We start from the raw sequence: 461,373 nt of genomic DNA, 5'->3' as shown, positions 1-461,373 counted from the left end.
ACGTTGAGTCGAACGCGACATCGACGAAACTGAGCCCTTCTCCAGACAGCTCCCAATAATCGGTGGTCGAGTGCCAGTAGTTGAAACGATCGCCTTCGTAATCCTCACCTCCCTGACTCGCGACGCGCTTACCCATCGCTGGCCAGTTGAAATACTTCAAACTTTTCTCTGGCAGCGGCATACCTTCCAGCTGAATTTCGCCTTTGATATCGTCGATATCCATCGATTTCTGCCAGCCACGGTTATGATCCTGGAACGTTGCCCTAAAATTGGCCGTTTCCGCTTCGCGTGAGTGCACGTAGACGGTGACCGTGCGCCTGCCTTCATGCTCCGCAAACACACGCTGCGTTTCTGCGGGTCCCGTGGTGGGGTAATAGTCGATAGTCTTGTTACGCCGTTTGTTGGCCATCCAGGTCTGATTGCTATCCTCTGGAATCCCTGTCTCGTCCCCTGTCAAATAGGGGATGACATTGTTATTTCCGTCCGTGAGAACCAGCGTTCTCAGTTCCAGTTCATCGACCGGGTCCCATACTTCCTCACCCACCGAATTTGTGAAACTATGGGTAGCAATCACGATGTCTATGCCAACCTGCTGCAAACCATTGGCAAACACCTGATTTCGAGCCAGGTTGTTACGCTTCAAACTGAACTCTTTCAGTGTTTTCCACCGCTCCTCCAACGCCAGGGCCTCGGCAGGTGCCGGTGCCGGCGTCCGGTGCTCGACGACAGCCGCTCCGGCAAATGGCCCCGCAAATCCCACGACCACGCTTACTTCTTCGTTGGTTTGCGCGGGCGCCGTGTAGACCCCCGTCTCAGCGTCGATCTGCCCAGGGCCAAACAGCTGCCACTTGTCCGCTTCCTCACCCACCAGGCTGAACGGCTGGGCGCCATCTGGCAACAGGCGTGGTACAGGCAACGGCTCGATATCCAATTTGTGGCCAACGCCTAACAACACAATCGTGGCATGGCCCGTATTCTCGCCATCGCTGACTTCAATGCGCTGCAAACGTACGAAGGGAGTATTCTGGCGCGTGGGCTTGAACGTGGCTTGGCGAGCATCTTCAGGGTCGGGTATGAGCTCACCCATTTCTTCACCAAGTGCTTTCCATGTGACGCCGCTACCTCCAGATACGCGCAAGACAACGTCCTCATAGTCTGGGTACCAGGTAACCACGCGCGGCGATATTGTCAGCGGCTCCGCAGCTTCGATCACCAATACCGCCCGAGTTGCACTATCCGCCTCCTCTGAAACCTTCGCTGTCACCACAGTCAAACGTTGAGTGCTTCCAAACTCTCCGATCGGCCTTGCGCGGTACACACCTTGCTCGGAAATCGTGCCTGCAGTCCTGGGGCTGTTGAAGCCATTCGCCTGCCAGCCAAACAGCGGACCGCCATTGGACTTAAATTCAACACCTTCCCCTGCGGCGATGCTGCTGAGTGCGGGGGAAAGCCAGGCCCCACGGGAATTGGGTTTAAGTTCCCCAAAACAGATCATGTCGTGAGGGAGTGGGCGCTCATCGTCAACAGCAAAGGTCGACCCACCCGGTAAAACCATTTGCGACAAAAATTGCTCAGCTTGCCCTGTCCCAATCAGTGCCCTCAGCCTGCCTATCAGCAGAGCGGTACCCATATTTTCAGCGATATCGTCAACCTTGCGGGGCAATAGATAGGGCATTGATCCCGGAATATAACCGCCTTGCGCAGAACCGTGTAGTTGCATAAGCAGGAGTATGGCACCATCGGTTTCAGGCATACCGCCAGTACCGGCGCCATCCGGGGCCTTTTGAGTTATAGGCGTAACCTCGACAACCGTAAAGACGTCTTGGGCAGTTGGAGCCATGGTGTAGAACGTATAAGGCTGCGCAAATATCGGCTGTTGTCGCAACTGCTCCAGCATGAACCGCCCCATGCGATCAGTCGCTCCCCGGCCAAGGCTGCAATTGGGATCTGTTGCATTGATCATATCCAGCCCCAACTGCAATTGCCTGCCACCCGAGCCCTCGACGGGTATCACCACAAGTTCGGCTGTAAACGCTAGCCAGTAGCCAAGGCCCTGTGATAACTGATGACTGTCACGTAAGTACTTCGCCTCCCCGGGAAACATCGACCAGCGCGCGCAGCGTCCGGCAATCAACTCCATGCGCACACGTACCCTGTTGCTCTTACCCGAAGCGTGTTCGAATGACAGGGTTGGCGGGCCGAACATCAGCGCCTCGAAAGCCACCCGCTCGGTTCTGTCTTCATTCGCATAGTAGGTTTCAGTAATAGGCTGGATATAATCCATCTCGCTCAACCGCTCGACGAATTTAGCCTCAAGCAGCGTATTGACCGTATCACGCCCAAGTGCCAAGATCGCCCCCCACTCATGAACAGCGGAACCCTCACCAAGTTTTTTAAGTAACGCCTCTTTTGAGTTGATGCTCATGGTTAAGCTTCCTTCTTAAACGCTGTGTCAATGGCAGCAGCGTGCTTCGCAGTGGGGGATAACACCACCACGCTGTAACTCCAGAGCGCGAGACGTTCTGCAGGCGTCTCGCGACCGGCCACAATGATATAAGGCCCCTCAGATGGACCCGGTTGATAAACACCGGTAGCAGGGTTAATCTGGCCTTTGCCTAAAAGTACGGCCCATTTGGTCTGTGCAGGCGTGAGCTCCACTTCTTCACCGGTTTCCGCACTGTCATACGCAACCGCAAGCTGCCACGCCCCTTCAGATAACTGTGTGGCCTTGATTTTTGCGGTGGCAGTCGTCCAGGGTACAATGACATCAATCCACTGTGCCAACCCGCCAGCTGAAACTTGCACCCGGTCCAGATGCACAAGCGCCTCCAACTCTCCGGGCGTCCCCGGCGTCCTTTTCGGGGAAACATAGATTCGAACATTCTTGCCCTCTGGAATGTCCAGATCACTGTCACTGTCTTCTGGCAAGCGTTGAATGCCCTTGCTGCCGTTGACCATGCTCCAGGTCAGTTCGTTTTTGCTATCGCCGCCAACCAACACATAGCGTGGAGGGCCGCTAGTGGGTTCGCTGGAGTCGAACTGCGCGACCAAGAAGTAGGGATAGACGGCGACACTGTTCGACACAACGGTAATCAGTGCACTGCTGGTGTTGCCGGAGGCCGTAGCCGTCACGATCACACGTTTGTGGGTACCGCTAATCGATGCAGCAGGAGGGGGGGTATAAACACCATCGACTATTGTGCCTGCGTCTGCTGATTCGTCTTTCAGTGGTTTGACTTGCCAATCCACGGGGCCATCCGGCTTTGGGTCGAGGCTTAATGTCACCGTCTCACCGCCGCCGGCACTGATAACAGTCTCTAGCGGTTCGATGGCAAACGTTGTCAATTTCGGCGCAAGATCCCCCAGAAGCGAGAGGTCGCCAGGAAATTGCAGGCTTCGCGGGGTGGCGACGTCCGCGCCACGGAACAGCAGGCCATTGAGACGCAACAAGTTAAATGGAACGCCAACATCGGCAAGCGACTTGAATTGACTGACGAATGTGTCTAATAGTGCTCGAACGGGCACCATGACGTAGTCTTCGGCCGCAATCTTTGCATAGCCATCATAGAAGCTCCATTCGGAGCCCCAACATTCAATGCTATACTCCACATTTGGCCCGCTAACAACAACATCAATGTCTCCCTCTCTGGAGCTATCCTTAGTCAGACCTAATTCCAAGCTGCCGTCTATTTTTATCGTGATTCTCCCGCTTGGGCGCATGACCTTGACACCATCCGGCTGTACAAATTCCACAACAAAGGACCCTTCAGCAAAAGCCGAAGTGTTATAAGTCAGCACACCAGCATCATGCTTAATTTCAAAAATCGGCATTAAATTCATATCAGGCCATTTGAAGCGCTGCACCGTGAATTTGTCATAATGCTCCGTCCTTCTGACATCTTCCGCAGGAACAGAAAAATTTAAGTCTGCAGTAACATTAGTATAAAATCCGTACCGATCAGGATCCACCTTCACATTCTGCAGTCTTTCGAACTTCCCAATCACATCAAGCAACAATTGTTTCAGCCAAATTTTATTACTGTAAATCAAGTTCATTGTATACGGGAGTTCGGCGTCATCAATGGGACTTGGTAACAGGTACGGCATGGCATCGTCCTGGCCTGGGAAATTCCCACCTGTCTGGCCTTCGAACGCAACCCCTACGATAACAGCGCCTTCTTTTTTTTCTTCCTCACTCGCATTGAAAATCTCTTGCGCCTTGGCATATGAATGTGTACGCACCTCGAAAGCGCTTGGACTTAACTCTCCTTCTACTGGCTTGAGAACATTGAGCTCCCATACCCTTTCTTTTTCATCCAGTTCCTGGAACTTTTCCGAGATTACCTCACCCAGTCTGTCATTCAACTCTCCCCACGATGCGACCTCAAATTTGTAGCTTCCGCCTTTGGAAAGGTCTAGCGTCACCCGCCCCTGATCGTTGACCTTACCGTCATTGGATTCATTCAGAAAAATGTCCATGCGCACCGTGGGTGCTGTGAGCGGGTCCAGATTCGAATAGCCCACGAGTTCATCCTGACTGCTCCCCGGGGGGCGCCGGTACTGAACAATAAGACCACTCACTACATTCATGCTCAATCGGGCCCGGGAGCCACCCAAGCTGGAGTTCACGAAAGACAGTACCGGCCTGTCAAATTTCAGGTCGCTCACAGTCGTCGTCAACCCGTCGAGCGTGCGGCTAAAATCGATCGGGCGCATAAAATGTCCGAGTTCCAAATTCTCAATATGCTCTTGAGCCAGTAGCCTATTGGTTTTGAAACGGTCATAAACCAACAGCGCGCCCCAGTCATACGTACGCGGCTGCACCTTCATCCAGGCTATATACTTTTCCATGGTTGGCCTAGGCATATCAAGCTCCTCGATATATTCAGAAAATATAGACACATGTTCAGTACTTTTTTACTGCTTCGTTCATCGCCATCGACCGGCTTATTCCACAAGTGTTACGGGCTGGCTGGGAAAGGCATAATAATGCGCCCCTCCATCAAAGCTCATCCGTACATGCAGCGTGAAATCTAAACCCTCTTCAAGCTGTTCCAGTGTCGCCCTCGCCAGTGTCGCCTTGATGCCACTTTCCGCCTCACTTTTGGTCACAGGTTTCGACGCATCGCGAATGGTTCCATTAAAACCGCCACTTGAGGTGACGCCAGTAATTGACAGTTCAATAAGATTCCCTTCGACACCGTAATACCAAGTACCCAACGTTAGTTCGACACCCGTAGCGGGAACCTCCTTCAACGACAATTTGCCCGACACCACCCTATCGCAAACAATTCTTGGATACGGGTTTCCGGGGAAAGGCTGGATACGCAGGTGGTACGGGTCCGATTCAATCGGGTCACCTTCACCGATTACCCAATACACCACGTTGAATCGGCGGCTCTCATCCACCGCGCTTCTGCCCATGTTCGCTGGCACATATTGGGCCGGGATGTGGAAGAGAAGCGGGTTGTCGTCTTCTGGATCGGCTATGTACGCGCCGTAGCCAGGCCAGCCGCGCCATTCGACCTGAGCCGTTTCGCCCGGCATGAGAACATTGGGAACCTCTACCCAAACCCCACCCAACCCATCTATGGCCGCCATAGTCCCTCGGTCTTTTGGGCCGTCGTCCGGTTTTGCCGGACAGATCAACGGTGCGGACAGTTCACGCTTGTTCTCTATGCTTACGGGCAACACCTGCGATTTTTGCCCGGCACCCTCACGACCAAAAAGGTAATGGAGACTGACGCTACGCCCCTGGTTTTCGAGCAGGTAATCGACCGGAATATGAAAGGCAACCCCTTTCACAGTCTGAGTACTGGCATCCACGCGAATGGTCCGCAAAAAATCTCGAACAGGACTACGCCAGCACAAAGTAACACGGTCTGAAACCGCCATCCCTGGGTATGCGTCGACCCAGATCGCCACGCCCTTTGTAAAGTTATCCGGGTTTAATGGGTCTCCCGGCGCATGATCGACGATAACAGGCTTAGGCAAAAAATCGGGCAAGCTTTGCTTAGAGTCGATAATAAATTCCTGCTGGGGCGACTTGGCTGTTTTTCCATCACCGAAATCAATTTGATAAAAAACCTCAGCACGGCCACCCTCAATCAACAGAAGTTCATTTTTACCAACTTTGAATGTCAGCGCCTCGTTAGCCAGGTGCTCGGCGGACACCTTCAGCTTCTTGACAACAGGATCTTCCGGCTGTCCAGCCGCATCAAAGCCCTTGAGAGTAAATGTGATCTCGTCATCTTCTTGCAGCGCCTGATAGGGTGCGACAACGAAGGTCACACCTGCGGTTTCCAGTTCCTTGGGTTTTATCACCAGGTGGTGTGACTCAAGCGCAAGGGCGACAGGCAACACGTCCGAAGGCTCCACAGCCCTCACCCCAACGAATGAAAAAAGGCGAAGTGACTTCTGGGTATTTTCCACGGTATAAGAACAGAACGCTTCGCCGCCTTCGACTGCTTTAATCCTACTATTGTCGATGAATATCCTCTTCCCTGTTATTTCCTCTCCAGGGTTAACATTATAACCCGCAGTATGATCAAAAGATTTTCCCTGAGCGTCGGCCCCAAACCATTGGAAGTCCAGGGCTTGATTTTCCGCCATGCCTGTGTATTTGATTAAGACCTCGAGGTTTTTGTCCCCCAGTTCAGCGAGATCGATTTCTTTTTTTTCATTCCGCAGCCCGATAATGGGCGCCTCTAGGCTATCATCTTGATTCATAACTAATTCCTCGCCATACCCGCCTCTGGCGGCGCTCAACTGGACTGATTGCGGATTAGTTATAAATTCGACAGCCCTGCCTGACAACTAGCAAAAATAACAGGTTCGCGTGGCCACTGGTGGCGTTTACGCACTGTCGGCACCTATCAATTCTGCCAGGTGCCAGCTTCAGCAAAGTGCCCTAACCTGCCCCTGTTGCAGGTGCGACACTGCTGCCTGCAGACCCTCTGGAAGGAGCCCTCATGAAAGCGACACAGTCAAATAGAGCCGCAGGTATTATCACGATCTACGACAAAGATGAAGTTCACCGAGTATTGAACGTACCTGACGCAGGCAGTGGCCAAACTGTCCATCTTGATTTACCTGATTTTGCAGCACGCGAGATACATATGATCGGTATTCCATCTGCGGCCACCATTACTCTAAATTCTAAAGACGTTGTGAACGGCGAACCGAAATGGTGGTTGAAGTTGAAGACTACCCATCAACCCGCTGAACTGGCCAAAGCCGACATTGATCAATATGTCAATCGCAATGAGAAGGACACCTTCATACGCGCCGGGCTTGGCATTCTGGTTATTGACAAGTCTGAAGAACCCGCGGAGATAGATACGCTCGGGAAAATCACCGTCAAAGTCTCCGCCGCTTCTCATGTGCCATCTGCGGATGCTCTAGCCGCGGCACTCGCCCAAGGAGAACAACCATGACCCTGCAATCCAATGCCTTGAACTTTGCCAGTTACACACGCGGCAGCGTCGACGTACGCACCGGGCTCTACAGCTTCGCCCTCGAAGTCCCACCACTCAATGCCAACTTCGCTCAAGGCCCCCACTTGCCCCTGCAGTTGAGCTTCAGCCCACTGAACACCGCCAACAGCGGCTTCGGTATCGGCTGGGCATTCAAACTGAGCCGGTATGACCTGAGCAACCACGTACTGAGCGTACACACCGGCGACACTTTCGAAGTCGCCGACCAGGGCCCCGGGGAACTGGCCCTGGTGTATGAACAAAAGTTCAAAGCCTTCACCTTCAAGCACATCGGCGAAGCAAACAAGCCGCGTTTTCGCATCACCCATACCAACGGAATGATCGAAATTCTCGAACCGCTCAGGGCCGATGACCGCACCTTCCTGCCGACCCGGGTCGAGACCCGCTCAGGCCTTGGCATCACCTTGGCCTACGACGACGAGAAAGGCCGGCTGGTGTCCATCCAGGATGACTTCAAGCAACCGCTGCTCACCCTGGTTTACCAGGGCGACAGCCAGGTGCTGATGCACGTTCATCCGGGCTCTGAAGCCGAACAGCTGTTCACCCTGAAACTCCAGGGCGAAGAGTTGCGCACCCTGGTGATGCCCGCCAGCGACCTGGCCGACTGGACATTCCACTACGACACGTTTGACGGCATGCGCTTTCTGCGACGGCTCATCCAGCCGTACGGTGGCGAAGAACGCATCTTCTACAAGGAATCCGGGCATCAGTACCCGGGCCTGAACCACTACCTGCCGTATGTCACCGAGCACCAGGCAATCCCCGATCCGCAGGATGATACCGCCGCCACGATCAAGACCACCTACACCTACAGCGACAAGAACTTCCTCGGTTACGGCGCAACCGACGTGGTCTGGGACGAACACTACAACCAGGACCAGCTCTACAAGGCCACCGACAACACCTACAACTACCATACCGAGGTCAGCCACTACCTAGATGACAAGGTGCTGCGCACCGTCAAGCACACCTTCAACCGTTTCCACCTGATGACCGAACAGGTCACTGACGAAGCGGGTTGCATCCAGACCCTCACCACCCAGTATCACGACGCACCGGGCAATTTCGCCTCCCAGGACGTACGGGTGCAGCTGCCCAGTAAAATGACCAAGACCTGGACGCAGACGGGCACCCAGCTTCGCCGCGATGAGCCTGTTTTCACCGAATACGACACCCACGGCAACCTGGTGCGCGAACAGTTCGCCAATGGCATGGTCATGGTCCGCGAGTTCTACCTCCCCGAAGGCGAGGAAGGCTGCCCGCGCGACCCGGATGGCTTCACGCGCAACCTCAAGAGCCTCACGGTCTACCCAGCCGAGGGGGCGGCCCCCGCCAAGATCCTGCGCTCACGCTGCACCTACCGCGAACTGCCCGTGCTGAGCACTTCGCTGGCGCTGCAGCAGACCGAGAAATGGCTGGTGGCCAACAGCGTACAGGAGTTCGAAGTCCTCAATAACGTCGAAACACCGCTGCGCCGCGAGGATATTACCCACCTGGACATGCCCGATAACCCGTTCCTGCATGGGCGCGTTGACTACACGACGACCCAACTGGGCAAGACCCAGTCGCGAACAGAATGGCGCTATGAGAAAAGCAAGGATGACAACGAAAAGCTGACCTACCTGCTCACCACCACCACCTTAAAGCCCCATGGTGGCACGCTCGAAAGAACCACCTACAGCCTGCACAGCACCTTGCGTGACCAGCTGATCGAAACGCAAGACACCAATGGCGTGAAAACCCGTTATAGCTATGATGCCGTCAACCGGCCGAGCGCCGAGACCGTGGCGCCGGATAAGCCCCCCTACGACGCCACGCGCACCTATTGCTATGGCAAGGAGACCAAAGACCAGCGCACGCTGTGGTACGCCCAGGTAACCGACGTCAACGGTGTCATCACCCGCACCTACCATGACGGGCTCAATCGGCCGATACGTGAAGAGCGCACCCTGCGCGCACTGGACGACCCGGAGTCCGAAACCACGATCACCCGCACGGTGTCGGAAACCACCTACGACACCCTCGGCCGTGTCGCCAGCGAGACCCTGTTCGACTACCTGCCCGCCCCGCCCGACAGCGACAACGCCGAAGAACAGGTCATCGAGCTGACCTCGCGCTTCAGCTACGATGCCTGGGGGCAGCGCTGCCAGGTGGAGCAACCCGATCGGGTCAAACGGATCACCCTGTTCTCGCCCTTCGGTGACGACGGCAACCGCGTCGAGCAGTGGCAGGAGAGCCCTGACAAGCCAGGCGTCAAGCAACAGCACAGCGTGGTGGAATACAACCGCTTCAACAAACCGGTCTACGAATACCAGTTGCACCTGCCCGTCGATGCCGCATCAGGGGCCGAGCCGGTTGAAGTCGACCGCACCACTTACCTCTACGACGGCCTGGGCCAGGCCGTGCAGGAAACACTCAGCTTCGCGGCCGACCACGAGCCGCTCATCACCACGTACCAGTATGACCACTGGGGCCGCCTGTTCGAAACCGTGCGCGCCAATGAAAGCGTGCTGACGCGCCACTTTGATGAACGCAGCACGGCTGAACTGACCACCCTGCTGGAAGTGCGCGATAGCAGCAGCGCAGCGCCAAGCCCCGTGTGCAAGCGCACGTTCGACGGCCTCGAACGCCTGACCAGCCTGGCCGTAGGCCCGCGCCTGGAGACATACCAGTACCAGGGCCAGCTCGACCTGATGGAGTCGCGCACCCTCTGCAACACCGACCCGGCGGGCCACGACAAGCGCAAGCACGTCGAACGCTACGACTACACGCCGGAGCTGACGCGCCAGCCCACCAAAATCACCGCCACGCTCGAAGATACGCCAGAGCCTCAGGCCGCCAACGAAGCCGCGTTCGACTACCACCTCAAAAGTGCTGAAGTGCGCAGCGCCAACAACGACAACGGTGGCCGCGCCTACACTTACACCGACCAGGGTTACCTGGCCTTGGAACACTGGAACGGAGCCGGTGAGCAGCAGTACAACATTCGCAACCAGCACTCCTTGCAAGGGCGCCTGCGCTACCGCAAGCACAGTGACGGTGTCGCCTGCCTGTACGCGCATGACCCGCTGGGCCGGGTAACCACCATTACCCAGGGCCACCTGCAGGCCACGCTCACCTACAACAGCGAAGGCCGGCTGGAAACCACCACCACCTGCGACACCCGCGAGCCAACGCGCTATGTGCGCAGCACCCAGACCTACGACGACCTGGGCCGTGAACATCGACGCACGCTCGAGGCCGATGGCCAGCAGCAGGTGCTGGTACTGAAATGGCTGGACGGCAACAGACTGGCATCACGCACCCTCTACAACGGCAGCGATAAGGATGAAGACGCCTTCCTGCGCAAGGAAGTGTTCGAATATGACGCGCTCATGCGCCTGGTGATTCACAACTACGACGGTAAATGGGAAGAAGAAGAAGAAACGGGCGAACGCTGGCAAGCCTTGCCACGCAATGCCAAGGGCCGCTCATTCCATTCGCAGGTCTTCACGTTCAACAACCTGGACAAGCTCACGCGCTGCCTGACGGAGTTTGCCGATACCGAGACGGACATCGCACACTTCACCTACGCAACCGACGACAGCTTCCAGCTGACCGAGGTGACCCACACCCTGCTCGAGGACTACCGGGAGACGCAAGGTTTCACCTACGACGCGCGCGGCAACATGCTCAACGACGAGCAGGGGCGCACGCTGGAATACGACGTACGGGGCCGCCTGGAACGCGTACGCGAGACCGACGGCAGCGAGCGCGCCCGGTACCTCTACGATGGCCATGACCAGTTGCTGGCCAGCGTGCTCGGCAGCCGCCAGGTGCATCGCCGCTACCAGGACCATCGCCTGGACACCACGCAGGAAGGCAACCTGTTGACCCAGTATCTGCTGGGTGAAACCCATGCCCTGGCGGTGCAACACTCGGATGCGCCCACCGATCCCCTGTTGCTGCTGACCGACAACGCCGGCAGCATCGTCACCGAAACCGACCGCCAGGGCACCCGCCATGCCAACTACAGCGCCTATGGCGAACGCCCCGAAGACAATGGCATGCGCTGCCTGCTGGCGTTCAACGGCGAGGCCCGCGAGGAGGCGCTTGGCTGGTACCTGCTCGGCAGCGGCTACCGCGCCTACAACCCGCAACTGATGCGGTTCCACAGCCCCGACTCGCTGGCACCGGAGGAAGCCGGGCTCAACCCTTACCTGTATGCCTTGGGCAACCCGGTCAGGTGGCGTGATCCTACCGGACATAAAGTCAGCCCGCTCAACGGCGACCAGACGCCTGACAAAAAAGAGGAGCAAAACGATGTCACTGGAAATTTAATGGGAATACTGGTTTTTGGCTTAGTATTCATCGCATCAGTAGCGATAACGCCATGGGCCGGCCCTGTGACGTTTAGCTTTGCCCTAACCTGGGGCGGTATCGCTGCCCAGGGTATAGGCTTAGGATTGCAAATCGCGGGTTTTGCTACTAAAAATGATAATCCTGAACTCTCCAAAAAATTAGCCATAGCAGGTTTGGCGATTAGCGCAATTGGCGTAACCATGTCTATGGTTGGGCGTTCCATGACACCCCGGCGTTCAGGGCCAAACTCAAGTTCACGTTCACCTTCACGTTCAACTCCAGGTTCACGTCCAACTCCAGGTTCACCGGGTCGAGATCTCAGGGAGCAAATGGAACTGACACGAATGCGAATACAAGAACGACTACAACAGATACAACAACGACGCATGCCCCCACCTACCTATGGAAGCGTGATGAATGGTAGTGCCGGGGCACGCCCCGTCCCTAGCCCCCCACCTAGCTCCCCACCTAGCTCCCCACCTAGCTATGGACACGCGACAGGTAATAGTGTCGCCTCGCAACTTAGCGGCAACCGTTCGATAAGTGGTAATTCCACCCCGCAATCTATCCATGACAATCCAGTCATTAATACTGCGAACACACAAGCGCCCTATTCGAGAGTGTCCTCCCCAACCGTGACGCCCCCTCCTAATAGACGCTAAAGCGCTCCCCTGTAAGCTTCATTAACCATTCGGGGCTCCCGGCAGCGACATACGCCCGGGAGCTACCGTCTACTCTGGCCCCGTCTAGATTTCTCCCAAACCCGAAAGACTCTTCTTACATCCCTCACACCCCCCCTCCCTATCCTACCCGTCCCAAACCGGCTCCGTCAGTCACCCGCTCCTGACGCACGCCGCCTCATGCATATAGATCAGCCCCTAGCTCCCGCCTCAGGCCTGGAGCCGTGGTGCCTCAGGACCTTCCATGCCCAAGCTTCACCGCCCCAGGCCTGCCTTACTACGCCCCGCCCGATCAGCGTGGCTAGGCAGCCCGCTCATTCTACTTCTGGTCACCCCGACATTCGCCGCCACGCCCCGCTTTCAGGCCGAGTTCATGCACCAGGCCCCAGGCCAGGCCAGCGAGGCCGGCGCCCTGGCCCTGCAAGCGCTGGCTGAGCATGCCCCCCTGGCAGCCGGACGCTATCGCGTGCAAATCGTGGTCAACAAAACCACGCCCTACACGCGCGAAATCAACATCCATAACGACAGCGGGCAAAGCCTGCAAGCCTGCCTGACGGGCGCGCTGCTGCGTGACTTAGACCTGCGCGAAGAAGCCCTCGAAGTGCCATTGCCCAGCGACGACCGCTGCCTGGACCTGGCCACCCTGGTACCCCAGGCCCACGCCGAATTCGACCCGCAACGCCTGCACCTGGCCTTGTCCATCCCACAGATTGCCCTGCGCCGGCAGGCCGCAGGCTCGGTGCCCGAAGCACGCTGGGATGACGGTATCAATGCCGCTTTCGTCAACTACCAGGTGTCCGCACAGCATTACAGCCGCGACAGCGGCCGCAGCAGCAGCAACCAAGACCTGTACCTGAAGAGCGGTATCAATATCGCCGGCTGGCGCTTGCGCAGCACACAGGCGCTGCGCGACAACGCCGACGGCCAGTTCGACTGGCACCGCAGCGAAACCTACGCGCAACGCGACGTTCCGGGGCTGCGGGCCAATATCACGCTGGGCGAAACCTTTACCGGTGGCGATGTGTTCCGCAACACGCCCTTCGTCGGTGCGAAGCTGGCTTCAGACCTGGACATGCACTCCGACAACGAGCAGCAATACGCCCCGGTGATCCGTGGCGTAGCCCAGACCCGCGCCAAGCTGGAGGTACTGCACAACGGTTACCCGATCTACGCCACCTACGTGGCACCCGGGCCATACGCCATCGATGACCTCAGTGTCGGTAGCAGCCACGGCGAGCTGGAGGTCATTCTCACTGAAGCCGATGGCCAGGTGCGCCGCTTCACCCAACCCTATTCGTCACTCGGCAATCTGCTGCGTGAAGGCGTATGGCGCTACAGCTTGACGGCGGGCCGCTACAACGGCGCCGAAAGCCTGGAACGGCCAATGTTCTGGGAGGGCACGATAGCCCGCGGCGGGATCTGGGACAGTACGCTGTACGGTGGGGTTCTCGCCAGCGAGTACTATCGTGCTGGCGCATTAGGTGTTGCACGCGACTTCGCCGGGTTGGGCGCTCTGTCGTTCGATGTCACCCAGGCACGTACCGACCTCGGCAGCCCGGCCGGCCAGGTGCAAGGGCACAGCTTCGCAGCACGCTACGGTAAGAGCTTCAACACCGGTACCAACCTGCGCTTTGCCGGCTACCGCTATTCGACCGAAGGCTACCGGGACTTTGATGAAGCCATCAGGGAGCGCAACCAGTCCAAGCATTACCTGGGCAACCGCCGCAGCCGTGTGGAAGCTTCGGTCTACCAGAATTTCGGCATGCATTCGCTCAGCCTGACGCTTTCGCAGGATGACTACTGGAACAGCACCGCCCAGCGCCGCCAGTATCAAGTGCAGTACAACACACGCTGGGGCGACCTTGGCATCAACCTGTTTGCATCCCAGGCCTTGACCGACAACACGGGCGAAAACCGCCTGTTCGGCCTGAGCCTGTCACTGCCACTGGAGTTCGGCCACCGCCACAATACCCGTTTCGATCTGCAACGCTATGACGGCCGCTACAGTCAACGCGCCAGCCTCAATGGTGGGCTGATGAACAACCAAGTCGGCTACCAGGTATCGCTGAGCAACGACCAGCAAAACAACACCAGCGGCGCGCTGTCGCTGGGCTATCAGGGCTCCAACGCCAGCTACGGGGCCGGTTACACCCAGGGCGCCGACTACCGCAGCGTTTCGCTGAATGCCAGCGGCGCCCTGCTAGCCCATGGCTCAGGCATTGTACTGGGCCCTTATATGAGCGAGACAAGCGCCTTGGTGCACGTGCCTGACGTTGCCGGTATCACGCTGGAACATACGCCATCGAGCCAGGCCAACGCACAGGGCTACCTGCTGGCACCGAACCTGCGCCCTTACCGGCTGAATTCGCTGGTGCTGCACACCGACGATCTCTCGCCGGAAATCATCATCGACAATGCCACTCAACAGGTTGTGCCGCGCCGGGGTGCGATCGTCAAAGCCAGCTTCCCCACCCGGCACGTCATGCGCATGGTCCTGACCCTGCACCAGCCCGATGGGCGCCCCCTGCCATTCGGCACACAGATAACCGACGCCCAGGGCCAAGCCCTGGCAGTGGTCGGCCAAGCCGGCCAGGCGTTGGTAGCCAGCGATGTAGCGGGGCCGCAGCAGCTGCGCGCGCAATGGGTAGACCAAACCACCCGCGAATGCCAGATCACACTCACCCCCGGCGAGATACCCAACGTCAACGGCTATCGCATGCAAACCCTGGTGTGCCAACCCCAGCATGAACCCTCATCACCCGCAACGAACATGAACCACCAGGAACACACCTCATGAGCACATTCGGATGCACAGCCCCTCGCCCCATCGCCTTTGTTGCCTGCGCGCTGGCATTAGGGCTGCTTGCCAGCGAGGCAGAGGCCAAATGCGAGTGGGCCGCAGGCAGCACTCCCTACATGCCATTCGAATTTGACACAACAAGCACCCCGATGTGGGTACCTCTTGATGCAGAGATAGGGCGCGTGATAGCCGACCTCGACTTTAACATCGGCAACCGCAACGCGGCCGAGCTGCGGTGTTTCTACGAGGATTCGCCCCTCACCACGATAAGCATGCCCACCTCAACGGCCATTACCCCGGGTGTGCCTGTGCGCGGCCACCGTTTCGCCGACAACGTACTGCGCACCAACATCGACGGTATCGGTGCCATTATCACCATGGGTCGTCCCTACGATGGCACCGCCGATAACTTCTTCACCTCCGACGACGGCAGCCAGACCATCCCCTACAAGGGCACCATGCGAACGAATACCCCCCTCAATAACTCGCTGAACAGAATGCGCGGCAATGTGAAACTGATCAAGACCGGCCCGATTGCCCCTGGCGAACATGTGATCGATAAAGAAATGTTCCACGGCATTACCAACGACAAGGGCAGGGTCATGGACTTCACACTGAAGGGCCGGGTCCACACAGCGTATTGCACTGCGTTGGGCAAGCCAATCAGCACCGCCCCAGTAAAGTTCTCTGATCACACGCTGGCCGACTTTACCGGCCCAGGACCAGTGGGCAGGGAAGTCGATTTCAACATTAAGCTCAATGGCTGCATGGATCACGATACTGCGCCCACGGCATTCGCCTATATCGAACTGGACGGCACTAACGGCTCATCGGTGGTGGACGCCACGCGAGGCATCTTTAGCCTGGGTACGGGCTCTACAGCGGAAGGCTTCGGCATTCAGATTCGGCACGGGGACGGCCGGGAACTGCCGCTGCAGCAGGCCGTGCCAGTCAAGCGCCTGAACGCTCCCGAGGTCCAACTGGACTTCAAGGCACGCTACTGGCAACTCGACAACACGGTAAAGGATGGCCAGGTCAACGCCGCATTGAACTTCACCATCACCTACCGTTGAACACGCCATGGCGCCCCGCAACAGGGCGCCTTAGAGGCAGTTGATCGACCACATCACCTCGAGGTTGCACTGGCATTCAGTAAGCAGGATGCCCACTGGCCTTGGGCTGGGCTGGGCTCTATCGAAACCTAGCTGCCCCAGGTCCAGCCTGGCGGCATATAGGTCGATGACACGAACGAGATGATCCTCGGGAGTCAGCTCTTCCAGCGAGACCGGGAACAGACTGGTCTGGCTGCGAGACTTTCCCTGGATTTAGGCCATAACGAAAAAAGCTCCGTATCTTCCGATACGGAGCTTTTTCTGAAAGGGCCTCGTAGGGGCTAGTTTCACACAGCCTGCGAAGGTCCCTTTTGCGTTACATGTTTGGAGCGGGAAACGAGACTCGAACTCGCGACCCCGACCTTGGCAAGGTCGTGCTCTACCAACTGAGCTATTCCCGCAATTTGAAGCTTTACCACGTTCGGCGTGAAGCGCCTTTACAGCCTTCACCACCACTGCACCGCATAGACGCCACAGTATTTAAACTGGAGCGGGAAACGAGACTCGAACTCGCGACCCCGACCTTGGCAAGGTCGTGCTCTACCAACTGAGCTATTCCCGCATTTGGCGTCCCCTAGGGGACTCGAACCCCTGTTACCGCCGTGAAAGGGCGGTGTCCTAGGCCACTAGACGAAGGGGACACACAACACTTTTCAGTGCACCAGAACATGAACCTCACGATTCAGCCTGGATTTTCTTTTCCTGCCCCGCCGCTAAGCAGTGCCGGAGAAACTGGAGCGGGAAACGAGACTCGAACTCGCGACCCCGACCTTGGCAAGGTCGTGCTCTACCAACTGAGCTATTCCCGCATTGGCGTCCCCTAGGGGACTCGAACCCCTGTTACCGCCGTGAAAGGGCGGTGTCCTAGGCCACTAGACGAAGGGGACACGCTACAAGCATTACTGCTTGCTTTCACTCCCTGCTGCGTTTCGCTGTGTGCTTTACGCTGCAAGTGGCGCGCATTCTATGGATGGTTCGGGGAGGCGTCAACCCCTTTGTAGAAATTTATTTAAATCAATGACTTCCGGGCACACCCAGCGCTGTTTTGGTACGCCTGCTGGGGTTTGGCGTTGATTTTCTGGCGTCAAGTCAGCATTAATGTGCCAGCATCCAGGCATGGCACAGTTTGCCGATAGAAAAAGAGAATGGCTGTCAGGGCCTCTCGCGAGCAATCTCGCTCCTACACTCAATCATGCAAACCTATTCATGAGGCTTTAACGGTGACACCACTTCTGATCACCCTGCTCATCGTGGCGGGCATCGCGTTGCTGATCGTGATCGGCTACCTCAACAACGTGGTCGAGAATGGCAAGCTAGAACGCGCCCGGACGAAGATCGAGCTGGCCGACCGCCTGCGCCGCTGTGGCGAAATCACCGAGACGTTCCCCGGCCAGTTCATGACCCCGGCCCTCAAATTGCTGCTGACCCGCCTGGAGCTGAACCTAAACCAGCGCCTGCTGGCGGTGGACAAGCACAATGCCGAATTCAAGGCGCGCATCGCCGAACTGGAAGGGCTGATTGCCCTGGGCGACAAGATCCCGGTCAACAACCCACCTAACCCGATCCACACCGAGATCAAGGCCAAGGACGTACGTTTCTTGCTGGAGGCGCTGCACAATCAGGTGACCCGCGCTGCCCATGAGGGCTTCTTGCCCGCCGTCGAGGCCAAGCATTGGGTCAAGGAAATCCGCCATATCCTGGTGCTGCTGCATATAGAGTTCTTCAACAACCTCGGCCAACAGGCCCTGCAAAAAGGCCAGCCCGGCCAGGCGCGCCTGGCCTTCGAGCGCGGCGTGCAGTATTTGCGCAAGCAGCCCGAGCCGAAGGTGTATGAAGAGCAGCTGACGTATCTTGAGAAACTGTTGGCCCGGGCCAATGCCCAGGTACTGGACCGCATGGCGCCGGCAGAAGACGAGCACAACGAATTGACCGATGGGCTCAAGACCGATGAGGAAGAAACCTGGAAGAAGAAGGTGATCTACGACTGATTGGTTAACCTGTACCGGCCTCTTCGCGGGTAAACCCGCTGCTACAGGTGTATCAATGCCTTTGTAGGAGCGGGTTCACCCACGAAAGGGCCGGGCCTGCTGGCCAATATTCCTGGCCATTCATCGTTGCCGCCGCCACCGTATTCGCGGGTAAACCCGCTCCTACACGGCCGGTGTACCCACATCGGGTGTTGGGCGCAGGCCGTTGTAGGAGCGGGTTTACCCGCGAAAGGGCCGGGGCTGCTGGCCAATACCCCTGGTCATTCATCGTTGCCGCCGCCACCGTATTCGCGGGTAAACCCGCTCCTACACGGCCGGTGTACCCACATCGGGTGTTGGGCGCAGGCCGTTGTAGGAGCGGGTTCACCCGCGAAAGGGCCGAGGCTGCTGGCCAATATTCCTGGCCATTCATCGTTGCCGCCGCCACCGTATTCGCGGGTAAACCCGCTCCTACACGGCCGGTGTACCCACATCGGGTGTTGGGCGCAGGCCGTTGTAGGAGCGGGTTTACCCGCGAAAGGGCCGGGCCTGCTGACAAATATCCCTGGTCATTCACCGTTGCCGCCGCCACCGTATTCGCGGGTAAACCCGCTCCTACACGGCGGTTTACCCACATCGGGTGTTGGGCGCAGGCCGTTGTAGGAGCGGGTTCACCCGCGAAAGGGCCGGGCCTGCTGACAAATATCCCTGGTCATTCACCGTTGCCGCCGCCACCGTATTCGCGGGTAAACCCGCTCCTACAAGCGAAGAGGCCGGCACAGGCAACATCGATCAGCAGTCAGTCAACGCCAGAAAGATCCCCGCCAACCGCTCCAGCCCCACCTGGTCCGCCTCGCTGAACCGCCCGACCGTCGGGCTGTCCAGGTCCAGCACGCCAATCAACCTGCCGTCCTTCACCAACGGGATCACCAGCTCGCTGTTGGAGGCACTGTCACAGGCAATGTGGCCAGGGAATGCATGTACATCCTCGACCCGCTGGGTCTGCCGCGTTGCCGCCGCAGCCCCGCACACACCTTTACTGAACGGAATGCGCACGCACGCCACCTGGCCCTGGAACGGGCCCAGCACCAGCTCTTCGTTGCGGTTGAGGTAGAACCCCGCCCAGTTCAGGTCGTCCACCTGGTTATACAGAAACGCGGAAAACTGCGCGGCGTTGGCAATGAAGTCACGCTCGTCGGCGAACAGCGCCTGCACTTGCGCCGCCAGCAGGTTATAGCCGTCGAGGCCGGCGCCACTGGCATTGAGGTCGATCATTTACTTTTGCTCCAGCAATTGCAGCCCGACCCAGTAGCGGGCGAACTGATAGGCACAACGGCCATTACGGTTACCGCGGCCGGTGGCCCAGCGCACGGCGAGGATGTCGAGTGCTTCGGTGCGCTGCCACACAAGGCCCGCAGGTTGTGCCAACTGGCCAATCCAGTGCTCGACAACATTCAGGAAGTGGTCCTGGGTAAACGGGTAGAACGACAGCCACAGGCCAAAACGGTCAGACAGGGCAATCTTGTCCTCCACCGCTTCGCTGGGGTGCAGTTCGCCGTCCACACGCTTCCAGTTCTCGTTGTCGCTCTCCTTCTCGGGCACCAGGTGGCGGCGGTTGGAGGTGGCGTACAGCAGCACGTTGTCCGGGGCCTGCTCCAGCGAGCCGTCGAGCACACTCTTGAGCACCCGGTAGTCGCCCTCCCCGGCTTCGAACGACAGGTCGTCGCAGAACAGGATGAAGCGTTGCGGCAGCTTCTGCAGTTGCTCGACCACCCGTGGCAGGTCGGCCAGGTGGTCACGTTCGATTTCAATCAGGCGCAGGCCGGCGCTGGCGTGCTCGGCCAGCAAGGCACGGACCAGCGACGACTTGCCAGTACCGCGCGAGCCCCACAGCAGCGCGTGGTTGGCCGGCAGGCCGTTGATGAACTGGTGGGTGTTGCGGCCCAGCTGGTCGCGCTGTTTGTCGACGCCGATCAGGTCGGTCAGGCGGATGTCCAGGCTGACGTCCAGCGGCAGCAGGTAGCCGCTGCGGCCATCACGCTGCCAGCGCGCGGCCAGTGTGGTGCCCCAGTCGATGTGCGGGCGTTGTGCCGGCAACAGGGGTTCAAGGCGCGCCAGTACCGATTCGGCGCGGTCCAGAAAAGCGATCAAGCGAGCGTCCATGACGACTCCTAACAATCTCAGTTTTTTGGGGGCCGCTGCGCGCCCCTTCGCCGGCTTGCCCGCTCCCACAGGGCTTGCCTTCAGCCTGGGGCTAAGCTGTACCTGTGGGAGCGGACAAGCCCGCGAAGGGACGCCAAGCGGCCCCGCTTGGCGATCAACTGAAATGAACAGACAGACCCACCAGCAGCCGGGGCTATTCGGCTATGCTTGCGCAGCGCAAGGAACGGGAAACCGGCTCGGGACTCATGGATATCAAGTTCACCAATCGCCTGTCATACAAGCAAGCCCGGTTGACAGTCCTGGTCGGCTTCATCCTGGGAACATTGCTCAGTCTCATCCAGATCGGCATCGATTATGCCAGCGAAGACGCGTCCATCAACCGTGAAGTGAACGCGTTGCTGCAAATCAGCCACAACCCGGCCTCGCGCATCGCCTACAACATCGACTCGGAACTGGCGCTGGAGCTGACCCGCGGCCTGCTGCAGTCGCCGGCCGTCATCCGCGCACGGCTGATCGACAACAACGAAACGGTGCTGGCCGATGTCGAGCGGCCAAAACTGCAGGACCGCTCCCGGCCACTCAGCGACTTCCTGTTCGGCGAGCAACGCCAGTTCAAGGAGCGCCTGTACCTGACCCACATGCCGGAGCAATACCTGGGCACCCTGTACCTGGACATCGACACCTTCGCCTTCGGCAGCCGCTTTCTCGACCGTGCCGGCATCACCCTGCTCAATGGGTTCGCCCGCAGCCTGGTGCTCACCGGCCTCCTGTTGGCGCTGTTCTACATGATGCTGACCAAGCCGCTGGTGACGGTGATTGGCGCACTCAGCGGCAGCGACCCGCGCAAACCCCGGCAAACGCGCCTGGAATGCCCACACGGACACGAGCATGACGAAATCGGCGTGCTGGTGAAGGTCGCCAACCAGCAGTTCATCAGCATGGCCACCGAGATCGAACAGCGGCGCACTGCGGAAAACCGTCTGACCCAGTACCTGAACGAGCTGGAAGACATCGTGTCGGCGCGCACCAACGAGCTCAAGGCCAGCAACAGCAGCCTGAGCCTGTCCAACCAGGAGCTGGAACAAGCCCGCAGCCGAGCGCTTGACATGGCCCAGGCTCGCGCCGCCTTCCTGGCCAACATGAGCCATGAAATCCGCACCCCGCTCAACGGCATGCTGGGCATGATCGCCCTGGCGCTGGACAACCCGCTGCCCAGCGAGCAACGCCAGCAACTGGCTATCGCCCACGACTCGGGCAAGGTGCTGGTAGAGCTGCTGAACGATATTCTCGACTTGTCCAAGTTCGATGCCGGCCAGCTGGAACTGGAACGCATTGCGTTCGACATGGGCTCGATGGTGGAAGACACCGCCAACCTGCTGTCGCAGAACACCGCGCAAAGCGTGGAGCTGACCTGCCTGATCGCCAGCGACTTCCCCAGCAGCGTGCTCGGCGACCCCACGCGTGTGCGGCAGATCGTCAGCAACCTGCTGTCCAACGCGCTGAAGTTCACCCGCTTCGGCCGTGTCGATGTGCGCTTGATGGCCATTGTCGGTGGTGTACGCCTTGAGGTACGGGATACCGGCATCGGCATCCCCGAAGACGCCCAGGCGCGCATCTTCCAGCCTTTCACCCAGGCCGGTGCCGGCATCACCCGCCAGTACGGTGGCACCGGCCTGGGCCTGGCGTTGACGCGCAACCTGTGCAAGGCCATGCAGGGCCACCTGCACATTCGCTCCGAGCCGGGCTTTGGCAGCTGTTTTACCGCCGAATTGCCGCTGACCGTGCACACCGAAGCCATCCCGCCAGCACCCTTGCATGGCCGCGTGGCCGCACTGAGCACAGCCGGCAGCGGGCTCAATGAACTGTTGCAGCACTTGCTGCCTGCCTGGGGCCTGACCTACCAGCGCCATGACAGTTGCGCCACGCTGGATGCCGCAGTGATCGACCTGTTGATCACTGACGACGTCGAGCACCTGTTCGAACTGCGCCCGGCATTGAAAACCCCAATCCTGCTGGTGACTGCCTACGGCAATTTCCTGCCCAACGAGCAGTCCTTGGCCCTGGCCCCGCTGCACCAGCTGGCCCGACCATTGGCACGCAACGCCCTGTACCAGACCCTGCGCCGCACCTTGCAAGGCCATGAACCCGAACACCCGCTGGCCATCCCGGCCATTACCCAGGAGCAAGGCCGTGCGAGGATACTGCTGGTAGAGGACAACCCGGTGAACCAGCTGGTGGCCAAGGGCATGCTGGCCAAGCTCGGCTGCCAGGTGCAACTGGCCACCCAGGGCGCGGAGGCCCTTGAGCTGCTGGCGCGTGAGGAATTCGACCTGGTGCTGATGGACTGCAACATGCCGGTGATGGACGGCTACGAGGCCAGCCGGCGTATCCGCCAAAGCGGCCGCTGGCCCGAGTTGCCGATCGTCGCCCTCACCGCCAACGCCATGCCCGAAGAGCGCGAACGCTGCCGGGCGGCGGGCATGAACGACTACCTGGCCAAGCCATTCCGCCGCGAAGAGCTACTGGCCCTGGTTGACCATTGGGTGCCCTTCAGCGGCTGAGCAAACGCTCGATGTCCGCCTGCAGGGCCTGTGGCTTGGTGGAGGGGGCATAGCGCTTGACCTGGCCACTGGCCGGGTCGACCAGAAACTTGGTGAAGTTCCACTTGATCTTCTGGCTACCCAAAATACCCGGGGCGCGTTGCTTGAGTTCGACGAACAGAGGGTGAGCGCCCGGGCCGTTGACCTCGACCTTGCGAAACAGCGGAAAACTCACGCCGAAATTACGCTCGCAGAACTGCGCAATGTCCCGCGCATCGCCAGGTTCCTGCTTGCCGAACTGGTTGCACGGAAAGCCCAGTACCACCAGGCCACGGTCGCGGTAGGCCTGCCACAGTTGCTCCAGGCCCTTGTACTGCGGGGTAAAACCGCACTGGCTGGCGGTATTGACCACCAACAGCACCTTGCCCGGGAAGTCGCCCAGCGTCTTGTGCTCGCCGCTCAGGGTCACGCAGGGGATGTTCAGCATCGTTGCAGCCATGATCGGGCTCCGGTCAGTCGCGCGGACGAAGGTCGATGCACACCGAGTTGATGCAGTAGCGCAGGCCGGTCGGTGGCGGGCCGTCAGGGAACACATGCCCCAGGTGCGCATCGCAACGGGCGCAGGTGACCTCGGTGCGGATCATGCCGTGGGAGGTGTCGCGAATCTCGATCATCGCGCTGTCCTCGATCGGGGCGTAGAAACTTGGCCAACCACAGCCAGCGTCGAACTTGGTCTGCGCATCGAACAGCGCCAGGCCGCAGCAAATGCAATGGTAGATGCCATCGCGGCGCTCGCTGTTGTACTTGCCGCTGAATGGCCGTTCGGTGCCCTTGAGGCGGCAGACCTGGTACTGCTCGGGGTCGAGCATCGACCGCCATTCGTCCAGGGTTTTTTCGATCTTTTTCATGTAGAAACCTCGGCAGGCTGAATTTCACCCCACACCGTCTTTTCCGGGGCGCGGGTGGCACGTATATTAGTTGGCTTCGTGTGCCAGGCGTTCAGTCTGGCACCCGCTTCCTGCCCTTTCAAACCTTTCGGCGGGGCGTAGCGCGTTTTCTCAATCGGGATCCCATCATGCAGTTCAGCAAATCGAACAAGCTCGCCAATGTCTGCTACGACATTCGCGGCCCAGTGCTCAAGCACGCCAAACGCCTGGAGGAGGAAGGCCACCGCATCCTCAAGCTGAACATCGGCAACCCGGCGCCGTTTGGCTTCGAGGCGCCTGATGAAATCCTTCAGGATGTGATCCGCAACCTGCCCACCGCACAGGGCTACAGCGACTCCAAAGGCCTGTTCAGTGCCCGCAAGGCGGTGATGCAGTACTGCCAGCAGAAAGAAATCGAAGGCGTCACCATCGAGGACATCTACCTGGGTAATGGTGTGTCCGAGCTGATCGTCATGTCGATGCAGGCGCTGCTCAACAACGGCGACGAAGTGCTGATCCCGGCCCCCGACTACCCGCTGTGGACTGCCGCCGTGAGCCTGGCCGGCGGCAAGCCGGTGCACTACCTGTGCGACGAGCAGGCCGACTGGTTCCCTGACCTTGAGGACATCAAGGCCAAGATCACCCCGAACACCAAGGCGCTGGTGATCATCAACCCGAACAACCCGACCGGCGCCGTCTACTCCAAAGAGCTGCTGCTGGGCATGCTGGAGCTGGCCCGCCAGCACAACCTGGTGGTGTTCTCCGACGAGATCTACGACAAGATCCTGTACGACGAAGCCGTGCACATCAGCACCGCCTCGCTGGCCCCGGACCTGCTGTGCCTGACCTTCAACGGCTTGTCCAAGTCGTACCGAGTGGCGGGCTTCCGCTCTGGCTGGCTGATCATTTCCGGGCCCAAGCACCACGCACTCAGCTACATCGAAGGCATCGACATGCTGGCCAACATGCGCCTGTGCGCCAACGTGCCGGCCCAGCATGCCATCCAGACCGCGCTGGGCGGCTACCAGAGCATCAACGACCTGGTGCTGCCACCGGGGCGCCTGCTGGAGCAGCGCAACCGCACCTACGAACTGCTCAACGACATCCCCGGCGTCAGCTGCGTGAAGCCGATGGGCGCGCTGTATGCGTTCCCGCGGATCGACCCGAAGGTTTGCCCGATCCTCAACGACGAGAAGTTCGCCCTTGACCTGTTGCTGTCGGAGAAGCTGCTGATCGTACAAGGAACGGCGTTCAACTGGCCGTGGCCGGACCACTTCCGCGTGGTGACCTTGCCGCGGGTGGATGACCTGGAAGCAGCCATTGGCCGGATCGGCAATTTCCTGAAGGGTTATTCGCAGTAGGGTTCGACGGGGGGGCGCCGGGGGCCACGAGAGGTTCGACGCGGGGTTGGTGGTGGGGCGCAGATCGAGCGCCGCCCGCGCGGCGCTTCGCGGGTAAACCCGCTCCTACGTTTGTTTCGGGCCAGTCCATCCTGTGCCAGGCGCGCGCGATCGCCTTGTTTGTACGACGCGATATCGCGCCATGCGCCAGGGCGTTCGCGCGCAAATCCCACAGGCATAATTGGCCCGAAACAAACGTAGGAGCGGGTTTACCCGCGAAGCGCCGCGCGGGCGGCGCTCGATCTCACAGGCGCCACACCCCTTGCGGCAAACACCCAGCGGCCTTGACGCAGCCCCCAAGCCGAATGTTTCTTACATCCTGCAACGCTCTATCCCACAGCCCCCACGCCATCCTCTGCCATACTCCGCCGTACACAGTTTGAAATAGTCCCCCGATTGAATCGGCGCGGCAGGCCCCTTATATACCCCGCAGTAAGCGACAACTCATCCGTCAGGAGAACGTAACAACCATGATGCGCATTCTGTTGTTTGTAGCCACCAACCTCGCGGTGGTGCTGGTTGCAAGCATTACCCTGAGCCTGTTCGGTTTCAACGGGTTCATGGCCGCCAACGGGGTCGACCTGAACCTCAGCAGCCTGCTGGTGTTCTGCGCCGTGTTCGGCTTTGCCGGCTCCCTCGTCTCGCTGTTCATCTCCAAGTGGATGGCGAAGATGACCACCGGCACCCAGATCATCAGCCAGCCGCGCACCCGCCACGAGCAGTGGCTGCTGCAAACGGTCGAAGAGCTGTCCCGCGAAGCGGGCATCAAAATGCCTGAAGTGGGTATCTTCCCGGCTTACGAGGCCAACGCCTTCGCCACCGGCTGGAACCGCAACGACGCGCTGGTCGCAGTGTCCCAGGGCCTGCTGGAGCGCTTCTCGCCCGATGAAGTGCGTGCGGTACTGGCCCACGAAATTGGCCACGTTGCCAACGGCGACATGGTCACCCTGGCGCTGGTGCAGGGCGTGGTGAACACCTTCGTGATGTTCTTTGCCCGCATCATCGGCAACTTTGTCGACAAGGTAATCTTCAAGAACGAAGAGGGCCAAGGCATTGCCTACTATGTAGCAACCATCGTTGCCGAGCTGATCCTTGGCATCCTGGCCAGCATGATCGTGATGTGGTTCTCGCGCCGCCGCGAATTCCGCGCAGACGAAGCCGGTGCGCAACTGGCCGGTACTGCGGCAATGATCGGCGCCCTGCAGCGCCTGCGCGTGGAACAAGGCCTGCCAGTGCACATGCCTGACACCATGAAGGCTTTCGGCATCAATGGCGGCCTCAAGCACGGCCTGGCAGGGTTGCTGATGAGCCACCCGCCGCTGGAAGAACGCATTGAGGCCCTGCGCCGCCGCGGCTGATCCACCTGAGAAAACAAAGGGCGACTTCGGTCGCCCTTTTTTATTCCCGGCCTTACGCAGCTTCTGTGGGAGCGGGCGCGCCCGCGAACACCGGCAAAGCCGGTGCCATCTAACGCGCCGCCTGGTTCGCGGGCACGCCCGCTCCCACATTGGCCGGGTCAGCCTGCCCTACCTGCTTACCGGCTGAGCCGGTACACCCGCTCCAACAAACTCGAGGCCCCGGCCTGCACAAACTTCGGGCTCTCCTCAATCACCTCCACAGCCTCCAACTGCTCCACCTGCCACCCCGCAAACCCCTGCCTCAGCTCTTCATCCCTGACCGAAAACGGCGGCCCGGCCAACAATGACTGGTCATAGTCCAGCGTCACCACCAACCCCCGGCAGCTTGTCGGCAGCAACCCCGACAACAGCTGCATATACCGCGCACGCATCTGCACCGGCAGCGCAATCACCGCCGCCCGGTCATACAGCCCCACGCAGTCAGCCACATCCTCTGCCCGCAAGGCAAAGAAGTCGCCACACCACAGCTGTACATCTCCACTGCGCCAAACCTCGAATGCGCCCTGCTGCCGCACCTCGGCCTCAAGCCCGTGCTCACGGAAAAAATCCTCCACCGCCCGCCGCGACAGCTCCACACCCAATACGCGATGGCCCTGCCCTGCCAGCCAGGCAAGGTCCAGGCTCTTGCCGCACAACGGCACCAGCACGCGGCTGCCGGGCGCCAACTGCAACTGTGGCCAATACGTCTGCAGATAGGGGTTCACCTGTGCCTGGTGAAAGCCGATCTGGTTGTCGGCCCACCGCTGCTGCCAGAACGCTGGTTCCATGATTACTCCCGATTTTTAGATGATTTGTCGGTAAAACTTGGTTTGGATTTCGATCTGTAGTTAATCGATGATGGTTGCATCTTAACCTTCAGGACCCCGCCATGCTGCCCAGCCTGTTCATTTCCCATGGTTCCCCCATGCTTGCCCTGCAACCCGGCGCCAGCGGGCCGGCACTGTCCGGGTTGGCCAACGCGCTGCCTCGGCCGAAAGCGATCGTGGTGGTGTCAGCACACTGGGAAAGCCGCGAGCTGCTGGTCACCGGCAGCGCACAGCCCGAAACCTGGCATGACTTCTACGGCTTCCCACCGGCCCTGTATGCGGTGCAGTACCCGGCGTCGGGCGAGCCCGGGCTTGCTGGCCAGGTCAGTGAGCGGTTGAAGGCTGCGGGGTTACCCGCGCGGCTGGACATGCAACGCCCATTCGACCATGGCGCCTGGGTGCCGCTGTCGCTGATGTACCCGGATGCCAGCATTCCCGTGGTGCAGGTTTCCCTGCCCAGCCACATGGGGCCGGCGCTGCAGCTGAAGGTGGGCCAGGCACTGGCGGGGTTGCGTGCCGAGGATGTACTGCTGATAGGTTCGGGCAGCATTACCCACAACCTGGGTGAGCTGGACTGGCATGCAGGGCCGGATGTGATCGAGCCGTGGGCGCTGGCGTTCAGGGATTGGGTGGTAGACCGGCTGCAGGAGGATGACCAGGCGGCGCTGCTGGATTACCGGCAGCAGGCGCCGTTTGCGGTGCGCAACCATCCCAGTGATGAGCATTTGCTGCCGCTGTTCTTTGCCCTCGGGGCCGGGAGCAAGTTCGGCGTGGTGCATCAGGGGTTTACCCTGGGCGCGCTGGGGATGGACATCTATCGGTTCGACTGAAGGGCCTCTTCGCGGGCAAGCCCGCTCCTACAGGTACTGAAATCTGTGGGGTACCTGTAGGAGCGGGCTTGCCCACGAAAGGGCCGGTACTGGCAAAAAAAATCCCCGACCTAAGCCGGGGATTTTTTCGTTACGCCAGGATCAATCCTCGCGGTAGCGACGCAGCTTCAGCTGCTTGCCAGCCACGCGGGTGTCCTTGAGCTTGGACAGCAGCTTCTCGAGGCCGTCTTCCGGCAGCTCGACCAGGCTGAAGCTGTCGCGCACCTGGATGCGGCCGATAGCGTCACGCGCCAGGCCACCTTCGTTGAGGATCGCCCCCAGCAGGTTCTTGGCAGCGATGCCATCACGGGCACCCAGGGCGGTACGGCAACGCACGCGGCCTTCGGCCAACGGCAGCGGTGCACGGCGCTCACGATCACCACGGTCAGGACGCTCGCCACGCTCACCGCGCTCGGTACGCTCACCACGCGGGGCGAAGCTCGGCACCAGTGGCTGCTCGCGCTCTACCGCCGCCAGGTCCAGCGCCTGGCCATTGGTGGCCTTGCGCAGCAGGGCCGAAGCCAGGGCACGCGCGCTGCAACCCAGGTCGGTGGTCAGGCGGTCGAACAGCTCGCCGTGGGTGGCTTCTGCTTCGGCTACCAGCGGCGCCAGGCTCGAGGTCAGCTTCTTGATGCGGGCATCCAGCACGGCCTGGGCATTCGGCAGGCGCGCTTCGGCAACCTTCTGCCCGGTAACACGCTCGATCACCTGCAGCATGCGGCGCTCACGCGGGGTAACCAGCAACAGTGCACGGCCATCGCGACCGGCACGGCCAGTACGGCCGATACGGTGTACGTAGGATTCCGGGTCGTACGGCATGTCAACGTTGAACACGTGAGTGATGCGCGGTACGTCCAGGCCACGGGCAGCGACGTCGGTGGCGACGACGATGTCCAGGCGGCCATCCTTGAGCGAGTCGATCACGCGCTCACGCTGGTTCTGGGCGATATCGCCGTTCAGTGCAGCAGCCTTGTAGCCTTTGGCTTCCAGCGCGGCGGCCAGGTCCAGGGTGGCTTGCTTGGTACGCACGAAGGCGATCAGCGCGTCGAACTCTTCCACTTCCAGCAGACGCAGCACAGCCGGGATCTTCTGGTCCGCGTGGACCATCAGGTGGGCCTGCTCGATCGCGGTAACGGTCTGGGTCTTGGTCTGGATCTTGACGTGCTTGGGTTCACGCAGGTGACGCTCGGCGATCGAACGGATCGACGACGGCAGGGTAGCGGAGAACAGTACGGTCTGACGGGTAGCCGGGATTGCGTCGAAGATCACTTCGAGGTCGTCCATGAAGCCCAGCTTCAGCATCTCGTCGGCTTCGTCCAGTACCAGGTACTGTACGGTCGACAAGACTTTTTCGTCACGACGCAGGTGGTCGCACAGACGGCCCGGGGTGGCCACGACGATTTGCGCGCCGTTGCGGATCGCACGCAGCTGTGGGCCCATCGGGGCACCACCGTAGACGGCGACAACGTTCACGCCCGGCATCTGCTTGGCGTAGGTTTCGAAAGCGGTAGCAACTTGCAGCGCCAACTCACGGGTTGGCGCCAGGATCAGGGCTTGCGGTTCGCGCTTGCTCACATCGATCTTGTTCAGGATCGGCAGGGCGAAGGCAGCGGTTTTGCCGGTGCCAGTCTGCGCCTGGCCGATCATGTCGTGACCGGCGAGGATGATCGGGATCGATTGTTGCTGAATGGCGGACGGCTCTTCGTAGCCGGTAGCCACAACGGCAGCAACAATGTTCGGGTTAAGATCGAGAGCGGCGAAGCCGCCGGTTTCCTGGGTCATGGGTCTGCCTCTAGGTGCATCCGCAAAGACCCATGCTCCAAAGCTGCACATGCCTTGAAAGACCGTCAGGTCACCCAGGCAGCTTTGGCGGCGGGGATTTGCGAAAACGATTGAAAAAGAAAACTTGGGAAGGTCCGCCTAGCGGACGCGCAGCCGAAGCTGGACTCGGAGGATTTGCACCACCTGATTTTGAGGTCCGCTAAAAGACCGGCGCGTACTATACCTGAAATAGTCGCGTACGTGAGGAATATTTTCATGGAGGCAGGGCCAGTATCGGGCCATCAAGCACGACAGGCTGAATCGATAATCCCCTGAAGCCTGGCGCGCTCGGTGTCGGCGCGCGTCCGCCATTCAGGTAGCCGGCCGAATCTCGCGGATCAGCCCCTCGAGGCTGTACCCCAAACGCGGCGCCAGCGCCTCGGCCCGGGCCCTCAAACCGTCCAGGTCCAGCGACTGCTCCAGGTCTGCCGGCACCAGCAAAATCACATTGCCCTCCTTCACAGGCAGTTCCCAGTAATGCCGGTGGTACAACCCGCGCAACAACGCCGCGCCCAGCGGCCTGCCATCATCGGTGGCCCACTGGTTGATCACCAGCCAGCCGCCCGGGTTCAGGTGCTGCTGGCAGTTCTCCAGAAAGTTCCACGCCAGGTGCCCGACCCCAGGACCATGGTCGGTGTACAAGTCAACGAACAGCAGGTCGGCCTTCTCTGCCGTGGGCAGCAGCTCCAGGGCATCGCCGATACGCACATACAGCCGCGGGTCGTCGTCCAGGCCCAGGTAATCCATGGCCAGGCGCGGCACATCCGGGCGCAGCTCGATGGCCTCGATGTCTTCCAGCGGCAGGAACTTCATGCAGGCCTGGGTCAGCGTGCCGGCGCCCAGGCCCAGAAACAGTGCACTCTCAGGCAGTTCGTGGCACAGCGCCCCCACCAGCATGGCGCGGGTATAGTCGTACTCCAGCCAGCTGGGGTCGGCGGTGAACACGCAGCTTTGCTCGATCGCATCGCCGAATTCCAGAAAGCGGTAGTCGTCTACTTCGTACACGCTGATGACGCCAAACGCATCTTCCACCCGTGCCAGCAGCCGCTCTTGCCGTTCCGCCGTCATGTCCACCACCCACCTGCGCAAAAACGCGCATTGTCCGCCAACACCCTTGATGCAACAAGCGCAGCGCCAACTGTTACCATGGCCCATAGCCTACAACCGACAAGACCGAGCCCAAGATGAACCAACCGTGGAGCCCCGACAGCTGGCGTGCCCTGCCGATCCAGCAGCAACCGACCTACCCCGATGCCGCGCACCTGCTGAAGGTTGAACAGACCCTGGCCAGCTACCCGCCGCTGGTGTTCGCGGGTGAGGCGCGCGAGCTGCGCCGGCAGTTCGCCGAGGTCACCGAAGGCCGTGCCTTCCTGCTTCAGGGCGGCGACTGCGCCGAGAGCTTCGCCGAGTTCTCGGCTGCAAAAATCCGCGACACCTTCAAGGTGTTGCTGCAAATGGCCATTGTCATGACCTTTGCCGCCGGCTGCCCGGTGGTGAAAGTGGGGCGTATGGCCGGGCAGTTCGCCAAACCGCGCTCATCTGGCGATGAAACCATCGGCGACGTCACCCTCCCCGCCTACCGTGGCGACATCGTCAACGGCATCGGTTTCGACGCCAAAAGCCGCATTCCGGACCCGGAGCGGCTGCTGCAGGCCTACCACCAGGCCACCGCCAGCCTCAACCTGCTGCGCGCGTTCGCCCAGGGCGGGTTTGCCGACCTGCACCAGGTGCACAAGTGGAACCTGGACTTCATCGCCAACTCGGCGCTGGCCGACAAGTACCACCAGTTGGCCAATCGCATCGATGAAACCCTGGCGTTCATGCGTGCCTGTGGCCTGGACAGTGCGCCGCAACTGCGCGAAACCAGCTTCTTCACGGCCCACGAAGCGCTGCTGCTGAATTATGAAGAAGCCTTCGTGCGCCAGGACAGCCTGACCGGCGACTACTACGACTGCTCGGCGCACATGCTGTGGATCGGCGACCGCACCCGCCAGCTCGATGGGGCCCATGTGGAGTTCCTGCGTGGCGTGCACAACCCGATTGGGGTCAAGGTTGGCCCGAGCATGAACCCCGAAGAGCTGATCCGCCTGATCGACACGCTCAACCCGGCGAACGACCCGGGGCGTTTGAACCTGATCGTGCGCATGGGCGCGGGCAAGGTTGGCGACCACTTGCCGGGGCTGATCCGCACTGTCGAGCGCGAGGGTCGCAAGGTGCTGTGGAGTTCCGATCCGATGCACGGCAACACCATCAAGGCCAGCAGCGGTTACAAGACCCGCGATTTTGCGCAGATTCTGGATGAGGTGAAGCAGTTCTTCCAGGTGCACCAGGCCGAGGGCAGCCATGCCGGCGGTATCCATATCGAGATGACTGGGCAGAACGTCACCGAATGCATCGGCGGTGCGCGGCCGATCACCGAGGATGCGTTGTCTGACCGGTATCACACCCATTGTGATCCGCGGATGAATGCCGATCAGTCGCTGGAGTTGGCGTTCCTGATTGCCGAAACCCTCAAGCAAGTGCGGCGCTGAGCGCTTTTCGCTTTTCGCTTTTCGCTTTTCGCTTTTCGCTTTTGCTCTTGCTTCTAAGCGCACGGTAGTTCAGGCGACGCAGATTGCGACTTCAGGAGGCCGAGCGCAGGCCTTGCGGAGGGAGATGACGGGCATGGATGCCCGTCAAGCGCTGAGGCCCCATGGATGGGGCCTGCAGCGCGTGCTCCCGGGAGCAAGGCCGGAGCGAGGGGACTCCGGAGCGCAGCGTAGGGGCCGGATGATGGGAGCCGACGGTTTTTGGTCCCTTTTTGCCACGACAAAAAGGGACCCGCCGTAAGGGCGGAAAGGTGAGTTGGCGTCGCCATCGCAAACGGACTGTACGCCCGATCAGAACCAGCGCTTAAGCTTTGAGCTTTTGAGCTTTTGAGCTTTTGAGCTTTTGAGCTTTTGGGCCTTTGGGTTGTGCGCTTTCACATCAAGTAGACATTCATTCACGATGTAGGCGCCTATTCACCTTTCCGCCCTTACGGCGGGTTACTTTGGTCGTGGCCAAAGTAACCAAAACCGTCGGCTCCCATCATCCGGCCCCTACGCTACGCTCCGGGGTCCCCTCGCTCCGGGCTTGCTCCCGGGAGGACCGCGCTGCAGGCCCCATCCTGGGGCCCAGCGCTTGACGGGCATCCATGCCCGTCACCTCCCTCCGCAAGCCCTGCGCTCGGCCTCCTGAAGTCGCAATCTGCGTCGCCTGAACTACCGCGCGCTTAGAAGCAAAAGCAAAAGCTGGAGCTGGAGCTGGAGCAGAAGCGACTGCCACGCATGGCATCACTTCCTCAATGGATCATCCCAGAAATGCCGCTCGGCCTCTTGCTGGATATCCGCCCGACTCAACCCCAGGTCGCGCAAGGTTGCATCACTGAGGCTGGCCAGCTCCTGACGCTGACGGTACAACTGCAGCCAGCGCGCCGGACGCTGCAAGGCCGCATGCCACAGGTAGCTCAGGGAAAAGGCAGGTTGCTGGATGCTGCTGACATGACCTTTCATCGTGAAGCCCTCCGTGTTGATGGCCTCAGTCTCACGCCAGGCATAAGATCAATCCAACGAATGTTTCTGATGCAATGCATCTCGGAGATTGATGCAATGTCCCAGTACCAGAGCCTCGACGCGGATGTCCTGCGCACCTTCGTCGCCATTGCCGAGCAAGGCGGCTTTACCCGCGCAGGCGAAGTGGTCAACCGCACCCAGTCAGCGGTCAGCATGCAGATGAAACGCCTGGAAGAAGACATTCTGCAGCGCCAGCTATTCGAACGTGATGGCCGTCAGGTGCGGCTGACCGCCGAAGGCCAGGTACTGCTGGGGTATGCCCGACGCATTCTCAAGTTGCATGGCGAGGTGTTCAACACCCTGCGCATGCCACACATGGTTGGGCTGGTGCGCATCGGCACACCAGACGACTACGCCATGCGCTTCCTGCCGACCATCTTGTCGAGCTTTGCCCAAGCCTACCCGCTGGTGCAGGTGGAAGTGCATTGCGATTCGTCCAAGCAGTTGATGCTGCGCCAGGACCTGGACCTGACCATCGTAACCCGCGAGCCCGGCAACGAGATTGGCCAGTTGCTACGCCAGGAACGCCTGGTCTGGGCCGCGGCAGAAGGCTTTTGCCCGCACGAACAGCGGCCGATGCCGGTGGCGCTGTTCAACACCGACTGCTTCTGTCGCGCCTGGACCTGCAATGCGCTGGAGGCACAGGGCATCGATTACCGTATTGCCTACACCAGCCCAAGCCTGGCGGCAATCTTTGCCATCGTCACCGCCGGGCTGGCAGTGACCGCGCAGCTGCAGAGCCTGATCGGGGGCAACATCCGCATTCTGGGTGAGAGCGAAGGGCTGCCACAGTTGCCCATGGCCAATGTAATGCTGGTGCGCAGTACGCAGACCCCCTCGCCAATCACCGACTGCATGGCCGACTACATCGTTGAGGGTTTCAAGTGATCGGGGCCGAAAAACGGCCCCAACCTCTCAAAGCTCGAACCCCAGCATCACCGCACAGACCACCAGGAACACACAGAACATCGCCCGCAATACCTTCTCCGGCAACGCGTGGGCCAGCTTCACGCCCCAGCTGATGCTGAGCAAGCCCCCCACCGCCAAGGGAATCCCCACCCCCCAGTCAACACTATGGTGCACGCCATAGGTCACCAGCGTGACCAAGGTACTCGGCGCCGCCAGCGCCAGTGACAGCCCCTGCGCCACCACCTGAGTAGCGCCGAACACACTGGTCAGGATCGGCGTGGCCACCACGGCCCCACCCACCCCGAACAAGCCGCCCATGGTGCCGGCAAAGCTGCCCAGCACACCCAGCCACGGCCAGGCATGACGCAGCTCGGCACTCGGCGGCGACACCTTCATGAACATCCGCACCACGTTCCACACCGCCAACGCTACCAGGAAGCCGACAAAACCCAGGCGCATGGAATGCGCATCAAGCCCCACCGCCCAGATCGACCCCAGCCAGGCAAACAAGAAGCTGCACGCCGACAGCGGCAACGCATGGCGCAACGCGATGCGGTTGCGCTGGTGATACCGCCACAGCGCCAGCAGCACATTGGGCACCACCATCACCAACGCGGTCCCCTGCGCCAACTGCTGGTCCAGGCCAAACAGCACGCCCAATGCCGGAATCGCAATCAGCCCGCCACCAATGCCGAACAAGCCCCCCATGGTGCCCAGGGCAGCGCCCAGCACGATATACAACAACCACTCGATCATCAGGGCCTCGTCCGCCTGTACCAATAATGCGAGCATGCTAACGAGTGTGCGCTGGCGGGGAAACGCACAGCAGCGCACAATGGCTGTGCGTTTTTCGCAAAAGCAAGGCAGCCATGAACCCCGATACCCTGACCGACCAATTGAGCCTGTTCCTCGATGTGCTAGAAACCGGCAGCTTTTCTGCCGCCGCCCGTCGCCACCCGCTGACCCCGTCTGCGGTAGCACGGCGCATCGACAACCTGGAAAGCGCCGTCGGCAGCCGCCTGTTCACCCGCAGCACCCACGCGGTGCGGGCCACGCCTGCAGGCAACGCCTTTGCCGAGCGGGCCAGGCGCATCATCGAGGAGTTGCGCCTGGCCCGGGCTGAAGCGGTGTCACTGAGCAATGCCCCGGAAGGCCTGATCCGCATCGACGCCCCTGCCGCGTTTGGCCGCCGCCACCTGGCCCCGGCCATTGCCGACTTCCTGGTGGCCTACCCGGGCCTGGACGTGCAACTGCGGTTGATCGACAGCTTCGTCGACCTGCAGGGCAGCCACTTGGGCGAGGTCGACCTGGTGCTGCGCGCCGGCCCTTTGGCCGACACCCGTCTGGTCGCCACGCCGCTCGCCTACATGGTGCGCATTGCCTGCGCCAGCCCCGCCTACCTGGCCAGCCGCGGCATCCCCACCTGCCCCAGCGAACTGCCCGGGCATGACGGGCTGGACTGGGATGGCCTGGCGCCGCCGTTCGCCTGGCGCTTCAGTGTGGCCGGGCAAACCCGCCTGTACCGCCCCGCGCGCATGCGCATGGCGGCCAACAATGCGGAAACCCTGCTGTTCGGCGCCCTCGCCGGCCTGGGGATAGCCCACCTGCCCACCTGGCTGATCAGTGAATACCTGCTGCGCGGCGAGCTGATCCCGTTGTTTTGCGACGGCGGCATGCCTGAAGCCGAGACCAGCGGCATTTACGCGCTACGCCTGGCACATGAAACGAACTCTCGCAGCCGTTTGCTGCTCGAATTCCTCAAGAGCCGCTTCAGCCCGATTCCACCCTGGGACCTGGCCTTGCGCAGTGAACTGCGCGATTAATTCGCGCACTGATGATCAGCGTGCCAGAATTTTCCATTGATGACTTTCAAGGACCTGCATGAACGCCGACACCCAAGCCTCCTGTGACGAGCTGCTGCTGGACAACCAGGTCTGTTTCGCCCTGCACTCCACCTCGTTGCTGATGACCAAGGTCTACAAGCCGCTGCTGCAGGCGCTGGGCCTGACCTACCCGCAATACCTTGCCATGCTCGTGCTCTGGGAGCGTGACGGCCTGACCGTGGGCGAAATCAGCCAGCACCTGCTGACCGACCCGGGCTCGCTGACCCCGCTGCTCAAGCGCCTGGAAAGCGAAGGCCTGTTGCAGCGCAACCGCAGCCGCGAAGATGAACGGGTAGTGATGGTACAGCTGACCGACAAAGGCCGCGCCCTGCAACAGCAGGCCAAACAGGTGCCGCAATGCATTCTCAAGGCCAGCGGGCGGAGCCTTGAGCAGTTGCAGCAACTGCAAGCCGACCTGCTGAACTTGCGCGAAAACCTGCAGAAAAACCTCTGAGCGCTATGCTGTGGAATGGCCGTTCCGATGAACGGCGATGATTTATCTTGCGCACTAACTAATTGCGCGCTAATTTAAATCCCACACCAACCCCCGCCCTCCTGCAAACGGGAGCGCACAGCACATTAGCGAGGCTCAAGATGCAAAAGGTCACTCCGCTGTACATCGCAGAAGCAACCTCCACCGGTGGGCGCGACGGCAAATCCCGCTCCAGCGACGGCAAGCTGGAAGTCAAGCTCAGCACCCCCAAAGAGCTGGGCGGCGCGGGCGGTGACGGCACCAACCCCGAGCAGATGTTCGCCGCCGGTTACTCGGCCTGCTTCATCGGCGCCTTGAAGTTCGTGGCCGGGCAAGAGAAGAAAGCCCTGCCGGCAGATGCCTCGATCACCGCCAAGGTGGGCATCGGCCAGATCCCGGGCGGTTTCGGCCTGGACATCGACCTGCTCATCAACCTGCCGGGCCTGGCCCAGGCCGATGCCGAAGGGCTGGTGGAAAAGGCGCATCAGGTGTGCCCGTACTCCAATGCCACCCGCGGTAATGTGGATGTGCGCCTGCACGTAACCGTCTAAGGCGCAAAGACTGGCGCGGTCCCCTGTGGGAGCGGCCTTGCGTCGCGAACGGGGCGCGAAGCGGCCCCAGGCGTTCGGCATGTAGGCAGAAATTGCCGGGGCCGCCTTGCGGCCCTATCGCGACGCAAGGCCGCCCCCACAAAAGCGCGAGCACAAGCACGCGCTGAGGATTGGGAAAACACAGGCATAAAAAAACCCGGCTTGCGCCGGGTTTTTTGCGTCTCGCAAGAAGCATTACTTCTTGGAACGGCCTTTGAAGCTGTTGTCGCGAGTGTCGATGTCGATCCACTCGTCGATCTGGATGAAGTCGGCCACCGAGATCTCGGTACCGTTCGCCAGCTTGGCAGGCTTCATGACTTTGCCGGAGGTGTCACCGCGAGCAGCGTTCTCGGTGTAGACAACTTTACGGCTGATGGTGGTCGGCAGCTCAACCGACACCAGACGGCCTTCGAAGAACACGGCTTCGCAGACGTCTTCCATGCCTTCTTCGATGTACGGCAGAACGGCTTCGATGTCCTCGGCGTTCAGCTCGTACATGGTGTAGTCGGTGGTGTCCATGAAGGTGTACTCGTCACCATTGATGAACGACAGGGTCGCTTCTTTGCGATCCAGGATCACGTCGTCCAGCTTGTCGTCCGCACCGTATACGGTTTCGGTCTTGTAGCCGGTCAGCAGGTTCTTCAGCTTGGTCTTCATGATCGCGCTGTTACGGCCCGACTTGGTGAACTCAGCTTTTTGAACCAGCCACGGGTCGTTGTCGATCCGCAGTACGGTACCGGGTTTCAGTTCTTTACCAGTTTTCATTACGAAGTATCCGAATCTGGATGGATTTATAAAAATCGAGGCCGCGTATCATAGCGAATTTCGGTAAAAGTGTACTAGCGCTTCGGCAAGGTCCGGCTGAGCGGCCTGTCGCGCCCCCCAAAGGCGGGCATGCTGCTGCAGTTCCGGCCAATGCTGGCGGGCCGCCCGCCAGGCCTGGCCCATGTCGATATTCATGTTCCAGGCACGCCAAAGGCCCAGTAGGGCTGCATCGGCATCGTCTGACAGGCCGCAGCGATAATGCGCGAGGAACGCTTCGAGTTTTTCCCAATGGGCATTCTCGTCCTGCACATAGATGTGCCACAGCATCGGCTGCCCCGCCCACTGCGCACGCACGAACGAGTCTTCGCCACGCACGGCATTGAAATCGCAGCTCCATAACAGCCGGTCGAAGTCGTCCTGGCTGACGAAAGGCAGCACCTGAACGGTCAGCGCCCCACGGGTGCGCACATCACCCACGTGCAGCGGCCCCTCGCCCAACCACTGGCTGAGCCCCGCGACGATGCGCCCTTGCGGGACCAACAGGTGGCAGGACTGGTCAGCTGTAGCCAGGGCATCAAGCCAGTTGCCCAGCTGCGGGTTTTCATAGGCAAACAGCGAGATCAGCAGCGCATCCGGCACAAGGTCTACACCAAGCCCCTGCAAAAAGGCACGGCGCGCCTCCGCCGACTGCTGGAACGCGTCACGCCGGGCCAGCAGCGAACCCTCGCGCAGCAAACCACCCGTTTTGTCGGTAAAGCCCGGGAAGAAAAATACCTTGCGCAAACCGTTGGGCTGCGGCGAAGGCAAACCATGGCAACCCTCCACCCAGTCCTCGGCACTCAGGTACTCGAGGTTGAGCCAGAGCGGCGGCTGCGGAAGGGCGCGCATGGCCTCGACATACGCCGCAGGCAACTGGCAGGCGAACGCCCCGATCACCACATCGGCCGGCGCCACCGGCAACCACGCTGCCGGCCAGTGGCGCACATCCACGCCGTGTTGCCACTGTTGCGCCGCCGTGGCATCGGCGCCAGGGCACATGGGCGTGAAAGCGTTGAGGTCATCCACCCACAGGCGCACCGCCAGGCCGTGCTCGGCCACCAACTGCCGGGCCAGGCGCCAGGTCACGCCAATATCGCCGTAGTTGTCGACGACGCTGCAGAAGATGTCCCAGGTGGCTTTCATGCGCCCCTCCCGTGCGGGTGCAAAAACAGCGAATTCTGCGCATAAATTGGCGCAGACAAAAGCACCTGCGCAGAAAAATGCCCAAGCGCATGCGACAATGCCCCCCTACCACGCTGCCAGGAGGCTGCCATGCCGCGCCACCGTGAATTGAAGATCACCCTCAAGCCGTTGCCGTTGATCATGTGCGTTGCCTTGGGCCTGTGGCTGGGCGCCATGGCCATTGCCGCGAGCCTGTGGCTGGCCCAGCAGTTGTGGCCACAGCAGGTGCAACCTCTGGCCCAGGTGGTAGCCCCGCATGCAGACCGCCCCGTTGCAACGCCTGCACCGGCCACTGCCCAGGATGCCCAGGCCGAGATGTTCGAACGCTACAAGGACATCCTGCACAAACAGGCGCTGCAACAGGCCGCCGATGCCGCCCAAGGCAACCCGCGCAACCTCAACAGCCCCAAGTGCCAGTTCTGGCTGCAGCAAAACCGTACCGCGCCCACCGAAAAAAGCCAGGCCAACGTGCTGGAGTTCTGTTACTGACCATGGACAAGCCCCACCTGCTGGCGCTGATTGTCGCCACCCTCGCGCATGACCTGGACGTGCTGACCCGCGCGGCGCAAACCGCCTACGAGGCCGCCACCGCCGAAGAGAACATTGCCGAGAACAAGTATGACACGCTGGGCCTGGAGGCCTCGTACCTCGCCACCGGCCAGGCCCGCCGCAGTGCCGAGATCCGCCAGGCGCTGGTGATCTACCAGCAGTTGCTGCTGCGTGATTACGACCCAGCGCGCGGTGTGCAGGTAAGCAACCTGGTGACCCTGGAAAATGAAGATGGCGCGCAACGCCGGCTGTTTCTCGGGCCTGAGGCAGCGGGGTTGAAGATTGGCGAGGGTGACGGACTGGTGACGGTGATTACCCCACGATCGCCGCTGGGGCAGCAACTGCTGGGCAAGCGCGTGGATGACGAGGTGAACCTGGGCGCACAGGTATCGTTCATTGTCGATGTTGTCTGAACCGGCCTCTTCGCGGGCCCGCCCGCTCCCACAAGGATCCCACTGCCTTCAGGGCTGTGATATCCCTGTGGGCGCGGGCGGGCCCGCGAAAGGGCCGGCACAGGCAATAATTCTCTAAAGGGCCTGCAAGGCATCGAACCGCCCCGCCAGCCCCTGTTCGGCAAACTGCTGCACCACAAAATCGATGAACGCCCGGGTCTTGCCCGGCAACAGCTTGTGCTCGGCGAAATACAGGCTGATATGCCCATCGTCCACATACCAGTCCGGCAACACCCGCAGCAGGCGCCCGGCCAGCAAATAGGGCACGGCAAACGGCAGGCTCACCAGGGCAATGCCCAGCGCCTGCTCGGCCACCGCGCACGCCGCGTCCGAATCGCTCATGGTCATCGCCTGACGCAATTGCAGCGGCTGCTGCGCCTGCCAACGGCTGGTCAACGGCCACGAGCGCACCCGCCCGGTCTGCGGTGACCGCACCAGGATGCCGTCATGGCGTTGCAGCGCCTGCGGGTCTTCTATCGGCGCGTGCCGCTGCAGATAAGCCGGCGCCGCCACCAACACCCGGTGCGCGGGGGTCAGCTTGCGCGCCACCACCCCCGGCGGCAGTTCGAAACCACCACCAATCGCTGCATCGAAACCCTGGCCGATCAGGTCGACCTGGCGGTTGTCGAAATGCCAATCCGGGGTAATCGCCGGGTAACGGCGCAAGAATTCCCCCAGCAACGGCAGCACGTACAAACGCCCGAACACGGTGCCCATGCTCACCCGTAACGACCCGGCCGGCTGGCCTTCTGCACTGGCCAGGTTGGCCACGGCGTACTGAATGGTGCGAAAGCTGTCACTGACCTCGCCAAGAAAACGCTGCCCCGCTTCGGTCAAGGTCAGCTTGCGGGTACTACGCTGGAACAACCGCACACCCAGGCGCGCTTCCAGCTGCGCAACGTGCTTGCCCACGGCAGCCGGGGTTAGGCTCAGGCGCCTAGCGGCTTCGGCAAAACTGCCGACCTCGGCACTGCGGATGAAGCATTCCAACGCGCTGAATGATTCCATGGCCATGATTAGCAACCAAAGGTTTACTCTGCTGATAGTGATTACCATCTTATCAGTAGGCAATCGAGCGCCGATACTGTGCCCATCCAAGGCATTTCGGCCTGGCTTCCAGCAGGAGAACAGCATGTCCAAGCAACTTACACTCGAAGGCAAAGTGGCCCTGGTTCAGGGCGGTTCCCGAGGCATTGGTGCAGCCATCGTGCGGCGCCTGGCCCGCGAAGGCGCGCAAGTGGCCTTCACCTATGTCAGCTCTGCCGGCCCGGCTGAAGAACTGGCTCGAGAAATTACCGAAAACGGTGGCAAAGCCTTGGCCCTGCGGGCTGACAGCGCTGATGCCGCGGCCGTGCAACTGGCGGTGGATGACACCGTAAAAGCCTTGGGCCGGCTGGATATCCTGGTCAACAACGCCGGTGTGCTGGCAGTGGCCCCGGTGACAGAGTTCGACCTGGCCGACTTCGATCGCATGCTGGCCGTGAACGTACGCAGCGTGTTCGTCGCCAGCCAGGCCGCCGCACGCTATATGGGCCAGGGGGGTCGTATCATCAACATTGGCAGCACCAACGCTGAACGCATGCCGTTTGCCGGTGGCGCACCGTATGCCATGAGCAAGTCGGCACTGGTTGGCCTGACCCGCGGCATGGCACGCGACCTCGGGCCGCAGGGCATTACCGTGAACAATGTGCAGCCGGGCCCAGTGGACACCGACATGAACCCGGCCAGTGGCGAGTTTGCCGAGAGCCTGATTCCGCTGATGGCCATTGGGCGGTATGGCGAGCCGGAGGAGATTGCCAGCTTTGTGGCATACCTGGCCGGCCCTGAAGCCGGGTATATCACCGGGGCCAGCCTGACTGTAGATGGTGGGTTTGCAGCCTGATTGAACGGTTGCCTGTGCCGCGACAACGCCGGCACAGGCTAGCCTTTCTGTGCCCCCAGGCACTGTCCCATCACGTCCAGAAAAGCCCGGGCAGCCGGTGTGGGGCTGGACGACCACACCGCATACAAGTGCCGCACCGGGGCATCCACCAACCGCGCCACTGCCACCCCTTCGATGCCTTGAGCCACCCGCTCGGGCACCAGGCCGACGGCCATGCCCCGCTGCACGAATTTCTCCACCAGACGAACATGCCCGATCTCGAACTGCACCCGACGCTGCAACCCCAATGCTTCAAACGCCTCGTCGGTCTGGCGTCGCGCCCCGGTGCCTTCGGGGAAATCCACCAACACCTCACCTGCCAAGTCAGCCAGCGCCAGTTGTGCCCTGCCCGCCAGGCGATGCCCCAACGGCAACACCGCCACCAGTTCTTCCCGGGCCAGCAACCGATGCTGCACGCCCTGCACCACCTCGCCCTGCCACAGCCCGATAAAACCCACGTCCAGGCGCCGCTCGAGCACATCAGCAATCAGCAATTCGCTCTTGGCCGTGAGCCAGCGTACATCCACATCCGGGAAACGACCGTGAAACACCGCCAACAGATCGACCAGGTCCAGCGCGGTGAGCGAGCTGATTTCACCAATCGCCAGCCGCCCGCGCACCTGGCCGCAGGCCGCCGCCACGTCATCGGCAATGCGCCGGGCCGCCTCCACCGCGGGCCGTGCACTGAGCACAAAGGCCTCCCCCGCAGGTGTCAGGCGCACCCGTCGCGAACTACGCTCGAACAGGCTCACCCCCAGCTGCGCCTCCAGCCGCGCCACCTGATGGCTAAGGGCCGACTGCACCACATGGCAGCGCTCCGCCGCGCGGGTAAAACTGCCGGTGTCGGCCACGGCAAGGGCATATTCGAGCTGCTTGAGGTTCATCGATTTATCTGCTTTCAAGATGAATAGGTTGAAAACTATACATTGGTGTCATGCCTGACACTTCCTGATAATCATCACCACACACCACTGCCCCCACGAGAATTGCATGCACACCCCCACTCTCAGCCGCGCCTTGATCCTGCTGATGGCCACCGCCACAGGCCTGGCCGTGGCCAGCAACTACTACGCCCAACCGCTGCTGCACAGCATCGCCCAGCAGTTTGGCTTGAGCACCGCCAGCGCCGGCAGCATCGTGATTGCCGCGCAGCTCAGCTATGGCGCCGGCCTGTTACTGCTGGCACCGTTGGGCGACCTGTTCGAGCAGCGCCGGCTGATTACCGTGATGACCGTTGTCTCCACCCTGGGCCTGGTCATCAGCGCCTGTGCACCCAGCCTGCCCTGGCTGCTGCTCGGCACGGCGCTGACCGGGCTGTTCTCGGTGGTGGCACAGATCCTCGTGCCGATGGCAGCGACCCTGAGCGAGCCGCATCAGCGTGGGCGCGCGGTCGGCACGCTGATGAGCGGCCTGCTGCTGGGCATCCTGCTGGCGCGTACTGCTGCCGGCTTCATGGCCGAGCTGGGTGGCTGGCGCAGTATCTACGTGCTGGCCGCCGTGCTGATGGCAGTTACCGCCGTGGCGCTGTACCGCAGCCTGCCACAGCACCACAGCCACGCCGGGCTGAAATACCCGGCACTGATCGGCTCCGTGTTCCGTCTGTTCATCGAAGAGCCTGTGCTGCGCCTGCGCTCGCTGCTCGGTCTGTTGGCATTCAGCCTGTTCGCCCTGTTCTGGACACCCCTGGCGTTTCTGCTGGCGAAAGGCCCCTACCACTATTCGGATGCAGTGATCGGCCTGTTCGGCCTGGCCGGTGCGGCGGGTGCGTTGTCGGCTAACTGGGCCGGGCGCCTGGCAGACCGCGGCAAGGGCGCGCTGGGTACCACCGTGGGCCTGGTGGTGTTGCTGCTGTCGTGGGTGCCGCTGGGGTTTGCCGAACAGTCGCTGCTCGCCTTGCTGCTGGGCGTGCTGATGCTCGACCTGGCGGTACAGCTGGTGCATGTGAGCAACCAGAACGCAGTGATCGCCCTGCGGCCGGAGGCACGTACGCGGCTGAATGCCGGTTATATCACCTGCTACTTCATCGGCGGGGCGCTTGGGTCGTTACTGGGCACGCAGCTGTTCCAGCGCCAGGGCTGGATGGGGATCGTGGTGGCCGGGCTGGTGATTGGCGGGCTGGCGTTGCTGGCCTGGGGATGGGCCGAACGCAAGCGCAAGAATGCCTTGCAGGTGGCCTGAAAAACGCTCGCTGGATTCTTCGCGGGCACGCCCGCTCCCACAGGTGCTTCACAAACCTCAGGGCAGTGATACGCCTGTGGGTACGGGCGTGCCCGCCAAGAGGCCAGCCACGGCGACAAAGTACCGCACTACCCTCCGTCGCAATGCCGTTGACTTGCCTGCCGGGGCAGCGCTCATTAAGCGCTGGAATGCCCTTTCCCTGACAGGATGAATTTATGACAAGACTCACGGTACAGTCCGGCGATTTCTTGCAAGGTGAAGGCGAGTATCGCAATGGATCGCTCACACTCAAGACCGCGCGCAGCCCCTCACCCGGTGAGCGGATTTCCCTGGCACGCATCAGCGACTTGCGGCTGGCCAGCCTGGAAACCAACCGCAGCCTTGGTAGCGCCTTGGGCTGGGGCGTGGCCGGCGCCCTGGTGGCAGGGCCAGTAGGGCTGCTGGCCGGGCTGTGGTTGGGTGGCAAGGAAGAAGAAGCGACCTTCCTGGCCACCTTCAAGGATGGACGCAAGCTGATGGCCATTACCGATGGCAAGACCTGGTCGAAGATCGATGACAACTGGCGGCAGCACAAGCGGCCGATCAAGACAGGCTGACTGAATACGCCGGGCCTGGATCGTTTTATGTAGAGGGCGGCTGGTAAGATGCCGCCTTTTTCATGGCCTGTACCGGCCTCTTCGCGGGTAAACCCGCTCCTACAGGGGTATCACCAACTGGTGTATCGCCACCCGGTGTATCGCCACCCGGTGCATCACCCACGGGTGTATCGCCGCCCGGTGCATCACCAACGGGTGTATCCCAACCGGTGTACCACCAACCAGTGTAGGAGCGGGTTTACCCGCGAAAGGGCCAGTACAGGTATCGCGCATCCAGGAGCCCCACCGCATGCCCCCGCATCACCCCCCGCCTGCCCCTGAGCCTGCTCAGCCTGGGCCTGGCCCTGCAGAGCCCCTCTGTGCTTGCCGAAGACAGCGTGGTGCTGGCCCCGCTGCAGGTCTCCGACACCTACGCCAATGATGGCTACCAGGCACGCCAGGCCGCGGTGGCCGGCTTCCAGCCCGCGCCACTGCTCGACACCCCCGCCTCTGTCAGCGTGTTCAGCCAGCAGTTGCTGGAAGACCGCCAGGTACGCAAGCTTAGCGAAGTGTTGCAAAGCGATGCCTCGGTCGGCGAAAGCTATGCCCCCATCGGCTACTACGAAAACTTCAATGTGCGCGGCTTCGAGCTGAACGCCGCCAGTAGCTATCGCATCAATGGCCAGACCATTGCCGGCGAACAGAACGTAGCCCTGGAAAACAAGCAGCAGGTGGAATTGCTCAAGGGCCTGTCCGGGCTGCAGACCGGCGTGTCGGAGCCGGGCGGCTTGATCAACTATGTGACCAAGCGCGCCGAAGACATACGTAGCGTCACGGTATCGACCAACGAACAGGGCGAACGCTATCTGGCCACCGACCTTGGCGGCTGGTTCGGCAGCGAAAAGCAGTTCGGCCTGCGCGCCAACCTGGCCCATGAAGACATCCGCACCTACGTCGACCACGCTGACGGCAAGCGCGACTTCGCCTCGCTGGCATTCGACTGGCAGATCAACCCGGATGCCACCCTGCAGCTGGATGCCGAGTATCAACACCGCGAACAGTCGTCGGTGCCGGGTTACCAGCTGCTCGGAGGCACTGAAGTGCCACACGGCGTCGACCCGGAAGACCGCCTGGCCTACCAGCATTGGGCAAAGCCCGTGCAGAACGACTCGCTGAACCTGGGCGGGCGCTTCGAATACCGCCTCAACGATACCTGGACCGGCACCGTGAGCGCCTCCCGCAGCAAAGTGGTGATCGACGACTACAGCGCGTTTGCCTGGGGTTCGAGCGAGGGGGCGTTTTTCGGCAGCAATGGTGACTACGACATCTATGACTTCCGCAGCCCCGACGATACCCGCCGAACCGACGAGGCGCAGGCCATGCTCAACGGGCACTTCGATGCGCTGGGGGTGGGGCACGAGCTGACCGTGGGTACCAGTGCGCAGCGACGCACACTGGATCAGCGCCCGTACTACAACGAGTGGCTTGGTACTGGCAACATCCATACCAGCGCCCCGGACCTCGATCCGTCCGACAAACCCGTCGGCGCCAGCGAACGCCGGCTGGACAGCCGCCAGTACGGCTTGTTCGTCAGCGACCGCATCAGCTTCAACGAACAATGGCAGACCGTGCTGGGCGCCCGTGAAGTGCGCCTGGATGAAAAGACTTGGGACGAGAACGGCGTAGCCGGGCGCCATACCCGCCAATACGAGCTGCTGCCCAACGCTGCGCTTATCTACAAACCGCAGCCGAACACCACTGTATACGCCAGCTACGCCAAGGGCCTGTCTGCCGGAGGCACGGCCCCCTGGTTCGCCAGCAATGCAGCTGAAATCCTTGCACCCACCACCTCCCGCCAACTGGAACTTGGCCTCAAGCACGACTGGCAAGGCCTGAGCCTGAGTGCCGCCCTGTTCCAGATCCGCCAGGCGTACCAGTACGCGCGCCCAGACGGCACCGGCAACTTCACCTACGTGCAGCAAGGCCAGCAGAAAAATACCGGCCTGGAACTGGGCGCCAGCGGTCGGGTGACCCCGAACCTGCAGGTACAGGCCAGTGCGGCAGCCATTCGGGCGCGGGTGCAGAACAGCGGCACCGAAGCCTATGAAGGCCACCAGGCGATCAACGTGCCTAAATTCCGGGCGGCGCTGCATGCGGAATATGCCCTGCCGGTTCCGGGGCTGGCGCTGCTGGGCGGGGCGCGGTATAGCGCCAGCAAGTATGCGAGCCAGGCGGGCAATGTGGAGGTTGGCGGGTATACCGTGTTCGACCTTGGCAGCCGCTACAGTACCCGTGTTGGCGGGTATGACACGGTGCTGCGGCTGACGGTGGATAACGTGCTGGACAAGCGATACTGGCGCGATGTGGGCGATTACCTGGGGGATAACTACCTGTTCCAGGGGGCACCGCGTACCGCTCGGCTTTCGGCTTCGATCACCTTCTAGATTGCCGGGGCCGCTCTGCGGCCCTTTCGCGACACAAGGCCGCTCCCACAGGTGTGGACTGCTCCCAAGGGGTTGGATTGGTGTCCAACTTCTTGGGGGCACTCCAATTGCCTGTGGGAGCAACTGTCTTGCTCAATTTCTAAAAGCTGGCGCGATCCGTGTGGGAGCAACTGTCTTGCTCAATTTCTAAAAGCTGGCGCCTTCCCTGTGGGAGCGGGCTTGCCCGCGAACACGGGCGAAGCCCGTGCCATCCACCACGGTGTTGGCTTCGCGGGCAAGCCCGCTTCCACGCGGCTCACGCTGCGTTCTGGATTTACGTTGTACTTTCAGGCTGCGGTAGCACTAGATCGAGCCATGATGTACCCGTTCTGAGCATGGCATTTAACCGCACGATGAACGTTCTCATGCAGGCCACGATAGCGACTTTGGGAAGTTTTCCGCGCTCCCGCAGTGACTGATAACGAGCCTTGAGTGCTGGGTTGTATCTCATCGCCACAAGGCATGCCATGTACAGCGATCGCCTGACCGCAAATCGTCCGCCAGAGATAGAGCGCTTGCCCATGAATTTCCCGCTGTCGTGGTTGAAGGGCGCCACTCCGACCAGGGAGGCAATTTCTCTGGATTCAACCCGACCCAGCTCCGGCAGCAGCGCTACTAGCTTGCCCGCTGTCACCATCCCAATGCCTTTCACTTTAATCAGTTGGGTAACCCGTTCGTCGTTCAGCATCGCGGTTTGCTGTTCGATCTCACGCTCAACCAGTTTGATCTGCGCTTTGAAGTGTTTCAGGTTGGCATTCAGGTAGTTAGCAACTGCAGTCGATTGCACCTGCTTCAGGCGCCGCAGGTCGTCATCTCGCTGTTGAACCAACCGATCACGTTGCTGAAGCAACTCTCGCAGAAGCGCTCGTTCGGGGCTGATTCGCAGGGAGGGTTGATCTGGAATGACTTCGGCATAGTGCGCCAGAACCTCGGCGTCGATGGCGTCAGTCTTGGCCTTGATGCCTAGAGAGTCAGCGAATGACCTGGCTCGCCTGGGATTAACGCGTATGACCTTGTAGCCAGCGTCCTGTAGAAAACGCATGACATCTCGCTCGTAGCCACCCGTCGCCTCTAACAGGACGCGCTTGATACTGAGCTTGCGAAGGCTCTCCAGTAGCGCCTCAAAGCCTGTGGGATCATTGCTTAAATGCATTTTGATGCCCTGTGGCCGCACCGCAGCATCAAGGGAGAGACTGGAAACATCGATACCCAAGAAGGAAGCCATCACCAAAACCTCCTAAACTCAACACAGTGAGAGGACTTTGGCTTGGCCCACGCTTGTGATTCGAGATCAGAGCCGCATCCAACTGTTCGGGCTCTCGCCAAAGTGGAACGGTGAATGGCAGCTTGTGCTCCCACACGTGCTCAAGGCACCTACGGCATTCAGCTTGCCATTCACCGCTCTCACTCCAGATTCTAATCCCCCATCAAGACACAAGCGGCCTTGTGTCGCGATGGGCTGCGCAGCAGCCCCAATGGCCTTGAAAACAAAAAGCCCCCGTGCTTTTCAGCGCGGGGGCTTTTCGTAGAATGTGGCGGTGAAGAAGGGATTTGAACCCTTGATACGATTTCTCGTATACACACTTTCCAGGCGTGCTCCTTCGACCACTCGGACACTTCACCGTTTCTCTTCAAGCCTTGCGGCCTGTCGAGGTGCGCTAATTTAGTGAAAGACTTTCCCTTTGGCAAGCATTTTTTTCAATTTTTTCATGTATTTGCACTTGGGCTGCCATGAGCACTGACCGACCAGTCAGCCTTGCTGCTTTACCTCGCCCCTGGCGCTGGGTAACGTCGTCGCCACGCCAACAAAAGGACTCTGCCATGAGCGAGCTGATTACCTACCACGCCGAAGACGGCATCGCCACCCTTACCCTGAACAACGGCAAGGTCAATGCCATCTCGCCGGACGTCATCACTGCCTTCAATGCAGCGCTGGACCGCGCTACCGAGGAGCGTGCAGTAGTGATCATCACCGGGCAGCCGGGCATTCTGTCAGGCGGTTACGACCTCAAGGTGATGACCCGCGGCCCCAAGGACGCCATCAGCCTGGTCACCGCCGGTTCCACCCTCGCCCGCCGGCTGCTGTCGCACCCGTTCCCGGTGGTGGTCGCCTGCCCCGGCAATGCGGTGGCCAAGGGCGCCTTCCTGCTGCTGTCGGCCGACTACCGCATTGGCGTCGATGGGCCATACAAGGTATGCCTGAACGAAGTGCAAATCGGCATGACCATGCACCACGCCGGCATTGAACTGGCCCGCGACCGCCTGCGCCGCTCGGCCTTCCACCGCTCGGTGATCAATGCCGAAGTATTTGACCCGCAGGGTGCCGTGGATGCCGGCTTCCTCGACAAGGTGGTACCGGCCGAGCAGTTGCAGGAAGCGGCAATGACTGCAGCACGAGAGCTGAAGAAGCTGAACATGCTGGCGCACAAGAACACCAAGCTGAAAGTGCGCAAAGGGCTGCTGGAGGCGCTGGACAAGGCGATCAAGCTGGATCAGCAGCATATGGGCTAGACGCACGGGCCCTTTTCGCGGGCTTGCCCGCGAAAAGGCCGGAACAGGCCTGCACCAAGGTTTGCCCCAACCAGTGCACACCCGTACACTGCCCCGCGACCGTCTGGTGTGAGCCGTACCATGCTTTATTCATTGCGTATGTTCCTGCTGGGGCTGCATTTTCTTGCCGTTGGCGCCGTGGGCCTGATCATTGGTCTGTGCCGCCCCTTCAACCCTGACAACAGCCGCGTTTTCGCCCGGCTCTACAGCTTGCCGGCCACCTGGCTGATGCGCATCAAGGTCAAGGCCGAAGTCGGCCCATTGTGGGACCATCCACCCGGGTGTGTGATCGTGGCCAACCACCAGTCCAACTTCGACCTGTTCGTGCTGGGCCAAGTGGTGCCGCAACGCACCGTCGCCATCGGCAAGAAGAGCCTGGGCTGGATCCCGCTGTTCGGCCAATTGTTCTGGCTGGGCGGCAACGTGCTGGTCGACCGCAAGAATGCCTATCAGGCACGCAGGGCCATACAGAAGACCACCCGGGTTCTGCAGGACGACACCTCGATCTGGATTTTCCCCGAAGGCACCCGCAATCCCGGCGAGCATTTGCTGGCGTTCAAGAAAGGCGCGTTTCACATGGCCATCGAGGCCGGTGTGCCGATCGTGCCGGTCTGCGTCAGCCGCTATGCCAGGCGCCTGAGTCTGAACAGCTGGCGCCAGCGCACGGTGATTGTGCGCTCGCTGCCGCCCATTGCCACGACGGGCATGACGCTGCAGGACCTGCCCGCGCTGATCGAGCAATGCCGGGTGCAAATGCAGCAGTGCATTGACCGCATGGAAAAAGAACTGGCCTGATCCGGGGTTGCTCTGGAGCCGGGTACAGCCCAAGCTGTATCCGTGTTCAATCGAATAAGCGGACAACCATGGGTCGAGTCGTGGCATCGGCGGTGTACAGCGCCGGCAGAAAGGTCACCAACATCAGCATCGACGAAGGCAGCGAGTGGGCGCGCAAGCCGGGGCATTTTGTGTGGATCGGCCTGGAAGAGCCCAATGCCGAAGAGCTGGCCAACCTGCAGTCGCAGTTCAACCTGCACGAACTGGCCATCGAAGATGCCCTGGAAAAACACAGCCGGCCCAAGCTGGAAACCTTCGGTGACGCGTTGTTCATCGTCACTTATTCGCCAGTGCGCCACGAAGGCAAACTGGAATTCATCGAGACCCATATCTTCGCGGGCAACGGCTACATCATCACCTGCCGCAACGGCCACTCCAAATCCTACGCCATGGTCCGCCAGCGCTGCGAGGCTCGGCCCCTGCTGCTGGAACATGGCGAAGACTTCGTGCTGTACGCCCTGCTCGACTTCGTCACCGAGAACTACCAACCGGTCAGCGAGGCCATTCATGGCGAGATCGAAGCGCTGGAGGAAAGCGTACTGGGCGGCTCGCTGCGGGAAGACGACATCCGCCGCCTGCACAGCCTGCGCCGTGACATCCTGCGCCTGCGCCGCTACGTGGCACCCCTGGTTGAAGTGAGCGAAGAACTGCAGCGCCTGAGCTTCCCGTTCATCGACAAGAACATGCGCCCGTACTTTCGTGATGTGCAAATTCACGTGACACGGCAGATGGAAGACTTGGCCGGCATACGCGACATTGCCAGCCAGACGATCGAGATCGGCATGCTGCTGGAATCGTCACGGCAAAGCATCGTGCAGCGCAAATTCGCGGCCTGGGCGGCGATTCTGGCATTCCCTACGGCCATTGCCGGGGTTTACGGGATGAACTTCCAGAACATGCCGGAGCTGAGCTGGCACTACGGTTACTTCGCGGTACTGGGGGTGATTGCGACGGGGTGTGCCGGGTTGTATGCCAGCTTCAAGAAATCGGGTTGGCTTTGATGGCCTCTTCGCGGGCGTGCCCGCGAAGGGTTGCCACCGCTTAAGCGGCGCTGTCGCTGGCCTTTGATGGCTGCTGGATGAACCGCAACATCCACTCCCCTACCAAATCACCCTGGTGCTCGGTGGCCAGGCTGGCAACGGCCTTGTGGTACACCTCGTCACCCAGGTATTCCTGGCGCGCATCGAGCAGTGCTCGGGAGTAGTCATGCACGAATTCCGGGTGGCCCTGGAAGCACAGCACCTGGTCGCGAATGTGGTACGCCGCATTCGGGCAGAAATCGCTGGAGGCAATCACCGTAGCGCCTTCCGGCAGTTCGGTCACCTGGTCCTGGTGACTGATCAGCAAGGTCAGCTCCGACACCTCCGGGTCCATCCAGGGCGCATGCGCCGCCAACGAGTAGCGATGAATACCCACGCCCCAGCCTTGCTCAGCCCGCTCGGCCTTGCCACCCAGGGTCAAGGCCAGCAACTGGTGGCCAAAACACACGCCCAGCAGCTTTTCACCGCGCTCGTACAACTTGAGCAGGTAGGCCTTTAGCGTCTGGATCCACGGGTCGGTACCGAACGAATCGGCCTTGCTGCCCGTCACAAGGTAGGCATCAAACTTTTCACTGTCGGCGGGATAGTCGCCGTGCATCACGTTGTACACACAAAATTCGGCGGCAATCGGCTGACGCGAGAAGAGCTGCTCGAACATCCTGCCGTAGCCCTGATATTGCGCCGTCAACTCCGGTCGCAGGACATCGGTTTCAAGGATGCAGATGCGTAACGACATAGGGGTAGTCCTGAACGACATGGGTGGGAATCTGCTGTAGAGACTGCCGCGAAAGGCACGTACAAGCAAGTAGGCTGCACTGACGAACGGTCACATTTCGTCGGCGCCTGCCGGGTACTTGCGCCACTGTCTAGATAGAGCGTGTCAGCTAGATAGCACTTAGCCTCATAGCCAGAGGAATGGTTTTAGTGCACGGTTAGAACAAAGGGTTCTCAAATATGGATAACGCACACCCTACTGTTGAAGGTATATCCACTTTCAAGCGGCAAGCAGTCCGGCGCCATTCAACGCCGCTGCGATCGACCCGAAGCGCGACAAGGAAGCCAACGGGTATTCAGGAATAACAACAAGAAGGCGGTCCGCCATGTTCAGACAATCGAAAATTCGCCAAGCTGGGCTCATTTTATTTGCCACCACGTTGCTGTTGATCTTGCCGAACCTGACACGTTTGTTTGGCTGACTGCGGCAGTGGCGCCAACGGGCAACGCACAGGTAACCTGCTGGCCTTGATGGTCGGAGATCGCCTATGCGCCACTGCCTTGCCCTGCTAGCGTTGCTCCTGAGCCTGCCATTGTCGGCGGCGCAACTGCACCTTGAACTGGGCGCGACACCGCGCCAGTGGAGCAGCGCCGAACTGCTTGGCCACCCTGAGGCCCAGGACATCAGCATCGAACAGGACGTATCCTACAAACGCCCCATGCACTATCGGGCGGTGCCACTGGTCACGCTGCTGAAAGGCGTGACTGCCAGCGATCACCTTCAGGCCGTGGCGCTGGATGGCTTTGCCGCCGAAATGCCCGCTGCGCCCTTGCTGCAGCAAGGGCCGGCACGGGCATGGCTGGCCGTGGAAGACCCCGACACGCCGTGGCCGTCACTGGGTCCAGGCAAGCCAGGTGCCGGGCCGTTCTACCTGGTGTGGACTGCGCCGCAGGCCAGCGGCATCCGCCCTGAACAGTGGCCATTCCAGATCGCCACCCTTCGCAAGCTGGCCCCGGTGGACCAGCGGTTTCCTGCGCTGCTACCCGACCCGAAGCTGCCGGCCGACAGCCCGGTGCGCCAGGGCTTTGCCCTGTTCCAGCAGAATTGCCTGGTGTGCCACCGGTTGAACGGTGCGGGGGATGGGCAGGTGGGGCCGGACTTGAATGTGCCGTATAACCCGACCGAGTATTTTCAGCCGGTTTATTTACGCAAGTTGATACGCGACCCGCAAAGCCTGCGGCGGTGGCCGCAGGCGAAGATGCCGGGGTTTGCCGAAAGTGTGTTGAGTGAACAGGAACTGGATGCGCTGCTGGCCTATTTGGGGCACATGGCAGCGCGTAAGCCTTGAGGGCCTCTTCGCGGGTAAACCCGCGCCTACACGGTGGTGGAGGGTGGACACAGGTCGTCGTAGGCGCGGGTTCACCCGCGAAAGGGCCGGTCCTGCTGGCCAATATCCCCGGCCGTTCATCGTTGCCGCCGCCACCGTATTCGCGGGTGAACCCGCTCCTACAACGGCAGGGGGTGTCCACCCTCCATCAATGTGTAGGCGCGGGTTAACCCGCGAACGGGCCAACACAAAACTGTCAGGCCGTGAGCCGTTCGTGCTTGACGCCCCACCCTTCCACCTCACCCCCATACGGTGTCACCAACTGCTCGAAGGCCTCTTCAAAGTCGCCAATCCCGCCATGGGTGGCGTACATGACCTTGCTCAGTTCCAGGTGCCAGGCACCGTCGCCCAGCTCCTTCACCTGGGCATTGAGCGATTCCCCGCGAAACTGCCCGGCTGCACGACGGGCCCCTGCTTCGTCCGGGAATACGGCATAGAACTCGATGGGGTGGATCTGGGTGAAGTCGAAACCGCCTGCTTTCATCTGGCGCAGGACGTTGCTGCTGATATCGTCGTTCTGGCTGCTCATGAATCGTCCTCCTGAATAAAGCAATGGATAGACTTTCCGTGCACTACGCACCTGCCGGCAAAGGCCGTGCAGTTCGAGCTGATGCAAGACGCGAATTGTAGCGGCGCCAACCCGCAGAACAGGCAGGCCCTTCTCCAGCGTAGTGCCTGCCAAGGCACCACGCAAACGTGTGGTTCAGGGGACTTCGTGAATGCTGGTGATGGTCACACCACTATGCTCTTTGAGCCAGCGTGCGGTTGGGGAGATGATACGGTCCTGGAAGTCGTTGAGGTCCAGCTCGTCCATCACCGGAAACAGGTGTGAGCGGATGGCCCGCGCAACGTCTTCCTCGCTGGGGCAATGCTCGGCATGCAACAGCAATGTGGACGGTTCGCCCTTCTGGTCGGCAAAAATGACTTCCCACTCTTTCATTGAACGGACCCTCTCAGTCAACGAACACCAGGTGTGTGATGCCTGAATAACTGACCTTGGGGCGGGGATAATGTTCAGTCTGGGAAAATTGTGCGGGGCCCATTCGCGGGCTTGCCCGCTCGCACAGGGCCAGCACAAGGTTCGAACCCTGTGCAATGCCTGTGGGAGCGGGCAAGCCCGCGAATGGGCCGCAACGCGGCCCCGGTTTACTTCGGTGTGCCGTGCACCACGCCAGCGGTGTTATCCAGCAGGCTCTTGGTCGCCGTCTGGATATACGCTTCCAGCTTCTTGAGCATTTCCGGCTGGTCCGGGCTTTCGATCAGTTCGGCCTTGAACTCGCTGCCCAACTGGTAGCGGTACATCCGCGGGCTCATGTCCTTGGACTCGATCAGGATACGGTCACCCTGCACCAGCCCGACAATCTGCTCGCTGCCCGACGGCTTGATCATGCCCACGCCCTGGTCACCCTCGGGCAGGTTGAGCAGGTCACGCCCCCAGCACTGGTGGCGAGCCTTGCCACCCAGGCGGCCCATGATGGTCGGCACGATGTCGACCTGGGTACCCACAGTGTGGTTCACCGCACCGAACTTCTCCTGAATGCCCGGGGCAATCAGCAGCAGCGGCACGTTGAAGCGGCCCAGGTCCAGCTCGGTAACCTGCTGGTGGTTGCCAAAGCCATGGTCACCGACGATGACGAACAGGGTGTCCTTGAAGTAAGGCTCTTTACGCGCCTTCTCGAAGAACTGGCCCAGCGCCCAGTCCGAATAACGCATGGCGGTCAGGTGCTCGTCCAGACGGCCCTGGCCGGTCACTTTCTCTACCGGCAAATCCTTCGGCAGGGCATACGGCGTGTGGTTGGACAGCGTCTGCAGCAGCGCGTAGATCGGCTTCTTGCCATCGTGCTTGGCCAGCTCTTCGTTGCCGCGGTCGAACATGTCCTGGTCGGACACACCCCAGGTCGGGTCGGAGAACACCGGGTTGACGAAGTCATTACGGCCGATGAAGGTGGTCATCCCCTGGTTGCCGAAGAACCCGGACTGGTTGTCCCAGGCAAAGTCGCCGTTGTAGACGTACACGTCGTCGTAGTCACGGGCGCTGAGCAGCGCCGGCAGGCCCGACAGCTTATGGCCGCCTTCCGGGGTCTGCATCAGGTATTCGAAACCTGGCAGGTTGGGGAAGCAGGCCATGGTGGCGAACATGCCCTGGTGGGTATGGGTGCCGTTGGAGAAGAAGCGGTCGAACAGCAGGCCTTCTTTGGCCAGCTTGTCGAAGTACGGGGTGATGTTGTTGGGGCTGCCAAGCGCGCCTACCGAGTGGCCGGCGAAGCTTTCCATCAGGATCACCACCACGTTCTTGATCGGCAGGGTACGGTCAGCCGGCGGCACAAAGTCGCGGCGGATAGCGGCTTCGTCGGCGTCGACCAGCGTGTCGTGGGCGGTCAGCAGTTGCTCACGCACACTTTGCGTGGCCACGTCCTGCTCCAGGACTGGCTTCCAGATGTTGGCACGGTCCTCGCCAAAACGGCTCTTGGCAGCGTCGATCAGGGTCAGGGTGCCGTTCAGGCCCAGCTGGTTGACGAAGTTGGAGTCCGTGGTGAAGGCATCACCCCAGCGCATCGGCGGGCCCTGGCGCAGGGTGCCACGGGCAGCGACCACGGCCACCAGCAAGATCACCATGAATACCGCCAGGCGCTTGTACCACGGGGCAACGCGGTACAGGCCTTCGGCACGGGTGGCGCGATCGATACCTTTGAACAGCAGGCTCAGCAGCCAGGTCCCGAAGGCCCAGGCCAGCAGGTAGCGGACCACCGGGAAACCGTACCAGAGCATGCTCATGACGGTTTTCGGGTCTTCCTTGATGTATTGGAAAACCAAGCCGTTGAGGCGCTGGTGGAACTCGCGGTAGAAGTCCATTTCCATCAGGCCGAGGAACATCACCACGCTCGAAGCGAGGGTCAGCCAGAAACGGAACACGCCACGCCGGGCCATGGCCCAGGGGCTGAGGATGGCCAGCAGCAGCGGAATACTGATGTAAACCACCACCCGCAGGTCGAAGCGCAAGCCGTTGAGGAAGCCTTCGGCGACCGTCGAATAAGGGGTATCGCCGACCATGTCGTTGTTGTAGGCCAGCAGCGCCAGGCGCACGAGGCTGAGCATCAGCATGATCACCAGGCCGCTGAGCAGCGTATAGGCCAGGTGGGATTTCAAGGTCGGCGAAAATGACGTTCGCGCGCCCTGTTGCTTCAAGGCGTCCGTGTTAGCCATGAATGGGAAGGTCCTAGGATTGCGGTTTGCGAAGAGGCGATGGCGCTAGGCCAACGCAGCATTATGCGGGTGCGGATTCTGTTTAAACCAATGTGAAAATTTTGTCACGGCCCTATTACTGGCTATGTCAGTAACGCGCCTAGAGCCGCACATTTCCCCGCGGCCCGGCAATCGCCCAGATCACCAGCCCCACCACCGGCAGCAAGGCGATCAACAAGATCCACAACACCTTGATGCCCACCTCGCTGCCACTCTTGATCACGTTGAGAATGGCCCAGATATCCAGCGCCAGAATGATCAGCCCGACCAGGCTGTTGAAGGTAGATCCCATGTCTGAATTCCTGTCCAGAGGCTTTGCTGCACAGCATAGTCAGCTATCGCACCAATAGAAGGGAATCCTTGGCGGATGTCGCAGGTCCCTCGGTAGACTGACTGCATTCACTGATTCGAGGTTCGCATGCCGCCCACTCACAGCCAAAGCGCCGCCCCCTCTTCACTGCTGCAGGCCTGGCGCCAGCAGGTTTCCGATACCCCCTGGCTCAGCGCCGGCCTGGGGCTGAGCCTGCTGGCGGTGTGCGTGCTGCTGGCCGCCAGCCTCTGGAACGCGGTGAACGGCGACCATGCCGACAACCTGCACCTGGCCATGCTGGGCGGGTTGTCCGGCTTTGGGGCCACCGCACTGGGCGCCGTGCTGGCAGTGGTGCTGCGCGATGTCAACGCGCGCACCCAGGACGTGATGCTGGGCTTTGCTGCCGGCATGATGCTGGCCGCCAGCTCGTTTTCGCTGATTTTGCCGGGCCTGGAGGCTGCCCGAGAGATCACGGGCAACGGCCCGGCCGCTGCGTTTACCGTGGTGCTGGGCATGGGCCTGGGTGTGCTGCTGATGCTGGGCCTGGACCGCTTCACCCCGCATGAACACGAAAGCACCGGCCCGTGCGGCCCCGAAGCCGAGCGCATCAGCCGGGTGTGGCTGTTTGTGCTGGCGATTACCCTGCACAACCTGCCTGAAGGCATGGCGATTGGCGTGAGCTTTGCCAATGGCGACATGAACATCGGCCTGCCACTGACCAGTGCCATCGCCATTCAGGACATCCCCGAGGGGCTGGCCGTGGCGCTGGCCTTGCGCGCCACGGGGCTTTCCAACCTGAAGGCCGCGTTGGTGGCGATAGGGTCGGGCCTGATGGAGCCGCTAGGGGCGGTGATCGGGCTGGGGATTTCTACCGGCTTTGCCCTCGCCTACCCGATCAGCATGGGGCTGGCGGCGGGGGCGATGATCTTTGTGGTCAGCCACGAGGTGATCCCCGAAACCCACCGCAACGGGCACCAGACAGCGGCGACCCTGGGGTTGATGGGTGGGTTTGCGGTGATGATGTTTCTCGACACTGCGCTGGGCTGAAGCTGAACACCGGCCTGTGGGAGGGGCCTTGTGTCGCGAAAGGGCCGCGAAGCGGCCCCGGCATTATTTGCACCGACGCTGAAATCCCGGGGCTGCTGTGCAGCCCTTTCGCGACACAAGGCCGCTCCCACAAAGCCTATGCCAGGCTTCAGATGTGTACGGCGACCTTCAGGGCTTCCAGCGCCGGCTCGACCTAGCTGCCCAGCGATGCTCCCAGCTCCATTACCCGGGGTTGATGGGTGGGTTTGCGGTGATGATGTCTCTCGACACTGCGCTGGGCTGAAGCTGAACACCGGCCTGTGGGAGCGGCCTTGTGTCGCGAAAGGGCCGCGAAGCGGCCCCGGCATTATTTGCATCGACGCTGAAACCCCGGGGCTGCTGTGCAGCCCTTTCGCGACACAAGGCCGCTCCCACAAAGCCTATGCCAGGCTTCAGATGTGTACGGCGACCTTCAGGGCTTCCAGCGCCGGCTCGACCTAGCTGCCCAGCGATGCTCCCAGCTCCATTACCCGGGGTTGATGGGTGGGTTTGCGGTGATGATGTCTCTCGACACTGCGCTGGGCTGAAGCTGAACACCGGCCTGTGGGAGCGGCCTTGTGTCGCGAAAGGGCCGCGAAGCGGCCCCGGCATTATTTGCACCGACGCTGAAATCCCGGGGCTGCCGTGCAGCCCTTTCGCGACACAAGGCCGCTCCCACAAAGCCTATGCCAGGCTTCAGATGTGTACGGCGACCTTCAGGGCTTCCAGCGCCGGCTCGACCTAGCTGCCCAGCGATGCTCCCAGCTCCATTACCCGGGGTTGATGGATGGGTTTGCGGTGATGATGTTTCTCGATACTGCGCTGGGCTGAGGCTGAACACCGGCCTGTGGGAGCGGCCTTGTGTCGCGAAAGGGCCGCGAAGCGGCCCCGGCATTATTTGCATCGACGCTGAAACCCCGGGGCTGCTGTGCAGCCCTTTCGCGACACAAGGCCACACACACGGCTCGCGCCAGCTTTCAGAAATTGAGCAAGACAGTTGCACCCACAAGGCCTGTGCCAGGCTTTAGATGTGTACGGCGACCTTCAGTGCTTCCAGCGCCGGCTCGACCTTGATGCCCAGCGCTGCCCCCAGCTCCATTACCCGCGCCAGGTCCTGCTGCCCCACCATGACCATCTGCAGTTCATCATCGAGCAACTGGCTGAAGTTGAGCAGCACATAACCCCCGGCCTCCTTGTTCAGCGCGCCCATCTGCACCTGGATACGGTTGAGCGCGGTCAGTGGCTCGGTACGGGCCAGTTGCTTGGGCTTGAGGGTAAACGGCACGCTGTTGTCGAACGAGTCGCTGATCTGCTGGAACAGCGCCTGGTAGCTGTCGGCCTGGAACACCACGGTATCCGGCAGGCTGCCCAGCACCACCCATTCGCCCAAAGGCATCGGGAAAGTGTCGTCGTAGTTGATGTCGGGGTTGGCGGCCAGGAAGGCGACAGGGTCGGCGTAGGCCTGGGCGGCCTCGTCGGCGATACGCTCGATATCTGCCTCACGCATGCAGCCGGCGCCAATGAGGCTGATGAATTCGAGCAACTGAGTTTTCATGAAAGGGGGCCTGCGACGGGTGAAAAGTCGCCAAGGATAGCCGCAAATGCCCCCAGGCGGTTAGCCGGCCAGCACTTGCAGGCGCGCGGCGGTGTCTGCTGCGCCCATGGTTTGCGCCGCCATCAGGGCGGTGATGCCGCGGGCGTCCTGGTGCGCCGGGTCGGCCCCCTGGGCCAGCAGATAGTCGAGGATTTCGCTGCGGTTGAACATCGCCGCCAACATCAGCGCGGTGCGACCGTCCTGCGCGGCGGCATCCACCGGCACGCCATGCTCCACCAGCAGGCGAATCATCGCCAGGTCCCCTTTGAATGCGGCACCGGCAATCGGCAGTTGGCCATTGTCGTTGGCAATCAGCGGATCGGCACCTTGCGCCAGCAGCACGCGCACCGCCTCGTGGTGGCCGTGGTAGCTGGCCAGCATCAGCAAGGTATCGCCCTTGTGATTACGCAGGTTGGCCGGCAGGCCGCTGGCAAGCAGGCGCCCGAGCATGTCGGCGTCGCCCTGGCGGGCACGTTCGAACACCTGCTCGGCGAACGCAGCGGTTTCGTCATCGGTCATGGTGGCGGGTGCGGCTTGGCTGGACATAGGGAACCTCCTGGCATAATTGATGGCCCAAGTGTTCGTCAGGCATGCCATTGCGGTCAAAGGTTCAGATTCTATGAGGCCGATAGGCAAACCCTGACCCGTGCAAAATGCACTGTGCAAAATGCACGACCGTGCAGCCTGCACGATGCCGCTTCTGCAAATTCCCCGTAACCGCCTGTATTTACTGGGTTTTTCGCCAAACAGGATTCTGGCACGGTCACTGCAACCATCAACTCATGTCTGCCACACAACAGCCAGGAGTTGATATGGACCTCATCCAGCAAAAGTTCGCCTCGGTATTTTCGGCCTATCAGGTAAATACCAAAGCCCGGCCCGATGGCGGTGTACTGCTTACCCTGCGCGCAGCGGATGGCAAGGTTACCCGCCGGGTGCTGACCTACGGGCAATTGCACAGTGCCGAACAGCTGTCCTGGGCGATCAGTGCCATCCGTCGTGACCTGGCTGAAGAGGCCAGTGAATTGCCGGTCATTTCGATGCTGCAGAGCCAGCAGCGGTTTGCCCTGCCGACTTACCGCTGAGGGGCGTATTGCCTGAACTGGCCTCTTCGCGGGTGAACCCGCTCCTACGACCGACGGTTGCGCCGCCCTTGGCATCGCGCAGTCAATGTAGGAGCGGGTTCACCCGCGAAGAGGCCGGCAATGCCATTACAACTCGTCGACCCCCAGAAACGCCCGCGCCGTTACATCCCCGGTAAACCGCGCCTCCACACCCTGCTCGCTGCCATACAAGCGCAATGCCAGGCAAAACGGTGTATCACCCAGCTCAACCCAGCGCCGCGTCCCGGCCGGCACCAGCAGCTGGTCACCCTTCTCGCACAGCACCGAATACACCCAGTCCCCCAGCCGCAGACCAACCTGCGCCCGCCCGCTGATCACGGCGAACAGCTCGTCGGCATCATGCACATGCTCATCCCGCACATCGACCTGTGCCGGGTCTTCACCGTCGCGGTTGAGCAGCGCGAAGGCCTTGCTGCCATGCGCCGTCATCAACTCATCCAGATACACGCGGCAAACCTCCAGCACCTCGTCCTGGGCCGTGCCCGGGCGCACCCGCAGGCCAGGTTCGGCATGCACAAAGCGCACGCCCTGCTCGGCCAACGTAGCGGCGATGTCGTCGTGGTGAGTCAGCACCTTGTTCGGCAGTGCCGGGCTGGCGGGGTGGAAAACGCTGAGAATGCTCATCAGGGGCGGGTCCTGGTCGGTTGCGAACAAAGGGCAATGATAACGGCTGCGGCCAAGGCTGCGGCACTGGCCATACCAAAGGTGAAGGTGGGGCCCAGCAGCTTCCAGCTGTAGCCTGAGTACAGCGCCCCCAGCGCACCGCCGGTACCCGATAGCGCTGCGTAAAGCGCCTGGCCCTGGCCCTGCTGGCGGGCACCGAAGCTGGCCTGGACGAACGCGATGCAGGCGGCATGGAAGCAGCCAAAGGTGGCCGCGTGCAGCAGCTGGGCGAAGATCAGTACTGCCGGCTCCTGGGCCAGGTTGCCCAGCAGCAGCCAGCGCAATGCCGCCAGCAGGAAGCTGACCAACAGCACGCGCTGCACGCTGAAACGGGCGAACAGGCGGCTCATGACCATGAACATCAGCACCTCGGCCACCACCCCAAGCGCCCATAACAGGCCGATGGCACCGCGCGTGTAGCCCAAGTGCTCCAGGTGCAGGGTAAGGAAGGTGTAGTACGGTCCGTGGCTGAGCTGCATCAGGGCCACGCACGCGTAGAACGCGATCACCCCCGGGGCACGCAACTGCTGCAGGAAGCCCCCCGTGCCGCTGCGCCCGCCCTGTTCCACCGGCTGGGCATTGGGCACCCACAGGCTGGCGGCAACGATGCCGGCCATGATCGTGACCAGCGCCACCGGGTAGATGTCCAGGCTCAACCACTCGAACAAGCGGCCCAGGCCAACCACGGTGAGGATGAAACCGATCGAACCCCACAGACGTACCTGGCTGTAGCGCGACGTTTGCCCGTGCAGGTGGGCCAAGGTGATGACCTCGAACTGCGGCAGCACCGCATGCCAGAAGAACGCGTGCAGGGCCATCACCAGCGCCAGCCAGGCGTAGCTTTTGCCGAAGAAGATCAGGGCGAAGGTGGCCAGGGTGCACAGCGCGCCAAGGCGGACGATCAACAGGCGCTGGCCCGTGCGATCGCCCAGCCAGCCCCACAGGTTGGGGGCCACGCAGCGCATCAGCATGGGGATGGCCACCAGCTCGCCGATGCGCGCCGGGGAGAAGCCCAGGTGGTCGAAGTACAGCGCCAGGAACGGTGCGGTGGAGCCCAGCAGGGCGAAATAGAACAGGTAGAAGCTGGACAGGCGCCAGTAGGGGATGGGTTGCATGGGGTGGCCTTGTGGGGACCTGGGCCGGCCTCTTCGCGGGTGAACCCGCGCCTACGCGGATTTCACCCTGTCACTGCACCTGAGGGCAGTGATATCCCAATTTAGGCGCGGGTTTACCCGCGAAGAGGCCGGTGCAGGTGGATCAGCGCTGGCCCAGCACCGGGGTATTCACTTGCACATCGGCATTCTGCGCACGGTGGCGCAGCAGGTGGTCCATCAGCGCAATGGCCATCATCGCCTCGGCAATCGGCGTGGCACGGATGCCCACGCACGGGTCATGGCGGCCCTTGGTGATGACGTCCACCGGGTTGCCATCGACATCGATCGAGCGGCCCGGGGTGGTGATGCTGGAAGTGGGCTTCAGCGCCAGGTGCGCAATGATCGGCTGACCGGAGGAAATACCGCCCAGAATGCCGCCCGCGTTGTTGCTGAGGAAGCCTTCCGGGGTCAGCTCGTCCCGGTGCTCGGTGCCGCGCTGGGCCACACTGGCGAAGCCGGCGCCGATTTCCACGCCCTTGACCGCGTTGATGCTCATCAGCGCATGGGCCAGCTCTGCATCCAGGCGGTCGAAGATCGGCTCGCCCAGCCCGGGCATCACGCCTTCTGCGACCACGGTGATCTTGGCGCCCACCGAATCCTGGTCTCGGCGCAGCTGGTCCATGTAGGCCTCCAGCTCAGGTACTTTGTCCGGATCAGGGCTGAAGAAGGCGTTCTGCTCCACCGACTCCCAGGTCTTGAACGGGATTTCGATCGGGCCCAGCTGGCTCATGTAGCCACGCACGGTGATGCCCTGGGTGGCCAGGAACTTCTTGGCGATAGCGCCGGCGGCCACGCGCATGGCGGTTTCGCGGGCCGAGCTGCGGCCGCCGCCGCGGTAGTCGCGGATACCGTACTTGTGGTGGTAGGTGTAGTCGGCGTGGGCCGGGCGGAACAGGTCCTTGATGGCCGAGTAGTCCTTGGACTTCTGGTCGGTGTTGCGGATCAGCAGGCCGATCGAGCAGCCGGTGGTGCGGCCTTCGAACACGCCGGAAAGGATTTCTACCTCGTCGGCTTCCTGGCGCTGGGTGGTGTGCCGGCTGGTGCCGGGCTTGCGCCGGTCAAGGTCGTGCTGCAGGTCGGCGAGGGAAATTTCCAGGCCCGGAGGGCATCCATCGACAATGGCGACCAACGCCGGGCCATGGCTCTCGCCAGCGGTGGTGACAGTGAACAGCTTGCCGTAGGTATTGCCGGACATGGACGCTCCGCGAGTTCTGCCTGAAATGGACGAAGCCAGCAGTATACAGATGCTTTGATCGCCTGTGCGGGCCTCTTCGCGGGCATGCCCGCTCCCACAGGATCACCACAGATCCGAATGCTGTGAAATACCTGTGGGAGCGGGCGTGCCCGCGAAAGGGCCGAACCTGCCATTCGCTTCCCAGAACCTTCCTGCAAACATTGGGTCAAACCCACATCTCCCCATGTAGTACCGCATGATGTCGCGCCTCGTCGCCTTGCTCTTCCTGCTGTGCACCGGCCTGGCCCAGGCCGCCGCCCCCACTGTACTGCAACGCCCGATCGACCTGGACACCGGCCAGGGCGTGCTGCACGGCAGCCTGCTGCTGCCACAACAAGCCACCCCGCCGCCAGTGGTGCTGATCATCGCCGGCTCCGGCCCCACCGACCGCGACGGCAACAACCCGGCGTCGGGCCGGGTCGACAACCTGAAGCGCCTGGCCCTGCTGCTGGCCAACGAACACATTGCCAGCGTGCGTTACGACAAACGCGGGGTGGCCGCCAGCCAGCCGGCCACGCCTGACGAGCGTGACCTCAGCGTGGAGCGCTACGTGGCCGATGTGGTCGCCTGGAGCCGCAAGCTCAAAGCCGACCCGCGCTTCGGCCCGCTGATCCTGATTGGCCACAGCGAAGGCGCACTGATTGCCAGCCTGGCCGCCGAGCAGGCTGGCGCCAGCGCAGTCATCACCCTGGCCGGCAGCGGCCGGCCGCTGGCCGAGGTGCTGCACGAACAACTGGCCCAGCGCCTGCCGCCCGCGCAACTGGCCGGTGGCAGTGCCCTGCTCGACCGCCTGCAGGCCGGGCAGACCAGCCTGGATGTGCCAGCGCCGTTGCGCCAGGTGTTTCGCCCCAGCGTGCAGCCGTACCTGATTTCGCTGTTCCAGCAAAACCCGGCAGCCGCCTTTGCCCGCCTGCCGATGCCCGCGCTGATCGTGCAGGGGCGCAACGACGTGCAGGTGGACGTGGCCGACGCCCAACGGCTGAAAGCGGCCAAGCCAGATGCACAACTGGTCCTGATTGATGGCATGAACCACATGCTGCGCATCAGCCCCAAGGGCATGAGCCAGCAGCGCGACAGCTACCTCAACCCCGAGCTGCCGCTGGCGCGTGAGCTGGGCGAGCGAATTGTGACGTTCATCCAGCATTTGCCTTCGGCGTAAGTCAAACAGGCTCAGGTCTCAGCCATGCCTGCCGATACAGCAGGCATAGCTGAGGACAAGCCCTGATGACCACCTCCCCCACCGCCGTCGAGCCGGCCGAAGAACCCCAGGAAATCCCCGCCCTGCCCTGGGCCGAGCTGACCGCCGAACATTTCCAGCTGCTACGCCTGGCAGCACTGCCTACCGACCGCAGCACCGGCGCGCGGCCGCTGCGTTTTGTGCAGTTCGGCTATGCCGAGCGCCATGACAAGGCACACAGCCTGCTGCGCATGGAAATCCAGCTGCCTGGGCAAAAAGTGCACAAAGAGCAGAACCGCCTGGACATCCGCGTCGACCATGCCGAGCGCCTGGTGCGTATTGGCAATGAACATGGCCTGCAACTGGAACCGGTGAACCGTGGCATCGGCCGTTTCATGCTGGCCCAGGCCGCGCAGTGGTTGCAGCGCAGGTGGTCGCACTACCGGGTTGAAGGCATGGCGCTGCCGAGCAAGGATGCCCTGAACGAGGACTCACGCCTGCGCCGTGACCACTGCTTGCGCGGGGTGGGTATCGAGGTGCAGTACGAGGACAGCCAGCACCTGAAGGGCCGCACCGCGGATATGACCGTGGGCCAGCTCAAGGCCGCCTGGAGCAACGAGCGCCTGCAGCGGGTGGAGATTCTGGATGCCGCCAACCTGCTGCAGCAGGCGGACCAGCAACTGCAGGAAAAGGAAGGGCAACTGCGCGAGCGGGATGAGCGCGTGGCCAAATACCAGCGCGAAGACGGCGGATTGCGTTTCACCATTACCTGCCTGGTGGCGTTTGCCGTGTTCCAGGCAGGGCTGTTGATCTGGATTGCAACCCGCTAAGACCGCATCAGCCGGTGGAGATTGGGGCCGCTTCGCGGCCCATCGCGACACAAGGCCGCTCCCATAGATTGATCGCGCACCTTGTGGAGCCTTGTGTCGCGATGGGCTGCAAAGCAGCCCCAAATAGCCTAAACGCGGGCCTTGAACAATTCCTGATGCTGGCGGCACTGCTCGGCGGTGAGCATGAACACCCCGTGCCCGCCACGCTCGAATTCCAGCCAGGCAAAGTCCACCTCTGGGTACAACGCCTCGACATGCACCTGGCTGTTGCCCACTTCGACAATCAGCAAACCCTTCTCGGTCAGGTGGTCAGCCGCTTCGGCCAGCATCCGCCGTACCAGGTCCAGGCCGTCGCTGCCGCAGGCCAGGCCCAGCTCGGGCTCATGGTGGTACTCGGCCGGCATGTCGTCGAAGTCTTCGGCATCGACATACGGCGGGTTGGACAGGATCAGGTCGAAACGCTGCCCCGGCAAACCACCAAAGCCATCGCCCTGCACGGTGTACACGCGCCCGTCCAGGCCATGGCGCTCGATGTTCTGGTTGGCCACTTCAAGGGCCTGGAACGACAGGTCGGCCAACACCACCTCGGCCTCGGGGAACACGTCAGCGGCGACGATGCCGATGCAACCCGACCCCGTGCACAGGTCCAGAATGCGCGCCGGCTCGCTGGCCAGCCACGGCTCAAAACGTTTTTCGATCAGCTGGCCAATGGGCGAACGCGGCACCAGCACCCGTTCGTCGACAATGAACGACATGCCGCAGAACCAGGCCTCGCCCAGCAGGTAGGCGGCCGGTACACGCTCTTCGATACGGCGCTTGAGCAGGTGCTGAAGGCGTACTCGCTCGTCGTCCTCGAGCATGCAGTCCAGGTAGCTGTCGGCCACCTCCCATGGCAGGTGCACCGCACCCAGCACCAGCAGGCGGGCTTCGTCCCAGGCGTTGTCGGCACCGTGACCGAAGAACAGGTCATGCTCGTGGAAGCGGCTGACCGCCCAGCGGATGTAGTCGCGCAGCGTGCGCAGACGGGATGTGATCACGGGGTACTCCTATTTTCAGACCGGACAAAAGTCTAACAGCCCCACCCGCACATTTGTTCCTTTGCCTTGCCCAAAGGCTAGCCACAGGCCAGTAACCATGCCGCTTGCGTTGTCAACCATTCCCATTGGCGCCAAGGCAGGGGAGAATAGGTATACAAAAGCCCTATCCAAGGAGCCCTTGATGTCCGTTCCAACCACGATGTTTCGCCTCACTGGCCGCGACTATCCGCCGGCCAAGCTGAGCCACGCCAGCCTGATCATCATCGATGCACAAAAGGAGTACCTCAGTGGTCCCCTGAAGCTGTCAGGCATGGACGAGGCCGTGGCCAACATCGCCAGGTTGCTCGACGCCGCCCGTAAAAGCGGCCGTCCGATCATCCATGTTCGCCACCTGGGCACTGTTGGTGGCCGTTTCGACCCCCAGGGGCCGGCTGGCCAGTTCATTCCGGGGCTGGAGCCGCTGGAAGGTGAAATCGTCATCGAAAAACGCATGCCCAACGCGTTCAAGAACACCAAGCTGCACGAAACTTTGCAGGAGCTGGGCCACCTGGACCTGATCGTCTGTGGTTTCATGAGCCATTCCAGCGTCAGCACCACCGTTCGCCGCGCCAAGGACTATGGTTATCGGTGCACCCTGGTAGAAGACGCGTCGGCCACCCGCGACCTGGCATTCAAGGACGGCGTCATTCCGGCCGCGCAGATTCACCAGTGCGAAATGGCCGTGATGGCTGACAACTTCGCTTGCGTCGCACCCACCGCGAGCCTGATCTGAGCGGCTTGCAGGACCGCCCGGCAGCCGGGCGGAACCCGATGGGCAGCAGCAGGTCGAATTCCGGATATCCACCGAGGAGAGCGGAATGAAGCTTAAAGGCAGTTTCGACGCCAAGCGCCTGCGCCCGCGCGAGCCGCGTAACTGGGGCGCCCGCCTGGCGGCCGGCCTGTCGGCCCTGCTGGCGACGCTGGGCGTATTGCTGGCCATGGCCGGCGTCGCCGGCCTGCTGGGCAACTACCCTGCCCTGCAGGAACTCAACGCCAACAAACCGTTGTCCAGCATCCTCTCCGTGGCTGGCTTGTTGCTGCTGTGGCTGGGTGTGCGCTTCTGGCGGCGCAGCCGTATCCGCTTGCGCCGCGGGCGGGAGCTTAACCTGTCGCCGCACCTGATGAAGAAGCACGATTGAGACGCTGCTAACGCGGTCCTTGTGGGAGCAACTGTCTTGCTCAATTTCTAAAAGCTGGCGCCTTCCCTGTGGGAGCGGGCTTGCCCGCGAACACGGGCGAAGCCCGTGCCATCCACCACGGTGTTGGCTTCGCGGGCAAGCCCGCTTCCACGCGGCTCACGCTGCGTTCTGGATTTACGTTGTACTTTCAGGCTGCGGTAGCACTAGATCGAGCCATGATGTACCCGTTCTGAGCATGGCATTTAACCGCACGATGAACGTTCTCATGCAGGCCACGATAGCGACTTTGGGAAGTTTTCCGCGCTCCCGCAGTGACTGATAACGAGCCTTGAGTGCTGGGTTGTATCTCATCGCCACAAGGCATGCCATGTACAGCGATCGCCTGACCGCAAATCGTCCGCCAGAGATAGAGCGCTTGCCCATGAATTTCCCGCTGTCGTGGTTGAAGGGCGCCACTCCGACCAGGGAGGCAATTTCTCTGGATTCAACCCGACCCAGCTCCGGCAGCAGCGCTACTAGCTTGCCCGCTGTCACCATCCCAATGCCTTTCACTTTAATCAGTTGGGTAACCCGTTCGTCGTTCAGCATCGCGGTTTGCTGTTCGATCTCACGCTCAACCAGTTTGATCTGCGCTTTGAAGTGTTTCAGGTTGGCATTCAGGTAGTTAGCAACTGCAGTCGATTGCACCTGCTTCAGGCGCCGCAGGTCGTCATCTCGCTGTTGAACCAACCGATCACGTTGCTGAAGCAACTCTCGCAGAAGCGCTCGTTCGGGGCTGATTCGCAGGGAGGGTTGATCTGGAATGACTTCGGCATAGTGCGCCAGAACCTCGGCGTCGATGGCGTCAGTCTTGGCCTTGATGCCTAGAGAGTCAGCGAATGACCTGGCTCGCCTGGGATTAACGCGTATGACCTTGTAGCCAGCGTCCTGTAGAAAACGCATGACATCTCGCTCGTAGCCACCCGTCGCCTCTAACAGGACGCGCTTGATACTGAGCTTGCGAAGGCTCTCCAGTAGCGCCTCAAAGCCTGTGGGATCATTGCTTAAATGCATTTTGATGCCCTGTGGCCGCACCGCAGCATCAAGGGAGAGACTGGAAACATCGATACCCAAGAAGGAAGCCATCACCAAAACCTCCTAAACTCAACACAGTGAGAGGACTTTGGCTTGGCCCACGCTTGTGATTCGAGATCAGAGCCGCATCCAACTGTTCGGGCTCTCGCCAAAGTGGAACGGTGAATGGCAGCTTGTGCTCCCACACGTGCTCAAGGCACCTACGGCATTCAGCTTGCCATTCACCGCTCTCACTCCAGATTCTAATCCCCCATCAAGACACAAGCGGCCTTGTGTCGCGAAAGGGCCGCAAAGCGGCCCCGGCAATTCATGCAGTGAACTGAAACCCTCGGGGGCGCTGCGCACCCCTTTCGCGACGCAAGGCCGCTCCCACCCCGATCGCACCGGCCTCAAGCCATGCGCAATCCCTGCAGGAGCGGGTTTACCCGCGAAGAGGCCCGCACAGGCTGCCCCGGCAATTCATGCAGTGAACTGAAACCCTCGGGGGCGCTGCGCACCCCTTTCGCGACGCAAGGCAGTTGCCCCCCGATCGCACCGGCCACAAGCCATGTGCAATCCCTGTAGGAGCGGGTTTACCCGCGAAGAGGCCCGCACAGGCTGCACACGGCCCCACAGTCGCGTAAACTACGTCGCCTACGTGGAGGCATCATGCAAGACGACGATTTTTCCCTGTTCAAGGCCGAAGTGCGCGGCGTAAAGCCGATCAGCCACGACCGTGCCGACGTCGGCAAGCCCAAGGCCGACCGCCAGAAGCTGGCCGGCCTGCGCCAGGCGGCGACCGTGCGCAGTGACAAGGCTTTGGTCATCGATGGCATGTCCGACCAGTTCGTCATCGACGTAGGCGCCGAAGACGAGCTGATGTGGCGCCGCGATGGCGTGCAGGAAGGCCAGCTGCGCAAGCTGAAGCTGGGGCAGATTCCATTCGAGGGCAGCCTCGACCTGCACGGCATGACGGTGGAAAAGGCCCGCGAAACCTTGTGGGACTTCATCGCCGAAGCCACCAAACTGGAGGTGCGCTGCGTGCGAGTGACCCACGGCAAGGCCGCGCGCCTGGACGGCAAGCGCCCGATGATCAAGAGCCACGTCAACACCTGGCTGCGCCAGCACCCGCAAGTGCTCGGTTTTGCCTCGTGCAGTGCCCGCCACGGCGGCACCGGCGCGGTGTATGTGATGCTGAAGCGAACCATGCTCGAAGGCCGCGACGAGTAACGCCGCGCTTGCAGCGCCGCCCTCACCGCCGTACCCTTCGTTTTTGCGATTTTTTCCCACAGGTAGATCCATGTCCCTGGAACAGAACTACACCGAGATCCTCAGCCAGATTGGCGAGGACGTCTCCCGTGAGGGCCTGCTCGACACGCCCAAGCGGGCTGCAAAGGCGATGAAGTACCTTTGCCGCGGTTATGAGCAAACACTGGAAGAAGTCACCAACAACGCTTTGTTCAGCTCTGACAACAGCGAAATGGTGCTGGTCCGGGACATCGAGCTGTATTCGATGTGCGAACACCACATGCTGCCGTTCATTGGCAAGGCACACGTTGCCTACCTGCCGAAGGGCAAGGTACTGGGCCTGTCCAAGGTGGCACGTATCGTCGACATGTACGCCCGCCGCCTGCAGATCCAGGAAAACCTCAGCCGCCAGATCGCCGAAGCCGTGCAGCAGGTAACCGGTGCCGCGGGCGTGGCCGTGGTGGTCGAAGCCAAGCACATGTGCATGATGATGCGCGGTGTCGAAAAGCAGAATTCGACCATGATCACCTCGGTGATGCTGGGTGAGTTCCGCGATAACGCCGCCACCCGTAGCGAGTTCCTCAGCCTGATCAAGTGATTGGTTGCTGACCCCAAGCCGACCCTTCAGGGTCGGCTTTTGCATTTCAGGAGTTGTCCATGATCGTCAAAGCCCTGCGGGTTGGCCTCGGCCAGCTCATTGTGTTCGGTGACTGGATCAGCCGCCCGGCCAAGCGCAAGCGCGACGCGGCCGCCCAGGCCCGCATCGAGCAAGCGGCCAAGGGGCTGGCGCTGTACCAGTTCCACGCCTGCCCGTTCTGCGTCAAAACCCGCCGCACCCTGCACCGTTTGAACGTGCCGGTGGCGCTGCGCGACGCCAAGAACGACCCGGTGCACCGCCAGGCCCTGCAAGAAGGTGGCGGCCGGGTGAAAGTGCCATGCCTGCGCATTGAAGAAGCCGGCAAGGTGACCTGGATGTATGAGTCCAAGGCGATCATCGCTTACCTGGATGAGCGGTTTGCCGCCATCTGACTGACGCTGCAGATCCCTTGTGGGAGCGGGCGAGCCCGCGAAGCAGGCATCGCGGTGGTTGGCACGGGCTGCGCCCGTGTTCGCGGGCACGCCCGCTCCCACAAGGGTTGCGCAAGCGCCTGGAAAACAGGTCGGCTTTCAACCCACCATCGGCACATGCCGCGGGTGGCTGCTGACCCGCTCCAGCCAGGCCCTTACCGCCGGGTACTCCGCCAGGTCGAAGCCGCCCTGCTGCGCCACATGGGTGTAGGCATACAACGCCACATCGGCAATCGAGTAGTGCTCACCCACCAGGTAAGGCGTCATCTGCAACTGTCGCTCCATCACCTTCAGCGCCTTGTAGCCGCCCTTGTGCAATTTGCGGTACTCGTCCAGGCGCTCGTCCGGTAACCCCAGGTAGAACTGGATGAACCGCGCCACGGCAATGTACGGCTCATGGCTGTACTGCTCGAAAAACTGCCACTGCAGCACCTGGGTACGCAGGCGCGGCTCGCTGGGCAGGAACTCGCTGCCATCGGCCAGGAAGTTGAGAATGGCGTTGGACTCCCACAGGTAGCTACCGTCTTCCAGTTCCAGCACCGGTACCTTGCCGTTAGGGTTCATCGCCAGAAACTCGGGCGTTTCGGTCTCGCCCTTGAGGATGTCCACCGGGTGCCATTCATAGGGCCGGCCCAGCAGGCTCAACATGAGCTTGACCTTGTAACAGTTACCCGACTGGTAGTCGCCATAGACCTTGTACATCGACCCTCCCTGCAAAGCAGTTTCGCAATTGCGCCCAATATTTGGCGACTGTACGGCTAAAAGCAATGGCCGCTGTATGGCAAGGATCAACCTTGCTCGCTGTAGTCTGAAAAAACTGCTTACACCTTTACAAGGATTTTATTCATGACCGATGCCACTTCCGCACGCCTGCGGCCCCTGGCAGACTCCTCCCCCTCGGCGGTGGTCGCCGGCTTCATTGCCATGCTCACCGGCTATACCAGTTCGCTGGTGTTGATGTTCCAGGCCGGCCAGGCGGCCGGGCTGACCACCGCGCAGATCTCGTCATGGATCTGGGCGCTGTCGATCGGCATGGCGGTATGCAGCATCGGCCTGTCGCTACGCTACCGCACACCGGTCACCGTCGCCTGGTCCACCCCCGGCGCGGCGCTGCTGATCACCAGCCTGGGTGGGGTCAGCTATGGCGAAGCCATTGGCGCCTACATTACCTGCGCCTTGCTGGTGCTGGTGTGCGGCCTGACCGGCAGCTTCGAGCGCCTGGTCAAACGCATCCCGGCCTCGCTGGCCTCGGCGCTGCTGGCGGGCATCCTGTTCAAGATCGGCAGCGAAATCTTCGTGGCCGCCCAGCACCGCACGCTGCTGGTGCTGGGCATGTTCTTCAGCTATCTGCTGGTCAAGCGCCTGTCGCCGCGTTATTGCGTGCTGGCCGCGCTGCTGGTGGGCACGGCATTGTCCGGCGCGTTGGGCCTGCTGGACTTCAGCGGCTTCCACCTGGAAGTGGCCAAGCCGGTGTGGACCACCCCAAGCTTCTCACTGGCGGCAACCATCAGCATCGGCATTCCGCTGTTCGTGGTGGCCATGACCTCACAGAACATGCCAGGCGTGGCCGTCCTGCGTGCCGACGGCTACCAGGTACCGGCCTCGCCGCTGATTTCGGCCACCGGCTTTGCCTCGCTGCTGCTGGCGCCGTTTGGCTCGCATGGGGTCAACCTGGCGGCGATCAGCGCGGCGATCTGCACCGGGCCGCATGCCCATGAAGACCCGGCCAAACGCTACACCGCGGCGGTGTGGTGCGGGATTTTCTACGGCATTGCCGGGGTGTTCGGCGCCACCTTGGCGGCACTGTTCGCGGCATTGCCGAAAGAACTGGTGCTGTCGATTGCGGCACTGGCCCTGTTTGGTTCGATCATGAACGGTTTGACCGTGGCCATGAGCGAGGCGCGTGAGCGGGAGGCCGCGGTGATCACCTTTATGGTGACCGCTTCGGGGCTGACCTTGTTCTCGATTGGTTCGGCGTTCTGGGGGATTGTGGCGGGGGTGTTGGCTTTGGTGATTCTTAACCCGCGTAGGGGGTGAGGGTTGTTGTTGCCTGGGGTGGCCTCTTCGCGGGTAAACCCGCTCCTACGACGGGAAATCACACAACCCGCGAATGGGCCGGCACAGGCAACGAGATTACAACCTGAAATGCCCCACCATGCCCTTCAAATCGGTGCCCAGCTGCGCCAGCTCGACACTGGACCGGGCATTGTCCTGCATCGCCAACGCCGCCTGGTCCGCACTGCCACGAATCTGCGTGACACTGCGGCTGATCTCTTCCGCCACCGAACTCTGCTGCTCGGCGGCTGCGGCAATTTGCTGGTTCATCTGCTGAATCAATGACACCGCTGCGGCAATGCTGCCCAGTGCACTTTCGGTTTGCAGTGCATCGGCCACGGCCAGCCGCACCAGCTCGGTACTGCCGCGGATTTGCGTCACTGACTGTTGGGCATTGCCGCGCAGGCTGGCCACCAAGGTCTCGATCTGCTCGGTGGATTGCCGGGTACGCCGCGCCAGGGCGCGCACTTCATCGGCCACCACGGCAAAGCCGCGCCCCTGCTCGCCGGCGCGGGCAGCCTCGATGGCGGCATTCAACGCCAGCAGGTTGGTTTGCTCGGCCACGCTCTTGATCACTTCCAGCACGTCACCAATGGTGTGGATTTCGGCACTGAGGCTGTCGATGCCGGCACTGGCAGCTTCTGCCGCCGACGCCAGCTGCTCGATGCGCTGCATGCTCTGGCGCACCACCTGCTGGCCAGTGTCGACCTTCTCGTCCGCCGCCTGGGCCGCCTGCGCCGCCTCCTCGGCATTGCGCGCCACATCGTGCACGGTGGCAGTCATCTGCTGCATGGCGGTCGCCACCTGTTCGGTTTCTTCCTTCTGGCTGCCCACCTCGCGGTTGGTCTGCTCAGTCACCGTCGACAACGCCTGGGCACTGCCGGCCAATTGTTCGATGCCCTGCTGCAAGCCGCTGACAATGCCCGAGAGCCCCGCCGCCATCTGCTGCATGGCCTGCATCAGTTGCCCCACCTCATCCCGGCGCGGCGCCTGGGCGTCGAAGCCCAGCTCACCCGCCGCAATGCGCTGGGCACGGGAAATCACATGCTTCAACGGGCCGACCACAGCCCGGGTAATCAGCCAGGCCGCCAACACGCCTACAAGCAGCGCCAGCGCCGTGGCCAGGCCGATGGCCAAGGCATTACGCTGCAGCTCGCCTTGCAGGGCCTGCTCCTGCCCAAGATAGGCCTGGTCGACACGCCCGGTAACCCGCTCGGCGCTGGCTTGCAACTGCGCCTTTAGCTCCTGCTCGCGGGCCAGCTGGTCGGTGTATTCGTTGAGTTTTTCCGAGAAACTGCCAATGTGCCCCGCCACTTCGCCCAACACACTCTGGTAACCGGCATCGCCAACCGCGCCTTGCAACTGGCTGACCAGGCCAGCGGCCTCCACCGTCTGGGCAATACGCTCCTGGCTCACACCCTCCTCGCCCTTGCGGCTTTTTTCCAGGCGTACCCGTGCTTCGTCCATGGCCTGCAGCATCAGCCGCGACACCTGGGCCACCTGCGCGGCTTGCTCAAGAAACTCGCCACCCTGCTGGCCCTGGGACTGCTTGAGGGTGTACACGCCGTCATCGGCCAGGCCGGCCTGCAGCACATCAAGGTTGTTGGACACGTTGGACACCGACCAGCTGGCCATGTCCAGCGCCAGCTCCTTGGCTTGCACGGCCTCGACAAAGGCTTCGAAGGCCTGGCCATAGGCCGCAAGATCGGTTTGCGCCGCCGCCAGCGCCGGCAGGCCGCGGGCGCGCTCCACCAAGCCCTGCAGGCCGCCACGCAAGGCGTCGGCCTGCTGCATGTCGGAGCGCAGGGCAAACGCCTGCTCATGCTCGCGCAAACGCAGCAAGTCGGTATTGAACTGGGCCAGCTGACGCAAGCTGTCGAAGCGCTGGCCAACGCTGTGCAACGCCACGACGCCGATAGCCGCCACCGCCAGCGTCAGCAGCAGCACCAAGGCAAAGCCAAGGCCAAGTTTGCGGGCCATGCCCAGGTTGGCCAGCACACCGTGCTTGCTCGTGCCCATCGCCGATCCCCTTTCAGCCAGTGAGGTTATCCCGAAGGCTAAGGGTGGCAACGTTATCTGCCAATGAACAAGGGGCTGGCGTCAGAATAGTGTCAAATAGCTATGTCTTGTCGTTTTTGGCTGCAAAAGGGTCGCTTTCAGTGCCAGCTGTAAAAGATATCACTAGGCCATCAATGATAGCCCGTCCCTCAACCTGCGACGGCACCTGCCCATATTAAATCGACGCAAGTAAAACATTCATTTATTCCAATCCACACTTTATCGAACACTATTGACGCCATTAAATTTGCGCCAAAAGTGGGGTATTGAAATTTTTTTAAACACCCCTGCACACAATAAAAACGTCGCTATCGTGATCGGTAACTGGCCCGTTCTCCGGACCTGCAGTGCACCCTGGAGTTTGCAATGAAAACAGCCATGTTTACTGCTGTGGTCACCCCGTTGCTGCTGTTTACTGTGCCAACCGTTGGCTATGCCGAAACTTCCACCGCCCCGTTGTTCACCCTTGGCTTACAAGGGAGCTACACCCAACTGGAACTCAACGGCCGTAATAATGAAACCGAAGATATGCCCGAAGGTGGCTTATTCATCAACTTCGGCAACAAGATGACGGCCACGCAAGGCCTTGTCTACCAGGCCGAGGCCAGTGGCATGTACTCGAAACAGCATGACCAGAAGCTCAAGGACGGCCAGGCCGACCTGGACCTGGGCTGGCGCTTGGCACTGGCCGAACGGCATTCAGTCGACCTGCTGCTGGGCGCCGGCTACAAGTGGAACCGGTTGGAACCCAATACCAGTCGCCATGATGTCGACCTTACCAACCGCACGCCGTTCGCCAAACTGGCGGCGGGGTACAATTACCGCTTCAATAATGCCACCTTGCGTTTCGAAGCGGGCATACGCCAGGTTATCAATGGCGATTCGCAATTGAAAATACATGGCATCAGCAACGAAGAGCTTGATTTGAAAGATACCACCAACCCCTTTGCCGAACTTAGTGTGCTGTTCAACCAACACGGTACTGTGCCGGTATATGCTTCGCTTTACTTCAGCCGCTACAACTATGAACTGGATGGGCAGTTCCGGATGACTGACTCGGACGAACAAACCCGTGACGAGTACGGCCTGAAAATAGGCGTCAGCTTTTAGCCGGGTGGCCGGCTGGCTGCCCGGCTTGCTCAGAACGGTCTGGGCACGCCCATCCTGTCCATGCGCGACATAGTAGGCTTGGGCCTGGTGATCGCATTTGCCAGGGGCGGGCTTGCCCACGCAGCAGCCCGCACGGTATCCACTCAGATCGCCGTAGCCCCACCATCCACCGTCAGGCAATGCCCGGTGGTAAACGCCGCGCCGTCACTGCACAGATACAGCACAGCGCTGGCGATTTCCTCGACCTTGCCAATGCGCCCTACCGGGTGCATGGCTGCGGCGAACTCGGCCTTGCGCGGGTCGGCCTGGTAGGCGCGGCGGAACATGTCGGTGTCGATCACAGCCGGGCACACGGCGTTCACGCGGATGCCCTTCTTGGCGTACTCGATGGCCGCCGACTTGGTCAGGCCGATGACCGCATGCTTGCTGGCACTGTAGATGCTCATCTTTGGCGCCGCCCCAAGCCCCGCCACCGACGCGGTATTGACGATGGCCCCACCGCCTTGGGCCAGCAACAAGGGCAACTGATACTTCATGCACAACCACACGCCCTTCACGTTCACGCCCATGATGGCATCGAACTCCGCTTCGCTGCCTTCGGCCAGGCGGTGTTGCTCGATCTCGATCCCGGCGTTGTTGAAGGCGTAGTCCAGCCGGCCGTAGGCGGCCATCAGGCGCTCATGCAACTGGCGCACCTCGGTGTCGCGGGTTACGTCGCAGGCAATGAACAGCGCTTCGCCGCCTGCCGCGTGGATCTGCGCCACGGTGGCCTCGCCGCCGACCGGGTCGAGGTCGGCCACCACCACTTTCATGCCCTCGTGGGCGAACGCCAGGGCGGTTGCCCGGCCGATGCCGGCACCCGCGCCGGTCACCAGGGCTACCTGGCCAGAAAAGGTCATGCTCATCGCGTGCTCCTGTGAGGGGTTGGGTGGGGTTCAGAGCATAGTCAGCCACCGCTCGGCCGGGCAGCATCATCACAGCAACGGTTGGGCTACCATGCTTGTCAGTGATTTTAAGGAACCGCCTTCATCAACAAGGTAGATTGAACGCCTTACGCCCTCCACTGCCCACAAGGACCCGCCATGACCCAGACCAACCGCCGCTTCCTGCTTGCCAAACGCCCGGTCGGCGCCGTGCGCCGTGACGACTTCAGCTTCGAGACCGTACCCGCCGAGCAACCCGGCGAAGGCCAGGTACTGGTGCGTAACCTGTACCTGTCGCTGGACCCGGCCATGCGCGGCTGGATGAACGAAGGCAAGTCCTACATCCCGCCCGTGGCCCTGGGCCAGGTAATGCGTGCGCTGGGCGTCGGTGAAGTGGTTGCCTCCAATCACCCCGGCTACCAGCCCGGCGACCACGTGAGCGGCGCCCTCGGCGTGCAGGACTACTTCACCGGCGAGCCCCAGGGCCTGCACAAGATCGACCCCAAACTGGCCCCCCTGCCCCGTTACCTGTCAGCCTTGGGCATGACCGGCATGACCGCCTACTTTGCCCTGCTGGAGGTTGGCCAACCCAAAGCTGGCGACACCGTGGTCATTTCCGGCGCGGCCGGTGCGGTGGGCAGCATTGTCGGGCAGATTGCCAAGATCAAAGGCTGCCGCGTGGTCGGCATTGCCGGCGGTGCCGAGAAGTGCCAGTACTTGAAGGACGAACTGGGCTTTGACGGCGTGATCGACTACAAGGCCGAAGACGTGCTGGCCGGCCTGAAGCGCGAATGCCCCAAAGGCGTGGACGTGTACTTCGACAACGTGGGCGGCGACATCCTCGATGCCGTGCTGACGCGCATCAACTTCAAGGCACGCATCGTGATTTGCGGCGCGATCAGCCAGTACAACAACAAAGAAGCGGTAAAAGGCCCGGCCAACTACCTGTCGCTGCTGGTGAACCGCGCGCGCATGGAAGGTTTTGTGGTGATGGATTACAGCAAAGACTACGGCAAAGCCGCGCTGGAGATTGCCGGCTGGCTGGCCAGCGGGCAGGTGAAGAGCAAAGAGGACGTGGTGGAAGGGCTGGAAACCTTCCCGGAGACCTTGTTGAAGCTGTTCAGCGGGGAGAATTTTGGCAAGTTGGTGTTGAAGGTTTAAACGCCACCGATGGCCCGACATAGCCCGCCGTAGGAGCGGGTTCACCCGCGAAAGGGCCGGGCCTGCGGGCCAATTTCCACCGGCCGTTCACCGTTGCCGCCGCCACCGTATTCGCGGGTAAACCCGCTCCTACACAGATCGGGGGTGCAGCCACATAATGGTTCGACAAAGGCATCGGTGGCCCGAAAGGGCCAGGCCTGCCGGCCAATTTCCACCCGCCGTCCACCGTTGCCGCCGCCAACGTATTCGCGGGTAAACCCGCTCCTACACGGATCGGGGGCGCAGCCACATCAATGGTTCGACACAGGCATCGGTGGCCCGAAAGGGCCAGGCCTGCCGGCCAATTTCCACCCGCCGTCCACCGTTGCCGCCACCCCCGTATTCGCGGGGGACACACATCGGTGGCTCGGCACAGGCCCTTGTCGGACAGCCGCAGGTTAATTACCCACGAATCTCCGCCACCACCGCTGCCAACGCTTGCGCAGGGTCTGCAGCCTGGCTGATCGGCCGGCCAATCACCAGGTAGTCCGAACCGGCATCCAGTGCCTGACGCGGGGTGAGGATGCGGCGCTGGTCATCCTGCGCGCTGCCCGCCGGGCGAATGCCCGGGGTCACCAATTGCAACGATGGGTGCGCCGCCTTCAGTGCCGGGGCCTCAAGGGCCGAGCACACCAAACCGTCCATACCCGCTTTTTCCGCCAGCGCCGCCAAACGCAGCACTTGCTCTTGGGGGGCGATATCCAGGCCAATGCCGGCCAGGTCTTCACGCTCCATGCTGGTCAGCACGGTCACGCCAATCAGCAACGGCTGCGGGCCGCTGCGCTTGGCCAGCTCTTCACGGCAGGCCACCATCATGCGCAGGCCACCGGAGCAATGCACGTTGACCATCCACACGCCCATCTCGGCGGCGGCCTTTACCGCCATGGCGGTGGTGTTGGGAATGTCGTGGAACTTGAGGTCCAGGAACACTTCGAAGCCCTTGTCACACAGGGTTTCGACAATGCCCGAAGCGCTGCTGGTGAACAGCTCCTTGCCAACCTTCACCCGGCACAGCGCAGGGTCAAGCTGGTCAGCCAGCTTCAGGGCGGCCTCACGGGTAGGGAAATCCAGGGCGACGATCAGGGGCGTCTGGCAGGCGGACATGGGCAGGGTCTCTTGGCAAGTCGAAAACGGCGCGCATTGTAAACGAAGTGACGCAGGCTTTGGGGCCCGCAGGTCACGGAATTGGCCCTGCACGGCCTGGCACCTATAATTGAACCAACGGAACGGGCAATTGCTCAAAACTTATGTAACCGTTGCCCATGGCCCGATCTAAGGAGAACGACAATGCCCTGGTATGCCTGGCTGATACTCATCATAGCCCTCGGCTCGATTGTCGGCGGGTTGATGATGCTACGCGACACGGCCAAAAAACTGCCGCTGACCGAAGAGCAATTGCGCAAGGTACATGAGCGCAATGCCGAGGCGGATGCCAAGGACGCACAAGACCGCTAAAACGCCCAGCCCTTCAGTCGCTGCGCCTGCGGGAGCGCGCCATCCCCGGCACGTAAAGGCCGGGCCAGGGCATCACCCCGGCCCCTGCCCGCTTACTCCACCATCACCTTGTCCCGGTTGCGCTCCAGCAACGCATTGCCTATGCCCTTTATTTCCAGCAACTCATCCACTGAAGCAAACGGCCCATTGGCCTCGCGGTAGGCCACGATAGCCTCCGCCTTGGCCTTGCCAATGCCGTTCAGCTCCTTTTGCAGGGTGAGTGCATCTGCCGTGTTCAAGTCCAGCCTCGGCGCCTGCTGTGCCTGGGCCTGGGCTACCACCGGCACCGGTTCGGCCACTGCCATGGTGCTGGCCGGGGCGGCGCTAAGGGAGAACGACAAACTGGCGAACAGCGGCAGCAGCAGGTACGACAGAACGTTATTGCGCATGGTCAACACTCCTTGGGTTGGTCATTTTCCAGCAACCGTTTTCCTTCGGCTGCGCAACCAACCCTAGCGGGTAACCCAGCCGCAAAATACCCAACCACCCCGGCGAATGGTTACCGAATCGGTCAGCAAAACGCTCAACTTCGCCCACCCACCAACAGTGGCCGTTTCCTCCTCGCTCGGCCCCGGCCCTTGATGCACAAGACTCCGGCCCTGTGCCTGTAGCCAAATCCCGGTTGGTTCGACACCCACTGCCCACCAATGCCCGGCCATTCTCCTACAATGCCCGCCGAACAAGGCTCACCCCGTAAAGCAGCCGGCCGTGGCGGCTTCAAGCGCATCTGGAACATGGCGATACCAACGCCCCGCTCAACACCCCCGATCGATGTACAGGGCTTCCCCCGCGAATGCGGTGGCGGTTCGCGGGTAAACCCCCGCCGACAACGGTCGGCAATAACGGCGAAGCTACTTGCCTTGGGGTGCACACCCAGCACATCAGACTTTCCTGAAACCCTGCCCCACCTCTTCAGCTCGACAACCAAGCGAACTATCCTACGCGCCAGTCAGAAGCAGCTGAATTGTCGGGGAAATGCCCCAGGGATAACTTCACCGGGTCGCCCTGTTGGTGACCGGGTGTGAGAACTCGTTGTGCACTGCTGCTCTACTGTTCAATGGCAGCCATTCGCGGGCAGGCTTCGGCTTGGCCGGTTTCAGTGCATCGGTTTCTCACCCCGCGCAATGGCTGCCACCTTTGTCCGTGAGAAAGATCGAGGTGGTGAGTTCTAACAACGCACTGGAATCTCACCATGAAAAACAACAACCCATCCCCCCTCCTCACCGCAGGCATCGAAACCTTCCTCGAAGCCGGCAACCCCACCCTGGACCTGCTCCGCGTCCAACCCGGCATCCCCGTCGATGACGCCTATGAACACGTCTCCGTCTTGCTGGGCTACTGCAAGCACCTGGTACGCGAAGGTGACATGGAAGACGACCACAAGATGCTGGGCGCAGCGGACTACCTGCTGGCCACCGCAAAAGCCCTGATGAACGACATCGAGATTGCGAAAAACAGGCAGCACTGAAGGGAATGACGCGAGACCAGGCGAGGTTATGCCTCGCTTGCAGTCAGAAGAAATGGGCTTCATCAGCCCAGACATGGCGAGGGCAAACCACTGCAGTGGCCAAGCCCCCGCCCTGTGGGAGCGGGCGCGCCCGCGAACACCGGCACCGCCGGTGCCATCCCCCCCAATGCCTACAAGATCACAGCCCCCACCCGCCGCTCAAATCTCACTGCGCGGATAAACACTGATAAACGCCGAAATGGCAATCGCGTCCCCATCATCCACCTTCACCCGCGGGCTCTGCCCCGAGCGCTTGATGTCAGACGCAAACTCAGCGGTCTTGAATGCCTGCTCAAGCTCGTCACCGCCCACCCCGGCATAAACGACCACCTGGGTACCGGTATTGTGCTTCTGCAGGGGCAACTGCTTGATCTGAACCTGCACACCCGCCTTGGTCAGCGCAACGGCAATTTCCTTGGCAAAGCGCACAGCTTCCTTGTCATCTTTGTGGATATTCAGCAACACCACCGGCGCCAGCGTCTTAGCCTTCAGCTCGCCCGCCAATGCCTTGAACGCATCATGCGCCTGCGGCGTCAACGCTCGGGGCTTCAGGCTGGCTTCCAGCTTCAACCGCTCGGCCCTCTCGCGCTCAAGTTCGGCCCTGAGCGCATCGTTCTGCTCCATGAGCTGCTCGATCTCCAGCCTGGCCTGCACGTCCGACTCCTGGACCACAGTAACCACCTGCGCCCCCCGGGAAACGGGCACTTCGGCTTGCTGGTTTTTTACATCCGAGGTCATATGGGCAATGATCATCGCACTGGCGGCGATCAGCGCAGCGATTACCGCAGTGGCAGAGGCTATGGCATGGATAAGGCTGGCTGCGTCTGCTGAAATATCAGGCATAAACAACTTCTTGAAGTTAGGGATGTTCATCGTTTCACGGTCAGGCAGGCGTGCCGGGCAGATGCCACGGTACGGGTACAAGTCGAGCCAGAAGGCTAGCGAGGTCTGGCAGATTGCCATAATTTTGCGGATTTTGCTGGAAAACACATAGGTTTCGCGGCCAATGTCGCAGGTCTGTTTGCGGTTGGCATTACGCTTCCTGAAGCTACCTCCGACTCCCGAAGGCGCCGCTCCCCCTCAAGCATTGCTGCAAAAATCTGCGGGTCTGATGCCCTTTTTGGTCGCAAACCTTGCAGTCAGCGGCTGACCATCGAAACCGCATGCCTTGACTGCATAGTGTGAACCCATTCACTTCCAAAAAAATCCGTCCAGCGTAGGCTGTGAAGCAACATCAGTAACAAAAATCTGTCGGCACAAGTCTTCACAAAAAAATAGCAATGTGCCACTATCGCTCTACTGCCATTCGTCTCGAATGTGGCTTAAGGATTAGAACTTTCGGTAGCATTTGCGGCGCCTCGCTTGACGCTTACGCCCTCCCGCGCTTACCCTTCCGCCCCTTAGAACAGGGAAGTGTCCGGAAGATCCGTCTGAAATCGCCTCAGGGCGAGCCTTTCCTGAAGATGAATTCCGGCGTGCCTAGGCGCGCTGCATTGCTTTGCGGTCGCCATCTTGAAAGCTCGTTCCTCTCTCCAGATCCAAAAATCTGTCATCTTCGCGCTGGTTTTGCGCGAAGCCAGAGCGCGCGTCGGCGCTAGCCGCTTTGGAGCTGTTTGGGTGCTACTCGAGCCTATCGCTCACTTGCTAGTGTTCTCATTGCTCTTCGCGATGTTACGTGGCCGCACTCTCTCCGGCGTTGAGTATCCGGTTTTCGTGCTTGTCGGTATGGCGCCATTTTTGCTCTATCGCAACACAGCACTGCGCCTCATGGACAGTCTCCGGGAAAACCGCTCACTGTTCGGCTACAAGCAAATCAAGCCTCTAGACACCTACGTGGCCCGCGTCATCGTTGAAACCTGCATAGCAGCCACGGTCTACGCCATTTTGGTATTCGGTTTCGCATGGTTCGGCTTTGATATGTCAATCCACAGTCCGCTGCAGTGGGTTACCACCCTCTTCTTGGGTCTGCTGTTCGCCTTTGGCTTGGGAATGCTCCTAGCTCTGATCACACACGCACTACCCAGCCTTAAGATTGTCGTGCGAATGGCATTCTTCCCGCTCTACTTCATCTCTGGTGTGCTGATACCTGCCTACTACTTGCCGCAAGCCATGATGCCGGTTCTATTGTTGAACCCATTCCTGCACATTCTTGAGCTGATTCGCGCTGAGGTACTGCCTCATTACGTACCAGTAGATGGTGTATCAGAGACGTATGTCATCACTTTCACCGTGGTATTGCTCTTCCTATCCTTGGGCACCTATCGCGCTCGCAGGATGCACCTGATTTCCACCAAGAACGGTTAAGTACAGGCCAAACGTGTTCGAGCTCAGAAACGTAACCAAGTCTTACCTTACGCCCAATGGTCGACGGTATGTATTCCGCAACCTCTCATTAGCCATCCCACCAGGTAAAAACATAGGGCTAATTGGCCGGAACGGCGCGGGCAAGTCCACTCTGATGCGCCTGCTCGGAGGAGCGGATGTACCCGACTCTGGAACCATCGCTACCGACCGAAGTATCTCTTGGCCAGTGGGCTTGACCGGAGGCTTCCAAGGAAGCATGACCGGCCGCGACAACATCAAATTTGTCTGCCGCGTCTATGGCGCTACTGGGGACTCCATGCGCCAGAAGATACGCTACGTCCAAGAGTTCGCCGAAATCGGGGATTGGATTGACGAGCCAATCAAAACTTACTCCTCTGGCATGCGCTCGCGCGTAGCTTTCGGATTGAGCATGGCTTTTGATTTCGATTACTACCTGATTGACGAAGTCATGTCGGTGGGTGACGCCCAGTTCAAACGAAAATGCGCCGACGTTTTCCAAGAAAAGCTGAAAACATCCAACATCGTACTGGTTTCACATTCCATGCCCGAAATCGAAAAGCTGTGCGATGTGGTCCTTTTGGTGAGGAATGGCGGTATTCAGGTTTTTGACGACGTATCTGAAGGCATCAAGGCCTACAACAGCTGAACAACCACATCCCACATTAGGCAACACCGTTCGACTTCAAGGATGCATCCAACTATGAGCAGTACGGGTAATAAAAAGGGCTGGCGCCTGGCGATCGCCATGGTGGTTTTACCAATGATCTTGGCAGGGGTTTACTACGGCTTTTTTGCCGTTGATCGTTTTGTCAGTTCCGCCCAAGTCGTCGTCCGCCAAGACGGTGGCAACCAAGGTGCCCAGATGCCGGGCCTTGCCACGTTGCTAACCGGTACCAACCCGGCTTCTCGGGAAGAAACCCTTTACTTGCGCGAATACATCACATCGATGGACATGATGCTGCTGCTTGAAGACAAGGTGCAGTGGATTGAACAATTCGCAGCCCAGCGGAGCGACGCGTTCTTCTGGTTGAACAAGGACGCACCGCGCGAAGACCTGTTGAAGTACTACCAGCGCATGGTTTCGGCCCACTACGACGAAACCACCGGTTTGCTGCGTGTTGAGGTTCAGGCATTCACCCCTGAACTGTCCGAGAAAATGCTGCGTGTCATCCTTCAGGCCAGCGAACACTTCGTCAACGAGGTCAGCCACAACATTGCCCGCGAGCAGATGAAATTTGCTCAAGGCGAGCTGGAGAACGCGCGCGTTAACTACGCCAAGCGCAAGACACAGCTGCTGAACTTCCAGAATGAGAACAAGGTACTGGACGGCGGCAACTCTGCACAAAGCCGCGCCACCATCATTGCCGACCTGGAAGGCCAGTACACCAAGGAACAGGCCGTTCTAACCGAGATGTCGTTCAAGCTGCGCGCTGACGCTCCGCAAGTCCGCCAGCAGAAGCAGAAGGTTGAAGCCATTGTACGTCAATTGGCCAAAGAGAAGCGCTTGCTGGTTTCGTCCCCTCAAGGCTCGCAGCTTAACGTGGTTGCTTCACGCTTCCAGCAACTGACCCTGGACGCCGGCATCGCCGAGGAAACCTACAAGACCGCTGTTGCCGCGCTCGATAATGCCCGCGTGGAAGCAAGCAAGAAGATTCGCACCTTGGTAACCGTAGTCAGCCCTAACACCCCACAGCTCGCACTTTACCCAGAGCGCTGGTACAACTTGGCAACCATTTTGCTTGGCCTACTGATGCTGTACGGCATCACCCGCTTCATTCTGGCTTCGATCGAGGATCATCGTGATTAAATCCCTGGCTGTCACCAAGACATTCAATTTGAAACTGGCAGCTTTGGCGCTGGCTACGTTGGGGCTGGCTGGCTGCGGTGGCACCATGTCTGGTGCCGGGCCATACAAGGGCACGATTGAGAGCAAGAACGAGACTTACAACCTCGTGGATATTAATGCCAGTACGATCGGTCCTTATCTGGCGGATGCACCGCGCGCCTCCCTCGCGACTGTGACAAAGCCACAGTCACCAGAGGTACGCCTCGCGCCTGGCGATACCTTGAATGTGCTGATTGCAGATACCGCTCCAGCAGAGTCTGCACTGTTTGCTCCCTTGGCAAGCGGCGGCACCCAACTGAAATCGCGTATTGACGCCCAAGGCATGCTGTCCTTGCCATATGTAGGTCGCCAATTTGTGGCAGGCATGACCCTTAACCAGGTCGAAACAATGATTCGCCGTCAATTGAAAGGCATTACAACTGACGTTCAAACCCATGTTGAACTGGTTGGCGACTTGTCGGGCTCGGTTTTGGTTGCAGGCGCAGTGAAAACTCCAGGACGCTTCAGCACCCTGCAAGGTCCCCTGACACTACTGGATGCGGTTAACCAGGCCGGCGGCCCAGTGCTCGAGCCACACTTAGTTAATGTGACCGTACGCACTGGCACGCAGGTGCAGCAGTTCAACTATGAAGATGTCCTTGCCGGCAACAATATGGTGCTGAGACCTAACTCGGAAGTAGTACTAGATCGTGCACGTCAGCGTTTTGTAGCAATGGGAGCCGTAGGCGAACCCGGCTTGAAGGATCTGCCTAGTCAGAATACAAGTTTGCTTGATGCGCTTGGTAGTGTAGGCGGCTTGCGTGAGTCAAACGCAAACCCAGAGGGTGTTTTCGTTTTCCGCATGGGTGCTGGTAACAGTAAGCCGACCGTGCTTCGTCTGAACATGCGCGATCCTGCAGCCCTTTTCTATGCGCGACAGATCGCGGTAAAACCTGATGATACAATCTATGTAACAAACGCTGCAGTCTATGAATGGCAAAAGGTCATCAGCCCTATTGTCCAAACAATGCTGCTCGGCCGTGCAGTTGGCGCAGCCAATTAACTCCATAACTCAAAATATTTGGGAGCCATTATGCGCATTGCATTCTCAAGAATTTCTGGCACTAGCACGCCGCCCAAGCAGGCGCTGCCATTCCAGACAGGTGTCCCGCTGTCTGCTGGCAACACACTTAGAGAACACTTGAAGTTCTCAGAATTAGTTGGAAACAACGGAAATATGATTCATCGTTCCGCGATGATTCAAATGCTGGACTTTAACCGAAATGAATCGAGCCAAATTGATCTTTTCCGATTCATTAAAGCATACGGCTCTCCAGAACAAGCCGCCAAAGCGTTGAATGAAAGCTTCGACGGCTTGATGTTGACAATGTCCAACATCTTAAGGGATGACGCTACTGAGCCTGGTATCGCACAGCTTATCGACAACTTGACCATCAAGGTATGGTGCGTCGGGATTGGCCTTCAAGATACCCTCCCACTCGGCGATGAATCGTCAGTTGATAGCAGTATCCTAAATCTTCTGAAATCGCTGGACAAGAAAGCAGAGTTGTTTGGCGTGCGCGGCGAGAACAGTCTCGAATGGGTACGTAGTGTTGGCATCAAAAATGCTGCAGCTATCGGCTGCCCAAGCATGTTCGCCTATCCCAAGAATGTGCTCTCGATTAAGCCGCCAAAGGATCTCAAAAAGATTCTTACAGCTGGCCATCTCGCACTCAGCAACTACAAAAAGAGCCGCGGCCATAAGCTTATGCAAGCCTTCGACAAGCATAGCGCTGACTATGTATTCCAAGGCGAGCTAAAGCAATTTGCTGATATCCTTGATACCCCAGATTCATTCAACGAAGCGCTTCAGCAGCCTAACGCTCAAATGTTGAATGATTTAATTGAGCAAAAAACCGGTCGTAAATCTCCATTTGAGAAGTTTTTCTCCTTTGTTGATTGCGGTTCATGGCGCCAAGCTTGCAGCCAATATGACGTGTATGTTGGCGAGCGCATCCACGGCGGTGTTGCAGCAATCCAAGCAGGTGTTCCAGCTTTGATTTGCTTCGCCGACGCACGAATTGAAGAGCTTACAGGGTTCCACGGCATTACCTCCTGCTCTTTGGACTATCTGGCAAGTGTAGGTGTTGAAGCCGCCGTTGAAGAAAAGCTGACGGAGCATTCCATCAGCGTCTTCCACGAAATCTACCAGCACCGCCTTAAGAACTTTGAGAAAGCCATCAAAGATAGCGATCTCAAACTCACTAATCGAATCTCCCAAAGCGTATAAACTGTCTAAATGAATATCGCAGCTGAGCAAAACAGTCCAACTCTGACAGTGATAATCCCGCTACGTCTGACTGAACAGCGCATGGATTTGCTGGACCGGATCAACTACTACAAACTCGACACCGAGCTACCTGCTGGCGTTGACTTTATAGTCATCGACGACGGATCTCCTGACAAGCTCTACCAGGAGATAGAAAAGCGGGCGAGTGAAATCACTACTGTCTACCGGACTGGTGCGAAGCCTTTCCAAGACTTTAGCCTAGCTAGAGCTCGGAACTACGCAGCTCAGCGAGCGAAAGGACAGTTCCTGATGTTCTTGGATGCCGACCTGATTCCGTATCCAGGCTTCTTTAAGGACATCCTGCGCGAGATTCAAGTTACTGACCTTCAAAGCCAAGTTGATCAATTCCTCATGCTCCCAGTCATTTACTTGACGGAGCTTGGATTTGACAAAATGCAAAATATGCATCCTGAACTTTGGCGTCCATATTTCATCAACTCTATGCTGAAAGACAACAGCAGCGAGATAGAGAAGTTCTCTTCAGGCACATCTGTAGTTGTACTCGACAGACACTACTATCTGTCGCGCGGCGGCCAAGATGAGCAATTCGAAGGCTGGGGCTTTGAAGACTACGAATTTGCAACACGACTAATCCGAAAAGTTCGTAAATTCCCACTTCCAAGTAACTGGCTTTCGATGGCCGGTAACTTCATGAAGATCTGTAAGTACGACGGATGGAAAGCCACCTATCGTCTTTACGGGGACTGGATGGCCTCCAAAGGCATCTATATGTTCCATTCGCCCCATCCGATTGAGGCGAAATACCATCGCCGCAAAGATATCAATCTGCGCTACCTGCAGCACCGCATGGCAGAATTCGTTAAAACCGGATTGGAGCATGATCCGCTGCCTGGTTTCGAACACGGGAAAACTCTGTTACTGCAAAAAAACCCCTTCACTTGCCAACGTGAGTTTGCACCCTACCTAGGCAAAATCGTCCAAGTTTCGAAAGACGACTTCGAAACTGCCGACGACTTTGGCGACTACGTTCTAGAAAACGATATTGACCGTATTGTATTCGGTAATCCTTATGGTCATGAGAAACTCACCTCATTCTACAACTGGTGCCGAGAAAACGATTTCCCGATCATTGTTGCTGAGCGTGGCGCTTTGCCAGGAGCCGTATACCATGACCGCAATGGCTTCCTTAATGACAGTTGCAGCTATGACGAGGTGCTCTGGAACGTACCTCTGAGCCAAGCTGACCACGAAAAGACTATCGCGTATATCGAAGAAGTCAAAGAAGGCAAAGACAATCTCGAGAAACAGTCTGACCGGATTGATACATTCGTTCTACGCCAGAAACTTGGCATCACCGCAAAAACCAAAGTTCTTTTCGTACCGTTCCAGCAACCCAACGACACGGTAATACGTAACTTCTCGGGCCCAATCGAAAGTTATGAAAACTTCCATGCGAAAATCTGCTCGCTTGTTGAAGAACTTGGGCCAGAGTGGAAAATCCTTTACAAGAAACACCCTGTAGAAGATGCCCTACCTGAGATCCCTGGCGCAATTGCCGTGCATGACATAAACATGCATGACCTTATGGATATTTGCCACGCAGTCGCGCTAATCAACTCGGGCACCGGCATATATGCCATGATGTATGGTAAGCCACTGTATGTATTCGGGGACTCTTGGTATGCTAACGAAGGTCTTTGCGTAGCCGTTAAAGATCCTGAGCAAGCGGCAACACTGATAAAAAGCGGCTTTGAGATTGATTACGAAAAGGTATTGCGTTTCATCAAGTACCTACGCTTCGACTTCTACTCATTTGGCCAAATGGTAACGCGTCGCGTGCGCTACGAGGACGGAACTCCAATCACCGCGACAACCGAGATCAATTACTATGAACTCCGCGGCTTCGGTGATAATACCCGCAAGCTGCAGAAAACTTTCTCGGTTATACCTACCACCAGCCCAATATTTGATAGATATAAGGGCGGATCAGGACAAGTTATTCACGGAACTGCAGCGCCGGCAGCGATTAAGTCAACACCAGCGGCCATCAGCAAACCTGAACAACCTAAACCTGCTGTGGCGGCGGTGCAGGCTTCGGGAGCTAAACCAGCTCCAGCTCCAGTGGCAGCTCCAGTGGCAGCTCCAGTGGCAGCGCCTGTTAATATGCCAGCCGCTGCAAATGGAGATAACGGCCTGGACAATGACAGTGACTCACTTGGCTACAACGATCACGTTCGACTTGGTGTAGAGCATTATCTACGTGGCGATTTTGTTGAAGCAGCAGTGCAGTTCGATAGAGCAGTTGAACTAAACCCTGCTCATATCAAAACGCTGCGGACTGCGGCTGAAGCTCACATCTCTGCTGGCTCGAAAGACTCTGCGATAATTTACCTGACTGCTGCATGTAAATTAGCACCGGACAACAAAAATCTGGCTAAACGCCTTCGCTCGCTGACCGCTCCGGCTTGGCGGAGAGCGCTGACCTCCAGTGCACCATTCCCTGTAACCATGTAAGTCCTACCAGGCCCCCTCTGATAAAGAGGGGGCCTGGTGTCACATCACGCTCTTTAAAATTTCAGCCCAGATGTTCCCTATCCCAGGTCACACCTGAACGAACAATTCTGGCTGGATTTCCAGCAACTTCCTCATTGCCCTGCTGGAAGTTACTCGAAACTACTGATCGCGCCCCTACGATTGAGTTGGGCCCTATTCAAGCACCTTTCAATATCGAAACATGCGCCGCGAACCAGATATTATCACCAATCACCACATTGGCAGGTGGGTTAATCCCCTCCCTTTAAGTCAAATATAGAGTGACTAACGACACTTCTAATTTTAATACCATATCCACCCCGCAAGTTTGCCCCCCCCCTTAGCACACTCAATCAGATATAACCATATCGAGCAAGCCACTCTAAGGCCACTCCAAAGCACGAAAAACCATATTAAAGGTGTTTAAATGAGAAAAATCTTAGTCACCGGCGGCGCTGGCTACATTGGCTCCCACACGTGTGTAGAACTCTTGAACTCCGGCCATGAAGTCGTAATTTTTGACAACTTCTGCAACAGCTCCCCCGTCGCAATTGAACGAATCACTGAAATAACGAAAAAACCAGTGACACATGTATATGGCAATATCCTTGACCAACAAGCAATCGAGGAGACCTTAACTAAATATCAGTGCGATACTGTCATACATTTTGCTGGTTTGAAGTCTGTTGGTGAATCGACTCAAAACCCACTCTCCTACTACGAGAACAACGTCGCCGGCACTGTAAAACTACTTCAAGCAATGGCCAAATGCAATGTAAAAAATCTTGTATTTAGCTCTTCAGCCACCGTATACGGGGAACCTCAATTCCTACCACTCACAGAGGACCACCCTCTTTCTACTACAAACCCGTATGGCAGCTCCAAGCTCATTATTGAAAACATCTTAAGAGATTTGTATGCTTCCGATGAAAGCTGGAGCATAACGATACTTCGATACTTCAATCCGGTTGGCGCACATTCTAGCGGCCGTATTGGTGAAGACCCAAGGGGCACGCCGAACAACCTGATGCCTTATGTCGCTCAAGTTGCCGTAGGAAAACTTGAAAAGCTTACGGTTTTCGGCAACGACTATGAAACCAAAGACGGCACAGGCGTAAGGGATTACATTCATGTAACCGATCTGGCGCTTGGACACCTGAAGTCCATAGAACAAATTGGTGCCTCCCAGTGCCTGGAAATTAATCTCGGAACGGGCGTGGGCTATAGCGTTCTAGAAATTGTGGAGGCCTTCAAAACTGCGTCTAACAAAGACATTCCTTATCAGTTTGCCTCTCGGCGAGCAGGCGATGTAGCAAGCTGCTTTGCGGACCCTAAGCTAGCGAAAGATATCCTCGGCTGGGAAGCCAAATTAGGAATAGAGCAGATGTGTCAAGACCACTGGAATTGGCAGTATAGCAATCCGAAGGGCTACAGCTTAAACTAGCGGTACAGCACACGTTCTACTCTCACACTATTAGGGAAGGAAATTTTAAATGATCAAAATCAGCGATAAAATCAGCTGCTCTAACGATGCACCTTTTGTATTGTTTGGAGGCATAAACGTTCTCGAGTCCGAGGACTTGGCCTTGACCGCTTGCGCGGAGTACGTAAGAGTCACTGAAAAACTTGGCATTCCATATGTTTTCAAGGCCAGCTTTGATAAAGCAAATCGCTCGTCTATCCACTCTTATCGCGGTCCAGGCATGGATGAAGGTCTCCGAATTTTTGAGAAAGTGAAGGCTGAGTTCGGTGTACCGATCATTACCGACATTCATGAGATCTACCAAGCGGATCCCGTAGCTGAAGTTGTGGATGTACTTCAGCTGCCTGCTTTCCTTGCCCGCCAAACAGACCTTGTGGTTGCACTGGCAAAAACTGGGAAACCAGTGAATATCAAAAAACCTCAGTTCTTGAGCCCCTCGCAGATGCGCAACATTGTCGAGAAGTTCCAGGAGGCAGGTAACGACCAACTAATCCTGTGTGATCGTGGGAGCTGCATGGGCTATGACAACTTGGTAGTAGATATGCTCGGCTTCGGAGTAATGAAGCGTAGCTGCAACAATCTTCCGATTATTTTTGACGTCACTCACGCTCTGCAAAATCGTGATCCATCCGGTGCCGCCTCCGGCGGTAGACGTGAGCAAGTAGTGGATTTGGCACGCGCAGGGATGGGCGTAGGCTTGGCAGGCCTTTTCCTTGAGGCGCATCCAAATCCTGCCGTAGCTAAATGCGACGGCCCGAGCGCGCTGCCTCTTGATAAATTGGAGCCTTTCTTGGCGCAGATAAAAGCTCTGGATGATTTGGTTAAATCTTTTGAGCCATTGACGATTTCGTAACCAAGCTTTTCGCAACAAGGACGGTAATGATGGCAACTACTGAGCAGCGTGTTGCAATTGTAATTCCAGCTCGCTATGGTTCCACCCGACTGCCAGGTAAACCATTGGCTGATATAGCTGGTAAACCGATGGTGCAACACGTCTACGAGCGTGCCCTGCAGGTTAGAAATGCCCACATTGTTGTCATTGCAACTGACGACGAGCGGGTGGCCAATACCGTTCGGGGTTTTGGCGGAGAGTGCGTGATGACCTCGCAAGATCACCCTTCCGGCACTGACCGCCTAGCAGAAGTAATGTCAAAAATCGATGCCAATATCTATATAAATCTGCAGGGTGATGAACCATTAGTTCGACCAACCGATATTGAACTATTAGTACGCGGAATGCTTGACGATGCCAATGTTAACATTGGCACTCTCTGCCACACCATTGATGCACAAGAAGCAGACAAGCCGAACACAGTCAAAGTCGTGCTGGCCAATAATGGCAACGCACTTTATTTCAGCCGTTCACCTATCCCATACCCTCGCGATAATGTGGCAACGAGCTATCTGAAGCATGTAGGCGTTTATGGGTATCGTCGACAAGTATTAATCGACTACTCTAAACTCCCAACGCCAATGATTGAGGATGCGGAAAAGTTAGAGCAACTTCGCTTACTGGCGGCTGGATACTGTATTCGCGCTTATCTCGTTGAACCCACGGGCCCAGGGGTAGATACACCTGAATGTTTAGAACGGGTACGCGCCCTAATGACCGGCCAATCATTCACGCCGCAGCCAACTCTAGAGCATATTAAGTTAGTAATAACTGATGTTGACGGTGTCCTAACAGATGGTGGAATTTACTACGATTCCACCGGCGAGTGCCTTAAGCGCTTTCATGTACGCGATGGCATGGGCATGCGCTTACTGGAAGAAAATGGTGTTCGTGTCGCCGTATTGTCAGGGCGGGACTCTGCGACATTACGCAAGCGCGTAACTGATTTAGGTATTACTCTTTGTCAGTTTGGTGTTAAGGACAAAGCATCTGCTTGCCTTGAATTGATGAATGAAGCCGGTGCAACAGTCGAGCAGACGGCTTGTATTGGCGATGACTGTATTGATCTACCTGCCTTTTCCGCTTGCGGAATGTCTTTTGCGGTAGCTGACGCCCCTGAGTACGTGAAGGCTTCTGCAACCCGGATACTTTCAGCAACCGGTGGCACTGGTGCTTTCCGCGAGGTCGCGGACGCTATTCTTATGGCACAGGGTAAAGGTGCAGTTCTTGGCAGCGCTGCAGAGTACGCCAAGGTCATGGCAAGAATGGCTCAGTAAAAACTCAAGGGCAATAAGAGTCATCTTATTGCCCTTATGAGTATATAAGCACCCAGTTAACACCACTGGAGCATATGCAGACTTATTCGCCACCACACGCTTCAAAATTGTTATTTGCAATTATGTTCCCTGAAGTTTGAACACCAGTAAGACGCGCCTTCATCGTTTCTGGCTGGGAAACCCACTTTTGCGTTTTAATATCCGAATAATTTCCAGTGACAATATTATTATCCCCCTCTACCTTTATCGGAAGCTTATTGCGACAAAATTCATTACCTTGAATCGTATTATGATTAGCATAATCTGCAAAATATTTACCCTCAGAATCTAGAGGCCTGTCGCCACAATCACTTTTCTTCTGATTTCTACTTTGCCTAGATGCAACCCAGATACCAACCTTCTCATCATAAAACTTATTGTTTTTAATGATATTATCATTGCTAGACTGCCAACGAATAACAGAGCGCCCCTGACTAAACCTTTCACCACAGTTCTTATACAAGAATACTCCACCCGCCGAATTACCAATAAATTTATTTCCCTGAATCAGATTTCGCGCAGAAGAATCTATTGCTAAACCCTCTCTTTGGCCGGTCTTCGGCCCATTCCACGCCCCGTTATTCTTGATAATATTCCCTATTAATTTATTATCCCTTGAACTATGCTCAAGATAAATCCCTACACCTTTCGTGTCTAATATTTTCGAACCCGACAAAGTCACATCCGTTACATAGCTGTGCAGAAAAACGCCGACCCCACCTGATCGCTCAACCACTAGATTTTTCAGTGTTATCCTTGTTGGACTTACCGAGTAATTCAGATCTCTATCACTCGATCTTCTCGCATCTGGCACTCCCGACGTGACCAATACGCCTTGAGCCAAAAAATTCCTGACATTACAATTAGACACAGACACATCACTTAGCGGACGCCCTTTACTATTAATAAGAACGCCATACTTTTGCTTTCCTTGTCCATCTAGGGTAGCCCCATTACAATCAACCTCAACATTTGACTTATTAATAGTGATAGTTTGATTGTAAATACAACTACCGTCTAACCTGACATTTCCGGAAAGCACTCCATTATTGGGTAGCTCGCAAAACTTACTCGGCTCTTCAGCCCAGACAGATTGACATCCTTGTGATAAAGCGGTCACCACCCCCACAAGGAGAAACTTACTTACAATCTTACAACTATTCATTCCAACTCCCTCTCCAATTGCAGTCTAGGCACTTTATTCCAGCGACATGAGTGTAGACCGTAAACCACGCCAAATATTCAGATGAATATCTTTTCAGCTAGCCGCTCCGTCAGCACGCGCTGCAGCTCCACGCTCAACCAGATCACACCGCCAGGAGTGGGTTGATCATGAATCAAGCGCCAGCGGTTCGGGGACGGTGGTACAGGACTGACGACAGCCGCTAAAGTTAGAAATAGGATGATCAGATCGATCAGAAGGTCGTCGCCATCAGGACTGATCGCTATGACAGAAAAACCCTCCAAAGGGGTTGAAATCTATTAATGTCGTGCACCAACATGCCGGTTTGTAGATGTGTTCAATCGCACGAAATTTAACTATCAAACTGACGTTATTGTTTCTGTCTATCCCGTAACTTCCTGAATAACAAAAAAGCCGGTATGCGCTGCATACCGGCTTTTCTAAAAGGAACGAGGGAAACCTTAGTCAAAAATCTCCACAACACCCACAACAGCGCCTTCAGCGTCAGTTACAGCCAACGCCCGAATCTTATTGTCCAGCATGTAGGCCTCAGCCTCGGAAAGCTGAGAATCCTCGCGAATAGTATGTGGGCTGGCGGTCATGAACTGCTCAACCGAGGCTTGAGTAACGCTCTCGTCTTCCAACAGCGCCCGACGCAGGTCGCCGTCCGTAACGATACCGACCAGCTTGTCGTTATCCATCACCACCGTCATGCCCAAGCGGCTACGAGTCATGACCAGCAAGCAATCATGGAAGCTGGTAGATGGAGCAACAACAGGTGCCGGCGAGTGCATGACGTCACAAACACGGGTCAGCAGCTTGCGACCCAGGCTGCCACCGGGGTGGTAGCGAGCGAAGTCCATTGGCTTGAACTGGATAGCCTCAATCAGCGCCACTGCCAAGGCATCACCCATGGCCATAGTCGCCAGCGTCGAAGTGGTAGGAGCCAGATTGTTTGGGCAGACTTCACGCTCGACCGAAATGTCGAGCCAGATGTCTGCATGCTTGGCCAGCGTAGATTTGCCGTTCCCAGTCATGGCGATGATCTTGTTACCGAAAGACTTCAGGCTAGGAATCAGCTTGATCAGCTCTTCGGTTTCGCCGCTATAGCTGATCAGGATCAGCACATCGATCGGCTTGAGCATGCCCAGGTCGCCGTGGAAGGCTTCGGCCGGGTGCAGGAAAAAGCTGGGGGTGCCAGTGGATGCGAAGGTGGCGACCATCTTCTGGCCGATCAGGCCAGATTTACCCATGCCGCACACCACGGTACGCCCCTGGCAACCAAGGATCAGTTCAACGGCGCTCTGGAACTCGCCATCCAGGCGGTCGGCCAACTGAGTCACGGCTTGAGCTTGAGCGATAAGGGCTTCTTTGGCGATGCTGAGGTGATTCATTTTCGTCCCTGACGACAGCTGAATGTATACGAAGGCGCGAATGTTAAGGTTTTTACAGCTGGAAGCATAGTGCGGAAGCCCCAGTCTCAGAGCAATCTGACTGGCGGCGACGCTAGCAGAACAGAGAACTAAGCGCCGACTTTGCGCCAATGATGGCATTGAGATATCAAATTTAATCTATTTCTTCACACCCCAGCCTCTGCAGGCTTTTACACCCGGCAACCAGTTAACTAACTTCGCAAGAGTGCCTTATACAAGGTGCCAACTCGGCCTGATTGCGCGTGAACGCCCTAGCCATTGGACTCGTTCCGACGCAAATCATTAAGTGATTAGACGTGGAAACCGCAGCTCTCGGACCATCAGTGAAGGCTTGTTGTCTATGCAGCCACTTGGCCTGTTCGGCGCGCCACCAGATAAATACTGGTGTCGCTCCTCGTGCGTAACGACACCAAAAAAGCGGGAGGCATCGCTTGGCCTGCACAAAGCCCTGATGCCAGCGGCACCCCTTGAACCATAAGGCGTTCAGCCCTCTCTTCCCTTCCAAATCAATATCTTGTTGTAACTTTTCGTTGTACACAGGCCGCTCATACAGCAGCATACCCCCCTTTCTCAGCTTCAAATTGGACGTATGGCAGTGGCAACATGGATGTTATGAATCCCTCTACACGACGGCACCCAGCAGGCAAGAACCTCTATCGCTGGCACGCCGCCTCACTCGAGAGCCATCTCCAAGCCCTTGCCCCCCACTGGGGCCAGAAAACGCTGGAGATCACTACCGAAGTCCTGGGTGCAAATGCATCCTTCGTTAACTATGTGCACCACCATCGGCTGAAGGATCCGTGCACCGGGCAACCCGTCGAAATAGTGGAAAAATCGATCCGCAAAATGGCGTTTATCAGCAGCCAGGAGGCGCGCTTCCACCGCGCCGAAGGGATGTTGGCGGGAAGTACGCACTTTCACTACCCCGCCTGCATAGGCGTGATCGATACGCCTTGGGAAAGCTTGATATTTACCGAATTCGTCCGGGGTGTTCCCCCACGTATGCATGCGATCGCCAAACAGTTGGCGCTTGGCATTGCCGAGCTTGAAAGGCTGAGCCACGACTACCTCGAGTCCCAACCCTTCGCCAAAGCGCCCTTGTACTGGAGCATGGACTTCTTCAGGCCTTGGTTCCTGCTGCGCCCGCGATTCAATTTTGCCCGCTGCCTTCCTGCGCTGGCGCAACTCGGTCTTGAAGACGAACGCTTTGCCGGGCTGGCTGAGCGCTTCAAGGCCTTTTTACCCGTAACTCGCGACATGGCAGCCAAGGCCCGACGCAGCCCACGCTGCATCAGCCATATGGATTACCTGCGCAAAAACCTGTTCGTCGACAATGGCCAACTGCACCTGATCGACTGGAGCGAGGTAAAGGTTGGGCGCATAGGCTTTGACGGCGGGGCCTACCTGGGCAGCCTGTTCCGGCGCAAGGACATGAAGGTATTCCTGGCAGCACAGGCCGAGTTCATCGAAACGTATCGGGCAGCCCTGCCGGAGCGCTTCGATGTGGAACAGGCGCTAGGGAACTTGCGCTACGTGTTCCTCCTCACAGCGCTGTTCCATTGCTTGCGCCCAGAAACGGTCGCTGAGTACAAGGAGCGCGACCGGATGGGGTTATTGCTGGAGAAATACCACTATTTGCTGGGGATGCTGGAGCAGGAGTAGATGAGCTTTTGTACCCATGGGGAAAAAGCTTCGCGGGTAAACCCGCTCCTACAGGCGTGCGTTACGCTCCCAAGCGGCGTGGTACGCCGCGGTTTCGGGGAGTTTGTCGGGATCAGATGTCATTTTGATGCCATAGGTCATCATCTGCACATATCGTCTAATTTCTTTTCGCGATTTTTGCCCAGCGGCACGCCTACAAATGTGAATTTGTATTAAGATTCGCCATCCTTTGTTTCCACCGGACCCGCAGGGCTATAAGCCCATGCCGCCCCTTTGCTGAATGGATGCCGCTCCACGTATATGGACGACGCTTCGCCCCGCCCTCGCCTGCTGATCCTGTCAAAAGGAGCCCAGCGCATCAGTACGTTGCCTGCCTTGCTGCCCGAATTCGCGCTGCAAAGCGGTGCTGTGCGCGATGTCGAGCTCGCTGATTGGGTAATGGCCTGGGGCCGCAAGCCAAGCGCCATCAAGGCAATGGCCGAGGCGCACAAGGCTGGCAAGCCCGTTCTCACGCTGGAAGACGGCTTCATCCGTTCCGTGGGCCTGGGCGCCGACGAGCCGCCCCTGTCGCTGATCGTCGATGACGTGGGCGTCTACTACGACGCTTCCCAGCCGTCCCGCCTCGAACAGTTGATCGCCACGCCCCTCGACGCCGAGCAAACCCAACGCGCCCTGGCACTACGTAGCCTGTGGCAGCAGCAACGGGTGTCGAAGTACAACGACGCACGCATCGAACTGCCAGCGCTGCCGGCCGACTGCGTGCTGGTGGCCGACCAGACCTGTGGCGATGCCTCGTTGCAAGGTGCAGGGGCCAGCGACTTCCGGGCCATGCTGGAGGCGGCATTGGCCCGCTATCCGCATAGCACCATCGTGCTCAAGGTGCACCCCGACGTGGTGGCCGGGCGCAAGGCCGGGCACTTCGACCTGGCAGCGCTGGCCGGCAACCCGCGGGTGCAGGTACTGGCCCACAATGTTCACCCGGCCGATTTGCTGCCACGCATGCGTGCAGTGTTCGTGATGACGTCGCAACTGGGCTTCGATGCCTTGCTTTGGGACGTACCGGTGCACACCTGGGGCATGCCGTTCTATGCCGGCTGGGGGCTGACCGACGACCGCGTGCCGGCACCTTCACGCCGCAAGCCTGTGCCGTTGGCGCAACTGATTCATGCCAGCCTGGTGGCCTACCCACGCTATGTCTGCCCAGAACGTGGTCAGCCGTGTACGCCAGAGGTGCTGATCAACTGGCTGGGCCTGCAACGGCGGCACCGCAGCGTGTTGCCAAACACCGTACAGATGCTGGGTTTCAGCCGCTGGAAAGAACCGCTGGCAAACCTGTTTTTCAATGGCGCGGCCATTCGCTTCGTCAAGCCCGAGCAACCGCTGGCGCAAGACTTGCCCGTGGTGTCCTGGGGCTGCAAGCACGACACCCACCTTAGCGCCCACCCACTGCCCGTCAACCGGGTGGAAGACGGCTTTCTGCGCTCGGTCGGCCTGGGCGCCGGCAAGGCGCGACCGTTGTCGTGGGTGGTCGATGACCTGGGTATTTACTACGACGCCACCCGGCCTTCGCGCCTGGAGCGCATCCTGGCTGAAGAGCCCTTCGACCCGCAGTTGTTGGCCCGCGCGCATGCTTTGCGCCTGGCCATCTGCGCGGCGGGGCTGACCAAGTACAACTTGCCCGGCGCCAGCTGGCAGCGCCCCTCGCATGCGCAACGGGTGATCCTGGTGCCTGGCCAGGTGGAGGGCGATGCGTCCATCCGCTTTGGCGGCAACCGTATCCGCAGCAACCTGCAACTGCTGCGCGCCGTGCGTGAGCAAAACCCTGATGCGTGGGTGTTGTACAAACCCCACCCAGAGGTATTGGCCGGCACGCGCGCCCGCGGTGACGACGAAGCGCAAACCGTGCACTGGTGCGATGAAGTGATCGGCGATACGCCACTGCAGCAATTGCTGGAAGTGGTCGACGAATTGCATGTGCTGACCTCGCAGTCGGGCTTCGAGGCCCTGCTGCGCGGTGTGCCGGTGACGACCTATGGCCAGCCGTTCTACGCCGGCTGGGGGCTGACCCGCGACATGGACCTTCAAGCACCGGTGCAGGCACGGCGCAGCCGACAACTGACGCTGGACCAGTTGGTAGCGGGCACGCTGCTGCTCTACCCCACTTACGTAAGCCTGGTGACCAACCGCTTCACCACCGCCGAACGAACCTTATACGAACTACAAAATTGGCACGCCTTACCGCAGCCTGGAGCTCCCTCCCGATGGCAGGACTTGAAACGACGCTTGAGCAGTTTGTTGGGCATGAAGCGCCCGACCAACTGAATGCAAGGGCGACGCGTGGTCCGCTGCTGCGTATCCCGTCACACAATTTTCTGCTGCTTCAGGGTGTCAGTTCGCCCTTCTTCAGCCGCCTTGCCAAGGGGCTGCGGGATATCGGCCAGCGAGTGCACAGTGTGCGCTTCAACGTCGGTGACGCCCTGTACGGCCCCGGCGGCGCGCAGCTGACCTGCCCGCACGCCCCGGAAGACATGGAGGCCTGGTATTCACGGGTGTTCCGCCAACTGGATATCACCGACCTGGTGCTGTTCGGCGACTGCCGCCCGGTACACCGCCCGGCCGTGACCCTGGCGCGGCTGTCGGGTATTCGCGTGCACGTGTTCGAGGAAGGCTATTTTCGGCCCTATTGGGTGACGCTGGAGCGCGACGGGGTCAACAACAACTCGCGTTTGCCACGTGACCCGCAGTGGTACCGCGATGTGGGCAAGTACATTCCGCGCTATCAGAATGGCAACCCGTTCAAGCTGTCGTTCGCCGCACGTGCCACGCACGATGTGCTGTACCATGCCGGCGGCGCGCTGAACCGGCTGTGCTTCCCGCGCTACCGCACCCATGCCCCGTTCAACGCCGCCATGGAGTACGCCGGGTTTATCCGCCAGGGCATGCGCCTGCTGCGCGCCCGTGTGCATGACGACGCGCTGGTGGCCGAAGTGGCCCGCGAGCGGCACCCCACGTTTTTGCTGCCCTTGCAGCTGGACAGCGATGCGCAAATCCGCGACCACTCGCCGTTCCAGAACATGACCCAAGTGATCGAGCATGTGATCGACTCGTTCTCGCTCAACGCGCCCTTCGATGCGCGCCTGCTGGTGAAAAACCACCCGTTGACGCCTGGGCTGGTCAACTACCGCAAGGTCACCGAGCAGTTGGCGCGCAAGTACGACGTGGCCGAGCGTGTCGACTTCATGGAAAGCGGGCACATGCCTACGCTGCTCTCCCACATCACCGGCATGATCACCGTCAACAGTACCGCAGGGGCTTCTGCATTGCTGCACCACCGCCCTACCTGCACGCTGGCCGAGCCGATCTACGCGATGCCGGGGCTAACCCATCAGGGCGGCCTGGATGATTTCTGGCAGCAGCCCGAAGCGCCCGACAACACGCTGTTTCAACGCTTCCGCAACACGGTCATCCACACCACCCAGGTCAACGGCGGCTTCTACACCGCCTGCGGCATGGACATGGCCGTGGCCAACTGCCTGGAAGTGCTGATGGCGAAAACCTCAAGAATCGAAAAATACCTATGAGTTCGCATGCCTCACCCCGCTGCATCCTCATCACCGGCGCCACAGGCGGTATCGGTGGCGCGCTGGCGCCTGCCTACGCCGCCCCGGGGGTGACGCTGATCCTGCAAGGCCGGCGCCAGGACCGCCTGGCCGAAATGGCCGAACAATGCCGCGCCCTGGGTGCCCAGGTGCTGCTGGAAGCCCTCGACGTGCGCGACCTGGACGCCCTGCGGGCCATGGTGCGCCGGGTAAGCGAGCAGCATCAGCCCGACCTGGTGCTGGTGGGCGCAGGGCTTAACACCGCCGTGGGCACCAATGGCGAAGCGGAAGACTGGGACGACAGCCGCGCCCTGATGGAAGTGAACGTGATGGCCGCCCTGGCCACCGTCGAGGCCGCCCTGCCCGCCATGCGCAGCCGTGGCGACGGGCAGATCGCCCTGTTCAGCTCGCTGGCGGGCTGGCGTGGCTTGCCGGTCACACCGACCTACAGCGCCAGCAAGGCCGCCATCCGGGTGTACGGCGAGGCCATCCGCGACTGGCTGGCGCCCGAAGGGGTGAAAGTGAATGTGATTGTGCCGGGGTATGTGGAGTCGAAGATGTGCTTCGAAATGCCCGGGCCTAAACCTTTTCTGTGGACCGCCGACAAAGCGGCCAGGCGTATCAAGCGCGGGCTGGCGGCGAACCAGGCGCGTATCAGCTTTCCGTTCCCGCTCAACCTGGGCACCTGGCTGCTGGGGCTTATCCCGCAGTGGCTTTCTTCGATGATCCTGCGTGGGTTGAAGTACAGTGATTGATGTTTCCATGTTGCCGGTCGCTTTGATCGGCCTGGGCTTGACCGTCGCGGTCGAGCGCCTGCTGGTTCCCCGCCCTGCCCTGCGTCGCCCGGCCGATTGCTGGCTGCTGCACGCGGGGCTGTGGTGTGTGGCCTTCGGGCTATTGTATGCACTGACGGCGCGGCCGTTGTTCAGTGGCGTGAATGTGTTGCTGCTGTGGCTGCTGATCGTGCTGGTCAGCAACGCCAAGTATCACTCGCTGCGCGAGCCGTTTGTGTGTGCAGATTTCGAGTATTTCAGCGATGCAGTGAAGTTCCCGCGGTTGTACTTGCCGTTCTTTGGCTTTGGCAAGGCCGCGCTGCTGGCGGTGGGCTTTCTGGTTTACCTGTGGGCGGGGTTGAACTTCGAGGTGGCGGGCGCGCGGCTTGAGGCGTTGCTGCCGTTGGCGCTGGGCCTGGGCTTGCTGCGCCTGGGGCATCGGCCTGTGAAGCCGAGCTTTGATGCCGAGCAGGATGTGCGTGGCTGGGGCTTGGCGGCCAGCTTGTGGCGGTACTTCTGGGCGGCGCGGGCGCCGGTGGACCGGGACGGGCTGGGCTCGCCGTTTGCTGGTGGGGCTGTGCCGGCCTCTTCGCAGCCGACAGTGGCCCAGGCCGGGGCGCTGCCGGACTTGGTCTCGGTGCAGAGCGAGTCGTTCTTCGATGTGCGTGGGCTGTGGCCTGGCGTGCGCTCGCAAGTGCTCGACCAGTACGACCTGTTGGCCAGCCAGGCGCTGGCCCGGGGCAAACTGCAGGTGGCAGCCTGGGGCGCCAATACGGTGCGGACCGAGTTCGCCTACCTGACCGGCATCCCTGCCGACCGGTTGGGCGTGCACCGCTTCAACCCGTACCGGGTGCTGGCCCGCCAAGGCCTGCCCAGTATCGCCTCCAGGCTCAAGGCGCAGGGGTACCGGACCATTTGCATCCACCCGTACGATGGTGGTTTCTATGGCCGCAACAAGGTGTTGCCGGCATTGGGCTTTGATGAATTCATCGATGTGAAGGCGTTCAACGCTTCGCAAAAGGCCGGGCCGTTCATTGGTGATTGCGCCGTGGCAGACAAAATCCGCGCGCTGCTGCAGGCGCCAGGCCGCACCCAGCCGCTGTTCATCCATGCGGTCACCATGGAAAACCATGGCCCGTTGCACCTGGAAAGCGTAGCCGCGCACGAGCTGCCCGCCTGGTTCGACCGCCCGCTGCAACCGGGCATGAAAGACCTGGCGCCCTACCTGCGGCACATCGGCAATGCCGACCGCATGCTGGGCATGCTGCGCGAAACCTTGCTGGCCCAGCCGAACGAGGCGCTGCTGTGCTTCTTCGGTGACCATGTGCCGATCTTGCCCGAGGTGTACCAGGCTGTTGGCGCGCCCGCGGGTGATACCGACTACCTGGTGTGGTCCAACCGCCGCCAGCCTGGCTGCGGGGCCAGGCCAATGCCAGTGCAGCAGCTTTCCAGCACATTGCTGGGCCATGCCTTGGCGCCGGCAACCCGCCAGGACACGCCCATGGCCAGTGCCGGGGTAGCCTGACAACGTGGTGCGTATCGTTTTGGGATCGGACCTGTCGCCGGAGCGTGCCGCAGACCCTGCCTTGGCCCGCTTGCTGACCGAGGGGCGGGGGTCGCTGGCGTTCCTGATTGGCAATACGGCCTGCCGCTATCGCTTGCTGGGGTCGGCTATCCACTGGGACCGAGTGCTGCTGGCCTTCGACGGCGAGCAGGCACTGGGCTTTGCCGCATTCAAGCATGGCCGGCGCGGGCCGTTTGCCTGGCACTGGCGGCCGTTCGTGCGTGAGTTTGGCCTGTTGAGCGGCTGGGTGCGGTTTATTGGGTTCTGCCTGAGCGAACTGCGCGAATGGCGCTACCCGTTCTTGCTGTACGGGCTGCGGGTCAGCAAGGCCGCACGCCAGCACGGCGTAGGCTCGGCGCTGGTGCAGGCGTGCTGCGCGCACGCCGCCGGCCAGGGCTTTACCCAGGTAGAGCTGGAGGTGCCGCTGAGCAATCATCGGGCGCAGCACCTGTACCTGCATAATGGCTTTGCCCTGCGCCGCAAGCGCTGGGTGCCGTTCCCGCCGGTGCGCAACATGTGGCGGGCCGTGTAATGCACAACACACCGCCCTTTGCACCCCACTCGCCCGAAGGTTACTCGCCACCCGATGCCCTGGTAGACGGCACCGGCTGGGTCGGCATCATGTCGCAATGGGTGGCCTGGAAGGTCCTGCACCTGCCGCAGTTCCTCGGCCCGGAAGGCCCGCCCTTCTGGCTGTGGCGCCGCGGCCGCAAGGCGCCCAAGGGGCTCAAGGCCATTGCCGGTATCGGCTACAAGCAGTCGTCGGCCCATGCCCGGGTGCTGTGCCAGCGCTGGGGGCTGCCCTACATTGCGCTGGAAGACGGCTTTTTGCGGTCTTCTTCGCTGGGCATCGAGGGCGATACGCCAATGTCCATGGTGGTCGACCCGGTGGGCATCCACTACCTGGCCGACCGCCCTTCGCTGCTGGAAAACATCCTGCAGCAGCCCGAGGCGCTCAGCGCATACGAACTCAATTGCGCCCGCGAACTGATTGCCTTGATGCGCAGCAGCGGCATCGGCAAGTACAACAACGCCCAGGACCTGCCCGACGACGACCCGCTGGGCCGCGAGCGGCCGCTGGTGCTGGTGGTGGACCAGACTGCCGGGGATTATTCGATCCCGGGCGGCGGGCTATGCGAAGCCGACTATGTGCGAATGCTGGATGAGGCCCTGGCAGAAAACCCGGATGCCGACGTGCGCGTGCGCATTCACCCGGACTGCCTGGGCGGGCAAAAGCCCAGTTGCCTGCTGGATGCCGCGCGGGCCCGCGGGGTAACGCTGGAGGCGCGGCCGGTAGCCTGGGCGTCACTGGCCCGGCGTGCCCGGCGCGTGTACGTGGGCACCAGCCAGGCCGGGCTGGAGGCGTTGATCCAGGGCGTGCCGGTCACCTGCTTCGGGCTGCCGTTCTATGCGGGCTGGGGGCTGACCGATGACCGCATGGCCATTGCTCGCCGGCAGGCACGACCAGACCTTGTGCAACTGGTGGCGGCGGCCTATGTGCGTTACTGCCGTTATGTCGACCCATTGAGCGGCCAGTTGACCGATGCCTTGACCGTTGCCCGCCAATTGGCCAGCAAGAAAGCCCGCGATGCTGCGTTTGCCGGCCCTACCACGGTGCTGGGCGTGAAGCGGCACAAGCAGCACAACATCCGGCGTTTTTTCGCAAGCCGTTGGGGGCAGCTGCGCTTCAGCGTGGACAGCCCGCACCTGATAAGCCAGGTAGCGGCCGAACAGGGTCGGCTGCTGGTATGGGCTGCGCGCGAGCCGGCCGGCCTGGCCGAACGTGCGCGCCAGGCGGGGGTGCCAGTGTGGCGGGTCGAGGATGGTTTCTTGCGCTCCACGGGGTTGGGGGCGACCAACAGCCCGGCGCTGTCACTGGTGCTGGACCGGGGTGGCATTCATTACGATGCGCAGTCTGCCAGCGACCTGGAGCAGCTGTTGCAGCATGGCGAATTCGACGCCCCATGCCTGGCCGAAGCGGCGCGCTTGCGGGCGCAGATCGTTGCCAGCGGCACCAGCAAGTTCAACCTGCGCAGCAATGTGCGCCCGGCGCTGTTAGGGCAGCCGGGGCAACTGCGGGTACTGGTGGTGGGCCAGGTCGAGGATGATGCCTCGGCGCTATGCAGCGGTGGTGGTGCCGGGTGCAACCTGCGGCTGCTGCAACAGGTGCGCGCGCGGTTGCCGGATGCCTGGATTCTGTACAAGCCACACCCCGACGTGGAAGCCGGCAAGCGCCGCGGGCACATCGCCCCGGCACAGCTGGTGGGGCTGGCCGATCAGGTACTGGCGGGTGTGGACATCGCCAGCCTGTATGGCCAGGTCGATGCACTGCATACGCTCAGTTCCACCGCTGGTTTCGAGGCCTTGCTGCGCGGGCTGCCGGTGGTCACCTATGGCACGCCGTTCTATGCCGGCTGGGGCCTGACCGAGGACCATCAGCCCTTGCCCCGCCGCACCCGGCGTTTAACCCTGGACCAGTTGGTAGCCGGCGCCTTGTTGCGCTATGCGCGCTATGCCGACGTCCAGCAAGACCTGCCCTGCGATGCCTGGCACGCCCTCGCCTGCCTCAGCGCGCCCCAGCCGGCGCCGGTGGCCTATCGGCGAGTGGCGCCGTTGCTCAACTATACCCGGACCATGCTCGGCTGTGGCCGGCCATTGGCCCCATCAAAGGACTAGATCATGCCTGTTTCGATCAAGGACATCGGCCGTTACGCGGCACTCCCCTGGCATTGCCTGCAGTTGGCTACCCATGCCAAGTCGTTCGAGAACAACCCGGTGCTGGGCAGTGCCCGGCTCAATGCCTTGGGCCTGCATGTGCAGCGTCGTCAGCTGGCGATGGCCATGGCAGGTTACCGTCGCAATGCGCTGGCCTCGCGGCTGGATGCCGGTGAGCGCGCGCATTTTGAGCAGAACGGTTTTTTCATTCGTGAAAACGCCCTGCCTGCCGAGCAGTTTGCGGCCTTGCGCGCCGAGCTGGGTGCATTGCGCAGCACCGGCTGGGAAATGCGCCAGGGCCGCGCGGTTACCCGCCGGGTCAGCCTTGACCAGGACGTGCTGGCGCAAAACCCGGCCAGTGCGGCGTTTGTGGCGGACCGTGGGGTGCGCGACCTGATTGCCTATGCGTCGTCCAATACCGGTGGCATTACCTACCAGTTGCAGTCGATCGTGATCGACGCCGCCAATGCCGACCAGGACCCGCAGACCCGCCTGCATGCCGACACCTTTCACCCCACGGCGAAGGCGTGGTTGTTTCTGGACGACGTGGCGGATGACCAAGGGCCGTTCAGTTATGTGCCGGGGTCGCACCGCCTGACGCCGGAGCGTTTGGCCTGGGAGTACCGTCAAAGCCTGGGGGCGGCGCGCTCCGGCGAGCAGATGCACCGTGAGGGTTCATTCCGCATCGACGAGCCCGAGCTGGCGGCCCTCGGCTTGCCGCCGCCCCGTCGCTTTGCGGTGCCAGCCAACACCCTGGTGGTGGCGGACACGTCTGGTTTCCATGCCCGTTGTGCAAGCCATCAGGCCAGCCACCGCGTCGAGATCTATGCCAGCCTGCGGCGAAACCCGTTCATCCCCTGGCGCGGGGCGCACCTGTTTGCATTGCCATGGATTGCCAACCACCACATGCGTTGGGATATCCGGTTGAAGCGGTTGATGGGGTTTGGCAAGAAGAGCCATTGGCGGTTTGTGGAACAGTTGAATGCGTACGAGGCACCGCATATCTGACCCACGCCCAGCCCCCGGCCCGGTGGCTGGACGCAGGCCGTCGTGTAGGAGCGGGTTTACCCGCGAAAGGGCCGGGCCTGCTGGCCAATATCCCTGGCCGGTCACCGTTGCTGCCGCCACCGTATTCGCGGGTAAACCCGCTCCTACGCCGATCGGGGGGTGGGCACAGATCGGGGGTTGGACACAGACCGTCGTGTAGGAGCGGGTTCACCCGCGAAAGGGCCGGGCCTGCTGGCCAATATCCCTGGCCGGTCACCGTTGCTGCCGCCACCGTATTCGCGGGTAAACCCGCTCCTACGCCGATCGGGGGTTGGGCGCAGACCGTCGTGTAGGAGCGGGTTCACCCGCGAAAGGGCCGGGCCTGCTGGCCAATATCCCTGGCCAATCACCGCCCCCCCCTGGTCGGTGGGCACATTCTGCAATGGTTGAATCGCTGCTGGCGTCATGTGGGCGTCTACGCTGGCTCGAACTATCGAAGCCTTCAAGGATGACCCCATGCACTACGCCCACCATCTGCGCCGCCACCGGGTTTCACACCCCGGCAGGCTATACATGCTGACAACCGTCACCCACCAGCGCCGCCCCCTGTTTCACAACTTCAACCTGGCCAGGCTGGTGGTCAATCACCTACGCCAGGCAGACCGGGAAAACAGCTGCGTCACGCTGGCCTGGGTCGTCATGCCCGACCATGTGCACTGGCTGATAGAACTGAAACAGGTGACGCTGGCCACGTTGATGCGCCGCTTCAAATCAAGGTCCAGCCATGCCTTGCACAAGGCTGGTGTAACAGCCCCCCCCATCTGGCAGGCGGGCTACTGCGATCGCGCCATGCGCAAGGATGATGATCTGCTCAATACCGCTCGGTACATCATTGCCAACCCGGTCAGGGCCGGCCTGGCACCCAATGTCGGCGAATACCCACACTGGGATGCCATTTGGCTGTAAGCGTGGCCCTCACCCCAGCCGCGCCATCTCCTGCGCCACCACCGCCACGGTATGCCTGATCTGCTCTTCCGTATGCTCGCAAGACACAAAAAACCGCACCCGCGCCGAATGCTCCGGCACCGCGGGGTACAGGATCGGCTGGGCATTGATGCCACGCTCGAACAGGGCGCTGGACAAGCGGCCGGCCTTGAACGAACTGCCGGTAATCACCGGGATCACCGCCAACCCGGTACTGGTCGCCGTGTCCAGCCCAGCTTCACGCGCCAGGCGCAGGAACAGCTCCCCCCGCGCCTGCACTTGCGCTACCCGCTCGCTGTCTTCAGCCAGCAGCTTCAACGCTGCCAACGCAGAGGCCGTGACCGCCGGCGGCATGCCAACACTGTACAAGAAGCCCGGCGCCAGAAACTTCAGGTGCTCGATCAGTGCCGTGCGGCCCGCAATGTACCCGCCGCAACTGGCCAGTGTCTTGCTCAAGGTCCCCATCCAGATGTCGACGTCTTCGCCAGCCAACCCAAAATGCTCACGAATACCTTTGCCCGTCGCCCCCATCACCCCCAGCGAATGGGCTTCATCCACCATCAGGAAAACCTTGTGCTTATGCTTGAGCTCGACGAACCGGGGTAGCTCGGGGTAGTCGCCGTCCATGCTGTAGATGCCTTCCACCACCACCAGCACCCGCTCGAAGTGCTGGCGTTGCTCGCCCAGCAGGCGGTCCAGCGCCTGCCAGTCGTTGTGGGCAAAACTCAGACGGCGGGCACCCGACAGCTGGATACCCTGCAACACGCTGTTGTGAATCAGCTCGTCATGCACCACCAGGTCGCGTGGCCCGAACAGGTAGCCGATGGTGGTGACGTTGGTGGCATGGCCGCTGACCATCACCACCGCATCGTCCACCTCGTACAGGCGCGCCAGTTCGCGCTCCAGCTCACGGTGCAGCGGGCGGTCGCCAGAAACCGGGCGGCTGGCCGACACCGAGGTGCCGTAGCGGTCGATCGCCGCCTTGGCCGCTTCGGCCACGGTCGGGTGGCCGGAGTAACCCAGGTAGTTGTAACTGGCAAAGTTGAGAAACTCGCGCTCGCCAATCTGCGTCTGGGCGCCGGCGGTGCCCTGGTGCATACGGAAGAACGGGTTGCTCACGCCCAGCTGCATGGCACTCTGCTGGATTACCCGCAGTTGCTGGTACCCCGGGTGCTGATCAAAGCGATAGTGCGCTTCGGGCACCTTCAGGGCAGCCTGCTGTACCTGCTCCAGGGTGGCGCCCTGCTCGCCCTCGGCAGCCACATGGCGGCGCCGGGCGAGGGCTTGCTGGATCAGGCGTTGCTTGGCATCACCACCAAGGCCGGTCGGGGTTCTGGCTGTCATCTGGCACTCTTAATCAATCAGTCGGTTGGGTGCCGCGTTGCTGTCGGCCAAGGCTGCGTTCAACTGCGCCAACTCTTCGGCACTGTGTTCGCTGCCATGGCGGGCAAGCACATTCTGCGCCAGTTGCTCTTCGCCGCTGCTCGCTTCACCGCGCAGCAGCTCCAGCAAGCGTGCGGCAAGCTTGTCGATGCTGGAGCTGTCGCTCAGTTCCATCACCGGCAGGCGAATACCGAAACGCTCTTCCAGCGCCACCACCAACTCAACGCTCATCAACGAATCGAGCCCCATTTCCTGCAGCGGGCGCTGGGCATCCAGGCGTGCTGGCGGCAGGCGCAAAATCTCGCACACCTCGTGCTTGAGCATGTCTACGAAGCGTTCGAGCAGTTCGCCATCGTCAAGCTCCTCCAGCATGCGCTGGATGTCTTCACCGCCCCCTTCATCCTCATGGTCGCCGCCATAGGCACGGGCCAGTTCGCTGAAGCGCGGTGTAGTGGCGCTCGGCAGGAAGCGCGCCAGGGCCTTGAAGTCCAGCTCCAGCACGCCATGGCCGTTATCACCCTGCAACAGCATGGCCTCGAGCTGTGCCAAGGCTGCCTCAGCCCGCAGCGCCGAGCCCCCCATGCGGCTCTGCAGGGCGTCCTTGATCTGGCTGTTGCGCGCCAGGAAACCGACATCGTCGATGGCGCCCCACAGCACGGCGGTGGCTGCCTGGCCCTGAGCACGACGGTGCCGCGCAAGGGCTTCGAGCCAGTGGTTGGCCGCCACGTAGTTGGCCTGGCCGGGGTTGCCGAACAAGGTGGTGGCCGAGGAGAACATCACGAAGAAGTCCAGCGCCAGGCCCTGGGTCAGCTCGTGCAGGTACTGCGCGCCCTTGGCCTTGGGCTCCAGCACGCGACGCAACTGGTCACCGTCAAGGTTGCGGATCAGGCTGTCGTCAATCACCGTCGCGGCGTGCACCAGGCCACGCAGTGGCCATGGGCTGGCGGCAATGCGATCAAACACCCCGCGCAGTTGCTCACGGTCGGTGATGTCGCACGCCACGGCCTGCACATCGATACCTTGGGCGTGCCACAACGCCAGCTGCGGTTGGGCCTCTTCACTGGCCGGGCCACGACGGCCCAGCAACACCAGGTGACGGGCACCTTTGTCGATCAGCCACTGCGCAGTACGCAAGCCAAAGCCACCCAGGCCGCCGGTGACCAGGTAGCTGGCATCGGCGGCAAGCTGCAGTGCCCGCACCGGCTGCACGCGGGTGTCGACGGTTTGCTGGATCGGGTTGGCGTACGTCACCACGACCTTGCCAATCTGCCGCGCCTGCTGCATGTAACGGTAGGCTTCGACCACCTGGTTGGCGTCGAACTCGCGGAACGGCAACGGGTGCAGGATGCCCTGCTCGAACAGTTCCATCATCTCGGCGAACAGGCGGCGGGTGAGCGCGGGGCGCTCGCTCATCAGTTGGTCAGCGTCGATACCGAAATAGCTGATGTTGTTGCGGAACGGGCGCAAGCCAATACGGGTGTTCTGGTAGAAGTCGCGCTTGCCCAACTCCAGGAAGCGACCAAACGGCTTCAGCACCTGCAGGTTGCGGTTGATGGCCTCACCGGCCAGCGAATTGAGCACCACGTCCACGCCACGCCCACCGGTGGCTGCCAGCACCTGGTCGGCATACGCCAGCGAACGGGAGTCGTAGATGTGGCTGACGCCCAGCAGGCGCAGGAAGTCGCGCTTCTCGTCGCTGCCTGCGGTGGCGTGAATTTCTGCGCCCAGCCATTTGGCGATCTGGATGGCCGCGATGCCCACGCCACCGGCAGCGCCGTGGATCAGCACCTTCTCGCCCGGCTCCAGGCGCGCCAGGTGATGCAGCGCGTAGTACACGGTGAAGAAGGTACTCGGAATGGTCGCCGCCGCTTCGAACGACATCCCTTCGGGGATGCGTGCAACGGCGTTGGCGTTGGTGACCAGGCGGTTGGCGAAGCTGCAGGGGCCAAAGCCCACCACACGGTCACCCGGGGCGAAGTCGCCCACTGCCTCGGCGCCTTTGCCTTGCACCACACCGGCAAATTCGAAGCCCAAGGTAGGGCCGGAGAAGCCGTTTTCGATGGCTTCATCCGACAGCAGGCCGAGGGCGAACATCACGTCACGGAAGTTAAGGCCCGTCGCACGCACCTGAATGTCCAGCTCATCCGCCGCCGGTTGACGCGGCTCACGCACTTCCCAGCGCAGGTTGCGCAGCTGGCCCGGCAGGTCGAAGCCCAGGCACACCCACTGCGCATCGCCCACTGCGCGGCGCGGCTGGTCGGCCAGCACGCGCAGGCGCGGCACGTAGCGACGGCCTTCGGCGTCCAGGGCCAGCTCGGTTTCGCTGTCGGCGTGCAGCAACGCAGGTACCGCCAGCTCGACCGCTGCCGCGTGGGCCAGATCGAGCAGGCGAATACGACAGTGCGGGGATTCGTTGGCCAAGGTACGGCCAAAGCCCCACAAGGCGGCGTCGCCGATGGCCGCAACCTCAGCGGCGGTGTCGACGCTGTACAGGTGCTCGGCAGCGCCACGGCTGAACAGCCAGCACTGCGGGGCGATCGTCAGCGACTCACAGGCCTGCACCAGCGCGGCCGCTTGCATGCAGCGCTCGGCCTGGCCATCGAGGCCTGTGCCGCTGTCGAAACCAGCCAGGTGCAGCACATGCTCAGGGGGCTGGGCAAAGGCGCCAAGCTGGGCCGCCAGCGCCTGGGCGTCACCCGGCTGCAACAGGTCAACCTGCTGGCCTTGGGCGCGCAGTTGCTCTGCCAGGCGCAGGGCAGCGCCCTGCCCGGCTTCGGCGAGTACGGCCCAGCGCTGCACGGCCACGGGTGCAGCAGTGTCAGCACCGGCGGGCTTGTCCGCCAGCAACAGGTAGCTACCACAGGCGTTACCCGGCAACGCCTCCAGCGTGCGCAGCGCGGTCAGGCCATGTCGCTGCAGCTCATGGCTCCAGAACGCCGGGCCTTGCTGGCGCGACAACGCCTGCTGCGGGCCGGCCAGCCACCAATCTGGCTGGGCACCGAAGACGAAATCGGCCCAGCGCGCCGGGTACTGCCCAAGCAGCGCCAACTGGCCGTGCGGGTTGAGCCGGCCACTGGCCAGGCGCAGGGCGTCACCCACGGTACCAAGGGGGCCGAAGTCGGTAGGCACCAGGACCCAGTCGAACGTACCGGCTTCGGCCAGTTGCTCCAGGCCAAGTACCTCCAACGCCGGGCAATCGTCACGCAGACGCTGCTCAAGCTCGGGCTCGGCGACGCAGTAGGCATAATCGAGGCGATCGAAATCCAGACCGGCGTACAACAGCTCGGCAAACGAAGCGCCACCAAAGCCGAATTCCAGCACCCGCAGGCGCTGGCCGGGCGGCAGCTGCGCCAGGCGCGCGGCCAGGGTTTGGCCAATACCGCTGAGCAGGTGCTGCTGCCCTGCCGCACCCAGCACCAGGCGCGCCAGGCTGGCGCCGCTGGTTTCGCGCGGCTGCAGGGTGTCGAAGGCCTGGCTGCCATCCAGCAACGCCGACAGATGACGGCCGATACGGCCCACGGAATGGATAATCTGGAAGTACTCGGGGTAACTTCTGAACAGCTCTTGCCAGATAGCCTGCGAGGTCGGGCGCTCGCCCTGGTCGACCAATTGCCAGCCACCGTCAGCGCTACGCTGCAGGCTGCCGTCGTGCTCGGCATGGCGCAACAGCATCGCCAGGAAGTCGCCCTGGCCCTGCGACCACTGCGCGACCTGCTCGGCACTGATGCGGCCGCCGGCCTGTTCCACCGCATCGAGGACAAAGCTGCTGCACAGCACATCCAGCAGTGGCTCCACTTCATTCAGGTAACGCACCTGTGCCGGCTCGTCGGCCAGGCACTGCAAGGCCTCGGCCAGCGGCGAGCAGGCCACGGCGTTACGCTGCACAGGCACAACTGCGCCTGGCGCGGCCTGCCCCACATGGACCATACGCTTGATATCGCCACTGCGGTCGTACTGCAGGCGCACGGCACGCATGCGCGCATCCTTGATTGCCAGCACGGCAGCGCCGCTGGCATCGAACAGGGTGAAGTCGACCAGCAGCGAATGCGCGGTGCGCTTGCGCTGGCGCACCTCGGCCAGCACCGGCACACCACCAGCATTGGTAAAGGCAATGCGCCCAAGCTTGACGGGGATGAACGCCAGGCCATCGTCATGCCCCTGGCGGCTGGCCAGCAGCTCGGTAATCAGCTGGAAGGCACCATCCAGCAGCGCCGGGTGCAGGTGCAGGCTTGCCAGTTCGTGTTCGATGGCAGCAGGCACGACCAACTGAGCCAACACGCGCTCCCCTTCCACCCAGGCTGCGGCCACGGTCTGGTAAGCGGGGCCGTAGTTCAGGCCAACCGCGCAGGTCATTGCCAGGTGCTGCTCGCCGGTGAAGTCTGCCGGGCGGGCTGGCAACGCCGGTGCCCGGGTGTCCAGCAGCACACCGCGCGCTTCGCCCGGCAAGCGTGCGACCACGTGCTGTACCCAGTCTTCGCGTTGCATCAACGTGCGCGAGCTGATGCGCAATGTGCCATCGGCCTCTTCCACCTGCACGCGCACTTTCTTGCTGACCTCGCTGCTCAGCAGCAGAGGGTTGTGAATTTCCAGCTCTTCGATATCGACGAACTCGCCCGGCTGGTGCAGTTGCGCCACCGCCAGGGCCAGCTCGGTAAAGCCTGCACCCGGGAACAGTACCGACTCACCCACCTTGTGGTCGGCCAGGGTCGGGTACTGCTGGGTATCCAGGCGGTTTTCCCAGGTCAGCGCCTGGTCCGTTACCGGGTAACCCAGCAACGGGTGCACGCGCTCGTGGCTCAGCGGGCCATAGGCCTCGGCAGTGACCGGCAAGCTGAAGTGATCGCGCTGCCAGGCGTAGTTAGGCAGGCGCAGCGGGCGCCCCGCCACCGGGAAGCGTGCCTGCCACTGTGGCTCCACGGCGGCAAGCTGCAGGCGGGCTACGGTACGTTCCAGCAGCAGTGGACTGTGGTCGTTGCGCTTGAGGGTGCCAATCACCTGCCCCGGTTGTTTGCACTCGACCAGCACATCGCTGACGTAGCTGCGCAGAATCGCATGCGGGCCCACTTCGACGAACAGGTTCAGGCCATTGCGCACCAAGGCAGCCAGCGCGCCCTGGAACAGCACCGGGAAGCGAATGTTCTGCCACCAGTACTGGCTGTCCAGGCGTTCGCCGTTCAACTGGCCACCGACGACAGTGGAGTAGAACGGGACCTTCGTAGCCTGCGGGCGGATATGCGCGAGGTCGTCGATAACCGCTTGCTTGATCGGGTCCATGGCCGGCGAGTGGAAGGCGTAGTCCAAGTCCAGGCGACGGGCGAATACCTGGCGCTCTTCCAGGGCCGCTTCCAACAGTGCCAGGGCGTCGACCTCACCGGCCACAGTGGCGCCGCGGGCGCTGTTCTCGCCCGCCACCACCAGGCGGCCGTCCAGTTTCAGTTCGGCAATCAGTTGCGCCGTGGCCTCACCCGAGAGGCCGACCGCCGTCATCTTCCCGGTACCACGGGTCAGGCCCTGCAGGCGGCTGCGGTGGTAGATGACCTGGGTGGCGTCCTCCAGGCTCAACGCGCCGCTGGCCCAGGCCGCGGCCACTTCACCCACACTGTGGCCAATCACCGCCACCGGGTGGATGCCTTCGGCAGCCAGCACTTTGGTAACCGCCACTTGCAGGGCAAACAGCGCAGGCTGGGCAATTTCGGTACGTGCATAACGGCCTTCGCCATTCTCACCCAGCAGCTCGGCGCGCAGCGAGTAGCCCGCCAAGGGCTGGAACAACGCGTCAACTTCATCCACGGCGGCGGCGAACAGCGGCTGGTCGAGCATCGCCCGGCCCATGCCCTGCCATTGCGAGCCGTTGCCGGAATAGACAAATACCGGTGCCGAGGCGCCGTCCAGGGCCTGGCCGGCCTCCAGCACTGCGCTCAGTTCGCTGAGGGTCGGGTCCTGGGCATAGTCGTCCAGCGCCTGGGCAGCTTCGGCTGCAGTGTCGCAAACCAGCAGCAGGCGATGGCTGTGCGCATCGCGACGGAACATCGCCTGGTAGGCCACATCGTAATAGTCGGCCTGCGGCTGCCCGGCCAGGTAGGCGGCAAAGCGCTCTGCGGTTGCGCGCAGGCCTTCTTCGCTCTTGGCACTGAGCAGTAACGGCACGCGCCGGGCGCTGGCCGCTTGCGCTACCGGCGCCTGTGGCTCGGGGCTTTGCAGGATGACATGGGCGTTGGCGCCGCCAAAGCCGAACGAGTTCACCCCCACGGTCAACTGGCCATCGGCTTTCAGCGGCAGGGGCTCGGTGACCACCTGCAGGTTAAGGTCGGCGAATGCGATGTTCGGGTTGAGCGCCTGCACGCCAATGGTAGCGGGCACGGTACGCTCGGCCAGGCAGTTCAGTGCCTTCATCAGGCCAGCCACGCCAGAGGCGGCTTCAAGGTGCCCGAGGTTGCTTTTCACCGAGCCGATTGGCAGCGGGTTGCCGGCGCCGCGCGCCTGGCCCAGCGCCTCGCCGATGGCGCGGGTTTCGATCGGGTCTCCCACAGCGGTACCGGTGCCGTGGGCCTCCAGGTAGTCCAACTGCTCGGGTGCGATGCCGGCCTGGGTGTAGGCGCGCTTGAGCAACGCCGCCTGGGCCTCGGCATTGGGCAGGGTCAGGCTGGACTTGCGCCCGTCGGTGTTCACCGCACTGGCCGCCACCACCGCCAAAATGGTATTTCCGTCGGCCACTGCCTGGTCGTAGTCCTTGAGCAGGAACAACCCGCCGCCTTCGGAGCGGGCGTAACCGTCGCCGTTTTCGTCGAACGACTGGCAGCGCCCGGTGCGCGACAGCATGGTCGCCTTGGCGAAGATCATGAACCCGAACGGGTGCATGTGCAGGCTGATACCGCCCGTCACGGCTTGGTCGACATCACCGCTGAGGATGGCCTGGCACGCCTGGTGGAAGGCCACCAGCGACGACGAGCAGGCGGTGTCGATGGCCATGCTTGGGCCACGCAGGTCGTAGAAAAACGACAGGCGGTTGGCCGCGATACTCATGGTGTTGCCGGTCGCCGTGGCGCCATCGATGGCCGACAGGTCCTCGAGCAGGCGGTAGGACTGCTCGACACCGGCGATGCCCAGGTACACGCCACAGTTGCTGCCACGCAGGCTGGACGGCTTGACCCCGGCGTTTTCGAAGGTTTCCCAGCACATTTCCAGCAGCATGCGCTGCTGCGGGTCCATCATCGCGGCTTCACGCGGCGAGATGCTGAAGAAGCCAGCGTCGAAAGCGCTGATATCACCCAGGGTGCCTGAGGCGAAGGTGTAGCTGGTTGCAGGGCTGGCCTTGTCCGGGTGCAGGAACTCGCGTTTGTTCCAACGCGACGGGTCAACCTGGGTCACCAGGTCGCGGCCCTCCATCAGGTTTTGCCAGAAGCCCGCATTGGAAGAGCCAGGAAAACGGTACGCACAACCAACGATTGCAACCTTTCTACGCTTGATCAAAACCTATTCCTTCAAATCTCATCGGGCACCGTCCCATCCGTCGGACAGCCGGCATGCCTGGCCCGGCCACGAAACTGGCCAGTCGTTATATGTCACTGATGATTGTCTGGGTACCTGAAACTGCCATGCACGCACGGGGCGCAAGACTCATGGTCTGGGACTCGCGTGGGAATGTTCAGATTTGTGTATGCGGATGATACGCGGGTTGCCGGGGTGGGAAAACCCTGGGGTGAGGGATGGTTCACGGCGTGGGAACGGGTTTACCCGCGAATACGGTGGCGGCTGCGACGGTGAACGGCTGATGGGAATTGGCCAGCAGGGGCGGCCCTTTCGCGGGTAAACCCGCTCCTACACGACGGCCTGCGCCCAATCATCAATGTGTGTTCACCCCCAATCTGTGTAGGAGCGGGTTTACCCGCGAATACGATGGCGGCGGCGACGGTGAATGGCGGGTGGAGATTGGCCAGCAGGCCCGGCCCTTTCGCGGGTGAACCCGCTCCTACACGACGGCCTGCGCCCAATCATCAATGTGTGTCCACCCCCAATCTGTGTAGGAGCGGGTTTACCCGCGAATACGGTAGCGGCGGCGACGGTGAACGACGGGGGGGAATTGGCTAGCAGGCCCGGCCCTTTCGCGGGTGAACCCGCTCCTACACGACGGCCTGCGCCCAATCACCAATGTGTGCCCACCACCAATCTGTGTAGGAGCGGGTTTACCCGCGAATACGGTAGCGGCGGCGACGGTGAACGACGGGGGGAATTGGCCAGCAGGCCCGGCCCTTTCGCGGGTGAACCCGCTCCTACACGACGGCCTGCGCCCAATCACCAATGTGTGCCCACCACCAATCTGTGTAGGAGCGGGTTTACCCGCGAATACGGTGGTGGCCGCGACCGCGAATGACCAGGGAGATTGGCCAACAGGCCCGCCCCTTTCGCGAGTTGAACCGCCCGAGCAGGGCGGTTCCGCCCCCGAGGTCGCTCCCTCAATAAACCTTGTCTTGAATCAAGCGCAGCAAATACTGGCCATAACCATTCTTGGCCAACGGTGCAGCCAGCTTTTCCAATTGCTGGGCGTCAACCCAGCCCTGGCGGTACGCCACTTCCTCAGGGCACGCTACTTTCAAACCCTGACGGCGTTCAATGGTCGCGATATAGCCACTGGCCTCCAGCAGCGAATCATGGGTGCCGGTGTCCAGCCAGGCGTAACCACGCCCCATGATCTCCACCGACAAACGCCCCTGCTCCAGATAGAAGCGGTTCAGGTCGGTAATTTCCAGTTCACCACGTGGCGACGGCTTGATGCCCTTGGCAATCTCAACCACGTCCTTGTCGTAGAAATACAACCCGGTGACCGCGTAATTGGACTTGGGCTTGGCCGGTTTCTCTTCCAGGCTAATCGCTTTGCCCTGTACATCGAACTCCACAACGCCATAACGCTCGGGGTCTTGAACATGATAGGCGAATACACTCGCCCCTTCGCTACGCTCCATGGCATTGCCCAGCAGCGCCTGGAAATCATGGCCGTAATAGATGTTGTCGCCCAGCACCAATGCGGACAAATCATTGCCGATGAAGCTTTCACCGATCAGAAACGCCTGCGCCAGGCCGTCTGGCGAGGCTTGCACGGCGTAGGTGAGGTTGATGCCCCACTGATGACCATCACCCAGCAGTTGCTCGAAGCGCGGGGTGTCTTGCGGTGTGGAAATGATCAGGATGTCCTGGATGCCCGCCAGCATCAGCGTGGTCAGCGGGTAGTAGATCATCGGTTTGTCGTACACCGGCAATAGCTGCTTGGAGATTGCCAGTGTCGCGGGGTGCAGTCGGGTACCCGACCCGCCTGCCAGGATGATGCCTTTACGCTTCATGATGGTCATTTCTCGTGTATTTCCGTGAGCATGCGAGCCACCCCTACACGCCAGTCTGGCAAGTTAAGGGAAAAGGCTTCCTGCAGTTTATGGGTATCCAGACGCGAGTTGGCCGGCCGCTTGGCCGGGGTCGGATAGGCATCGGTGGTCAACGGCTTGACCTGCTCGGCATGGGCTTTCAACTGCACACCTTGGGCGGCGGCCTGCTCGAGTACATAACGTGCATAGCCGCACCAAGTGGTTTCGCCGCCTGCCGCCAGGTGGTACAAGCCAACCAGGGCCGGGTTGGCGCGGGTGGCGGCAATAGCATGCGCGGTGATGTCGGCGATCAGCTCAGCACCGGTAGGCGCACCGTACTGATCGTCGATCACCCCCAGGCTGTCACGCTCCGCAGCCAGCCGCAGCATGGTCTTGGCGAAATTATTTCCACGTGCCGCATAGACCCAGCAGGTACGGAAGACCAGGTACTGGCAGCCGGCTGCCTGGATGGCTTGCTCACCGGCCAGCTTGCTTTCGCCATAGGTGTTCAGCGGGCCGGTCTCATCGTCTTCCCGCCACGGACGGTTACCCCCACCAGGGAACACGTAGTCGGTGGAGTAATGCACCAGCAACGCGCCGCACTCGGCAGCAGCGCGAGCCAGCACACCAACGGCTTCGGCGTTCACCTTGAACGCTTGTTCGCGTTCGCTTTCAGCCTTGTCCACGGCGGTGTAGGCGGCAGCATTGACGATTACATCAGGGGCGAAGCTGCGCACGGTTTCGGCCAGACCAGAAAGGTTCGTCAGGTCACCACAATGGGCCTGGCTGCGCGAGCTCAGCGCCAGCACCTGACCAAGCGGCGCCAGGCTACGCTGCAGCTCCCAGCCTACCTGACCATCTTTGCCCAGTAGCAGAACCCTCATGCCGAGCGCCCTGCGTAGTTCTTCTCTACCCAATCGCGGTAGCTGCCAGATTGTACGTTCTGCACCCATTCCTGGTTGTCGAGATACCAGGCCACGGTCTTGCGAATGCCGGTTTCAAAGGTTTCGGCTGGCTTCCAGCCCAACTCGCGCTCCAGTTTACGCGCGTCAATCGCGTAGCGGCGATCGTGGCCGGGGCGGTCAGTGACGTAGGTGATCTGCTCGGCGTAGGGTTTGCCATCGTCACGCGGACGCAATTCGTCCAGCAACGCGCACACGCGGTTGACGATTTCCAGGTTGGGCTTCTCGTTCCAGCCGCCCACGTTGTAAACCTCACCGGTTTTGCCGGCTTCCAGCACCCGCCGGATGGCGCTGCAGTGATCTTTCACATACAGCCAGTCGCGGATCTGCTGGCCATCGCCGTACACCGGCAGCGGCTTGCCGGCCAGAGCGTTGACGATCATCAGCGGGATGAGCTTTTCCGGGAAGTGGTAAGGGCCGTAGTTGTTCGAGCAGTTGGTGGTCAGCACCGGCAGCCCGTAGGTGTGGTGGTAGGAGCGCACCAGGTGGTCGCTGGCAGCCTTGCTGGCCGAGTATGGGCTGTTGGGCTGGTACTGGTGGGTTTCGGTGAACGCAGGCTCGTCGGCGGCCAGCGAACCGTACACTTCGTCGGTGGATACGTGCAGGAAACGGAACGCCTGGCGTGCCGGCTCAGCCAGGCCACCCCAGTAGGCGCGTACGGCTTCCAGCAGGCGGAAGGTGCCGACGATGTTGGTTTCGATGAAGTCTTCCGGGCCGTGGATCGAGCGATCGACGTGGGACTCGGCGGCGAAGTTGACGATGGCGCGTGGTTGGTGCTCCTTGAGCAGACGTGCGACCAGCTCAGCGTCGCCGATGTCGCCGTGCACGAAGATGTGGCGCTGGTCGCCTTGCAGGCTGCTCAGGGTTTGCAGGTTGCCTGCGTAGGTGAGTTTGTCGAGGTTGACCACGGGCTCGTCAGAGCCGGCCAGCCAGTCCAGGACGAAGTTGGCGCCGATGAAACCTGCGCCGCCTGTTACCAAAATAGTCATAAGCTTGCTTCCGCTTTCATGGACTTCTTGTCCGGCCTCTGGATTTCAGCCGCGTGCCAGGTCGACCAAGCGGCGAAAAATTTGTCATCGTGAAAAACAATCAGGATGGCAAGCGCCTATCCCGCTCAGTCAAAACATTCCAAGTCTTCCAGCGCTTTACCGAGGCGGTCTTTATCTGACAACTGTGGCTGTTCGATGGGCCATTGAATGCCGACTGTCGGGTCATCCCAAGCCAGGCAACGTTCAAACTGAGGAGCGTAGTAGGCAGTTGTCTTGTACAAGAATTCCGCCTGTTCGGACAATACGAAGAACCCGTGGGCGAAGCCTTCGGGCACCCAGAGCTGGTGTTTGTTTTGCGCCGAGAGCCGGGCGCCGACCCAGTGGCCGAAGGTGCGGGATGAACGGCGCATATCTACTGCGACATCGAACACTTCGCCTGCCACCACCCTGACCAGTTTTCCTTGAGGCTGGTGGAGCTGGTAGTGCATGCCGCGAAGGACGTTCTGACGCGAGCTGGAGTGGTTGTCCTGTACGAAATTTACGGAGCGCCCAATGGCGGCCTCGAAAGCGGCGTGGTTGAAGCTTTCGAAGAAGAATCCGCGGTCATCACCAAAGACCTTTGGTTCGAGCAACATGACTTCGGGTATTGCAAGGGGTGTTACTTTCATTGGATTGCCTTGAAAGGTAAAGCACGCGGGCTGGAATTCATGATGCGCCGCGCGATGTTGGGAACGGACGTAAGTGATACACCAGGGAGCCCTATCCCGGCGGATGCAGGCTTGCCCTCATGCTGCAGCTAGAGCTCAGGCATCCATCCACGCGCGGGAGCGCAGCATAGAGGCCTGAATGATTGCCCACGGATCTCTGCCCCTTGAGACCAAGCCTTACACCTCATTAGAATCAGGGCTCCAGTCGTCGCTGCTGGTAAATCCAGTCGACAATCTCACCTTCCGGCGTATAGCCGCTCACAGTTTCGCGCAGTAGCTGCCGCACCCGGTTGAAATCATCCACCTCCACTGCTGCCAATAGCTGACGCAAGGTGTCCTTCAGGGTATCCCACGCGAGGAAGTCTTCACTGGCACTCATGATCATCGGGTGGCGGGTGGCAATGACGTTATCGCCAATCAGCAATTCCTCATACAGCTTTTCCCCTGGCCGAAGCCCGGTGAACTGGATGGCAATATCCCCCATCGGATTACGCTCGGAACGTACACTGAAGCCTGATAAGTGAATCATCTTCTCGGCCAGCTCCACAATTTTGACTGGCTCACCCATGTCGAGCACGAACACGTCGCCGCCCTTGCCCATGGAGCCGGCCTGAATCACCAACTGGGCTGCTTCCGGAATGGTCATGAAATAGCGGGTGATCTTCGGGTGGGTAACTGTCAGCGGGCCACCGGCCTTAATCTGTTTGTGGAACAGAGGAATCACCGATCCCGAGGAGCCCAGCACGTTACCAAAGCGGACCATGGTGAAGCGGGTTTTATTCACCTGCGAAACCTTGCCGCTGTCGCCAAACAATACAGGCGCCACTTCGCGACTCAAGGCCTGCAGGGTCATTTCGGCGAGGCGCTTGGTACTGCCCATGACGTTGGTGGGGCGCACGGCCTTGTCAGTAGAAATAAGCACGAAGTTTGCAACGCCAGCCTGCAGCGCAGCCTGGGCGGTGTGCAGGGTGCCAATAACATTGTTCAACAAGCCTTCTGCGATATTGTGCTCAACCATCGGAACGTGCTTATAGGCCGCAGCGTGATACACAGTGTCGACTCGCCAGGCTTTCATGATATCAAGCAACTGCGATTGGTTGCGTACTGACCCCAGCATAGGTACCAGCCGTACCGACAACGACTCGCGTGAAATGCGTTGCTCCAGCTCGGAGAGAATGCTGTATAGATTGAATTCGCTGTGATCGAACAGCAGCAGGGTTTTTGGCGCCTGGCCTAGTATTTGCCGACACAATTCCGAACCAATCGAACCGCCGGCGCCAGTTACCAACACGGTCTGCGCGACGATGCAGCGCTCCAGCAGATCGGCCTGGGCTGGCACCGCATCGCGGCCCAAGAGATCGGCGATGTCAACCTCCTGAATATCGTCCACCCTGACCTTACCGCTAGCCAAGTCCATGAAGCTGGGGATACTGCGCACATGCAGTGGATAGCCTTCAAGGAAATTGAGAATTTCACGGCGACGGGTGCGAGTACAAGACGGTATGGCAAGCAGGATTTCCTGGGCGCCAGTTACGTTGATCATGTCTTGCAGCTGCTCGGGACGATAAACCTGCAGGCCGGCAATCACCCGGTCGGTAATGCTGGGGTCATCATCAATGAACGCTACGGGGCGTAGTGCCTTATCGGCGCGCAAGGCGGCAACCAATTGGTTACCAGCCCCTCCAGCGCCATAGATGGCCACGCGGGGCAAGCCGTCGCTACGGTTGGTACTGGTAAACGGTACGTGCTGCACGGCAGCGGCAAGCCAGTCTCCCAGGAAGTACTGACGCATGGCCAGGCGCAGGCCACCAATCATGATTAGGCTCAACCACCAGTAGTTGAAGGTGATTGAGCGTGGCACCACATGCTGATGGTCACCGGCCCAGTAGATGATAAACCCAAGAATAAGCGCCGAGAGGGTGACAGCCTTGGTAATGGCAATGAGCGCATCGGTGCCGAAATAGCGCATGACCGCACGGTAGAGGCCGAAACGGATGAATAGCGGAATGCCTACCATCGGCGCAGTGAGGAACAGCCAGCCATGGTCGAGGAAAGGGTTGACTAAATCATCGATCCCCAGACGCACGACAAACGCCATCCAGAGCGCTGCCCAGATCAGGACGATATCGGTCAATACCTGCAGCAACCGTTTATGCCTACGAGGTAGAGCAAGCAGTTTAGCGCGCACCTTTTCCATTGCTCCTCTTAAACGATTTCCAGAAATGCCCTGACATCGAGTGGCTCCCGTGCCCTTCGTTTCACTCTTCAATTTCGCCCGCACGAAAATGCACAGCCAACAAAACCAGCGGGGAATAGGCCAGAACCACGCCCAAGAAGCCATCCAGGCCCAGTCGGTTAACGCAGAAAGCGATCGGCAACAACCAGCACAGGTTCAGTACGGCAACTGCCAAAGTCACCGGCAAGTGCATGCCGAACTTCCTCGAGGCGAACTGGTAAGCATGGCTGCGGTGCGCCTCGTAAACCCTGTCACCACGCAGCAGGCGGCGCACCAACGTGTAAGTCGCATCGACGATGAACACGCCGAGCAGGATCAGCCAGCACCAGAACATGTCGGGCGATATCCAGGCCGCCTGCAACGACATCCCGCCAAGCACAATGCCGAGGAAGCCGCTGCCCGCATCACCCATGAAAATCTTGGCAGGGGGAAAGTTCCAGAACAGAAACCCTGCCACTGCTGCGGCCAACAGCAGGGGTAACACGGCATGGCTGAGCATGCCTGACAATGAGTATAGCGACGCAGCCCCCAGGCACACAGTGATGGCTTCGACACTGGCAATGCCATCGATACCGTCCATGAAGTTGTACAGGTTCAACAACCACACCAAGTACACCGCAGCGAGCACGCCACCCAGCCAACCCAGGTCGACTTGCCAACCAAGCAACGTCAGTGGTGGCATCCCCCCCATCCAGATCAGCATCCAGGCGGCAGCGATGAAGTGCCCCAGCAGGCGCCAACGAGCCGGAATATGGCCGTGATCATCCATAAAACCGATGATGGCAATCAGCGCCCCACCACCACCCAGGCCTACCAGTGAGTGGTTGTCTATTGTCCCGGCCAGCATCGTGCCAACGATGGCCAACAGGAACGTCACCACAATGGCAACGCCGCCTCCACGCGGCGTGGGCACAGTGTGCGAACTGCGGGCGTTAGGCACGTCGATGACACTGCGCGCCAGCGCATAGCGGCGCAAGCCGGCGGTCATCAGCAAGGACAGCAGCAATACAGCAGGTAAAGCCCACAAAAGCATCATCGGTTGTTAATTTCCTTTCTAGTGCCTGGCCGCAGCCAGTGAAGCCGCATTCACTTGTGCCAGAGTTGCTTGACGAGCAATACCCTGCTTTTGTCCGATTACATCCGCAACCCGCCGTGCGGTCACCCCTGACCATACACTGTACATGCAGACCAGCAGTCTGGCGGTGGAACGGCACTCGCCATGTCGATTATTACTACCGAACAGATTGCATGACAACAGAAGGTACGCACGCAACTTATGGATATTTCTGACAAAATGGTCTGGCCCATCCAGCCAATAAGTTAGAGCAGGCCGATTCCACCGTGACTGTAATACGTTAGGCATCATGCTTCTGCGACCGGCTGAAACTGGCTCCCGCTTGGAGCAGGGCTATTTCCGCGCTGATCGGGGGCTGCCACCCCAATAACGATCGAGATTTCGTCGAATCAACCTGAAGAGAACCGCACAGTTGGGTATAGAGATTTTTCTTTCCCAGCAACTGGGCGCCCAATGCCATCAAACCAGTTGGGACGGGAAGTAAAAGCACATTTCGCCCCATCCCTCGACCCAGTAGTTTGAGCATCTGTGGTAACGAGACATCTTCATCATCGCTAACATGAAACGTTTCACCTGCAGCCGCAGGATGGCGAACGCATAAGGTTATAAAATCGACCAAATTTTCCAGGGCGACCATACTACGCTGATTCATCACACTGCCAAATGGCAGCGGCACACCAAGTGCTACCAACTTTAACAGCCGGGCAAAGTTACCTGGAGCGTGCGCGGCGTAAACCAGCGGAGGACGAACAATCACCAACTCGACGCCACTTGATTTCGACAAGGCTTTCAATGCCTCCTCGGCTTCGTATTTCGAATGGGCATAGTCGGCGTGGGGCGCAGGCGGCATGGTTTCCGTAAACGGCTTACCCTCCGTGCTGCCGCCCACCACGCCAATCGAGCTGATGAACACGAAGCGTTTCAAGCCACAATCGATAGCTTGCTGGAACAAGGCCAGCGCGCCTTCCACGTTAACCCGGCGAAACTCTTCGCGTGGATCTCTCGACTGTTCATTCAGCACATGAGCGCGAGCAGCCAGATGAACGACCACGCTCACGCCTGCGAGTGCTTGAGACCAGTCGGTATGCCCGTCAATATCACCTACCGCGACCAGCGAACAAGCGCCATAGGGTTGTGAAGGCAGCGTACGAACCGCACCAATGACTTCAATGTGGTCCGCAGTCTCAAGACGCTTGCAAAGTGCCTTACCTACAAAGCCCCCGGCACCGGTAACTAACACCTTCATATCACTGCCCCACGAATTGATGAAATTGAATAGCGAAACCAGTAACCTTTCGCTGGCGTGAAAGTTTCCGCTACCTGGCAATCACTGATGGCCATCAACGCCCCATGAATCTAATGCTGACGGGGTCGTCCGGCATGAATTCCATGGGGCGTTAAAGGCGCTTTCAAAGACGAGGGTTGCAGGGGCGGTCAACATTTGCCCCTTTATCGAACATAGGCAAGTGCGTATGGCCGCCAACTCAGCCGACCCTGCCCTGGGGGGCAATTCCCATTTCAGCGAGCATGACCGCGTTCACTGAGTGAACATCATAACGCTGCTCTGCAATTTCCCTGGACCGCCGCCCCATACGCATAGCCAGATCGGGCTCTACCACGAACCGCTCCATCGCCTCGACCAATTGCTCCACGTTCTTCACCGCGACCAACATACCATTGTCCTCCGGCACCACCGTTTCACGGCAACCCGGTGCATCGGTGGTTATGATCGGTCGCCCCATCGCCATGGCTTCGAGCACCGTCCGCGGGGTGCCTTCCCGATAAGAAGGCAGAACGTAGACACTGCAGGTCTCGATCGCCGGACGAACATCGCTCATGCGCCCCAAATACTGCAAGGTACCCTCAGCAATCCAGCGGTCCAGTTCACGCTGAGTAATGGCATCAGGGTTATCATCAATCCAACCGACCAGAGCAAAACTGGCCTGTGGATGGAGCTGGCGCATACACTGCGCGGCAGCGGCGTATTCACGCACGCCCTTGTCACCCAACAGCCGAGCGATCAACAGAAAGCGTGGCAACTCTGGCAGGGGCACCACAGCAAACGAAGACACGTCTACGCCAGAGCCATTGACCACGCAAGATGGCACACGTTCCGGGAGAAGATTCAACGAGCGAAACAACGCTTCATCGTCCGGGTTCTGAAAAAACACTTTATGCGTACAACGCAAGGCTGCGCTGTAAAGACGTTGCACTACCCTGCGTACGAAACCTCGCTTGCCCTCCTGCTCCGGCTGCTGGAAGGCGTAGCCCAACCCGGGGATCAACGCAAAGCGCCGAGGTACCCTTGCGAGCCAACCCGCTATCGAGCCATACACGACGGGTTTAACTGTATACGCCATCAGATAGGTCGGCCGAATTTGGCGCATGAGGCGCCAGAGCTGCAAAAGCGAGCGAACATCCGCCACAGGGTTCAAGCCCACACGTTGCAGATCGATGTCGTGCACAATGATGCCCTTGGCCTCGAACGCTGCCCGCACCTGGCTGTCGGCATCCAAGTCGGGTGAAGCCACATGCACCTGTATCCCTCTGGCAAGCACCGCTTCGAGCAGTGCGCCACGCAAGTTCAGCAGCGAGTCTGGATGACTCGAGATCATAAGAAATTTTTGCATTCTATTGCTCTGAATACCACGCCTGGAACATGAGGACGTTCCACAGATGATGCTGCCAGTTACGTCGACCACTTAAATGATCGTTCCACATCCGAGTAATCGGTTCAGGATGGAAAATACCTTCTTGCCGCAATCGAGAGGGATCGAGCTGCGCCTGCGCCCACTCGCGCAGAGGGCCTCTCAGCCAGCTGTCGAGAGGCAGTGAAAACCCCTGTTTGGGACGCTCAATCAGCTCCCGAGGCACATGCCGGTAGAGCACCTCGCGCAACACGCGCTTACCCTGTCCCTCATGGATCTTGTGGTCAAGCGGCAGGGTCCAAGCTAGCTCAACCACCCGTGGATCAAGCATCGGCACCCGGCTTTCCAGGCTCACGGCCATAGCAGCACGATCAACTTTGACCAGAATGTCATCGGTCATGTATGTCTGGGCATCCATCGCCATCATCGTATGCGCAAAATGGTCGGAGTTAGGCCAATGCGCGCTGGCACTAAGCAACGTCTCAGGCTCCACGGCATTGATAATCACGCTGGAGGGGTCCTGCCAATGACTCGTCAAGGTGCGGAAGAACTCGCGCTGATCTGCCAAACCAAGCAGACCTGCCAGCTTATGGGCCTTGTCGCCCGGCGTAGAAATCTGCAAGCTCGATGGAATAACCGGCTTGAGAGCCCCGTAAACTTGGTCCCACTGTGCAGACGATAACGAACGCAAGGCCATTGAAGCACCTTTGCGGGCGAATGCCGGCAGCCGCGACAGCCTGCTCCAGACCTTGTTACCCATCAGGTAACGGTTGTAACCACCGAACAGTTCGTCACCGCCATCACCGCTCAAAACAACCTTGACATGCGCACTTGCCAACTGGCTGACCAAAAAAGTCGGAATTTGTGAGCTGTCGCTGAACGGTTCGCAGTAGATAGAGGCCAGTCGCGGAATAACCGCCTGAGCATCATTGGGCGTCACATACAGTTCGGTGTGATCAGTACCCAAATGATGCGCAACCTCCTTAGCGAATGCAGCCTCGTTGTAGGCAGACTCACCAAATCCAATCGTGAAGGTACGCACCGGCTGGCGACTCTGCGCCTGCATCAGGGCGACAATGGTACTGCTGTCTACCCCGCCGCTAAGAAACGCCCCCAAAGGAACGTCAGACAGCATTTGCTCCCCTACCGTGGCCGACAATTGATGCTCAAGCAGGTCGGCGGCTTCTGTAAATGAACCTTGGAACGGGCTGCGCAGCCCCTTCTCAACCACCTCGTTGAGCGACCAGTATGCAGCGGACTGGGCATGGCGAGCGGCGTCGGGTTGAGCAAGTGGAAACTTGATCCAGTGACCAGCGCGCAGTTTATGGATGCCCTTATAGATACTGTACGGTGCTGGAATGCAGTTGTGCCGCAGCAGCAACGCCAGTGCATCCCGATCGATCTCCTTCGTCGCAGCTGGGTGGCATTTCAGGGCTTTCAGTTCGGAACCAAACAGCAGGCTGTTTCCCTGCCATCCGTAATACAAAGGCTTTTCGCCAAACCTGTCACGCGCAAGGCTAAGCGTCTGCTCCAGTCGGTCCCAAAGCGCAATCGCGAACATGCCAACTGCTAGCTGCAGCGTCTTTTCAAGCCCCCACGCAGCGATACCTGCAAGGAGCGTCTCTGTGTCAGAGTGCCCCCGCCATGTAGGAGCCGCCCCTTGCGCCTCAAGCTTGGTACGTAACTCAAGATGGTTATAGACTTCGCCGTTATAGACCATGATGAACCGGTTACAAGCCGATGCCATGGGCTGATGGCCGGCTGGCGACAAGTCGAGAATCGCCAGCCGTCGATGACCTAAAACAAGGCCTATCGATTCGTCCATCCAGTGACCGCTATCATCAGGTCCCCGGTGGATAATTTCAGTTGTCATTCGCCCGATACACGCCGATGCATTCGGCATGCCCGGGCTAAAAAATCCAGCAATTCCACACATTGGGGCGCACCTTGTGAGTTCGACTTTGCAATCTGATCAACCTGTCAGTCTTTTCAAGAGCTTTTCGAGCACAGGCGCCTGCGCCTGTATCGAGTACCGTGACTCGACCGCATGCCTGCCAGCTAAACCCAGGCGCGTACGTTCTTCACGAGAAGCCAGCAAATGTGACAGTGCAGCCAGCCACTCTGCCTGATCATGGGCGAGCAAACCGCATCGGTTGTCGCCAACGATCTCGACATTAACCCCAACAGGCGAAGCGACTACGGGTATACCACAGGCCATGTACTGGATCAGTTTGTACCCACATTTGCCCTTCTCCCATGGGCCATCAATCAGCGGCATGATACCGATATCCATGCGCTCGATCAGTTCAGCCTCGCTATCTTCACTCCAAGGAAGGGTTTCAACTTCGATCCCCGGTAATAGAGTAGCGATATCCGGATTGGCGCCAACCAGGACGAGCTTGGCACCGTAACGAGTACAGACCTCCCGCAGCGCTGCATGAATGCTGACGACATACTTCTGGGTTGAGGGCGAGCCTATCCAGCCAATTGCCAGTTGTTGGTCTGTGCTGCGGCTGCTTACCCGATAACGGCGATGGTCGACTACAGTAGGAATAACCTCAACACGCCCGGCACCTGCTTGCCTTGCCCGTTCCGCTAAATACTCATTGCCAGCAACAACGACATCCGAGGCACGCATCACTTGGTCAATCTTGTTGCCTAGCAATCTGCGTACCCACGCCCGCGGAGAGAGGTCATAGTTGTGGAACACTGCATCATCGTAATCGACGAGATATCGAGCCCCCGTAGCTCGCAGCCAACGCTCGAATATTGCAGGCAAGAAGGGAAAGAGCTCCTTTTCAATCCATACTGCGTCGTAACGGCCAACACGCATCAAAACGGCCACGCGCTTCACGTAGTAGCGCAGCAGTTTTAATGGCGAACGCCTGGCAGAGGCATAAAGGTCGTTCAGGTAGTCCTCGCCAAAGAAAGCACTGACTTCAAACACTAGCTCGCTGCCCTGCAGTGCAGGGATATACTGCAACATCCTCAAGCGGCTACTCGCGCCCATGCGCGTGTAGCGGCTGAGAATAAGAATTTTCTTCGTGGCGTTGCCGGAATCAGTATTCAAGCTGCTCATCGCGTCTTGCCCGTAGTCAACCATTCACCCAGCCAGACGAACAACATACGGTAGGCCTGTAACGTCTCCATCCCCCCCTTGCGCTTTAGCAGCGCCAGGCCGACACGCAGAAAGGGTTCTGGCAATGTTGTCGCAAGCAGAACTGCAATGCCGGATGCCCGTCCGAAATGCTTGAAGGCATACAGTATACGGCTCCTCAATGAGTAGAAGAGCCTCCGGGCCTTGACTTGGTCCGACGTCCCCCCGCCTTTGTGAAACGCCTTCACCTCGGTCAAGTACTTGATGCTGTATCCCTCGTCTTTGACCCGTTTCGACAAATCCAAGTCTTCGAGATAGACAAAAAATCGCTCATCGAACCCGCCTAGCTGATCAAAAAGCTCGCGGCGAATCAGGTAGAAAGCACCGATCACGTGATCGACTGAGCGATCAGTGTCATGAGCCCAGTCGGTCATGAAAAAGCCCAAACGCGGAACGAAACGGTCCAGTCCAAGTGCATGGGTTACGAAACTGGCCGTAGTCGGCAGGCGCGTACAACTGCGGGCGATGTGGCCATTTTCTTCTTCCAACTGCACGCCACACACGCCAACTTTGGTATTACAAGGGCTACGCATGAACGACAAGACATAATCGAGGGTACCCGGGTACACAGCTGCATCAGGGTTAAGGAACAATACGAAAGGCGAATCCCCTTCAGCAGCACCCAAGTTGCAGGCTCGTGCGAAACCAAGATTGGCGCCCGTGCGCAAAACGCTGACCCCATCCTGCTCCAAACCTAGATCAGAACCATCAGTGGAGCCGTTGTCAACCACAATGACCCGTACCTGGCCCATGGCGATACTCGCCTGCAGCGAGCTGATGCAGTCGCGAATCTGCGAGCCCGAATTCCAGTTAACGATAACTACATCAATGTCCATGAACCCAGCTCCTGTCAACGCTCTCTATCAGCCGGTGATTCAACAAGGCCACAGGCACGAACAAAACCCACATGTAATCGAATTTTGCCAAATACGGATTGGTCGCTGTAGCCAACAAAAACGAAATAAGTCCACAGAGATAATAAAATTCAAAACAATCGCGCCCTTTCCGCCGCACTTCACGAGCCAGGAACACCATGAGGAAAAACACGCCCACTGCGTAAACTGCGAAACCCAAAAGACCATACTGAAAAACGAGCGCAATATAAAACAACTCGTAGGCCCAAGGCATTTCTTCTGAGCGAATGTAGTCAGCTACTGCGCCTGCCCCCGCGCCCCATAACGGATGATCATAAATCCCATCCATCAACGCTATAAACTGATACGTCCGCTCCAGGTTGCTAGCACCCTCACCAAACTCGAAAATCGATGACACTCGCTCGTAAATATAATCAGGCCACAGTGAATACATGAACACTGCAAGCAAAATGGCACCACCGACGGAAATACCTACTTTAAATACTGCCCACCCTCGCCCCCCAGGGGCTCCCCAACTCATACAGTAGGCAATAACCGGTCCAAAAAATGCCGTTACCAATATGACTCGCCGCCCGGAAAGCACTACGACCAGTACCAAACCAAGGAACGTCACCAGCCCAGTCAGAGTAATGCGCTCGCAGATGATCCGACATAACATGAAAGATAACAAGAAGATAACCGTGGAGACGTTAGGCAAGGTAAACTTCAAGTAGCCGGCGCCATAATCGACGACCGCCTCATCACCATACAGGGCTCGTAAAGTCGCGCCTAGCAGGTTGCCAGGCAGCACGATTTCGCCTAATACGAAGCCCAGGTCAATCAGCACAATCATCAGCCCTGCGAATACCAACAAGCGCTCCAGGCCTTGACTGTCCCCACGATAGAGCATCGCGAGTATTGTGAACAAAATCGGGTACACCACCATCACAGTGAGCACGCGCAGTGCGCCAAGGTTACCCACCAAAGCGCCATACAAGGACCAGCCGAGTCCTATACAGGAAAATAGAATCGCAGCAATAATCAAACGTGTATCAACCCTACCTACAATCCCACCACCTAGTATCAGGGAACCTAGAGGCAGCAGAAGTGCTACGGTTTTGAAGGCAGTGAAGCTCGTGGGGAATACCAGGGACAGCAGCAGTATCAAGCCTGCCACCTGTCGGGCGAAGTTATTTAATGGCATCGACCACGCCCCTATGGCCTTTTGCACGCGACACAGCCCAACCCAACAATAGTGTGTCTAGCAATGTTCGCAGCATCCAGGCAATTGCCGCACCGATGACTCCAAAATCTTGAATCAGCCAGTACAGCGCGCCGACAAATAGCGGCAACTCTATCAGGTGGAAAATGGCAGTGATTCTGGTCCGCCCCTGAGCATGCAGAAAGGCATAGAGCATGGCGCCAACGCCATTCAAGAATACGCCTACGCACAAAATCCGCCCCACCGTGACGGATTCAGAATTTACGTATTCACCTACCCATAGATTGAGCACGACCGGCATCAACAGCGCCATCGCGCTCATGATGACCAGCATCATCGCAGCAACCCGAAGTGTCCAAGTACGGAACAATGCCCACGCCTTATCCGCGCCTTGCTGCATCAACGCAGCAATGGCGGGAAACGCGACGGTGCTAACCGCGCCAACCAAAATCATCGACTGCACGGTAATTTCGTAGGGAATCACATAGGCAGTCACCGCTGCAGCTGATAACAGGAAGCCTACAAAGAAACGGTCCGCTTGCACCAGAAAAGGGCTAACGATGCTGCTGACCGTTACCCACCCTCCGAATTGCAGCAGCTTGATAGCTTCCTCTTTTGCATAACGACCAGACTGCTGCTCAAGCAAACAACCCTTTGCGCTGTACCGATAAATAACCAGCGCAACCGCACGCGAAACCACCAAGGTGGACACCAACCATGGTAGTTCATGCGTGAATTGAGCAACCAAGTACGGCCCTCCAAAGTTGGCTACACCCAAACCAATTCTCAACAGGCTGATGCCTCTGAAATTCAGGTAAGCCTCATTCACCCCCCGGTACGTTGCGCTCACCGCTTGCATTGGCAGCGCAAGAGCCAGGAGCAGCAGGGAAAACGTAATCTCTGCAGCAGGAATACTCTGGCGTGGAATAAACTGCTGCACACCCGCAAACGAGCCCAGTGCAATTGCCACCAATCCTACGACACCGACCACCGAGGTCAACGTAACTGCAGTTGCAACGGCATCGCTGATGACCGCAGCTTGCGGGTCGCCTCGCAGGGAGGCAATACGCTGGGTCAGCGCACGACCAATTCCGAGGTCGAGCGCACCGGCATATCCGATTAACCCCCAGGCGAGTGCAAGAAGACCAAAACGCTCAGTACCTACTATTGAAATCAAGCCCGGAACTGTCAGCGCAGCGATGATAAGCGGCAAGCCTAGACCGAGCAGATTCCAAATGATATTTCTGTAATGCACCCAATCCCCTCACACTGATGTCAGCCAAGCTTGACCTGGTTTACGGCACCAGCCGGCTCGAGCCATTGTAATTTTAAAGCAGCTACAAAGGCGCTCTTTCAGGCAAGGAATTTAATGTACCAAGGCATCGCTTTGGAAATTCCCCGGCTGACATCATAGGCCGGCACATAACCCAATAGCTTCTGCGCCTTGGATATATCCGCCTGCGAATGCCTCACATCGCCGGCACGAAAATCACGGTACACCGGCGCTTTTGAATAGACTATACCGTTCTCTTCCAAGCCTCTACGCAACGCCTCGAATAATTGATTGAGGGAAGTACGGCCACTAACTGCCACGTTGTAAATCTGGTTAACTGCCGCAGGATCGGAGCTGGTGGCGGCCAGAAGATTCATCTGTATCACGTTCTCAATGAAGCAGAAATCGCGACTGGTCTCGCCGTCGCCATTGATAAACAGGTCGTCCGCACTGATCATCGAAGCAAGCCATTTCGGGATTACCGCCGCATACGCACCTTGCGGGTCTTGCCGACGGCCGAATACGTTGAAATAGCGCAAGCCAACACTGTTGAAACCATAAGACCTGAAGAAGACCTCGGCATACAGTTCATTCACATACTTTGTCACCGCATACGGCGATAAAGGTTTACCGATCACATCCTCTACTTTTGGCAACCCTGGATGATCACCATACGTCGAACTGCTTGCCGCATAAGTAAAGCTTTTGACTGCCGCATCACGTGCAGCAACCAACATATTCAAGAAACCGTCGATATTGGTTGCATTAGTAGCAATTGGGTCATTCAGCGAACGCGGCACTGACCCCAGAGCCGCCTGATGCAATACATAGTCCACACCGCGACAGGCAGCCTGGCAATCATTCAGATCGCGAATATCACCCTTAATAAAGGTGAAACGGCTCCATTGCAGGGCGCTCACGTTGGATCTGACCTCATCCAGGTTACGCTGATGGCCCGTGGCAAAGTTATCCAAACCTACCACTGTCTGGTCGAGCAAAAGCAGATGCTCAAGCAGGTTGGAACCGATAAACCCTGCCACCCCAGTGATAAGCCACCTTTTGGGGGCTTGGGGAAGCAGTTTCTGAAGCGACTCATATGCGGTCATTTTCAACGCCACCTACAATAATTGACAAAGCTGACATCGCTACCAACTAAAGGCGAATATCGGAACCTGCAGCATCCAGCAGATACTTCAAGTCGTAGAGCACATGATTAGTTTTGCCATAAGCACGAATGGCAGCCTCACCGAGCGCTTTAAACTCCTGATGCGCAACGGCCACAACGATGCCGTCATAGGCGCCCGCCGGCGGTGTGGCCACCGGTGTGATGCCATATTCATGTTGCGACTCAGCGACATCAACCCAAGGGTCAAATACATCGACCGCAATGCCGTATTCACTCAACTCGGTAATAATATCAACGATGCGCGTATTGCGCAGATCCGGGCAGTTTTCCTTGAACGTCAAGCCCATAACCAGCACGCGAGCACCTTCAACCTGAAGGCGGCGCTTGAGCATCGCCTTGACCAACTGCGAGGCAACGTAGCGCCCCATCGAGTCATTCAAGCGCCGACCAGCAAGGATAATCTCCGGGTGATAACCAATTGCCTGGGCCTTGTGAGTGAGGTAATAAGGGTCGACACCGATGCAGTGCCCCCCCACAAGACCGGGGCGAAACGGCAAGAAGTTCCACTTTGTACCCGCCGCTTCAAGAACCGCTTGAGTATCGATACCCAGTCGATTGAAAATTATCGCCAGTTCGTTGATCAGTGCGATATTCAAGTCACGCTGAGTATTTTCAATAACCTTGGCCGCCTCAGCGATCTTGATACTTGCCGCCTTGTGCGTGCCAGCAGTGATAATTTCCCTATACAGCGAGTCGACTACTTCAGCAATGGCTTCGGTCGAGCCCGAGGTAACCTTTTTGATCGTCGTTACGCGATGCTCTTTGTCACCTGGATTTATGCGTTCAGGGCTGTAGCCTGCGAAAAAATCCTGATTAAACACTAACCCGGACATACGCTCAAGGACTGGGACACAGACCTCTTCGGTTGCACCAGGGTAGACCGTAGACTCATAAATCACAATATCACCGGCTTTCAAGATTCGGCCGATGGTTTCCGAAGCCTTCACCAAAGGCGTCAGATCCGGTTGCTTGTATTCGTCAATAGGTGTAGGAACGGTAACGATAAATACATTACAAAGGCGCAAATCCTCAGCTTGCGCACTGTAACTCAGCAAGCGAGCGCTCGCCAACTCATCAGCGCTAACCTCTTGAGTCGCATCGTGACCTGCCTTCAATGCCTCAATTCGTGATGCGTTGATATCGAACCCAACGACCTCACGATGTTTACCGAACTCGACTGCCAAGGGCAGACCAACATAGCCTAAACCAATAACCGCCAGCTTAATATTCATAAGAACGTTCATCTATAAAGTTAAACTTGGTTATCGCCAGCGGGAATACCGGCTTCGCGACGCCGCAGCATACTGACAATCGAAACCAGGGATTCGCCCTTGGCCAAGCAACAACGCAATGACTACTTGGCACTGTGCGCATACCGACGAGTGAAGAAAAATGCTCGATAAAGAGCAATCAGCACGCCGAGCAACGCCCCCAAGAACGCACTCAGCACTACAATAATTGCCTTCTGCGGCTGGACCGGCTTATCGGGGACATACAAGCCTCCATCCTGACGATAAACATCAAAGACTGACGGGTCTACTTCAAGCCCTTCGTAAAAAGCGAGCGTTTCTTGATCTCGTCGCAAATGTTCCACAAACGGATCATCGGAAGTACGAGCGCGCAGATTTTTAAGCTCTGCCTCGATCGCACGACTGCCCCTCATGTACACCAGGGAGCCCTCCATGTCCGCCGATAGCTCCGAACTACCATTCCCCGAAATAATGGGCGGTTTTTCCAAGCCGATTGACTGCGCAACAACCAGCGCCTCAGAGAGACGAGCAATACGGTCTTCGCGAGCTTTCCGCGCTTCCTCTCTGGCGGAGCGAACACGCTCTTTTAGGTTACGTGCTTTAACCAAAGCATCGGCACGCACATCAGCCGCTATTTCTTTTTTGGCCTGTTCCCCAGCGAGTTGCGCATACTGGACTATCCAATCAGCCGCTTGCTGCGGGTCACGGGAAGTCGCGACAATCTCGAAACGACCAGGAGAGTTCTTGACCGCAGCCGGTACTGACACAGCTTTATTGAACTTCGCATATAGGTCATCTTGAGCGCCAGGCCGATCCGCCTCAGGTAGCGTTTTCAAATAGACCTCACGGTAGAACTGCCGCCGCACCGCTTCTGACTGAAGATGGCGCACATAGCTTTGATAGATGGTCTTGACCGTCAAAACGGGCAACCCACTGTCACCGCCGCGTCCATAATTGAGTTGCGCAATGTCCTTTTGAGAGGGCGCTTGGACGAAAATCTTCGCCTCGTATATCGGAGTAGCCAGCAACGCATAGGCCGCACCTATTAACGTAACGACTGTTGCGGTTAACACCACAATCCATTTTTGCTTCCACAGCCCTTCGATCAACTCTATCAGGTCGACTACTGACTTGCCGTTTAAACGCTCACGGTCATTGCGCATTTATTCTATTTTTTCCTTAGCCCATACTGCTTAACGACATCATCGATACATCAACCAGCTAGGCGTATACCAACATACCTAAAGGTAGTCACGCCAGGCAGGGGCGACCTCACGTGGCATGAGGGTAAGGTGAATCAGCACCCCACTCAACGTTTTTTTAGCGTAACGCATCGACGACAGCTGAAAAGGAATAGAGTTGGAAAAAACTGAAATGTTCCAGCAAGCAACGACAGCTGATCAGGTTCCGGCCTGCGCCATCACAACCTCGACCCGCCGCCCCAGCAGGCCCGATGCATTGCCCAACGCGACCGCAAGAGCATGCTTTGCCTTGGCCTCACCATGGACCAGTACTATTCGACGAGCAGGTGTCTGGCCCTGAAGAGAAAAGCTCACGAGCCCCCTTTGATCTGCGTGCCCTGAGAAACCACCTAAGGTAATTACCTTGAGACGTACCTCATACATCCGCCCATCCAGATCAACCTGCACAAAGCCTTGCGCTCCTTCGCTAGCCTGTATCACCGCCCCCGGCGTCCCCTTAGCCTGGTACCCCACAAACATCACCTCATGCCGCGAATCCCCCAGCATGGCCTTGAGGTAATTGACGATACGCCCACCCGAACACATGCCATTGCCGGCAATCACGATCGCCGGTCGCCCGGTGCTCTTGAGGTAATTGACCACCTGCTGGTGGCGGGTATGGGTGTCCACACTGATCAGTTGGCTGAAGCCAAGTGGATCGCGCCCTGCTGCAACACGCGCCCTGGCTTCTGCATTCCAGTATTCGTGCAGCTCCCGGTACACGCTGGTGATGCGCTGAGCCAAGGGCGAATCGAGGATGATGGGCAACTGTGACCAGTCGATTGGCTCACCGTCCGGAGCCGGACCGGTAGTGTTCAGCAGGGCTTTGCGGTGCAGAATGTCTTCCAGCTCGCACAGCAGCTCCTGGGTACGACCAAGACTGAATGCAGGAATCAGGAGAGTGCCCTTGTCGGCGAGGGCTCGGTCGATGGCGTCTTCCAGCCGCTGACGGCGGTCGCCTGCCCGTGGGTGCAGGCGGTCGCCGTAGGTGCTTTCCAGCACCAGTACATCGGCACGCTCCGGAGGTTGCACCGGGCGCAGCAGCGGGTTGCCACAAGCGCCCAGGTCACCAGAAAACACATACCGGGCGTTGGTGTGCTCATGCTGCATATCACACTCGACATAAGCGGAACCCAGCAAATGCCCTGCACGCTGGAGGCGAATACGGCAGGCAAGACCAGGGTACTCAACCACCGTGTGCCACTGCTCAAAGGGCAGCGGCACGATCAGGTCACGGATGAAGTCGAGATAGCGCGCCACCTGCGCAGGCTCGCTGCTGATGCTCAGCTTGTAGGCGTCTTCCAGTACCAGCGGCAGCAGCCGGGCCGAGGGCTCGCTGCACAGGATAGGGCCACGGTAACCCGCTGCCAGCAGCGCAGGGATGCGCCCAACATGGTCGAGATGGACATGGGTGATGACCAGGGCCTGAATACCCTGGATATCAAAAGCGAGGGGGGCGGATTCTGCACCGGGCGGCGCATCACTTCCTTGTTCCAGCCCGCAGTCGACCAGCAAACTGGTGGATGGGCCGAGGTGCAGCTGGTGACAGGACCCGGTGACACCCCGGGTACCACCGTGATGGGAAAGGCTGGGATATTCCATGCTGCGCACACTCGCCTGGACCGAAAATGAAGTGGGCTATTACTCCATGACAGCCGACGCATGCATAGGTGAACCTTTCTTTAATAGGTGTAGGAAATTTCCTTAGTTGCCGTTCAGTGCCGCCTGACGGGCAGAAGCCCTGATCTTGCGCTTGCTGCGCTGCACGCCGTAAGCCCCCAGCAATGGCCCGACCGCCAGGCCAATGACCAAGGCAGCCAATACCAGAACAGCAACCGGCATGGCTGGCGTAGCCCAACCGAACAGGACCAATGACACGGCTTGCTGGTTCTCCAGCACGAAGAACAGCACCACAGCCGCCAACAGCAGCACGAACACTGCCGCCAGGGCGCGCTTGAGGTTACGCATCAGAATTCTCTCCTTGGTAGATCAGGCTTCAGCCTCGTCTTCTTCATTGACCCGATCACGCAGCTCTTTGCCGGGTTTGAAGTGCGGCACGAACTTGCCTTCGAGGCTGACCGACTGGCCGGTCTTCGGGTTACGGCCCACGCGGGGGGCGCGATAGTGCAGCGAGAAGCTGCCAAAACCGCGGATCTCGATGCGATCGCCGGTAGCCAGGCATTGCGACATCTGCTCAAGCATGGTCTTGATGGCCAGCTCCACATCCTTGGACGAGAGCAGCCCCTGATGGGTGACAATACGTTCGATCAGCTCCGACTTCGTCATATTTTTCCCTTCGTTATCAAGCAGCTAGATCATTGCTTAACCAGTTTGTAGCACGCTGGGAAGGATTTGAACAGGGTGGATCTTGACTTAATAAAAAAATTCAAGATTGAAGTAATTCAAGAATGGTCTACCACTCAGGCAGGCCAGCGCTGCCTGATTCGCGGGCAAGCCCGCTCCTACAACGGGGCGTGTCAGCCTGAGGCGAGTGTGATCCAGCGCCATCGATGTAGGAGCGGGTTTACCCGCGAACACCGGCGAAGCCGGTGCCATCCACCGCGCCGCCTGATTCGCGGGCAAGCCCGCTCCTACAACGGGGGGCGTCGGCCTGAGGCGAGCGTGATCCAGCGCCATCGGTGTAGGAGCGGGTTTACCCGCGAACACCGGCGAAGCCGGTGCCATCCACCGCGCCGCCTGGTTGCGGAGCATAAAAAAGGGCGACCCGAGGGTCGCCCTTTTTACCGATCAAACAGAACTCAGTTCTGCTTGGCCATTGCTTCGCGCAGCAGCGCAGCCATGGTGGTGTCGGCAGCAGCTTCCGGAGCGTTTTTCAGGCTCTGGATAGCTTCGCGCTCTTCAGCGTCGTCTTTCGATTTGATCGACAGGCTGATAACGCGGGACTTGCGGTCAACGCTGATGATCTTGGCTTCGATCTCTTCGCCTTCCTTCAGAACGTTACGCGCGTCTTCAACGCGGTCACGGCTGATTTCGGAAGCTTTCAGAGTGGCTTCGATGTCGTCGGCCAGGGTGACGATGGCGCCTTTGGCGTCAACTTCTTTCACGATGCCCTTGACGATAGCGCCCTTGTCATTGACAGCAACGAAGTTGGAGAACGGATCGTCTTCCAGCTGCTTGATGCCCAGGGAGATGCGCTCGCGCTCTGGGTCAACCGACAGGATGACAGTTTCCAGCTCGTCGCCCTTCTTGAAACGACGCACGGCTTCTTCGCCGGTTTCGTTCCAGGAGATGTCGGACAGGTGAACCAGGCCGTCGATGCCGCCGTCCAGACCAATGAAGATACCGAAGTCGGTGATCGACTTGATGGTACCGGTGATCTTGTCACCCTTGTTGAACTGGCCAGAGAAGTCTTCCCATGGGTTGGACTTGCACTGCTTGATGCCCAGGGAGATACGACGACGCTCTTCGTCGATGTCCAGAACCATGACTTCCACTTCGTCGCCAACCTGAACGACTTTCGACGGGTGGATGTTCTTGTTGGTCCAGTCCATTTCGGAAACGTGTACCAGACCTTCAACGCCTTCTTCCAGCTCAGCGAAGCAGCCGTAGTCGGTCAGGTTGGTAACGCGAGCCTGTACGCGAGTACCTTCTGGGTAACGGGCAGTGATAGCTACCCACGGATCTTCGCCCATCTGCTTCAGACCCAGCGAAACGCGGTTGCGCTCACGGTCGAACTTCAGAACGCGTACGTCGACTTCGTCGCCAACGTTAACGATTTCCGATGGGTGCTTGATGCGCTTCCAAGCCATGTCGGTGATGTGCAGCAGGCCGTCGATACCGCCCAGGTCCACGAATGCGCCGTAGTCGGTGAGGTTCTTGACGATACCTTTGACTTGCTGGCCTTCCTGCAGGGTTTCCAGCAGGGCTTCGCGCTCGGCGCTGTTCTCGGCTTCCAGCACGCTGCGACGGGAAACGACAACGTTGTTGCGCTTCTGGTCCAGCTTGATGACCTTGAATTCCAGCTCTTTGCCTTCCAGGTGGGTGGTGTCGCGCACTGGGCGGACATCAACCAGGGAGCCCGGCAGGAACGCACGGATGCCGTTAACGTCGACAGTGAAGCCGCCCTTAACCTTACCGTTGATAACGCCCTTGACCACTTCTTCGGCGGCGAAAGCTGCTTCCAGAACAATCCAGCACTCGGCGCGCTTGGCTTTTTCACGGGACAGCTTGGTTTCGCCAAAGCCGTCTTCGACCGCGTCCAGCGCAACGTGAACTTCGTCACCGACCTTGATGGTCAGCTCGCCAGCTTCGTTGTAGAACTGCTCGAGCGGGATGACGCCCTCGGACTTCAGGCCAGCGTGTACGGTAACCCAGTCGCCGTCGATGTCGACAACGATACCGGTGATGATCGCACCCGGCTGAAGATTGAGGGTTTTCAGGCTTTCTTCAAAGAGTTCTGCAAAGCTTTCGCTCATTTTAATTCCTGTAGATTCGGGCGAAACAGACGCCCATAACCACATTCCAGACAATGTGGGTTCGTTTTAAGTAAAGGAAAGCCGGCAGGACGTTGACTGGTGCCCCTGCCTGCTTTCCTGGCTATCAGATAAGGTCGCGCTGGGCGATCTCGCTTCTGATACGTTGCAACACCTGCTCGATGGACAACTCGGTAGAGTCCAACTGAATGGCATCGGCCGCTGGCTTCAGCGGGGCCACTGCACGTTGGGTGTCACGTTCATCACGCGCACGAATCTCATCCAGCAGACTCGACAGACTAACATCTTCACCCTTGCCCTTCAACTGCAGGTAGCGGCGACGTGCGCGCTCCTCCGCGCTGGCGGTGAGGAAGACCTTCAATGGCGCATCCGGGAACACCACGGTACCCATGTCGCGACCGTCAGCAATCAGCCCCGGCACTTCGCGGAACTCACGCTGACGCACCAGCAGCGCATCACGCACTGCCGGCAACGAGGCCACCATCGATGCACCAGCACCGACGGTCTCGGTACGGATGACGTTGCTGACGTCCTCACCCTCAAGGATGATCTGTTGCAGCTTACCGGGCTCGGCAGCAATGAACTGCACATCCAGATGGGCGGCAAGTTTGGTCAGCAGCTCTTCGTTGGTCAGGTCGACGCCATGGTTGCTGGCATTGAATGCCAGCAAGCGATACAGCGCGCCGGAGTCCAGCAGCTTCCAGCCCAGCTCGCGGGCAATCAGCCCAGCGACCGTGCCCTTGCCCGAGCCGCTTGGCCCGTCGATGGTGATAACCGGTGCCATTGAATTCACGACTTGCCCTCTTCTGCCACGCGAATCCCCACTTCGGCGCACAGCGCCAGGAAGTTGGGGAACGAGGTGGCGACGTTGGCGCAGTCGTGAATGCGAATTGGCGCACTGGCGCGCAGCGAAGCCACGCTGAAGGCCATGGCGATGCGGTGGTCACCATGCCCATGCACTTCGCCGCCGCCCAACTGGCCGCCGTCGATGATGATGCCGTCCGGGGTCGGCTCGCATTTGATGCCCAAGGTGGTGAGGCCATCGGCCATCACCTGGATGCGATCGGACTCCTTCACCCGTAGCTCTTCGGCGCCACGCAGCACGGTACGCCCTTCAGCGCAGGCTGCGGCCACGAACAATACCGGGAATTCGTCGATGGCCAGCGGCACCAATGCCTCAGGAATGTCGATACCCTTCAACTTGGCACCGCGCACACGCAGGTCGGCCACGGGTTCGCCGCCCACTTCACGCTGGTTTTCCAGGGTGATGTCGCCGCCCATCAGGCGCAGGATGTCGATCACGCCGGTACGGGTCGGGTTGATGCCGACATGCTCCAGCACCAGCTCGGAGCCTTCAGCGATAGAGGCTGCGACCAGGAAGAACGCTGCCGAGGAAATGTCAGCCGGCACTTCGATCCGGGTAGCGGTCAGCTTGCCACCGGACTGCAGCGAGGCCACCGGGCCATTGCTGTCGACCGAATAGCCAAAACCGCGCAGCATGCGCTCGGTGTGGTCACGGGTAGGCGCAGGCTCCGTGACAGTGGTCTTGCCTTCGGCGTACAGGCCGGCCAGCAGCAGGCAGGATTTGACCTGGGCGCTAGCCATCGGCAGCGTGTAGGTCAACCCTTTGAGCTTGTGGCCACCGCGGATGGTCAGCGGCGGGCGGCCGTCCGGGCCGGTCTCGACCACAGCACCCATTTCGCGCAGCGGGTTGGCCACACGGTTCATCGGGCGCTTGGACAGCGAGGCGTCGCCGGTCATGGTGACATCGAACGACTGACCGGCCAACAGGCCCGACAGCAGGCGCATCGAAGTACCGGAGTTACCTACGTACAGCGGCCCAGGTGGCGGCTTGAGGCCATGCAGGCCCACGCCGTGAATGGTCACACGACCGTGGTTGGGGCCTTCGATGACCACACCCATGTCACGGAATGCCTGCAGGGTTGCCAGCGCATCTTCGCCTTCGAGGAAGCCTTCGACCTCGGTAGTACCTTCGGCCAGCGAGCCGAGCATGATCGAGCGATGGGAAATCGACTTGTCGCCCGGTACACGGATCCGCCCGTTCAGGCGGCCACCCGGTTGGGCCTGGAAAATCAGATCGTTGGCGTTCATAGCGTCCACATAGGCCCGGCGGGCCAGGATTTTACTGAAATGCTCGCGGGCAACCCGTGCGCGGGTGAATACACCCAGCAGTTGGTGCCCATCCCCTTCAGCGATCGCGTCGCGCAGGGCGTCGAGATCGCTGCGATATGTATCAAGCGTGCGCAGGACAGCGTCGCGGTTGGCGAGGAAGATGTCATGCCACATGGTCGGATCGCTGCCGGCGATTCTTGTGAAATCGCGGAATCCACCCGCAGCGTACCGGAAGATCTCGAGGTTTTCATTGCGTTTGGCCAGTGAGTCGACCAGGCCAAAGGCCAGCAGATGTGGCAGATGGCTGGTGGCGGCCAGTACTTCGTCATGGCGCTCGACCGACATGTGCTCCACATCGGCATCCAGCGCACGCCACAGGCGGTCAACCAGGGCCAGCGCGGCGGGGTCGGTTTCGGCCAGCGGCGTGAGGATGACCTTGTGCCGGCGGAACAAGGTGGCATTGGAGGCTTCTACCCCGCTCTGCTCGGAACCGGCAATGGGGTGGCCCGGGACGAAGCGCGGCAGGCGATCACCGAAGACGGCACGCGCTTCCCGCACAACGTTGCCCTTGGCGCTGCCGACGTCGGTGATGATTGCATCACCCAGGTCGAGCTGGGCCAGGCGGGCCAGGACTTTCTCCATGGCCAGGATCGGTACGGCCAGCTGAATGACATCGGCGCCCACGCAAGCGGCGGCGAGGTCTTCTTCGCAGCGGTCGACCACGCCCAGGGCCACGGCCTGCTTGCGCGAGGGGGCATCCAGGTCGACACCGACCACTTCGCGGCACAGGCCGCTTTCACGCAGGCCCTTGGCGAACGAACCACCGATCAGGCCCAGGCCGACCACGACCAGGCGGTCGATGATAGGTGCGGGTTTGGTTTTTGCTGCATTTACCACTGGTGCGAACCCTGTTCTGAAATCTGGACAGCCGGTAAGAGCCATTGGGGCTGCTTTGCAGCCCATCGCGACACAAGGCCGCTCCCACAATGCGCTACACCTGTGTGGGAGCGGCCTTGTGTCGCGATGGGGTGCGAAGCGGCCCCAACAACCTCAGATCAAAGCACCGCCTTCGGATAAGAGCCCAGCACCTTCAGCGCCACAGCCTCCTGGCTGATCTGCTCGAGCACCGCCTTGATCAGCGGGTCGCGGTGGTGACCGACGAAGTCGATGAAGAACACGTAGGTCCACTTGCCGCTGCGCGACGGGCGGGTCTCGATGCGGGTCAGGTCGATGCCGTTCTGATAGAACGGCACCAGCAACTCATGCAACGCACCTGGCTTGTTGCTCATCGAAACGATGATCGAGGTCTTGTCGTCGCCGGTCGGCGGTACTTCCTGGTTACCGATCATCAGGAAGCGCGTGGAGTTGTCCGGGCGGTCTTCGATCTTCTCGGCCAGACGGGTCAGGCCGTACAGGTTGGCCGCCATATCGCCGGCGATCGCCGCCGAATTCCACTCACCCTTGACCCGCTTGGCCGCTTCGGCATTGCTCGATACGGCCACGCGCTCCACGTTCGGGTAGTGCGCGTCCAGCCACTTTCGGCACTGGGCCAGCGACTGGGCGTGGGAGTAGATGCGGGTGATGCTGTCGGTCTTGGTGTTCTCGCCCACCAGCAGGTGGTGGTGGATACGCAGCTCGACTTCACCGCAAATCACCATGTCATGCTCGAGGAAGCTGTCCAGGGTGTGGCTGACCGCACCTTCAGTGGAGTTTTCCACCGGCACCACACCGAAGTTGACGGCACCGGCCGCCACTTCACGGAACACTTCGTCGATGGCCGCCATCGGCCGACTGATCACCGCGTGGCCGAAGTGCTTCATGGCCGCCGCCTGGGTGAAGGTGCCTTCAGGGCCGAGGTAGGCGATTTTCAGCGGCTCTTCCAGGGCCAGGCACGACGACATGATTTCGCGGAACAGCCGCGCCATCTCTTCGTTGCCCAGCGGGCCCTTGTTGCGCTCCATCACGCGCTTGAGCACCGCAGCTTCACGCTCGGGACGGTAGAACACCGGCTTCTCGCCTTCCTTCAGCGAGGCCGTCTTGACCCGGGCTACTTCTTCGGCGCAGCGGGCGCGGTCGCTGATCAGCTCGAGGATTTTCTCGTCGAGGCTGTCGATGCGCACGCGCAGCGCCTTGAGCTCCTGTTCGGACATGTCAGCCATGCTCCTTCTCGAATTCAGCCATGTAGCCTACCAGCGCTTCTACCGCTTCCAGGCCCAGGGCGTTGTAGATGGAGGCGCGCATGCCGCCCACCGAACGGTGGCCCTTGAGGTTGAGCAGGCCACGCGCATCGGCGCCAGCGAGGAAGGCCTTGTCCAGGCGCTCGTCAGCCAGGCGGAACGGCACGTTCATCCACGAACGGGCGTTGACGCTGATTGGGTTGGTGTAGAACTCGCTGCGATCGATGAACCCGTAAAGGCGGTCTTTCTTGGCACGGTTGCGCTGCTCCATGGCTTCGACACCGCCCTGCTCTTTCAGCCACTCGAAGACCAGGCCAGAGAGGTACCAGGAGTAGGTGGCCGGGGTGTTGTACATCGACCCGTTGTCAGCCGAAACCTTGTAGTCGAGCATGGTCGGGCAGCTGCTGCGGGCATGACCCAACAGGTCTTCGCGCACGATCACGACCACCAGGCCGCTTGGGCCGATATTCTTCTGCGCGCCGGCGTAGATCAGGCCGAACTGCGACACATCGATCGGGCGCGAGAGGATGTCGGACGACATATCGACCACCAACGGCACGTCACCGGTTTGGGGCACCCAGTCAAACTGCAGGCCACCGATGGTCTCGTTGGACGCATAGTGCACGTAGGCAGCGTTTTTGGTCAGGTTCCACTCGTTCTGGCCGGGGATGGCCAGGTAGTCGTAAGGCTTGGCAGTGGCGGCGACGTTGACGTTGCCGAAACGGCGCGCTTCCTCGATGGCCTTTTTCGACCAGATACCGGTTTCGACGTAGTCGGCCGTGCCGTTTTCCGGCAGCAGGTTCAGCGGGATTTCAGCGAACTGCTGGCTGGCGCCCCCTTGCAGGAACAGCACCTTGTAGTTGGAGGGGACGGACAGCAGGTCACGCAGGTCCTGCTCGGCCTTTTCGGCGATGGCCACGTAATCGTCGCTGCGATGGCTCATTTCCATCACCGACAACCCCTTGCCACGCCAGTCCAGCATCTCGGCCTGTGCGCGCTGCAGGACAGCGTCAGGAAGCGCGGCAGGGCCTGCGCAGAAGTTAAAGGCTCGTTTGCTCACATCCACTCTCGCTCTGCCAAATAGAACAAAAACTATCACATGGGTTAGCAGCGACCCTGTGGGAGCGGGCGAGCCCGCGAACACCGGCAAAGCCGGTGCCATCTACCGCAGTGTCTGCTTCGCGGGCATGCCCGCTCCCACAAGGCCGGGCTTTGCCAGCTGTTATCAGTCAAACGGGGCGACCTTGGTCGCCCCGCTCGGGTTTCACGCTTGATTACTCTTGCGGGGCCTCTTCGGCGCCTGCAGCTTCGTCTGGCGCTTCGGCTTCGACACCCTCCTCGTCCGTCTCGATCACTTCATCGAGCTCGTCCTCGGATGGCTCCTGGATACGCTCCAGGCCCACCAGTGTCTCATCGGCCGCCAGCTTGATCAGCGTAACACCCTGGGTGTTGCGGCTCAGGCTGGACACCTCGCCAACCCGGGTGCGAACCAGCGTGCCCTGGTCGGAAATCAGCATGATCTCCTCGCCTTCCTGCACCTGGATAGCCCCAATCAGCAGGCCGTTGCGCCCTTTGGTACCCATGGCGATCACACCCTGGCCACCACGGCCGCGACGCGGGAACTTGGACAGCGGGGTGCGCTTGCCAAAGCCACGCTCGGAGGCGGTGAGGATCTGCGAGCCGGACTCCGGGATCAGCATCGAGATGATCCGCTGGCCTTTGCCCAGTTTCATGCCGCGTACACCACGGGCGTTGCGACCCATTTCACGCACGACGCTCTCGGCAAAGCGAATGACCTTGCCAGCGTCGGAGAACATCATGACTTCCTTGGCGCCATCGGTGATGGCCGCGGCAATCAGAGTGTCGCCTTCCTTCAGCTTCAGGGCGATCAGGCCGTTGGAGCGCGGACGGGCGAACTGCACCAGCGGGGTCTTCTTGACGGTACCGGAAGCGGTCGCCATGAAGATGTACGCGCCGGTCGGCTCTGCAACCCACTCCGGGGTGTCGCCGTCTTCTTCGTCGACTTCCTCGGCCTCCACCAGCTCACCCTCGAGCACGGTGTCATCAGCCTCGTCCAGTTCTTCGTCGAGGTCGGCGTTCTGCTGCAGCGCTTCGAGGTCGATCTGCAGCATGGCGGTGATGCGCTCACCCTCCTCCAGCGGCAGCAGGTTGACCAGCGGACGACCGCGGGCAGCGCGGGACGCTTCGGGGATTTCGTAGGTCTTCTTCCAGTACACCTTGCCCTTGCTGGAGAACAGCAACAGGGTGGCATGGCTGTTGGCGACCAGCAGGTGCTCGATGTAGTCCTCGTCCTTCACGCCGGTCGCCGACTTGCCTTTGCCGCCGCGGCGCTGGGCCTGGTAGGCGGACAATGGCTGGGTCTTGGCATAACCACCATGGGAGATGGTGACCACGCGCTCTTCTTCCGGGATCATGTCGCCGTAGTTGAGGTCGTGGCTGGCATTGAGGATTTCGGTGCGGCGCACATCGCCGTACTCGGCACGGATGGCCTCCAGCTCCTCGCGAATCACTTCCATCAGGCGCTCGGCGCTGCTGAGGATGCGGATCAACTCGCCGATCTGCTCGAGGATTTCCTGGTACTCGGCCAGCAGTTTCTCGTGCTCCAGGCCGGTCAGACGGTGCAGGCGCAGGTCGAGAATGGCCTGGGCCTGTTCCGGCGACAGGAAGTACTTGCCGTCATGCAGGCCGTACTGCTCCGGCAGGTCCTCAGGGCGGCAGGCGTCGGCGCCGGCGCGCTCGACCATGACCTGCACGGCACTGGATTCCCACGGCGTGGAAACCAGGGCTTCCTTGGCTTCGGACGGCGTCGGCGAGGCCTTGATCAGGGCAATGACCGGGTCGATGTTGGACAGCGCGACCGCCTGGCCTTCCAGGATATGGCCACGTTCACGGGCCTTGCGCAGCTCGAATACGGTACGGCGGGTCACCACTTCACGGCGGTGGCGGACGAACGCTTCGAGCAGGTCCTTGAGGTTGAGCAGGCGCGGACGGCCGTCGACCAGGGCCACCACGTTGATGCCGAATACGCTCTGCAGCTGGGTTTGCTGGTAGAGGTTGTTGAGCACTACCTCCGGCACCTCGCCGCGACGCAGCTCGATGACGATGCGCATGCCGTCCTTGTCGGACTCGTCGCGCAGCTCGGTGATGCCTTCGATCTTCTTCTCTTTGACCAGCTCGGCGATCTTTTCGATCAGGCGCGCCTTGTTCAGCTGGTACGGCAGCTCGGTGATCACGATCTGCTGGCGGCCGCCAACCTTGTCGATGTCTTCGATCTCGGAGCGGGCGCGCATGTAGATGCGGCCACGGCCGGTGCGATAGGCCTCGATGATGCCCTGGCGACCGTTGATGATGCCGGCAGTCGGGAAGTCCGGGCCAGGGATGAACTGCATCAGTTCATCGATGGTGACTTCCGGGTTGTCGATGAGCGCCAGGCAGCCATCGATGACCTCACCGAGGTTGTGCGGCGGAATATTGGTCGCCATGCCCACGGCAATACCGCTGGAGCCGTTGACCAGCAGGTTGGGAATACGCGTCGGCATGACCGCCGGGATCTGCTCGGTGCCGTCGTAGTTGGGCACCCAGTCGACGGTTTCCTTGTGCAGGTCGGCCAGCAGCTCGTGGGCCAGCTTGGTCATGCGCACTTCGGTGTATCGCATGGCGGCAGCGTTGTCGCCGTCCACCGAACCGAAGTTGCCCTGGCCGTCGACCAGCAGGTAGCGCAACGAGAACGGCTGGGCCATACGCACGATGGTGTCGTAGACCGCAGTGTCGCCGTGCGGGTGGTACTTACCGATCACGTCACCGACCACACGGGCGGATTTCTTGTACGGCTTGTTCCAGTCGTTGCCCAGTTCGCTCATCGCATAGAGAACGCGGCGATGCACGGGCTTCAAGCCGTCACGCGCATCGGGCAGCGCTCGCCCGACAATCACGCTCATCGCGTAGTCGAGGTAAGACTGTCTCAGTTCGTCTTCGATATTGACCGGGAGGATTTCTTTGGCCAGTTCGCCCATGAGAAGCCTGATTCCTTTTTCTGGTGAAACTTCGCAGCTCCATCAAGGGCCGAACGAAGCTCGCCGCCGCAGCGCATAAGGGTGCGACGACTTACGACAAATCAATGAGTTGTGCCATGGATCTGCGCAATGAAGGCCGCCACTTTGGGCGGTCTTGGAAACTGCCGGATATTATCACAAAGGCGGGGGCGGTGGGGAGATCTGTACGGCAGTGCACGGTCATTGTGGGAGCGGCCTTGTGTCGCGATAGGGCTGCACAGCAGCCCCGGCAATTTTTGCTTCTTCGCCGACATCCCGGGGCCGCTTTGCGGCCCTATCGCGACGCAAGGCCGCTCCCACAAAGCACGCGTTCTACCGGGGTATCAGTGCAGGCGCTTGCGGCAAATCAACTGGGCCAGTTTGGCGGTATCCGGGCGCTCGACAACACCCCGTTCGGTCACGATAACGTCAATCAGGTCGGCCGGGGTCACGTCGAACACCGGGTTGAATACCTGCACATCCCGTACCGCCGGGGCACCGCCAAAGTCCAGCCACTCGTCGGCGTCACGCTCTTCCAGGGGAATATCCTCGCCGGTTGCCAGGTTCAGGTCGATGCTGGTGCTCGGCGCCACCACCATGAAGCGCACACCATGGTGCATGGCGCTGACCGCCAACTGGTAGGTGCCGATCTTGCTGGCCACGTCGCCATTGGCAGCGATGCAGTCCGCGCCCACCACCACCCAGGTGATGCCCTTGGTCTTCATCAGATGCGCCAGCGCCGAGTCGGCGCACAGGGTCACCGGAATTCCCTCGTTGGCCAGCTCCCAGGCCGTCAGGCGCGAGCCCTGCAGCCAAGGGCGAGTCTCACCGGCATAAACCCGCTCGACCATGCCTTCCAGGTAGCCGGCACGGATCACCCCCAGTGCGGTGCCAAAGCCGCCACTGGCAAGGGCGCCGGCGTTGCCGAAGGTGAGCAGGGCCTGGGCATTGCCCTGATGACGACGGATCAGCTCGATACCCTGCTGGGCCATGGTCAGGTTGGCCTCACGGTCGCTTTCGTGAATGGCCACCGCTTCGGCCTCCAGCGCCGCCAGAACGTCTTCTTCCGGACGCAGGCGCAGCAGACGCTCGCGCATGCGGTTCAGCGCCCAGAACAAGTTGGCGGCGGTAGGACGCGCTTCGGCGAGGGTGAGAAAGTCGTCTTCCAGTTCCATTTCCCAATCGCCGCCTTCGGCCAGCCGCTCTTCAAGGGCCAGTACCAGGCCGTAAGCTGCGGCAATACCGATCGCCGAGGCGCCGCGCACTGCCATGTCACGGATGGCTGCGGCCACCTGCGCAACATTGTCGCAGGCCAGCCAACGCTCTTCCGACGGCAGCAGGCGCTGGTCGAGCAGGTGCAAGGCGCCGCCCTGCCAGCGGATCGCGGTCACCTTCTCCGCCGCCAAAAGTCGCTCGCGCATCGCCTCTCCCCGTCATTCGGATATCAAAAACCGGCGATTATAGCGACCCTCGCGGCCAAGCGCTCGGGTATACTCCGGCGCAATTTTGCGAAGTTTCAGAGGACTGTTCAATGAGCAACGTCGACCGCGCCGAAATCGCCAAGTTCGAAGCGCTGGCCCACCGCTGGTGGGACCGCGAAAGCGAGTTCAAGCCGCTGCACGAAATCAACCCGCTGCGCGTCAACTGGATCGACGAGCGCGTCAGCCTGGCCGGCAAGAAAGTGCTGGACGTGGGTTGCGGTGGCGGCATCCTCAGCGAAGCCATGGCCCTGCGCGGCGCCACGGTCACCGGTATCGACATGGGCGAGGCGCCACTGGCGGTGGCTCAGCTGCACCAGCTGGAGTCCGGCGTGCAGGTGGAATACCGGCAGATCACCGCCGAAGCCCTGGCCGAGGAAATGCCCGAACAGTTCGACGTGGTCACCTGCCTGGAAATGCTCGAGCACGTGCCCGACCCGTCTTCGGTGATCCGCGCCTGCTACCGCATGGTCAAGCCGGGCGGCCAGGTGTTCTTCTCCACCATCAACCGCAACCCCAAGGCCTACCTGCTGGCCATCGTCGGCGCCGAGTACATCCTGAAGATGCTGCCGCGCGGCACCCATGACTTCAAGAAATTCATCCGCCCGTCCGAGCTGGGCGCCTGGAGCCGCGATGCAGGCCTGCAGGTGAAGGACATCATCGGCCTCACCTACAACCCGCTGACCAAGCACTACAAGCTCAACAGCGACGTCGACGTCAACTACATGATCCAGACCCTGCGCGAGGAATAAGCATGCGTTTGCGAGCAGTACTCTTCGACATGGACGGCACCTTGCTGGACACGGCGCCGGACTTCATCGCCATTTGCCAGGCCATGCTCGCCGACCGCGGGCTGCCGGCCGTTGACGACAACCTGATCCGTGGCGTGATCTCGGGTGGCGCCCGCGCCATGGTCGCCACTGCGTTCGCCATGGACCCGGAGGCTGACGGCTTCGAGGCCCTGCGCCTGGAATTCCTCGAGCGTTACCAGCGCGACTGCGCGGTGCACAGCAAGCTGTTCGAGGGCATGGCCGAGCTGCTGGCCGACATCGAGAAAGGCAACCTGCTGTGGGGCGTCGTCACCAACAAGCCGGTGCGCTTCGCCGAGCCGATCATGCAGCAGCTGGGCCTGGCCGAGCGTTCGGCGTTGCTGATCTGCCCGGACCACGTGAAAAACAGCAAACCCGACCCCGAGCCGCTGATCCTGGCCTGCAAGACGCTGAACCTGGACCCGGCGAGTGTGCTGTTCGTCGGCGACGACCTGCGCGACATCGAGTCTGGCCGCGACGCAGGTACCCGCACGGCGGCGGTGCGCTACGGCTATATTCATCCAGAGGACAACCCCAACAACTGGGGTGCCGACGTGGTGGTGGACCACCCGCTGGAACTGCGCAAAGTGATCGACAGCGCGCTGTGCGGCTGCTGAACCCAGACCGATGACCGGGCACCGTCTCTTTGTAGGAGCGGGTTCACCCGCGAATGCGCCAGCCCAGACAACACTGGCGCCTGATCGGACGCATTCGCGGGTAAACCCGCTCCTACAATAGGCCCGGCCGCCCACACGAACTCGAAGGACAGAACCATGTTCGACTACACCGCCCGCCCCGACCTGCTGCAAGGCCGGGTCATCCTGGTTACCGGTGCCGGCCGTGGCATTGGTGCCGCGGCTGCCAAGGCTTATGCCGCACTGGGTGCCACCGTGCTGCTACTGGGCAAGACCGAGGCCAACCTGAACGAAGTCTACGACCAGATCGAAGCCGCCGGCCATCCGCAGCCGGTGGTCATCCCGTTCAACCTGGAAACCGCCCTGCCACACCAGTACGACGAGCTGGCGGCCATGATCGAAGGCCAGTTCGGCCGCCTCGATGGCCTGCTCAACAATGCGTCGATCATCGGCCCGCGCACGCCGCTGGAGCAGCTGTCGGGCGACAACTTCATGCGCGTGATGCACATCAACGTCAATGCCACCTTCATGCTCACCAGCACCCTGCTGCCGCTGCTGAAGCTGTCGGAGGACGCTTCGGTGGTGTTCACCAGCAGCAGCGTCGGGCGCAAGGGCCGGGCTTACTGGGGCGCCTATGGCGTGTCGAAGTTCGCCACCGAAGGCCTGATGCAGACCTTGGCCGATGAACTGGAAGGCGTGGCGCCGGTGCGCGCCAACAGCATCAACCCAGGCGCCACGCGCACGGCAATGCGGGCCCAGGCCTACCCCGGCGAGAACCCGCAGAACAACCCGCTGCCCGAAGAGATCATGCCGGTGTACCTGTACCTGATGGGGCCGGACAGCACAGGGGTGAACGGGCAGGCGTTCAACGCCCAATAAACCTGCATCGGCCTCTTCGCGGGCTTGCCCGCTCCCACAGAATCACCGCAACCCTCAAGGACTGCGCCATACCTGTGGGAGCGGGCAAGCCCGCGAAGAGGCCGATACAGGAAAGCGATCAACCCGCAGCCAACGCCGGTCGCATACGGCCTTGCTGGCGCCCTTCCAGCTGCATGCAGCGTTCCAGGAACAGGAACATGCAGTCGTAGCTCTTGCAAATGGCCCTGCGCAGTTCGTTGCGCAACCCCAGGGTGGGGTTCTCACCGGCCAGGGTACAGATGATTTCCAGCGCCTCCCACGGGTGCGCATCGTCATACTGGGCATGCATCTTCAGCCACTTCATCGCCCGCTTGCGCCCTTCTTCAGGGAACCCCTGCGCATAGGTATCAGTCGAGCACACCACCGCCGACCATTCACCGGTCGCGCCTTCGATGGCGTAGTTGGTCGCCGCCATGGAAATGGCCAGGTTCTCGGTGGCGCACACCCGCCAGCACCAGTCGCTCAGGCCGTTCAGCTCGGGCGGCACCTCTTGCGCCTGCAACTCGTGCAGGTGCACACCGTGCGCCTGGCACCAGTTCACCCAGTAGTCGGCATGGTTGAGCTCGACGCGGATGTTGCGCATCAGCCAGCGCCGCGCCATGTCCTCGCCCTGATGCCGGCCATAGCGGGTCTTGGTCAGGTTATGCGCCATGTACAACGAAAACTGCTCCACCACCGGCCAGCCACCGATCAAGTACTGACGGATGGTCGATTGCTTCAGCTGGCCATCGCGCAGACGTGCATAAAACTCATGCTCAACCACCCGGCGCTTGCTCTCGCGGCAGTCTTCAATCAGTTGCTGGGCCCATTGGGGGTAACTGGCGGGGTCCATCAAAGGCCCGATACGAACGAATGCGTCAATCACTTTCAGCTCCTTGATCCTTGTGATTTCCAACTAGCGAAACGTGCCAGGTGCTCGCTGCAACAGAGGCCGGGCGGCGATCCGTTGGCGCTGCAGACTGTCACAGGTGAACACCTGGGGGCGTTCGATCAGGTAGCCCTGGGCGTAATCCACGCCTATTTCCTGCAAGGCCTGCTCGATCAAGGGTGTTTCGACGAACTCGGCGATCGTGCGCTTACCCATCACATGGCCGATATGGTTGATGACCTCGACCATGGCCCGGTTGACCGGGTCGTCGAGCATGTCCTTGACGAAACTCCCGTCAATCTTCAGGTAGTCCACGGGCAAATGCTTGAGATAGGCGAACGAGGACATGCCGGCGCAAAAATCATCCAGTGAGAAACGGCAACCCAGCCCTTTCAACTCATTGATGAAGCGAATGGCGCTGCCCAGGTTGGCAATGGCGCTGGTTTCGGTAATTTCGAAACAGATCATTCGCGGCGGAATGGCGTATTCGACGAACAACCGCTGGAGGTATTCAAGGAACTTATCGTCGCCAATGCTGGACCCTGACAGGTTGATGGCACAAGTCGACAACGGCCCTTCACGCCCTTCTTCCAGGCACTGGCGTATGACCATGAACACATTGCGTACCACCCAGCGGTCCAGCGCGGTCATCAGGCCGTAGCGCTCGGCCGCCGGGATAAAGCTGCTGGGCAGGATGGTGCGGCCGCTTTCGTCGTGCAGGCGCAACAGAATTTCGATATGGCCCGGACCCTCGAAGGTTTTGAGCGGGGCGATTTCCTGGGCATAGAGGCAAAAGCGGTTTTCTTCCAGGGCCACATGCAGGCGCTGGATCCAGGCCATTTCGCCAAAACGCATGGACAGTTCGCTGTCGTCGGCGTGGTACACCTGCACACGGTTTCGGCCCTTTTCCTTGGCCATGTAGCAGGCCATGTCGGCGGCGCGCAGCGAAGCCTCCAGGGTACCGGGGGCCTGGGCCATGTGCACCAGGCCAATACTGACCGTGGTCACGAACGGCCGCCCTTTCCATACGAAGTGCAGGCTCTGCACCATCTGGCGCAATTGTTCGCCAATGCGCTCGGCCTGGTCGGGCGGGCAGTTTTCCAGCAGCACGCCAAACTCATCGCCGCCCAGCCGCGCCAGCGTATCGCCCTCACGCAGGCCGGACTGCAGCACCGCGCAGATATGCCGCAGCAACTCATCGCCGGCAGCGTGGCCACAGGTGTCGTTGACCAGCTTGAACTGGTCGAGGTCGAGGAACATCAGCGAATGCCGCCCGGCCTGGCGCGCCAGGTCGTTGAGCGCCTGCTCCAGGCGGTATTCGAACTCGCGGCGGTTGGCCAGCCCGGTCAGGGCATCGTGGGTTGCCTGCCAGGACAGGTTGGCGATGTACTGGCGTTCCTGGGTCATGTCGTGCAGCACCAGCACGATGCCACTGACCTGGCCATCATTGACGATCGGCGAGCCTACCAGGTTGATCGACACCGTACTGCCGTCCAGGCGCTGGATCAGCCGGGCATGCTCGGAGCCGCCCTTGAGGCTGCCGCTGAGCACCTGCTCGACCAAGCTGCGACCGTCCTCCTCGGCGTGCTCATCCACCAGGCTGAACAGTGCCGACAGCGGCAGGCCCTGGGCCTGGCCGGATTGCCAGTGGGTCAATTGCTCGGCGGCCGGGTTCATGTAGCCGATACTGCCCTCGACATCGGTGGTGATCACCGCATCACCGATGGCCTGCAGGGTAATCTGGGCACGCTCTTTTTCTTCCTGCAGGGCGCTGGCAAAGGCCTGGCGCTGGGCCAACAGCTTGCTGGAGCGGCGCCAGGCAATGGCGATCAGGAACATCGCGGTCAGCAGGTTGGTGATCAGCAGTACCCGCAGCAACATGCGCGAGCCTTCGCCCAAGGCATCACTGAACGCCTTGGCCGCCGGGGTCACGCCTTCGTTGATGGCGACAATGCGGGCCTTCCAGTCGCTGACGGTGTCGGCATCCACCGGGCCATCGGCAAAACGCTGGCGCATTTCACCGGCCAGTACATCCAGCTTGGCCAGATAGTCGTCACCGATGTCCCAGTAATCGATGGCTGTCTGCATATAGCTGACATGGCGAAAGTTGCGGTAGAACCAGATGATCCGCTCGACATCGTCAGGGTGGTTGCCACCTTGCAGAACCGCCTGTCGCGCGGCGTCCAGATCAGGGCTGGGGTGGTCGAGCACTTCGCGCAGACGATGGTCACCCTGCGGTACGGTAATGGCCTGGCGATAGCGTTGGTAGGTGCTGTCGTCCTGCGTCTCGCCGTACAGACTGAGGTAATAGATGGCATCTTTCTGCGCCTTGGACCACAGGCTTTCGCCCGCGACATAGGCGCGCACGGCCGAGAGCGTATAAAGGCTAAGGCTGCCCAACGCCACCTGAAGGACCACGACGGCGATGAAAGGCCATGTGATGCCGAGCAACTTTGGCGCTTCGAGTGTGCGATTTCCCTTCATGGAGTCCCTGTCACAGAGCAGATAAGGCGTAAATCGACCCAGACAAGCACAGCGTAGGCCATTTGCCATCGCTGTGAAGGGGATTTTTATGACAAGGAATCGGGGGGGGGTTACAGCGTACGCGCTGGCCATTGTGGGAGCGGCCTTGCGTCGCGAAAGGGCTGCAGAGCAGCCCCCGGGGATTTATGCGTGAACGCAGGGACCGTGGGGCCGCTTCGCGCCCCGTTCGCGACGCAAGGCCGCTCCCACAAGTACGGTGAATAGTCAGCTCTGCTGCAGGTGCCCATAAAGCTTGGCGTATAACCCACCCTCGGCAATCAGCTGCTGATGGTCGCCGTCTTCGGCCACGTGCCCGCCATCGAACACCAGTACCCGGTCGGCCTGTTTCACCGCCGACAAGCGATGGGCGATGATCAGCGTGGTGCGGCCGCTGAGGAAGCACGCCAAGGCCTGATGCAGGTTGTACTCGGTGGCGGCATCCAGGGCTGAGGTGGCCTCGTCGAGGATCACTACCTTGGGCTCAGCCAGTACCATGCGGGCAATGGCCAGGCGCTGGCGCTGGCCACCGGACAAGCGCACGCCTGAACGCCCCACCACACTGTCCAGGCCTTGCGGCAAGGCGGCGATGGTGGCATCCAGCTGAGCGATGCGCAGCGCCTGCCAGCACGCATCATCGCTGCAGTCGCGGCCCATGGTCAGGTTGGCACGCACGCTGTCGTTGAACAGCGACGGGTGCTGCAACACCACCGCGACATTCTCGCGCAGGGTTTCCAGGCCGATTTCCTGCAGGCTGGCCCCGCCAAAGCGGATGGTCCCGGCCTGGGCGCTGTATAGGCCCAGCAGTAGCTGCACCAGCGTGCTCTTGCCGCCGCCGCTGGCACCGACAATCGCCACCTTCTCACCCGCGGCGATAGACAGGTCGAGGTGGTCGAGCACCGGCTCGTCGGCATAGGCAAAGCGCAGGTCGCGCACGTCAATGCCCACCGTTTCGCGGCCGGCGAACGGGTCGCTGGCGGCCGGGTATTGCGGCTCGTCGGCACGCGCCAGCAGCTCGTTGAGGCGACTCAGCGCACCGCCGGCGGCGTAGTAGGCATATTGCAGATTAAGCAGTTGCTCCACCGGACCGATCATGAACCACAGGTAGCTGAACACCGCCAGCATCTGGCCGATCGACAGGTCGGAAAACAGCACGGTCAGCATGGCCGCCGCGCGGAAGATGTCGATGCCGAACTGGAACAGCAGGCCACTGGCACGGCCACTGGCATCGCTTTTCCATTGCGAGTCCACGGCGTAATCGCGCACTTCGCGGGCACGCAGGCCCAGGCGGCCAAGGAAGTAGCCCTGGCGGTTGCCAGCGCGGATTTCCTGAATGGCATCGAGGGTTTCCGCCAGCGCCTGGGTAAAGCGCGCGGTGCTGTCGTTTTCAAGCTTTTTCAGGTGTTTGACGCGCTTGCCCAACTGCACGGTGAAGTAGATCACCAGCGGGTTGAACAGCAAGATCAGCAAGGCCAGCTGCCAGTGCATCCAGATCAGGATCGCCGCCGTGCCGGTCAGTGTCAGCATGGCCACCAGGAAGCGGCTGAGGGTTTCGCCAACGAACTTGTCGAGGGTGTCCAGGTCGGTGACCAGGTGGGTGGTCACCGTGCCGCTGCCCAGGCTTTCGTACTCTTTCAGCGAAATACGCTTGAGGCGCTCGATCAGGCGGATGCGCAGGCGGTAGACGATGTCCTTGGCCAGCCCGGCGAACAGCTTGGACTGGATCACGTTGAAGGCCAGCGCAGCCAGGCGCAGGCACAGGGTGAGCGCCAGCATCAGGCCGATGTAGCCGGCTGCTACCTGCCAGTTGGACGGCAGCAGGTGGTTCATCCACTTCAGCGCGGCATCGCCATGGCCGAGCAGTACTTCGTCCACCAACAGCGGCAGCAGCAGCGGAATGGGCACACTGCAACACGCCGCCAGTAACGCAATGAGGTTGGCGGACCAGAGGTTTTTCTTGTGATGCAGGGCCAGGCGGCGGATTTCCGCCCAGCTCAGTCGATCGCCCGCAGTGTATGGCTTGCCCGGTACCGGGTCGGGTGACCCTGGTACATCAAGCACAGGCGGCCTGCTGCAGCCAGCGGCCGAGCAAGGGTTGCAGGCGCTCCAGCGGCTGGTAGCCGTTGGTCAGCAAGGCCAGTTGGCCATTGCGCTCGGCCAGCAAGGTCGGGAAACCGGCAATACCCAGGTCCTGGGCCCAGGCGAAGTCGGCCGCGGTGGCGGCGCGGGTATCGGCACGGGCGAAGGTTTCGGCGAACGCGGCACGGTCGAAGCCACTCTGGGAGGCCAGCTCGACCAGCTGCGGCGCGGTGGTCACATCGGTACCCTGCTCGTAGAACGAACGCTGGATCAACGCCAGCAGCGGCCAGACGCGCTCGGCATCCAGCTCGCGGGCCGCGACCAGGGCGCGACAGGCCGGCTCGGTGTCGTAGACGAAGCCGTCAGGCATGGCCCCCTCGAAGCGGAACGGCTGGCCGGTAGCATCAGCCACCGCCTGCCAGTGTTCCAGGATGTACTTGCGAGTGGAGCTGTCCAGGGCGCTGCCGCCCGTACGCAGCCCGCCCGTTACCAAGCGGGCAGGCACGCCTGCCTCACGCGCCTGGGCGATCAGGGCCGCGGCCACTGGCGCAAACCCCCAGCACCAGGAGCACATCGGGTCCATCACATAGATCAGGCGTGCAGACATGCTTCAAGCCTCGGCTTTGTAGTTGTAACCGATCGGGTGCGGCAGGTTGCGGGCCTTGGCCAGCTCGATCTGCTTCTGCCGGTCGATGGCACTGCGCCGGGTCTTCTCGCTCAGGCTGTCCCAGCAATGCGGGCAGCTGACACCTGGCGAATAGTGCTCGGACGCGCGCTCCTCTGCATTGATCGGATGGCGGCAGGCGTGGCACTGGTCGTACTCGCCTTCGCTCAGGTCATGGCGCACCGTAACCCGGTTGTCGAAGACGAAGCAGTCGCCGTCCCACAGGCTTTCTTCCTGAGGCACTTCCTCGAAGTATTTCAGGATGCCGCCCTTAAGATGATAGACCGACTCGAAGCCTTCACCGAGCATGTAGCTGGAGGCCTTTTCGCAACGGATGCCGCCGGTGCAGAACATGGCGACCTTCTTGTGCTTGCTCGGGTCGAAATTGGCCTTGATGTACTCCGGGAACTCACGGAAGGTTTCGGTCTTCGGGTCGATGGCGCCCTTGAACGTACCGATGGCCACTTCGTAGTCGTTGCGGGTGTCGATCAACAGCACTTCCGGGTCGCTGATCAGGGCGTTCCAGTCCTTGGGCTCGACATAGGTACCAACGGCCTGGTTGGGGTCTACGCCCGGCACGCCGAGGGTGACGATCTCTTTCTTGAGCTTGACCTTGGTGCGGTAGAACGGCTGTTCGTCGCAGTACGACTCTTTATGGTCGACATCGACCAGGCGCGGGTCGCTGCGCAGCCAGGCCAGCAGGCCATCAATGCCTTCGCGGGTGCCCGACACGGTGCCGTTGATGCCCTCCTGGGCCAGCAGCAGGGTGCCTTTGACGTTGTTGTCGAGCATGGTCTTGAGCAGCGGCTCGCGCAGCTCGACGTAGTCTTCCAGGGTGACGAACTTGTACAGCGCCGCGACGACGATGGCTTGAGACATGTAACGGAATCTCCAGGTGGCTGCCCTCGTAAGGGGCGGACCGGGTTTGACGGTATAGAAAAGCATGGGGGCGCTTTGCGCCCCTTTCGCGACACAAGGCCGCTCCCACAGGGGACCGCGTAGCCTGATGGCTAGTGCGGTTTTTGTGGGAGCGGCCTTGTGTCGCGAAAGGGCCGCAAAGCGGCCCCCGGATTTTGCAGGATTCTACCAGAACAACAGAAAGGTTTCAGTGCCCGCCGCCGGCGCACACCGGCGAGGCCGGTGCAACGCCGACCTTGGCCCACTCTTCGGCGGTGTAGGTGTGGATGGCCAGGGCGTGAATCTCGCCCATCAGCTCACCCATGGTGGCGTACACCTTCTGGTGGCGCTTGACGCTGTTCAACCCGGCGAACTGCTCGCTGACGATCACGGCCTTGTAGTGGGTCTCCTGACCACGACTGTGCATGTGACTTTCGTTGAGCACTTGCAGGTGTTGCGGCGCCAGCGCGGCCAGTTGCTGTTCGATACGTTGTTGCATGGTCATTGCGGCGTACTCACTTCTTCGCTGGTGCGGCGGCCTTGCCTGCGTTCGGGTCCAGCTCTTTGGTCATGTCTTCCAGCAGCTTGTTCACCACCGGTACTGCGGGCTCCAGGCTCTGCTGGGTCAGCTGTGCCGACTGCTGAGTGACCTTGGGCATTTCACGCAGCACTTTCTTGCCCAGCGGCGATTCGTAGAACTTGACCAGGTCTTTCAGCTCCTGCTCGGTGAAGGTCTGGGTGTACAGGTCGACCATCTTCGGCTTCAGCTTGTTCCAGCCGATGGCGTTGTCCAGGGCGGCATTGGCCTTGGCCTGGTAGCTTTCCAGCACCGGTTGCTTGGCGGCCGGGGCCTTGGTCTGGGCGAAACGCTGGGCGAACATCTGCTGCACTTGCATGTACACCGGGGTGCCCAGCTTGTCGGCGTTGGCCAGGGTCAGGAATTTCTCGGCAGCAGCGTTGTGGCTGGCGGTGGCAGCGAGTACCTGGCCACTGGCGCAAACCAGGGCAACGGCGGCACAAAGGACACGGAGACGGGTCATTGCATTTCCTTCAAAGAGAGGGAGGCGGGCACCTCAGAGTAGAGCATTCTGCGCCGTGGTGGCGATGTGCTCAAGTGGCACGACGAGCGACGGAACCGCTCGGTCGAATCAGGGCCTAAACTGCGATTTCGAACTACACAGGAGTGAGTACAGAATGAGCCGTATCGAGACAGACAGCCTGGGCCCGGTCGAAGTTCCGGAGAACGCCTACTGGGGTGCGCAAACCCAGCGTTCGCTGATCAACTTCGCCATCGGCAAGGAACGCATGCCCCTCGCGGTGTTGCACGCCCTGGCACTGATCAAGAAGGCCGCCGCACGCGTCAACGACCGCAATGGCGACCTGCCGGCCGACATCGCCCGGCTGATCGAACAGGCCGCCGATGAAGTGCTGGCTGGCCAGCACGACGATCAGTTCCCGCTCGTCGTCTGGCAGACGGGCAGTGGCACCCAGAGCAACATGAACGTCAACGAGGTAATCGCCGGACGCGCCAACGAACTGGCCGGCAAAGGCCGTGGCGGCAAGGCGCCGGTGCACCCCAATGACCACGTCAACCGCTCGCAGAGCTCCAACGACTGCTTCCCCACCGCCATGCACATTGCGGCAGCCCAGGCGGTGCAGGAAAAGCTGCTGCCGGCCGTCACCGAACTGTCTTCAGGGCTGGCCGAGCTGTCGATGCGTCACCACCAGCTGGTAAAAACCGGTCGCACACACATGATGGACGCCACGCCGATCACCTTCGGCCAGGAAGTGTCGGCCTTCGTCGCCCAGCTCGATTACGCCCAGCGCGCCATCCGCGCCACCCTGCCGGCGGTGTGCGAACTGGCCCAGGGCGGCACTGCCGTGGGTACCGGGCTGAACGCCCCGCAGGGGTTTGCCGAGGCCATCGCTGCCGAGCTGGCGGCACTGTCCGGCCTGCCGTTCATCACCGCGCCGAACAAGTTCGCCGCCCTCGCCGGCCACGAGCCGCTGACCAGCCTGGCGGGCGCCCTGAAAACCCTGGCCGTGGCCTTGATGAAAATTGCCAACGACCTGCGCCTGCTGGGTTCCGGCCCGCGCGCCGGCCTGGCCGAGGTGCGCCTGCCGGCCAACGAGCCCGGCAGCTCGATCATGCCGGGCAAGGTCAACCCCACCCAGTGCGAGGCGCTGTCGATGCTGGCCTGCCAGGTGCTGGGCAACGACGCGGCCATTGGCTTTGCCGCCAGCCAGGGGCATTTGCAGCTGAACGTGTTCAAGCCGGTGATCATTCATAACCTGCTGCAATCCATCGAGTTGCTGGCCGATGGTTGCCGCAACTTCCAGCAGCATTGCGTGGCGGGTATCGAGCCGGATGCCGAGCAGATGGCCGCGCACCTGGAGCGCGGGTTGATGCTGGTGACGGCGCTGAACCCGCATATTGGCTATGACAAGGCGGCGGAAATTGCCAAAAAGGCTTACAGCGAGGGCAAGACCCTGCGCGAGGCGGCCTTGGCATTGAAGTACCTGACCAATGAGCAGTTCGACCAGTGGGTGCGGCCGGAGAACATGCTGGCGCCGGGCGGCAAGGGCTGACTGCTCTGTAGCCTGTACCGGCCCTTTCGCGGGTGAACCCGCTCCTACGACGAGCGGCGATCCGTGGTAGGAGCGGGTTCACCCGCAAAAGGGCCGGTACAGGCAATCGACAGACCTAGTGTGGTGTTTTGCAAATACGGCCAATAACTCGCGAGCGATTTTTGCGCTCAAGCAAGGCGTCGCGACGAGTCGTAGCCCAGCTACGGCGAGGAGCGACAACGCCGCATGAGCGCAAAAAGCGCCGCGCGTTATGGTCGTTATTTGTGAAACACCACACTAGGCCAAACGCGCCCGGCGGGCCCGCCAACCCGCCACCAGCGACGGCCCCAGCGCCACCAGCGCCGAACCGAACACCACCGTGACCGCCCCCACATAGCCCAGGGCATTGATGTCCTCGGCATGCACATACTCAGGCCAAACCAACGCCGCCAGCGCCACCGCAACGAAGGTCACCAGCGGGGTCAGCGCCAGCGTGGCACTTACCCGTGAGGCCTCCCAGTGCGCCAGTGCTTCGGCAAACGCGCCGTATGCCACCAGGGTATTCAGGCAACAGGCCAGCAGCAGCCAGCCTTGCACCGGGGTCAGTTGCAAGGCCTCCAGCGGGTGCACCCAAGGTGTCAGCAGCGCAGCGCAGCTTAGGTAGATCACCATCATCACCTGCTGCGAGTGCCACACGGTCAGCAACTGCTTCTGGCTCAGGGCGTAGAACACCCAGATGCTGGTCGCCAGCAAAATGGTCAACACGCCGGTGGTGTAGGTACCCAGCGAAGTCAGCAGCTCTTCCAGGCGCTGGTTGAAGAACAGGCCAAACCCTGCCAGCAGCACCAACAGGCCCACGCCCTGCCCCACACTGAAGCGCTCGCGGAACACGAACACGCTGGCCACCAGCAACAGCACCGGGCCGATCTGTACCACCAGTTGTGCGGTGCCTGGGCTAAGCAGTTTGAGACCGATCAGGTAGAGCACGTAGTTGCCCATCAGGCCGAGCACGGCCACCAGCACCAGGCCCTTGCCCTTGGGCGCCAGTTTACGCATGGACGGCAAACGCCGCTGAGCCGCCAGCCAGGCGAACAGCAGGCTGCCGGAGACCAGCAGGCGGTACCAGGTGACAGTGATCGGGTCGACCACTTGCAATACCTGCTTGAGCTTGATCGGCAAGATGCCCCAGAGCAGCGCCGTCAGAAGTGCCAGGAACAGCCCATAGCCCCAGCGGCCAGAAGTGGTGTGCATAAAATCCTCGATCAAGCCCGTGGTGGGGGTTGTTGAATTCTACGGGGTTGGAGGACGGGGACGGTGGAGAGTGCCGAGAAAAGAATTCATCAGGTCATTCTTTTGGGGCATGGCTGGGGGGAGGTGTTGCCTGTTCTGGCCCTCTCGCGGGTAAACCCGCTCCTACAAGGGATCGCGTCCCCCTGTAGGAGCGGGTTCACCCGCGAAAGGGCCAGAACAGGCAACATCACCGTCGGCTATTTTTTGTGCTTGGCAAACGCCGCTTCCAGCGCCTGGTTGATGGTGCGCACCACCTTCACCCGCGCCCAGCGCTTGTCATTGGCCTCTACCAGCGTCCAAGGGGCAATCTCGCTGCTGGTGCGGTCGACCATGTCGCCCACCGCCTGGGAGTATTCGTCCCACTTGTCGCGGTTGCGCCAGTCATCCTCGGTGATCTTGTAGCGTTTGAACGGAATTTGCTCACGCTCTTCGAAGCGCTCCAGTTGGGTCTGCTGGTCGATCGCCAGCCAGAACTTGACCACCACCACGCCGGCATCCACCAACTGCTCTTCAAAGTCGTTGATCTCGCTGTAGGCACGCATCCAGTCAGCGGGGCTGCAGAAGCCTTCCACCCGCTCCACCAGCACCCGGCCATACCAGGAACGGTCGAAGATGGTGAACTTGCCCCGTGCCGGGATGTGCCGCCAGAACCGCCACAGGTACGGCTGGGCGCGCTCTTCTTCGGTAGGCGCGGCAATCGGCACTATACGGTACTGCCGCGGGTCCAGCGCTGCCGCCACGCGGCGGATGGCGCCCCCCTTGCCGGCGGCGTCATTACCTTCGAACACCGCCACCAGGGCGTGCCGGCGCATGCGCTTGTCACGCAGCAGGCCGGCCAGACGGGCCTGTTCGGTGATCAACTGTTCCTGATAGTCGGCCTTGTCCAGGCGCAAGGTCATGTCCAGGGCGCCAAGCAGGCTGCGGTCGTCGATGCTGTGGCCCAGCGGGGCCACGTTGCCCTGGTGCTTGCCCTTGGGATTATTGGCCAGCGCGGCTTGCAGGCTTTCCAGCAGAATGCGCCCCACCGCCAGGCTGCGGTAATTCGGGTCTACCCCTTCGATGATGTGCCATGGCGCATAGTCGCGGCTGGTGCGGCGCAGCACGCGCTCACCAAAGCGCACGAAGCGGTCGTAGGTTTGCGACTGCTGCCAATCCAGCGGGCTGATCTTCCAGCTGTGCAGCGGGTCGTCCTTGAGCGATTTCAGCCGTGCCTTCATCTGCTTCTTGGACAGGTGGAACCAGAACTTGATGATCAGCGCACCTTCATCGCACAGCATCTGCTCCAGGCGCTCGGCACCGGTAATGGCCTGATCGAGCACGGCATCCTTGAACACCCCGTGCACCCGCCCCTGCAGCATCTGGCTGTACCAGTTGCCAAAGAACACACCCATCCGCCCCTTGGGTGGCAAGGCCCGCCAATAGCGCCAGGCGGGTGGGCGGGCCAGCTCTTCGTCGGTCTGCTGGTCGAAGGTGAGCACATCGATCATGCGCGGGTCCATCCACTCGTTGAGCAGTTTTACCGTCTCACCCTTGCCGGCGCCTTCAATGCCGTTGATCAGCACGATCACCGGAAACCGCGCCTGCTGCTTGAGTTCGTACTGGGCTTCGAGCAGGGCCTCGCGTAAAGCGGGTACCTCGGCGTCGTAAGCCTCCTTGTCGATGCTGTGGCCGATTTCGGCAGATTCGAACATGCACTGGCTCCTTCAATGGATAAGCAAGACTAGCGGATTTCATTTCGGCCTGTATTGACCTCTTCACCAATGAACGCGCTCCCACAGCTCAGCCGGATGGCATAAAATCCCGCCATCCGCTGCAACCGAGCCCACCATGCCCACCCTCCTCCAGCACGCCCAGATCGACTGGGACGACCAGGGCCGCCCCCATTCGCGGCACTATGACGACGTCTATTTCGCAGTCAACGAAGGCATCGAAGAAACCAAGCACGTGTTCCTCGGCCAGACCCGCCTGGCCGAACGTTTTGCCAACCTGGCGCCGCACGCCTGCACGGTGATCGGCGAAACCGGTTTTGGCACCGGCATGAATTTTTTCTGCGCCTGGCAGCTGTTCGACCAGCACGCACACAGCGACGCGCGCCTGCACTTCGTCAGCGTCGAAAAGTACCCCCTCGACCACGCCGACATGGCCCGCGCAGTGCGCCTGTGGCCTGAACTGGCCGCCTATACCGAGCCACTGCTGGAGCAATACGTGGCGGTGCACCCGGGCTTTCAGCAGTTCACCTTCGCCGGTGGCAGGGTCACCCTGACCCTGTTGATAGGCGATGTGCTGGAACAGCTGCCGCAACTCGATGCGCAGATCGATGTGTGGTTCCTCGACGGCTTCGCCCCCGCCAAGAACCCCGACATGTGGACCCCGGAGCTGTTTGCGCAACTGGCGCGGCTATCGCATCCGGGCACGGTGCTGGGCACCTTCACCACCACCGGCTGGGTACGCCGCAGCCTGGTGGAAGCCGGCTTCGCCATGAAGAAGGTGCCTGGCATCGGCAAGAAGTGGGAGGTGATGAGCGGCGCCTACGTCGGCCCCCTGCCCGGCCCATGCGCGCCTTGGTACGCGCGCCCCGCGGTGACACAGGGGGCGCGCGAGGCGCTGGTGATCGGTGCCGGACTTGCCGGCAGCAGCAGCGCCGCCAGCCTGGCCCGGCGCGGCTGGCAGGTAACCGTGCTGGAGCGCCACGAAGCCCCGGCCCAGGAAGCTTCAGGCAACCCGCAAGGGGTGCTGTACCTCAAGCTGTCTGCCCATGGCACCGCGCTCTCGCAGATGATCCTGTCCGGGTTCGGCTACACCCGGCGTCAGCTGCAGCGCTTGCAGCGTGGCCGTGACTGGGATGCCTGCGGGGTGCTGCAACTGGCCTTCGACAGCAAGGAGGCCGAACGCCAGGGCAAGCTGGCTGCCGCCTTCGACCATGGCTTGCTGCACTGCCTGGCGCGCGCGGAGGCCGAAGCCATCGCTGGCGTGGCGTTGCCTGGCGGCGGGTTGTTCTACCCCGAAGGTGGCTGGGTGCACCCGCCAGCGCTGTGCCAACAGCAGTTGCAGCACCCTGGTATTCGCGTGGTGACCCACCAGGACGTGCTCGAACTGCGCAAAGTGGATGAGCATTGGCAAGCCTGGGCTGGCGACCAGCTGTTAGCCCGCGCTCCAGTGGTGGTCCTGGCCGGTGCGGCGGATGTGCTGCGCTTCGAACCTTGCGCGCAGTTACCACTCAAGCGCATCCGTGGGCAGATCACCCGCTTGCCGGCCACCGCCAGCAGCCAGGCACTGCGCACCGTGGTGTGCGCGGAAGGCTATGTGGCACCGCCGCGCGAGGGTGAACATACACTGGGCGCCAGTTTTGACTTCCACAGCGAAGACCTTGCACCGACGGTGGCCGAGCACCAGGGCAACCTGGCGCTGCTGGACGAAATTTCCGTCGATCTGGCGCAACGGCTGGCTGTGGCTGAACTGGACCCCGAGCAATTGCAGGGACGTGCTGCGTTCCGTTGCACCAGCCCGGATTACCTGCCGATCGTCGGCCCCATCGCCGACGGGCAGGCGTTTGCCGAAGCCTATGCAGTACTGGGCCGGGATGCGCGGCAAGTACCGGATGTGCCCTGCCCTTGGCTGGGCGGGTTGTATGTGAACAGCGGGCATGGCTCACGCGGGTTGATCACGGCACCGTTGAGTGGCGAGCTGGTGGCGGCCTGGGTATGTGGGGAACCGCTGCCATTGCCACGGGCGGTGGCGGAGGCTTGCCATCCGAACCGGTTTGGATTGCGCCGGTTGATCCGGGGGAAATGATTGCAGCGGGTTGCCTGCCCGGCCACATATAACCAAACATTCTAAAACTCTCGAAAAGCACATAGGTCAGTTCCTTAAGGTGCCCTAATCCGGGGCATCACCTCCCCAACGGAAAAACCGGTAAGGACTTATGTGCGGATTAGCAGGAGAGTTACGTTTCACCCCCATCGACCAAGCCCCTCGCCCAGCCGACCTGGCTGCGGTAGAGCGCATTACCCATCACCTGGCCCCGCGAGGCCCGGATGCCTGGGGCTTCCATAGCCAGGGCCCGATCGCCCTGGGCCATCGGCGCCTGAAGATCATGGACCTGTCGGACGGCTCGGCGCAGCCGATGGTCGACAACACCCTGGGCCTGTCGCTGGCCTTCAACGGCGCCATCTACAACTTCCCCGAACTGCGCGAGGAACTGCAGGCGCTGGGCTACAGCTTCTGGTCCGATGGCGACACCGAGGTGCTGCTCAAGGGCTACCACGCCTGGGGCGCGGCGCTGCTGCCCAAGCTCAACGGCATGTTTGCCCTGGCCATCTGGGAGCGCGACAACCAGCGCCTGTTCCTGGCCCGCGACCGCCTGGGCGTCAAACCCCTGTACCTGTCGCGCAACGGCGAGCGCCTGCGCTTTGCCTCGACCCTGCCGGCACTGCTCAAGGGCGGCGACATCGACCCGATGCTCGACCCCGTGGCCCTCAACCACTACCTGAACTTCCACGCCGTGGTACCGGCACCACGCACCCTGCTGGCCAATGTGCAGAAGCTGGAGCCCGGCACCTGGATGCGCATCGACCGCCATGGCGAAGTGGAACGCCAGACCTGGTGGCAGCTGAAGTACGGCCCCAACCCGGACGAGCGTGAACTTGATCTGGAAGGCTGGACCACCCGCGTACTCGACGCCACCCGCGACGCCGTGGCAATCCGCCAACGGGCAGCCGTCGATGTGGGTGTGTTGCTGTCCGGCGGCGTCGACTCCAGCCTGCTGGTCGGCTTGCTGCGCGAAGTGGGCGTTGACGACCTGTCGACCTTCTCCATCGGCTTTGAAGATGCCGGCGGCGAGCGCGGCGACGAGTTCCAGTATTCGGACCTGATCGCCAAACACTACGGCACCCGTCACCACCAGTTGCGCATTGCCGAACACGAAATCATCGACCAGTTGCCGGCCGCCTTCCGCGCCATGAGCGAACCGATGGTCAGCCACGACTGCATCGCCTTCTACCTGCTGTCGCGGGAAGTGGCCAAGCACTGCAAGGGCGTACAGAGCGGCCAGGGTGCCGATGAGCTGTTCGCCGGTTACCACTGGTACCCGCAGGTGGACGGCGCCGACGATGCCTATGCGGCCTACCGTGACGCCTTCTTCGACCGCAGCCACGGCGAATACCGCGACACCGTGCAGGCCCCCTGGCTGCTGGAAACCGACGCTGCCGGCGACTTCGTGCGCGAACACTTCGCGCGCCCCGGCGCACCGGCTGCCGTGGACAAGGCCCTGCGCCTGGACAGCACCGTGATGCTGGTCGACGACCCGGTCAAGCGGGTGGACAACATGACCATGGCCTGGGGCCTGGAGGCGCGGACGCCGTTCCTCGATTACCGCCTGGTGGAACTGTCGGCACGCATTCCCGCACGCTTCAAGCTGCCCGACGGCGGCAAGCAGGTGCTCAAGCAGGCAGCGCGACGGGTGATCCCGCATGAGGTGATCGACCGCAAGAAGGGTTACTTCCCGGTACCGGGCCTGAAGCATCTGGAAGGTGCCACCTTGGGCTGGGTACGCGAACTGTTGACCGACCCCAGCCAGGACCGAGGGTTGTTCAACCCGGCCATGCTCGACCGCCTGCTGAGCAACCCACACGGCCAGCTGACGCCATTGCGCGGCTCCAAGCTGTGGCAACTGGCGGCGCTGAACCTGTGGCTGAGCGAACAAGGAATCTGACCGATGAAAGCCCATGAAATCGCTTATGGTCAGCGCCTGCTGCGCGGCCAGGCGCCGTCCTACGAGCGCCTGCAGGCGCGCCTGGCCGGCGACGGCAGCCAGCCCCACGACCAACCGCGTGCCGTGCACTGCGGCTGGGGCCGGCTGTTGATAGGCCACACCTACCCCGACCCGGCTTCCCTGGCCGAGGATCTGCTCGACGAGCACCCGGGCGAACGCGACATCGCCCTGTACGTGGCCGCACCGCAGCAGGTGCTGGCCCAGGCCCCCCAGCAGCTGTTCCTCGACCCGTCCGACACCCTGCGCCTGTGGTTCACCGACTACCGCCCGGCGCAGCGTGTATTTCGCGGTTTCCGCGTGCGCCGGGCACAGAACCCCGCCGACTGGCAGGCGATCAACACGCTGTACCAGGCGCGCGGGATGCTCCCCGTCGACGCCGAGCTGCTTACCCCCCGGCACTTGGGTGGCCCGGTGTATTGGCTGGCAGAGGACGAAGACAGCGGCGCGATTATCGGCAGCGTCATGGGCCTGAACCACACCAAGGCGTTCGATGACCCCGAGCATGGCAGCAGCCTGTGGTGCCTGGCGGTGGACCCACACTGCACCCGCCCCGGCGTGGGTGAAGTGCTGGTGCGCCACCTGATCGAACACTTCATGAGCCGTGGCCTGGCTTACCTGGACCTGTCAGTGCTGCACGACAACCGCCAGGCCAAGCGCCTTTACCAGAAACTGGGTTTTCGCAACCTGCCCACCTTCGCAGTCAAGCGCAAGAACGGTATCAACGAGCAACTGTTCCTCGGGCCTGGCCCGCAAGCCGACCTCAACCCCTACGCTCGCATCATCGTCGACGAGGCGCTACGCCGGGGCATCGAAGTACAGGTCGATGACGCCGCTGGCGGCCTGTTCACCCTGAGCCTGGGCGGGCGGCGCATTCGCTGCCGGGAATCGCTCAGCGACCTGACCAGTGCCGTGACCATGACCCTGTGCCAGGACAAACGCCTGACCCAGTACGCCCTGCACAACGCTGGGCTGCAGGTGCCCGCGCAACAGCTGGCGGGCAATGCCGATGACAACCTGGCGTTTCTCGAAGAGCATGGCGCGGTGGTGGTCAAGCCGGTCGATGGCGAGCAAGGCCAAGGCGTGGCGGTAAACCTGACCTGCATCGACGACATCACCCGCGCCGTGGCACACGCCCGCCAGTTCGACAGCCGCGTGCTGCTGGAAAGCTTCCATGCCGGGTTCGACCTGCGCATCGTGGTGATCGGCTACGAGGTGGTGGCCGCCGCCATCCGCCACCCAGCGCAGGTGCTGGGCGACGGTAAGCACAGTGTGCGCCAGTTGATCGAAGCCCAGAGCCGTCGCCGCCAGGCCGCCACCGGTGGCGAAAGCCGCATTCCGCTGGACGACGAAACCGAGCGCACCTTGCGCGCAGCGGGCGTTGGCTATGACGACGTGTTGCCCGCCGGCCAGCGCCTGGCCGTGCGGCGCACGGCCAACCTGCACACCGGCGGCACCCTGGAAGACGTCACCGAACGCCTGCACCCGGTGCTGGCCGATGCTGCCGTGCGGGCGGCACGGGCACTGGAAATTCCGGTGGTTGGGCTGGACTTCATGGTGCGCGATGCCGGGCAGCCGGAGTACGTGATCATCGAGGCCAACGAACGTGCTGGCCTGGCCAACCATGAACCGCAGCCCACGGCCGAGCGTTTTATCGACCTGCTGTTTCCCCATAGCCGGCCTTTGGCCTGACAACTGCTCGGCTTTTTGTGGGAGCGGCCTTGTGTCGCGAATGGGGTGCGAAGCGCCCCTAGGATCTCAGCTTCGCTGCCGATATTGCCGGGGCCGCTTTGCGGCCCTTTCGCGACACAAGGCCGCTCCCACAAGGACTGCGAAATTTTAACCCGACCGGAGGCCTGGACATGTCCGAACGACTCCCCGAACCCGATCTCGACTACCTCAAACGCGTGCTGCTGGAAATGCTCGCCATCCCCAGCCCCACCGGCTTCACCGACACCATCGTGCGCTACGTGGCCGAACGCCTGGATGAGTTGGGCATCCCCTTCGAGCTGACCCGCCGCGGCACCATCCGCGCCACGCTGAAGGGCCGGCAGACCTCGCCCGACCGCGCTGTCTCTGCCCACCTGGATACCATCGGCGCCAGCGTGCGCCAATTGCAGGACAATGGCCGCCTGGCCTTGGCGCCCGTCGGCTGCTGGTCCAGCCGCTTTGCCGAAGGTAGCCGGGTCAGCGTATTCACCGACACCGGCGTATTCCGTGGCAGCGTGCTGCCGCTGATGGCCAGCGGGCATGCCTTCAATACCGCCATCGATCAGATGCCGGTGAGCTGGGAGCATGTGGAAGTGCGTCTGGATGCCTACTGCGCCACCCGCGCCGACTGTGAGGCACTGGGTATCAGCATTGGTGACTTCGTAGCCTTCGACCCATTGCCCGAGTTCACCGAAAGCGGCCACATCAGCGCCCGTCACCTGGACGACAAGGCTGGCGTAGCCGCATTGCTGGCGGCATTGAAGGCCGTGGTGGAAAGCGGTCGCCAGCCACTGATCGACTGCCACCCGCTGTTCACCATCACCGAGGAAACCGGCTCGGGCGCAGCTGGCGCCCTGCCCTGGGACGTCAGCGAGTTCGTCGGCATCGACATCGCCCCGGTGGCGCCTGGGCAAGCTTCCAGCGAGCATGCGGTCAGTGTGGCGATGCAGGACTCGTCGGGGCCTTACGACTACCACCTGTCCCGGCACCTGCTGAAACTGGCCGGCGACCATGACTTGCCGGTGCGGCGCGACCTGTTCCGCTACTACTTCAGCGATGCCCATTCGGCGGTGACTGCCGGGCACGATATTCGTACCGCGCTGGTGGCGTTCGGTTGCGATGCCACCCACGGTTACGAACGCACGCATATCGACAGCCTGGCGGCGCTGAGCCGGTTGTTGTCGGCGTACCTGCTGAGCCCGCCTGTGTTTGCCAGTGATTCGCAGCCGGCCAATGCATCGTTGGAACGCTTCAGCCACCAGCTGGAGCACGATGCGCAGATGGAGAGCGACACGCGGGTGCCAGCAGTGGACAGCCTGGTGGGTAACAAGGGCTGAGGGCTTCGGGGCCGCCATGCGGCCCCAAATTCCCCAAGGTTTCGCGTAGCATGCCTGCACCAATACCAAGACGCCGCCCACCATGCTGATCCCCTACGACCAACTGCAAGCTGAAACCCTGACCCGCCTGATCGAGGACTTCGTTACCCGCGACGGCACCGACAATGGCGACGACACCCCGCTGGAAACCCGTGTGCTGCGGGTACGCCAGGCATTGGCCAAGGGGCAGGCGTTCATATTGTTCGACCTGGAGAGCCAGCAGTGCCAGTTGCTGGCCAAGCACGATGTGCCCCGCGAATTGCTCGACTAGCAGACTCGGCCCCCTTCGCGGGCAAGACTGCGTAGGGATGCTGATGGCAACATCAGGCCTCGCCTTGCTTGGCCTCCTTTATGCGCTTGTACACCTCGGCCCGGTGCACCGGCACCGAGCGCGGGGCGTCCACGCCAAAACGCACCACGCCCTCCCGGACATCCGCCACCATGATGCGGATGTTATCGCCAATCACGATGATTTCCCCCACTTCACGCCCGATTACCAACATGTGCCGATCCTCCTGCCAAATGGAAAACCGGAGACTGCCTGCCAGGCATTCGGCTACTCAATAGTTCCCCTGCAATTCAGAAGAGCCCTACATTTCAGAGTAACTTCTCCTACAGACCATTCCTCTTGAATGGGGCTGAGCGCGCATTTTCACGAGCATATCGGCCTTGTGCTGCGAAGAGGCCGGTACACGCGATACACCAATGGAATCTTTCGCAAGCGGCGCCGGTCCGATTTATCAAGAGGCCTGCAATTCGAGGCCCTTGCCCCTCAACCACGCAAGGACTCCACCATGACCACGATCCTTATCATCATCCTGATTCTGCTGCTGATCGGTGGCTTACCGGTCTTCCCCCACTCGCGTAGTTGGGGCTATGGCCCATCCGGCATTATTGGCGTGGTATTGGTGATTCTGCTGGTCTTGCTGTTGCTCGGGATGATATGACCCGATGCGGACAGCCACTTCAGGCAACTGCTGACGGCGCATGGCAGGCGGGTAGCAACACCCGCTTGTCATCCTAAAGGTCCGCATCGAACACGATCGTCACCACGGCCTGATACTCGGTACCAGGCAACATATCCTGATCCGGGGCGTGGCCGCGAGGGTACACATGAAAATGCAACTGCCCTTGGCTACCGGTCACACCTTCAGGCGGGACTTCCAGGCTGATTGCGTTCCCAGCTCCGCCAAAGGCCATTGCCTGCCGGTAGAGCGAGCGACCGTTGTAGGTAACACCCGGCAAGGTCATTGCCATCGACAGCGGTATGCCATGGCCTTTGGCCGACCGTAGATTGCACGTGCTTCCCAACCCGGTGCTGCACAGGGCCCAAACTTTGAATGGCCCGCTGGCAGTCAGGCTGAACGCCACGTCCTTTTCCAGTCTGTCTGCATTGCCCTGCCCTCGGCGGCCTTGTCCACGGGCCTGAGGCGGTTCCAGCGCCACCTGCTCGGAACCCGGCTCGAAACGCACCTCAAGGTCATGCACCACCTCAAGTGTAACGTTGATCGCGACTGAATCTGCGCTGAGCCCGGAGACCGTTCGGCTCGAGCCAAGGCCTATATCCCTGTCAGGGCCTACCGAATAGACCACCCGCCCGCGGTATACGCCCGACTTCAAGCTCGCCGGCAAAGGCGTCTTCAGCCGATAACCCAGCGTAAGGTGGCTGACATGGTACGTGCCTGCATTCGCTGCGTTGAGGTCGGCCCAACACCCACTGCTGGCCACCGACCACAGAAACAATCGATGCGCCGCGCTCGCCAACGCAACCTGGCAACCACTCGAGTCCAGGCCCGAGCGCGTCGCAAGCGTGGGCGCCCCATCGTCCGAACTCACTGTGCCGCCCAGGTGGGTAATGGCAAAGTCCATGCTGACCTGCTCACCGGTCTGATCACGGACCATCAGCAGCGGCGTCGGCTGAACAGGTGCCGAGAGGTAGAAACCGTCGGCGCCTTCGCCATCGACTGTTTTGGAATATTCAACATTCACATCCAGCAAGCTCTGCAGTGGATCAGCACAAAGCTGCGGCAGCTGGGTGCAAACAGGGGACGACCGCGGTGCCAGGTTTTCGAACTGCCTGGTGTCGCCGCGATAACGCAGGTCAAGCGTGATCTCGGCAGCCTGCGCCCACGATGCGCCAAAGCCGCCGACCAGCAGCGCCAGCATTGCACATTTACCAGCCATGCCTGGACCTCTCACCCTGCTTTCAAATCGATGGCTTTGCGCGCATCGCCTTCCACCAGCTCGAAGCGGTATTCGACACCGGTTTTTTCGATGAACTCGCGCGTGCGCCCAGGGCGAATATGGTGCTTGGCCGGGTGATCACAGTCGTCGTCGCCCCGCACACAGGTCTGGACATTGTCGAGCAGCACCGTGGCATTGCCCTCGTTGCGCACGGTCCACTTTCCGCCCGCTCGCTCGATCGAGGTCTGATACTGCGTGGCAGTAGGCTTGGCGATCAGGATGGTGCCGTAGCCGGCCAGAAACTGCACACCGGCATTGAGTTCATTGCGGTAAGCCTCAAGCTCCGCATCGTCCAGTGCAAAGCTGTCATCCTGTTCCGGTAGTACTGGCACGAAACGCAGCCGGTAGTAACGCTCTTGAGCCCGCTCACCGCGATACAGCAACCGGACTGCCTGCATGCCACGAGCCGGGATGATCATCCGCGCAGGGCTGGCAACAACGCTGCGCTGGTCGAAGGGCAACTCATCGACGTCTACTTCACGCGGCTCGCCTTCGCCGTCGTACACCAGCTCCAGCACGCTGACCTTGACGAACGCGGTACTGTCCCCACGGTTGTAGATGCGTTTGGCATAGGTGCCCTTGCCCGGCTCGAGGTAGTCATACAAGGCCCCGACATCCAGCTGTGGCCCGGCCTTGGCAAACCCTGGCAGCAGCAGCACGGCGAACAACAAGCGTGATAAGTAAAATGTGAACCTTTGCATCTTCAACCTCTGTTTGCACAACATCCAATCCTGGCCCGGGATCAGGCCCTCTAAAGCGAAAGGCTGAAAGCCGGTTCAGCCCATACGCGGTACACAGCGCTGATCACCGACGATCAGCAAGTCATCGTCGCGGTCAAAGTTGTCCGGCGGTAATGTCAGAAGGCAGCTGCCTGCCGTGCCATGGCGAATTTCCAGGGTGGGCCGTGCCTCACTCATTTCGACGCTGAAATAGCCATCCACCTCGACCACCGTGCGGCCGGCGTCATTGATCACATGTGCGCCTTGCAGCGGCTGGCCATGGCCGTCCAGCAGCCGGCCAAACACAGTGACCGTTCGCATGACTTTCACCGCGTGATAGCCCACCCCACCGCGGTTGAGGTGATAGTCGACAGCAAGGGGCTGGATCTGCGCTGGCGGCATGTCCTTCGCGTCGAAGTCGAAGCGCACATGACCAGACTTGAACGCCGTCACCGGCACGATATTGCGCCCGGGGTGGAGCATTGCACTCATGCCCTGGCCATCGTTGGCACGTAGCTTCACACCTTGCAGGTCGCTTTCGACATCGATGATCAGGCCGGCATCGAGCGGTAGGTTTTGGCCCCCCATGGCCAGCTTCCCGGCGCCCAGCGCCAAGGTGCTTTCCAGGTTGAGGCCACCGCTGAGGTTATCGTTGAACGATGAAGTCTGGGCATAGGCATCGCCCTGCAATGCCTGGCTGTGAAAGCGCCCATTGGCGGCAAGGCTGGTGCCATAGCCGTCGAGCGTTGCGCTGCCCCCCAGGCTATGCACTGGGCCCAGGTCGACGTCCTGCCTGTACCACAGCGAAGCGTACGGGTCGTTCCCCCCCTCACGCGAGGCGCGGCTACCGACATCGACCCCAAGCTGCTTGCCGTCGCGCTCAAGCTTCATGCTGACAGCGACGTTAACGCCGCGGCTGCGGACACCGGCGCTGCTGCGCGTGCCGGGCCTGTCGAACAGTGACAGGCGAACACTGCTCTGATGCCCCCGCAGTTTTCCGTAGAACGCCCAGCTGAGGTCGGCTCCCAGCCCGCTGGCCGAACCCGCACTGTGTTCCAGGCGCAGTGTCGCTGAACTGCGCGAGGTTACCCGCTGGTTGATCGAAAAGGCGGTGCGGCTGCGCACCTGCCGCTGTGAACGATCGTCGCGCTCCTGACCGCTGGGCTCGAGCCAGGTCTGGTTGTGGCTTAGCAACAACGAGCCCGAGGGATGGGTATAGGTCAACTGCAGATCACCCCCATTGCCCAGACCTTGGGTTTGATTAAGGCTGGCGTACAGCTTGAAGCGCTCATGGACATCCCAGTCCAGCGACGTGCCCAATTGCAGGTCAGCGCCGACCTGTTGCATCGACAACCCCAGGACCGCAGCCGGGTGCAGCAGATAATTGGTAAGCGCCCCAAGCGCCAGGCCCTGTTCACGATGGCTATCCCAGTTACTCAGCAACTCGAGCTGCTGGCCCAGGTACAGGTTGTAGCGCCAGCGGCTATCGAGGTTCTGCCAGCGGCTGGGCTTGTAGATGGACACTTCGCTACGCGAGGTCTCCAGGCCGTCTTCGAGCAAGCGCAGCTCCACATCGTAGATGCCGCCGGGCAACACCCGCGTGTCGAGTGCCTGTAAACCGGGCTGTACCGGCTGACTGTTGATCAGCGAGCCATTGCGATAGATTTCGACGATACCCGGGCGGTTCGGCGTGACGTAGACAGGGATGGCGCTGGCTTGGCCATTGTCGACCAGCAGGCTGTCACTGCTGCCCAGCATCAAGCCAAGCGTGCTGTCAGGGCGACGCCCCAGGAGCGTTGGCTGGCGCACCAGGCCTTCTGCGCCAGTAGAGAAGTAGCCCAGCCGAAAGAAGTGCTCTTCGTGCATGCGCTCTGCGTAAAGCTGGTTCATGCGGTAACGCACATCGCCTTGCTCAGCTGGACTGCGATCAACGCGTGCCTCGGCCAGCGTGGTCCAGTCATGCAGATTGCCCTGGCCGAGCAGGCCGATTCTGCCCGAGGTCTGTTCACCATCATTCACCAGATTCAGTTGATTACGCAGCAGCAACCCGGTGCTGCCCTGCTCTGGGAGACGGTGATAGCGCGCGTCCTGCTCCAGTTTCTCGGCATTGGAGGTGAGCAGCGACAGCTGCGAATTGGCCAGGCTGTAATGGATAGCCTGCAACCCGTCCGGGCAGTTTTGCAGGCAGTCGCCCAGCATGCGCCCGCCCTCCAGCCGTTGAAGCCATAACTGGCGCACTGTGGCGGGCTCTGTGCTCTGCTCGGTGTCGGTAAATGCCAGTAATTGCACACGGTTATCACGGCTCAGCACGACCATGGCATCACCCAGGTAGCGCTGATCCAGCTCGACTCGCACTGCAAGTGGCACCTCGAAAAAGTGCGCCTCGAAGTCGTCGGGCAAACGCCCGAACGTGTTCAGGCCGTTAGCATCGGGCTCGCGTTCAGCGAACACTTCGAAAGGGAAGAGGCAAGCAGCACCCAGCAACCAAGCAGCGAGTGCACGGCCGGGTGCAGCAAACTGGAACATGATTCAATCCACATCAACACCTGCCCCACCGCGGGACAACATCCGACGGGGTGGAGGCAGGCGGCACTGCATCGATCAAAGGCTGGTGGAGGACGTCTCAAACAACACTTTCACGACCCCGTTATAATCACCCTTCACAAAACCGCCCTCAGGCTTTACAGCTTCAAAGGCAATAGGCAGTTCTTTACCGCCTTTGGCATCTTCGGCGTCCATGACCTCCTGAGGCGCGAGCGACAACGGCTTATCCCCTACCGTGATGACCAGCGCAATCTTCTGGTCAACGTTACTCTGCTCTTGCAACTCTGCGGTTTGCAGCAACTTCGCCTGAATGGCGCCGACATCACTCTGGGCCATGAAATTTTCAGTCACTTTCGTGAATTGCTCGGCCTGCGGCTGATACTGAAGCGTCACGCCGTCTCGAACCCAATCACCGACAGGTTCCACGGAAAAGTCATTGCCGGGAATAACTGCCGTTACAGAAATGTCATGGCTGATCGGATCAGGGACGGAGGCGACAGCGACACCGGCAAACATCGCAAAGAATGGAATAGCCAATACAGAGGATTTCATATCAAATTTCCTTCAACGGTTGCACATTATCAATAACAGGGACGCGGGAGCGCCCGCCTGAAACGGGGATCAGGGCGCACCCGTTTCAAACATCAAAGTGGCGTGGGTGATGTAGGTGCCGGGCATGCGAACCGTGGATGCCTCTGGCATGGGATAAAACCTGAATTCAATGGTTTTTCCTTCAGCGGCTTCAGCAGCACTGACGATTTCAACCGGCGTGGTACCCATGACAAGGCGATTCAGCGAGATATAGTAACGGCGCTGAAATTCAGCACCGCCTACCCGTTTGAACCGGTAGAAGGGACTGTCCGTTTTCGCGTAAATAGGCCCGTAGGTACTTTTTACAAATACATCTTTCTTGATTTGTTTGAAGACGAGCCGGCTCGGGTCATATTCCGCCCGAAGTTCGTCGTCCCACCAATTATCCACCGAGGTCACTTGAAATTCAGGTGTCGAAACGACAGCCTGAACACTGACGTCCTGAGGTATTTCCTTCGCCCCTGCGGCCCCCACCGTCAGCAGCAGGGCGCAGGCGGTAAAACAACGTAACTTCATTGAGCAGTCCCCAAATGTGCCGGCATTTATCGATGCCCGTATGACAGGCGGGAACTTTACGAGTGGGGCATCAATGCGTATGTAGGTGTTTTCTGAGTGACTGCGAAAAATGAAAACGCCCCGACGGTCGGGGCGTTCTTGGATGCTGCGGCTTGACGCATCAGCTGGTTTGGTCTTGTCGGTAGCAGGCCTGTACGCCCCTGCCCCCGGTCAGTGCGTCTACAGAACATTCATCGCGAAGGAGCCTTTGCGCGCATTTTTACCGCCATATCGGCCATCTCGTCGTACAGCCGCTCAGGCGCCTGACGTTTCAGCTGCCACGCCTGGCGCCCGGCCTCATGGGGCAGAATCAGGAACTCGCCCGCGGCAACCTGCTGGTGGATGTATCCGGCAATCTCGGCGGCGCTGATCGGCGAACCCTCCAGCAGCTTGCCCACCTGCGCCTTCATCGCCGGGTTCGGCCCACGGAACGAGTCCAGCAGGTTGGTCTGGAAGAACGACGGGCAAACCACGTGCACCGAAACTTCCAACTGACGTAACTCCACCAGCAGGCTTTCCGAAAGCGCCAGCACGCCAGCCTTGGCGACGTTGTAGTTGCTCATGCCAGGGCCCTGCATCAGTGCGGCCATCGATGCCACGTTGATGATCCGGCCCTTGCTGCGCTCCAGCAGCGGCAAAAAGGCCTTGCAGCCCTTGACCACGCCCATCAGGTTGACCGCGATCTGCCAGTCCCAGTCTTCCAGGGACAGTTCGGCGAAAAAACCGCCAGACGCGACGCCGGCGTTGTTGACGATCACGTCGATGCCGCCGAACTGCTCGGTGCATGCCTGGGCCAGGGCGGTGAGCTGGCTGTAATCGCGCACATCGCAGCGCTGGATGAAGCCATCGCCGCCGGCGGCACGGGCCAGTTCCAGGGTTTCGCGCAGGCCGTTTTCGTTGACATCGGCCAGCGCCAGGCGCCAGCCTTCGCGCGCCCAGCGCAGGGCGATCTCGCGACCGAGGCCTGACCCGGCGCCGGTGATCATGATGCGGTTATGCATGGTGGCTGGCCTTGTTCTGGCAGGTAGTACAGCGAGTCTAATCAAGGGCAAGGGGGCTGGGAGGATTCATCAGGGTAGTGAATGGGCAGACATGACTGTGTGGTCAGTACCGCCCTGGCGGCGGGGAGCATGCTCCCCGAGGTAGCTGGCAAGCCAGCGGTCCAGGCGCAGCATGGTCTCCTCCAGCGCTCTGGCTGCCTGGCGCACCTGTGACGTATCCGCCGGCCGTTGCGTACACTGCGCTTCAAGCCGTTCACATGACGCCACCAACGCTTGTGCCCGCACAATGCGTGCGCCGCCTTTCACCCTGTGCGCCACTTCAACGAGCGCCGAGGGGTTGTCGCTCGAGTATCTGAGCTGTGCCAGATCCGCCAGGTTACTGCTGGCCAGATCGGCCAGCAGGGCCACCAACACAGCCTGGTCATCGCAAACCAGCTTACGCAAATGGGCCAGATCAACGGCAGGCAGTTGCTCGCCTGGCTCACGGCTGACGTACTGGAAAGCTTGCAACGTTTGCATGAGGGTATCCAGGTTCAGCGGCTTGAACAGGCAGTGGTCCATACCCGCAAGCCTCGCGCGACGGCGCTCCTCTTGCAGGGCACTGGCGGTCAGCCCCACCACCCGACAGCGAGGCCTGGCCCGGCGCCGTTCGTGTTCGCGGATTGCCCGGGCCAAGGCAAAACCGCCAAGCCTGGGCATGTTGCAATCGCTGATGACGACGTCGAACGTTTGCTGCAACCAGAGGCGCAAGGCCTGATCGCCATCTTCGGCAACTTGCACCTGGTGACCGAGAAACGCCAACTGGTGCGCGAGCAGCAAGCGGTTGGCCGGGTAGTCATCGACCACCAGCACGCGCAGGGCGGCCAGCCTGGGAGGGTCGCCCTGCGGCGTTGCCGGCTTGGCCAGCACTGGCCGGGCTGCCAGCGCCAGGTCCAGGCGGATTTCAATCCGCGTACCTTGGCCCAGCACGCTGTGCAAGCGTAATTGCCCGCCAAGCATTTCACACAAGCTGCGGCTGATCCCCAGCCCCAGCCCGGCACTGCTGCGTGGCGACTGGCGCTGATTGCTGGCCTGGCGAAAAGGTTGCCCGAGGCTTTCCAGCTCGGCCTGGGCAATGCCTATGCCGGTGTCTGCGACTTCGAGCAATACACTTGCCCGCCCGGCTGCAGCCTGCATATTCAGGCTGACCAGGACCTTGCCCTGCGCGGTGAACTTGATTGCATTGCTGACCAGGTTGGCCAGGACCTGCTTGAAACGCACCGGGTCAAGCATCACCCAGTTTTCCACCGCCCCCTTGCACACCATGTCCAGGGCCAGCCCCTTGCCGCGTGCCTGTTGCTCGAACAGCTGAACCACCCGGGCGACTTGATCGCGCAAGCTCACCGGCACCAGTGCCAGCTGCAACTGGCCGGTTTCGATGCGTGTGATGTCGAGTACATCGCCGATCAACTCCTGCAGCCCGATAGCGGCATCCGCCGCCACTTCGATGGCCAGATGGTCCAGTTCGCCCTGCCCTGCCTTGCGTCGGGCAAGCTCCAACATGCCCAGCACGGCATGCAGCGGCGTGCGGATTTCATGGCTCATGGCCGCGAGAAACTGCGTCTTGGCCTGGTTGGCCGCCTCGGCCTCGCGCTTTGCACGATGCAGTTGCACCTGCATCCGCCGCAGGTAACGAACCCACAGCAGGGCCAGCAACAGCAGGCTGCATGCCAAGGCGATGCCCGCCAGCATGCGCCCGCCATAACGGCGCCATAACCCGTCGCCAACGATCATCGGGTTACGCCAGCGTCGCAGCATGGTCTCCATTTCTGCCGGGGGCAGCGCGAGCAAGGCTTTGTCGAGAATACCCAGCAGCTCTTCGTCGGCATGGCTACTGGCAAAGGCGAAGTGCATCGGTGGCAGCGCCAGGCTGGCAGCGATCCGCAGCCTGCCGGGAAAGTGACGTGCAACCAGCGAGCACGCCTGGTCCAGTGGCAGCACGGCGGCGCCTGCCTTGCCTTGCTCCAGCGCCTGCAGAGCAGCCAATGGATGAGGCACGAGCCGCTGACGGATCCCCGGGTAAGACTTGGCCAGCGTCTGCGCCTGGGCGCTGCCACGCACCAGCGCCAGCGGCCGCCTGCCGAGCTGCGCCAGGCTGCTGAGGGCCACGGTCTCGTTGCGCGTTACCAGGACCAGCGGCAAGCTCAGAAACTGCGGCTGAAACGCAGTTGCCTGGCGTGTGCAGGGCTGTACACCAGCCCGGCAATCAGATCGGCCTGGCCCTGGCGCACTTGCTCGATCATGTGTTGTATGTCTGTGCCCCCCTGCACCTCGAAGTGCAAGCCGGTGAGGCGGCTGATGCGTTGCAGCACGTCCATGCTCAAGCCGCGCACCTGGCCATGCTCATCGCGGTAGCTCAACGGTAGCTGGTGCTCACCGAGCAACACCTTGACCACGGGGTTTTCCGCAATCCAGCGCTGCTGGGCTTCGCTGAGTTCAACCAGGCCGGGTTTGACGGGGCTGGCAGGCTGTGGGCTCCAGTGCCCGCGAAGGCGGGCATGTTGCTGTTCGGTCAGGCTTTGCAGCACGGCATCGACCAACCTGGGTAATGGGCCGTGGTCCCCGAGCATGGCAAAGCCCAGGGGCTGGGCTGCAAAATCGGGCTGGTCGACCCATTCAAGGCCTGGCAGTTGCCCTCGGGCCAACAGATAGCGGCTGCTCAGGGCATTGCCTAGAAACAACTCAGCTTCACCGAGCTGCAACGCCGCCAAGGCGCTGTAGGGGGTGGGGTGCAGCTGGATCCGTGCGTTGGGATAGTTGTGCTGAAGCAGGGCCAACGGTCGATACCCCTCGACCGCCAGCAGCCGAGGGCTTGCGCTGTTGCCACTGACGAACCGCTCACTGGCAAGCAGCAATGGCTGGTCAACGATGTAGGGGCTGGACAGGCGCAGCTTGGCGTCCTGCGCCTGCTGTGCTGTTACCGAGCTGACCAGGTCGACAGTACCCTTGCGCAAGGACGCGAAAGCCGCGTCGTAGGTCTCGAACAGGCTCAGGCGTACTTCCAGGCCCAGCTTCTCGGCCAGCACACTGGCGTACTCGGCGCTGATGCCTTCGTAGGCCTGGCCGGTGCCGAGCATGTCAAAGGGTGGGTTGTCGCGGCCGATTACCCCCAGGTTCAAATGGCGCTTCTCCCACAGCCAGCGCAGGTCGGCGGGGCCCAGCGCCAGCGCAGGCCCCGTTTCCACGCCCCGGGTGTAGAGCTGCGGTGCGGCCAAAACGGGTAGCGGATTCAGGCAATACAGCAGCCACAGCAGCAGGACGCGGATTGGCACGGGTAGCGACTAGATAAGCGCATTGCGACGGGCGAAGTCCGCCAGGTCGATCAACGAGTTGACCCGCAGTTTTTCCATGAGCCGGGTTTTGTAGGTGCTGATGGTCTTGTTGCTCAGCAGCATGGCTTCGCCGATCGCCTTGTTGCTCAGCCCGCGGGCGAGCTGCTGCAGGATCATCAGCTCACGGTCGGTCAGTGAGGCGATGCATTGCGCGTCTGTGAACTTCAGGTCCTGCTTGTGCACCGAACTCAGCGCCACTTCAGGGAAGTACGTATAACCCGACAATGTTGCGCGCACCGCCTTGCCAAGCTCGTCCAGCTCATCGGTCTTGGCCACGAAGCCCATTGCACCGGCCTGCATGCAGCGTAGCGAATAGGCCTCGGGCAATTGCGACGTCAGCACCAGAACCTTGGGCGGCTGCGTCATGGCCTTGATGCGGGCGATTACCTCAAGGCCATCGAGCCCGGGCATGGCGATATCGAGGATGACCAGGTCCGGGCCCAACTCACGCGCCAGCCGCACCGCGTCAATACCATTGTCTGCCTGGCCGACGACATCGAGCCGTTCCTTGCGCAGCAGCATGCACACGGTGGCTCGGATGAACGGATGGTCGTCAACCACCACGACTTTGTACATAGGTTAACCTCGCGCATCATGGCGGTGGGCTAAAGCTCAGCGTCGAAAACGACGGTGACCTGGCCGGCATAGGTGGCGCCAGGGTGTCGAAGCATGGCCTGCACGTCGTTGCGCTCCACCTGGAAACGCAACTGGCCAGGGCGATTGAGCGTGGGCATCGCCGATTCGAACGCCAACGCAGCCGCCTGCCCGCTAGGCAACGCCAGTTGCTGAACCGGCCGGCCCTGGTGCTCGATACCTCCGGGCAAGGTAATGGCCACGGTCACAGGCACCTCGTGGCTGGCGTCGTTACGGATACCGCACGTACCTGCGGTGTAGTGCTGGCACAACTTGTAGGCTTTGAACGGGCCGGTGGACCATAGCCGGAACGGCAGGTCTCGGTAGATGAGCCCAGGGGCCTGGCCGCCGCCCAGCCAGGCCTGCCAACCATCCTTGGGCTCAAGCACGGCGCGCTCCGAGCCAGGCGGGAACTCAAAGATGAAAGCATGCTGCACATCCAGTTCAAAGTTGATCACCAACGTATCGCCGCTCAGGCCGGTGACATTGTTGCCGAAATCAAAGTCGCCCCCAGGGCCTATGGTGTAAGTGAGGCTGCCACGGTACATACCGGCGCGCAGGCGATACGGCGGGGGGATGTCCAGCTCGAAGGAAATACCCGTGTCCAATACCGTCGTGGTATCTACATGATCATCCGGCGCCCATGAGTAGCTGATCACGCAAGGGGTCGGACTCTGCGGGTTGACCAACGAGGTGTAGTACCTGAAGCGGCTTTGGTTGCCGACGGAGTTAATGCCGCGACAACCCTCTGAGAAGCTGCCGTTAAGCGGGTTGTAAGGGCTACCCAACACAGCTTCCTGGCTGATGGAGCGCACCTCGAAGGTCATCTGCCTGGGCTCACCCGTCTGTTGGTGGCGTACCTCCACTTCACGACGCCCCGGCAGTTTGGCGAAATATCGATCACGCAGGTCGGGGGCACGGTTGATGCTTGTCTTCTGGTAGGTAATTGGCAGGCCTACGGTGCCGGTGCTGGCGCACAGGCCAGACCAAACCCTGCAAAATTCAGCAGGCGGCGTGGTGTTTTCGAAACGCCCCGATCCACCGCCACGGTATTGTGCCGAAAGCGTCACCTCCAGTGCGCTGGCCAAGGGGGCGAATGCCAGCAAACCTGCGACCAGCCCGACGCGTAAGTGACGGATGCGGGCCAAGCGCCCTGTGCTACGACTCATCCTTCCACCACCATGCGCTTGCGCGCTTCGCCTTCATGCAACTCAAACTGATGAACCTTTGCCGCCTGCCCTTCGAATTGCCGTGTCCGCCCCGGCAACACATGATGTTTGGTGGCAGTCTCGCAGGCTACGCCAGCCGCCTGGCACTGCCGGAACTGATCCAGCACGACAGTGGCATTGCCCTGGTTGCTGACTGTAAGGCCACCGCCCTTGCGCTGCACAGACGTCTGAAACCGGGTTTCGCCAGGCCGAACGAACAGCAACGTGCCGTAGCCGGCCAGCAAGTTGACCCCAACCTTCAGGCTATTGCGGTACCGCTCAGCCTCGCCCTCATCCACGGCAAACCCATCACCCAGCTCGGGCAGGACCGGGACGAAGCGCAAGCGGAAATAGCGTTCTGTATCGCGCTGCCCGCGGTACACCAGGCGCACCGCCTGCATCCCCTGCGCCGGCACGATCAGCCGCGCCGGGCTGGCCACCAGGCCGCGCTGCTCCAACGGCATGCCCTCGGTGTCGACCTCGCGGGCATTGCCATCGGTGTCGTACACCAGCTCAGCGACACTGACCTTGACGAACGCCGTGGTATCACCGCCGTTGCGCACCCGCTTGAGCAAGGTGCTTTTGCCGGAATCCAGGTAATCGTACAACGCGCCGACATTAAGCTCGGGCGCCCCAATGGCTGCCAGCGGGGTAACCAGACAGGCCAGGGCAAGCAGACGATGGATATTCACGTTTGAAGGTTCCTTGGATAAGTACAGCGATTGGCATACCGTAAAGCGGGAACAATCGCAGGATGTGTAGGAGCCGTCTGAAACGACGGTAGGGCCGCTCTGTTACCGACCCTGAGCTAGCTCTCAACACGCTCCCCCCCCGCTATCAGCGGCCTTGGCCAGGCTTGCGGGCGTGCAACGCTGGTCGCCGGCCAACAGCACATCGTCTTCACGTACCAGCTGCGTAAGATTCAGCGTCAACAGGCATACGACCTGCCCTTGCTGACGCACCTCCAGGCTGGGTGTGGACTCGCTCATTTCCACGGCGAAGAACCCATCAGCCTCACTGACACTGCGACTGGCGTGGTTGATCACCTGCGCGCCCCGCAGCGGGCGACCCTGGCTGTCGAGCAGGCGGCCGATGACGGTCAGCGTGCGCAATACCCGAAGCTGGCGGTAGCCAATGCCGCCACGGTTCAGGTGGTAGTCCACACTGGAAGGCTGAATCACCGCTGCGGTGGCTTGCGCGCCTTCAAGGTCGAATTGCACATGGCCGGCCTTGTAGGCGGCCACCGGGACCAGGTTGCGCCCAGGCCGCAGATTGGCAGTACCGCCATGGCGGTCGTCAGCGCGTAGTTTCAAGCCTTGGATATCGGTTTCGACATCGACGATCAGCCCAGCCTGGTGCGGCAGGTACTGGCCGCTCACGGCCGCCTTGCCAGCCCCGACAGCCAGCATGCTTTCCAGGTTGAGGCCGCCGCTGAACTCACCGTTGTAGGAAGACCGCTGGAAATACGCATCACCGTGCAGCTGCTGGCTCTCGAACTGCGTGTCGCCACCCAGGCCGGCGCCATAGCGGTCGGCGCTGGCGGTCAGGCCAACGCTGCGCAGCGGGCCCAGGTCGACGTCCTGCTGATAGGCCACTGCGGCATTGAGGTCGCGCCCGCCATCGCGCGCTGTGCGGCTGCCGACGCTGGCCGACAGGCGCCGGCCACTCGTGCCGCCCAAGCTCATGCTCAGGCTCAAGTTGACGCCGCGGCTGCGGGCCTCACCAGTACCCGCGTTGCCCGGTCGGTCGAACAGCGACAGGCGCCAGTTGGCCTGCGACCCCAGTAGCTGGCCAAAGTACGACCAGCCCAAATCCACCCCCGTACCGGCGCTGGCCCCACTGCTGTGCGACACACGCACGCTGGCGGTATTGCGCGGGTCGAGGCGATGGTTGTAAGACACCGACGTCTGGGTTTGCCGCGCCTGCCAGTGGCTCGGCTGACGGTCATCACGCAGTGATTCGGGGCGGGTCAGCCAGGTGCTGCTCTGGCTGGCCACCAATGAGCTGTTTTCACCGGCGTGGATCAATTGCAGGTCGTAGCCGTTGCCGTAGCCCTGGGCCCGGAACAGGTTGCCGTACAGTTTGAAGCGGTCGAGCACATCCCAGTCCAGCGACGTGCCGTATTGCAGGGTTTGGTCGATGCGCTGTGCCGAAACGCCGACGATAGCCCGCGGGTGCACCAGGTAATTGGCCAGCACGCCTGCCGCCAGGCTGTCATCTGCGTCGCGCTGCCAGTTGCTCAACAGGCTGCTCTGCCGCCCCAGGTACAGGTTGTAGCGCCAGGGGGCATCGGTGCTGCGCCAGTTGCTGGGTTTGTAAATGAATGCCTGGCTGCGCGAGGTCACCTGGCCGTCCTCGACCAGGCGGATTTCCACTTCATAGATGCCCCCGGGTAACACTTTGCTGTCCAGCGTCTGTAGGCCGGGCTGCACCGGTTGGCTATTGATCAGTACGCCGTTGCGGTAGATTTCCGCCACGGCGGGGCGGTTGGGCGTGACATAGATGGGCGTCGCGCTGGGCGCACCATTGTCGATGGCCAGGCTGTCGCTGCTGCCGAACATCAGGCCCAGGGTGGTATCGGGGCTGGCCCCCATCAGCCGTGGCTGGCGGGTCAGGCCTTGGGCACTGGGGGTGAAATAGCCCAGGCGATAAAAGTGGTCCTGCGCCAGTCGCTCACCGTACAACTGGTCAACCCGGTAGCGCGTGCCCTGTTGACTGTCGCTGCCACGGTCGAGCTGGCCATCGGCCAGGGTCGTCCAGTTACCCAGGCTGCCCTGCCCTTGCAATGCATAGCGGCCGCTGGTGACTCGGCCATCATTGACCAGGTTGAGTTGGTTACGCACCAGCAGGCCGTAGCTGCCCTGTTCGGGAAGCCGGTGATAACGCTCGCCGGCCGTTGACGCTTCGGCCTGGTCGGTAAGCAGTGACAACTGCGAATTGGCCAAGCTGTAGTGCACTGCGCGCAGGCCATCTGGGCAGTTTGCCTGGCAGTCACCCAGCGGGCGCCCCTCGACCAGGCGTTCGCGCCAGCGCCGCCTCAGGCTTTCTGGTTCACGGCTGTCGACGGTTTCGGTGAATTCCAGCAGTTGCACGCGCTGATCCCGGCTGAGCACGACCATGGCATCACCCAGATAGCGGCCATCCAAGTCTACCCTCACGGCCAACGGCACTTCATAAAAGTGCGCTTCAAACTCACTGGGCAGACCTTCGATGCCACCCAGCGCTGCGGTCGCAGCGTGGCCCGTCACTGGCACTGCGGCCAGGCAGGCTGCCAACGGCAAGCTCAGGTACAGCGCGGAAAGGGGAAATTGTAGGGTCATGGGCGTCGCTTGCGGGCAATACCTGCCCGCCCCGCGGCAAGCGCCGAGGGCAGGAACAGGCAACAACGAATGAACGATGGGGGGGTGAATCAAGGCGTGCCAGTTTCGAAGATCATGCTCACCAGGCCTTGGTAGTTGCCTGGCTCATAACCCGCGGCTGGGGCAGGCTGGGCTGCAATTTCGAAGCCGACGATCGCCCCCGGTGCGGCTTGGGTGGCGCTGACCACTTCGACTGGGGTGGTCTGCAACACGGTGTCGCCAACCTTCACATCCAGGCCAATGTTGTGGGAACCGCTGGCAATGACGGCGGGCGAGACCAGGTAGGCGTTGATAGCGCCAACGGTGCTCTTGACCTGCAGCTCCTTGCGGACAGGGTCGAGCTTGGCCTGATTGGGGTTCCAACCCAGCTCTTGCGGGTCGTTCATCCAGTTGCCGCCCACCGGCTCGACGAAGAACGCATCGGTCGGCACCTGGGCAGTGACCTGCACTTGCTTTTCGATCGGGTCCAAGGCGTGGGCGGCACCGGCAAACAGCATGGCCAGAGGGAGGGCGAGCAGCATACGTTTCACGATCAAATCTCCTTGAGGGAATCACTGGCTGAGGGGCGACTGCCCGATCAGTAGTGGCGATTATTCGTGAACGCTGGCGATTGGAAGTTAGGACCGTTCCGAGCGGATTTAGGAAATTTCCCAAGGGATGCAGTTTGCCAGTATTGCCTGGAGCAACCCCTGAATGCACAACGCCCCGGCTAGCGGGGCGTTGTGCATTTCAGCGCGTTATGGCTACAGCTTCAGTGGGAAACCGCCCCGCTGGCACCCAGGCCAGTCTGCGAACGCACGAACTGCGGGAAGAACAGCGCGCGCTCATCCTCAGCCGCCTTGGACTTGTCGGTGACCGAGAAGAACCAGATGCTGACGAAGGCAATGGCCATCGAGAACAGCGCCGGGTACTCGTACGGGTAGATTGCCTTCTCGTGGCCGAGAATCTGTACCCAGATGGTCGGGCCAAGGATCATCAGCGTCACCGCACTCACCAGGCCCAGCCAGCCGCCGATCATGGCGCCGCGGGTGGTCAGCTTCTTCCAGTACATCGAAAGCAGCAGTACCGGGAAGTTGCAGCTGGCTGCAATGGAGAACGCCAGGCCGACCATGAAGGCGATGTTCTGCTTCTCGAACAGAATCCCCAGGCCGATCGCCAGCACACCCAAGGCGACAGTGGTGATCTTCGATACGCGGATCTCGTCCTTGTCGTTGGCTTTGCCCTTGCGCCAGACGCTGGCGTACAGGTCGTGGGACACCGCCGAGGCACCGGCCAGGGTCAGGCCAGCCACCACCGCCAGGATGGTGGCAAAGGCCACCGCCGAGATGAAGCCGAGGAACACACTGCCACCCACCGCATTGGCCAGGTGCACCGCAGCCATGTTGTTGCCACCCAGCAGAGCGCCTGCGGCGTCCTTGAATTCCGGGTTGGTGCTGACCAGCAGGATTGCGCCAAAGCCAATGATGAAGGTGAGGATGTAGAAGTAGCCGATGAAGCCGGTGGCATACAGCACGCTCTTGCGCGCTTCCTTGGCGTCACTGACGGTGAAGAAGCGCATCAGGATGTGCGGCAGGCCGGCAGTACCGAACATCAGTGCCAGGCCCAGGGAGAATGCCGAGATCGGGTCCTTGACCAGGCCGCCGGGGCTCATGATCGCCTCGCCCTTGGCGTGTACCTTGATGGCTTCGGAGAACAGCGTGTTGAAGTCAAAGCCCACGTGCTTCATGACCATCAGCGCCATGAAACTGGCACCGGACAGCAGCAGCACAGCCTTGATGATCTGTACCCAGGTGGTGGCCAGCATGCCGCCGAACAGCACGTACAGGCACATCAGGATACCCACCAGGATCACCGCCACATGGTAGTCCAGGCCGAACAGCAGCTCGATCAGCTTGCCGGCGCCGACCATTTGCGCGATCAGGTAGAACGCCACCACCACCAGCGAACCGGAGGCCGACAGGGTGCGGATTTCCTTTTGCCCGAGGCGGTACGAGGCCACGTCGGCGAAGGTGTACTTGCCCAGGTTGCGCAGGCGTTCGGCAATCAGGAAAAGAATGATCGGCCAGCCAACCAAAAAGCCGATCGAGTAGATCAGGCCGTCATAACCCGAAGTGAACACCAGCGCGGAAATACCCAGGAACGAGGCGGCCGACATGTAGTCGCCAGCAATCGCCAGGCCGTTCTGGAAGCCGGTGATCTTGCCACCGGCAGCGTAGTAGTCCGATGCCGACTTGTTGCGTTTGGAGGCCCAGTAGGTGATGCCGAGGGTGAAGGCGACGAAGGCCACGAACATGGCGATGGCGGAAACGTTCAGCGGTTGTTTCTGCACCTCGCCGGTCAGGGCATCGGCGGCCCACACGGCGGGTGCGAAGGCTCCGCAGGCCAATACGGCCAGGGCTTTGACTTGGCGAATCATTGTTGCGCCTCCTTCAGGATTTCCTTGTTCAGCTCATCGAATTCGCCGTTGGCGCGGCGCACGTAGATGGCGGTCAGGACGAATGCCGAAACGATCAGACCGACGCCCAGGGGAATGCCCCAGGTAATCGATGACTCAGGGCTGAGCTTGGCGCCCAGCAAATGAGGACCGTAGGCGATCAGGAGGATGAAGGCGCAGTACAGGCCGAGCATGATCGCCGAGAGAATCCAGGCGAACCGTTCGCGTTTGGTGACCAGCTCCTTGAAACGGGGGCTGTTTTGTATCGAGAGGTAAATGCTGTCGTTCATTGTTTTTGTCCTAGCAGCACAGATACGGGATGGAACCCACACCCTTACTTTATGCTGCCGATGGACGCCAACCAGACGACCTTAGTCTTAGATGCAACGGTGTTTTACCGATTGCGTAACAAAGTGATGAGCCGTTCGCGGGTGTACCCGCTCCTGTAGGAGCGGGTACACCCGCGAAGAAACCCTATTGGCCCTGGAAGGTGATTACTTGCCAGTCCACTCCTTCACACGATCAGGGTGCTTGGCAACCCAGTCCTTGGCGGCCGCTTCAGGCTTGGCCCCTTCCTGAATCGCCAGCATCACCTCACCAATCTCGTCCTTGGACTGCCAGTTGAACTTCTTCAGGAACTCCGCCACTTCCGGTGCCTTGGTGGCCAGTTCCTTGCTGCCGATGCTGTTCACGGTTTCTGCCGCGCCATATACGCCTTTCGGGTCTTCGAGGAACTTCAGCTTCCACTTGGCGAACATCCAGTGCGGAACCCAACCGGTCACCGCAATCGATTGCTGCTTGGCATAGGCACGGCCCAGTTCCGCCGTCATCGCCGCACCCGAGCTGGCCTGCAACTTGTAACTGGTCAGGCCATAGTCCTCGATCGCCTGGTCGGTCTTGAGCATCACACCGGAGCCTGCGTCAATGCCGACAATCCTGTCCTTGAAGCTGTTATCGGTCTTGAGGTCGGCGATGCTCACTGCCTTGACGTACTCGGGGACGATCAGGCCGATCTTGGCGTCCTTGAAGTTCGGGCCGTAGTCGACCACGTTGTCCTTGTTCTTGGCCCAGTACTCACCATGGGTCACCGGCAACCAGGCCGACAACATGGCATCGAGCTTGCCAGTTGCCACACCCTGCCACATGATCCCCGTGGCCACGGCCTGCAACTTCACGTCATAGCCGAGTTTTTGCTTGATTACTTCGGCGGCCACGTTGGTGGTCGCCACGCTGTCGGCCCAACCATCCACGTAACCAATGCTTACTTCTTTGGCCATAGCCTGTGCAGCGCTCATGGCCATTACCAGGGCGGTGCCCACGCCCAGGAAACGTCGCATTTTCTTCAAAGTTGCCATCAAAGCATCCCCTCGTCAGGTCTTGGAGATTGCATCATCTTCCTGCAACACAAGTCGACCTGATCCACCTGCGACCTGCACCCGCCCCATATGCGACAGCACTGTGCCATTAGCGCCATCGGCCTACCTCGGCCTGCGCGATCCTTGCATGCCAAAGGTTTGGCGCCGGGCTACTATCTAACCTTTTGTGCCAGACGATGGACCGCCACATGCCCAGTTGTAGCCGCTTGTCATTGCCGTTGTACCTGCTTGCCTGCCTGCTGGCCCTGCTCGGGCTGGGGGGGCTCTGGTACGGGCTGGGCAAGCCTGTGCACCTGCCCGATGCGGCCAGCCCTGCGCACAAGCTGCAATGCGCTTCGTACACGCCGTTCGACAAAGACCAATCGCCTTACGACCAGCCGTTTCGCCTGCGCCCAGCGCGGATGGACGCCGACCTGGCGTTACTGGCCGAGCGGTTCCAGTGCATCCGTACCTATTCCATGAGCGGTCTTGAGGCAATCCCCGCGCTGGCACGCAAGCATGGGCTGAAGGTAATGCTGGGCGCCTGGGTGAACGCCCACCCGGCCGACACCGAGAGGGAAATCAACCTGCTGATCGCTGCTGCCAACGCCAACCCTGACGTGGTCAGCGCGGTGATCGTCGGCAATGAGACACTGTTGCGCAAGGAGGTGACCGGTGCCCACCTGGCCAAATTGATCGCGCGGGTGAAGCGCGAGGTCAAGGTGCCAGTGACCTACGCCGATGTGTGGGAATTCTGGCTGCAGCACCCGCAGGTGGCCCCGGCAGTGGACTTCCTGACCATCCATCTGCTGCCCTACTGGGAGGACGACCCGCGTGGCATCGACGATGCCTTGGCCCACGTTGCCGATGTGCGCCGGGTGTTCGGCACACGCTTCGCGCCCAAGGACATACTGATTGGCGAAACCGGCTGGCCCAGCGAAGGCCGCCAACGCGAAACGGCGGAGCCCAGCCGGGTCAATGAGGCGCGCTTCATCCGTGGCTTCGTGGCCATGGCCGAGCGCAATGGCTGGCACTACAACCTGATCGAAGCCTTCGATCAGCCCTGGAAACGCGCCAATGAGGGCGCAGTGGGTGGCTACTGGGGGCTGTACGACGCGGACCGGCAGGACAAGGGTGTGCTCGAAGGGCCCGTGAGCAACCTGCATGACTGGCCGCAGTGGTTGCTGGCCAGCACCGTGCTGATGGTGATCATGCTGGTGCTGGCCGGGCGCCCCGCTACACCGTTGGCCGCTTTCCTGCTGCCACTGCTGGCAGCGTTTGGCGCCGCTTGCCTGGGCCTGTGGGGTGAGTTGATGCGTACCCATGCGCGCTTTGCCGGGGAATGGTTGTGGGCACTGATGCTGGCCGGGCTGAACCTGCTGGTACTGGCCCATGCGTTGTTGGCGCTGGCGCGGCGGGCGGGCTGGCGTGAACGCTTGTTCGCCTGGCTGCAGGAGCGAGCCGGCTGGTTGCTGCTGGCGGCGGGCTTTGCTGCGGCGGTGAGCATGCTGGCAATGGTGTTCGACCCGCGCTACCGCAGCTTCCCCAGCGCGGCGCTGGCGTTGCCGGCGCTGGTGTATGTGCTGTGGCCGGTGCGGGCGCGACGGGCGGAGGTCGCGTTGCTGGCGTTCATCGTCGGCGCCGGGGTGGCGCCGCAGTTGTTCGTCGAAGGGCTGGAGAACCAGCAGGCCTGGGGCTGGGCGGTGGTGAGTGTGCTGATGACAGCGGCGTTGTGGCGAAGCTTGCGGATGCGACAGGCTTGATACTGCATAGTCCTCGAGCCCGGCGCGTACCTTGTGTGAGTAAACTGTCTTGCTCAATTTCCAAAAGCTGGCGCGATCCCTGTGGGAGCGGCCTTGTGTCGCGATAGGGCCGCGCAGCGGCCCCAGGATCTCGGCATCATGTATAGATTGCTGGGGCCGCTTTGCGGCCCTATCGCGACACAAGCCGCTCCCACAGGCTGGTGCTCAGCCTCAGCCCAGCGCGGTATCGAGAAACATCATCACCGCAAAACCACCCATCAACCCCAGGGTCGCCGTTGTTGCCCACAGGTATGAACTGCAGATGATCATGGTGGGGCAGCCGGACTTGGCACGGGTAATGGAACTGGGGGCAGTGCTGGGCATCAAGGTCGAACCGGCGCTGGAAGCCCTGAAAGTCGCCTTCCACATCTAAAGCCTGGCGCAGTCCCTGTGGGAGCGCCAGCTTTTGGAAATTGAGCAGGACAGTTGCTCCCACAAGGTACGCGCAGCTGCTTACAATGGGGGTTGCCTGACCAGGCGCAACCCCGCCAGTACCAGCGCAAACACCGCAATGCTGGCGGTGTACAGCACCAGCGCCGGCACCGCGAACACCAGTGCCAACACTGCCAGCCACCAGCCGGCACGCGCGGAAACGAACTGGGCCAGTAGCGCAAGGCTCAATCCGCCCCAGGCCATGATTTGATGGTGAATGCCCAACCCCAGCAGCGAACGCACCTCGCACTGCCAGTACGCCGTCGGCACTGCGCACAGCCCTACCCACTGGCCATCCTCCATCAGGCCGTAACGCACACCATAGCTGGCCGCGAGCCAAAGCCCCAGAAACAGCACCAGCAGCACCGTCGGCAGCGAACGAGACATCCTGTTCTCCAATAGCGGTAATCGAAAGCATCCATGATCGCTTATGCCCGTTTCTAAGGCAAAATCACACCCCGGCGGCTATGTTGCAGATAGCAAGTACGCCAAAGGCCACCGCAGCGGGCAACTTTGCCCGCCTGGCTGTGGTCCTAGCCTGCACACTGCTCGACCTTGCGTTCTTTTGGGGGATTACATGCTTCGATCTTTGCGCCTCGCTGCCCTGCTCGGCAGCTTGCTCATGGCTGTGGCCGCTTCAGCGCGGGATATCGACGCTGCCAGCTATGGCTACCCTCTTACCAACCCGTTCGAGGCCACCATCGCCACCACGCCGCCGGACAAGCGCCCTGAGCTGCCCAGCGACGATGAAATCACTCAGTCCGACTACAGCCTGAACTTGCGCCCGGAGCGCGAGTTCACGTTGCCCGACAACTTCTGGGCAGTGAAGAAGCTCAAGTACCGCCTAGCCCGCCAGGATCGCGAAGCGCCGCTGATCTTCATCATCGCCGGCACCGGCGCGCCCTACAGCAGCAGCATCAATGAATACCTGAAAAAGCTGTTCTACCAGGCCGGCTTCCACGTGGTGCAACTGTCATCGCCCACCAGCTATGACTTCATGAGTGCAGCCTCGCGCTTTGCTACCCCCGGCATCAGCCAGGAAGACGCCGAAGACATGTACCGGGTGATGCAGGCCGTGCGCGCCCAGCATCCACGCCTGCCGGTCAGTGATTTCTACCTCACCGGTTACAGCCTGGGTGCGCTCGACGCCGCCTTCGTCAGCCACCTGGACGAAACCCGCCGCAGCTTCAACTTCAAACGTGTGCTGCTGCTCAACCCACCGGTCAACCTCTACACCTCGATCAACAACCTCGACAAGCTGGTGCAGACCCAGGTCAAGGGCATCGACCGCAGCACCACGTTCTACGAGCTGATGCTGGAAAAACTCACCCGTTACTTCCAGGACAAGGGCTACATCGACCTGAACGACGCCCTGCTGTACGACTTCCAGCAGTCGCGCCAGCACCTGTCCAACGAACAGATGGCCATGCTGATCGGCACTTCGTTCCGTTTCTCGGCAGCCGACATCGCCTTCACTTCCGACCTGATCAACCGCCGTGGCCTGATCATTCCGCCGAAGTTCCCGATCACCGAAGGCAGCAGCCTCACGCCGTTCTTCAAGCGCGCCCTGCAGTGCGACTTCGACTGCTACATGACCGAGCAGGTGATTCCGATGTGGCGCGCCCGCACCGACGGCAACAGCATCCTGCAGTTGGTCAACCAGGTCAGCCTGTATGCCCTGGAAGACTACCTGCGCAACAGTGACAAGATCGCTGTGATGCACAACGCCGACGACGTCATTCTCGGCCCGGGCGACATTGGCTTCCTGCGCAAGGTGTTCGGTGAACGGCTGACCCTCTACCCCCATGGCGGCCATTGCGGCAACCTCAACTACCGCGTCAACAGTGACGCCATGCTGGAGTTCTTCCGTGGTTAACAAACTCCTCTTCGCCACTGCCCTGCTTGCCGCTGGCCACACCCTGGCCGCCGAAACCGCACCCAGAGCCAGCGTGGTCGAGGCCGACCCGCAGGTGATCGGCACCGCGCCACTGGCGCCCGAAGCCGATGGCTTCCTCGACCCGCTGCGTGAGCTGAAATTCAACCCGGGGCTGGACCAGCGCGAATTCGAGCGCTCAACCCTGCAGGCGCTCAACGTGTACGACCCGCTGGAGTCGATCAACCGGCGCATCTACCACTTCAACTACCGATTGGACCAATGGGTGCTGCTGCCGCTGGTGAATGGCTATCAGTATGTAACCCCAAAGTTCGTGCGCACGGGGGTGAGCAACTTCTTCAACAACCTTGGCGATGTGCCGAACCTGTTCAACAGCGTGTTGCAGCTCAAAGCCAAGCGCTCGGCAGAAATCACTGCGCGACTGATGTTCAACACGATTATCGGCGTGGGTGGGCTGTGGGACCCGGCGACCAGCATGGGCCTGCCGCGCCAGAGCGAGGACTTTGGCCAGACCCTGGGCTTCTATGGCGTGCCGGATGGGCCGTACCTGATGCTGCCGGTGCTAGGGCCATCGAACCTGCGCGATACCACCGGGCTGGTGGTGGACTATGCGGGAGAGCAGGCGGTCAACTACCTGAACGTGGCCGAAGCCAGCACCGATCACCCGGAAATCTTCGCCCTGCGTGTGGTGGACAAGCGCTACACCACCAATTTCCGTTATGGCCAGCTCAACTCGCCGTTCGAGTATGAAAAGGTGCGGTATGTGTATACCCAGGCGCGCAAGTTGCAGATAGCCGAGTAAGCCTGCTGCGGCCCTTTCGCGGGTGAACCCGCTCCTACACAGGTATTGGCGCAACCCCTCGTCGCGAAAGGGCCCGCACAGGCAACATCAAATCCCCAGGAATTCGCAAAGCTCGCGCTTCTTGGCGAGGGCATCGCGCCGCCCCAGCTCGATCAGTTCACTGCAATAGCTGGCCTCGAACAGCAAATAGCTCAACACCCCCGCCCCGCTGGTGCGCGTCGCCCCCGGCCCCCGTAAGAACAGGCGTAACGCCGCCGGCAACTCGCGGCGGTGCCGAGCGGCAATCTCATCCAGCGGCTGGCTGGGCGCCACCACCAGCACGTCGATCGGTGCCAGCCCCAGGCGCCGGGCATCCAGGTGCGCCGGCAACAGCCCGCTCAAGTGGTTGAGGCGCTGCAGCAGTTCGATATCGCCTTCCAGGCTGTCAATGAACGTACTGTTGAGCAGGTGCCCGCCGATCTGCGCCAGGCTCGGCTGCTGCCCGCTGAACACGCGCTGGGGCGGCACCGGTGGCGCTGGCCGCTGCGGGTTTCCGCTGACCCCGACCACCAGCACCCGGCTGGCGCCCAGGTGCAAGGCCGGGCTGATCGGTGCCGACTGGCGCACTGCACCGTCGCCGTAATACTCGCCGCCCAGTTGCACCGGGGCGAACAGCAGCGGGATCGCCGCACTGGCCAGTAGGTGGTCGATGGTCAACGGTGCGGGTACGCCGATACGCCGGTGGCGCAGCCAGGCCTCGATGGTGCCACGGCCCTGGTAGAAGGTCACCGCCTGGCCAGACTCGTAGCCAAAGGCGGTCACCGCCACGGCGCGCAGTTGCTCGGCGGCCAAGGCGTGGCCGATGCCATCCAGGTTCAGGTGCGTTTGCAGCAGGCTGCGCAATGGGCTGCTGTCGAGCAACGCCACGGGGGCCTGGCCGCCCAGCCCCAGCAGGCTGTGGCCGACGAAGCGGCTGGCCTGGCGCACGACCCCGGGCCAGTCGCTGCGGATAACCAGATGGCTGCGGAAGTTCTGCCAGAAGGCAGTGAGCCGTTGCACGGCCTCGTTGAAGTGCACCGCACCACTGGCCAGGGTGACGGCGTTGATGGCCCCGGCGGAGGTGCCGACAATGACCGGGAACGGGTTGTGCGCGCCGGCGGGCAGCAACTCGGCGATGCCCGCCAGCACGCCGACCTGGTAGGCAGCGCGGGCGCCGCCGCCAGAAAGGATGAGACCGGTTACCGGGGGTGGAGCCATGGAGTCCTTCCTGGGGTCAAGGTGCTTTCATGCCCGGCCTCTTCGCGGGTGAACCCGCTCCCACAGGGCCCCGCAATATGCAGAACCCGTGGTAATCCTGCAGGAGCGGGTTTACCCGCGAAGAGGCCAGGCCTGCTTACAAGGTTCAGCGCTTTTTCTTGTCATACAGCCGCGGCGCCCCTTCGGGCCGCGACTTGAACCGCCGGTGCGCCCACAGGTATTGCTCGGGGCACTCGCGCAACACACGTTCAACCCATTGGTTGATGCGCAGGCAGTCGGCTTCCTCGCTCTCGCCGGGGAAGTCCGTCAGCGGCGGGTGGATGACCAGACGATAGCCGCTGCCATCCTCCAGGCGCTTCTGGGTGAACGGAATCACCTGCGCCTTGCCCAGCCGGGCAAACTTGGTGGTAGCGGTGACCGTCGCTGCGGGGATGCCAAACAACGGTACGAAGATGCTCTGTTTGGCGCCGTAGTCCTGGTCCGGTGCGTACCAGATCGCCCGGCCCGAACGCAGCAGTTTGAGCATGCCACGCACGTCCTCGCGCTCCACCGCCAGCGAATCAAGGTTGTGACGCTCGCGGCCGCTGCGCTGGATGAAGTCGAACAGTGCATTGCCGTGTTCGCGGTACATGCCGTCGATCGTGTGCTGCTGGCCGAGCAGCGCGGCGCCGATTTCCAGGGTAGTGAAGTGCACCGCCATGAGGATCGCGCCCTGCCCCGCCTGCTGGGCGGCCTGCAGGTGCTCAAGGCCCTCGATATGAGCCAGGCGCGCCAGCCTGGCCTTGGGCCACCACCAGCTCATGGCCATTTCGAAGAAGGCGATGCCGGTAGAGGCGAAGTTGGCCTTGAGCAAACGCTGCCGTTCGTCGATCGACAGCTCCGGGAAGCACAGCTCCAGGTTGCGCGCGGCGATGCGCCGACGTTCACCGGCAAAGCAATACATGACGGCGCCCAGCGCGGCACCGATCTTCAGCAGCACCCGGTACGGCAACTGAACCACCAGCCACAGCAGGCCCAGGCCCAGCCAAAGGCCCCAGAACTTGGGGTGAAGGTAATAGGGACGAAAACGCGGGCGTTCCATTGAAGCATCCGGAAAGACAAAGGCCGCGCATTCTACAACGGATCAGCGCATGTTGCGGGCAACCGGTGTTCTCGTTATAAGTCAGGGCACTTTTTTCGCAACAAGCCGTCTATGCAGACCATGAGCCCAAACCACACACCCGACACCGCCTCCGTGTTCCAGCTCAAGGGCAGCATGCTCGCCATTACGGTACTGGAACTGGCGCGCAATGACCTTGAAGCCCTCGACCGCCAATTGGCGGCCAAAGTCGCCCAGGCCCCGAACTTCTTCAGCAATACACCGCTGGTGCTGGCGCTGGACAAGCTGCCGGCCAACGAAGGGGCAATCGACCTGCCCGGCTTGATGCGGATCTGCCGACACCACGGCCTGCGTACCCTGGCCATCCGCGCCAACCGCATCGAGGACATCGCCGCCGCGATCGCCATCGACCTGCCGGTGCTGCCGCCCTCGGGGGCCCGCGAACGGCCGTTGGAGCCCGAGCCCGAGGTAGTCAAAAAGCCCGAACCGGCCCCTGCCCCGGCGCCAGCGCCTGCCCCTGAACCCGAGGTGCGCCCGACCCGCATCATTACTTCGCCAGTACGCGGCGGCCAACAGATCTATGCTCAGGGCGGTGATCTGGTGGTGACGGGTTCGGTCAGCCCAGGTGCGGAACTTCTGGCCGATGGCAACATCCATGTGTACGGCGCCATGCGCGGCCGCGCCCTGGCCGGCATCAAAGGCAACACCAAGGCGCGTATCTTCTGCCAGCAGATGACCGCCGAAATGGTCTCGATCGCCGGCCAGTACAAAGTCTGCGAGGACCTGCGCCGGGATCCGCTGTGGGGGACCAGCGTGCAAGTCAGCCTGTCTGGTGACGTGTTGAACATCACCCGTCTTTAACGGATACTTGCCAGCATTTTTAGAGCAACTTTTTTACCGTTGCCTTTATTTAGCTATTTCAGTTTTTTGCAGGGACAAGTGTCCCGACTATTTTTAGGGGTGAAACACCTTGGCCAAGATTCTCGTGGTTACTTCCGGCAAGGGGGGTGTGGGCAAGACCACTACCAGCGCCGCCATTGGTACCGGCCTCGCACTGCGCGGCCACAAGACCGTCATTGTCGACTTCGACGTGGGCCTGCGTAACCTCGACCTGATCATGGGCTGCGAACGCCGCGTGGTGTACGACTTCGTCAACGTGGTCAACGGCGAAGCCAACCTGCAACAGGCCCTGATCAAGGACAAGCGCCTCGAGAACCTGTACGTGCTGGCCGCCAGCCAGACCCGTGACAAGGACGCGCTGACCCAGGAAGGCGTGGAAAAGGTACTGATGGACCTGAAGAAGGACTTCGAGTACGTCATCTGCGACTCGCCGGCCGGTATCGAAAAAGGTGCTCACCTGGCCATGTACTTCGCTGACGAAGCCATCGTGGTGACCAACCCGGAAGTTTCGTCGGTACGTGACTCCGACCGCATGCTGGGTATTCTGTCGAGCAAGTCGCGCCGCTCCGAAAACGGTGAAGAGCCGATCAAGGAGCATTTGCTGATCACCCGCTACCACCCGGAGCGCGTCGTCAAAGGCGAAATGCTGAGCGTGGCCGACGTGGAAGAAATCCTGTCGATCAAACTCAAGGGTGTGATCCCGGAATCGCAGGCCGTCCTCAAGGCGTCCAACCAAGGTATCCCGGTCATTCTCGATGACCAGAGCGATGCCGGCCAGGCCTACAGTGATGCGGTCGACCGCCTGCTGGGCAAAGAGAAGCCGATGCGCTTCATCGATGTACAGAAGAAGGGATTCTTCGAGCGCATTTTCGGGAGCAAATAAACCATGAACCTTTTTGACTTCTTTCGTGGCAGACAGAAACAGACCAGCGCGTCGGTAGCGAAAGAGCGTCTACAGATCATCGTGGCGCACGAGCGCGGCCAACGCAGCGAACCGGACTACCTGCCCGCGCTGCAGAAAGAACTGCTGGAAGTGATCCGCAAATATGTGAACATCGGCAACGATGATGTGCATATCGAGCTGGAAAACCAGGGCAGCTGCTCGATTCTGGAGCTGAACATCACCCTGCCGGATCGCTGATCCGCGTAGTCGACAATTTGGGGCTGCCTTGCAGCCCTTCGCGGGCAAGCCCGCTCCTACAGGGGAATGCATAGCCTTTGTAGGAGCGGGCTTGCCCGCGAAGGGCCGCAAAGCGGCCCCAGCGTTTACTGCTATTTTCGTGAGACCTGTAATGCCGCTGTCGAATGTCCAGATCCTCTTCGAAGACGCCGCCATCCTGGTGATCAACAAACCGACCCTGCTGCTGTCGGTACCTGGCCGTGCCGAGGACAACAAGGACTGCCTGATCACCCGCCTGCAGGAAAACGGCTACCCCGATGCGCTGATCGTGCACCGTCTGGACTGGGAAACCTCCGGCATCATCCTGCTGGCCCGCGATGCCGACAGCCACCGCGAGCTGTCGCGCCAGTTTCACGACCGTGAAACCGAAAAAGCCTACACCGCACTGTGCTGGGGCCAGCCGGCGCTGGACAGCGGCAGCATCGACCTGCCACTGCGCTACGACCCACCGACCAAACCACGGCATGTGGTGGACCACGAGCAGGGCAAACACGCCCTGACCTTCTGGCGTATCGTCGAACGCTGCGGCGATTACTGTCGGGTGGAGCTGACGCCGATTACCGGGCGTTCGCACCAGCTGCGCGTGCACATGCTGTCGATCGGGCACCCGCTGCTGGGTGATCGGCTGTACGCCAACCCGCAAGCCCTGGCGGCCCATGAGCGGCTGTGCCTGCATGCCTCGATGCTGAGCTTTACCCACCCGGTGTCCGGGCAGCGGTTGAAGTTCGAGTGCCCGGCACCGTTCTGATTTCGCAGGGCCTGTACCGGCCTCTTCGCGGCTGAAGCCGCCCCCACAGGGACCGCGCTGCGCTCAGGGGCTGTGTAATACCTGTGGTAGCAGCGTTAGCCGCGAAGATGCAGACACAAATTGTCGACATTCTGCGTTAAACTCGCGCCACTGCTGTCTGGAGTGAGCTATGCGCGACGCACTGAATACCGGCCTCATCGAATTTCTCAAGGCCTCCCCCACGCCCTTCCATGCCACCGCCAGCCTGGTCCAGCGCCTTGAGGCGGCCGGCTACAAGCGCCTGGACGAGCGCGACAGTTGGGACCCCGAGACTGGCGGCCGCTACTACGTCACCCGCAACGATTCTTCAATCATCGCCATCAAACTGGGCAAGCAGTCGCCGCTGCTCAATGGCATCCGTATGGTCGGCGCCCACACTGACAGCCCGTGCTTGCGGGTCAAGCCTCAGCCCGAGCTGCAGCGCCAGGGTTTCCTGCAACTGGGCGTGGAAGTGTATGGCGGCGCGTTGCTGGCACCCTGGTTCGACCGCGACCTGTCGCTGGCCGGCCGCGTCACCTACCGCCGTGACGGCAAGGTCGAAAGCCAGCTGATCGACTTCAAGCTGCCAATCGCGATCATCCCCAACCTGGCGATCCACCTGAACCGTACCGCCAACGAAGGCTGGGCGATCAACCCGCAGAACGAACTGCCCCCTATCCTCGCCCAAGTGGCCGGTGACGAACGCATCGACTTCCGCGCCCTGCTCACCGAGCAACTGGCCCGCGAGCACGAGCTGATCGCCGACGTGGTGCTGGACTACGAGCTGAGCTTCTATGACACGCAAGACGCCGCGCTGATCGGTCTGAATGGCGACTTCATCGCCGGCGCCCGCCTGGACAACCTGCTGTCGTGCTACGCCGGTTTGCAGGCCCTGCTGGCCGCCGACAGCGACGAGACCTGTGTGCTGGTGTGCAACGACCACGAAGAAGTCGGCAGTTGCTCGGCCTGTGGTGCCGATGGCCCGATGCTGGAGCAGACCCTGCAGCGCCTGCTACCCGATGGCGACACCTATGTGCGCACCCTCCAGCGCTCGCTGATGGTATCGGCCGACAACGCCCACGGCGTGCACCCCAACTATGCCGACAAGCATGACGGCAACCACGGGCCGAAGCTCAACGCCGGGCCCGTGATCAAAGTGAACAACAACCAGCGTTACGCCACCAACAGCGAGACTGCCGGGTTCTTCCGCCACTTGTGCATGGCCGAGGAAGTACCGGTGCAGAGCTTTGTGGTGCGCAGCGACATGGGCTGTGGCTCGACCATCGGGCCGATCACCGCCAGCCACCTGGGTGTGCGCACGGTAGACATCGGTTTGCCGACCTTTGCCATGCACTCCATTCGCGAGCTGTGCGGCAGCCATGACCTGGCGCACCTGGTGAAGGTACTGACCGCGTTCTACCGTAGCCGCGAACTGCCTTGATGTAAGCAGGCCCGGCCTATTCGCGGCGGTTCGACGCGAATAGGCCGAGCCTGCTTACACATGCTCAAGGTCAATCACGCCTCGCTTGCCAAGCGCTATGCTTGTTACATGGCCCCACTGCAAAAGGATTGCTGTCCATGTCCCCGTTCCTGTCACTGTTCGTCCCGGTGTTCCTGTTCCTGATGCTGCTGACCATCGGCTTCAGCATGCGCGAACGCAACATCGGTGTACTGATGATGTGGGTCGGCACCTTGGGTATTTTCGGCCTCACCTGTTGGAAGATCCTTGAGAAACTGCCGACATAAACCTCTACACTCGGTCAATCGTTTGACCTGAGGTAGATTTGCCAGTGCCTGCCCTCCTGCGTTACCTGTTCCTGTTGCTTTTGCTGTTCATCGCCCCGGTACAAGCGGCGGGCTTGCCTGGCCTGCTGGGCGGCAGCGCGCCCGCGCAGCCAGAAGCCACCGAGCCGCTGGGCAAGTCGCTGGACGAGGTGATCAAGAACCTCGAAAACGACCAGCAACGGGCCAAGCTGCTGGCCGACCTGAAAAAACTGCGCGACGCCACCCGGCAATCGCAACCCAGCGTTGAACAGGGCGTGCTCGGCCTGATCGGCGGTGCCCTGCATGACTTTGAAAAACAGTTCAGCGGCGATGCCAGTCCATTCCACCGCTGGGCCGCGGAAATCGAACAAGCCCAGGCCGAACTGACCGAGCTGGTGGTGCCCGTGCACCAGTGGCCGCCAATCCTGTTCGGTTTTGCTGCAGTGATTGTCGTGTGGAGTGTGCTGGCCTACGCCTTCAACTGGGTCGGCCATCGGGTACGCCTGCGCTTTGGCCTGAGCGAAGAACTGCCACAGCACCCGCGTACCTGGGACCTGGTGCGCTTTGCCTTGCGCAAGCTCGGCCCCTGGCTGGTAGCGCTGGTGTTCACGGTGTACCTGAGTTTCGTGCTGCCGCCATCGCTGGGCAAATCCCTGGCCATGGTGCTGGCCTACGCACTGGTGGTCGGCACCTGCTTTTCGGCCATTTGCGTCATCGCCTTTTCCTTGCTGGACGGCCCACACCGCCACCGCGCCCTGCACATCCTGCGGCGCCAGGCGTTTCGCCCGTTGTGGCTGATCGGCAGCTTCGCCGCGTTTGGCGAGGCGATGAGCGATCCACGCATGCTGGTTGCCCTCGGTACCCACCTGGCCCACGCCCTGGCTACCCTGGCCAATGTGATTGCGGCACTGTGCACCGGGCTGTTCATCCTGCGCTTTCGCAGGCCGATCGCCCACCTGATCCGCAACCAGCCACTGTCGCGGCGCCTGACCCGACGCACCCTCAGCGATACCATCGAGATCCTCGGCAGCTTCTGGTTCATTCCGGCGCTGATCCTGGTGGCCATTTCGCTGTTCGCCACCTTCGTCTCCGCTGGCGACACCAGCACCGCACTGCGGCAGTCGCTGATGTGCACGGTGCTGGTGGTGGTGTGCATGGTGCTTAACGGCCTGGTGCGCCGCCATGCCGCCAACCCCAAGCGGGCCAGCAAGCGCCAGGCGGTGTACACCGAGCGCCTGCGCAACTTCGGCTACCTGCTGGTGCACCTGTTCATCTGGCTGGTGTTCATCGAGTTGGGCCTGCGTGTGTGGGGCGTGTCGATGATCAGCTTCGCCGAGGGCGACGGCCATGACATCAGCCTGCGCCTGCTGGGCCTGGCCGGCACACTGATCGTGGCCTGGCTGGTGTGGATCCTTGCCGACACCGCCGTACACCATGCCCTGGTGCGCTCGCGCCGGGGGCTGGCCAACGCCCGTGCGCAAACCATGATGCCGTTGATCCGCAACGTGATGTTCGTGGTTATCTTCATCATTGCGGTCATCGTCGCCCTGGCCAACATGGGCATGAACGTCACCCCGCTGCTGGCCGGTGCCGGTGTGATCGGCCTGGCCATCGGTTTTGGCGCCCAGTCGCTGGTGGCCGACCTGATCACCGGCCTGTTCATCATCATCGAAGATTCGCTGGCCATCGACGACTACGTGGATGTCGGCGGCCACCTGGGCACGGTGGAAGGGTTGACCATTCGTACCGTGCGCCTGCGCGACATCGACGGCATTGTGCATACCATCCCGTTCAGCGAAATCAAGAGCATCAAGAACTACTCGCGGGAGTTCGGCTACGCGATCTTCCGCGTGGCAATCCCGCACAGCATGAACATCGACCAGGCGATCACGCTGGTTCGCGAAGTGGGGCAGAAGCTGCGCAATGACCCACTGATGCGCCGCAATATCTGGTCGCCGCTGGAGCTACAGGGGGTGGAGAGCTTCGAGTCAGGGTCGGCGATCTTGCGGGCGCGGTTCAAGACCGCACCGATCAAGCAGTGGGAGGTGTCGCGGGCGTTCAACCTGGCCTTGAAGCGGCAGCTGGATGAAGCCGGGCTGGACCTGGCGACGCCGCGGTTGTCGGTGCAGGTGGTGACAGCCGGTGGGGGTGGGATGACAGAGGCCCGCTCGTAGGAGCGGGTTTACCCGCGAAGAAGGCAACACCTCATCCAGCCTGGGCCCGAATGCGGATCGCATCATGCCGCCAATACTCGAGGTCACAGTCGATCAAGTGCCCATGCTGGTCGCTGTTGACCCGGGTAATGTGCAACCCCGGGCTGCCCGCCGACACTTTCAAAGCGCTTGCCGCCTCCACCGGCAACGCTGTCGGCAGGATCTCGAAGCACACCTGCCCGTACTCGATGCCATACACCCGCCCATAAATCTCGGTCAGTGACTGCGCCAGGTCGTGTTCGAGAATGCCTGGAAAGTACCGGGGGTTCAGGTAATGCTCGGCATACAGCACCGCCCGCCCGTCAATCCGCCGTAACCGGCAGACGCGCACCACGCTGGACAACGCCGGCAGCTGCAAGCGTGCACAGATGGCCGCCGAAGCCGGCTGCAGCCTCGCCGACAGCAGTTCGGTACTGGCCACCCGCCCCTGATCGCGCACCATGGCATGGAAATGGCTGCGCTCGATGAGGTCGTAGGTCAAGCGCTGCGGCGCAACGAACCAGCCTCGGCGCTCTTCGCGGTAAATCAAGCCTTGGGCCTCCAGCTGCACCAACGCCTCACGCAGGGTAATGCGCGTGGTGTCGAACACCTCGCTGAGCCGCCGCTCGGCCGGCAGCTTGCCGCCCGGCGCCAGCAGGCCATGCTCGATCTGCTCCTGCAGGGCATGGCAGATGGCTGTTACCGCACGCGGGGGCGTCGACTGCATCGAAAGGTTACCTATCTGGACTAGTCCAGCCCCATCACAGGGCAGGTTGAGAATAGTGCAAGCCTATGCAGGGCTGATGAACATCCTGTGACAAAGCTTGGGCCAGGCACTGCCAGAAACGCGCCAAGCCAGCAGAACCGGGGCGATTACCTGGTCTACGCTGTAGCTTCAGGGCCCTTGCCGGCCCCCTCCCTACATCAAACTGTCACGCAAGCGGCCTACCTTGGCTCAAGGTTTGCTGACCTAGACCAAAGGTGCCAGTCAAAGGCTTGCAACGGCTTTACCCAGAACAACGATCGCAAAGGCACCCACCCAAAGGAGCTTCGGATGAAAAAGTTCTTCATGGCGTCACTGCTTGGTTCGGCCATCGCGTTGTGCACCACGGCCATGGCCGCCGGCACTGACCTCAAGGCCCTGGAAGACGCCGCCCGCAAGGAAGGCACTGTCAACAGCGTGGGCATGCCCGACGCCTGGGCCAACTGGAAAGGCACCTGGGAAGACCTGGCCAGCAAGTACGGCCTCAAGCACAGCGACACCGACATGAGCTCGGCCCAGGAACTGGCCAAGTTCGAAGCCGAGAAGGACAACGCCAGCGCCGACATCGGTGACGTGGGTGCGGCCTTCGGCCCGATCGCGGTGACCAAGGGCGTCAGCCAGCCTTACAAGCCAAGCACCTGGGACCAGGTGCCGGAATGGGCCAAGGACAAGGACGGCCACTGGGCGCTGGCCTATACCGGCACCATCGCTTTCATCATCAACAAGGACCTGGTCAAGGAAGAGGAACGGCCGAAAACCTGGCATGACCTGGAAAAAGGCAAGTACAAGGTCGCTATTGGCGACGTCGGCACAGCAGCCCAGGCCGCCAACGGTGTGCTGGCTGCGGCCATCGCCTACAAAGGTGACGAGACCAACGTGGCGCCAGGCCTGCAACTGTTTACCAAGCTGGCGCAGCAGAAGCGCCTGTCGCTGGCCAACCCGACCATCCAGACACTGGAGAAGGGCGAGGTGGAAGTTGGCGTGGTGTGGGATTTCAACGGCCTGAGCTACCGTGAACAGATAGACCCAAAACGTTTTGAAGTGCTGATCCCCTCGGACGGCTCGGTGATTTCCGGCTATACCACGGTCATCAACAAGTACGCCAAGCACCCCAACGCGGCCAAGCTGACCCGTGAATACATCTTCAGCGACGCCGGGCAGATCAACCTGGCCAAGGGCCATGCGCGGCCGATCCGGGCCGAGCACCTGAAGCTGCCGGCAGATGTGCAGGCCAAGCTGCTGCCTAACGAGCAGTACGGTGCCGCCCAGCCGATCAAGAATGCCGAAGCCTGGGAAGCCACCTCGAAGAAACTGCCGCAGATGTGGCAGGAGCAGGTGATCATCGAGATGGAGTAAGGGGCTGGGCTTTGTAGCGCCTGATCCGGCCCTTTCGCGGGTAAACCCGCTCCTACACAGGGATACGCGATACATGTAGGAGCGGGTTTACCCGCGAAGGTGCCAACGCGGTTCATGACTGGAGAAAACATGCAACACAACGTCATCCTGGTCCTGCTTGACGGCCTCAACTACCAGGTCGCCCACCATGCGATGGGCCACCTGCACGCCTACGTCGAAGCAGATCGCGCCGCGCTGTACCGCGTGGAATGCGAGCTGCCATCGCTGTCGCGGCCGCTGTACGAATGCATCCTCACCGGCGTGCCGCCGATCGACAGCGGCATCGTGCACAACAACATCAACCGCCTGTCCAACCAACGCAGCGTGTTTCACTACGCACGCGAGGCCAACCTGGGCACCGCAGCGGCCGCCTACCACTGGATGAGCGAGCTGTACAACCGCTCGCCCTTCGACCCGCAGCGTGACCGCCACACCCACGCGCCGAAGCTGCCGATCCAGCACGGGCTGTTCTACTGGGACGACCGCTACCCCGATTCGCACCTTCTGGCCGATGGCGAGTACCTGCGCCGCCGTCACGCCCCCAACTTCCTGCTGGTGCACCCGATGAGCGTTGACGACGTGGGTCACCGCCACGGCCTGGACAGCAGCCAGTATCGCAACGCTGCGCGCAGCGTTGACATTCTGCTGGCCGACTACCTGCCTGGCTGGCTCGAAGAGGGCTATCAGGTATTGGTCACCGCCGACCACGGCATGAACAACGACCGCTCGCACAACGGCCTGCTGGCTGAAGAACGTGAGGTGCCGCTGTTCGTCTTCGGCGACGCCTTCAGCCTGGACCCGGCCGCCAAGCCGCTGCAAACCGAGCTGTGCGGCACCATCTGCGAGCTGCTGGGCGCCGCGCACGACAAGACGGTTTGCCGGGAGTTGCTGAAGTGAATGGCGGCATACGTGGCCGCTACCTGGCCCTGCTCTGCCTGCTGCCGTTCGCCGTGTTCTTCGTCATTTTCCAGGTCGCCCCGCTGGCCTGGGTGGCGATCAACAGCCTGCAATCGGAGGCCGGCTGGGGCATCGATAACTTCAGCAAGGTGTTCGCCTCCAAGTTCTACCTGCAGGCGTTGCAACGCAGCCTTGAAATCAGCTTCTGGTCGAGCGTGTTCGGCATCGTCATCGCTACCCTCGGCGCCTACTCGCTGCGCCAGGTGGACTCGAAGCTGCGCGATTTCGTCAGCGCCTTCGCCAACATGACCAGCAACTTTGCCGGCGTACCGCTGGCCTTTGCCTTCATCATCCTGCTTGGCTTCAACGGCGCGCTGACGCTGCTGCTGAAGCAGGTCGGCCTGCTGGAAGACTTCAGTATCTATTCCAAAAGCGGGTTGATCCTGGTGTACACCTACTTCCAGATCCCGCTGGGCGTATTGCTGCTGTACCCCGCCTTCGACGCCCTGCGCGAAGACTGGCGCGAGTCAGCCGCGCTGCTGGGCGCCAACCACTGGCAGTACTGGCGACACATCGGCCTGCCGGTGCTGGCCCCGGCACTGCTGGGCACCTTCGTCATCCTGCTGGCCAACGCCCTGGGCGCCTACGCCACCGTGTACGCACTGACCACCGGCAACTTCAACGTACTGCCGATCCGCATCGCCGGCCTGGTGGCGGGCGACATCAGCCTTGATCCGAACCTGGCCAGCGCCCTGGCGATGGTGCTGGTGGGGCTGATGACGCTGGTCACGGTGGTGCATCAATGGCTGCTGAAAAGGAGCTACCATGCGCGCTGACATCCGTTCCGGCGGCTGGTACCACCGCCTCGTGGTCTACCTGCTGTTCCTGATCCTGCTGCTGCCCCTGGCCGGCACCCTCCTCTACTCGCTGGCCACCAGCTGGTCGGCGAGCCTGCTGCCCAGTGGCCTGACCCTGAAGTGGTATGCGGCGCTGTGGAGCGAGCCGCGCTTCCTCGCGGCCTTCGGCCAGTCGCTGCTGGTGTGCGTAGGCGCGCTGCTGCTGTCGGTGGTGCTGATCTTGCCACTGCTGTTCGTGGTGCATTACCACTTCCCGCGGCTCGACGCGCTGATGAACATCCTCATTCTGCTGCCTTTCGCGGTCCCGCCGGTGGTGTCGTCGGTGGGGCTGCTGCAGCTGTATGGCAGCGGGCCGATGGCCATGGTCGGCACACCGTGGATCCTGATCGGCTGCTACTTCACCATCGCCCTGCCGTTCATGTACCGGGCCATCACCAACAACCTGCAGGCCATCAACCTGCGCGACCTGATGGACGCTGCGCAGTTGCTCGGCGCCAGCACCTGGCAGGCCGCACTGCTGGTGGTGCTGCCGAACCTGCGCCAGGGCCTGATGGTGGCAGTGCTGCTGTCGTTCTCGTTCCTGTTCGGCGAATTCGTGTTTGCCAATCTGCTGGTCGGCACCCGCTACGAGACCCTGCAGGTGTACCTGAACAACATGCGCAACAGCAGCGGCCACTTCAACAGCGCGCTGGTCATCTCCTACTTCGCCTTCGTGCTGGTACTGACCTGGGTCGCCAACCGCCTGAACAAGGACAAGACCTGACATGAGCTTCGTCAGCGTACAGAAACTGCAGAAAAGCTACGCCGGCAGCCCGGTGTTCGAGCGCATCGACTGCCACATCGAACGCGGCGAATTCGTCACCCTGCTCGGCCCGTCCGGCTGCGGCAAGTCCACCCTGCTGCGCTGCATTGCCGGGCTGACCTCGGTGGACAGCGGGCAGATACTGCTCGACGGCCACGACATCGTGCCGCTAAGCCCGCAAAAGCGTGGCATCGGCATGGTGTTCCAGAGCTACGCGCTGTTCCCTAACATGACCGTGGAGCAGAATGTCGCCTTCGGCCTGCGCATGCAGAAGGTCAAGGCCGATGAAAGCCAGCTGCGGGTACGCGAGGTGCTGGAGTTGGTGGAGCTGGGCAAGTTCGCCGGGCGCTACCCGCACCAGCTTTCCGGTGGCCAGTGCCAGCGCGTGGCCCTGGCACGCTCACTGGTCACCCGCCCGCGCCTGCTGCTGCTCGACGAACCGTTGTCGGCGCTGGATGCGCGTATCCGCAAGCACCTGCGCGAGCAGATTCGCGCCATCCAGCGCGAACTGGGGCTGACCACCATATTCGTCACTCACGATCAGGAGGAAGCGCTGACCATGTCCGACCGCATCTTCCTGATGAACCAGGGGCGCATCGTCCAGAGCGGCGATGCCGAAACCCTCTACACCGCCCCCGTGGACCTGTTTGCCGCCGGCTTCATCGGCAACTACAACCTGCTCGACGCCGACAGCGCCAGCCGCCTGCTGCAGCGCCCGGTGGCCAGCCGCCTGGCGATCCGCCCAGAGTCGATCACCCTAGGCGTGCACGGCGAGCTGGACGCCGAGGTGCGCAGCCACAGCCTGCTGGGCAACGTGATCCGCTACCGGGTGCGGGTGCGCGACGTGGAGCTGGTGGTCGATGTGCTCAACCGCTCGCCGGCCGACTTGCATGCGGACGGAAAACGGGTAAGCGTGTCGATCGACCCCACTGCGCTGCGGGAAGTGGCTTAAGGAGACTCAACACAATGGCACTGGCAATTTTCGATCTGGATGAAACCCTGATCCACGGCGACTGCGCATCACTGTGGAGCGAGCAGATGGCCCGGCTGGGCTGGGTCGACGGCAAGGATTTCCTGCGCCGCGACCATGAACTGATGGAAGCCTATGGCAGGGGCCACCTGCAGATGGAGGACTACATGGCCTTCAGCCTGGAGCCGATTGCCGGGCGTACCCTGGAAGAAGTCGAGCACCTGGTGGCACCGTGGGTCGAAGAAGTGATCGAGCCGATCATCTACGGTGACGCCTGCCGCTGCATTGCCAAGCACCGCAAGCGTGGGGATCGCATCCTGATCATTTCCGCTTCGGGGACGCACCTGGTCGGGCCGATTGCCGCGAGACTGGGCGTGGATGAATACCTGGCTATCGAGCTGGAGGCAGTGAACGGGGTGTACACCGGCAAGACCCACGGGGTGCTGACCTATCGTGAGGGCAAGATCACGCGGTTGCTGGAATGGCTGGATCAGGAGCAGGAGAACCTGGAGGGCGCGAGTTTCTATTCCGATTCGAGGAATGACTTGCCGTTGTTGTTGAGAGTGGATCACCCGCATGTGGTGAACCCGGACGCGGTGTTGCGCGAGCATGCCGAGATCAATGGGTGGCCGATTCTGAGCTGGAGCTGAAGGTATTTATGGGCTGTGCCGGCCCCTTCGCGGGTAAACCCGCTCCTACATCGCACAGTGTTCAAATTGTGGCGATCCCGATGTAGGAGCGGGTTTACCCGCGAAGGGGCCAGGCCTGCTTACACCAGGCTAGGGTCGATCACCATCACCAGCTTGCCCGACACCTGGTTGGTCTCCAGCTCGGCATACGCCGCCTGGGCAAACTCCACCGGGTAGGTATCGACCAGCTGCGGCGACAACCGCCCCTCGGCGAACAGCGGCCATACTTGCTGCTGCAGTTCGCGCAGCAACTCGGCCTTGAAGCCGTCATCACGGTTGCGCAGGGTGGAACCGGTAATTTCCAGACGCTTGCCCAGCACCTGGGCCAGGTCCAGTTCAAACTTGCGTCCGCCCATCAGGCCGATGATTACCCAGCGCCCGTCACGGGCCAGCAGCTTGAGGTTCAGCTCACCGTAGCCAGCGCCTACCGGGTCGAGAATCACATCGAACGGGCCGAAACCTTCCAGCGCGTCCAGGTTCTCGTTACGTACCACACCCCCCGCAGCGCCCAGCGCCTGGCAGTAGGCCAGGCGGTCCTGCGAACCGACGCTGACCCATACCGGGCTGCCGAACGCCTTGCACAGCTGGATGGCGGCCGAGCCAACGCCACTGGCGCCGGCGTGCACCAGCACCTTCTCGCCAGCCTTCACTGCACCGAGCTGGAAGATGTTCAGCCAGGCGGTGGCATACACCTCCGGCAACGCTGCCGCCTCATGCAGGCCAAGGCCTTCGGGTACCGGCAATACGTGACGGGCATCGACCACCACTTCCTCGGCCATGGCGCCGCTGGCCAGCAGGGCGCAAACGCGGTCACCCACGCGCCAGGCGGCACCAGCCCCCACCTCTTCAACCACCCCGGAACACTCCAGCCCCATGTATGGGCTGGCACCTGGTGGTGGCGGGTACAACCCTTTCATCTGCAGCAGGTCGGCGCGGTTCAGCCCCGCAGCGGCCACGCGAATGCGCACTTGGCCCGCGTCACAGGTCGGGCGTTCGGCCTCGACCCACTCCACATGTCCGTCAACGCCTTGCAATGCCTTCACAGTGCCTCCATAGTTGAATCATGACTGGGCCTGAGGTCGCTTACCTCAGGCCTTTTGCAGTATTTGCCCGGCTCCATGGAACCGGCAACGGAAAAGACGGCCTACTATGCGTGATCAATTGCCTCCACGTCGAATCAGCATGAAGCATTTCCTTCCAAGCACCGCACTGGCTGTGATGATCGGCCTGGGCAGCCTCACGCTCGGCGGCAATGCGGCGGCCGCCAACAAGTGGGACAGCCTGCAGCCAGACCGCGACGAGATCGTCGCCAGCCTCAACGTGGTGGAATTGCTCAAGCGCCACCACTACAGCAAGCCACCCCTGGACGATGCCCGTTCGGCCATTATCTACGACAGCTACATCAAGCTGCTGGACCCGGCGCGCAGCTACTTCACCGCTGCCGACATTGCCGAATTCGATAAATGGAAAACGCAATTCGACGATTTCCTCAAGAGCGGCAACCTGGACCCGGGCTTCACCATCTACAAGCGCTACCTCGACCGCGTCAAGCAACGCCTGGACTTCGCCCTGGCCGAGCTGAACAAGGGCGTGGACAAGATTGACTTCACCACCAAGGAAACCTTGCTGATCGACCGCAAGGACGCGCCGTGGATGAAGAACCAGGCCGAGCTCGACGACTTGTGGCGCAAACGCGTGAAAGACGAAGTGCTGCGCCAGAAGATCGCCGGCAAGGAACCCAAGCAGATCCAGGAAACCCTGATCAAGCGCTACAAGAACCAGCTCGCGCGCCTGGACCAGACCCGTGCCGAGGACATCTTCCAGGCCTACATCAACACCTTCGCCCAGTCCTACGACCCACACACCAACTACCTGTCGCCGGACAACGCCGAAAACTTCGACATCAACATGAGCCTGTCGCTCGAAGGCATTGGTGCAGTGCTGCAAAGCGACAACGACCAGGTCAAGATCGTGCGCCTGGTGCCAGCAGGCCCGGCAGCCAAGACCAAGCAGGTGGCCCCGGCCGACAAGATCATCGGCGTGGCCCAGGGCAACAAGGAAATGGTCGACGTGGTGGGCTGGCGCCTGGACGAAGTGGTCAAGCTGATCCGCGGCCCGAAAGGTTCGGTGGTGCGCCTGGAAATCATCCCGGCCAGCAATGCGCCTAGCGACCAGACCAGCAAAATTGTGTCGATCACCCGTGAAGCGGTGAAGCTTGAAGAACAGGCGGCGAAGAAGTCGGTGCTCAAGCTCAAGCAGGACGGGCGTGACTACAAGCTGGGCATCATCGAGATCCCGGCCTTCTACCTGGACTTCAAGGCCTACCGCGCTGGCGACCCGGAGTACAAGAGCACCACGCGTGACGTGAAGAAGCTGCTCACCGAACTGCAGAAAGAGAAAGTCGACGGCGTGGTCATCGACCTGCGCAACAACGGCGGCGGCTCGCTGCAGGAAGCCACCGAGCTGACCAGCCTGTTCATCGAGAAAGGCCCGACCGTGCTGGTACGCAACAGCGACGGCCGCGTCGACGTGCTGGAAGACGAAAACCCGGGGGCCTTCTACAAGGGCCCGCTGGCACTGCTGGTCAACCGCCTGTCGGCCTCGGCATCGGAGATCTTCGCCGGTGCCATGCAGGACTACCACCGCGCGCTGATCATCGGTGGCCAGACCTTCGGCAAAGGCACCGTGCAGACCATCCAGCCGCTCAACCATGGCGAGCTGAAGCTGACCCTGGCCAAGTTCTACCGGGTTTCCGGGCAGAGTACCCAGCATCAGGGGGTGCTGCCGGACATCGACTACCCCTCGATCATCGACACCAAGGAAATCGGCGAGAGCGCCCTGCCAGAGGCCATGCCGTGGGACACCATCCGCCCGGTGGTCAAGCCTGCGGCCGATCCGTTCAGGCCGTTCCTGGCCCAGCTCAAGGCGCAACATGAGGCGCGCAGCGACAAGGATGCCGAGTTCACCTACATCCGCGACCGCCTGGCCCTCACCCAGAAGCTGATGAACGAAAAAACCGTCAGCCTCAACGAGCAGGAACGCCGTGCACGCCACGACAGCATCGAGGCCAAGCAACTGGCGCTGGAAAACACCCGCCGCAAGGCCAAGGGTGAAGAACCGCTGAAAGAGCTGAAGAAAGAGGACGAAGACGCTCTGCCGGTCGAGGATGAAAACACCAAGCCGGAAGACGACGCTTACCTCGCGGAAACCGGTCGCATCCTGATCGACTACCTCAGTGCCAGCACCAAGGTGGCCAAGAAGTAAGGCACCTCAGCAATGATGGCAGAACAATGCGACCTGTCATCAAACAGTCATCGCGCTGTCGTGAAATATGAGGGCCGGGCATGCAGATGCCCGGCCCTCATTTTTCAGGAATCCATCATGACCGTTGCCGAACAGCTCAGTGCCTTGAGTGCCATCCTGGCTCAACGCCGTATTCACAGTCTGTTCCAGCCAATCATGTGCCTGAGTGAACATAGGGTGTTTGGCCATGAGGCGCTGAGCCGTGGCCCATCCAATAGCCCGCTGCATGCGCCGCTCAACCTGTTCACCATCGCCCGCCAGGCCGGCCGCCTGACCGAGTTGGAAGCCGCTTGCCGAGAAAGCGCCTGCCGACGCTTCAGCGAGCAGCAACTGCAGGGCAAACTGTTTCTCAACATCTCACCCGAATCGCTGCTGGAGCCGCACTACCCCTCTGGCCAGACCCTGAAACTGCTCGAACAGGTTGGCCTGCCGCCCAACCGGGTGGTGATCGAGTTGACCGAGCACACGCCCACCGACGACTTCCAGCTGCTGTCCAATGCCCTGCACCACTATCGCGACATGGGCTTCTCGATTGCCATCGACGATCTGGGCGCGGGCTATTCCAGCCTGCGCCTGTGGTCGGAGCTGCGCCCCGAGTACGTGAAGATCGACCGGCACTTCATTGACGGCATCCACCGTGACCCGCTCAAACGCGAGTTTGTTGGCTCTATCTTGCAGATCGCCCGGGCATCGAAGGCACAGGTGATTGCCGAGGGCATCGAGCTGGCGGAAGAGCTGGCGGTGCTGGTGGAGATGGGCGTGGACCTGGTGCAGGGTTATTTGCTAGGGCGGCCACAGGAGATGGGGGTACGCGACAGCGGGCTTTTACCAGCACTGACGCAGGTGCCACTCGCTGAACAACCGACAGTGCACTTGAATGCCACGATCGGGCAGCTGCTGGAGCTGTTTGGCCGATACCAGCACCTGGAGGCATTGGAAGTGGTGGATGCCCATGGCAGGGGGTGCGGGTTGATTCACAGGGATGCGCTGCCTGTGCCGGCCTCTTCGCGGGTGAACCCGCTCCTACAACAGCCTGATTCCAACCCCCGACGTGTGGCCACCACCGTGGTAGGAGCGGGTTTACCCGCGAATACGGTAGCGGCAGCAACGGTGAACGGCGGGTGGAGATTGGCCAGCAGGCCCGGCCCTTTCGCGGGTGAACCCGCTCCTACAACAGCCTGATTCCAACCCCCGATGTGTGGCCACCACCGTGGTAGGAGCGGGTTTACCCGCGAATATGGTAGCGGCGGCAACGGTGAACGGCGGGTGGAAATTGGCCAGCAGGCCCGGCCCTTTCGCGGGTGAACCCGCTCCTACAACAGCCTGATTCCAACCCCCGATGTTTGGCCACCACCGTGGTAGGAGCGGGTTTACCCGCGAATACGGTAGCGGCGGCAACGGTGAACGGCGGGTGGAAATTGGCCAGCAGGCCCGGCCCTTTCGCGGGTGAACCCGCTCCTACAACAGCCTGATTCCAACCCCCGATGTGTGGCCACCACCGTGGTAGGAGCGGGTTTACCCGCGAATACGGTAGCGGCGGCAACGGTGAACGGCGGGTGGAGATTGGCCAGCAGGCCCGGCCCTTTCGCGGGTGAACCCGCTCCTACAACAGCCTGATTCCAACCCCCGATGTGTGGCCACCACCGTGGTAGGAGCGGGTTTACCCGCGAATACGGTAGCGGCGGCAACGGTGAACGGCGGGTGGAGATTGGCCAGCAGGCCCGGCCCTTTCGCGGGTGAACCCGCTCCTACAACAGCCTGATTCCAACCCCCGATGTGTGGCCACCACCGATCTGCGTAGGAGCGGGTTTACCCGCGAATACGGTAGCGGCGGCAACGGTGAACGGCGGTTGGAAATTGGCCAGCAGGCCCTGCCCTTTCGCTCAGGGTCACCACCTGTAGCGATAGGCTGGAAGGGGTAACGCTTCAGGCCGTTTCGGGATAGCTGTACTCGAACACCCGAACCACCTCAGAAGCATGCCACGAGGCAGCCTCCATGCCATCGACCGGCCCGGTAAACCGCCCCAGGCGCTCGACACACTCAAAGAAGCCAGTACGCGGCAAACGGCTGGCGCCTTGGCTGATCACCAGCGAACTGCGCAATGGCTGCTCGGCACGGGCATCCAGTACCGCCAGGTATTCCAGCGCGGCAGTCAGCGTCTGCATGGCCGGGCTGGGTAGCTGCAAGCGCTCGATCAGCGCTCGGTATGTCAGCAAGTGACGTTGACGACGGGCCAGGTCAAGCTCGCCCAGCAGGTTATCCCAGTGCTGACGGCTGATCCTGACCTGGCTCATGATGGCTCGCTCCAGCCAGCCACCCCCAGATGCCAGGCCAGGGCGCGGCGGATGGCAGCATCTGGCTGGCGTTCCCCCGATTCGATCATGGCCAGATACGCCGGGCTCACCCCGACATTGCGCGCCAGTTGCTCCGGGGCAATGCCCTTGGCCTGGCGAATCTGGGCGACTTCGCTGAAGGCTGGCAGGGGCGCACTGGCAGCAACGCCCTGCGCCTCACTGGAAACCGCCTCGGCAGGTGCCTGCCCTGCCGCGCGGAGCAACGCCTGGTATTGCTCCCAGGGAACGACGGCGTACTCGGGCTGACCGTCCCGGCTGATGACCTGAATACCCATTACAAACCCCTTTAAAAAGGATTACAGCATGTAATCCGTAGGCATAACCCTTATGCCAATTATATTACCAACTCCGAGGTCTGTGCAGTTGAGGTGAGATTCAGGCCGGTTTCATTACTTGTTGCGCTCCAGCCGCAGCGCTTCCGGGGTAGCCGGCAGGCGCTCGACCACGCGCAGCCGTTCGGGTGCCTGGCTATCGCGCCAGGCCTTGAAGCGCGCCAACTCGTCGGCCACGGTTTTCAGCACCCAGCCCAGCACCGCGATGTCATCGAGGAAACCCACCCCCAGCAACCAGTCCGGGATGGCATCGATGGGGCTGACGAAATACAGCAGGCCAGCCACGACAGTGACCAGTGCCTTGGGGCTGATGGCACGGTACTCCCCCCTCCACCATGCCAGGCACAGCGACTGCAGCAGCTTCACATCTTCACGCAGTTGGCCGAGGCGCGGGCCTTTGCGCGCCACCGCAAACAACAAGGCCGGCAAACGACCGCGGCTGAGCAGGCGCTCAGCCAATGGCAGGAAACGGGCAAAATTCCAGGGTGCGCTCATGGAGCCTCCGAGAGGAAAAGGTTATCCACATTTATTGTGGATAACCTTGTGAACAGGGCGACGTTTCCGACCCCAGGTGCCTGCCAGGCAAGGGGCCCGGTCAGATCGGGCGTTTTTTACACAGTCGTTTCACGCCATGACTACCTGCGCCGCAAACGATTTGCGTCAGAAACATCCTACTTCTTCACGCTGCATTTCCTCGGACAGTATCAGCTGTTGCAGGTTCGTCCAATCGGCACAAACGAAAACGCCCCATCAATGTGGGGCGTTTTCAACAACCAGCCAATGTTACTGGGCAGGTGCTTCTTCAGGGGCTTCGGCCTGCGGCTCGGCGCCTTGCAACTGGGCCGGGTCCTTGATGGCGATCAGTTCCAGGTCGAACACCAGTACCGAGTTGGCCGGGATCAGCGGGCTTGGGCTTTGTGCGCCATAGGCCAGTTCAGCCGGGATGAACAACTTGTACTTCTCGCCGACGTGCATCAGCTGCAAACCTTCGACCCAACCTGGGATCACACCGCTGACAGGCAGGTCGATCGGGCTGCCACGCTCGACGGAGCTGTCGAATACCTTGCCATCAATCAGCTTGCCTTCGTAGTGGACAGTGACCACGTCAGTCGGTTTGGGCTGCGGGCCGTCGGCCTTCTTGACCACTTCGTACTGCAGGCCCGAGGCCGTGGTGACCACGCCTGGCTTCTTGGCGTTTTCTTCCAGGAATTTCTTGCCGGCGGAGGCGGCTTCTTCGCTGGCCTTGGCCAGGCGCTCCTCGGCGCGTTTCTGCAATGCGGTGAAGGCCTCTACCAGCTCTTCGTCCTTGATGCGTTGTTCTTTCTTGCTAACGGCGTCTTCGATGCCGAGGGCGACTGCTTTCGAATCAAGGTCTTCCATGCCTTCCTGAGCCAGGCTCTTGCCCATGTTCAGGCCGATACCGTAGGAGGCTTTCTGCGCCGGAGTCTTCAGCTCGGGGCTGCTGGCTTGTTGATCGCAGCCAGCCAGTACCAGGCCTACCAGGGCAACCGCAGCCGCCAAACGATGCTGTTTCATGCTATTTCCTTGTTCATGCGCCATGAGGGCAATCAGGGTAAAGCCGCGAGCTTATCAGGCGGCCATGACCAATGGCTACCGGCATAGGAGCGGGTTTTCGTAAGGAAGTTCAGTCATTAAAAGCTTCTTCATCGAAGCTTTACAGCCATTGGCCAGTATTGACCCTTTGTGCCGGGTTTGCCGGGCTTTTGTGGCTTTTTATTTCTGCAGGTTCTGAAGTCGGAAACATCGGGGTGATCGGCGCTTTTCACAGGGGCTAAAACAGGTCAGGGAGCCCCCGAAAACCTCAAGGATACCGACCCTCTCGATATTCCCCCGCCACCTCCCGCAGCACCTCTCCCACCCACTGGCCCGGCAAACTCAACGGCAAGGCGGCATTGCGGCAAATCCCCACCGACCCTCCCGGCTCGCGCACACCCAGGTCAAGCTCGACCAGTTCGCCACGGCGCAGGTCGAGCAGCACGGCATCACGCGGCGCCACCCACAGGCCATCGCTGCCCAGCAGGTAGCGCCGGCTCAGGGCCAGCGACAGGGTTTCCAGGCGCTGCGCCGGCATCTGGATGCCGCATTGCACGAACAGGCTGTCGGCGTGCTGGCGGATGGTGGTGCCAGCGGGTGGCAGCACCAGCGGGTAACGCCCCACCTGCCCCCGCTCCACGGGCGTGCTGGCCAGCAGCGGGTGACCCGGGCGCACCACCAGGCTCATCGACTCGCTGTACAGGTGCTCGAACGACAACCCCTGGATTTGCGGACTGTCGGTCATGCGCCCCACCACCAGTTCCAGCTCCCCCAGGTGAAGCTGGCCAAGCAACTGCGCGCTGACCCCGGTGACCACGCTGATCACCAGCGCTTCATGGCGCTGATGCAGGCGGCACAGCACCTCAGGCATGAGCAGGCCTTCGACCGTGGACAGCACGCCGATGCGCACCTGCGACGGCGCCCGCGCTTCACCGCGCAGGCTGCTGACGCCATCGCGCAGCGCCTGCACGCTGGGCCCGGCGTAACGCATGAAGCGGGTGCCGGCCGGGGTCAGCTCGACACCCTGGCGGCTGCGCTCGAACAGGCGCGCCTCGAGCAGGTCCTCAAGCTCCTTGAGGGTCTTGGAAATCGCCGGCTGGCTGATCGACAGGCTATCGGCCGCCCTGGCCAGGCTGCCCTGCCGGGCAATCTCCAGGAAGCACAGCAGGTGGCGGTATTTGATGCGGGTGTCGAGGTTCATGGCAGCAAGCTTACCGCATCGCTACCTGCGGCGTATCCAGGTCTGCCGCCTCGTACTCCCCGTTGCAGCCCAAACTCCAGGACCGGATCGTTATCCATCGACCACCAACGCCTATCATTTTTGCCAGTACCCACAACCATCCGGATCGCATTAAATGAGATCGCAAAAACCACTTCCCCAAGTGACAGGTCATATCATGCATCCAAATATGGTTTTTTTTGCCCAGACTCAACACACCCCCCGTGATTACCAAGGCGAGCGTCAGGAACTCAAGGCGCCCATTGACGTAACCTATGCCGACAAAGGGCACCTTCACATCGGCGAGCCTATCGCGGATCCTAGAAACGCGGTTTCGCAAATCCTGGCAAGCAACTACTATCCCGAGCGATTTTACTTGAGAGGCGTCCACAACGGCACGAAACCTTTCATTGCGCGCACCTTGAAAGATGGCGAGCTGGATACGTCTTTCAACAAAACAGGTCTTGTCTATCTGACTGACCTGAGCACAGTTTTTGATTATCATAGTTACCTGCACATGGCCGAGGATGCGGAGGGTCACATCCTGCTCACTATGAATGATCTCACCCAAGGCTTCACCCACCTGTGGAAGCTTAAGCCAAACGGAAAGCCAGATACTGATTTCGGCAGCAACAACGGCTACATCATCCTAAATAATTTTTTCAATTTTAAAGATATCACGCTCTACCAATTCACCACTTACAAGAACGACTATATCTTCTCAGGTTCCCTTGAAAACGCTCCCATCCTTTTCGTGCTCACCCATGAAGGTGTCCCACGCCAGAGCTTTGGTAAGCTAGGCATCCTCAAGATGCAAGATCTTATTCCGGACCTCCGTTATGTCATTGGGGCGCCTAAGATGCTGGAGGTTGGTGAGAAGGTGCGCATCATCATCTACACGCGCTATTTCAACGATTCGTCGAGCATAAACGGAATCGCAGCACTGACATTGTCCGGAGCGCTCGACCAGCGCTTCGCTGACAACGGGGTCTATTGGTCAAAGCCTGGCATTATCATTTATGATTTCACGCTAAATAACGCCAGTCAGCGCATCACCGTCCACGGCCAGGTGTGGTCCGAAGGGACCAGTACTCCCATGATCTATCGGCTAGACTACACAGGAAAACCTGCTAAAGAATTCAACGAGGGTCGTGTCGTATTATTCCCCATTGAGGGTGCCTGGGACTATATGACAGAGGCCGATGGAAAACTGGTAGGTTATGGTTCATTTTTCGATCGCGGCATGGCGGTGCGTTACCGTCTGGACGGCCAACTTGATACTACATTCGTGCCGCCGAATGGTTACGGTGTTTTTACGGCAATCGGGTCGCAACCAGGATTCTATGGTAACAGCCATTCCGCGACGGTAATGCCAGAAAGCCAACGCCTACTCGTAGCGGGGCGGGAAATACAGACGGGTTCCACCCCTTGTGTCATTGCCGTCTCATTGAAGCAATAAAAATGAGACTAACTGGCACTTCACCAGAGACTGCATAAACGTCTTGAGGCGAAGGTCAGGCAAGGCGAAAACAGCCGAGAAAGCGGAGTTTACGGGCTGTAAACCAACACTCCGAGGCTGTTTTCAACGCAGCATCAACGAGTATCAAGACTTAAATGCTCGAATGACAACCCCTCAATCCGCAGGCTGTCGGTCATGCGCCCCGCCGTCCCAACTCACCCAAGTGCAACTGGCCTAGCAACTGCGCGCTGACGTCGGTCACCACAGCCACGCCTCGAGCAGGTCTTCGAACGCCTTGGGGTCGATGGAAATCGCCGGCTGGCTGATCGACAGGATATCGGCCGCCCTGGCCAGGCTGCTCTGCCGGGCAATCTCCAGGAAGCACAGCAGGTGGCAGTATTTGATGCGGGTGTCGAGGTTCATGGCAGCAAGCTTACCGCATCGCTACCTGCGGCGTATCCGGGTCATGCCGCAACGAATCCTGATTTGGCAATACATGACTAACGACGCAGCTGCACCTCTCATTTCTGCCAGTTGTAGGCGCTCCCAGGACAACATTAAATGGCCCTTCAGCAGCTTCCCTGCATGGAGTTAGAAGAGATGAACCGACCAGTCAAGAGAGCGCCCTTTACCCGACCACAGCGCCCTTTGAGCAAAGCCCCCCAACAACTCCACATAGCCCCCATCGACCTCGCCTATGGCCAAGATGGCCATGCCCACTTCAGCGCTGGGGAAGCAACCAGCGTACTCAAAAGCAAATTTCAGCCAAGCCGTTTTTACGTAACGGGTTTCTACAGCGGTCGCAATCCCTACCATCCCTACCTTGCCTGTCTGGATGCGAGCGGCAAGCTGGATAACACGTTCAATAGCAGCGGCATTGTCGATTTCTCCGAACTGTCCGGGGAAGAATACGGGGCTGCCGAAGCGGTAGCAGAGGACATGACGGGGAACTTGCTGGTTGCCGTGCAGGCATATGCGCTACCCACCACCTATCTGTGGAAGCTGACTCCAAACGGAGAACCCGACACGAGTTTTGGTTATGGGAAGGGTTATGTCGACACGCGTGCCTTGTTCGGCGAACAGCTTATGCTGGAAGATCTGGTCTGCTTCGCAGACATGGTGCTGGCCACCGGCTGGCGTTCCGAAGGCGGGCAGATAAAATCTGCAATCGTCGCCTTGACCCGTGAAGGTGGAAAGTTCGGGCCTTTCGGCAAAGATGGAATGCTGAGTTTGAGTACTCTGATTCCCGATAACTCGGCGTATATCCTTGATGGCATTGCCATTATCTCGCCCGCCGCCAAGCAACCGCGGATCATAATCTCCACCTATGTAAAACGCGACTCGATTGCGTATTCGGTAACCAGTGCCCTGACCCTGGAGGGGCGTCTAGACGAAGCATTTGGCACAGGGGGCTTCCACTGGTCAGACGCATCGGTAATCAATAATGGCTTTACAGTAGAGGACCGAAGCGAACGTATCACGCTATATGGCATGCATACGCTCGACGAATGGGACGGCCAACCGACGCTCTACCGGCTGGACTATGCTGGTAAACCTGCCCTCGAATTCAACCAGGGCCAAGTGGTGCACTTCCACACTGATGGCAAATGGCACCATATTGTAGAAGTCAATGGCCACCTGGTCGGATACGGTACGCACCCCACTTCCTATATGGCGGTGCGCTACGACTTGAACGGCCAGCTCGATCAAACCTTCTTACCACCCCATGGCTATGGCCATTTTGGTGGGGCTTTGCCGCCGGAGCATTTCGAAAGCTTTACCCAATCGATGGCGATCGATGCCGGCAACCAGCGCATGCTGGTGAGCGGGTACGACATTACACCGGAACGCCTCTGGTACTCTTGCCTGGTCGCCATTCCCCTGAAACCGATGTAGCGCGTCATCGAGCGGGCCCTGGGGCACCTGATCGGCTTTGCCACCTGCCTCCCGCAGCCACCCAGCGGCGCCTTCCCCGCGCAGGGAAGGCGCGCCGCTTCGGCGAAAGGCTACTGTACATCGGCCCCGCCCAGCGCAGGATGATCAGGCCACCGCCAGTTCCACTGCCTCTCCATTCATCCGCACCGGCCATACCTGAAGCCGCTGTTCGGTATCCTCCAGGCACTCACCGTTCTGCAGGTTGAAATGCTGCTTGTATAGCGGTGCGGCCACCACCAGCTCACCTTGCAAGCTTCCGACAATGCCACGGCCAATGATGTTGGCCCCGGAGCGCGGATCACGGTTGTCCACCGCATACAGGCTCTGCTCCAGCCCCGGCAGGTAGAACAACGCCACCTGGGCACCGTCGAGCCACACCACGACACCAGAATCGGCCACCAGGTCTGCGGCGTGACACACCGCTTGCCAGTTCACCTCAGTCTTCACAACAGCATTGGACAGGTTCATCAGACAGCCTCCTCGACAGTGGGTATCAGGTGCAATGGCGCAGCAGGCCGGCGTTGCTCGCGTTCGCGCACGAAGTGCACGTCCGGGTCGGCGCGTCGGTCGTTGACGAAGGTGCGGAAGCGCTTGAGCTTCTCCGGGTCGTTGAGGGCATTGGCCCACTCGCATTCATACTGGTCGACCACCTGCTGCATCTGCGCTTCCAGCTCATTGGCCAGGCCCAGGCTGTCGTCGATGATCACCTGCTTCAGGTAGTCCAGCCCGCCTTCCAGGTTTTCACGCCACACCGAGGTGCGCTGCAGCTTGTCGGCCGTGCGGATGTAGAACATCAGCACGCGGTCGATCAGGCGTACCAGGGTTTCGTCGTCCAGGTCGGTGGCGAACAGCTCGGCATGCCGCGGGCGCATGCCGCCGTTGCCGCACACGTACAGGTTCCAGCCCTTGTCGGTGGCGATAACGCCGATGTCCTTGCTCTGCGCCTCGGCGCATTCACGGGTGCAACCCGATACCGCGAACTTGAGCTTGTGGGGGCTGCGCAGGCCCTTGTAGCGGTCTTCCAGGCGCAGGGCCATGGCGACACTGTCCTGCACGCCGTAGCGGCACCAGGTACTGCCCACGCACGACTTCACCGTGCGGGTCGACTTGCCGTAGGCGTGCCCGGTTTCGAAACCGGCCTCGATCAGTTCGCCCCAGATCAGCGGCAGCTCGTGCAACTGGGCGCCGAACAGGTCGATGCGCTGGCCACCGGTGATCTTGGTGTACAGGTCGTATTTCTTGGCCACCTGGCCGATGACGATGAGCTTGTCGGGGGTTATTTCACCACCGGGAATGCGCGGCACCACCGAATAGGTGCCGTTTTTCTGCATGTTGGCCATGAAGGTGTCGTTGGTGTCCTGCAGCGGCACCAGCGCCGGGTCCATGATCGGCTGGTTCCAGCACGAAGCGAGGATATTGCCCACCGCCGGCTTGCAGATGTCACAACCCAGATGGCCCTTGCCATGGCGCTCGAGCAGTTCGCTGAAGGTGCGGATACCCTCCACCCGCACCAACCCGTACAGCTCCTGCCGGGTGTAGGCAAAGTGCTCGCACAGGCTCTTGTCCACCGCCACACCGCGGGCCGTCAGCTCATGCTCGAAGACTTGCTTGAGCAGGGCCGCGCAACCACCGCAGCCGGTCGCGGCCTTGGTGCAGCCCTTGACCGCAGCGAGGTCACTGCAGCCACTGTCGATCGCGGCGCACACCGCCCCCTTGCTGACGTTGTGGCAGGAGCAGATGGTCGCGCTGTCGGGCAGCGCATCGGCGCCCAAGGCCGGCGCACCACCGCCTTGTGGCAAGATCAGCGCTGCCGGGTCGGCCGGCAGGGCGATGCCGTTCTGGGCGTACTGCAACAGGGTGTCGTAATAGCTGTTGTCACCGACCAGCACCGCGCCGAGCACGTGCTTGCCGCTGGCATCCACCACCAAACGGCGGTAAGCGCTGTTGGCTTCATCGATGAAGCGATAGCTGCGCGCGCCCGGCGTGGCACCGTGGGCATCGCCGATCGAACCGACATCCACACCCAGCAGCTTGAGCTTGGTCGACATGTCGGCGCCGGTGAACGCCACCGCCGCCTCGCCCATCAGCAGCCCAGCCAGGTTGCGCGCCATGCTGTAGCCCGGGGCGACCAGGCCGAACACGCTGCCGTTCCACGAGGCGCACTCGCCGATGGCGAAGATGCGTGGGTCGCTGCTGCGGCAGTGGTTATCGATGACCACGCCACCGCGTGCGGCGATGTCCAGGCCGCAGCCCCGGCCCAGTGCATCCTGTGGGCGGATACCGGCGGAGAACACGATCAGGTCGGTTTCCAGGTGCTCACCGCCGTCGAAGTTCATGCGGTAGCGGTAGGTTTCACCGGCACTGACCGACTGGGTGGCGCGCGCCAGGTGCACCCCCACACCCAGCGCTTCGATCTGCGCCTTCAACGCGGCACCGCCCTCGCCGTCCAGCTGTACCGGCATCAGCCGTGGGGCGAATTCCACCACGTGGGCTTCCAGCCCCAGCGACTTGAGGGCGTTGGCCGCTTCCAGGCCAAGCAGGCCACCGCCGACCACCACCCCTCGGCGGGCACCGCCTGCGGCAGCACGAATGCCATCGAGGTCGTCCAGGGTGCGGTAGACCAGGCGGGCATTGCCGCTGGAGCCTTCGATCGGCGGCACGAAGGGATAGGAGCCGGTGGCCAGCACCAGTTGGTCGTAGCCATAGCGACCTTCGGCAGTGACGACTTCGCAGCGCTCGCGGTCGATCTCCAGCACGGCCTCACCCAGGTGCAGGTGCACGCCATTGGCGTCGTAGAAATCGTGCTCACACAGGGCCAGGGTTTCGGCACAGCTGCCGCCGAAGTATTCGGACAGGTGCACGCGGTCATACGCGCGTTGGCGCTCTTCGCCGAATACCCGCACCTCGAAGCGCTGCAGGGCGCCGCGACTGACCAGTTGTTCGACGCAATGGTGGCCGACCATGCCGTTGCCGACGATGACCAGTCGCTCTCGTTGCCCGCTGCTCGCTGTTGCCTTCATAAGCCGATCCTCGATCAAAAAAAAAGCGCCTGGAGCCGAAGCTCCAGGCGCCTTTGCCTGTATTCATCACGGTAGGGGGCCCGGTTGATCGCCGTTGATCAGTGGGCTTTGTTGTATCCAAGGTTAAGCAGGGAGCGTGCCAATTGGGTTGCCTGGGTTGCGTGGGTTGCGTGGGTTGCCTGTGTCGGCCTCTTCGCGGGTAAACCCGCTCCTACACTTGCGCTGGGCGCGCCCAGCCAATGCACATTCAAGGTGCACAACACCCCATCTTGGAGCACTTCAGTAAACATCGCGCCGATAACGCCTGGCCTTGCTCAAGCCTTCGACATAAGCCGCCGCCGCCGCCGCATCCATCCGGCCATGCTCGGCGACGATTACCCGCAACGCCGCATCCACATCCCTGGCCATACGCTGCGCATCGCCACACACATAGAAATACGCCCCCGCCTCCAGCCACTGCCACAACAGCGCACCCTGCTCAAGCATGCGCTGCTGCACATAGATCTTCTCGGCCTGGTCCCGCGAGAACGCCGTGTTCAGCCGCAGGTGCCCCGCCGCCTCCCAGGCCTGCAACTGCTCCTGGTAATAGAAATCGGTCGCTGCGTACTGCTCACCGAAGAACAGCCAATTGTCGCCTTTTGCCCCCCGTGCCTCTCGCTCCTCGAGGAACGCACGGAACGGTGCAATGCCAGTACCAGGGCCCACCATGATCACCGGCACGCTGTCGTCCTCGGGCAAGCGGAAGTGCTTCGACACCTGCGGGAAGATCGCCACTTTCTGCACCTGCGCACGGTCGGCAAGGAAGCTTGAGCACACGCCTTTACGTTCGCCATAACGCACCGTCGATACCGTCAGATGCACCTGGCCTGGGTGCGCCAGCGGGCTGGAACTGATCGAATAGAGCCGCGGCTGCAATGGCTTGAGCAGTTCCAGCCAGCTGGCCAGCGGCAACTGCTGGGGGAAAGCGCGCAGCACATCGACCAGCTGCCGGCCCCACAGCCAATCTTGCAGCTCGGCCTTGCATTCAGGCTGCAGCAACCGCTGCAGGTCAGGCGCATTGCTGGCAAATGCCTGCAGTTGTTGCGCAGTGACCTTGGCAATTTCCAGATGTGCTTGCAGGGCTTCGGCCAATGGCATGGCGCAATGACCTTTAAGCTCGACCATCGCCTGGCCATCGAGCTGCATCAGTGTCAGCAGCTCTTCTACCAGGGCCGGGCAGTTGCGCGGCCATACGCCCAAGGCATCGCCGGCAGCATAACTGAAGCCGCTGCCGCTCAGGTCGAAGACCAGCTGGCGGGTTTCCTTGCTGGCGCCGGGGCCATTGAGCAGGCGGTTTTCCAGCACGGTGGCCATCCAGGGTTGCTGCTTGCTGAAGGCCGATACGGGTGCAGCTTCACTCGCCGGAGGTGGCGCCGCGGCAGTGCCCAGTGCAGGTAATAACGCTTCGAGCCAACTGGCAAAGGCTTCGTCGAAGTCTGGCTCGCAGTCCACCCGTTGCAGCAGGCGCTGCCCTCCCAGCTCGGCCAGGCGCTGGTCGAGCTTGCGGCCAAAACCGCAGAACTGGTCGTAACTGGAGTCGCCCAAGGCCAGTACGGCATAGGGCAGCCCGGCGCAGTGGGCGCCCTCCTCGCCCTGCAAGGCCTGCCAGAATGCCGCGCCGCTGTCGGGCGCGTCGCCATCGCCAAAGGTGCTGGCGATCAACACCACACTGGCAACACCCTGCAGCTGGCTTGGGCTGACCGCCTCCAGACAGCTGAGTTGCACGCTCAGACCAGCATCGCGCAGGCGCGCGGCGCAGCGTTCGGCCAGTTGCTCACCATTGCCGGTCTGCGAGGCCCACAGCACCTGATGCCATGGCGCGGCCTGTGCCGCGATGGGCGCAGTTGCAGGCTGGGCGAACAGCCCGGCCAGCAAACCGTCGACAAACAAACGACGGCTGGCAGCCAGCGGCGCACTGGCCGGCAGGCGGGGTACGCCCTCGGCGCGGGCCTGGTCCAGGCCCAGCAGGAAACCTTGCAGGTAATGACGCTCTTCTTCGGCCAGCACCGGAACCGGCTGGGTGTGCAGGCCAAGCAGACGGGACAGGGTGGCGGTCGGCATGCGGACAGGCTCTACAGTGGCAGTGTTCAGATCAAGGGCGTCGATGCGCTCGCCTGCGACCCGCTCCAGGGCTACGGCGCAGTGTTTGAAGGCAGGCTGCAGCGACAGCGGGTCGACCGCATCGCAGGTCGCGGCATTGATCGCCAATTGCTCGCCGATCAGGTCATTCCAGTGAAACGGCGCAAAGCAGTTGCCCGGCATGACCCGGTCACTGATGCGCGCCGGCAACACGGCGTGCCCCCGGCGTGAGCGAACGGCCACCTGGTCCTTTTCAGCGACACCCAGCCGGGCGGCATCCTCGGGGTGAATCTCAAGGTAGGGGCCGGGCTCCAGCTTGTTCAGTGCCGGCACCTTGCCGGTCTTGGTCAACGTGTGCCATTGGTGCTGCACACGGCCAGTGTTAAGCACCATGGGGTAGTCATCGTCCGGCACTTCCGCTGCCGGCAACCAGGGCCGCGCAAAGAAGCGCGCCTTGCCGCTGGCGGTGGGAAAGGCCAGTGCCGGCCGCCTACCCCAGGCATCGAGCAGGAGCGCCTGGCTGCTGCCGTCGTTGAGGTAGCGCAGCGGGCTACGATGCTGCTCGCTGCCCGGTGCACAAGGCCACTGGCGCGGCTGTGTCCGCAATTCGGCATAGCCGATACCGCGCAGGTCATAACCGGTTGAGGGGTTGTGGAAGCGGCGTATTTCCTCATACACCGCTTCGGCATTGGGGTAGTCGAAGGCGTCGGCATAGCCCATGGCACACGCCACGCGGGCAATGATCTGCCAGTCCGGCAAGCTTTGCCCGGGGGGCTCGACAGCGCGTGGCATCAGGGTCAGGTTGCGCTCGCTGTTGATCATCACACCCTCACCTTCGGCCCACAGCGCGGCCGGCAGGAGGATGTCGGCGTAGCGGTTGGTTTCGGTGTCGAGGAAGGCGTCCTGGGTAATGACCAGTTCGGCCTTGCGCAGGCCGTCGATCACTTGCTGGCGGTTGGCGACACTGGCTACCGGGTTGCTGCAGATGACCCAGCAGGCTTTCACTTCACCGGTTTTCATCTGCCCGAACAGCGCCACCGTACCCTCGCCACCCTCGCTGCGCAGGCTGCCGGGTGGCAGTTGCCACTGTCGCTCGACGAACGCGCGGTCGTCGTCCACCAACGCTGAGCGCTGGCCTGGCAAGCCGGGGCCCATGTAGCCCATGTCGCGGCCGCCCATGGCATTGGGCTGGCCGGTCAGCGAGAACGGGCCGCTACCGGGGCGGCAGATGGCACCCGTGGCCAAATGCAGGTTACAGATGGCGTTGCTGTGCCAGGTACCGTGAATGCTCTGGTTCAAGCCCATGGTCCAGCAGCTCATCCAGTTGTTGGCGCTGCCGATCCATTCGGCGGCCTTGATGATATCGGCCTCGGCCAGCCCGGTGATGGCGGCGACGCGCTCGGGGGGGTAGTCGTCGAGGAAGGCCGGCAGTTCGTCCCAGCCTTCGGTGTGGCGGGCGATGAAGTCGGGGTTGGTGCGGCCATTGCGATGCAGCAGGTGCAAAAGGCCGTTGAGCAAGGCCATGTCGCTGCCGGGGCGCACCTGCAGAAACAGGTCGGCCTTGTCGGCGGTGGCGCTGCGACGTGGGTCGACGACGATCAGCTTCGCACCGGCCTTGACCCGATCAAGCAGGCGCAGGAACAGGATCGGGTGGCAGTCGGCCATGTTGGCGCCGATCACCAAAAATACGTCGGCGTGCTCGAAGTCCTGGTAACTGCCAGGTGGGCCATCGGCGCCAAGCGACAGCTTGTAGCCACTGCTGGCGCTGGCCATGCACAGGCGCGAGTTGGACTCGATGTGGCGCGTACGGATAAAGCCCTTGGCCAACTTGTTGGCCAGGTACTGGGCCTCCAGCGACATTTGCCCGGACACGTAAAGCGCCACGGCATCCGGGCCGTGCTGGTCGATGATGCTGCGCAGACGCTCGGCGGTGGCAGCGATGGCCTGGTCCATGCTGGTGCGCACTGGCGGCTGGCTGCGTTGCTGGCGCACATAGGCGTCGGCCATGCGCCCGCTGGCACTCAGTGGCAGGTGTGCGGTGAGGCCTTTGGTGCATAGGCGGCCAAAGTTGCTCGGGTGCAGCTTGTCGCCGCTGATCTTGCCGACCTTGCCATCGGCAACGCTCATGACGATGCCGCAGCCCACGCCGCAGTAGGGGCAGACGCTGCGTACTTCGCTGTTGGCCATGGGCGGGCTCCTGAGGAAAACGCAAAAAGGCGCCGGCTGCCCCGGCATGCTGATGCAAGCGGGGCAACACGGCGCCTTTGTCGTGAGGTTTTGCGGGCTATCGACGTTGATAGCCCTGATGAGGAGGCTTCAGCAAATAGTGGGCCAGGTGCACTGAACGGCTTTTGTGGGAGCGGCCTTGTGTCGCGAAAGGGCCGCAAGGCGGCCCCCGAATTTCAGCTTTTATCCCTGTATTGCCGGGGCTGCTTTGCAGCCCTCTCGCGACACAAGGCCGCTCCCACGAAGACAGTGCTGCGGCGCGGCTTGCGCACCATGCGGTGGCAACCTCACGCTCCCAGGCGCTATGCTGGGGCAATTTCCAGCATGAGCAACTACCCTCCCCCCATGTCCCAGGTGATCCTCAAGACCCCCGCCCAACTCGACCTGATGCGCCGCGCCGGCCAGCTACTGGCCCAGGTGTTCACCGAACTAGACAGCTTCATCCGCCCCGGCGTGACCACGATGCAGATCAACGACCGCGCCGAGGCGTTCATCGTCGATACGCTCAAGGCACGGCCAGCAAGCAAAGGCCAGTACGGTTTCCCTTACTCGCTCAATACGTCGGTGGACCACGTGGTATGCCACGGCATACCCAAGGCCGATGAGGTGCTCAAGGAAGGCTCGATCATCAACGTCGACATCACGCTGGAACAGGGCGGCTACATTGCCGATTCGTCGAAGATGTATTGCATCGGCAAGATCAGCGAAGAAGCCCGGCACCTGGTCGACACCACCTATGACGCGTTGTGGAAAGGCATCGAGCAGGTGCGCCCTGGGGCAACGCTGGGTGATATCGGCCATGCCGTGCAGGCCCATGCCGAGGCGGCGGGTTACAGCGTGGTGCGCGAGTATTGCGGCCACGGTATTGGCCAGCAGATGCATGAAGCGCCAGAGGTGCTGCACATTGGCCAGCGCGGCATGGGCATGAAGCTGAAACCGGGGATGGTGTTTACCATCGAGCCGATGATCAACCAGGGTGGCCGCGGCACGCGCGAGTTGAAGGATGGCTGGACGGTGATCACCCGGGATCACAGCTTGTCGGCGCAGTGGGAGCATACCGTGGCGGTGACTGAGGGTGGGTATGAGGTGCTGACATTGCGGGAGGAGGAACGGCGTGGCTGAAGCTGCGGCAAACGCGTGCAGGTAGGGGGACAAAATTCAGGCACAAAAAAAGCGACCCTAGGGTCGCTTTCTTTGTTACTTCCGGGTGTTCAGTGGGCCCTGGAAGTGGAATATGGCGCAGCGGACGGGACTCGAACCCGCGACCCCCGGCGTGACAGGCCGGTATTCTAACCGACTGAACTACCGCTGCGCTATACATCGAGTGGTGGGTGATGACGGGATCGAACCGCCGACCCTCTGCTTGTAAGGCAGATGCTCTCCCGGCTGAGCTAATCACCCATGTCTCTCGGTGTGGCGCGCATTCTACGGGCGACTTGGCGCTCTGGCAAGCACTTATCGAAGTTTTTTCACACTTCGGTCAAACACCAAAAATCAGGCACAAAAAAAGCGACCCTAAGGTCGCTTTCTTTGTTACTTCCGGGTGTTCAGTGGGCCCTGGAAGTGGAATATGGCGCAGCGGACGGGACTCGAACCCGCGACCCCCGGCGTGACAGGCCGGTATTCTAACCGACTGAACTACCGCTGCGCTATACATCGAGTGGTGGGTGATGACGGGATCGAACCGCCGACCCTCTGCTTGTAAGGCAGATGCTCTCCCGGCTGAGCTAATCACCCTTCGTCTCGGTGTGGCGCGCATTCTACGGAGCGCCCCGCACCCTGGCAAGCACTTTTTAAACTTTTTTCAAAAAAAACCTCAGGCCTTTCAAAGACCTAGCGTTGTCGGGCGATTCTTTCGTGCATAAGCCACTGCTGGCCCTCTGACAGGGCTGGCCTCAATTCACCGCTCGGAGAATAATGCCCGCCTTATGCATTAAGGAGAGATTGCCCCTCATGTGGTTCAAGAACCTGCTGACCTACCGCCTGACCCAGGAAGTTCCGTTCGAGCCTGAAGCGCTGGAAGCCGCCCTGGCCAGCAAGCCGGCCCGCCCCTGCGCCAGCCAGGAGCTGACCACTTATGGTTTCGTCGCGCCGTTCGGCAAAGGCGAAGACGCTCCCCTGGTGCATGTCAGCGGCGAGTACCTGCTGATTGCCGCGCGCAAAGAAGAACGCATCCTGCCGAGCAGCGTGGTCAACGACGCGGTCAAGGAAAAGGTCGAAGAGATCGAGACCGAGCAAATGCGCAAGGTCTATAAAAAGGAACGCGACCAGATCAAGGACGAAATCATCCAGGCGTTCCTGCCGCGTGCGTTCATCCGCCGCTCGATGATCTTCGCTGCCATTGCCCCGCGCCTGGGCGTGATCCTGGTCAACTCGGCCAGCGCCAAGCGCGCCGAAGACCTGCTGTCGACCCTGCGTGAAGTGATGGGTTCGCTGCCCGTGCGCCCGGCCACGGTGAAGATTGCGCCGGTGGCCACCATGACCGACTGGGTCAAATCGCAGCAAGCCGCCGAAGGCTTCTATGTGCTGGACGAGTGCGAACTGCGCGACACCGCCGAAGATGGCGGTATCGTGCGCTGCAAGCGCCAGGACCTGACTGGCGAAGAGATCCAGCTGCACCTGAGCACTGGCAAAGTGGTGACCCAGCTGGCCCTGGCCTGGCAAGACAAGCTGTCGTTCATTCTCGACGACAAGATGGTCATCAAGCGCCTGAAGTTCGAAGAGCTGCTGCAGGAGCAGGCCGAGCAGGACGGTGGCGATGAGGCTGCGCAACAGTTCGACGCCAGCTTCCAGCTGATGATGATGACCTTTGCCGAATTCCTGCCGGTGCTGTTCGAGGCGCTGGGTGGTGAAGAGATTCCGCAAGGGGTCTGACGGGTATGAGATGCGGTGCTGGCCTGTTTTCTGCCAGCACCGGCCTCTTCGCGGGTAAACCCGCGCCTACGACGGCCTGCGCCCAATCACCAATGTGTGCCCACCACCAATTGTGTAGGAGCGGGTTTACCCGCGAATACGGTAGCGGCCGCAACGGTGAACGACGGGTGGAAATTGGCCAGCAGGCCCGGCCTTGCCCGGAAGGCCGCAGACAGGCACCATGATGCCCACTGTGAGGACGACCTCACGACGCACCGCGTGACCATTCCGGGGACGGCCCCATCATTCAAACGATGGAGACACACTCATGTCCTGGATCATCCTGTTTTTCGCCGGCCTGTTCGAGGTTGGCTGGGCCGTCGGCCTCAAATACACCGACGGTTTCACTCGACCACTACCCACTGTCCTTACCGTCGGCGCCATGGTCATCAGCCTGGGCCTGCTGGGCCTGGCCATGAAGGAGTTGCCGCTGGGCACCGCCTATGCCATCTGGACCGGCGTAGGCGCAGTCGGTACGGTCATCGCCGGGATCATGCTGTTCGGCGAGTCCATGGCCCTGGTGCGGCTGGTCAGTGTGGCGCTGATCGTCTGCGGCCTCGTCGGCCTGAAAGTCAGCGCCAGCTAACCCCCTATCGCAGATGGCCGCGCAGGCGGCTGACCTGTTCGCGCAACACTTCAGGCTGCGCCGCCTCCACCGGGACGGCGGCGCCTGCCACGATGGTCACCCGCGACCACAGGCGCTTGAAGAAGCCCTTGGCCGGGTCGCGGCTGAAGAAGCTACCCCACAACCCCTGCAAGGCCAGCGGAATCACCGGTACCGGCGTTTCTTCGAGGATGCGGCTGACCCCACCCTTGAAAACATCGATTTCGCCATCGCCCGTCAGCTTGCCTTCCGGGAAGATGCACACCAGCTCGCCATCAGCCAGGTACTCGGCAATCCGCGCGAAGGCCCGCTCGTACGTCGCCTGGTCTTCGTTACGCCCGGCAATCGGGATGGCACCGGCAGTGCGAAACACGAAGTTGAGCACCGGCAGGTTGTAGATCTTGTAGTACATGACAAAGCGGATCGGCCGGCGTATGGCCCCGCCCAGCAGCAACGCATCGACGAACGACACGTGGTTGCACACCAGCAACGCTGCACCTTCGTCGGGGATGCGCTCGAGGTCTCGGTGCTGCACGCGGTACATCGAATGGCTGAGCAGCCAGATCAGGAAGCGCATGGTGAACTCGGGCACGATCCTGAAGATATAGGTGTTGACTGCGATATTGAGCAGCGACACCACCAGGAAAAGCTGCGGGATGCTCAGCTTGGCCACGCCTAGCAGGATGATGGTGAGCACCGCCGACACCACCATGAACAAGGCATTGAGGATGTTGTTGGCCGCGATCACCCTGGCGCGCTCGTCCTCGGCCGTGCGGGCCTGGATCAACGCATATAACGGCACGATGTAGAAGCCGCCGAAGACACCCAGGCCGACGATCGACAGCAAGATCCACAACGCCTGGCTCATGCCCAGCAGTGCCAGCCAGTCGTGCGGCGCTGCTGCAGCCGGTACATCACCGGAGTGCCACCACCACAGCAGGCCGAACAGGGTCAGGCCGAACGAGCCGAACGGCACCAGGCCGATTTCCACCTTGCGTCCACTGAGCCGCTCACACAGCAGCGAGCCCAGGGCAATGCCCACCGAGAACAGGGTCAGCACCAGGGTCACCACGGTGCCGTCACCGTGCAGCCAATCCTTGGCATAGGCCGGGATCTGCGTGAGGTAGATAGCGCCGACAAACCAGAACCACGAGTTGCCGACGATCGAGCGCGACACCGCCGGCGGCTGGCCCAGGCCCATGCGCAAGATCACCCACGACTGCTTGAAGATGTTCCAGTCCAGCGGCATTTGCGGCGAGGCGGCAGCCGCCCGCGGGATCCAGCGGCTGGCGAGGTAGCCGAGTACCGCCGTGCCGACCACGCCACCGGCCACCACTGTTGCGTAGCTGTCGGCAGACATCATCACCCCCGCGCCGATGGTGCCGGCGAGGATGGCGAGGAAGGTGCCGGTTTCCACCAGCCCGTTACCGCCCACCAACTCTTCCTCGCGCAGGGCCTGCGGCAGGATCGAATACTTCACCGGGCCGAACAGCGCCGAGTGGGTCCCCATACCGAACAGCGCCACCAGCATCAGCCACAGATGGTTGGTGACAAAGCCCAGCGCACCAATCGCCATGATCACGATTTCGGCCAGTTTGATTGCACGGATCAGCGCATCCTTGGCGAACTTCTCGCCAAACTGCCCGCCCAGCGCCGAAAACAGGAAAAACGGCAGGATGAACAGCAAGGCACACAAGTTGACCCAGATCGATCGGTCACCATCGCCCAGGCTGAGCTTGAACAAAATCGCCAGGATCAGCGACTGCTTGAACAGGTTGTCGTTGAAGGCACCCAGCGACTGAGTGATGAAAAACGGCAGGAAACGCCGCTTGCCGAGCAAGGTGAATTGCGAAGAGTGACTCATCGTCCTTGGTCCTGAGGGCTTTTCAATTGGAGGCTCGCCAAGCGCGCCGGGCCACAAATCTGCATGGGAAATGCGCTGACTGGCAAGCACCGGCTCAGGCATGACCAAGCGAGATTGCGTTCAAGGACCTGCCAGCAGTTGCAGCACTGGCGCTACGTCACTCGAAGCCAAACAACGCCCGCGCGGTATCCACCATCAGTGCCTGGCGCAGCTGCGCTGAACACCCTAAGGCCTCGAACTGTTCGACAGCGGTACCGAAACTGACCTCCGACTCATGCTGGGTATGCGGCCAGTCACTGCCCCACATCAACCGCTCTGCGCCGTAATGGGCTTCCAGTGCGCACAGCGCCTGACGGGCGAATGCCAGGTTCTCTTCCGGCGAGCCCTGCAGCCTGTAGATGCCGGACACCTTCACCCACACCTTGCCCCGACCGCTCAGGGTCAGCAGTTCGGCAAACCCCGGCTGGCCCAGGCCAAGGCGGGCATCCGGGCGGCCGAAATGGTCAATCACGATGTCCAGCCCATAGGGCTGCAATGCCCGCACCAGCACTGGGATGTCCACCACCTGACGGTGCAGTTCCACGTGCCAACCCTGCTCGCCGATGCGCTCCAGCAGGGGCCGCCACTGCGCGCCGGTCAGGTCAGGCATGTCTTGCCCCATGAGGTTGAGGCGTACTCCCCTGACTCCCAACCGGGCCATTTCCGCCAAGGTCGCCCGCTCGACCTCCCGCTCCAGCATCACCACCCCGCGCAGTTGCCCTGGCGCGGTCTGCAAGGCGCTGAGCAGGTAGCGGTTGTCAGTACCCAGGAAGCTGGGCTGGACCAGTACGCCATGGCTGCAACCATGGGCCCGCAGTTGGCCCAGGTAGTCGCCCAGCGGCGCATCGTAACTGGGCGCATAACGCCGCTGGCGGGCCAGGTTCAGCCCACGGCTGAACACGTGGGCGTGGCTGTCGATGGCAGTCAGGTGCAAAGCGGGTGCGTCGGGCATGGTTCTCATACAAACACGTTCAAGTTACTTGGCGACGGCACCGGCCGTTTCCGGCACAGGTGCAGATTCAAGGTTACGGCCACGGGTTTCGGGCAGGCACAGGGCTGCGATCACCGCAACGCCATACGCGATGCCGGCATCGATGCCGATAGCACTGCCCAGCGACATCGACTCGCTCATGTGCCCGACCAGGAACGGGAACACGGCCGACAGCACGCGACCGAAGTTGTAGCAAAAGCCCACCCCGGCGCCGCGCACGTCAGCCGGGTACAGCTCATTGAAGAACGCACCCAGGCTGGCCGGGATGCCGGCGGCGAAAAAGCCCAGCGGGAAGCCGAGGAACAGCATCTGGGTATTGGTCAGCGGGAAAAACACGTAGGCCTGCACGGTCAGTACACAGCACAGGGCGAACAGCAGGATGTTCTTGCGCCTGCCAATACGGTCGATCAGCAGGCCGCTGACCACGCAGCCGCACCAGAAGGCCAGGATGATCACCGCCAGGTAACCGCCCGAGTTCAGCACCGAAAGGTTGCGCTCTGTCTTGAGGAAGGTCGGCAACCAGGTCATCACCGCGTGGTAGCCACCGTGGGCACCCAGGCCGAGCAAGCCGCCCAGCAGGGTCACACGCAGCAGTTCCGGGCGGAAGATGCCAGCCATCGACTGCAAGAAGCTGGAAGGGATGGCCTTTTCCTTTTGCAGGCGCTGGAAGCTGTCCGGCTCAGGCACGTTGCGGCGTACCCAAATGATCAGCAGCGATGGCAGCAGACCGACGAAGAACATCACCCGCCAGGCAAACTCCTGCGGCACCAGTGAGTAAATCAGCGTAAACAGTGCCACCGCCAGCCCCCACCCCACAGCCCAGGCACTCTGCACCGTGCCCATGACCTTGCCGCGATACTTGGGGTTGATGGTTTCGGCCATCAGCACAGCGCCGGCTGCCCATTCGCCACCGATGCCAAAGCCTTGCATGGCCTTGACGAACAGCAACGGGTAGAAGCCGGTGACGAACGCCGAAAGGAAGGTGAAGAACGAGAACCAGAGAATCATCCATTGCAGGGTACGCACGCGACCATAGCGGTCGGACAGTGTGCCACCCAGCCAGCCGCCGATTGCCGAGGTCACCAGGGTCAGGCCACTGATCAGGCCGGCATCGCCCTTGGTCAGGGAGAACGCGGCGATCAGCGCGGGGATGGCCAGGCCGAACATCTGCACTTCCAGCGCATCGAGCGACCAGCCGCCGAAACAGGCCCAGAATGTCTTGCGTTCCCGTGAGGTGATCTCGCGATACCAGCTGAACATGATTGTTATCCTTCTATTCGTGGTGTGACGGGCAGGCGAAGCCACTGCGCCATGGCAGCACGGCGCAGACAGGTAAAAGGGTGAAGCGACTGGTTTAGCGAATGTCGATGCGGTAGCGGAAGTGCTGCGCATGGCCGCGCGAGCGGCGCCATTCCAGAGGTTTGCCGGCATAGTCGCGGGCCAGGCGCTCGATCACGACCACCGGGCTGTCGGCCGGCAGTTGCAGCAAGCGGCCATGCACCGCGTCGACCGCTTCGGCGGTCAGGGTTTCTTCGGCGTAGGCGACCACCTGACCGCACAGCGCTTCGTAGATCGGGTACAGCAGTGGGCCCTTGCTGTTTAAATCCACGTCCAGCAGCGGCTGGAAGGTTTGGCGCGGCAGCCAGATTTCTTCGGCCAGCACCGGCTGGGCGCCAAGCAGACGTGTGCGAACGATGCGGATCACTTCTGCCTCCCCTGCCAGGCCCAATGCCTCGGCCACTGCCGAAGGCGCCGGCAGCGACTCGATGGAAAGAATGCGGCTTTCCGGCACTATGCGCTCGCCATTGGCGGCCTCGAAACGGAAGAAGCGGAACAGCGACGACTGGAACTGTGGGCGGCGAATGAAGGTGCCGCGGCCCTGCTGGCGCTCCAGCACGCCTTCGGCCACCAGGACATCGACGGCCTTGCGCACGGTACCAATCGACATGTCGAACTCGGTGGCCAAGGCTGCTTCGGTCGGGATCGCTTCCCCCGGGCGCCAGCGGTTGTTGGCAATTTGCGCGACCATGTGGTCGCGCAGTTGTTGGTAGCGGGGCAGTCGAGCATCACCGGTCAATGGGTGCATGGGTCTCGCTCTCGTCTTGTTATATAAACATATATATGAATTTTGCGAGAGTATTCCCCGAGCCTGACAGACTGTCAATCCTCCGCCTGTCGCCCTTTGTCCGTGAAGCGGCCTTGTGTCGCGAAGGGCTGTGAGCCAGCCGGAGCATTGCCATCTTCTCTTGAACGTTGCCGGTGCTGCTGCAAGGACCGCATGTGGCTTATGCTTGTGCTCGGCAAACCCGCACAACAAGGACGTGGCAATGCTCGCCGCCATTAAACGCTACCCGCACACCGTTCGCCTGTTGCTCACCACCACCTTCGCGCTTACCGTCGCCCGCGCCCTCACCCTGCCCTACCTGGTGGTTTACCTGGCCGACAATTTCCAGCTGCCGATCAGCCAGATCGGCCTGCTGATCGGTGGCGCGCTGATCGTCGCCTCGCTATTGAGTCTGTACGGTGGCCATCTGGTCGACACCTTGAGCAACCACACGCTGGTCAGCGCCAGTACCCTGCTGTTCGCCCTGGCCTTCGTCGGCGCGGTCGCCAGCCGTTCGGCACTGCCGTTCTTCTTTTGTCTGGTGTTGATCAACCTGGCCCTGGCAGTGGTCGACATTGCTGCCAAGGCGGGCTTCTGCGCGTTACTGCCGGTGGATGAGCGGGCCGAGGTATTCGCCATCAAGTACACCCTCAGCAACGTCGGCTACGCCACCGGCCCGTTGCTGGGCGTGGCCATGCTTGAACTGAACGACCATGTGCCGTTCCTCGCCTCTGCCCTGCTTGGCCTGGCCATGTGCCTGGCTTACTGGCGCCTGGGTGATCGCAGCCTGCAGGCCAGCGCGCCGGACAAACCTGCGGCCGGCTTCGGCCAGGTGGCACTGGGGCTGGCGCGGGATCGTCGGCTGGTGTGCTTTACCGTGGGTGGGGTGCTGAGCGCGGTAGTGTTCGGCCAGTTCACCGCCTACCTGTCCCAGTACCTGGTGGTCACCAGCAACCCGGCCGAAGCGGCACGGCTGATCGGCTATCTGGTCACCACCAACGCCGTGACGGTCATTGCCTTGCAGTACCTGATTGGCCGGCGCATCAGCCGCCAGCGCCTGATGCCGTGGCTGTTGGCCGGCATGGGCCTGTTCATCGCCGGCTTGCTGGGTTTTGCGCTGGCGGACTCGGTACTGGCCTGGTGCCTGGCGATGCTGGTGTTCACGCTGGGCGAAATCATCGTGATCCCGGCCGAGTACATGTTTATCGACCTGATCGCACCGGAGCACTTGCGCGGGGTGTATTACGGCGCGCAGAACCTGTCCAACCTGGGGGCGGCGCTGGGGCCGGTGATGGTGGGGTTTGCACTGGTACACCTGTGGCCAGGGGCAGTCTTCTACCTGCTGGTGTTGTCGGTGATACTGGCAGGGGTGTTCTATGGGTTGGGTACCCGCAGGGGTTGATGTTGCCTGTTCCGGCCTCTTCGCGGGTGAACCCGCTCCTACAACCATCGTCTGCGCTGACGAAGCGGCACTTGCGTGCCAGACTGATTGATCGGGACCGCGTTACCTTTTTGCTTCGGAGTCTTCATGTCGTTGTCCAGCGGGCTGATCGCCGTGGTCGCCCTGGCCTATATGGCCATCATGTTCGCCATCGCCTTCTATGGCGACCGCCGCAGCACGCCATTGCCGCCAAAGCTGCGTGCCTGGGTGTACAGCCTGTCGCTGGCCGTGTACTGCACCAGCTGGACCTTTTTCGGCGCGGTCGGCCAGGCCGCCGAACAGCTTTGGGCATTCCTGCCAATCTACCTGGGCCCGGTACTGCTGCTGATCTTCGCGCCGTGGGTGCTGCAGAAGATGGTGTTGATCAGCAAGCAGCAGAACATCACCTCGATCGCCGACTTCATTGCCGCACGCTACGGCAAGTCGCAGACCCTGGCAGTGGTGGTGGCGCTGATCTGCCTGGTCGGCGTGCTGCCGTATATCGCCCTGCAGCTCAAGGGCATCGTACTGGGCGTGAACCTGTTGATCGGGGCCAACGCCGACGCCACCGGCACCCGCGTGCAGGACACCGCGCTGGTGATATCGCTGGTACTGGCGCTGTTCGCGATCGTCTTCGGTACCCGCAGCCTGGATGTGACCGAGCACCACCGCGGCATGGTCCTGGCGATCGCCTTCGAATCGCTGATCAAGCTGCTGGCGTTCCTTGCAGTGGGCATCTTCATCGTTTTCAACCTGTATGACGGCTTCGACGACCTGTTCAGCCAGGCCCGCCAGTCGATCCACTTGCAGGACTATTGGAAAGAAACCATCAATTGGCCGTCCATGGTGGTGCAAACCGCCGTGGCGATGATGGCAATCATCTGCCTGCCCCGGCAGTTCCACGTTACCGTGGTCGAGAACATCGAACCGCAGGACTTGCGCCTGGCGCGCTGGGTATTCCCCATGTACCTGGCACTGGCCGCGCTGTTCGTGGTGCCGATTGCCCTGGCCGGGCAGATGATGCTGCCCGGCACGGTGATCTCCGACTCGTTTGTCATCAGCCTGCCGCTGGCCGAGGCGCACCCGAGCCTTGCCCTGCTGGCGTTCATCGGCGGCGCCTCGGCGGCTACCGGCATGGTGATCGTCGAGGCCGTGGCGCTGTCGACCATGGTGTCCAACGACATGCTGCTGCCCTGGCTACTGCGCCGCAACAACGCCGAGCGGCCTTTCGAAGCATTTCGCCACTGGATGCTTTCGGTTCGCCGGGTAACCATCGTGGTGATCCTGCTGCTGGCCTATGTCAGCTACCGCCTGCTGGGTTCCACCGCCAGCCTGGCGACCATCGGCCAGATCGCCTTTGCCGCTGTGACCCAGCTCACCCCGGCCATGCTTGGCGCGCTGTACTGGAAGCAGGCCAACCGTCGCGGCGTGTTCGCCGGCCTGGCCGCTGGCATTTTCCTGTGGTTCTACACCTTGGTGCTGCCGATTGCCGCGCACAGCCTGGGCTGGTCGTTGCAGTTGTTCCCTGGCCTGGCGTGGCTGCACGGCAACCCGCTGAACCTGCCGATCAGTCCACTGACCCAAGGTGTGGTGCTGTCACTGGCGGGCAACTTCACCCTGTTCGCCTGGGTTTCGGTGCTGTCGCGCACACGGGTTTCCGAGCACTGGCAGGCCGGCCGGTTCATTGGCCAGCAGACCAGCGCGCGGCCCAGCAGCAAGCCGCTGCTGGCGGTGCAGATCGACGACCTATTGACCCTGGCCTCGCGCTTTGTCGGGGAAGAGCGCGCACGGCAGAGCTTCATCCGTTTTGCCTACCGCCAGGGCAAGGGCTTCAACCCGAACCAGAACGCCGATGGCGACTGGATCGAGCACACCGAACGCCTGCTGGCCGGGGTACTCGGTACCTCCTCGACCCGCGCCGTGGTCAAAGCGGCCATCGAAGGCCGCGACATGCAGCTGGAAGACGTGGTGCGCATCGCTGACGAAGCCAGTGAGGTGCTGCAGTTCAACCGCGCCCTGCTGCAAGGCGCCATCGAGAACATCAACCAGGGCATCAGCGTGGTCGACCAGAACTTGCACCTGGTGGCCTGGAACCGCCGCTACCTGGAGCTGTTCAACTACCCGGACGGGCTGATCAGCGTAGGGCGACCGATTGCCGACATCATCCGCTACAACGCCGAGCGCGGCCTGTGCGGCCCCGGCGAGGCGCAAGTGCATGTGGCGCGGCGGCTGCACTGGATGCGTCAGGGCCGCGCGCACTCCTCCGAGCGGCTGTTCCCCAATGGCCGGGTGATCGAGCTGATCGGCAACCCGATGCCGGGCGGCGGCTTTGTCATGAGCTTCACCGACATCACCCCGTTCCGCGAGGCCGAGCAGGCCCTGCGCGATGCCAACGAACGCCTTGAACAACGCGTGGCGGAGCGCACCCACGAACTGTCGCAGTTGAACCAGGCGCTGTCCGAAGCCAAGAGCCAGGCCGAAGCGGTGAGCAAGTCCAAGACCCGCTTCCTGGCCGCCGTCAGCCATGACCTGATGCAACCGTTGAACGCCGCACGGCTTTTCTCTGCCGCCTTGTCGCAACAGGCCGAGGGCATGAACGAAGAGGCCCAGCAGTTGGTACAGCACATGGACAGCTCGCTGCGCTCGGCTGAAGAGCTGATCAGCGACCTGCTGGACATCTCGCGCCTGGAAAACGGCAAGATCACCCCGGATGCCAAACCCTTCGCCCTCAACGAGCTGTTCGACACCCTGGGCGCCGAGTTCAAGCTGCTGGCGGCCGAGAAAGGCCTGGAGTTCCGCCTGCGCGGCAGCCGCCTGCGGGTGGACAGCGACATGAAACTGCTACGCCGGGTGCTGCAGAACTTCCTCACCAATGCCCTGCGCTACGGCAAGAGCCCGATCCTGCTAGGCGCGCGCCGACAGGGCGAGCGCCTGTGGCTGGAGGTCTGGGACCGTGGCCCGGGCATTGCTGACGACAAGCTGCAAGTGATCTTTCAGGAGTTCAAGCGCCTGGACAGCCACCAGACCCGTGCCGAGAAGGGGCTAGGCTTGGGCCTGGCCATCGCAGACGGCCTGTGTCGGGTGCTGGGGCATCCGCTGGAAGTGCGCTCATGGCCAGGCAAGGGCACGGTGTTCCGCGTCAGCGTACCGATTGCACGCCAGGCCGCCGCGGCGCCAAGCGCGCCCGTGGAACAACAGGGCGGCCAGCCACTGGCCGGGTTGCACGTGCTATGCGTGGACAACGAAGACAGCATCCTGATCGGCATGAACAGCCTGCTGAGCCGCTGGGGTTGCCAGGTATGGACCGCGCGCAACCAGGCCGAATGCGAAGCCCTGCTGGCCAAAGGCATGCGCCCGCACCTGGCATTGGTGGACTACCACCTGGACGACGGCGAGACCGGCACCGGACTGATGGGCTGGCTTCGAGCACGGCTGGGTGAGCCGGTACCCGGTGTAGTGATCAGCGCCGACGGCAGCAAGGAAACCATCGCCCTGGTACATGCATCAGGGCTGGACTACCTGGCCAAACCGGTCAAGCCCGCGGCCTTGCGCGCCCTGCTCAATCGCCATCTGAGCCTGGCTCAGTAACCGCTACGTCGGGCAGCGCCTCGTCGGACAGCGCCCGCTCCAGCAGGTCTGCCGGCAAGCTCTTGCTGGCACGGGCGCCCAGTAGCTTAAGCTGCTCGCTGCGGCTGACCAGGTTGCCACGCCCTTCGCACAGCTTGTTGCGCGCGGCAGCATAAGCCTTGTCTACCTGCTGCAAGCGGCTGCCCAGCTCGTCCAGGTCCTGGATGAACAGCACGAACTTGTCGTAGAGCCAGCCGGCACGCTCGGCAATTTCGCGGGCGTTCTGCCCTTGACGCTCCTGCTTCCACAGGCTGTCGATCACCCGCAAGGTCGCCAGCAACGTGGTAGGGCTGACAATCACGATCTGCCGGTCGAAGGCCTCCTGGAACAGGTTCGGCTCGGCCTGCAGGGCCGCCGAAAAGGCCGCCTCGATGGGCACGAACAACAACACGAAATCCAGGCTGTGCAGGCCTTCAAGGCGGCTGTAGTCCTTGCTCGACAGGCCTTTGACGTGGCTGCGCAGCGACTGCACATGCTGCTTGAGCGCAGCTTCGTCGTTGCCGGCAACGAACTGCTGGTACGCAGTGAGGCTGACCTTGGCGTCCACCACCACCTGCTTGTCGCCGGGCAGCATGATCAGCACATCCGGCTGGAAACGCTCGCCATCGGCGCTTTTCAGGCTGACCTGGGTCTGGTATTCGCGGCCCTTTTCCAGGCCGGCATGCTCCAGCACGCGTTCGAGGATAAGCTCACCCCAGTTACCCTGGGTTTTCTGGCCCTTCAAGGCCTGGGTAAGGTTGGTGGCTTCGTCGGACAGGCGCAGGTTCAGCTGTTGCAGGCGCTCCAGCTCCTTGCCCAGCGAGAAGCGCTCGCGGGCCTCTTGTTGATAGCTTTCCTCCACGCGTTTTTCGAAGGCCTGGATGCGCTCCTTGAGCGGGTCGAGCAACTGGCCAAGGTGCTGCTGGCTGGTCTGGGCGAAGCGCTGCTCGCGCTCGTCGAAGATCTTGGTGGCCATGTCGGCGAACTGGGCGCGCAAGGTGTCACGGGCCTCCTGCAGGTCTTCCAGGCGTTGCTGGTGGCTTTCCTGCTGTTCACGCAGTTCTGCGTCCAGGCGCGCGGTTTGCGCTTCCAGGCGGCGCAGTTCGGCTTCGCGGTTGGCGCGCTCAAGGCTCCAGGCGTGGGCCGCATCACGGGCATTGTCGCGGTCGATCTGCAGCAGCTCCAGCTCACGGCCTTGGGCGGCCAGCTGGGCCTGTTTGACGGCGTTGGCCTCACTGAGGTCGCTGACCTCGTCGCGACTGGCGTCCAGTTGCGCCTGCAGGCCAGCCTGGGCAAGTTGGGCAGCGTTGAGGCGCTCTTCGAGCAAGGCCTGCTCACCTTGCCGTGCGCCCTGGCGGCGCTGCACCTGCATGACCCACACCAGGCAGGGTATTACGCCTGCCACCAAGCCCAGCAGAATGCTGGCCAGATCCACTGTCATGCTTACCCCGAACGCTCTGATGCAAATAGAGTGCAGCTTATCAGCCTGACTGGCGTGTTGCCTGCATCGGCCTCATCGCGGGCCTGCCCGCTGCGCAAGCCTGAAGGCAAAGGTAATGCCTGCACGGTCGCCCGTAGGAGCGGGTTCACCCGCGAAAGGGCCGGCCCTGCTGGCCAACCTCCACCCGCCGTTCACCGTTGCTGCCGCCACCGTATTCGCGGGTAAACCCGCTCCTACCACGGCGGTGGACACACATCGGTGATTGCTCGCGAAAGGGCCCGCGCAGGCAAAAAAGCTCAGACAGAAAACCACTGTCGCAACAAGCGCCGCGCTTCCTGCGACCCCTGCCCTGCCGCAAGCTCAAGCCAATAGCGCGCCTGCTCCGGCTCGTTGTGCTGACACAGCCGAGCGTACTCCAGCTGCGCCCGCCGATCCCCTGCGCGGGCAGCCTGACGCAGCAGCTCATGGCCTATACGCCGGTCACGGGCGTTGCCACAATCGCGGCACAGCATCTGCCCCAGGCGGCTCTGCGCCACAACCACACCTTGGCGCGCAGGCTGCTTCAGCAAGCGCCCGGCCAGGTGCTTGACCTGAGGGTTGTCGCCCAGGCGCGGGCTGTCGAGCAACCACAAGGCCACTTTCAGGGAAAAGCGTTTGGCAGGAGGTGCAGGTGTCGATGCAGCGGGGCTGGAAAGGTGTTTACCGCGAAACTTCATGAGCAACAGGTTTGGTAACTCGAAAGGCGCGCCACTCTACTCTTTTTTTCTCGCCCTGGCCTGTCGATTTCTGGAGGATTGAAAAAAATTTCAATGATCTTTTCTTGACGTTTCCAGGTGGATGACCAACCGGTCTGTTGGAGCATGGCGATTGTCGGACAGTTCATCCCATTGCTGGCACGCCCGTGCTAGAGCAAGCGCTCGGGACAATCCACAGTTCCTGTGGATAACTCGGTGGACAACCCCCTCTCACACCCCTCAAACCCCCGTGAATTGGGGGCTTTGGTCAAACTGACGATTTTTTCACCAGCTAAAAATAGTGTTTTTTTTCATTGACTTAACCACGCAGTCAAGGCATTGGCGAGGCTGCTGGGTGGTGTTGCCAAGCCGTTACAAGCGCTGCCCCGAATGTGAACAAGTGCACCATAAACCTCCATTTGGGTGCACGAAAAGGGCACATCGGACGGCATTCGGGCCATTTACCCCCTCTTCCCAGCAGCGAAAATTCGCGCCATACTGCGCGGCTCACCTGAACAAACGTAGTGCTTGCCAAACATCTTCGCTTCCGGTAAGGTGCCCCTCGTTAGTACCAAGCTGAAAGTCAATTCTGGCCGCAAGCGTCCTTGCAGACTCGCTCCCCCCAAGAGCGTCCCTGCTGAAACAAGGACCGGCCCATTCAATGATTCCCTCGCCAGCCTTACGCTGCGCAAGCACGAATCACATGACAGATTGATCAGGATCCCACCTCGACGGCCTAGAACCTTGGCCCCGGCGTGCTGCCTGCCTTCCGAAGTACCTACCAGTCAGCCCAAGCGCCCACATTTGATTGCGCCCCCTCTGGCTGCCCTGTTCCAGTCAGGTTCGTTCGTCCCTTAATAAAGGCGTCACTGGAACGTTTCTATCATGCACGGATCATATCCCCCGTGTTTAAAGCAGGAACCTCCAACAATATGCAAACTCATCATCAGATTCAGGCTGCCATTGGCACCCTCTCCCAGGCCTTCTCGCCGTTGAAGTGCCTTATCGTTGCCCCACGCAAGGGCAGCTTCAGCTTTACCTTGGTAGACGAACACGGCGTTGCCTGCCACACCGAACGCCTGTACCACGAGCAGTACAGCCGCCATGAACCGCTGCAGGCGGTGATCGCCCGGACGCGTCAGTCGCTCACCGCGTGACCGGCGAATACCGGGGTATTCAAGCGCTGAATCATCCAATCGCAAGACTGCCTGAACGCTTTTGGCGTAATTGCCTTAGGGCATATAGCCCGGAGCATCAGGCAGTAATCGATTTAAAAACAGCTCTTTACACCACGATTATCACACTACACTTCAACTCGAGCGGTGCTTTCCGCTCCCGGCGGGCCTGATCATTCACCAGCTGCCAAGCTCCAGCGCCCGTCCGGCCCTTACCTGCTCGAGGGCATCATGGGTATTGCGGCGAATGAATTGTGTCAGTATGTGATCCGACCCACCCTGGTCTACCTGAACCGTCACTGCGCCAGCGCCGAAGCCTTGCTACTGGGGATCGCCGCCAGCCAGTCAGCACTCGGCTCAGCCCTGCACGACCGACGCGGGCACGGCCTTTACCGCATCGGCGAACATCGTCACCAGGCGCTCTGGGACGAATACCTGGCCCGTGACCCCGACCTGGCCAGCCTGGTCCGCGGCCTGGCCAGCCAGCACGCCTTCCTGGGTGGCCCGCACCTGGAGCTCACCGTCAACCTGCGCTATTCCACTGCCATTGCCTGGATGCTCATCGAAGAGCAGGCCACCCCATTGCCTGCGGCGGACGATCTACTGGCACTGGCGCGAATCTGGCGGCAGATTTTCAACCCCCAGGGTCGTCTGCGCGACTTCACCCACGCCTGGCATGCCTGCATAGATCAGAAATTGCCACAGGCATCTTGAGACGCGTCCTACAAGTAAACCGGAAAAAAGGGAATTTTGGTCGGATTGTCCTACAAAACCGCACTAACTCCTGCGATTGAGCCTATAGCGCGGCGCGTGATTTGTTGGTAGCTTTTCGCCCCGGAGACCCAAGGAGTTTTCTAATAATGAAAAAAGTAATGCTCAAAACCTCCCTCGGCGTAGCTGTTGCGCTTGCTTCCAGCCAACTGCTCGCCGCCGGGTTCGCGCTGAACGAACAAAGTATCAGCGGCATGGGAACCGGTTTTGCGGGGCGCTCGTCCTCTGCCGAAGATGCCAGCACTGTGTATGGCAACCCGGCCGGCATGTCCCGCCTCAAGCGCGAACAATTCACCGTGGGCGGCGCTGCCGTCATCGCCAAGACCGACATATCGGGCCCAGGCAGCAACTTCGGGGGGGAAACCGATGGTGACATGGTGCCTCTCGTTGGCGTACCCATGGGCTATTACGTCAAGCCGATTGATGATCACTGGAGCGTTGGCTTCGGCGTTTACGTGCCATATGGCCTGATCACCGACTACGGCAGCGATGACGCTGCACGCTACTGGGGCAAGAAGAGCAAGGTCGAGGTTGTCACCTTCCAGCCAACCGTCAGCTACGCCTTCAACGACAAAGTGTCGATCGGTTTTGGCCCGACTATCAACCGTATCAAGGGTGAACTGGGTTCGAACCTGAGCAGCAAGGCCCTCCTGGGGCCCAATGGCCCTGACGGCGAGACCAAGATCAAGGGCGACGACACTGCGATCGGTTACAACATCGGCGTTATGGTACAAGCTACGGACCGTACCCGTCTGGGCCTGACCTATCACTCGATGGTCGACTACAAGCTTGAAGGCAATACCCGCGTTTCCTACCCGATTCCACAGCTTGGCCTGAACGGCAAGTTCGACGCCAGCCTGAAAATCAAGACACCAGAGTCAGTGGACTTCTCGGTCACTCATGAACTGGATGACCATTGGACACTGTATGCGGGTAGCACCTGGACGCGCTGGAGCCGCCTGGAAAGCATCGTCGTCGAGAACGAAGCGCCGGCAGGCTACCCGTTGAAGACCATCACCGAAGAGCAGAACTGGCACGACACCTGGGCCCACGCCATTGGTGCGTCCTACAAGGTGAACAAGGAGTGGACCCTGCGCGCAGGCTTCTCCGTCGACCAGTCGCCCACCAACAACCATGATCGCTCGCCACGCATTCCGACTGGCGATCGTAAAGCGGTCAGCTTTGGTGCCGGCTGGAGCCCGAACGATGACATGACCATCGACGTTGCCTATTCGTATCTGTGGGAAGAGGATACCAAGGTCAACAACCTGCCAAGCTCGCAGCAACAAGGGCTGTTGAAAGGCAGCTACCAGGCCAAGTACGAGAACAGCGCTCACGGTATCGGTGCATCCCTCACCTACCGCTTCTGATTCCTGTGCGTGACATGAAAACCGCCCTCGTGGCGGTTTTTTTCATGCCTGCACTTGCCAGCTGTCGCCCAGGCATTCGCGCAGATAGTCCATGAATGCGCGCACCTTGGTGGTCATGGCAAAGCGATCGGCCAGGCACAGGTAGATGTCCATGGGCTCGGTCTGGGCGTAAGCCTGGCTGCTGTCGCAGTATTCGAACAGCGGCACCAAGGCCCCCGAGGCCAGGTGCGGCCGCACGATGAACTCGGCCAGACGGGTGATGCCACCATCGTGCAAGGCCATCTGGGTCAGGGCATCGATATCGTCGCTGATCAATACAGTGCCGAATTCCGCTTCGAAGCGCAGGCCGTCCCGCATGAAGCCCCAGCGCAAGAAGCGGCCATCCACCGGATAGCGAAACACCAGGCAACGGTGCCCGCGCAAGGCCTCGGGCGTGGCAGGTACGCCAGCACTTTGCAGGTATCCGGGTGAGGCACAACAAATGAACGGGATGCGGGCGATGCGCCGGGCCAACAGCTGGTCTTCGAGCTGCGGGGCAATGCGCAGGCTCACGTCAACGTCTTCACGGGCATGGTTGACCCGACGATCAGTCGTTACCAACTCTATCGAAAGTAAAGGGTAGCGGGCACTGAAAGCAGGAATCAATGGCGCCAGCACATGGCGGCCGAAGGCAGAGGTCGAGGCAATGCACAGCCGCCCCTGAGGCTCGCTGTCGGGTGTTGTCACTGCCTGTTCGGCCAGGGCCAGATCACGCTCGATATGCTTTACACGCTCGTAATACTGGGCGCCAGAGGGCGTCAGGGCCATGCTGCGTGTGGTTCGGCTGAGCAGGCGTACTTGCAGGTGACCTTCCAGCCGCGCCAGGTTCTGGCTGACGGCTGCCGGACTGAGGCCGAGAATACGGGCACCAGCAGCGATGCTACCGGCCTCGACCACCTTGATGAAGCAGCGAATGGCGTTGAGCAGGTCCATGGTGAGCGCTTGGATTCGTAAGAGTTTCTTTATAAAGAACTCAATGCTGCCGGTCTACAGCTGCAGGGGGCAGGTTGCTAATCTGCGCTTCCACTCAGCTTTCAGGAGTTCGCATGAGCAACCTGTCCCGGTCGCGCAGTCGACGTAAATTGCACCCCGTCGCTACTCCCTACGTTTTCGCGTTCTACATGTCGTCGATCATGGCGCTGTTGATGTGCTTCGTGATCACGGCGGCCAATGCCGGGTTTACCCCGGAGTATCTGGGCAATGTGCTCAAGGCCTATCAGCTGGCGATGCCGGTGGCATTTGTGTGTGTGCTGGTGGTCCGGCCGGTGGTGGTGCGGTTGGTGGCGATTACCGTGCATGCACGGTGAAGTCACCCGCAGCCAGCCACTTCCTGTTTTTGATCTTGATCCCGCGACTTCAGGAGGACGGCGTAAGGCCTACTGAAGTCGCAATCTGCGTCGCCTGAACTGCCTCGCGCTTAGACGCAAAAGCCGCAGCAAGCACAGCCTGGTTACTGCTGTGAGGCGATGGCCTTTTCGATAGCGGCGCGGAACGCAGGATCATCCGGTTTGGTCAGGCTGGAGAAGTTACCGATCACCTTGCCCTTGCGATCGACAACATACTTGTAGAAATTCCACTTCGGCGCACTGCTCTGGCTGGCCAGCTCCGCAAACAGCGGTATCGCATCCTTGCCCCGCACCGCCTGCGTCTTGGTCATGGTGAAGGTGACACCGTAGTTGGCATAGCAAACCTTGGCAGTCTTCTCACTGTCGGCGTCTTCCTGCTTGAAGTCATTGGACGGCACGCCGAGCATTTCCAGGCCTTGCTCGTGATATTCCTTGTACGTCGCCTCAAGCCCCTCGAACTGCGGGGCAAAACCGCAATAACTGGCAGTATTCACCACCACGAGCGGCTTGCCGGCAAAGCGCTCGCAGAGGTCGACCTGCCCCTTACCGCGCAATTCCGGCAGGCTGCCCTGCAACAACGCCGGGCAATCTGCAGCCCAGCTTGATGTACTGGCAAGCAGGGCCAGCACCGGCACCGTCAACCAATGTGCACGCATGACTCGTCTCTCCTGCATCGCTACCTTTGAACTTGCAGGGTAGCGCCTAACAAACACCCATGCCCAGTTGCATCAACGCCATCCCTCCCTGATGCCAGCCCCACCACACCAGTGCCAGCACCAGCAGCACGGCAATAGCCAACAGCCCGCGGACCAGGTAACGGTTCATGCAGCCTGTGCCTGCAGGCGTGAAACCGGGCGTTCGCGCACCGGCCAGTTAAGGGCAGCGGCCAACAAGCTGAGCAGGATGGAAATCTGCCAGACCAGGTCGTAGCTACCGGTGCGGTCATACACCACCCCACCCAGCCAGCCCCCCAGGAACGCACCCAACTGATGGAACAGGAACACGATACCGCCCAGCATGGACAGGTTGCGCACCCCGAACACCGTGGCCACGGTGCCATTGGTCAACGGAACCGTGGACAACCACAGCAGCCCCATGGCAATGCCGAACAGGTAAGCACTGAACTCGCTCACCGGCGCCCACAGGAACAGCACGATCACCACCGCACGCAGCAGGTACAACCCGGTCAGCAGGCGCGGCTTGGACATGCGCCCGCCCAACCAGCCAGCAGTGAAGGTACCGACGATGTTGAACAGGCCGACCAGCGCCAGCACTGTCGTACCGGTGGCCGCAGCCAGGTGCTGGTCAACCAGGTAGGCCGGCAGGTGAACGCCAATGAATACGACCTGGAAGCCACAGACAAAAAAGCCCAGCGCCAGCAACCAGAAGCCAGAGTGCGTGCACGCCTCGCGCAGCGCCTGGCCCAGGGTCTGCTCGGCACCGTGACTGGGTAACGGGCGATCGCGCAGCAGGCCGACGAAAGGCACGATGAACGCCACCAAAAGGCCCAGGACCAGCAACGCTGCCGACCAGCCCAGCCACTGAATCAGGCCTTGGGTGCCCGGCAACATGGCGAACTGACCGAATGACCCGGCGGCGCTGGCGATCCCCATGGCCATGCTGCGCTTTTCGGCCGGCACGGCACGCCCGACCACACCGAGAATGACCGAGAACGACGTGCCAGACAGGCCGATGCCGATCAGCAAGCCCGCACTCAGCGACAACGACCAAGGCGAATCAGCCAAGCCCATCAAGATCAAACCGACGGCATAGAGAATACCGCCGATGATGACCACCCGCGCCGCGCCAAGCCGGTCGGCCAAGGCGCCGGCGAACGGCTGCGCCAGGCCCCAGATCAGGTTCTGCAGGGCAATGGCGAAGGCAAACACCCCACGCCCCCAGCCGAAATCAGCACTCATCGGCCCCAGAAACAGGCCAAAGCCGTGCCGTACGCCCAGAGACAGCGCCAGTATCAAGGCCGCCCCCACCAACACCCATCCGCTGGTTCGCCACACCGAAGTCATTGTCGTTATCTCCAGCACATCGCAAGGTTTTGCGGGTATATACCCGCTTATAGTCGTTTCACTTCAGGCCAGTTGTTCCAGCAGTCGCACCAGTTCATCCCGCTGCCCCACCCCAAGCCGTTCAACCAGTTCTTTCTGGGCCTGCTCCCAGGCTGGGTGGGCAACGTGCAGCAGTTGCTTACCCGCCTCGGTCAACAGCACCACGCGGTTACGCTGGTCGTCGCCATCGCCCAGTGCTACCAGCCCATCCGCCTCCAGCACACGCAGGTTGCGGCCCAGGGTACTGCGCTCGAGCCCCATGGCTTCGGCCAGGGCTGTGATGCTGGGTCGGTCGAGCCGCTGCAGGTGCCGCAGCAGGGAAAACTGGGCGACATTGACCCCGAAGCCGGCAAGGGCTTCGTCGTAATGCCGGCTCACCCCGCGGGCGGCGCGACGTAGGTGGGTACAGATGCATTCACTGGTCAGCATGGATACGTGTATATACCCGCGTACTGAGTGTTGCAAGAAGTTTCACGAAAGAGTGAGAAGCGTCAGTCCGGGTTCAAGCGCCTGCGGATCGGTTCGAACTCAACCGTGGCCTTGCGCGCCAAGGGGTCTGGCGCGCCCTGCTCGACCGCCTGCCAGTAGCGCCACGGCACCTTCGCCGTGCCCAGCTCGTAGTCCATGCCATCCCAGTTGTCTTCACGAAAGCTATAGAACGCCCAGTGCAACCGGTTACGATCCAGCACGACGAGTACATCTTCAAGGTACTGCCGGCAACCCGGCAGCCTGCGCATGCAGCCAAACTCACCCACCACCAGGCGAGACAGCGGCAGCCCCATGGCCTCGGCCCATGCCAGCGGCTGGCGCAGGTAACGCTCAACTCGCCGCCCATCCCACAGCTGTGTCTGCCCGGCAAAAGGTACGAGGCCTGGATAGGCGATGGGCTGTTTGCGCGCCATATTCGGCGCACTGGTTGCGGCATAGGGCTCGTACATGTGCACGCTGTACAGCACTCGCGGGTCTTCCAGCGGCGCCGACCAGTAGCCGAACGCGTCTGCGCCTGCATACCAGCCGGCATCGACCATGATCGGCGTGTCAGTGTCTTCTTCGCGTATGGCTGCTATCAGTTGCCGGTACAGCAAGGGCAGATCGCGCGCACCGCCCTGCGCTTGCGCATACCACTGCTGCATCTGCCCGAGTTCGGCATGTTCAGCCAGGCCGCCCTGTTTCTCCGGTGCTGGCTCATTGATCAAGTTGTAGGCCGCGATGGCCGGATGACTTTTCAGTTCGCGCGCCATATCTCGCCAGAACGCCGCAGCCTGGGACCAGTAGCGTTTGTCTTGCCACAGGCGATCATCGAACTGGCCCTGGTTGTTTTGCGACCAGCGCATACCCGGTAGCGAGAGTGGCGCGATGACCACCTTGAGCCCCGCCTGGTGCGCCCGGTCGAGGGTGGCACGCAGCACAGCCAGGTCGGCGCCGGGCAGGCCTTCATAGGTATCGGCGCTGCCGAGGAGGAAATCACGTTTCACGGGTTGCCATTTGTCGTACGACAGCCGCACCCATGTGGCGCCGTACCCCCTCAGGGCATCGAAGTAGGCTTGATCGGGTGGCAGCCGGTTGAAGCTGTTGCCGCCGTGGCGTGGGGTGTCCCAGAACGCCATGAGGTCTGCAGCAGTGGCTGGGAGGGTGGACAGGACCAATAGACTGGCAAAGATCCAGTGACGCACGGGAAGCCTACCTGGTTGCTGGGGGGAGGCTGAGGATACGCCGGCAAGGAAGAGGCAGGCGCTTCCGGACCGTTTCTGGAAGTTACTGCCCCTCCACACCTATGGCGTGCTGCGAAAGCACCGCAAAGCAGCCGCTAAAGGGCCGTCCAGATCAAGCGCTCAAAGCCCCAGCGCCAACCCGAGCACGACGGCCAGCTCCAGCAGCTCCAGCAACGCACCGGCGGTATCACCGGTGGTCCCGCCCAGGCGCCGGCACATCAGATGCCGCAACCAGGCAAACACCGCCAGCGCCAGCAGCACGCTCCATCCGCCCAAGAAGAGGCAGAACAGCACACAAACCAGCAACACCCACCCCGCCGCGCGCCGGGGCAAATGTTCGGCCAACGCCTGGCCCAACCCGCCAGGTCGCACATAAGGTGTGCCAAGGAACAGGCCCAACATCGCCGCCCGCCCGATCAACGGCGCCAGCAGTAATTGCGCGCCGATGCCCTGCCCGACCAGCACCCACAATGCGCAAAACTTCAGCAACAACACCAAGACCAGGGTGACCACGGCAATCGGCCCACTGCGCGGGTCTTTCATGATCCGCAAGGTGCGCTCACGGTCGCCGAAACCACCTAGCCAGGCGTCGGCACTGTCCGCCAGGCCATCCAGGTGCAAGGCACCACTGAGCAGTACCCACAGTGTCAGCAGCAAAGCCGCGTGCAGCGGCGACGGCGTGCCCTGAAGCAGATGACTGGCCAACCACAGCAGCAAGCCGAACAGCAACCCGACCAGCGGGTAGTACAGCAGCGAATGCCCTACCTCACGCGGTGCCGGCATGCCCGCCAGGCTCACCGGCAGGCTGCTGAGAAATTGCAGGGCTATCCAGAACGGCAACATCTCAGGGCGCCTCGACCAGTTGCCCATCGCCACCTGGCAACAGCCGCATCAACGCGCCATGGCCCACCTCGACCTGCAGCAACTGCTCCCTGGGCAAGCCACGGGCACGGGCCAGTAACAGCCGCATGACGCCGCCATGGGTGACCAGCAGCACGCGCTTGCCGGCATGCTGAAGGCGCAAACGCTCGACAGCCGCCAGCACCCGTTCGGCAAACGCCTCGACCGGCTCGCCATTGGGCGGTGTGAAGGCGTAAGGGTCGGCCCAGAAACGGCCCAGTGCATCAGCCTGGTGCTCCATGATCTGCGCGGCACTTTGGCCCTCCCAATCACCGAAGTGCAGTTCCTGCAGGGCGGGCTCACGCTGCACAGGCAGGTTCAACTGCGCACCCAGCTCATCGGCAAAACGCCCACAACGTTGCAGCGGCGAGCTGACCAGCACCTGCCATGGGCCGCCGTCGGCCACCGCGCGGCGCATCTGTGCCCAGCCCTTGTCGGTCAAGGCATCATCAAGGCTGCCACGCAGGCCGCCTTGTTCCGTTTCACCATGGCGCAGCAAGTCGAGGATCATGCCGGGCGGTCCGCCACCGCGGCCTCGGCAAAGGTCGCCATCTGCCCATGCAGCGCACAGGCCAGGCGCAACAGCGGCACCGCCAAGGCAGCGCCACTGCCCTCACCCAGGCGCAAGCCCAAGGCCAGCAGGGGCTCGGCCTGCAGTGCAGCAAGCAAGGCCTTGTGCCCGGGCTCAGCGCCCTGATGAGCGAACAACAGCCAGGCCCGACACTGCGGGTTGAGGCGCACTGCCACGAGCGCAGCGACACTGCAGATAAAGCCATCCACCAGCACCGCGACACCCGCCTGCGCACAACCTATGTAGGCACCGACCAACGCCGCGATCTCGAAACCGCCAACACAGCCCAGTACCTGCAACGGGTCTTCAGCACGCAGGCCATGCAGGCGCAGCGCCCTCTCGATGACTTCAGCCTTGTGCTGTACCCCGGCGTTGTCCAGGCCAGTGCCAGGGCCACTCAGCTCCGACGCCGGACACCCCAGCAGAACACTGGCCAAGGCTGCGGCGGCTGTGGTGTTACCAATGCCCATCTCGCCACCGATGAACAGCTGTGCGCCCTGTTCGGCGGCGCGCTGGGCACTGTCGCGACCAGCCTGCAAGGCCGCTTGCAGCTGGTTTTCGGTCATCGCGGGTTGACGGGCAAAGTTGGCAGTACCGGTGCCCAGGCGCAGATGACGCACGCCGGGCAGCTCCAACTGCGCGTCAATGGTGCCCAGGTCGACTACGTCCAGGCTGGCCTGCAGTTGCCGCGCCAGCACACTGATCGCCGCGCCCCCGCCGACGAAGTTACATAGCATCTGCCCGGTTACCGCCTGCGGATAGGCCGAGATGCCCTCTTCGACCACGCCGTGGTCGCCGGCAAAAATGGTGATGGCAACCTGATCCAGCGTGGGTCGTTCAAGCCCCTGAAGGCCAGCCAGCTGAATCGCCAGCGCTTCAAGTTGGCCGAGCGAGCCTGCAGGTTTGGTCAGTTGCTGCTGACGGGCGCGGGCCTGGTCCATGGCGGCGTTGTCGAGGGGTTGGCAGGCGTCACGCCACCAGGCTTGGGTCATAGTGCAGGTCCTTTGAGGATTAAGGGCAGGCCGGCCACGGTCAGCACGACACGCTGACAGCGTTCGGCCACTGCCTGGTGCAGCCAGCCGGCCAGGTCGACATAGCGCCGGGTCAGCTCGCCCATGGGCACGACGCCCAGGCCGGTTTCGTTACTGACCAGGATAAGGGTGCCAGGTAACTGTTCCAGGCACGCCAGCAGGGCATCACGCTCCTCGGCCAGGCGCTGGTCATCTTCCAGCATCAACAAATTGGTCAGCCACAGGGTCAGGCAATCCACCAGCAGGCAGCGCCCTTCGGCCGCTTCGGCGCGCAGTACCGCGGCCAGGGCCAAGGGCTCTTCGATCAACCCCCAGTCATCCGGCCGGCGCTGACGATGCAGCAACACGCGTTCGTTCATTTCGCCATCCAGCGGCTGGCTGGTGGCGATGTAGGTCACCGGCAAGCCGCTGGCACTGGCCAACTGTTCGGCCAGGCGGCTTTTGCCAGACCGGGCGCCACCGAGAATCAGGTTACGCATGTCAGGCTACCCCACACAGTTGGCGCAACTGCGCGGTGTCCAGGTGCTTCTCCACCAGATCGGCCAGGCGCTCGATGTCGTGTTCGCGCAACGCTTCGTAGTCGATAGCCTGCACATCCTCCAGCCCGGCCCAGCGCAATAGCGCGGCACACGACTGGCTGCCTTCGAACAGGCCATGCAGGTAGGTGGCGAGGATCTGGCCATCGACACTGACAGCGCCATCATGGCGGCCATCAGCCAGTTGGACCGCGGGTTGCGCCAGCGCAGGCCCCGTCGTAACGCCAGCATGAATTTCATAACCGGTTACCGTTGCCGCTTCAAGGCTCAGCGTGCCGGCCACATTGCGCAGTTGCTTCTCGGCTTCGAGCACCGTGGCATAGTCGAGCAGGCCGAGCCCCTGGCTAGAGCCTGCGGCCCCCTCCAGCCCCAGCGGGTCATGCACTTCCCGCCCCAGCATCTGCAGGCCACCGCAGATACCGATCAGCTTGCCGCCATAGCGCAGGTGCCGCTCGATGGCCTTGTCCCAACCGCGCTCGCGCAGTTGTGCCAAGTCGCCCCGCACGCTCTTGGAGCCCGGCAAGATGATGAGGTCGGCAGCCGGAATCGGCTGGCCAGGGCCGATGAACTGCAAGTCCACCTGCGGGTGCAGGCGCAGCGGGTCGAAATCGGTGTGGTTACTGATACGCGGCAGCACTGGCACGATCACCTTGAGCACGCGCGCGTGCTTGACGCCTTGACGCACATCGATACCGTCTTCGGCTTCCAGGTGCAGGTCGGTAACGTAAGGCAGTACGCCCAGTACCGGTTTGCCGGTGCGTTGTTCCAGCCAGTCCAGCCCTGGCTGCAGCAGGGCGATATCGCCACGGAAGCGGTTGATGACAAAACCTTTGACTCGCGCCTGTTCAGTGGTCGACAGCAATTCCAGCGTGCCCACCAGATGGGCGAACACACCACCGCGGTTGATGTCGGCCACCAGGATCACCGGGCAGTCCACCGCTTCGGCAAAGCCCATGTTGGCGATATCGCCGGCACGCAGGTTGATCTCTGCCGGCGACCCCGCACCCTCGACCATGACCACCGGGTACGCGGCACTCAGGCGTTGGTGAGACGCCAGCACCGCTTGCATGGCCGTGGTTTTATAGTCGTGGTAGGCCACTGCATTCATGCTGGTGACCGCCCGACCGTGGATGATGACCTGGGCGCCGGTATCGCTGTTGGGCTTGAGCAGCACCGGGTTCATGTCGGTGTGCGGTTGTAGCCGGCAGGCCTGGGCCTGCACCGCCTGGGCACGGCCGATTTCCCCGCCATCAGCCGTCACCGCGCTGTTCAGCGCCATGTTCTGTGGCTTGAAGGGCACCACAGCGACGCCCTGGCGCAACAGCCAGCGGCACAACGCGGTCACCAGTGTGCTCTTGCCTGCGTCGGAGGTGGTGCCTTGCACCATGAGGGTCGTCATGCCGTTTCCTTCTGATAAGCCGCCAGGGCCTGGGCCAGGCGCTGTTCGTCCGCCGCGCAAGCAGGCAACCCCAGGCGCACGGCTGCTGGCTGTTCGAACAGCCGTACCAGGATGCCGCGCCGGGCGAGAAATTCATGCAGGCGTGCAGCGTGCTCGCTACGCACGTACTGGAACAGGTCGCAGCCACCACTAGGCGCCAGGCCGGCAATGCGCAACACGTGCGCAAGCCGCTGGCCGGCAGCAGCACAGCGTTCGGCCTGCGCGCGCTGGGCAGTTTGATCGGTCAGGCTGGCCTGGGCCAGCACCCGGGTCGGGCCGTTGACGGTCCAGGGGCCGAGCAGCTCGGCCAGGCGCAGCAGCAAGCTGTGTTCGGCGGCAACGAAGCCCAGGCGCACGCCGGCCAAGCCGAAGAACTTGCCAAACGAGCGCAGCACGATCAGCCCCGGGCGTTCGGCGCAGTCCACCACGCTGTCCGCCGGGGTGTTGTCCATGAATGCTTCGTCGACCAGCAGCCAACCACCGCGGGCAGCCAGGCGAGCATGCCAAGCCAGCAGACGTTCACGCGACACCCGTTGGCCGGTCGGGTTGTTGGGGTTCACCAGCACCAGCACATCGAGGCCGTCGAGCGCAGCCTCAACTTGCGCCTCATCCAGCGCCAGCAGTTGGTGCCCCGCCCGTTGCCAGGCATAGGGGTGTTCGGCATAGCACGGCGTCAGCACGCCAACCCGGGCCGTTGTACGCAGCAGCGGCAAGGCCTGGATAGCGGCCTGGGAGCCGGCTACCGGCAGCAACTGGCGGGCGCCGTAATACGCGCGCGCGGCGTCCTCCAGGCCGTCCTCGGTTTCTGGCAGGCGGGCCCAGGCGTCGACGGGAATCGGCGGGACAGGAAATGGCCAGGGCGCAATGCCGCTGGACAGGTCGAGCCACTGCTCACGGGCAATACCGTATTGCTGCACCGCGCGTAACAGGCGGCCACCATGTTCAAGCATTGATATAGGCCCCCAGGCAAATCATCAGCAGCCACAGCCACACGCCGCGCTGCACCAGCTGCCAGCCGCGCTCGATGGCATCGGCATCGGCCACTGGCCCCTCGCCCAGACGCGGCCGCTCATGCAGTTCGCCGTGGTACACCGCCGGGCCACCAAGCTCGACGCCCAGCGCGCCGGCGCCGGCAGCCATCACCGGCCCGGCGTTGGGGCTGTCCCACAGCGGGCCCTGTTTGCGCCAGCAGGCCAGGGCCAGACGGGTCTTGCCCAACAGGGCATAAGTCAGGGCCACCAGCCTTGCAGGTATGTAGTTGAGCACATCGTCGATGCGCGCCGCGCACCAGCCAAAGCGCTCGAAACGTTCGTTACGGTAGCCCCACATGGCATCCAGCGTGTTGCTCAGGCGGTACAGCACCACGCCTGGCGCACCGGCCACCACAAACCAGAACAACGCGGCGAACACTGCATCGCTGCCGTTCTCCAGCACCGACTCGGTCGCCGCTCGGGCCACTGCTGGCTCGTCCAGTTCGCGCGTTTCGCGGCTGACCAGGTAGCCAACGCGGTGCCGCGCCTCCGCCAGGTCGCCCTGGCGCAAGGCGTTGGCCACCGGCAGCACATGCTCGCCCAGGCTGCGCAGCCCCACGGCGCAGTAAAGCGCCAGCACGTCAACCAGCCAGCCAATATACGGCAGCCACGAAAGGACCAGCGCCACCAGGGTCAGCGGCACCACCGCCAGAAACCACGCGCTCACGCCGTGGCTGCGCCAGCCGCGCCCGCCCGCATTCAGGCGGCGCTCCAGGGTGCCGGCCATGTTGCCGAACGCCACCAAGGGGTGGCGCCGCTGTGGTTCGCCCAGCAAAGCGTCCAGGGCCACCCCGGCCACGGTCAGCAAGGCCACGCTCATTGACGCTCTCCCCATTGGTTTTCGTAAAGCATTTCACTCAGGGGCCGCTCTTCGGCCCAGCTTTCCTGCACCAACATCGGCACCGGATAGAACGCGGCGACCGGCCCAAGGCACAGTACCGCCACCGGCTTGGCCCCGGCGGGCATGCCCAGCAGCGCGGCCAACGCCTGCGGGTCGAACAGCGACACCCAGCCCATGCCCAGCCCTTCGCCACGCGCGGCCAGCCACAGGTTCTGGATGGCACAGGCCAGCGAGGCCAGGTCCATCTCCGGCAGGGTGCGGCGGCCGAAGATGTGAGGCTCGCGGTTGTCCATCAAGGCCGCCACCAGCAGCTCGGCACAATCGTTTATGCCCTCCACCTTCAATTTCATGAAGGCATCGGATCGCTCGCCCAACGCCTCGGCCGTGCGTACCCGCTCCGCCTCCACCAAGGCCTGGATGCGCCCGCGCAGGTCACGCTGGGTGATGCGGATAAAGCGCCACGGCTGCATAAGCCCGACACTGGGCGCCTGATGCGCGGCCGCCAGCAAGCGGCCAAGCAGCTCGGGCGCCACCTGGCCACCCGCAAAATGGCGCATGTCGCGGCGCTCGCCGATGGCCCGGTAAATGGCGGCGCGCTCGGCGTCGCTATAGGCGTGATCATTCATGGTCGCAACAGTGCCGCCGCCGCATCCGGGCAGGAAGGGAAATAGAAGTGCACGTAAGAGGCCGTGAGCCGGCCCAGACGATAAACCGCCTCGTTGCCACGCCCGCCGTTGGGGCTCAGACCTCGGGCAATCGGTTCCAGCGCAGTGCTGGTCAGCGAATGGTGATAGGTGTGACCGCGCAAGGTCCCCTCCGGCAGCTCCACCGCCTGCAGCGCCAGGGCGGCCAGGCGCTTCTGCATGGTCGCCTCACCCGGCAGCAGGCCGAGCAGTTCGGCACGTTCACCGGCCACGTCAGTCAGGGCATCGAGCAGGTAAAGCATGCCGCCGCACTCGGCCAGCAATGGCTTGCCCTGCGCGTGGTGGGCGCGGATCGCCTCGCACATCGGTGCGTTGGCGGCCAGCGCATGGTGATGCAGCTCAGGATAACCACCCGGCAGATACAGGCTGTCGACCGCCGGCAGTTCGTGGTCGTGCAGCGGCGAGAAGAACACCAGCTGGGCACCCTGGTTGCGCAACAGGTCGAGGTTAGCGCCATACGTGAAGGCGAACGCCTCGTCCCGCGCCACGCCAATGCGCACACCGGCCAGCGTAGCAACACAGGCTTGCGGTTCAGGCTCGGCAAAGCTGACTGGCGGCGGCAACGCCGCATCGCAACTGGCGCCCAACGCTTCGGCGGCAGCGTCCAGGCGGGTGTCCAGGTCATTCAGCTCGCTGGCCTGCACCAGGCCCAGGTGGCGGCTGGGCAGTTCGATGCCGCGTTCGCGGGACAAGCCGCCATACCAGCGCAAGCCCTCGGTCAGGCTGCCTTCGAGCAGTTGCGCATGACGCAGGCTGCCTACCCGATTGGCCAGCACGCCGGCGAACGGCAGATCGGCCTGGTACCGCGCCAGGCCCAGGGCCAGGGCACCGAAGGTCTGGGCCATGGCTGTGCCGTCGATCACCGCCAGCACCGGCACGCCAAAGTGGCGCGCCAGGTCAGCGCTTGACGGGGTGCCGTCGAACAGCCCCATCACCCCTTCGATGAGGATCAGGTCAGCCTCGCCAGCAGCTTCCCACAGCAGCCGACGGCTTTCCTCGGCACCGATCATCCACAGGTCCAGCTGATACACCGGCGCGCCACTGGCCCGTTCGAGAATCATCGGGTCAAGAAAGTCGGGCCCGCATTTGAACACCCGCACCTTGCGCCCGAGGTTGTGGTGCAGGCGGGCCAACGCAGCAGTGACGGTAGTCTTGCCCTGGCCTGAGGCGGGTGCCGCGATCAACACGGCGGGGCAGTGGCGCGATCGACTCACAGTTCGACGCCCTTCTGTGCGCGGATACCGGCCTGGAAGGCGTGCTTGAGCATGCCCATTTCGGTCACGGTGTCGGCCAGTTCGATCATCTCAGGCTTCGCAGCGCGGCCAGTGACAATCACATGCTGCATGGGCGGGCGGGCCTGAATGTCGGACAGTACCTGGTCCAGGTCGAGGTAGCCATGTTTGAGGGCGATGTTGAGCTCGTCCAGCACCACGAACTGTACACCTGGGTCCTGCAGCAACTGGCGCGACACCGCCCAGGCGGCTTGCGCAGCGGCGATGTCACGCTGGCGGTCCTGGGTTTCCCAGGTAAAGCCCTCGCCCATCACGTGGTAGCGCACCTGTTCGGGGAAGCGGCGGAAGAACAGCTCCTCGCCGGTGCTGTTGCGGCCCTTGATGAACTGCACCACACCGCATTGCATGCCGTGGCCCAAGGCGCGCGCGAGCATGCCGAAGGCCGAACTGCTCTTGCCCTTGCCATTGCCGGTCAGCACCAGCAGCAGGCCGCATTCGTTAGGGGAATTGGCGATGCGTTCGTCGATGACCGCCTTCTTGCGCTGCATGCGCGCCAGGTGGCGTTCGTCGCGTTCGGTGGAATCGCTCATCAGGGTTCTCCGCTGGCTGGCACCACGGCAATGCGCGGCGACAGGTAATAGGCAGGCAAACGGAGAACGCGCAGAGGCCATGGCTGGGCGCCACGGTGCACCGCGCATCACCCTCCGTGATGCCGTTGGCAGTATCAGGCCGGTCTCCGGGCTTGTGAGTGGGCCTTGGCCCTGGCCTGCGCGCCTTCCCGGATGCTGGCATCCAGTGGCCCTGCGCGGCCTTTTACTCATCCACCGTTGCGGGGGCAGCGCCGGAATCGCGCCATGCTGGCGCCCACCGGCTTCCCAGTTTCACCCTGCCCAGTCGGGGCTGGCAGGGCACCTGAAACACGCCGCGAAGGTTAGAGGGTTGCACCGGGAGCGTCAATCGAAGCGGGTGATGCCGCCAAAGTATGCGCGACTTCAATGAGGCCGGCGCGAGGCCAACTGAAGCCGGCCAAGGCGGGATACCGGTGGCCGACGATGGCGGCAATGTGATTTTGGCGGGTGGGCGTAGCCCCCTGAATCTCGGCAGCCTGTAGCGGCCCCAAGCTCAACGGGACCGCTTACAGGCATGGATATCAAGGATTCTGTGCCAGATGCCCTTGCGGAATCACCCGCTTGGCCTGCAGGTAGGCCTTGGCCCAGTAGCTGTTCGACAGGTAGTCCAGGCGCACGGTACCACCGGTGGAAGGTGCATGCACGAAGCGCCCGTCCCCGACATAGATGCCGGCATGGCTGACCTGCGAGCCGCCACTGGTGGCGAAGAACACCAGGTCACCAGACTGCAGCGAACTGACATCCACCGTCGGTGCGCGCATGACAATCATCTCTCGCGTCGAGCGCGGCAGGCTGATGCCAGCAGCATCACGGTACACATACTTGATCAGGCCGCTGCAGTCGAAGCCGGAGTCCGGCGTATTGCCCCCCCAACGATAGGGCGTGCCAACCAGACCAATGGCGCGGATCAGTACGTCATCGGCAATCGGTGAAGGACTGGGCTGGCTATAGGTCACCTGCGGCTGTACCACAGGGGCCGGCGCAGGCGCACGGCTGGAGCATGCAGCCAGCAAGGCTGCCAAGGAGAAAAATGCGAAGCGCGCCATCTTTACCATGGCCAGAACATCCTGTCTGAGACCGCTGCGCTGCAGCCGAAAAGAGTTGAGAATTTAGATTAGACGCTTTCTGTAAATGCGCACGGCGGCGAGCTTTTTTTAAAGCATCACCGCCGCGGCAGGGTACATCATTTTGATATCAGTTGCGCGCGATGTTGGTCGGCGCCATGGCCAAGGCTCGCTTGGCTTCAATGAAGGTCTTGCTCCAGTAACGATCACCGAGGCTGTCGATGCGCACACCACCACTGCGGCGGCTGCTGGAGTGGATGAACTGGTTGTCACCCAGGTAGATCCCGGCATGGCTTACCCGGCCACGGCCATTGGTGCTGAAGAACAGCAGGTCACCTGGCTTGAGCTTGTTGCGGGCCACTTTCGGGGCATCGACGTTGATCATTTCACGCGTGGAGCGCGGCAGCGTCATGCCCGCCTCTTCGCGGAACAGGTAACCGATGAAGCCACTGCAGTCGAAGCCGGACTTTTCCGAGGTACCACCGAAGCGGTAGCGGGTGCCGATCAACGACATGCCGCGCTCGAGAATGCTGTCAGCCAGAACCGGCAATTGGTAAGGCTTGCTGCCGGAGAAAGACGCCAGGTCATCTTCGGTGGCCAGCTCTTCCGGCTCGCCGAACACCGACGAAGAAGAGGCTTTGGCGTTGATTGCCGATTGTGCAGTGATCGGCGTGTGATCCTGGGGCTGGGATACCGGGCCTTGGGCCGCGCAGCCAAAAAGCAGGGTCACGAGTGCGAGTGGCACGAGGGGTGCGAAGCGCTTCAGCATGGGCACGACCGTGTCTGTAATCCTTTAGAAGGGTGAAACTATGCCCTCTATCATGGCCATTTGCAAATTTTATCGAAAAAGATGTGACTTTTTTGTTTTACCGCTCTGGCCCAAGGTTTTCAGGGGGTTACCAGCCGAGGGTTTCCTTGAGAAACGGAATGGTGAGCTTGCGTTGTGCCTGCAGCGACGCCTGATCGAGGCGCTCGAGCAAGTCGAACAACGCGCTCATGCTCCGCGCGCCGCGGGTGAGGATGAAATGGCCGACTTCGTCGGTCAGGTGCAGGCCACGGCGCGAAGCTCGCAGCTGCAAGGCGCGCAGCTTGTCTTCGTCGGACAGGCCGCGCATCTGGAACACCAGGGCCAGGGTCAACCGCGACTTCAGGTCCGGCAGCTTGATCGGCAGCTCACGCGGTGATGCCGAGGCAGCCAGCAGCAAGCGTCGGCCGCTATCGCGCAGGCGGTTGAACAGGTGGAACATGGCCTCTTCCCAATCAGCCTTGCCGGCGATCACGTGCAGATCGTCGATGCACACCAGTTCGTACTGGGCCAGGTAGTCGAGCAGTTCGACGCCACGATCGAGCAATTGCGCCAGCGGCAGGTAGACAGCAGGCTCGCCACGTTGCTGGAAGCGATGGGTGGCGGCCTGCAGCAGGTGGGAACGGCCAACACCCTGCTTGCCCCACAGGTAGATAAGGCTCTCGGTCCAGCCGGCGTCGGCTTCGCATAGCCGCTCGACGTAACCCAATGCCGCAGCATTGGCGCCCGGATAGTAGTTGATGAAGGTGGCGTCATCGCGCAGGCGCACACCCAGGGGCAACTGGATCGGTGGTTTCATGCTCGCGGGCGGTCGACGGGACCGCTGGGGGCCTTTGGTGAACAATCTGCAAAGTCTATACCCGCAACGCGGGGCGCACAATCTCGACTGCAGATAGGGCAAGCAAAATCAACAAGTTGCGCTGCACAAGCGAACGACGGATGCAGGACAAACCGTGCTCAGCGCCCGCGAGATCGGGCGCCGCGAGGCGACGCTCAATTTCGCGGGCGCGAAACAGCTCAAGACGAAACACAGGGTGTTCAAAGCTCCGGGTCGATGTTCCCAGCGTACATATCCGATTCCTTGTACAGGGCATGCACATGCCGCAGCAGCACCATGATCACCGCCGCCACCGGCAGCGCCAGCAGCACACCGGTGAAGCCGAACAGTTCACCCCCGGCGAGGATGGCAAAGATCACCGCAACCGGGTGCAGGCCGATGCGATCGCCCACCAGCAGAGGGGTCAGCACCATACCCTCCAGCGCCTGCCCGACCATGAACACCGCAACGATGCCCAGCATCGGATACAGGTCGCCACCGAACTGGAACAGGCCGGCCACCAGCGCGGCACCAATGCCAATGATGAAGCCCATGTAAGGCACGATGGCCGCAAGGCCTGCAAGCATGCCGATCAGCAGACCGAGTTCGAGCCCCACCAGCATCAGGCCGGCTGAATAGATGACGCCCAGGGCCAGCATCACCATCAGTTGCCCGCGCACGAATGCCCCCAGCACTTCATGGCATTCACCTGCCAGGCCCATCACTTGTGGCTCGCGCTGGCGCGGCAGCAGGCCGCGCAGCTTGCCCATCATCAAGTCCCAATCGCGCAGCAGATAGAAGCCCACTACCGGAATCAGCACCATGTTGGCCAACCAGCCCACCAACGCCAGGCTTGAGGCGGTGGCCTGGGACAGCAGCATGCCGACGATATCGGTGGTCTGCCCCATGTGCGCGCCGATGGCGGCCTTGATCTTGTCGAACTTCCAGAAACCATCGGCCAGGCCAAGGCGGCCCTGTACCCACGGCAGCGCGACATGCTCAAGCCAGTCGAGCATCTGCGGCGCCAACTCGTACAGGCGCACCAACTGCTTGGCCAGCATCGGCACAAGCACCAGCAACAACGCCAACAGCAACAGGGTGAACAGGCCGAACACCACCACCACACCCCAGGTACGCGAAAGCCCCAGGCGCTCGAGACGATCGACCAGCGGGTCGGCCAGGTAGGCCAGCATGATGCCGACCAGGAACGGCGTAAGAATATTGTGCAGGCTATAAAGCAGCACAGCGATCAGCAGTGCAGCGCCCAGCCAGATCCAGCGACGCATGTCAGTCACGGTAAGCGCCCCTTACCAGCGAAAACGCAAGCCGTCGAACGGCTTGGGTGCTGGCTGCGCAGGCGCGGGCTGCCCGGCTGCGGCGTCCACTGCCGGTGCTGGCATGGCCGGCACCGCCGGTGCCTGCTCGACCGGCACTTCCTGCAGCTTGGCCAGGCCAAGCTGGGCACGCAGCTGTTCACGATTGCCCGTAACCCCGTAGGTCAGGGTAGTACCTTCAGCCGCCTGCAAGCGTGGGCCATAGGGCTCCAGCACGCGAGCCAGTTCGGCATAGCGCTGCAGGTTCATGCCCTGCACTTGCACCTGCAACTGGCTGCTGGCACCCGGCCGGGTAACGTAGCGCGGCGCCAGGCGGCTGCTTACCGCCATCATCACCGCGTCAGCCAAGGCGGCCTGGTCGGCGCCCTCGGCAGTGCCCTGCTCACGCTGGTCGCCCAGCCACAGCTGCCACTTGCCCTGCCACTTGCCGTCGGCTTCCTGGGCATGTACCGCCAGCAAAGCATCGGCGCCGTAGCGCTCGGAAGCTTCGCGCAGCGGTGCCGGATCGTTGCCTTCGACCTGCTTGGCATTGGCGACCAGCTGCTCCTGCAAGTCGGCCAGCGGCAAGCGCAACGGCAGACCACGGTGCTGGGCGGCGCGGCGCAGGGGTTGGGCACTGGCCTGGCCATCACCGACCAGGTTGCTGCCCTCAACGGTGTCGTTCAGCCACCACCCCAGTATCGAGGGCCGGTTACTGCCCCACAAAGCCAGGCCAGCCTTGCGCAAAGCCCGCTCGGTGCTACCGGGGTCGAACTCGACCACGACCGACTCAGGCGGGCCGGCTTCGCTGCCCACCTGGTTGATGATCTGCTGTGGGTCCTTGCGCAGCTCGGCCAATGCAGGGCTCTGCACGGCCTTTGGGTCACCGGTCAGACGCTGCACCAACGTGTCCAGGGCTTTGACTGTGGCTGCGGTACGGGCTTCGGCGCCCGGCCCGGTGACCGGCTCGCGCACCTGATAAAGGCCGGAGACATTTTCAGCCAGGGCCGTGGCCGAGATCAGGGCCAGGCAACCGGCTGCCAGAATATTGAACAAACGCATGGAGGATTCCTGTCCAGTCGAGCTTCAAGCCGTAAGCTTCAAGCTGCAAGAAAAAGCAGGCCGAGCGCCAGGCTGCATTGTCGTGCAGCCGCAAGCTCGTTGCTTGCAGCTTATACACATGCAACCGCATCAACCACCCTCCCGCTTTTTTCAACAATTACCGCCCTGCCCGTCGGCCTGAGGATGGCCGCTGCCCGGCAACCCTGATAAAATCGCGCGCCTTCACAGACCACTGACGTTTCAGACCGCCGCCGCTTATCAGCCGGCTTTGGCCGTCATGGTCGTTTTTAAGAATCCCTCCCTCCTAAAGGCCTGGATCAATGAGCAAGCAACCCTCCCTGAGCTACAAGGACGCCGGTGTAGACATCGACGCCGGCGAAGCACTGGTCGAACGCATCAAGGGCGTGGCAAAACGCACCGCACGCCCTGAAGTCATGGGTGGCCTGGGCGGCTTCGGCGCCCTCTGCGAGATCCCGGCCGGCTACAAACAGCCGGTGCTGGTCTCCGGCACCGACGGCGTCGGCACCAAGCTGCGCCTGGCGCTGAACCTGAACAAGCACGACAGCATCGGCCAGGACCTGGTCGCCATGTGCGTCAACGACCTGGTCGTCTGCGGCGCCGAGCCGCTGTTCTTCCTCGACTACTACGCCACTGGCAAGCTGAACGTTGACGTGGCCGCCACCGTGGTCACCGGCATCGGCGCCGGTTGCGAACTGGCCGGCTGCTCGCTGGTCGGTGGTGAAACCGCCGAAATGCCTGGCATGTACGAAGGCGAAGACTACGACCTGGCCGGTTTCTGCGTAGGCGTGGTGGAAAAGGCCGAAATCATCGACGGCTCCAAGGTTGCCACCGGTGACGCGCTGATCGCCCTGCCATCCTCGGGCCCGCACTCCAACGGCTACTCGCTGATCCGCAAGATCCTCGAAGTGTCGGCTACCGACATCGAGAACACCCAGCTGGACGGCAAGCCGCTGACCGACCTGCTGATGGCGCCGACCCGCATCTACGTCAAACCGCTGCTGCAGCTGATCAAAAACACCGGCGCCGTCAAGGCCATGGCCCACATCACCGGCGGCGGCCTGCTGGACAACATCCCGCGCGTACTGCCGAAAAACGCCCAGGCCGTGGTTGACGTGGCCAGCTGGCAGCGCCCGGCGGTGTTCGACTTCCTACAGGAAAAGGGCAACGTCGACGAGCACGAAATGCACCGCGTACTGAACTGCGGCGTGGGCATGGTCATCTGCGTGGCCCAGGACCAGGTCGAAGCCGCTCTGAACGAACTGCGCGCCGCCGGTGAGCAACCGTGGGTAATCGGCCACATCGCCGAAGCCGCCGAAGGCGCTGCCCAGGTCGAGCTGCAGAACCTCAAGGCACACTGATGCCGAGCAAGACCTGCAATGTAGTGGTACTGCTGTCGGGCTCCGGCAGCAACCTGCAAGCCCTGATCGACAGCTGCCAAGGGCAGGACAGCCCGGTGCGTATCCGCGCGGTGGTTTCCAACCGCGCCGATGCCTACGGCCTGCAACGCGCCGCAGCGGCCGGTATCGACAGCGTCGTGCTCGACCACACCCAGTTCGACGGCCGTGAAGCCTTCGATGCCGCGCTGATGGCGCGCATCGACGGCTTTGCCCCGGACCTGGTGGTGCTGGCCGGTTTCATGCGCATCCTCAGTGGCGACTTCGTGCGCCACTATCAGGGCCGCCTGCTCAACATCCACCCGTCGCTGCTGCCCAAGTACAAGGGCCTGCATACGCATCGCCGGGCATTGGAAGCTGGCGACGCCGAGCATGGCTGCAGCGTACACTTCGTGACTGAGGAACTCGATGGCGGCCCACTGGTCGTACAGGCTGTGGTACCGGTGGCGTCTGATGACACCGTCGAAAGCCTGGCACAGCGGGTACACCATCAGGAACACCTGATCTACCCACTGGCGGTGCGCTGGTTCGCTGAAGGGCGCTTGCGTCTCGGCGAACACGGTGCATTACTGGACGGCCAGCCACTGGCGGCCAGCGGTCACTTGATTCGATCCTAGGAGAATTTATGCGTCGCGCCCTGCTCTTGGCTCTCGCCGTGCTCGCCCTGCCCCTCCAGGCAGCTGAACTGAAGCCCTTCTCGGCCAGCTACACCGCCGACTGGAAGCAGCTGCCCATGAGCGGCACCGCCGAGCGCAGCCTGGTCAAAAATGCCGATGGTACCTGGGACCTTAACTTCAAGGCTTCCATGATGATCGCCAGCCTGACCGAGCAAAGCACCCTGCGCCTGGACAACGACACCCTGCTGCCGCAGAAGTATCACTTCGAGCGCGGCGGCCTGGGCAAGGCCAAAAAGGTCGACCTGGACTTCAACTGGAGCACCAAGAAAATCACCGGCAACGACCGTGGCGATGCCGTCAACCTGACACTGAACCGCGGCGTACTGGACAAGTCCTCCTACCAGTTGGCCCTGCAGCACGACGTGGCCGCAGGCAAGAAGAGCATGACCTACCAGGTGGTCGACGGCGACGAGATCGACACCTACGACTTCCGCGTGCTGGGCACCGAAAAGGTCACCACCAAGACCGGCCAGGTCGATGCCGTGAAGGTCGAGCGCGTGCGCGATCCCAGCCAGAGCAAGCGCATCACCGAGCTGTGGTTCGCCAAGAACTGGGACTACCTGCTGGTGCAACTGCGCCAGGTGGAGACCGATGGCAAGGAGTACGTGATCGTGCTGCAGGATGGCACGGTCGATGGCAAGCCGGTGAAGGGCAACTGATCGCGCACTGCCTGCAACACCTGAAGCCCCGCCCTGTGCGGGGCTTTTCTTTGCTGCGAAGAAGCCCCCCCAGGCAGCATCCCTTCGAGCTTCATGAAACTTGTTTCATGCCTGTTTTACTTACTTAGTCTGCTAACAAACTCTATAAAGAAGACGTGCGACACACTGTCGCAGCCATCTTGAAGAAGTGGAGTTTACCGATGACTGTCCAAGTAACCGAACGCGACGAATCGAGAATGTCCCACGAAGGCCTGGCCGCTGGCGTGCGGATCTGGGATGTGTACCAGCAAGGCCAACTGGTGGGCATGTTCCATAACGAACACGAAGCACACCAATACCGCGTTGAGCTTGAAGACCTGGAAAACCAGCGCGCCACACAATGACCCTGCGCACTGCGACACCCCCCTGACTCACCTGGGCTCAGAGAGCAACCCCACAATACTGCGACATCGCCGGCGTATTGTGGGGTTGCCATGACAGGGCCTACACCGCCCCGAAACGCACCTCCACCGACAGGCTGCCCAGGTTATCGCTCAGGCCAGCCCCGTAACGCCCGTCCAGGTCGTCATTGATGCACAGCTGCAACTCACCTTGCTGGCCACGCGGCAATTGCACCTGGTTGCCGACCAGGAACGGCGCACCGCCGTTGCCGATACGCCCGATCAACGCCCCTTCCGGTTGACCAGGCAAGGCATAGCCGGGCTTGGCGATCAACCTTGGGTTGCCCGCCGCGCCAACCATGCCGGTGGCCGGGTTCGCCGTCCACTGCCCGCCCGTGCATACCGCCAACTGCCAGCTCTGCCCATTGACCTGCATGCCCGTGCCCTGCCATGCCTGGTTGGCCTGCACCTGCACGGTGCGCTTGAGCAGGTCGCTGGCCACCACGTCGGCGGCCTGGAACGTCAACGCGGTGATGGTCAAGGTCGGGTTGGCGGTGCCGGTAGTGGGGAACACGCCGTCGCCGACCAGGAACAGGTTGGGGTGGTCCCAGCTGCGCTGGTCCTTGTCCACCACCGACGTGGTGCGGTCCGAGCCCATGCGGTAGGTGCCCATCAGGTGGCCAGCGCCGTAGAACGGGTAGTTCTGGCCGTCGTACTCAAACACCGTTTGCGAGCCGGGCTCAAGCTTAGGGTTCAGGTCGGTCAGCTCGGTAGCGCCCATCAGTTCGGTGATGATGTGCGTGGCGGCCAGGCGCGCCTGCTTGAAACCCTCCTTGGTGTAGTCGGACAGTTCGTAGGTGATCTGCGGCCGAGGCAGGCCCAAGCCGTCGGCGAACTCCGTACTCCTCTCCACCCGGCACAGCGCATTATCGGGGTCTTTCTCCACCTGCTCGACCAAGAAGCCCAGACGGAACTGGCGGGTCAGCACGCTGTTGAGCTGCTGCACCAGCGCCTGGCCGGACAACGCCAGCTTGCTGGGGTTAGCGCCGCCGTGGTTGGTCCCGTCGATAAAATCGCAGACCGAGGTGTAGGGGTCGTTCACCGACCAGTTCCAGCCCTCGTTGCCGATTTCGATACGCCAGGCGGCACGCTGGCTGCGGAACGGGCCATCGCGCATGTCCTCAATCCCCGAGGTGGACAACGGCCCCCGGAACGGGAACAGCGGCTTGCCTTCAGGCATCAGGCCCCAGGCCAGGTACACCGGGTGGTCAGCCAATGCCTGGCCGACCTGGCCGCTGCTGTTGGCGACCCCTTTAGGGCTGTTCGGGCCGATGGAGTTGAGCAGCAATTTCGGCGTTTCGATCGCGTGGGCGGCGATTACGTAGCGTTTGCCCTGGGCCGTGCCGTTCTGGCGCGTACCGTTGTTCTGGTACTGGATGAAATCGATGCCCGTGACCCCATTGGCATCGACCTGCACCTGGCTCGCCACGGTCTGGTAAAGGATGCGCACGTTGCCGGTATCCAGTGCCTTGGCCATGGTCACGGTGGCGTCGTACTTGGCCTGGATCGGGCAGATCGGCGTGCAGCTGGTATTGCCAGCGCACACCCGACGGCCGTTATCATTCTGCGAGTTGCGCCCGGCCGGCGTCTGCCGGACGTTGAGGGTGACACCTGGGTACGGCTTGCCGTCAGGCCCCTTCTCCGGGCTTTGGTACACGGTGCCCGTGACGTGCTTGCCCAGGCCCTGGTCAACCAGCGACGGCGGGATGCCATGCATGCTGTATTTGTAGCCCTGCGGGAAGGTCACGCCCAGGTAAGTCTGCGAGGCGACATCCGCGGACACGCCCATCTCTTCCTCGGCGCGGCAGTAGGCAGTCTGCAGGTCGTCGTAACTGAGCGGCCAGTCGACCCCGACGTTGTACGCAGTGCGCATGCGAAAGTCGTTGGGCAACAGGCGCAGGGCCGTGCCCATCCAGTGCCACATGGTACCGCCGCCTACCCGCTCGTAGGTGCTGGCGAACAGGTGCGGTCCCTTCTGCACCAGGTAGCTTTTCTGCGCCTTGTTCGGGTCTTGGCTACCCGCGGTGATCAAGTCCTGGATGGTCGCCCGTGGCGCGAACTGCGTGGCCGGGGTCTGCTCGCTCTGCTCAGGTGGGTACGGCGACTCGGGCGCTTTGAGCACCGCGGTATAGAAGCGCTCCAGGTACTCGCTGCGATTGGGCGGAATGGCCGGGCCCGATTCGAGCACCAGCACTTTCAACCCGGCCAGGCCCAACTGGTAGGCCATGACACTGCCGGCCATGCCGGCGCCCACCACGATCACATCGGCAGTTTCAATGTTCTGGGTTTGTACATTGCTCATGGCTGCTGCCCTTCCTTGGCGTCGACACCGGTGAATTGCTTGAGGGTCGGTGGCTGCTCACCCCAGTACCCGAAGTGGAACTGGCTGTAGCCCATAGGGTGAGATTGGGCGATCTTCCACGCCCAGCTCTCCTTGTAGGCCTGGTCGGAGACCACACGCGTGTCACCCGTGCGGGCGTTGCCCAGGTCGTAGGGTTGGTACCAACTGCCGAGCAGCCACAGCTTCATGATCGAGCGGGCGCCCTGGGCGATTTGCGGGTTCGCGTTAGCGAGCACGGCACTGGCGATTTGCGCGGGCGGCTGGCTCTGAATGCTGGCGTACAGCTCCAGCAGGCTGCTGAACGCCTCAAGGCCCATGCCTTGCTGGGCGGTGGCGAAGAACACCGGCGGCAGGTTGATCGGGTCGACGGAAGGCGCCAGCAGCTTGGCCGACAGGCCAGTGAGTACGGCGGACAAGCCGATGAAGTTTTGCAGGTTCTGGTCGCTCATGGCATCACTCCTTGGCGCCGGTGGATTGGGCACGTTCAAGCAGGAAAGTGAAATCGGCGAAGCTGGTGCGTGGCGACTGGGTCACGCGGGTGGTCGCGTTGTTGTGGCACTCCATGCAGCTGGACGAGGCCTGCGGGGTGGTGCCCTGGTTGTAGGTCTCCAGGGTGGCGTTGGCCAGGAAGTTCGGCGCAGGCGTACCTAACGGGTTGGTCGGCGACGGCACCTGGCAGTCATCGGCCGGGTCGGTGGGCCACTGGGTGCTGATCAGGTGGTAGTTGGCCCACACCGTGCCCTTGAGCGCGCCTTGCCACTGCGCGTTGAGCTGTTGGGTGGCGGCGGTGATGGGAATGTCACGCACGATCTGCGAGGGGATGGCCTTCTTCGACGGATCCCACGGTTGCGCGGGCGGCTCGTTCACCGGGCGGTTGCTGGCCTGGGCGTCGTAGAACAGGTAGGGCCCCTTGCGCTCGTTCATTGGCGTGGTCTTTTCCGGCACGTTGCGCACGTGCTCGAACGTCGACCATACCCACTGCGGAGCGCCCTCGGTCTTGTGCACGATGTGCAGGCCTACCAGCCCGACCTTCTGCGCATTGCACGATTCGGGGATCACCGCCCCCTTGTTCGGGTCGGCGTTGCCGGGGGTGTAGACCAGCGCGTCGACGGCGTGGAACTCCTGCGGGTTGTCGCTGCCATCGAGCACTTTCCAGGCCGACTTGACCATGATCGCGCCGACCTGCTGGGCCTTTTGCGAACCGCAGGCGAAAGCGATGCGGTTGTCGGCCTTGCTCAGGAACGCTTGCTGGCCTTCCTTGCTGTACAGGCCATTGTTGACGATGTCATCGAACATTGGCTGGTTGACCATGATCGCGTTGCGCGTGTAGGTGCCGCTTTGGTCGACCAGCGGGCCGGTCTTGAACGGCTGGATGAACTCATCGAGCACCCCGGCGACCTTGCCCATCTGTTGCAGCACCGGCAAGTCACCCTTGCCTTGGCAGGCCGCGGGCACGGGCGCCTGCTGGTCCCAGGCGACGGGTTTCTGACCCTTGGGCAGAAAAATCTCGTAGCTTTCTTTCCACGACTCCCACACGGTCTTGCCGGGCGCGCCGATCTTCGCCGAGGTGTTGGCACTGCCGTCGGCGTTGGCGGGCCAGTTCAGGGCGACGAAGGTTTGCCACGACAGCACGTCGAAATCGTGTTGCAGGTTGTCCAGGGTGAAGGGGGGATTGGCGGTGACATCGAAGGGAATCGCAGGTGACAGCACCGGCGGGCTGGCCGCATCGGCCATGGCGAACGCACTGGTGAAGCTCGCACCCAGGCACGCCAACCGTTTCAGGGTTATTTTCATTGTCGTCTCCTCAGCAGATAAAGCGTCGGGACGACGAGGCGTACTGGCCCTTCCTGGACCGAATGTTCAGCGCTATCCCTGACGCTAAGCTGGAGGCTAGCCGTTGTGCCGGAACCCTAAGAAATGTCCGACGAACGGAGGGAACCAAGACGATAGTACAAGTGACTAACCGCGCCGGTTCGGTGAGCGGCGAACCCTTTCGCGACGCAAGGCCAGCGTCTTCTTGAGAACGCGCGTGTCGCGAAAGGGCCGCAGAGCGGCCCTGCGATCTTGAATGAACCGCATTAACGCCAAGGCGGGGTTTTCGTGTTTACCACATCAGATCATCAGGGATCTTGTAAGCCGCGTACGGGTCGTCTTCGTCCGTTTCCTCGACATGGCTGTTGAGCAGCAGAATACGGCCAGGGTCGCGCTCCTGGATCTTCAAGGCAGCCTCACGGGGGATAACCTCGTAACCACCGGCATGGGCTACCACGGCCAGCGCGCCGTTGCTCAGCTTGGTACGCATCAGGGCGTTGACGGCAATGCGCTTGACCTTCTTGTCGTCGACGAAGTTGTAGTAATCCTCGGTGCTCAGTTTGGGCAGGCGAGTGGCCTCGATCAGTTGCTTGACCTGCGCGGCACGGGCCTTCTGCTCGGCCTTTTCCTGCTGCTGGCGGTTCAGTTCCTGGTCACGCCGGGCTTTTTCAGCCATGGCTTCCTTGGCCATGCGCTGCTGGCTGTCGTCGACTTCGACCTGGCCTTTGTGCTCCATGCGCTTCTGTTTCTTTTCAGCTTTGTTGGTCTGCGAGACCTGTTTCTGGTTGACCAGACCGGCTTTGAGCAATTGGTCGCGAAGGGAAAGGCTCATGAATATTCACTCACTTATGCAACAGCTCAGCCGCAGCTGGGCAGGTTCTTTTCCTGACGTTTGGCTTCCCCCCAAAGGGCATCCAGCTCGTCAAGGTCACAATCTTCAATGGGGCGGCCACTGTCGCGCAATGCCTGTTCGATAAAACGGAAACGTCGTTCGAACTTGCGATTGGCGCGGCGTAGCGCATGCTCTGGGTCTTGCTTGAGGTGGCGGGCCAGGTTGACCGCAGCAAACAGCAAGTCGCCGACTTCATCTTCCAGCGCATCGGCGTCGCCGTCGGCCATGGCCTGCAGCACTTCATCCAGCTCTTCGCGGACCTTGTCCAGCACCGGCAACGCCGCCGGCCAGTCGAAACCGACCGTGGCCGCACGTTTTTGCAGTTTGGCTGCCCGCGACAGCGCCGGCAAGGTTGCCGGCACGTCATCAAGCAGCGACAGCTGTTCGGGCTGGCTCTTCTCCGCGCGCTCTTCGGCCTTGATTTCTTCCCAGCGCGACTTGACCTGGGCTTCGCTCAGGCTGGGCGTGTCCACCGGCGCGTACAGCTCGCCAGTCGGAAAAACGTGCGGGTGGCGGCGGATGAGCTTGCGGGTGATGCTGTCGACCACACCATCGAACTCGAAACGCCCTTCTTCGCGGGCCAGCTGGCTGTAGTAGACCACCTGGAACAGCAAATCGCCCAGCTCGCCTTGCAAGTGCTCGAAATCGCCGCGCTCAATGGTGTCAGCGACCTCGTAGGCCTCTTCGATAGTGTGTGGGACGATGCTGGCGTAGTTCTGCTTCAGGTCCCACGGGCAGCCGTACTGCGGGTCGCGCAGGCGGGCCATGAGATGCAGCAGGTCGTCAAGGGTGTAGGTCATTCAATCAGGTCCTTTCAGTGGCGCCTTCTTCGCGGGTAAACCCGCTCCCACAGGATGGGTGCAGCTTTCGAAATCTGCACCTTACCTGTAGGGAGCGGGTTTACCCGCGAAGCAGACGCCCCGGTCTCAAGGGGTACGATTACGCCGCGTCTCGATGATGTTCGGCAACTGCGAGATCCGCCCCAGCAGGCGCCCCAGCGCGTCCAGGCCGGGGATCTCGATGGTCAGCGACATCAGCGCGGTGTTGTCTTCCTTGTTCGAACGGGTATTCACCGCCAGCACGTTGATCTTCTCGTTCAGCAGCACCTGCGACACATCGCGCAGCAGGCCCGGGCGATCGTAGGCACGGATGACGATGTCGACCGGGTAGGTCTGCACCGGGATCGGCCCCCAGCTCACCTGGATCATGCGCTCTGGCTCCTTGCCCGCCAGCTGCAGTACCGAGGCGCAGTCCTGGCGATGAATGCTCACGCCACGGCCCTGGGTGATGTAACCGACAATGGCATCGCCCGGTAGCGGCTGGCAGCAGCCGGCCATCTGTGTCAGCAGGTTGCCGACACCCTGGATCTGAATGTCGCCACGCTTGCCGGTACGCGGCCCGGTAGGCTTGCGCGGCACCAGCTCGATCTGCTCGATACGCTCAGGCTCCAGCAACTGCTGGGCAGCGTTGACCAGATGAGCCAGGCGCAGGTCGCCAGCACCGAGCGAGGCAAACATGTCCTCGGCGGTCTTGACGTTGGTCTTCTCGGCCAGGCGCTCGAAATCAACCTGCGGCAGGCCCAGACGACTGAGCTCGCGCTCAAGCAAGGTCTTGCCGGCAGCAACGTTCTGGTCGCGGGCCTGCAATTTGAACCAGTGGACGATCTTGGCCCGCGCCCGTGAGGTGGTCACGTAGCCCAGGTTGGAGTTCAACCAGTCACGGCTAGGGTTGCCGTGCTTGCTGGTGATGATCTCCACCTGTTCGCCAGTCTGCAGGCTGTAGTTCAGCGGCACGATACGGCCGTTGATCTTCGCGCCGCGGCAGTTGTGGCCGATCTCGGTGTGCACGCGGTAGGCAAAGTCCAATGGCGTGGCGCCTTTGGGCAGGTCGATGGCGTGGCCGTCGGGGGTGAACACATAAACCCGGTCAGGCTCGATGTCGACCCGCAACTGCTCGGCCAGGCCACCGATGTCGCCCAGCTCTTCGTGCCATTCCAGCACCTGGCGCAACCAGGAAATCTTTTCTTCGTAGTGGTTGGAGCTGGGCTTGACGTCGGTGCCCTTGTAGCGCCAGTGGGCGCATACCCCAAGTTCGGCCTCTTCGTGCATGCCGTGGGTGCGGATCTGCACCTCCAGCACCTTGCCCTCGGGGCCGATTACCGCAGTGTGCAACGAGCGGTAGCCGTTCTCCTTGGGGTTGGCGATGTAGTCGTCGAACTCCTTGGGAATATGCCGCCACAAGGTGTGCACGATGCCCAGCGCGGTGTAGCAGTCGCGGATTTCCGGCACCAGCACGCGCACCGCACGTACGTCGTAGATCTGGCTGAACTCCAGGCCTTTGCGCTGCATCTTGCGCCAGATCGAATAGATATGTTTCGCCCGACCGCTGATGTCGGCATTTACGCCAGTGGCGAGCAACTCGTTCTGCAACTGGTTCATCACGTCGCTGATGAAGCGCTCGCGGTCCAGTCGCCGCTCATGCAACAGCTTGGCGATCTGCTTGTACTGGTCGGGCTCCAGGTAGCGGAAGGACAGGTCTTCCAGCTCCCACTTGATGTGACCGATACCCAGGCGGTGCGCGAGCGGCGCATAGATGTCGAACACTTCACGCGCGACACGCAGGCGTTTCTCGTCATCGGCGGACTTGACCGCCCGGATTGCGCACGTGCGTTCGGCCAGCTTGATCAGCGCCACGCGCACGTCGTCAACCATGGCCACCAGCATCTTGCGCAGGTTCTCGACCTGCGCCTGCGAGCCCAGCACCAGCGACTGTCGTGGGCTGAGGCTGGCACTGATGGCGGCCATGCGCAGCACGCCGTCGATCAGCTTGGACACCACCGGGCCAAAACGCTGGCTGACCTCGGCGAGGGTGACCTTGCCCTCGCGCACCGAGCGGTAGATGACCGCAGCCACCAGAGAGTCCTGGTCGAGCTTGAGGTCAGCAAGAATTTCGGCGATTTCCAGGCCTGCCTGGAAGCTGGACGTACCATCCGCCCAGGAATGCTTGGCCGGGTTGCCCTTTTTCTCTACCTCAAGAGCAAACTCGCAGGCTTCTTTCAGCGCTGCGCGATCCAGTGCCGAATCGACGCTTACCACATGGTCCAACCATGCTTCGAGATTGATACTGCCGTCGGTGTTGACCGGCTGGTGCACTCTCACCTGTACCATCTTTGTTTTACCTTTCCATGCAGCACACCATACGGGTGTGCTGGCGATCACCGTGCGGCCGCCATTCCGTGGCAACCGCACCAAGGGGCCAGTCAGCTAGCCCGCTTCGAATAACGCCATGGCCTCGACATGCGCCGTCTGAGGAAACATGTCGAGAATCCCGGCCCTTTTTAACCGGTACCCCTGGCCGACCAGCACTTGGGCGTCTCTCGCCAGCGTGGCCGGGTTGCACGATACGTAGACCAGCCTTCTGGCCTTGAGGCGGGCGATGCCTTGCACCACCTCGAAAGCACCGTCGCGCGGTGGATCCAAGAGTACCGCAGAAAAGCCCTCGGCGGCCCATCCGGTGCCTGCCAAAGGCTGCGATAAATCGGCCTGAAAAAACCGTGCGTTATGCACATTGTTGTTCCGGGCATTGGCCGCGGCCCGATCGACCATGGCCTGTACACCTTCCACTGCCACCACCTCACGCGCCTGGCGGGCCAGCGGCAGGGCAAAGTTGCCCAGACCGCAGAACAAGTCCAGCACACGCTCGTCGGCTTGTGGCGCGAGCCAGGCCAAAGCCTGCTCGATCATCGCCGTATTGACCTGGGCATTCACCTGCACAAAATCGCCCGGGCGCCAGGCCAGCTCCAGCTGCCAAGGTGCCAGGGCAAAGCCCAACCGTGCCGCTGGGTCCACGGGCGCCGGCTCACCTTCGCCTTGCAGCCACAGCTGGGCGTTGGCCTGCTCGCAGAACGCTTGCAGCCTGGCCTGGTCCTCGGCCGGCAACGGCGCGACGTCGCGCACCAGAACCGCCTCGGCGGTGCCACTGAACAGCTCTACATGGCCCAGCGCCTGCGGCTTGCTCAACGAACGCAGCACCGTCGGCAAGTGGCGCAAAATGGACTGCAAGGGTTGTACCAGCACTGCACAATCGTCGATGGCAATGATGTCCTGGCTGGCTTCGGCGCGGAAACCCACCTCCAGCTGACGCGCCTTGACGTCCCAACGCACGGCCACACGGGCGCGGCGCCGGTAGCCGAATTCCGGCCCGCTCAGGGGGGCAGCCCACGCCTCGGGTTGCACGCCGGCCACCCGCTGCAACTGCTCGGCGAGGGTGCGCTGCTTCAGCGCCAGTTGCGCGTCGTGCGGCAGGTGCTGCAGGTTGCAGCCACCGCAGCGGTCGTAGTAGCGACATGGCGCCTCACGGCGCTCGGGCGCGGCCTGCAGCAACCGCTCCAGGCGTGCCTCGACCACTTTGCCACGGGCGTTGAGCACCCGCGCCTCCACGGCCTCACCGGCCAAGGCGCCGCTGACGAACCAGGTACGCCCGTCGAGGAAGGCAATGCCACGGCCGTCACCGGCCAGGCGCTCGATGTCCAGGCGCTGCTTCTTGCCCACTGGGACCTGGGGGGTGCGATTGCCGCCGGCCGGCTGGAAGCGCAAGCCGCTGTTGCTTTTTTTCTTGGACATTTAGCGTGGATCAAACAGGCCGGTGGACAGATAACGGTCGCCGCGGTCGCAAATGATCGCAACCATGACCGCATTTTCCACTTCGCGGGACAGGCGCAACATGGCCGCGACCGCACCACCAGAAGACACGCCGCAGAAAATGCCCTCTTCACGCGCAAGGCGACGGGTGGTGTCTTCGGCTTCCTGCTGCGACATGTCGACCACGCGGTCGACGCGGGTGGCATCGAAGATTTTCGGCAAATATTCCTCGGGCCAGCGGCGAATGCCCGGAATAGCCGAGCCCTCCATCGGTTGCAGGCCGATGATCTGCACCGCGGGGTTCTGTTCCTTGAGGTACTGCGAGCAGCCCATGATGGTACCGGTGGTCCCCATGGAGCTGACGAAATGGGTAATGGTGCCCTGGGTCTGCTGCCAGATCTCCGGGCCGGTGCTGTTGTAGTGGGCGATCGGGTTGTCGCCGTTGGCGAACTGGTCGAGCACCAGGCCACGGCCTTCGGCCTGCAGCTTCTCGGCCAGGTCACGGGCGCCTTCCATCCCCTCCTCCTTGGTCACCAGGATCAGCTCGGCGCCATAGGCCGTCATGGCGGCCTTGCGCTCGGCGGTGGAGTTGTCGGGCATGATCAGGATCATCCTGTAGCCCTTGATCGCCGCCGCCATCGCCAGGGCGATGCCGGTGTTGCCGGAGGTGGCTTCGATCAGGGTATCGCCTGGCTTGATCTGGCCGCGCAGTTCGGCGCGAGCGATCATCGACAGTGCCGGGCGGTCTTTCACCGAGCCGGCAGGATTGTTACCTTCGAGCTTGAGCAGGAGGGTATTGCTGGTTTCGCCAGCGATGCGCTGCAGGCGAACCAGTGGCGTATTGCCGACGCAATCGGCGATGGTTGGGTACTGCACGGTCATGGCGTATTTCGCAATCCGGACGGCGGGGGTGCCTATCATACCGGCAAACCCTTCGCGGCCATATCACGCAATCTGTAGTGCATATAGCTACAAGCTATAACGGTGTGACATGTGCTGGCCTCTTCGCGGGTAAACCCGCTCCTACGAGGATTCGCTAGCCTGCAGGAGCGGGTTTACCCGCGAAGCGGCCGGCACATGCAACGGCAACCTCATCCACAAGCGCAACCCGCGTTTGCCATTCTGCGCCCACAAGGTGCCGCCCTGGCGCTGGATGGCACTGCGGGCGATGCTCAGCCCCAGGCCGAAGCCACCATCCCCGGGCCGCGAACCGTCCAACCGCGAAAACGGCGCGAAGATCCGTTCCAGGTCTTCTTCAGCGACACCGCCACCCTCATCCTCAAGCCACAACCACCAATAGCTACCCTCACGCTGCCCACCCAACCGCACCACACCCTCGGCCGGCGAGTGGCGAATGGCATTGCGCAAGATGTTCTCCAGCGCCTGAGCCAGGTGGTTGAGGTTGCCCTGCACCCAGCAGTCGGCCGGTACTTCGCAGCGCAGTTGCGCAGGCGACCAGCCGCTCTCGTAGCTGGCATTTTCGGCCAGCAACTCCCACAAGGCGTGGACCTCGATCGGCTCAAGGTTCATCGGCGCACGCTCGGCGTCCTGCCAGGCCAGTTGCAGGGTGTCTTCGACCAGTTGCTGCATGCAGTCCACTTCACGGATCAGGCGATCACGCAGACGCTGCAGGTCGGTTTCACCATCGCAGGCCACCCGCAGCCGGCTCAGCGGCGTGCGCATTTCGTGGGACAGGTCGCGCAGCAACTGCTGCTGCATAGCCACCGTGCCTTGCAGTCGCTCGGCCATCTGGTCAAAGGCACGCGCCAGTTCGCCCAATTCGTCATGCCGGGCGATGGTGCGCGAGTCCAGGCGGGCCGACAGCTGATCGGCCCGCCAGGCATTGGCCTGCTCGCGAAGTTGATTCAGCGGCACGATCAACATGCGGTACAGGCCCACACACAACAGCAAGGTGAACAGCCCCGGAATGATGCCGTTTGTGACAATGCGCCACAGCAAGCGGTGCTGGCCCGGATTGAAGCGCTGCGGCAGTTCGATCACCAGCATGCCCTGCTCCGGCGCCCCCGGGAACGGTATGCGCACCCACGGCTGGTCGACACTGCGCCGACTCATCGGCCAATCGACACCGCGCAGGCGTGTCAGACGCTGCATGATCTGTGGGTTGAGGGAGGCGCTGTCGAGCGGGCGCAGGTTGATGTCGAGCACGCCGACCCAGCCCCGTTCGCGCTGATGCATGGCCGCCACCCACTGGTCCAACCCTTCCCGCCCGCCGCTGCGCCAGGCCTGCTCAGCTTCGGCGGCATAACCCCGCAGGGTCTGCCGTGCCGACTCCGAGAGGAAGGCATTCTGGGTTTCCATGTGCCGGCCCCAGGTATAACTGAGGCCGATCATCAGCAGGCAGAAGCCCACCAGCAAGATGGTCAGCTTCCAGAACAGCGAATGGCGGTCGAGCATGGTTCACTCCGCCTCGCTGGCACTGAGCACGTAACCCTTGCCCCACACGGTGCGGATCTGCCGTTCGTGATAACCGATGCCCTTGAGCTTGCGACGGATCTGGCTGACGTGCATGTCCAGGCTGCGGTCATGCCGTGAATAGCCGCGCTGCAACACATGCTGGTACAGGAACGGCTTGCTGAGGACTTCGTCGAGGTTGCGGTTGAGGATATCCAGCAGGCGGTATTCGCTGGGGGTCAGGCCTGCCAGGCGGCTATTCAGGCGCACGTCACACAGCCCCTCATCGAACTGCAGCTCGCCGCAGCCGGCTTGCTCCAGCGGGCCCTGATGCCGCCGCTCCAGGGCCACGCGGCGCAGAATCGCCTCGATGCGCACCTGCAACTCGGCCATGCTGAATGGCTTGGGCAGGTAATCGTCGGCGCCGCGCTGAAAGCCGCTGATACGATCCGCCTCGGCCCCCAGCGCCGACATCATGATTACCGGTGTAGCGCTGTGCCTGCGCAACTGCGCCAAGGCGTCCAGCCCATCAAGCCCGGGCAGCAGGATGTCCATGAGCACAACATCGAAAGCCTGGCGGCCAGCCGTTTCCAGGCCCTCCAGGCCATTGCGGCACCAGGTGACCTGGCAGCCGCCACGCTGCAGCTCTTCCTGCAGATAGGCGCCAAGCACCGGGTCGTCCTCGATGGCAAGGATGTGGGTGTTGTAAATAGATACAGGATTCATTGGCAACTGCCATGCATTCTCAATTACGCGATTATTGAGCATTCGCCACCTGCCAGGCAACCGCACTGCGACCAATGCCCCGGCAACGGCGCATAACACGTACTAAAGAGATGCAATGGTGCGGCAGGCGGAGTAACTTCGCGGCTTGGCCGTTACCACTTGACGGCATCCAGGCACATCAGAGGAGGCGAGTGTGCTCGATCGCTTGGGAATCCGCAGCCGGGTACTGCTGCTGGCACTGCTACCGGCCGGCTTGATGGCCCTGGTGCTGGGTAGCTATTTCACCTGGCTGCAACAGAACGACCTGCGCACCCAGCTGCTGCAGCGCGGCAAGATGATCGCCGAACAACTGGCGCCCCTGGCCGCACCGGCCATGGCCCGGCTCGCGCCTGCGCAACTGGAGCGAATTGCCGCACAAACCCTGGAGCAGGCCGATGTGCGCGCAGTGGCGTTTCTGGCCCCGGACCGCACGCGCCTGGCCCACGCTGGCCCAAGCATGCTCAACCTGCCGCCCAGCGGCGGTACCGGCACCCAACTCCTGCAGCGCAGTGGCAACGACGCCACCCGCTACCTGATGCCCGTGTTCGGCCACCACCGCGACCTGGCCACCGACGCCGTGCCGGCCGAAGCCGAGCGCCTGCTGGGCTGGGTAGAGATCGAGCTGTCGCACGACGGCACGCTGCTGCGCGGCTACCGCAACCTGTTCACCAGCCTGTTGCTGATCCTCGCCTGCCTGGCACTCAGCGGCCTGCTGGCGCTGCGCATGAGCCGCACCATCAACGACCCCATCGAACGCATCAAGCACGCGGTCAATCAGCTCAAGGACGGCCACCTCGAAGAACGTCTGCCGACCATGGGCAGCCATGAGCTGGACGAACTGGCCCACGGCATCAACCGCATGGCCGAAACCCTGCAAAACGCTCACGAAGAACTGCAACACAGCATCGACCAGGCCACCGAAGACGTGCGCCAGAACCTGGAAACCATCGAAATCCAGAACATCGAGCTGGACATGGCGCGCAAAGAGGCACTTGAGGCCAGCCGCATCAAGTCGGAGTTCCTGGCCAACATGAGCCACGAAATCCGCACCCCGCTCAACGGCATCCTCGGCTTTACCCACCTGCTGCAAAAAAGCGAGATGACACCGCGCCAGCTCGACTACCTGAACACCATCGAGAAGTCTGCTGACAACCTGCTGGGAATCATCAACGAGATCCTCGATTTCTCCAAGATCGAGGCCGGCAAGCTGGTGCTCGACAGCATACCGTTCAACCTGCGGGACCTGGTCCAGGACACCCTGACCATCCTCGCTCCGGCCGCCCACGCCAAGCAGCTGGAATTGCTGAGCCTGATCTACCGCGACACGCCTGCTTCGCTGGTGGGCGACCCGTTGCGGCTCAAGCAGATCCTCACCAACCTGGTCAGCAACGCCATCAAGTTCACCCGCGAAGGCACCATCGTCGTGCGCGCCATGCTGGAAGATGAGCACGAAGACTGCGCGCAGTTGCGCATCAGCGTGCAGGACACCGGCATCGGCCTGTCACCTCAGGATGTGCGCACACTGTTCCAGGCCTTCAGCCAGGCTGACAACTCACTGGCCCGCCAGCCCGGCGGCACCGGTCTGGGGCTGGTGATTTCCAAGCGCCTGATCGAACAGATGGGCGGCGAGATCGGCGTCGACAGCACCCCGGGCGAAGGTTCGCAGTTCTGGATCAGCCTCAACCTGCCCAAGGCTCATGACGATGCCGAAGCGCTGCCACCGCAGCCGTTGCTGGGCCGCCGTGCCGCCATTGTCGATGGCCACGAACTGGCGCGCCAGGCACTGGAGCACCAGCTGGAAGACTGCGGCCTCAGCGTGAGCCTGTTCGCCTCCTACGACCAGTTGCTGCAGGGGGTGCAGGCCGCCAGCCAGGCCGGCCTGCCCTTCGAGTTCGCGGTGCTCGGGGCCAACCTGGGTAACCTGTCGCCCGAGCAACTGGGCCATTATCATCAGCAGCTCGAGCGTTACCACTGCCAATGCGTGGTGCTGTGCCCGACCACCGAGCAGGCGCTGTACCACCCGTACCTGCCCAACGGCCATGGCCAGTTGCTGTCCAAGCCGACCTGCACCCGCAAGCTGCGGCGCCTCTTGCTGGAGCTGGTACAACCTCGCCGTCCACTGGCCGAGGGGAGCAACGCCAACGGCCAGCGACGACCGAAAATACTCTGCGTCGACGACAATGCCGCCAACCTGCTGCTGGTAAAAACCCTGCTCGAAGACTTGGGTGCCGAGGTACTGGCCGTCAACAATGGTTATGCGGCGGTACAAGCCGTGCAGGAAGAGTTGTTCGACCTGGTGCTGATGGATGTGCAGATGCCCGGCATGGACGGCCGCGCCTGTACTGAACAGATCCGCCTGTGGGAAAACACCCAGAGCGGCAACCCGCTGCCAATCGTCGCCCTCACTGCCCATGCCATGGCCAATGAAAAGCGCGCGTTATTGCACAGCGGCATGGACGACTACCTGACCAAACCCATCAGCGAACGGCAACTGGCCCAGGTGGTGATGAAGTGGACCGGCCTGAGCCTGGGCACACCGCAGCAGGCGCAGGCCGAGCTACTGACCAATGGCGACGAACTGAAGGTACTCGACCCCGAAGAGGGCCTGCGCCTGGCCGCTGGCAAGGCAGATCTGGCCGCTGACATGCTGAGCATGCTGCTGGCCTCCCTGGATACGGACCGCGAAGCCATACGCGCCGCCCGCGAAGCCGATGACCGCAATGGCCTGATCGAGCAAGTACACCGTCTGAACGGGGCCTCACGCTATTGTGGCGTACCGCAGTTACGGGCAGCGTGCCAACGCAGCGAGACCTTGCTGAAGCAGGACAATCCGCAGGCGCAGCAGGCCCTGGATGAACTGGACAGCGCGATCAGCCGGCTGTCGGCACAGGCCAGATTGAGCGCTTGAGTGGCTCTGGGCCACGCTGGGTATGCCTTGACAGGCAGCGACCCAACCAAGACATGCATTGCAAAGGAGTTCCACCATGCGCGCCCTGTTGTTCAGCAGCCAGCACTACGATCAGGAAAGCTTCACCAAGGCTGTCAGCGGCACCACCCTGGAGCTGCATTTCCAGTCCGCCCGCCTGACCCTCGACACCGCCGCCCTGGCAGAGGGCTTTGAGGTGGTCTGCGCCTTCATCAATGACGAACTCGACGCGCCGGTGCTGCAGCGCCTGGCCGCTGCGGGCACGCGGTTGATCGCCCTGCGCTCGGCCGGCTACAACCACGTCGACCTGGCCGCCGCCCAGCGCTTGGGCCTGGCCGTGGTGCGGGTGCCGGCCTACTCGCCACACGCCGTTGCCGAGCACGCCGTGGCGCTCATCCTGGCACTCAACCGGCGCCTGCATCGGGCCTACAACCGCACCCGCGAAGGTGACTTCACCCTGCACGGGCTGACCGGCTTCGACCTGCACGGCAAAACCGTCGGGGTGGTCGGTACCGGCCAGATCGGGGCCGCCTTCGCTCGCATCATGGCCGGTTTCGGCTGCCAGCTGCTGGCGTACGACCCCTACCCCAACCCAGAGCTGCTGGCCCTTGGCGCCCGCTACATGCCCCTGCCCGAGCTGTTGCGCGAAGCCCGCATCATCAGCCTGCACTGCCCGCTGACCGAGCACACTCGCCACCTGGTCAACGCGCAAAGCCTGGCCCAGTTGCAGCCCGGCGCCATGCTGATCAACACCGGTCGCGGTGCGCTGGTCGACACCCCGGCGCTGATCGACGCACTGAAAAGCGGCCAGCTTGGCTACCTGGGCCTGGACGTCTACGAGGAAGAAGCCCAACTGTTCTTCGAGGACCGCTCCGACCTGCCCTTGCAAGACGATGTGCTGGCTCGGCTGCTGACCTTCCCCAACGTGATCATCACCGCTCACCAGGCTTTCCTCACCCGCGAGGCGCTGGATGCCATTGCCGCGACCACACTGGACAACATCAACCGCTGGGCGGCAGGCAATCCACAGAACCTGGTGATGGGTTAATGCTAGGATACGCGGCATTTCTGGAGGACCCATGGTCGAACACGATTTTCGCTACACCCTTTTCAACCCGCAACACACCCTGATCGAGTGCCGCGCTTTGGTGCCGGGCCGCTACCAGGTCACGGGCAACGGCGGTTCGATGCAAAAAGGCGACAGCCTGCTGGTCACGCTCAAGGGCAGCAAGGATTTGTCCATGCGCCTGACCGTGGAAAGCGTGCGCCACCTGATCAACCCACGCGGCCAGTGGGTTGCCGTGGCGAGTGGCCCGGTATTCAACGAGCTGGAAATCCTCACCTGGCAGGTCGAGTGCGATAGCTGCGATGCGGTGCTGAGCTTCGAGTTCGCAGTAGACGCCAAGCTCGGCAAGGCAGCTCGTCAACCGGCTGCCAGCGCCCGTATCGCAGCGCTGGGCTGGGCCAGCCGTGGCGAAAAACACCTGTGCCCGCGTTGCCAGGAGAGCGCCGAGTGAAGAATCTGCTGACCGGCGTGCTGATTGCAACCGGCCTGCTCGGCTGCGCCACGCAACCTTCCCGGCTGCAGCAGGAACGCAGCTACGTGCTGGAGTGGATTGGCGAACGACCACTGATCGACTACAGCCACCTGACCTTGACCCTGGCCAGCGACGGCCGTGCCTATGGCAACGGCGGCTGCAACCACTGGTTTGCGCCTTACACGCTCGATGGCGAGCACCTGAGCTTTGGCAAGGTCGGCAAGACCCGCAAGCTGTGCGCACCCGCGCTGATGGAACAGGAAAAACGCTTCCTGCAGGCGCTGGAAACGGTAGAGCGTTGGGATGTGTCACCGGTGGAGCAGATGCGCTTCTGGCCGGCCGAAGGCAAGCCGCTGCGCTTCTGGCCTGAAGAAGGCTGAGGATTGCCTGGGCCGCTTTGCGGCCCTTCGCGGGCGCGCCCGCTCCCACAGTTTGTCGCGTCCCCCCTGTGGGAGCGGGCCTGCCCGCGAAGGGCCGCGAAAGCGGCCCCGAATGCATCAGGCGCCTTTCAGGGCCTTGATCTTGGCCTGCAACCCTTCAAGGGTCTGCTCGCCCATCAACTGCTCACGCACCTTGCCCTTGTCGTCGATGATGTAGGTCACCGGCAAGGCCTCGCTACGCGGCAGGTCATAGCGCTCGGCCGGGTCCTGGGCGAGCACGGTGAAACCGATACCCAGGGTTTCGGCAGCCTGCTTCAGGTCCTGCCCCTGCAAACCGTCGAAGTTCACCCCCACCACCTTGATGCCCTCAGCCGCCCATTGCTTGGCCGCCGCATTCAGTTCCGGGATTTCGGTACGGCACGGTCCGCACCATTCAGCCCAGTAGTTGAGCACCAGCCAGTGCCCTTCGATCTGTTCGGCCTTAACCGTATTACCGTGTTGGTCCACGCCGTAATCGGCACCGCAACCACCGAGCAACAGGCTCGCGGTGATGGCCAGTACTGCTGCCAGACGCCTTGCCATGGGTCAATCCTTCTCGAGTTTTAAAGCAAATTGGTCAGTCGCTGCGGTTAGAATAGCCGCCACACCCAGCTGGATGCGACCCGACATGACTGATCTCACGCTCTATCATAACCCGCGCTGCTCGAAATCCCGCGGCGCCCTGGAACTGCTCGAAGCCCGCGGCTTGGCCCCGACCATCGTGCGCTACCTGGAAACCCCGCCCGACGCGGTCACCCTCAAGGCCCTGCTCGGCAAGCTGGGCATCGCCCCGCGTCAATTGCTGCGCAGCGGCGAGGACGAATACAAAACGCTGAACCTGGCCGACCCGGCACTGACCGACGCGCAACTGATCGAGGCCATGGCCCAGCACCCCAAACTGATCGAGCGGCCGATCCTGGTTGCCGGTGACAAGGCCGTGGTCGGTCGCCCGCCGGAAAAGGTGCTGGAGATCCTGCCGTGAGCGCGCCCTACATCCTGGTGCTGTATTACAGCCGCCATGGCGCGACCAGCGAAATGGCCCGGCACATCGCCCGCGGTATCGAGCTGGCCGGCATGGAGGCACGCCTGCGTACGGTGCCAGCGATTTCCACCGAATGCGAAGCGGTGGCCCCGGATATTCCGGCCAGTGGCGCGCTGTACGCCACCCTTGACGACCTGCGCCACTGCGCTGGCCTGGTACTGGGCAGCCCGACCCGGTTCGGCAACATGGCAGCACCACTCAAGTACTTCCTCGATGGCACCAGCAGCCTCTGGCTAGGCGGCGAGCTGGTCGGCAAACCGGCTGGCGTGTTCACCTCCACCGCCAGCCTGCACGGCGGCCAGGAAACCACCCTGCTGTCGATGATGCTGCCGCTGATGCACCACGGCATGCTGGTGATGGGCCTGCCCTACAGCGAGTCGGCATTGCTCGAAACCCGTGGTGGTGGCACGCCTTATGGCGCCAGCCACCACGCAGGCGCCGATGGCAAGCGCGAACTCGACCCACACGAAATCGCCCTGTGCCGCGCCCTGGGCCAACGCCTGGCGACCACGGCCAAGGCCCTGGAGGCGGCGCGTGGCTAGAAAGCCCAAGGCATTGCCGCCGGTCCAATGGCTGGTACCCCGCCTGCGCCTGACGCGGGCATTGAGCCTGGCATGCTTCTTCGGCCTGATCGCCCTGCTGGTGGTGAACAACCTGTGGTTCGCCAACCTGCATGGGGCCCGGGTCGAGGTGATCCTGGCGATCGAACTGGTGCCGTTGCTGTTGCTGTTGCCCGGCATGCTGAAAGGCAGCGCCCGGGCGCATGCCTGGACCTGCTTCGTGGTGAATATCTATTTCATCAAGGGCGTGCTGGCAGCGTTCGACCCGTCGCGGGCGGTATTCGGCTGGCTTGAAGTGCTGGTGAGCCTGGGGCTGTTCATTGCCGGGCTACTGTACGTGCGCTGGAAGTTCCAGCATGAACGGCGCATGGCAGGCGAAGGCAGTTAGATTTTTCGCGGGCACGCCCGCTCCCACAGGTACTGCACAGGCCTTAAGTGCGGTGCGATTCCTGTGGGAGCGGGCGTGCCCGCGAATGGGAGCAACACAAGGCTCAATGGTTGACGGTATGCGCCAGCATCACCGACAACTGGCACAGCGGCCGCCCGCTCTCTGCATGCCACTGGTTGAACGCCTGCTGCACCAGAGCCAGGTCGCGCTGGCTGGTCGGCTGCTTGTCGATCACCTTCTGCGCAATCAACGCCGCTGCCATGTCATCGGTCGGGATGAACGTGTCCTTGCCGACCATGCGCAAGAACCGTGGTACCGACAACCCGCCCAACTGGTTGCCGTGCTTGGCCAGGTACTTCCACAAGCCGACAATGTCGGTCACTGGCCAGTCGGCGATGAACGCACCAAAACTGCCATGCGCCTTGGCGATGTCCAGCACCATTTGCGCATTGCGCGGCACGCTCTTGAGCTTGCCCAGGTGGCGGATAATGCGCTCATCCTGCATCAACCGCTCCAGATGCTCGGCGCCCATCAGCACCACTTTCTCCGGGTCGAAGCCGAAGAACACCTGCTCGAACGCCGGCCACTTGGCATCCACCAGGCTGTGCTTGAGCCCCGCGCGGAACACGCGCAGGGCCAGTGTCGACAGGTAGCGGTCGTCACTGATGTTGCGCAGTTGCGCCGGCGTGCGCGGCTGCGGCAGGAAAGCCTCCAGAGCCTGGGCCGAACCAAAGCGGTTCAGACAATACTCATGCAACCACGGGTAATCACGCATGGGCTCAGATGTTCAGCACGTCGAGGAAGCGCGGGGTAGCGCTTTCGTCAATCTTCAGGCTGGTGAAGTCAAACAGGTTCCGGTCGGCCAGCTGCGACGGTGCCACGTTCTGCAGGGCACGGAAGATGCTCTCGGTACGGCCCGGGTGCTTGCGTTCCCACTCCACCAGCATGTCCTTGACCACCTGGCGCTGCAGGTTTTCCTGCGAGCCGCACAGGTTGCACGGGATGATCGGGAATGCCTTCATGTCCGAGTAGGCCTGGATGTCCTTCTCGCTGCAGTAGGCCAGCGGGCGGATCACCACGTTGCGGCCATCGTCGGCGCGCAGCTTTGGCGGCATGCCCTTGAGCGCGCCGTTGAAGAACATATTGAGGAAGAAGGTTTCGACGATGTCGTCGCGGTGGTGCCCCAGCGCCATCTTGGTAGCGCCGATTTCGTCGGCAAAGGTGTACAGGGTACCGCGGCGCAGACGCGAACACAGCGAGCAGGTGGTCTTGCCTTCGGGTACCAGTTCCTTTACCACCGAGTAGGTATCCTTCTCGACGATGTGGTACTCGACCCCCAGTTCCTTGAGGTAAGCCGGCAATACGTGCTCAGGGAAGCCCGGCTGTTTCTGGTCCATGTTCACCGCAACGATCTCGAACGTGATCGGTGCCACCTTCTGCAGGTGCAACAGAACGTCGAGCATGGTGTAGCTGTCCTTGCCGCCGGACAGGCAGACCATGACCTTGTCGCCATCCTCGATCATGTTGTAGTCGGTGATGGCTTCGCCAGCGAGACGACGCAGGCGTTTTTGCAGTTTGTTCTGGTTGACCGAGAGGGTGCCCATAGCGCTTGGATCCGCGAGGTGTGACAAAAGCCGGCTATTTTACGCACAAACGCGACGCCGCTGTAGGCATTCCGATAAAGACTTCAATGTAATCAACAGCACGGCTTACAGCGCAATTTGCTCTAAAAAGCGCGGTTTATGTGGGTAACGGCTTCCTATACTGCGACATAAGGCCACATTACCGCTTGCATCGGTGTTAGGGCCTCGGGCCGCTTGCGCTCCATATTGGGGGGCGTTTGGCAACATTGAGAGGAGTGATCGGCATGATTCATCACGTTGTGGGGCTGTTTACCCATCCCGATCAGGAATGGCGGGAGATTCGTGGCGAAGAAGAAACCATCAGCCACATGTACCTGACACACACCCTGATCCTCGCGGCGATTCCTGCCGTTTCGGCGTTTATTGGCACTACCCAGGTGGGCTGGGTGATCGGTGACCGGCCAGCAGTGATGCTGACCATGGAAAGCGCAATCTGGATGAGCATCATGTCCTACCTGGCCATGCTCGCCGGGGTGGCGGTAATGGGCGCATTCATCCACTGGATGGCCCGCACCTACGATGCCAACCCGTCCATGGCGCAATGCATCGCTTTTGCCACCTACACCGCCACCCCCTTGTTCATCGGTGGCCTGGCGGCGCTTTACCCGCACCTGTGGCTGGGCATGCTGATCGGCACTGCCGCCATCTGCTACACGGTGTACCTGCTGTATGTCGGCTTGCCGACGTTCATGAACATACCGTCGGATGAAGGCTTCCTGTTCTCCAGCTCGGTGCTGGCAGTAGGCTTGGTGGTACTGGTGGCAATCATGGCCGCTACCGTGATTATCTGGGGACTGGGCGTGGGGCCCGTCTACACCAACTAGAACAGACCGAACCAACACTGGGGCATCAACCAGGGGCCGCCGCAAGGCGGCCTCTGGCTGTGCACTGACCGGTGACTCGGCAAGCCATCTGCGCTTGCGGCATAATGCCTGGTCAGGAGAACCGCCCCGCCATGCCCGAGCAGCTCAAACAACGCGTCGAAACCTGTTACCAGCAAGCCGAAGCCTTTTTCAAACGCCGCTTCCCGCGCCCCGAAGTCAGCTTCAAACTGCGCGGGCAAAAAGCCGGCGTCGCCCACCTGCACGAGAATCTGCTGCGCTTCAACCTGCAGCTCTACCGCGAAAACCAGGAAGACTTCCTGCGCCAGACCGTGGCCCATGAAGTGGCACACCTGGTTGCCCACCAGCTGTTTGGCGACCGCATCCAGGCCCATGGTGAAGAGTGGCAGTTGATCATGCGCGGGGTGTATGAACTGCCGCCCAATCGTTGCCACAACTATGACGTGCAACGGCGCGCAGTGACCCGCTACATCTACCGCTGCCCGTGCCCGCAAAGCGACTTCCCGTTTACCGCGCAGCGGCACAAGCTGGTGCACCAAGGGCGGCGATACCTGTGCAAGCGGTGCAGGGAAATCTTGGTGTACAGCGGCGAGACGCGGGTCGAATAGATCGGGGGTCGCTTGCACCGGCCCTTTCGCGGGCAAGCCCGCTCCTACGGGGTTTGTGCAATTCCCGGGACGTGCGCTGCACCCGTAGGAGCGGGTTTACCCGCGAAAGGGCCGGAACAGGCAATGCACACATCCCAGGCATAAGAAAGGCGACCCGAGAGTCGCCTTCCTGTACCCGCCTGCGCCTTACTTCTCGACGAAGGCACGCTCGATCAGGTAGTCACCCGGCTCGCGCATGCGCGGGGAGATCTTCAGGCCGAAGCTGTCCAGCACTTCGCTGGTCTCGTCGAGCATGCTCGGGCTGCCACAGATCATCGCGCGGTCGTCTTGCGGGTTGATCGGCGGCAGGCCGATGTCACTGAACAGCTTGCCGCTGCGCATCAGGTCGGTCAGACGGCCCTGGTTTTCGAACGGCTCGCGGGTCACGGTCGGGTAGTAGATCAGCTTGTCGCGAACCGACTCACCGAAGAACTCGTTCTGCGGCAGGTGCTCGGTGATGAACTCGCGGTAGGCCACTTCGTTCACGTAGCGCACGCCGTGCACCAGGATCACTTTTTCAAAGCGCTCGTAGGTTTCCGGGTCCTGGATGACGCTCATGAACGGCGCCAGGCCAGTACCGGTGCTCAGCAGGTAAAGGTGCTTGCCAGGATTCAGGTCGTCGAGCACCAGGGTGCCGGTAGGCTTCTTGCTGATGATGATCTCATCGCCTTCCTTCAGGTGCTGCAGCTGCGAGGTCAGCGGGCCATCCGGCACCTTGATGCTGAAGAATTCGAGGTGCTCTTCCCAGTTTGGCGAAGCGATGGAGTAGGCACGCATGAGCGGACGGCCGTTGTCCTGCTGCAGGCCGATCATCACGAACTGACCGTTCTCGAAGCGCAGGCCCGGGTCGCGGGTGCACTTGAAGCTGAACAGGGTGTCGTTCCAGTGGTGCACACTGAGGACACGTTCGTGGTTCATGTTGCTCATCGATGGGGCTCCTGAAGAAAAACGCGCGCGCAAAGCGCACAGTTGCGCAATAGTTTAGGGGCAGCGACAATATCTGTTAACTGGATTATCAAGATATGTGTTATCGGTTATATCGATATGCGATTCACACTCCGTCAAATGCAAGTCTTCGTCGCCGTCGCTCAGCACCAAAGCGTCTCTCGGGCCGCCAGCCTGTTGGCGCTGTCGCAGTCGGCCGCCAGTACCTCTATCACGGAACTGGAGCGGCAATCGAGCTGCCAGCTGTTCGACCGTGCCGGCAAACGCCTGGCCCTCAATGCCCTGGGCCATCAATTGCTGCCACAAGCAGTAGCCCTGCTTGACCAGGCCAAGGAAATCGAAGACCTGCTCAACGGCAAATCCGGTTTCGGCTCACTGGCGGTCGGCGCCACCCTCACCATCGGCAACTACCTGGCCACCCTGCTGATCGGCAACTACATGCAGACACACCCGGAAAGCCAGGTAAAACTGCATGTTCAAAATACTGCGCATATCGTGCAACAGGTCGCGCACTACGAAATTGATCTGGGTCTAATCGAAGGTGACTGCAATCACCCCGACCTGGAAGTTCAGCCGTGGGTCGAGGACGAACTGGTGGTGTTCTGTGCGCCACAGCACCCACTGGCGAAACTGGGCCGCGCCGATATCGAAAGCCTTTCGCAAGAGGCGTGGATCCTGCGCGAACAAGGCTCAGGCACGCGCCTGACCTTCGACCAGGCCATGCGCCATCACCGCGCCAACCTTAATATTCGCCTGGAGCTGGAGCACACCGAAGCGATCAAGCGCGCGGTGGAGTCGGGCCTGGGCATCGGTTGCATTTCACGTCTGGCCCTGCGCGACGCCTTCCGCCGTGGCAGCCTGGTACCTGTGGAAACACCAGAGCTGGACCTGCTGCGCCAGTTCTACTTCATCTGGCACAAACAGAAGTACCAGACCTCGGCCATGCGTGAGTTTCTGGAGCTATGCCGCAGCTTCACTGCGGGCTTTACCCGCAGTGACGAGATCGTGCTGCCGCCGATCGCTTAAAGCAGGATCACTCCCCACACCAGCGCCACCATGGTCAGTGCCACCAACTGTGCGGCGCTGCCCATGTCCTTGGCATTTTTCGACAGCGGGTGGCGCTCCAGCGAAATGCGATCAATGGCCGCCTCCACCGCCGAGTTGAACAGCTCGACGATCAGCCCCAACAGGCAAACGGCGATCATGATTGCCCGCTCGGCGCGGCTGACCGGCAGCCAGAAGGCGATCGGGATCAGCACCACGTTGAGCAGCACCAGCTGGCGGAATGCGGCTTCGCCCTTGAAGGCGGCACGCAGACCGTCCAGCGAGTAACCAGCGGCGTTGAAGATGCGTTTGAGGCCGGTCTGGCCCTTGAATGGCGATGTCATGTGAGTCACTTCACAGCAGAAAGGCCAGCAGACTAGACCGGCTCGGGTCAAAAAAGCGTGAAGCCATGCGCAGTCAGTTGCTGGCAACCGATTCAAGTTGTTGCAGCAGCAATGCAGCCTGGGTCCGGGTACGCACGCCCAGCTTGCGGAAGATCGCGGTCACGTGGGCCTTGATGGTCGCTTCCGACACGCTCAGCTCATAGGCGATCTGCTTGTTCAGCAAGCCTTCGCAGACCATGGTCAGTACGCGGAACTGCTGTGGCGTGAGGCTGGCCAAGCCTTCGCTGGCGGCCTTGGCCTCGGCCGAAACATCGACCTTTTCGAACGCCTGCGGCGGCCACCAGACCTCACCATCAAGCACCTTGCGCACCGCATCCTGGATCACTTCCAGGGTGCTGGACTTGGGAATGAAACCACTGGCGCCAAACTCGCGGGACTTGACCACCACGGCGGCCTCTTCCTGTGCCGAAACCATCACCACGGGGATCTGCGGGTACTGCCCGCGGAGCAGCACCAGACCGGAAAAACCGTAGGCACCCGGCATGTTCAAGTCCAGCAGCACCAGGTCCCAGTCGGCTTTTTCGCTCAGGCGGGTTTCCAGTTCGGCAATGCTCGCGACTTCGACCAGACGCACATCGGGGCCAAGCCCGAGGGTAACGGCCTGGCGCAGGGCGCCACGGAACAGTGGGTGGTCATCGGCAATCAGGATTTCGTATGTGGCCATCGATCTAAGGATCCTGTTCTGTGCCAGGCACTCGAGTGGAAGGGAAGCGCCCGGCGGGGAATCGGCGCCAAGGATGCCGAGCACGGTCAAGGGAGATCAAGCCAATCGCCCTGCCGTCTCGCCCACCCTGGCTGCCAGCTCCGTCATTATGAACCAAAGCAGGGGTTGTGCCCCTTGGACTATAGGAAGGTATGCAAACGCTGGTGGGTGTCGTCCTGCTCGTCAAGCGGTAGCCGCCGTTTGCCGCTCAGGTAATGCAGGCTGAACACATCAAGGTAAGCATCCAGCGCCTGCGAAGCCTGGCTATCGCCAGCAAGGTCCAGGCACATGGCCGCAACTTCTGCCGTACAGAAATGATCATCGCGCTTGGAGCGCCGCAGGCGGTAGCGCGACATCTGCTCGGCTTGCAGGCTCAACACCGGGAAGCGGTCCAGGTACGGGCTTTTGCGGAACATCTTGCGCGCCTCGGTCCAGGTGGCATCCAGCAGGATGAACAGTGGACGCTTGCCCGGCTCGCGCACCACCTCGCTGACCACCCGCTCCTGGGCAACGAACTCGCCCGGAAAAACGATATAGGGCTGCCAGCGCGGGTCATCGAGCAAGGCCAGCAGGCGCTCGTCAACCGCGGTGCGCAACCAGCCGAAGGCCCAGGTGTCTTCAATCAGGTCGGCAATCAACCAGCCGGTGTTGGTGGGTTTCAGCGGCTCGGTGTCGTGCATCAGCAGGCACACACCTGCGTCAGCCTGCACCCTAGGCTTCCAGGCACACAGGCAATGGGTGGCGATGACCCGGCAATCCGGGCAACGCTCGGCACGCGAGCCACGGGCGATGAAAGGCTTGTTGCTGCGGGCCAGGCGTTCGGCGCGCAGACGCGCTACCGCATGGCTCATGCCGGCAGGCCTCTGGACAGATTGAAAATGGGCACAAGGATGACTCGGAGAAAACAAGGCGACCAGTCTACCAGAACAGGTGGCAATTGCTGTGCAGCCGGCAATGCGCTCCTTATAATCGGGTTTCTACCGTGCCGGTCCTCGCCACGCGTAATTTTACGGAACGCCGTTGACCCGCGCATGTCAAAGCGCCAGTCATCGAACCAGGAGAGATTCATGCTGCGCCTTATCGCCCCCGCCCTGAGCCTGCTGCTCGCCCTGCCTCTGGCAGCCCAGGCGGCATCCAAGCAGGATTACGACCTGAACACCCTGCTGCAGAAGGTCGCCAAAGAGAGCAGCGTCGGCACCCCACGCGCAATCAACGAGGACATCCTCGATCAGGGTTACACCGTTGAAGGCAAGGCGCTGGTCAACCACCTGAGCGTACGCCAGAGCCACGCAGCACGCATGCAGGCCAACCCTGAGCAGGTGCGCAGCCAGCTCGGCGACAGCGTGTGCCGCAACAACGGCTTCCGCAACCTGATGTCCAAGGGCGCCGTCATGGTCTACCGCTTTACGGTCTACAAGACCAACCAGCCAATCATGGACCAGGCCTTCGACAACGCCAGCTGCGTGGCCGGCAACAAGAAGAAGTAAGCACAGCGTTAACGCTACACCTTCTCGTCCTCATGAGCGCGCCAGCGCCCTTCAACGGCATCGGCGCGCATCTCCGCCAACAGCGCCTGCAAGTATCGCGACCGACACTCCAGCCCCGACAGCCTGCGGCGGCACTCGGCTTCAAGGCTCAGGTGATGCACCTGGGCCGCGTTCTCCAGCTGCTGGTAGAGCTGCCAGTCCACTTCGATGACCAAGCGATGCATACCGCCACCTCCTGCATCGACACGTTTGACTCTACCAGTTAACCAAACCCGTGCTGCCGATGGCCGCAGGCCGACAGGCGGCTGCGCCGAACACCTCGGCACGATCGGGCGCAAGGGTCTAGATTGAGGTCAGAGGTATTGGTGCAGAAGGAGACGTCGCATGCCTTACCATTCGAATGAACTGCTGTTCAGCCATTTCCGCGACAACAATATCGACCTGAGCAATATCGAAGCACAACTGCAACTGGTTGCCCCCAACAGCCCTAACCTGCCGCTCTACCGCGACATGATGCTGACCATCCTGCGCATGGCCCATGACGACAGCGACCGCTGGAGCGCCAAGATCACCCTGCAGGCCCTGCGCGAACTGGACCAGTCGTTCCGCACCCTGCAGCGTTACAAGGGCCGACGCAAAGTGACCGTGTTCGGCTCGGCACGCACCCCGCTCGAGCATCCGATGTACGCGCTGGCCCGCGAGCTAGGTGCCACTCTGGCGCGCTCCGACCTGATGGTTATCACCGGCGCCGGCGGCGGCATCATGGCGGCCGCCCACGAAGGCGCCGGCAGCGAGCACAGCCTGGGTTTCAACATCACCTTACCCTTCGAACAACATGCCAACCCGACGGTGAACGGTACCGACAAACTACTGCCGTTCCACTTTTTCTTCATCCGCAAGCTGTTCTTCGTCAAGGAGGCCGATGGCCTGGTGCTGTGCCCTGGCGGCTTCGGCACCCTGGATGAAGCGCTGGAAGTGCTGACCCTGATCCAGACCGGCAAAAGCCCACTGGTGCCGGTGGTGCTGCTGGACTCACCGGGCGGCAGCTTCTGGCGTGACTGCCTGGACTTCATCAGCCGCCAGTTGGAAGAAAACCGCTACATCCTGCCCAGCGACCTGAAGCTGGTGCGCCTGGTACACAGCGCTGACGAAGCGGTTGAGGAAATCAACCAGTTCTACAGCAACTACCACTCCAGCCGCTGGCTGAAGAGCCAGTTCGTGATCCGCATGCACCATGCGCTCAGCGAAGCGGCGTTGTATGACATTCAGGAAGGGTTTGCCGATTTGCGCCTGAGTGGCAAATATCACCAGCAAGCGGATAGCAGTGCCGAGCACGAAGTTGGCAATTACAGCCATCTGACCCGCCTTTCATTCGCCTTCAACGGCCGAGATCAGGGCCGCTTGCGTGAGCTGGTGGATTTCATCAACCTGCCGGAGAACTGGGCCAAGCCGCAACCCATGCATACCACGCAGAGGGCCAGGCAGGCGCTGAAAGTGAGTTGAGGCTTCGCTGTAACAGCTCGCGTGATACCTGCCGGAGCAACCTCAGGCTGCTCCTGCACCGGATTGGTTGTTGGCCGCAGACCGTCGTAGGAGCGGGTTTACCCGCGAAAGGGCCGGACCTGCTGGCCAATATCCCCGGCCATTCGCCGCCGCAGCCGCCACCCTATTCGCGGGTGAACCCGCGCCTACAATGGAATGGAGACAGCCTGGGGCATTTGGCAAAACAGATTATCCGCGACGTGCACGTGCCACTGTGGTTTCGAGCGTCAATAATCGTCGAGATCACGCCCGCTGAGCAGACGGCCGATCATGTCCATGGGGAACCCACGGTAAGCCAGGAACCGGGTCTGCTGGGCGCGGCTGCGCGGATCTTGCGGGCGCTGCCCGGCAAACTTGCGCTGCCACACGTCTCGCATACGCTCGCCCCAATTCACCTCGCTTTCACGCAAGGCCTGGTCGATATCTGCACGCGCCAAACCACGCTGACACAGCTCTTCGCGAATACGCGCAGGGCCATAGCCAGAGCCGGAACGATAACGAATGAAACTCTCGAGGTAGCGGGCTTCACTAAGCAGCCCTTCTTCGGCGAGCCGATCGAGTTCAGGCTCGATCAACTCGTCCGAAGCGCCGCGCTGACGCAACTTGCGCGTCAGCTCGACTCGACCGTGCTCACGTCGTGCAAGCAGGTCCATGGCTGTCCGCCGGATGGCGACGGGGGTGTCGAGTACGGCAGACATATTCGGCTATCTACTGCGCAATCAATAACCGGCGTCAGCGTCGGCCATGTCATCGGCATCAGCTTCGGCAGCAGCAGCTTTGCCGGCTTCAGCAGCAGCACCCGCTTTCAGCAACTTCTCACGAATCTGCTTCTCGATCTCGGCACCAATAGCCGGGTTCTCAGCCAGGTACTTGGCAGCGTTGGCTTTGCCTTGACCGATCTTGTTGCCCTGGTAGGCGTACCAGGCACCGGACTTCTCGACCAAGCCCTGAGATACCCCCAGATCAATGATCTCGCCGTTACGGTAGATACCTTTCCCGTAAAGAATCTGGAACTCAGCCTGACGGAACGGAGGCGAGACCTTGTTCTTGACGATCTTGACGCGGGTTTCGCTGCCGACCACCTCGTCGCCTTCCTTGACCGCGCCGGTACGGCGGATGTCCAGACGGACCGAAGCGTAGAACTTCAGGGCGTTACCACCGGTAGTGGTTTCCGGGCTGCCGAACATCACACCGATCTTCATACGGATCTGGTTGATGAAGATGACCAGGCAGTTCGCGTTCTTGATGTTACCGGTGATCTTGCGCAGCGCCTGGGACATCAGGCGGGCCTGCAGGCCCACATGCATGTCACCCATCTCGCCTTCGATCTCAGCCTTCGGTACCAGCGCGGCAACGGAGTCGACAATGATCACGTCGACCGCATTGGAACGCACCAGCATGTCGGTGATTTCAAGGGCCTGCTCACCGGTGTCCGGCTGCGAAACCAGCAGGTCATCGACGTTGACGCCCAGCTTGCCGGCGTACTCAGGGTCAAGGGCATGTTCAGCGTCGACGAAGGCGCAGGTAGCACCGTTCTTCTGCGCTTCAGCGATGACAGACAGGGTCAGCGTGGTCTTACCCGACGATTCCGGGCCGTAGATCTCGACGATACGGCCTTTTGGCAGACCGCCGATGCCCAGGGCGATATCCAGGCCCAGCGAGCCGGTGGAGATGGCCGGAATGCCTTGACGCTCATGGTCACCCATGCGCATGACCGCGCCTTTACCGAATTGGCGTTCGATCTGACCCAGGGCCGCAGCCAAGGCGCGCTTCTTGTTGTCGTCCATTGAAATCCTCACGTGTTCGACTTGGCCCTGACGGCCGGAATAACTGTATAAGTAGCCAGTATTATTCCACAGGCAGACGCCCGCGCAAACCCCTGTCGTCGATTTACTCGGCACCAAGCTGTAACAAGCCGTCTAACGCAGCGATCACCGTCTGTCGGCGCACCGCCTCGCGGTCACCGTCGAACTGCCGACGCTCGCTGAACACCCGGCTACCGTCACCCCAGGCCAGCCACACAGTGCCCACTGGTTTGGCTGGTGAGCCGCCGTCCGGCCCGGCCACACCACTCACCGCCACGGCAAACCGTGCGCCACTGGCAGCCTGAGCCCCACGGACCATGGCTTCGACCACTTCCTGGCTGACTGCCCCCACCTGACCGAACAACGCTTCAGGCACCCCCAACTGGCGGGTTTTCTGGGCATTGGAATAGGTGACGTAACCGGCTTCGAACCAGGCCGAGCTGCCAGGTATGCGGGTGATGGCTTCGGCAATGCCACCACCGGTGCATGATTCGGCGGTAGTTACCTGCGCATTGAATCGGCGCAGGTGCTCACCCAGGCGGGTGGCGAGCGTGGTGATCGGGTCCATGCAGGGTGCTCCTTGAGGGCGGCTCTCTACCCTACCACCCTGCTTCGGGCTCTGGCTCAGGAAACTTTCAGGCTGGCCCGGGCGATTTCGCTGAACGCCAGTTCGTCACGCTGCCCCAGCCGCGGCAGCCCGTCAGGCCACTCCCGGCTCCAGTCAAAGCCGCCCAGCGTGCGCATGTCCTCGATTGCCGAACGCCACCAGACCACCTTGCACGCGCGCTGGTAGTCATCACCACTCATCACACTGCCGTAGAGCAACTTGCGGCCGATGCCACGCAGTTCCCGGGGTACATGCTTGAGGCTCCATTTCACCGAGAGCCGAGCCAACCACGAGGGCACCGGGCGATGTGCCGGCACCTTCAGGGCCAGAGCTGGCATCTTCGAATGAAAATGCTCGCCATGCCGGGCAAAGAAGATTTCTAGAATGGCATGCACGTACTGCTTCATCGCAAAGTAATGGCTGATCACGCCGCGCGCCTCGTTGATCGGCGCGCTATGCAATTCGAAGGAAAAGGCGATCTGCTCGATCGTATGCAAGTCACGGGCATACGGCGTCCAGTCGTCAATCCGGACGATGGCGCGCTCGGCGATGCCAACGTTGTCGCGGGTAAAGCCCATGACACCGCTGTTACACAGCCGCAAGTCATCGGCCGGTGCTTCGCCCGACTCCGCAAGCCCCTCGACGAAGCTGCGGTAATAGCTGCTGCGCGAGGCCTCGGCCCAGCTCATTTCCACCTCGTCGACCAAGAATTGCCCGGTATCGACCTGGCTGAACAGCTTTTGCGGCGACTGCAGAAATACCGTATCGGTATCGATGATACACGGTCTTGTCCGCCCACTGCCCGGCCTGGGCAATGGCGCAGGCCTTGCGCCGATGGGTGTAGCCGCCGTCGCCGGCCCAGGCCTGCAAGGTCTGCTCGTCCAGTGTGATCACTTCCACCGGCCAGCCGGCAAAGGCCTGTGGCTGGTCGGTAAGCACGCGGATCACCGGCAACTCAGCCGGCTTGCAACGAGCCAGGGCGGTAAGGATGCTAAGTTTTGCCTCCAGCTGATAGATCCGGCACTTGCCATAAAGGAGGTAGATCAGCTGTTGCGTTACATAAGGGACAGGGCTGGACACATTCATCTTGCAGATCAGGGCTAGGGGCATTCGTCGAGGGGCGCGCATTCTAGAGGGTTACGCGGTGCAGCTCCACCATTGCCCGCCAGACTGCGCGCATGCCCCAAAGCACGTGCCTGCATCGCAACGAAAAAGCCTGTACCATTACGGGTTTACCATCGCCAACCAGATCCCCCCTGTAAGGCCCTGAATGTCAGATCTTTCCGCACACACACCGATGATGCAGCAGTACTGGAAGCTGAAAAACCAGCACCCGGACCAGCTGATGTTCTACCGCATGGGCGACTTCTACGAGATCTTCTACGAAGATGCGAAAAAGGCCGCGAAACTGCTGGATATCACCCTGACCGCCCGCGGTCAGTCGGCCGGCCAGTCCATCCCCATGTGCGGGATTCCGTTCCATTCGCTGGAGGGCTACCTGGCCAAGCTGGTCAAGCTCGGCGAGTCGGTGGTGATCTGTGAGCAGATCGGCGACCCCGCCACCAGCAAGGGCCCGGTGGAGCGCCAGGTGGTGCGCATCATCACCCCCGGCACGGTCAGCGACGAGGCACTGCTCGACGAGCGCCGCGACAACCTGATTGCCGCACTGCTCGGTGACGAGCGCCTGTTCGGCCTGGCGGTACTGGACATCACCAGCGGCAATTTCAGCGTGCAAGAAATCAAGGGCTGGGAAAACCTGCTGGCCGAACTCGAGCGCCTGAACCCGGTCGAGCTGTTGATCCCCGACGACTGGCCACGGGACCTGCCTGCGGAAAAACGCCCAGGCGCCCGCCGCCGCGCCCCCTGGGACTTCGACCGCGACTCGGCACGCAAGGCCCTGTGCCAACAGTTCGCGACCAAGGACCTCAAGGGCTTCGGCTGTGACAAGCTGACCCTGGCCATCGGTGCCGCCGGCTGCCTGCTGACCTACGCCAAGGAAACCCAGCGCACCGCGCTGCCGCACCTGCGCAGCCTGCGCCACGAGCGCCTGGACGATACGGTCATCCTCGATGGGGCCAGCCGCCGCAACCTGGAGCTGGACATCAACCTGGCCGGCGGGCGCGACAACACCCTGCAATCGGTGATCGACCGCTGCCAGACCGCCATGGCCAGCCGCCTGCTGAGCCGCTGGCTGAACCGCCCACTGCGCGACCTCAAGGTGCTGCAAGCACGCCAGGACTCGATCCGCTGCCTGCTCGACAGCTACCGCTTCGAGAAGCTGCAGCCGCAGCTGAAGGAGATTGGCGATATCGAGCGGATCCTCGCCCGTATTGGCCTGCGCAATGCCCGCCCGCGCGACCTGGCACGCCTGCGCGATGCGCTGGGCGCGTTGCCAGAGCTGCAGAACGCCATGACCGAACTCGAAGCGCCGCACCTGGCGCGTCTGGCGGCCATTACCGGTACCTATCCGGAACTGGCCAGCCTGTTGGAGCGGGCGATCATCGATAACCCGCCGGCGGTGATCCGCGACGGCGGTGTACTGAAAGCCGGCTATGACAACGAACTGGACGAGCTGCTGGCAATCAGCGAGAACGCCGGTCAGTTCCTGATCGACCTGGAAACCCGGGAAAAGGCCCGCACCGGCCTTGCCAACCTCAAGGTCGGCTACAACCGCGTGCACGGCTACTTCATCGAACTGCCGACCAAGCAGGCCGAGCAGGCCCCGGGCGACTACATCCGCCGCCAGACCCTCAAAGGCGCCGAGCGCTTCATCACCCCGGAGCTCAAGGCGTTCGAGGACAAGGCATTGTCGGCCAAGAGCCGCGCCCTGGCCCGCGAGAAGATGCTCTACGACGCGCTGCTGGAAACCCTGATCAGCCACCTGGCACCGCTGCAGGACAGCGCCGCCGCCCTGGCCGAGCTGGATGTGCTCAGCAACTTGGCCGAGCGCGCACTGAACCTCGACCTGAGCTGCCCACGCTTTGTCGACGAGCCTTGCCTGCGCATCGAGCAGGGCCGCCACCCGGTGGTGGAACAGGTACTGACCACGCCGTTCGTGGCCAACGACCTGGGCCTGGACAACAGTACGCGCATGCTGATCATCACCGGCCCTAACATGGGCGGTAAATCGACCTACATGCGCCAGACTGCGCTTATCGTGCTCCTGGCCCACATCGGTAGCTTCGTGCCGGCAGCCAGCTGCGAGCTGTCGCTGGTCGACCGCATCTTCACCCGCATCGGCTCCAGTGACGACCTGGCCGGCGGGCGCTCGACCTTCATGGTGGAGATGAGCGAGACCGCCAACATCCTGCACAACGCCACCGACCGCAGCCTGGTGCTGATGGACGAAGTGGGCCGCGGTACCAGCACCTTCGATGGCCTGTCGCTGGCCTGGGCCGCCGCCGAGCGCCTGGCCCAGCTGCGTGCCTACACACTGTTCGCCACCCACTACTTCGAACTGACCGTGCTGCCGGAGAGCGAGCCGCTGGTGGCCAACGTGCACCTGAACGCCACCGAGCACAATGAACGCATCGTGTTCCTGCACCACGTGCTACCCGGCCCTGCCAGCCAAAGCTACGGCCTGGCCGTTGCACAGCTGGCCGGCGTACCGACGGCAGTGATCCAGCGTGCTCGCGAACACCTTGGCCGGCTGGAAACCACCAGCCTGCCCCATGAGCAGCCTGCGGCCCACAAGGCCAAGGACGCGCCACAAGTGCCACACCAGAGCGACTTGTTTGCCAGCCTCCCTCATCCAGCCATCGAGAAGCTGGGCAAGCTGCAGCTGGACGACATGACCCCGCGTCAAGCTATCGAAATGCTATATCAACTAAAGAACCTGTTATAACGGCGCCCATTACAAGCTGGTAGAATCCGCCGCGGTTTGCTGGTGCTGCAGGTTATTAGCCTGGCCTGCAGCCACATACCCGTAAACCGCGCGGCCCTGAGAGGAAGGGCCGCCGCCGTCGCCTGAGGAGAGAATTAGAAATGACCTTCGTCGTCACCGACAACTGCATCAAATGCAAATACACCGACTGCGTGGAAGTCTGTCCGGTGGACTGCTTCTACGAAGGCCCGAACTTCCTGGTCATCCACCCGGACGAGTGCATCGACTGCGCCTTGTGCGAGCCGGAGTGCCCAGCGCAAGCCATCTTCTCGGAAGACGAAGTGCCTTCTGGCATGGAAAACTTCATCGAGCTGAACGCCGAGCTGGCGGAAATCTGGCCGAATATCACCGAGCGTAAGGACGCCCTGCCGGACGCTGAAGAATGGGATGGCAAGCCTGGCAAGATTGCCGACCTGGAGCGCTGATAGCGCCCAGACGCGAAAAAGGCCCTTCGGGGCCTTTTTTGTTTTCCTACGGGCAAAAAAAAGGGGCGGTTTGACCCGCCCACATTTTTTTCCGTAGTCCCTGCTTGTCCCAAACATCATCCTGATGAAATCGCTTCTTGCGATGTCCCTGGCCTTCATCCTGAAAGCCTGTGCATGTCCCTGTGCACAGTTCGAATACTAGCGGGTTCAGCCAGGCGAGCAAGCGATGGAGCTTGCAAGGTATTTCCGCGGACACATTTACTCACCGGTGAATAAACCATGCTTTTCAATGGGTTGTAAAAATTCAGCCTTTGGAAACGACTTTGATTTACTGAAGGTTGCATGGAAAGCTTACACAACGAGTAAGTAAAGGCTTACACACGATGTTACTGGGGTAGCGCGGTACACATTTGATAGGTGTCTTGCCAGGTAGCGTCTGGGCGCCATGCGCCCCGGCAATCTGAAAGGGAACCTCGCTTTTCGCCACAAACAAAAACGCCCCGAGATCATCGGGGCGTCTTTTGTTACAGCGCTAGCTACTGGAACAATGACTCGCTGGACAGACCATTCTTTTCAAGGATCTCACGCAAACGCTTCAGCCCTTCTACCTGAATCTGCCGCACCCGTTCCCGGGTCAGGCCAATCTCCAGGCCAACATCTTCGAGGGTACTGCTTTCATGCCCTCGCAGGCCGAAGCGACGCACCACCACCTCGCGCTGCTTGTCGGTCAACTCGCCCAGCCACTGATCGATGCTCTGCGACAGGTCGTCATCCTGCAGCAGCTCGCACGGGTCCGTCGGGCGGTCGTCGGTCAGGGTATCGAGCAGCGTCTTGTCCGAATCCGGGCCAAGCGACACGTCTACCGAAGACACCCGCTCGTTCAGGCCAAGCATGCGCTTGACCTCGGCGACCGGCTTTTCCAGCAAGGTGGCGATTTCTTCCGGCGAGGGCTCGTGGTCGAGTTTCTGCGTCAGCTCGCGCGCGGCGCGCAGGTAGACGTTCAGTTCCTTGACCACGTGGATCGGCAGGCGAATGGTGCGGGTCTGGTTCATGATCGCCCGTTCGATGGTCTGGCGAATCCACCAGGTCGCGTAGGTCGAAAAACGGAAACCACGCTCCGGGTCGAACTTTTCGACCGCACGGATCAGCCCCAGGTTGCCCTCCTCGATCAGGTCGAGCAGCGACAGGCCACGGTTCACGTAACGACGGGCAATTTTGACAACCAGGCGCAGGTTGCTTTCGATCATGCGCTTGCGGCCGGCAGGGTCACCCTTTTGCGACAAGCGCGCAAAATGCACTTCTTCTTCCGGCGAAAGCAGCGGCGAGAAACCAATCTCGTTGAGATACAGCTGGGTGGCATCGAGCGCCCTGCTGTAATCGATGTACTTGTGTTGCTTGAGCGAAGAGCCCGATTTGGCCCTCGTCCGAACCGAAGATACAGCAGGTTCGTCTGACACCACATCCGTTTCCAAAACGATACCCGTCTCCATCAGGAGGACGTCATCGTCGATGTCAAACTCCGGCACTTCTTTACTGAGAGCCATTGTTATAATCCTTTGCTGAGTTCGAACTCAGACTCGAGCGGCACCTTTCTCCCTGGCAGCGCTTGAGCCTGTCCCCTCTACATCACAGGAACAGGCCGGGTACAACGGTCAACGACGTGGCAGGAACTGGAGTGGATCGACGGGTTTGCCCTGGCGGCGAATCTCGAAATGCAGCTTCACCCGATCTGTGCCCGTAGACCCCATTTCAGCAATCGACTGCCCTGCCTTGACCTGCTGCCCCTCCCGAACCAACAGCCTGCGGTTATGACCGTAGGCACTGACGTAGGTGTCGCTGTGCTTGATGATGATCAGCTCGCCGTAGCCCCTCAAACCACTCCCGGCATAAACCACCGCACCATCAGACGCAGCAAAAACAGGCTGTCCCAAATCACCGGCGATATCAATGCCTTTATTCAAACTACCGTTTGAAGCAAATTTTCCAATCAGCACGCCATTGGCAGGCCAGGTCCAACCACCTACCGCGCGCTCTGCGGCTGGTACGGTAGCGACCACAGGGGCAGGGGCGGAAGGCGCCGACGTGGCCGGTTTGCTGGTGCTGGCAGGCGCCGTGGCAGTGCTGCCCACAGGCCGCCGCGTGACCGTGGTGCGGCTTGACGAGGACGGGCTGGACACCACCGTGGTGCGGCTGCTGGAACCGCTGCTGAAACGAATCGCTTGGCCCGGGCGGATGGTATAAGGCGCCTGAATGCCGTTGCGTGCAGCCAGCTCCTTGTAGTCCCAGCCATAACGGAAGGCGATGGAGAACAGGGTGTCGCCTGGCTTGACGATGTATTGCCCAGAAGTCACCGCCGGGCGCTTGGGCACGGTGTTGTTGCGGTCGACCACCCGCGCGCTGTTGCTGCTGGTGCTTGAGCAACCCACCAGAAGCGTGCCCATGGCCAATGCAATCACCAGAAGCTTGAAACCCGACCCGTCCTTGCGCTGCCGAATGACTGTGTGACCCACCCGCGCTCCCCTCATGGTGCCGAAAATCGATATGAAGACAAGAAATGCAATATTGTTGCAATTATAACCAAGCCAGCCGGTAATGGCAGACGGGTTCAAAAGACGGGCATAAAACCCCGGTGCACGCTGTGCGTTAGCGCTTCGCACCGCCTGATAGACAGGGCGAAGCGACAAGAATTCGCCACCGGCACAAAAATACACCGCGCCTCATGCCTGCACAGCTCAGATCAACAGGCCTCAGGCCAGAGGCCCATTGAGCAGCGGCACGAAGCGCACAGCCCCCAGTACGCGACGGGAGAATCCATGCTCCTCGCGCACGATCAGCATCAGTTGCTGCGCTTCGCCGGCCGGCCCTACCGGAATGACCATGCGTCCACCGGGTGCCAGTTGGTCGAGCAGTGCCTGTGGCACTTCCGGCGCCACGGCGGTGACGATGATGCCGTTGTACGGCGCAAGCGCCGGCCACCCCTCACAACCGTCACCCCAGCGGAATACCACGTTGCGCAGGTTAAGCTCCACCAGGCGCTCTTTGGCCCGGTCCTGCAGCACCTTGATGCGCTCTACCGAAAACACCCGCTCGACCAGCTGAGCCAGGATCGCCGTCTGGTAGCCCGAACCGGTGCCAATCTCCAGCACCTTGTCCAGCGGCCCGGCCTCGAGCAACAGCTCGCTCATGTGAGCAACCATGAACGGCTGGGAGATGGTCTGGTTGTGGCCGATCGGCAGCGCGGTGTCTTCGTATGCTCGATGCGCCAGCGCCTCGTCGACGAACAGGTGGCGCGGCGTACGACGGATCACGTCGAGCACCTTGGTGTTCGAAACCCCCTCTTCGCACAAGCGCTGTATCAGCCGCTCCCGGGTACGCTGAGAGGTCATGCCGATGCCACGCCGCAGCATATCGTCCTCACGCATCAGAGCAGGCCCTCCAGCCAACCATCGAGCTGCTCGAAGGCATCATTGAAGGTGCGGTCGAGCTGCAACGGGGTAATCGATACGTAGCCTTGCATCACCGCGTGGAAGTCGGTGCCCGGGCCGCCGTCCTCGGCATCACCGGCCACGGCAATCCAGTAGCCTTCCTTGCCACGCGGGTTGACCACCTTGGTGGGCGCCGCCGCCCGCGCGCGGTGACCGAGACGGGTGAGCTGGATGCCACGGATGTGCTCCAGTGGCAAGTTGGGAATATTGACGTTGAGTACAGTGCGTGGCGGCAACACCAGGCGCGACTGTGCCTCGACCAGACGACGGGCGATATAGGCCGCAGTCGGCAGGTTGTCCGGCTGGCGCGACAACAGCGAGAACGCCAGCGAGGTACCGCCGAGAAAGCGGCCTTCGAGCGCCGCAGCGACCGTTCCCGAATACAGCACGTCATCGCCCAGGTTGGCACCGAGGTTGATCCCCGACACGACCATGTCCGGCGTCTGTGGCAACAGCCCATTGAGCCCCAGGTGCACGCAGTCGGTCGGCGTGCCGTTGAGGCTGATGAAGCCATTGGCCAGGGTCTGCGGATGCAGTGGCCGGTCCAGCGTCAGCGAACTGCTGGCGCCGCTCTTGTCTTGATCCGGGGCGATCACCGCGCACTCGGCATAATCCACCAGCGCAGCGTGCAGCGCGGCGATGCCAGGTGCGGTAACACCGTCGTCATTCGAAATCAGAATACGCATGGGCTGTCCGTCTGCCCTGCCGACACCAGATCCACGACTTCACGCACCACCACGGTGGCGAAGCATCCGGCCGGCAGGACGAATTCCAGTTGCAGGATATCAGGCTCGGGATAATGCCACGTCAGGCCGCCAATAGGGAGCCGCAGAATTCGCCGTTCGTGATCCATGCCCGCCTGGGCCAGCCACTGGCAAAGTGCCGGCTGACGTGCGCCGATAGCGTTTTCCAGCTGGGCAGGCGCTGCGCCAGCAGGTGAAGCGCCCTCCCCCCACATCGGGCCGGTTGGATGCAAGTCGAGAATCGCCAGGCGCGGGTCGGCACATTCCGCCTCACCCGCCGGGAAGAAACTGCGGCTGTCGGTGAACGCCAGCAGGTCGCCGACCTGGGCTCGGGCCCAGCTACCATCAGCGACACGCGCAGCCAACAACTGATTGAACAGGTAGCTGCGCCCGGCCGAAAGCAGCCGCGAACGCACGTTGCGCTGTTCAGGCAAAGCCTTGCGTGCGGCCCAATCGAGGGCGTCATGGACGTTGCCACCCCCGTGCCCGAAGCGCTGGGTGCCGAAATAGTTGGGCACACCTTGCTGCCTGAGCTGCTCCAGGCGCGCATCCACCGCCTGGTGATCGGCAGCCAGGGCGGTCAGGCGCAAGGTGAACCCGTTGGCCGAATGCGCGCCGCGCTGCAGTTTGCGCTGGTGACGCACCTGTTTGAGCACACGCAGGCTGGCATCCTCGGCACGCGACAGATCCGGGTCGGCCTTGCCCGGCAGGTGCAGGCTGAACCACTGGCGGGTCAGCGCCTGGCGGTCCTTCAGGCCGGCATAGCTGATGCTGCGCACGGGCACGCCAGCGGCGCGGGCAAGGCGCCGGGCGGCTTCTTCAGTGTTCAGGTCACGCTTCTCGACCCACAGCCACAGGTGCTCGCCTTGGCCGGATAGCGGTATATCCAGAACTTCGTCAACCTGAAAGTCTTCGGCAACCGCTTTGAGGACGGCGGTGCCCAGGGATTCGCCCGATGCGCGCGGGCCCAGCAATTCCAGTTCGGTCATGCTGGCAGCAGCAGGGCGACCGAATGCACGGCAATGCCCTCCTCGCGGCCGGTAAAGCCAAGCTTCTCTGTGGTGGTGGCCTTGACATTGACCTGGTCGAGCTCGACCTGCAGGTCTTCGGCGATCAGCTGGCGCATGGTTTCGATGTGTGGGGCCATTTTCGGTGCCTGGGCGACGATGGTGGCGTCAACGTTGCCGACCTTCCAGCCCTTGGCCTTGACGATGCCGACCACATGGCGCAGCAGCGCGCGGCTGTCAGCCCCCTTGAACTGCGGGTCAGTGTCAGGGAAGTGCTTGCCGATGTCGCCCAGCGCCGCAGCGCCAAGCAAGGCATCGCTCAGGGCGTGCAACAGCACGTCACCGTCAGAATGGGCCAACAGGCCGTATTTGTGGGGGATACGCACCCCGCCCAGGGTAATGAAATCACCGTCGCAGAAACGGTGCACATCGTAGCCGTGGCCAATACGCATAAAAAAACGCCCTGAATGAGTCAGGGCGTGATTCTACCTGCTTTGCAGGGGATTTGTGGGATTGGGGCTGCTGTGCAGCCCTTCGCGGGCACGCCCGCTCCCACAGCAAGCGTTAAACCCGCCCCAGTGCCACCGCATGATGGCGCAGGTGCTCCTCGATGAAGCTGGCAATGAAGTAGTAGCTATGGTCATAGCCCGGCTGCATACGCAGGGTCATTGCATGGCCACCTTTGCGTGCCGCCTGTTCCAGCGCTTCAGGCTTGAGTTGCTTCTCGAGGAAGTCGTCACGGTCGCCCTGATCCACCAGCAACGGCGGGCATTGGCCTGCCGGGGTTTCGGCCAGCAGCACGCTGGCATCCCACTCACGCCAGCGCCCACGGTCTTCACCCAGGTAGCGGCTGAAGGCTTTCTCGCCCCACGGACAATCCATCGGATTGCTGATTGGCGAGAATGCCGACACCGAGCGGTAGCGCCCCGGATTGCGCAAGGCGCACACCAGCGCGCCATGCCCACCCATGGAGTGGCCGCTGATGCTGCGCTCGCCCGACGCCGGGAAGTGGGCCTCGATCAGGGCTGGCAACTCCTCCACCACATAGTCGTGCATGCGGTAGTGCTGGGCCCAGGGTTGCTGGGTGGCGTTGAGGTAGAAGCCAGCACCCAGGCCAAAGTCCCAGGCGCCGTCCGGATCGCCCGGCACCTGCTCGCCACGCGGGCTGGTATCGGGGGCAACAATGATCAGCCCCAGCTCGGCGGCCAGACGCTGGGCGCCGGCCTTCTGCATGAAGTTCTCGTCGGTGCAGGTGAGGCCGCTGAGCCAGTAAAGCACCGGCAGCTTTTCGCCCTGCTCGGCCTGCGGTGGCAGGTACACGGCGAACACCATATCGCAACCCAGCACCTTGGAATGATGCCGGTAACGCTTGTGCCAGCCGCCGAAGCTCTTCTGGCAGGAGATGTTATCCAGGCTCATGGCAGACCTCAGAAGTGGATCACGCTACGGATGCTCTTGCCTTCATGCATCAGGTCGAAGGCCTTGTTGATGTCTTCCAGCCCCATCGTGTGGGTGATGAAGGTGTCCAGCGGGATCTCGCCTTTCTCGGACATTTCCACGTAGCTCGGCAGTTCGCTGCGGCCACGCACCCCGCCGAACGCCGAACCACGCCAGACCCGACCGGTAACCAGCTGGAACGGACGCGTGGAAATTTCCTGGCCGGCACCGGCCACACCGATGATCACCGACTCACCCCAGCCCTTGTGGCAGCATTCCAGGGCGGCGCGCATCAGCTGAACGTTGCCGATGCACTCGAAGGAGAAGTCCACGCCACCATCGGTGAGGTCGACGATCACTTCCTGGATCGGGCGATCGTAGTCTTTCGGGTTGATGCAATCGGTGGCACCCAGTTGGCGGGCGATTTCGAACTTGGCCGGGTTGATGTCGATGGCGATGATACGCGAGGCCTTGGCCTTGACCGCACCGATCACGGCCGACAGGCCGATGCCACCGAGGCCGAAGATGGCCACGGTATCACCCGGCTTGACCTTGGCAGTGTTGAGTACCGCGCCGATACCGGTGGTGACGCCGCAGCCCAGCAGGCAGACCTTTTCCAGTGGTGCTTCTTTCTGGATCTTGGCCACGGAAATTTCCGGCAGCACGGTGTATTCGGAGAACGTCGAGGTGCCCATGTAGTGGAACAGTTGCTGGCCCTTGTACGAGAAGCGCGTGGTGCCGTCCGGCATCAGGCCCTTGCCCTGGGTGGCGCGGATGGCCTGGCACAGGTTGGTCTTGCCCGAGAGGCAGAACTTGCACTTGCCGCATTCTGGGGTGTACAGCGGGATGACGTGGTCACCCACGGCGACCGAGGTCACCCCCTCGCCCACCGCTTCGACGATGGCACCGCCTTCGTGGCCGAGGATCGATGGGAAGATCCCTTCCGGGTCAGCACCGGACAGGGTATAGGCATCGGTGTGGCAGACACCGCTGGCGACCACGCGCAGCAGCACTTCACCGGCTTTTGGCATGGCCACGTCGACTTCGACGATTTCCAGGGGTTTCTTGGCTTCGAAGGCAACGGCAGCACGGGACTTGATCATCAAAGGTCTCCAGACAGTGGATCGATTCAGTCTTGCAGTGTAATTCAGCGTCATTTGATGAATAATCAGGCCAAAGACAAAACATTATTGCCATACAGGGATAATCGATGAGCAGCCGATGGGAAGGCATCGACGAATTTGTCGCCGTGGCCGAATCGGGCCAGTTCACTGCCGCCGCCGAACGCCTGGGGGTTTCCTCATCGCACATCAGCCGGCAGATCGCCCGGCTGGAGGACCGCCTGCAAACGCGCCTGCTGTATCGCAGTACCCGCCGGGTAACCCTCAGCGAAGCCGGGCAGACCTTCCTGCAGCATTGCCAACGCTTGCAGGATGGCCGCGAGGAAGCGCTGCGCGCCATGGGCGACCTGGCCAGTGAACCCAAGGGCTTGCTGCGCATGACGTGCGCCGTGGCCTACGGCGAGCGCTTCATCGTGCCGTTGGTGACGCGATTCATGGCGCTGTACCCGCAGCTGCGCGTGGATGTGGAGCTGAGCAACCACACCCTCGACCTGCTGCATGAAGGCATGGACCTGGCCATCCGCCTGGGCCGCCTGGCCGACTCTCGCTTGGTGGCTACCCGCCTGGCGCCAAGGCGCATGTACCTGTGCGCCTCGCCGGCCTATCTTGAGCGCTATGGCCGGCCACACAGCCTGTCGGAGCTGGCGCGGCACAATTGCCTGGTGGGGAGTTCGGACTTGTGGGCGCTACAGCAGGATGGCCGTGAGATCAGCCAGCGGGTACAGGGTAACTGGCGCTGCAACAGTGGCCAGGCAGTGCTGGATGCGGCGCTGCAAGGGATCGGGTTGTGCCAGTTGCCGGATTACTACGTGCTGGAACACCTGAACAGTGGTGCGCTGGTGTCGCTGCTGGAGGCGCACCAACCGCCGAATACGGCGGTGTGGGCGCTGTATCCGCAGCAGAGGCACCTGTCGCCGAAGGTACGGCGGCTGGTGGATTACCTGAAGGAGGGGTTGGCAGGGTTGCCGGAGTATCGTTTCGGCTGACGGGATGTGCTGCATGTACTGGCCTCTTCGCGGGTGAACCCGCTCCTACGACGGCCTGTGCCCAACCACCGATGCGTATGTAGGAGCGGGTTTACCCGCGAATACGGCGGCGGCGCCAACGGTGAACGCTCAGCGTTTACCCGCCCAGCGCTGGCGCAACCATTCGAGATCTTCGGGCCGGGTTACCTTTATGTTGTCACTGCGCCCTTCCACCAGCCGCGGCGCCTGACCGGACCATTCGATGGCCGAGGCTTCATCGGTCACCACCACATCCGACACCAGGCACTCAGCCAGCGCCCGGTGCAACGCTCCCAGGCGGAACATCTGCGGTGTGTACGCCTGCCAGATCGTGCTGCGGTCCACGGTAGCACTCACCCGGCCATGGCTGTCGGCACGCTTGAGGGTATCGCGCGCCGGCACCGCCAGCAGGCCACCCACCGGGTCGTCCGCCAGCTCCGACAACAGCTTGTCCAGGTCGCTGCGTGCCAGGTTCGGCCGCGCAGCATCGTGCACCAGCACCCAGTCGCTGTCCCCCGCCCCCTGGGCATGCAGCGCCAGCAAGGCGTTAAGCACCGAGTCAGCGCGTTCACGCCCGCCCGCCGCGCACTGGATGCGTGGGTCGCTGGCGTAGCGCAGGCCAGGCCAGTACGGGTCATCTTCGGCAATGCTGACCACCACGCCCTTAAGCGCCGGGTGGCCAAGAAAACAGTCGAGGCTGTGCTCGAGAAGGGTCTGCCCAGCCAGCTCCAGGTATTGCTTGGGGCGGTCGGCAGCCATGCGGGCACCTACACCCGCCGCAGGAATCACGGCCCAGAAGGCCGGCAAGGTATCGATCATTTCTGTGGCAACTGGAAGAGGGTTTCGCCCTCTTTGACCATCCCCAATTCGTGGCGGGCCCGTTCTTCAACGGTCTCCATGCCTTTTTTCAGCTCTAGCACTTCAGCATCGAGCACACGATTACGCTCGAGCAAGCGCTCGTTTTCGGCATGCTGATCGGCAATCTGCTGCTTCAGTTCGGTCACTTGCGCCAGGCTGCCGTTACCCACCCACAGGCGGTACTGCAGGCCACCCAACAGCAAGAGCAGAACGAGGAACAACCAATAGGGACTGCGCATCACGTTATCCAGGTTAAAAAGGCTGCCGCGTTTTTACTTCGGGGCCTCCAATAGCACGAAGCCTGGCCGAGGCCAGGCTTCGTCGACAGAAACCCGTTAGTACGTAGGAAAGTTCAGTACGAACGTTCCTACAACTTCGACTGCTGCCTTTTTACCATCTCTTGCTTAGCCGCGAAACTCGGCACGACCGCGGTAAACCGCTTTGGCGCCCAGTTGCTCTTCGATGCGCAGCAGCTGGTTGTACTTGGAAACGCGGTCGGAACGGCACAGCGAGCCGGTCTTGATCTGGCCAGCAGCAGTACCCACAGCCAGGTCGGCAATGGTCGAGTCTTCGGTTTCACCGGAACGGTGCGAGATCACTGCAGTGTAACCAGCAGCCTTGGCCATCTGGATGGCTTCCAGGGTTTCGGTCAGCGAGCCGATCTGGTTGAACTTGATCAGGATCGAGTTACCGATGCCTTTCTCGATGCCTTCCTTGAGGATCTTGGTGTTGGTCACGAACAGGTCGTCACCGACCAGCTGGACTTTTTCACCGATCTTGTCAGTGAGGATTTTCCAGCCAGCCCAGTCGGACTCGTCCAGGCCGTCTTCGATCGAAATGATCGGGAAACGCTCGGTCAGGCCTTTCAGGTAGTCGGCGAAGCCTTCGGCGTCGAACGACTTGCCTTCGCCGGACAGGTTGTACTTGCCGTCTTCGTAGAATTCAGAAGCCGCGCAGTCCAGGGCCAGGGTCACGTCGGTGCCCAGCTTGTAGCCGGCTTTTTCGACAGCTTCAGCGATAGCGCCCAGGGCGTCTTCGTTGGATGCCAGGTTCGGGGCGAAACCACCTTCATCACCTACGGCGGTGTTCAGGCCACGGGCCTTCAGGACGGCCTTGAGGTGGTGGAAGATTTCGGTACCCATGCGCAGGCCGTCAGAGAAGGTCTTGGCGCCAACCGGCTGAACCATGAACTCCTGGATGTCGACGTTGTTGTCGGCGTGCTCGCCACCGTTGATGATGTTCATCATCGGAACCGGCATCGAGTACTGGCCCGGGGTGCCGTTCAGGTTGGCGATGTGCGCGTACAGCGGCAGGTCCTGGTCCTGGGCAGCAGCTTTGGCGGCAGCCAGGGAAACAGCCAGGATGGCGTTGGCGCCCAGCTTGGCCTTGTTCTCGGTACCGTCCAGTTCAATCATGGCGCGGTCCAGCGCCTTCTGGTCGGAAGGATCCTTGCCCAGCAGCAGGTCACGGATCGGGCCGTTGATGTTGGCGACGGCCTTCAGCACGCCCTTGCCCAGGTAACGGCTCTTGTCGCCATCACGCAGCTCCAGCGCTTCGCGCGAGCCGGTAGAAGCACCGGACGGCGCGCAAGCGCTGCCGATGATGCCGTTGTCGAGCAGTACATCGGCTTCCACAGTGGGGTTGCCACGCGAATCGAGAACTTCACGACCTTTGATGTCGACGATTTTTGCCATTGTTGTAAGCACTCCAGAATTTGACGAAAACAACTTAGCTTAGGAAATTCTTGCCGTTCACCAGGCGAACTTGCTTTGGGCAGGCCTGATGAAGGGAGCCCCTGACCGACTGGTCAGGGGTGGATCGGGCGGTACTTTACCCGAGAAATGAGCTTTACGCGGTTTCTACCGTCGGAAAACTTTTCACCAGGTCGTCCAATTGCTTGAGCTGGACCAGGAACGGCTCCAGTTTATCCAGGCGCAAGGCGCATGGGCCATCGCACTTGGCGTTGTCCGGATCGGGGTGGGCTTCGAGGAAAAGCCCGGCCAGGCCCTGGCTCATGCCGGCCTTGGCCAGGTCAGTGACCTGGGCCCGACGGCCGCCGGCGGAATCGGCGCGGCCACCCGGCATCTGCAGGGCGTGGGTCACGTCGAAGAACACCGGGTAGTCGAACTGCTTCATGATGCCGAAGCCCAGCATGTCGACCACCAGGTTGTTGTAGCCGAAGCTCGAACCACGCTCGCAGAGTATCAACTGGTCGTTACCGGCTTCTTCGCACTTGGCCAGGATGTGTTTCATTTCCTGAGGTGCGAGGAACTGAGCCTTCTTGATGTTGATCACCACGCCGGTCTTGGCCATGGCCACTACCAGGTCAGTCTGCCGCGACAGGAAAGCCGGCAACTGGATGATGTCGCATACCTTGGCGACGGGCTCGGCCTGGTAAGGCTCGTGCACGTCGGTGATCACCGGCACGTTGAAGGTGCGCTTGATCTCTTCGAAGATCTTCAGCCCCTCTTCCATGCCAGGGCCACGGTAGGACGTTACCGACGAACGGTTGGCCTTGTCGAAGCTGGCCTTGAACACATACGGGATACCGAGCTTCTCGGTAACCCGCACGTACTCTTCGCAGACCTTCATCGCCAGGTCACGGGACTCCAGAACATTCATGCCGCCGAACAGGACGAAAGGCTTGTCGTTGGCGATTTCGATGTTACCGACGCGGATGATCTTCTGGGTCATCGATCAGGCCTTGTTCTTCTGAGCCAGGGCTGCCTTGACGAAGCCGCTGAACAGCGGGTGGCCGTCACGCGGGGTGGAGGTGAACTCCGGGTGGAACTGGCAAGCGACGAACCATGGGTGATCCTTGGACTCGATCACTTCCACCAGCGCGCCGTCTTCGGAACGGCCGGAAACCACCAGACCAGCTTCCACCAGTTGTGGCAGCAGGTTGTTGTTCACTTCGTAGCGGTGACGGTGACGCTCGGTGATCACGTCCTTGCCGTAGCAGTCGTGCACCTTGGAACCGGCAGCCAGCTGGCAGTCCTGTGCGCCCAGGCGCATGGTGCCGCCCAGGTCGGAAGCCTCGTCGCGGGTCTCGACGGCACCGGTGGCATCGGCCCACTCGGTGATCAGGCCGACCACTGGGTGGCCGCTGTTACGGTCGAACTCGGTGGAGTTGGCGTCTTTCCAGCCCATCACGTTACGGGCGAATTCGATGACGGCCACCTGCATGCCCAGGCAGATACCCAGGTACGGCACCTTGTTCTCACGGGCGTATTGCACCGCGGTGATCTTGCCTTCCACACCGCGCAGGCCGAAACCGCCCGGTACCAGGATGGCATCGGCGCCTTCGAGCAGGCTGGTGCCCTGGTTCTCGATGTCTTCCGAATCGATGTAGCGCAGGTTGACCTTGGTCCGGTTGGTGATGCCGGCGTGGCTCATCGCTTCGATCAGCGACTTGTACGCATCCAGCAGCTCCATGTACTTGCCGACCATGGCGATGGTCACTTCGTGCTCCGGGTTGAGCTTGGCATCAACCACCTTGTCCCACTCGGACAGGTCGGCACCATTGCACTGCAGGCCAAAGCGCTCGACGACGAAGTCGTCCAGGCCCTGAGCATGCAGTACGCCCGGGATCTTGTAGATGGTGTCGACGTCTTCCAGCGAAATCACCGCACGCTCTTCAACGTTGGTGAACAGCGCGATCTTGCGACGCGACGAAGCATCCACCGGGTGGTCGGAGCGGCAGATCAGCACGTCAGGCTGCAGGCCGATGGAGCGCAGCTCCTTGACCGAGTGCTGGGTCGGCTTGGTCTTGGTTTCGCCAGCGGTGGCGATGTACGGGACCAGGGTCAGGTGCATCAGCATGGCACGCTTGGAGCCCACTTCGACACGCAGCTGGCGAATCGCCTCGAGGAACGGCTGCGACTCGATATCACCCACGGTACCGCCGATTTCCACCAGGGCCACGTCGGCATCGCCGGCACCCTTGATGATGCGACGCTTGATTTCGTCGGTGATGTGCGGGATGACCTGGATGGTCGCGCCCAGGTAATCACCACGACGCTCTTTACGCAGCACGTGCTCGTAGATACGGCCAGTGGTGAAGTTGTTGTTCTGGGTCATGGTGGTGCGGATGAACCGCTCGTAGTGACCCAGGTCGAGGTCGGTCTCGGCGCCATCGTGGGTGACAAAAACTTCACCGTGCTGGAACGGGCTCATGGTGCCCGGGTCGACGTTGATGTACGGATCCAGCTTGAGCATGGTGACCTTCAGGCCCCGCGCTTCCAGGATGGCCGCCAGGGAAGCCGAGGCAATGCCTTTCCCCAATGAAGAAACAACACCGCCCGTGACGAATATGTAGCGCGTCATGAAAAACCCTAGAAGTCTGCGTTAAGGCGGCCAGCGCCGCCGGAGAAAGCGAAGGAAGGCCGAAGCCCCCGATCACCTGCGTCAATCACAGTGCATCTCGAAAAACTGCCGCGTCTGTACAGCCAGGGTATACCCGGCATGGCGTTCGCTCGTCATTTCCAGAATCAGCTCGGCAAAAAACTGCTTGGTAATCGGCAACTCCTGTGTTTTCGCGGAACCCACAGAAGTTGTATCAAGAAGGGAGGGTAGTCTACCGGAATGTACCCTTCAGCTCAAACCTTGCGCGTTCGTCGGTAACTGCCAGTGCAGTTGGCAATCCGCCTGCACCAGCCCGGGCAGGTTGGCCACCGCCAGCAGGCATTCGCCGTGATACAGCAACGGCAGGCGCGAGCGCAGGAAATGCGGCACCTGCTGTTCGTTGAGCAGGCGCTTGAGGTCCCGCCGACCACGGCCGGGAACCTCCAGCATTTCCCCCCCCTGACGGTAGGCAATGCGCAACCCGCTCGGCACGGCTGCGCCAACAAGACGCACGCAACCATTGCCCGGCAACCGCAACGGCCCATCAGGGTCGGGCCAGGCCAGCGAGCCAGCCGGTTGCTGTAGCCAATCACCGCTCAACCACCAGATGCGCCCGTGGCTACGCACCAACCGTCCATCGGCAAGCCGCCAGACTGGCCGGGCATCGGCACCGGCATCGCGCAGGTCTGCCCAGCCGGCCCAGTGCCGGGTATCGGGCAAACGGGTGCGCTGGCTAAGCCAGTACTGCAAGGCATTGCGCTGACGGGCCGGCGATAACGCCAGCAGGGCGGCCAGGTCGAGGGAATCCAGCCCCGGCCAGGCGAGAGGCGCCCCTTTGCGCGCAAGCGCCAGATCCTCCTGGGCCAGCTCGTCCAGCAAACCCAGCGCCTCGCCCAGATGCTCTGCTGCCCGGGCGAAGTTCTGGCTGGCCTGTGGCCAACGTTGCTGCAACTGCGGCATCACTTCGCCGCGCAGGTAGTTGCGGGCGAATTGTGTGTCGACGTTTGACGGGTCTTCGATCCAGGTCAGCCCTTGGGCTTGGGCATAATCCTGCAAATGTTGCCGGGAACAGGTCAGTAACGGCCTGACCAGGCTGCCCTGCCCCAGCGCCCGCTGCCCCGGCATTGCCGCCAGGCCACGCAGGCCGGCGCCGCGCAACAGGCGGAACAGCAGGGTCTCGGCCTGGTCGTCGCGGTGCTGGCCGGTGAACAGGATATCGCCCGGGCCGAGCACTTGCCTGAAGGCGGCATAGCGGGCCTCTCGGGCCGCCTGTTCCAGGCTGGCGCCAGGGGAGACCTGGACGTGGATGACCTGGAGTTCAACGTCGAAATTGTCGCAGATGGCTTGGCAGTGGGTGGGCCAGGCGTCGGCAGCGGCTTGCAGGCCGTGGTGGATATGGATGGCGCGCAGCGGGGGGGAGGCGTGGTTGCGGGCGTATTCGGCCAGCAGGTGCAGGAGGACGGTGGAATCGAGGCCGCCGGAGAAGGCGACGTGCCAGGTGGGGGCGTTGAGCCAAGGAGTGAGGTTGATCATCTAGCCCTCGCTCGATTCCAGAAAGCATTCGCGGGCATGCCCGCGCCCACATGTACGGCGCAAGCCTCAAGGGCAGCGCAATACCTGTAGGAGCGGGTTTACCCGCGAACACCGGCGAAGCCGGTGCCATCAATCACAAGGGCCGTAAAACGGCCCCGGGGCAAATCAGAATCAGAGGCCGTAGCTCATCAGGCGCTCGTAGCGACGGGCCAACAGCGCATCGTTGTCGAACTTGCCGAGCATGTCCAGCTGCTGCACCAGATCGGCACGGATGCTTTCGGACATCTTGGCCGGGTCACGGTGGGCGCCGCCCAGCGGCTCCTGGATGACCTTGTCGACAATGTTCAGGCTCTTCAGACGCTCGGCGGTGATGCCCATGGCCTCGGCCGCGTCTGCTGCTTTATCGGCCGTTTTCCACAGAATCGAAGCACAGCCTTCCGGCGAGATAACCGAGTAGGTGGAGTACTGCAGCATGTTCAGTTGGTCGCACACGCCAATGGCCAGTGCCCCACCGGAACCACCCTCACCGATCACGGTAGCGATGATCGGGGTTTTCAGGCGTGCCATGACCCGCAGGTTCCAGGCGATGGCTTCACTCTGGTTGCGCTCTTCGGCGTCGATGCCCGGGTAGGCGCCCGGCGTGTCGATGAAGGTCAGGATCGGCATCTTGAAGCGTTCGGCCATTTCCATCAGGCGACAGGCCTTGCGGTAACCTTCCGGGCGCGGCATGCCGAAGTTGCGACGCACTTTCTCGCGCACTTCACGGCCCTTCTGGTGGCCAATGACCATGACCGGCTTGCCGTCCAGACGCGCAGTACCACCCACGATGGCGGCGTCGTCAGAGAAGTGACGGTCCCCGTGCAGCTCTTCGAACTCGGTGAAGATGTGCTCCAGGTAGTCCAAGGTGTATGGACGACGCGGGTGACGGGCCAGGCGGGCGATCTGCCAGCTGGTCAGGTTGCCGAAGATGCTTTCGGTCAGGGTGTTGCTCTTGTCTTGCAGACGGGCAATTTCATCGCTGATGTTCAGCGAGTTGTCGTTGCCCACCAGGCGCAGGCCTTCGATCTTGGCTTGCAGGTCGGCAATCGGCTGTTCGAAGTCGAGGAAATTCGGGTTCATAGTCATCCGTCTTGGGTCTACGGCCAGGCGGCCGGCCGGTTGATCCGTTTGGCGCCATACCTTAAGGGATCAGGCGCATTCAGGTCGAGATTAAATTTTTGTCGGTTCAACGATATTGCAGGAAGACGTTCTCACGCCCGAACTGGTCACGCAGCGCCTGAATCAGCCCATCGGCCGGATCGATCGCCCACTGCTCGCCAAACTGCAGCATGGCCTTGGCGTCGCTGCCGGTGTACTCCAGCGTGATCGGGCAGGCACCGCGATGGCGGGTGATCAGCTCGCCCAGCCACTTCAGCCGGTCGCCCTTCAGTGCGTCGTGCGCCACCTTCAGGCGCAGGCTCTCGGCCAGCTTGGTGCGCGCGTCTTCCATGGTCATCACCTGCTTCACCCGCAGGCGCAAGCCCCCGGAGAAGTCGTCATTGCTGACCTCGCCTTCCACCACCACCATCGCATCGGTCTGCAGCAAGGACTGTGCCGCCATGAAGGCATCGGCAAACAGCGATGCCTCGATCCGCCCGGAACGGTCATCCAGGGTGACGAAGCCCATCTTGTCGCCCTTCTTGTTCTTCATCACCCGCAGGGCAATGATCATGCCCGCGATGGTCTGGGTTTCGCGCGACGGCTTGAGGTCGACGATGCGCTGGCGGGCGAAGCGGCGGATCTCGGTCTCGTACTCGTCGATCGGGTGGCCGGTGAGGTACAGGCCAAGGGTGTCTTTCTCCCCCTTCAGACGCTCCTTGAGGGTGAGCTCGCGCACCTTGCGGTGGTTGGCATACACATCGACATCTGCCGCGTCGAACATGCTGCCGAACAGGTCGACATGGCCACTGTCAGCGGTATGCGCAGCCTGCTCGGCTGCCTTGATGGCCTCGCCCAGCGCCGACAGCAAGGTTGCCCGGTTGATGTCGATGTTGGCGTGGTAGGCCTTGATCTCGTCATGGAAGTGCGGGCCAAGGCGGTCCAGCGCGCCACTGCGCACCAGCGCATCAAGGGTACGCTTGTTGACCCGCTTGAGGTCGATGCGTTCACAGAAATCGAACAGGTCCTTGAAGGGACCGCCTTGGGCACGGGCCTCGACAATCGCCTCCACAGGGCCTTCGCCGACACCTTTGATGGCACCAAGGCCGTAGACGATACGGCCGTCGTTGTTGACGGTGAACTTGAAGTCCGAGAAATTCACGTCCGGCGCGTCGAGGCGCAGCTTCATGCTGCGCACCTCCTCCACCAGCACCACCACCTTGTCGGTGTTGTGCATATCCGCCGACAGGACCGCGGCCATGAACGGCGCCGGGTAGTGGGTTTTCAGCCAGGCGGTCTGGTACGACACCAGGCCATAGGCGGCGGAGTGGGATTTGTTGAAGCCGTAGCCCGCGAACTTCTCTACCAGGTCGAAGATGTTACCGGCGAGGTCCGCATCGATATTGTTGGCTACGCAACCTTCGATGAAACCACCGCGCTGCTTGGCCATTTCCTCTGGCTTTTTCTTACCCATGGCCCGGCGCAGCATGTCGGCGCCACCCAGGGTGTAACCCGCCATCACCTGGGCGATCTGCATCACCTGTTCCTGGTACAGGATGATGCCGTAGGTCGGTGCCAGTACCGGCTTGAGGCCTTCGTACTGGTAGTCGGAGTGCGGGTAGGCCAGCTCGGCGCGGCCGTGCTTGCGGTTGATGAAGTCGTCCACCATGCCCGATTGCAGCGGGCCCGGACGGAACAGCGCAACCAGTGCGATCAGGTCTTCCAGGCAGTCGGGCTTGAGCTTCTTGATCAGCTCCTTCATGCCACGCGATTCAAGCTGGAACACCGCCGTGGTTTCGGCCTTCTGCAGCAGCTCGTAAGTCTTGCGGTCGTCCAGCGGGATGAAGTCGATGTTGAGGTCGGGCAGGTTCTTCTTGGCCTGCTCGCGGTTGATGATCTCCATCGCCCACTTGATGATGGTCAAGGTACGCAGGCCGAGGAAGTCGAACTTCACCAGGCCGGCGGCCTCGACGTCATCCTTGTCGAACTGGGTTACCAGGCCACCACCCTCTTCATCACAGGCGATCGGCGAAAAGTCGGTGAGCTTGGTCGGTGCGATAACCACACCACCGGCGTGCTTGCCGGTACCCCGGGTCACACCCTCCAGCTTCAGGGCCATGTCCCAGATTTCACGGGCGTCTTCGTCGCCCTTGAGGAAGTCACGCAGGATTTCTTCCTGCTCGTAGGCCTTCTCCAGGGTCATGCCCACTTCGAAGGGGATCATCTTCGACAGGCGGTCGGCCAGGCCATAGGATTTGCCTTGCACCCGCGCCACGTCACGCACCACCGCCTTGGCGGCCATGGTACCGAAGGTGATGATCTGGCTCACCGCATTACGGCCGTAGGCCTCGGCCACGTAGTCGATCACCCGGTCACGGCCGTCCATGCAGAAGTCGACGTCGAAGTCGGGCATGGAAATACGTTCAGGGTTGAGGAAGCGCTCGAACAGCAGGTCGTAGGCCAGCGGGTCGAGATCGGTGATCTTCAGTACATAGGCCACCAGCGAGCCAGCACCCGAACCGCGGCCCGGGCCAACCGGTACGTCGTTGTTCTTGGCCCACTTGATGAAGTCCATAACAATCAGGAAGTAACCGGGGAAGCCCATCTGGATGATGATGTCCAGCTCGAACTTCAGGCGGTCCAGGTAAACCTGACGCTTTTCTTCATAATTGGGCGTGGTCTCTTTCGGCCACAGCACGGCCAGGCGCTCTTCCAGGCCTTCGTGGGACACATGCCGCAGGTAGTCGTCGATGCCCATGCCGTTGGGCGTGGGGAAGTCAGGCAGGAAGTACTTGCCCAGCTGCACCTGGATGTTGCAGCGCTTGGCAATCTCGACGGTGTTGGCGATGGCGTCGGGCAGGTCGCTGAAGAGCTCGGCCATTTCCTCGGCCGACTTCAGGTACTGCTGGTCGCTGTAGCAACGCGGACGGCGCGGGTCGTCAAGGGTCCATCCCTCGCCAATGCATACGCGGGTTTCGTGGGCGTCGAAGTCCGTCTGCTTGATGAAACGTACGTCGTTGGTAGCCACCAGCGGGGCGCCAAGCTTGTCGGCCAATGCCACCGCCGCGTGCACGTATTCTTCGTCGCGTGCCCGATTGGTGCGCTGCACTTCAACATAGAAGCGCTCGGGGAACATGCCCATCCAGTCTTGAAGAAGCGCTTCGGCTTCGTCTTGCCGACCCGCCAGCAGCGCCATGCCAATGTCGCCTTCCTTGCCCGCGGACAGGGCAATCAGGCCCTCGCTGGCCGGGGCGATCCATTCACGCTGGAGGATGACCAGGCCATTGCGCTGGCCATCGGTCCAGCCGCGCGAGATCAGTTCGGTGAGGTTGCGATAGCCCTTGGGGTCCATGGCCAGGAAGCAGATGCGCGACAGCGGGGCTTCCGGGTCGGCACCGGCCAGCCACAGGTCGGCACCGCAGATCGGTTTGATGCCGGCGCCCATGGCCGTCTTGTAGAACTTCACCAGCGAGCACATGTTGCTCTGATCGGTGATCGCGACCGCCGGCATGTTCATCCCGGTCAGCGCCTTGGCCAGCGGTTTGATCCGCACCAGGCCGTCGACCAGCGAGAATTCGGAATGGACGCGCAGGTGAACGAAGGGAACCGACATGGAAGATCCTGTAGCAGAGCTTAACGACAAGGGCGGGATTGTAGCCTAACTAGGGGCTTTTTTTGGGGCTGCTTTGCAGCCCTTCGCGGGCACGCCCGCTCCCACAGGTACGGCCCCGCTGCTCAGACCGATGAATCCTGCGGGAGCGGGCGTGCCCGCGAAGGGCCGCAAAGCGGCCCCAATAGGTCAGATCAGGGAATCGGTGACGCCTTCGCGCGCTTCCCAAGCCGCCCGCACCGGGGCGAAGGAACGCCGATGAATGGGCGTAGGCCCAAGGCGCGCCAACGCCTCGAGATGCACCGGGGTCGGGTAGCCCTTGTGCCCGCCAATGCCGTAACCCGGGTAGATCAGTTCGAACGCACTCATCTCCCGATCACGGGTCACCTTGGCCAGGATCGATGCCGCCGCAATGGCCGGCACCTGGCTATCCCCCTTGACCACCGGTGCTGCCGGCACCGCCAGCTTCGGGCAGCGATTGCCATCGATCAGGGCCAGCTTTGGCGTAATGTGCAAGCCCTCCACTGCCCGCTGCATGGCCAGCATGGTGGCCTGCAGGATGTTCAGGCTGTCAATTTCCTCGACCTCGGCACGGGCGATGCAGAAGCTCAAGGCCTTTTCGCAGATCTCGTCGAACAGCGCCTCACGCCTGGCTTCGGTGAGTTTCTTCGAATCGTTCAGACCGAGAATCGGCCGCGCGGGATCAAGAATCACGGCCGCCGTTACCACCGCGCCGCACAACGGGCCGCGGCCCACTTCGTCAACGCCGGCGACCAGGTCTTCTACCAGGTTGAAGTCCAGTCCAATTTGCATGTCAGCGGTCCTTGAGCAGGGCCAGTACCGCCTCGGCCGCCTGATTGGAGGCGTCACGGCGCAGGGTGCGGTGAATTTCGTCGAAACGTTCGGTCTGCTGGCTTCCATCGCGCACCAGCGGCGCCAGGGTGTTGGCCAGCGCTTCACTGGTAGCGTCGTCCTGCAGCAACTCGGGCACCAGCTCTCGCTGGGCCAGCAGGTTCGGCAATGACACGTAAGGGCTTTTCACCAGACGCTTGAGAATCCAGAAGGTCAAGGGCGCCAGGCGGTACGCCACCACCATCGGCCGCTTGTACAGCAGCGCCTCGAGGGTGGCGGTACCCGAGGCGATCAGCACCGCGTCACAGGCTGCCAGGGCTTGGTGCGACTGGCCATCGAGCAGGGTCAGCGGCAGTTGGCGCCCTTCAAGCATCTGTTCGATCTGGGTGCGCCGCGTGGCGTTGGCGCAGGGCAACACGAAGCGCACACCCGGCACTTGTTGGCAGAGGCGCTCGGCAGCGTCGAGGAACAGCGCGCCCAGGCGCCCTACTTCGCCACCCCGGCTGCCCGGCATCAACGCCACCACCGGCCCCTCGCCCAGGCCCAGCGCGGCGCGCGCGGCCGGGCGGTCGGCTTCTAGCGGTATGGTGTCTGCCAGCGGGTGGCCGACAAAACGCACTGGCACACCCTGCTCTTCGTAGAACCGCGCCTCGAACGGCAGCAGCGTCAGCATCAGGTCGCAGCCTTCGCGGATCTTCAGCACGCGCTTCTGCCGCCAGGCCCACACTGACGGGCTGACATAGTGCACGGTCTTGATCCCAGCCTGGCGCAGCTTGAGCTCGATGTTGAGGGTGAAGTCAGGGGCGTCGATGCCGATGAATACGTCGGGCTTTTCTTCGATCAGGGTCTGGATCAGCAGCTTGCGGCGCTTGAGCAGCTCACGCAGGCGCCCGAGTACCTCGACCAGCCCCATGACGGCCAGGCGCTCCATGGGGAAATAGGATTGCAGGCCCTCGGCCTCCATCAAGGGGCCGCCAACCCCGATGAAACGCACGTCGGGGTGGCGCGCCTTGAGGGCACGCATCAAGCCTGAACCAAGAATATCGCCACTGGCCTCACCGGCAACCAGCGCTACGCAAAGCTGGGCCATATCAGCGCGTGATGCCGCGAGCGGAGCTCAGGATCGACTGACGGAACAGCTCGACCTCAGGGTGTTGCGTGGCCGGTTCGGCCAGCTCCTTGAGCGCGTCTTCGACGGTCAGGCCCTGACGGTAGACAATCTTGTAGCAACGACGCAGCACATGGATCACCTCGTCGCTGAAACCGCGGCGGCGCATGCCCTCGAAGTTCATGCTGCGGGCTTCGGCCGGGCTGCCGAACACGGTAACGAAGGCCGGAACGTCCTTGCCAATGGCCGTGCCCATGCCGGAAAACGCGTGGGCGCCAATATGGCAGTACTGGTGAACCAGGGTGTAACCGGACAGGATCGCCCAGTCACCCACATGTACATGACCTGCCAACGCCGTGTTGTTGACCAGGATGCAGTGGTTGCCGATGACACTGTCGTGGCCAATGTGGGCATAGGCCATGATCAGGTTATGGTCACCCACGGTGGTTTCCGAGCGGTCCTGAACAGTACCGCGGTGGATGGTCACCCCTTCGCGAATCACATTGTGATCGCCGATCACCAGGCGCGTCGGCTCACCCTTGTACTTAAGGTCCGGGGTGTCTTCACCGATCGAGGAAAACTGAAAGATACGGTTGTGCTTGCCGATGCGGGTCGGGCCTTTGAGCACAACATGCGGGCCGATAACGGTGCCCTCCCCGATTTCGACATCAGGGCCAACGATCGACCAAGGGCCGACCTCGACGCCGTCGGCCAGCTTGGCCGACGGATCGATAATGGCCCGAGGATCAATCGAATTCATAGGGAGCGTTCCGCACAGGTGATTTCTGCCGAGCAGACCGGCTTGCCATCGACAAGGGCGCGGCACTCGAACTTCCAGATCATGCTTTTACGGCTGAGGAACTTCGCCTCCAGCACAAGCTGGTCACCCGGCAGAACCGGCTGACGGAAACGCAGTTTGTCGGAACCGACAAAGTAGTACAGGGTGCCATCGGCCGGCTTGGCATCGAGCATCTTGAAACCAAGGATGCCGGCCGCCTGGGCCATGGCTTCGATGATCAGGACACCCGGCATGATCGGGTGTGCCGGGAAGTGGCCATTGAAAAACGGCTCATTGATGCTGACATTCTTGTAGGCACGAATGCTCTGGGCCTCGAAGTCCAGATCCGTCACACGGTCTACCAGCAGAAACGGGTAGCGGTGAGGCAGGTATTCGCGAATCTCGTTGATGTCCATCATTTCGGTGGGGAAGCCTGTAATAAGAATAGGGAGCGCAGGTGCTGACCACACGCTCCTTTTGCAATCCAAAGAGGAGCCAGCTAGCGACTGTTCACTCTTGCTCAGGGAATGGTATCAGCCTTCTGATGTCGGCAGGCCACCTGAGGTCACGGTATCGACGCGTTTTTCCAGCTGCTGGAGACGCTTGGCCATGTCGTCCAGGTGGCGGATACGCGCGGCGCTCTTGCGCCAGTCAGCCAGCGGCTGCATGGCAGTGCCGGAAGAATAGGAACCCGGTTCAGTGATCGAACGGGTAACCATGGTCATTCCGGAAACGAAAACGTTATCGCAAATATCGATGTGCCCAACCAGCCCCACGCCACCGGCCAGCATGCAGTGCTTGCCGATGCGCGTGCTGCCGGAGATCCCGACGCAAGCGGCCATGGCAGTGTGATCACCGATCTGCACGTTGTGAGCGATCTGGATCTGGTTATCCAGCTTGACCCCGTCGCCGATCCGGGTGTCGGAGAGCGCGCCACGGTCGACAGCAGTATTGACGCCGATCTCCACGTCATCACCAATGGTGACGCCGCCGATCTGCGCAATCTTGCGCCAGATGCCCTTCTCGTTGGCAAAGCCGAAGCCCTCGCCGCCGATCACGGCACCCGACTGGATGACCACACGCTTACCGATGGTCACGTCGTGATACAGCGTGACCCGCGGTGCCAGCCAACCACCTTCACCGACCACACAGCGGGCACCGATGAAGCAGTGTGCGCCGATGCTGACGTTGGCGCCGATGCGCGCACCACTTTCGATGACCGCGAACGGCCCGATGCTGGCGCTGGCGTCCACCTGGGCATCTTCCGCCACCACGGCGCTGGGATGTATTCCCGCCTCAGCCTTGGGTTTGGGATCGAACAGGTGGGAAATCCGCGCGTAAGCCAGGTACGGGTCCGCCACGACCAGGGTATTGCCGGCAAAGCTTTCGGCATCCGCAGCCTTGAGCAGCACCGCGCCGGCCTGGCTGTTATCCAGGTACTTGCGGTACTGCGGGTTGGCGAGGAAGCTCAACTGCGTCGGGCCAGCCTCTTGCAAGGTGGCCAACCCGGTAATCTGCAGCGCCTCGGGCCCCTTGAGGGTAGCTCCGAGTACCTCGGCCAGCTGGCCTAGCGTCATGGTCACACTCATATCAACGGGCTTGGTTCATGCGCTCGATGACTTGGCGGGTGATGTCGTACTGAGGTTTGACATCGATGACCGCACCACGCTCGAGGACCAGGTCGTAGCCGCCCTTCTTGATCACTTCCTCGACAGCACCATCCAGCTTCGGCTTCAGTTGCTTGAGCATGTCGCGATCAGCAACGGCCTTGGCTTCGTTCAGTTCCTTGGACTGGAACTGGAAATCGCGGGCCTTTTGCTTGAACTCGAGCTCCAGGCGCTCACGCTCCTGCTGCTGCATCTTGTCGCCGCCCTTGATCAGGCGGTCCTGGATGCCCTTGGCACTGCTTTCCAGGCTTTTCAGCTTGGTCAGTTGCGGACCGAATTTCTTCTCGGCATCAACCGCATACTTCTTGGCGGCATCCGACTCGAGCAGGGCCATCTGGTAGTTCAGGACGGCAACCTTCATTTCGGCGAAAGCCGGGGTGGCGACCAGCGCCGCGGCCACTACGGCCAATTGAGCCAATTTACGCACGATGCACTCCTGGATAAACCGTTGTCATTAAGCAAGGGCCGACCTTAGAAGGTCTGGCCCAGAGAGAATTGGAACACCTGGGTATCGGCATCGTCCGGCTTCTTGACCGGCATTGCCAGGCTGAAGCTCAACGGGCCCAGTGCGGTAATCCAGGTCACGCCCAGGCCGACCGAACTGGCCATGCCCGAGAACCCGACCTTCTCGCAATCAGGTTTGTTGCCGCAATTGGTGTCGAACACGTTACCCACGTCCCAGAACACGGAAGTGCGCAGTGAACGCTGGTCCTTGACGAACGGCAGCGGGAACAGCAGCTCGGCACCGCCTTGCACCAGCACGTTACCACCAAACGGCAACGGATCCTGATCCGGGTCGGCGATGGTGCCTGGCTTGCCACCTGCGGCCTCGCCGATGCTCGGGGTACTGCGCGGGCCCAGGCTGCTGTCCTTGAAGCCACGGACGGAGTTGAAACCACCCGCGAAATAGTTCTCGTAGAACGGCAGGCCGGAGGTGCTGCCGTAACCATCACCATAGCCCAGCTCGGTATGCAGGCGCAGGGTGTAGTCGCTGGTGATCGGCTTGAACAGCTGGCCACGGTAGTCAAGCTTGAAGAACGACAGGTCGCTGCCCGGAACGGTGGACTCCAGGGTCAGGCTTTGCGAGTGACCACGGGTGGCCAGTACGCCTTTGTTCAGGGTCGACTCGGACCAGCCGATCGAGGCCTTGAAGTTCAGGAAGTTGTCACCTTCCTGCTCGAGGAAGTCGAAGATCTCGTCAACGGTGTATTTGCCGGTCTTGATCTTGTCCTGCTGCACGCTCAGGCCGTAGGTCAGGCGCGAGGTTTCGCTGATCGGGTAGCCCAGGCTGACGCCGGCACCGTAGCTGTCCACCGCATAGCTGGCAACGTCGACGTCGAGGTCGTCGTAATCGGTGCTGCGGTAGAAGGCGTTGTAGCCCAGGCTGACGCCATCGGCAGTGAAGTAGGGATCAACGAAGCCGAAGTTGTAACGGGTCTGGTATTCCGAACGGGTCAGGCCGATGGACACCTTGTTACCGGTACCGAGGAAGTTGCTCTGGCTGATCGAACCACCCAGGATCAGGCCGGCGCTCTGGGCGAAACCGACGCTGGCGGTGATCGAGCCGGAGGCCTGCTCTTCGACGCTGTAGTTGACGTCGACCTGGTCGTCGGTGCCAGGCACCTGCGGGGTCTCGACGTTGACTTCCTTGAAGAAGCCCAGGCGCTCCAGGCGGGTCTTGGACTGGTCGATCAGGTAGGTCGACGCCCAGCCACCTTCCATCTGGCGCATTTCGCGACGCAGCACTTCGTCTTCGGTCTTGGTGTTGCCGCGGTAGTTGATGCGGTTGACGTAGGCACGCTTGCCCGGGTCGACCACGAACATGATGTCGACGGTGTGGTCCTGGTCGTTTGGTTGCGGCACGCCGTTGACGTTGGCGAAGGTGTAGCCTTCGTTACCCAGGCGGCGGGTGATCAGCTCGGACGTGGTGGTCATCACCTTGCGCGAGAACACCTGGCCCGGCTGCACCAGCAGCAACGACTTGACCTGGTCTTCCGGCACCTTGAGGTCACCGGACAGCTTCACGTCGCGAACGGTGTATTTCTCGCCTTCGTTGATGTTGACGGTGATGTAGACGTGCTTCTTGTCCGGCGTGATGGACACCTGGGTGGAGGCGATGTCCATGTTGATGTAGCCGCGGTCCAGGTAGTAGGAACGCAGGCGCTCCAGGTCACCGGAGAGTTTTTCACGGGCGTACTTGTCGTCGTTCTTGAAGAACGACAGCCAGTTGGTGGTCTTCAGCTCGAACAGCTGCCCCAGGGTCTCATCATCGAATACGTTGTTGCCCACGATGTTGATGTGCTGGATGGCGGCGACGGTGCCTTCGTTGATCTTGATCTTCAGCGCCACACGGTTGCGCGGCTGCGGCACCACTTCGGCGTCGACCTCGGCCGAGTAGCGCCCCTGGGCCACGTACTGGCGCTGCAGCTCGTTACGCACACCTTCGAGGGTGGCACGCTGGAAGATCTCGCCTTCGGCCAGGCCCGATTGTTTCAGGCCCTTCATCAGGTCTTCGGTGCTGATCGCCTTGTTGCCTTCAATCTCGATGCTCGACACCGACGGGCGCTCGACCACGTTGATGATGAGCACATTGCCATCGCGGCTCAACTGGATGTCCTGGAAGAACCCGGTCTTGAACAAGGAACGAGTCGAGTCCACCAGGCGGCGGTCGTCGGCCTGGTCGCCAACGTTCAGCGGCAAGGCACCGAACACACTGCCAGCGGAAACCCGCTGCAGGCCGTTGACGCGAATATCGGAGATGGTGAAGGACTCGGCGTGAACTTCAGCGATCATCAGTGCGGACATGACCGCAGTTAGCAGCAGACGTTTCATGAAGTCCTTTTATTCCAACTGGCAATAAACAACCTGCCGTCACAAAACGGCAGGTTCGCAATTGAGCGAAGCTTTATAGTCGACCCAGATCGTTGATCAGGGCGAGCAACATCACCCCTATGACCAAACTGATACCGATCTGAACCCCCCAACCTTGCACCCGATCCGACAGCGGACGACCGCGCGCCCACTCGACCAGGTAAAACAGCAAATGCCCCCCGTCCAGTACTGGAATGGGCAGCAGGTTAAGAACCCCCAGGCTTATGCTCAGGTAGGCCAGGAAATTCAGGAAATCCCCCACGCCGGACTGGGCTGAAGCGCCCGCCACTTTAGCAATGGTTATCGGTCCACTCAAGTTTTTTACCGAGAGCTCCCCGAACAGCATTTTCTTCAGCGATTCAAGGGTCAGGACGCTCATGTTCCAGGTACGCGACAAGCTCTCACCCACCGCATCCAGCGGGCCGTAGCTGATTTCGCGGAGCATGTTGGCAGGCCATTCGCCACCTTTGACGCCAGCGCCAAGATAGCCACCGACGGCCTTACCCTCCCCCTTGCGGGCCAAGGTCACCGGCAGCTCCAGGGCAGCGCCATCGCGCTCCACTCGCACCACGACCTTGGCATCCGGGCGGGCGCGCACGCGGTCGACAACCTGCTGCCATTCAGTCACTGCCACATCGTCCAGAGCCAGCAGCTTGTCACCGGTTTTCAGGCCCGCAGCGGCAGCCGGCCCCTTCGGATCGATCTCGGCCAGCACAGGTGTGATCGCCGGTCGCCAAGGGCGCAGCCCCAGGGATTGAATCGGGTCCGGCTCGTCGGCGCCCTTGAGCCAACTGTCCAGCTTGACCTGCAGCTGACGCTCGGCGCTGGCGCCCTCATCGCGCACACCAATCTGCAAGGTACCGCTCTCGCCCAGACGACGAACCAGCTGCAAATTGACCGCCGACCAACCGTTGGTCGGCTTGCCATCTACAGAAACGATTTCCTGACCTGCGGTCAGCCCTGCAGATGCTGCCAGGCTGCCACTGTCGACCGCGCCGATAACCGGGCGGACTTGCTGGGTACCCAGCATCGCCAGCACCCAGAAAAACAGGATAGCCAGCAGAAAATTGGCGATCGGGCCTGCCGCGACAATCGCAATACGCTGGCGCACCGACTTGCGGTTGAACGACTGCCCGGCCAGCGCCGGCGGCACATCGCCTTCGCGCTCGTCGAGCATCTTGACGTAGCCACCCAGAGGAATGGCCGCAACAACGAACTCGGTGCCGTGGCGGTCATGCCACCGTAGCAGCGGCGTGCCGAAACCCACCGAGAAACGCAGCACCTTGACGCCGCAGCGGCGCGCCACCCAGAAGTGCCCGAATTCGTGGAAAGTGACCAGCACACCCAACGCCACGAGGGTGCCGATAATCATGTAGAGCGCTGTCATGTCCATCTCCGAATGATGTTCAGCGGGCGGGCATTCCTGCCCAGCCCCCTCACGAACCTTGGCGGGGCTGCATCAGCGGCCGTGACGCCTCAGCCACTCACGGGAAAGCTCCCGGGCACGCTGATCGGCGGCAAATACCGCATCCAGCGACGGCAGCGGCACGACCGGTTCCTGGTCGAGTACCTGTTCGATCATACCCGCGATCTCCGGGAAGCGGATGCGCCGTTCAAGAAATGCCTCGACCGCAACCTCGTTGGCCGCATTGAGCACGGCAGGCGCGCTGTTGCCGGCCTCGGCAGCCTGCCGCGCAAGGCGCAGGCAAGGGAAGCGTTGTTCGTCGGGCGCCTGGAAATCCAGACGGGCGATGGCGAACAGGTCCAGAGGCGCAACCCCGGAATCGATCCGTTCCGGCCAGGCCAACGCGCTGGCGATCGGCGTACGCATGTCCGGATTGCCCAACTGCGCGAGTACCGAACCGTCCACGTAGTCGACCAGCGAGTGGATTACGCTCTGCGGGTGCACCACCACCTCAACCTTGGATGGCACGGCATCGAACAACCAGCAGGCTTCGATCAACTCGAGGCCTTTGTTCATCATGCTGGCCGAATCCACGGAAATCTTGCGCCCCATGGACCAGTTAGGGTGCGCACAGGCTTGCTCCGGGGTCACGTCCAGCAGCGCCTCGACCGGCGTTTCGCGGAACGGCCCGCCGGACGCGGTAAGCAGGATCCGGCGCACACCGACGGCACTCAGACCACGGGCGTAGTCGCCTGGCATGCACTGGAAGATAGCGTTGTGTTCGCTGTCGATCGGCAGCAGCACGGCACCCTTTTGCCGCACCGCCTCCATGAACAGTGCGCCCGACATCACAAGTGCTTCCTTGTTGGCCAGCAACACCTTCTTGCCTGCCTCGACTGCCGCCAGCGTGGGGCGCAGGCCGGCAGCACCGACAATGGCTGCCATCACTGCATCCACTTCAGCGGCCGACGCCACCTGACAAAGCCCGGCCTCACCTTCCAGCACCTCGGTGGTGCAGCCGGCCGCAGCCAGACCCGCACGCAACCTCACCGCCGCCTCAGTGCTCGGCACCACAGCGAATGCCGGGCGATGACGCACACATAAGGCCAACAGCTCGTCGATGCGCGAATAGCCAGTGAGGGCAAACGCTTGATAACGGTCAGGATGACGCGCAATCACATCCAGCGTGCTCAGGCCAATGGAGCCGGTGGCCCCGAGTACGGTAATACGCTGCGGGCGACTCACATCACACCCCATTCGGCAGCCCACAACAGGACGGCGAAGATCGGGATTGCCGCAGTCAGGCTGTCAATGCGATCGAGCACACCCCCATGCCCGGGCAACAGATTGCTGCTGTCCTTGATACCGGAGCGACGCTTGAACATGCTCTCGGTCAGGTCACCGACCACCGAGGACATCACCAGCAACGCAGCGCCCAACAGGCCCAGCAGGATCTGACCAAAGCCCCAGTCGCGGCTGATGCCGACACCCAGGGTAATCAACAGGCTGACCGCCAGGCCACCGTACACGCCTTCCCAGCTCTTGCCCGGACTGACCTGCGGAGCCAGCTTGCGCTTGCCGAATGCCCGGCCAGAGAAGTACGCACCGATGTCGGCGGCCCACACCAGCACCATGACGGACAGGATCAGCCAGTTGCCCAGGGGCCAGTGCTTGAGCAGCACCAACCCTTGCCAGGCCGGCAGCAACACCAGCAGGCCGATCAGCAACCGACAGGCAGCACTGGCCCACAGGTCGCTGCTGCGCGGGTAGGTAAGCACCAGCCAGGTGGCCAGCCCCCACCAGATCACCGCAGCGCCCAGTACCCAGGGCGCCAGTTCCGGAAGGATGTACAGCAGCATCAGCGCCCCCGCGACCACCGCTGCATAGGCAATGCGCAGCGGCTGGGCCATCAGCCCGGCCAGGCGCGCCCACTCCCAGGCACCGAGGGTCACTACGAAGCCGATGAACAGGGCGAAATCCCCGCCATTGAGCAGGAAGAAACCACCCAGCGCGACCGGCAGCAGGATCAGCGCAGTAATGATGCGTTGTTTAAGCATTAAGCACGAGCTCCAGCCTCGACCTGCTCGCTGGTCTTACCGAAGCGGCGCTGGCGCGAAGCGAAATCGGCCAGGGCATTGCGCATGGCCTCGTGTTTGAAGTCCGGCCAGTAGAGGTCGGAGAAATACAACTCGGCATAGGCCAGCTGCCACAACAGGAAATTGCTGATGCGGTGCTCGCCACCGGTGCGAATGCACAGGTCCGGTAACGGCAGGTCGCCGGTTGCCAGACAGGTCTGCAGCAGACCCGGGGTGATGTCTTCCGGGCGCAGGTGCCCGGCTTGCACTTCCCGCGCCAGCCGCTGGGCAGCCTGGGCGATGTCCCACTGACCACCGTAGTTGGCTGCTATCTGCAGAATGAAGCGGTTGTTGCCAGCGGTCACTGCCTCGGCCTCGCGCATGGCGGCCTGCAGCTCAGGATGGAAACGCGAACGGTCGCCGATGATGCGCAGGCTGATATTGTTCTCGTCAAGGCGCTTGGCCTCACGGCGCAGCGCCGAGAAGAACAGCTCCATCAACGCACCGACCTCTTCGGCAGGGCGCTGCCAGTTCTCGCTGGAGAAGGCGAACAGGGTCAGTACCTCGACCCCGGACTTGGCACAGACTTCGATGACCGCGCGAACGGCGTCCACACCCGCCTTGTGCCCGGCCACGCCGGGCAGCAGGCGCTTTTTCGCCCAGCGGTTGTTGCCATCCATGATGATCGCGACATGACGCGGCACCGAGGACGGCGCCGCTGGCTTGGTCTTTTCCATTAAAAAACCCCGGCCTTAGACGGCCATCAGGTCCTTTTCCTTGGCTTTGAAGGCAGCATCGACTTCGGCGACGAACTTGTCAGTCAGCTTCTGGATCTCGTCCGCGGCGCGACGCTCTTCGTCTTCGCTGATTTCCTTGTCCTTGGTCAGCTTTTTCAGGTCAGCCAGGGCGTCGCGGCGCACGTTGCGCACGGCTACCTTGGCATCCTCGGCAACACCGCTGGCCTGCTTGGTGTAGCCCTTGCGGGTTTCCTCGGTCAGGGCCGGCATCGGGACACGGATGGTGGTACCGGCGCTGGACGGGTTAAGGCCCAGATCGGAGGTGAGGATGGCCTTTTCGATGGCAGCGCTGAGGTTCTTGTCGTGAGCGACGATCTTCAGGGTGCGGGCATCTTCGACGGTGATCGCGGCGACCTGGTTCAACGGCATTTCGCTGCCCCAGGCGGTAACCTTGACGCTGTCCAGGATGCTTGGGTGAGCGCGACCGGTGCGGATTGCAGCCAGGTTGCGGGACAGGGCTTCGATGGACTTGCCCATGCGCTCCTGCGCGTCTTTCTTGATGTCGTTGATCATGCTTGGCCTTCCTCGATCAGTGTGCCTTCAGCGCCACCCACCACGATGTTCAGCAGGGCGCCAGGCTTGTTCATGTTGAATACCCGCAATGGCATCTTGTGGTCACGGCACAGGCAGATTGCGGTCAGGTCCATCACACCCAGCTTGCGATCCAGAACCTCATCGTAGGTCAGGTGATCGAATTTCTCGGCATGCGGGTCCTTGAATGGATCGGCAGTGTACACGCCATCGACCTTGGTCGCCTTCAGCACCACGTCAGCATCGATTTCGATGGCGCGCAGGCAGGCCGCGGAGTCGGTGGTGAAGAACGGGTTGCCGGTACCGGCGGAGAAAATTACCACATCCCCGGAGTTGAGGTGACGAATAGCTTTGCGGCGATCGTAATGATCGGTGACACCCACCATGGAAATGGCCGACATGACCAGGGCCGGGATGTTCGAGCGCTCCAGCGCATCGCGCATGGCCAGGCCGTTCATCACGGTAGCCAGCATCCCCATGTGGTCACCCGTGACGCGATCCATGCCGGCTGCGCTGAGCGCGGCGCCGCGGAACAGGTTGCCACCACCGATCACCAGGCCGACCTGGACGCCGATCCCTACCAACTGGCCAACTTCAAGCGCCATGCGATCCAGCACTTTCGGGTCGATCCCGAAGTCTTCCGAGCCCATCAGGGCCTCGCCGCTAAGTTTGAGCAAAATGCGTTTATAGCGAGGTTGGCGACCACTCACCTGCTGAGCCATTGCGAGTCTCTCCTGCGGCGTACTTTTAGAAAATTCGTGCGGGCTGTTTGCAGCCTGCTAACTGTAGCGTGGCACCGCTTCGGTGCCAGCGAAGAGGGAGTCGTATAAACCCCTCTCCGTTTTGACAAAGAGGCTGCGCGCGTGAGCGGGCAGCCTCTTTGGGGCGACAGACGGGGCTGTCTTACTGCTTGGCAGCAGCTACCTGAGCGGCAACTTCAGCAGCGAAGTCGTCGACTGGCTTCTCGATGCCTTCGCCTACTTTGAAGTAGGTGAAGGAAACGATTTCAGCACCGGCTTTCTTGGCCAGCTCGCCAACCTTGACTTCCGGGTTCATGACGAAGGCTTGCTCTTTCAGCGAGGCTTCGGCTTTGAACTTGGTGATACGACCGTTGATCATGTTCTCAACGATGTTTTCCGGCTTGCCGGCGATCTTGTCGGCGTTCAGCTGCAGGAAGACATTCTTCTCGCGCTCGATGGCCTCGGCGGAGATTTCCGACGAATCCAGGAACTCAGGGTTCGAAGCCGCAACGTGCATGGCGATGTTCTTCGCCAGCTCCACGTCACCACCTTTCAGAACGACGACAGCGCCGATCTTGTTGCCGTGCAGGTAGGCACCGACAACGTCACCCTCAACGCGCACCAGGCGACGGATGTTGACGTTCTCGCCGCACTTGGCAACCAGGGCTTCACGAGCAGCTTCACGCGAGGCGATCAGCGGAGCGGCGTCGGTCAGCTTCTGGGCGAAGGCTTCTTCGAGGCTTTCGGCCACGAAGTTCTTGAAGTCGTCTTGCAGGGCCAGGAAGTCGGTCTGCGAGTTCACTTCCAGCAGGACGGCGGATGTACCGTCGGTCTTGACGGCGATAGCGCCTTCAGCAGCGACGTTGCCAGCCTTTTTGGCGGCCTTGATGGCGCCCGAGGCACGCATGTCGTCAATGGCTTTCTCGATGTCGCCGCCGGCCTTTTCCAGGGCCTTTTTGCAATCCATCATGCCTTCGCCGGTACGCTCGCGCAGTTCTTTTACCAGCGCTGCAGTAATTGCTGCCATTTCAAAATCCTCTTGGAAAGTTTTTCAACCATTCCACCCGTCAATCACGGGCGTTCAATTCTGCAAATCCGCTGTTTTCATTTCAGCAGGCCCATGATGCGGGGCCGATGCTGACAGCAGGATTTCAAGGTGGCAAAAAGGGGGCAAAGCCCCCTTTTTGCGTGCCAAGTAGACGCTAGCGCCTATTACTCAGCAGCAGGTGCAGCCGCTTCTTCAGCGTAAACTTCGGTGCCGCCGGCAACGTTGTTGCGGCCGCGGATGACTGCGTCAGCCATCGAAGTCATGTACAGCTCGATAGCGCGAATGGCGTCATCGTTACCTGGGATGATGTAGTCAACACCTTCCGGGCTGCTGTTGGTATCGACAACGCCGATAACCGGGATACCCAGCTTGTTGGCTTCGGTGATCGCGATGCGCTCGTGATCAACGTCGATAACGAACAGAGCGTCTGGCAGACCGCCCATGTCCTTGATGCCGCCCAGGCTGCGATCCAGTTTTTCCAGGTCGCGGGAGCGCATCAGGGCTTCTTTCTTGGTCAGCTTGGCGAAAGTGCCGTCTTCGGCCTGGGTTTCCAGGTCGCGCAGACGCTTGATCGAAGCGCGGATGGTCTTGTAGTTGGTCAGCATGCCGCCCAACCAACGGTGGTCAACGTACGGCGAACCGCAACGAGCTGCTTGCTCGGCGACGATCTTGCCGGCGGAACGCTTGGTGCCGACGAACAGGATCTTGTTCTTGCCCTGGGCCAGGCGTTCTACGAACGACAGAGCGTCGTTGAACATTGGCAGGGTTTTTTCCAGGTTGACGATGTGGATCTTGTTACGCGCGCCGAAAATGTACTTGCCCATTTTCGGGTTCCAGTAACGGGTCTGGTGGCCGAAGTGCACACCGGCCTTCAGCATATCGCGCATGTTGACTTGGGACATGATAGTTCCTTGATAAGTCGGGTTGGGCCTCCACGTATCCCAATGACCAACCCGCGAATTCTGCAACTCGGGGCACCCAGGTCATCGTGTCGACACGTGTGTGGGTTAAGTGCTGACGGGGTCGTCCCCGAAAGCGGCGCATTTTATACCACAGACCGCGAGCGAACGGAACCCGGATACTGTTGCGTCTGTCAGCACTTTTTGCAGCACCCCGGCTTTCGCGCCAGAATGCCAGCTGTAGACAACAGCATGGCCGCCTTTATCCCGACCGATCGGCGCCCTGCTCTGCTAGAATCCGGCCTTTCCCGTTTGTTCGCGCCGTGCACGGCGCCGTAGAGAGCCTGTAATGACCGTCACCATCAAGACCGCAGAAGACATCGAGAAGATGCGCATCGCTGGCCGCCTGGCCGCCGAAGTGCTGGAAATGATCGAAGAACACGTCAAGCCCGGTGTCACCACCGAAGAGCTCGACCGCCTGTGCCACGATTATATCGTCAACGTCCAGCAGGCCATCCCGGCACCGCTCAACTACAAGGGCTACCCGAAGTCGATCTGCACCTCCATCAACCATGTGGTCTGCCACGGCATCCCCAACGAAAAGCCGCTCAAGGACGGTGACACGCTCAATATCGACGTCACCGTGATCAAGGACGGCTACCACGGCGACACCAGCCGCATGTTCCACGTCGGTAACGTGCCGGTCTGGGCCGAGCGCCTGTCCAAGGTCACCCAGGAATGCATGTACAAGGCCATCGAACTGGTCAAGCCGGGCTGCCGCCTGGGCGACATCGGTGAAGTGATCCAGAAGCACGCGGAAAAGAACGGTTTCTCGGTGGTGCGCGAGTTCTGCGGTCATGGCATCGGCAAGGTGTTCCATGAAGAGCCGCAGATCCTCCACTACGGCCGCGCGGGCACAGGCATGGAGCTGAAGGAAGGCATGACCTTCACCATCGAGCCGATGATCAACCAAGGCAAGGCCGACACCAAGGTGCTGGGCGACGGCTGGACCGCCATCACCAAGGACCGCAAGCTCTCGGCCCAGTGGGAACACACTTTGGTGGTGACTGCGACTGGCTACGAGATCTTCACCCTGCGCAAGGACGACACCATCCCGCGCACTTCGGCCTGACCGCACTCCGACAGGCCACCCCACGACAGGAACGTGACGCGATGCCCCAGGTGGATCCCGAGCTGTTCGACCGTGGCCAGTTCCAGGCGGAACTGGCCCTCAAGGCGAGCCCCATCGCCGCCTTCAAGAAAGCCATCCGCCTGGCCGGCGAGGTGCTCGACAAACGTTTTAGCGCCGGCAGCGACATCCGTCCGCTGATCGAGGCCCGCGCCTGGCTCGTCGACAATATCCTGCAACAGGCGTGGAACCAGTTCGACTGGGGCGACCAGAGCGGCATCGCCCTGGTTGCGGTGGGCGGCTACGGGCGCGGTGAACTGCACCCGCACTCGGACATCGACCTGCTGATTCTGCTGGGCGCTGCCGAGCACGAGCAGTACCGCGACGCCATCGAGCGCTTTCTGACCTTGTTGTGGGACATTGGCCTGGAAGTCGGCCAGAGCGTGCGCACCGTAGACGAGTGCGCCGAACAGGCCCGTGCCGACCTGACGGTAATCACCAACCTGATGGAAAGCCGCACCATCGCCGGCCCCGAGGCCTTGCGTCAGCGCATGCTGGAAGTCACCAGCACCGCGCACATGTGGCCGAGCAAGGAGTTCTTCCTGGCCAAGCGCGCCGAACTCAAGGCCCGCCACCACAAGTACAACGACACGGAGTACAACCTCGAACCCAACGTCAAGGGTTCGCCAGGTGGCCTGCGTGACATCCAGACGGTCCTTTGGGTGGCCCGCCGCCAGTACGGGACGCTCAACCTGCATGCACTGGCCGGCGAAGGCTTCTTGCTGGAAAGCGAGAATGAACTGCTGGCTTCGTCCCAGGACTTCCTCTGGAAAGTCCGTTATGCCCTGCACATGCTGGCCGGACGCGCCGAAGACCGCCTGCTGTTCGACCACCAGCGCAGCATCGCCACGCTGCTGGGCTACAGCGATGAAAACCCCAAGCGGGCGATCGAACAGTTCATGCAGCAGTACTACCGGGTGGTGATGAGCATCAGCCAGCTGTGCGACCTGATCATCCAGCACTTCGAAGAGGTTATCCTCGCCGATGAGGAAAGTGGCAGCACCCAGCCGCTGAACGCGCGGTTCCGCCTGCATGACGGCTACATCGAGGCCGCCCATCCGAACGTGTTCAAGCGCACGCCGTTCGCCATGCTGGAAATCTTCGTGCTGATGGCCCAACACCCCGAGATCAAGGGCGTGCGTGCCGATACCGTGCGCCTGCTGCGCGAACACCGCCACCTGATCGACGACACATTCCGCACCGACATCCGCAATACCAGCCTGTTCATCGAGCTGTTCAAGTGCGAAATCGGCATCCACCGCAACCTGCGCCGGATGAACCGCTACGGCATTCTCGGCCGTTACCTGCCAGAGTTCGGCCTGATCGTCGGGCAGATGCAGCATGACCTGTTCCACATCTATACGGTCGACGCGCATACCCTCAACCTCATCAAGCACCTGCGCAAGCTGCAATACACGCCGGTGTCCGAGAAATTCCCGCTGGCCAGCAAGCTCATGGGGCGCCTGCCCAAACCCGAGCTGATCTACCTGGCCGGCCTGTACCACGACATCGGCAAGGGTCGCCAGGGCGACCACTCGGAAATCGGTGCAGTGGACGCGCAGAAGTTCTGCGAACGGCACCAGTTGCCGGCCTGGGACAGCCGCCTGATCGTCTGGCTGGTGCAGAACCACCTGGTGATGTCGACCACCGCTCAGCGCAAGGACTTGTCCGACCCGCAGGTGATCAACGACTTTGCCCTGCACGTGGGCGACGAGACGCGCCTTGACTACCTGTACGTACTGACCGTGGCCGACATCAACGCCACCAACCCCAGCCTGTGGAACTCGTGGCGGGCCAGCCTGCTGCGCCAGCTGTACACCGAAACCAAGCGCGCCCTGCGCCGCGGCCTGGAAAACCCGCTGGACCGTGAAGAGCAGATTCGCCAGACCCAGTCTTCAGCGCTGGATATCCTGGTGCGCGAGGGCACCGACCCGGATGACGTCGAGCAGCTATGGGCGCAACTGGGCGATGACTATTTCCTCAAGCACACGGCCGCCGACGTGGCTTGGCACACGGATGCGATCCTGCAGCAACCGGCCGATGGCGGGCCGCTGGTGCTGATCAAGGAAACCACCCAGCGCGAGTTCGAAGGCGGCACGCAGATCTTCATCTATGCCCCCGACCAGCACGATTTCTTCGCCGTGACGGTGGCGGCCATGTCGCAGTTGAACCTGAACATCCACGACGCACGAATCATCACGTCGAGCAGCCAGTTCACCCTCGACACCTATATTGTGCTGGACAACGACGGTGGCTCGATCGGCGACAACCCACAGCGGGTCAAGCAGATTCGCGATGGCCTGACCGAAGCGCTGCGCAACCCCGAGGACTACCCGACCATCATCCAGCGCCGGGTACCGCGGCAGCTCAAGCACTTCGACTTCCCACCGCAAGTGACCATCCTCAACGATGCCCAGCGGCCGGTGACCATCCTCGAAATCACCGCGCCAGACCGCCCGGGCCTGCTGGCCCGGCTGGGGCGGATCTTCCTGGAGTTCGACCTGTCACTGCAAAACGCCAAGATCGCCACCCTCGGCGAGCGGGTAGAAGACGTGTTCTTCATTACCGATGCCGACAACCAGCCGCTGTCAGACCCGCAGCTGTGCAGCCGCCTGCAGGAAGCCATCGTGCAGCAACTGCAGGCCGGCCAAGGTAGCGACACCAGCCAGACCCGCGTGACCTTTTAACGATTAGACGATTGACGAGACCTTGCGCCGATGAACCATGCCTTGACCCAGCTTCAGCCCTATCCGTTCGAAAAGCTTCGCGCCCTGCTGGGCAGCGTGAAGCCTGCGGCGGACAAACGCGCCATCGCCCTGTCGATCGGTGAGCCGAAGCACGAATCGCCGGCGTTCGTTGCCCAGGCCATGGCCGACAACCTCGACAAGCTGGCGGTTTACCCCAGCACCCTTGGTTTGCCAGCCCTGCGCCAGGCCATCGGCCAGTGGTGCGAACGACGCTTTGGCGTGCCCGCCGGCTGGCTGGACGCCGACCGCCACATCCTCCCGGTCAACGGCACCCGTGAAGCGCTGTTCGCTTTCACCCAGGCCGTGGTCAACCGCGCCGATGACGGCCTGGTGATCAGCCCCAACCCGTTCTACCAGATCTACGAAGGCGCAGCGCTGCTGGCCGGTGCCACCCCGCACTACCTGCCGTGCCTGGAAAACAACGGTTTCAACCCGGACTTCGACGCCGTACCGGCCGAGGTGTGGAAGCGTTGCCAGATCCTGTTCCTGTGCTCGCCGGGCAACCCTACCGGTGCGCTGGTGCCGATGAACACCCTGAAGAAGCTGATTGCCCTGGCTGACGAACACGACTTCGTGATCGCCGCCGACGAGTGCTACAGCGAGCTGTACTTCGACGAGGATGCGCCACCGCCAGGCCTGCTGTCGGCATGCGCCGAGCTTGGCCGTAGCGATTTTGCGCGCTGCGTGGTGTTCCACAGCCTGTCCAAGCGTTCCAACCTGCCAGGGCTGCGCTCGGGCTTCGTCGCGGGCGATGCCCAGATCATCAAGCCGTTTTTGCTGTACCGCACCTACCACGGCTGCGCGATGCCGGTGCAAACCCAGCTGGCCAGCATCGCTGCCTGGCAGGACGAGGCGCATGTGCGCGCGAACCGCGACCAATACCGAGCCAAGTACGATGCCGTGCTGGATATTCTGCAGCCGGTACTGGACGTGCAACGCCCGGACGGCAGTTTCTACCTGTGGGCCAAGGTACCGGGCGACGATGCCGAGTTCACCCGTGATCTGTTCGAAGCCCAGCATGTGACCGTGGTACCGGGGTCGTACCTGTCGCGTGAAGTGAATGGCGTGAACCCGGGTGCCGGGCGCGTGCGCATGGCACTGGTTGCACCGCTGGCCGAATGCATCGAAGCGGCGGAGCGGATTCGCGCCTTCCTGCAAAACCGCTGATCTGGCAGGGGCCTGTGGGAGCGGGTTACCAGCGCGGCACGGCCGGTGCCATTTACCGCGCTGGATTCTTCGCGGGTAAACCCGCTCCTACAGGGGCTGCAACGCAGCCCTCTTGGGATCTACTTGACTGAACCCAGGTTCGCCTCACTCATATCCAGCTCACCCAGTACTTGCCGCACCACCTCATCCCCCACCAGGTGCTGACGATGCAGGTTGTACAGCTCCAGCCGCTGCGCCCTCAGGGCACGCAAGCGTAAACGCCGCTCCAGCAAGTCCATCTGTGCGGCCAGGGCCTTGGCTTCGGCACTGTCGTCGTAGCTTTCCAGCTCATCCCGGTATTCAGCCATCAAGCGCGCCTTCAACTCGGTCGCCAACGTTGCCTGCGCAGCATCCTGCGGTGCGTTGCTGTCGATCACCTCTTCTGCCTCCAAGGCATGAATCGCCGCCTCGGCTGTGCGCCGCCAGGCCTCCTGCACCTCTTGGTGCAAGCGCTCGTCAGGGCTCTTGGTCACCCCGCGCAGTAATATCGGCAGCGCGATGCAGGCGCTGATCAACGACAGCAGGATTACCCCCGCAGCAATGAAGATAAGCAGGTCACGCTCCGGGAACGCTGTACCAGCCCCTATCAGCAACGGGATCGACATGACACCCGCCAGGGTGACAGCGCCGCGCACACCCCCCAAGGTCAGCAACCAGCAGGAACGCGCCGTAGGCATCAGCACCAGTGCCGGCTTGCCGCGCCAGCGACGGACCACACCGATCGAGCGCCAGATACTCTGGACCCAGATGAACCGCAACAGAATCAGTGCGGCAAAGATCGCCACCACGTCCAGGCAGCGGTAGGCCAATGTCGGCCAGAGGGTCGCTTCGTGGCTGACCACAGCCTTGATGATGTCTGGCAACTGCAAGCCCAACAACAGGAAGATCAGGCCATTGAAGGCAAACTCCAGCAACGACCAGACACTGCGGTTGAGCAGGCGGGTACTGGTCTGACGCGGCAGCAGGTCGAGCCAGCTCTGCATCATGCCGGCCGCCACTGCCGAGAGAATACCCGAAACGCCCAGGCGCTCGGCCAGCACGTAGGCTGCGAACGGCAGCAGCAACATGAACACCACATGGGTAGCCGGATCGTCCCAGCCCCGGGTGATCATCCACATGCGCAGGCGACCGATCAACCAGCTCAGTACCACGCCCACCGCAAGGCCGCCCAGTGCGACCAACACGAAGCTGAAGCTGGCGTCAGCCAACGAAAACACCCCGGTGATCGCCGCCGCCAAGGCGAACTTGAAGGTTACCAGGCCCGACGCGTCGTTCATCAGCGCCTCGCCCTGCAGCATGTGCATCAGGGGAGTGGGCAGGCGGTCCTGGGCAATGGCCGAAACGGCCACGGCGTCGGTCGGCGAAAGCACTGCGGCCAGGGCGAAGGCCACCGGCAACGGGATGCTCGGCAGCAACCAGTGGATGAAGTAACCGGCGCCGACCACGGTGAACAACACCAGCCCCACGGCCAGCGCCACTACCGGGCCACGAATGCGCCATAACTCACGCTTGGGGATGCGCCAGCCGTCGGCGAACAGCAGCGGAGGCAGGAACAGGAACAGGAACAATTCGGGGTCAAGGGCTACATGCAGGCCCAGCGTCGGCCACGCCAGCAAGGCACCGGCGGCAATCTGTACCAGCGGCAATGGCAGCGGGATCACACGGCCGACCAGCTTCGACAGGCTGACCAGGGTCAGCAGGATGAGGACGGTGTAGGCGGACTGCATCCGGTAAGGCTTCCTTTGTGAACCAGAAACGACAACGGGGCGAAACATCGCCATTGAAACAATATGTTAGCGGCGATCGGCGAGCTGGGGCCGCTGCACGATAGTCGCAGGTGGCGGTTGAATATGTAACATGATGATACTTAGGTTTGATGGTAGGGGCTGCCTTGAGTCTTGTAGCGCCTTTGAGATCGAGCGCCGCCAGGTTCCCGGCTTAAGAGATTCAGCGCCTGCGAGATCGAGCGCCGCCCGCGCGGCGCTTCGCGGGTAAACCCGCTCCTACGTTTGTTTCGGGCCAGTATCGCCTGTGCCAGACCCGCGCGACCGCCTTGTTTGTACGACGCGATATCGAGGCGTGCGCCAAGAGATCGAGCGCCGCCAGGTTCCCGGCTTAAAAGATTCAGCGCCTGCGAGATCGAGCGCCGCCCGCGCGGCGCTTCGCGGGTAAACCCGCTCCTACGTTTGTTTCGGGCCAGTATCGCCTGTGCCAGACCCGCGCGACCGCCTTGTTTGTACGACGCGATATCGAGGCGTGCGCCAAGAGATCGAGCGCCGCCAGGTTCCCGGCTTAAAAGATTCAGCGCCTGCGAGAACGAGCGCCGCCCGCGCGGCGCTCGATCTCAAAGGCGCTGAATCTCTTAAGCCGGGAACCTGGCGGCGCTCGTTCTCACAGGCGCTGAATATCTTAAGCCGGAACCTGGCGGCGCTCGTTCTCACAGGCGCTGAATCTCTTAAGCCAGGAACCAGGCGGCGCTCGATCTCAAACGCGCTACAAGACTCAAGGCAGACCTAACCACGCCCCACCAAACCCCAAGACTTGCACACCCGTGGCGCTCCCAGTCTCGTTCCCGCATAATCCCGCGACTGACATCGAAAAACGGAGAGATTGGGGCAACCTGTATCCCCAATGTACACAATGACCTACACGCTCTACGGCATCAAAGCCTGTGACACCATGAAAAAGGCGCGTACCTGGCTCGAAGACAAAGCCATCGCCTACGAATTCCATGATTACAAAACCCAAGGCATCGACCGTGACAGCCTGAACCGCTGGTGCGACGAACACGGCTGGGAAGTCATCCTCAACCGTGCCGGCACCACCTTCCGCAAGCTGGACGACGCCAGCAAGGCCAACCTCGACCAGGCCAAGGCCGTCGAGCTGATGCTGGCCCAGCCGTCGATGATCAAACGCCCGGTGCTCGACCTTGGCGCGCGTACCCTGGTTGGCTTCAAGCCCGACCTGTACGCCGCTGCCCTGGCCTGAGCCCCCACCCTATTTCGCACGAGGTAATCACATGTCCAATACCCTGTTCAGCCTGGCCTTCGGTGTCGGCTCCCAGAACCGCCAGGGCGCCTGGCTGGAAGTGTTCTACGCACAACCGCTGCTCAACCCGAGCGCCGAACTGGTTGCTGCAGTAGCCCCTGTTCTCGGTTACGAAGGTGGCAACCAGGCCATCGCCTTCAGCAACGCCCAGGCCGCACAACTGGCCGAAGCCCTGAAGGGCGTGGACGCTGCCCAGGCCGCCCTGCTGACCCGCCTGGCAGAGAGCCACAAGCCGCTGGTCGCCACCCTGCTGGCCGAAGACGCTGCCCTGAGCTCGACCCCAGAGGCCTACCTCAAGCTGCACCTGCTGTCGCACCGCCTGGTCAAGCCGCATGGCGTAAGCCTGGCCGGTATCTTCCCGCTGCTGCCGAACGTGGCCTGGACCAACCAGGGCGCGGTCGACCTGGGCGAACTGGCCGAGCTGCAACTGGAAGCACGCCTGAAGGGCGAGCTGCTGGAAGTGTTCTCGGTGGACAAGTTCCCGAAAATGACCGACTACGTGGTCCCGGCCGGCGTGCGTATCGCCGACACCGCCCGTGTGCGCCTGGGCGCCTACATTGGCGAAGGCACCACCATCATGCACGAAGGCTTCGTCAACTTTAACGCGGGCACCGAAGGCCCGGGCATGATCGAAGGCCGCGTTTCCGCTGGCGTATTCGTCGGCAAGGGCTCGGACCTGGGCGGCGGCTGCTCGACCATGGGCACCCTGTCCGGTGGCGGCAACATCGTCATCAAAGTCGGCGAGGGCTGCCTGATCGGCGCCAACGCCGGTATCGGTATTCCGTTGGGCGACCGCAACACCGTCGAAGCCGGCCTGTACATCACCGCGGGCACCAAGGTGAACCTGCTGGACGAGAACAACGAACTGGTCAAAGTGGTCAAGGCCCGCGACCTGGCCGGCCAGACCGACCTGCTGTTCCGCCGCAACTCGCTGAACGGCGCGGTAGAGTGCAAGACCCACAAGTCGGCCATCGAGCTGAACGAAGCGCTGCACGCTCACAACTGAGAACCCTGCCGGGTTTGAGGTGTTAAGATCGGGTCTGGCGCCAATGCACCAGACCCGATTTTCATTCCAGGCCTCGCAAACATGTTCCAGCCCTCTCCCTGGCGTGCCGACTTCCCCGCCATCGCCGCCCTGCAACGGCAGCACCAGACCTATCTGGACAGCGCCGCCACCACCCAGAAGCCGCAAGCCTTGCTCGATGCCCTGAGCCATTACTACGGCCATGGCGCAGCCAACGTGCACCGTGCCCAGCATTTGCCAGGTGCGCTGGCGACCCAGGCCTTCGAAACCAGCCGCGACAAGGTCGCCACCTGGCTCAATGCCGCAGACTCGCGGCAGATCGTGTTCACCCACGGCGCCACCTCGGCACTGAACCTGCTGGCCTATGGCCTGGAGCACCGCCTCGAAGCCGGTGACGAAATTGCCGTCAGTGCCCTGGAGCACCATGCCAACCTGCTGCCCTGGCAACAGCTGGCGCACCGGCGCAACCTGCGCCTGGTGGTGCTGCCACTGGACGCCCAGGGTCGTATCGACCAGGACCAGGCACTGCAACTGATCGGCCCGCGCACCCGAGTGCTCGCCATCAGCCAGCTGTCCAACGTGCTGGGTACCTGGCAACCGCTGCCAGCGCTGCTGGCCCATGCCCGCGCCCAAGGCGCGCTGACGGTGGTCGATGGTGCCCAGGGCGTGGTGCATGGTCGCCAGGACATGCAGCAACTGGGCTGCGACTTCTATGTATTTTCCAGCCACAAGCTGTACGGTCCGGACGGCGTCGGCGTGCTCTATGGCCGCGCCCAGGCCCTGGAGCTGTTACGCCACTGGCAGTTCGGTGGCGAGATGGTGCAGCTGGCCGAGTACCACAGCGCCAGCTTCCGTCCCGCACCCCTGGGCTTCGAAGCAGGTACGCCGCCGATTGCCGGGGTGATCGGCCTGGGTGCAACGCTGGACTACCTGGCCAGCCTCGATGCCCATGCGGTGGCAGCGCATGAAGCCAGCCTGCACCAGCACCTGCTGCGTGGCTTGGGCGACCGCGAGGGCGTGCGGGTGTTGGGCACACCGCAGACGGCCCTGGCCAGTTTCGTCATCGAGGGCGTGCACAACGCCGATATCGCTCACCTGCTGACTGAACAGGGCATTGCCGTGCGTGCCGGTCACCACTGTGCCATGCCACTGCTGAAGGGGCTGGGGCTGGAGGGCGCGATACGGGTGTCGCTGGGTTTGTACAACGACAGCGATGACGTGCAGCGTTTCTTCGACGCGCTGGACCAAGGCCTGGAGCTGTTGCGATGAGCCTGCCGGAACAGGCGCACCAAGCGCTGGAAGCGTTTCAACAGGGCAAAGGCTGGGAACAGCGTGCGCGGCTGTTGATGCAGTGGGGTGACCGCCTGGAGCCACTGGCAGACACCGAAAAGACCGAGGCCAACCGGGTGCATGGCTGCGAGAGCCTGGTGTGGCTGGTGGCCGAGCAGATCGAGGGCGTGTGGCGGTTCAAGGCCAGCAGCGATGCCCGCTTGTTGCGTGGGCTGCTGGCGCTGTTGCTGGTGCGGGTGCAGGGACTGGCCAGTGAGGAGCTGGCCGGGATTGATCTGCGCGAGTGGTTTACCCAGCTCGGGCTGGAGCGCCAATTGTCGCCGTCGCGCAGCAATGGGCTGCATGCGGTGTTGCAGCGGATGGCGGAGTTGGCGTCCAACCGCTGAATCGGCGCTGGTTGCTTCGCGGGCCTGCCCGCTCCCACAGGTACGGCATCATGCTTGGAAGAGATGCAATACCTGTAGCGGGCGGGCCCGCGAAGACGCCCACGCGGTCTATTCAGGCTTGACCCGTTCCGACGGTCGGCGCGCTCCAGCCACCAGTTTTTCTATCGCCTTGCTCGCCGCTACCATGCCAAAGGTCGCAGTCACCATCATCACCGCGCCAAAGCCACCCGAGCAGTCCAGCCGCACGCCTTCACCGACAAAGCTTTTCTGCAGGCAAACACTGCCATCACCCTTGGGGTAACGCAGCTGTTCACTGGAGAACACGCACGGCACGCCATAGTTGCGGCTGACATTACGCGAGAAGTTGTAGTCGCGGCGCAGGGTGGAACGCACCCGCGAAGCCAATGGGTCATTGAAGGTCTTGTTCAGGTCGGCGATCTGGATCTGCGTCGGGTCGATCTGCCCACCCGCGCCACCGGTAGTGACAATGGCAATCTTGCGCCGCCGACACCAGGCGATCAGCGCCGCCTTGGCCATGACGCTGTCGATGCAGTCGATCACGCAGTCGAGGTGCTCGGTGATGTACTCGGCCATGGTCTCGCGGGTGACGAAGTCGGCCACCGCATGCACCGTACACCCTGGGTTGATCGCCCGCAGGCGCTCGGCCATGACCTCGACCTTGGGCCGCCCCACCTGCCCTTCCAGCGCATGGGCCTGGCGGTTGGTGTTGCTGACGCAGACATCGTCCAGGTCGAACAGGGTAATCTCGCCCACGCCGCTGCGTGCCAGGGCTTCGGCTACCCACGAGCCCACCCCGCCAATACCGACCACAGCCACATGGGCCTGGCCCAGACGTTGCAGCCCCTGGTCGCCATACAGCCGGGCAACGCCGGCAAAGCGTGGATCTTCTGTGCTCATGTTCATACCCCAAAAAACCGGCGCGCATTATATGCCAGTGAACCCTTGGCCTGCATCGTTAGGAAAGAGACTGCCAACCCTGCTTTAATGTCCTATCACTTCCACATGAATGGACGACGATGTCTTCACGTAAATTCGGCCTGAACCTGGTAGTGGTGCTGGCCATCGCCGCACTGTTCACCGGGTTCTGGGCACTGATCAACCGCCCGGTCTCCGCCCCCGCCTGGCCAGAACAGATCTCTGGCTTTTCGTATTCGCCGTTCCGCCTGGGCGAAAGCCCACAGAAGGGTCAGTACCCCACCGACGACGAAATGCGCCAGGACCTGGAGCAACTGAGCAAACTGACCGACAGCATCCGTATCTATACCGTGGAAGGCACCCAGGCTGACATACCGCGCCTGGCCGAGGAGTTCGGCCTGCGGGTGACGCTGGGGATATGGATCAGCCCGGACCTGGAGCGCAACGAGCGCGAAATCGCCACGGCCATCCAGCTGGCCAACACGTCGCGCAGCGTGGTGCGGGTGGTGGTCGGCAACGAGGCGCTGTTCCGTGAAGAAGTCACACCGGAAAACCTGATCAAATACCTGGACCGGGTACGCGCAGCCGTGAAGGTGCCTGTGACCACCAGTGAACAATGGCACATCTGGAAGGAACATCCTGAGCTGGCCAGGCACGTCGACCTGATTGCCGCGCACATCCTGCCCTACTGGGAGTTCGTGCCGATGAAGGATTCGGTCGAGTTCGTCCTCGACCGCGCCCGTGAACTGAAGCACCAGTTCCCGCGCAAACCGCTGCTGCTGTCGGAAGTCGGCTGGCCGAGCAACGGCCGCATGCGCGGTGGTGCCGATGCCACACAGGCCGACCAGGCCATCTACTTGCGCACCCTGGTCAATACCCTCAACCGCCGTGGCTACAACTACTTTGTCATTGAAGCCTATGACCAACCCTGGAAGGCCAGCGACGAAGGGTCGGTAGGCGCCTACTGGGGCGTCTACAACGCCGAGCGCCAGCAGAAGTTCAACTTCGACGGCCCTGTGGTGGCGATCCCGCAGTGGCGGGCCCTGGCAGTGGCGTCGGTGGTGCTGGCAATGATCGCCCTGATGGTGCTGTTCATCGATGGCTCGGCCCTGCGCCAGCGTGGCCGTACCTTCCTGACGTTCATCACCTTCCTGTGCGGGTCGGTACTGGTGTGGATCGCCTATGACTACAGCCAGCAATACAGCACCTGGTTCAGCCTGACCGTGGGCGTGCTGCTGGCCCTCGGCGCGCTGGGCGTGTTCATCGTGTTGCTCACCGAGGCCCACGAACTGGCCGAGGCGGTCTGGATACACAAGCGCCGCCGCGAATTCCTGCCCGTGCAGGCCGACAGTGCCTACCGGCCCAAGGTGTCGGTGCATGTGCCGTGCTACAACGAACCACCTGAGATGGTAAAACAGACCCTGGACGCCTTGGCCGCCCTGGACTACCCCGACTACGAAGTGCTGGTGATCGACAACAACACCAAGGACCCGGCCGTGTGGGAGCCACTCAAGGCCCACTGCGAGAAGCTTGGCGAGCGCTTCAAGTTCTTCCACGTCGCGCCGCTGGCCGGCTTCAAGGGCGGTGCGTTGAACTACCTGATCCCGCACACGGCAAAGGACGCCGAAGTGATCGCGGTTATCGACTCGGACTACTGCGTGGACCGCAACTGGCTCAAGCACATGGTGCCCCACTTCGCCGACCCGAAAATTGCCGTGGTGCAGTCACCGCAGGATTACCGCGACCAGCACGAAAGCGCCTTCAAGAAGCTGTGCTACAGCGAATACAAGGGTTTCTTCCACATCGGTATGGTTACCCGCAACGACCGTGACGCGATCATCCAGCACGGCACCATGACCATGACCCGGCGCAGTGTGCTGGAAGAACTGGGCTGGGCCGAGTGGTGCATCTGCGAGGACGCCGAACTGGGCCTGCGTGTGTTCGAGAAAGGCCTGTCCGCCGCCTACGCCCACAACAGCTACGGCAAGGGCCTGATGCCCGACACCTTCATCGACTTCAAGAAGCAACGCTTCCGCTGGGCCTACGGCGCCATCCAGATCATCAAGCACCACGCCGGCGCGCTGCTGCGCGGCAAAGGCAGCCAGCTGACCCGCGGCCAGCGCTACCACTTCCTGGCCGGCTGGCTACCGTGGATCGCCGATGGCATGAACATCTTCTTCACCATCGGCGCGCTGTTGTGGTCGGCGGCGATGATCATCGTGCCGCATCGGGTCGATCCGCCCCTGATGATCTTCGCCATCCCGCCGCTGGCGCTGTTCTTCTTCAAGGTCGGCAAGATCATCTTCCTGTACCGCCGAGCGGTGGGGGTGAACCTCAAGGATGCCTTCGCAGCTGCGCTGGCCGGGCTGGCGCTGTCGCACACCATCGCCAAGGCGGTACTGTATGGTTTCTTCACCAGCAGCATGCCGTTCTTCCGCACACCGAAGAACGCTGACAGCCATGGGTTGCTGGTGGCGATTTCCGAAGCCCGTGAAGAGCTGTTCATCATGTTGCTGCTGTGGGGCGCGGCGCTGGGCATCTACCTGGTTCAGGGGCTGCCGAGCTCGGACATGCGCTTCTGGGTGGCGATGTTGCTGGTGCAGTCGTTGCCTTATGTGGCAGCGCTGGTGATGGCGTTTCTGTCGTCGCTGCCCAAGCCCGCAGAAAAGGCTGCCGAAGCGCAGCAGGCTTGAAGTTGCCTGGGCTGACCTGTGCAGCCCATTCGCGGGCACGCCCGCTCCCACAGGCCTGGCACAGGCATTCAGAGCTGTGCGGTACCTGATGGAGCGGGCGTGCCCGCGAATGGGCCGTGCTGCCCGAAACCATTTGATATAAGATAACGCCCCTCAGATTTCCCCGCCTTGCCTTGCCCCGGAGTCCCCCATGACGGCCCCTGCCGAGCTCTCGCCTACCCTTCAACTGGCCTGCGACCTGATCCGTCGCCCCTCGGTCACCCCCGTCGACGCCGATTGCCAGGCGCAGATGATGAACCGTCTGGGCGCCGTCGGTTTCCAGCTGGAGCCGATGCGCATTGAAGACGTCGACAACTTCTGGGCCACCCACGGCAGCCAGGACGGCCCGGTACTGTGTTTTGCCGGCCACACCGACGTGGTGCCTACCGGCCCGGTCCAGCAATGGCAGCATGAACCCTTCGAGGCACTGATCGACGCCGACGGCATGCTCTGTGGCCGTGGCGCCGCCGACATGAAAGGCAGCCTGGCGTCCATGGTCATCGCCAGCGAGCGCTTCGTGCAGGACTACCCGAACCACCGCGGCAAGGTCGCGTTTCTGATCACCAGCGACGAGGAAGGCCCGGCTCACCACGGCACCAAGGCGGTGGTCGAGCGCCTGAAAGCGCGCAACGAGCGCCTGGACTGGTGCATCGTCGGCGAACCGTCCAGCACCACCTTGCTGGGTGACGTGGTCAAGAACGGTCGCCGTGGTTCGCTGGGCGCCAAGCTGACCATACGCGGCAAACAGGGCCATGTGGCCTACCCGCATCTGGCGCGCAACCCGATCCACCTGGCCGCCCCGGCCCTGGCGGAACTGGCTGCCGAGCATTGGGACGAAGGCAATGCGTTCTTCCCACCCACCAGCTTCCAGATCTCCAACCTCAATTCCGGCACCGGCGCCACCAACGTGGTCCCGGGCGAGCTGACCGCGCTGTTCAACTTCCGCTTTTCCACCGAGTCCACCGTTGAAGGCTTGCAGGCGCGGGTGTCGGCGATTCTCGACAAGCATGAACTGGACTGGTCGGTCGACTGGGCATTGTCTGGCCTGCCGTTCCTGACCGAACCAGGCGAGCTGCTCGACGCCGTGGCGGCCAGCATCAAGGGCGTCACCGGTCGCGATACCCAGCCCTCCACCAGCGGCGGCACCTCCGATGGTCGCTTCATCGCAACCATGGGTACCCAGGTGGTCGAACTCGGCCCGGTCAACGCCACCATCCACCAGGTTGACGAGCGGATCCTGGCCAGCGACCTCGATCTGCTGACCGAAATCTACTACCAGACCCTGGTTCGGTTGCTCGCCTGATGCTTGCCTGCCCGCTTTGCCAGGCGCCGCTGAGCCGGCTCGACAATGGTGTGGTGTGCCCAGCCGGCCACCGCTTCGACCGCGCCCGCCAGGGTTACCTGAACCTGCTGCCGGTGCAGCACAAGAACAGCCGCGACCCCGGTGACAACCAGGCCATGGTCGAGGCACGCCGCGACTTTCTCGACGCCGGCCATTACGCGCCAGTCGCCCGCCGCCTGGCCGAGCTGGCCGTCGAGCGCCAGCCTGGCACCTGGCTGGACATCGGCTGCGGCGAGGGTTACTACACCGCACAGATCGCCCAGGCCTTGCCGGCCGCCGACGGCTATGCGCTGGACATCTCCCGCGAAGCGGTCAAGCGCGCCTGCCGCCGAGCATCGGCGGTCACCTGGATGGTCGCCAGCATGGCCCGCGTGCCGCTGACCGACGCCAGCTGCCAGTTCATCGCCAGCGTTTTCAGCCCGCTGGACTGGGCCGAGGCCAAGCGTTTGCTCAGCCCCGGCGGCGGCCTGATGCGGGTCGGCCCGACCAGCGGCCACCTGATGGAACTGCGTGAAGTGCTCTACGATGAAGTACGCCCTTACGCCGACGACAAGCACCTGGCCCTGGTCCCTGAAGGCATGGCCCATGCACACAGCGAAACCCTCGAGTTCCGCCTGAGCCTGGCCGCGCCCAAGGCCCGCGCCGATCTGCTGGCCATGACCCCACACGGCTGGCGCGCCAGCGCCGAAAAACGTGCCCGGGTGATCGACCAGCCCGAGCCGTTCGAGGTCACGGTTTCCATGCGTTATGACTATTTCGTGCGCCAAGACTGAGCACACCCGGAGCCCTTATGCGTCAACCTGATATCGAGATCTACCTGAAGGACGCCGACGTCGACCACAAGCAGATTGCCGAGTGGCTCGCCCAGGCAATCGGCCCGTGCACCGAGTGGAAGCAGAAAGGCCAAACCTTCAAATGCCAGGCCGGTAACATTCCGGTCACTTGGTTACCCAAGGCTGTAGGGAAATGGAACAGCCTGTACCTGGAAAGCGACCAGACGCCGTGGGCCGACGACGTTGCCTGCGCCCGCGCCGCATTTGCCGCGCTCGGTGTGGAAGTGCGCTGCGCACCGGGTGGCTGGGTCGAGGAAGACGGGGAAGAAGATGCCGACCGCTGGGTCCGCATCAGCGCCGACGGTGAAGAGGAAATCACCTGGCGTACATCATGAAACGGCAGCCTTGCTCGTTTCTGTAGGAGCGGGTTTACCCGCGAACACGGGCTATGCCCGTGGCAGCCACCGTGGTGGCTGCTTCGCGGGCAAGCCCGCTCCTACGGCTTGAAACCAGAGGCTCAGAGGCCCACTACGTCTTCGGCTTGCAGGCCTTTCTGGCCCTGCACGCAGGCGTACTCCACCCGCTGCCCTTCGACCAGGGTACGATGCCCCTCACCGCGGATCGCCCGATAGTGGACGAACACATCCGCACCACCTTCGCGCTGAATGAAGCCATAACCCTTGGCATCGTTGAACCACTTTACATTCCCAGTCTCACGAGACGACATCTGAACTACTCCGGATTTTTATTGTGAAGATCGCCTTGCAGGCATGAGGTCACCTGCCCCGTGCCAACGCCGCTTGCCGAAATATCCTGCAAGTGGCAGGCCGAGTATATGACACAGAACAAAAAAAATTGATGACGGCGCCGCCGTTGGCCGAATTTTGCTGAACTTACGCCGATACGGCAGACTAAATAGCAGAATACTCACCTGAACATCACACCCAGGGCACACACCCCATGACCCGTTCCCCCCTGCACCGCCTGATCTTCGGCGGCCTGCGTCGCCTGTTGTACCTGTGGGTGCGCTCCGAGACCATCAACCAGTCTTCCATGACCCTCAACCTCGACCGCAGCCGGCCGGTGTTCTATGCGTTGCCCTCGCCCGCGCTCACCGACCTGGCCGTGCTCGACCACGAGTGCACCAAGGCGGGGCTGCCGCGCCCGGTGCTGCCGGTAGCCGTGGGCCCACTGCAGGAACCCGCCGCGTTCTTCTACCTGACCCCCGACCCGGACTGGCTCGGCCGCCAGGACAAAAGCGGCGCCCCGCCCACCCTCGAACGCCTGGTGGCTGCCGTCAGCCAGCATGCTGAAGAAGATGCGCAGATCATTCCTGTCAGCGTGTTCTGGGGCCAGACCCCGGCCAGCGAGTCCAGCCCCTGGAAGCTGCTGTTCGCCGACAGCTGGGCGGTAACCGGGCGCCTGCGCCGGCTGCTGACCGTACTGATCCTGGGGCGCAAGACCCGGGTACAGTTCTCCGCGCCAATCCACCTGCGCGAGCTGGTGCAGCACAACAAAGGCCACGAGCGCACCGTGCGCATGGCCCAGCGCCTGATGCGCGTGCACTTTCGCAACCTCAAGACTGCCGTCATCGGCCCGGACATCTCGCACCGACGCACCCTGGTCAAAGGCCTGGTCCATGCCCCGCAAGTGCGCCAGGCGATTGCCGACGAAGCGCAGCGCGAGAACCTTCCGCTGGCCAAAGCCGAGGCCCAGGCACTGCGCTATGGCAACGAGATAGCCTCGGACTACACCTATACCGCCATCCGCTTCCTCGAAGTGGTGCTCAGCTGGTTCTGGAACAAGATCTACGACGGCATCAAGGTCAACCACATCGAACAGGTGCAGGGTATCGCCCCTGGCCATGAAGTGATCTACGTGCCGTGCCACCGCAGCCACATCGACTACCTGCTGCTGTCGTACCTGCTGTTCCGCAACGGCCTCACTCCGCCGCACGTGGCAGCAGGCATCAACCTCAACATGCCGGTGGTGGGTAACCTGCTACGCCGTGGTGGCGCCTTCTTCATGCGCCGCACGTTCAAGGGCAACCCGCTTTACACGGCGGTGTTCAATGAGTACCTGCACACCCTGTACACCAAGGGCTTCCCGGTCGAGTACTTCGTCGAAGGCGGCCGCTCGCGCACCGGGCGCATGTTGCAGCCGCGCACCGGGATGCTGGCCATTACCCTGCGCAGCTTCCTGCGTTCGTCGCGTACGCCAATCGTGTTCGTGCCGGTGTACATCGGCTACGAGCGCGTGCTTGAAGGCCGTACCTACCTGGGCGAACTGCGCGGCGCCAGCAAGAAGAAGGAGTCGGTGCTGGACATCTTCAAGGTGTTCGGCGCACTCAAGCAGCGCTTTGGCCAGGTCTACGTCAACTTCGGCGAACCCATCCGCCTGGCTGGCTTCCTCGACCAGCAGCAGCCCGGCTGGCGTGAACAGGATCACGGTCCGCAGTACCGGCCGGACTGGCTCAACGCCGCCACCGCCCGCCTGGGAGAAACCGTGGCCCGCCACCTCAACGAGGCGGCGGCCATCAACCCGGTCAACCTGGTGGCCCTGGCACTGCTGTCCACCAGCCGCCTTGCCCTGGACGAGCGCGCCCTGACCCGCGTTCTCGAACTGTACCTGGCGCTGCTGCGCCAAGTGCCCTACTCGCCGCACACCACCCTGCCCGAGGGCGACGGCCAGGCACTGATCGAACATGTGCGCAGCATGAACCTGGTGGCCGAGCAGAAGGATGCCCTGGGCCGCATCCTCTACCTGGATGAAGGCAACGCGGTGCTGATGACCTACTACCGCAACAACGTGCTGCACATCTTCGCCCTGCCGGCGCTGCTGGCCAGCTTCTTCCTCAGCAGTTCACGCATGAGCCGTGAACTGCTGGGCCAGTATGTGCACGCGCTTTACCCCTACCTACAGGCCGAACTGTTCCTGCGCTGGACGCCAGAACAGCTGGACGAGGTCATCGACCAATGGTTGGTCGCGCTGGTGGAACAGGGCCTGCTGCGCCAGGACAACGACCTGTACGTGCGCCCGGCGCCCAGCTCGCGGCAGTTCGTGTTGCTGACCCTGCTCGCCCGCACCATCACCCAGACCCTGCAGCGCTTCTACATGGCCACCTCGCTGCTGATCAACAGCGGGCAGAACAGCCTGAGCGCCGAAGCGCTGGAAGACCTGTGCGTGATGATGGCCCAACGCCTGTCGATCCTGCATGGCCTGAACGCACCGGAGTTCTTCGACAAGACGCTGTTCCGCCACTTCATCCAGACCCTGCTCCAGCAAGGGGTGCTGCACGCCGATGCGCAAGGCAAGCTGGGTTATCACGACAAACTCGGCGAGCTGGCCGAGGGCGTGGCCAAGCGAGTGCTGTCGGCCGAGCTGCGCCTGTCGATCCGCCAAGTGGCCCTGCACCGTGACGACGGGTTGGAAACTTCGACCCTCTAACGGTTCATCGGTCGGCAAAATCCGCTAAAGTCCGTGGGGTTGGCCACAAGCCAGCTCCAAGGACACCGGAGATTCCATGAAAAAGCTCTTTATGCTGTGTTGCGCATCCCTGCTTGCAGCCTGCTCCAGCCAAACCCCACCCAACCAGGCCAGCCTGGACGGTGAAGTCTTCTACCTGCAGCGCATTGCCCTGCCGCCTGCCGCCACCCTGAGCGTGGAACTGCAGGATGTGTCGCTGATGGACGCCCCTGCCGTGACCCTGGCGCGCCAGGCCGGCCCGGTCAAAGGCAACGTGCCGCTGCCGTTCCATCTCACCTATGACCCCGCGCAGGTCAAGCCTGGCCACCGCTATGCGGTGAGCGCGCGCATCGAGCTGAATGGCAAGTTGCTGTTCATCAATACCGAACACCACGGTGTCGCGCTTGATGGCAGTGACCCGCAATCGGTACGCATCAAGGTAGATCAGGTTCGCTGATACCCGCACTCATCCGTTTACAAGGAAAGCTTCATGATCCGCACTTCCCTGCGCTTCACCACCCTGTGCGCCGGCCTGCTACTGTCGGCCAGTGCCCTGGCCCTGTCGCTGGGCGACCTCAGCCAGAAAGACGCCACCGGCGGCCTGAAAGATGCCCTGACCCAAGGTGCGCAGCTGGCCGTCAAGCAACTGAGCACCCCAGGCGGCTTCAGCAACAACCCGGACGTGCGCATCGAGCTGCCAGGCAACCTGGGCAAAGCCGCCAAGGCGATGAAAATGTTCGGCAAGGGTGAACAGGTCGAAGCCCTGGAAACCAGCATGAACAAGGCCGCCGAGGCCGCCGTGCCGCAGGCACAGGCGATTCTGGTGGATGCCGTGAAGAACATGAGCGTGACCGATGCCAAAGGCATCCTCAGCGGCGGTGACGACTCGGCCACCCAGTACCTGAACAAAAGCAGCCGCGAGCAGATCCGCGCCAAGTTCCTGCCAATCGTCAAGCAGGCCACCGACAAGGTTGGCGTGGCCCAGCAGTACAATGCCTTCGCCGCCCAGGCCAAAGGCCTGGGGCTGGTCAAGGATGACGCCAATATCGAGAACTACGTGACCGAGAAGGCGCTGGATGGCTTGTTCGAGATGATCGGCAAACAGGAGCAGAGCATTCGCCAGAACCCGGCAGCTGCGGCTACCAGCCTGGCCAAGAAGGTCTTCGGCGCGCTGTAGGAGCGGGTTCACCCGCGAAAGGGCCGGGCCTGCTGGCCAATTTTCACCAGCCGTTCACCGTTGCTGCCGCCACCGTATTCGCGGGTAAACCCGCTCCTACACGGCGGCGGGGTTGGACACAGGCCGTCGTAGGAGCGGGTTTACCCGCGAAGGGAGGGCTAAGCCCTCCCCCAGCGGTCTTCAGCCCTTCTTCACCCTGAACCAAGCCGCATACAACGCCGGCAGGAACAGCAGTGTTAGCACCGTGGCCACGATCAACCCGCCCATGATCGCCACCGCCATCGGCCCGTAGAACACACTACGTGACAACGGGATCATGGCCAGCACCGCCGCCAGCGCGGTCAGCACGATCGGTCGGAAGCGCCGCACCGTAGCCTCGATGATCGCCTGCCAGCGCTCCATCCCCGCTGCGATGTCCTGCTCGATCTGGTCCACCAGGATCACCGAGTTGCGCATGATCATCCCCGCCAACGCAATGGTGCCGAGCATGGCGACAAAGCCGAACGGCTGGCGGAACACCAGCAGGAACAGGGTCACCCCGATCAGCCCCAGCGGCGCGGTGAGGAACACCATCACCGTGCGCGAGAAACTGCGCAGCTGGATCATCAGCAAGCTCAGGACTACCACGATGAACAGTGGCATGCCGGCATTCACCGACTTCTGCCCCCGTTCGGAATCCTCCACCGTGCCGCCCACCTCCAGCAGGTAGCCATCGGGCAGCTTGGCGCGGATGTCCTGCAGGGTCGGCAGAATTTGCTTCACCAGCGTCGCCGGCTGCTCCTGGTCGTAGATATCGGCACGCACGGTCACCGTCGGCAAGCGGTTGCGGTGCCAGATAATGCCTTCTTCAAAGCCGTACTCCAGGGTCGCCACCTGCGACAGCGCCACGCTCTGGCCATTGTCGGTGGGCAACGCCAGGCTACCCAGGTTGCCCAGCTCGCTGCGTTCCTGCCGGGTGCCGCGCAGCAGGATCTCGATCAGTTCGTTGTCCTCGCGGTACTGGCTGACCGTGGTACCGATCAGCGAGCTTTGCAGGAAGCTCGCCAGGTGCGAAGTGCTCACGCCCAGCGCACGGGCGCGGTCCTGGTCGATTTCGAGGAACACCGCCTTGCTGGGTTCCTCCCAGTCCAGGTGCACGTTCACCACATGCGGGTTCTCGCGCACCTTGTCCGCCACTTCACGGGCCAGTGCACGGGCCTTCTCGATATGCTCGCCAGTGACCCGGAACTGCACCGGGTAACCCACGGGTGGGCCATTTTCCAGACGCGTGACCCGGGCGCGCAGGTCGGGGAACTGCTGGTCCACCGTGCTGATCAGCCAACTGCGCAGGCGTTCGCGGTCTTCCATCGACTTGGCCAGCACCACGAACTGGGCAAAGCTGGCTGCCGGCAGTTGCTGGTCCAGCGGCAGGTAGAAGCGCGGCGAGCCGGTGCCCACATAGGCCACGTAGTTGTCGATACCGTCCTGCTGCTTGAGCAGCGCCTCCAGCTGCTTGACCCGCTCGGCGGTATTGGCCAGCGAGGCGCCTTCGGCCAGCTTCAGGTCAACCATCAGCTCCGGGCGCCCGGAGGCCGGGAAGAACTGCTGGGGTACAAAGCGGAACAGCAGGAGGCTGCCGACAAAAGCGGCAACGGTCAGCAGGATTACCGTCTTGCGCCGCCGTACGCACCACTCCACCAGCCGTCGCACGCGCTGGTAGAACGGGGTGGCGTAGGGGTCGGGCGCATGGCCGTCCTTGCCATGGCGCGCGGCATGCAGCTTGGCCAGGTCGGGTAGCAGGCGCTCGCCCAGGTAAGGCACGAACACCACGGCCGCCACCCAAGAGGTCAGCAAAGCGATGGTGACCACCTGGAAGATCGACCGGGTGTATTCGCCCGTGCTGGAGGCCGCGGTGGCAATCGGCAGAAAGCCTGCTGCCGTGATCAGCGTACCGGTGAGCATCGGGAAGGCCGTACTCGTCCAGGCATAGCTGGCTGCCTTGAGGCGGTCATAGCCCTGCTCCATCTTGATCGCCATCATCTCCACGGCAATGATCGCGTCGTCCACCAGCAAGCCCAGGGCCAGCACCAGCGCGCCAAGGGAAATCTTGTGCAGGCCGATGCCGAAGTAGTGCATGGCGGCAAAGGTCATGGCCAACACCAGCGGAATGGCCAGCGCCACCACCAGGCCAGTGCGCAGGCCCAGCGAGAAGAAACTCACCAGCAGCACAATGACCAACGCCTCGACCAGCACCTGCACGAACTCGCCCACGCCAGCCTTGACCGCCGCCGGTTGATCCGAAACCTTGCGCAGCGCCATGCCGGCAGGCAGGTTATGCGCCAGGCGCTCGAACTCGCCTTCCAGGGCCTTGCCCAGTACCAGGATGTCGCCACCGTCTTTCATCGACACCGCCAGGCCAATGGCATCCTCGCCCATGAAGCGCATGCGCGGTGCAGGTGGGTCGTTGAAGCCACGGTGCACCTCGGCGACATCACCAATCCGGAAGGTGCGATCCCCCACGCGAATGGGGAACTGGCGGATCTGCTCGACACTGTCGAAACGCCCGCTCACGCGCAGTTGCAAGCGCTCGCTGGGCGTCTCGAAGAAACCGGCGGTGCTCACCGCGTTCTGTTCTTGCAACGCCTTCTGCACGGCTTCCAGGGGCACGCCGAGGGTGGCCAGCTTGAGGTTGGACAGCTCAATCCAGACTTTCTCGTCCTGCAGGCCGATCAGCTCGACCTTGCCCACATCCTTGACCCGCTGCAGCTGGATCTGGATACGGTCGGCGTAGTCCTTGAGCACCGCATAGTCAAAGCCTTCGCCAGTCAGCGCATAGATATTGCCGAAGGTGGTGCCGAACTCGTCGTTGAAGAACGGGCCCTGGATCTCCGGCGGCAAGGTGTGGCGAATGTCCGCAACCTTCTTGCGGATCTGGTACCACAACTGGGGGATGTCCTTGGAGTGCAGCGAGTCGCGGGCCATGAAGGTAACCTGCGATTCACCGGGGCGAGAGAACGAGACGATTCTCTCGTACTCACCGGTTTCCATCAGCTTCTTTTCGATGCGCTCGGTCACCTGTCGCGACACTTCTTCAGCGCTGGCGCCTGGCCACAGGGTGCGGATGACCATGGCCTTGAAGGTGAATGGCGGATCCTCGCTCTGGCCAAGCTTGGTGTACGACATGGCGCCAATGACGGCCAGCAGGATCATCAGGAACAGGACGATCTGGCGGTTGCGCAGCGCCCAGGCAGAAAGGTTGAAACCCATCGGGACTTACTCCTTGGCCGTCAGGTTCACTACACGGTTGCTGCGGTCCACGGGGCGTACCTCCTGGCCCTCGCGCAGTACATGGCCACCAGCGGCAACCACCCAGTCACCCGGGTCCAGGCCTTCGAGCACCGGCACGCTGTCGCTGCCATAAGCCCCCAGGCGCACGGTCGCCCGCTCCAGGCGGCTTTCCTTGTTCACCCGCCAGACATAGGCCTGACCGTTTTCCGCAGTCACGGCCGACAGCGGTACCGCCAGCGGGATCAGCCCGTCCTTGGCGATGAACACCCGGGCGCTCTGGCCCAGCTCGGCCGGTACGGCGGCCGTGGTAAAGGCGATGCGCGCCGCGAACGTGCGCGAGCGCGGGTCGGCGGCCGGTGACAGCTCGCGAATGCGCCCCTGAAAACGCGCCTGCGGGTTAGACCACAGCTCCACGCTCACCGATTGGCCCACAGCGAAGCGGGCGAACTGCTGCTCCGGCAGGCCGATGGCTACTTCTCGCTCGCCATCGGCGGCAAGGGTAAACACGGTCTGCCCGGCGGCGACCACCTGGCCCACTTCAACCTGGCGCTTGGCAATCACCCCGGCCTGCGGCGCACGCAATACGGCATATTCGGCCTGGTTGCCCGCCACCTCGAACTCGGCCTTGGCCTGCTTCAGACGGGCAAGGCCGGCGCGGTAGAGGTTTTCGGCGTTGTCGAACTGGGAGTGGCTGACCATCTGCCGTTCCAGCAACTTCTGGTAGCGGTCGCGCTCGGCGCGCACCAATGCCAGATTCGCCTCGGCAGCCGCCAGCTGGGCGCGATTGGCTTCAAGTTGCAGGCGCACGTCCTGCGGGTCCAGTTCGGCCAGCGGCTGGTCGGCCTTGACCCGCTGCCCCTCCTCCACCAGTCGCTTGCTGACCTTGCCGCCAATGCGGAAGGCCAGCTCCGGCTCGAAGCGCGCGCGCACTTCGCCGGGGTAACTGTCGGCAGCGGCTTCGGCAGGCTGTGGCTGCACCACCAGCGCCGGGCGCGGCGCGGCGGGTGGGGCGGCTTCCTGACCACACGCCGCCAGAAGCAGGGCAGCGGCGGCGGGCAGAGCGATGGACAAGGCATGGCGCAACATGATGAATCCTTTCGCGGAGTGCACATTTAATATTTGTACTGGCTGGTATATTAAATCAGCGCAACGATGCCGGGAAGGGTATGCGCGGGTTTTTCGAGGGTGCGGTTTGAGCCCATTACCCCCCGCGTTTCGCGCCTGGGTGCGCAGTGGGTGGTCAACGGCACCTTCGCAACGACATTCTTGTCAATCAACTGTCCACTGGCAGACAGCAGATAATGCAGCCTGGCTTTAGCCGGATGGCGCGTGACCCGTTAAGATGGTGAACCTTCAACCAGATGCAGACCACAATGTCCAACGACGCACCCATCGGCCCGGGCCGGCCCAAGGACCTGGCCAAGCGCGAGGCGATTCTCGAAGCGGCCAAGGCGCTGTTCCTCAGCCTTGGCTACGCCAACACCAGCATGGATGCGGTCGCTGCAGCGGCAGGTGTTTCAAAGCTCACCGTGTACAGCCACTTCACCGACAAGCAGACCCTGTTCTGCTCGGCGGTCATGGCCACCTGCCAGATCCAGTTGCCTGACCTGCTGTTCGAGTATCCCGAGGGGGTGCCGGTGGAAGACGTGCTGCTGACCATTGCCCGCAACTTCCAGGCGCTTATCAGCAGTGACGAAGCGGTCAAGCTCAGCCGCCTGATCATGGCCCAGGGCAGCCTGGACCCGAGTTTTGGCGAGTACTTCTACGAAGCCGGGCCCAAGCGCGTGCTCGCAGGCATGGAAGCGCTACTGCGCGGGGCACATGAGCGCGGACTGCTGCGCATCGACAACCCCTTGAGGGCGGCGGAGCATTTCTTCTGCCTGGTCAAGGGGGCGCCAGATTACCGCTTGCTGCTGGGATGTGCGGGGCCGCTGGAAGGCGATGAAGCCGAGGCGCATGTGCGCGAGGTGGTGGGGGTGTTCTTGAGGGCATTCAAACCCTGATATCTGGATATTTTTGCAGGCCTCTTCGCGAACTTACCCGCGAAGAGGCCTGGGCAGGCCACACAAACGTCAGGCTTTCAACGCCTTCTTCGGATAAATGTCATACCGGCTCGACTTGCCTTCCAGGCTGTGACTGGGCTTCGGCCCGTCGATGATCGGTGCCTTGCGCGGGCGCTTCACCACCACCCGATGGCTGGCCAGCGCCAGGGCGGCTTCGAGCAGGGCCGGGGCATCCAGGTCATCGCCCACCAAAGGCCGGAACACGCGCATTTCCTTTTTCACCAGGGCGCTCTTGTCCCGGTGCGGGAACATCGGGTCGAGGTAGATCACCTGCGGCGCCTCCCCTTCCCAGGCGCGCATGCGCTCGATGGCGTTGCCGGTCAACAGGCGCATGCGCCCGACAATCGGGCCCACCTCTTCATCCGCCCGCGCCCGCGCCAGGCCGTCCTCCAGCAGCGCGGCAATCAGCGGCTGGCGCTCGATCAGGGTCATCTGGCAGCCAAGGCTGGCCAGCACGAACGCGTCCTTGCCCAGCCCCGCCGTGGCATCCAGCACCTGCGGCCGGATACCTTGGGCAATGCCCACAGCCTTGGCGATCATCTGCCCGTTGCCACCGCCAAACTGGCGGCGATGCGCAGCCTGGCCTTCGACGAAGTCCACACGCACCGGCCCAGGCGCCTGCGGGCCCAGTTGCTGAATCTGCAAGCCGTCGGCGCCCACCTGCACCGCGAAGGCGGCGGTATCGTCCTGCAGCGGCAGGCCCAGGCGTTCAGCCCACACCCTGGCCTGTTGCGCATACTCAGCTGCCATCGCCTCGACCCTGATACCCGTGCCTTGCTCTTCCATCGTTCACACCCGAAAAATCAAACCAAGCCCTTAATGAATCGGCAGCCACGGCCGATACAGGCAATATCCCGCTATTCTGCCAGAGCACAGCGCGCACGACTGCCATGTCAGATACTCTTCCCATCGGCTTGACCTATTTGTCGCCTGTCGGCAACTACAGTCAGCACAACACCCAGGCACTCGGGGGCGTCAGCCACCTGTGGCAGGATTTCTTTGCCCGGGCCATGGCCGAGCAGCAGGAAGAGCCCGAAGACGGCGTCAGCCAGTCGTTCGTGCAGTACGACCAGGACAGCGGTGAACCCATCGGCGGCGCCCGTGCACTGGCCTTGATCGACGCCCAGCGCGCCTGCCCGGTGCACGACACCATCGTGGCGCCGCCCGAACCGTTGTTTCTGCCCAAGGCCGAGCTTGAAGCCAAGCTGCTGCCGCCCGCCCCCGAGCCGTTCAGCGCCATGGAACTGATCGAGCAACAGCGCCAGCTCGACATCAACAACAGCTGGCTGCGCCCGGTGGTGATGAACCAGGGTCAGCCGATCGCCGAACCCGGCCCTGGCCCCACGCCACGGTCATTGTTCCTGCCCATTGCCGAGTTCGAGACCAACCTGCTGGACCCGGCGCCCGAACCGTTCGACGACGCCACCCTGGCCAAGCAGCAGAATGACCTGGCGTTCGACATCCACTGGGCGCGCCCAGTGGTGCTGAACAACGTGCGCGCTCACGCCTGAGGCTAGCGGCACACCTGCCAGCGCCCCATGTCCAGGTGAAAGTGATTGTGGTGAGCCGCGTTGTAGTCCGGCCCCAGCACCGTGCTGAAGCTCTCGCAAGCCGCCCGCTGCACCCGACGCAGGAATTCGGCCTTCTGCCCACCCGCCTGCCAGTCACGCGCCAGCACGATCCGCTGGCCGTCCTGAAGGCGGAAACCGCTGATGTCCAGGGCATTGGCCGTGGCGTGCTGGCTCAAACGGCCCTGCTTGCGGTGGTAGACGTTGCGGCAGGCAAAGCTGCCCAGGTGATCGACCTGCGTCACCGCTTGCCCAAACACTTCCTGCGCCGCCGGCTGCAAGCCATGGTTTTCGAACAGTGCATAGGCCACCGCCAACGGGCAACTGGCCAGAAAGCTGCTGCCCAACCGCGCCTGGCCGCCCTCAATGCGCCATACGTTCTGCAGCGGGCAGTTGGCCGACGCCGGGCTGTCGGCTTGTGCCCGGTAACGCAGGTGGCTGGTTTCCAGCGCCTGCCGGCACAGCGCTGGGTCATCGCGCAGGCGCGACAGTTTGTAGGGGGTCAGCAGGTTGGGCGGCTGGCGTACGTCCAGCGGCGCCCAGGGGTTCCATGCGGCAGGCAGGCGCCAGCCGAAGTGCCAGGCCAGGCCGGCCACCGTCAGCAGGCCGGCCAGTAGCGCCAGCAATGCCCGCATCAGCGACGGAACAGGTCGTTCAGCTGGGCAAACGGCATGGTCTGCTCACCGTAGCCGAACGTGCCCTCATCGCGAATTTCCTGCGCGGCCCGGTAGAAGGCCCCGAGCGCAGCACGGGCCAGCGAAGAGCCAACGCTGACGCGGCGCACGCCCAGGTCCTGCAACTGGTTGACGCTCAGCGGCACGCCCGCCATGCCCATCAGCACATTCACAGGGCGCGGTGCGACTGCCTGCACCACGGCACGGATTTCCTCCACGGTGCGCAGCCCGGGGGCGTAGAGCACGTCGGCACCGGCTTCGGCATAGGCTTGCAGGCGCAGGATGGTGTCGTCGAGGTCCATGCGCCCGTGCAGCAGGTTTTCTGCACGGGCGCACAAGGTGAACGGGAATGGCAGGCTTCGCGCAGCCTGTACGGCAGCGCGCACGCGCTCCACAGCCAGCCCGAAGTCATAGATGGGCGCATCACTGCGGCCACTGGCATCTTCGATGGAACCGCCCACCAGGCCAATTTCGGCGGCACGCAGAATGGTCTGGGCACAGTCTTCGGGCAAGTCGCCAAAGCCGTTTTCCAGATCGGCGGCCACCGGCAGCGCAGTGGCATCGACGATCTCGCCGGCATTGTCCAGTGTATCGTCCAGGCTCAAGGCGCCTTCGGCGTCTGGCCGGCCCAGGCTGAAGGCCAGGCCTGCACTGGTGGTAGCCAGCGCCTCGAAACCCAGGCTGGCGAGCAACTTGGCGGAGCCGGCATCCCACGGGTTGGGGATGACGAACGCGCCGTCGCGCGCGTGTAACGCCTTGAAGGCCTCAGCTCGTAGGGTTTGCACATCCATGGTTCAACCTCCGGCAGTCAGGGAAAGGTCAGAGTAGCCCCAATTGTTCGACCTCAGGGGCGCGCGGCAATTCCGGCAAAGGTGCCAGGCCCGGCAGGCGTGCCATCAGGCGCTGATGGAAACGCTGGGCCAGCGCCGCAGCCAGGCGATTGTCCGAGGTGTGCAGGAAGATATAGGGATTGCGGCCTTCTTCGATCCAGGCGGCGACTTTCTCTACCCAAGGGCTAAGGAAGGTGTGATTGGCCTCCAGTTCCGGATGGCCAATGAAGCGAACCTGCGGGTGCTGGCTGAAGGCTGCCGGACGCGGTGGCACCTTAGGCTTCTTCGACTGCGCATGCAGCACGGCAGGGTCGCGCGAGGTACAACTGAACAACGCACGCGGATCGAGGCAGATACGCTCTACACCGCGTTCGTGCAGCAGGCGATTGAGCAGGCGTTCTTCCTCACCCTTGGCAAAAAAGGCCTGGTTGCGCACTTCCACAGCCACGGGTACGGCAATCTGATCGAGGAAGTGACAAAGCTCACCCAGCCGCGCCGGGCCGAACTGGGCCGGCAACTGCAGCCAGTAGGGTGATACGCGCTGGCCCAGCGGGGCCATCAGCCGAGTGAAGTCGAAGGCAGGCTCAAGCTGGTCTCGCAGGTCGCCTTCATGGCTGACATCCCGCGGAAACTTGGCAGTGAAGCGAAAGTGCTCTGGCATGACCTGCGCCCAGCGGGCAATGGTGCCGGGAGCGGGACGTGCGTAGAACGTGGTGTTGCCTTCGACGGCGTTGAATACCTGGCTGTAGAAGCCAAGCATTTGATTACTGTTGGCGTCAGCGGGGTACAGGTAGTCGCGCCAGGCGTTTTCGCTCCACGACGGGCAACCGAGAAAGTAAGGCAGTGGTAGGGGATTCATCCATCAAATGTACAGGTCGAGCCCCAGTACTTCCATGTCCCAGTCAGTAAAGCCTGCAGTGCTCAGGTAGCTGGCCAGTGCGGTGGCGGTGCGGCGGTCACGGGCGCGAGGGAAAACCATGTCCTGCTGGCGGGCTGGCAGGCCACCACCAGGGCGGCGGGCGGTGGCTTCCTGCGGGGCGGCTTCTGCCTCCTCGATCACCTCGGCGTCGTCGATGGCCTCGTCACGCACCGCTGCTTTGCGCGAGAGGCGCTTGAGCGGGTAGGACTGCGATGAGAAACCGTCGATACGCATGGCATGAGCACTCAGGACCAATGATGGCAATTTAGCAGCATCAGAGTTCCGTCGCTAATGCTTGAGTGATAACTGGACCACAGATCGCGCAAAAGGTTTTAGCGTGTTCGGCGATAATCGACGAACAGCACTCAGTGCTTCTTGGGCGTGGCTACATTATCGCGCAGATAAACCGGTTGCGCCTGCTCGGCGACGATTGCCTCGCCACGGGCCCAGGCAAATGTGGCCAGGCTGAGGACGTCGAGGGCGTTGGGCAAGGCACCCGGGTTGCTAGCCGCCACCTGTACCGCCAGGCGCTCGGCATAGCCCCATCCGGTACCGGCACCGAACCACTCGCCATTGCTGCCTGCCGGTAGCGCCACCTGCTCGGGCGGCAACACGGCTTCACGGCCGACCAGGCGCATTTCGCCCGCCGTGGCCTGGTAGCAGCCCCAGTACACTTCATCCATGCGCGCATCGATGGCAGCGGCCACCTGCTGCACGCCATGCTCGCGCAATGCACCCTGGGCCAAAGCGGCCAGGTTGGACACCGGCAGCACTGGGCGTTCGAGGGCGAAGGCCAGGCCTTGCACAACCCCGATGGCAATACGCACGCCGGTGAACGCGCCCGGGCCACGGCCAAAGGCAATGGCATCCAGCGCATTCAGTGCCACGCCAGCGTCGGCCAGCAGTTGCTTGATCATCGGCAGCAGCTTCTGGGCATGCATGCGCGGGATCACCTCGTAATGGCTGGTTACCTTGCCGTCATGCAGCAGCGCGACGGAACAGGCTTCGGTGGCGGTATCCAGGGCCAGCAGGGTGGTCATCGAACGGGTATCCAGATGCGAATGAAAAAGAGCGGCAGTATAGAGCAGCAGCGGCGTTGTGTCCCGAGGGGGCCGCTGTGCGGCCCATCACGCTGATTTCAAAGCCTGCACTGGCCCTGGAGGAGCGACCTTGCGTCGCGAAAAGGGCCGCAAAGCGGCCCCAGGGTTTCAGCGGTACACACCATTGTCTGGGGCTGCTCTGCAGCCCTTTCGCGACACAAGGCCGCTCCCACAGAAGCGGGCCGTTGTCGAGGTGCGTCAGGCGCCGGATCAGCTCAGGGCTGCCAGGACCTTGGCGGTGATGGCTTCAACCGAGCCGACACCTTCGATGTGGCTGTACTTCGGCTTGCCGCCATTGGCAGCCGACAGCTTCTGGTAGAAATCCACCAGCGGCTTGGTCTGGCTGTGGTAGACCGACAGGCGATGGCGAACGGTTTCTTCTTTGTCGTCGTCACGCTGGATCAGGTCTTCACCGGTCTCGTCGTCCTTGCCTTCCACTTTCGGCGGGTTGTACTGAATGTGGTAGGTACGGCCCGACGCCAGGTGCACGCGGCGGCCAGCCATGCGGCCGACGATTTCTTCGTCGTCCACGGCAATTTCGACCACGGCATCAATGTCGACACCGGCAGCGACCATGGCTTCGGCCTGTGGGATGGTGCGTGGGAAGCCGTCGAACAGGCAGCCGTTGGCGCAATCAGGCTGAGCGATGCGCTCCTTCACCAGGCTGATGATCAACTCGTCGGAGACCAGCTGACCGGCATCCATGACTTTCTTCAGCTCCAGGCCCAGCGGAGTGCCGGCCTTGACGGCGGCACGCAGCATGTCACCGGTGGAGATCTGTGGAATACCGAACTTTTCGGTGATGAACTTTGCCTGAGTACCTTTACCGGCCCCGGGAGCTCCCAGCAGAATTACGCGCATCTTGTGCTCCTCAAATTTTTGTATGAAATTCAATGGATTCGGCGACCAGGGCCAAGTCCGGATAATCGGGTATGACCATAAATCGGTCAGAAGGCTGCTCAAGATACACAGCGCCCGGCAGCCAGACAAGCGTCCCAAAGTTGCAGGAATGCGCCACTTGCGGCTGACCGGGCAGGCGGTTGCGCCTGGCGCAACCACCCTCCCCGTCATTGTGCCGGGCCTGTATGGCCGTCACCAGACATGGCCCGGGCTTGCCCTTAGCCGGTGTTGCGCAGCCCGGCGGCAATACCCGCCACGGTCACCAGCAAGGCCTGCTCCAACGGGCTGTCCAGAGCGGCTTCGCGGCTGCGCGAGCGGGCCAGCAACTCTGCCTGCAGGCGGTGCAACGGGTCCAGATAGGTATTGCGCAGGCTAATGAATTCCAGTGTCTCGGGGCTGTGCGCCAGTAGCACCGGCTGCCCGGTCAGACCCAGCACTACCTGGCATGACTGCGACAATAGGTCGCGCAGGTGCGCACCTAAAGGACGCAAGTGCGGTTGCACCAGACGTTCGTCGTAGGCCTCGGCAATTTGTGCATCCGCTTTGGCCAGTACCATTTCCAGCATGTCGATGCGGGTGCGGAAGAACGGCCATTGCTCACGCATTTGCGCCAGCAACTCACCCTGACCACGGGCCAATGCATTGGTCAGCGCCGTTTCCCAGCCCAGCCAGGCCGGCAGCATCAGCCGGGTCTGGGTCCAGCCGAAGATCCACGGGATGGCCCGCAGGCTTTCGATGCCCCCGGCGCGACGTTTTGCCGGGCGGCTGCCCAACGGCAGGCGCCCCAGTTCCTGTTCTGGCGTCGACTGGCGGAAGTACTCGACGAAATCGGGATTCTCCCGTACCACGCTGCGGTAGGCCTGGACACCATCGGCGGCCAACTGGTCCATCACTTCACGCCAGGCCGGCTGCGGGGGCGGTGGTGGCAACAGCGTGGCTTCAAGCACGGCAGCCAGGTACAGGTTGAGGTTTTGCTCGGCGATGCCCGGCAAGCCGAACTTGAAGCGGATCATTTCACCCTGCTCGGTGGTGCGGAAACGCCCCGCCACCGAACCCGGTGGCTGCGACAGGATCGCGGCATGGGCCGGGCCGCCGCCTCGCCCGACCGTACCGCCACGGCCGTGGAACAGCAGCAGCTCGACCTGATGCTCGGCACAGATGCGCACCAGGTTTTCCTGAGCCCGGTACTGCGCCCAGGCAGCAGCCGTGGTGCCGGCGTCCTTGGCCGAATCGGAGTAGCCGATCATCACTTCCTGCGGGCCGCGCAGGCCCGCGCGGTAGCCCGGCAGGCCAAGCAGGCGCTGCATGACCGGGCCGGCATTGTCGAGGTCGGCCAAGGTCTCGAACAGTGGCACCACACGCATGGGGCGGGTCAGGCCGGCTTCCTTGAGCAACAGTTGCACCGCCAATACATCCGAGGCGGCACCGGCCATGGAGATGACGTAAGACCCCAGCGAGGCGGCCGGCGCAGCGGCCACTTCCCGGCAGGTCGCCAGCACTTCGGCGGTGTCCGCTTGCGGCTTGAAATGCGCAGGTAACAGGGGCCGGCGGTTTTTCAGCTCGGCCTGGAGGAACGCGATGCGCTGCTCCTCATCCCAGTCGGCGTAACGCCCCAGGCCCAGGTAATCGGTAATCTCGGTCAGCGCATCACGGTGGCGGGCAGCGTCCTGGCGTACGTCCAGGCGGCCCAGGAACAGGCCGAAGGTCACCGCACGACGCAGGCAGTCAAGCAGCGGCCCCTCGGCGATCACGCCCATGCCGCATTCGTGCAGTGACTGGTAGCACAGCTCCAGCGGCGCGATCAGCTCGCGGTTGTCCACCAGCACGTCGGCACCGGCCGGTTGGTTGCTGGTCAAGGCCGAATGCGCCCATGCGCGTGTCGCACGCAGGCGGTCGCGCAGTTGCTTGAGCACAGCACGGTAGGGTTCGGCACTGTCGCCAACCTGTTTGCGCAGGGCGTCGTTGGCCTGCTGCATGGACAACTCGGCGGCCAGTGCATCGATGTCGCGCAGGAACAGGTCGGCGGCCATCCAGCGCGCCAGCAGGAGTACTTCGCGGGTGACGGCAGCCGTTACATTGGGGTTGCCATCACGGTCCCCACCCATCCACGAGGCAAAGCGAATCGGCGCGGCCTCCAGCGGCAGGCGCAGGCCAGTGGCCTCCAGCAGGGCCTTGTCGACCTTGCGCAGGTGGCTGGGGATGGCATGCCACAGTGAATGCTCGATCACTGCGAAACCCCACTTGGCCTCGTCTACCGGCGTAGGCCGGGTACGGCGGATTTCCTCGGTGTGCCAGGCCTCGGCGATCAGCCGGCGCAGGCGTTCACGCACTTGCTGGCGTTCTGCCGGGGTCAGGTCACGATGGTCCTGCGCGGCCAGTTGGCCGGCGATCGCGTCGTACTTCTGGATCAGCGTGCGACGGGCCACTTCGGTGGGGTGTGCGGTGAGCACCAACTGGATATCGAGCTTGGCCAGTTGCCGGGCCAGGGCATCGTTGCTGTGGCCGGCCTGCTTCAAGCGCCCCAGCAGCTCGGGCAGTACCTGCGCTTCGAACGGCTCGGGCTGGTCAGCGTCGCGGCGGCGGATCAACTGGTACTGCTCGGCCATGTTGGCCAGGTTGAGGAACTGGTTGAAGGCCCTCGCTACGGGCAGCAGGTCTTCTTCGGCCAGGTCCGCCAAGGTTGAGCTCAGCTGCTCACCCGGGCCACGGCGGTCGGCCTTGGCACTGTGGCGGATGTCCTCGATTTTCTGCAGGAACGCATCGCCGTGCTGTTGGCGAATGGTTTCGCCAAGCAGCTCCCCCAACACATGGACATCTTCACGCAAACGCACATCGATATCGGTCACTGGCGCTCTCTCCGTTGCATCCCTCTCAGCCTTGGCGCGCCCTGTGCCAGAGCGGGTTAACCCGTGAAGAGCCCAATGCGGTGCCTGGCACCGGCGTTGCCGGTGTTCGCGGGTAAACCCGCTCCTACAGGGGGGCGGTATCCCCCAAGAGTGCCCACAGCCGGGCGACGATGGCAAGCCGTGATCGGCCAAACCAAACTAAAGTGAAAGCACAGCACTCCCATGCAGTGCAGCCTTTCCAGGCGTCAACAGAGGTCATCATGAAAATCCGTGAACTCGCCCAGCACTGGGAACAGAATGCCGCCGGTACCCTCAGCCGTACCGGCCATGTCCTGCATCTGGACCTGGAGTCCGAAGCGCGCCTGGCCGCGCTGATCGACATGTACCCCAAGCGCACCGCCGAAGAACTGCTCGGCGAACTGGTCGCCGCCGCCCTTGAAGAACTGGAAGCCAGTTTCCCCTATGTGCAGGGCCGCCAGGTCATCGCCACCGACGAAGAAGGCGACCCGCTGTACGAAGACGTTGGTCCTACGCCGCGCTTTCTCTCCCTGTCCCGCCAGCACCTGCACAACTTGAGCAACGCGACAGTCGACACCGACAAATAATCCTGCGCCCCAGCATTCCGGGCCTGCTCAAGGCCCGGAATACCGCTCCAGCCTGGGAAAGTTCCAGGTCAATCGCACTGACCGATCAGTCAGAAATAGTTATTCGATTACAGCGCTTTTTTCTGAACTATTCGAAAAACGTTCGAGTCGGAGCCAATAGCCATCACGCTAAAACCCTGCACACTGCCCTCGTGCACCGTTGAGCTGAAGCGCGCGGTTTTGTCAGGGATTGAGCGATGGACTGCTACGGACATCGTCGTTATCAGGAGTGATCCAATGGAGCTGACCACCATGAAGACCCGCACTAGCCAACTGTCATCCACTCATGTGCGCGGGTTCAAGCTGGCCGCGCTGGCGCTGGGCAGTAGCCTGGTCCTGGCCGGCTGTGCGGGCAATCCGCCCACCGAGCAGTATGCCGTTACCCAGTCCGCCGTGAACTCCGCCGTCAGCGCTGGCGGTACCGAGTTCGCCGCCGTGGAAATGAAAGCGGCTCAGGACAAGTTCAAGCAAGCCGAAATCGCCATGCATGACAAGAAGTACGACGAGGCCAAGCGCCTGGCCCAACAGGCCGAATGGGATGCACGCCTCGCCGAACGCAAGGCCCAGGCAGCTAAAGCCCAGAAGGCCGTGCAGGATGCCCGCCAGGGCGTTCAGGACGTACGTGAGGAAGGCCTGCGCAGCGCTCAATAAGCCCTGCCCCGCCAACCTTAGCCTTCGCACACGATCAAAGGATGAACACTATGCGCAAACACGTCATGATTCCCGCCCTGCTGGCCCTGAGCGTCGGTCTTGCTGCCTGCTCGCACGATCCGAATGCCAACCTGGAATCGGCCCGCACCAACTTCTCCTCGCTGCAGAGCGACCCGCAAGCGAGCAAAGTCGCGGCACTGGAGACCAAGGACGCCCAGGACTGGCTGAACAAGGCCGACAAGGCCTACATGGACCGTGAAGACGAGAAGAAAGTCGACCAATTGGCCTACCTGACCAACCAGCGCGTCGAAGTGGCCAAACAGACCATTGCCCTGCGCACCGCCGAAGCTGAACTGAAGAATGCCTCGGCCCAGCGCGCCCAAGCCAAGCTGGATGCCCGCGACGCGCAGATCGCCAAGCTGCAGGACAGCCTCAACGCCAAGCAGACCGACCGCGGAACGCTGGTGACCTTCGGCGACGTGCTGTTCGACTTCAACAAGGCCGAACTCAAGAGCAGCGCTTACCCGAACATCACCAAGCTGGCCCAGTTCCTTCAGGAAAACCCGGAACGCAAGGTGATCGTCGAGGGCTACACCGACAGCGTCGGCTCGGCCAACTACAACCAGACCCTGTCCGAGCGCCGTGCCAACAGCGTGCGCATGGCACTGGTGCGTGCCGGGGTAGATCCGGCGCGTATCGTTTCCCAGGGCTATGGCAAGGAGTACCCGGTAGCGGACAACTCGAGCAACTCGGGACGTGCGCAGAACCGTCGGGTGGAGGTGACCATCTCCAACGACAACCAGCCGGTGGCACCACGCTCGGTGAGCCAGGTTCAGCGCTAAGGCTGGCTAGCTGAAAGGACAAGCCCCGCGATCGACGCGGGGCTTTCTTTTGCCTGTTCGGGCCTCTTCGCGGGCACGCCCGCTCCCACAGGTACGGCGCCAGTTTCGAGTTTTGCGCGACCCTGTGGGAGCGGGCGTGCCCGCGAAGAGGCGAGTTCAGGCAGCAGGGATAATGGCTCACTGCACCTGCTGCGGTGTTTCCTCGCCCATGCAGCGCACCGCGCGCTTGCGGTTGTCCACCAGCACGCCGGTCAGGCCTTTCTGCTGGGTGTCGAACAGCACCAGCACGCCGTCGACGCACTGGGCCACTTGCGGCGCCGGGTCCAGCGATACCTTGTAGTCCTCGCCGGGGATGGTCTTGAGCATGGTGAAATCCTGCAGCAGCAGGGCATCTTCGGGCTTGGCGAAATGCAGGTAACCGTAATACCACAAGGCCCCCACCGTCACGATGATGCTGCCGACGCCGGTCAGGATCAGCGGGATGGCGTTGCGTTCTTCACTCATTGCTTGTTCTTCTCGTCAGGGAAATTGGGCACTTCGGCAAGCCGCCGCAGGCCGTTGAAATGGCTGGGGTCATCGAGGAACCGCAGCATCACCTGGCGCCAGGTAGGGTCGGCGAAGGTCTGCACGTGCCCCCCTCGGGTCAGTTGCAGCACCCGCGGTGGTGGCGCGTGCTGATACAGGCGGATGCCGTTGTCCATCGGCACCAGGTTGTCGTCGATGCTGTGGAAAAACAACTTGGGCGGGCTGCTCAATCGCTCGATCGAGTGGATCGCGCTGTCGCCGTCCGGCACTAGCCACGACAGCGGAACCTGCAATGGCCAGGTCATCCAGGAGGTGCTGAGCGCAAAGCGCCCCACCGCGCGGTAACTGGCCGGCACGCCATCGAACACCAGGGCGCTGAAGCGCTGACGCTGCTCGGGGTGGGCCGCCAGGTAATGAATGGCCATGGCACCGCCCAGGCTCTGCCCCAGCAGTACCAGTGGCTTGTCCTTGACCTCGGGCGCCTGCTCCAGCCAGGCCATGGCTGCAGCAATGTCCTGGTACACCTCCGGCAGGCTCGGCTGGCCCTGAGACAAGCCATAGCCGCGGTAATCGATCATGAACACCTGGTAGCCCTGCTCCGGCAACCAGTAGCTCCCCCCCAGGTGCCCTGGCAGGTTACCGCCGTTGCCGTGCAGGTGCAGCACCGTGCCTTTGACCTCGACCCCGGCCTTGGCTGGCAGCCACCAACCGTGAAGGCGGATGCCATCAGCAGTGGTCAGTGTGACATCGCGGTATTCCAGCTTGGCGCGCTCCGGGGTGAAGGCCTGACCACGCTCGGGGTAGAACAACAGGCTGCTGCAGCCGCCAAGGCTCACCAGGACCAGGCCGAGGACGAGCAGGCGGCAGTGCTCAGAGAATGTTCGCGTAGTCGGCTTCAATGCGATCCAGGCTCAGGTGGTTGAGGAAGTTGGAGAAGCACATCCAGGCCGACAACGCACTCAGGTCGCGGAACTGTTCAGGCAGGTACTTGGGCGGCTCGACCAACCCTTCCTCGACAAGTTGGCGCAGGGTGCGCATGTCTTCCAGCGTGGTCTTGCCACAGAACAGCAACGGGATCTGTTCCAGTTTGCCCTTCTTCACGGCCAACTGAATGTAGTTGTAAACCATGATGAAGCCCTTGAGATAGGACAAGTCCTTGGTGAATGGCAGGCCGTTGGGTACCGACCCGCGGAACACCCGGCTGGCGTTGCTGTAGCTCTGCGCCATCTCGAAGCCCTGCTCGCGGAAGAAACCGTAGACCTGCATGAAGTCTGCACCCTCCTCGACCATGTGGATGGCACGGGTGCGGTTGGTGAGCTTGCGCAGGCGGCTGGGGTAGGAGGCAAAGGCAATCACCTCCATGAGAATCGCCAGGCCCTCCTGGGTTACCGTCGATGAGGGCGGGCCCTTGGCCAGGAAGGTGCAGATCGGCTGGTTCAGGCCATTGAGCGTGGTGCCGACATGCACCAACCCTTCATGCACCTCCAGGGCGCGCACATCGCGGGCGTTGAACATGGCATCGGCACGCACCTTGATGTAGTCGGCACCGGCTGCGGCATCGGCGACGATACCGTCGGACTCGAACACGCGAATGGTCCCTTCAGCCTCGCCGAACACGTTGTTCAGCCGGTGCTGGAGGATCTCCACCGCCTCCTTGGCGGTGAGATTCTTTGGCTCATCCTTGAGGTCACCACGGCCATCGATGTTGTTCAGGTAGTCCGACAGCATCAAGCCAAGGTCGGCCAGGGTCGGATCACCGGCGTGGAAAGCATCCGAGGCGGCGCCGTACAGCTCCTGGGAGATCAGGCCGAAGTCCTCGGTACCGCGCGCTTCAAGCATGCGCACCACCATGCGGTATTCGCGGCACATGCGCTTCATGATCTGCCCGACCGGGTTGAACTGGCCCAACTGGCGAATGATGTCGCGCTCGATGCCCTGGAACTCGGCCTTGACCGCGCTGGAGTCGAACGACAGCGGGCGCGATTGGTAGTAGGCGCGATCAACCGCCGGCGGCTCCTTGCCCTTGGCCTTGAGAAAGCCCTGGCGGATGTTGTCGTCCCACTTCACCGCGTCCAGGACCCGGATAGGCGTCTGTGCTGCGACGATGCGGTCGGACAGGGCGCGGATGGTTTGCTGGTATTCGTCCACCGGGGACTCCTTTCTAGTACACGAAACCTGTACCGGCCTCTTCGCGGGCAAGCCCGCTCCTACAGGGATATCACGGAGCCCAGGCTTGGTAAGGCCCCTGTAGGAGCGGGCCTGCCCGCAAAGAGGCCGGTACAGGCAACTACTTGCCGGAACGCTGGAACCGCGCCACTTCGACGAACAGGTCGGAGTTGGCCGGGTCGTCCAGGTAGGCCAGCACCCTCGCCGCCGGGCTGTCGATCAGCACGCCGTCGCCGTTGTCCTCCGGCACCTCTGTACTGCGACCAATCAGTTCCTTCTTGTCCACCGCCTGCTGTACCTGCTCGACATCCAGGTTGTAGACCACCAGTTCCTTGCCATCGACGATATCGAAGCCGCCAATCAGGAAATTGCCACCCAGGCGCTTGGGCACGCCAGCCGACAAGTACCAGCGGTTGCCGTGGCGTGACACGGTGAACACGTACTCTTCAGGCGCCTTGCCCTTGGCCGTGGCCACTGCCTTGTAGGCGTCGCCACCGCTACGGCTGATCACCAGTTTCAACGGCTCTCCCCAGGCGTCCTTGCTGCTCCACTTGCCGAGCAAGGCCTTGGGCGCTGCCTGGTTGCTGGGCAAAGGCTCATGGAAGGTCACCAGACAACCGCCCAGCAGCAGGAATGACAAAGTCAACAACACCACACGCCAGGCTCTCATCAGGTTCTCCTTGAAAAGGTCGTTCTCGGCTCAGGCCGATGCCAGCACCAGCTGCAGGTATCGGGTAAGCATAGCGAGCATCTGCCCATCGGCTTGCGCATTCGCTTGCTTGAGCAGGCCTTGATATTCCAACTGCTCGATAATCGCCGTCAACATCTGTGCATCCTGCTCCGGCTGCCGCGAGCCCACGACCTGCAGCAATTGCCGGGTGCCGTGCAGCAGGATCTGCTCATGAGCGCACACCAGCTCAGCCAGTCGCGGGCACAGCAATGCTTCCTGGCGGAAAGCCTGCTCGGCCATCAGGAAGTCACGGCGGTTCAGCAGTTGCCGCTGAACGTAGTCGGCGGTCATGCGCGCCACCTCGTCAGCCAGCCGCGCCCGGGCCTGCGGGCTGCCATCGCCCTGTGCCAGCAACTGGCGCAACACCACCTCGGTGTTGGCCCACAGCTTGGCCATGTAAGCCGCACTGCGCTCGACGTACTGGGCAAAGGTATCGGTGAGCAGGTCCTCGATGTCCTTGAAGTAGTAGGTGGTGGCCGACAATGGCACGCCGGCCTCGGCGGCCACTGCCCGGTGGCGCACACCGCGCACGCCATCGCGCACGACAATGCGCATGGCGGCATCGAGAATCAACTGGCGACGCTGTTCGCTGCCTTGGCGGGCAGTCTTGCGGCCTTGGTATTGCACGCTTTCGGCGACGGCGGTGGCGATGCCGGCGGCGCCTTGGTCAGGCATGGCGGGTGTCACGGGGGATACCTCATGGGCGTGTTTCGTCAGTGCTGGCCCCTTCGCGGGTAAACCCGCTCCTACAAGGCCTTTGTAGGAGCGGGTTTACCCGCGAAGAGGCCGGTACTGACAACATAAAGCTTCAGGCAAGAAAAAGCCGCCTCGAAAGGCGGCTCGTTCAGCTCACTCAGGCCTGCGGACGCATGTGCGGGAACAGGATGACGTCGCGGATCGACGGCGAGTTGGTCAGCAGCATCACCAGGCGGTCGATGCCGATGCCTTCACCGGCGGTCGGCGGCATGCCGTACTCCAGCGCACGAACGAAGTCGGCGTCATAGTGCATGGCTTCATCGTCACCCGCGTCCTTCTCGGCCACCTGGGCCAGGAAGCGCTCGGCCTGATCTTCGGCATCGTTGAGCTCGGAGTAGGCGTTGGCGATTTCGCGGCCACCGATGAACAGCTCGAAACGGTCGGTAACGGCCGGGTTGTCGTCGTTGCGACGGGCCAGCGGCGACACTTCGAACGGGTACTCGGTAATGAAGTGCGGCTGTTCCAGCTTGTGCTCGACCAGCTCTTCGAAAATCATCACCTGCAGCTTGCCCAGGCCTTCATGGCCCAGCACCTTGGCGCCGGCCTTCTTGGCAATCTCACGGGCGCGGTCGACGTCCTGCAGGTCGGCAGCGGTCAGCTCCGGGTTGTACTTCAGGATCGAGTCGAACACCGAGAGGCGTACGAACGGCTCGCCGAAGTGGAAGACCTTGTCGCCGTACGGTACGTCGGTAGAGCCCAGTACCAGTTGCGCCAGCTCGCGGAACAGTTCCTCGGTGAGGTCCATGTTGTCGCGGTAGTCGGCGTAGGCCTGGTAGAACTCGAGCATGGTGAATTCAGGGTTGTGACGAGTCGAAACGCCTTCGTTGCGGAAGTTACGGTTGATCTCGAACACTTTCTCGAAGCCACCGACCACCAGACGCTTGAGGTACAGCTCCGGCGCGATACGCAGGAACATGGCCATGTCCAGGGCGTTGTGGTGGGTTTCGAACGGCTTGGCTGCCGCACCGCCCGGGATGGTCTGCAGCATCGGCGTTTCGACTTCAAGGAAGTCACGCTCGATGAGGAACTTGCGGATGTGCGAGATCACCTGCGAACGCACCCGGAAGGTGTGGCGGGTTTCTTCGTTGACCATCAGGTCGACGTAGCGCTGGCGGTAGCGCTGCTCGGTGTCGGTCAGGCCGTGGTGCTTGTCGGGCAGCGGGCGCAGCGACTTGGTCAGCAGGCGCACGTTGGTCATTTCGACGTACAGGTCGCCCTTGCCGGAACGGGCCAGGGTGCCTTCGGCGCTGATGATGTCGCCCAGGTCCCAGGTCTTGACCGCAGCCAGGGTTTCTTCCGGCAGGGTCTTGCGGTTGACGTAGACCTGAATACGGCCAGTCATGTCCTGGATAACCATGAACGAGCCACGGTTGAGCATGATGCGGCCGGCTACCTTGACCGGGATCGCGGCTGCTTCCAGCTCTTCCTTGGTCTTGTCCGCGTACTGCTTCTGCAGGTCGTTGCAGTAGCTGTCGCGACGGAAGTCGTTGGGGAAGGCATTGCCCTTGGCACGCTCGGCGGCAAGTTTTTCCTTGCGCAGGGCGATCAGGGCGTTTTCTTCCTGTTGCAGGTCTTGCGATTCGGTCTTCAGGTCGCTCATGTCGTCATTCTTTCCATCAGGTATTCGTTGCCCGTTCCGGGCAGGGCACGCGCTACCGGCGGCTGGCCAGGTAGCGCGGCATGGGTGTGCGGCTTACAGGCCCTGCTTGAGGCTCGCTTCCAGGTACTGGTCAAGGTCGCCATCGAGGACCTTCTGGCAGTCGCTGCGTTCGACGCCGGTACGCAGGTCCTTGATGCGCGAGTCATCCAGCACGTAGGAGCGAATCTGGTGGCCCCAGCCGATGTCCGACTTGCTGTCTTCCAGCGCCTGCGAAGCAGCGTTGCGCTTCTGCATTTCCAGCTCGTACAACTTGGCCCGCAGCATTTTCATGGCGGTGTCCTTGTTGGCGTGCTGGGAACGTTCGTTCTGGCAGGCCACCACGGTGTTGGTAGGCACGTGGGTGATACGCACCGCAGAGTCGGTGGTGTTCACGTGCTGACCACCGGCACCCGAGGAGCGGTAGGTGTCGATACGCAGGTCGGACGGGTTGATGTCGATCTCGACCTTGTCGTCGATCTCAGGCGACACGAACACCGCCGAGAACGACGTATGACGACGGGCGCCGGAGTCGAACGGGCTTTTGCGCACAAGGCGGTGCACGCCGATCTCGGTGCGCAGCCAGCCGAAGGCGTACTCGCCCTTGATATGCACGGTGGCGCCCTTGATACCGGCGACCTCGCCTTCGGAAAGCTCGATGATGGTGGCGTCGAAACCGCGCTTGTCGGCCCAGCGCAGGTACATACGCAGCAGGATGTTGGCCCAGTCCTGCGCTTCGGTACCGCCGGAGCCGGCCTGGATGTCCAGGTAGGCGTTGTTCATGTCCATCTCGCCGCTGAACATGCGACGGAACTCAAGCTGGGCCAGGTTCTCTTCCAGGCCTTCCAGCTCGGTCACGACGTCGCTAACGGCGTTCTCGTCATTTTCCTCGACGGCCATGTCGAGCAGGTCCTTGCAGTCGGCCAGGCCGCCGGACAGCTTGTCCAGGGTCTCGACGACCTGGGCCAGCATGGCACGCTCGCGGCCCAGTGCCTGGGCGTACTCGGGCTTGTTCCAGACGTTGGGGTCTTCCAGCTCGCGGTTGACTTCGATCAGGCGGTCATGCTTGTGATCGTAGTCAAAGATACCCCCGAATTGACTGGGAACGCTCGGTGAGGTCCTTGATGGTGTTCAGGATCGGTTGGATTTCCATGGGCGGGCTACTCGTGCGAATTCGGTGAAAAGCCCGCGAGTATAACCGAGTCCGCAGCATGGCGGCAGACCCGCCGGGCGGTCGTATGTCGATAGGGCAACCTGCGCTCCCACACAGGCCGCGCCGTCTCCAGGAGCTCAGGCGATGCCGACTTGGTTACGCCCACCGTTCTTGGCCAGGTAAAGACCTTTATCGGCCGCCGAAATCAGCTGCCGGCAATGGCTGCCGATAGCCGGAGTCTGGGTGGCCAGGCCGATGCTCACGGTCAAGAACGTATCAGCCGTCGGCGCTGTATGGGGGATGCCAAGGCCCAGCACGGTCTGGCGCAGTTTTTCAGCCACCAGCCGCGCCCCGCCTGGCGAGGTATTGGGCAGCACCAGGGCGAACTCTTCGCCGCCATAGCGCGCCGGCAGGTCGGTCGGCCGCGAGCACGAGCTACGGATGGCTTCGGCGACCTGGCGCAAGGCCTCGTCACCGGCCAGATGGCCAAAACTGTCGTTGTAGACTTTGAAGTAATCCACGTCGATCATCAGCAACGACAACTGCTGCTGTTCACGCATGGCCCGGCGCCATTCCAGCTCCAGGTATTCGTCGAAGTGCCGGCGGTTGGACAGCCCGGTCAGGCCATCGGAGTTCATCAGCCGCTGCAGCATCAGGTTGGAATCAAGCAACTGCTGCTGGCTGACGCGCAGGGCACGGTAGGCCTCGTCGCGCTGCAGCAGGGTCAGGTAGGAACGCGAGTGGTAGCGGATGCGGGCGACCAGTTCGATGGTGTCAGGCAGCTTGACCAGGTAATCGTTGGCCCCGGCGGCAAATGCTGCACTCTTGACCAGCGGGTCTTCCTTGGTCGACAGGACGATGATCGGGATGTCCTGGGTCACCGGGTTGTTGCGGTACTCGCGCACCAGGGTCAAGCCGTCCAGGCCAGGCATGATCAGGTCTTGAAGAATGACCGTGGGTTTGATGCGCATGGCCTGGGCCACCGCCTGGTGCGGGTCGGCACAGAAGTGGAAGTCGATGTTGTCTTCATTGGCCAAGCCACGCCGCACCGCTTCGCCGATCATGGCCTGATCGTCGACCAGCAGCACCATCGCCGAGTTCTCGTTGGTGGTCGCGAAACCTTCGATCGGTAAATCATTCATCATTGTTCACCCGATCACTACCGGCCTGGCGGCGTGATTCAATACATTTCGTCATTTTGCGAAAAATTCAGTCAAGCGCCCGGCAATGCGTTCCAGCGGGCGGATTTCCACGGCGGCATCAATAGCCGCAGCAGCCTTGGGCATGCCGTACACCGCGCTGCTGGCCTGGTCCTGGGCAATGGTCAGAAAGCCCTGCTGACGCATCAGCTTCAGGCCCTGGGCACCGTCGCGGCCCATGCCGGTGAGCAGCACGCCCACTGCATCACCATTCCAGTAACGTGCCACGCTCTCGAAGAAAACGTCGATCGAGGGCCGGTAGATTTCATTCACAGGTTCGGCAGTGTAGGCCAGTTGGCCATTCTGTAGCAGGCGAATGTGGTGGTTGGTACCGGCCAGGAGTACCTGCCCTGGCTGCGGCGGTTCGCCTTCACGGGCCAGGCGCACCGGCAGGCCTGCTGCGCTGCTGAGCCATTCGGCCATGCCTGCGGCAAACACCTGGTCCACATGCTGGACCAGCACGATGGCCGCCGGAAACGCTGCCGGCAAGCCCTTGAGCAATACTTCGAGTGCTGCCGGGCCACCTGCCGAAGACCCGATTGCCACCAACCCGCGGCGCTGGGAAGCCTCGCGCAGCGGCGCAGCCACCGCCCTTGCAGCAGGTGCTCGCTGCTGGCCGACCAGCCAGCCAATATTGAGGATCTTGCGCAGCAAGGGCGCCGCAGCTTCGCGGGCATCGCCAGCGCCCAGCGCAGGCGTGTCGACCACATCGAGAGCGCCATGGCCCATGGCTTCGAATACCCGGTGTACGTTCTGTTTACGGTCGACCGTGACGATGACAATGGCGCACGGGGTTTCGGCCATGATCCGCCGGGTTGCCTCGACACCGTCCATTACCGGCATGATCAGGTCCATGAGGATCAGGTCCGGTAACTGCTCGGTGCACCGCTGCACCGCCTCGGCACCGTTGCTGGCCACCCACACGACCTGGTGTGCGGGCTCCAGGGCGACCGCCCGGCGCAACGCTTCGACGGCCAGGGGCATGTCATTGACGATGGCGATCTTCATCCCTGAGCACCTCCGATCAGCTCCACCACAGCATCCAGCAACGCATCGTCGTGGAAACTGGCCTTTGCCAAATAGTAGTCGGCGCCAGCGTCCAGCCCGCGCCGTCGGTCTTCCTCACGGTCTTTATAGGACACCACCATCACCGGCAACGACTGCAGGCGCTGGTCGCGACGCACCAGGGTAACCAGCTCGATACCGTCCATGCGCGGCATGTCGATGTCGGTGATCAGCAGGTCGAAGTCCTCACTGCGCAGGGCGTTCCAGCCGTCCATGCCATCCACCGCCACCGCCACGTCGTAGCCACGGTTGCCCAGCAGCTTGCGCTGCAGTTCGCGCACGGTCAGCGAGTCGTCGACCACCAGGATGCGTTTGCGGACTGCGCCACGGGCTCCGCTGCTGCCGCGCTCGATGCGCTCCAGGCTGCCGGTGCTGAGCAGTTTTTCCACCGAGCGTAGCAAGTCTTCGACATCGACAATCAGGACCACCGAGCCATCATCGAGCAAGGCGCCGGAGGAAATGTCCTGCACCTTCCCCAGGCGTGGGTCGAGCGGCATCACGACCAGCACCCGCTCCCCCACCAACCGCTCCACGGCCACCCCGTACAGCTGCTCGCGCTCACGAATCACCACTACCCGCAAGCTGGCTTCGTCGCTTTGCCCCGCCGGGCGATTGAGCAACTGGCTGGCCGCCACCAGGCCAATATGCCGGCCTTCGTGCCAGAAGTGCTGGCGCCCTTCGATCTGCACGATCTGTTCGGCGGTCACTTCCAGCGTGCGTTCGATATGCGCCAGCGGGAAGGCGTAAGCCTCCCCGCCCACCTCGACCACCAGGCTGCGAACGACCGACAGGGTCAGCGGTACCTGAAGATGGAAGCGACAGCCCTGCCCTGCCACCTGGGTCAATTCGATCGAGCCGCGCAGCTCGCGGATCAAGTGCTGCACCGCATCCAGCCCCACACCGCGCCCGGACACTTCGGTAACCTTGTCACGCAGGCTGAAACCGGGCAGGAACAGGAACGTCAGCAGCTCCGCCTCACTCATCCGTGTCACCGTGTCAGCGGGCGACAGGGCGCGCTCGACGATGCTGCTGCGCAGGCGCTCCAGGTCGATGCCGGCGCCATCGTCGACCAGTTCCAGGCTGAGCATGCCCGCCTGGTGCGAAGCCCGCAGGCGGATCACCCCCTCGTCCGGCTTGCCCGCCAGCAGGCGCCGCTCGGGCAGCTCGATGCCGTGGTCGACGGCATTGCGCAACAGGTGGGTCAGCGGTGCTTCGAGCTTTTCCAGCACATCGCGGTCGACCTGGGTCTTCTCCCCTTCCACCACCAGCCGCACCGGCTTGCCCAGCGAACGGCCCAGGTCGCGGACCATGCGGCTTTGCCCGGTCAGCACGTCGGCAAACGGCCGCATCCGACAGGCCAGGGCGGTGTCATACAACAACTGCGCACGCTGACTGGCCTGCCAGCCGAACTCATCCAGGTCGGCTGCCTGCTGCTGCAGAATCTGCTGGGTCTCTGCCAGCAGGCGCTGGGTCTGTGCCAAGGCTTCGAGCACCTCACTGCCCTGCCCCGTGCCTTCCAGTTGCATGCGCAAGCCGTCAAGCGCCTGCATACCTTGGCCGTGCATGCGCTTGAGGCGCTGAAGGGTAGCCAGGTATGGCTTGAGCCGCTGGGTTTCCACCAGCGACTTGCTGGACAGGTCAAGCAGGCTATTAAGGCGGTCAGCTGTGACACGCAGTACCCGCTCAGCACCTTCGCCAGCGCGCTTGCCAGCCTTGCGCCGCAGGGCGGGTTCGGGCTCTGGTTCCCGCGGTCCGGCTGGCATTACCACAGGTGCAGGCGGCAGGGTTGCCAGCGGCGGCTCCGGCGGCACGGATGCAGCCAGCGGCACCACAGGCATGGCATCGGCGCCCGGGTCGAGCAGGCTGGCCATTTGCGCAAGAAACACCGGCAAGGTCGCCTGCGCACCGGCATCGCCGGGCGTGGCAATACGCATCAACAGGTCGGTCCCTTGCAACAGCGCGTCAATATGCTCGGCGGTCAGCCGCAGTCGGCCTTCCTGGGCCGCCACCAGGCAGTCTTCCATCACGTGGGCGACACTGACGCCAGCATCCACCCCGACAATGCGCGCTGCCCCCTTGAGCGAGTGGGCAGCGCGCATGCAGGCCTCGAGCTGGTCGGCCTGAGTAGGGTTGCGTTCCAGTGCCATCAGGCCGGCACTGAGCACTTGGGTCTGCGCCTCGGCCTCCAGGCTGAACAGTTCGAGCAACGATGCGTCGCGCATTTGCTCTGGGGTCATGACAGGCTCCGCTGCACGGCAGACAGTAAATGTTGATCGTCCAGAACCCGCACGCTGCGGCCGCGCCACTGCAGGACTGCGGCGGTGAAGCGAGTGGCGTCCCGGCCACTGCCCAGCAACTGCGGGTCGAGCCGGTGAATACCGTCGATTTCCTCGACAGCCATCACCACCGGCCCACCTTCGGCGGCCAGAATCAGCATACGGGGCATCGCCCGTGCGCTGCGTTGCTCGGTGGAGCCGGCCTGCACGCCCAGCAAATCAGCCAGTGACAGGCACGGCACCAACGCACCGCGCACATTGGCAACCCCGTGCAACAGCCGCGAGCGCTGGTGCGGTAATGAATGCACCGCCTGCAGCGGGGCGATTTCGGCCAGGCAGGCGGTAGCCAGCGCCAGCCACTCTTCGCCCAGACGGAACAGCAGCATGGAGCGACCGGTGTTTTCCGCGTCCGGCTGCACCGCCGCAGCCTGGTGCTCCTGCACCAGCGCATAGCGGTCGAGCAAACGCGTGGCGGCAGCGGCATACACCTCGCAATTGCGGCAATGGACATGCCGCTCCAGCAGTGGGCACTGCTTGTCCCCGCGCACGCCAATGCGGTTCCAGCAGTCGTCAATGTGCGCGTCATCCTCGGCGAGCAACTGCATCGCGGATTCACTGTTCATCGTTCAGACTCCCGGCCAGCCCGCGCCGCGCGCGCCTGAAGGCGCCGAGCGCCGGCCAGGTCACCCTGGGCCGCCAGCAAGGCGGCCAGGTGCACCAGCGCCTCGGGGTGCTGTGGTTCCAGGTACAGGGCCTTGCGATAGTGGCTCAGCGCCTGCTGCGCATCGCCTTCGGTATCACTGAGCAAACCCAGCCAGTAGTACACCTGTGCCGACGGCGGGTACTGGCTCAGGTAGCGTTGGCATTCGCTACGGGCCTGCTCGCTGGCACCGGCATTGGCCAGCCGGGCAATGTCGGCCAGCAATTCGCTGGCCCCCTCGTGCCTGTGCTCGCGGGCTGGCGCTGGCCTGGCCACCACGGGCAGCACACGCAGCGGACGCGGCAACGGCACACTGGGCTGCGGATAAACCGGTGCGGGCAACGTCGTGAACGCACGCTTGGCGGGTTGGGCGGGTGCCGCTGCCAAGGGGGCGCTGTCGCCGTCATGACGCACATACGCAAACGACTGGGCGATCCCCAATGGACGCATGCCCATGCGTGCCAACAAGCTGCCTTCGGCCGGGCCGATGAACAGCACACCCTGCGGATGCAGCAAGCGCTTGAGCACTTCGAACACACGCTGTTGGGTCGGTACGTCGAAATAGATCAACAGATTGCGACAGAACACGAAGTCATACAGGCCGTCGCGGCTGGCCAGCGCCGGGTCAAGTACATTGCCCACCCGCAGGCTGACTTGCTGGCGTACCCGCTCATGCAGGCGGTGGCCTTCGTCCAGAGCATCGAAGTAGCGCTCGCGAAAACCCAGTTCGCTACCCCGGAACGCATTGCGCCCATACACCGCCTGCACGGCCTTGGCTACTGAACTTGGGCTGATGTCCATTCCATCGACAAGGAATGCCCCAGGCGCCATGCCGGCGTCAAACAAGGCCATGGCCAGCGAATAGGGTTCCTCGCCAGTAGAACACGGCAGGCTGAGTAATCGCAGCGGGCGCGCGCCAGCCAGTTTAGCCAGGCGTTTATGGGCCAGGCTGGCCAGCGCAGTGAAGGATTCGGGGTAACGGAAAAACCAGGTTTCCGGGACAATCACCGCTTCGATCAGCGCCTGTTGCTCATCTGCCGACTGCTGCAGGCGCAGCCAGTAATCGTCCAGGTCCATCGCGCCCGCAGCCACGCAACGTTGGCGCAGCGCGCGTTCGACCATGGGCGCGCCCACCGACTCCACGTCCAGGCCAATACGCTCGCGCAAGAAGCGGAAGAAACGCTGTTCGTTCATGTTGGCATCCCTGTCGGGTCTTGCGTGTACAGCAATGCGTGCACGGTGTCGGGCAGCAGGTCATTGACTTCGATGCGCTGCAGCAGCCCCTGGGCATCCTGGCGCACCGGGCCCAGATAAGGCGCTTCACCGGTGTCCACCCCATAGGGCTGGAACTCGTCCGGTTGGCAACGCAGGGTTTCGGTGGCCTGCTCCAGGATCAGGCCAAGCTGCAGGCCGCCTCGGTAGTGCACCAGTACCAGGCGGGTGCTGGTGCGTTGCACCGCCGGCTGGCCAAAGCTCAAGGCGGCAAGGTCGATGACCGGAACCAACTGGCCACGATGGGCGAGGATGCCCGCGACCCAGGCAGGTGCCTGGGCGATCGGCTTGAGCGGCTGACGCGGCAACACTTCGATCACCTCGTGCACGCTCAGGGCAAAACGCTGCGTTCTGATGCGAAACTGCAGGTACAACGCCCCCTCGGTGTTCGCCGCCCGCGCGGTGCGCAGTTGCAAGTCGTTCATCGCGGTCAGACTTTGAAGCGCGACACGCCGCCACGCAGGCCCGCGGCCACCTGGCTCAGCTCATCGATGGCATAGCTGGCCTGGCGCAGCGACTCGACAGTCTGGGTGCTGGCATCGCTGAGCTGGGCCAGTGCCTGGTTGATCTGCTCGGCACCGGTGGCCTGGGCCTGCATGCCTTCGTTGACCATCAATACGCGCGGCGCCAAGGCCTGCACCTGGTGAATGATCTGGCTGAGTTGCTCGCCCACCTGTTGCACCTCGAACATGCCGCGGCGCACTTCTTCGGAGAACTTGTCCATCCCCATGACACCGGCCGACACTGCTGACTGGATCTCGCGCACCATTTGCTCGATGTCGTAGGTGGCCACGGCGGTCTGGTCGGCCAGGCGGCGCACTTCGGTCGCGACCACGGCAAAGCCGCGGCCATATTCACCGGCCTTTTCCGCTTCGATGGCGGCGTTGAGCGACAGCAGATTGGTCTGGTCGGCAACCTTGACGATGGTTACCACCATCTGGGTGATGTTGCTGGCTTTCTCGTTGAGGATACCGAGCTTGGCATTGACCAGGTCGGCAGCGCCCATCACCTGGTGCATGGTCTCTTCCATGCGTGCCAGGCCCTGTTGCCCGGAGCCTGCCAGACTGGATGCCTGGTCAGCAGCCGTCGTCACCTCGGTCATGGTGCGCACCAGGTCCCGCGAAGTCGCGGCGATTTCCCGCGAGGTGGCGCCAATTTCGGTGGTGGTGGCGGCCGTCTCGGTGGCGGTGGCCTGCTGTTGCTTGGACGTGGCGGCAATTTCGGTGACCGAAGTGGTCACCTGCACCGACGAGCGTTGGGCCTGGGCCACCAGGTTGGCCAGTGCCTCGGCCATTTCGTTGAAGCCGCTTTCGATGGCACCGAATTCGTCCTTGCGATCCAGGCTCAGGCGCATGCTCAGGTCACCGGAACGCAGCTTGTCGAGGGCATGCACGATACGCTGCATGGGCGCTGTGATAGCGCGCAGCAGCAACAGGCCGCAGATGCCGGCAGCGACGATTGCCAGCAGCAGTGAGACCACCATGCTGCCCTTGGCCGTGTTGACTGCGTTGACGATATCGTTGGTGGCGGCATCGGCAGAGGCCCGATTATTCTCGATCACTTCATTCAGGTGCTCGCGCCCATCCTTCCAGGCCGGAGTGAGGACCTCGGTGATCAGCCGCTGGGCCTCGTCGTAGTTGCGCTGACCGTACGCATCCAGCACCTGGTTGACGATTTTGAGGTAGCTTTCTTCCAGTTGCACGAAGCTGTCGAAGCGGACCTGGTCGTCTTTGTCCTGGATGGTGGCCTGGTAGCTGGCCATGTATTGCTTCAGCCGGTTATCGAAGCTTCTGAACAGTTCCAGGTCGGCCGAAGTGATTTCACGATGGTTGGACAGGCCCACCAGTTGCTGGCTGGTGACGTAGCTGTCGACCCAGGCGCTGCGAATCATCGAGCTGTAGTAGACGCCAGGAATGCTGTCGGTCCCCACTGCCTCTTCGGCGGTTTCGATAGCCACCAACCGCGAGTAGGCGGCCACAATCATCAGCAGCATGATGGCGATGATCACGGCGAAACTTGCCAGGATCCGTTGGCGCAAGGTCCAGTTCTTCACATTCAGCCCTCAGGAATTCACAACGAGCGGGAAAAATCGCCGAAGTATAGCCCAGAGGTCTTACGGTTTATCGGGCGAAATGCGCGGATTGGGTAAAAGCTGGCAAGGCTTGCCGTGACATTTTCCGCGCTCGGTTCGACAAGCGCAGAAAATGTCCTGATAAGCGCTGCTACTGCGCAACCGCATCCCTCACCTGAGCCTCCAGCGCCTGGCGCAAGCCCGGGTCCAGCCGCAGCTGACGTGCCAGCTCGTCCAGGTAGGCACGCTCCATGAAGTTTTCCTGATCGACCATCATCACGCTGGCCAGGTACATCTCGGCAGCCATCTCCGGTGTTTGCGCAGCACGGGCCACTTCGGCAGGGTCCAGCGGTTTGTTCAGCTCGGCATGCAGCCAGTGCTGCAATTCGCGGTCGCTGTCCAGGCGCGTGAATTCGCCCTCGATCAACGCCCGCTCGCGCTCGTCGATATGCCCATCGGACTTGGCCGCCGCCACCAGGGCGCGCAGTACCGCCTGGCTGTGCTGCTCGGCCTGGGCCGGCGGCAGGCGGTCGAGGGTTTGAGGCTCGGCTGCGGCCCCCCGCTGGTTTGCCTGCCAGTTGCCGTAAGCTTTATAGGCCAGCACCCCCAGCGCGGCGAGGCCGCCGTATGTCAGGGCTTTGCCACCGTACTTGCGGGCCTTCTTGCTACCCAGCAACAGGCCCAGAGCGCCCCCACCCAGCAGGCCGCCCCCTGCTCCGGACAACAACCCGCCCAACCCGCCTGAAGGGTTGCCAGGCTTGGTGGCGCCCCCCTGCTTCTCGAGCAGTTGCTGGCCGGATTTGAGGAGTTGATCAAGCAAGCCCCGGGTATTCATTCGCGTGTCTCCACGTAAGAAGATTCAAACGCCAGAGTAAGGCTTGGCCGAGCACACGCCATGCAGGGATTTGCTTCAGGATGTTGCGTTAGCTGGCAAAAAGCCAACTAGACTCGATATCGCCAATACCTCGCACTCACGCACTACGCTTATAACAATTGCTTCACTGCTTGCCTCATGACTGCCCGAACAAGATCGCCAAGAAGAGGGAACACCATGTCAGTGCACAAGACCGCATTGCTCGGCGCCACCACCTGCGCCATGCTGGCCAGCGCCAGCCTGCAGGCCGCCGAAGCGCCCAAGGCCCTGGGGGCCGGCGAGGGGCGCCTGGACATCGTCGCCTGGCCCGGCTACATCGAACGCGGTGAAAGCGACAAGGCCTACGACTGGGTGACCGGTTTCGAAAAGGAAACCGGCTGCAAGGTCAGCGTGAAAACGGCCGCCACCTCGGACGAGATGGTCAGCCTGATGACCAAGGGCGGCTATGACCTGGTCACCGCCTCGGGCGATGCATCGCTGCGGCTGATTGCAGGCAAGCGCGTACAGCCGATCAACACCGCCTTGATCCCCAACTGGAAAACCATCGACCCGCGCCTGCAGAACGGTGGCTGGTATGTGGTCGACAAGCAGGTGTACGGCACGCCGTACCAGTGGGGGCCAAACGTGCTGCTGTACAACACCAACACCTTCAAGCAGGCACCCACCAGCTGGAGCGTGGTGTTCGAGCCGCAGAACCTGCCCGACGGCAAGCCGAACAAGGGCCGCGTGCAAGCCTACGACGGGCCGATCTACATCGCCGATGCAGCGCTGTACCTGAAGTCGGCCAGGCCCGAACTGGGCATCAAGGACCCGTACGAACTGAACGAGGCACAATACAAGGCCGTGCTGGATCTGCTGCGCCAGCAGCAACCGCTGATCCACCGCTATTGGCATGACGCCACGGTCCAGATGAGCGATGTGAAAAACGAAGGCGTGGTTGCCTCCAGCTCCTGGGGCTACATGGTCAATGGCCTCAAGGCCGAGAACCAGCCAGTGGCCTCGACCATCCCCAAAGAGGGCGCGACCGGCTGGGCCGACACCACCATGCTGCACGCCGAGGCCAAGCACCCCAATTGCGCCTACAAGTGGATGGACTGGTCGTTGCAACCTAAGGTGCAAGGCGATGTGGCGGCTTGGTTCGGCTCGTTGCCGGCTGTGCCGGCGGCGTGCACCGGCAGCGAGCTGTTGGGGGCCGAGGGCTGCAAGACCAACGGCTTCGACAACTTCGACAAGATTGCCTTCTGGAAAACACCGCAGGCCCAAGGCGGCAAGTTCGTGCCTTACAGCCGCTGGACCCAGGACTACATTGCGATCATGGGTGGTCGCTGAGGTTGTCTGAATGCCTGTACCGGCCTTTTCCCGGGCAAGCCCGCGCCCACAGGTTCTTCACCGCCTGCAAGGGTGGCGCTCCACCTGTAGGAGCGGGCTTGCCCGCGAAGAGGCCGGCACAGGAGACATATTCATACCTGGAGTCCACGCATGCCCCTAGCCGTCCAGTTCACCCAGGTTTCCCGCACCTTCGGCGAGGTCAAGGCCGTCGACCAGGTCAGCATCGACATCATCGATGGCGAGTTCTTTTCCATGCTCGGCCCTTCCGGCTCGGGCAAAACCACCTGCCTGCGCCTGATCGCAGGCTTCGAGCAACCCTCCAGCGGCTCGATCCGCATCCAAGGGGTCGAGGCCGCTGGCCTGCCGCCCTACCAACGTGACGTCAACACAGTGTTCCAGGACTATGCGCTGTTCCCGCACATGAACGTGCTGGACAACATCTCCTATGGCCTGAAGGTAAAAGGCGTGGGCAAGGCCGAACGCTACAGCCGCGCCGAAGAAGCCCTGGCCATGGTGGCCTTGGCCGGCTATGGCGCGCGTAAGCCGGCACAGCTGTCTGGCGGCCAGCGTCAGCGCGTGGCCCTGGCCCGGGCGTTGGTCAACCGCCCGCGGGTGCTGCTGCTCGATGAGCCACTGGGCGCGCTGGACCTGAAATTGCGCGAGCAGATGCAAGGCGAGCTGAAAAAGCTGCAACGCCAACTGGGCATCACCTTCATCTTCGTCACCCACGACCAGACCGAAGCACTGTCGATGTCCGACCGGGTCGCGGTGTTCAACCGCGGCCGTATCGAACAGGTCGACACCCCGCGCAACCTGTACATGAAGCCCAGCACAACCTTCGTCGCTGAGTTCGTCGGCACGTCCAACGTGGTGCGGGGCGAGCTGGCCATGCAGCTCAACGGCAGCCCTGCGCCCTTCTCCATCCGTCCCGAACACATTCGCCTGGGCGACCCGGTAGTGACCAGCCATGAGGTACAGGTCAGCGGCGTGCTGCGTGATGTCCAGTACCAAGGCAGCGCCACACGCTACGAACTGCAGCTGGAAAACGGTCAACTGCTGGCAGTAAGCCAGGCCAATGACCGCTGGCAAAAGCAGGTGCAGGCCTGGCAGCCCGGGCAACGCCTGCAGGCGCACTGGCCCCGCGAGGCCATGACGGTGCTGCAGGAAACCGAGGGCCGCTGACATGAGCACACTGCGCGCCCTGTCCAACCTGCTGTACCGGCGCCCCAACCTGTACCTGGCACTGCTGTTGATCCCGCCGCTGACCTGGTTCGGCGCGATTTACCTGGGTTCGCTGCTGAACCTGCTGTGGCAGGGCTTCTATACCTTCGACGACTTCACCATGGCGGTGACCCCGGACCTGACCCTGGGCAACTTCGCCGCACTGTTCAACCCGTCGAACTTCGACATCATCCTGCGCACCCTGGGCATGGCGGTGGCGGTGTCGCTGGCCAGCGCGGTACTGGCCTTCCCCATCGCCTATTACATGGCGCGTTACACCAGCGGCAAGACCAAGGCGTTTTTCTACATCGCGGTGATGATGCCGATGTGGGCCAGCTACATCGTCAAGACCTATGCCTGGACCCTGCTATTGGCCAAGGGCGGTGTGGCCCAATGGTTCGTCCAGCAGTTGCACCTGGACGGCCTGCTGCAGGCGGTGCTGGCCGTGCCGGGCGTGGGCGGCAGCACGCTGTCGACTTCGCACCTGGGGCGCTTCCTGGTGTTCGTGTACATCTGGCTGCCATTCATGATCCTGCCGATCCAGGCCTCGCTGGAGCGCTTGCCACCGTCGCTGCTGCAGGCTTCGGCCGACCTGGGCGCACGGCCGGGGCAAACCTTCGTGCAGGTGATCCTGCCGCTGTCGATCCCCGGCATCGCCGCCGGCTCGATCTTCACCTTCTCGCTCACCCTGGGCGACTTCATCGTGCCGCAGCTGGTCGGGCCGCCCGGCTACTTCATCGGCAGCATGGTCTATGCCCAGCAAGGGGCGATCGGCAACATGCCGATGGCCGCCGCGTTCACCTTGGTGCCCATTGTGCTGATCGCGGTATACCTGGCCATCGTCAAGCGTCTGGGGGCCTTCGATGCACTCTGAAAAAGCGTCTGCAGGGCTGCGCCTGGCGGCCTGGGGCGGGTTGCTGTTCCTGCACTTCCCGATCCTGATCATCTTCCTGTACGCCTTCAACACCGAAGACGCGGCGTTCAGCTTTCCACCCAAGGGCTTTACCCTGAAGTGGATCGACGTGGCCTTTGCCCGGCCCGATGTGCTCGAGGCAATCAAGCTGTCACTGCAGGTGGCTTGCCTGGCCACTTTGATCGCACTGGTGCTCGGTACGCTGGCCTCGGCGGCGCTCTATCGGCGCAGCTTCTTCGGCAAGGAGAGCATTTCGCTGGTGCTGATCCTGCCCATTGCCCTGCCAGGCATCATCACCGGCATCGCCCTGCTCTCGGCGTTCAAGACGCTTGGGATAGAGCCCGGGGTGTTCACCATCGTAGTCGGCCACGCCACGTTCTGCGTGGTGATCGTCTACAACAACGTGATCGCCCGCCTGCGGCGTACCTCGCAAAGCCTGATCGAAGCCTCGATGGACCTTGGTGCCGACGGTTGGCAGACCTTCCGCTACATCGTCCTGCCCAACCTCGGCTCGGCGCTGCTGGCGGGCGGCATGCTGGCCTTTGCCTTGTCGTTCGATGAAATCATCGTCACCACGTTCACCGCCGGCCATGAGCGCACCCTGCCAATCTGGCTGCTCAACCAGCTCAGCCGCCCACGCGACGTGCCCGTGACCAACGTTGTCGCCATGCTGGTGATGCTGGTGACCATGCTGCCGATTCTTGGCGCCTATTACCTGACCCGTGGCGGAGACAGCGTCGCGGGCGGTGGAAAATGACCCTGGAGGAGTCCCCGATGCAAACGCAGATGCTGATCAATGGCCAGCTGATCGCTGGCCAAGGCCCGGCCTGGACCGTGCTCAACCCGGCGCTGGGCACTGCCCTGGCGCAGATCAACGAAGCCACCGAGGCACAGGTAGACAGCGCCGTGCGCGCTGCCGACCAAGCCTTCGACAGCTGGTCGCAAACCAGTCCTAAAGAACGTTCGCAGGCCTTGCTGGCGCTGGCCGACGCCATCGAAGCCCATGGCGATGAACTGGCCCGGCTGGAATCGCAGAACTGCGGCAAGCCCCTGAGCGCTGCACTGAATGACGAGATCCCGGCGATTGCCGACGTGTTCCGTTACTTTGCCGGTGCTGCGCGCTGCCTGGGCGGCTCGGCGGCAGGCGAGTACCTGCCGGGCCACACCTCGATGATCCGCCGCGACCCGTTGGGCGTGGTGGCGTCCATCGCGCCGTGGAACTACCCGCTGATGATGCTGGCCTGGAAGATCGCCCCGGCCCTGGCTGCCGGCAACACCGTGGTGATAAAGCCATCCGAACTGACGCCACTGACGGCCCTGCGCCTGGGCGAGCTGGCCCAGGACTTGCTACCGCCGGGGGTGCTGAACATTCTCTTCGGCCGCGGCCAGACGGTCGGCAACCCGTTGATAACCCATCCCAAGGTGCGCATGGTGTCGCTGACCGGCTCGATCCCCACCGGCGCGCACATCATCAGTGCCACCGCCGACAGCGTGAAACGCATGCACATGGAATTGGGCGGCAAAGCGCCGGTGCTGGTGTTCGATGACGCAGACATCGATGCCGCCATCGACGGCATCCGCACCTTCGGCTTCTACAACGCTGGCCAGGACTGCACCGCAGCCTGCCGCCTGTATGTGCAGGACGGGATCTACGAGCGCTTCGTCGAGCGCCTGGGTGCAGCAGTAGCGAGCCTGAAACCTGGCCTGCAAGAGGCCGAGGACACCGAGCTGGGGCCATTGATCAGTGCCCAGCACCGCGACAAGGTGGCCGGGCTGGTGCAGCGGGCCATCGCCCAGCCACACATTCGCCTGGTGACGGGTGGCAAGGTGATTGATGGCGAGGGTTTCTACTTCGAGCCGACCGTGCTGGCCGACGCCCTGCAGGACGACGAGATCGTGCGCAACGAAGTGTTCGGCCCGGTGGTTTCGGTCACCCGCTTCACAGACGAAGCGCAGGCGCTGGAATGGGCCAACGACTCCAACTACGGCCTGGCCTCATCGGTATGGACCCGCGACACCGGCCGCGCCCACCGCCTGGCGGCGCGCTTGCAGTACGGCTGCACCTGGGTGAACACCCACTTCATGCTGGTCAGCGAAATGCCCCATGGCGGGCAGAAGCATTCGGGGTATGGCAAGGACATGTCGATGTATGGGCTGGAGGACTACACCTGTGTGCGGCATGTGATGATCAAGCATTGAGGGGGCCGGTGGTGTAGGGCTATAGGGGTTTAGCGCCTGTGAGATCGAGCATCGTACGTGCAGCTCGCGATGCGCCGCGCTGGCGGCGCTCGATTTTCGCCACACAACACGACTACCGCCATGCACGGCTAACGTCGACGCCCAGCACCCCTAACTCGCAAGACCACTCCTACAGATAGGGCTCCGCCCATCCTACATACCAACAATCAGCTGGTATCATATTCTGATACCATGAATAATCATCAAAGATCGACCTTTGAAGCCATTTTCAAAAAGCCGGTTCCAAAGTCGCTGGAGTGGCCGCGTTTGGAGTCATTTCTGATATCGATAGGCGCCAAGGCGATCGAAGGCCGTGGATCGCGGGTGCGCTTCGAGCTTAATGAGACCATTGCCACGTACCATCGACCGCATCCCGACAAGGATGCCAAATCCTATCAGGTGCGGAGCGCGCGCCAGTTCCTGGAACAGGCAGGAGTAACACCATGAATGTAATGACCTACCGCGGCTATGCCGCACGCATTGATTACAGCGATGAAGACCAGTTACTGATCGGTCATGTTGCCGGCATCCGTGACGTGATCGGCTTTCACGGTGAATCAATCAGTGAGCTCCGTCGAGCATTCGAAGAAGCTGTCGATGACTACATCGAGACTTGCGAAAAACTCGGAAGGAAACCTCAGAAAGCTTACTCGGGAAAGCTGAGCCTGCGTCTTGAACCTGCTCTTCACGCCAGCGTGGCTGCTAAAGCCGAACTGGCGGAAAAGAGCATTAACCAATGGGTAAGTGACATCCTCAGCCAGGCCGCATTCAGCTGAATGCAGTAGCTTAATCCCGCAAGTCCGACTCATGTATCGGATTGGCGCGGCTGGTCGCCCTTTGGTACTGCGCCGGCCAAGTGGCCTTGTTGCCACCCAGATCATCATCGGCATGCAGCGGCCAGTAAGGATCGCGCAGCAGCTCCCGAGCCAGGAAGATCAAGTCGGCCTGCCCGGTACGCAGAATGTGCTCGGCCTGGGCAGGTTCAGTGATCATGCCGACGGTGCCGGTGGCGATCTCTGCTTCCTTGCGCACGCGCTCTGCAAAGCGCGTCTGATAGCCAGGGCCTGTAGGAATTTCGGCGTTGACCGAGGTACCACCGGAGGACACATCGATCAGGTCGACACCCAGCCCCCGCAGGCGACGAGCCAGTTCGACGGTTTCATCCGGGTTCCAGCCGTCCTCGACCCAGTCAGTCGCCGATACCCGCACGAACAGCGGCAATTCGGCCGGCCAGACCTTGCGCACGGCCTCCACCACCTGCAGGGTCAGGCGGATTCGATTCTCGAAGCAACTGCCGTATTCGTCACGGCGCTGGTTGCTCAGCGGTGAGAGAAACTGGTGCAGCAGATAACCATGGGCGGCGTGGATCTCGACCACCTTGAAGCCGGCCTTGAGCGCCCGCTCGGTCGAGGCGACGAAGGCGTCGATCACATCCTGGATTTCGTCCTTGCTCAACTCGCGTGGCGGTGTGTGCTGCGGGTCGAAGGCGATTTTCGACGGCCCCACGGGCTGCCAGCCGCCGTCTTCGAGCTTCACGCTGCCCTGCTTGCCCAGCCATGGCCGATAGGTACTGGCCTTGCGCCCGGCGTGGGCCAACTGGATACCCGGCACGGCGCCTTGCGCAGTAATGAAACGGGTGATGCGCTGCAACGGGACGATCTGGTCGTCGTTCCACAAGCCTAGGTCTTCGGCGGTGATGCGACCATCGGCAGTCACCGCAACGGCTTCGCTGATGACCAGGCCAGCGCCACCCACGGCGCGGCAGCCCAAGTGAACGAGATGCCAATCGTTGGCCAGGCCATCGATGGCGGAATACTGGCACATCGGCGAGACCGCGATGCGGTTGGGCAGCGTCAGCTGACGCAGGGTGTAAGGCTCAAGCAGCAGGCTCATGAGGGCACCTCCCAAGGACTCCAATGGTGATCCGGCCCGGACACTCAAGTGCACATCCCTGGCCCGGTGCCGGTCATTAATGAGACTAGACCAGATTGGTGGGGGGGAAGGTTCTGTGGGATGGCGAGGGGTTCGCCGAAAGGTTTGCAGCGCCTGTGAGATCGAGCGCCGCCCGCGCGGCGCATCGCGGATAAATCCGCTCCTACATCTGTTTCGGGCCAATCACTCCTGTGCCGCCAACAGGGACCGCCTTGATGCATGGCTGAAGACCGATGAAAAGCAGTGGTGCCCACCTCGATATCGAAGGGAACAAACAAGGCGAACAGCGGTGGCCTCACAGGAGTGACTGGCCCGAAACAAACTGTAGGAGCGGATTTATCCGCGATGCGCCGCGCGGGCGGCGCTCGACTTCCGCAACCCTGCAAGAATCAAGGCAGGCACTTAATGGCCTTAGTACGGCCCCGGGATTTCTGAATGGTCCGACGCATGTATCAGACGTTTCCTACACATATGAGCTGGCGATGCCTAGCTGAGGAAAATATCCTACAGACCCTGTCGACTCGCGTCTGATTGTTCCTGGAAACACCGCCCTTTAGGCTTTTCGTGTCGCTGAAAGCATCAGCGATGCGGGTGTGGAAACCCGGTCAATCTTCAAGTGCCTGTCGTAATGGCAGCTGTACACGGGAGGCCGTATGGCCTACCGGGGTTCCTTGAAGACCGGTTTTCCACCCCGTGTACAGTTGCCGCCCTTCGTGTGGAAACGGCGGTGGCAACTCCTTAAATCTTCAAGGAATTGCTATGAAAAAGATCCTCCCCGACCCACCCCATCATTTCGACCTTCCCTCCGACAAGACCCTCACCAACGCCGTCAGCGATGGCATCGTGCCCATCGATCATGTGGTGAAGATCACCCATTACCTGATGCTCGCCTATAACCATTGCCACCGAACCCTCGATGCCATCGAAGATGACCGCACCCGGGAATCGCTGGTGAATGGGCTGCGTGCCATGCAGATTGCCTGGGGTCAGGCGGATGCGCTGTCACTCGCCTTGGAGCGGAGTACCAGCCTTCATTGAGGTTAGATTTGCTGGCCTCTTCGCGGGTGAACCCGCTCCCACAGGGTCATCACAGGCTCCAAGGCTTACGCCTGACCTGTGGGAGCGGGTTCATCGAGGCGTCGAACCGCCGCGAAGAGGCCAGAACAGGCAATCAGGAAATTTCAGGAGAGGAATCGATGACCACAGACGACACCCAATTCACTGTCGGCAAAACCACCTTCTTCCAAGGCGAACACCAGACCCATCCCCTGTTCCGCATCGAGCCAGGCATTCCCTGCCGGGATGCCCGCGAGCAGGCATCGGAGTTGATGGGCTATGTAAGAGAGCTGACCATCATCGGTCTGATGGATGAAAAACCGATGATGATCTGGGCATCCCATTACCTGAGTGCCATGGCCAAGGCACTGATGGATGATGCCGAGCTGGGCATGACGCATAAACCGTTGGGTGACTGAAACTTCCTTCATTCCGCGGTCTGACTGTAATCAGCAAAAGTCGACCGCCCTTTAAGCGCTAGGGTAGTACCACCCACGACAACCCTTTCCACCCGGCCTACCGGGCATCTTAGAAAAATCCTACAGCCTATTACTTAAAGTTCTACGTTCTCTTGGGAAATTCTTCTCAAGCAACATCTCCCTCCTCCTATCGCTGGTCTGCCTCTCAAATACTATTGTCCATCACGTCACGGCGACCAATGAAGCCAATCACGCAGTTCGCACAAACCCGACCTCCACGCTCGCGAGTTGAGTCAATGACGGATATCCCCTTTACAGAAAAACCGAAAGTATTAGATAAGTTCATTACTGAACACGAGCAAAATTTACTCACAAATTCATTTTCGGGTGCAATATGGAGATATGGCTGGCCCATTAATACAATTCCCCTCGCACGTCCTTGCTGGCACATCTTCATAGCCGGTAGCAAACGTACCTCACTGGAGTGCTGCGAGCATGAACTGGCCAGCGACAGCCATTGGGGCTTTCTACTTGATATTTGGAGGCGCACGCAGCTTGCTCACATGCGTGACTGTTTGCTGCTGGGTGTTTACGCAAACGGCCAGACTTTCGGCCAAGACAGTCCTATTCATAGAGATAACAAATCAATTGAACCTGGAAAAACCGCAGTCCTCTTCTGCAATGCCCAGTGGGAAACCACATGGGGCGGCGAACTGATTCTATTCGATCAGCAGAAGAATGACACCATCGCTGCCATACAACCAAAGCCGGGACGCATAGCGATTTTCGACGGACACATACCGCACAGAGCCAGAGCGCCCACCGTTGACTGCGACAAATTGCGAATCACTATCGCTTTCAAGACCATGAATAAGGATATTAAACAATGAGCACACGCGCCGAACTGATAGTAGCAGTAATAGATAAAACGGCAAAACCCATCAATCAAACTGGGGGAGCAGCAGCAATCCACGACCAATTCAACACAGATAAAACCGGATTTTCACTAGTCATCCAAACAGCACAGACAACTACGGCGATAGCCTCAGTAGTCTCCGTCACTCACCTCCCGATAGGTGCTGTACCCTTCATTAACATTGTTACCAATACCCTTTCTGGCACCGTGACCTTCCTGAAAGTCGCGGCAGACCTCAAAGAGGGCGCGGAAATTAAGAGCGGAGATGTCATAAGTTTGGCAAGCAACGTCGCAGGCATCGTGGCCTCGTTCGCCATTCTGGCCGGAGCACCTTTAATTGCTGGAGGGGCCACAGTCGTGGGCGTAACCGCCACACTCTATAGCATCTTCAATTCTGACCTGGCTAAAGCAGCTTACGACAAGATGGCTCCACTCTTTACCAGCCTGCTGAGTCAAGGTGACCTTACTGGTTTTACCGCGCCACGGATTGCGCCTGACTTCACACTCGCTTCACCTGACCAGATACTTTCCACCCACCAGGGAATGATCACAACCGTTAACTGGAACCCTGACTCTTCAGAAATATCCCTAGGCACCGAACCACTAAGTTTTCCAGATAGCAGCCAGGCTCACACCGCCCCAACAGGGAGCGAGACTTTCAATTCAACGCAACCGCCTCCCCTTAGCGGAAACTCCAGCAGCAACTCAGTAGCGGTGACATCTACCCCTGACACACCTGCCCCTGACGCAACACTGACTATAAGCATAGAAAGTATAGATGGTATAAAGTCACCCGACCAAGCACCATCAATTACCGTACCTATTGACGACAACCAGGACAATCAAGATAACTACATATGCTGTAGCAGTGCGCAGCAGGATCAGTACTTCTAGCCAACCTGTAAAACCCTCCACGCCGTAACGAGCCGATATGAATATCTGGCAGCAATCGCTAAAACTCATACGTGAACTCCCGCCTCACAAACAAGCCAAAGCGCTATTAATAGGCGGACTTATAAATCTCACCCTAGGCACCAGCTTCACATTCATGTGGCGCGAACACAAAAACACCAATGAAGAGTTATGGTCGCGAGTTCCAGCCTTTCTCACCTCCAAGCCTGAAACCTGGGATAGCGACAAATCTCTTTATACGTTCAGCATCAAGTTTAAAACTTCAAATGGAAAGCACCACAACGCTCATCTTTATGCAGAAAAAATATACTATGACGCAGCGAGCCTGGACCTAAATACGCCACTCTTTGTTGACATAGCAACCTCTAAAAGCGCTGCAACGGCTCAGCGCTTAATCGCTCCTAATGGAATGTTTCTTTATGATTCTGCAATGGCGGCACATGTCATCAATGTAAGAAACCGGGAGACCACACTAGCAGTTATCATTTTCTCATTTAGCGGCATCAGCATCTTGATTGCGGCAGCGGCGATCTACTACCGCCCCAGAAAGGAGTGCAACTGAACCTGAGCAGCACCTGGGAGATCGAGCGCCGCGCGGGCGGCGCTCGATTTGTGCCCCAGCGCAAGATCCAAGGCAGGCACCTGACGCTAAACTCAGCGCGGCTCCATATGCGCAATCATCAACTGCACACTCTCATTACCGCGAAACTCGTTCACATCCAGCTTGTACGCCAACTCCACCCAGCGCACCGTCGGGTTTGGCCACACTTCGCGGTCAATGCCGAAGGCAATGCCATCCAGCCGCACCGAGCCACATTCGCTCTTGAGCACCACTTTCAGGTGCCGTTCGCCAACCACACGCTGCTCCACCAACTGGAACACGCCATGGAACAGCGGCTCAGGGAAGTGCTGGCCCCATGGGCCGGCATGGCGCAGGGCCTTGGCCAGGTCGAGGTGGAACTCCTCTACCGCCAGGCTGCCGTCGGACAACAGCCGGCCGGTCAGGTCTTCTTCACGCAGTTGACGCCGCACTTCTTCGTCGAAGGCCTCGGCGAATGCCGGGAAGTTGCCTTCTGGCAACGACAAACCGGCAGCCATGGCGTGGCCGCCGAACTTGCTGATCAGCTGCGGGTGGCGCGCGGCCACGGCATCCAGCGCATCGCGAATATGGAACCCCGGCACCGAGCGCGCCGAACCTTTGAGCATGCCGTCGCCAGCATCAGCGAACGCAATGGTCGGCCGGTGGTAACGTTCCTTCAGACGCGAAGCCAGAATACCGATCACCCCTTGGTGCCAATCGGCATCGAACAGGCACAAGCCGTAGGGCATGGACTCGACCGGCAGGTCCTTGAGCTGGGCCAGGGCCTCGCGCTGCATGCCCTGCTCGATGGACTTGCGGTCCTGGTTCAGGTCGTCCAGCTGCTGGGCCATGTCCTGGGCCAGCGCCGCGTCTTCGCACAGCAGGCATTCGATACCCAGGCTCATGTCGTCCAGCCGCCCTGCGGCGTTCAACCGCGGGCCGAGGATGAAACCGAGGTCGGTCGAGGTGATGCGCCGGTGATCACGGCGGGCCACTTCGAGAATGGCCTTCAGCCCCGGTCGGGCTCGGCCGGCACGGATGCGCTCGAGGCCTTGGTGCACCAGGATGCGGTTATTGGCATCCAGCGGTACCACGTCAGCAACACTGCCCAGCGCCACCAGATCGAGCAGTTCGCCAATGTTCGGCTGTGGCTGCGCCTCGTACCGCCCAAGGCTGCGCAAGCGAGCGCGCAGGGCCATCAACACATAGAAGATCACCCCTACCCCGGCCAGGGACTTGCTCGGAAAGCTGCAGCCCGGCTGGTTGGGGTTGATGATGGCATCGGCATCGGGCAACTGCTCGCCCGGCAGGTGGTGGTCGGTGACCAGCACCTTGAGCCCGGCGGCCTTGGCGGCCGCCACCCCGTCGACACTGGAAATGCCGTTGTCCACGGTAATCAGCAACTGCGGCTGGCGCTGCAGCGCCACCTCGACGATTTCCGGGGTCAGGCCGTAGCCGTACTCGAAGCGGTTGGGCACCAGGTAATCGACATGGGCCGCACCCAGCAGGCGCAGGCCCAGCACCCCGACGGTGCTGGCGGTGGCACCGTCGGCATCGAAGTCGCCGACGATGAGGATGCGCTGGCGCTGGTCGATGGCTTCGACCAGCAGGTCCACACCGGCCTCAATGCCCTTGAGCTGCTGGTACGGCAGCAGGCGTGCCAGGCTTTTGTCCAGCTCGGCCTCGCTCTGCACGCCGCGCGCGGCGTAAAGGCGGGTCAGCAAGGGTGGCAAGTTACCCAGAAATGGCAGGGTCGGCGGCAGCGGACGAGGTTCGATACGCATGGGTTGCTTCAACCACGCTCACCGAGCAGCCACTGCAGTTGTACTTCATGCTGGCCACGGTCGTCAGTCACGAATACCGTACCTTCACTGATCATCACGTCCCACTTGATGCTACGCGGCATGTCGGTCGCCAGGGTTTCCAGCACCTCTTGCGGCACAGCGGCAATGCTCAGGTTTTTCAGGTTCTTGACCGCGCTCACCACTTTGCCTTCCCACACTCGCAGGCTGCCGTAAGCCAGCAAGCTGGTGCGTTCGGTACGACGCGAGCACCAGGTCAGACGATCGGCATCAGGCTGGCCAACTTCAATCCAGTGCAGCACGCGATCGTCCAGGCTCTTTTCCCACAGCGCTGGCTCATCGACATCCGACAGGCCGCGGCCAAACGACAAGTTCTCGTTGTACCAGAGCGCGTACGCCAACAAACGAACTGCCATGCGCTCTTCGGTTTCCGAAGGGTGCCGAGCGATCGTCTGTTTGACGCTTTCGTAGACGTTGCGATCAAGGTCGGTGAGATTCAATTCGAACTTGTAGGTGGTGGACGGCTGGGCCATGGTCGACGGGCTTCGTGCAAAAGAAAGTGGCACAGTCTACCCCATCCGCACCTTCCATGCCCCGCAGCAGTACCCGGCGTAACCGACGTGTGATAAAACCACGGCTCTGCCCAACTGCCACGGACACCCCATGTCGACGCCCAGCAAACCCCTCGCCGGCCTTAAAGTTGTCGAACTCGGTACCCTGATCGCCGGGCCGTTCGCCTCGCGTATCTGTGCCGAATTCGGCGCCGAAGTGGTCAAGGTCGAATCGCCCGATGGCGGCGACCCGCTGCGCAAGTGGCGCAAGCTGTACGAGGGCACCTCGCTGTGGTGGTTCGTGCAGGCCCGCAACAAGCAGTCGCTCACCCTCAACCTCAAGCACCCCGAGGGCCGCGATATCCTCAAGCGCCTGCTGGCCGAGGCCGACATCCTGATCGAAAACTTTCGCCCGGGCGTGCTGGAAAAACTTGGTTTGGGGTGGGATGTGCTGCATGCGCTGAACCCGCGCCTGGTGATGGTGCGCCTGTCGGGCTTTGGCCAGACCGGGCCGATGAAAGACCAGCCAGGTTTCGGTGCCGTAGGCGAGTCAATGGGCGGCCTGCGCTACATCACGGGTTTCGATGACCGCCCGCCGGTGCGAACCGGGATTTCCATCGGGGACTCGATTGCCGCCCTGTGGGGGGTGATCGGCGCGCTGATGGCGCTGCGCCACCGGGAAGTCAATGGCGGCCAGGGCCAGGTGGTGGACGTGGCCCTGTACGAGGCGATCTTTGCCATGATGGAGAGCATGGTCCCGGAATTCGATGTGTTCGGCTTCATCCGCGAACGCACCGGCAACATCATGCCAGGCATCACGCCCTCCTCCATCCACACAAGCGCCGACGGCAAGCATGTGCAGATCGGCGCCAACGGTGATGCGATCTTCAAGCGCTTCATGCAGGCCATCGGTCGCGATGACCTTGCCGACGACCCGACCCTGGCCAGCAACGACGGCCGCGACCTGCGTCGTGACGAGCTGTATGGGGTAATCGACCGCTGGGCCAACAGCCTCCCACTGGAGCAACTGATGCAGGTGCTGACCACTGCCGAAGTGCCGGCCAGCCGTATCTATTCGGCCGAAGACATGTTCAACGACCCCCAGTACCTGGCACGCGAGATGTTCCTGCAGGCCAAGTTGCCGGATGGCAAGCCATTCCACATGCCCGGCATCGTGCCCAAGCTGTCGGAGACTCCCGGCTCTAGCGAATGGGTCGGCCCGGCCTTGGGCGAGCATACCGAGGCGCTGCTCGGCAGCCTGGGCTACGACGCAGCGGCCATCGCCAGCCTGCGCGCAGCGGGCACGGTCTGATCCTGGCGCTGACCGGTTCCATGTGCGCGCCCCGCTGCCTACGCCACCTGGTCCTGCTCTGCGGGCTGCTACCTGCGTTGCTGTTGCAGCCCGCACATGCCAAGGAGCACCTCTTCTGGCTGGTACGCGACCTGCCACCGTTCACCATTTTTGATGGCCCGGAAGAAGGCCGGGGGGTCATCGACCAGTTGTTACCGCTGCTGATAAGGCAGATGCCCGAGTACGAACACAGCATCGTGCGGGTCAACCGCGCCCGCAGCCTGCAGATGCTGCAAGACCGTGACACCTTCACCTGCGACCCAACCCTGCTGTGGACACCGGAACGGGCCAAATATGTGCATTTTTCTGTTCCATCGCTGGGCGTGCTCAGCGGCGGCCTGGTGTTGCGCAAGGAAAACCAGGCGCTGGTGGCACCCTACCTCGACGGCCAGCAGGTGGACCTGCATGGCCTGCTGAGCAAGGCCCCGCTAAAGCTTGGGATTGTCGCGGAACGCAGCTACGGCACGCAGATTGACAGCATCTTGCGCCAGTTACCCGACAGCGCGCTCAGCCGCCACTACGGCAACGAGGCCACCGCCAACCTGCTGCAGATGCAGCAGTTGGGGCGCCTGCGCCTGGTGCTCGGCTACTGGCCTGAAGTTCGCTACCTGATCCAACAACAAGGCGGGTCACTGGCTGACTACCAGTTTCATACTGTGCAGGGCGTGGATCGCTACCAGTTTCTGCATGTGGGCTGTTCAGACAGCGAATTGGGGCGTGCGGCAGTTGCCCACATCGACCAGTTGCTGCCCACCCTGCGCCGGGATGTGTTGCCAGGGTTGTATGCCCGCTGGCTGGACCTGGCATTGCGGGAGGACTATCTGGAGGAAAGCCGGCGTTTCTTTGAGGACAAATAAGCCCAACCGGTCTGCACCGTCGTTGCAGGAGCAGCCGAGGGATACGTGCCTGCCCAGAAAAAGAAACCCCAGGCGCTGGGGAAGACGCCCGGGGCCAAGCGAAAGCCCTTGAGGACTTCCCGTGGCAGCCTTGCCAGCGCCGGAGCAAAGCACTGGCTGGCTGCCCCTACACTGTCTGATAGGCCACTCAGGCAAAGGTTCCCTGCGGTTGTTGGCGATGCTGCAATGCCGCAATCACACAAGGCTGCAACCGCCCCTCAGCTATCTGCAGGTCTCGGTGCAAGCCGTCCACGAGGTCGATCAGCAGGCGTTGCTCCTGCAATTGGCGCTCGCTGACCGTGCGCCGCAAGGTAATACCTGAGAGAGGGTCGTGAACGGTCAGTTGGCGATTACCACTGGGATCGGCGATGCCGAGGTGGGTCTGATAGGGCGTCAGGGCTTCGTTGAGCAGGCTGCAGATTCTTTCCATCCGGATCACTCGCTGCGTGGTGGGACCTAAAGTAACTGACCAGCAGGCGCCGCAGAAAGTTCGTCAAACCGCGCCCGCTTCAGTGAGCATGCGGGGCTGGCATGACAGTTTGAATACGCCTCCCTGGGCGCACCTGCAGTGTTTGCAAGGCATGCTGCAGGCGTGGCATCGACAGCGGCCAGGGCAACTCGTCGAGCACCCACATGCCACATTTTCTGGCCTCCTGGGCAAGGTTTTGACGCGTTGGGGCAGGCTGGCCGACGAACAGCAATGCGCGCACTCGTCGCTGCTGGGCGAGCAAAGCAAGGCCGGCCCGGGCAGGCATGGCGTGGTCAAGGATCAGCAAGTCAGGGCGACGCTCAGCGCAGAGGCAGGCGTCGAGGTCAGCGACGCTTTCGCTGATGCGCACGTTGAAGACGCCTTGGCCATTGAGGGCCTGGTGCAAGAGGATCTGGTGGGATGGGCGAGCCTGGTGAATCAACACATAGGGCTGGTGCATGAGCCGCTCCTGATGGGAGGACCGGCTAATTTATGCTTGGCGCCCGGCAGGCTGAATAGGATGTTTCTGATAGACAGGAGGGAAAGGGCTGAGACGTTGGGGCTGCGCTGCAGCCCCAAACGCCATGCAATTACAGCGGCTTGCCGCGGTTGCCGTGCTGGCTGACAAAGCCCTGTACAGCCTTCAGGTCATTGGCCAGGACCGTGCAACGCTCTTCACGGCTGAACAGGTCGCTGAGGTGCGCGGGTAGCTCCAGCGCCTTGCCCACACCGGCCTTCTCCACCGCGTCCGGGAACTTGACCGGGTGCGCGGTACCCAGCACCACCATTGGCGTGTCCAGGCTGCGGCGGCACTCGCGGGCAGCCTTGACGCCGATTGCGGTATGCGGGTCGAGCACTTCACCGGTGGCGGCGAACACTTCTGCGATGGTCTCGCAGGTTTGCTCGTCGCTGACAGCCAGCGAGTCGAACAGTTTGCGGGCTTCGGTCCAGCGGTCTTGCTCGACGCTGAAGCCGCCACCTTGCTTGAAGTTGGCCATCAGCTCGGCAATCGCACCACCGTTGCGGCCATGCAGGTCGAACAGCAGGCGCTCGAAGTTGGACGAGACCATGATGTCCATCGACGGCGACAGGGTCGCGTGCAGGGTTTCCTTGACGTACTGGTTGCCGCTCATGAAGCGGTGCAGGATGTCGTTACGGTTGGTGGCGACGATCAATTGGCTGACCGGCAGGCCCATGTTGCGCGCCAGGTAGCCGGCGAAGATGTCGCCGAAGTTGCCGGTCGGTACCGAGAACGCCACCGAGCGCGCCGGGCCACCCAGCTGCAAGGCTGCATGGAAGTAGTAGACGATCTGGGCCATGATCCGCGCCCAGTTGATCGAGTTGACGGCGACCAGGCGGGTGCCCTTGAGGAACGACTGGTCGGCGAAACTGGCCTTGACCATTTCCTGGCAGTCATCGAAGTTGCCTTCGATGGCGATGTTGTGGATGTTGTCGCCAAAGATGGTAGTCATCTGACGGCGCTGCACTTCCGACACACGCTGGTGCGGGTGCAGGATGAAGATGTCGACGTTGTCGCAACGGCGGCAGCCTTCGATCGCGGCAGAACCGGTATCACCGCTGGTGGCACCGATGATGACCACGCGCTCGTTGCGCTTGGCCAGCACATGGTCAAGCAGGCGGCCGAGCAACTGCAGGGCAAAGTCCTTGAACGCCAGGGTCGGGCCGTGGAACAGCTCCAGCACCCACTCGTTGCTGTTCAGCTGACGCAACGGGGCGACCGCAGCGTGGGCGAACTCGCCGTAAGTTTCTTCGAGGATCTTCTTGAAGTCGGCGTCGGCGATGCTGCCTTCGACGAACGGGCGCATCACGCGGAAGGCCAGCTCGTGGTAGGGCAAGCCGGCCCACGAGGCGATTTCTTCCTGGGTGAAGCGTGGCAGGTTTTCCGGCACGTAGAGGCCGCCGTCGCTGGCCAGGCCAGCCAGCAGCACGTCTTCGAAATTCAGGGCCGGTGCCTGGCCGCGGGTACTGATATAGCGCATGGGTGCAAACCTTCGATGCTGGGGCCGGGGCCGCGCGGGCGGCCCGTCGGCAATATTTGTTAGTTGAGCTGCTCGACGCGAATGCGCACAACCTTGCCGACCACGTCCTGCAGGGCTTCCAGGGCTACGATGGCGTCATTGATACGCTGCTCGACCACGCCATGGGTCACCAGGATCATTGGCACCAGGCCGTCCTGCTCCTCGGCTTCCTTCTGCATGATCGACTCGATGTTGATACCGCGCTCCGAGAGGATGCTGGCGACCTGGGCCAGAACGCCCGGGTGATCCTTGGCCTGGATACGCAGGTAGTAGGCGCTTTCGCAGGCTTCGATCGGCAGGATCGGGTGGGCCGACAGCGAGTCTGGCTGGAAGGCCAGGTGCGGCACACGGTTTTCCGGGTCGGAGGTCATGGCACGGACCACGTCGACCAGGTCGCCGACCACTGACGAAGCGGTAGGCTCCATACCCGCGCCGGCACCGTAGTACAGGGTGGAGCCGGCAGCATCACCGTTGACCATGACAGCGTTCATCACGCCGTTGACGTTGGCGATCAGACGGTCGGCCGGGATCAGCGTCGGGTGCACGCGCAGCTCGATACCTTCGGCGGTGCGACGCGCCACGCCCAGGTGCTTGATGCGGTAGCCCAACGCCTCGGCGTAGTTCACGTCTGCCGTTGTCAGCTGGGTGATACCTTCGGTGTAGGCCTTGTCGAACTGCAGCGGGATACCGAACGCGATGGACGCCAGGATCGTCAGCTTGTGCGCAGCGTCAATGCCTTCTACGTCAAAGGTCGGGTCGGCTTCGGCGTAGCCCAGCGCCTGAGCTTCGGCCAGCACGTCCGGGAAGGCACGGCCCTTCTCACGCATTTCGGTGAGGATGAAGTTACCGGTGCCGTTGATGATGCCAGCCAGCCAGTTGATGCGGTTGGCCGACAGGCCTTCGCGGATGGCCTTGATCACCGGGATGCCACCGGCTACGGCCGCCTCGAAAGCGACAATCACGCCCTTCTCGCGAGCTTTGGCGAAGATTTCGTTGCCGTGCACGGCAATCAGCGCCTTGTTGGCAGTGACCACGTGCTTGCCGTTTTCGATGGCCTTCAGCACCAGGTCGCGGGCGATGGTATAGCCACCGATCAGCTCGATGACAATGTCGATCTCCGGGTTGCTTGCAACTTCGAACACGTCAGCGGTAATGGGGGTACCGGTAATCTGGCAGTTCGGGTTCTGCGAGCGCATGGCGATCTGTGCCACTTCAATACCGCGCCCGGCACGGCGGGCAATCTCCTCGGCGTTGCGCTGAAGTACATTGAAGGTTCCGCCACCGACGGTCCCCAACCCACAGATGCCTACTTTGACCGGTTTCACTGTGAACTCCCCATTGAACGGCCGACACGTTTGCCGACCGTGAAACTTGCCGTCACCCCATGACGACGGCGTACTGAACTGGATTACTTGGCAAGTGCCAGCTTGGCGACCTGCGGTGCCGGCTGGTAGCCCGGAATGACCTGGCCGCTTTCAAGAACAATGGCCGGCGTGCCGTTGACACCGATCGACTGACCCAGCTGGAACTGCTTGCTGACCGGGTTGGTGCACTTGGCGGCCTTGATTTCTTCACCTTCGACCATTTTGTCCATCGCCCCACGGCGGTCGCTGGAGCACCACACCGCCTGCAACTGCTGGTCACCCGCCGAACCGAGGCCCTGACGCGGGAAGGCGACATAGCGCACTTCGATACCGCGACGGTTCAACTCAGGCACTTCGGCGTGCAGTTTGTGGCAGTACGGGCAGGTAGTGTCGGTGAACACGGTGATGTGCGACTTGGTCTCGCCTTTGGCAGGATAAACCACCATCTCGGCGGCTGGAATGCCGTTGATGAGCTTGGCGATACCTTGGCGTTCGGTTTTTTCGGTGAGGTTGACCGGCTTGCCGTCCTGGATCTGGAACAGGTAGCCCTGCATCACGAACTGGCCGTCAGCGCTGGCGTACAGCACGCGGCCGCCCTGCAGCTTGACTTCATACAGGCCGTTGAGCGGGCTGCTGGCCACGCTTTCCACGGGCACTTCCAACTCGAGGTTCTGCAACGATTTACGGATGGCCTGCTCGGCACCGGCGTTGCTATCGGTTGCCGCGGCAACGGCAAAGGTACTGGCCAGCGCCAACGCGGCGGCGGCGAAAAACTGGGTCACGCGCATGGGAACTCCTGAAGGCGGACAGGGGCCGGAGGGCGCCACCTGCGGAAAATACGCGGTGACCGTGCGGCCCTTGGTGCAAACCGCTCAAGCCTACCACATCACGCTGCCCGTGAAGGGGGTCGCAAGGACCGGTCGGCGGAACATGAAAAACATTCATCCACGCGGGTGGTGCTGGGCGTGCAACTGCTGCAGGCGGGCCTTGGCGACGTGGGTATAGATCTGCGTGGTCGACAGGTCACTGTGGCCCAGCAGCATCTGCACCACCCGCAAGTCGGCACCGTGGTTGAGCAGGTGGGTGGCGAAGGCATGCCGCAGGGTGTGCGGCGACAGCGGCTTGTCGATGCCGGCAACCCGTGCGTGGTGTTTGATACGGTGCCAGAAGGTCTGGCGCGTCATCTGCTCGCCGCGCTGACTGGGGAACAGTACGTCGCTGGGACGGCCATTGAGCAGTTCGGCGCGACCATCGCGCTGGTAGCGCTCCAACCACACCACCGCCTCTTCACCCATGGGCACCAGGCGTTCCTTGCTGCCCTTGCCCATCACCCGCAGCACACCCTGGCGCAGGTTGACCTGGTCGAGGGTCAGGCTGACCAGTTCGGTAACCCGAAGGCCGCACGCGTAGAGCACTTCGAGCATGGCACGGTCGCGTTGGCCAATGGCTTCGCCCAGGTCCGGAGCCTGCAACAGGGCTTCGACATCGGCTTCGGACAGCGACTTGGGTAGCGGCTTGCCCAATTGCGGCATGTCGACCTGCAGGGTCGGGTCGATGGCCACCAGCTTTTCCCGCAGCAGGTAACGGAAAAAGCCGCGCAGACCGGAGAGGAAACGCGCCGTGGAACGTGGCTTGTAGCCCTGATCCAGGCGCCAGGCCAGGTGATCGAGGATCAGGTCGCGGCCGGCGTCTGGCAGCGATACCGAATGCTCCTGCAGCCAGCCATTGAACAGGGCCAGGTCGCTGCGGTAGGACACGCGGGTGTTGTCGGACAGGCCTTTTTCCAGCCATAGGGCGTCAAGGAACTGGTCGATCAGGGGGTGGTCGAGGGCGGGCATGAAATCTCGGTGGCAAACGACGAAATGGCGCTTAGTCTTTCATAACAACGTCGGCATAGGGAGCCCGCATGAGCGAACAGCAGATCCTTCTGAGTGTGGGCGGCATCGGCGCAGCAGCGCTCGCCTGCCAGTGGCTGGCCTGGCGCCTGAAGCTGCCGGCGATTCTGTTTCTGTTGTTGGCCGGGATCCTTGCCGGCCCAGCGCTGGGATGGCTCGACCCCGAGGCGCTGTTCGGCCCATTGCTGATGCCGCTGGTGTCGCTGGCGGTAGCGCTGATTCTGTTCGAAGGCAGCCTGACCCTGCACCTGTCGCAGTGGCGCGAGATCGGCAGCGTGGTGCATCGCCTGGTCACGGTGGGTGCACTGGTCACCTGGCTGGTGATTGCACTGGCAACCCACTGGCTGCTCGGGTTCGACTGGCCGCTGGCGATTCTTTTCGGCACCCTGACGCTGGTGACCGGCCCCACGGTGATCGTGCCGATGTTGCGCGTGGTGCGGCCAAAGTCTGCGATCGCGAACATCCTGCGCTGGGAAGGAATCATGATCGACCCCATCGGCGCGCTGCTCGCCGTGGTGGTATACAGCTTCATCATCGCCAGCGCCGAGGGTAACGGCCTGAGCCAGAGCCTTATCACTTTTGCCGGTGTGATCTTCTGCGGTACCGCCCTGGGCGCGGCAGGGGGCTGGGTACTGGGGCAAATCATGCGCGAACAGTGGCTACCAGAATATCTGCACAATCTCGCGTCTTTGGCGGCGGTACTGGGCATTTTCATCGCCGCCAACCAGATCGTGCACGAGTCCGGGCTGCTGGCGGTGACCGTGATGGGCATGTGGCTGGCCAACATGCGCGGGGTTGATGTGCGGCAAATCCTGCACTTCAAGGAAAACCTCAGTGTGCTGCTGATATCCGGCCTGTTCATCCTGCTGGCTGCACGCCTTGACCTGCATGCCCTGCTGGGCCTTGGCCCTGCTGTGCTGGCATTGTTGCTGGTGATCCAGCTGCTGGCACGTCCGCTCAACGTTTGGCTGGCCACACTGGGCTCGACACTCAACTGGCGGGAGCGCGCGCTGCTGGCCTGGATTGCGCCACGCGGCATCGTTGCTGCGGCCGTTTCCGCTATTTTTGCCATCCGTCTGCACCAGGCCGGCCACCAGGATGCCTTGCTGCTGGTACCGTTGACCTTCGCGGTAATCATTGGCACGGTGGTACTGCAAAGCGCCACGGCCAGGCCGCTGGCACGCTTGCTCAAGGTCGCCGAACCGGCACCCAGCGGGTTTCTCATCGTCGGTGCCAACGAACCGGCCCGGGCCATCGCCAAAGCCCTTCAACAATTGGGCTGCCGGGTTTTGCTGACGGACTCCAGCTGGGAAAACATCCGCGCCGCACGCATGGACGGGCTCACGACCTACTTTGGCAACCCGGCCTCGCAGCATGCCGACGCCCATCTGGACCTGGTCGGCCTCGGGCACTTGCTGGGCCTCTCTCCCGCCGGCGAAATCAATGCCCTGGCCTGCGCCAGGTTCCGTCATGATTTCGGCCACAGCCGGCTGTTCGTGCTAGCCAGTGGCCTGGAGAAACAACGTAGCGACAAGCATCGGGCGGCCGAAGAACACCGCGGGCATCTATTGGGGGCCAAGCCGATGACCTACCTGCAACTGGCCAACCGTCTGCATCAAGGCGCCGAGCTGTATAGCACCAACCTGACCGAAGGCTTTGGCTGGGATGCCTACCAGGCACTGCATGGCGAACGGGCAAACTTGCTGTTCGCGCGCGATGGCCATGGCTGGGTCCATGTAGCCAGCCCTGATAACCCGTTGCAGCCACAACCGGGCTGGACCTTGGTGGCATTGATCGAGCCAGCAGCGCAACCGTAATGCTCAGGTGCCTGGTAGCACGGGCACCGGGCGCTTGTCCTCGTCAATGGCGACGAAGCTGAACACCCCATGGATTGCCCGATCACGGCCATCCAGGTACATGTTCTCGACAAACACATCCACCTGCACCTGCAAGCTGGTATTGCCGACCTTGATCACCGTACCCACCAGCTCGACGATCGAGCCCGCCGGAATCGGGTGCTTGAAATCGATACGGTCGGTAGACACGGTCACCAGCGGCAGGCGGCAGAAACGCGTGGCAGCGATGAACGACACTTCGTCCATCCAGGCCAGGGCGGTGCCGCCGAACAGGGTGTTGTGGTGGTTGGTTGTATTGGGGAACACCGCCTTGGTCACGCGGGTAACCGACAGTTCGGTGCGGCGCTGGATTTCCTGGTCTCGGGTCGTCATGGCAATCACATTTTCGGGGTTTCAAAACGCAAAAAAGCAGCCCGAAGGCTGCTTTTTTCTCGCTAGGCGGCCTCGGCCACCGGGCAAACTGCACTCAGGACAGTTTTTCCTTGATGCGAGCGGCTTTGCCGGACAGGTCGCGCAGGTAGTACAGCTTGGCTTTACGCACGTCACCACGACGTTTCACGGCCAGGCTGTCGATTTGCGGGCTGTAGGTCTGGAAGGTACGCTCTACGCCAACGCCGCTGGAGATCTTGCGCACGGTGAAGGCGCTGTTCAGACCGCGGTTACGCTTGGCGATAACGACGCCTTCGAACGCCTGCAGACGGGAACGCTCACCTTCCTTCACTTTAACCTGAACGACAACGGTGTCGCCTGGTGCGAAGGTCGGGATTTCCTTGCTCATCTGCTCGGCTTCGAGCTGCTGGATGATCTTGTTGGTCATGCTGTGCTCCTAAGATGGATACGCGATCCACCATCGATACGTTTAACTATCGTCCCGCTCGCGGAGATATTCCTCGAGCAGCTTCTTCTCTTCTCCAGAAAGCGAGCGACTTTCCAGAAGATCGGCGCGTCGTTCGAAGGTCCTACCAAGGGACTGCTTCATCCTCCAACGCCGGATATGTGCATGGTTGCCACTTAGCAACACGTCGGGAACACGCTGATCCGCATACACCTCAGGCCGGGTGTAGTGCGGGCAATCGAGCAGACCGTCGGTGAAGGAATCTTCTTCCGCCGAGTCCACATGCCCTAAAGCTCCGGGCAGCAGTCGCGTAACCGCATCGATCAGTACCATGGCCGGCAGCTCGCCACCGGAAAGCACATAGTCGCCAATCGACCACTCCTCATCGACATGAGCCTCGATAAAGCGCTCGTCGATGCCTTCATAACGACCGGCGATCAGGATCAACGATTCCTGTTCGGCCAGGCCTTTGACCGCCTGCTGAGTCAGCTTGCGGCCTTGTGGCGAAAGGTAGATCACCTTCGCCGCTGCTCCGGTCGCCTGCCTGGCGCTAACCAAGGCGTCTTCCAGAGGCTTGATTTTCATCACCATGCCCGGACCACCGCCAAACGGCCGATCATCTACCGTGTGGTGACGATCTGTGGTGTAGTCCCGCGGGTTCCAGCAAGTCACCTGAAGCAACCCTTGTTTCACCGCGCGGCTGGTAATGCCGTACTCCGTGATGGCCGAGAACATCTCGGGGAACAACGTGATGACGTCTACGCGAAGGTTACCCATCGTTTAGAAGTCCGCGTCCCATTCGACCCGCATCACGCCTGCTTCGAGGTCGATTGCCAGCACACATTGCTCCGTATAGGGCAACAGACGCTCGCGATCATCCAGGCTGCCTGCGCAGGGCTTGACCACCATTACATCGTTCGCACCGGTCTCCAACAGGTGATCGACCTTGCCGAACAGTTGTTCGTCCTGGTTGATGACCTTCAGACCTACCAACTGGTACCAGTAGTACTCGTCGGCAGCCAGGTTGGGCAAAAGGCTCCGCGGGATGCAGATTTCGTAACCGCTCAGAAGACGGGCTTCATCGCGATCGTCGAGACCTTTCAGCTTCACGACCAGGCCCTTTTGGGAGCCACGACCGCTGACCAGCTCGACCTGCTTTACCTTGCCTTCGTGCCGAAGCGTCCAGCGTGGATAATCCAACAGGTTTTCAATCGGATCGGTAAAGGAATACACCTTCACCTCGCCGCGAACGCCGTGAACCGAAAAAATCTTGCCAACGACGATGAGGTCGTCAGCCTTTTCTGGCGTCGCGTTCATACTATTCAGGCAGCGGCCTTGGCAGCTTCCTTCAGCAGCTGAGCAACACGCTCAGACGGCTGTGCACCCTGGCTCAGCCAGTAGGTGACGCGCTCTTGGTTGACCGACAGCTTAACTTCGGCGCCAGCAGCGATTGGGTTGAAGAAACCTACGCGCTCAACGAAACGGCCGTCACGGGCGTTACGCGAGTTGGTCACGGTCAGGTGGTAGAATGGGCGCTTTTTCGAGCCGCCACGGGCCAGACGAATGGTTACCATGTGAACATCGTTCCTATAGTCGGTGCTGCAGTTGATACAGCAGCTGGTACTGCAAATCTGAATGCCAAATAGGCACACGGGTGCCCAAAAGGCCGCATATTCTCGGGGAATACACGGACATTTGCAAATGACTTTTTCGGCAAGGCCTCGCCCTGCCGTCCAGATTTGCCGGTTGCGCCGCGAAATTCGCGGCTGTTGCCCCGCTACAGCGGGGGTTCTGGGCGCCTGCCCGACAAAAGGCAGGCACCCGAATCAGGGGTTACAGCTTTGGCATGCCGCCACCTGGCAGCATCCCACCGAGGCCGCGCATCATCTTGGCCATGCCGCCTTTGGCAGAAAACTTCTTCATCATCTTCTGCATCTGCTTGTGCTGCTTGATCAGCCGGCCGATGTCCTGCACCTGGGTACCGGAACCCAACGCAATACGGCGCTTGCGCGAACCGCTGATCAGGTCAGGGTCGCGGCGCTCGGCCGGGGTCATGGAGTTGATGATCGCTTCCATCTGCTTGAACTGCTTTTCGGCCGCGCCCTGGGCGTTGCCCATTTGTGACAGGTTGACCCCGCCGATGCTTGGCAGCTTGTCCATCAGGCCGCCGAGGCCGCCCATGTTCTTCATTTGCTGCAGCTGGTCACGGAAGTCTTCGAGGTCGAAGCCCTTGCCCTTCTTCAGCTTCTTGGCCAGCTTGTCGGCCTTGGCCTTGTCGATGGTCTGCTCAGCCTGCTCGATCAGGCTGAGCACGTCACCCATGCCGAGGATGCGCGAAGCGACGCGGTCGGGGTGGAACGGCTCGAGCGCCTCGGTCTTCTCACCCATACCGATGAACTTGATCGGTTTGCCGGTGATTGCGCGTACCGACAGCGCAGCACCGCCACGGGCGTCACCGTCAACCTTGGTCAGCACCACACCGGTCAGCGGCAGCGCCTCGCCAAAGGCCTTGGCGGTGTTGGCAGCGTCCTGGCCGGTCATGGCGTCGACCACGAACAGCGTCTCGATCGGTTTGACGGCAGCGTGCAGCGCCTTGATCTCGTCCATCATGTCGGCGTCGATGTGCAGACGGCCGGCGGTGTCGACAATGACCACGTCGATGAACTTCAGCTTGGCTTCACGGATGGCGGCTTCGGCGATGGCCACCGGCTTCTGGCTGATATCGGACGGGAAGAAGGTGACGCCGATATCGTTGGCCAGTGTTTCCAACTGCTTGATCGCCGCCGGACGATAGACGTCGGCAGACACCACCATCACGCTCTTTTTCTTGCGCTCTTTAAGAAAGCGCGCCAGCTTGCCGGCGGTGGTGGTCTTACCCGCGCCCTGCAGGCCCGCCATCAGCACGACAGCAGGCGGGGCGGCGTTCAGTGCGAGGTCTTCGTTGGCCGCGCCCATCAGGCTTTCCAGCTCGGCCTGGACGATCTTCACGAAGGCCTGGCCCGGGGTCAGGCTGCGCGACACCTCGGTACCGACCGCACGATCCTTGACGCTGTTGACGAAATCCTTGACTACCGGCAGGGCAACGTCGGCCTCGAGCAGCGCCATGCGCACTTCGCGCAGCGTGTCCTTGATGTTGTCTTCGGTCAGCTTGGCCTTGCCGGTGACATGGCGCAGCGTCTGTGACAGGCGGTCGGTCAGGTTTTCGAACATGGTGATCCTTTCAGGCCCAGTAAAGCCGAGGTTTGTCAGGTGCCAGGGGGGAAATACACACCCGCCGGGCACAGCAAGGCGGCGATTATAGCGAAGTGCAGCGGCGACGCACACCTTGGTAGATATTCGGTGGCTGTGCTGGCCTCTTCGCGAGCGCGCCCGCTCCCGCAGGATCTTCACGGCTTGCAGGCCTGGGCCGTACCTGTGGGAGCGGGCGTACCCGCGAATGCCCTGACACAACCCTTCAGTCTTCCTAGAGCGGCAGAATCTATGCCAAACTCCGTCTCTTTAAAGGCTCGCCAACCAGGACTTATGGTCTCCTCTCCCAGCCTCATTCCCAACCTGATCGCCGCCGGCCTATATATAGCAGCGGCCATCTACCAGGGCTCTCACCTGGCCCAGGGCCGCAAGGCCGACAAGCGCCTGCTTTGCCTGCTGGGTGCCTTCGCGGTGCTGGCCCAGGCCGGCGCACTGTTCTTCCAGCTGATCACCCCGCTGGGGCTGAGCCTGGACTTCTTCAGCGCCGCCAGCCTAATCGCCGTGGCAGTCATTACCCTGACATTGCTGGCCTGCCTGCGCATACCGGTGGAAAACCTGCTGGTGCTGCTGTTCCCGCTGGGCGCGGTAACGGCACTGCTGGCGCAGTTCGCGCCCCCCGGTACGGTGCCGCTGATCAATGAAGAACCGGGCATCCTTGCGCATATCCTGTTGTCGATCCTGGCCTACGGGCTGTTCACCATCGCGGTGTTCCAGTCGCTGCTGTTGCTGCTGCAGGACCGCCAGCTGAAGAACAAGCACCCGTCCGGGCTGATTCGCAACTTCCCGCCACTGCAAACCATGGAAAGCCTACTGTTCGGCTTCCTCTGGGCCGGTTGGTGCCTGTTGTCGCTGTCGCTGATCTCCGGCTGGCTGTTCCTCGACAACCTGTTTGCCCAGCACCTGGCGCACAAGACCTTGCTGGCCTGTGTCGCCTGGGTGGTGTTCAGCGTGCTGCTGTGGGGCCGCACCCGCCTGGGTTGGCGGGGCCACATGGCCATCCGCTGGACGCTGGCCGGTTTCTGCCTGCTGATGCTGGCCTATTTCGGCAGCAAGCTGGTTCGCGAATTCATCTTGCATATCTGACGGCCGCCCATGGACACCCTGCCGTACGCACCGCTATTCGGCACTCTGGCACTGGCCCTTTTGTGGTCAGCACTGTTCACCGCCGTGGAGGCTGCCCGCCTGCAGCTCAATGGCGCACTGCGCGCCGGCGAAGATGGCCATCCCGTGCTGCCGGCCCAGGCCTTGGTGCTGTGCGCCAGCCTGGGCAAGCTACTGGTGCTGGGGCTGGCCTGCCTGATGGGCCAGCGCCAGAGCGGCGAGCACGGCTTCTGGCTGGCGGGCCTGGCCGCGACCCTCGCCTTGCTGGTGTTTGCCGAATACCTGCCGCGGCGCCTGGCCCGACGTAACCCGCAGGCGTTCGTGAGCCTTGGCGCCAGCCTGCTGAAAGTGCCTCTCGCACTGCTGCAGCCACTGGCCTGTCTGCTGGACGGCGCCGCCAAGCTCATGCTGCGCCCGTTCCGTGCACAGCCCACCGCTGTGGCCCTGCATACGCAGGATGCCGACGACTTTGATGAGGATGAACAGCACGAAGCACCTCGCCATGGCCTGCTCGACGGCCTGCAGTCGTTGGACAAGATCACCGTCAACGACATCCTGGTGCCGCGCAACGAAGTGGATGGCATCAACCTCGACGAGCCGATCGAACGCATCATCGAGCAGTTGATCGTCAGCCGCCACACCCGCCTGCCGGTCTACCACAACGACATCAACCAGGTCGAAGCGATCCTCAACACCAAGCTGATCAGCCACCTGCTGCCCAAGGCCGAGCTGACCCTGGAAGCGCTGCACAGCGCCTGCTACGAACCCTATTTCGTACCGGAAAGCACGCCCCTGCAAATGCAGTTGTTGAACTTCCACAAGCAGCAACGCCGCTTGGGCGTGGTGGTGGACGAGTACGGCGAAGTACTGGGTATCGTCACCCTGGAAGACATTCTCGAAGAGATCGTCGGCGAGTTCGAGGACGAGCAAAGCCTGGAAAACCCGCATGTGCATCCGCAACCCGATGGCACCTTCGTCATCGATGGCACCGCTTCGTTACGCGAAATCAACCGTACCCTGAGCTGGCACCTGCCCTGCGACGGCGGGCCGAAAACCCTCAACGGGCTGGTCACCGAAGCGCTGGAAAGCATCCCGGAAAGCGCTGTTTGCCTGAAGATAGGCCGCTATCGCCTGGAAATCCTTGAAACAGAGGACAATTGCGCCAGCAAGGTACTGGTGTGGACCGTGACCCGATAGCTATACTCGGGTCACGCTTACCCAGCCCCGCCGTCACGCCTGCTACCCGCACCCGGCGCTCCACGGCCAGTCCGCTCCACTGATACGCCCTGCGGTCCTGCGTCAACACCCCGAACAGTACCCGCCCCCGCCCCTACCCCCCTTGGGCCATCGTCAGTCGGGCGCACACAACAAAACGCTCCGGCGTCCGCGTCACCGTGCCTTCTACAGGGCACGCCACTGCGGGCCAAGCCCATGGAGCCGGACCAGACTGTCAGGGACCTATTCAATGACAAGCAGCACTTACGCCCAAGCGCCTGCCACACCCGTCAACTCGCCTGCGCGGGTCGCCACTGCCAGCTTCATCGGCACCGCCATCGAGTTCTATGATTTCTACGTCTACGCCACCGCCGCAGCCTTGGTGATCGGCCCGGTGTTCTTCCCGTCCGGGTCGGGCACCGCGCAAATGCTGGCCGCCTTCCTCACCTTCGGTATCGCCTTCCTCGCCCGGCCACTGGGCTCGGCGTTGTTCGGCCACTTCGGCGACCGCATTGGCCGCAAGTCGACGCTGGTCGCCTCGCTGCTGCTGATGGGCGTATCCACCACCGCCATTGGCGTGCTGCCGGGCTATGACAGCATTGGCGTGTGGGCGCCGATCATTCTCTGCCTGCTGCGTTTTGGCCAAGGCCTGGGCCTGGGCGGCGAATGGGGTGGCGCGGCCCTGCTGGCTACCGAAAACGCGCCGGAAGGCAAACGGGCCTGGTTCGGCATGTTCCCGCAGCTGGGCCCGTCAATCGGCTTCCTGGCAGCCAACGGCCTGTTCCTGACCCTGGCCCTGGTGCTCAGCGACGAGCAGTTCCGTGAGTGGGGCTGGCGCATTCCGTTCCTGCTCAGCGCCGCACTGGTACTGGTAGGCCTGTACGTGCGCCTGAAGCTCGAAGAGAGCCCGGTGTTCGCCAAGGCCGTTGCCCGCCACGAGCGGGTGAAAATGCCGGTGGTCGACCTGTTCTCGAAATACTGGCTGCCAACCCTGCTGGGCGCTGCGGCCATGGTGGTGTGCTATGCACTGTTCTACATTTCCACGGTGTTCTCGCTGAGCTACGGCGTGACCACACTGGGCTACAGCCGCGAAACGTTCCTTGGCCTGCTGTGCTTCGCGGTGGTGTTCATGGCACTGGCCACACCGTTGTCGGCCTGGCTCAGTGACCGTTACGGGCGCAAGCCGGTACTGATCGTCGGCGGCCTGCTGGCGATAGCTTCAGGCTTTACCATGGAACCGCTGCTGACCTCGGGATCGACTGCGGGGGTGGCGCTGTTCCTGGCCATCGAGCTGTTCCTGATGGGCGTGACCTTTGCGCCGATGGGGGCACTGCTGCCAGAGCTGTTCCCGACCCACGTGCGTTATACCGGTGCCTCGGCGGCGTATAACCTGGGCGGCATCGTTGGCGCTTCGGCGGCACCGTTCTTTGCCCAGAAGCTGGTGAGCATGGGGGGGTTGAGCTGGGTGGGGGGTTATGTGTCGGTAGCGGCGGTGATCAGCCTGATTGCCGTGCTGTGCCTGAAAGAGACGCGCAATACCACGCTGTAAGCCAGTGGGGCCGCTTTGCGGCCCTATCGCGACACAAGGCCGCTCCCACAGGGATCGCGTAAGCCTGGAAGCTGCGCGATCCCTGTGGGAGCGGCCTTGTGTCGCGACAGGGCTGCAAAGCAGCCCCAGCACTCTCGGATCAGAACTCGACCTTGACCGCCTGCGAAGCACGGGTCGCCTTGGCCCGCGCCAGTTCGACCGATTCGTCACGCGCCAGGCACACGCCCATGCGGCGGGTACCGTTGATTTCCGGCTTGCCGAACAGGCGAATGGCGGTATCCGGCTCGCTCAGCGCTGCGCCCAGGTTGGCGAAGCTGGTCTGTTGGGACTGGCCTTCGGGCAAGATCACTGCCGAGGCCGACGGGCCGAACTGACGCACCACCGGAATCGGCAGGCCGAGAATGGCGCGGGCATGCAGGGCGAATTGCGACAGGTCCTGGGAAATCAGGGTAACCAGACCGGTGTCATGCGGGCGCGGCGACACTTCGCTGAACCACACCTGGTCGCCCTTCACGAACAGCTCCACACCAAACAGGCCGCGACCGCCGAGGGCATCGGTGACCGCCTTGGCCACGCGCTGCGATTCGGCCAGCGCCTTCGGGCTCATGGCCTGTGGCTGCCAGGACTCTTGGTAATCGCCCTTCTCCTGACGGTGCCCGACAGGTTCAAGGAAGGTGGTACCGCCCACGTGGCGCACGGTCAGCAGGGTGATTTCATATTCGAAGTCGATGAAACCTTCGACAATCACCCGGCCCTTGCCAGCGCGGCCGCCTTCCTGGGCATAGTCCCACGACGCCTGCAGGTCAGCATCGCTGCGCAGCAAGCTCTGGCCCTTGCCCGACGAGCTCATCACCGGTTTGACCACGCACGGGTAACCCAGGTCGGCTACGGCCTTGGCGTAGTCTTCATAGGTGTCGGCGAAGTGGTACGGCGAGGTTGGCAGGTCCAGCTCTTCGGCAGCCAGGCGGCGGATGCCTTCGCGGTTCATGGTCAACTGGGTGGCGCGGGCGGTGGGCACCACGGTGAAGCCTTCGTTTTCCAGCTCGACCAGGGTGGCGGTGGCGATGGCTTCGATTTCCGGAACGATGTAGTGCGGCTTCTCGGCTTCGATCACCGCGCGCAGGGCAACGCCATCGAGCATGTTGACCACATGGCTGCGGTGCGCCACCTGCATTGCCGGAGCATTGGCGTAACGGTCGACGGCGATTACTTCGACGCCCAGGCGCTGCAGCTCGATTACCACTTCCTTGCCCAGCTCGCCACAGCCGCAGAGCAGTACACGGGTCGCGGTGGGCGACAATGGGGTTCCGATACGGGTCATTTCAGGTCCTCGAAGGCATCCGGGGCCGCGCCAGGCTAGGCGCCACCCGCTGAAAAAGGACCACTATTCTACACCATCAACCGGCCACGGCGGCCCGCCGGGCGCGAAATGCCATGGCCAGCCACACCGCCGTTACACCGGCGAACTTCGAGGCCATCGCGGTGCCGATGACTGCCGGGGTCAAAGCGCCGATCATGCCGAAGAAAATGAAGGTATCCACCGGGATGCTCAGCGCCGAACTGAGCCACAGGCGGTCGCGCAGCGGCCGACGGGTGATGCTGAACACCAGCCAGTCGATCAGCTCGGAAATGAAGAACGCAGTGGCGCTGGCCAGGGCGATGGCCGGCTCCGAGGTGACATAGGACAACACCAGTGCCACCAGCATGGCGAACAGGGCGCCATGACCGAAACGGGTCTGCACCATGTCGCGCAGGATGAACACCAGGCCGCCCCAGGCGGACCAGATGATGTCCAGATGCGGGGCACTGGAGAAGGCGTAGTTGATCAGCACTACGCTGCTGATATAGGCAATCAGATAGAACATGGCGGGCTGTCTGTGGGCAAGCCGTACAGATTACCGCTGGGCCGTTCGCGGGTAAACCCGCCCCTACAGGGTTCGCGTCAGGCCTGCAAGATGAGGCCGGCTTCTACTGCCCGTTCATGGCAACGCTTGAGCACCGCCCGGCGCTCGTCGTTGTCCATCCGCCCCCAGCGGCCAATCTCGGCCACGGTACGCTGGCAGCCGGTGCAGATATCCTGCTCGTCCAGCGCGCAAATGCTCACGCACGGCGATGCCACCGGCCGCTCTGCTACATCACTCATCATCAACCACCAACGCTTGCGCATAACGCTGGGCATTATGCACGTAATGTGCAGCACTCGCTTCCAGCATGCGTTTCTGCTGCTCGGTCAGCTCGCGTACCACCTTGCCCGGCGAGCCCATCACCAGCGAACCGTCCGGGATTTCCTTGCCCTCGGCAATCAGTGCGTTGGCGCCGATGATGCAGTGCTTGCCGATGCGTGCGCCATTGAGGATCACTGCGTTGATACCGACCAGGCTGAAGTCGCCCACTGTACAGCCATGCAGCATGGCATTGTGGCCCACGGTCACGCCCTTGCCCAACGTCAATGGCGAGCCCATGTCAGTGTGCATCACCGTGCCATCCTGCACGTTGCTGCCTTCGCCAATGTCGATCAGCTCGTTATCACCGCGCAACACCGCGCCAAACCACACACTGGAATTGGCTTGCAGGCGCACGTTGCCAATGAGCGTGGCGTTGGGGGCGGCCCAACTGGTGGGGTGGCTCTCGACCCGCAGGTCGCCCAGGCGATATTTCATGCTTGTTCCTCAGGCTGCGACGCAGACGGCGGGGTAGGCCCCGCTCAATTTTCGATGTAACGCTCCGGGGGTTGATGCAGGCTGATACCGGCATCGAACAGCAGGTTGACCAGCTCGACGATCATGATCGCCGACAACCCCCAGATCTTGTATTCACCATAGCGGTAACTTGGCACATACCAGCTACGCCCCTGGTAATCGATACGGTGGGTATGGTCACGCGGGTCCTGGCGGAAGAATTCCAGCGGCACGGTGAATACTGCCGCGATCTCGGCATCATTGGCGCGATACTCGACGAAGTCCGGGATAAGCCCGACGAATGGCGTCACTTTCAGGCCATGTAGCGAAATCAGCGGGCTGAGCGGGCCAATCACCTCCACCAGGCCAGGGGGCAGGCCGATTTCTTCTTCAGCCTCGCGCAGGGCAGTAAAGACCAGGTCCGGGTCTTCCGGGTCGCGGCGGCCACCGGGAAAGGCGACTTCACCACCGTGGGTAGACAGGCCCTTGGCGCGCAGGGTCAAAACCAGTTCGGGCGCTTCGCTGCGGGTAATGGGCAAGAGGACCGCCGCTTCGGGGAACCGCCTGTCGGTTTCCAATGACGCGGGTTGGTGGTTGCTCATTCGGCGAAGTAGCTCGTCCAGCATTGCGCACGCTCGTATCCAGGTCCTGTGTTGCATCATGCACCAAAGCCGCGAAGCACCCAAGCCCCAGCGCTTGCGGCGGCACGGTGGCCGCGCCAAGATAGCCTTGAACATAAGGAACCACACATGAAATTCTGCAGCGCGTGCGGCCAGCCGGTCACTCAGCAGATCCCCGAGGGCGACAGCCGCCTGCGGTATGTCTGCGGCTCTTGCCAGACCATCCACTACCAGAACCCCAACATCGTGGCCGGCGTGCTACCGACCTGGGGCAGCCAGGTGTTGCTGTGTCGCCGCGCCATCGAACCGCGCCGGGGTTTCTGGACCCTGCCCGCCGGTTTCATGGAAAACGGCGAAACCCTCGACCAGGCCGCGCGTCGCGAAACCGTAGAGGAAGCCTGCGCCCGGGTCGGGCCAACGTCCCTGTACCAGCTGTTCGATCTGCCGCACATCAACCAGGTGCATGTGTTCTTCCGCGCCGAGTTGGCGGACCTGGACTTTGCCGTGGGTGTCGAAAGCCTGGAGGTGCGCCTGTTCGAAGAACATGAGATACCGTGGAACGCGCTGGCTTTCCGCACCGTCACTCGCACACTAGAATGCTACTATCGCGACCGCATCGGCCAGCACTACCCCATAGGCCATGAATACCTGCCGCCGATGAACGTTTCGCCACACACCTAAACGCCTTCAGGGATACTGTTACATGCGCTGGTTGCTTGCCCTCTTCTGCCTTTGCGTTACCTCGGTGTCCCAGGCGGCCTTCACCGAAACCATCATCCGCAAGCCCGCACCGGCAGCGCAAACCCCATCGCCTTCGCAGCAAGCCATGCAACCGTTGATCGACAAGGTACTGGTGATCAAGTCCGAGCGCCGCCTGCAGTTGATCAGCCGTGGCGAGCCGCTGAAAACCTACCGCATCTCGCTGGGCAAGCAGCCCAAGGGCGCCAAGGAACGCGAAGGCGACAAGAAAACCCCTGAGGGCTTGTACTGGCTGGACTGGCGCAAGCAGAGCGACCGCTTCAACCTGGCCATGCACATCAACTACCCGAACATCAGCGATGCCGCCCGCGCGACCCGGGCAGGGGTGAGTGCCGGCAGCATGATCATGATTCACGGCACGCCGATCAACGATGAATACCCGGAATGGTACTTCCATACCCTGGACTGGACGGATGGTTGCATTGCCATGCGCAACCGCGACATGCAGGAAGTGTGGGACTTGGTACGGGATGGAACGCTGATCGAGATCAGGCCTTGATATAGGGCCTTTCAGTACAGGTTGTAGGAACCTTCTCACCACTTTGCGAGAACTTGCCTGACAGTTGCTTAGGCAGGGTACTGCATCCAGGCGAGTGACTTAATTTTTAGCATCCACGCAGACGAGTACGAAAACCGTACATCATTTGCGGGGTGCTTCAATGCCGTGCCTGATTCACCGCATCGCCCATTGGCTGTCGGCCAGTTGCCTGTCAGGCGTGCTGTCCATTCCCCAGGTGCTGGCCGACGACCCTGCCAGCCAGCAGTTGCGCGATCAACAGCATGGGCTGCGGCAACTGGAGCAACAGCAGCGGCTGGAGCGCTGGCGGCGCATCTCCGCCCCGACTGAACCGACCAACAGCACTTCCCAGCGACCGCACGATGATCGCTGCTGGGCAGTCGATGGCGTGCGCGTGGCGGGTATGCACCGGCTTTCGAGCTCGGCACTGGCGCCCACCCTCCGTGCGCTCACGCCTGCCTGCATGGGCATCGCCGACATCAATCGGCTGCTCAAAGCCATCACCCAACGTTATGTACAAGCCGGCTACCCAACCAGCCGACCCTACCTGCGACAGCCCCCAGAACAAGGCATGCCGTTGGACATCGTCATTGTCGAAGGCTTTGTCGAAACCATCGAACTGGCAGGGCCCGACCTGCCCCTGTCCCTCTCCAGTGCCTTCCCAGGCCTGCTCGGGCAGCCACTGTACCTGCCCGACCTTGAGCAAGGCCTGGACCAGCTCAACCGCCTACGCGCCTATGAACTGGGCGCCACCTTGCTGCCCGGCGAACTGCAAGGCGGCACCCGCGTGGTCGTGCAGCCGGGCAAGGTTGCTTCACGCTGGCACCTGGACAGCCGCTTCGACAACCGGGGCAGCGAGCTGACCGGCCGCCACCGCGTCAACCTCGGCATTGGCCTGGACAGCCCGCTTGGCCTCAATGATGAGCTGCGCCTGTCGTGGACCCGCACGGTGCTCGATACGCCCGGCCAAAGCCAAGGGATATCTTTGTACTACAGCATCCCCTACGGCGCCTGGACCTTTGCCCTCAGCGCCAGCCAGCTAAGCTATCAAGCCCCACTCCCCTACAGCGACAAGGCTGCCGACGGCAGCAGCAGCTATCTGGGCCTGAGTGTCGAGCGGGTGTTGTGGCGCAACCAGCAAGGCATGCTCAGCGCCAGCGCCCGGCTGGACCGCAAGCAGCTGATCAACCGCAGCGCTGGCGCAGTTATCGTCCAGCAGAGCCCGACGCTGGCCACGGTAGAGGCCGGCCTCAACCTGCTGTGGCTCGAAAATGGCTTGTGGAACGGCTACTTCGGCGTTGCCCAAGGCATTGACGCATTGGGTGCCGACCCCGCGCCCCTGGGTGCTCAACGCCTGCGCCCGGACTTTCGCAAATACCGCGCCAACCTGCTGCACCTGCGTCAGGGCCCGGCACCCAGCCCTTGGCGCTGGCAGAGCGAGCTGGCCCTGCAGTACAGCCGCGACCTGTTGCCTGCCGTCGAACAACTGCTGGTCAGCGACGATTCGGCTGTCCGCGGCTTTCGTCTGCACACTTACTCCGGTGCCAGCAGCGCCGTCTGGCGCAATACGTTCAGCCAAGCGCTGCCACTGACCTGGGCCCACCCCTTCGAGATACGCCCCTACATCGGCCTGGACCAGGGCTGGGTTCGCACCGCCGAAGGCAAACCGTCACAGCGCCTGGCCGGGGCCGCCGCAGGGTTGGAACTGAGCCTGCCCGGCAGCCGCCTGCGCCTGGACTACCAACGCGCCTTGTACACCAGTGACCTGCCCCGCCCGCTGCTGGAGCCCGGCTTCTGGGTGCTGGACTGGACCCTGAACATCTGATTCACCCACAACAAAGAGAACGAGAAAATGCAAACACTCTCGCAGTTACCGCCTGTTCGCCCGGATACCTTGCGCTGGGCAATCTTCCTCGCCGTGCTCGGGCCCAGCGCCGCACTGGCTCAGACAGGACTGGAAGCAGCCAGCGGCCCCGGGGGGACCCCGGTCATCCACAATGGCCACGGGGTGCCGGTGATCGACATCGTGCCGCCCAACGCCAAGGGGCTGTCACACAACCAGTTCATCGACTACAACGTGGCCACCCCTGGCCTGGTGCTGAACAACGCCACCGCAGCCGGGCAGTCGCAACTGGCCGGTGCCCTGGCGGCCAACCCGCAGTTCCAGGGCCAGGCCGCCTCGACCATTCTTAACGAAGTGGTCAGCCGCAACGCCTCGCTGATCGAGGGGCCGCAGGAAATCTTCGGGCGCCCGGCCGACTACATACTGGCCAACCCCAATGGCATCACCCTCAATGGCGGCAGTTTCATCAACACCACCCGCGCAGGCTTCGTGGTGGGCACCCCGCAATTCGAGGAGCAACAGCTCAGGTATCTCGATACGCTCACGGCCAGTGGCACCCTGCAGGTACTGGAGCATGGCCAGGGCAATGCCGGTGGCGCACTCGAACTGATCGCACCACGCGTGGACAGCAAAGGCCTGCTCATGGCCAGCGAAACGCTCGACATCACCGTCGGTCGCAACCGTATCGACAGCCGCAGCGGCGAGGTGGTCGAACACCTGCCCAGCCCCTCGTCGAGCATTGATGCCAGCCTGTTCGGCGCCATGCGCGCCGGGCGTATCCGTGTGGTAAGTACCGCCGAAGGCGCGGGTGTGCGTGTGGGGGCCTCGCAGATTCTGGGCGCCGAGGGGGTCGACATCAGCTCGGCCGGGGGCCTGCATGTCAGTGGCAGTGCCGACCGCCCGACCGAGCTGCGCAGCGAGCGCGGCGTGCTGAAACTCACCGCTGCCGATGACCTGATGCTTGAAACGGTCGACGGCCAGGCCCCGCGAATCGAAGCAAGGGCGGGCAAGAAACTCACACTGGACGCCAAGACAATCGAGCACATCAAGCACGACAGTGACAGCTGGAACAAGAAGTTCTGGTTCGTCACCCGCGAAACCTACAACAGCAAAACCACCACCACCCACCAGCAGCAACAGGGCAGTCAATTGCTGGGCACTGACAGCGTGCTGTTGCAGTCCGGCGACGACATGCGCATGACCGCAGCGAAGGTGGACGCCGGTAGCGAGCTGACGGTCGACAGCGGTGCCGGCCTGGACATCCTCGCCGGCATCGACAGCAAACGCACCGAACAGCAGGTGCGTCATCGCAAGGATTTATGGCGCGGTGACAGCGATAGCGACCAGCTCAAGGAAACCGCAAAGGGCAGTACCCTGAGCGCCGGGCACATGTCGATAAAGGCAAGCGACAACCTCAACGTGCAGGGCAGCAGCCTGCACAGCCGCGGCGATCTGGCTATCCAGGCAAAACAGGCCGACATCGGTACCACCACCTTGCAGGAACACGGTACCCAACGCGATTACCGAGGCGACCTGGTATCCGGTACATTCTTTGGCGATCGAAAAGGTAACGACACCGAGGGCCAGGTCGTCGCGGGCAGCACCATAACCAGCGATGGCGAGCTCACAGTCAGAGCCGACCAGGTCGCCATCAAAGGCAGTACCGTGTTCGGTAAAAAGGACGCGGTGCTCTACAGCGAGAACGGTTCGCTGGCCATCGCGGCGGACCATGGCAGCACGACCTCCACCCAGCGCACCAGTGACAGTAAGCTGTTCGGCCTGATCGGCAGCACGCACGAAAGCACGGACCGCAAACAGCAGGTACTGGTCAGCGACGTCAGCTCGACCAGCAACCTGCGCCTGGCCAGCGCCGAAGAGATGCGCATCCAGGGCGCCAAGGTCGAAGCGGGCAAGCATCTTCAAGTCGAAGCCAAAGGCGACCTGCTGATTGGCAGTGCGCAATCGGTCGATGAACGCGAAACCCGCGACCAACAACGCGGTTTCACGGCCAGCGCCAGACAGACCCAGGAAGCCGAGGATGGCAAGCCCGAGTCTCGCCAATACGCGGCTGGCGTGGCGTATGAGGTCGTGACCACCACCAGCAAGCAGCGCGCGACCAGCCAGGTTGCCAGTGAGCTCAAGGGTGCCTCGGTGGGCATGAGCAGCAGCGCCCACCTGCAGGTCAACGGCAGCAAGGTCCAGGCCACTGCCGGCGACCTCGATGTGCAGGCGCGGGAAGTGACACTGGGGGCGACCCGCAACGACCGTGACGTAGTCACCAGCACCACCGAAAGTGGTGGCGGGCTGACGGTAACCGGTGGCATCGACCGCCTGGGCAGTTTGTTCGAAGGCCATCACAACCGCGAGGTGCAAGCCGAACGCGAAAGCAAGGTGCAGCGCAGCGAGTTGCAGGCCAGCGGCGATCTGAAATTGCGCAGTGATGCACTGCTCACCGAGGCCGTGCACGTCGAGGCCGGCAACACCCTGCAGGTGACCGCCGAACGCATCGACAACCGTGCAGTGCAGGATACCCATGAACATGAACAAAGCCGTGACGACTGGTCGGGTAGCCTGGGCGCCAGTATCGAATACCGCGACCTGACCCGCCCTATCGAACGCCTGGTGCTGGGTGAGGAAGCCGCGCGCTTCCAGCAAGCCTCGCCCGAAGACGCCATGGCACCGCCCAGCGTGGGTGCCGACATGACGGTTGAACACCTCAAGCGCCTGGAAAACCAGCGCCGTGGCATTGCTCAGGTCAGCGAGTTGTCCGCAGCAAAGGTCGAGGTCAAGGCTGACACACTGGCCGACCAGGGCACAGCCTGGCGGGCCAATGCCGGCTCGCTGAAAATCGAGGCGCAGCAGCACCAGGTGAGCGCCGCCGAAAATACCCAGGAAACCACCGTTCAACGCCTGGCCTATGGTGGCGACGCGCGCCTGGACACCAGCACCGGCGAGGACTTGAATGTACGCGCCGCCGGCAAAGGAGGGTCGCTGGATAAAAAGGATATCGCCAGCACCGCCGTGCCCGGCAGCCTTTACGGGCAACAGGGTATCCAGGTACAGCTGGGCAGCGATGGCCGCTACGAAGGGGCCCGCATCGATGGCGGTGAAGGCAGCGTGGTCATGCACAGTGCAGGGTCGTTGGCCCTACCCCAGGCGACCGACCAGGCCGAACAGCAGTCACGCCAGCTCGATGGCAATGCCTGGGCCAAAGTCGGCAACCGCCCGGGCAGCACCGGCGTCGATGGCCGGGGCTATCTGGACCATGGCCAGAAGCTGAGCACGCAGAGCAAGGCACAAGTGGCACAAATCGACGCCAAGGGCGAAGTTCAACTGACCAGCGCCGGCGACCTGTTGCTCGAAGGCACCCGCATTGGCAACCGCGAGGCCAAGGCCGGCGACATACGGGTGCAAAGCGGCGGCCAGTTGCAGGTCAAGGCGGCCAGCAACACCCAGCAGGCCACAGGCGCCAACCTGGGTGGCGGCATGGAGCTGGCGGCCAAGGCTGGCCAGACCCAGGGGGGAGCCATAGGCGGCCACTTCAGCCACGGCAAGCAGGACGAACATGCACGTCAGGCGGTCGATGCCCAGTTTGCCAGCAACGGCACACTGACCCTGACCAGCAGCGCCCGCGAGGACATCGCCCTGCACCTGCAAGGCCTGCAGGCCTCGGCCGAACAGATCACCCTCGACGCCTCGAATGGCGGCATGCTGGTTGAAGCCTCTTCCAGCCAGGAGCGACGCGACAACCTCGACATCTCGGCCGGCGCCGGTTTCAACATGGCCAAGGGCGCGTTGGACACCCGCGGCCTGCATGGCCGGCTCAAGGTAGAGCTCGACAAGCGCGACAACCTCACCTGGAATACCAGTGACCTGCGCGCCGAGCGCATCGACCTGCAAAGCCGCGGCGATACCCGTATCGAGAGTGCCACCCTGGATGCAAAGCATATTGGCGGCACAATCGACGGTGACCTGCGCATCGCCAGCCTCAAGGACAACGTCAACACCCTGAGCGTGAAGGGCGATGTCAGGCTGAGCCAGGAGAAAAACCCGCAGGGCTATGTCAACGCGGCCAAATCGGTGGCAGGGCCGCTGGGAGGCAAGGTCGAGAAAACGGCCGGTTCTGCCCTGAGCAAGGCAGACCCAGGGTTCTCGCCGACCGTCAGCCTCGACGTGTCGCATGCACAGCGCGACAACGTGACGCGTCAGACCACGCTTAAAAGCAGCGACGGCATCGACCTGCAGGTCGGTGGCAACGCTCATCTGGTAGGGGCACGCTTGCAGTCGGCCAAAGGCGACGTGAGGCTCGACGCCAACTCGGTCACCCAGGAAACGCTAAGCGGCAATGACTATCGCCGAGACCTGTCGCTCGATGCGTCCAACTCACCGGTGGATCTGGGCACGGCAATCGCCGAGATAGCCAAAAGCAAAATGGCGGCGGATGGGGAAAATGCGCTGGACCTGGGTGTGTTGAGAACCAGTGGGCATAGTCGCAGCGAGCAATGGGCTTCGAGCATGCAAGGGAAGAAGCACTAAGACGCAATCGCGGCCCTGGCAATTTGGGGGCATCAGAAATCTTGTGCCCTGCTGCTGATACCCAGGCACCGCGTGTCCCCCGCTTCCACAGCGAATACCACAGCCCCCTGGGCGTGTGATTGCTCTGTGGGAGCGGGCTTGCCCGCGAAGAGGCCGGTACAGGTCAAGCCAACCTGTGCAGCCCCCGCCACCGATCCAGCCCAAGCAACACCAGCCCTATCCCCCAGAAACCCGCCAGCACCCCAAGGGCGTTGAGCATCACCTGCCCATACCCCAGACTGGCCACATCGATGAACGGATAGGCATACACGCCAATCTCGCTCCCCCGCCACAACGCATAACCAAAGTAGACCGCCGGGTACACCGCCCACACCAGCAAATGCCATAGCCGCAACCTGCCCTTGGGCACCTCGCACCACCAGTACAGGGCATACAGCACCGGCATCACGTCGTGCAGCAACTCGTCCGCCAGCCATTGCCAACCCTGTGGTTGCCACAAATGACGCAGCAGCACGCTGTAGGCCAGCGCCACCAGCACGATACTGGCGGCCACTGCCGAGCTTACCGAGGGCGACAGGAAAAAGCGTTTGCCACGGCCTTCCCGGCCGAATGCGGCATAGCTGAGCACCGTCGCCACCAGGGTATTGGTCAGCACGGTGAAATAGCCAAACACATTGATCAGGCCGCCAATCAGGCTGGCCTGTTCCTGCCAACGCGCCAGCAGTACCAGGTTCACCTGCACGGCCAGGCCGAACCAGCCAAGCACAGCCATGCCGGTCAGCCAAGGGCGACGCGACATGTCAGGCCTGACGCTGCAGCTTCACGTACAGCTGCTCGACCTTTTCCCGCGCCCATGGCGTTTTGCGCAGAAAAGTCAGGCTCGACTTGATGGTCGGGTTGCTCTTGAAACAGCGCACGTCTATGCGCTCGGCCAGGCCCTGCCATTGGTAGTGCGCCACCAGCTCGGTGAGGATCTGTTCAAGGGTCTTGCCGTGCAGCGCGTTGTGTTGGGCCGTGCTCATGCTGTGCTCCGTAGGAAAGATGCGCACCTTACACGAGTGTAGTGGTGGGAGGGATCCGTCAAGTCGACAGAAAAATCGCTGGTCAGAGGCAAAACCTCTGTGATGGAATAGTTATGTTATGTTGTAACACTATAAAAGCCTCTGCCAAGGAACGCCCCATCCCCATGCTGTACACACCGCTTCGCCTCTCCCCCCTTGCCGTCGCACTCTGGCTGGCTGCATCCCCCAGCCAGGCCGTAGAACTTGAGCCACAGGTCATCACCGCCAACCCGCTGGGCAACCGCCAACTGGCGGCTCCCAGCACCGTGCTCGAAGGCGACAACCTGCTGCAACAGCAGCACGGCAGCCTCGGTGAAACCCTGAACAAGCAGCCCGGTGTCGCCTCTACCTGGTTCGGCCCTGGCGCCAGCCGACCGGTCATTCGCGGCCTGGACGGCGACCGCATCCGCATTCTGCGCAACGGCGTCGGCGCCCTGGATGCCTCGTCGCTGTCCTATGACCACGCCGTGCCCCTGGACCCGGTGACGGTCGACCGCGTCGAAATCGTCCGCGGCCCGGCCGCCTTGCTGTATGGCGGTAACGCCATCGGCGGCGTGGTCAACACCTTCGACAACCGCATCCCGGACTCGCCGATCGAGGGCATCCACGGTGCCGGTGAACTGCGTTACGGCGGCGCGGACACCACCCGCAGCAGCGCCGGCAAGCTGGAGGCCGGCGACGGCGCCTTCGCCCTGCACCTGGACGCCAACAGCCGCCAGTTCAACGACCTGCGCATCCCGGGCTACGCACGCAGCGCCAAGGTGCGCGATGCCGACGAGCCCGGCAGCAAACACCGCCTGGAAAACAGCGACGGTCGCCAGGACGGCGGCGCAATCGGTGGTGCCTACCACTGGGACCACGGCTACGCCGGCCTGTCGTACAGCCGCTACGACAGCAACTACGGCTCGGTGGCCGAGTCCGGCGTGCGCCTGGACATGAAACAGGATCACTACGCCTTCGCCTCCGAACTGCGCGACCTCGACGGCCCTTTCAGCTCGGTCAAGGTAGATGCCGGCTACACCGACTACGAACACAGCGAAATCGAGGAAGGCGAGGTCCATACCACCTTCAAGAACAAGGGCTACGAAGCCCGCATCGAAGCCCGTCACCAGCCGCTCGGGCCGATTGAAGGGGTGATCGGTGCCCAGGTCAGCCGCAACGAATTCTCCGCCCTGGGCGAGGAAGCCTTCGTCCCGCACACCGATACCGACAGCCTGGCGCTGTTCATGCTGGAGCAGTGGCAAGCCACCGAACGCCTGAACCTGAGCCTGGGCGCGCGCATGGAACACACCCGCGTAGACCCGGACGCCAAAGGCAACGAGAACTTCGTCGACGCCGACAGCGCCAGCAGCTTCAACGCCTTCAGCCTGTCATCGGGGGCCGTGTACCAACTCGACCCGGTCTGGTCGCTGGCCGCCAACCTCGGCTACACCGAGCGCGCCCCTACCTTTTACGAGCTGTACGCCAATGGCGCGCACGTAGCCACCGGCGCGTTTGAAGTCGGTGACGCCAGCCTGAACAAGGAAAAGGCGATTTCCGCCGACCTGGCGCTGCGCTTCGACAACGGCACCCACAAGGGCAGTGTTGGGGTGTTCTACAGCCACTTTCGCAACTACATCGGCCTGATCGGCACCGGCAACCTGCGTGAGGGCGGGCATGATCACGACCATGACGAGGATGACCACGACCACGATCATGACGACGGCTTCCCGGAATACCAGTACCAAGGCGTGCGGGCGCGCTTCTACGGCATCGAGGCCCAGGACCGCTGGCAACTGGTCGAGAACCGTTACGGCAGCTTTGCGCTGGAGTTGTCCGGTGACTACACCCGGGCCAAGAACCTGGACAGCGGCGAGCCACTGCCCCGCATCGCCCCGCTGCGCCTGAACAGCGGCCTGGTCTGGGAACTGGACCGCTGGCAGGCGCGAGTAGACGTGCAGCACGCTGCGTCGCAGCACCGCAAACCCGCCAACGAAACCGGCACCGATGGCTACACCACCTTGGGGGCCAGCGTTGGCTACCGCTTCGACATTGGCCAGAGCCAGTGGCTGGCGTTTGTACGCGGCGAAAACCTCACCGACCAGACCGTGCGCTACGCCAGTTCGATCCTGCGCGATATCGCACCGGCGCCGGGGCGCAGTGTGGAAGTCGGGTTGCGTACCACCTTCTGAACCACAAGCGACGAAGATCGGTGTAGGAACGGGTTCACCCGCGAAGACGATGGTAGGTCAACCGGCGCATTCGCGGGTGAACCCGCTCCTACACCGGCCTCGATTAATGACGACTGTTGCCCGTTCAACAACAATCCTCTGCGACAATTTGTCTTTTTTTCTTACAACTTCCCCTATATCCTCCCCGCCGCAAGCTGAAACGCTTCATCGAACAACCTTGTCGCCATATCCATTGAGGGGCTCGCCCTTCGATGCGCTTGCCGTTTTTTCAATAATCAAAAGATAGCGCTATCTCATGTTCCAACTGCCTAAAACCTGTTACATCGGCCTCGCCCTCAGTGCCTTGGCAACCCCCGCCAGCGCCAGCGAAATGTTCGCCAGCGACTCCCCGTGGATGCTCGGCGACTGGGGTGGAACCCGCAGCGAACTGCTGGAAAAGGGCTACGACTTTACCCTTGGCTACACCGGCGAGATGGGCAGCAACCTGCACGGCGGCTACGACCACGACCGCACAGCGCGCTATAGCGACCAGTTCACCTTTGGCAGCCACCTGGACCTGGACAAGATCCTCGGCTGGCACGACACCGAACTCCAGCTGACCGTCACCGAGCGTCACGGCGACAACATCAGCAACGACCGCATCAACGACCCGCGTGTCGGCGGCTTCACCTCCGCCCAGGAAGTCTGGGGCCGCGGCGAAACCTGGCGATTGACGCAGATGTGGATCAAGCAGAAGTACTTCGACGGTGCGCTGGATGTGAAATTCGGCCGCTTCGGTGAAGGCGAGGACTTCAACAGCTTCCCTTGCGACTTCCAGAACCTGGCCTTCTGCGGCTCGCAGGTGGGCAACTGGGTAGGTGGCATCTGGTACAACTGGCCAGTCAGCCAGTGGGCCCTGCGCGTGCGCTACAACCTTACCCCTGAGCTGTACGCACAGGTCGGCGTCTTCGAGCAGAACCCTTCCAACCTTGAATCTGGCAATGGTTTCAAGCTCAGCGGCAGCGGCACCCAAGGTGCGGTAATGCCGTTCGAACTGGTATGGACCCCACGTATCCAAGGCTTGAAAGGGGAATATCGTGCCGGCTACTACTACAGTAATGCCAAGGCACAAGATGTTCTCAAGGACAGCAACGGTCAGCCGGCCGCCATCAGCGGCGCCGCCTACCGCAGCAGCTCGAGCAAGCACGGCTTGTGGATTGGCGCCCAGCAGCAGGTCACCTCGCTGGCGTCCGACCAGTCACGCGGCTTGAGCGTGTTCACCAACGCCACGGTGCATGACAAGAAGACCAATGCCATCGACAACTATGTGCAGGCAGGACTGGTATTCAAAGGGCCCTTCGATGCCCGCGCCAAGGACGACATCGGTTTCGCCCTGGCCCGCGTGCACGTCAACCCTGCCTATCGCAAGAACGCCCGCCTGGCCAACCAGGCCGCCGGCCTCTACGACTACGACAACCCAGGCTTCCTGCCCGTGCAGGACACCGAGTACAGCGCCGAGCTGTACTACGGCATCCATTTGGCCGACTGGCTCACGGTACGCCCCAACCTGCAGTACATCCGCCACCCGGGCGGGGTGTCGCAGGTGGATGGCGCCCTGATCGGCGGCCTGAAGATCCAGAGCAGTTTCTAACCCCTTTTTTGACCTGACGGAGAACCTACGATGAGCACTGAAGGTGCGAACCAAGGAAGCCGCTGGCTACCGCGCCTGATTGGCGCGCTGCTGTTGCTGATGGGCCTGGCCCTGCTGGCCGGCGGTATCAAGCTGAGCCAGCTGGGCGGATCGCTGTACTACCTGATCGCCGGTATCGGCTTTGCCCTTTCGGGCATCCTGCTGCTGGCCCAACGCCAGATCGCCCTGGGCCTGTATGGCCTGGTGCTGCTGGGCAGCACCGTTTGGGCCCTGCTCGAAGTGGGCCTGGACTGGTGGCAACTGGTGCCCCGTCTGGCCATCTGGTTCGCCATCGGCGTGGTGCTGCTGCTTCCGTGGGCACGTCGCCCGCTGATCGGCCCGGCCAGCAAAGCCAATACTGCACTGCTCGGCCTGGCAGTGGTCGCTTCGGGCGCTTGCGCGCTGGGCAGCCAGTTCACCCATCCCGGTGAAGTGTTCGGCGAACTGGGCCGCGACAGCAGCGAAATGGCCAGTGCCGCACCGGCCATGCCCGACGGCGAATGGCAGGCTTACGGCCGTACCGAGCATGGCGACCGCTACTCGCCGCTGCACCAGATCACCCCGCAGAACGCCTACCGCCTGGAAGAGGCCTGGCGCATTCGCACCGGTGATCTGCCGACCGAAAACGACCCGGTGGAGCTGACCAACCAGAACACCCCGCTGAAGGTCAACGGCATGCTGTACGCCTGCACCGCGCACAGCCGCCTGCTGGCGCTGGACCCGGACACTGGCGCGGAAATCTGGCGCTACGACCCGCAGGTCAAGAGCCCGACCGGCACCTTCAAAGGCTTTGCCCACATGACGTGCCGTGGCGTCTCGTACTATGACGAAAATCGCTACGTCAGCCGCGACGGCAGCCCGGCGCCGAAAATTACCGACGCAGGCCAGGCGGTGGCCCAAGCCTGCCCGCGTCGTCTCTACCTGCCGACTGCAGATGCCCGCCTGATCGCCATCAACGCCGACAACGGCAAGGTCTGCGAAGGCTTCGCCAACCAGGGCGTGATCGACCTCACCACCGGCATCGGCCCGTTCACCGCCGGCGGCTATTACTCCACCTCGCCTGCTGCGATTACCCGTGACCTGGTGATCATCGGTGGCCACGTCACCGACAACGAGTCGACCAATGAGCCGTCCGGGGTGATCCGCGCCTACGACGTGCACGACGGCCACCTGGTGTGGAACTGGGACAGCAACAACCCGGACGACACCAAGCCATTGGCTGCCGGCAAAATGTATAGCCGCAACTCGGCCAACATGTGGTCAATCGCCAGCGTTGACGAAGACCTTGGCATGATCTACCTGCCGCTGGGCAACCAGACCCCGGACCAGTGGGGCGCCGACCGCACCCCAGGCGCCGAGAAGTACAGTGCCGGCGTGGTCGCCCTTGACCTGGCCACCGGCAAGGCACGCTGGAACTATCAGTTCACCCATCACGACCTGTGGGACATGGACGTCGGCAGCCAGCCGACCCTGGTACACCTGAAAACCGACGATGGCGTGAAACCGGCAATTATCGTACCGACCAAGCAAGGCAGCCTGTACGTGCTCGACCGCCGCGACGGTACGCCAATCGTGCCGATCCGCGAGATCCCCACCCCACAAGGCGCAGTGGAAGGCGACCACACCTCGCCAACCCAGGCCCGTTCCGACCTCAACCTGCTCGGCCCAGAGCTGACCGAACAGGCCATGTGGGGCGCCACGCCTTTCGACCAGATGCTGTGCCGCATCCAGTTCCGCGAACTGCGCTACGAAGGCCAGTACACCCCGCCATCCGAACAAGGTTCGTTGGTCTACCCCGGCAACGTAGGTGTATTCAACTGGGGCAGCGTGTCGGTCGACCCGGTGCGCCAGTTGCTGTTCACTTCGCCCAACTACATGGCGTTCGTGTCGAAGATGGTCCCGCGTGAGCAGGTTGCCGAAGGCAGCAAGCGCGAAAGCGAGACCAGCGGCGTGCAGCCGAACACCGGTGCACCGTATGCAGTGACCATGCACCCGTTCATGTCGCCGCTCGGCGTACCGTGCCAGGCACCCGCCTGGGGCTACGTCGCCGCCATCGACCTGTTCACCAACAAGGTGGTGTGGAAACACAAGAACGGCACCACCCGGGACAGCACTCCGGTGCCGATCGGCCTGCCGGTTGGCGTGCCAAGCATGGGTGGCTCGATCGTCACCGCCGGTGGCGTCGGTTTCCTCAGCGGCACGCTCGACCAGTACCTGCGCGCCTATGACGTGAACAACGGCAAGGAATTGTGGAAGGCACGCCTGCCAGCGGGTGGCCAGGCTACGCCGATGAGCTACACCGGCAAGGACGGCAAGCAGTACGTGCTGGTGACTGCCGGCGGCCATGGCTCGCTGGGCACCAAGATGGGCGATTACATCATCGCTTACAAATTAGCTGAGTAAGCGACACCGCTCCCGCAGGCTCAACCCTGTGGGAGCAACTGTCTTGCTCAATTTCTGAAAGCTGGCGCGATCCGTGTGGGAGCGGCCTTGCGTCGCGAAAGGGCTGCACAGCAGCCCCGGGGTTTCAGCGTCGATGCAAATAATGCCGGGGCCGCTTCGCGGCCCTTTCGCGACGCAAGGCCGCTCCCACAGGCCGGTGTTCAGCTTCAGCCCAGCGCAGTGTCGAGAAACATCATCACCGCAAACCCGCCCATCAACCCTGGGTAATGGAGCCGGGTGCAGCGCTGGGCATCAAGGTCGAGCCGGCGCTGGAAGCCCTGAAAGTCGCCGTACACATCTAAAGCCTGGCGCAGTCCTTGTGGAGCCTTGTGTCGCGATTGGCTCGCGCAGCGGCCCCAACGCTCTAGAATGCTGGATGGATGCTGGGGCTGCTGCGCAGCCCAATCGCGACACAAGGCCACTCCCATACCATTGAAACCCATCCCCTCCCGCCCCATCTAAGCACCATAGTCATTCACGCAGGTGCCCCATGAGCGACCAGCAGGATTTCCCGGAACACCCGGACGAACACAGCGAAGTCGAACACACCCTCCAGGCCGAAACCGGCCACGCCCTCGCCCTGCCCGGCCAGCAGCTGCCGGACAAGGTCTACGTCATCCCGATCCACAACCGCCCGTTCTTCCCGGCACAGGTACTGCCGGTCATCGTCAATGAAGAACCCTGGGCCGAAACGCTCGATCTGGTGGCCAAGTCACCGAACCACTGCCTGGCGCTGTTCTTCATGGACACCCCGCCAGAAGACCACCGCCACTTCGACACCTCGGCACTGCCGCAGTACGGCACGCTGGTCAAGGTGCACCATGCCAGCCGCGAAAACGGCAAATTGCAGTTTGTCGCCCAGGGCCTGTCCCGGGTGCGCATCCGCAACTGGCTCAAGCACCACCGCCCGCCCTACCTGGTCGAAGTCGAATATCCGCGCCAGCCCGCCGAGCCGACCGACGAGGTCAAAGCCTACGGTATGGCACTGATCAACGCGATCAAGGAGCTGCTGCCGCTCAACCCGCTGTACAGCGAAGAGCTGAAGAACTACCTCAACCGCTTCAGCCCCAACGACCCCTCGCCGCTCACCGACTTCGCCGCCGCGCTCACCTCGGCCACCGGCAACCAGTTGCAGGAAGTGCTCGACTGCGTGCCCATGCTCAAACGCATGGAAAAGGTACTGCCAATGCTGCGCAAAGAGGTGGAAGTCGCACGCTTGCAGAACGAAATTTCGGCCGAGGTCAACCGGCAGATCGGCGAGCACCAGCGCGAGTTCTTCCTCAAGGAACAACTCAAGGTCATCCAGCAGGAGCTGGGGCTGACCAAGGACGACCGCAGCGCCGACCTCGAACAGTTCGAACAGCGCCTGGAAGGCAAGACCCTGCCGCCCCAGGCACGCAAGCGCATCGATGAAGAGATGGGCAAACTGGCCATCCTGGAAACCGGCTCGCCCGAATACGCCGTCACCCGCAACTATCTGGAATGGGCCACCGCCCTGCCGTGGGGCGTGTACGGCAAAGACAAGCTCGACCTCAAACATGCGCGCAAAGTCCTCGACCAGTACCACGCTGGCCTCGACGACATCAAGGAGCGCATCCTCGAGTTCCTCGCCGTGGGCGCCTGGAAAGGCGAGATCAGCGGCTCGATCGTGCTGTTGGTGGGCCCGCCCGGTGTGGGCAAGACCAGCATCGGCAAGTCCATCGCCGAATCGCTCGGCCGGCCATTCTATCGCTTCAGCGTCGGCGGCATGCGTGACGAAGCCGAGATCAAGGGCCACCGCCGCACCTACATCGGTGCCCAGCCCGGCAAGCTGGTGCAGGCCCTGAAAGACGTCGAAGTGATGAACCCGGTGATCATGCTCGACGAAATCGACAAGATGGGCCAGAGCTATCAGGGTGACCCGGCATCAGCGTTGCTGGAAACCCTCGACCCCGAGCAAAACGTCGACTTCCTCGACCACTACCTCGACCTGCGCCTGGACTTGTCCAAGGTGCTGTTCGTGTGCACTGCCAACACCCTCGATTCGATACCCGGGCCGTTGCTCGACCGCATGGAAGTGATCCGCCTGTCCGGCTATATCACCGAAGAAAAAATGACCATCGCCAAGCGCCACCTGTGGCCCAAGCAGCTGGAAAAGGCCGGCGTTTCCAAGACCAGCCTCAGCATCAGCGACAGCGCCCTGCGCCTGGTGATCGACGGTTATGCCCGCGAGGCCGGTGTGCGCCAGCTGGAGAAGCAACTGGGCAAACTGGTGCGCAAGGCTGTGGTCAAGCTGCTGGAAAACCCCGAAGCCAAACTTAAGATCGGCACCAAAGACCTGGAGACCGCACTCGGCATACCGGTGTTCCGCAGCGAGCAGGTACTGGCTGGCAAAGGCGTTATCACCGGCCTGGCCTGGACCAGCATGGGCGGCGCCACGCTGCCGATCGAGGCGACCCGCATCCACACCCACAACCGCGGCTTCAAGCTGACGGGCAAACTGGGTGACGTGATGAAGGAGTCTGCCGAAATTGCCTACAGCTACATCAGCTCCAACCTCAAGCAATTTGGCGGGGATCCAGGTTTCTTCAACGAAGCGTTCATCCACCTGCACGTACCCGAAGGCGCCACGCCCAAAGACGGCCCCAGTGCCGGCATCACAATGGCCAGCGCGTTGCTTTCACTGGCCCGCGACCAGCCTGCCAAAAAGGGTGTCGCCATGACGGGCGAGCTGACCCTCACCGGTCAGGTACTGCCGATTGGCGGCGTGCGCGAGAAGGTGATTGCGGCGCGGCGGCAGAAGATTTTCGAACTGATCCTGCCGGAGCCCAACCGCGGCGACTTCGAAGAACTGCCGGACTACCTGCGCGAAGGCCTGACAGTGCATTTCGCCAAGCGCTTTGCCGACGTGGCGAAAGTGCTGTTCTAGCCTGTTCCGGCCTCTTCGCGGGCAAGCCCGCGCCTGCACGGGTACGCTATCCCTGCAGGCGCGGGCTTACTCGCGAAAGGGCCGGCACAGGCAACACAAATGTCCTCGATCATCGGTTATCCTCAGGCCATCGCCAGCCTTCGGAGCCACCATGACCTCTCCTCGTCTGCTCGTTCCCCTGAGCTTCGCCCTGCTTTCTGCCTGCGCTCAAACACCCTCGCAGCCTGTTGACCTGGACGCCGAAAGCGAATGCCCAAAGCGCCTGCAGGTCGGTCAGGTCCTCACGCTTACCCTGCCCAGCAACCCCACCACCGGCTACCGCTGGCTGTTACAGAACCCGGCGCCCAACGTATTGCAAAGCCTTGGCCCCGAGGTTTACAGCGCGCCTGAAGACACCGGTATCGTCGGCAGCTCGGGCATGTCGACCTGGCGCTTCCAGGCCCGCGCTGCCGGCGAAGGGAACCTGGTATTGGTCTACCAGCAACCCTGGGCCCCGGAAGTGCGCCCGGTGCAGACCTTCGATTGCGCCATTCGGGTCAATTGAACGCACAGCGCTGGTCAGCCAACCATGCATCCCGGCTGCGGTTTGGCTAGAATGCGCCCCCTGCCTATCACCAGCCGCCTGGATTCGCCGTGAGCAAACAACCCGACCGCCTTTTCTCCCAACCCCTGGAGCAGGTGCCCGACTTCGTCTTCAACGAAGACGTCGTACGTGTGTTCCCGGACATGATCAAGCGCTCGGTGCCCGGTTACCCAACCATTGTCGAGAACCTCGGGGTTCTGGCCGCCCGGTTCGCCCAGCCAGGCACCGCACTGTACGATCTGGGCGCATCGCTGGGCGCCGTTACCCAGTCGCTGCGTCGCCATGTGCGCAGCGACGGCTGCAGGGTAATCGCGGTGGATAACTCCGCTGCCATGGTCGAGCGCTGCCGGCAGTACCTCACTGCACAAGATTCGATGTTCCAGGAGTTGCTGCCGGTGCACGTGCTGGAGGCCGATATCCTTGCCCTGCCCTTCGAGCCGGCCTCGGTAGTGGCGATGAACTTCACCCTGCAGTTCATTGCCCCTGACCAGCGCCTTGAACTGCTCGGGCGAATCCGCCAGGCGCTGCTGCCCGGCGGCGCGCTGATTCTGTCGGAGAAGCTGCGCTTCGCCGATGAGCAAGCGCAGGACCTGCTCAATGAACTGCACCTGGATTTCAAACGGGCCAATGGCTACAGCGAACTGGAGATCGCCCAGAAGCGCAGTGCCATCGAAAACGTGATGAAGCCCGATACACTCGAAACCCACCAGGAACGCCTGCGCGCAGCCGGCTTCTCGAAAGTGGTGCCTTGGTTCCAATGCCTTAACTTCGCCTCGTTGATAGCCCTGCCATGATCGATCTGTCTCCCCTCGTCCGCCGCCTGGCGGGCACGCCCCTGGCTTCCTGGTCGCAAGGCCTGCAAGCGCAACTGGACGCCAAGCTGGAAAAGGGTCACGGTGACCTCGACCGCTGGCGCGGGGCGCTGGAAGCCCTGCCCGCCCTGCAACCCAGTGAAGTCGACCTGGTCAACGGGTTGCGTCTGGATTGCGACTGCGACGACGCCACCCGCGCGCAGATGCGCCAGGCACTGATGGGCCTGTCGCCCTGGCGCAAGGGGCCATTCGACCTGTTTGGCGTGCACGTTGACACCGAATGGCGTTCGGACTGGAAGTGGTCGCGGGTCGGCCCGCACCTGGACCTCAAAGGCAAGCGCGTACTCGACGTGGGCTGTGGCAATGGCTACTACCAATGGCGCATGCTCGGCGCCGGCGCCGACATGGTGGTTGGGGTCGACCCCAACTGGCTGTTCTTCTGCCAGTTCCAGGCCGTGCAGCAATACCTGCCGGAGTTACCGGCCTGGCACCTGCCGTTCGCCCTGGAAGACCTGCCCGCCAACCTTGAAGGTTTCGATACCGTGTTTTCCATGGGCGTGTTCTATCACCGCCGCTCGCCCATCGAGCACCTGTTGGCGCTCAAGGACTGCCTGGTCAAAGGTGGCGAGCTGGTGCTGGAAACGCTGGTTATCGAGGGCGACGAAAACCAGGTGCTGGTGCCTGAGGACCGCTACGCGCAGATGCGCAACGTCTGGTACCTGCCGTCGGTACCGGCGTTGGCCCGCTGGTTGCGCCGTGCCGGCTTCAGCGATGTGCGCTGCGTCGACGTGAGCGTGACCAGCGTCGAGGAGCAGCGCAGCACCGATTGGATGCGCTACCAGTCGCTGAGCGACTTCCTCGACCCGAACGACCACAGCAAGACCGTCGAAGGCCTGCCTGCCCCACGCCGCGCCACCCTGCTGGCGCGCAAATAAAAAAGGCGCCCGCAGGGGCGCCTGAATACACCTGCGGCGAGGAGCCGTCGCGGCGCAGGTGTCGTTACCTCAATCCTTGGCCACCTCACGCGCCTTCTCTTGCGCCTTGCGCTCGCGCTCGGCAACAGCCTGTTGCTTGTCGCCATGCAGACGCTGCTGGTCTTCGCGGAAGGCTTGCCAGAACTGCTTCGAGCGCTCCGCACCGCCCTCGGCATAAACACTGGCGCTGCCCAGGGCAAGGGTGGCCAACAGCAGGTATTTGGTCAGGTTCATCGTGTTTGCCTCGTAATAACCGATCAGACACGGCCATCCTAGCGAGGGCTGGCTAACGGCAAGGTGAGGCGGGGATTACAGTCCTGCAATGTGGCCTTGTGTGGACTGTTCGAACCTCTTCGCGGTTAAACCCGTTCCTACAGGCGCGGGTTTACCCGCGAAGAGGCCCGAACAGACAGCCAGATAACAGCAGAATTACAAATCCGTTATCTGCACCGCAGGCCTTTTTTCATGCCGTAACATTGGAGCGCTTGACCCTGATGTCACTACAGGGTCAAGAATCGCCCCCCTTTCAATACACCGAGCCCCCCATGCGCCTACTGATCATCGAGGACGAGCTGCGTACCGCCGACTACCTGCAACAGGGCCTTCGCGAGAACGGTTACGTGGTCGACTGCGCCCACACAGGCACCGACGGCCTGCACCTGGCACGCCAACAGGCCTATGACCTGGTCATCCTCGACGTCAACCTGCCCGAAATCGATGGCTGGACCGTGCTGCAGCGGCTACGTGCCGAATCGGCCACGCGTATCATGATGCTGACCGCCCACGGTCGCTTGGCCGACCGGGTAAAAGGCCTGGACCTGGGCGCGGATGACTACCTGCTCAAGCCCTTTGAGTTCCCTGAGCTACTGGCGCGCATCCGCAGCCTGCTACGCCGCAACGACCAGCAACTGCAGCCCAGCACCCTGCGCGTCGCTGACCTGGAACTGGACCCCGGCCGCCACCGCGCCTACCGCGCCGGGCAGCGCATCGACCTGACCGCCAAGGAGTTCGCCCTGCTGCACCTGCTAATGCGCCAGACTGGCGAAGTGTTGTCGCGCACGCAGATCATCTCGCTGGTGTGGGACATGAACTTCGACTGCGACACCAACGTGGTCGAGGTCTCGATCCGGCGCCTGCGGGCGAAGATCGACGACCCGTTCGACAACAAGCTGATCCATACCCTGCGTGGTGTGGGCTACGTACTTGAGGCTCGCCTTTGAAAAATGCCAGCCTGTCGTTACGCCTGGGCCTGAGCGTGACATTGATGGGCGCCGCACTGGTGCTGCTGCTGGCCTGCCTGGCCGTGTTTGCCCTGGATCACGAACTGGACAGCCGCGCGCGCAAGGATTTGGCGCGCAAGATGCTTCAGGTCGAGCACAACCTGCGTGTCGACCTGCGCAGCGAGGACCTGGGCAGCCGCGCCCATCCACTGCTGGACCTGGTGATGGGGCATGACAACCTAAGCCTCAGTGTGCTGGCTCTCGACGGCCGCCACCCCCACCTGCTCAGCCTCGGCCCGGCCCTGGAATCGCGGGTCGGTGAACTGCACACCGATGCGCGCCTGACCTTTCACGCCTGGCGTGACAGCGGCGGTAACCAGATCCTCACCGTTACCCGGCTGATGCGCCTGCGCGACAACACCCCTGTCAAGGTGATGATGTCGCTCAACCGCGCCGACGACAACGCCCTGCTGCAAGCCTACCTGCACTCGACGTTGCTCGCCTTGCCACTGCTACTGATTTTGATTGGTGCGGGGGCATGGTGGCTGATGCAGCGCGGCCTGAAACCATTGCGGCACTTCCGGCGCATTGCCGGGCAGGTGTCGGCCCAGGACCTGCAGCATCGCCTGCCCGCTACCGCCCTGCCGCAGGAACTGGCAGACCTGGCCGGCAGTATCAACGTGATGCTCGATCGACTCGACCAAGGTGTCAGGCAGCTGTCGCAGTTCTCTGACGACCTGGCCCATGAACTGCGCACACCGTTGAGCAACCTCATGGGCAAGGCGCAGGTGACACTGGCCCGTGAGCGGGACAACGCCAACTATCGGGAAGTGCTTGAAGACAGCATCGAAGAGCTGACCCGGCTCAACCGCATCATCAACGACATGCTGTTTCTTGCCCAGGTCAGCCAGCCGCATACGCAGGTTGCGTTGAAACCCTTGGCGCTGTCCGACGAGGCAGCGCGGGTTGTCGAGCTGTTTGCCTACAGTGCCGAGCTGAAAGAAATTGAGCTACGTGTTCAGGGCTGGGGGACAGCGCTGGGAGACCGGCTGATGTTTCAGCGGGCACTGTCGAACCTGTTGAGCAACGCCATACGGCACAGTCCCGAGAGTAAACCCGTGGCTCTGCGCATCGAACGCTCGGGCAGCGAAGTCAGGCTATCCGTGGAGAACCAGGGGCCGGGTGTGCCTGCAGAGCACCAGTCGCGCTTGTTCGAGCGGTTTTACCGGGTAGGTTCGGGGCGTTCGCGGCTGGAGGGCGGGACCGGGTTGGGGTTGGCGATCGTGAAGTCGATCATGCAGTTGCATGGCGGGCGGGTCGAGGTCAGCAGCTGCCCCCTGGGGCCTACCCGGTTTACCCTGGTGTTTCCTGCCGAGTGATCGGCCGCCTGTACCGGCCTCTTCGCGGGCTTGCCCGCTCCCACAGGGGCTGCACAGCCTCAAGGCCTGCGGGGGTACCTGTGGGAGCGGGCAAGCCCGCGAAGAGGCCGGTACAGGCGGCCAACAATCAGCGCGAAGCCGCCACGATCAGCGCCTTCATCTCGGCCACAGCAGCCTTGAAGCCGACAAACAAGGCATGCGCCACCAGCGCATGGCCAATGTTCAGCTCATTGATACCCTTGATCGCCGCCACCGCCTCGACGTTGTGGTAGTGCAGCCCGTGACCCGCATTGACGATCAGCCCATGCCCCACGCCAAACGCCACACCCTCGACGATCCGCTGGAGCTCTTCAGCCACTTCGGTGGGGGTTTCGGCATCGGCATAACGGCCGGTGTGAAGCTCGATGGCCGGTGCGCCAACCCGACGCGAGGCCTCGATCTGCCGTTCGTCGGCGTCGATGAACAGCGACACCTCGGCACCGGTACGCGCCAGCCGTTCGACTGCAGCCTTGATCCGCGCTTCCTGCCCTGCCACATCCAGGCCACCTTCAGTGGTCAGTTCCTGACGGGTTTCGGGTACCAGGCAGATGTGCGCCGGGCGAATTTTCTCGGCAAAGGCCATCATCTCTTCGGTGACGCCCATCTCGAAGTTCATGCGGGTCTGCAGCACATCCTTGAGCAGCACAACGTCACGCTCCTGGATGTGCCGGCGGTCTTCACGCAGGTGCACGGTGATGCCATCGGCGCCTGCTTCCTCGGCGTCCAGGGCAGCCTTGACCGGGTCAGGGTAGCGCGTGCCACGGGCCTGGCGCAGGGTCGCCACGTGGTCGATGTTTACGCCAAGAAGCATGCGGTTGCTGTGAGTCACGAAAGGCTCTCCTGAAGATTGAGCCCAACAGCATACGTCCTGATCAGCGCTTGCGAAACAGTTCCCGGCTGACCAGCGGTTTTGCCCCCAGGTGAACTGCCAGTGCCTGGCGCATCAGCCGCTTTGCAGCGAGCAAGGCGCCGGGTGCGTCCCAGTCGGCTTCAGCCAGGGCCAGCAACTCGATCCCACGAAACAGGCCGGGCTGCAACAGCT

General features: G+C 61.8%; 400 protein-coding genes, 10 tRNA genes, 5 pseudogenes and 1 riboswitch (2 of these 416 cut by a window edge). Of the genes and pseudogenes, 164 read left to right on the top strand and 251 right to left on the bottom strand.

The window, feature by feature from the left end; translation table 11 throughout:
- From V6093_RS25010 to V6093_RS25000, 3 genes are all read right to left on the bottom strand, one after another.
- Window positions 1–2,425, bottom strand: partial view of a hypothetical protein gene (locus V6093_RS25010; RefSeq protein WP_406669656.1) — the 5' portion only. 404 nt of this gene lie to the left of the window's left edge; the window shows 2,425 of its 2,829 coding nt (coding positions 1–2,425); the start codon lies at window positions 2,423–2,425; the stop codon falls past the left edge of the window.
- 2 nt (window positions 2,426–2,427) lie between these two features.
- A complete protein-coding gene (locus V6093_RS25005; protein WP_265978445.1) occupies window positions 2,428–4,866 on the bottom strand; it encodes a hypothetical protein in 2,439 nt (812 codons plus the stop codon).
- A gap of 81 nt (window positions 4,867–4,947) precedes the next feature.
- Window positions 4,948–6,729: a hypothetical protein gene (locus tag V6093_RS25000; RefSeq protein ID WP_047604504.1), complete on the bottom strand. Its 1,782-nt coding sequence runs from the start codon at window positions 6,727–6,729 to the stop codon at window positions 4,948–4,950.
- 242 nt (window positions 6,730–6,971) lie between these two features.
- Here V6093_RS25000 and V6093_RS24995 point away from each other — a divergent pair, with 242 nt between their 5' ends.
- The 4 genes from V6093_RS24995 (at window position 6,972) to V6093_RS24980 (ending at window position 16,390) form a co-directional block, all read left to right on the top strand.
- Entirely contained in the window at window positions 6,972–7,436 is a 465-nt protein-coding gene (locus V6093_RS24995; RefSeq protein WP_047604503.1) for a hypothetical protein, read from the top strand.
- Window positions 7,433–12,499 (top strand): RHS repeat domain-containing protein, encoded by a 5,067-nt coding sequence (locus tag V6093_RS24990; protein ID WP_406669655.1) that lies wholly within the window; start codon window positions 7,433–7,435, stop codon window positions 12,497–12,499. The genes V6093_RS24995 and V6093_RS24990 overlap by 4 nt, the downstream gene beginning before the upstream one ends.
- A gap of 262 nt (window positions 12,500–12,761) precedes the next feature.
- Window positions 12,762–15,314, top strand: coding sequence for a fimbria/pilus outer membrane usher protein (locus tag V6093_RS24985; RefSeq protein ID WP_047604502.1), 2,553 nt, complete (start codon window positions 12,762–12,764; stop codon window positions 15,312–15,314).
- On the top strand, window positions 15,311–16,390 hold the full coding sequence (locus V6093_RS24980) for a fimbrial protein (RefSeq protein WP_052196240.1): 1,080 nt from the start codon (window positions 15,311–15,313) through the stop codon (window positions 16,388–16,390). The genes V6093_RS24985 and V6093_RS24980 overlap by 4 nt, the downstream gene beginning before the upstream one ends.
- A 33-nt stretch (window positions 16,391–16,423) precedes the next feature.
- Here V6093_RS24980 and V6093_RS24975 read toward each other — a convergent pair.
- The 6 genes and pseudogenes from V6093_RS24975 to V6093_RS24950 form a co-directional block, all read right to left on the bottom strand.
- Window positions 16,424–16,642: pseudogene (locus tag V6093_RS24975) on the bottom strand (IS5/IS1182 family transposase); the annotation flags it as partial.
- A 112-nt stretch (window positions 16,643–16,754) separates the two neighbouring features.
- Window positions 16,755–16,830 (bottom strand) — tRNA-Gly (locus V6093_RS24970).
- An 85-nt stretch (window positions 16,831–16,915) separates the two neighbouring features.
- Window positions 16,916–16,991: transfer RNA gene (locus V6093_RS24965), tRNA-Gly, on the bottom strand.
- A gap of 3 nt (window positions 16,992–16,994) precedes the next feature.
- Window positions 16,995–17,070, bottom strand: a tRNA-Glu gene (locus V6093_RS24960).
- Between the two features lie 92 nt (window positions 17,071–17,162).
- Window positions 17,163–17,238: transfer RNA gene (locus tag V6093_RS24955), tRNA-Gly, on the bottom strand.
- Window positions 17,239–17,240: 2 nt separating this feature from the next.
- Window positions 17,241–17,316: transfer RNA gene (locus V6093_RS24950), tRNA-Glu, on the bottom strand.
- Between the two features lie 333 nt (window positions 17,317–17,649).
- Here V6093_RS24950 and V6093_RS24945 point away from each other — a divergent pair.
- Complete coding sequence (locus V6093_RS24945; RefSeq protein WP_121783881.1) at window positions 17,650–18,417, top strand: hypothetical protein; 768 nt, start codon at window positions 17,650–17,652, stop codon at window positions 18,415–18,417.
- A gap of 771 nt (window positions 18,418–19,188) precedes the next feature.
- Here the strand turns inward: V6093_RS24945 and V6093_RS24940 are convergent.
- Both V6093_RS24940 and V6093_RS24935 read right to left on the bottom strand, forming a co-directional pair.
- Window positions 19,189–19,671: a GAF domain-containing protein gene (locus V6093_RS24940; RefSeq protein ID WP_064491526.1), complete on the bottom strand. Its 483-nt coding sequence runs from the start codon at window positions 19,669–19,671 to the stop codon at window positions 19,189–19,191.
- Window positions 19,672–20,559: an ATP-binding protein gene (locus tag V6093_RS24935; protein ID WP_003247104.1), complete on the bottom strand. Its 888-nt coding sequence runs from the start codon at window positions 20,557–20,559 to the stop codon at window positions 19,672–19,674.
- A gap of 203 nt (window positions 20,560–20,762) precedes the next feature.
- Between V6093_RS24935 and V6093_RS24930 the strand changes: the two genes are divergently transcribed.
- A complete protein-coding gene (locus tag V6093_RS24930) occupies window positions 20,763–23,120 on the top strand; it encodes a response regulator (RefSeq protein ID WP_179052578.1) in 2,358 nt (785 codons plus the stop codon).
- Here the strand turns inward: V6093_RS24930 and V6093_RS24925 are convergent.
- Together V6093_RS24925 and msrB are read right to left on the bottom strand one after the other, a co-directional pair.
- On the bottom strand, window positions 23,110–23,598 hold the full coding sequence (locus V6093_RS24925) for a glutathione peroxidase (RefSeq protein ID WP_014754097.1): 489 nt from the start codon (window positions 23,596–23,598) through the stop codon (window positions 23,110–23,112). The genes V6093_RS24930 and V6093_RS24925 overlap by 11 nt on opposite strands.
- Before the next feature lie 13 nt (window positions 23,599–23,611).
- Complete coding sequence (gene msrB / locus V6093_RS24920; RefSeq protein ID WP_003247101.1) at window positions 23,612–24,007, bottom strand: peptide-methionine (R)-S-oxide reductase MsrB; 396 nt, start codon at window positions 24,005–24,007, stop codon at window positions 23,612–23,614.
- A gap of 167 nt (window positions 24,008–24,174) precedes the next feature.
- Here msrB and V6093_RS24915 point away from each other — a divergent pair, with 167 nt between their 5' ends.
- The gene (locus tag V6093_RS24915) at window positions 24,175–25,386 is read left to right on the top strand and encodes a pyridoxal phosphate-dependent aminotransferase (protein WP_004575940.1); all 1,212 of its coding nucleotides are present in this window, start codon (window positions 24,175–24,177) and stop codon (window positions 25,384–25,386) included.
- A gap of 509 nt (window positions 25,387–25,895) precedes the next feature.
- Window positions 25,896–26,783, top strand: a complete 888-nt coding sequence (htpX, locus tag V6093_RS24910; RefSeq protein ID WP_004575939.1) for a protease HtpX — start codon at window positions 25,896–25,898, stop codon at window positions 26,781–26,783.
- A gap of 176 nt (window positions 26,784–26,959) precedes the next feature.
- Here the strand turns inward: htpX and V6093_RS24905 are convergent, their stop codons facing one another.
- Complete coding sequence (locus tag V6093_RS24905) at window positions 26,960–27,610, bottom strand: thiopurine S-methyltransferase (protein ID WP_012053323.1); 651 nt, start codon at window positions 27,608–27,610, stop codon at window positions 26,960–26,962.
- A 101-nt stretch (window positions 27,611–27,711) separates the two neighbouring features.
- Here V6093_RS24905 and V6093_RS24900 point away from each other — a divergent pair, with 101 nt between their 5' ends.
- Window positions 27,712–28,479, top strand: coding sequence for a class III extradiol ring-cleavage dioxygenase (locus V6093_RS24900; protein WP_047604498.1), 768 nt, complete (start codon window positions 27,712–27,714; stop codon window positions 28,477–28,479).
- A 141-nt stretch (window positions 28,480–28,620) separates the two neighbouring features.
- Here the strand turns inward: V6093_RS24900 and V6093_RS24895 are convergent.
- Both V6093_RS24895 and V6093_RS24890 read right to left on the bottom strand, forming a co-directional pair.
- Window positions 28,621–30,334 (bottom strand): annotated as a pseudogene (locus V6093_RS24895) (DEAD/DEAH box helicase).
- A 317-nt stretch (window positions 30,335–30,651) separates the two neighbouring features.
- Window positions 30,652–31,407, bottom strand: a complete 756-nt coding sequence (locus tag V6093_RS24890) for a spermidine synthase (protein WP_003247095.1) — start codon at window positions 31,405–31,407, stop codon at window positions 30,652–30,654.
- Window positions 31,408–31,523: 116 nt separating this feature from the next.
- Here V6093_RS24890 and V6093_RS24885 point away from each other — a divergent pair, with 116 nt between their 5' ends.
- Window positions 31,524–32,870, top strand: coding sequence for a class II 3-deoxy-7-phosphoheptulonate synthase (locus tag V6093_RS24885; protein WP_010952895.1), 1,347 nt, complete (start codon window positions 31,524–31,526; stop codon window positions 32,868–32,870).
- 783 nt (window positions 32,871–33,653) lie between these two features.
- On the opposite strand, the gene V6093_RS24880 is transcribed toward V6093_RS24885, so the two are convergent.
- Window positions 33,654–33,872: a DUF1127 domain-containing protein gene (locus V6093_RS24880; RefSeq protein ID WP_003252881.1), complete on the bottom strand. Its 219-nt coding sequence runs from the start codon at window positions 33,870–33,872 to the stop codon at window positions 33,654–33,656.
- Window positions 33,873–33,968: 96 nt separating this feature from the next.
- On the opposite strand from V6093_RS24880, the gene V6093_RS24875 reads away from it, so the two are divergent.
- Window positions 33,969–34,820, top strand: coding sequence for a LysR substrate-binding domain-containing protein (locus V6093_RS24875; RefSeq protein ID WP_003252879.1), 852 nt, complete (start codon window positions 33,969–33,971; stop codon window positions 34,818–34,820).
- A gap of 27 nt (window positions 34,821–34,847) precedes the next feature.
- Here V6093_RS24875 and V6093_RS24870 read toward each other — a convergent pair whose 3' ends face one another.
- Window positions 34,848–35,597 (bottom strand): sulfite exporter TauE/SafE family protein, encoded by a 750-nt coding sequence (locus tag V6093_RS24870; RefSeq protein WP_003252877.1) that lies wholly within the window; start codon window positions 35,595–35,597, stop codon window positions 34,848–34,850.
- A gap of 113 nt (window positions 35,598–35,710) precedes the next feature.
- Between V6093_RS24870 and V6093_RS24865 the strand changes: the two genes are divergently transcribed.
- The 3 genes from V6093_RS24865 (at window position 35,711) to V6093_RS24855 (ending at window position 37,747) form a co-directional block, all read left to right on the top strand.
- On the top strand, window positions 35,711–36,664 hold the full coding sequence (locus tag V6093_RS24865) for a LysR family transcriptional regulator (protein WP_003252875.1): 954 nt from the start codon (window positions 35,711–35,713) through the stop codon (window positions 36,662–36,664).
- Window positions 36,665–36,722: 58 nt separating this feature from the next.
- Complete coding sequence (locus V6093_RS24860) at window positions 36,723–37,178, top strand: MarR family winged helix-turn-helix transcriptional regulator (protein WP_014861691.1); 456 nt, start codon at window positions 36,723–36,725, stop codon at window positions 37,176–37,178.
- A gap of 140 nt (window positions 37,179–37,318) precedes the next feature.
- Window positions 37,319–37,747, top strand: coding sequence for an organic hydroperoxide resistance protein (locus V6093_RS24855; RefSeq protein ID WP_003252872.1), 429 nt, complete (start codon window positions 37,319–37,321; stop codon window positions 37,745–37,747).
- Window positions 37,748–37,981: 234 nt separating this feature from the next.
- Here the strand turns inward: V6093_RS24855 and efp are convergent, their stop codons facing one another.
- Window positions 37,982–38,551 carry an elongation factor P gene (gene efp, locus V6093_RS24850; protein WP_003252871.1) on the bottom strand — a complete coding sequence of 190 codons (570 nt, stop codon included), beginning with the start codon at window positions 38,549–38,551 and terminating at the stop codon, window positions 37,982–37,984.
- Window positions 38,552–38,599: 48 nt separating this feature from the next.
- Window positions 38,600–39,733: an elongation factor P maturation arginine rhamnosyltransferase EarP gene (gene earP / locus V6093_RS24845; protein WP_108079088.1), complete on the bottom strand. Its 1,134-nt coding sequence runs from the start codon at window positions 39,731–39,733 to the stop codon at window positions 38,600–38,602.
- 129 nt (window positions 39,734–39,862) lie between these two features.
- Here earP and V6093_RS24840 point away from each other — a divergent pair, with 129 nt between their 5' ends.
- Window positions 39,863–40,261 carry a hypothetical protein gene (locus V6093_RS24840; RefSeq protein ID WP_014754109.1) on the top strand — a complete coding sequence of 133 codons (399 nt, stop codon included), beginning with the start codon at window positions 39,863–39,865 and terminating at the stop codon, window positions 40,259–40,261.
- A 2-nt stretch (window positions 40,262–40,263) separates the two neighbouring features.
- Complete coding sequence (locus V6093_RS24835; RefSeq protein WP_003252864.1) at window positions 40,264–40,734, top strand: GreA/GreB family elongation factor; 471 nt, start codon at window positions 40,264–40,266, stop codon at window positions 40,732–40,734.
- Window positions 40,735–40,848: 114 nt separating this feature from the next.
- On the opposite strand, the gene V6093_RS24830 is transcribed toward V6093_RS24835, so the two are convergent.
- Entirely contained in the window at window positions 40,849–41,787 is a 939-nt protein-coding gene (locus V6093_RS24830) for a LysR family transcriptional regulator (RefSeq protein ID WP_019752255.1), read from the bottom strand.
- A 118-nt stretch (window positions 41,788–41,905) separates the two neighbouring features.
- Between V6093_RS24830 and V6093_RS24825 the strand changes: the two genes are divergently transcribed.
- Window positions 41,906–42,655, top strand: a complete 750-nt coding sequence (locus V6093_RS24825) for a 3-oxoacyl-ACP reductase family protein (protein ID WP_003252861.1) — start codon at window positions 41,906–41,908, stop codon at window positions 42,653–42,655.
- Between the two features lie 38 nt (window positions 42,656–42,693).
- Here V6093_RS24825 and V6093_RS24820 read toward each other — a convergent pair whose 3' ends face one another.
- Window positions 42,694–43,578: a LysR family transcriptional regulator gene (locus tag V6093_RS24820; RefSeq protein WP_406669654.1), complete on the bottom strand. Its 885-nt coding sequence runs from the start codon at window positions 43,576–43,578 to the stop codon at window positions 42,694–42,696.
- 106 nt (window positions 43,579–43,684) lie between these two features.
- Between V6093_RS24820 and V6093_RS24815 the strand changes: the two genes are divergently transcribed.
- The 3 genes from V6093_RS24815 (at window position 43,685) to V6093_RS24805 (ending at window position 47,891) form a co-directional block, all read left to right on the top strand.
- Complete coding sequence (locus V6093_RS24815) at window positions 43,685–44,872, top strand: MFS transporter (protein ID WP_014754115.1); 1,188 nt, start codon at window positions 43,685–43,687, stop codon at window positions 44,870–44,872.
- Between the two features lie 215 nt (window positions 44,873–45,087).
- A complete protein-coding gene (locus tag V6093_RS24810) occupies window positions 45,088–45,468 on the top strand; it encodes a hypothetical protein (protein WP_003252855.1) in 381 nt (126 codons plus the stop codon).
- A gap of 299 nt (window positions 45,469–45,767) precedes the next feature.
- Window positions 45,768–47,891, top strand: coding sequence for a TonB-dependent siderophore receptor (locus V6093_RS24805; protein ID WP_406669830.1), 2,124 nt, complete (start codon window positions 45,768–45,770; stop codon window positions 47,889–47,891).
- A 313-nt stretch (window positions 47,892–48,204) separates the two neighbouring features.
- Here the strand turns inward: V6093_RS24805 and V6093_RS24800 are convergent, their stop codons facing one another.
- Both V6093_RS24800 and V6093_RS24795 read right to left on the bottom strand, forming a co-directional pair.
- The gene (locus V6093_RS24800) at window positions 48,205–49,155 is read right to left on the bottom strand and encodes an IS110 family transposase (RefSeq protein WP_004577666.1); all 951 of its coding nucleotides are present in this window, start codon (window positions 49,153–49,155) and stop codon (window positions 48,205–48,207) included.
- Between the two features lie 308 nt (window positions 49,156–49,463).
- A tRNA-Ser gene (locus V6093_RS24795) sits at window positions 49,464–49,553 on the bottom strand.
- A gap of 198 nt (window positions 49,554–49,751) precedes the next feature.
- On the opposite strand from V6093_RS24795, the gene V6093_RS24790 reads away from it, so the two are divergent.
- From V6093_RS24790 to V6093_RS24780, 3 genes are all read left to right on the top strand, one after another.
- Complete coding sequence (locus V6093_RS24790) at window positions 49,752–50,441, top strand: crotonase/enoyl-CoA hydratase family protein (RefSeq protein ID WP_004577087.1); 690 nt, start codon at window positions 49,752–49,754, stop codon at window positions 50,439–50,441.
- Window positions 50,442–50,561: 120 nt separating this feature from the next.
- Window positions 50,562–51,275 carry a 1-acyl-sn-glycerol-3-phosphate acyltransferase gene (locus V6093_RS24785; protein ID WP_004577086.1) on the top strand — a complete coding sequence of 238 codons (714 nt, stop codon included), beginning with the start codon at window positions 50,562–50,564 and terminating at the stop codon, window positions 51,273–51,275.
- A gap of 68 nt (window positions 51,276–51,343) precedes the next feature.
- Entirely contained in the window at window positions 51,344–52,315 is a 972-nt protein-coding gene (locus V6093_RS24780) for a magnesium and cobalt transport protein CorA (protein WP_010952874.1), read from the top strand.
- Between the two features lie 40 nt (window positions 52,316–52,355).
- Here V6093_RS24780 and V6093_RS24775 read toward each other — a convergent pair whose 3' ends face one another.
- Window positions 52,356–53,090 (bottom strand): amidotransferase, encoded by a 735-nt coding sequence (locus V6093_RS24775; protein ID WP_003252828.1) that lies wholly within the window; start codon window positions 53,088–53,090, stop codon window positions 52,356–52,358.
- Between the two features lie 526 nt (window positions 53,091–53,616).
- Here V6093_RS24775 and V6093_RS24770 point away from each other — a divergent pair.
- Window positions 53,617–54,417, top strand: coding sequence for a cytochrome c (locus tag V6093_RS24770; RefSeq protein WP_265979448.1), 801 nt, complete (start codon window positions 53,617–53,619; stop codon window positions 54,415–54,417).
- Window positions 54,418–54,652: 235 nt separating this feature from the next.
- On the opposite strand, the gene V6093_RS24765 is transcribed toward V6093_RS24770, so the two are convergent.
- The 4 genes from V6093_RS24765 to V6093_RS24750 all read right to left on the bottom strand — a co-directional run bounded on the left by V6093_RS24765 (window position 54,653) and on the right by V6093_RS24750 (window position 57,991).
- The gene (locus V6093_RS24765) at window positions 54,653–54,985 is read right to left on the bottom strand and encodes a ribonuclease E inhibitor RraB (RefSeq protein WP_003252824.1); all 333 of its coding nucleotides are present in this window, start codon (window positions 54,983–54,985) and stop codon (window positions 54,653–54,655) included.
- A 174-nt stretch (window positions 54,986–55,159) separates the two neighbouring features.
- Complete coding sequence (locus tag V6093_RS24760; RefSeq protein WP_003252823.1) at window positions 55,160–55,396, bottom strand: hypothetical protein; 237 nt, start codon at window positions 55,394–55,396, stop codon at window positions 55,160–55,162.
- 206 nt (window positions 55,397–55,602) lie between these two features.
- Window positions 55,603–57,660, bottom strand: coding sequence for an LTA synthase family protein (locus tag V6093_RS24755; protein ID WP_003252821.1), 2,058 nt, complete (start codon window positions 57,658–57,660; stop codon window positions 55,603–55,605).
- Window positions 57,661–57,799: 139 nt separating this feature from the next.
- Window positions 57,800–57,991, bottom strand: coding sequence for a PLDc N-terminal domain-containing protein (locus V6093_RS24750; RefSeq protein ID WP_003252818.1), 192 nt, complete (start codon window positions 57,989–57,991; stop codon window positions 57,800–57,802).
- 126 nt (window positions 57,992–58,117) lie between these two features.
- On the opposite strand from V6093_RS24750, the gene V6093_RS24745 reads away from it, so the two are divergent.
- Entirely contained in the window at window positions 58,118–59,056 is a 939-nt protein-coding gene (locus V6093_RS24745; protein WP_012053339.1) for a ZIP family metal transporter, read from the top strand.
- A 1,042-nt stretch (window positions 59,057–60,098) separates the two neighbouring features.
- On the opposite strand, the gene V6093_RS24740 is transcribed toward V6093_RS24745, so the two are convergent.
- Together V6093_RS24740 and V6093_RS24735 are read right to left on the bottom strand one after the other, a co-directional pair.
- Window positions 60,099–60,629 (bottom strand): hypothetical protein, encoded by a 531-nt coding sequence (locus tag V6093_RS24740; protein WP_004577082.1) that lies wholly within the window; start codon window positions 60,627–60,629, stop codon window positions 60,099–60,101.
- A gap of 60 nt (window positions 60,630–60,689) precedes the next feature.
- Window positions 60,690–61,214: an ankyrin repeat domain-containing protein gene (locus V6093_RS24735; RefSeq protein WP_003252811.1), complete on the bottom strand. Its 525-nt coding sequence runs from the start codon at window positions 61,212–61,214 to the stop codon at window positions 60,690–60,692.
- Between the two features lie 266 nt (window positions 61,215–61,480).
- Here V6093_RS24735 and V6093_RS24730 point away from each other — a divergent pair, with 266 nt between their 5' ends.
- Window positions 61,481–61,753, top strand: coding sequence for a DUF3509 domain-containing protein (locus V6093_RS24730; protein WP_003252809.1), 273 nt, complete (start codon window positions 61,481–61,483; stop codon window positions 61,751–61,753).
- A gap of 126 nt (window positions 61,754–61,879) precedes the next feature.
- Here the strand turns inward: V6093_RS24730 and V6093_RS24725 are convergent, their stop codons facing one another.
- The 3 genes from V6093_RS24725 to aroC form a co-directional block, all read right to left on the bottom strand.
- Window positions 61,880–62,416: an oxidase gene (locus V6093_RS24725; RefSeq protein WP_274083886.1), complete on the bottom strand. Its 537-nt coding sequence runs from the start codon at window positions 62,414–62,416 to the stop codon at window positions 61,880–61,882.
- The gene (locus tag V6093_RS24720; RefSeq protein ID WP_003252805.1) at window positions 62,416–63,570 is read right to left on the bottom strand and encodes an MFS transporter; all 1,155 of its coding nucleotides are present in this window, start codon (window positions 63,568–63,570) and stop codon (window positions 62,416–62,418) included. The genes V6093_RS24725 and V6093_RS24720 overlap by 1 nt, the downstream gene beginning before the upstream one ends.
- A gap of 142 nt (window positions 63,571–63,712) precedes the next feature.
- The gene (gene aroC / locus V6093_RS24715) at window positions 63,713–64,804 is read right to left on the bottom strand and encodes a chorismate synthase (RefSeq protein ID WP_060538718.1); all 1,092 of its coding nucleotides are present in this window, start codon (window positions 64,802–64,804) and stop codon (window positions 63,713–63,715) included.
- A gap of 235 nt (window positions 64,805–65,039) precedes the next feature.
- On the opposite strand from aroC, the gene V6093_RS24710 reads away from it, so the two are divergent.
- Window positions 65,040–66,002 carry an alpha/beta hydrolase gene (locus tag V6093_RS24710; protein ID WP_003252801.1) on the top strand — a complete coding sequence of 321 codons (963 nt, stop codon included), beginning with the start codon at window positions 65,040–65,042 and terminating at the stop codon, window positions 66,000–66,002.
- 65 nt (window positions 66,003–66,067) lie between these two features.
- A complete protein-coding gene (locus V6093_RS24705; protein WP_003252799.1) occupies window positions 66,068–66,850 on the top strand; it encodes a hypothetical protein in 783 nt (260 codons plus the stop codon).
- Between the two features lie 128 nt (window positions 66,851–66,978).
- On the opposite strand, the gene prmB is transcribed toward V6093_RS24705, so the two are convergent.
- Window positions 66,979–67,887: a 50S ribosomal protein L3 N(5)-glutamine methyltransferase gene (gene prmB / locus V6093_RS24700; protein ID WP_003252797.1), complete on the bottom strand. Its 909-nt coding sequence runs from the start codon at window positions 67,885–67,887 to the stop codon at window positions 66,979–66,981.
- Between the two features lie 181 nt (window positions 67,888–68,068).
- Between prmB and V6093_RS24695 the strand changes: the two genes are divergently transcribed.
- Complete coding sequence (locus tag V6093_RS24695; protein ID WP_003252796.1) at window positions 68,069–68,659, top strand: cysteine hydrolase family protein; 591 nt, start codon at window positions 68,069–68,071, stop codon at window positions 68,657–68,659.
- An 85-nt stretch (window positions 68,660–68,744) separates the two neighbouring features.
- Entirely contained in the window at window positions 68,745–69,065 is a 321-nt protein-coding gene (locus V6093_RS24690; protein ID WP_047605245.1) for a hypothetical protein, read from the top strand.
- A gap of 174 nt (window positions 69,066–69,239) precedes the next feature.
- Here the strand turns inward: V6093_RS24690 and V6093_RS24685 are convergent, their stop codons facing one another.
- Complete coding sequence (locus tag V6093_RS24685) at window positions 69,240–70,190, bottom strand: IS110 family transposase (RefSeq protein ID WP_004577666.1); 951 nt, start codon at window positions 70,188–70,190, stop codon at window positions 69,240–69,242.
- A 597-nt stretch (window positions 70,191–70,787) separates the two neighbouring features.
- Between V6093_RS24685 and V6093_RS24680 the strand changes: the two genes are divergently transcribed.
- From V6093_RS24680 to V6093_RS24670, 3 genes are all read left to right on the top strand, one after another.
- Window positions 70,788–71,348: a Smr/MutS family protein gene (locus V6093_RS24680; protein ID WP_003252791.1), complete on the top strand. Its 561-nt coding sequence runs from the start codon at window positions 70,788–70,790 to the stop codon at window positions 71,346–71,348.
- Between the two features lie 70 nt (window positions 71,349–71,418).
- Entirely contained in the window at window positions 71,419–71,964 is a 546-nt protein-coding gene (gene folE / locus V6093_RS24675) for a GTP cyclohydrolase I FolE (RefSeq protein ID WP_003252789.1), read from the top strand.
- Between the two features lie 59 nt (window positions 71,965–72,023).
- Entirely contained in the window at window positions 72,024–72,395 is a 372-nt protein-coding gene (locus tag V6093_RS24670) for a glutaredoxin (RefSeq protein ID WP_010952857.1), read from the top strand.
- Window positions 72,396–72,533: 138 nt separating this feature from the next.
- Here V6093_RS24670 and V6093_RS24665 read toward each other — a convergent pair whose 3' ends face one another.
- Window positions 72,534–73,136, bottom strand: a complete 603-nt coding sequence (locus V6093_RS24665; protein WP_003252786.1) for a glutathione S-transferase family protein — start codon at window positions 73,134–73,136, stop codon at window positions 72,534–72,536.
- Window positions 73,137–73,280: 144 nt separating this feature from the next.
- Here V6093_RS24665 and V6093_RS24660 point away from each other — a divergent pair, with 144 nt between their 5' ends.
- The gene (locus V6093_RS24660) at window positions 73,281–74,471 is read left to right on the top strand and encodes a benzoate/H(+) symporter BenE family transporter (protein ID WP_004577077.1); all 1,191 of its coding nucleotides are present in this window, start codon (window positions 73,281–73,283) and stop codon (window positions 74,469–74,471) included.
- Between the two features lie 96 nt (window positions 74,472–74,567).
- On the opposite strand, the gene V6093_RS24655 is transcribed toward V6093_RS24660, so the two are convergent.
- Both V6093_RS24655 and V6093_RS24650 read right to left on the bottom strand, forming a co-directional pair.
- Window positions 74,568–75,272 (bottom strand): methyl-accepting chemotaxis protein, encoded by a 705-nt coding sequence (locus V6093_RS24655; RefSeq protein ID WP_370588378.1) that lies wholly within the window; start codon window positions 75,270–75,272, stop codon window positions 74,568–74,570.
- A 204-nt stretch (window positions 75,273–75,476) separates the two neighbouring features.
- Window positions 75,477–75,956, bottom strand: a pseudogene (locus V6093_RS24650) (methyl-accepting chemotaxis protein); the annotation flags it as partial.
- A gap of 957 nt (window positions 75,957–76,913) precedes the next feature.
- Between V6093_RS24650 and V6093_RS24645 the strand changes: the two are divergent.
- Window positions 76,914–77,657, top strand: coding sequence for a hypothetical protein (locus tag V6093_RS24645; RefSeq protein WP_143999766.1), 744 nt, complete (start codon window positions 76,914–76,916; stop codon window positions 77,655–77,657).
- Between the two features lie 143 nt (window positions 77,658–77,800).
- Here V6093_RS24645 and V6093_RS24640 read toward each other — a convergent pair whose 3' ends face one another.
- Window positions 77,801–78,562: an SDR family oxidoreductase gene (locus V6093_RS24640; RefSeq protein WP_274094658.1), complete on the bottom strand. Its 762-nt coding sequence runs from the start codon at window positions 78,560–78,562 to the stop codon at window positions 77,801–77,803.
- 177 nt (window positions 78,563–78,739) lie between these two features.
- Between V6093_RS24640 and V6093_RS24635 the strand changes: the two genes are divergently transcribed.
- The gene (locus tag V6093_RS24635) at window positions 78,740–79,741 is read left to right on the top strand and encodes an NADP-dependent oxidoreductase (protein WP_003252767.1); all 1,002 of its coding nucleotides are present in this window, start codon (window positions 78,740–78,742) and stop codon (window positions 79,739–79,741) included.
- A gap of 441 nt (window positions 79,742–80,182) precedes the next feature.
- On the opposite strand, the gene pyrF is transcribed toward V6093_RS24635, so the two are convergent.
- Complete coding sequence (pyrF, locus tag V6093_RS24630; RefSeq protein ID WP_406669653.1) at window positions 80,183–80,884, bottom strand: orotidine-5'-phosphate decarboxylase; 702 nt, start codon at window positions 80,882–80,884, stop codon at window positions 80,183–80,185.
- Window positions 80,885–81,067: 183 nt separating this feature from the next.
- On the opposite strand from pyrF, the gene V6093_RS24625 reads away from it, so the two are divergent.
- Entirely contained in the window at window positions 81,068–81,235 is a 168-nt protein-coding gene (locus V6093_RS24625; protein ID WP_003252762.1) for a DUF2897 family protein, read from the top strand.
- A 92-nt stretch (window positions 81,236–81,327) separates the two neighbouring features.
- On the opposite strand, the gene V6093_RS24620 is transcribed toward V6093_RS24625, so the two are convergent.
- The gene (locus V6093_RS24620) at window positions 81,328–81,663 is read right to left on the bottom strand and encodes a helix-hairpin-helix domain-containing protein (RefSeq protein ID WP_019752969.1); all 336 of its coding nucleotides are present in this window, start codon (window positions 81,661–81,663) and stop codon (window positions 81,328–81,330) included.
- An 803-nt stretch (window positions 81,664–82,466) separates the two neighbouring features.
- Between V6093_RS24620 and V6093_RS24615 the strand changes: the two genes are divergently transcribed.
- The gene (locus V6093_RS24615) at window positions 82,467–82,742 is read left to right on the top strand and encodes a DUF3077 domain-containing protein (RefSeq protein ID WP_012053349.1); all 276 of its coding nucleotides are present in this window, start codon (window positions 82,467–82,469) and stop codon (window positions 82,740–82,742) included.
- Between the two features lie 198 nt (window positions 82,743–82,940).
- On the opposite strand, the gene V6093_RS24610 is transcribed toward V6093_RS24615, so the two are convergent.
- Window positions 82,941–83,771 (bottom strand): hypothetical protein, encoded by an 831-nt coding sequence (locus tag V6093_RS24610; RefSeq protein ID WP_406669652.1) that lies wholly within the window; start codon window positions 83,769–83,771, stop codon window positions 82,941–82,943.
- Window positions 83,772–84,293: 522 nt separating this feature from the next.
- On the opposite strand from V6093_RS24610, the gene V6093_RS24605 reads away from it, so the two are divergent.
- The 9 genes from V6093_RS24605 to kdsB all read left to right on the top strand — a co-directional run bounded on the left by V6093_RS24605 (window position 84,294) and on the right by kdsB (window position 95,426).
- Window positions 84,294–85,085, top strand: a complete 792-nt coding sequence (locus tag V6093_RS24605; protein ID WP_190870079.1) for an ABC transporter permease — start codon at window positions 84,294–84,296, stop codon at window positions 85,083–85,085.
- A 13-nt stretch (window positions 85,086–85,098) separates the two neighbouring features.
- The gene (locus tag V6093_RS24600) at window positions 85,099–85,752 is read left to right on the top strand and encodes an ABC transporter ATP-binding protein (protein WP_190870078.1); all 654 of its coding nucleotides are present in this window, start codon (window positions 85,099–85,101) and stop codon (window positions 85,750–85,752) included.
- Between the two features lie 54 nt (window positions 85,753–85,806).
- Window positions 85,807–86,913, top strand: coding sequence for an ABC transporter permease (locus V6093_RS24595; RefSeq protein ID WP_190870077.1), 1,107 nt, complete (start codon window positions 85,807–85,809; stop codon window positions 86,911–86,913).
- On the top strand, window positions 86,906–87,994 hold the full coding sequence (locus V6093_RS24590; RefSeq protein WP_190870076.1) for a polysaccharide biosynthesis/export family protein: 1,089 nt from the start codon (window positions 86,906–86,908) through the stop codon (window positions 87,992–87,994). Before V6093_RS24595 ends, V6093_RS24590 begins: the two co-directional genes overlap by 8 nt.
- A gap of 30 nt (window positions 87,995–88,024) precedes the next feature.
- On the top strand, window positions 88,025–89,221 hold the full coding sequence (locus tag V6093_RS24585) for a polysaccharide pyruvyl transferase family protein (protein WP_190870075.1): 1,197 nt from the start codon (window positions 88,025–88,027) through the stop codon (window positions 89,219–89,221).
- A 9-nt stretch (window positions 89,222–89,230) separates the two neighbouring features.
- Window positions 89,231–91,756: a glycosyltransferase gene (locus V6093_RS24580; RefSeq protein WP_341783253.1), complete on the top strand. Its 2,526-nt coding sequence runs from the start codon at window positions 89,231–89,233 to the stop codon at window positions 91,754–91,756.
- 445 nt (window positions 91,757–92,201) lie between these two features.
- Window positions 92,202–93,218, top strand: coding sequence for a UDP-glucose 4-epimerase GalE (gene galE, locus V6093_RS24575; RefSeq protein WP_341783254.1), 1,017 nt, complete (start codon window positions 92,202–92,204; stop codon window positions 93,216–93,218).
- A 49-nt stretch (window positions 93,219–93,267) separates the two neighbouring features.
- Window positions 93,268–94,110 carry a 3-deoxy-8-phosphooctulonate synthase gene (gene kdsA / locus V6093_RS24570; RefSeq protein WP_190870073.1) on the top strand — a complete coding sequence of 281 codons (843 nt, stop codon included), beginning with the start codon at window positions 93,268–93,270 and terminating at the stop codon, window positions 94,108–94,110.
- A gap of 29 nt (window positions 94,111–94,139) precedes the next feature.
- Window positions 94,140–95,426, top strand: coding sequence for a 3-deoxy-manno-octulosonate cytidylyltransferase (kdsB, locus tag V6093_RS24565; protein ID WP_341783255.1), 1,287 nt, complete (start codon window positions 94,140–94,142; stop codon window positions 95,424–95,426).
- Between the two features lie 82 nt (window positions 95,427–95,508).
- On the opposite strand, the gene V6093_RS24560 is transcribed toward kdsB, so the two are convergent.
- Together V6093_RS24560 and V6093_RS24555 are read right to left on the bottom strand one after the other, a co-directional pair.
- Window positions 95,509–96,630, bottom strand: a complete 1,122-nt coding sequence (locus tag V6093_RS24560; protein WP_341783256.1) for a right-handed parallel beta-helix repeat-containing protein — start codon at window positions 96,628–96,630, stop codon at window positions 95,509–95,511.
- A gap of 479 nt (window positions 96,631–97,109) precedes the next feature.
- Window positions 97,110–98,042: an SIS domain-containing protein gene (locus tag V6093_RS24555; RefSeq protein ID WP_190870071.1), complete on the bottom strand. Its 933-nt coding sequence runs from the start codon at window positions 98,040–98,042 to the stop codon at window positions 97,110–97,112.
- Window positions 98,043–98,684: 642 nt separating this feature from the next.
- Here V6093_RS24555 and V6093_RS24550 point away from each other — a divergent pair.
- From V6093_RS24550 to V6093_RS24510, 9 genes are all read left to right on the top strand, one after another.
- Complete coding sequence (locus tag V6093_RS24550; RefSeq protein ID WP_341783257.1) at window positions 98,685–99,743, top strand: phosphotransferase; 1,059 nt, start codon at window positions 98,685–98,687, stop codon at window positions 99,741–99,743.
- A 300-nt stretch (window positions 99,744–100,043) separates the two neighbouring features.
- Entirely contained in the window at window positions 100,044–102,065 is a 2,022-nt protein-coding gene (locus tag V6093_RS24545; RefSeq protein ID WP_406669651.1) for a capsular polysaccharide biosynthesis protein, read from the top strand.
- A complete protein-coding gene (locus V6093_RS24540; RefSeq protein WP_121783907.1) occupies window positions 102,005–103,324 on the top strand; it encodes a capsule biosynthesis protein in 1,320 nt (439 codons plus the stop codon). The genes V6093_RS24545 and V6093_RS24540 overlap by 61 nt, the downstream gene beginning before the upstream one ends.
- Complete coding sequence (locus V6093_RS24535) at window positions 103,321–104,097, top strand: SDR family NAD(P)-dependent oxidoreductase (protein WP_406669650.1); 777 nt, start codon at window positions 103,321–103,323, stop codon at window positions 104,095–104,097. Before V6093_RS24540 ends, V6093_RS24535 begins: the two co-directional genes overlap by 4 nt.
- Window positions 104,098–104,104: 7 nt before the next feature.
- The gene (locus V6093_RS24530) at window positions 104,105–105,640 is read left to right on the top strand and encodes an LTA synthase family protein (protein ID WP_406669649.1); all 1,536 of its coding nucleotides are present in this window, start codon (window positions 104,105–104,107) and stop codon (window positions 105,638–105,640) included.
- A gap of 4 nt (window positions 105,641–105,644) precedes the next feature.
- Window positions 105,645–106,211, top strand: a complete 567-nt coding sequence (locus tag V6093_RS24525; RefSeq protein ID WP_012053362.1) for an N-acetyltransferase — start codon at window positions 105,645–105,647, stop codon at window positions 106,209–106,211.
- A complete protein-coding gene (locus V6093_RS24520; RefSeq protein ID WP_406669648.1) occupies window positions 106,211–108,355 on the top strand; it encodes a capsular polysaccharide biosynthesis protein in 2,145 nt (714 codons plus the stop codon). The genes V6093_RS24525 and V6093_RS24520 overlap by 1 nt, the downstream gene beginning before the upstream one ends.
- A gap of 3 nt (window positions 108,356–108,358) precedes the next feature.
- Window positions 108,359–109,402, top strand: a complete 1,044-nt coding sequence (locus tag V6093_RS24515; RefSeq protein WP_004577660.1) for a phytanoyl-CoA dioxygenase family protein — start codon at window positions 108,359–108,361, stop codon at window positions 109,400–109,402.
- Window positions 109,403–109,897: 495 nt separating this feature from the next.
- On the top strand, window positions 109,898–110,347 hold the full coding sequence (locus tag V6093_RS24510; protein WP_406669647.1) for an REP-associated tyrosine transposase: 450 nt from the start codon (window positions 109,898–109,900) through the stop codon (window positions 110,345–110,347).
- 9 nt (window positions 110,348–110,356) lie between these two features.
- On the opposite strand, the gene V6093_RS24505 is transcribed toward V6093_RS24510, so the two are convergent.
- The 28 genes from V6093_RS24505 to mtnA all read right to left on the bottom strand — a co-directional run bounded on the left by V6093_RS24505 (window position 110,357) and on the right by mtnA (window position 154,138).
- On the bottom strand, window positions 110,357–111,709 hold the full coding sequence (locus V6093_RS24505) for an aminotransferase class I/II-fold pyridoxal phosphate-dependent enzyme (protein WP_406669646.1): 1,353 nt from the start codon (window positions 111,707–111,709) through the stop codon (window positions 110,357–110,359).
- A 9-nt stretch (window positions 111,710–111,718) separates the two neighbouring features.
- Window positions 111,719–119,218 carry an SDR family NAD(P)-dependent oxidoreductase gene (locus V6093_RS24500; protein ID WP_406669645.1) on the bottom strand — a complete coding sequence of 2,500 codons (7,500 nt, stop codon included), beginning with the start codon at window positions 119,216–119,218 and terminating at the stop codon, window positions 111,719–111,721.
- 983 nt (window positions 119,219–120,201) lie between these two features.
- Complete coding sequence (gene rfbA / locus V6093_RS24495; RefSeq protein ID WP_047605313.1) at window positions 120,202–121,083, bottom strand: glucose-1-phosphate thymidylyltransferase RfbA; 882 nt, start codon at window positions 121,081–121,083, stop codon at window positions 120,202–120,204.
- Window positions 121,084–121,088: 5 nt separating this feature from the next.
- Window positions 121,089–121,985 carry a dTDP-4-dehydrorhamnose reductase gene (rfbD, locus tag V6093_RS24490; RefSeq protein WP_047605268.1) on the bottom strand — a complete coding sequence of 299 codons (897 nt, stop codon included), beginning with the start codon at window positions 121,983–121,985 and terminating at the stop codon, window positions 121,089–121,091.
- On the bottom strand, window positions 121,982–123,052 hold the full coding sequence (rfbB, locus tag V6093_RS24485; RefSeq protein WP_047605269.1) for a dTDP-glucose 4,6-dehydratase: 1,071 nt from the start codon (window positions 123,050–123,052) through the stop codon (window positions 121,982–121,984). Before rfbB ends, rfbD begins: the two co-directional genes overlap by 4 nt.
- A 125-nt stretch (window positions 123,053–123,177) precedes the next feature.
- Window positions 123,178–123,720: a dTDP-4-dehydrorhamnose 3,5-epimerase gene (gene rfbC / locus V6093_RS24480; protein WP_047605270.1), complete on the bottom strand. Its 543-nt coding sequence runs from the start codon at window positions 123,718–123,720 to the stop codon at window positions 123,178–123,180.
- A gap of 232 nt (window positions 123,721–123,952) precedes the next feature.
- Window positions 123,953–125,956, bottom strand: a complete 2,004-nt coding sequence (locus V6093_RS24475; RefSeq protein ID WP_367243998.1) for a polysaccharide biosynthesis protein — start codon at window positions 125,954–125,956, stop codon at window positions 123,953–123,955.
- Window positions 125,957–126,017: 61 nt separating this feature from the next.
- Window positions 126,018–127,031: a glycosyltransferase family 4 protein gene (locus V6093_RS24470; protein ID WP_047605272.1), complete on the bottom strand. Its 1,014-nt coding sequence runs from the start codon at window positions 127,029–127,031 to the stop codon at window positions 126,018–126,020.
- 319 nt (window positions 127,032–127,350) lie between these two features.
- Entirely contained in the window at window positions 127,351–128,316 is a 966-nt protein-coding gene (locus tag V6093_RS24465; protein WP_047605273.1) for an SDR family oxidoreductase, read from the bottom strand.
- A 238-nt stretch (window positions 128,317–128,554) separates the two neighbouring features.
- Window positions 128,555–129,700: a glycosyltransferase family 4 protein gene (locus V6093_RS24460; protein ID WP_047605274.1), complete on the bottom strand. Its 1,146-nt coding sequence runs from the start codon at window positions 129,698–129,700 to the stop codon at window positions 128,555–128,557.
- Window position 129,701: 1 nt separating this feature from the next.
- On the bottom strand, window positions 129,702–131,654 hold the full coding sequence (asnB, locus tag V6093_RS24455; RefSeq protein WP_047605275.1) for an asparagine synthase (glutamine-hydrolyzing): 1,953 nt from the start codon (window positions 131,652–131,654) through the stop codon (window positions 129,702–129,704).
- A gap of 36 nt (window positions 131,655–131,690) precedes the next feature.
- Window positions 131,691–132,821 carry a glycosyltransferase family 4 protein gene (locus V6093_RS24450; RefSeq protein ID WP_406669644.1) on the bottom strand — a complete coding sequence of 377 codons (1,131 nt, stop codon included), beginning with the start codon at window positions 132,819–132,821 and terminating at the stop codon, window positions 131,691–131,693.
- A complete protein-coding gene (locus V6093_RS24445; protein WP_047605277.1) occupies window positions 132,794–133,711 on the bottom strand; it encodes a glycosyltransferase family 2 protein in 918 nt (305 codons plus the stop codon). Before V6093_RS24445 ends, V6093_RS24450 begins: the two co-directional genes overlap by 28 nt.
- A complete protein-coding gene (locus V6093_RS24440) occupies window positions 133,701–134,897 on the bottom strand; it encodes a hypothetical protein (protein WP_406669643.1) in 1,197 nt (398 codons plus the stop codon). The genes V6093_RS24445 and V6093_RS24440 overlap by 11 nt, the downstream gene beginning before the upstream one ends.
- Window positions 134,898–134,919: 22 nt before the next feature.
- Window positions 134,920–136,206 (bottom strand): oligosaccharide flippase family protein, encoded by a 1,287-nt coding sequence (locus V6093_RS24435; protein WP_047605278.1) that lies wholly within the window; start codon window positions 136,204–136,206, stop codon window positions 134,920–134,922.
- A gap of 98 nt (window positions 136,207–136,304) precedes the next feature.
- Window positions 136,305–137,330: an NAD-dependent epimerase/dehydratase family protein gene (locus V6093_RS24430; RefSeq protein WP_047605279.1), complete on the bottom strand. Its 1,026-nt coding sequence runs from the start codon at window positions 137,328–137,330 to the stop codon at window positions 136,305–136,307.
- Window positions 137,331–137,376: 46 nt separating this feature from the next.
- Complete coding sequence (gene tviB / locus V6093_RS24425) at window positions 137,377–138,654, bottom strand: Vi polysaccharide biosynthesis UDP-N-acetylglucosamine C-6 dehydrogenase TviB (RefSeq protein ID WP_047605280.1); 1,278 nt, start codon at window positions 138,652–138,654, stop codon at window positions 137,377–137,379.
- Between the two features lie 110 nt (window positions 138,655–138,764).
- Complete coding sequence (locus tag V6093_RS24420) at window positions 138,765–139,823, bottom strand: LPS O-antigen chain length determinant protein WzzB (protein WP_047605281.1); 1,059 nt, start codon at window positions 139,821–139,823, stop codon at window positions 138,765–138,767.
- A 237-nt stretch (window positions 139,824–140,060) separates the two neighbouring features.
- Window positions 140,061–141,503: an MBL fold metallo-hydrolase gene (locus tag V6093_RS24415; RefSeq protein WP_332730422.1), complete on the bottom strand. Its 1,443-nt coding sequence runs from the start codon at window positions 141,501–141,503 to the stop codon at window positions 140,061–140,063.
- 102 nt (window positions 141,504–141,605) lie between these two features.
- A complete protein-coding gene (locus tag V6093_RS24410; RefSeq protein ID WP_003252676.1) occupies window positions 141,606–141,869 on the bottom strand; it encodes a lipopolysaccharide assembly protein LapA domain-containing protein in 264 nt (87 codons plus the stop codon).
- Window positions 141,870–141,890: 21 nt separating this feature from the next.
- Window positions 141,891–142,187, bottom strand: a complete 297-nt coding sequence (ihfB, locus tag V6093_RS24405) for an integration host factor subunit beta (protein WP_003252675.1) — start codon at window positions 142,185–142,187, stop codon at window positions 141,891–141,893.
- A gap of 473 nt (window positions 142,188–142,660) precedes the next feature.
- On the bottom strand, window positions 142,661–144,337 hold the full coding sequence (gene rpsA / locus V6093_RS24400) for a 30S ribosomal protein S1 (RefSeq protein ID WP_003252673.1): 1,677 nt from the start codon (window positions 144,335–144,337) through the stop codon (window positions 142,661–142,663).
- A gap of 124 nt (window positions 144,338–144,461) precedes the next feature.
- A complete protein-coding gene (cmk, locus tag V6093_RS24395; RefSeq protein ID WP_003252672.1) occupies window positions 144,462–145,139 on the bottom strand; it encodes a (d)CMP kinase in 678 nt (225 codons plus the stop codon).
- A 5-nt stretch (window positions 145,140–145,144) separates the two neighbouring features.
- Window positions 145,145–147,352 (bottom strand): bifunctional prephenate dehydrogenase/3-phosphoshikimate 1-carboxyvinyltransferase, encoded by a 2,208-nt coding sequence (locus tag V6093_RS24390; protein WP_047605316.1) that lies wholly within the window; start codon window positions 147,350–147,352, stop codon window positions 145,145–145,147.
- A gap of 191 nt (window positions 147,353–147,543) precedes the next feature.
- Window positions 147,544–148,638: a prephenate dehydratase gene (pheA, locus tag V6093_RS24385; protein ID WP_003252669.1), complete on the bottom strand. Its 1,095-nt coding sequence runs from the start codon at window positions 148,636–148,638 to the stop codon at window positions 147,544–147,546.
- Between the two features lies 1 nt (window position 148,639).
- A complete protein-coding gene (gene serC, locus V6093_RS24380; protein WP_054888757.1) occupies window positions 148,640–149,725 on the bottom strand; it encodes a 3-phosphoserine/phosphohydroxythreonine transaminase in 1,086 nt (361 codons plus the stop codon).
- Window positions 149,726–149,939: 214 nt separating this feature from the next.
- On the bottom strand, window positions 149,940–152,699 hold the full coding sequence (gyrA, locus tag V6093_RS24375) for a DNA gyrase subunit A (RefSeq protein ID WP_017147871.1): 2,760 nt from the start codon (window positions 152,697–152,699) through the stop codon (window positions 149,940–149,942).
- 362 nt (window positions 152,700–153,061) lie between these two features.
- Complete coding sequence (mtnA, locus tag V6093_RS24370) at window positions 153,062–154,138, bottom strand: S-methyl-5-thioribose-1-phosphate isomerase (protein WP_004575797.1); 1,077 nt, start codon at window positions 154,136–154,138, stop codon at window positions 153,062–153,064.
- Window positions 154,139–154,248: 110 nt separating this feature from the next.
- Here mtnA and ubiG point away from each other — a divergent pair, with 110 nt between their 5' ends.
- The 3 genes from ubiG (at window position 154,249) to V6093_RS24355 (ending at window position 156,518) form a co-directional block, all read left to right on the top strand.
- The gene (ubiG, locus tag V6093_RS24365; protein WP_003252662.1) at window positions 154,249–154,947 is read left to right on the top strand and encodes a bifunctional 2-polyprenyl-6-hydroxyphenol methylase/3-demethylubiquinol 3-O-methyltransferase UbiG; all 699 of its coding nucleotides are present in this window, start codon (window positions 154,249–154,251) and stop codon (window positions 154,945–154,947) included.
- Window positions 154,948–154,949: 2 nt separating this feature from the next.
- On the top strand, window positions 154,950–155,621 hold the full coding sequence (gene mupP, locus V6093_RS24360; protein WP_003252659.1) for an N-acetylmuramic acid 6-phosphate phosphatase MupP: 672 nt from the start codon (window positions 154,950–154,952) through the stop codon (window positions 155,619–155,621).
- A gap of 156 nt (window positions 155,622–155,777) precedes the next feature.
- A complete protein-coding gene (locus tag V6093_RS24355; RefSeq protein ID WP_003252656.1) occupies window positions 155,778–156,518 on the top strand; it encodes a YciK family oxidoreductase in 741 nt (246 codons plus the stop codon).
- 118 nt (window positions 156,519–156,636) lie between these two features.
- On the opposite strand, the gene V6093_RS24350 is transcribed toward V6093_RS24355, so the two are convergent.
- The 7 genes from V6093_RS24350 to V6093_RS24320 form a co-directional block, all read right to left on the bottom strand.
- Entirely contained in the window at window positions 156,637–157,422 is a 786-nt protein-coding gene (locus V6093_RS24350; RefSeq protein ID WP_406669642.1) for a TenA family transcriptional regulator, read from the bottom strand.
- Between the two features lie 30 nt (window positions 157,423–157,452).
- Entirely contained in the window at window positions 157,453–159,909 is a 2,457-nt protein-coding gene (locus tag V6093_RS24345; protein WP_003252652.1) for an EAL domain-containing protein, read from the bottom strand.
- A gap of 264 nt (window positions 159,910–160,173) precedes the next feature.
- On the bottom strand, window positions 160,174–162,006 hold the full coding sequence (locus V6093_RS24340) for an ABC transporter ATP-binding protein (RefSeq protein ID WP_003252650.1): 1,833 nt from the start codon (window positions 162,004–162,006) through the stop codon (window positions 160,174–160,176).
- Window positions 161,999–162,631 (bottom strand): DsbA family protein, encoded by a 633-nt coding sequence (locus V6093_RS24335; protein WP_003252648.1) that lies wholly within the window; start codon window positions 162,629–162,631, stop codon window positions 161,999–162,001. Before V6093_RS24335 ends, V6093_RS24340 begins: the two co-directional genes overlap by 8 nt.
- A 3-nt stretch (window positions 162,632–162,634) precedes the next feature.
- Window positions 162,635–163,567 (bottom strand): rhodanese-related sulfurtransferase, encoded by a 933-nt coding sequence (locus V6093_RS24330; RefSeq protein ID WP_180689413.1) that lies wholly within the window; start codon window positions 163,565–163,567, stop codon window positions 162,635–162,637.
- 226 nt (window positions 163,568–163,793) lie between these two features.
- Window positions 163,794–164,090, bottom strand: coding sequence for a BolA family transcriptional regulator (locus tag V6093_RS24325; protein ID WP_003252644.1), 297 nt, complete (start codon window positions 164,088–164,090; stop codon window positions 163,794–163,796).
- Window positions 164,091–164,100: 10 nt separating this feature from the next.
- Complete coding sequence (locus V6093_RS24320; RefSeq protein WP_003252642.1) at window positions 164,101–164,625, bottom strand: DUF2059 domain-containing protein; 525 nt, start codon at window positions 164,623–164,625, stop codon at window positions 164,101–164,103.
- A 154-nt stretch (window positions 164,626–164,779) separates the two neighbouring features.
- Here V6093_RS24320 and V6093_RS24315 point away from each other — a divergent pair, with 154 nt between their 5' ends.
- Entirely contained in the window at window positions 164,780–166,174 is a 1,395-nt protein-coding gene (locus tag V6093_RS24315) for a class II fumarate hydratase (protein WP_003252640.1), read from the top strand.
- A 276-nt stretch (window positions 166,175–166,450) separates the two neighbouring features.
- Here the strand turns inward: V6093_RS24315 and V6093_RS24310 are convergent, their stop codons facing one another.
- Together V6093_RS24310 and pap are read right to left on the bottom strand one after the other, a co-directional pair.
- Complete coding sequence (locus V6093_RS24310) at window positions 166,451–167,404, bottom strand: DMT family transporter (RefSeq protein WP_041167251.1); 954 nt, start codon at window positions 167,402–167,404, stop codon at window positions 166,451–166,453.
- Window positions 167,405–167,640: 236 nt separating this feature from the next.
- Window positions 167,641–169,134 (bottom strand): polyphosphate:AMP phosphotransferase, encoded by a 1,494-nt coding sequence (gene pap, locus V6093_RS24305; RefSeq protein ID WP_003252637.1) that lies wholly within the window; start codon window positions 169,132–169,134, stop codon window positions 167,641–167,643.
- Window positions 169,135–169,270: 136 nt separating this feature from the next.
- Here pap and mnmC point away from each other — a divergent pair, with 136 nt between their 5' ends.
- The 5 genes from mnmC to V6093_RS24280 all read left to right on the top strand — a co-directional run bounded on the left by mnmC (window position 169,271) and on the right by V6093_RS24280 (window position 176,567).
- On the top strand, window positions 169,271–171,235 hold the full coding sequence (gene mnmC / locus V6093_RS24300; RefSeq protein ID WP_406669641.1) for a bifunctional tRNA (5-methylaminomethyl-2-thiouridine)(34)-methyltransferase MnmD/FAD-dependent 5-carboxymethylaminomethyl-2-thiouridine(34) oxidoreductase MnmC: 1,965 nt from the start codon (window positions 169,271–169,273) through the stop codon (window positions 171,233–171,235).
- Between the two features lie 130 nt (window positions 171,236–171,365).
- A complete protein-coding gene (locus tag V6093_RS24295) occupies window positions 171,366–173,153 on the top strand; it encodes an N-acetylglutaminylglutamine amidotransferase (RefSeq protein ID WP_047605285.1) in 1,788 nt (595 codons plus the stop codon).
- A gap of 3 nt (window positions 173,154–173,156) precedes the next feature.
- Complete coding sequence (gene ngg / locus V6093_RS24290; protein WP_047605286.1) at window positions 173,157–174,902, top strand: N-acetylglutaminylglutamine synthetase; 1,746 nt, start codon at window positions 173,157–173,159, stop codon at window positions 174,900–174,902.
- Between the two features lie 170 nt (window positions 174,903–175,072).
- Window positions 175,073–176,257, top strand: coding sequence for an osmoprotectant NAGGN system M42 family peptidase (locus V6093_RS24285; RefSeq protein WP_003252630.1), 1,185 nt, complete (start codon window positions 175,073–175,075; stop codon window positions 176,255–176,257).
- Between the two features lie 82 nt (window positions 176,258–176,339).
- Entirely contained in the window at window positions 176,340–176,567 is a 228-nt protein-coding gene (locus V6093_RS24280; RefSeq protein WP_003252629.1) for a YheU family protein, read from the top strand.
- 52 nt (window positions 176,568–176,619) lie between these two features.
- Here V6093_RS24280 and csrA read toward each other — a convergent pair whose 3' ends face one another.
- Entirely contained in the window at window positions 176,620–176,799 is a 180-nt protein-coding gene (gene csrA, locus V6093_RS24275) for a carbon storage regulator CsrA (RefSeq protein WP_003252626.1), read from the bottom strand.
- 291 nt (window positions 176,800–177,090) lie between these two features.
- Between csrA and V6093_RS24270 the strand changes: the two genes are divergently transcribed.
- Window positions 177,091–177,243, top strand: coding sequence for a DUF3309 family protein (locus V6093_RS24270; protein WP_003252624.1), 153 nt, complete (start codon window positions 177,091–177,093; stop codon window positions 177,241–177,243).
- Between the two features lie 73 nt (window positions 177,244–177,316).
- On the opposite strand, the gene V6093_RS24265 is transcribed toward V6093_RS24270, so the two are convergent.
- The 16 genes from V6093_RS24265 to V6093_RS24190 form a co-directional block, all read right to left on the bottom strand.
- Window positions 177,317–178,462, bottom strand: a complete 1,146-nt coding sequence (locus tag V6093_RS24265) for a hypothetical protein (RefSeq protein ID WP_230623102.1) — start codon at window positions 178,460–178,462, stop codon at window positions 177,317–177,319.
- 29 nt (window positions 178,463–178,491) lie between these two features.
- On the bottom strand, window positions 178,492–179,265 hold the full coding sequence (locus tag V6093_RS24260; protein WP_050562065.1) for a pilus assembly protein: 774 nt from the start codon (window positions 179,263–179,265) through the stop codon (window positions 178,492–178,494).
- A 51-nt stretch (window positions 179,266–179,316) separates the two neighbouring features.
- The gene (locus V6093_RS24255) at window positions 179,317–181,785 is read right to left on the bottom strand and encodes a CS1-pili formation C-terminal domain-containing protein (protein WP_108078303.1); all 2,469 of its coding nucleotides are present in this window, start codon (window positions 181,783–181,785) and stop codon (window positions 179,317–179,319) included.
- Between the two features lie 75 nt (window positions 181,786–181,860).
- Complete coding sequence (locus V6093_RS24250; protein WP_047605291.1) at window positions 181,861–182,355, bottom strand: CS1 type fimbrial major subunit; 495 nt, start codon at window positions 182,353–182,355, stop codon at window positions 181,861–181,863.
- A 69-nt stretch (window positions 182,356–182,424) separates the two neighbouring features.
- Entirely contained in the window at window positions 182,425–182,910 is a 486-nt protein-coding gene (locus V6093_RS24245) for a hypothetical protein (protein ID WP_047605292.1), read from the bottom strand.
- A 230-nt stretch (window positions 182,911–183,140) separates the two neighbouring features.
- On the bottom strand, window positions 183,141–183,950 hold the full coding sequence (locus V6093_RS24240) for an SDR family oxidoreductase (RefSeq protein ID WP_047605293.1): 810 nt from the start codon (window positions 183,948–183,950) through the stop codon (window positions 183,141–183,143).
- 69 nt (window positions 183,951–184,019) lie between these two features.
- Window positions 184,020–186,131 (bottom strand): ATP-binding protein, encoded by a 2,112-nt coding sequence (locus V6093_RS24235; RefSeq protein ID WP_230623103.1) that lies wholly within the window; start codon window positions 186,129–186,131, stop codon window positions 184,020–184,022.
- A gap of 2 nt (window positions 186,132–186,133) precedes the next feature.
- Window positions 186,134–187,261 (bottom strand): transporter substrate-binding domain-containing protein, encoded by a 1,128-nt coding sequence (locus tag V6093_RS24230; protein WP_406669640.1) that lies wholly within the window; start codon window positions 187,259–187,261, stop codon window positions 186,134–186,136.
- A gap of 9 nt (window positions 187,262–187,270) precedes the next feature.
- The gene (locus tag V6093_RS24225) at window positions 187,271–187,897 is read right to left on the bottom strand and encodes a response regulator transcription factor (RefSeq protein ID WP_003252604.1); all 627 of its coding nucleotides are present in this window, start codon (window positions 187,895–187,897) and stop codon (window positions 187,271–187,273) included.
- Between the two features lie 29 nt (window positions 187,898–187,926).
- Complete coding sequence (locus V6093_RS24220) at window positions 187,927–189,123, bottom strand: hypothetical protein (protein WP_047605294.1); 1,197 nt, start codon at window positions 189,121–189,123, stop codon at window positions 187,927–187,929.
- A complete protein-coding gene (locus tag V6093_RS24215) occupies window positions 189,120–189,854 on the bottom strand; it encodes a hypothetical protein (protein WP_003252600.1) in 735 nt (244 codons plus the stop codon). The genes V6093_RS24220 and V6093_RS24215 overlap by 4 nt, the downstream gene beginning before the upstream one ends.
- Before the next feature lie 123 nt (window positions 189,855–189,977).
- Window positions 189,978–192,482 (bottom strand): CS1-pili formation C-terminal domain-containing protein, encoded by a 2,505-nt coding sequence (locus tag V6093_RS24210; RefSeq protein ID WP_406669639.1) that lies wholly within the window; start codon window positions 192,480–192,482, stop codon window positions 189,978–189,980.
- A gap of 89 nt (window positions 192,483–192,571) precedes the next feature.
- Entirely contained in the window at window positions 192,572–193,051 is a 480-nt protein-coding gene (locus tag V6093_RS24205; RefSeq protein WP_033725791.1) for a CS1 type fimbrial major subunit, read from the bottom strand.
- Between the two features lie 221 nt (window positions 193,052–193,272).
- Entirely contained in the window at window positions 193,273–194,937 is a 1,665-nt protein-coding gene (locus V6093_RS24200; RefSeq protein ID WP_003252593.1) for a cation acetate symporter, read from the bottom strand.
- Window positions 194,934–195,245 carry a DUF485 domain-containing protein gene (locus V6093_RS24195; RefSeq protein ID WP_003252591.1) on the bottom strand — a complete coding sequence of 104 codons (312 nt, stop codon included), beginning with the start codon at window positions 195,243–195,245 and terminating at the stop codon, window positions 194,934–194,936. The genes V6093_RS24200 and V6093_RS24195 overlap by 4 nt, the downstream gene beginning before the upstream one ends.
- A 204-nt stretch (window positions 195,246–195,449) precedes the next feature.
- Complete coding sequence (locus V6093_RS24190) at window positions 195,450–196,310, bottom strand: glycine betaine ABC transporter substrate-binding protein (protein WP_047605295.1); 861 nt, start codon at window positions 196,308–196,310, stop codon at window positions 195,450–195,452.
- A 197-nt stretch (window positions 196,311–196,507) separates the two neighbouring features.
- Here V6093_RS24190 and V6093_RS24185 point away from each other — a divergent pair, with 197 nt between their 5' ends.
- Window positions 196,508–198,073 (top strand): beta (1-6) glucans synthase, encoded by a 1,566-nt coding sequence (locus V6093_RS24185; protein WP_406669638.1) that lies wholly within the window; start codon window positions 196,508–196,510, stop codon window positions 198,071–198,073.
- Window positions 198,074–198,565: 492 nt separating this feature from the next.
- Here the strand turns inward: V6093_RS24185 and V6093_RS24180 are convergent, their stop codons facing one another.
- Window positions 198,566–198,931: a hypothetical protein gene (locus V6093_RS24180; RefSeq protein ID WP_406669637.1), complete on the bottom strand. Its 366-nt coding sequence runs from the start codon at window positions 198,929–198,931 to the stop codon at window positions 198,566–198,568.
- 190 nt (window positions 198,932–199,121) lie between these two features.
- Here V6093_RS24180 and V6093_RS24175 point away from each other — a divergent pair, with 190 nt between their 5' ends.
- Together V6093_RS24175 and V6093_RS24170 are read left to right on the top strand one after the other, a co-directional pair.
- The gene (locus tag V6093_RS24175) at window positions 199,122–200,420 is read left to right on the top strand and encodes a serine/threonine protein kinase (RefSeq protein ID WP_047605298.1); all 1,299 of its coding nucleotides are present in this window, start codon (window positions 199,122–199,124) and stop codon (window positions 200,418–200,420) included.
- Between the two features lie 73 nt (window positions 200,421–200,493).
- Window positions 200,494–201,240 carry a VacJ family lipoprotein gene (locus tag V6093_RS24170; RefSeq protein ID WP_042162639.1) on the top strand — a complete coding sequence of 249 codons (747 nt, stop codon included), beginning with the start codon at window positions 200,494–200,496 and terminating at the stop codon, window positions 201,238–201,240.
- Window positions 201,241–201,327: 87 nt separating this feature from the next.
- Here V6093_RS24170 and V6093_RS24165 read toward each other — a convergent pair whose 3' ends face one another.
- Both V6093_RS24165 and V6093_RS24160 read right to left on the bottom strand, forming a co-directional pair.
- On the bottom strand, window positions 201,328–202,476 hold the full coding sequence (locus tag V6093_RS24165) for a patatin-like phospholipase family protein (protein ID WP_012053410.1): 1,149 nt from the start codon (window positions 202,474–202,476) through the stop codon (window positions 201,328–201,330).
- Between the two features lie 145 nt (window positions 202,477–202,621).
- Window positions 202,622–203,557, bottom strand: a complete 936-nt coding sequence (locus tag V6093_RS24160) for a lipid A biosynthesis lauroyl acyltransferase (protein WP_003252578.1) — start codon at window positions 203,555–203,557, stop codon at window positions 202,622–202,624.
- A gap of 111 nt (window positions 203,558–203,668) precedes the next feature.
- Here V6093_RS24160 and minC point away from each other — a divergent pair, with 111 nt between their 5' ends.
- The 7 genes from minC to V6093_RS24125 all read left to right on the top strand — a co-directional run bounded on the left by minC (window position 203,669) and on the right by V6093_RS24125 (window position 210,359).
- On the top strand, window positions 203,669–204,436 hold the full coding sequence (gene minC, locus V6093_RS24155; protein ID WP_017147884.1) for a septum site-determining protein MinC: 768 nt from the start codon (window positions 203,669–203,671) through the stop codon (window positions 204,434–204,436).
- Window positions 204,437–204,545: 109 nt separating this feature from the next.
- Window positions 204,546–205,358, top strand: coding sequence for a septum site-determining protein MinD (gene minD / locus V6093_RS24150; protein WP_003252574.1), 813 nt, complete (start codon window positions 204,546–204,548; stop codon window positions 205,356–205,358).
- A gap of 3 nt (window positions 205,359–205,361) precedes the next feature.
- Entirely contained in the window at window positions 205,362–205,616 is a 255-nt protein-coding gene (minE, locus tag V6093_RS24145; protein WP_003252572.1) for a cell division topological specificity factor MinE, read from the top strand.
- Between the two features lie 151 nt (window positions 205,617–205,767).
- On the top strand, window positions 205,768–206,403 hold the full coding sequence (locus V6093_RS24140) for an RluA family pseudouridine synthase (RefSeq protein ID WP_003252569.1): 636 nt from the start codon (window positions 205,768–205,770) through the stop codon (window positions 206,401–206,403).
- Between the two features lie 169 nt (window positions 206,404–206,572).
- Window positions 206,573–207,862, top strand: a complete 1,290-nt coding sequence (locus V6093_RS24135) for a M18 family aminopeptidase (RefSeq protein ID WP_012053413.1) — start codon at window positions 206,573–206,575, stop codon at window positions 207,860–207,862.
- A 137-nt stretch (window positions 207,863–207,999) separates the two neighbouring features.
- Complete coding sequence (locus tag V6093_RS24130) at window positions 208,000–208,167, top strand: hypothetical protein (protein ID WP_003252566.1); 168 nt, start codon at window positions 208,000–208,002, stop codon at window positions 208,165–208,167.
- Window positions 208,168–208,211: 44 nt separating this feature from the next.
- Window positions 208,212–210,359: a mechanosensitive ion channel family protein gene (locus V6093_RS24125; RefSeq protein WP_012053414.1), complete on the top strand. Its 2,148-nt coding sequence runs from the start codon at window positions 208,212–208,214 to the stop codon at window positions 210,357–210,359.
- Between the two features lie 31 nt (window positions 210,360–210,390).
- Here the strand turns inward: V6093_RS24125 and V6093_RS24120 are convergent, their stop codons facing one another.
- A complete protein-coding gene (locus V6093_RS24120) occupies window positions 210,391–211,104 on the bottom strand; it encodes a UTRA domain-containing protein (protein ID WP_003252562.1) in 714 nt (237 codons plus the stop codon).
- A gap of 327 nt (window positions 211,105–211,431) precedes the next feature.
- Here V6093_RS24120 and V6093_RS24115 point away from each other — a divergent pair, with 327 nt between their 5' ends.
- The 6 genes from V6093_RS24115 (at window position 211,432) to V6093_RS24090 (ending at window position 216,711) form a co-directional block, all read left to right on the top strand.
- The gene (locus V6093_RS24115; RefSeq protein ID WP_014860248.1) at window positions 211,432–212,496 is read left to right on the top strand and encodes an ABC transporter substrate-binding protein; all 1,065 of its coding nucleotides are present in this window, start codon (window positions 211,432–211,434) and stop codon (window positions 212,494–212,496) included.
- Between the two features lie 129 nt (window positions 212,497–212,625).
- Window positions 212,626–213,432, top strand: coding sequence for an alkaline phosphatase family protein (locus V6093_RS24110; RefSeq protein ID WP_003252558.1), 807 nt, complete (start codon window positions 212,626–212,628; stop codon window positions 213,430–213,432).
- On the top strand, window positions 213,429–214,268 hold the full coding sequence (locus V6093_RS24105) for an ABC transporter permease subunit (protein WP_108078000.1): 840 nt from the start codon (window positions 213,429–213,431) through the stop codon (window positions 214,266–214,268). The genes V6093_RS24110 and V6093_RS24105 overlap by 4 nt, the downstream gene beginning before the upstream one ends.
- Complete coding sequence (locus tag V6093_RS24100; RefSeq protein WP_003252553.1) at window positions 214,258–215,052, top strand: ABC transporter permease; 795 nt, start codon at window positions 214,258–214,260, stop codon at window positions 215,050–215,052. Before V6093_RS24105 ends, V6093_RS24100 begins: the two co-directional genes overlap by 11 nt.
- A gap of 1 nt (window position 215,053) precedes the next feature.
- Window positions 215,054–216,043: an ABC transporter ATP-binding protein gene (locus tag V6093_RS24095; RefSeq protein WP_003252548.1), complete on the top strand. Its 990-nt coding sequence runs from the start codon at window positions 215,054–215,056 to the stop codon at window positions 216,041–216,043.
- Between the two features lie 14 nt (window positions 216,044–216,057).
- Window positions 216,058–216,711, top strand: coding sequence for an HAD family phosphatase (locus V6093_RS24090; protein ID WP_047605303.1), 654 nt, complete (start codon window positions 216,058–216,060; stop codon window positions 216,709–216,711).
- A 119-nt stretch (window positions 216,712–216,830) separates the two neighbouring features.
- Here the strand turns inward: V6093_RS24090 and V6093_RS24085 are convergent, their stop codons facing one another.
- Window positions 216,831–217,793 carry an NAD(P)H-quinone oxidoreductase gene (locus V6093_RS24085; RefSeq protein WP_003252545.1) on the bottom strand — a complete coding sequence of 321 codons (963 nt, stop codon included), beginning with the start codon at window positions 217,791–217,793 and terminating at the stop codon, window positions 216,831–216,833.
- 139 nt (window positions 217,794–217,932) lie between these two features.
- Between V6093_RS24085 and V6093_RS24080 the strand changes: the two genes are divergently transcribed.
- Window positions 217,933–220,014 carry a carboxy terminal-processing peptidase gene (locus tag V6093_RS24080; RefSeq protein ID WP_179052380.1) on the top strand — a complete coding sequence of 694 codons (2,082 nt, stop codon included), beginning with the start codon at window positions 217,933–217,935 and terminating at the stop codon, window positions 220,012–220,014.
- A gap of 117 nt (window positions 220,015–220,131) precedes the next feature.
- Window positions 220,132–221,235, top strand: a complete 1,104-nt coding sequence (locus tag V6093_RS24075) for an EAL domain-containing protein (protein ID WP_406669636.1) — start codon at window positions 220,132–220,134, stop codon at window positions 221,233–221,235.
- Between the two features lie 744 nt (window positions 221,236–221,979).
- On the opposite strand, the gene V6093_RS24070 is transcribed toward V6093_RS24075, so the two are convergent.
- The 5 genes from V6093_RS24070 to pcaQ all read right to left on the bottom strand — a co-directional run bounded on the left by V6093_RS24070 (window position 221,980) and on the right by pcaQ (window position 225,495).
- Window positions 221,980–222,348 carry a hypothetical protein gene (locus V6093_RS24070; RefSeq protein ID WP_003252539.1) on the bottom strand — a complete coding sequence of 123 codons (369 nt, stop codon included), beginning with the start codon at window positions 222,346–222,348 and terminating at the stop codon, window positions 221,980–221,982.
- Window positions 222,345–222,683, bottom strand: coding sequence for a helix-turn-helix transcriptional regulator (locus V6093_RS24065; RefSeq protein WP_003252538.1), 339 nt, complete (start codon window positions 222,681–222,683; stop codon window positions 222,345–222,347). The genes V6093_RS24070 and V6093_RS24065 overlap by 4 nt, the downstream gene beginning before the upstream one ends.
- 114 nt (window positions 222,684–222,797) lie before the next feature.
- Window positions 222,798–223,235 carry a YkvA family protein gene (locus V6093_RS24060; RefSeq protein ID WP_010952766.1) on the bottom strand — a complete coding sequence of 146 codons (438 nt, stop codon included), beginning with the start codon at window positions 223,233–223,235 and terminating at the stop codon, window positions 222,798–222,800.
- A 288-nt stretch (window positions 223,236–223,523) separates the two neighbouring features.
- The gene (locus V6093_RS24055) at window positions 223,524–224,276 is read right to left on the bottom strand and encodes an FKBP-type peptidyl-prolyl cis-trans isomerase (protein WP_003252534.1); all 753 of its coding nucleotides are present in this window, start codon (window positions 224,274–224,276) and stop codon (window positions 223,524–223,526) included.
- Window positions 224,277–224,562: 286 nt separating this feature from the next.
- On the bottom strand, window positions 224,563–225,495 hold the full coding sequence (gene pcaQ / locus V6093_RS24050) for a pca operon transcription factor PcaQ (protein ID WP_003252533.1): 933 nt from the start codon (window positions 225,493–225,495) through the stop codon (window positions 224,563–224,565).
- Window positions 225,496–225,649: 154 nt separating this feature from the next.
- On the opposite strand from pcaQ, the gene V6093_RS24045 reads away from it, so the two are divergent.
- On the top strand, window positions 225,650–226,972 hold the full coding sequence (locus V6093_RS24045; RefSeq protein ID WP_230623057.1) for a hypothetical protein: 1,323 nt from the start codon (window positions 225,650–225,652) through the stop codon (window positions 226,970–226,972).
- Window positions 226,973–227,124: 152 nt separating this feature from the next.
- Here V6093_RS24045 and V6093_RS24040 read toward each other — a convergent pair.
- A pseudogene (locus tag V6093_RS24040) lies at window positions 227,125–227,395 on the bottom strand (LysR family transcriptional regulator); the annotation flags it as partial.
- Window positions 227,396–227,533: 138 nt separating this feature from the next.
- Between V6093_RS24040 and V6093_RS24035 the strand changes: the two are divergent.
- Window positions 227,534–228,868 carry a hypothetical protein gene (locus V6093_RS24035; RefSeq protein WP_406669635.1) on the top strand — a complete coding sequence of 445 codons (1,335 nt, stop codon included), beginning with the start codon at window positions 227,534–227,536 and terminating at the stop codon, window positions 228,866–228,868.
- A gap of 144 nt (window positions 228,869–229,012) precedes the next feature.
- On the opposite strand, the gene nirD is transcribed toward V6093_RS24035, so the two are convergent.
- The 3 genes from nirD to V6093_RS24020 form a co-directional block, all read right to left on the bottom strand.
- Window positions 229,013–229,375, bottom strand: coding sequence for a nitrite reductase small subunit NirD (gene nirD / locus V6093_RS24030; RefSeq protein ID WP_003252522.1), 363 nt, complete (start codon window positions 229,373–229,375; stop codon window positions 229,013–229,015).
- Complete coding sequence (gene nirB, locus V6093_RS24025; RefSeq protein WP_406669634.1) at window positions 229,375–231,927, bottom strand: nitrite reductase large subunit NirB; 2,553 nt, start codon at window positions 231,925–231,927, stop codon at window positions 229,375–229,377. The genes nirD and nirB overlap by 1 nt, the downstream gene beginning before the upstream one ends.
- 279 nt (window positions 231,928–232,206) lie before the next feature.
- Window positions 232,207–236,232 carry a molybdopterin-dependent oxidoreductase gene (locus V6093_RS24020; RefSeq protein ID WP_406669633.1) on the bottom strand — a complete coding sequence of 1,342 codons (4,026 nt, stop codon included), beginning with the start codon at window positions 236,230–236,232 and terminating at the stop codon, window positions 232,207–232,209.
- Between the two features lie 363 nt (window positions 236,233–236,595).
- On the opposite strand from V6093_RS24020, the gene map (V6093_RS24015) reads away from it, so the two are divergent.
- Window positions 236,596–237,393 (top strand): type I methionyl aminopeptidase, encoded by a 798-nt coding sequence (gene map, locus V6093_RS24015; protein ID WP_180689394.1) that lies wholly within the window; start codon window positions 236,596–236,598, stop codon window positions 237,391–237,393.
- 113 nt (window positions 237,394–237,506) lie between these two features.
- Here map (V6093_RS24015) and V6093_RS24010 read toward each other — a convergent pair.
- From V6093_RS24010 to V6093_RS23995, 4 genes are all read right to left on the bottom strand, one after another.
- Window positions 237,507–237,583, bottom strand: a tRNA-Asp gene (locus tag V6093_RS24010).
- 13 nt (window positions 237,584–237,596) lie between these two features.
- Window positions 237,597–237,672 (bottom strand) — tRNA-Val (locus tag V6093_RS24005).
- 170 nt (window positions 237,673–237,842) lie between these two features.
- A tRNA-Asp gene (locus tag V6093_RS24000) sits at window positions 237,843–237,919 on the bottom strand.
- 13 nt (window positions 237,920–237,932) lie between these two features.
- A tRNA-Val gene (locus V6093_RS23995) sits at window positions 237,933–238,008 on the bottom strand.
- Between the two features lie 216 nt (window positions 238,009–238,224).
- On the opposite strand from V6093_RS23995, the gene rdgC reads away from it, so the two are divergent.
- Both rdgC and sugE read left to right on the top strand, forming a co-directional pair.
- The gene (gene rdgC, locus V6093_RS23990) at window positions 238,225–239,145 is read left to right on the top strand and encodes a recombination-associated protein RdgC (protein WP_003252510.1); all 921 of its coding nucleotides are present in this window, start codon (window positions 238,225–238,227) and stop codon (window positions 239,143–239,145) included.
- 307 nt (window positions 239,146–239,452) lie between these two features.
- Window positions 239,453–239,770 (top strand): quaternary ammonium compound efflux SMR transporter SugE, encoded by a 318-nt coding sequence (gene sugE / locus V6093_RS23985; protein ID WP_003252507.1) that lies wholly within the window; start codon window positions 239,453–239,455, stop codon window positions 239,768–239,770.
- A 4-nt stretch (window positions 239,771–239,774) separates the two neighbouring features.
- On the opposite strand, the gene V6093_RS23980 is transcribed toward sugE, so the two are convergent.
- The 4 genes from V6093_RS23980 to V6093_RS23965 form a co-directional block, all read right to left on the bottom strand.
- Window positions 239,775–241,652: an MFS transporter gene (locus tag V6093_RS23980; RefSeq protein WP_406669632.1), complete on the bottom strand. Its 1,878-nt coding sequence runs from the start codon at window positions 241,650–241,652 to the stop codon at window positions 239,775–239,777.
- A gap of 157 nt (window positions 241,653–241,809) precedes the next feature.
- Window positions 241,810–242,643 (bottom strand): amidohydrolase, encoded by an 834-nt coding sequence (locus tag V6093_RS23975; protein ID WP_047603336.1) that lies wholly within the window; start codon window positions 242,641–242,643, stop codon window positions 241,810–241,812.
- A gap of 24 nt (window positions 242,644–242,667) precedes the next feature.
- On the bottom strand, window positions 242,668–243,942 hold the full coding sequence (locus V6093_RS23970; protein WP_012053435.1) for an MFS transporter: 1,275 nt from the start codon (window positions 243,940–243,942) through the stop codon (window positions 242,668–242,670).
- Window positions 243,943–244,036: 94 nt separating this feature from the next.
- Window positions 244,037–244,768, bottom strand: coding sequence for a GntR family transcriptional regulator (locus V6093_RS23965; protein ID WP_014754229.1), 732 nt, complete (start codon window positions 244,766–244,768; stop codon window positions 244,037–244,039).
- Between the two features lie 241 nt (window positions 244,769–245,009).
- On the opposite strand from V6093_RS23965, the gene V6093_RS23960 reads away from it, so the two are divergent.
- Window positions 245,010–246,188 (top strand): MFS transporter, encoded by a 1,179-nt coding sequence (locus tag V6093_RS23960; protein WP_265979573.1) that lies wholly within the window; start codon window positions 245,010–245,012, stop codon window positions 246,186–246,188.
- A 126-nt stretch (window positions 246,189–246,314) separates the two neighbouring features.
- Window positions 246,315–249,794, top strand: a complete 3,480-nt coding sequence (locus tag V6093_RS23955; RefSeq protein ID WP_012053438.1) for a PAS domain-containing hybrid sensor histidine kinase/response regulator — start codon at window positions 246,315–246,317, stop codon at window positions 249,792–249,794.
- On the opposite strand, the gene rmuC is transcribed toward V6093_RS23955, so the two are convergent.
- Together rmuC and V6093_RS23945 are read right to left on the bottom strand one after the other, a co-directional pair.
- Window positions 249,766–251,139 carry a DNA recombination protein RmuC gene (gene rmuC / locus V6093_RS23950; RefSeq protein ID WP_161774447.1) on the bottom strand — a complete coding sequence of 458 codons (1,374 nt, stop codon included), beginning with the start codon at window positions 251,137–251,139 and terminating at the stop codon, window positions 249,766–249,768. The genes V6093_RS23955 and rmuC overlap by 29 nt on opposite strands.
- Window positions 251,140–251,549: 410 nt before the next feature.
- Window positions 251,550–251,969, bottom strand: a complete 420-nt coding sequence (locus V6093_RS23945) for a tetratricopeptide repeat protein (protein WP_012053440.1) — start codon at window positions 251,967–251,969, stop codon at window positions 251,550–251,552.
- A 950-nt stretch (window positions 251,970–252,919) separates the two neighbouring features.
- Here V6093_RS23945 and V6093_RS23940 point away from each other — a divergent pair.
- From V6093_RS23940 to V6093_RS23930, 3 genes are all read left to right on the top strand, one after another.
- Window positions 252,920–253,144: a hypothetical protein gene (locus tag V6093_RS23940; protein WP_010952743.1), complete on the top strand. Its 225-nt coding sequence runs from the start codon at window positions 252,920–252,922 to the stop codon at window positions 253,142–253,144.
- 249 nt (window positions 253,145–253,393) lie between these two features.
- Window positions 253,394–253,876 carry a hypothetical protein gene (locus V6093_RS23935; protein ID WP_003252489.1) on the top strand — a complete coding sequence of 161 codons (483 nt, stop codon included), beginning with the start codon at window positions 253,394–253,396 and terminating at the stop codon, window positions 253,874–253,876.
- A gap of 146 nt (window positions 253,877–254,022) precedes the next feature.
- The gene (locus tag V6093_RS23930; protein ID WP_003252486.1) at window positions 254,023–255,303 is read left to right on the top strand and encodes an OmpP1/FadL family transporter; all 1,281 of its coding nucleotides are present in this window, start codon (window positions 254,023–254,025) and stop codon (window positions 255,301–255,303) included.
- A 42-nt stretch (window positions 255,304–255,345) separates the two neighbouring features.
- Here V6093_RS23930 and V6093_RS23925 read toward each other — a convergent pair whose 3' ends face one another.
- A complete protein-coding gene (locus tag V6093_RS23925; RefSeq protein ID WP_010952741.1) occupies window positions 255,346–256,275 on the bottom strand; it encodes a LysR family transcriptional regulator in 930 nt (309 codons plus the stop codon).
- A gap of 113 nt (window positions 256,276–256,388) precedes the next feature.
- On the opposite strand from V6093_RS23925, the gene V6093_RS23920 reads away from it, so the two are divergent.
- Window positions 256,389–256,649: a DUF2798 domain-containing protein gene (locus tag V6093_RS23920; RefSeq protein ID WP_070096274.1), complete on the top strand. Its 261-nt coding sequence runs from the start codon at window positions 256,389–256,391 to the stop codon at window positions 256,647–256,649.
- A 143-nt stretch (window positions 256,650–256,792) separates the two neighbouring features.
- Here the strand turns inward: V6093_RS23920 and V6093_RS23915 are convergent, their stop codons facing one another.
- The 20 genes from V6093_RS23915 to V6093_RS23820 all read right to left on the bottom strand — a co-directional run bounded on the left by V6093_RS23915 (window position 256,793) and on the right by V6093_RS23820 (window position 274,437).
- On the bottom strand, window positions 256,793–257,344 hold the full coding sequence (locus V6093_RS23915) for a glutathione peroxidase (protein ID WP_003252479.1): 552 nt from the start codon (window positions 257,342–257,344) through the stop codon (window positions 256,793–256,795).
- Window positions 257,345–257,390: 46 nt separating this feature from the next.
- Entirely contained in the window at window positions 257,391–257,513 is a 123-nt protein-coding gene (locus tag V6093_RS23910) for a hypothetical protein (RefSeq protein WP_003252477.1), read from the bottom strand.
- Complete coding sequence (locus tag V6093_RS23905) at window positions 257,510–258,712, bottom strand: MFS transporter (protein WP_003252475.1); 1,203 nt, start codon at window positions 258,710–258,712, stop codon at window positions 257,510–257,512. Before V6093_RS23905 ends, V6093_RS23910 begins: the two co-directional genes overlap by 4 nt.
- A gap of 63 nt (window positions 258,713–258,775) precedes the next feature.
- Window positions 258,776–259,180: a MarR family winged helix-turn-helix transcriptional regulator gene (locus V6093_RS23900; protein WP_003252473.1), complete on the bottom strand. Its 405-nt coding sequence runs from the start codon at window positions 259,178–259,180 to the stop codon at window positions 258,776–258,778.
- Between the two features lie 62 nt (window positions 259,181–259,242).
- A complete protein-coding gene (locus tag V6093_RS23895) occupies window positions 259,243–260,358 on the bottom strand; it encodes a glycoside hydrolase family 5 protein (RefSeq protein WP_265979707.1) in 1,116 nt (371 codons plus the stop codon).
- Between the two features lie 225 nt (window positions 260,359–260,583).
- Window positions 260,584–261,306 carry an adenosylcobinamide-GDP ribazoletransferase gene (locus V6093_RS23890; protein ID WP_265979579.1) on the bottom strand — a complete coding sequence of 241 codons (723 nt, stop codon included), beginning with the start codon at window positions 261,304–261,306 and terminating at the stop codon, window positions 260,584–260,586.
- A gap of 1 nt (window position 261,307) precedes the next feature.
- Window positions 261,308–261,874: a histidine phosphatase family protein gene (locus V6093_RS23885; protein ID WP_265979581.1), complete on the bottom strand. Its 567-nt coding sequence runs from the start codon at window positions 261,872–261,874 to the stop codon at window positions 261,308–261,310.
- The gene (gene cobT / locus V6093_RS23880; protein ID WP_004575327.1) at window positions 261,871–262,926 is read right to left on the bottom strand and encodes a nicotinate-nucleotide--dimethylbenzimidazole phosphoribosyltransferase; all 1,056 of its coding nucleotides are present in this window, start codon (window positions 262,924–262,926) and stop codon (window positions 261,871–261,873) included. The genes V6093_RS23885 and cobT overlap by 4 nt, the downstream gene beginning before the upstream one ends.
- Complete coding sequence (cobU, locus tag V6093_RS23875; protein ID WP_003252463.1) at window positions 262,923–263,444, bottom strand: bifunctional adenosylcobinamide kinase/adenosylcobinamide-phosphate guanylyltransferase; 522 nt, start codon at window positions 263,442–263,444, stop codon at window positions 262,923–262,925. Before cobU ends, cobT begins: the two co-directional genes overlap by 4 nt.
- A 1-nt stretch (window position 263,445) precedes the next feature.
- Window positions 263,446–264,900, bottom strand: coding sequence for a cobyric acid synthase (locus V6093_RS23870; RefSeq protein ID WP_054888946.1), 1,455 nt, complete (start codon window positions 264,898–264,900; stop codon window positions 263,446–263,448).
- Complete coding sequence (gene cobD, locus V6093_RS23865) at window positions 264,897–265,889, bottom strand: threonine-phosphate decarboxylase CobD (protein WP_265979583.1); 993 nt, start codon at window positions 265,887–265,889, stop codon at window positions 264,897–264,899. Before cobD ends, V6093_RS23870 begins: the two co-directional genes overlap by 4 nt.
- The gene (gene cbiB / locus V6093_RS23860; RefSeq protein WP_003252455.1) at window positions 265,882–266,790 is read right to left on the bottom strand and encodes an adenosylcobinamide-phosphate synthase CbiB; all 909 of its coding nucleotides are present in this window, start codon (window positions 266,788–266,790) and stop codon (window positions 265,882–265,884) included. The genes cobD and cbiB overlap by 8 nt, the downstream gene beginning before the upstream one ends.
- Complete coding sequence (gene bluB / locus V6093_RS23855) at window positions 266,787–267,437, bottom strand: 5,6-dimethylbenzimidazole synthase (protein WP_003252453.1); 651 nt, start codon at window positions 267,435–267,437, stop codon at window positions 266,787–266,789. Before bluB ends, cbiB begins: the two co-directional genes overlap by 4 nt.
- Window positions 267,434–268,729, bottom strand: a complete 1,296-nt coding sequence (locus V6093_RS23850; protein ID WP_406669631.1) for a cobyrinate a,c-diamide synthase — start codon at window positions 268,727–268,729, stop codon at window positions 267,434–267,436. The genes bluB and V6093_RS23850 overlap by 4 nt, the downstream gene beginning before the upstream one ends.
- A complete protein-coding gene (gene cobO, locus V6093_RS23845) occupies window positions 268,726–269,337 on the bottom strand; it encodes a cob(I)yrinic acid a,c-diamide adenosyltransferase (protein WP_003252448.1) in 612 nt (203 codons plus the stop codon). The genes V6093_RS23850 and cobO overlap by 4 nt, the downstream gene beginning before the upstream one ends.
- A gap of 119 nt (window positions 269,338–269,456) precedes the next feature.
- Window positions 269,457–269,678: riboswitch (cobalamin riboswitch) on the bottom strand.
- Between the two features lie 219 nt (window positions 269,679–269,897).
- Window positions 269,898–270,431: a C40 family peptidase gene (locus V6093_RS23840; protein ID WP_003252446.1), complete on the bottom strand. Its 534-nt coding sequence runs from the start codon at window positions 270,429–270,431 to the stop codon at window positions 269,898–269,900.
- A gap of 139 nt (window positions 270,432–270,570) precedes the next feature.
- Complete coding sequence (locus tag V6093_RS23835; protein WP_003252444.1) at window positions 270,571–271,209, bottom strand: C40 family peptidase; 639 nt, start codon at window positions 271,207–271,209, stop codon at window positions 270,571–270,573.
- 127 nt (window positions 271,210–271,336) lie between these two features.
- Window positions 271,337–272,044 (bottom strand): DnaA regulatory inactivator Hda, encoded by a 708-nt coding sequence (hda, locus tag V6093_RS23830; protein WP_003252443.1) that lies wholly within the window; start codon window positions 272,042–272,044, stop codon window positions 271,337–271,339.
- A 239-nt stretch (window positions 272,045–272,283) separates the two neighbouring features.
- Complete coding sequence (locus V6093_RS23825) at window positions 272,284–273,357, bottom strand: AI-2E family transporter (protein ID WP_003252442.1); 1,074 nt, start codon at window positions 273,355–273,357, stop codon at window positions 272,284–272,286.
- A 12-nt stretch (window positions 273,358–273,369) separates the two neighbouring features.
- Entirely contained in the window at window positions 273,370–274,437 is a 1,068-nt protein-coding gene (locus V6093_RS23820) for a DUF2066 domain-containing protein (RefSeq protein WP_014861002.1), read from the bottom strand.
- A 320-nt stretch (window positions 274,438–274,757) separates the two neighbouring features.
- On the opposite strand from V6093_RS23820, the gene purM reads away from it, so the two are divergent.
- The 4 genes from purM (at window position 274,758) to V6093_RS23800 (ending at window position 277,571) form a co-directional block, all read left to right on the top strand.
- A complete protein-coding gene (gene purM, locus V6093_RS23815; protein WP_003252437.1) occupies window positions 274,758–275,816 on the top strand; it encodes a phosphoribosylformylglycinamidine cyclo-ligase in 1,059 nt (352 codons plus the stop codon).
- Window positions 275,816–276,469, top strand: a complete 654-nt coding sequence (gene purN, locus V6093_RS23810; RefSeq protein ID WP_003252434.1) for a phosphoribosylglycinamide formyltransferase — start codon at window positions 275,816–275,818, stop codon at window positions 276,467–276,469. The genes purM and purN overlap by 1 nt, the downstream gene beginning before the upstream one ends.
- An 8-nt stretch (window positions 276,470–276,477) precedes the next feature.
- On the top strand, window positions 276,478–277,188 hold the full coding sequence (locus V6093_RS23805; RefSeq protein ID WP_004575332.1) for a DUF3108 domain-containing protein: 711 nt from the start codon (window positions 276,478–276,480) through the stop codon (window positions 277,186–277,188).
- Window positions 277,189–277,388: 200 nt separating this feature from the next.
- Complete coding sequence (locus tag V6093_RS23800; protein ID WP_003252431.1) at window positions 277,389–277,571, top strand: hypothetical protein; 183 nt, start codon at window positions 277,389–277,391, stop codon at window positions 277,569–277,571.
- Between the two features lie 100 nt (window positions 277,572–277,671).
- Here the strand turns inward: V6093_RS23800 and V6093_RS23795 are convergent, their stop codons facing one another.
- From V6093_RS23795 to V6093_RS23750, 10 genes are all read right to left on the bottom strand, one after another.
- Window positions 277,672–279,930 carry a GMC oxidoreductase gene (locus V6093_RS23795; protein WP_047603347.1) on the bottom strand — a complete coding sequence of 753 codons (2,259 nt, stop codon included), beginning with the start codon at window positions 279,928–279,930 and terminating at the stop codon, window positions 277,672–277,674.
- Window positions 279,927–280,418 carry a hypothetical protein gene (locus tag V6093_RS23790; RefSeq protein WP_003252427.1) on the bottom strand — a complete coding sequence of 164 codons (492 nt, stop codon included), beginning with the start codon at window positions 280,416–280,418 and terminating at the stop codon, window positions 279,927–279,929. The genes V6093_RS23795 and V6093_RS23790 overlap by 4 nt, the downstream gene beginning before the upstream one ends.
- A gap of 4 nt (window positions 280,419–280,422) precedes the next feature.
- Complete coding sequence (locus V6093_RS23785) at window positions 280,423–281,763, bottom strand: hypothetical protein (RefSeq protein WP_012053459.1); 1,341 nt, start codon at window positions 281,761–281,763, stop codon at window positions 280,423–280,425.
- 310 nt (window positions 281,764–282,073) lie between these two features.
- A complete protein-coding gene (locus tag V6093_RS23780; protein ID WP_003252424.1) occupies window positions 282,074–282,613 on the bottom strand; it encodes a DUF2058 domain-containing protein in 540 nt (179 codons plus the stop codon).
- Between the two features lie 26 nt (window positions 282,614–282,639).
- Window positions 282,640–283,473: a nucleoside triphosphate pyrophosphohydrolase gene (gene mazG / locus V6093_RS23775; RefSeq protein WP_003252422.1), complete on the bottom strand. Its 834-nt coding sequence runs from the start codon at window positions 283,471–283,473 to the stop codon at window positions 282,640–282,642.
- Window positions 283,474–283,599: 126 nt separating this feature from the next.
- The gene (relA, locus tag V6093_RS23770) at window positions 283,600–285,840 is read right to left on the bottom strand and encodes a GTP diphosphokinase (protein ID WP_003252420.1); all 2,241 of its coding nucleotides are present in this window, start codon (window positions 285,838–285,840) and stop codon (window positions 283,600–283,602) included.
- 96 nt (window positions 285,841–285,936) lie between these two features.
- Window positions 285,937–287,295 (bottom strand): 23S rRNA (uracil(1939)-C(5))-methyltransferase RlmD, encoded by a 1,359-nt coding sequence (rlmD, locus tag V6093_RS23765; protein WP_406669630.1) that lies wholly within the window; start codon window positions 287,293–287,295, stop codon window positions 285,937–285,939.
- The gene (gene cysM / locus V6093_RS23760) at window positions 287,296–288,195 is read right to left on the bottom strand and encodes a cysteine synthase CysM (protein ID WP_179053466.1); all 900 of its coding nucleotides are present in this window, start codon (window positions 288,193–288,195) and stop codon (window positions 287,296–287,298) included.
- Window positions 288,196–288,336: 141 nt separating this feature from the next.
- Entirely contained in the window at window positions 288,337–289,728 is a 1,392-nt protein-coding gene (locus tag V6093_RS23755; protein ID WP_179053467.1) for a cell wall metabolism sensor histidine kinase WalK, read from the bottom strand.
- A 3-nt stretch (window positions 289,729–289,731) separates the two neighbouring features.
- Window positions 289,732–290,451, bottom strand: coding sequence for a response regulator transcription factor (locus V6093_RS23750; protein WP_004575336.1), 720 nt, complete (start codon window positions 290,449–290,451; stop codon window positions 289,732–289,734).
- A gap of 193 nt (window positions 290,452–290,644) precedes the next feature.
- On the opposite strand from V6093_RS23750, the gene V6093_RS23745 reads away from it, so the two are divergent.
- The 4 genes from V6093_RS23745 (at window position 290,645) to V6093_RS23730 (ending at window position 295,334) form a co-directional block, all read left to right on the top strand.
- On the top strand, window positions 290,645–293,398 hold the full coding sequence (locus tag V6093_RS23745; RefSeq protein WP_108078895.1) for a response regulator: 2,754 nt from the start codon (window positions 290,645–290,647) through the stop codon (window positions 293,396–293,398).
- Window positions 293,399–293,474: 76 nt separating this feature from the next.
- Entirely contained in the window at window positions 293,475–294,464 is a 990-nt protein-coding gene (locus tag V6093_RS23740) for a 2-hydroxyacid dehydrogenase (protein ID WP_108078894.1), read from the top strand.
- Between the two features lie 31 nt (window positions 294,465–294,495).
- Entirely contained in the window at window positions 294,496–294,933 is a 438-nt protein-coding gene (locus V6093_RS23735) for a hypothetical protein (RefSeq protein WP_003252407.1), read from the top strand.
- Window positions 294,930–295,334: an META domain-containing protein gene (locus tag V6093_RS23730; RefSeq protein ID WP_047603354.1), complete on the top strand. Its 405-nt coding sequence runs from the start codon at window positions 294,930–294,932 to the stop codon at window positions 295,332–295,334. The genes V6093_RS23735 and V6093_RS23730 overlap by 4 nt, the downstream gene beginning before the upstream one ends.
- Before the next feature lie 117 nt (window positions 295,335–295,451).
- Here V6093_RS23730 and V6093_RS23725 read toward each other — a convergent pair whose 3' ends face one another.
- A complete protein-coding gene (locus tag V6093_RS23725) occupies window positions 295,452–295,916 on the bottom strand; it encodes a peroxiredoxin family protein (RefSeq protein WP_003252403.1) in 465 nt (154 codons plus the stop codon).
- 85 nt (window positions 295,917–296,001) lie between these two features.
- Here V6093_RS23725 and arsC point away from each other — a divergent pair, with 85 nt between their 5' ends.
- Genes arsC through V6093_RS23710 form a run of 3 tightly spaced genes read left to right on the top strand, consistent with a single transcriptional unit; the run spans window position 296,002 to window position 297,363 of the window.
- The gene (gene arsC / locus V6093_RS23720; protein WP_004575340.1) at window positions 296,002–296,355 is read left to right on the top strand and encodes an arsenate reductase (glutaredoxin); all 354 of its coding nucleotides are present in this window, start codon (window positions 296,002–296,004) and stop codon (window positions 296,353–296,355) included.
- Entirely contained in the window at window positions 296,352–296,957 is a 606-nt protein-coding gene (gene wrbA, locus V6093_RS23715; protein ID WP_003252400.1) for an NAD(P)H:quinone oxidoreductase, read from the top strand. Before arsC ends, wrbA begins: the two co-directional genes overlap by 4 nt.
- Window positions 296,950–297,363 carry a DUF2069 domain-containing protein gene (locus tag V6093_RS23710; RefSeq protein WP_003252389.1) on the top strand — a complete coding sequence of 138 codons (414 nt, stop codon included), beginning with the start codon at window positions 296,950–296,952 and terminating at the stop codon, window positions 297,361–297,363. The genes wrbA and V6093_RS23710 overlap by 8 nt, the downstream gene beginning before the upstream one ends.
- Before the next feature lie 103 nt (window positions 297,364–297,466).
- On the opposite strand, the gene V6093_RS23705 is transcribed toward V6093_RS23710, so the two are convergent.
- A complete protein-coding gene (locus V6093_RS23705) occupies window positions 297,467–298,138 on the bottom strand; it encodes a DNA-3-methyladenine glycosylase I (RefSeq protein ID WP_179053468.1) in 672 nt (223 codons plus the stop codon).
- 4 nt (window positions 298,139–298,142) lie between these two features.
- Complete coding sequence (ttcA, locus tag V6093_RS23700; protein ID WP_003252387.1) at window positions 298,143–298,967, bottom strand: tRNA 2-thiocytidine(32) synthetase TtcA; 825 nt, start codon at window positions 298,965–298,967, stop codon at window positions 298,143–298,145.
- A 263-nt stretch (window positions 298,968–299,230) separates the two neighbouring features.
- Here ttcA and V6093_RS23695 point away from each other — a divergent pair, with 263 nt between their 5' ends.
- Window positions 299,231–299,830 carry a Yip1 family protein gene (locus V6093_RS23695; protein ID WP_003252385.1) on the top strand — a complete coding sequence of 200 codons (600 nt, stop codon included), beginning with the start codon at window positions 299,231–299,233 and terminating at the stop codon, window positions 299,828–299,830.
- A gap of 131 nt (window positions 299,831–299,961) precedes the next feature.
- The gene (locus tag V6093_RS23690; RefSeq protein ID WP_003252383.1) at window positions 299,962–300,456 is read left to right on the top strand and encodes a SprT family zinc-dependent metalloprotease; all 495 of its coding nucleotides are present in this window, start codon (window positions 299,962–299,964) and stop codon (window positions 300,454–300,456) included.
- A 186-nt stretch (window positions 300,457–300,642) separates the two neighbouring features.
- Here V6093_RS23690 and fpr read toward each other — a convergent pair whose 3' ends face one another.
- On the bottom strand, window positions 300,643–301,422 hold the full coding sequence (gene fpr / locus V6093_RS23685; RefSeq protein ID WP_003252381.1) for a ferredoxin-NADP reductase: 780 nt from the start codon (window positions 301,420–301,422) through the stop codon (window positions 300,643–300,645).
- A 117-nt stretch (window positions 301,423–301,539) separates the two neighbouring features.
- Between fpr and finR the strand changes: the two genes are divergently transcribed.
- Window positions 301,540–302,466 carry a LysR family transcriptional regulator FinR gene (gene finR / locus V6093_RS23680; RefSeq protein WP_004574844.1) on the top strand — a complete coding sequence of 309 codons (927 nt, stop codon included), beginning with the start codon at window positions 301,540–301,542 and terminating at the stop codon, window positions 302,464–302,466.
- Here the strand turns inward: finR and V6093_RS23675 are convergent.
- From V6093_RS23675 to V6093_RS23665, 3 genes are all read right to left on the bottom strand, one after another.
- A complete protein-coding gene (locus tag V6093_RS23675; RefSeq protein ID WP_003252377.1) occupies window positions 302,463–302,828 on the bottom strand; it encodes a diacylglycerol kinase in 366 nt (121 codons plus the stop codon). The two genes, finR and V6093_RS23675, sit on opposite strands and share 4 nt — an antisense overlap.
- Window positions 302,829–302,901: 73 nt before the next feature.
- Window positions 302,902–303,552 carry a response regulator transcription factor ErdR gene (gene erdR / locus V6093_RS23670; RefSeq protein WP_003252375.1) on the bottom strand — a complete coding sequence of 217 codons (651 nt, stop codon included), beginning with the start codon at window positions 303,550–303,552 and terminating at the stop codon, window positions 302,902–302,904.
- Between the two features lie 179 nt (window positions 303,553–303,731).
- On the bottom strand, window positions 303,732–304,442 hold the full coding sequence (locus V6093_RS23665) for a tRNA-uridine aminocarboxypropyltransferase (RefSeq protein WP_004574842.1): 711 nt from the start codon (window positions 304,440–304,442) through the stop codon (window positions 303,732–303,734).
- Window positions 304,443–304,658: 216 nt separating this feature from the next.
- Here V6093_RS23665 and V6093_RS23660 point away from each other — a divergent pair, with 216 nt between their 5' ends.
- Entirely contained in the window at window positions 304,659–305,078 is a 420-nt protein-coding gene (locus tag V6093_RS23660) for a quorum-sensing-regulated virulence factor family protein (protein ID WP_047603357.1), read from the top strand.
- 14 nt (window positions 305,079–305,092) lie between these two features.
- On the opposite strand, the gene V6093_RS23655 is transcribed toward V6093_RS23660, so the two are convergent.
- Window positions 305,093–305,302 (bottom strand): hypothetical protein, encoded by a 210-nt coding sequence (locus V6093_RS23655; RefSeq protein ID WP_003252370.1) that lies wholly within the window; start codon window positions 305,300–305,302, stop codon window positions 305,093–305,095.
- Window positions 305,303–305,462: 160 nt separating this feature from the next.
- Here V6093_RS23655 and V6093_RS23650 point away from each other — a divergent pair, with 160 nt between their 5' ends.
- Complete coding sequence (locus V6093_RS23650) at window positions 305,463–306,581, top strand: LOG family protein (RefSeq protein ID WP_003252368.1); 1,119 nt, start codon at window positions 305,463–305,465, stop codon at window positions 306,579–306,581.
- A gap of 266 nt (window positions 306,582–306,847) precedes the next feature.
- Here the strand turns inward: V6093_RS23650 and recX are convergent, their stop codons facing one another.
- From recX to V6093_RS23630, 4 genes and pseudogenes are all read right to left on the bottom strand, one after another.
- On the bottom strand, window positions 306,848–307,318 hold the full coding sequence (recX, locus tag V6093_RS23645; RefSeq protein WP_003252366.1) for a recombination regulator RecX: 471 nt from the start codon (window positions 307,316–307,318) through the stop codon (window positions 306,848–306,850).
- 21 nt (window positions 307,319–307,339) lie between these two features.
- The gene (recA, locus tag V6093_RS23640; RefSeq protein ID WP_003252365.1) at window positions 307,340–308,407 is read right to left on the bottom strand and encodes a recombinase RecA; all 1,068 of its coding nucleotides are present in this window, start codon (window positions 308,405–308,407) and stop codon (window positions 307,340–307,342) included.
- A 103-nt stretch (window positions 308,408–308,510) separates the two neighbouring features.
- Window positions 308,511–308,993 carry a CinA family protein gene (locus V6093_RS23635; protein WP_003252362.1) on the bottom strand — a complete coding sequence of 161 codons (483 nt, stop codon included), beginning with the start codon at window positions 308,991–308,993 and terminating at the stop codon, window positions 308,511–308,513.
- A 56-nt stretch (window positions 308,994–309,049) separates the two neighbouring features.
- A pseudogene (locus V6093_RS23630) lies at window positions 309,050–310,118 on the bottom strand (hypothetical protein).
- Window positions 310,119–310,302: 184 nt separating this feature from the next.
- On the opposite strand from V6093_RS23630, the gene mutS reads away from it, so the two are divergent.
- Window positions 310,303–312,876, top strand: a complete 2,574-nt coding sequence (mutS, locus tag V6093_RS23625) for a DNA mismatch repair protein MutS (RefSeq protein WP_003252357.1) — start codon at window positions 310,303–310,305, stop codon at window positions 312,874–312,876.
- 140 nt (window positions 312,877–313,016) lie between these two features.
- Window positions 313,017–313,340: a ferredoxin FdxA gene (fdxA, locus tag V6093_RS23620; RefSeq protein WP_003252355.1), complete on the top strand. Its 324-nt coding sequence runs from the start codon at window positions 313,017–313,019 to the stop codon at window positions 313,338–313,340.
- Window positions 313,341–313,876: 536 nt separating this feature from the next.
- Here fdxA and rpoS read toward each other — a convergent pair.
- From rpoS to V6093_RS23580, 8 genes are all read right to left on the bottom strand, one after another.
- Window positions 313,877–314,884: an RNA polymerase sigma factor RpoS gene (gene rpoS / locus V6093_RS23615; protein ID WP_003252351.1), complete on the bottom strand. Its 1,008-nt coding sequence runs from the start codon at window positions 314,882–314,884 to the stop codon at window positions 313,877–313,879.
- Window positions 314,885–314,992: 108 nt separating this feature from the next.
- On the bottom strand, window positions 314,993–315,850 hold the full coding sequence (locus V6093_RS23610) for a peptidoglycan DD-metalloendopeptidase family protein (protein ID WP_003252350.1): 858 nt from the start codon (window positions 315,848–315,850) through the stop codon (window positions 314,993–314,995).
- A 237-nt stretch (window positions 315,851–316,087) separates the two neighbouring features.
- Window positions 316,088–316,726, bottom strand: coding sequence for a protein-L-isoaspartate(D-aspartate) O-methyltransferase (locus tag V6093_RS23605; protein ID WP_003252348.1), 639 nt, complete (start codon window positions 316,724–316,726; stop codon window positions 316,088–316,090).
- A 35-nt stretch (window positions 316,727–316,761) separates the two neighbouring features.
- Entirely contained in the window at window positions 316,762–317,511 is a 750-nt protein-coding gene (gene surE / locus V6093_RS23600; protein WP_003252346.1) for a 5'/3'-nucleotidase SurE, read from the bottom strand.
- Window positions 317,499–318,557, bottom strand: a complete 1,059-nt coding sequence (gene truD / locus V6093_RS23595) for a tRNA pseudouridine(13) synthase TruD (protein WP_047603359.1) — start codon at window positions 318,555–318,557, stop codon at window positions 317,499–317,501. Before truD ends, surE begins: the two co-directional genes overlap by 13 nt.
- Entirely contained in the window at window positions 318,554–319,027 is a 474-nt protein-coding gene (gene ispF, locus V6093_RS23590) for a 2-C-methyl-D-erythritol 2,4-cyclodiphosphate synthase (RefSeq protein ID WP_003252342.1), read from the bottom strand. Before ispF ends, truD begins: the two co-directional genes overlap by 4 nt.
- A gap of 112 nt (window positions 319,028–319,139) precedes the next feature.
- Window positions 319,140–319,994, bottom strand: coding sequence for an S-formylglutathione hydrolase (fghA, locus tag V6093_RS23585; protein WP_003252340.1), 855 nt, complete (start codon window positions 319,992–319,994; stop codon window positions 319,140–319,142).
- An 8-nt stretch (window positions 319,995–320,002) separates the two neighbouring features.
- Entirely contained in the window at window positions 320,003–321,115 is a 1,113-nt protein-coding gene (locus V6093_RS23580; protein WP_003252338.1) for an S-(hydroxymethyl)glutathione dehydrogenase/class III alcohol dehydrogenase, read from the bottom strand.
- Window positions 321,116–321,222: 107 nt separating this feature from the next.
- Here V6093_RS23580 and V6093_RS23575 point away from each other — a divergent pair, with 107 nt between their 5' ends.
- On the top strand, window positions 321,223–322,119 hold the full coding sequence (locus tag V6093_RS23575; protein WP_003252336.1) for a LysR substrate-binding domain-containing protein: 897 nt from the start codon (window positions 321,223–321,225) through the stop codon (window positions 322,117–322,119).
- Window positions 322,120–322,248: 129 nt separating this feature from the next.
- Here V6093_RS23575 and ispD read toward each other — a convergent pair whose 3' ends face one another.
- The 23 genes from ispD to rpsB form a co-directional block, all read right to left on the bottom strand.
- A complete protein-coding gene (gene ispD / locus V6093_RS23570) occupies window positions 322,249–322,956 on the bottom strand; it encodes a 2-C-methyl-D-erythritol 4-phosphate cytidylyltransferase (protein WP_004576850.1) in 708 nt (235 codons plus the stop codon).
- The gene (gene ftsB / locus V6093_RS23565; protein ID WP_004576849.1) at window positions 322,953–323,234 is read right to left on the bottom strand and encodes a cell division protein FtsB; all 282 of its coding nucleotides are present in this window, start codon (window positions 323,232–323,234) and stop codon (window positions 322,953–322,955) included. The genes ispD and ftsB overlap by 4 nt, the downstream gene beginning before the upstream one ends.
- Before the next feature lie 165 nt (window positions 323,235–323,399).
- Entirely contained in the window at window positions 323,400–324,689 is a 1,290-nt protein-coding gene (gene eno / locus V6093_RS23560) for a phosphopyruvate hydratase (RefSeq protein WP_003252333.1), read from the bottom strand.
- 154 nt (window positions 324,690–324,843) lie between these two features.
- Complete coding sequence (kdsA, locus tag V6093_RS23555) at window positions 324,844–325,689, bottom strand: 3-deoxy-8-phosphooctulonate synthase (RefSeq protein WP_003252332.1); 846 nt, start codon at window positions 325,687–325,689, stop codon at window positions 324,844–324,846.
- Window positions 325,690–325,692: 3 nt separating this feature from the next.
- Window positions 325,693–327,321 (bottom strand): CTP synthase, encoded by a 1,629-nt coding sequence (locus V6093_RS23550; protein WP_265979695.1) that lies wholly within the window; start codon window positions 327,319–327,321, stop codon window positions 325,693–325,695.
- A 267-nt stretch (window positions 327,322–327,588) separates the two neighbouring features.
- Complete coding sequence (gene tilS, locus V6093_RS23545) at window positions 327,589–328,872, bottom strand: tRNA lysidine(34) synthetase TilS (RefSeq protein WP_108078889.1); 1,284 nt, start codon at window positions 328,870–328,872, stop codon at window positions 327,589–327,591.
- A gap of 171 nt (window positions 328,873–329,043) precedes the next feature.
- Window positions 329,044–329,991 carry an acetyl-CoA carboxylase carboxyltransferase subunit alpha gene (locus tag V6093_RS23540; protein WP_003252323.1) on the bottom strand — a complete coding sequence of 316 codons (948 nt, stop codon included), beginning with the start codon at window positions 329,989–329,991 and terminating at the stop codon, window positions 329,044–329,046.
- Window positions 329,992–330,097: 106 nt separating this feature from the next.
- Window positions 330,098–333,622 (bottom strand): DNA polymerase III subunit alpha, encoded by a 3,525-nt coding sequence (gene dnaE / locus V6093_RS23535; RefSeq protein ID WP_014861651.1) that lies wholly within the window; start codon window positions 333,620–333,622, stop codon window positions 330,098–330,100.
- 186 nt (window positions 333,623–333,808) lie between these two features.
- Window positions 333,809–334,432 carry a ribonuclease HII gene (gene rnhB, locus V6093_RS23530; protein ID WP_003252319.1) on the bottom strand — a complete coding sequence of 208 codons (624 nt, stop codon included), beginning with the start codon at window positions 334,430–334,432 and terminating at the stop codon, window positions 333,809–333,811.
- Window position 334,433: 1 nt separating this feature from the next.
- A complete protein-coding gene (lpxB, locus tag V6093_RS23525) occupies window positions 334,434–335,561 on the bottom strand; it encodes a lipid-A-disaccharide synthase (RefSeq protein WP_003252318.1) in 1,128 nt (375 codons plus the stop codon).
- 1 nt (window position 335,562) lies between these two features.
- On the bottom strand, window positions 335,563–336,339 hold the full coding sequence (gene lpxA / locus V6093_RS23520; protein WP_003252316.1) for an acyl-ACP--UDP-N-acetylglucosamine O-acyltransferase: 777 nt from the start codon (window positions 336,337–336,339) through the stop codon (window positions 335,563–335,565).
- The gene (fabZ, locus tag V6093_RS23515; RefSeq protein ID WP_003252314.1) at window positions 336,336–336,776 is read right to left on the bottom strand and encodes a 3-hydroxyacyl-ACP dehydratase FabZ; all 441 of its coding nucleotides are present in this window, start codon (window positions 336,774–336,776) and stop codon (window positions 336,336–336,338) included. Before fabZ ends, lpxA begins: the two co-directional genes overlap by 4 nt.
- A 114-nt stretch (window positions 336,777–336,890) precedes the next feature.
- Window positions 336,891–337,946 (bottom strand): UDP-3-O-(3-hydroxymyristoyl)glucosamine N-acyltransferase, encoded by a 1,056-nt coding sequence (lpxD, locus tag V6093_RS23510; protein WP_003252312.1) that lies wholly within the window; start codon window positions 337,944–337,946, stop codon window positions 336,891–336,893.
- A gap of 1 nt (window position 337,947) precedes the next feature.
- The gene (locus V6093_RS23505; protein WP_003252311.1) at window positions 337,948–338,451 is read right to left on the bottom strand and encodes an OmpH family outer membrane protein; all 504 of its coding nucleotides are present in this window, start codon (window positions 338,449–338,451) and stop codon (window positions 337,948–337,950) included.
- Between the two features lie 44 nt (window positions 338,452–338,495).
- A complete protein-coding gene (bamA, locus tag V6093_RS23500; protein WP_003252308.1) occupies window positions 338,496–340,856 on the bottom strand; it encodes an outer membrane protein assembly factor BamA in 2,361 nt (786 codons plus the stop codon).
- A 73-nt stretch (window positions 340,857–340,929) separates the two neighbouring features.
- Entirely contained in the window at window positions 340,930–342,282 is a 1,353-nt protein-coding gene (gene rseP, locus V6093_RS23495) for an RIP metalloprotease RseP (protein WP_004574728.1), read from the bottom strand.
- A gap of 72 nt (window positions 342,283–342,354) precedes the next feature.
- Window positions 342,355–343,545 (bottom strand): 1-deoxy-D-xylulose-5-phosphate reductoisomerase, encoded by a 1,191-nt coding sequence (gene ispC, locus V6093_RS23490; protein WP_004574729.1) that lies wholly within the window; start codon window positions 343,543–343,545, stop codon window positions 342,355–342,357.
- Entirely contained in the window at window positions 343,542–344,357 is an 816-nt protein-coding gene (locus V6093_RS23485; RefSeq protein ID WP_003252301.1) for a phosphatidate cytidylyltransferase, read from the bottom strand. Before V6093_RS23485 ends, ispC begins: the two co-directional genes overlap by 4 nt.
- On the bottom strand, window positions 344,357–345,112 hold the full coding sequence (uppS, locus tag V6093_RS23480; RefSeq protein WP_010952675.1) for a polyprenyl diphosphate synthase: 756 nt from the start codon (window positions 345,110–345,112) through the stop codon (window positions 344,357–344,359). Before uppS ends, V6093_RS23485 begins: the two co-directional genes overlap by 1 nt.
- A gap of 15 nt (window positions 345,113–345,127) precedes the next feature.
- Window positions 345,128–345,685 carry a ribosome recycling factor gene (gene frr, locus V6093_RS23475; RefSeq protein ID WP_003252296.1) on the bottom strand — a complete coding sequence of 186 codons (558 nt, stop codon included), beginning with the start codon at window positions 345,683–345,685 and terminating at the stop codon, window positions 345,128–345,130.
- Window positions 345,682–346,425: a UMP kinase gene (gene pyrH, locus V6093_RS23470; protein WP_003252294.1), complete on the bottom strand. Its 744-nt coding sequence runs from the start codon at window positions 346,423–346,425 to the stop codon at window positions 345,682–345,684. Before pyrH ends, frr begins: the two co-directional genes overlap by 4 nt.
- A gap of 181 nt (window positions 346,426–346,606) precedes the next feature.
- A complete protein-coding gene (gene tsf, locus V6093_RS23465) occupies window positions 346,607–347,470 on the bottom strand; it encodes a translation elongation factor Ts (protein ID WP_003252290.1) in 864 nt (287 codons plus the stop codon).
- Window positions 347,471–347,655: 185 nt separating this feature from the next.
- Window positions 347,656–348,393 carry a 30S ribosomal protein S2 gene (rpsB, locus tag V6093_RS23460; RefSeq protein WP_003252287.1) on the bottom strand — a complete coding sequence of 246 codons (738 nt, stop codon included), beginning with the start codon at window positions 348,391–348,393 and terminating at the stop codon, window positions 347,656–347,658.
- Window positions 348,394–348,739: 346 nt separating this feature from the next.
- Between rpsB and map (V6093_RS23455) the strand changes: the two genes are divergently transcribed.
- The 3 genes from map (V6093_RS23455) to dapC are packed head-to-tail and all read left to right on the top strand — an operon-like array spanning window position 348,740 to window position 353,493.
- Window positions 348,740–349,522: a type I methionyl aminopeptidase gene (gene map, locus V6093_RS23455; protein ID WP_047604494.1), complete on the top strand. Its 783-nt coding sequence runs from the start codon at window positions 348,740–348,742 to the stop codon at window positions 349,520–349,522.
- A 41-nt stretch (window positions 349,523–349,563) separates the two neighbouring features.
- On the top strand, window positions 349,564–352,266 hold the full coding sequence (locus tag V6093_RS23450) for a [protein-PII] uridylyltransferase (protein ID WP_003252283.1): 2,703 nt from the start codon (window positions 349,564–349,566) through the stop codon (window positions 352,264–352,266).
- Between the two features lie 30 nt (window positions 352,267–352,296).
- Window positions 352,297–353,493 carry a succinyldiaminopimelate transaminase gene (gene dapC / locus V6093_RS23445; protein ID WP_003252280.1) on the top strand — a complete coding sequence of 399 codons (1,197 nt, stop codon included), beginning with the start codon at window positions 352,297–352,299 and terminating at the stop codon, window positions 353,491–353,493.
- Between the two features lie 119 nt (window positions 353,494–353,612).
- Here the strand turns inward: dapC and V6093_RS23440 are convergent, their stop codons facing one another.
- Window positions 353,613–355,259: a Na+/H+ antiporter gene (locus tag V6093_RS23440; protein WP_060546238.1), complete on the bottom strand. Its 1,647-nt coding sequence runs from the start codon at window positions 355,257–355,259 to the stop codon at window positions 353,613–353,615.
- Between the two features lie 913 nt (window positions 355,260–356,172).
- Between V6093_RS23440 and V6093_RS23435 the strand changes: the two genes are divergently transcribed.
- The 4 genes from V6093_RS23435 (at window position 356,173) to V6093_RS23420 (ending at window position 359,280) form a co-directional block, all read left to right on the top strand.
- On the top strand, window positions 356,173–356,520 hold the full coding sequence (locus V6093_RS23435) for an ArsC family reductase (RefSeq protein WP_041168523.1): 348 nt from the start codon (window positions 356,173–356,175) through the stop codon (window positions 356,518–356,520).
- A 31-nt stretch (window positions 356,521–356,551) separates the two neighbouring features.
- Window positions 356,552–357,586, top strand: coding sequence for a 2,3,4,5-tetrahydropyridine-2,6-dicarboxylate N-succinyltransferase (dapD, locus tag V6093_RS23430; RefSeq protein WP_004574732.1), 1,035 nt, complete (start codon window positions 356,552–356,554; stop codon window positions 357,584–357,586).
- Between the two features lie 81 nt (window positions 357,587–357,667).
- On the top strand, window positions 357,668–358,873 hold the full coding sequence (locus V6093_RS23425) for a cysteine desulfurase (protein ID WP_265979956.1): 1,206 nt from the start codon (window positions 357,668–357,670) through the stop codon (window positions 358,871–358,873).
- On the top strand, window positions 358,870–359,280 hold the full coding sequence (locus tag V6093_RS23420; protein WP_047604492.1) for a SufE family protein: 411 nt from the start codon (window positions 358,870–358,872) through the stop codon (window positions 359,278–359,280). The genes V6093_RS23425 and V6093_RS23420 overlap by 4 nt, the downstream gene beginning before the upstream one ends.
- A 108-nt stretch (window positions 359,281–359,388) precedes the next feature.
- Here the strand turns inward: V6093_RS23420 and tcdA are convergent, their stop codons facing one another.
- A complete protein-coding gene (gene tcdA / locus V6093_RS23415) occupies window positions 359,389–360,198 on the bottom strand; it encodes a tRNA cyclic N6-threonylcarbamoyladenosine(37) synthase TcdA (protein ID WP_003252264.1) in 810 nt (269 codons plus the stop codon).
- 119 nt (window positions 360,199–360,317) lie between these two features.
- Here tcdA and V6093_RS23410 point away from each other — a divergent pair, with 119 nt between their 5' ends.
- From V6093_RS23410 to V6093_RS23395, 4 genes are all read left to right on the top strand, one after another.
- Window positions 360,318–362,909, top strand: a complete 2,592-nt coding sequence (locus V6093_RS23410; protein WP_003252262.1) for a glycosyltransferase — start codon at window positions 360,318–360,320, stop codon at window positions 362,907–362,909.
- A gap of 190 nt (window positions 362,910–363,099) precedes the next feature.
- Window positions 363,100–364,251: a succinyl-diaminopimelate desuccinylase gene (dapE, locus tag V6093_RS23405; RefSeq protein ID WP_004574734.1), complete on the top strand. Its 1,152-nt coding sequence runs from the start codon at window positions 363,100–363,102 to the stop codon at window positions 364,249–364,251.
- The gene (locus tag V6093_RS23400) at window positions 364,251–365,063 is read left to right on the top strand and encodes a putative RNA methyltransferase (protein WP_265979953.1); all 813 of its coding nucleotides are present in this window, start codon (window positions 364,251–364,253) and stop codon (window positions 365,061–365,063) included. The genes dapE and V6093_RS23400 overlap by 1 nt, the downstream gene beginning before the upstream one ends.
- A gap of 17 nt (window positions 365,064–365,080) precedes the next feature.
- Window positions 365,081–365,458, top strand: a complete 378-nt coding sequence (locus V6093_RS23395; protein ID WP_003252257.1) for a hypothetical protein — start codon at window positions 365,081–365,083, stop codon at window positions 365,456–365,458.
- Between the two features lie 122 nt (window positions 365,459–365,580).
- Here V6093_RS23395 and V6093_RS23390 read toward each other — a convergent pair whose 3' ends face one another.
- On the bottom strand, window positions 365,581–365,790 hold the full coding sequence (locus tag V6093_RS23390) for a cold-shock protein (protein WP_003252255.1): 210 nt from the start codon (window positions 365,788–365,790) through the stop codon (window positions 365,581–365,583).
- A gap of 233 nt (window positions 365,791–366,023) precedes the next feature.
- Between V6093_RS23390 and plsB the strand changes: the two genes are divergently transcribed.
- The 3 genes from plsB (at window position 366,024) to V6093_RS23375 (ending at window position 369,705) form a co-directional block, all read left to right on the top strand.
- Window positions 366,024–368,510 carry a glycerol-3-phosphate 1-O-acyltransferase PlsB gene (gene plsB, locus V6093_RS23385; RefSeq protein WP_265979951.1) on the top strand — a complete coding sequence of 829 codons (2,487 nt, stop codon included), beginning with the start codon at window positions 366,024–366,026 and terminating at the stop codon, window positions 368,508–368,510.
- Window positions 368,511–368,586: 76 nt separating this feature from the next.
- Complete coding sequence (locus V6093_RS23380) at window positions 368,587–368,985, top strand: YbaY family lipoprotein (RefSeq protein ID WP_003252249.1); 399 nt, start codon at window positions 368,587–368,589, stop codon at window positions 368,983–368,985.
- 33 nt (window positions 368,986–369,018) lie between these two features.
- Entirely contained in the window at window positions 369,019–369,705 is a 687-nt protein-coding gene (locus V6093_RS23375; RefSeq protein ID WP_003252248.1) for a DUF4197 domain-containing protein, read from the top strand.
- A 180-nt stretch (window positions 369,706–369,885) separates the two neighbouring features.
- Here the strand turns inward: V6093_RS23375 and V6093_RS23370 are convergent, their stop codons facing one another.
- The gene (locus V6093_RS23370) at window positions 369,886–372,951 is read right to left on the bottom strand and encodes an efflux RND transporter permease subunit (protein WP_108079130.1); all 3,066 of its coding nucleotides are present in this window, start codon (window positions 372,949–372,951) and stop codon (window positions 369,886–369,888) included.
- Window positions 372,952–372,957: 6 nt separating this feature from the next.
- Window positions 372,958–374,058 (bottom strand): efflux RND transporter periplasmic adaptor subunit, encoded by a 1,101-nt coding sequence (locus tag V6093_RS23365; RefSeq protein WP_047604489.1) that lies wholly within the window; start codon window positions 374,056–374,058, stop codon window positions 372,958–372,960.
- A 275-nt stretch (window positions 374,059–374,333) separates the two neighbouring features.
- On the opposite strand from V6093_RS23365, the gene V6093_RS23360 reads away from it, so the two are divergent.
- Window positions 374,334–374,975 (top strand): TetR/AcrR family transcriptional regulator, encoded by a 642-nt coding sequence (locus V6093_RS23360; protein WP_047604488.1) that lies wholly within the window; start codon window positions 374,334–374,336, stop codon window positions 374,973–374,975.
- A 69-nt stretch (window positions 374,976–375,044) separates the two neighbouring features.
- Here V6093_RS23360 and V6093_RS23355 read toward each other — a convergent pair whose 3' ends face one another.
- Window positions 375,045–375,821, bottom strand: coding sequence for a class I SAM-dependent methyltransferase (locus V6093_RS23355; protein ID WP_012053560.1), 777 nt, complete (start codon window positions 375,819–375,821; stop codon window positions 375,045–375,047).
- Window positions 375,822–375,925: 104 nt separating this feature from the next.
- On the opposite strand from V6093_RS23355, the gene V6093_RS23350 reads away from it, so the two are divergent.
- Window positions 375,926–376,546, top strand: coding sequence for an energy transducer TonB (locus V6093_RS23350; RefSeq protein WP_265979945.1), 621 nt, complete (start codon window positions 375,926–375,928; stop codon window positions 376,544–376,546).
- 2 nt (window positions 376,547–376,548) lie between these two features.
- Here V6093_RS23350 and V6093_RS23345 read toward each other — a convergent pair whose 3' ends face one another.
- From V6093_RS23345 to ppc, 7 genes are all read right to left on the bottom strand, one after another.
- Window positions 376,549–377,238, bottom strand: coding sequence for an extensin family protein (locus V6093_RS23345; RefSeq protein ID WP_108078109.1), 690 nt, complete (start codon window positions 377,236–377,238; stop codon window positions 376,549–376,551).
- Window positions 377,238–378,068, bottom strand: a complete 831-nt coding sequence (locus tag V6093_RS23340) for an oxaloacetate decarboxylase (protein ID WP_012053563.1) — start codon at window positions 378,066–378,068, stop codon at window positions 377,238–377,240. Before V6093_RS23340 ends, V6093_RS23345 begins: the two co-directional genes overlap by 1 nt.
- Before the next feature lie 28 nt (window positions 378,069–378,096).
- Complete coding sequence (locus V6093_RS23335; RefSeq protein ID WP_014754297.1) at window positions 378,097–378,966, bottom strand: DUF72 domain-containing protein; 870 nt, start codon at window positions 378,964–378,966, stop codon at window positions 378,097–378,099.
- Window positions 378,967–378,969: 3 nt separating this feature from the next.
- A complete protein-coding gene (locus tag V6093_RS23330) occupies window positions 378,970–379,260 on the bottom strand; it encodes a hypothetical protein (protein ID WP_003252232.1) in 291 nt (96 codons plus the stop codon).
- A gap of 131 nt (window positions 379,261–379,391) precedes the next feature.
- On the bottom strand, window positions 379,392–380,066 hold the full coding sequence (tsaB, locus tag V6093_RS23325; RefSeq protein WP_003252230.1) for a tRNA (adenosine(37)-N6)-threonylcarbamoyltransferase complex dimerization subunit type 1 TsaB: 675 nt from the start codon (window positions 380,064–380,066) through the stop codon (window positions 379,392–379,394).
- 270 nt (window positions 380,067–380,336) lie between these two features.
- Window positions 380,337–380,987 carry an adenylate kinase gene (gene adk / locus V6093_RS23320; protein WP_004575467.1) on the bottom strand — a complete coding sequence of 217 codons (651 nt, stop codon included), beginning with the start codon at window positions 380,985–380,987 and terminating at the stop codon, window positions 380,337–380,339.
- A gap of 257 nt (window positions 380,988–381,244) precedes the next feature.
- Window positions 381,245–383,872, bottom strand: coding sequence for a phosphoenolpyruvate carboxylase (ppc, locus tag V6093_RS23315; RefSeq protein WP_104962445.1), 2,628 nt, complete (start codon window positions 383,870–383,872; stop codon window positions 381,245–381,247).
- Window positions 383,873–384,132: 260 nt separating this feature from the next.
- Between ppc and V6093_RS23310 the strand changes: the two genes are divergently transcribed.
- From V6093_RS23310 to V6093_RS23300, 3 genes are all read left to right on the top strand, one after another.
- A complete protein-coding gene (locus V6093_RS23310; protein ID WP_003252225.1) occupies window positions 384,133–384,477 on the top strand; it encodes a hypothetical protein in 345 nt (114 codons plus the stop codon).
- Window positions 384,478–384,753: 276 nt separating this feature from the next.
- A complete protein-coding gene (locus tag V6093_RS23305) occupies window positions 384,754–385,167 on the top strand; it encodes a DUF4398 domain-containing protein (protein WP_003252223.1) in 414 nt (137 codons plus the stop codon).
- Window positions 385,168–385,217: 50 nt separating this feature from the next.
- A complete protein-coding gene (locus V6093_RS23300; RefSeq protein ID WP_003252221.1) occupies window positions 385,218–386,009 on the top strand; it encodes an OmpA family protein in 792 nt (263 codons plus the stop codon).
- Between the two features lie 177 nt (window positions 386,010–386,186).
- Here the strand turns inward: V6093_RS23300 and V6093_RS23295 are convergent, their stop codons facing one another.
- The 15 genes from V6093_RS23295 to V6093_RS23225 form a co-directional block, all read right to left on the bottom strand.
- Complete coding sequence (locus V6093_RS23295) at window positions 386,187–386,513, bottom strand: hypothetical protein (RefSeq protein WP_003252219.1); 327 nt, start codon at window positions 386,511–386,513, stop codon at window positions 386,187–386,189.
- On the bottom strand, window positions 386,510–387,433 hold the full coding sequence (locus tag V6093_RS23290) for an alpha/beta hydrolase (protein WP_047604485.1): 924 nt from the start codon (window positions 387,431–387,433) through the stop codon (window positions 386,510–386,512). Before V6093_RS23290 ends, V6093_RS23295 begins: the two co-directional genes overlap by 4 nt.
- Window positions 387,405–388,682 (bottom strand): flavohemoglobin expression-modulating QEGLA motif protein, encoded by a 1,278-nt coding sequence (locus tag V6093_RS23285; protein ID WP_003252215.1) that lies wholly within the window; start codon window positions 388,680–388,682, stop codon window positions 387,405–387,407. The genes V6093_RS23290 and V6093_RS23285 overlap by 29 nt, the downstream gene beginning before the upstream one ends.
- 139 nt (window positions 388,683–388,821) lie before the next feature.
- Window positions 388,822–389,370 (bottom strand): hypothetical protein, encoded by a 549-nt coding sequence (locus V6093_RS23280; protein WP_047604484.1) that lies wholly within the window; start codon window positions 389,368–389,370, stop codon window positions 388,822–388,824.
- A 30-nt stretch (window positions 389,371–389,400) separates the two neighbouring features.
- A complete protein-coding gene (locus V6093_RS23275) occupies window positions 389,401–390,105 on the bottom strand; it encodes a TetR/AcrR family transcriptional regulator (RefSeq protein WP_003252210.1) in 705 nt (234 codons plus the stop codon).
- 178 nt (window positions 390,106–390,283) lie between these two features.
- Window positions 390,284–391,786: a lysine--tRNA ligase gene (gene lysS, locus V6093_RS23270; protein ID WP_003252208.1), complete on the bottom strand. Its 1,503-nt coding sequence runs from the start codon at window positions 391,784–391,786 to the stop codon at window positions 390,284–390,286.
- A 93-nt stretch (window positions 391,787–391,879) separates the two neighbouring features.
- Window positions 391,880–392,975 (bottom strand): peptide chain release factor 2 gene (prfB, locus tag V6093_RS23265; protein WP_103340239.1). Its coding sequence is split into 2 segments (ribosomal slippage): window positions 391,880–392,902 and window positions 392,904–392,975, totalling 1,095 coding nucleotides; the frame shifts between segments, so codons are not numbered across the junction.
- Between the two features lie 137 nt (window positions 392,976–393,112).
- Window positions 393,113–394,117 carry a Wsp signal transduction system regulator diguanylate cyclase WspR gene (wspR, locus tag V6093_RS23260; protein ID WP_029615556.1) on the bottom strand — a complete coding sequence of 335 codons (1,005 nt, stop codon included), beginning with the start codon at window positions 394,115–394,117 and terminating at the stop codon, window positions 393,113–393,115.
- A gap of 51 nt (window positions 394,118–394,168) precedes the next feature.
- Window positions 394,169–395,182, bottom strand: coding sequence for a Wsp signal transduction system protein-glutamate methylesterase WspF (wspF, locus tag V6093_RS23255; RefSeq protein ID WP_108078108.1), 1,014 nt, complete (start codon window positions 395,180–395,182; stop codon window positions 394,169–394,171).
- On the bottom strand, window positions 395,179–397,476 hold the full coding sequence (locus V6093_RS23250; RefSeq protein WP_047604482.1) for a hybrid sensor histidine kinase/response regulator: 2,298 nt from the start codon (window positions 397,474–397,476) through the stop codon (window positions 395,179–395,181). The genes wspF and V6093_RS23250 overlap by 4 nt, the downstream gene beginning before the upstream one ends.
- Window positions 397,473–398,138: a chemotaxis protein CheW gene (locus V6093_RS23245; RefSeq protein WP_003252198.1), complete on the bottom strand. Its 666-nt coding sequence runs from the start codon at window positions 398,136–398,138 to the stop codon at window positions 397,473–397,475. Before V6093_RS23245 ends, V6093_RS23250 begins: the two co-directional genes overlap by 4 nt.
- The gene (locus tag V6093_RS23240; protein ID WP_012053574.1) at window positions 398,135–399,409 is read right to left on the bottom strand and encodes a protein-glutamate O-methyltransferase CheR; all 1,275 of its coding nucleotides are present in this window, start codon (window positions 399,407–399,409) and stop codon (window positions 398,135–398,137) included. Before V6093_RS23240 ends, V6093_RS23245 begins: the two co-directional genes overlap by 4 nt.
- Window positions 399,406–399,912: a chemotaxis protein CheW gene (locus V6093_RS23235; RefSeq protein ID WP_014754308.1), complete on the bottom strand. Its 507-nt coding sequence runs from the start codon at window positions 399,910–399,912 to the stop codon at window positions 399,406–399,408. Before V6093_RS23235 ends, V6093_RS23240 begins: the two co-directional genes overlap by 4 nt.
- A 5-nt stretch (window positions 399,913–399,917) precedes the next feature.
- Window positions 399,918–401,540, bottom strand: coding sequence for a methyl-accepting chemotaxis protein (locus V6093_RS23230; RefSeq protein ID WP_017147930.1), 1,623 nt, complete (start codon window positions 401,538–401,540; stop codon window positions 399,918–399,920).
- A gap of 169 nt (window positions 401,541–401,709) precedes the next feature.
- On the bottom strand, window positions 401,710–402,393 hold the full coding sequence (locus V6093_RS23225) for a tellurite resistance TerB family protein (RefSeq protein ID WP_014860536.1): 684 nt from the start codon (window positions 402,391–402,393) through the stop codon (window positions 401,710–401,712).
- Between the two features lie 216 nt (window positions 402,394–402,609).
- On the opposite strand from V6093_RS23225, the gene ydcS reads away from it, so the two are divergent.
- From ydcS to V6093_RS23190, 7 genes are all read left to right on the top strand, one after another.
- Window positions 402,610–403,761 carry a putative ABC transporter substrate-binding protein YdcS gene (ydcS, locus tag V6093_RS23220; RefSeq protein WP_108078180.1) on the top strand — a complete coding sequence of 384 codons (1,152 nt, stop codon included), beginning with the start codon at window positions 402,610–402,612 and terminating at the stop codon, window positions 403,759–403,761.
- A gap of 150 nt (window positions 403,762–403,911) precedes the next feature.
- Entirely contained in the window at window positions 403,912–404,943 is a 1,032-nt protein-coding gene (locus V6093_RS23215; RefSeq protein WP_265979927.1) for an ABC transporter ATP-binding protein, read from the top strand.
- 1 nt (window position 404,944) lies between these two features.
- Window positions 404,945–405,856: an ABC transporter permease gene (locus V6093_RS23210; RefSeq protein ID WP_003252181.1), complete on the top strand. Its 912-nt coding sequence runs from the start codon at window positions 404,945–404,947 to the stop codon at window positions 405,854–405,856.
- Window positions 405,846–406,652 (top strand): ABC transporter permease, encoded by an 807-nt coding sequence (locus tag V6093_RS23205; protein WP_003252179.1) that lies wholly within the window; start codon window positions 405,846–405,848, stop codon window positions 406,650–406,652. The genes V6093_RS23210 and V6093_RS23205 overlap by 11 nt, the downstream gene beginning before the upstream one ends.
- A gap of 17 nt (window positions 406,653–406,669) precedes the next feature.
- Window positions 406,670–408,094: a gamma-aminobutyraldehyde dehydrogenase gene (locus tag V6093_RS23200; RefSeq protein WP_047604480.1), complete on the top strand. Its 1,425-nt coding sequence runs from the start codon at window positions 406,670–406,672 to the stop codon at window positions 408,092–408,094.
- A gap of 231 nt (window positions 408,095–408,325) precedes the next feature.
- Window positions 408,326–408,580, top strand: coding sequence for a type II toxin-antitoxin system HicA family toxin (locus tag V6093_RS23195; RefSeq protein WP_080756768.1), 255 nt, complete (start codon window positions 408,326–408,328; stop codon window positions 408,578–408,580).
- The gene (locus tag V6093_RS23190; protein WP_047604479.1) at window positions 408,577–408,909 is read left to right on the top strand and encodes a type II toxin-antitoxin system HicB family antitoxin; all 333 of its coding nucleotides are present in this window, start codon (window positions 408,577–408,579) and stop codon (window positions 408,907–408,909) included. Before V6093_RS23195 ends, V6093_RS23190 begins: the two co-directional genes overlap by 4 nt.
- A 10-nt stretch (window positions 408,910–408,919) precedes the next feature.
- Here V6093_RS23190 and V6093_RS23185 read toward each other — a convergent pair whose 3' ends face one another.
- On the bottom strand, window positions 408,920–410,026 hold the full coding sequence (locus tag V6093_RS23185; RefSeq protein ID WP_047604478.1) for an NADH:flavin oxidoreductase/NADH oxidase: 1,107 nt from the start codon (window positions 410,024–410,026) through the stop codon (window positions 408,920–408,922).
- 798 nt (window positions 410,027–410,824) lie between these two features.
- On the opposite strand from V6093_RS23185, the gene V6093_RS23180 reads away from it, so the two are divergent.
- The 5 genes from V6093_RS23180 to V6093_RS23160 all read left to right on the top strand — a co-directional run bounded on the left by V6093_RS23180 (window position 410,825) and on the right by V6093_RS23160 (window position 413,930).
- On the top strand, window positions 410,825–411,103 hold the full coding sequence (locus V6093_RS23180; RefSeq protein WP_047604477.1) for a hypothetical protein: 279 nt from the start codon (window positions 410,825–410,827) through the stop codon (window positions 411,101–411,103).
- Window positions 411,104–411,261: 158 nt separating this feature from the next.
- The gene (locus V6093_RS23175) at window positions 411,262–411,540 is read left to right on the top strand and encodes a DUF3077 domain-containing protein (RefSeq protein WP_047604476.1); all 279 of its coding nucleotides are present in this window, start codon (window positions 411,262–411,264) and stop codon (window positions 411,538–411,540) included.
- A 296-nt stretch (window positions 411,541–411,836) separates the two neighbouring features.
- Window positions 411,837–412,430, top strand: a complete 594-nt coding sequence (locus tag V6093_RS23170; protein ID WP_172402836.1) for a 2OG-Fe(II) oxygenase — start codon at window positions 411,837–411,839, stop codon at window positions 412,428–412,430.
- Entirely contained in the window at window positions 412,427–413,350 is a 924-nt protein-coding gene (locus V6093_RS23165) for a hypothetical protein (protein WP_047604475.1), read from the top strand. Before V6093_RS23170 ends, V6093_RS23165 begins: the two co-directional genes overlap by 4 nt.
- A gap of 37 nt (window positions 413,351–413,387) precedes the next feature.
- Window positions 413,388–413,930 carry a hypothetical protein gene (locus V6093_RS23160; RefSeq protein WP_143999660.1) on the top strand — a complete coding sequence of 181 codons (543 nt, stop codon included), beginning with the start codon at window positions 413,388–413,390 and terminating at the stop codon, window positions 413,928–413,930.
- 92 nt (window positions 413,931–414,022) lie between these two features.
- Here the strand turns inward: V6093_RS23160 and recJ are convergent, their stop codons facing one another.
- Together recJ and V6093_RS23150 are read right to left on the bottom strand one after the other, a co-directional pair.
- On the bottom strand, window positions 414,023–415,732 hold the full coding sequence (recJ, locus tag V6093_RS23155; RefSeq protein WP_004575452.1) for a single-stranded-DNA-specific exonuclease RecJ: 1,710 nt from the start codon (window positions 415,730–415,732) through the stop codon (window positions 414,023–414,025).
- Between the two features lie 8 nt (window positions 415,733–415,740).
- Window positions 415,741–416,283, bottom strand: coding sequence for a YaeQ family protein (locus tag V6093_RS23150; protein ID WP_003252169.1), 543 nt, complete (start codon window positions 416,281–416,283; stop codon window positions 415,741–415,743).
- 130 nt (window positions 416,284–416,413) lie between these two features.
- Here V6093_RS23150 and V6093_RS23145 point away from each other — a divergent pair, with 130 nt between their 5' ends.
- Both V6093_RS23145 and V6093_RS23140 read left to right on the top strand, forming a co-directional pair.
- Complete coding sequence (locus V6093_RS23145) at window positions 416,414–417,613, top strand: CaiB/BaiF CoA-transferase family protein (RefSeq protein ID WP_003252168.1); 1,200 nt, start codon at window positions 416,414–416,416, stop codon at window positions 417,611–417,613.
- Window positions 417,614–417,633: 20 nt separating this feature from the next.
- Complete coding sequence (locus V6093_RS23140; RefSeq protein WP_047604472.1) at window positions 417,634–418,509, top strand: TIGR02285 family protein; 876 nt, start codon at window positions 417,634–417,636, stop codon at window positions 418,507–418,509.
- A 187-nt stretch (window positions 418,510–418,696) separates the two neighbouring features.
- Here the strand turns inward: V6093_RS23140 and V6093_RS23135 are convergent, their stop codons facing one another.
- The 6 genes from V6093_RS23135 to xerD form a co-directional block, all read right to left on the bottom strand.
- On the bottom strand, window positions 418,697–418,978 hold the full coding sequence (locus V6093_RS23135) for a DUF3509 domain-containing protein (RefSeq protein WP_003252163.1): 282 nt from the start codon (window positions 418,976–418,978) through the stop codon (window positions 418,697–418,699).
- A 79-nt stretch (window positions 418,979–419,057) separates the two neighbouring features.
- Window positions 419,058–419,477, bottom strand: a complete 420-nt coding sequence (locus V6093_RS23130; RefSeq protein ID WP_014860527.1) for a response regulator — start codon at window positions 419,475–419,477, stop codon at window positions 419,058–419,060.
- Between the two features lie 130 nt (window positions 419,478–419,607).
- Window positions 419,608–421,017 carry a threonine synthase gene (gene thrC / locus V6093_RS23125; RefSeq protein ID WP_003252159.1) on the bottom strand — a complete coding sequence of 470 codons (1,410 nt, stop codon included), beginning with the start codon at window positions 421,015–421,017 and terminating at the stop codon, window positions 419,608–419,610.
- A 59-nt stretch (window positions 421,018–421,076) separates the two neighbouring features.
- Window positions 421,077–422,381 carry a homoserine dehydrogenase gene (locus V6093_RS23120; protein ID WP_003252157.1) on the bottom strand — a complete coding sequence of 435 codons (1,305 nt, stop codon included), beginning with the start codon at window positions 422,379–422,381 and terminating at the stop codon, window positions 421,077–421,079.
- Between the two features lie 83 nt (window positions 422,382–422,464).
- Window positions 422,465–423,208 carry a thioredoxin fold domain-containing protein gene (locus V6093_RS23115; RefSeq protein WP_003252155.1) on the bottom strand — a complete coding sequence of 248 codons (744 nt, stop codon included), beginning with the start codon at window positions 423,206–423,208 and terminating at the stop codon, window positions 422,465–422,467.
- Between the two features lie 153 nt (window positions 423,209–423,361).
- Window positions 423,362–424,258 carry a site-specific tyrosine recombinase XerD gene (gene xerD, locus V6093_RS23110; protein ID WP_003252154.1) on the bottom strand — a complete coding sequence of 299 codons (897 nt, stop codon included), beginning with the start codon at window positions 424,256–424,258 and terminating at the stop codon, window positions 423,362–423,364.
- A 68-nt stretch (window positions 424,259–424,326) separates the two neighbouring features.
- On the opposite strand from xerD, the gene V6093_RS23105 reads away from it, so the two are divergent.
- Complete coding sequence (locus V6093_RS23105; RefSeq protein WP_004575448.1) at window positions 424,327–426,132, top strand: sodium:proton antiporter; 1,806 nt, start codon at window positions 424,327–424,329, stop codon at window positions 426,130–426,132.
- Window positions 426,133–426,135: 3 nt separating this feature from the next.
- Here the strand turns inward: V6093_RS23105 and V6093_RS23100 are convergent, their stop codons facing one another.
- From V6093_RS23100 to ffh, 6 genes are all read right to left on the bottom strand, one after another.
- Window positions 426,136–426,543: an acyl-CoA thioesterase gene (locus V6093_RS23100; protein ID WP_003252150.1), complete on the bottom strand. Its 408-nt coding sequence runs from the start codon at window positions 426,541–426,543 to the stop codon at window positions 426,136–426,138.
- Between the two features lie 94 nt (window positions 426,544–426,637).
- Window positions 426,638–426,988, bottom strand: a complete 351-nt coding sequence (gene rplS, locus V6093_RS23095) for a 50S ribosomal protein L19 (RefSeq protein WP_003252148.1) — start codon at window positions 426,986–426,988, stop codon at window positions 426,638–426,640.
- 42 nt (window positions 426,989–427,030) lie between these two features.
- Window positions 427,031–427,783: a tRNA (guanosine(37)-N1)-methyltransferase TrmD gene (trmD, locus tag V6093_RS23090; protein WP_003252146.1), complete on the bottom strand. Its 753-nt coding sequence runs from the start codon at window positions 427,781–427,783 to the stop codon at window positions 427,031–427,033.
- Window positions 427,784–427,786: 3 nt separating this feature from the next.
- Window positions 427,787–428,323 carry a ribosome maturation factor RimM gene (gene rimM, locus V6093_RS23085; protein WP_003252144.1) on the bottom strand — a complete coding sequence of 179 codons (537 nt, stop codon included), beginning with the start codon at window positions 428,321–428,323 and terminating at the stop codon, window positions 427,787–427,789.
- Window positions 428,324–428,328: 5 nt separating this feature from the next.
- On the bottom strand, window positions 428,329–428,580 hold the full coding sequence (gene rpsP / locus V6093_RS23080; protein ID WP_003252142.1) for a 30S ribosomal protein S16: 252 nt from the start codon (window positions 428,578–428,580) through the stop codon (window positions 428,329–428,331).
- 259 nt (window positions 428,581–428,839) lie between these two features.
- The gene (gene ffh, locus V6093_RS23075; RefSeq protein WP_003252139.1) at window positions 428,840–430,216 is read right to left on the bottom strand and encodes a signal recognition particle protein; all 1,377 of its coding nucleotides are present in this window, start codon (window positions 430,214–430,216) and stop codon (window positions 428,840–428,842) included.
- A 312-nt stretch (window positions 430,217–430,528) separates the two neighbouring features.
- Between ffh and V6093_RS23070 the strand changes: the two genes are divergently transcribed.
- The 3 genes from V6093_RS23070 to V6093_RS23060 all read left to right on the top strand — a co-directional run bounded on the left by V6093_RS23070 (window position 430,529) and on the right by V6093_RS23060 (window position 434,120).
- Window positions 430,529–431,338 (top strand): inner membrane protein YpjD, encoded by an 810-nt coding sequence (locus tag V6093_RS23070; protein ID WP_108078184.1) that lies wholly within the window; start codon window positions 430,529–430,531, stop codon window positions 431,336–431,338.
- Between the two features lie 9 nt (window positions 431,339–431,347).
- The gene (locus V6093_RS23065; protein WP_003252136.1) at window positions 431,348–432,553 is read left to right on the top strand and encodes a transporter associated domain-containing protein; all 1,206 of its coding nucleotides are present in this window, start codon (window positions 431,348–431,350) and stop codon (window positions 432,551–432,553) included.
- Between the two features lie 268 nt (window positions 432,554–432,821).
- Window positions 432,822–434,120, top strand: coding sequence for an MFS transporter (locus V6093_RS23060; RefSeq protein WP_047604466.1), 1,299 nt, complete (start codon window positions 432,822–432,824; stop codon window positions 434,118–434,120).
- Window positions 434,121–434,259: 139 nt separating this feature from the next.
- On the opposite strand, the gene purT is transcribed toward V6093_RS23060, so the two are convergent.
- The 5 genes from purT to V6093_RS23035 all read right to left on the bottom strand — a co-directional run bounded on the left by purT (window position 434,260) and on the right by V6093_RS23035 (window position 437,424).
- Window positions 434,260–435,441 carry a formate-dependent phosphoribosylglycinamide formyltransferase gene (gene purT / locus V6093_RS23055; protein ID WP_012053590.1) on the bottom strand — a complete coding sequence of 394 codons (1,182 nt, stop codon included), beginning with the start codon at window positions 435,439–435,441 and terminating at the stop codon, window positions 434,260–434,262.
- Window positions 435,442–435,517: 76 nt separating this feature from the next.
- Window positions 435,518–435,985, bottom strand: coding sequence for a VUT family protein (locus tag V6093_RS23050; RefSeq protein ID WP_014592198.1), 468 nt, complete (start codon window positions 435,983–435,985; stop codon window positions 435,518–435,520).
- A 77-nt stretch (window positions 435,986–436,062) separates the two neighbouring features.
- Complete coding sequence (locus tag V6093_RS23045; protein ID WP_012053591.1) at window positions 436,063–436,266, bottom strand: DUF1289 domain-containing protein; 204 nt, start codon at window positions 436,264–436,266, stop codon at window positions 436,063–436,065.
- Window positions 436,256–436,780 carry a gamma carbonic anhydrase family protein gene (locus V6093_RS23040; protein WP_047604465.1) on the bottom strand — a complete coding sequence of 175 codons (525 nt, stop codon included), beginning with the start codon at window positions 436,778–436,780 and terminating at the stop codon, window positions 436,256–436,258. Before V6093_RS23040 ends, V6093_RS23045 begins: the two co-directional genes overlap by 11 nt.
- A gap of 44 nt (window positions 436,781–436,824) precedes the next feature.
- A complete protein-coding gene (locus V6093_RS23035; protein ID WP_003252125.1) occupies window positions 436,825–437,424 on the bottom strand; it encodes a CoA pyrophosphatase in 600 nt (199 codons plus the stop codon).
- Window positions 437,425–437,547: 123 nt separating this feature from the next.
- Here V6093_RS23035 and V6093_RS23030 point away from each other — a divergent pair, with 123 nt between their 5' ends.
- The 4 genes from V6093_RS23030 to V6093_RS23015 all read left to right on the top strand — a co-directional run bounded on the left by V6093_RS23030 (window position 437,548) and on the right by V6093_RS23015 (window position 445,073).
- Entirely contained in the window at window positions 437,548–438,099 is a 552-nt protein-coding gene (locus tag V6093_RS23030) for an NUDIX hydrolase (RefSeq protein ID WP_012053593.1), read from the top strand.
- A gap of 22 nt (window positions 438,100–438,121) precedes the next feature.
- Entirely contained in the window at window positions 438,122–438,676 is a 555-nt protein-coding gene (locus V6093_RS23025) for a murein L,D-transpeptidase family protein (protein ID WP_003252119.1), read from the top strand.
- A gap of 160 nt (window positions 438,677–438,836) precedes the next feature.
- Window positions 438,837–440,519 carry a ShlB/FhaC/HecB family hemolysin secretion/activation protein gene (locus tag V6093_RS23020; RefSeq protein ID WP_265979911.1) on the top strand — a complete coding sequence of 561 codons (1,683 nt, stop codon included), beginning with the start codon at window positions 438,837–438,839 and terminating at the stop codon, window positions 440,517–440,519.
- A gap of 27 nt (window positions 440,520–440,546) precedes the next feature.
- Entirely contained in the window at window positions 440,547–445,073 is a 4,527-nt protein-coding gene (locus tag V6093_RS23015) for a hemagglutinin repeat-containing protein (RefSeq protein ID WP_265979909.1), read from the top strand.
- 163 nt (window positions 445,074–445,236) lie between these two features.
- On the opposite strand, the gene V6093_RS23010 is transcribed toward V6093_RS23015, so the two are convergent.
- Complete coding sequence (locus V6093_RS23010; protein ID WP_004575440.1) at window positions 445,237–445,872, bottom strand: Pr6Pr family membrane protein; 636 nt, start codon at window positions 445,870–445,872, stop codon at window positions 445,237–445,239.
- Window position 445,873: 1 nt separating this feature from the next.
- Complete coding sequence (locus V6093_RS23005) at window positions 445,874–446,095, bottom strand: VF530 family DNA-binding protein (RefSeq protein WP_003252112.1); 222 nt, start codon at window positions 446,093–446,095, stop codon at window positions 445,874–445,876.
- A gap of 164 nt (window positions 446,096–446,259) precedes the next feature.
- On the opposite strand from V6093_RS23005, the gene V6093_RS23000 reads away from it, so the two are divergent.
- The 3 genes from V6093_RS23000 (at window position 446,260) to V6093_RS22990 (ending at window position 452,377) form a co-directional block, all read left to right on the top strand.
- Window positions 446,260–448,305, top strand: a complete 2,046-nt coding sequence (locus V6093_RS23000; RefSeq protein WP_265979907.1) for a TonB-dependent receptor — start codon at window positions 446,260–446,262, stop codon at window positions 448,303–448,305.
- Window positions 448,306–448,600: 295 nt separating this feature from the next.
- Complete coding sequence (locus V6093_RS22995; protein WP_003252108.1) at window positions 448,601–449,935, top strand: carbohydrate porin; 1,335 nt, start codon at window positions 448,601–448,603, stop codon at window positions 449,933–449,935.
- A gap of 30 nt (window positions 449,936–449,965) precedes the next feature.
- Entirely contained in the window at window positions 449,966–452,377 is a 2,412-nt protein-coding gene (locus tag V6093_RS22990; protein ID WP_019752450.1) for a glucose/quinate/shikimate family membrane-bound PQQ-dependent dehydrogenase, read from the top strand.
- A 206-nt stretch (window positions 452,378–452,583) separates the two neighbouring features.
- Here the strand turns inward: V6093_RS22990 and V6093_RS22985 are convergent, their stop codons facing one another.
- Window positions 452,584–452,712, bottom strand: a complete 129-nt coding sequence (locus tag V6093_RS22985; RefSeq protein WP_256873224.1) for a hypothetical protein — start codon at window positions 452,710–452,712, stop codon at window positions 452,584–452,586.
- A 194-nt stretch (window positions 452,713–452,906) separates the two neighbouring features.
- On the opposite strand from V6093_RS22985, the gene lon reads away from it, so the two are divergent.
- The 4 genes from lon (at window position 452,907) to cmoB (ending at window position 457,654) form a co-directional block, all read left to right on the top strand.
- On the top strand, window positions 452,907–455,324 hold the full coding sequence (gene lon / locus V6093_RS22980; protein ID WP_406669629.1) for an endopeptidase La: 2,418 nt from the start codon (window positions 452,907–452,909) through the stop codon (window positions 455,322–455,324).
- Between the two features lie 151 nt (window positions 455,325–455,475).
- A complete protein-coding gene (locus tag V6093_RS22975) occupies window positions 455,476–455,868 on the top strand; it encodes a protease inhibitor I42 family protein (RefSeq protein ID WP_047604460.1) in 393 nt (130 codons plus the stop codon).
- Window positions 455,869–455,957: 89 nt separating this feature from the next.
- On the top strand, window positions 455,958–456,701 hold the full coding sequence (gene cmoA, locus V6093_RS22970) for a carboxy-S-adenosyl-L-methionine synthase CmoA (RefSeq protein WP_004575434.1): 744 nt from the start codon (window positions 455,958–455,960) through the stop codon (window positions 456,699–456,701).
- Window positions 456,698–457,654 (top strand): tRNA 5-methoxyuridine(34)/uridine 5-oxyacetic acid(34) synthase CmoB, encoded by a 957-nt coding sequence (gene cmoB / locus V6093_RS22965; protein WP_004575433.1) that lies wholly within the window; start codon window positions 456,698–456,700, stop codon window positions 457,652–457,654. Before cmoA ends, cmoB begins: the two co-directional genes overlap by 4 nt.
- A gap of 69 nt (window positions 457,655–457,723) precedes the next feature.
- Here the strand turns inward: cmoB and V6093_RS22960 are convergent, their stop codons facing one another.
- Window positions 457,724–457,927: a hypothetical protein gene (locus V6093_RS22960; RefSeq protein ID WP_003252072.1), complete on the bottom strand. Its 204-nt coding sequence runs from the start codon at window positions 457,925–457,927 to the stop codon at window positions 457,724–457,726.
- A 311-nt stretch (window positions 457,928–458,238) separates the two neighbouring features.
- On the opposite strand from V6093_RS22960, the gene V6093_RS22955 reads away from it, so the two are divergent.
- Window positions 458,239–458,913 (top strand): heavy metal response regulator transcription factor, encoded by a 675-nt coding sequence (locus tag V6093_RS22955; RefSeq protein WP_003252070.1) that lies wholly within the window; start codon window positions 458,239–458,241, stop codon window positions 458,911–458,913.
- On the top strand, window positions 458,910–460,292 hold the full coding sequence (locus V6093_RS22950) for a heavy metal sensor histidine kinase (protein WP_047604459.1): 1,383 nt from the start codon (window positions 458,910–458,912) through the stop codon (window positions 460,290–460,292). The genes V6093_RS22955 and V6093_RS22950 overlap by 4 nt, the downstream gene beginning before the upstream one ends.
- 127 nt (window positions 460,293–460,419) lie before the next feature.
- On the opposite strand, the gene pdxJ is transcribed toward V6093_RS22950, so the two are convergent.
- Together pdxJ and recO are read right to left on the bottom strand one after the other, a co-directional pair.
- Window positions 460,420–461,142: a pyridoxine 5'-phosphate synthase gene (gene pdxJ / locus V6093_RS22945; protein ID WP_012053601.1), complete on the bottom strand. Its 723-nt coding sequence runs from the start codon at window positions 461,140–461,142 to the stop codon at window positions 460,420–460,422.
- A gap of 61 nt (window positions 461,143–461,203) precedes the next feature.
- Window positions 461,204–461,373, bottom strand: partial view of a DNA repair protein RecO gene (gene recO / locus V6093_RS22940; protein WP_019752453.1) — the end only. The gene runs 514 nt beyond the window's last position; 170 of the gene's 684 nt are visible here — the last part of the coding sequence; the start codon falls outside the window, past its right edge; it ends in the stop codon at window positions 461,204–461,206.

Source organism: Pseudomonas putida group bacterium ESBL64, from assembly GCF_045277175.1.
In the GTDB taxonomy this organism is placed as follows: domain Bacteria; phylum Pseudomonadota; class Gammaproteobacteria; order Pseudomonadales; family Pseudomonadaceae; genus Aquipseudomonas; species Aquipseudomonas alloputida.
Note: the sequence above shows the minus strand (reverse complement) of the source record. Positions and strands in the feature narration are given on the sequence as shown.

Excerpts from the sequence above, each read along its gene's own strand:
- V6093_RS25005 (WP_265978445.1), bottom strand. The coding sequence starts at position 4,866 with ATGCCTAGGCCAACCATGGAAAAGTATATAGCCTGGATGAAGGTGCAG.
- V6093_RS25000 (WP_047604504.1), bottom strand. The coding sequence starts at position 6,729 with ATGAATCAAGATGATAGCCTAGAGGCGCCCATTATCGGGCTGCGGAAT.
- V6093_RS24995 (WP_047604503.1), top strand. The coding sequence starts at position 6,972 with ATGAAAGCGACACAGTCAAATAGAGCCGCAGGTATTATCACGATCTAC.
- V6093_RS24990 (WP_406669655.1), top strand. The coding sequence starts at position 7,433 with ATGACCCTGCAATCCAATGCCTTGAACTTTGCCAGTTACACACGCGGC.
- V6093_RS24985 (WP_047604502.1), top strand. The coding sequence starts at position 12,762 with ATGCCCAAGCTTCACCGCCCCAGGCCTGCCTTACTACGCCCCGCCCGA.
- V6093_RS24980 (WP_052196240.1), top strand. The coding sequence starts at position 15,311 with ATGAGCACATTCGGATGCACAGCCCCTCGCCCCATCGCCTTTGTTGCC.
- V6093_RS24940 (WP_064491526.1), bottom strand. The coding sequence starts at position 19,671 with ATGATCGACCTCAATGCCAGTGGCGCCGGCCTCGACGGCTATAACCTG.
- V6093_RS24935 (WP_003247104.1), bottom strand. The coding sequence starts at position 20,559 with ATGGACGCTCGCTTGATCGCTTTTCTGGACCGCGCCGAATCGGTACTG.
- V6093_RS24930 (WP_179052578.1), top strand. The coding sequence starts at position 20,763 with ATGCTTGCGCAGCGCAAGGAACGGGAAACCGGCTCGGGACTCATGGAT.
- V6093_RS24925 (WP_014754097.1), bottom strand. The coding sequence starts at position 23,598 with ATGGCTGCAACGATGCTGAACATCCCCTGCGTGACCCTGAGCGGCGAG.
- msrB (WP_003247101.1), bottom strand. The coding sequence starts at position 24,007 with ATGAAAAAGATCGAAAAAACCCTGGACGAATGGCGGTCGATGCTCGAC.
- V6093_RS24915 (WP_004575940.1), top strand. The coding sequence starts at position 24,175 with ATGCAGTTCAGCAAATCGAACAAGCTCGCCAATGTCTGCTACGACATT.
- htpX (WP_004575939.1), top strand. The coding sequence starts at position 25,896 with ATGATGCGCATTCTGTTGTTTGTAGCCACCAACCTCGCGGTGGTGCTG.
- V6093_RS24905 (WP_012053323.1), bottom strand. The coding sequence starts at position 27,610 with ATGGAACCAGCGTTCTGGCAGCAGCGGTGGGCCGACAACCAGATCGGC.
- V6093_RS24900 (WP_047604498.1), top strand. The coding sequence starts at position 27,712 with ATGCTGCCCAGCCTGTTCATTTCCCATGGTTCCCCCATGCTTGCCCTG.
- V6093_RS24890 (WP_003247095.1), bottom strand. The coding sequence starts at position 31,407 with ATGACGGCGGAACGGCAAGAGCGGCTGCTGGCACGGGTGGAAGATGCG.
- V6093_RS24885 (WP_010952895.1), top strand. The coding sequence starts at position 31,524 with ATGAACCAACCGTGGAGCCCCGACAGCTGGCGTGCCCTGCCGATCCAG.
- V6093_RS24880 (WP_003252881.1), bottom strand. The coding sequence starts at position 33,872 with ATGAAAGGTCATGTCAGCAGCATCCAGCAACCTGCCTTTTCCCTGAGC.
- V6093_RS24875 (WP_003252879.1), top strand. The coding sequence starts at position 33,969 with ATGTCCCAGTACCAGAGCCTCGACGCGGATGTCCTGCGCACCTTCGTC.
- V6093_RS24870 (WP_003252877.1), bottom strand. The coding sequence starts at position 35,597 with ATGATCGAGTGGTTGTTGTATATCGTGCTGGGCGCTGCCCTGGGCACC.
- V6093_RS24865 (WP_003252875.1), top strand. The coding sequence starts at position 35,711 with ATGAACCCCGATACCCTGACCGACCAATTGAGCCTGTTCCTCGATGTG.
- V6093_RS24860 (WP_014861691.1), top strand. The coding sequence starts at position 36,723 with ATGAACGCCGACACCCAAGCCTCCTGTGACGAGCTGCTGCTGGACAAC.
- V6093_RS24855 (WP_003252872.1), top strand. The coding sequence starts at position 37,319 with ATGCAAAAGGTCACTCCGCTGTACATCGCAGAAGCAACCTCCACCGGT.
- efp (WP_003252871.1), bottom strand. The coding sequence starts at position 38,551 with ATGAAAACTGGTAAAGAACTGAAACCCGGTACCGTACTGCGGATCGAC.
- earP (WP_108079088.1), bottom strand. The coding sequence starts at position 39,733 with ATGAAAGCCACCTGGGACATCTTCTGCAGCGTCGTCGACAACTACGGC.
- V6093_RS24840 (WP_014754109.1), top strand. The coding sequence starts at position 39,863 with ATGCCGCGCCACCGTGAATTGAAGATCACCCTCAAGCCGTTGCCGTTG.
- V6093_RS24835 (WP_003252864.1), top strand. The coding sequence starts at position 40,264 with ATGGACAAGCCCCACCTGCTGGCGCTGATTGTCGCCACCCTCGCGCAT.
- V6093_RS24830 (WP_019752255.1), bottom strand. The coding sequence starts at position 41,787 with ATGGCCATGGAATCATTCAGCGCGTTGGAATGCTTCATCCGCAGTGCC.
- V6093_RS24825 (WP_003252861.1), top strand. The coding sequence starts at position 41,906 with ATGTCCAAGCAACTTACACTCGAAGGCAAAGTGGCCCTGGTTCAGGGC.
- V6093_RS24820 (WP_406669654.1), bottom strand. The coding sequence starts at position 43,578 with ATGAACCTCAAGCAGCTCGAATATGCCCTTGCCGTGGCCGACACCGGC.
- V6093_RS24815 (WP_014754115.1), top strand. The coding sequence starts at position 43,685 with ATGCACACCCCCACTCTCAGCCGCGCCTTGATCCTGCTGATGGCCACC.
- V6093_RS24810 (WP_003252855.1), top strand. The coding sequence starts at position 45,088 with ATGACAAGACTCACGGTACAGTCCGGCGATTTCTTGCAAGGTGAAGGC.
- V6093_RS24800 (WP_004577666.1), bottom strand. The coding sequence starts at position 49,155 with ATGGCTTCCTTCTTGGGTATCGATGTTTCCAGTCTCTCCCTTGATGCT.
- V6093_RS24790 (WP_004577087.1), top strand. The coding sequence starts at position 49,752 with ATGAGCGAGCTGATTACCTACCACGCCGAAGACGGCATCGCCACCCTT.
- V6093_RS24785 (WP_004577086.1), top strand. The coding sequence starts at position 50,562 with ATGCTTTATTCATTGCGTATGTTCCTGCTGGGGCTGCATTTTCTTGCC.
- V6093_RS24780 (WP_010952874.1), top strand. The coding sequence starts at position 51,344 with ATGGGTCGAGTCGTGGCATCGGCGGTGTACAGCGCCGGCAGAAAGGTC.
- V6093_RS24775 (WP_003252828.1), bottom strand. The coding sequence starts at position 53,090 with ATGTCGTTACGCATCTGCATCCTTGAAACCGATGTCCTGCGACCGGAG.
- V6093_RS24770 (WP_265979448.1), top strand. The coding sequence starts at position 53,617 with ATGCGCCACTGCCTTGCCCTGCTAGCGTTGCTCCTGAGCCTGCCATTG.
- V6093_RS24765 (WP_003252824.1), bottom strand. The coding sequence starts at position 54,985 with ATGAGCAGCCAGAACGACGATATCAGCAGCAACGTCCTGCGCCAGATG.
- V6093_RS24760 (WP_003252823.1), bottom strand. The coding sequence starts at position 55,396 with ATGAAAGAGTGGGAAGTCATTTTTGCCGACCAGAAGGGCGAACCGTCC.
- V6093_RS24755 (WP_003252821.1), bottom strand. The coding sequence starts at position 57,660 with ATGGCTAACACGGACGCCTTGAAGCAACAGGGCGCGCGAACGTCATTT.
- V6093_RS24750 (WP_003252818.1), bottom strand. The coding sequence starts at position 57,991 with ATGGGATCTACCTTCAACAGCCTGGTCGGGCTGATCATTCTGGCGCTG.
- V6093_RS24745 (WP_012053339.1), top strand. The coding sequence starts at position 58,118 with ATGCCGCCCACTCACAGCCAAAGCGCCGCCCCCTCTTCACTGCTGCAG.
- V6093_RS24740 (WP_004577082.1), bottom strand. The coding sequence starts at position 60,629 with ATGAAAACTCAGTTGCTCGAATTCATCAGCCTCATTGGCGCCGGCTGC.
- V6093_RS24735 (WP_003252811.1), bottom strand. The coding sequence starts at position 61,214 with ATGTCCAGCCAAGCCGCACCCGCCACCATGACCGATGACGAAACCGCT.
- V6093_RS24730 (WP_003252809.1), top strand. The coding sequence starts at position 61,481 with ATGGACCTCATCCAGCAAAAGTTCGCCTCGGTATTTTCGGCCTATCAG.
- V6093_RS24725 (WP_274083886.1), bottom strand. The coding sequence starts at position 62,416 with ATGAGCATTCTCAGCGTTTTCCACCCCGCCAGCCCGGCACTGCCGAAC.
- V6093_RS24720 (WP_003252805.1), bottom strand. The coding sequence starts at position 63,570 with ATGCAACCCATCCCCTACTGGCGCCTGTCCAGCTTCTACCTGTTCTAT.
- aroC (WP_060538718.1), bottom strand. The coding sequence starts at position 64,804 with ATGTCCGGCAATACCTACGGCAAGCTGTTCACTGTCACCACCGCTGGC.
- V6093_RS24710 (WP_003252801.1), top strand. The coding sequence starts at position 65,040 with ATGATGTCGCGCCTCGTCGCCTTGCTCTTCCTGCTGTGCACCGGCCTG.
- V6093_RS24705 (WP_003252799.1), top strand. The coding sequence starts at position 66,068 with ATGACCACCTCCCCCACCGCCGTCGAGCCGGCCGAAGAACCCCAGGAA.
- V6093_RS24695 (WP_003252796.1), top strand. The coding sequence starts at position 68,069 with ATGTCCGTTCCAACCACGATGTTTCGCCTCACTGGCCGCGACTATCCG.
- V6093_RS24690 (WP_047605245.1), top strand. The coding sequence starts at position 68,745 with ATGAAGCTTAAAGGCAGTTTCGACGCCAAGCGCCTGCGCCCGCGCGAG.
- V6093_RS24685 (WP_004577666.1), bottom strand. The coding sequence starts at position 70,190 with ATGGCTTCCTTCTTGGGTATCGATGTTTCCAGTCTCTCCCTTGATGCT.
- V6093_RS24680 (WP_003252791.1), top strand. The coding sequence starts at position 70,788 with ATGCAAGACGACGATTTTTCCCTGTTCAAGGCCGAAGTGCGCGGCGTA.
- folE (WP_003252789.1), top strand. The coding sequence starts at position 71,419 with ATGTCCCTGGAACAGAACTACACCGAGATCCTCAGCCAGATTGGCGAG.
- V6093_RS24670 (WP_010952857.1), top strand. The coding sequence starts at position 72,024 with ATGATCGTCAAAGCCCTGCGGGTTGGCCTCGGCCAGCTCATTGTGTTC.
- V6093_RS24665 (WP_003252786.1), bottom strand. The coding sequence starts at position 73,136 with ATGTACAAGGTCTATGGCGACTACCAGTCGGGTAACTGTTACAAGGTC.
- V6093_RS24660 (WP_004577077.1), top strand. The coding sequence starts at position 73,281 with ATGACCGATGCCACTTCCGCACGCCTGCGGCCCCTGGCAGACTCCTCC.
- V6093_RS24655 (WP_370588378.1), bottom strand. The coding sequence starts at position 75,272 with ATGACTGCCACCGTGCACGATGTGGCGCGCAATGCCGAGGAGGCGGCG.
- V6093_RS24645 (WP_143999766.1), top strand. The coding sequence starts at position 76,914 with ATGAAAACAGCCATGTTTACTGCTGTGGTCACCCCGTTGCTGCTGTTT.
- V6093_RS24640 (WP_274094658.1), bottom strand. The coding sequence starts at position 78,562 with ATGAGCATGACCTTTTCTGGCCAGGTAGCCCTGGTGACCGGCGCGGGT.
- V6093_RS24635 (WP_003252767.1), top strand. The coding sequence starts at position 78,740 with ATGACCCAGACCAACCGCCGCTTCCTGCTTGCCAAACGCCCGGTCGGC.
- pyrF (WP_406669653.1), bottom strand. The coding sequence starts at position 80,884 with ATGTCCGCCTGCCAGACGCCCCTGATCGTCGCCCTGGATTTCCCTACC.
- V6093_RS24625 (WP_003252762.1), top strand. The coding sequence starts at position 81,068 with ATGCCCTGGTATGCCTGGCTGATACTCATCATAGCCCTCGGCTCGATT.
- V6093_RS24620 (WP_019752969.1), bottom strand. The coding sequence starts at position 81,663 with ATGCGCAATAACGTTCTGTCGTACCTGCTGCTGCCGCTGTTCGCCAGT.
- V6093_RS24615 (WP_012053349.1), top strand. The coding sequence starts at position 82,467 with ATGAAAAACAACAACCCATCCCCCCTCCTCACCGCAGGCATCGAAACC.
- V6093_RS24595 (WP_190870077.1), top strand. The coding sequence starts at position 85,807 with ATGAGCAGTACGGGTAATAAAAAGGGCTGGCGCCTGGCGATCGCCATG.
- V6093_RS24585 (WP_190870075.1), top strand. The coding sequence starts at position 88,025 with ATGCGCATTGCATTCTCAAGAATTTCTGGCACTAGCACGCCGCCCAAG.
- V6093_RS24580 (WP_341783253.1), top strand. The coding sequence starts at position 89,231 with ATGAATATCGCAGCTGAGCAAAACAGTCCAACTCTGACAGTGATAATC.
- galE (WP_341783254.1), top strand. The coding sequence starts at position 92,202 with ATGAGAAAAATCTTAGTCACCGGCGGCGCTGGCTACATTGGCTCCCAC.
- kdsA (WP_190870073.1), top strand. The coding sequence starts at position 93,268 with ATGATCAAAATCAGCGATAAAATCAGCTGCTCTAACGATGCACCTTTT.
- kdsB (WP_341783255.1), top strand. The coding sequence starts at position 94,140 with ATGGCAACTACTGAGCAGCGTGTTGCAATTGTAATTCCAGCTCGCTAT.
- V6093_RS24560 (WP_341783256.1), bottom strand. The coding sequence starts at position 96,630 with ATGAATAGTTGTAAGATTGTAAGTAAGTTTCTCCTTGTGGGGGTGGTG.
- V6093_RS24555 (WP_190870071.1), bottom strand. The coding sequence starts at position 98,042 with ATGAATCACCTCAGCATCGCCAAAGAAGCCCTTATCGCTCAAGCTCAA.
- V6093_RS24550 (WP_341783257.1), top strand. The coding sequence starts at position 98,685 with ATGGATGTTATGAATCCCTCTACACGACGGCACCCAGCAGGCAAGAAC.
- V6093_RS24545 (WP_406669651.1), top strand. The coding sequence starts at position 100,044 with ATGGACGACGCTTCGCCCCGCCCTCGCCTGCTGATCCTGTCAAAAGGA.
- V6093_RS24540 (WP_121783907.1), top strand. The coding sequence starts at position 102,005 with ATGGCAGGACTTGAAACGACGCTTGAGCAGTTTGTTGGGCATGAAGCG.
- V6093_RS24535 (WP_406669650.1), top strand. The coding sequence starts at position 103,321 with ATGAGTTCGCATGCCTCACCCCGCTGCATCCTCATCACCGGCGCCACA.
- V6093_RS24530 (WP_406669649.1), top strand. The coding sequence starts at position 104,105 with ATGTTGCCGGTCGCTTTGATCGGCCTGGGCTTGACCGTCGCGGTCGAG.
- V6093_RS24520 (WP_406669648.1), top strand. The coding sequence starts at position 106,211 with ATGCACAACACACCGCCCTTTGCACCCCACTCGCCCGAAGGTTACTCG.
- V6093_RS24515 (WP_004577660.1), top strand. The coding sequence starts at position 108,359 with ATGCCTGTTTCGATCAAGGACATCGGCCGTTACGCGGCACTCCCCTGG.
- V6093_RS24510 (WP_406669647.1), top strand. The coding sequence starts at position 109,898 with ATGCACTACGCCCACCATCTGCGCCGCCACCGGGTTTCACACCCCGGC.
- V6093_RS24505 (WP_406669646.1), bottom strand. The coding sequence starts at position 111,709 with ATGACAGCCAGAACCCCGACCGGCCTTGGTGGTGATGCCAAGCAACGC.
- rfbA (WP_047605313.1), bottom strand. The coding sequence starts at position 121,083 with ATGAAGCGTAAAGGCATCATCCTGGCAGGCGGGTCGGGTACCCGACTG.
- rfbD (WP_047605268.1), bottom strand. The coding sequence starts at position 121,985 with ATGAGGGTTCTGCTACTGGGCAAAGATGGTCAGGTAGGCTGGGAGCTG.
- rfbB (WP_047605269.1), bottom strand. The coding sequence starts at position 123,052 with ATGACTATTTTGGTAACAGGCGGCGCAGGTTTCATCGGCGCCAACTTC.
- rfbC (WP_047605270.1), bottom strand. The coding sequence starts at position 123,720 with ATGAAAGTAACACCCCTTGCAATACCCGAAGTCATGTTGCTCGAACCA.
- V6093_RS24475 (WP_367243998.1), bottom strand. The coding sequence starts at position 125,956 with ATGGAAAAGGTGCGCGCTAAACTGCTTGCTCTACCTCGTAGGCATAAA.
- V6093_RS24470 (WP_047605272.1), bottom strand. The coding sequence starts at position 127,031 with ATGATGCTTTTGTGGGCTTTACCTGCTGTATTGCTGCTGTCCTTGCTG.
- V6093_RS24465 (WP_047605273.1), bottom strand. The coding sequence starts at position 128,316 with ATGAAGGTGTTAGTTACCGGTGCCGGGGGCTTTGTAGGTAAGGCACTT.
- V6093_RS24460 (WP_047605274.1), bottom strand. The coding sequence starts at position 129,700 with ATGCAAAAATTTCTTATGATCTCGAGTCATCCAGACTCGCTGCTGAAC.
- asnB (WP_047605275.1), bottom strand. The coding sequence starts at position 131,654 with ATGTGTGGAATTGCTGGATTTTTTAGCCCGGGCATGCCGAATGCATCG.
- V6093_RS24450 (WP_406669644.1), bottom strand. The coding sequence starts at position 132,821 with ATGGTTGACTACGGGCAAGACGCGATGAGCAGCTTGAATACTGATTCC.
- V6093_RS24445 (WP_047605277.1), bottom strand. The coding sequence starts at position 133,711 with ATGGACATTGATGTAGTTATCGTTAACTGGAATTCGGGCTCGCAGATT.
- V6093_RS24430 (WP_047605279.1), bottom strand. The coding sequence starts at position 137,330 with ATGACCGCATATGAGTCGCTTCAGAAACTGCTTCCCCAAGCCCCCAAA.
- tviB (WP_047605280.1), bottom strand. The coding sequence starts at position 138,654 with ATGAACGTTCTTATGAATATTAAGCTGGCGGTTATTGGTTTAGGCTAT.
- V6093_RS24420 (WP_047605281.1), bottom strand. The coding sequence starts at position 139,823 with ATGCGCAATGACCGTGAGCGTTTAAACGGCAAGTCAGTAGTCGACCTG.
- V6093_RS24415 (WP_332730422.1), bottom strand. The coding sequence starts at position 141,503 with ATGGAATATCCCAGCCTTTCCCATCACGGTGGTACCCGGGGTGTCACC.
- V6093_RS24410 (WP_003252676.1), bottom strand. The coding sequence starts at position 141,869 with ATGCGTAACCTCAAGCGCGCCCTGGCGGCAGTGTTCGTGCTGCTGTTG.
- ihfB (WP_003252675.1), bottom strand. The coding sequence starts at position 142,187 with ATGACGAAGTCGGAGCTGATCGAACGTATTGTCACCCATCAGGGGCTG.
- rpsA (WP_003252673.1), bottom strand. The coding sequence starts at position 144,337 with ATGAGCGAAAGCTTTGCAGAACTCTTTGAAGAAAGCCTGAAAACCCTC.
- cmk (WP_003252672.1), bottom strand. The coding sequence starts at position 145,139 with ATGGCACCGGTTATCACCATCGACGGGCCAAGCGGCTCGGGCAAGGGC.
- pheA (WP_003252669.1), bottom strand. The coding sequence starts at position 148,638 with ATGTCCGAACAGGAGCTCAAGGCGCTGCGCGTGCGCATCGACAGCCTC.
- gyrA (WP_017147871.1), bottom strand. The coding sequence starts at position 152,699 with ATGGGCGAACTGGCCAAAGAAATCCTCCCGGTCAATATCGAAGACGAA.
- mtnA (WP_004575797.1), bottom strand. The coding sequence starts at position 154,138 with ATGCGCGAGCGACTTTTGGCGGCGGAGAAGGTGACCGCGATCCGCTGG.
- ubiG (WP_003252662.1), top strand. The coding sequence starts at position 154,249 with ATGAGCAACGTCGACCGCGCCGAAATCGCCAAGTTCGAAGCGCTGGCC.
- mupP (WP_003252659.1), top strand. The coding sequence starts at position 154,950 with ATGCGTTTGCGAGCAGTACTCTTCGACATGGACGGCACCTTGCTGGAC.
- V6093_RS24355 (WP_003252656.1), top strand. The coding sequence starts at position 155,778 with ATGTTCGACTACACCGCCCGCCCCGACCTGCTGCAAGGCCGGGTCATC.
- V6093_RS24345 (WP_003252652.1), bottom strand. The coding sequence starts at position 159,909 with ATGAAGGGAAATCGCACACTCGAAGCGCCAAAGTTGCTCGGCATCACA.
- V6093_RS24335 (WP_003252648.1), bottom strand. The coding sequence starts at position 162,631 with ATGTCTGCACGCCTGATCTATGTGATGGACCCGATGTGCTCCTGGTGC.
- V6093_RS24330 (WP_180689413.1), bottom strand. The coding sequence starts at position 163,567 with ATGTCTCAAGCCATCGTCGTCGCGGCGCTGTACAAGTTCGTCACCCTG.
- V6093_RS24325 (WP_003252644.1), bottom strand. The coding sequence starts at position 164,090 with ATGACCATGCAACAACGTATCGAACAGCAACTGGCCGCGCTGGCGCCG.
- V6093_RS24320 (WP_003252642.1), bottom strand. The coding sequence starts at position 164,625 with ATGACCCGTCTCCGTGTCCTTTGTGCCGCCGTTGCCCTGGTTTGCGCC.
- V6093_RS24315 (WP_003252640.1), top strand. The coding sequence starts at position 164,780 with ATGAGCCGTATCGAGACAGACAGCCTGGGCCCGGTCGAAGTTCCGGAG.
- V6093_RS24310 (WP_041167251.1), bottom strand. The coding sequence starts at position 167,404 with ATGCACACCACTTCTGGCCGCTGGGGCTATGGGCTGTTCCTGGCACTT.
- pap (WP_003252637.1), bottom strand. The coding sequence starts at position 169,134 with ATGTTCGAATCTGCCGAAATCGGCCACAGCATCGACAAGGAGGCTTAC.
- mnmC (WP_406669641.1), top strand. The coding sequence starts at position 169,271 with ATGCCCACCCTCCTCCAGCACGCCCAGATCGACTGGGACGACCAGGGC.
- V6093_RS24295 (WP_047605285.1), top strand. The coding sequence starts at position 171,366 with ATGTGCGGATTAGCAGGAGAGTTACGTTTCACCCCCATCGACCAAGCC.
- ngg (WP_047605286.1), top strand. The coding sequence starts at position 173,157 with ATGAAAGCCCATGAAATCGCTTATGGTCAGCGCCTGCTGCGCGGCCAG.
- V6093_RS24285 (WP_003252630.1), top strand. The coding sequence starts at position 175,073 with ATGTCCGAACGACTCCCCGAACCCGATCTCGACTACCTCAAACGCGTG.
- V6093_RS24280 (WP_003252629.1), top strand. The coding sequence starts at position 176,340 with ATGCTGATCCCCTACGACCAACTGCAAGCTGAAACCCTGACCCGCCTG.
- csrA (WP_003252626.1), bottom strand. The coding sequence starts at position 176,799 with ATGTTGGTAATCGGGCGTGAAGTGGGGGAAATCATCGTGATTGGCGAT.
- V6093_RS24270 (WP_003252624.1), top strand. The coding sequence starts at position 177,091 with ATGACCACGATCCTTATCATCATCCTGATTCTGCTGCTGATCGGTGGC.
- V6093_RS24265 (WP_230623102.1), bottom strand. The coding sequence starts at position 178,462 with ATGCTGGCGCTGCTGGTCGGCGGCTTTGGCGCATCGTGGGCGCAGGCT.
- V6093_RS24260 (WP_050562065.1), bottom strand. The coding sequence starts at position 179,265 with ATGTTGTGCAAACAGAGGTTGAAGATGCAAAGGTTCACATTTTACTTA.
- V6093_RS24255 (WP_108078303.1), bottom strand. The coding sequence starts at position 181,785 with ATGTTCCAGTTTGCTGCACCCGGCCGTGCACTCGCTGCTTGGTTGCTG.
- V6093_RS24250 (WP_047605291.1), bottom strand. The coding sequence starts at position 182,355 with ATGAAATCCTCTGTATTGGCTATTCCATTCTTTGCGATGTTTGCCGGT.
- V6093_RS24245 (WP_047605292.1), bottom strand. The coding sequence starts at position 182,910 with ATGAAGTTACGTTGTTTTACCGCCTGCGCCCTGCTGCTGACGGTGGGG.
- V6093_RS24240 (WP_047605293.1), bottom strand. The coding sequence starts at position 183,950 with ATGCATAACCGCATCATGATCACCGGCGCCGGGTCAGGCCTCGGTCGC.
- V6093_RS24225 (WP_003252604.1), bottom strand. The coding sequence starts at position 187,897 with ATGTACAAAGTCGTGGTGGTTGACGACCATCCGTTCATCCGAGCCACC.
- V6093_RS24220 (WP_047605294.1), bottom strand. The coding sequence starts at position 189,123 with ATGAGTCGTAGCACAGGGCGCTTGGCCCGCATCCGTCACTTACGCGTC.
- V6093_RS24210 (WP_406669639.1), bottom strand. The coding sequence starts at position 192,482 with ATGACCCTACAATTTCCCCTTTCCGCGCTGTACCTGAGCTTGCCGTTG.
- V6093_RS24200 (WP_003252593.1), bottom strand. The coding sequence starts at position 194,937 with ATGATTCGCCAAGTCAAAGCCCTGGCCGTATTGGCCTGCGGAGCCTTC.
- V6093_RS24195 (WP_003252591.1), bottom strand. The coding sequence starts at position 195,245 with ATGAACGACAGCATTTACCTCTCGATACAAAACAGCCCCCGTTTCAAG.
- V6093_RS24190 (WP_047605295.1), bottom strand. The coding sequence starts at position 196,310 with ATGGCAACTTTGAAGAAAATGCGACGTTTCCTGGGCGTGGGCACCGCC.
- V6093_RS24185 (WP_406669638.1), top strand. The coding sequence starts at position 196,508 with ATGGACCGCCACATGCCCAGTTGTAGCCGCTTGTCATTGCCGTTGTAC.
- V6093_RS24180 (WP_406669637.1), bottom strand. The coding sequence starts at position 198,931 with ATGTCTCGTTCGCTGCCGACGGTGCTGCTGGTGCTGTTTCTGGGGCTT.
- V6093_RS24175 (WP_047605298.1), top strand. The coding sequence starts at position 199,122 with ATGCTTCGATCTTTGCGCCTCGCTGCCCTGCTCGGCAGCTTGCTCATG.
- V6093_RS24165 (WP_012053410.1), bottom strand. The coding sequence starts at position 202,476 with ATGGCTCCACCCCCGGTAACCGGTCTCATCCTTTCTGGCGGCGGCGCC.
- V6093_RS24160 (WP_003252578.1), bottom strand. The coding sequence starts at position 203,557 with ATGGAACGCCCGCGTTTTCGTCCCTATTACCTTCACCCCAAGTTCTGG.
- minC (WP_017147884.1), top strand. The coding sequence starts at position 203,669 with ATGCAGACCATGAGCCCAAACCACACACCCGACACCGCCTCCGTGTTC.
- minE (WP_003252572.1), top strand. The coding sequence starts at position 205,362 with ATGAACCTTTTTGACTTCTTTCGTGGCAGACAGAAACAGACCAGCGCG.
- V6093_RS24140 (WP_003252569.1), top strand. The coding sequence starts at position 205,768 with ATGCCGCTGTCGAATGTCCAGATCCTCTTCGAAGACGCCGCCATCCTG.
- V6093_RS24135 (WP_012053413.1), top strand. The coding sequence starts at position 206,573 with ATGCGCGACGCACTGAATACCGGCCTCATCGAATTTCTCAAGGCCTCC.
- V6093_RS24130 (WP_003252566.1), top strand. The coding sequence starts at position 208,000 with ATGTCCCCGTTCCTGTCACTGTTCGTCCCGGTGTTCCTGTTCCTGATG.
- V6093_RS24120 (WP_003252562.1), bottom strand. The coding sequence starts at position 211,104 with ATGCAGTCGACGCCCCCGCGTGCGGTAACAGCCATCTGCCATGCCCTG.
- V6093_RS24115 (WP_014860248.1), top strand. The coding sequence starts at position 211,432 with ATGAAAAAGTTCTTCATGGCGTCACTGCTTGGTTCGGCCATCGCGTTG.
- V6093_RS24110 (WP_003252558.1), top strand. The coding sequence starts at position 212,626 with ATGCAACACAACGTCATCCTGGTCCTGCTTGACGGCCTCAACTACCAG.
- V6093_RS24100 (WP_003252553.1), top strand. The coding sequence starts at position 214,258 with ATGCGCGCTGACATCCGTTCCGGCGGCTGGTACCACCGCCTCGTGGTC.
- V6093_RS24095 (WP_003252548.1), top strand. The coding sequence starts at position 215,054 with ATGAGCTTCGTCAGCGTACAGAAACTGCAGAAAAGCTACGCCGGCAGC.
- V6093_RS24090 (WP_047605303.1), top strand. The coding sequence starts at position 216,058 with ATGGCACTGGCAATTTTCGATCTGGATGAAACCCTGATCCACGGCGAC.
- V6093_RS24080 (WP_179052380.1), top strand. The coding sequence starts at position 217,933 with ATGAAGCATTTCCTTCCAAGCACCGCACTGGCTGTGATGATCGGCCTG.
- V6093_RS24075 (WP_406669636.1), top strand. The coding sequence starts at position 220,132 with ATGACCGTTGCCGAACAGCTCAGTGCCTTGAGTGCCATCCTGGCTCAA.
- V6093_RS24070 (WP_003252539.1), bottom strand. The coding sequence starts at position 222,348 with ATGAGCCAGGTCAGGATCAGCCGTCAGCACTGGGATAACCTGCTGGGC.
- V6093_RS24065 (WP_003252538.1), bottom strand. The coding sequence starts at position 222,683 with ATGGGTATTCAGGTCATCAGCCGGGACGGTCAGCCCGAGTACGCCGTC.
- V6093_RS24060 (WP_010952766.1), bottom strand. The coding sequence starts at position 223,235 with ATGAGCGCACCCTGGAATTTTGCCCGTTTCCTGCCATTGGCTGAGCGC.
- V6093_RS24055 (WP_003252534.1), bottom strand. The coding sequence starts at position 224,276 with ATGAAACAGCATCGTTTGGCGGCTGCGGTTGCCCTGGTAGGCCTGGTA.
- pcaQ (WP_003252533.1), bottom strand. The coding sequence starts at position 225,495 with ATGAACCTCGACACCCGCATCAAATACCGCCACCTGCTGTGCTTCCTG.
- V6093_RS24045 (WP_230623057.1), top strand. The coding sequence starts at position 225,650 with ATGAGATCGCAAAAACCACTTCCCCAAGTGACAGGTCATATCATGCAT.
- V6093_RS24035 (WP_406669635.1), top strand. The coding sequence starts at position 227,534 with ATGGCCCTTCAGCAGCTTCCCTGCATGGAGTTAGAAGAGATGAACCGA.
- nirD (WP_003252522.1), bottom strand. The coding sequence starts at position 229,375 with ATGAACCTGTCCAATGCTGTTGTGAAGACTGAGGTGAACTGGCAAGCG.
- nirB (WP_406669634.1), bottom strand. The coding sequence starts at position 231,927 with ATGAAGGCAACAGCGAGCAGCGGGCAACGAGAGCGACTGGTCATCGTC.
- V6093_RS24020 (WP_406669633.1), bottom strand. The coding sequence starts at position 236,232 with ATGGCCAACAGCGAAGTACGCAGCGTCTGCCCCTACTGCGGCGTGGGC.
- map (WP_180689394.1), top strand. The coding sequence starts at position 236,596 with ATGAGCAACTACCCTCCCCCCATGTCCCAGGTGATCCTCAAGACCCCC.
- rdgC (WP_003252510.1), top strand. The coding sequence starts at position 238,225 with ATGTGGTTCAAGAACCTGCTGACCTACCGCCTGACCCAGGAAGTTCCG.
- sugE (WP_003252507.1), top strand. The coding sequence starts at position 239,453 with ATGTCCTGGATCATCCTGTTTTTCGCCGGCCTGTTCGAGGTTGGCTGG.
- V6093_RS23980 (WP_406669632.1), bottom strand. The coding sequence starts at position 241,652 with ATGAGTCACTCTTCGCAATTCACCTTGCTCGGCAAGCGGCGTTTCCTG.
- V6093_RS23975 (WP_047603336.1), bottom strand. The coding sequence starts at position 242,643 with ATGCCCGACGCACCCGCTTTGCACCTGACTGCCATCGACAGCCACGCC.
- V6093_RS23970 (WP_012053435.1), bottom strand. The coding sequence starts at position 243,942 with ATGTTCAGCTGGTATCGCGAGATCACCTCACGGGAACGCAAGACATTC.
- V6093_RS23965 (WP_014754229.1), bottom strand. The coding sequence starts at position 244,768 with ATGCACCCATTGACCGGTGATGCTCGACTGCCCCGCTACCAACAACTG.
- V6093_RS23960 (WP_265979573.1), top strand. The coding sequence starts at position 245,010 with ATGCTCGCCGCCATTAAACGCTACCCGCACACCGTTCGCCTGTTGCTC.
- V6093_RS23955 (WP_012053438.1), top strand. The coding sequence starts at position 246,315 with ATGTCGTTGTCCAGCGGGCTGATCGCCGTGGTCGCCCTGGCCTATATG.
- V6093_RS23945 (WP_012053440.1), bottom strand. The coding sequence starts at position 251,969 with ATGAAGTTTCGCGGTAAACACCTTTCCAGCCCCGCTGCATCGACACCT.
- V6093_RS23940 (WP_010952743.1), top strand. The coding sequence starts at position 252,920 with ATGCAAACTCATCATCAGATTCAGGCTGCCATTGGCACCCTCTCCCAG.
- V6093_RS23935 (WP_003252489.1), top strand. The coding sequence starts at position 253,394 with ATGGGTATTGCGGCGAATGAATTGTGTCAGTATGTGATCCGACCCACC.
- V6093_RS23930 (WP_003252486.1), top strand. The coding sequence starts at position 254,023 with ATGAAAAAAGTAATGCTCAAAACCTCCCTCGGCGTAGCTGTTGCGCTT.
- V6093_RS23925 (WP_010952741.1), bottom strand. The coding sequence starts at position 256,275 with ATGGACCTGCTCAACGCCATTCGCTGCTTCATCAAGGTGGTCGAGGCC.
- V6093_RS23920 (WP_070096274.1), top strand. The coding sequence starts at position 256,389 with ATGAGCAACCTGTCCCGGTCGCGCAGTCGACGTAAATTGCACCCCGTC.
- V6093_RS23915 (WP_003252479.1), bottom strand. The coding sequence starts at position 257,344 with ATGCGTGCACATTGGTTGACGGTGCCGGTGCTGGCCCTGCTTGCCAGT.
- V6093_RS23910 (WP_003252477.1), bottom strand. The coding sequence starts at position 257,513 with ATGAACCGTTACCTGGTCCGCGGGCTGTTGGCTATTGCCGTGCTGCTG.
- V6093_RS23905 (WP_003252475.1), bottom strand. The coding sequence starts at position 258,712 with ATGACTTCGGTGTGGCGAACCAGCGGATGGGTGTTGGTGGGGGCGGCC.
- V6093_RS23900 (WP_003252473.1), bottom strand. The coding sequence starts at position 259,180 with ATGCTGACCAGTGAATGCATCTGTACCCACCTACGTCGCGCCGCCCGC.
- V6093_RS23895 (WP_265979707.1), bottom strand. The coding sequence starts at position 260,358 with ATGGCGTTCTGGGACACCCCACGCCACGGCGGCAACAGCTTCAACCGG.
- V6093_RS23890 (WP_265979579.1), bottom strand. The coding sequence starts at position 261,306 with ATGTTGCCGTTCTGGATAGCCCTGCAATTTCTCAGCAGCCTGCCGGTG.
- V6093_RS23885 (WP_265979581.1), bottom strand. The coding sequence starts at position 261,874 with ATGATCCTCGACTTGCTGCGCCATGGTGAAACGGAACAAGGCGGCCTG.
- cobT (WP_004575327.1), bottom strand. The coding sequence starts at position 262,926 with ATGACCCAAGCCTGGTGGCGTGACGCCTGCCAACCCCTCGACAACGCC.
- cobU (WP_003252463.1), bottom strand. The coding sequence starts at position 263,444 with ATGCGTAACCTGATTCTCGGTGGCGCCCGGTCTGGCAAAAGCCGCCTG.
- V6093_RS23870 (WP_054888946.1), bottom strand. The coding sequence starts at position 264,900 with ATGACGACCCTCATGGTGCAAGGCACCACCTCCGACGCAGGCAAGAGC.
- cobD (WP_265979583.1), bottom strand. The coding sequence starts at position 265,889 with ATGCTTGAACATGGTGGCCGCCTGTTACGCGCGGTGCAGCAATACGGT.
- cbiB (WP_003252455.1), bottom strand. The coding sequence starts at position 266,790 with ATGAGCGTGGCCTTGCTGACCGTGGCCGGGGTGGCCCTGGACGCTTTG.
- bluB (WP_003252453.1), bottom strand. The coding sequence starts at position 267,437 with ATGAATGATCACGCCTATAGCGACGCCGAGCGCGCCGCCATTTACCGG.
- cobO (WP_003252448.1), bottom strand. The coding sequence starts at position 269,337 with ATGAGCGATTCCACCGAACGCGACGAACGCCACCTGGCGCGCATGCAG.
- V6093_RS23840 (WP_003252446.1), bottom strand. The coding sequence starts at position 270,431 with ATGGTAAAGATGGCGCGCTTCGCATTTTTCTCCTTGGCAGCCTTGCTG.
- V6093_RS23835 (WP_003252444.1), bottom strand. The coding sequence starts at position 271,209 with ATGCTGAAGCGCTTCGCACCCCTCGTGCCACTCGCACTCGTGACCCTG.
- hda (WP_003252443.1), bottom strand. The coding sequence starts at position 272,044 with ATGAAACCACCGATCCAGTTGCCCCTGGGTGTGCGCCTGCGCGATGAC.
- V6093_RS23820 (WP_014861002.1), bottom strand. The coding sequence starts at position 274,437 with ATGCGTTTGTTCAATATTCTGGCAGCCGGTTGCCTGGCCCTGATCTCG.
- purM (WP_003252437.1), top strand. The coding sequence starts at position 274,758 with ATGAGCAAGCAACCCTCCCTGAGCTACAAGGACGCCGGTGTAGACATC.
- purN (WP_003252434.1), top strand. The coding sequence starts at position 275,816 with ATGCCGAGCAAGACCTGCAATGTAGTGGTACTGCTGTCGGGCTCCGGC.
- V6093_RS23805 (WP_004575332.1), top strand. The coding sequence starts at position 276,478 with ATGCGTCGCGCCCTGCTCTTGGCTCTCGCCGTGCTCGCCCTGCCCCTC.
- V6093_RS23800 (WP_003252431.1), top strand. The coding sequence starts at position 277,389 with ATGACTGTCCAAGTAACCGAACGCGACGAATCGAGAATGTCCCACGAA.
- V6093_RS23795 (WP_047603347.1), bottom strand. The coding sequence starts at position 279,930 with ATGAGCAATGTACAAACCCAGAACATTGAAACTGCCGATGTGATCGTG.
- V6093_RS23790 (WP_003252427.1), bottom strand. The coding sequence starts at position 280,418 with ATGAGCGACCAGAACCTGCAAAACTTCATCGGCTTGTCCGCCGTACTC.
- V6093_RS23785 (WP_012053459.1), bottom strand. The coding sequence starts at position 281,763 with ATGAAAATAACCCTGAAACGGTTGGCGTGCCTGGGTGCGAGCTTCACC.
- V6093_RS23780 (WP_003252424.1), bottom strand. The coding sequence starts at position 282,613 with ATGAGCCTTTCCCTTCGCGACCAATTGCTCAAAGCCGGTCTGGTCAAC.
- mazG (WP_003252422.1), bottom strand. The coding sequence starts at position 283,473 with ATGACCTACACCCTTGACGACCTGCTGCATCTCATGGCCCGCCTGCGC.
- relA (WP_003252420.1), bottom strand. The coding sequence starts at position 285,840 with ATGGTACAGGTGAGAGTGCACCAGCCGGTCAACACCGACGGCAGTATC.
- rlmD (WP_406669630.1), bottom strand. The coding sequence starts at position 287,295 with ATGTCCAAGAAAAAAAGCAACAGCGGCTTGCGCTTCCAGCCGGCCGGC.
- cysM (WP_179053466.1), bottom strand. The coding sequence starts at position 288,195 with ATGACCGTGCAGTACCCAACCATCGCCGATTGCGTCGGCAATACGCCA.
- V6093_RS23755 (WP_179053467.1), bottom strand. The coding sequence starts at position 289,728 with ATGCTCGACCGCCATTCGCTGTTCTGGAAGCTGACCATCTTGCTGGTG.
- V6093_RS23750 (WP_004575336.1), bottom strand. The coding sequence starts at position 290,451 with ATGAATCCTGTATCTATTTACAACACCCACATCCTTGCCATCGAGGAC.
- V6093_RS23740 (WP_108078894.1), top strand. The coding sequence starts at position 293,475 with ATGCGCGCCCTGTTGTTCAGCAGCCAGCACTACGATCAGGAAAGCTTC.
- V6093_RS23735 (WP_003252407.1), top strand. The coding sequence starts at position 294,496 with ATGGTCGAACACGATTTTCGCTACACCCTTTTCAACCCGCAACACACC.
- V6093_RS23725 (WP_003252403.1), bottom strand. The coding sequence starts at position 295,916 with ATGGCAAGGCGTCTGGCAGCAGTACTGGCCATCACCGCGAGCCTGTTG.
- arsC (WP_004575340.1), top strand. The coding sequence starts at position 296,002 with ATGACTGATCTCACGCTCTATCATAACCCGCGCTGCTCGAAATCCCGC.
- V6093_RS23705 (WP_179053468.1), bottom strand. The coding sequence starts at position 298,138 with ATGCGTGATTACCCGTGGTTGCATGAGTATTGTCTGAACCGCTTTGGT.
- ttcA (WP_003252387.1), bottom strand. The coding sequence starts at position 298,967 with ATGGGCACCCTCTCGGTCAACCAGAACAAACTGCAAAAACGCCTGCGT.
- V6093_RS23695 (WP_003252385.1), top strand. The coding sequence starts at position 299,231 with ATGATTCATCACGTTGTGGGGCTGTTTACCCATCCCGATCAGGAATGG.
- V6093_RS23690 (WP_003252383.1), top strand. The coding sequence starts at position 299,962 with ATGCCCGAGCAGCTCAAACAACGCGTCGAAACCTGTTACCAGCAAGCC.
- fpr (WP_003252381.1), bottom strand. The coding sequence starts at position 301,422 with ATGAGCAACATGAACCACGAACGTGTCCTCAGTGTGCACCACTGGAAC.
- finR (WP_004574844.1), top strand. The coding sequence starts at position 301,540 with ATGCGATTCACACTCCGTCAAATGCAAGTCTTCGTCGCCGTCGCTCAG.
- V6093_RS23675 (WP_003252377.1), bottom strand. The coding sequence starts at position 302,828 with ATGACATCGCCATTCAAGGGCCAGACCGGCCTCAAACGCATCTTCAAC.
- erdR (WP_003252375.1), bottom strand. The coding sequence starts at position 303,552 with ATGGCCACATACGAAATCCTGATTGCCGATGACCACCCACTGTTCCGT.
- V6093_RS23665 (WP_004574842.1), bottom strand. The coding sequence starts at position 304,442 with ATGAGCCATGCGGTAGCGCGTCTGCGCGCCGAACGCCTGGCCCGCAGC.
- V6093_RS23660 (WP_047603357.1), top strand. The coding sequence starts at position 304,659 with ATGCTGCGCCTTATCGCCCCCGCCCTGAGCCTGCTGCTCGCCCTGCCT.
- V6093_RS23655 (WP_003252370.1), bottom strand. The coding sequence starts at position 305,302 with ATGCATCGCTTGGTCATCGAAGTGGACTGGCAGCTCTACCAGCAGCTG.
- V6093_RS23650 (WP_003252368.1), top strand. The coding sequence starts at position 305,463 with ATGCCTTACCATTCGAATGAACTGCTGTTCAGCCATTTCCGCGACAAC.
- recX (WP_003252366.1), bottom strand. The coding sequence starts at position 307,318 with ATGTCTGCCGTACTCGACACCCCCGTCGCCATCCGGCGGACAGCCATG.
- recA (WP_003252365.1), bottom strand. The coding sequence starts at position 308,407 with ATGGACGACAACAAGAAGCGCGCCTTGGCTGCGGCCCTGGGTCAGATC.
- V6093_RS23635 (WP_003252362.1), bottom strand. The coding sequence starts at position 308,993 with ATGGACCCGATCACCACGCTCGCCACCCGCCTGGGTGAGCACCTGCGC.
- mutS (WP_003252357.1), top strand. The coding sequence starts at position 310,303 with ATGTCAGATCTTTCCGCACACACACCGATGATGCAGCAGTACTGGAAG.
- fdxA (WP_003252355.1), top strand. The coding sequence starts at position 313,017 with ATGACCTTCGTCGTCACCGACAACTGCATCAAATGCAAATACACCGAC.
- rpoS (WP_003252351.1), bottom strand. The coding sequence starts at position 314,884 with ATGGCTCTCAGTAAAGAAGTGCCGGAGTTTGACATCGACGATGACGTC.
- V6093_RS23605 (WP_003252348.1), bottom strand. The coding sequence starts at position 316,726 with ATGACCTCTCAGCGTACCCGGGAGCGGCTGATACAGCGCTTGTGCGAA.
- surE (WP_003252346.1), bottom strand. The coding sequence starts at position 317,511 with ATGCGTATTCTGATTTCGAATGACGACGGTGTTACCGCACCTGGCATC.
- truD (WP_047603359.1), bottom strand. The coding sequence starts at position 318,557 with ATGACCGAACTGGAATTGCTGGGCCCGCGCGCATCGGGCGAATCCCTG.
- ispF (WP_003252342.1), bottom strand. The coding sequence starts at position 319,027 with ATGCGTATTGGCCACGGCTACGATGTGCACCGTTTCTGCGACGGTGAT.
- fghA (WP_003252340.1), bottom strand. The coding sequence starts at position 319,994 with ATGAGCCTGGATAACATCTCCTGCCAGAAGAGCTTCGGCGGCTGGCAC.
- V6093_RS23580 (WP_003252338.1), bottom strand. The coding sequence starts at position 321,115 with ATGATCAAGTCCCGTGCTGCCGTTGCCTTCGAAGCCAAGAAACCCCTG.
- V6093_RS23575 (WP_003252336.1), top strand. The coding sequence starts at position 321,223 with ATGAGCAGCCGATGGGAAGGCATCGACGAATTTGTCGCCGTGGCCGAA.
- ispD (WP_004576850.1), bottom strand. The coding sequence starts at position 322,956 with ATGATCGATACCTTGCCGGCCTTCTGGGCCGTGATTCCTGCGGCGGGT.
- ftsB (WP_004576849.1), bottom strand. The coding sequence starts at position 323,234 with ATGCGCAGTCCCTATTGGTTGTTCCTCGTTCTGCTCTTGCTGTTGGGT.
- eno (WP_003252333.1), bottom strand. The coding sequence starts at position 324,689 with ATGGCAAAAATCGTCGACATCAAAGGTCGTGAAGTTCTCGATTCGCGT.
- kdsA (WP_003252332.1), bottom strand. The coding sequence starts at position 325,689 with ATGACCCAGAAGATCATCCGCGTCGGTAACATCGAAATCGCCAACGAC.
- V6093_RS23550 (WP_265979695.1), bottom strand. The coding sequence starts at position 327,321 with ATGACGCGCTACATATTCGTCACGGGCGGTGTTGTTTCTTCATTGGGG.
- tilS (WP_108078889.1), bottom strand. The coding sequence starts at position 328,872 with ATGATCAACCTCACTCCTTGGCTCAACGCCCCCACCTGGCACGTCGCC.
- V6093_RS23540 (WP_003252323.1), bottom strand. The coding sequence starts at position 329,991 with ATGAACCCGAATTTCCTCGACTTCGAACAGCCGATTGCCGACCTGCAA.
- dnaE (WP_014861651.1), bottom strand. The coding sequence starts at position 333,622 with ATGTCGGTTCCCTTCGTTCACCTGCGCGTCCATTCCGAATTCTCGCTG.
- rnhB (WP_003252319.1), bottom strand. The coding sequence starts at position 334,432 with ATGCAAATTGGACTGGACTTCAACCTGGTAGAAGACCTGGTCGCCGGC.
- lpxB (WP_003252318.1), bottom strand. The coding sequence starts at position 335,561 with ATGGCCCAGCTTTGCGTAGCGCTGGTTGCCGGTGAGGCCAGTGGCGAT.
- lpxA (WP_003252316.1), bottom strand. The coding sequence starts at position 336,339 with ATGAATTCGATTGATCCTCGGGCCATTATCGATCCGTCGGCCAAGCTG.
- fabZ (WP_003252314.1), bottom strand. The coding sequence starts at position 336,776 with ATGATGGACATCAACGAGATTCGCGAATACCTGCCTCACCGCTACCCG.
- lpxD (WP_003252312.1), bottom strand. The coding sequence starts at position 337,946 with ATGAGTGTGACCATGACGCTAGGCCAGCTGGCCGAGGTACTCGGAGCT.
- bamA (WP_003252308.1), bottom strand. The coding sequence starts at position 340,856 with ATGAAACGTCTGCTGCTAACTGCGGTCATGTCCGCACTGATGATCGCT.
- rseP (WP_004574728.1), bottom strand. The coding sequence starts at position 342,282 with ATGACAGCGCTCTACATGATTATCGGCACCCTCGTGGCGTTGGGTGTG.
- V6093_RS23485 (WP_003252301.1), bottom strand. The coding sequence starts at position 344,357 with ATGCTTAAACAACGCATCATTACTGCGCTGATCCTGCTGCCGGTCGCG.
- uppS (WP_010952675.1), bottom strand. The coding sequence starts at position 345,112 with ATGGAAAAGACCAAGCCAGCGGCGCCGTCCTCGGTGCCGCGTCATGTC.
- frr (WP_003252296.1), bottom strand. The coding sequence starts at position 345,685 with ATGATCAACGACATCAAGAAAGACGCGCAGGAGCGCATGGGCAAGTCC.
- pyrH (WP_003252294.1), bottom strand. The coding sequence starts at position 346,425 with ATGGCTCAGCAGGTGAGTGGTCGCCAACCTCGCTATAAACGCATTTTG.
- tsf (WP_003252290.1), bottom strand. The coding sequence starts at position 347,470 with ATGGCAGCAATTACTGCAGCGCTGGTAAAAGAACTGCGCGAGCGTACC.
- rpsB (WP_003252287.1), bottom strand. The coding sequence starts at position 348,393 with ATGTCCCAAGTCAACATGCGCGATATGCTGAAGGCCGGTGTGCACTTC.
- map (WP_047604494.1), top strand. The coding sequence starts at position 348,740 with ATGACCGTCACCATCAAGACCGCAGAAGACATCGAGAAGATGCGCATC.
- V6093_RS23450 (WP_003252283.1), top strand. The coding sequence starts at position 349,564 with ATGCCCCAGGTGGATCCCGAGCTGTTCGACCGTGGCCAGTTCCAGGCG.
- dapC (WP_003252280.1), top strand. The coding sequence starts at position 352,297 with ATGAACCATGCCTTGACCCAGCTTCAGCCCTATCCGTTCGAAAAGCTT.
- V6093_RS23440 (WP_060546238.1), bottom strand. The coding sequence starts at position 355,259 with ATGCAGTCCGCCTACACCGTCCTCATCCTGCTGACCCTGGTCAGCCTG.
- V6093_RS23435 (WP_041168523.1), top strand. The coding sequence starts at position 356,173 with ATGACCTACACGCTCTACGGCATCAAAGCCTGTGACACCATGAAAAAG.
- dapD (WP_004574732.1), top strand. The coding sequence starts at position 356,552 with ATGTCCAATACCCTGTTCAGCCTGGCCTTCGGTGTCGGCTCCCAGAAC.
- V6093_RS23425 (WP_265979956.1), top strand. The coding sequence starts at position 357,668 with ATGTTCCAGCCCTCTCCCTGGCGTGCCGACTTCCCCGCCATCGCCGCC.
- V6093_RS23420 (WP_047604492.1), top strand. The coding sequence starts at position 358,870 with ATGAGCCTGCCGGAACAGGCGCACCAAGCGCTGGAAGCGTTTCAACAG.
- tcdA (WP_003252264.1), bottom strand. The coding sequence starts at position 360,198 with ATGAGCACAGAAGATCCACGCTTTGCCGGCGTTGCCCGGCTGTATGGC.
- V6093_RS23410 (WP_003252262.1), top strand. The coding sequence starts at position 360,318 with ATGTCTTCACGTAAATTCGGCCTGAACCTGGTAGTGGTGCTGGCCATC.
- dapE (WP_004574734.1), top strand. The coding sequence starts at position 363,100 with ATGACGGCCCCTGCCGAGCTCTCGCCTACCCTTCAACTGGCCTGCGAC.
- V6093_RS23400 (WP_265979953.1), top strand. The coding sequence starts at position 364,251 with ATGCTTGCCTGCCCGCTTTGCCAGGCGCCGCTGAGCCGGCTCGACAAT.
- V6093_RS23395 (WP_003252257.1), top strand. The coding sequence starts at position 365,081 with ATGCGTCAACCTGATATCGAGATCTACCTGAAGGACGCCGACGTCGAC.
- V6093_RS23390 (WP_003252255.1), bottom strand. The coding sequence starts at position 365,790 with ATGTCGTCTCGTGAGACTGGGAATGTAAAGTGGTTCAACGATGCCAAG.
- plsB (WP_265979951.1), top strand. The coding sequence starts at position 366,024 with ATGACCCGTTCCCCCCTGCACCGCCTGATCTTCGGCGGCCTGCGTCGC.
- V6093_RS23380 (WP_003252249.1), top strand. The coding sequence starts at position 368,587 with ATGAAAAAGCTCTTTATGCTGTGTTGCGCATCCCTGCTTGCAGCCTGC.
- V6093_RS23375 (WP_003252248.1), top strand. The coding sequence starts at position 369,019 with ATGATCCGCACTTCCCTGCGCTTCACCACCCTGTGCGCCGGCCTGCTA.
- V6093_RS23370 (WP_108079130.1), bottom strand. The coding sequence starts at position 372,951 with ATGGGTTTCAACCTTTCTGCCTGGGCGCTGCGCAACCGCCAGATCGTC.
- V6093_RS23365 (WP_047604489.1), bottom strand. The coding sequence starts at position 374,058 with ATGTTGCGCCATGCCTTGTCCATCGCTCTGCCCGCCGCCGCTGCCCTG.
- V6093_RS23360 (WP_047604488.1), top strand. The coding sequence starts at position 374,334 with ATGCAGACCACAATGTCCAACGACGCACCCATCGGCCCGGGCCGGCCC.
- V6093_RS23355 (WP_012053560.1), bottom strand. The coding sequence starts at position 375,821 with ATGGAAGAGCAAGGCACGGGTATCAGGGTCGAGGCGATGGCAGCTGAG.
- V6093_RS23350 (WP_265979945.1), top strand. The coding sequence starts at position 375,926 with ATGTCAGATACTCTTCCCATCGGCTTGACCTATTTGTCGCCTGTCGGC.
- V6093_RS23345 (WP_108078109.1), bottom strand. The coding sequence starts at position 377,238 with ATGCGGGCATTGCTGGCGCTACTGGCCGGCCTGCTGACGGTGGCCGGC.
- V6093_RS23340 (WP_012053563.1), bottom strand. The coding sequence starts at position 378,068 with ATGGATGTGCAAACCCTACGAGCTGAGGCCTTCAAGGCGTTACACGCG.
- V6093_RS23335 (WP_014754297.1), bottom strand. The coding sequence starts at position 378,966 with ATGAATCCCCTACCACTGCCTTACTTTCTCGGTTGCCCGTCGTGGAGC.
- V6093_RS23330 (WP_003252232.1), bottom strand. The coding sequence starts at position 379,260 with ATGCGTATCGACGGTTTCTCATCGCAGTCCTACCCGCTCAAGCGCCTC.
- tsaB (WP_003252230.1), bottom strand. The coding sequence starts at position 380,066 with ATGACCACCCTGCTGGCCCTGGATACCGCCACCGAAGCCTGTTCCGTC.
- adk (WP_004575467.1), bottom strand. The coding sequence starts at position 380,987 with ATGCGCGTAATTCTGCTGGGAGCTCCCGGGGCCGGTAAAGGTACTCAG.
- V6093_RS23310 (WP_003252225.1), top strand. The coding sequence starts at position 384,133 with ATGAAAATCCGTGAACTCGCCCAGCACTGGGAACAGAATGCCGCCGGT.
- V6093_RS23305 (WP_003252223.1), top strand. The coding sequence starts at position 384,754 with ATGGAGCTGACCACCATGAAGACCCGCACTAGCCAACTGTCATCCACT.
- V6093_RS23300 (WP_003252221.1), top strand. The coding sequence starts at position 385,218 with ATGCGCAAACACGTCATGATTCCCGCCCTGCTGGCCCTGAGCGTCGGT.
- V6093_RS23295 (WP_003252219.1), bottom strand. The coding sequence starts at position 386,513 with ATGAGTGAAGAACGCAACGCCATCCCGCTGATCCTGACCGGCGTCGGC.
- V6093_RS23280 (WP_047604484.1), bottom strand. The coding sequence starts at position 389,370 with ATGAGAGCCTGGCGTGTGGTGTTGTTGACTTTGTCATTCCTGCTGCTG.
- V6093_RS23275 (WP_003252210.1), bottom strand. The coding sequence starts at position 390,105 with ATGCCTGACCAAGGCGCCGCCGGCATCGCCACCGCCGTCGCCGAAAGC.
- lysS (WP_003252208.1), bottom strand. The coding sequence starts at position 391,786 with ATGAGCGACCTGAAGACCGAATCGCAAGACCTGCAACAGGAAGAAAAC.
- wspR (WP_029615556.1), bottom strand. The coding sequence starts at position 394,117 with ATGAATGATTTACCGATCGAAGGTTTCGCGACCACCAACGAGAACTCG.
- wspF (WP_108078108.1), bottom strand. The coding sequence starts at position 395,182 with ATGAAGATCGCCATCGTCAATGACATGCCCCTGGCCGTCGAAGCGTTG.
- V6093_RS23250 (WP_047604482.1), bottom strand. The coding sequence starts at position 397,476 with ATGACCCCAGAGCAAATGCGCGACGCATCGTTGCTCGAACTGTTCAGC.
- V6093_RS23245 (WP_003252198.1), bottom strand. The coding sequence starts at position 398,138 with ATGAACAGTGAATCCGCGATGCAGTTGCTCGCCGAGGATGACGCGCAC.
- V6093_RS23240 (WP_012053574.1), bottom strand. The coding sequence starts at position 399,409 with ATGAACGAACAGCGTTTCTTCCGCTTCTTGCGCGAGCGTATTGGCCTG.
- V6093_RS23235 (WP_014754308.1), bottom strand. The coding sequence starts at position 399,912 with ATGAACGACTTGCAACTGCGCACCGCGCGGGCGGCGAACACCGAGGGG.
- V6093_RS23225 (WP_014860536.1), bottom strand. The coding sequence starts at position 402,393 with ATGAATACCCGGGGCTTGCTTGATCAACTCCTCAAATCCGGCCAGCAA.
- ydcS (WP_108078180.1), top strand. The coding sequence starts at position 402,610 with ATGTCAGTGCACAAGACCGCATTGCTCGGCGCCACCACCTGCGCCATG.
- V6093_RS23215 (WP_265979927.1), top strand. The coding sequence starts at position 403,912 with ATGCCCCTAGCCGTCCAGTTCACCCAGGTTTCCCGCACCTTCGGCGAG.
- V6093_RS23210 (WP_003252181.1), top strand. The coding sequence starts at position 404,945 with ATGAGCACACTGCGCGCCCTGTCCAACCTGCTGTACCGGCGCCCCAAC.
- V6093_RS23205 (WP_003252179.1), top strand. The coding sequence starts at position 405,846 with ATGCACTCTGAAAAAGCGTCTGCAGGGCTGCGCCTGGCGGCCTGGGGC.
- V6093_RS23200 (WP_047604480.1), top strand. The coding sequence starts at position 406,670 with ATGCAAACGCAGATGCTGATCAATGGCCAGCTGATCGCTGGCCAAGGC.
- V6093_RS23195 (WP_080756768.1), top strand. The coding sequence starts at position 408,326 with ATGAATAATCATCAAAGATCGACCTTTGAAGCCATTTTCAAAAAGCCG.
- V6093_RS23190 (WP_047604479.1), top strand. The coding sequence starts at position 408,577 with ATGAATGTAATGACCTACCGCGGCTATGCCGCACGCATTGATTACAGC.
- V6093_RS23185 (WP_047604478.1), bottom strand. The coding sequence starts at position 410,026 with ATGAGCCTGCTGCTTGAGCCTTACACCCTGCGTCAGCTGACGCTGCCC.
- V6093_RS23180 (WP_047604477.1), top strand. The coding sequence starts at position 410,825 with ATGAAAAAGATCCTCCCCGACCCACCCCATCATTTCGACCTTCCCTCC.
- V6093_RS23175 (WP_047604476.1), top strand. The coding sequence starts at position 411,262 with ATGACCACAGACGACACCCAATTCACTGTCGGCAAAACCACCTTCTTC.
- V6093_RS23170 (WP_172402836.1), top strand. The coding sequence starts at position 411,837 with ATGACGGATATCCCCTTTACAGAAAAACCGAAAGTATTAGATAAGTTC.
- V6093_RS23165 (WP_047604475.1), top strand. The coding sequence starts at position 412,427 with ATGAGCACACGCGCCGAACTGATAGTAGCAGTAATAGATAAAACGGCA.
- V6093_RS23160 (WP_143999660.1), top strand. The coding sequence starts at position 413,388 with ATGAATATCTGGCAGCAATCGCTAAAACTCATACGTGAACTCCCGCCT.
- recJ (WP_004575452.1), bottom strand. The coding sequence starts at position 415,732 with ATGCGTATCGAACCTCGTCCGCTGCCGCCGACCCTGCCATTTCTGGGT.
- V6093_RS23150 (WP_003252169.1), bottom strand. The coding sequence starts at position 416,283 with ATGGCCCAGCCGTCCACCACCTACAAGTTCGAATTGAATCTCACCGAC.
- V6093_RS23145 (WP_003252168.1), top strand. The coding sequence starts at position 416,414 with ATGTCGACGCCCAGCAAACCCCTCGCCGGCCTTAAAGTTGTCGAACTC.
- V6093_RS23140 (WP_047604472.1), top strand. The coding sequence starts at position 417,634 with ATGTGCGCGCCCCGCTGCCTACGCCACCTGGTCCTGCTCTGCGGGCTG.
- V6093_RS23135 (WP_003252163.1), bottom strand. The coding sequence starts at position 418,978 with ATGGAAAGAATCTGCAGCCTGCTCAACGAAGCCCTGACGCCCTATCAG.
- V6093_RS23130 (WP_014860527.1), bottom strand. The coding sequence starts at position 419,477 with ATGCACCAGCCCTATGTGTTGATTCACCAGGCTCGCCCATCCCACCAG.
- thrC (WP_003252159.1), bottom strand. The coding sequence starts at position 421,017 with ATGCGCTATATCAGTACCCGCGGCCAGGCACCGGCCCTGAATTTCGAA.
- V6093_RS23115 (WP_003252155.1), bottom strand. The coding sequence starts at position 423,208 with ATGCGCGTGACCCAGTTTTTCGCCGCCGCCGCGTTGGCGCTGGCCAGT.
- xerD (WP_003252154.1), bottom strand. The coding sequence starts at position 424,258 with ATGCCCGCCCTCGACCACCCCCTGATCGACCAGTTCCTTGACGCCCTA.
- V6093_RS23105 (WP_004575448.1), top strand. The coding sequence starts at position 424,327 with ATGAGCGAACAGCAGATCCTTCTGAGTGTGGGCGGCATCGGCGCAGCA.
- V6093_RS23100 (WP_003252150.1), bottom strand. The coding sequence starts at position 426,543 with ATGACGACCCGAGACCAGGAAATCCAGCGCCGCACCGAACTGTCGGTT.
- rplS (WP_003252148.1), bottom strand. The coding sequence starts at position 426,988 with ATGACCAACAAGATCATCCAGCAGCTCGAAGCCGAGCAGATGAGCAAG.
- trmD (WP_003252146.1), bottom strand. The coding sequence starts at position 427,783 with ATGGGTAACCTTCGCGTAGACGTCATCACGTTGTTCCCCGAGATGTTC.
- rimM (WP_003252144.1), bottom strand. The coding sequence starts at position 428,323 with ATGAACGCGACGCCAGAAAAGGCTGACGACCTCATCGTCGTTGGCAAG.
- rpsP (WP_003252142.1), bottom strand. The coding sequence starts at position 428,580 with ATGGTAACCATTCGTCTGGCCCGTGGCGGCTCGAAAAAGCGCCCATTC.
- ffh (WP_003252139.1), bottom strand. The coding sequence starts at position 430,216 with ATGTTCGAAAACCTGACCGACCGCCTGTCACAGACGCTGCGCCATGTC.
- V6093_RS23070 (WP_108078184.1), top strand. The coding sequence starts at position 430,529 with ATGGTCTCCTCTCCCAGCCTCATTCCCAACCTGATCGCCGCCGGCCTA.
- V6093_RS23065 (WP_003252136.1), top strand. The coding sequence starts at position 431,348 with ATGGACACCCTGCCGTACGCACCGCTATTCGGCACTCTGGCACTGGCC.
- V6093_RS23060 (WP_047604466.1), top strand. The coding sequence starts at position 432,822 with ATGACAAGCAGCACTTACGCCCAAGCGCCTGCCACACCCGTCAACTCG.
- purT (WP_012053590.1), bottom strand. The coding sequence starts at position 435,441 with ATGACCCGTATCGGAACCCCATTGTCGCCCACCGCGACCCGTGTACTG.
- V6093_RS23050 (WP_014592198.1), bottom strand. The coding sequence starts at position 435,985 with ATGTTCTATCTGATTGCCTATATCAGCAGCGTAGTGCTGATCAACTAC.
- V6093_RS23045 (WP_012053591.1), bottom strand. The coding sequence starts at position 436,266 with ATGATGAGTGATGTAGCAGAGCGGCCGGTGGCATCGCCGTGCGTGAGC.
- V6093_RS23040 (WP_047604465.1), bottom strand. The coding sequence starts at position 436,780 with ATGAAATATCGCCTGGGCGACCTGCGGGTCGAGAGCCACCCCACCAGT.
- V6093_RS23035 (WP_003252125.1), bottom strand. The coding sequence starts at position 437,424 with ATGCTGGACGAGCTACTTCGCCGAATGAGCAACCACCAACCCGCGTCA.
- V6093_RS23030 (WP_012053593.1), top strand. The coding sequence starts at position 437,548 with ATGAAATTCTGCAGCGCGTGCGGCCAGCCGGTCACTCAGCAGATCCCC.
- V6093_RS23025 (WP_003252119.1), top strand. The coding sequence starts at position 438,122 with ATGCGCTGGTTGCTTGCCCTCTTCTGCCTTTGCGTTACCTCGGTGTCC.
- V6093_RS23020 (WP_265979911.1), top strand. The coding sequence starts at position 438,837 with ATGCCGTGCCTGATTCACCGCATCGCCCATTGGCTGTCGGCCAGTTGC.
- V6093_RS23015 (WP_265979909.1), top strand. The coding sequence starts at position 440,547 with ATGCAAACACTCTCGCAGTTACCGCCTGTTCGCCCGGATACCTTGCGC.
- V6093_RS23010 (WP_004575440.1), bottom strand. The coding sequence starts at position 445,872 with ATGTCGCGTCGCCCTTGGCTGACCGGCATGGCTGTGCTTGGCTGGTTC.
- V6093_RS23005 (WP_003252112.1), bottom strand. The coding sequence starts at position 446,095 with ATGAGCACGGCCCAACACAACGCGCTGCACGGCAAGACCCTTGAACAG.
- V6093_RS23000 (WP_265979907.1), top strand. The coding sequence starts at position 446,260 with ATGCTGTACACACCGCTTCGCCTCTCCCCCCTTGCCGTCGCACTCTGG.
- V6093_RS22995 (WP_003252108.1), top strand. The coding sequence starts at position 448,601 with ATGTTCCAACTGCCTAAAACCTGTTACATCGGCCTCGCCCTCAGTGCC.
- V6093_RS22990 (WP_019752450.1), top strand. The coding sequence starts at position 449,966 with ATGAGCACTGAAGGTGCGAACCAAGGAAGCCGCTGGCTACCGCGCCTG.
- lon (WP_406669629.1), top strand. The coding sequence starts at position 452,907 with ATGAGCGACCAGCAGGATTTCCCGGAACACCCGGACGAACACAGCGAA.
- V6093_RS22975 (WP_047604460.1), top strand. The coding sequence starts at position 455,476 with ATGACCTCTCCTCGTCTGCTCGTTCCCCTGAGCTTCGCCCTGCTTTCT.
- cmoB (WP_004575433.1), top strand. The coding sequence starts at position 456,698 with ATGATCGATCTGTCTCCCCTCGTCCGCCGCCTGGCGGGCACGCCCCTG.
- V6093_RS22960 (WP_003252072.1), bottom strand. The coding sequence starts at position 457,927 with ATGAACCTGACCAAATACCTGCTGTTGGCCACCCTTGCCCTGGGCAGC.
- V6093_RS22955 (WP_003252070.1), top strand. The coding sequence starts at position 458,239 with ATGCGCCTACTGATCATCGAGGACGAGCTGCGTACCGCCGACTACCTG.
- pdxJ (WP_012053601.1), bottom strand. The coding sequence starts at position 461,142 with ATGCTTCTTGGCGTAAACATCGACCACGTGGCGACCCTGCGCCAGGCC.